Here is a 436,728-nt window from a genome sequence, read left to right as displayed (position 1 = left end):
TGTTCGGGCCGGGGAACCGACTCGTCGGGGTCACCCATCTCGGCGTCCGAACCGTCGCCTTCGGAGAGCGGTTCTTCCCGCCCCTCGCCGCCGTCGGTCCGCACGGCCTCGCGACCGCCCAGTACCGCGCTGATGAGGGGCTTCTCGTCGTGGCCCTCCGGCGTCTCGAAGTACGCCTGATAGACGATTGGCCAGAAGTAGGCGATGTTCAGGATGCCCGAGAACAGCAGGGCGGCGGCGAAGACGAACTGCTCGCCCTGCAGGGCGCCGATGACGATGTACCACTTGCTGACGAAGCCCGCGACGAGGGGGATACCGGCCATCCCCGCCGCAGCGACGGCGAACGCGGCCATCGTCAGCGGCATCCGTCTGCCGATACCGGCCATGTCGCTGATGTCGTCCGTGTGGGTCTCGACGTGGATGGCCCCGGCACAGAAGAACAGCGTGAGCTTCATGAACGCGTGGGCGGGGATGTGGAGTAGTCCGCCTATCAGAGCGTTCCCCTCCAGCAGGGCGAGACCCAGCACGATGTAGGAGAGCTGGCTGATAGTCGAGTACGCCAGCCGGCGCTTGAGGTTGTCCTGACGCAGGGCGATTACGCTCGCGGTCAGCAGCGTGAAGGCGGCCACCGCGGCCAGCGGGAGCGCGACGCCGAGGTCGACCATGAGGTCGGTGCCGTAAACGTCGAGCACCACGCGAGCGATACCGAACACGCCGCTCTTGACGACCGCGACGGCGTGGAGCAGTCCGGAGACGGGCGTCGGCGCGACCATGGCGTCGGGTAGCCACGAGTGGGCCGGCATCAGCGCGGCTTTCACGCCAAAGCCCGCCGCGAGCAGGGCGAACGCGGCCCGGGCGAGCGTCGGGTCCGCCGTCGCGAGCGTCTCGATACCGCCGGGGGTAAAGGCCGTAGTCCCGGTCAGGAAGAACACGAGCAGCGTCCCGCCCAAGACGGCGACGCCGCCGCCGAACGTGTACGCGAGGTATTTCCGGCCGGCCGCGCGGGCCCCGTCGGTCTCGTCGTGGGTCACGAGGGGGTAGGTCGACACCGTCAGTAGTTCGTAGAAGACGAACACCGTGAGCAGGTTCGCGCCGAAGGCGACGCCCATCGCCGAGGCCAGACTCGCCGCGAACGAGGCGAAGTACCTGGTCTGGGCGTGTTCGGCCAGCCCGCGCATGTAGCCGATGGAGTAGAAGCTGGTGACGATCCACAGCAGGCTCGCCAGCAGGCCAAAGAGGATGCCCAGCGCGTCGGCCCGCAGGACCAGCGAGAGCCCGGGGCCGAGGGTGGCCAGTTGCGTCTCGTAGACGGTCCCCGAGAGCACGCCCGGGAGCATGCTGGCGACGATAGCGAACTTCGTCCCGGCCACGGTCAGGGTGACGCCCTCGCGGACGTTCGGCCGCGTTTTCAACGAGAGAATCACGGGGATAGCGAGGGCGCTCACGAGCACGGCGGCCAGCGGTCGGATGGAGGCAACGTCAGTCATTGGTTGAGCAGAGGTGGCAGCGTCTGTTCCAGAAGCTGGTCGAGCGCGGGGACGGCGGCGGTCAGGGCCACCGCCAGCACGGCGGCGACGACGACGACGGCGAGCATCCCGGTGGAGACGCTCGCCCCGCCGTCGGCGACCGGCGCCTCCTCGCGGATGGTCGCCTCGGCGAAGTAGAGCCGTTCACCGAGGCGGGCGAAATAGGCCAGCGTCAGCAGCGTACTGACGAGCAAGACGGCGACGACCGGCCATATCTCGGCCTCGACGGCGCCGACGAGGATGTACCACTTCCCGACGAAGCCGATGGCGGGCGGGACGCCGACCATCGCCAGCGCGAGGACGGTAAAGGCCCCGGCAGCCAGCGGGGTGCGAGTCCCCATCCCGGCGTAGCCGCCGACGGTCGACGCGCCCGTCTCCCGTTCGATGATGCCGGTCGCGGCGAAGAGGCCGCCTTTCATGACGGCGTGGCCGACCAGATGGACCGTGGCACCGACGACGGCGATGGGCGTCGCGACGGTGAAGCCGGCGATGACGAGGCCGAACTGCGACACCGAGGAGTACGCCAGCATCCGCTGGACGTTGCGCTGTGAGACGGCCAGCGCGCTGCCGGCGACGATGCTCAGCGAGGCCAGTGCGACGAGCGCCCAGCGGGCGGCGGGCACCGCGGTGAGAAAGTCGACGGTAAAGACCGAGAACAGCAGGCGCGCCAGCGCGTAGGCCGACACCGTCGAGACCAGCGCCGAGATGAACGCGCTGGCGCTGTCCGGGGCGTTCGCGTAGGCGTCCGGTTGCCACGTGTGGAGGGGGAATAGCGCGACCTTCACGGTGAGCCCGCCGACCATCAGCCCGAACGCGGTCAGGACGAGCGTCGAGTCGTAGCCGACCGCGGCGAGCTTCGCGCTCATGTCCGCCATGTTGAGCGTCCCAGTCGCGGCGAGGGCGTAGCCGACGCCCAGCAGGTACAGCGACGCGCCGACGGTGCCGATGACGAGGTACTTCAGGGCCGCGACCGCGGCGCTGGCGTCGCGCCCGCTGGCGACGAGGCCGTACGCCGCCAGACCCGTGATTTCGAGGAAGACGTAGAGGTTGAACACGTCGCCGGTCACCGTCATCCCCGTAAGCCCGGTGACGAGCAGGAGGAACTGGCTGTAGAACGTGTTCTCGTGTGGGCCGGCGTGTCGCGCGTAGGCGAGGACGCCGAGCGAGATGGCACTGATGAGGGCGACGACGGCGACCGAGAGACCGTCGACGACGAGTTCGATACCGTAGGGCAGCGCGAAGCCGCCGACAGCGTAGCTGACGACGCCGTCGGTCCACACCTGCCGGGCGAGGAGGCCGGCGAGGGCGGCGTGGACGAGCGTGGTCGCGAGGGCTATCGACCAGCCGGCGCGGTCGGTGACCAGACTGGCCACCAGCGGGACGGCGCCGCCGATAATCGGTACGACGACGAGCAGGACGGGGAGGTGTTCAATCATAGTAGAGTTGCTCCAGTGTGTCTTCGTCGAGCGTGCCGTACTCCGAGTAGATGCGGACGATGAGCGCGAGCGCCACCGCCGTCAGGCTCACCCCGACGACGATAGCGGTCAGGATGAGCACGTGGGGCAGCGGGCTCACGTAGGGGCCACCGCCTTTCGTCACGACCGGCGGGTTCCCGCCGGCCCGGTAGGCCAGCGTGATGAAAAACAGGAAGATACCGGTCTGGAAGATGTTCATCCCGATGACCTTCTTCACGAGGTTGGGCGACTCGACGAGCATGTACAGCCCGATGCCGAGCAACAGGACGACGGCGTAGTAGTTGTACCGGCTCGTCAGCAGGTCGAGCTGGAGCGCGGAGAGCGTCATTGGTCGCCCTCCGCGTCGGTGACGTGGCCGAAACCGGCCGCGAGCAGGAAAAAGAGGCCGATTGCGACGCTGGCGACGATGCCGCCGATACCCAGTTCGACCAGCTCGATACCGTACTTGCTGGCTTTGGAGTAGTAGGGCATGTACGCGTTGTACTGGAGGAACTGTCCGCCAAGCGCCATCGCGCCGAGCCCGATAGCCGCAAACAGGAGGACGCCGCCGGACGCGAGCGCCGCGACGACCCGCACGTCCACCCACTGTCGCGTCGAGTCGATACCGAACGCGAACGCCAGCATCATCACGACCGAGCCCGCGATGACGCCGCCCTGGAACCCGCCCCCGGGCGTGTCCGCGCCGTGGAACATGATAAAGAGGGCGAAGGTGAGGACGAAGGGGGCCACGACGCGGACCGTCGTCATGATGATGGTCGACTCGACGTACAGCCCCGGCTCGTCGTCGACGCTCATGCGAACACCTCCCGGCGCAGCACCGACAGCGCGACGACGCCGGCGGAGAAGACGACGACGGCCTCGCCGAGCGTGTCGAAGCCTCGATAGGCCGCGAGCACCGCCGTCACCGCGTTTTTGACCTGGGTCTCCTCGTAGGCGTTCGCCAGGTAGTACTGTGTGACCTCGCCGCCCACGACCGGCGCGGTCGGGTCGCCGATGGCCGGCAGCGACGGGACGGTCGCCCCCATGACGAGGACGAACGCGCCCACGAACGCCACCGTCCGCCAGCGGACCGACTCGAACAGGCTGTCGGCGTCCGGCGTGACCGTGTTGGCGAGCGCCAGCAGGAACAGAATCGTCATGATACCCGCGCCGACGGCGGCCTCGGTCAACCCCACGTCCGGGGCCTGAAGGACGAGCCAGATGATGGAGATGCCGAGGCTGTAGGCGGCGAAGGCGATGACCGACGCCAGCGTGTCTTTCAGCAGGGCCGCCCCCAGCGCACAGCCGACGACGAACACGAGCAGGGCGGCCTGCAGCGCAGTCAGGCTCATCCGTCGCCCTCCTTTGTCCACGGCTCGATACCCTGCTCCTGTGCGGCCCGAGCGATGGCGTGGGCGGCCGTCGGGTTCGTGATGAACATGAAGACGATGAGGAAGACGGATTTGACCGTCGAGAGATTCGACTCCAGGGCCAGCGCCACCGCGGCGATTGTGAGCACGGCGCCCAGCGTATCGCTTTTCGATGCCGCGTGCGCGCGCGTGTAGATATCCGGCATCCGGACGATACCTATCGCGGCGACGGCCCCGAAGAAGGCGCCAAGCAGCGCGAGCGCGACGATGGCCCACTCGACCGGCGTCATAGCACCCCTCCGTGCTCGACGTTGAACTTCGAGAACGCTATCGAGAGCAGGAAGTTCAACAGGGCGTAGACGAGCGCCACGTCGAGGAACGTCGACTCCTCGAAGGCCGCGGCCACCAGCGCGATGGCGATGACCGTGTTCGTGCCGGCGACGTTGACCGCGATGACTCTGTCGTGGATGGTCGGGCCGACGAACACCCGATAGAGGGCGACGACGGCGAAGAGAACGAACGCCGCGGCGATGGCCAGCAGCGCGGTCGAGAACTCAACCATCCGACCGTCCCCCGTCGTCGCCGCGTTCCCGCGGCGTGGCGATTGCGGCCGCCTCGCGGCCGTAGAAGACGAACCTGACGGCCCGTTCCAGCCCGCCGTCGAAGAGGTCCTCGCGTGAGCCGGCGGTGAGGGAGTGGATGTCGAAGGCCCGGTCGGAGACGCTGATAGTGAGCGTTCCGGGCGTGAGCGTGATGCTGTTTGCGAGTGTCGTCACCGCGGCGTCGCCCCAGACGGCCGCCCGGAGCTCGACGACCTCGGGGTCGATTGGCAGGTCCGGGTGGAGGACGACGTAGGCTATCTGGAGGTTCGCGACGGCGATCTCCTTCAGGAGATACGGGGCGTAGATGACCATCCGGACGAGCTGCTTGCCGACCCGGCGGACCGAGGGCTGCTCGCTGAACGCGACCGGGGCGAGCAACACGGCGACCAGCGTCGCGGTGAGAAAGCCGGTGAAGAAATCGAGGGGTTTCCACGAGGACAGCAGCATGTAGAACAGGTAGGAGCTCCCGAAGACGGTGAGGTACTTCGGCAGCGACGCCGCGCGAGCCAGCACGGTTCGCTCCGTCCGGCGGTCGACGGGCGCCTCCTCGACCGCCGGCTCGCCGCGGGACAGCTCGATTGTGAGCGGGCGCAACATCGGCGCCGCGCCGCCGGGGCTGTACTCGGGGTCCAGCACGATTCGGTCGATGGCGGACTCCGCGGCGTATTCGAGCAACACGTCGGCGTAGTCACCGGGGCTGAACAGGTATCGGTTCGCGCCGAGCACGTCGGTGACGACCGAGAGGTCCGCGGGCGGTGTCCCGCCCGTATCCTCGTCGACCCACGCCTGGACGCGTTCCAGCAGGTCGCTGGCCGCGGCCAGTTCTTCGGGGGCGTCTGGGTCGACGGCGCGGGTACTGGCGACGTCGACGAAGTGGAGTTCGACCGGGCGGTCTTCGGCCGCCGCAGTGGCGACGTCGACGACGTAGGCGACGGTGTTGCGCACCGTCACGGAGTCGGCGACCGGGACCAGCAGACGAAACGTGTCGGGAGCAGTCACGATAGTTTGTGAGAATCCTGTATCTGTGTGGTTGAGAGGCGCTACAGTCGTTACCGGTAGCGAACGTCGGGATACGCAAAACTATTTCGCAATTAGTCGGTCGCCGATGATTGTTCGCCCAGTTTTGCGGCCAGTTTCTCGGCGACGGCGAGTCCCAGCCCCTGTTTGTCGCCGGTGTACTCCCGGTAGTCGGCGGCCTCGACGAGCAGCGCGCGGGTGCGTGTCGCGCCCATCACGCTCGCGTCGTTGGCGACGACGAAGGCGAGGTCGACCCGGTCGCGGAGCTCGCGGGCACGGGCGCACAGCGCCTCGTCGTCGCCCGCCGATTCGACCTTGAACCCGACGATGGGCAGGTCGGGGTGGTCGGCCCGGACGGTGTCGATGAGCTTCGGCGTCGGTTCGAGTTCCAGCGTCAGTCCCGACTGGCCGCTCCGTATCTTCTCGTCGGCCGCGGAGACGGTGTAGTCGGAGATGGCGGCCGCGGAGACGAGCGCGTCGGCCTCGTCGGCGATATCGGCGACGGCAGCGGTCATCTCGGCGGCCGACTCGACCGGCTCGACGGCGGCGTAGGGAACCGCGGGCCCGTCGTGGACGAGCGTCACCTCGGCCCCGAGGACGTGACAGGCCCGGGCGACCGCCCGGCCGGTCCGCCCCGAGGCGCGGTTCGAGAGGGTCCGGACGGGGTCGACCGATTCGGTCGTCGCGCCGGCCGTGACGACCACGTGACGACCGCCGAGGGGCCGCTCGCCCGCCGCCCGCGCGACCGCGGTGACGATGGCGTCCTCGGTGGCTATCTTGGCTTTCCCCTCCTCGATACGCGGGTCGACGAAGTCGACGCCCCACGATTCGACCCGGGAGAGAGCGTCCAGCACGCCGGGGTGGTCGTACATCGGCTCGTGCATCGCGGGCGCGACGACGACCGGCACGCCGGCCCCCAGCGCCGTCGTCGCCGTCGTCGTCACCGGCGTGTCGTCGACGGCCGCCGCGACTTTGCCGACGGTGTTCGCCGTCGCGGGCGCGAGCAAGAGCACGTCGCCCCAGCCGTCGACGCCACACAGCTCGACGTGTTCGACCCGACCCGTGAGTTCGGTCACGACGTCGTTCTCGGTGGCGAACTCGACGGCCCAGGGGTGGACGATACCCGTCGCGCTGTCGGTCATGACCGCCCGGACGGTGGCCCCCCGCCGGCGCAGTTCGTGGGCGAGTTCCACGGTCTTGACCGCCGCGATGGAGCCCGAGACCCCGAGGACGACGTTCACTCCCTCCAACATGCTCTGCTCTTGGCTGTCCCGGCCTAAAAGTTCGCCCGGTCGGGGGACCCGCTCAGTCCGGTCCCGGGCGATACGTCTCGCCGACGGCCACCGACAGCGTCCGCGGCCGGTTCGAGAACGAGAGGCGCTGTTCCTGGAGTATCTCGCCGTCGAGACTGAACCGAACCGACGCCGGGTGGTGGACCTCGATGGAGAGCGAGCGAGCGCGAAACCGGGTGATATACTCGGACTCGCGGCCGAGCAGCCGCTCGACGATGGCCTCGCTCATGAGGTTGAGAACCGGCACGTCTTCGATGACCGTCACGTCGAACAGCCCGTCTTCGACGTCGGCCGGCCCGTTCGTGCCCGGTGTGAACTGTCGCCCGTTCCCTATCAGGACGCTGAGGGCGTCGCCGGTCCACATCGGCGCCGCCCGCTCTCGGCCCTCGATGGTGACGGACAGCCGGAGGGACTCGAAGTCCCGTACAGTCCGCAGCGTCGTCACGACGTACGCCAGAACGCCGAACCGGCGTTTCATCGCGGCGGAGGTCTGACTGCTGGAATCCGCTGTCAGCCCGGCGACACAGGAGTTGACGAAGATGTGACCGTCGGCCTCGCCGACGTCGATACGGCGGCGTTCGCCGGACTCGACGACGTCGAACGCCGCGTCCACGCCGGTGATACCGAGCCGTTTCGCGAAGTTGTTGCCCGTCCCGACGGGGACGACACCGAGCGTGACACGGTCGAAGGCGCCGGCGCGGTGGATGCCCCGAACCACCTCGTTTACCGTGCCGTCGCCGCCGGCGGCGACCACCGTCGAAGCGCCGCCGTCGGCGGCCGCCGCCGTCAGCGCGACCGCGTCGGTGTCCGGACCCGTCTCTACGAGCGCGTACCCGAGCGCTTCCGCGTGGGTCCGCACAGCGGCGCCGTGGGTCCCGCTCCCGCTCTCGGGGTTCAGGACGACGACGGTGTCCGTCGAACGCTGTGTCATCGGCTATCGTCCCAGATACTCACAGGGTGGACGGACGACGGCTTGGTTATGACTCCAGTATCCGGCGTAAGCTCGCCGAACCCCGAGACGGGGGCGGTCTTACCGCGCTTGCTCGTCCGCTGTGACGCTCGGGTGCATCGTCGGCTCGTCGGGATATGGTGCCGCGAACGCCTCGCGCATCCGCTCTAGGGATTCGGCCTCCCGACGTTCGCGCTCTTCGTCGCCTATCTCCTCACACCCGGGTGGGACCTCGCGGTCGCGGCCGGTGAAGTAACCCTCCGGGACGGTCCAGTCGTGGTAGAAGTCCACGTCGCTGTCCTCGACCACGGCGATGCCGACCTGCGCGCCGTGGCCGGCGGCGACGATGCTCTGGTGGTGTTTCTCGGCCAGTCGGCCGGCGGCGTACAGCCCGTCGACGCCCGTCGAACCGAACTCGTCGACGCCGACGAACGTCTTCGACCCGCGGTCCAGGAGGTCCACGTCGAGCCCGTCGAGATACGTCGGGTCCGACCACGAGGCCGCGATGACGTAGTCCGCGGTGTAGCGGTCGCCGTCGGCGGCGAGCAACTCGAACCCGGAGTCCACAGCGGTGACCCGCTGGATTCGCCCGTCCTCGAACTCGACACCGGCGCTTTCGGCCTGTTCACGCTGGAGGTCGAGCAGGAGCCGGGGGTTGATACCCGCCGGGAAGCCGGGGAAGTTCTCCAGGTGGGCGTTGCGGTTCAGAATCGACTCGCCGGTCGAGACGACGGTGGTGGCGAGGTCGGCACGGGCGGTAAACAGCGCCGCGGAGAGCCCGGCGACACCGCCGCCGACGACGACCACCGAAGGGGTGTCCGCTGCCATACTGGACACGTTGCCTACGACCGGACAGAAAGCTGCCGATTCGCACCGGTCGAGCTGGAACGCCGTCACCGGTCGTTTCCGGGCCGCTACCCCCGGTATCGAAAGCTGGCGCTACCCGAAGCCTCATAACGATACACCCACTAGAAGGCCCATAATGACCGACACCGTCGACGAGGTGGACCTACCGTACGACGAGGGCGCCTCTATGCAGAAGAAAATCGAGGCGCTACAGGAACGGCTGGAGGTGCTCGAATCGCAAAACGAGGAGATGCGGGACAAGCTCCTCGACGCCAACGCGGAGAACAACAAGTACCAGCAGAAGCTCGAACGGCTGACTCACGAGAACAAGAAGCTCAAACAGTCGCCGCTGTTCGTCGCCACGGTACAGGAACTCAACGACGACGGTGCCATCATCAAGCAACACGGCAACAACCAGGAGGCCCTGACCGAGGTCACCGACGAGATGCGCGACGACCTCTCGCCGGACGACCGGGTCGCCGTCAACAACTCTCTCTCTATCGTCAAACAGCTCAACGACGAGACCGACGTGCGGGCCCGCGTGATGCAGGTCGACCAGTCGCCCGACGTGACCTTCGCCGACATCGGCGGCATCGAGGAGCAGATGGAAGAGGTCCGCGAGACCGTCGAGATGCCCCTCGTCAGCCCGGAGATGTTCGAGGACGTGGGCATCGAGCCCCCGAGCGGCGTCCTGCTGCACGGTCCGCCCGGCACCGGCAAGACGATGCTCGCGAAAGCCGTCGCCAACGAGACCGACGCCACCTTCATCAAGATGGCCGGCTCCGAACTGGTCCACAAGTTCATCGGCGAGGGCGCCAAGCTGGTTCGTGACCTCTTCGAGCTCGCCCGCCAGGAGGAACCCGCCGTCGTCTTCATAGACGAGATAGACGCCATCGCCGCCAAGCGGACCGACTCGAAGACCAGCGGCGACGCCGAGGTCCAGCGGACGATGATGCAGCTGCTCTCGGAGATGGACGGGTTCGACGACCGCGGTGATATCCGCATCATCGCGGCGACGAACCGCTTCGACATGCTCGACCGCGCCATCCTGCGCCCGGGCCGGTTCGACCGCCTCATCGAGGTGCCAAACCCCGACGTCGAGGGCCGCGAGCAGATCTTCCGGATTCACACGCGCAGCATGAACGTCGCCGACGACGTCGAGTTCGCCGAGCTGGCAGAACAGGTCGAGGACGCCTCCGGGGCCGACGTGAAGGCCATCTGTACCGAGGCCGGCATGTTCGCCATCCGCGACGACCGCACCGAGGTCCGGATGACCGACTTCCACGACGCCTGGGCGAAGATACAGCAGGAAGAAGACGAAGACGAAGACGTCTCCCGCACCTTCGCCTAAACTCGCCGAGCGGATTCGACTCGCGTTCCAGAACACGGAAACCTCCGCGATTCTCAGAGCCAGTATGGCCGTCGCAGACAGACTCCAGTCGCACGCGAAAGCGTCCCCGCGCCGTGTCACCGCCGTGTTATCGCTCGTCGGCTACGTGCTCGTCTTCGGGACCTTCGGGGGTGTCTTCCCGTTCCCGTCCATCAGTAACGAGACCGTTATCCTCCTCAGTGACGCCATCGCCGTGGTCAACACCGCGGCGCTGTCGGCGATTGTCGCCGGCGTCTACTTCATCCGGACCGACCAGGTCGCGAAACACCGGGCCGCGATGCTGACCGCGTTCGGGCTCATCATCGCCTTCCTCGCGATGTATCTCCTGAAAGTCGGCGGCGGCTTCGAGAAGGCGATTCTGGTCGAAGGGCCGGTCTACTGGGCGTATCTGGCGATGCTCGCCGTCCACATCATCCTGTCGGCCGTCTCCGTCCCGGTGGTCGTCCACGCCGTCGTCCTCGGGCTCTCACACAGCCCCAGCGAACTTCGTCAGACCGCCCACGCGAAGGTCGGTCGCGTCGCGGTCGCCGCGTGGGGCCTCTCGCTCTTCCTCGGTATCGTCACCTACGTCATGCTGAACCACATCTACATGTGGGAACCGCGCGGCGAGGCGGCGTTGCTGCTCGCCTTCGTGGGACCGAAACTGCGCGACTGAGTCGGCGGTCGCGCGAACGGCTATCGGTTCGGCCAATCGAATCAGCTAACTTGTTCGTGTGTGTACATTTACTATGGACGCGAGCGCTACCAGTTCACCACTCGACGACGTCGAGTACCTCGCTCGGTCCGCCCACCGTGTGACGGCGCTTACCGCCCTGACCAAGCGGCCGCGGAGTCGGGACGAACTCCTGTCGTTGACCGGGGTCTCTCCCTCCACGATGCGGCGAACGTTGCGGGCGTTCGAGGAGCGTCGCTGGGTCCACCGTCGGGACGGGCGATACGAGGCGACGGAGCTGGGGGCCTTCGTCACGGCGGGGCTGACACAGCTGCTCGACCGACTGGAAACCGAACGGCTGCTGCGTGACACCTGGGAGCTGTTGCCGACCGAGGAGCGCGGATTCACCGTCGGTATGTGGTCGGACGCGGTCGTGACGACCGCAGCGTCGGAGAACCCGTACCGCCCGGTGAACAGATTCCTGTCGTTGCTCGGTACAGCCGACCGGTTTCGGCTCGTCGGGTTCGACCTCGCGGTGCTCGAACCGTGTCTGGCGGATATCTGTGACCGAGTTATCGACGGTGCGGACGCGGAGATTATCGAGGCGCCGGCCGTCGTCGAGTCCCTCCGTTCGACCTATCCGGAGCGGTCAGCCCGGGCCCTGAACAGCGGGAATCTCGTGGTCCGGACACACGACGACCTGCCGCCGTACGGCTTTGGCGTCTTCGGCGACCGCGTCGCCGTCACAGGGTACGACGCCGAGAGTGGGACAGTGCGTGTGATTATCGATACCGACGCGCCGGAGGCACGAGAATGGGTGAAATCACGCTTCGAGCGCTACCGGCAGGAGCGGTCGCCGCTCGCGCTCGAATCGCCCGGCGGCCGGTAACTCGGAGGCAGCCACCGCCCGGCGGGCAGGGACTGGGAACCCGTCAGTCGCTGCGCTCGTGTCAGTCGGTAGCTACCTGACGCAGGCGCCCGTCCGTTCGATATAGTGATAGACAATGACTGACGCACACCGGCTCGACTGTGAGGCCCAGGCCAACGACTGCCGATTTATCGTCCAGTCAGAGGACGAAACCGAGGCCATCAGCCTGGCACAGAGCCACATGCGGGAGGCCCACGGGAAGGATTTCACCGACGACGAACTCCGCGAGGAACACCTCCAGACGGTGTGAGAGCGATGGAATCCACAGAACAAACGCTCACGGGGACCGAAGTCGAACGCGGTTCGAGGCTCCAGCTCGGCTCCATCCTGATGACGCTCGCCGGGGTCGCGTTCGTCGGCTACGGCGTCGTCTTTCTGGTGTTGAACTTCGTCGGGGGCGGCTTCGAAATCGGGGTGAGTACACTGGGCGGGCTGACGCCGGCGGAGCTGAACCCGGCCGTCGCGTACTACATCAGCCACCTGCACGTCGCGACGGCGGCCTTTATCATCTCGACCGGCATCGCGGTGACGGCGCTCTCGTGGTACGGCGTCCACCAGCGCCTGCGGTGGGCGTGGGCCACCGCCGTGGTCGCCGCGGTCGTCTCCCTCGCCCTCGCGCTCCCGATGCACTGGACCGGCGGGGCGTTCGCCCACGACTGGCTGACCCATCTCGGGCCCATCTACCTCGCCACCATAGTGTTCGTGGTCGGGGCCGTCCTCGCGTATCAGGGGATGGCCGAATCCTAACGGCCACGCGTTTTTCGACGAGACACCCGCGACGAGCGGGTAGTTCGGCAGGAGGACGGTTCGCCCTACGCCTCCGGAGCGTCAGTCCGTCCGCGGCAACAGCGCCGCCCCGATCGCAAAACCGACGACGGCACAGACGCCGAGCACCGCCAGCGGCCCGAATACCTCGCCGCTCCCGGTACTGACCGCTCGCACGCCGCGGGAGAAGTAGGTCAGCGGCGAGAGCCACGTCGGGAACCACGACGGCAGTAGCTCCGGGGGCACGAACGTCTCCGAGAGGAAGAGGAGCGGCAGCGCGATACCGTTGCTCGCGGAGATGACGCCGTCCTGTGAGCTCGCCAGGCTGCCGAGCATCGCGCCGACGCCACAGAACAGCGCGACGCCCAGCACGACGAAGGGCAGGAGCAGCGGCGAGAACACGATGTCCGCACCGGTCAGGACCACCATCAGCCCCAGCAGAACGAGCCCCGCGAGCCCGATGATGACCGTGTTGACCAGCGTCTGGGCCAGCAGCCACTCGGGTCGGGTCAGCGGCGTGGTCGCCAGCTTCTCGAACCGGTTGCCGTCGCGGTGGCGGGCGACCTCGCTGCCCACCCGCGACAGCGGCGTAAAGAGGACGACCACAGCGAGATACCCCGAGACGTAGTAGGCTGGCTCGCGGGTGAACAGCCCGCCGCCGCCGGGCCGTGTCTGGACCAGCACGCCGAAGATGACGACGATGATGAGCGGGAAGAAGAAGGTGAAAAAGACCGCCGTCCGACGGCGCAGGAACGCGCGGCTCGCGGCGCGTGACTCGGAGCGCAGGCGGCCGAGGCGACTCATCTGGCACCCCCTGCAGGGGCCGTCTCGCGGGGCTCGCCCGCGCGGCCGACGCCGGTGCCGGTGAGTTCCAGATACACGTCCTCCAGGTCCGGCTGTTTCCACGTCAGGCTGTCGTATGCCAGCCCGGCCGCGTCGAGTGCGTCGACGACGCCCCCGATTGACTCGGGCCGGACGCCGTAGACGACGAGGCGCCCGTTCCGCAGCGCCGTCTCGGCCGGGTAGTCGATAGCGTCGAGCGCCCCGTCGTCGAACTCCCCGTCGACGACGAGCTGGCTATCGGCGCCGTGTTCGGCGACCAGCGCCTCGGGCGCGTCCAGCGCGACGAGCCGCCCGTCGGCCAGCAGGCCGACGCGGTCGGCCAGTCGCTGGGCCTCCTCCATGTAGTGGGTCGTCACGAGGATGGTGACGCCGCGGTCCGCGAGCCCTTCGAGCAACCCCCACAGGGCCTGTCGACCGGCGGGGTCGATACCCGTCGTCGGCTCGTCCAGCACGAGCAGGTCCGGGTCGTTGATGAGCGCCGTCGCCACGCAGGTCCGGCGCTGTTGCCCGCCGCTGAGGTTCTCGTAGTGCGTGTCGGCGGTGTCAGCGAGACCCACGTCGGCGAGCACGTCGTCGACGTCGCGCGTCTCGTCGTAGAGGCCGGCGTAGTAGGCCACGAGCTCGCGGGCGGTCAGTCGCTCGTGGGGGGTAAACGACTGCGGGAGCAGGCCGATGCGGGCCCGGTCGACCGCCGTCGGCGGTTCGCCGAACAGTTCGACGCGTCCCTCGGCGTCGGTCGTCCCGGTCAACGCCCGGACGAGCGTCGTCTTTCCGGCCCCGTTCGGTCCGACCAGCGCCAGCACCTCGCCCGCCGTCGCCGACAGCGACACCCCGTCGAGTGCGACGGTGTCGCCGTAGCTCCGGCGAACGTCTTCAGCGACGAGTACCTCGGTCATGTTGCACCGTCAGATTCGGTCGCCGAAAGCCGTTCCGTTCTCCGGCGGGTCAGAGCCGCTCGCGGACCCGCCGGACGATGTCGTCGACGCCGTAGTCGTCTTCGCCCTTCTCGTACACCGCCTCGCCGTCGACGGTGACGCGGAAGACGCCGTGGTCGCCCATCACCAGACTCACGCGGTCGAGGTCCGTCTCCAGGCCGGTCAGAATCGCTCGCTCCACGTCCAGCGCCCGTTCGCGAAAGCCACACGGGACGCAGTACTCGATTTCGACGTCGGTCATGGGCGGCGCTACGGCGGCGGCCGTGACAAAGGCACCGGACCGGCCGGCAGTCAGCTCCGCAGCCAGCCGACGAGGGTGACGTCGAACCGGTGGACGGCGTAGAGCAGACCGACCGACGCCAGGAACACCGCCGTCGAGAGCCCGTAGGACTGGTAGAGCGCGGCCTGATACAGCGTCGCGCCGACGCCGGCGAAGCCGCCAACGACGGAGGCGACGATGGGGAGGACACAGCTCACACACGAGAAGAGCCCGAGCAGACCGCCGGCGACGCCGCCGCTGGCGTCGACGACGGTGACGTACACCAGATACGAGAGCGCGAGGTAGCCCGCGACCTTCCAGGGCGTGACGACGACGGCGAGGCTCGAACCGCTGTAGACGAACGACGGCGCAAAGCCCGGCGGCGCCGCGAGGACGACTCGCAGTCCGCCGCCCGTGCCGCCGAGACCGACGACGCCGCCGACGTACCCGAGCACCAGCCCGTAGCCCACGGCGACGGCGGCGGCGACAGCGCGGCGCCGGGCGGAGGCGGGCGCCGCCCGGACCCGGAGGAGGACCCAGCCGGCGACGTTGAGCCAGACGAACGGGAAGCCGAGCAACACCGGGTCCGTCGCGGCACCTGGGAGCAAGAGGAGATACAGCATGACCGCAAGTAGCTCCGTGTTCAAAACGACGGCCCACAGCGCGAGCGAGCGCCCCTCGGGAACCAGCCCGCGCAGGTCCCCATCGAGCGTGCTCATATCGCGAGGGCGTCGACGACGACGGCCACCAGCAGGAGGCCCAGATAGGCGTTCGAGGCGTGGAACGCGCGGAACGCCGCGCCCTCGGTCTGTTCACGGTGGAGTCGGATGACCGCCCAGAGGAAGACGGCCCCCACGACGGCCGAGGTGAGCGCGTACACCCAGCCAAGCGAGGTCAGCGCCGCGAGCACGCCCGACCCCACGAGCGTCGCCCCGAGATAGTAGACGATGTGTTTTCGCGTCTCGGTCTCCCCGCGGACGACCGGCATCATCGGGAAGCCCCCTTTCTCGTAGTCGTCCTTGTACGCGAGCGCCAGGTTGTAGAAGTGCGCGGGCGTCCACAGGAAGATGACGCCGGCGAGCGCCAGCCCGGGCAGGCCGATACTCCCGTCGATAGCGACCCAGCCGATGAGCGCCGGAAGCGCACCCGCGGCCCCGCCGATCACCGTGTTCTGGACCGTGTTGGGTTTCAGCACGAGCGTGTAGATGACGCTGTAAAAGAGGATGGCCGTCAGCCCGAGCGCCGCGGCCAGTACGTTGACCTGCCAGAACAGGAACAGCGCGGCCGCCGCGAGCGCGAGGCCGAAGGCCATCGCGTTCCGGACCGGAATCGTGTGCGTCGCGATAGGTCGGTCCGAGGTCCGGTCCATCCGCTTGTCGATGTCGCGTTCGAGCACGTGGTTGAACGTCCCCGAGGAGCCGATAGCCAGCACGCCGCCCCCCAGCGTCAGGAGGACGGTCCGAATCGAGAGCCCGGGACCGGACGCGAGCGCCATCCCGGCGGCGGCGACCAGACACAGGAGCCACATCAGCCGGGGTTTCATCAGCCGGAAGTAGGCGTTCGCCGTGCCCAGGACGCGCTGGCGCGTCGAGAGCTGGGCCGTCGGCGCCGCGGGCTCGTCGGTCTCCTCGGGCATCGGTGCGGGCGAGAGGTCGTCGACCGGTTCCTCGTCGTCGCTGCCGGTCTCGGCTTCGAGATGCCACGCGAGCGCGAGGACGAACGAGACGAAAATCGCCATCCCGACACCCAGATGGGCGCCGGGGAGCACGCCGGCAGCCCCGGAGGTAGCGACGAACGCGCCCAGCGCTATCTGGACCGGGTACAGTGCGATGGCGGCGAGTAACGCCGCTTTCACCCGGCCCCGGGTCGCTGTCCGGAGCCCCAGTGCGACTGTGCCCAGCGCGAGGAGGCCGACCGCCGCAGCGGTCAGCCGGTGGCCCCGCGCTATCAGCAGGTCGGGCTCGGCGAGCGTCACCGGCCCCTGACACAGCGGCCAGGAGCTGCAGGCGGCGACGGCGTCGGTGATCGCGGCCGTCGCGCCCGCGATGACGAGCAGGTAGACGCCGACGGCCGTCGCGGCCAGTAGCCCGGTGAAGGTCCGGCTCTCTGCCATTGGTGTATCCTTTGAGTACGGACACTTAGACTCCTCGCTTTTCCGCCCAGTGGCGCGGTGTGGATGGAAGTCAGCCGGGAGTCGGGAGTGTGAGTGAAGTGTCACATCCGGCCGGCTGTGCGGACTGGTGGCAGCAAAGACTAGCGGGCAGTCGACACGGGGCGGCACTGAAAACGCAGACCGTTCCGGGAGGTGAGACAGCAGTTATTTATCCCCGAAATCCTAAGCCGCGCACATGAATCGGAGACGCGCCGGTCTGGTCGCGCTGTTCGGCGCTGCGCTGTTCGCACTCGCCGCCGAACCCGTCGCAGCACAGCCATCGGCATCCACGACGGTCGAGGAGATTTGGAACCTCAACATGAATCTGCTCTACGTCGCGATCCCGATTACCGTGCTGGTCGAGGGAATCCTCATCTACACGGTCTGGCGGTTCCGCAATCAGGAGGAACCACTGCCGACCATGGAGAACCGCCGACTGGAGATCACGTGGACCATCGCGACGGCCATCATCCTCCTGTTCGTCGGGGTCGCCTCCTATCAGGTGCTTGCGAACCCCTTCGTCACGGCCGAATCGACCAATCAGGTGGAGTTACAGACCGAGGACGTCGCACACGTCGAGGTGCAGGCGTACCGCTACGGCTGGACGTTCTACCACAACGGGTCGAGCTTCGACGGGACGACCGCCGTGAGCGAAACGGGGACGCTCAAGTTACCGGCGAACCAAGAGGTGAACATACGGGTCACCTCGCGTGACTGGCTCCACGCGTTCCACGTGCCGAGCCTGGGGCTGAAAGCCGACGCCTTCCCGGGGCAGTACAACAACCTCCGGACGGTGCCGACCGAGACGGGGACCTACCAGCTGTACTGTGCCGAGTACTGTGGCTCGGGTCACTCCCAGATGCTGGGCACCGTCGAAGTGGTCCCGCAGGACGAGTACCAGCAGTGGCTGAGCGACCAGCGCGCTTCGGCCGAGGGTAGCGGGAACTCGACGAGCGCCGACAGCACGCAGTCGAACACCACGCAGACGCCGACCGGCACGGCCACCCCGGCCTGAACGGACGGTCTCTTCTCCGGTACTGTTAGGCGCCGTAGTTCCGTAGCAGCCGTATGGAGTACTTCGAGGCGCTCGCTGTCGGCGACACCGATAGCTTCGGCGACTACGAGGTCACGCGCGAGGAGCTGACGGCCTTCGCCGGTCGGTACGACCCACAGCCGATACACACCGACCCGGACGCGGCGGCCCAGTCGATGTTCGGCGGGCTCGTCGCCAGCGGCTGGCACACGGCGGCGATGACGATGCGGCTCCTCGTCGACCACCAGCTGGCCGACTCGCGGGCACTGGGGGCACTCGGCGTCGATTCGCTCCGCTGGCCCGAACCAGTCAGGCCCGGCGACAGGCTCTCCGTGCACACCGAGATCAGCGAGAAGGAACCGTTCGACGACGAGCGGGGACGGGTCGCTATCGACGTGACGACGACCACCGACAGCGGCGACACCGTCCTCTCGATGGTCGGACAGGTGCTGTGGGAACGGCGCTAGCCGGCCTCAGCTACAGAGGTTGACCGTCGCGTAGACGACCCCTCGGTTGTTGACCGTGACGCCGACACCGATTCGACCGGCGTCGGGGATGAGGAGTTTGCTCTGTGCGCCCCTCGTCGACAGCCACCCGTCGACGAGAGCGCGGGCGACGGCCGCGTCGTCAGCGTTGAACTGCTCGGTCCCGTCTTCGGTGTACGTGTCGCCGGCGACGGTCCCACCGACCACTTCCAGGTCGTCGTTATCCGGGCTCACGACGTAGTTCCCGTTGACGTTGACCCCACAGGTCTGAAACAGCCCGTTGTTCTCGTAGCGGTCCGCGCTGGTGACGCCGTCGATCGTGTGGTTCACCCGCCCCGCCTCGGCCATCGAATCGGCGTGCCTCTGCGCCATCCTGCGTACCGTACCGGCCGTGGTACCCTCGGTGGAGAGCTCTTCACGCCCGTCATCGGCGCGCGCATCGTTGACGTACTGGACGATGTAGGAGCTGATGTTGGCCCCGTTGAACTCACGCGCTGGTATCGACTCGCGCTCGCCCGCCGGTTCTGGGTCCGAGTCCTGCTCGGACGCCGGCGTCGGCGTCGGCGTGGAGGCCGGGGCCACTGGTGTGGCCGTCGCCGCCGGCTCGTCCGCCTCGGTGGTTTCGGCGGCCGGCGGTCCACTGACGTCGGGACCGCCGACCTGCATGCCGACGAAAATCCCGGTGCCGAACACGGCAAACAGCACTACTGCAGCGAGACTGAGGAAGGCTTTGTTGACCATCTGGCTCCCAGTTACGTGTACATTCATGTAAGTGTATAGCCTCACTGGGGCCGTCGGAAAAGCACATAAGCCCGCGGTGGCGACTGGGTGACATGGTCGAGAACGTCATCTGGCCGGTCGCGTTCGATGCGGACCGCTCACGGAGCGAGGGGCGTCGGGTCCCGCGTGACCTCGCGGTCGCCGAGCCGACGGCCGACGAGATAGCCAAGGCAGTCCAACAGGTCGGATACGACGCCGTCATCGAGCGGGAGAAGACGTACCCGCGCGAACACGAACAGCGCGGACGCGTCGTCGTCAAGGACGCCGACGACGCCACGAAGACGGACCTGCTGGGGGCCGTCGCCGCGTACATCCAGGTGCTGCGCGAATGAGACGCGTCGGGTCGGTCGAGCGACTCGCGCAGGGGCTGGCCGTGGTCCGGTCGGCCGACGAGGAGTTCGCGGCTATCGGGACCCGGCTCGTCGACGACGAACTCCGGACCGTCGGAAAAGTCGTCGACGTGTTCGGCCCGGTCGACAGTCCGTACATGGCCGTCTCACCCGGCAGTAGCGTTCATCTCCCCGCCGTTCTCGGCTCGCCGCTGTACGCCCGCTGACACTGCCGGCAGCGTGAGTCCGTAACGCTGAAAGCCGGTCCTGTCGGACGGCTTGTCATGGACCGACGCTGGCGTGCCCTCGCCGGGTGTACGCTCATCGCACTCATCTTCCTCTTCGTCCAGCTCGGCGCGCTCGCACTCGTCGAACCCTTCGAGACCGCCGGCTATCAGGCCGTCGAGGACCCGTCCGACCCGACAAACAGCATCGTCTACATCGGGGCCATCCTGCTGGCGACGGCCGGGATGTTGCTCGCCTTCCGGTACGACGCCGACCAGCTGATACGGGGCCTCATCGTCTTTTCGAGCGCGTGGCTCTCGCTGTACATCTTCCGTCTGGTCGTACCCCCGGTGTACGTAGTGGGCGGGTTCAACGTGCTCGCGGTGGGCCTCGCGACACTGCTCGGCGTCGGACTGCTCGTCCACCCCGAGTGGTACGTCATCGACACCGCCGGCACGGTGATGGGTGCCGCCGCCGCCGGCCTGTTCGGTATCAGCTTCGGTGTCCTCCCCGCCCTGGTGTTGCTGTCGGTACTCGCCGTCTACGACGCCATCAGCGTCTACGGCACCGAGCACATGCTGACGCTGGCCTCCGGCGTCATGGACCTGAAGGTCCCCGTGGTGCTGGTTATTCCACTGTCGCTGTCGTACTCCTATCTGGACGCGACGACGCCGGACCCGACGGAGAGCGCGGACGAATCGGCGGACGCCGACGATACCGACGAGGATGCGACCGAATCGGCGGACGCCGACGATACCGACGAAGCAGCGACGACCGACGAGGGGCCCCTGGACCGGGACGCGCTGTTCATCGGGCTCGGTGACGCAATCATCCCGACGGTGCTGGTCGCCAGCGCCGCCTTCTTCGCGCCCGCCGGCGTCCGGACCGTACTCGGGGTGCCACTGCCGGCCGTGACGGCGATGGTCGGGACGTTCGTCGGTCTCGCGGTGTTGCTCTGGATGGTGCTCAAGGGCCGGGCCCACGCCGGCCTCCCGCTGCTCAACGGCGGGACCATCGCTGGCTACATCGTCGGTTCGGTAGCGGCCGGCATCGGCCTCGTCGAGGCCATCGGACTCCCGCCGTACATCTGAGGCTGCGCCGCTAGCGACCCATCGCGTCGCTCGCGGGGGCGAAAGAGATCTCCTCGCCGACGCCCTCCTCGACTGCGCGGTCGTAGAGCAGCTTCGCCGACGCCACCGTCTCGATAGCGGTGCCCCCCGAGTCGAACACCGTGATGTCGTCCGGGGACTCCCGGCCGGGCGCGTCGCCGACGAGGACCTCGCCCAGTTCGGCGTGGATATGCGTCTCGTCGACGGCCCCGTCCTCCTGCGCCGCGATGAACGACCCAGCGTCCCGCGTGACGCGGGCACGGAGGTCCGGGACGTACGTCGCGCGCTCGATAGTCGTAGTGTCGAGTTCGCGCTTCTCGGGGTGGTACTGACCCATCGCCGTGACGTGCGTGCCCGGGTCGAGCATCTCGCCGTCGAACACCGGCTCGGCGGCGTTCGTCGCGGTGACGACCACGTCGGCCCCCTCGACGGCCGCCGCCGACGACGCGACCGCGGCGACGGTCGCGTCCAGTTCCTCGTTCATCTCGGCGGCGAACGACTGGCGGTTTTCCTGTGTGGGCGAGTACACCTCGACGCGGTCGAAATCGCGAACCGTCGCGGTCGCCCGGAGCTGTCCGCGGGCCTGTGTGCCGCTACCGATGATAGCGAGATCGGCGGCGTCGACCGGTGCCAGCGCGTCGACGCCGACGGCACCGGCCGCGCCCGTCTTGTGTGGGTTCATGCTCGCGCCGTCGAGCAGAGCGAGCGGGTCCCCCGAGTCGGCGTCGAAAATCGGGAGCGCGAAGTGGGCGTCGCGCCCCGAGAAGCCGGCTGCGTACGTGTAGCCTCCCATCGCGCCGGTGTCGGGAAGGATAGCGAGATACCCCGTCAGCATCCCCGCCGGTGCCTCGTTGAACAGCGTCGTACGGGGTTCCGCCGGCGCGCCGTGGCCGCGCTCCCGGTATCCGGCACGGACGGGGGCGACGTACTCTTCGGGACTGGCGAGGTCGGCGATTTCGGCACTCGAAAGAAACAGGGCGGTCGACATGCGCGGTGATAGGACCGACGGCGCCTTAACGCCGGTGGCAGAAACAGCAGAGAGAAAACTGACGGGTCGCCGACGGGCTACTCCGTGGCCTGCACTGGGTCGGACTGGACGGACTCGGTGGGCTCGGTGGGGACGGGGTCGACCGGCGCACGCACGAACATCGCGTGGCCGATGAGACCGACCGCGACGACCGACGCCATCGGGATAGCTGTCGTCAGAGCGAAGCCGGCGACGACGAGACTACCAGTGATTCCTGCCATCGCGAGGGGGATAAGTCCAAGGACAATGTCGTAATAACCCGTCATGATTGTAAATTATAGTATGGCCGATGGGTACATAAGCGTTTCGCGTAAATCCTGTATAGTATTTTGTGTAGGCACCAGATACTTCCTTGGATTAATCGATGTGGCATATCCATAAGTTATGAGAATATAGCGCGACTCCGAGGGGGCGTTATTCGACCCCCGAAACCGCTGTAGTACGGCCTCAAAACGGCTTTTGTCGGCATCTCACTATCGAGTGTCGACAGACTGCAGACCCGAGTGACGGGCGGTCGGACCGTGTCGGGAGGAGCCCACCCGGTCCGGGTGAGCCGGTATTTTCAGCATCTGAAATCGGATATCGGTCGGCTTGGGGATTGGGCTGAGTTATTTTACGGAATGATAACTGGGTCCGAGTGCTTATAATCGGTAACGAGATATCACAGAGTGGAGGGAGTGTCCCGGGGCTTGCCCCGGCGAAACCAATGAGTACGAACGCCACGAACGACACGAACGACGCCCAAAGCGAGGAATCGGCACGGCGATACGCCGAGTTGAACATCGGTGACGAGGAGTTCGTCATCTACGACCGGGAGAACCACCAGGCGTGGATCCAGTCGTCGATGTCCCTCGACGTAGCCGACCTCCGGTAGCGCTACGCCCCGGGCCAGCGACCGCCCAGTTCTACACCCGTCTATCCGTCGAGTAGCACCGTCGCACCGCCTCGCCACAGACAGAGCAGGGCGCCCCCGACGAGAACCGAGACGATAGCGAACGTAAGCGCCGCGTCCCCGTGGAAGACGGCCGTCGCTCGAAGCACCTGTGCGATGTACACTGCACCGATCCAGCTCAGAAGCGTCACCGGAATCGAACTGACGAGTGTCCCCGGGGCGTCGCTGTCGTACAGCCCGGCGAAGACGGCCACCGCCAGCCACCCGATGAGAAACGGCGCGAGGGTCCCGGCGACCCGCCCCACGTCGACGAGCGGGTTGTAGCCGTGTGTGTACTCACCGACGGCGACGAACAGCAGTATCGCGCCGATGTCGCCGGCCGCCAGTGTGGCCGTCTTCGAGGAGAGGTCGATGGGAGTCAGGTCCGCCCTCGCAACGCTCATGCCCCGACTTTGGACTCAGCCTACTTCGCTTCCCCGTTTTCGGCGACGCCGGCGACCGTGTAGCCAACGCCGCTCTCGACGGTTCTCGGGGCCAGTCCCGCCCGCTGCAGCCGTTCTGCCAGCGCCGCCGGCCGGTAAAACACCGAGTCGAAGCCGACGAGGTGTTCGGCGGCGACCAGCCCGCGGCCCCGGAGCGTCCCCGGGTCGAACTCCCTGACGACGAGAACGCCGCCCGGAGCGAGCACGCGGGCCGCCTCCGACAGCACGTCGTCGACGGGCCCCATGTGGTGGAGCGCGTCGACGACGAGCACCGCGTCGACGCTCCCGGAGCGAACCGGCAACTGACTCGCGTCGCCGAGCACCGCGTCGAGGCCGTGGGTCCGGGCACGGCGGGTCATCCCCGGGGCCGCGTCGAGGACGACACGCTCGGGGAGAGCCAGCCGGCGTATCGCCCGACCCGGCCCACCGCCGACGTCCAGCGCCCGCTCGACCTCGCGGTCGGCACACGCCAGCCCGGCCCGGAGCGTGCTCGCGCGGGCGCGGGGCATCAGCAGGTCGTACAGCGGCGCGAACCGGTCGAACGGTCCGATATCGCCGTGCATACCCGACGTTGGCCCGCCGCGGGTAAAGCCGGCCGGGTCGCGGGGAACTACATGGCCCGCGCGGGAACACACCGTATGGAGTTCGCGCTGCTGGGCTGGCCCGAGGACGACCACCGGCTCCGGCTCGACCACCGACAGTTCGCCTACGCGGGGAAGTTCGTGATGACCTCGACGGGGAAAGCCGTCGTGGGCGACGACGGCGTCGTGGCCGCGGTGGCGTTCGACGCCGACCGGACCGACCCGGACACGCTGTGTGTCCGTTACGTCACTGTCCGGAGAGACCGCCGAGGCGAGCGGCTCGGACCGCGGCTACTCCGGTTCGTCCGCGAGCGGGCCCGCGAGCGGGGCTACGAGCGGGTCACCATCAGCGTGAACAACCCGTTCTCGTATCAGGCGGCCTATCGCGCCGGCTTCTCCTTTACCGGTGTGGAACACGGGCTGGCCGAGTTGACACTCGAATGGCCCGGCGACCGGAGCGCGGAACGCTACCGAGCGGGACTGGCGGTGTTCCGCGAGCGGGACCTGTCCGACGAGGAGCAGGCCTTCCTGGACGAGCACATAGACGGCGAGCCGCCAGACGTCCTCGACGCGCCCACCTGACCGGGATTGCTCGGCCGCGCCCCAGTACGGGGCACGCTTCGTCCGGAGTCGGACCCGGATGATTCAAATCGCTGTCCACCCAACGCCCGTCCAATGGGAAACGCTGACCTGCGCTCGCTGGCGGCGCTCGAAGACGTCGCTTTCGAGGACCTGGACGGGACTGTGGTCGCGGTCGACGCCCACAACTGGCTCTACCGGTATCTCACGACGACGGTGAAGTTCACGAGCGACCACAAGTACACCACCGACGACGGCGCCGAAGTGGCGAACCTCATCGGCGTCGTCCAGGGACTGCCGAAGTTCTTCGAGCACGACCTGACGCCCGTGTTCGTCTTCGACGGCGCGGTCACCGAGCTCAAGGACGACGAGGTCCAGAAGCGCCGCGACCAGCGCGAGAAGTACGAGGAGCAACTGGCAGACGCCCGCGAGTCCGGCGATTCGGTCCGGGTCGCGAAGCTCGATTCTCGGACCCAGCGACTGACACAGACGATCGTCGAGACGACCCGCGAACTGCTCTCCCTGCTCGACGTCCCCGTCGTCGACGCCCCAGCCGAAGGGGAGGGGCAGGCCGCCTACATGGCCCGGCAGGGCGACGTTGACTACGTCGGCACCGAGGACTACGACGCCCTGCTCTTTGGCGCGCCCTACACCCTGCGCCAGCTCACCTCGAAGGGCGACCCCGAGCTGATGGACTTCGAGGCCACGCTCGACGCGACCGGACTCACCTGGGAGCAACTGGTCGACGCCGCCATCCTCATGGGGACGGACTTCAACGAGGGTATCTCGGGTATCGGGCCCAAAACCGCGGTCAAGCTACTCGACGAACACGGAGACCTCTTTGCGGTCCTGGAGGAGCGAGGCGAACATATCGACCACGCCGACCGCATCCGCTCGCTGTTTCTCGACCCCGCCGTGAGCGACGACTACGAGATTCCAGACGATATCGACCCCGACCTCGACGCCGCCCGCGCGTTCGTCACCGAGGAGTGGGAGGTCGACGCCGAGGAGGTCCGGCGGGGCTTCGAGCGAATCGACGAGTCGGTCGTCCAGACCGGGCTGGACCGCTGGACCTGAGCTCCCCCGTAGGCCGGCAGAACTGGCGACGGCGACGTGGACCGGTGGCTTTTACGAGCGGGCGGCCGACCCCTCGGGTATGAGCGACGAGTTCAGGACCGAACGGGACAGCCTCGGAGAGATGCAGGTGCCGGCCGACGCCTACTGGGGGGCACAGACACAGCGAGCCATCGAGAACTTCCCTATCAGCGACGTGACCTTCGGGCGGCGGTTCGTCCGCGCGCTCGGTGTCGTGAAGAAGGCCGCCGCAGAGGCCAACCGCGACCTCGGGATGATTCCCGACGACAAGGCCGACTGCATCGTCGAGGCCGCGGACGAGGTCATCGCCGGCGACCACGACGACCAGTTCCCGGTCGACGTGTTCCAGACCGGGTCGGGCACCTCCTCGAACATGAACGCGAACGAGGTCATCAGCAACCGCGCGACCGAAATCTACGGCGGCGACATCGGGACCCGCGAGATACACCCCAACGACCACGTCAACTTCGGGCAGTCGAGCAACGACGTGATTCCGACGGCGATGCACGTCGCCGCGCTGGAGGCCGTCGAGAAAGACGTGATTCCCGGGCTGAAGACGCTCCGAGACGCGCTCGCCGACAAAGAGGACGAGTTCGACGGCGTCGTCAAGACCGGCCGCACCCACCTGCAGGACGCCACGCCCATCACGCTGGGACAGGAGTTCTCGGGCTACCGCACGCAGGTCGAGAAAGGCATCGCCCGCGTCGAGGACACCCACAGTCGGCTCTCGGAACTCGCACTCGGCGGGACCGCCGTCGGCACGGGGCTGAACACCCACCCCGAGTTCCCCGCGAAGGCGGCCGAGTACATCAGCGAGGAGACCGACCTGAACTTCCGCGAGGCCGACAATCACTTCGAGGCCCAGGCCGCCCACGACGCGATGAGCGAGGCCCACGGCGCCCTGCGCACCGTCGCCGGTTCGCTGAACAAGATCGCCAACGACCTCCGGCTGCTCGCCTCCGGGCCGCGCAACGGGCTCGGCGAGATAGACCAGCCGGAGAACCAGCCCGGCTCCTCCATCATGCCCGGGAAGATCAACCCCGTCGTCGCCGAGTCGGTCAACCAGCTCCACAAGCAGGTCGTCGGCAACGACGCCGCGGTCTCGGCGGGCGCCGCCGAGGGCCAGATAGACCTGAACCTCTACAAACCCGTGCTGGCCTCGAACTTCCTGCAGTCCGCACGGCTCATCGCCAACGGGTCGGAGGTGTTCGCCGAGAAGTTCGTCGCCAAGCTCGAAGCCGACGCCGAACACTGCGCCGAGCGCGTCGAGCAGTCGATGGCACTGGCGACGGCGCTCAATCCGGCTATCGGCTACGACAAGGCCAGCAAGGTCGCCAAGAAGGCGCTCGCGGAGGACAAGACCATCCGTGAGGTCGTCCTCGAAGAGGGGTACCTCGACGAGGACGAGGTCGACGAGGTGCTCGACCCGGAGAAGATGACCCATCGGGGGATTCTCGGAGACGAGTAGCGGGACCCCTCGCTTCGCTCGGGCTCTCGGAAATGGCGAGCAGCGAGCGAAGCGAGCCGTGAGCGATGACCAGCGATTAGTAGGTCTCGTACTCGACGCCCAACCGGTCGAAGTCGTCGACGTTGTCGGTCAGAACTCGCTCGCCAAGTCTGTCCGCAACGGCCCCGATTAGCCCGTCCTCGGTATCGACGCCGTTCGCGCCACCAGCCCCACTGTCGGCTCTCGCCAGCAGTTCGGCCCCGCGCCGAGCCGTCTCCTGGTCGATATCGGCGTGGGGATACATCAACAGGAGATTCCGGACACGACGGCGTTCGTCCGCCGAGTCAGTGTATGCCGCACCGTAGTGGAGTTCCCACACCGACGGCATCGCGACCCGCTGGACGACTCCCCGGTCGTACAGCGCGACCGCTCGGTCGAACGCGGCTTCGTCGCCGTCCTTGAGGTCGAGCAAAAACGAGGTGTCAAGTATCATTCGAACCGTTCACGAACCCCATCACGTCGCTCCCGACCGCGCTCGCGTCTCCGTTCGACAGCGTCTCGCAGCGCGGCTGCCGCCCGCTCGTCACCCCCGCTGATGACCTCGGCGAGCACGTCGGGGTCCGGCCCGCGGGTGAGCCGTCGGAGCGTCTCCTCCATCGTCTCGCCCTCGTGGTTGTGCGCACGAACGAGTTCGTGAAACTCCTCGGAGACACGAATCGTTTTACTCATCGTATACTCAGTTATACGAGAGGCGATTTACAGTTTTCGCCGGGACTGTGACCGTTCCGCGTCCCGGGAGTGGAAGCCGAAGGGAGCGTTTTTTGGCCCCCGGTCCCGCAGACGACCATAATGACTGACGCCGATTTCGACTACGAGGCGCTCGGACTCGTAGCCGGGCTTGAAATCCACCAGCAGCTGGATACGGCCACGAAGCTGTTCTGTGCGTGTCCGACCGCGCTGCGGGAGCCGGAGGCCGCCGACCACACCTTCACCAGATATCTCCACCCGACGAAAAGCGAGCTGGGCGAGATAGACGACGCCGCCCTGGAGGAGAGCATGGTCGACCGCGAGTTCGAGTACCTCGCCTACGACACCACCTGTCTGGTCGAGGAAGACGACGAGCCGCCCCACCGGGTCGACCGCGAGGCCATGGAGACGGCCATGGAGATCGGCCAGCTGATGGAGATGCACGTGGTCGACCAGGTGAACGTGATGCGGAAGATAGTCGTCGACGGCTCGAACACCACGGGGTTCCAGCGGTCCATGCTGGTGGCCAACGACGGCGAGATACAGACGAGCGAGGGACCCGTCGGCATCGAGGACATGCTGCTGGAAGAGGAGTCCTGCCAGCGCGTCGAGGAGACCGACTCGGGCGTTCGCTTCTCGCTCGACCGGCTCGGGATTCCGCTGGTCGAAATCGGTACCAAGCCCGACATCCGCTCGCCCGAGCAGGCCCGCGAGGCCGCCGAGCGCATCGGCATGCTGCTTCGCTCGACGGGGAAGGTAAAGCGCGGCCTCGGGACGATTCGCCAGGACGTGAACGTCTCCATCGCCGAGGGCGCCCGCATCGAGCTGAAGGGCGTCCAGAGCCTCGACGACATCGACGACCTGGTCCGCAACGAGGTCCGCAGGCAGGTCGAACTCATCGACATCGCGGCGGAGCTGGGCGAGCGCGACGCCGCGGTCGGCGACCCACAGGACGTGACCGACGTGTTCGAGGGGACCGACTCGGGCGTCATCGGCGGTGCCCTCGACAGCGGCGGGCGCGTGCAGGCGGTCCTGCTGGAGGGGTTCGACGGCCTCGTCGGCCGGGAGATACAGCCCGACCGCCGGCTCGGTACGGAGTTCTCCGACCACGCCAAGCGCCACGGTGCCGGCGGCATCTTCCACACGGACGAACTGCCGGCCTACGGCGTCACCGAGGCTGAAGTCGAGTCCCTGCGAGCGGCCGTCGGGGCCGGTCCCGAGGACGCCGTCGCCCTCGTCGCGGACGACCCCGAAACCGCCGAGCTGGCTATCGACGCGGTCGTCGAGCGGGCCGAGACGGCCATGGACGGCGTGCCCGAGGAGACCCGCGACGCGATGGAGGACGGCACCTCCCGGTACCTCCGGCCCCTGCCCGGCGCGGCCCGCATGTACCCCGAGACTGACGTGCCGCCGGTCGAACCCGACCCAAGCGAGGTGGCGACGCCGGAGCTGCTCACCGAGAAGGTCGCGCGCTACGAGGCGGCGTTCGGCCTCGATTCGGGGCTCGCCGAGCAGGTGGCCTACGGACAGCGGTGGCCGCTGTTCGAGTCGGTGGTCGAGAGCGGCGTCGACGCGACGCTCGCGGCCGGGACGCTCGAATCGACGCTGACGGAACTGCGCCGCGACGGCGTGGCCGTCGGGGCGCTGACCGACGACCACCTCCGCGAGACGCTCGAACTGGTCGACGGCGGCGACGTGCCCCGGGAGGGCATCGAGGACCTGCTCGCGGCGCTGGCCGAGAGCCCCGAGCTGACCGCAGCGCAAGCGGTCGAGCGGGAGGGGCTGGGCGGTGTCGACGATGCGGAAGTGCGCGAGGCCGTCGCCGACGTCGTCGAGCGCAACGCGGACCAGGTCGAGAGCGAGGGGATGGGTGCGTTCTCCGGGCTGATGGGCGAGTGTATGGGCGCGCTGCGGGGGAAAGCCGACGGGGACACCGTCAGTAACGTCTTGCGCGAGGAGATACAGAAACGCGCCTAACAGGTACGCCGGGCGACACCTTCGGGCGATACACTTCTAATACACCCTCTCGTAACGCCGCTATGTTTACTGTCGGATCGTTACTGCCCGTCGAGGGAATCCCTCCCGGCTCGACGATGCTCGTCGTCGGCCCGCCGATGACCGGGAAACGGACACTCACCATGGAGCTGCTGGCGGCGGGGTTCGACGAGGAGGGCGTGGCCGTGGTCTCGACGGACGCCAGCGCCGCCGACGTGCGGACCTCGCTGGCCGAGTTCACCGACGGACCGGCCGAGGCGCTCCCCCTCGGCGTGGTGGACTGCGTCGGAGACTCACACGGGTCCGAGGGGGTCGGGCCGCTCGACAGCCGCGTGAGTTCGCCCGCCGACCTCACGGGCATCGGGATGGAGCTGACGACGCTGCTGGAGCGGCTCTACGCCGACCACTCCTCCCGGCTCCGCTTTGGCCTGCTCTCCCTGACGACGATGTCGATGTACGCCGCGCCCGAGCAGGTCGTCCGCTTTCTCCACGTCGTCACCAGCCGCATCAGCGACGCCGACGGCGTCGGCTTCGTCGTGGCCCACGCCGACACGATAGACGAGGAGCACCTCCAGCAGCTCCGGTCGTTCGTCGACGGCGTTATCGAGGTCCGCGAGACCGAGGAGAGCGCGCAGCTCCGCGTGCTCGGCCACCCCAGTGGGACCACGGACTGGACACCGTTCCAGCCGGGCCGACAGTCAGCCGACGCGGCCGACGGCCCGGCGGGCGTCGACGACACCGAGCAGTCGCGTGTCACCCGTCCGGCCGACGGTCCAATCGCCGACTCGCTCCGGGATATCTTGGCCGGCGTGCGAGCCGACGCACCGACTCTGACCGTGTGCAACTACAGCGGCCCGCCGGAGGAGCTGGCCGTCGTCGAGCGGTACGTCGGGCGCCACGGGGTCGACGTTCGGACGGCCTCGCTCGATGTCGACCAGCCCCGGTCGGTGGCGCTGTTGCACCACGGCGACAATCTGCTGGCCAGCGAATCCGTCCCCGCGCTCCGGGGGGCTATCGACATCGAGTCGGCGACGACCGACGGGCTCGGGAAGCGACACACGAGCGACCTGCTGACGAAGCTCGAACGGTCGGTGTTTGGCGCCTCGACCGCCGAGAAGGGGCTCCTCGTCGACGTGAGCCACAGCGTGGAACTGCTTGCCAACCGGACCGGTTCCGGCACGCTACACGCCGGCTTCCAGCGGCTCTCGAATCTGGTCGGCGACGACGGGGCCGCCCGTATCTACGAGCGCCTCGCCGCGAGCGGCGTCGACGTGCACGTCTATGGCACCCCGGACACGGAGACGACGGTGCCGGGCGTGACCATCCACGAGATAGCCAACGAGGAGATAGCGAACTCGTGGTTCGTCGTCTACGACGGCGGTGGGGACCCGGACCGGCGGGCGGCCCTGCTGGCCCACGAACTCGACGGCGACAACGAGTACGACGGGTTCTGGACCTACGAGGGCGACATCGTCGCCGACATCGACGCCTACCTCACGGCGACCTATCTCGGTGACGCGACCCCGTCGGAGCGGGCCGGGAACTGAGCCGTCCCGCGGTCACTCCCTCTCCCGCTCGATGCGCTGTCGGGCCCGCCGGAACACGCCCCTGAGCGTCTTGGCCTCGCGACCGGTCGGGTGGGCACGGCCCACCAGCCGACGGAACAGCCGCCGGACGCGGTGGCGCTTCTCCTCGGGGTGGTCGATGCTGTCGAGGAACGTCGAGAACTCCTCGTGGAGTCCCTCGACGGCCGGCTCGTCGGCCCGGGCGTGGAGCTCTTCCGGGTGCTGGTCGCGCTCGACGGTCAGTTCCCGCAGTTCGTAGAGGACGATAGTCGCGGCCTGCCCGAGGTTCAGGACCGGGTAGTCGCCGCTCGCGGGAATCGAACAGATCTCGTCCAGCCGGGCGAGTTCGTCGTTCGTGAGCCCGACCCGCTCGCGGCCGAAGACGAGGCAGCTATCGCTGTCGACGCCCCGGAGCGAGTCGGCCAGTTCGGCCGGTGTCTTCGCGGGGTAGCGGACGTGGCTGGAGTCGTCCTCGTTGGTCGTCGCGGTGCAGGCGACGGTGTGGTAGTTCTCGACGAGATAGTCGAAGCTCACCTCGCGGGCACCGGGGAGGATGTCCTCCCGGGCCTGCCCCGCGAACCCGTAGGCCTCCCCGTCGGGGTCGAGTTCCGGCGGGTCCACGAGCAGCAGTTCCGACAGGCCGAAGTTCTTCATCGACCGGGCGATAGTGCCGACGTTGCCCGGCGTCTCGGCGTCGACGACGGCGACCGATATCATACGTCGAGGTCGTCGAGGTTCAGGTCCATCGCGTCGAGGTCCGACTCGTCGATGCCCGCTATCTCCTCCTCGAAGCCGGGGATGGCCTCGTTTCGGCCGGGGGCCTCCGGCAGCGACGTGGGGTCCTCGTCGACGTGTTCCAGCCCCTCGTAGCCGTCGGGGGCGCGGTTGCCGTCGAGGAACCACTGGTGGAAGGCGTCCCGAAGTTCGAGCTCGCCGGCGAAGTCAGTCCCGCCCTCTTCACGGAACCAGTAGAGGAAGTCGGGTTCGTGGGCCGAACACAGCACGACCTCGCCGCGTGGCTCGCCGTAGATGGCCTCGGCGACGTTGCACTCGTCGATTCGGTCCTCCCCGTAGGCCAGCCAGCAGGCGTCACAGGGGTCGACGACCCGGTCTGCGAGCACGAGCAGACGCTGGCGGTCTTCGGGCTCCATCGTCGCCAGCGGCCGCACGCGTCCGTCCTCGCCCAGCACGTCCTCGTCGAATCGCCAGCCGCGCAACCCGATGTTGACCTTGCCCATACCCCGTGTTGCCGACAGCGAGATTAAAAGGGCGCGATGTCGGGCGTTGTCGCGGCGCCACCGCGGAGCCGCGGTAGCCCGCCGGAGACGACTGGTGTCGAGGTGAGCACTACTCGTTCGCAGGTGTGAGTAAGAGAAAGCTTATACCGGAGGCGTCAAAACACTGGCGTGAAAGCCGGAAGGGCACCCGGGTAGGGGTACACGGACGTGCCATTTCGGCTCAACCCGCTTTATCTGGAACGAATCGTTCAGCGATAGCTATGGAATTTCACACGTGGGAACCGGTGTACGAGGGGCTGCTCGCGGCGTTTGGCTACCCCCGTGACGGGGACGAACGGGCGCGGGATAGACTCGGTGAGCTGCTGGCCGACGCGGAGACGTACCACCCCGACCGGCTCGGTCTGGACGGGCGAACAGTCGCTATCGCCGGCGCCGGCCCCTCGCTGGAGGCCGAGGCAGACCGGGCGGCCGAGGCCGACCGCGTGCTCGCGGCGTCGACGGCGGTCGACCGCCTGCAGTCGGTCGGCGTCACCGTCGACGCGATGGTGACCGACCTCGACAAGAACCCCGAGACCGGTCGCTCGCTCACCGAATCGGGCACGCCCGTGTTCGCCCACGCACACGGCGACAACGTCCCGGCGGTCGAACGGCACGTCCCGACCTACGACGCCGACTTCGTGGTCCCGACGACGCAGGCCGCCCCGACCGGGGCCGTCCACAACTTCGGCGGGTTCACCGACGGCGACAGGGCGGCCTTTACCGCCGACCACTTCGGGGCCGCCGAGCTGGTGTTTGCCGGCTGGGACTTCGAGGACCCGGACGTGCCCCCGGCCAAACGCGAGAAGCTCCGCTGGGCCGAGCGGCTGCTCCACTGGCTCGAACGGCGCCGCGACGAGCGCTTCGCCGTGCTGGACGGGCGCCGCGGCGACATCAGCCCGTTGGCCGGGGCCCAGTAGGGCGCTCGCCCGGACCGCCTACGGCGCGAGCACGGCCATCGTCGCCTCGATGTCGGCCCGCTCGGCCGCCCGCGGGAAGGAGATGTTGAGCGCGTCCACTCCGTCGATAGCCTCGAACTCGCCGATCCGGTCCCGACACTCCTCGGGCGTGCCGGCGACGGCCAGCGCGTCGAGCAGCTCCTCGTCGATCGCGGCCACGGCGGTCTCGCGCTCGCCGTTGTTCCACCGCTCGAACACCTCGCTGGCGGTCGCCTCGTACCCCTGTCTGGCGAGCGCGTCCCGGTAGTAGGTGCCCATCCCGCCGATGTAGAACGCGACGTGCTGGCGGGCCAGCTCCCGGGCCCGCTCACGGTCCTCCAGCGCACAGCAGGGGACCGACAGCGTCACCCGCTGGCTCCCCCGGTCGCGGTCGCCCAGCTCGGTCCCGCGGTCGAAGTCGCCGAGCCGGTCGGCCATCCCGTCGGCGGTAAAGAGGATGGCGTGCCAGCCGTCTGCAAAGCGCCCCGCGAGCTCCACCGATTTCGGGCCCAGCCCGCCGGCGTCGATTGGCGGGGCCGGTGACGGCGGCTCACAGCGGAGCCGAAAGCCCGAGAGCTGGAAGATATCGCCGTCGTACTCGACGGTGTCGCCCGACAGCACCCGTTTCACGATATCGATGGTCTCGCGGGTCCGGCGCAGCGGCCGCTCGAAGGCGGCCCCGTGCCACCCCTCGATGACGCGCGGTCCGGAGGGGCCGAGGCCGAGGCGCAGGCGTCCGTCGGCGACCTCCTGTAGCGTGGCCGCGGTCTGGCCGATGACCGCCGGCGAGCGCGAGTAGACGTTCAGGAGGGAGGACCCGATACCCACGTCGGTGGTCTCCCGGGCGATGCTCGAAAGCGCTGTGACGGCGTCGCGGCCCCACGTTTCCGGGAGCCAGAGCCGCTCGTAGCCGTGGGCCTCGGCGAGCTGGCCCAGACCGACCAGCGTCTCGACGGACGGCTGTGCGGCGACGGGGAGATAGATGTCTCTGTCCGTCATCGGTCACTGGTGTCGTGTCGCAGTCGGGACAGTCCTGTGGTGAAGACGGCTCGTGACGGAGTCCGAAAGCGTGTCGCCGGCATAGCTATAGCTGTGCCCGCCCATGGTATAAAATCACACGGGCGCCGGATCGGGCCCCGTTGAAACGGATTCCAACCCGGCTCGCGTTGCCGCAGTCGCTCGGCGCTCAGCCCGGTCGCGACCCGAGCGCCTCCCGAGAGGCGTCGAGCACCGCCGTCGGCGGGAGCGTCGTCTCCGTCCACGCCGGCAGTCGGTCGTCCGAGCCGGGCGGTCGGATGCGCTCGGCGTAGGCGGCCACCTGCGAGCGCTCGGCCTCGGCGTCGTAGGCCAGCCCGTTGACCGCCGCGTCGGCCCCGTACTGTCGGACGAGTTCGGCCGCCGCGTCCCGGTACGCCCCGGGCAGGCTGTCGTAGTCGGGCGAGAGACCGTGGTCTTCGAGGACGCGGAACAGCGCCTCGCCGACTTCCTCCGCCATCGTCGACAGCCCGCCCCGGCCGCCGACGGGCCGGTGGTCGTGGCGGTGCATCCCGAGGTCGACCTGCGCGGTCGCGGCCTCGCCGACCACGTCGTAGGCTTCGCCGAGCATGCCTATCTCCAGCCCCCACGCCCGCTGGGCCCGAATGGAGCGGGCGGCCTCGGCGGTGAACGCGAACTCGCCGGCCAGCGGGTAGCGGAAGGCGGAGAGATAGGCGAGCAGCGGGTCGTGGTGGGTAGTAGAGAGCGCACGCAACAGCGGCGCGACGAACAGCCGGGCGAGCCGGCCGTAGAGCTGGCCGTCCTCGACGCGGGCGTAGTACCCCTTGACGAAGGCGTGTCCCATCCCCAGCGGGGCGAGCAGGCGCGGCACGTGCGCGGCCGAGTACGTCGAGGCGTCGGCGTCGTGCACCGCGACGTAGTCGGCGCGGCTCGCGGCCAGCCCCAGTCCGAGCCACACGTCCCGGCCTTTCCCCATCGCGCCGTCGAGCCCGTGCGCGTCGAGCAGCGGCGCCACCGTCGGCGCGTTACACCACAGCGTCGTCACGTCGAGGTCGAACCGCTCCACCCAGCCCTCGAAGGCCGCAGCGACCTCGGGCGGCCCGCGAAGGGGCACGACGACCTCGCTCGGCCCGACCGTCGATAGAGCCTCGAAGACGTTCGTCGGTGTCACGGCGGCCTCGCACTCCCCGGCGATGGGGACGACGACCGCGCTGTCGCCCGCCGGCATCTCGGGGACCTCGTCGGTCAGGTCGTGCAGCGTCGTGATGCGTTCCTGTAGGTAGTCCATGCGGTCACTCCGACAGCGTCGTGTGAATCGCTTCGACGAGCGGCTCGAAGGCCGCCGTCCCCGACAGCTCCGTCGCGACGGCCCGGAGCGTGTCCGGCCGGCCGCCGACGACTGCCCCGCCGTCACCGGCACTGACGACGAGGCCGGTCTCTTCGGCGACGGCGGCGAGCGTCGAGGCGGCCTCGGGAGCCAGTCCTGCGACCTCGAAGACGCGGCCGACGTAGGCCTCGCTGACGCCCGTCGCCGCGCCAAGCCGTTCCAGATGGCGCGACACCTCGCCCGAGTGGCGGGCGTCGAGTTCGGTGACGGTCACGCCGTCGTCCGCTTCGTAGGCGCGCTCGGTGAACGCCTCGCCGATGCGGGCCGCGTCGACCGTCTCAGCGACGTCGTGGGTCCGGACGATGTGTGCGCCCCGTTCGACGGCCATCGCCGTCGCGGCCAGAGAGACGGGCAGGGCCGCCTCTGTCGAGCGGTCGGCGATGGTCCGGAGGAAGTTCTTCCGGTTGATGGAGACGAGGATGGGGCGACCGAACCCGCGGAACTCCCGCAGGCGCTCGAAGGTCGCGTGGTCGTCCCGAATCGTCTTGGCCTCGCTCCAGCCGCCAAAGGCCGGGTCGACGATGGTCTTCTCGGTGAGGCCGTTCTGTTTCAGCGCCTCGTACACCTGGTCGACGTAGTCGGCCGACTCGGCCCACTCCGGCGAGCGGCGGGCGGCCCAGTCGGTCTCCTCGACGGCGCCGGGCCGTTCGAGGTCCGGCGGGCTCGCCATCTTGGCGACGGCCACGTCGTACTCCCGGCAGACCGCGGGCATCTCGGGGTCGGCGAAGCCACAGATGTCGTTGACCATGTCGAAACCGCCCTCGATGGCCGCCTCGGCGACCTCGGCGTAGCGGGTCTCGATGGAGTAGACGGCGTCGCCGCTGACGGACTCGATGGTTTCGAGGGCGATGTCCAGCCGGTCGAGCTCCTCCTCGGCGGAGAGCACGTCGAGCCGTTTGTTGGCCGACTCCAGCCCGATATCGACGATGTCGGCCCCCTCGCCGACGAGCTCCTCGTCGACGTAGGCTGCGGCCTCCGCCGGGTCGTCGTACACCGAGGGCGAGTACGGCGACTCCTTGCTGACGTTCAGCACGCCCATGATGCGTGGTGGCTGGTCGTCACCGATCTGCAGCCCTGCCGCGTCGACCGTTTGCATAGCCGTCACCAAGGACTGGTCACGGTAAGCGTTGGTGATTGCGGCACCGCCGTCAGGCGGGTCAGGCCGACGCGTTCTCGGGGTCGAGCGGGGCCTGGTTCTCGTACTCGACGACCTCGAACTGGTCGTACTCGTGGCGCGCCTCGACCGACCAGTCCGTCCCGAGATAGGGGAACACGCGGCTCGCGACCGCCGTCTCGGGCAGCTCCGAGACGAACGCCCGGTGTGCGTAGGGGAGGAACATGGCGTAGATCGACTGGCCGCCGATGACCCAGCCGGTGTCGCCCTCGGCGGCGACGGCGTCGACGGCGTCTCCGACGGTCGAGACGAAGGTGGCGCCGTCCTCGTCGTACTCCTCGGGGCTGCCGGTGACGACGACGGGGTGGGTGCCGCGGATGCGGGTCATCCCCTCGTGGGTCTTGCGGCCGACGACGACCGGGTGGTCGGCGACGCGGTCCTTGTACTGCTGTTCGTCCGCGTCGTAGTGCCACGGTATCGTCTCGCCGTCGCCGATGACGCCAGTGCGGGCCACGCCCGCGATGAGTCTGAGTTCCACCATGGGCGGTGTTCGGGTGCGCCGCCTAAGCGAGTGTCGCCGCTGGGTGCCCTCACAGCGGACTCGGCCACCGCGGATTGAACAGCCAGAAAGGGACAGCTGGCTCTCAAAAGCAGTGGGAGTCGCGAGAGGAGACGGCTCGTAGCACCGCCCCAGATTTATCACGCCAGCGTGCGTACTGTTATCATGGTAGGAATTACCTACGAGGACTTCCTCGACCTGGACCACGAGCCCGACGAGACCGAACTCGTCTGTGCGTTCTACGTCGAGCCGGCCGCCGATCAGACCCCGGAGTCCGCGGCCAGCCGGGTCGCGAGCGAGTCCTCCAACGGCACCTGGGCCGAGCTGCAGGTCGAGGGGTCGGTGACGGACCTCTCGGCGACGGCCTGTGGCATCGAGGACGCGACGGTGAGCGAGGGCCGCGACGGCTACCGCGTCACCGTCGCCTACCCCGACGCCCTCTTCGAGCCGGGGAACATGCCCCAGGTGCTGTCCTGTATCGCCGGCAACATCCTCGGGATGAAGGCCGTCGACCGCATCCGCCTGCAAGACTGCACGTGGCCCGAGCCGCTGGCGACCTCCTTTCCCGGGCCGCAGTTCGGTACCGGTGTCCGAACCGACATCTTCGACGCGGGCGACCGGCCGATTACCGCGACGGTCCCGAAACCGAAGGTCGGGCTCTCGACCGACCAGCACGCCCAGATCGGCTACGAGGCCTGGACGGGCGGGCTCGACCTGCTGAAAGACGACGAGAACCTCACGGACCAGTCGTTCAACCCCTTCGAGGACCGCCTGACCGAGTCGCTGGCGATGCGCGACAGGGCCGAAGACGAGACCGGCGAGACGAAGTCCTACCTGCTGAACGTCACCGCCGCGGGGGGCGAGATGCTGGAGCGAGTGGACCTGGCCGCCGAACACGGCTGTGAGTACGTGATGGTCGACGTGGTGACGACGGGGTGGGCCGCGGTCCAGCAGGTCCGCGAGCGCTGTGAGAAACACGGGCTGGCCATCCACGCCCACCGCGCGATGCACGCCGCCTTCGACCGCCTGCCCGACCACGGCGTCTCGATGCGCGTCGTCGCACAGGTCGCCCGGCTCTGTGGCGTCGACCAGATCCACACCGGGACCGCGGACCTCGGGAAGCTGGCCAACGAGGACACTGTCGGCATCAACGAGTGGCTCTACTCGGACCTGCACGGGCTCACCGACGTGCTCCCGATGGCCTCGGGCGGCCTGCATCCGGGGCTCGTCCCCGAACTCGTCGAGCGCTGCGGGACGAACATCGGCGTGCAGGCCGGCGGCGGGGTCCACGGTCACCCCGACGGGACCCACGCCGGCGCGAAAGCGCTCAGAGCCGCCGTCGACGCCGTGGCCGCGGGCCGCGACATCGAGGACGCAGCGGCGGAGACCCCGGAGCTAGCCGTCGCACTGGAGCAGTGGGGGACGGAGACGCCGCGGTAGGTGTCGGACACACCGCCGGCGGCCGGACACTGACAGTTTTATTTAGCCAACCCTCTTAGCCGCTCCCAGTGTCGACGCCGGAAGACGATATCCGCGCTGTCCTCGACGAGTCGGGGCCGGACTACAACGGGTTCACCTTCGAGACGCCGGGCGGTGGTCACCAGAGCGATGTCTACATGGTGACACTGGACCACGGCGGCGAGGAGTACGAGGTGGTCGTGAAGTTCAAACCGGCCGGCGACATCCCCTTCGACATCGAGCCGAAGCTCCACGAGTACGTCGCCAACCGGACCGACGTGCCGGTGCCCCGCATCCTCGTGTTCAAACAGAAACCCACCGTCGACGTGCGCCCCTACTTCGTCACCGAGCGTGTCCACGGGGAGAACCTCTCCCAGGAGTTCGCGACGCTCTCGTCGGCGGACCGCCGTCACGTCATGCACCAGGCGGGCCACATCCTCGGGGACCTCCACTCCGAAATCGGGTTCGAGGCGTTCGGACGGCTTGATCTCCACAACGGCCGGCTCATCGTCCGTGACTGGATGGGGAGCTGGCGGGAGTACTTCGAGCAGCTGACGCGGGCCCACCTCTCGCGACTCGACGATACGCCGTTTTCGGACGTGAGAGACCGGGCGGTGACGAAAATCGAGCCCGCGCTGGAGTTCGTCCCCGAGGACGGCGTCCCCCGGCTCGTCCACGACGACTTCCGACCGGCGAACCTGCTGTTCGAGGCCGGCGCCGACCAGCCGATTACGGCGGTGCTCGACTGGCAGGACGTGCTCGCGGCGCTCCCCGAATACAACCTCGCACAGACGGAGTTTCTCTTCATCGACTCGTCCTTCACCGACCCCGAGGTGCGCGAGTCGCTCCGCTCGGAGTTCCACGAGGGGTACACCGCCCACCGGCCGATGGACTTCGAGGACGGCTACGCCGACCGCCGGCCGCTGTACCAGCTCTCGACGCTCCTGTGGCGGATGGCCGGCTTCGACGCGGTGTTCGACGACGACTCCGGGCTGGTCAAGGCCCGCGCCGAGGCCCAGTACCGCCAGCAGTTCGAGCGGCTGCTGGAAGCGGTTCCGGAGTGACGACCGCTGGGTTTCGAGCGCTCTGTAGCGTCAAAAGCGCCGCTGGCAGTCGCTCTCGACACCTCGGTCGGGCCAGAAAGGGGCGACCGTTCGGTGAGTGAGACGACTCGCGACGACTCACGGCTCACTCGGGCCGATATCGAGGAGCGCGTCCACGTCGCGCCACTCTATCTGGACCCGAGCGCCGGGCGTCCGGGCCGCGAGCGCACCACAGGCGTTGCCCACTGCGAGCGCCCGCTCGATAGCGTCGCCGTCGGCGCGGGCCACGAGAAATCCGGCGGCGAACGCGTCGCCGGCACCCGTCGTGTCCACCGGGTCGACGGCGAATCCCGGATGGGCCACGTCCCGGTCCCCGTCGAAGGCCGTCGCACCGCCGGAGCCCTGTTTGACGACCAGCGTGTCAACCGCGTCGGCTTCGTCCCGGAGCACAGTCGCCTCGCGCTCGTTACAGAACAGGATGTCAGTGTTGCGGATGGTCGCCGCGTAGTCCCGGTCCGCGAGCCGTCGACCGGGGTCGAAGCTCACCGTCAGTCCCGCCTCGGACGCGGCGCGGGCCAGTTCGACTGCCGTCTCGGGGCACTGGCTGGTCAGGTGGAGGTGGTCGGCACCGGCGAGCTGGGCCGCCGAGAGGTCCGCGGCGGCGTAGGCCTCGTTTGCCCCCTCGTTCCCGAACATCATCAGCTCGCCCGAATCGTCGACCACGAGGTACTTGACGGCCGTCTCGCCGTCGGTCTCGACGAGGGCCGTTTCGACGCCCGCGCTGTCCAGTTCGCGCCGCACCAGCAGGCCGTTCTCGTCGCGGCCCACGCTTCCGAGCAGGAGCGGGCTGGCGTCCAGTCCCGCGAGCGCCACGGCCACGTTCGACGCGCTCCCGCCGCCGGACTGGTACTGGTCGGCGATGCTGGCCTCGCCGTCGGGCTCGGGGAGCCGGTCGACCTGCAGCGTGACGTCCCAGTTGACGTGGCCGGCACAGATGACGCGCAACGGCTCGTCGCTCATGGCTCCTGCCAGGGCTCGGTCGGCCCCTCGCCGAACAGCTCGCGCATCAGCGTCACGATGCTCTCGGGCGGAAACTGGCCGCGCTCGGTGACGATGGCGTCGACGTAGCGTGGCGGCGTCACGTCGAAGGCCGGGTTCTCGACCGAGATGTCGCCGATGGCCTCTCGCTCCGTCTCGTCGAGCACCTCGCTCTCCTCGCGCATCTCGATCTCGACGGCGTTACCGGTCATCGTCGCCGGGTCGAGCTTCAGCGTCCCGGCGGCGACCACGACGGGTGTCCCGCGCTCACGGGCGACGACGGCCAGTCCCGAGGTGCCGATCTTGTTCACGACACTCCCGTCGGCGGCGATGGCGTCGGCGCCGACCAGCACGTGGTCCACCTCGTTCATGTACCGCCGGGCGGCGCTGTCGACGACCATCGTCACGTCGACGCCGAGCTCGGTCAGCTCGCGGGCGGTGATGTGGCCCTGTTTTCGGGGTCGGGTCTCCTTGACGAGAGCTGTCAGCGCCTTCCCGTCGTCGACGGCCGCCTCGACGCAGGCCAGCGCGTCGGTCGAGTGGCAGTGGGTCATGATGGTGTCGCCGTCCCGGAGCCGGTTGGCGCCGACCTGGCCGAGGTCGCGCTGTGCCGTCTCCAGTCTGGCCCGGAACTCCGCGACGCTCTCGACGGCGCTCGCCCGGACCGCCTCGACGGAGTCGCCGCCGGTCCGCCGCAACACGTACCGGCAGGCGTTCGGGAGGCTGACCGCCGTCGGCCGCGTCGCGAGCAGGAGTCGTGCGACCGCCCGGAGCTCCGCCAGTAGCGCCGCGGCCGTCTCGGCCTCGCTCCCATCGGCCTGTGCCCTGAGTGCATCGGCCGCCGCGTCGGCGATGTTTGCGGCTCCTCGCGTCTCCATCGTCTCGATGGCTCCGGCCACGTCGCGTACCCGCGGCTGGAGGTCGGCCCTGTCCATGGAGGCAGCTATCGTGCCACACGCCTAAAATACCGCGCCCGGACGAGGTGAAAATTCGTCGGATTTATCATATCGGTCGCCGCAAACCCGCTATGGGAACACCCCCCGCAGAGGCGCTCTCCAACCGTCTCGTCCGACAACTACCTGTTCGACCCATAGGAGCGAACCGATGCGCCGGTTGCTAGTGGTGACACTGGTCGTACTGGCGGCCGCTCCCGGAGTGGTCGCAGGCGCTCAGATCAACGCGTCGGTGACTAACGTCACGGTCGCACCTACCAGTCCGGCTCCCGGAGAATCGGTCACGTTCACGCCGACGATTCGGAACCTCCAGAGCAGCGGCGACCCCCTCGAGATTCGGGCCGTCACCATCCGTGGCGTCGGCGGCGACGGAATCGACGAGTACGCCCGCGTGACAAACGTCGGGACGCTGTCGCCGGGCGCGGAGGTCTCGCTCCCGCTGACCCACACCTTCGAGGACGCGGGCACCCGCGACCTCCGCGTCTACGTCTACGCTGAGAACGCAAACACCGGCAAGGACGTCGAGTTGCGCTACCCCGTCTCCCTGTCCGTGGAGGAGCGCCACCCACAGGTCGGCGTACAGACCGACGACTCGGTCGCCGGCGTGGCCTCGAACGGGACCGTGACGGTGGCGAACGGGCTCGATACGAGCGTCTCGAACGTCGAGGTGTCGGTCTCCGGCGACGGCGCCAGAGTGCTCGACGACCGCTCCGTGTTCGCCTCGCTCGACGAGGGCGAGACGGCACAAGCGGAGTTCCGCTTCCGACCCGAGCGAGCCGGGACCCACGAACTGACCGCGACCGTCTCCTACACGCTCCCCAGCGGCACCGAGCGGACGGTGACCCAGAACCGCACGATAGAGACCGAAGCCTACCGCGGCGGCGTCGTACTGGACACGTCGCGGTCCGGCACCGGGACCGACCAGACGCTCGCCGTCGACGTCGTCAACAAGGGGAACACGCCCGCCGAGGACGTCGTGGTAACGGGCGTCTCCGAGAACGCGACCGTGAGCCAGACGATCGTGCGTTCGGTCCCGGCGAGCTCTACGAAGCGGGTCAGGCTGAACGCGACGCTCTCGGAACGGTCCGCGACGGTGCTCGTCAGCGCGGCCTACGAGAGCGGGTCGGCACAGCGACGGGTCAACACGACCACCACGCTCCGGTCCGCGCCCGGTTCGATCGACCTCACCGGCCTCGACGTCACACGGGAAAGCGGCGTGCTCCAGATTACCGGCAGCACCAGCAACGTCGGCGCGATGACCGTCCGCAGCGTCGTCGTGCGCGTGCTCCCGGGCGAGAACGTCGAGCCGGCGGCGCCGAACAGGGACTTCTTCGTCGGCGAAGTGCCCGGCAGTGACTTCAGCTCCTTCGACCTCACCGCCCGGGCCAGCGGCAACGTCACGTCGATACCGCTGGAAGTGAGCTATCTCGTCGACGGGACGCGCGTCCGCCAGCAGTTCTCCGCGCCCGTGGACCCGGGGCTCACCGGACAGCCGGTAGAGCAAGCCGGCAGCAGCGGCGGTCCGGGCGCCGGCCTCTTTGCGGTGGTCGGACTCGGCGCCGTTGTACTGCTGGTCGTCGCCGGGCTCCTCGTCCGTCGCTACCGGCGCGGCGATGACGACGACGAAATATGACCGTCATCGACGCACGGGAACTGGTCAAGCGATATCGGACCGGCGGCCAGACCCTGGAGGCGCTGAAAGGCATCGACTTCTCGCTCGAGAGCGGCGAGTTCGTCTCCATCATGGGACCGAGCGGGAGCGGGAAGACGACGCTGTTGAACATCCTCGGGCTGCTCGCGACGCCGACCGAGGGCCGCGTCGAACTGAACGGCCGGGACGTGACTGACCTCGGTGACCGCAAGCGGACCAGGCTCCGGAAGCGGACCATCGGCTTCGTCTTCCAGCACTTCTACCTGTTGCCGACGCTGACCGCCGCCGAGAACGTCGAAATCCCGCGGCTGTTCGACCGCGACCCCAACCGGGCGGCCCGCGCTCGGGAGCTGCTCACGCGCGTCGGCCTCGGTGACCGGCTCGACCACCGACCCGACCAGCTCTCGGGCGGGCAGAAACAGCGCGTCGCCATCGCGCGCTCGCTCATCAACGACCCGACCATCGTCCTCGCGGACGAGCCGACCGGCAGTCTGGACCGCGACACCGGCAGGCAGATTCTCGACGAGTTCCAGCGTATCGCCACCGAGGAGGACGTGGCTATCGTCGCCGTGACCCACGACGAGCTGGTCAACGAGTACGTCGACCGGACCGTCCATCTGGTCGATGGTCACGTCGGCCGGGAGAAGGTGGATGCTTGAGCCGTTCTACCGCCGGTTCCCGGCGGTGCTGATGGCACGGCGGAATCTGACCCGGACCCGGATGCGGTCGCTGCTGGCCTCGCTGGGCATCGTCATCGGCGTCATCGCCATCGCTTCCCTGGGGATGTTCGGTGTCGCCCTGCAGTACTCCATCTCCGAGAACCTCGGTGAGCTCGGCAATCAGGTGACGGTCTCGCCGAACCGCGAGGCCGACGTCCAGAACCTGACCGAGCGGGACGTCCGGGAGATTCGGCGCGTGGCCGGAGCGGGGGTGAGCGTCTCGCCGGAGAAACGACGCGTAGAGCCCATCTCGTACGACCGCTCCGGGAACAGCAGCGAGCTAGTCTACGGGCTGGAACAGCCCGCCGAGGTGTACAACGCCACGGACGGCCGGATTCCGGAGCCCTTCCAGAGCGGCGTCCTCGTCGGTGAGGGCGTCGCCGAGGAGCACGACCTCAAGCCGGGCAACACCATTCAGGTCAACGGGACGTCGATGCGAGTCCGGGCCGTCCTCGAATCCACGGGCTCGTTCTCACAGCTCAACCCCGAGAACCGGATCTACCTGCCCGTGAGTTCCTTCGAGTTCCGGGGCTACCAGCAGGTGTACGTCACCGCACAGTCGGGGACACAGGCCAACCAGACGGCGATGGACATCCGGTCGGCGCTCAACGAACGTGAGGAGCGGGTCAACGTCCAGGAGCTCGGCTCCGTCGTCGACCAGGTGAACCAGACGTTCCAGGTCATCAACACTGTCCTCGTCGGCATCGCCTCCATATCCTTGCTCGTGGCCGGCATCTCGATTCTCAACGTCATGCTGATGTCGACCGTCGAGCGGCGCGAAGAGATCGGCGTCCTGCGGGCGGTCGGCTATCAGAAGCGGGACGTGCTGAAGGTGATGCTGACCGAGGCCGCGTTGCTCGGCGTCGTCGGCGGCCTCGTCGGAGTCGTGCTCAGTTTCGGCGCCGGCCTCGCTATCAATCACTACACGGTCGACGACGCGACCGCGGTGTTCCGTCTCGCCAACGCCGCCTATCTGGCCGCCGCGTTCGGCTTCGCCGTCATGGTCAGTATCCTCAGTGGACTCTACCCGGCGTGGAAAGCAGCGAGCGAAGAACCGGTCGAGGCGCTGCGGGGTTAGGGCAGCGCTTCGACGCCGGCGTCGAGCCACGGTTCGGTCCGGTCGACCCCGACCGTATCGAACTGGGCCAGCCACGCTTCGTCGCCGCGCTCGAAGGCTTCCAGCGCGTCACCGACGGTGTAGACGTACTCGCCGTCGGCACAGGGGAAGACGGCTTGCAGGCGTTTCTCGTCGTAGATAGCCAGCGAGACGACGGGGAAGACGACCACCTCGTCGACGCGGTCCATACCGACGTAGGTCCGCGTGCGGTGCTCGAAGGCCGGCTCCAGCGACGAGCCGTTGCGGTCGGCCCAGTCGGCGAACTCCTCGTAGGTCGCCAGCGCCCCCGAGCGGGTGTCTTCGGCCATCGTCCTGATTCGCTGCCACTCGCCGGCCACCATCGACTCGGTGAAGACCCCGTTGGCTTCGAGCCGGTTGACCCTGTTCAACACCTGCTGCTGGGCATCGAAGGTCCCGTACGTGTCCCCGCGGAGATACAGTTCCGCCCGAAGGTGTGTATCGTCGGTCATCGATTATCTCGTTCGATATATCTGTCGAGTACAACTAAACTCTTTCCCAGCGACAGTAGTTAGCATACGTATATTTGCACACGAAGGATTTGCGCTAGAAGTCGGTCAATTAGGTCTAAAAGCCACATTCAGAAAAATATCAGTCAGTTATTTTTGATTTCTAAGCGATGTATTATTTTTCGCGAAGGTCGATTAGTATTTCGACTATCGTCGAATCTAGGGAGAGTATCTATCACTTCACTATCATCTCCACTATAGCCAATTCGCTCCCAGAATAGTTCTTTCGTGGGTAATTGGTGCAGTCGCGGAACTGGCTGACGCGACCTCGCTGCTCGCGGACAAGGCCGCTCGGTGTTTCGTGCCTCACGGGCCACTTCGTGCCCCGTTCGGTATAACGTGGTTCTCCCTACGGTCGAACCACGCTAGTCATCCGCTGCCCGGATGACTGACTACTCGCAGACGAGACTGCTCGTCGTTTCAGTCATCCGCGCTCGCTTCCGCACCGCTGTCCGCGACGACGTCGATTTCGCCGGCGTCGAGTTCCGACTCGATTTCGCGAGCGGCCGTGACCATGTTCGCCAGTTTCTGCTGGGCGACCTCCCGGGGGAGGAGCTTGATTCCACAGTCGGGCGAGACGGTCAGGCGCTCGGGCGGAACGACCTCCAACCCCTTCTTGATGTTGGCCTTTATCTCCTCGACGGATTCGGCTTCGGCCGTGTGGGCGTCGAGGACACCCATCGCGAAGTCCTTGGTGAACTCGTCGTCTTTGAACACGTCGAGTTGCTCGTAGTTGCCGTTGGCCAGTTCCAGGTCGTACTCGTGGACCGGGTAGTCCAGAATCTCGGGGTAGATGCGCGAGTAGTCGCCGTAGCAGACGTGCAGCCCGAGACGGACGTCGTCGGGGATGTCCGCGACGATGCGTTCGAGACACTCGCCGACGATGGCGTGGTCGTCCGGCGTCGTCGCCAGCGCGGGCTCGTCGATCTGGATGTAGCGGGCGCCCGCCTCGACGAGGGCCTCTATCTCCTCGTTGACCAGCTCGGCCAGCTCGTAGGCCAGCTGTTCCTCGCTGTCGTAGACCTCGTTGAACGACCAGCGGGCCAGCGTGTACGGCCCCGTGATGGGGACCTTGACGGGTCGCTCGGCGACCTCGTCGGTGAACTCGAACTCCTCGACGAGCCACTGTTCGCCGTACTCGACCTCGTCGGCGACGCTTGGCTTGTCGAAGTAGTTGTGGCCCCACACCTTCACGGGGCCGTTGAACTCGTAGCCGTCGATGCGGTGGGCGAAGTACTCGACCATCTCGTTGCGGCGCATCTCGCCGTCACAGACGACGTCGATGCCACAGCGCTCGTGCTCGTGGGTGATGAGCCGCGAGGCGTCGTCTTTCGACTCTTCCCACTCCTTCGTGCCGAAGTTGGCCTCGTCGTCCTCGAACATCTCGCGGGCGCGGTCGTGCCACTTGGGCTTGGGGTAGGAGCCGACGACGGTCGTCAGCAGGAAGTGGTCGTTGTCGTGGTCCTCGGGTCGGAACTGCTCTCGTGGTCCTGTCATTGGTCTGCCTCCGGGGCTTCCAGGGTCGCGGCGTTGGCCAGCGAGCGAATCTTGTCCTCGAACTTGTTGACCGGCAGGTAGAACGTCTCGGTGTTCGTGGTCGCGTAGACGGTGTCGTAGACCGTGTTCGTCTGCTGTTCGAACCAGTCGATGCGGTCGCGGATGGTCTCGGGCGACTCGACGCGGGTGTTCTGGCCGTCGACGAGGCCCAGTGCGACAGCGTCCTTCGTGCCGTACTCCTGTACGTTGTAGACGTTCTTGTCGTGGTCGGCCACGAGGTCGAAGCCGATGGCGTCGACGTCTGCGTCCATCAGGTGCGCGTAGGTCTTCTCCTCGATGGGGCCCCAGTAGGTGTGGGTGACGACCTCGGCGTCGATGGCCGTGGCGACGGCGTCGATGGCCTCGCTGGCGCGCTCGTCCGCGCCGTCTCCGGGCGGCGTCTCGACGAGCGACGGCTCCAGCAGGAACAGCGTCTCCACGTCGGGGAACTGCTCGACCTCGCCGACGAGGAACTCCGCGACGGCGTCGAGGAACGCGGCGTCGTCGCCGTAGTGTTCGTCGGTCGCGAGGTCCGCGAGCGAGTAGGGGCCCGGCAGGACGGCCTGCAGGCCGGAGTCGACCAGCTCGGCGGCGGCGTCGAGTTCGGCCGCGACGTCGCCGTCGGCGGTCAGGTCGTCCGTGACGACCGGCTCTCGGTAGAAGTTGTTGTTGTCGTAGTACCGGACGATGCCGCGGGTCTCCACGCTGTCGTGGACAGCGAGCGGGTGCGCGAGCATATCGTCCCAGCGCAGTTGGCCCTCGCTGACGCGGTCGAGGCCGGCGTCGGTCTGTACGTCGACGACCTCGCTTCGGGCGCGGTCGTAGGCGTCGAGAATCGCCTCGCCCTCGTCGCCGCTGATGAGATCGGTCTTCTGGTGTCCTTTCAGGTGGGACAGCTCGTCCTTGGCCCAGTCCGGAAGCGGAAACAGGCCAGGTGTCGTCGCAACTATCTCTGGCATTAGCTGAGGCTATGAAATGACGAGCTTTAATATTTTCCATTCGTAAAAATGCACTTCGGTAATTACGATTCGGAGAACCGCAAGACGACGAGCTCCTCGTAAGGGTGTTTCTCGGTAGCAAGCACCTCGCTGGCGAGCCCCCGCTCGCGGGCGTACGCGCGAACTGCGTCGGGGGCGGTGAGACTGCTCACCAGCAAAAGCGCCTCGCCGCCGGGCGCGAGGACCCGACCGACCGATTCCAGAAACGGATCGACGAGCCGGCGGCCGTCCTCGCCGCCCGACAGCGCGTGTTCCATCCAGTCGTCCCACTCCGCCTCTGCCGGCGTCGGGAGGTAGGGCGGATTGAACGCCACGAGGTCGAACGCGGCGTCCCGGAACGGAGCGACGAGGTCACCGCGGACGACCGGAACACCGTTATCGGCGGCCTCCCGGCAGGCCAGCGGACTCAGGTCGACGCCGACTGCCTCGGCGCCCGCCTCGGCCACCACCGCGGCGACGTAGCCCGACCCGGTTCCCACGTCGAGCACCCGGTCGCCCTCGGTCACGCGCTCGTCGGCCGTCCGGGCCAGCAGGTCCGAGTCCTCGGCCGGCTGGTACACCGATTCGACGCCGCGCTCGTCGGCCAGCGCCGGGCGACCGCTATCCGCGTCCTCCTCAGTCATCGCCGTGCTCCGGCTCGCCAACCTCGTAGGAGAGCGTCGCGAGGTCCGCGAAATCGGCCGGCGTGAGCTTGCCGGCACGGGCGCTCATCAGGGACTCGTCGGCGGCGGCGACGACGGCGTCCGGGTCCCTCAGCCCGGAGATGTGGGCCGTGTTGCGAACGGCGTTGCGCATCGTCTTCCGTCGCTGGGTGAACACCGCTTTCAGGAAGGCCATGAAGAACTCGTCGCTGGGGACCTCGTAGTCCGGCTCGCGAGGCGTGGTCCGAACCAGCGCGCTCGTGACGCGGGGCTGGGGGTCGAAGGCACCGCGTGGAACGGTCTCGACGATTTCCGCGTCGGCGTAGTGACCCGCCGTCACCGACAGCCGGCCGTAGTCGTCAGTCGCCGGGTCGGCGGCCATCCGCTCGGCGAACTCCTGCTGGAACATGAGGACCATCGGCTTCCCCTCGGGGAGGAGGCGAAAGGCGATTTCCGAGGAGGCGCCGTAGGGGAGGTTCGAGACGCTCGCGGTGAAGTCGGGGAGGTCGACGTCGAGCGCGTCGCCCTCGACGACGGTCAGCCGGTCGGCGGCGACGGCGTCGGCGAACTCCTCGCGCAGGTGCGCCGCGAAGTCGGGGTCCCGCTCGACGACGGTCACCCGGCCGGCGACGGCCAGCAGCCGGTCGGTGAGCGCGCCCGGCCCCCCGCCGATTTCGAGCACGTGGCGCAGGTCCATCCCCTCGGCGTGGCTCGGAATCCGGTCGAGCACGCGGTCGTCGACCAGGAAATGCTGGTCCTGTCTGGTGTCGGCCCGCTTGCCCGCCCGTCGGACGAGCGCGTCCGGGTCGCGGTTCCCATACTCGGTCATTACCCTCCGTAGACGGTCGGGACGTGAAAAAGTCGGCTACTCGCCTCCGGGGCTCGGGTCGCGCACCCTCGCCCTGCTCTGTGCTACGAGGCGACCCGCGACGCTCAGGTCTCCTCGCCCTGCTCACTCCGTCGCACGAAGATCCGATACTTCAGGTCGTCGTCCCGCAGCTCCTCCTGGATACGTTCGACGAGCACTTCCCTCGGGTTGTGGAGCCCGTTGACCCGTTCTTCGAGGTCCTCGAAGCTCTCGAACGGTTTTCGCTTGCGCTCGTCGAGGATGGTGTTGCGGAGCTTCTTCCCGATACCCGGCAAGAGGTTCAGCTGGTGGAGTCGCAGCGTAATCGGCTGGGCGTCGTTGTAGAAGTCGACGAACCGCCGTTCGTCGGCCTCGACGATTTCCTCGACGGCGTACTCCAGTTCCTGCCGGGCACCGCTTGGCAGGTCCTCGAACGCCACCTCGGTCAACCGACCGAACTCCGTGAGGTCGATGCGGTCGCCGAAGGCGATGTCGTCGTCCTCGTCGAGCGAGAGCTCGTAGATGTGGAACTCGTCGACTCCGAGGGCGTACGCGAGCGGCTCTTTCTGGTGTTGCGGGCGGTCGTCGTCGCTCCGGCCGTGCGGGAGAACGTCGAGCACTGCCGCGACCAAATCCTCACCACCGCTCTCGGTGCTGCTCATGCGGAACTGTATGACGAGAGTACACTTAATGCATTGGATGACCGCACGGCTGGACGGCCGGACCCGTCGGCAAACGCCGGACGGCTAAAATTGTCGGCCGCCCCAGCACGGACCTGTCGGCAGAGTTAGGCGTACTGCTTGACGACGGCGAGAATGGCGTCCAGTTCGTCGCCCGACAGCGAGTACCGCTCCTGTGCATAGATGGCACGCAGCTCGTCGCGGTCGAGCGGCCGCAGATTCGCGATCTTGTAAGCGGTCGCCTCGTCGACCTTCTCGAGGTCCTGCAGTTCGTCGACGAACTCCAGGGACTCCTCGACGTCCAGCATGGCGAAGTGGTTGACGTGCTCGATAGAGCGCTTGAGCTCGTAGCGCATCTCGCGGTCCTCGTCGGCCGCACGCTCCATCTCCAGGTCCGCCAGTATCTCCTTGGTCTCGGCGGTGGTGAGATACTCCTCCGAGATCTTCTCTTTGAAGATCGTCATCGCTCAGTTCTCTTGACGGCGGAGATGTGCCGGCTTGACGATGACCGTCTTGGTCTTGCCGCCGTCGACGATTTCGACCTTGTAGGCCGCGCCCTGTTCGCCGGTGACAGTGCCGGTCTGGCCGTCGAACCGCGGGTGGAATCGGCCTTCGGGGACCGAGGGGTCGATTTTCAGGTGGACTTTCTCGTCGACCTCGTACTGCTCGACGGCGCGCTGGGGCGGCGACGTGCCGCGGTTGCGTGGCTTGTTTTTCAGCTTGTTCCGTGTTCCTTCGAGGGGGCCGTTCGAACTAGGCATTCTTGCTCATCGCTTGTCTACTCGCCCATATAAAACGTGCGTTCCGCGGTCGCGTCCGAAACCGGGTGGCGCGGTGCTGTCGCTCACGAGGCGGGAAATCGCGGAGAACGAAAGCCGTGTTACAGACGGCCGACAGTGTCTACATCGACGGATTCGACGCCGTCGACGTCGGCGAAGGCGTCCTCGACGGCGTCCGTGCCGCCGGCTTCGTCGGGGATGATGACCGTCGGGAACAGCGCGACGAGGCCGAAGGCCACGTCGTCGCGCTCGAATCCCTTGATCTTCGCTCCTTCGGGAAGCGCCCCCTCCAGACGGTCCTGGAGCGCGTCGAGGTCGACTTCCGGGCTCTGCGGCATGATCTTGATTTTGGCTGCTACTTTCCCCATCGTTATGGTCCCGTGAACCCGCAGTCGGGGCACTTGTAGAGGTTGCTCTGTTTGCGACACTTCGAACAGCGGTAGATCTGCTGTCCGCAGTCCGGACACTTGAACGCGGCCGCGTTCGTCGTGGCGATGTTGATGCCACACGAGACGCATTTCTGCGCTCGTTTCTGCTGGCTCTCGCTCATACCACCCCGTACCCGACCGTCGCTTTTAACGGTTGTCAAACGCCGTCGGCCCGTGACAGCCGGTGTCACGCGCCGGTTCGACGGCGCGAACCCCTCACCAGACGCTCGCACGCTCGCTGGCCCCATGGTCGCTACGCTCACGGCACCGTCGTCGGGGCGACAGCCCGTCCCGACCGCCAGAGACCGGATATCCCTCCCTGTTCGCGTTCGAGCCGTTCCGCTCCGGACTCCCCGGTGGTCGAACTCTCCCTAGCTCCCGGGGAGGATATCGCCCAGCGCCGCCCCGATAGACATCGGGACGAACGCCACGCTGCAGATACAGAGCGACTCCCAGACGTGCTGTGGGTCGGTCGACCACTCGACCATCCCCCAGGCGGTCAACAGCGCGACCGAGGTGAACAGCGCCGTCGTCGTCACGCCGGCCAGCCGGCGCGGGACGACGCCGAGGATACGGTGGGCCACGCGCACGTCCTGGAAGTCGGCGACGTAGAGGATGCCGACCACTATCGCGACCGCCGTCGCGAGCGTCCCGAGGAAATACAGCGGGTGCTGGGCGATGTGGAGTCCGGCGTCGCGCGTCCCGCTCTCGACGGCCATCGGGATGCCAAACAGCAGCGAGCCGAGCACCGCCTCGGCGAAGTCCTCGCGGTCGAACCCCCAGATGACGCGTCCGAAGACCGCAGGCTCGCCGTCCTGTGCCTCCGTCGCGGCCCGCATCGCCTCGCGGACCTGTCGCTTCTCGTCCTCGCCGTCGACGATGTCTTCCAGTTCCTCCAGTTCGTCGAACAGCTCCCCGATACCATCCTTTCCGGGCGGTGGCCCGTCACTCATCGGTCGGCCAACCCGCCCGCGCTGGTGTCGACCGTGCGGGGCTAGCCATCGCTTCGGACCCCTCGGTCGGGCGACGCTCGCGGTTCGGGACAGTGTCGCGCGGACGTGCGACCGCCACAACCGGCCCCCTGAGCGACCTCATACATCCCGGTATCACCGCACGCCCATGGGTTAAGGCTTTGTTCGACGCCGTCGGGCCGCCTCGTAGGAAGGGCGTACCCCGAGTAACGACCGATTTCGCCCAAACATTTATAAGTAATTAGCTGTTCTCCGTAAAAGAACACATGGAACGGCCGACGCGCCAGCGGGACACGGACCAAGAGGAGCGTGAGCAGGAGTCCGAGAGCACGGGCCAGCAGACCTGCCCCGAGTGTGAGTCGGAGTCGATCACCAGCGATGGCGGTGGCGAACTCGTCTGCGAGGACTGTGGCCTCGTCATCGAGGACGAGAACATCGACCGCGGGCCGGAGTGGCGCGCGTTCAATCACTCCGAACGGCAGTCGAAATCGCGTGTCGGGGCCCCGACGACACAGACGATGCACGACAAGGGGCTGACGACACAGATCGACTGGAAGGACAAGGACGCCTACGGTCGCTCGCTCTCCTCCGAGAAACGCTCACAGATGCATCGGCTGCGCAAGTGGCAAGAGCGCATCCGGACCAAAGACGCGGGCGAGCGCAACCTGCAGTTCGCCCTCTCTGAAATCGACCGCATGGCCTCCGCGCTGGGTGTCCCGCGCTCGGTGCGGGAGGTCGCCTCGGTCATCTATCGACGCGCGCTCAACGAGGACCTCATCCGTGGCCGCTCCATCGAGGGTGTCGCCACGGCCTGCCTCTATGCGGCCTGCCGGCAGGAGGGTATCCCACGGAGCCTGGAAGAAGTCTCCGACGTCTCACGCGTCGAGCAAAAGGAAATCGGGCGCACATACCGCTACGTGGCCCAGGAGCTCGAACTGAAGATGGAGCCTGTCGACCCCAAGCAGTACGTCCCCCGGTTCGCCTCCGAACTCGACCTCTCCGAAGAGGTCCAGTCGAAGGCCAACGAGATTATCGACACCACCGCCGAGCAGGGCCTGCTCTCGGGCAAGTCCCCGACCGGCTACGCCGCCGCCGCTATCTACGCCGCCTCGCTGCTCTGCAACGAGAAGAAGACCCAGCGCGAGGTCGCCGACGTGGCGCAGGTGACCGAAGTCACCATCCGGAACCGGTACCAGGAACAGATCGAAGCGATGGGCATCCACTGAGCAACCGGCGTTCCGGTCCGGACGACCGGACGGACTGCCCGTCCCTTTTTCGCCTCAGTCGGTCTTTACCTACTCGACGCGCAGGTGTGCTACCAGGGCTGTGACTGTCAGCGGACAGAGCGCCGACCGCGGTGGCCCGGAGTTTTTTGCTGGCCCCGTACCTCTCCCCGAACATGTCCGTCAGCTTCGATTTCGACGGCGAGGTCGCACTGGTCACCGGCGTCGGCGGGGCGCTGGGGAGTTCGGTCGCTAACGCCTTCATCGAGGCGGGGGCGACTGTCTGTGGTGCCGACGTGGTCGAGCCAGACAGCGACGACTTCCAGCTGTCCGACCCCGGCCGCATCGAGTTCCACCGGGGAGACTTCACCGACGAGGGCGACGTGGCCGACGTTGTCGAGGCTGTCGTCGCGGAACACGGTCGGCTGGACTACCTCCTGAACGTCGCCGGGACGTGGCGCGGCGGCGACCCGATACACGAGACCGAGGCCGACACGTTCGACTTCCTCTTCGGCGTCAATCTCAAGACGATGTTTCTGGCCTCGAAACACGCCCTGCCCCATCTACAGGAGACCGAAGGGAGTATCGTCTCGGTCTCGGCGCGGTCCTCACTGGAAGGCGGCGAGGGCGACGGGCTCTACCGGGCGACCAAGGCCGGGGTCCGGATTCTAACCGAGACGATCGCCGAGGAGAATCTCGGCTCCGTACGGGCAAACAGCGTGCTGCCGAGCGTCATCGACACACCGATGAACCGCGATATGATGCCCGACGCCGACTTCGAGCAGTGGGTCGAGCCCAGAGATATCGCCGCCGTTATGCTGTTTCTCTGTTCGGACGGGGCGGGGGTTACTAGTGGCGCCGCTGTCCCGGTCTACGGCGAAGCGTAGCGCACGACGCGTCCCGGCGCCCCGGTCGCCGTCCCATCGGCGACCGAGCAGAGCCGGGACGGGTGAGACCGAGCAAAGGCGGCGCCGCTTGCAAGGAATCGCTGTCCCGGTCTACGGCGAAGCGTAGCGCACGACGCGTCCCGGCGCCCCGGTCGCCGTCCCATCGGCGACCGAGCAGAGCCGGGACGGGTGAGACCGAGCAGAGGCGGCAAGCTGCTGGTCCGGGATCGGACCGGCCGTCGACCACGCTGACAGAGACGGCCCGACACACCGCGAGACGCGCACAACGGTGATTGCAACTCGTCACTACTACCGACAAAAGCGTTCGTACCGGGCAGAGACACTGTTCCGTCGAGAGACGAAAATACAGAACAACCGCAGTTGTTAACAGCCACACGAGAGTAGGTCCGAACGAAAAATGTCGGACCGAGAAACGTGGGCGACCCGACCGGGATTCGTCCTCGCGGCCATCGGCAGCGCAGTCGGTCTCGGGAACCTCTGGCAGTTCCCGTTCAAGACCGCGACCAACGGCGGGGCCGCCTTCGTCGTCTTCTATCTCGTGGCCGTCGCGCTCGTCGGCTTCCCGGCGATGCTCGCGGAGTTCGTCCTCGGTCGGCGGACCCACGTCAACGCCGTCGACGCCTTCTCGCGGCTGGGCCACCGGAAGTGGCGAGCCGTCGGCGGCCTGGCCGTCCTCACCGGGTTCTGGATTCTCTCGTACTACAACGTCGTGGGCGGGTGGGTGCTTCGCTACATCCTCGGGAGCGCCCGAGGGGCGTACTTCTCGGACCCCGCGGGCTACTTCGGGTCGGTCTCGGCGGGCCTCGACGCGGTGGTGGCTCAGGCCGTCTTCCTCGCCCTGGTCGTCGGTATCGTCGCGCTGGGTATCGAAGACGGCATCGAGAAGGCGACGAAGGTGATGGTCCCCAGTATCGTCGTCCTGATGGTCGCCCTGGCGGCGTGGGTTGCCACGCTCCCCGGCGCCGCCGCCGGCTACGATTTCTTCCTCTCGCCGGACCCCGGCGCGATGGTGGCAAACGCCGGGACCATCATCCCCTTCGCCGTCGGTCAGGCCTTCTTCACGCTCTCGCTGGGGATGGCCATCATGGTGACGTACTCCTCGTACGTCGGGGGCGACGACAACCTCGTCGCCGACGGCGGGGCTATCGTCGTGACGAACACGCTCGTGGGCATCCTCGCCGGACTGGTCGTCTTCCCCATCCTGCTGACCATCGGCGCGGAGGTGACGACCGGGACCGGCGGCGCCGGCGCGCTGTTCGTCGCGACCGCCGCCGGGTTCGGAACGGTGCCGTTCGGCCGGCTGTTCGGCGTCGTCTTCTTCGGCGTCGTCCTCATCGCGGCGCTGTCCTCGGCCATCAGCCTGCTTGAGACCGCCGTCGCCTACGCCAACGACAACTACGACGTGCCCCGGCACTATCTCGCCCCGGCCATCGGGGTGGCCCTGTTCCTGCTCGGCCTCCCGTCGGCGCTGGACACGGCGTGGCTGACGTGGTTCGACAGTTTCGCCTACCAGGTGTTCCTCCCGCTGTCGGTGCTCGCCACCGCTGTCTTCGTCGGGTGGGTGCTCGGCCGTGACGCCGTCGCGGAGCTGCGGGAGGGGACCGGCGGCCTCGGCGCGGGCGGCGAGGTGTGGCTCTGGACGGTCCGGGTGGTCGTCGTGGCCGCTATCGTCCTCACGCTCGCGCTGGGTATCAACGAGATGTTCCTCGTCGAGGACGCCGGCTTCTTCCAGCCGTTCTGACGTGTCTTCGCGACACTCGACACGCTTTTTGGTGCTCGGGAAGACCGTGAGACGATGACGAGAGCCACCTGGCGGACCCGGCTCGGGTTCCTCCTCGCCGCCGTCGGCAGCGCCGTCGGCCTCGGAAACATCTGGCGGTTTCCCTGGCTGACGGCGACCAACGGCGGCGCCGCATTCCTCCTGTTGTACGTCCTCGTAATCGTGCTCGTCGGCGTCCCCGGACTGCTCGGCGAGATGGTCATCGGCCGTCGGAGCCGCCGAAATCCGGTCGGCGCCTTCGGCGCGCTGGGCGGCCGCCGCTGGCGTGCCCTCGGCGGCGTCGCCTTGCTCGCCTCCGTCGTGGTCCTCTCTTTCTACTCGGTGGTCGGCGGCTGGATCCTCCGGTACACCGTCGCCAGCGCCTCCGGCGCGTACTTCGCGGACCCACAGGGGTACTTCGCCGCCATCGACTTCGGCGTCGGCGCCGCCGGCTTCCACGCCCTGTTCCTGCTGGCGACGGTGGCCGTCGTCTACGCCGGCGTCGACCGGGGCATCGAACTCGCGACGACGGTGATGGTCCCCGGCATCGTCGTCCTCTTCGGGGCGCTGGCTCTCTGGGCCGTGACGTTGCCCGGGAGCGCCGAGGGCTACGAGTTCTACCTCTCGCTGGACGTGGCCTACCTCCGGGCGAACTTCCTCGACGTCCTCGTCGCCGCGGCGGGGCAGGCGCTGTTTACTCTCTCGGTCGGCGCCGGGGCGATGCTCACCTACGCCTCCTACATCGGCGAGGACCGCTCGCTGGCCGCCGATGGGACTATCATCGCGGTGTTGAACACCGGCATCGGCGTCCTCGCGGGACTGGTCATCTTCCCGCTGCTGTTCTCGCTCGGTATCTCGCCCGGACAGGGCGGCCCAGGCGCGCTGTTCGTCAGCCTCGCTGGCGCCTTCGCCGACCTGCCGTACAGCCGCGTCGTCGGCCTCGTCTTCTTCGGCGTCGTCCTGCTCGCGGCGCTCTCGTCGGCGATCAGCATCTTCGAGGTGCTCGTGGCCTACCTCGTCGACGAACGCGACACCACGCGCTCGCGGGCGACGGCCGGTGTCGGCGGCCTCTTCCTCGTCACCGGGAGCGGGGCCGCGCTGTCGCCGTCGCTGTTCACGCTGCTCGCCGACACCGTCGCCAACCTCGCGTTGACCGCCGGCTTGCTCGGCTTCCTGCTGTTCGACGGGTGGGTCCTCGGAAAGGCCGCCCTCGACGAGTACCGGAACGGCGCCGGCAGACTCGCCAGAATCATGGGGCTCCCGTGGTACTACGCTGTCGCCGTCGTCCTCCCGCTGTTTCTCGCCTTTACGCTGGTCTCCGGGCTCGGGACCGTCCTCGGCGTCCCGGTGACGACCCCGCAGGCCGCCGCCGTCGCGGTGTTCGGCGTCGTCGGCGCCATCGCGCTGCTGCGCCGGCAGGCCGACTCGGCGGTCTGAGCCGCCGGCCCCCGCACAGTGGCGGATAGAAACCCCGATACGCCTCCACGCCGTTCCCGGAACCAATGCATCGCGGACAGTTCGACGTGGGAGCGCTCCCGGGCGGTATCGACCTGCAGGCAACCGTCGAGAGCGGCCAGTCGTATCTCTGGGACCGCGAGGACGGCCGGATGTACGAGCGGACGGCCGCGAGCGGCGGGTCGGCGTGGTACTGGACGACGCTGCGGGTCGACGGCGAGCCCGAGGTCGTCCGGGTGCGCCAGACCGACGGCGAACTCCAGTGGGAGAGCTCCGTCGACGCCGAGCCCCACCTCAGGACCCTGCTCGGACTGGACGACGACCTGCCGGCGATCCGGGAGACGGCCCCGCCCGACGCCGTCGTCGACGAGGCGTTCGACGCCTACTGGGGGATGCGTATCGTCCGGGACCCCGTCTTTCCGACGCTCGTCTCGTTTATCTGTTCGGCCCAGATGCGCGTCGGTCGTATCCACGGGATGCAACAGGCGCTCCGCCGCGAGTTCGGCGAGCCGGTCTCGTTCGACGGCGGGACGTATCACGCGTTTCCGACCCCGGACGCGCTGGCCGGCGCGAGCGAGGCCGACCTCCGGGAGCTGAGTCTGGGTTACCGCGCCCCCTACGTCAAGCGGTCGGCCGAGATGGTCGCCGAGGGGGAGTCCGACCCGGCGGCCGCGGCCGAGTTCCCCTACGAAGCGGCCCGCGACGCGCTCACTGAGTTCGTCGGCGTCGGCGACAAGGTGGCCGACTGCATCCTGCTGTTCTCGCTTGGCTACCTGGAGGCCGTTCCGCTGGACACCTGGATTCAGACGGTCATCGCGGAGTTCTACCCCGACTGCGACCGGGGCAGCTACGGCGACACCTCGGCCGCCATCCGGGAGACGCTGGGCGGCGAGTACGCCGGCTACACGCAGACGTATCTCTTTCATTATCTGCGTTCGGGCGGGCGGGAGCTCTGAGCGAGAACCGGCGGGACCACCGGACATAACTGACCGGTGTGTCTACACTGACGCATGTCACGCAAGCGCGCCCACGTCCACGTTTCCGGGAAGGTACAGGGAGTGTACTATCGAGCGACGACGCGGGACAGGGCCATCGAGAAGGGCGTCGACGGCTGGGTCCGGAACCTGGACGACGGCCGCGTCGAGGCCGTCTTCGAGGGCGACCCGGACGCCGTCGACGAGATGATCGAGTTCTGTTACGAGGGGTCGTCGATGGCGGATGTTTCGACGGTCGAGGTCAGCGAGGAGGCCCCCGACGGACTCGATGGCTTCGAGGTCCGCTGGTAGCTTTTAGGTCGGTGGCGCCCGCAGAGCCGGTATGCTAACTGGCTCCGAGATGGCGGTCGTCGACGCGAACGCCGAAGCGCTCGGCGTCCCGCGAAAGCAGCTGATGGAATCGTCCGGGCACAGCGTCGCGCGGGCCGTCCGGGACCACGCCGACCCGGGTGACGAGGTCGTCGTCGTCGCCGGGCGCGGGAACAACGGCGGCGACGCGCTGGTCGCGGCGCGCTTTCTGGACGAGTTCGCGCTCCGGGTGTGTCTGCTCGGTCGCCCCGAGACGATCACCACCGACATCGCCCGGGAGAACTGGGACGCGCTCCAGTCGGCCGACTACCCCACCGAACAGGTCGGTGACTCGTCGGCGTTCGAGCTGGGGGACCCCGACCTCGCGGTCGACGCGATGCTGGGCACGGGTATCAGCGGCGCGCTGCGTGAGCCGGCCGCCACCGCCGCCGCCGCGATGAACGATTCGGCGGCGACGGTTCTCTCCGTGGACGTCCCCTCGGGGCTGGACTGCGAGACGGGCGACCTCGCCGAGAACGCCGTCGCCGCCGACCACGTCGTCACGTTCCACGACACGAAACCCGGGCTCGCCGACCTCCCGGCGTCGGTCACCGTCGCGGACATCGGCATCCCCGACGCGGCCCAGCGGTTCGTCGAACGGGGCGACCGCCGGCGGCTCTCGCGGGACCCCGCGAGTCACAAAGGGGACAACGGGGAGGTGCTGGTCGTCGGCGGCGGCCCCTACACCGGCGCGCCGGCGCTGGCCGCCCGGGCGGCGCTGCGGGCGGGGGCCGACCTCGTCCGCGTCGCGGCCCCCGACACCGTCGCTCGCGAGATACAGGGGTACAGCGAGAACCTCATCGTCCGCGAGTACGACGGCGACCGGCTGGCCCCGGCCCACGTCGACTGGCTGGCCGACCTCGCTGCCGACCACGACACGCTGGTGCTCGGGCCGGGACTCGGCGGCGCCGGGGAGACGCTGTCGGCCGTCGAGTCGCTGCTCGCGCGCTTCGACGGCACCGCCGTCGTCGACGCCGACGCCCTGCAGGTCGTCCCAGACGTCGAGACCGAGGCCGACCTCGTCTGTACACCACATCAGGGCGAACTGGTCGGGATGGGCGGGGAGACCAGCGACGACTGGCGCGAGCGGGCCGAACTGGTCGAGGATTTCGCAGCCGACATCGGTCAGACGCTGCTGGTCAAGGGGGCCTACGACGTGATATCGGACGGCGAGCGAACCCGAATCAGCCGAACGGGCAACGCCGGAATGACGGTCGGCGGCACCGGGGACGTGCTCGCCGGTGTCACAGGCGCGCTGGCCTGTGTACTCGAACCGCGCCACGCCGCCGCCCTCGCGGCCTACGCCAACGGCACCGCCGGGGACACAGCGGTCGAAGAACACGGCTCCGGACTCGTCGCGACGGACCTGGTGGAGGCGGTGCCCGGCGCGCTGTGGGCCGAGTGAGTCGGCCGTCGGTCAGCCGTCCAGCAGGTCGTGCAGCCGTTCGTACGCCGCCTCGGTGCCGACAGTCACTATCGTGTCGCCGGCCGCGAGCACGACGTCCGGGTCCGGGTTCGCTATGGTGTCGGTCCCTCGCTGGATTGCCAGCACTGAGACGCCGCTCCGGGTCCGGAGTCCGGTCCCGCGCAACGTCTCGTCCGCCAGCGGTGACGTCGAATCGATTTCTATCCACCGAATCCGGGCGTTCTCGAAGGCGTCGTCGAGGTCCTCCGCCACCGTGTGAAAGTAGGTGCCGTCGAATATCTCGGCGAGCTTCCGTGCCTGTGGCTCGGTCGTCTGGAACAGCCGGTCGCTGTCTCCGTCCGGGTCGTCGCGCCAGAACGTCTCTCGGTTCCCGTCGTTGTGGATGAGGACGACGAACTCGCCGCCGTCGCCGAACCTGACGGTGTAGCGGCGGCCGACGCCGGGGAGTTCAGTCTCGAATACCCGCATTGCCCCACCGTTGATTCCGCCCGTATATCTTCCTTCGGGTCAGGGCAGTGCCAACGGCTCTCGTCAGCCCGCTCAGGCCGACGCGCCGACGAGGTCGCCGGCTTTCGACCGCGACATCTCGACGACGGCCGGCCGGGCCTCGAACTCGATGACGACCTCGTCCCCGTAGTCGACGGTCTCAACGTGGGCGTGGTCGTGAATCCACGAGACGACGCTCATCGTCTCCTCGGTCATGGGGAGGACCAGGCGCTCGCGCTCGTAGTCGGGCAGCTCCGCGTCGATGCGCTCGGCCAGCGCGTCGATGTTCAGCCCCTCCGCGGCGCTGACGGCGACGGGGTTCGGTGCCAGCGCCGACAGGGCCTCCCGTTTGCGCCGTATCTCCTCGTCGTCGACGGTGTCGGTCTTGTTCAGCACCGTCACGATAGGGGCCTCGTTGCGCTCGTAGAGGGTGTCGTGGCTCGTCACCAGCTTCTCGCGTATCTCCTCGACGGGCTCGGAGACGTCGACGACGAGCAAGACCAGATCCGCCCGGTACACCGAATCGAGCGTGGACTTGAACGACTCGACGAGCCAGTGGGGGAGGTCCTGAATGAACCCGACGGTGTCGGTGACGAGCACCTCGCGTTTCCCGACCTCCGCGCGGCGGGTGGTCGTCCCGAGCGTGGTAAAGAGGCGGTCCTCGCTCTCGGCGGTGGTGTCGAGGTCGGGATGCAGGTCCTCGTTCTCGTCGACTTCGAGGTCCGCGGCGAGCCGTCGCAGGAGGGTGGACTTCCCGGCGTTGGTGTAGCCCGCGAGTGCCACGAGGTCGAAACCGGACTCGCGGCGCTGTTTCCGGCGGTGTCGCTCGGTCTCCTCGATGGATTCGAGCTCGTCCCGGATGTTGGCTATCTGCTTTTTGATGTCCTCCTCTCGGGACTCGTCGTACTCGCCCAGACCCATGAAACCGGGGCGCTCGTCGCGTTTCGCGAGGCTGGCTTTCGCCTCCGCTCGCGGGAGCTCGTAGCGTAACTCGGCGAGTTCGACCTGGAGCTGGGCCTTCCGGGTCCGCGCGCGCTGGCCGAATATCTCGAGGATGAGCCGGAACCGGTCCATCACGGTCACGCCCGTCGGGAGCTCGTTGCCGATGTTGTAGGTCTGGTAGGGCCCCAGCTGGTTGTCGAAGATGACCGTCGTCGCCTCCTCGCGGGCGACGGTGTTTGCCAGCCGCGTCACCTTCCCCTCGCCCAGGTGGTAGGCCGGGTCCTCAGTTCGGGTCTGCGTTATCTCGCCGACCACGTCGTAGCCGGCCGCCCGCGCGAGGTCGCGTATCTCCTCGGTGTCGGCCTCGCCGCTATCGACGCGTTTCGCCACGACTGCACGGTCTGTGGTGTGTGTCGCCGTCACTCACCACCACGTAGGCCGTCCGATTATTTAGTCTGCAGGGTCGCTCCGAAAACCACCGGACACCGGTCCGAGTCCCACAAAGGATATACAGCGGCACAATAAGGTACCCAGTATGGTCGAGTTTGCGTTACAACTGGATTTCAGTCTTCAGAAGATGGGACTGGAACTGGGAACCGGTGCGGTCATCGGTGGTATCATCGGCTTCGCAGCCAAGAAGATAGCGAAGCTCATCGCCGTCATCGTCGGTCTGGAACTGGCGCTGTTCAAGTTCCTCGAGACGCGGGGCATCCTCGAAGTGAACTGGCAGGCCATCGGGGGCGCGGCCAGGAACACGACGAGCAGCGCCGGGTCGGCGGCCAGCCAGCCGCCGTCGTGGGTCACGTCGCTGCTCTCGGCGCTGCCGGTCAGCGCCGGGTTCACCGGCGGCTTCTTCGTCGGCTTCAAGCAGGGATAACCGCGGCTCGGCGCTACCGCGTGCCGATTTCGTCTTCGTCTTTTATGATACGGGTCTCGGCTTCGCCGCTCGTGTGCTCGTTGACCACGTCGTAGAAATCGTTCTGCATCCCCGCGGGGAAGGTGAGCACACCGACCCACGAGCCGTCGGCCTGCCACTCCTCGCGTTCGAGTTCGCCGAAGGTCCGAATCTTGGCCTGAGCGCTGCCGGCGTAGTCGGCGGGCACCTGCACCGCGACGGTTATCTCGTCGAAGCGGATCGGGATGACCGGCCGCAAGGCGTCCAGAGCGTCGTCTACCTGCGTCTCGACGGGCTCCATCGGGTCGATGCGGAAGTCCGTCTCTTCGAGGGCCGACTCGATGCGCTCCGGGGGATGGGGCGCGTCGTCCATCTGGGGGTTGACGGCGTTGCGCGTGATGCGCTGGACGAGCTGTTTGTGTTTCTGTTCTTGCATCTCGCGGCGCTGGTCGGCCGTAATCTGAATCTCCCCTTTCCTGATGACCTCCGGGATGATCTCCATCGGATCGGTCGTCTCGAACACCTCTTCGAGCATGTTCTCCGGTGGCCGGTCACCGCGGTCGGCGTGCTCGAAGATGTCCTCGGCCGCGATGACATCCGCCAGGTCGCCGTCGAACTCCCCTCGCTTTATCTCCAGTGCCGCGTCGGGGTCGACCAGTACCTCGAACCGTTGTCCGTGGGATTCGAGGCGCGCCGTCACCGCCTCGTCAAGCGATATCATATCAGCCGGTAACGGTGGGGCAGTTAAAGTCCTTACTGCGGGTTTCGGGAAAGACTGATTACAGAGCGTTTGGATAATGTAGCTATCACAGTGGCCGAAATAACGAACAACTATGACAGACGGGACCGATGACGGACGACTCTTCGAGTGGTATCGAACGTATATTGGCGAGCCGGACCGCGAGGTCGACGTCTATCTCGGGTTCGCGCTGTTCTTCGCCGGCATCGGCTTTGGCATCGCAGCGTTCGTCATCGGTGCCGCCGGCCAGCTGACGGGCGCCGGCGGTCCGTCGGCCGACTTCATCTACCGCGAGGCGGCCATCGCGGTGGGCATGCTCGCGCTGCCCGCGACCCTGTCGAGTGTGGTCGTCCTGCTCCCGGTGAGCAGGCGGGCGCTGTACGGCGCAGCAGCGGGTTCGACGATATCGCTCGTGGGACTGGGGCTGTTCGTCTGGGCGTACCCCTACAACTGGGCGGTCGGCTCCGGACCGACCTACAGCATTCAGGTGTTGTTCGTCTACGGGGTCGGACTGGCCGTCTTGCTCGCCGCGACCGGCGGCGCGCTCGTCGCCTACCACATCGACCGGGCGAAGCCGCGACCGGGCGATTTCACCGCCGAGGACGCGGAGGCCGGCGAGGAGATCACCGACGAACAGATCGAGTCCGACATCGAGTCGGCGATGGAGGACGTGGACCTCACATGGGGCGGCGTCGAGCGCTCCGAGGGGAGCGACCTGAACATCCGAACCAGCGAGAGCGAGGCCGATATGGACGTGACGGGACTGGACGTGGAGGCCGAGCGAGTCCACCGCAGCGGCGTCGACGAGCAGGTCGCCGGACTGGCGATGGTCAAGGGCGGCCAGAAGACCACCGACCGCTCCGAGTCCACGGTGGACGACCAGACGAACGCGCTCGCGGAGCTCCGCAAGCAGAAACGGGAGGAGGCGGAGAACCAGGAGGAGGAGACGGTGCTCGGTGGACTGCTGGACCGCGTGGCGACGATGCTCGGCCGCGGAAACTGAGCGGGCCACTCCGGAGACCGTTCCCGTCCGGCTGTTGATATATATCGTTCCGGAACCTAGTTGAATATTCATGCCGACATTCCACATTTAGTCAGCTAAAAACAATAACGAATCAGGTAGATACGTACATTTATGTGGAGTATGCGGGAATTATTAGTGAACTACTCATGGCAAAAGGACTTGACGTTGGGACGATGAACCTTATTTCGGCACAGCAAGACGGTACGGACACCGTATTCGTTCAGCAGCGAAACTCGTTCGTCGAGATCGAGTACAGCGATATGGCCGAACGGATGCTCTCTCGGTCTGACGTATTGCATATCCGAAAGGACGACGACGTCTACGTGCTCGGCGACGACGCGCTCAACTTCGCGAACATCTTCAATCAGGAGACACGCCGGCCGATGTCCCAGGGGATTCTCTCCTCGGACGAGCAGTCCGCGATTCCGATGATGAAGCTCATCATCGAGCAGGTCGTGGGCTCACCGAACCACCCCGACGAGAAGCTGTACTTCTCCTCGCCGGCCGACCCCATCGACTCGGACCTGAGCACGCTGTATCACCAGAAGACCATCCAGTCGTTCCTCAACGACATGGGGTACGACGCGGAACCCATCAACGAGGGGATGGCAGTCATCTACTCCGACCTCGCCGACAGGGACTTTACCGGACTGGGTATCAGCTTCGGTGCCGGGATGACCAACGTCTGTCTGTCCTACTACGCGGTGCCGGTGATGAAGTTCTCCGTCGCCCGCGGCGGGGACTGGGTCGACGAGCAGGCCGCCCAGGCGACGGGCAAGCCGGTCGATAAGGTCACTTCTATCAAGGAAGACGACTTCGAGCTCGACTTCGAGACCGACGTGGGCGGCGTCGAGGGCGCCCTCTCGATCTACTACGAGAACCTGCTGGACTACGTCATCGGAAAGATTCAGGAAGAGGTCGACGAAGAAGACATCGAGGAAGGGCTGGACGTGCCGGTCGTCGTCACCGGCGGCACCTCCTCGCCGAAGGGCTTCAAGAAGCTGTTCGAGCAGCACCTCCAAGACGCCTCGATTCCGTTCTCCATCAGCGACGTCCAACACGCGGACGAGCCGATGTACAGCGTCTCGCGCGGCTCGCTCGTCGCCGCCCGCTCCGAGGAAGAGGAGGAGGGGCGCGGCAGCGCGGACGGGGCAGCGGCCACGGACGAAGAGGAAGAAGTCGAAGCCAACGACTGACCGAATCCCCGGTCGATTCTCTCGTTCGGTCACGGGCTGTCGATTAGCTCGGGTCGGTCACCGTCGCGTCGCCTGCGTCGTCGTGAGCGTCCGCCTCGTCGAAAACCGGCAACACCAAGTCCTCGATGTCCGCGGCTCGTTCGCCGTCGACCCCGTTTCCGAGCGCCGTATCGTTCGACTCGGCGACCGGCACGTCGGCCGGCAGGTCGTCGCGGGTCACCGTCACCACCGACTGGCCCTGTTCCTGGAACCGGTCTATCGCGTCGTCCCACGACTCCGGTCGGCCGTGTTCGGCCGTGTGGTCGACCGAGACGCCCACGTACTCACACTCCTGACAGCCGACAGTCTCCCGCTCGTCGAGCCGATACCGCGTGAGCCGTCCCCCACACCGTGGACACATCATACACACGGCTTGGCCACTCCGGGGCTTAATTCTATGGACGTGTGGAAAAATGAAACCGCTTACTCCTCGTCGGTTTCGTCGGCGTCGTCGGCGTCGTCGCCGGCGTCGCCGTCGGCGAGCAGGTCGGTGGCTTCGAGATGCGTTTTCTTCACTTCGTCGCTCAGTTCGCCGAACTCCTCCGTCTCGACGTCGATGGTCGCGATGCCGATACCCTCCGGGGCGAGGCCGTCCTCGGCGACCGAAGCGAGCGCTTCGAGCGCGAGGTCGACGCCCTCGTCGAGGGTCATCGTCTCGTCGTAGTGCTCTTCGAGGTAGTCCCGGATGTCGCCGCGGTCGGCTCCCACCGCGAGGGCCTTCCACTCGTAGGGCGTCCCCGACGGGTCCGTCTCGTACAGCCGCGGTTCGCCGTTGGCGATGCCGGCGATGATGAGCGCGACGCCGAAGGGGCGTGCCCCTCCGACCTGCGTGTACTGCTGGATGTAGTCGGTAATCTCCTTCGTGAGCGTCTCGACGCCGACCGGTTCGCCGTAGCGCAGGTGGTTGACCTGTGCCTGCCGCCGGGCGAAGTCGATGAGCTGTCGGGCGTCGGCGACGTGGCCGGCCGAGGCGATGCCGATGTGGTCGTCCGCCTTGTGGATTTTCTCCACGGAGGAGCGTTCCATCAGCGGCGAGCGGATGCGCTTGTCCACGGCCAGCACGACACCGTCGCTGGTCCGAATGCCGATACTCGCCGTGCCGCGTTTGACCGCTTCGCGGGCGTATTCGACCTGATAGAGACGCCCGTCCGGAGAGAAGATAGTTATCCCGCGGTCGTACGCCTGCTGTTGGTTTTGTCCCTGCATAGTGTTAGATGTCGAGGTCTGTCGCGCCGACGAACCCGCCGTCGGTGTGCACGTCCACCCGCCCGTCGCGAGCGACGGCACGCCGATTCCGGTTGTCGAACACGACGTGTCTCTGTTCCGGTGGTTTTGCCGGGCCGCGTATATATTTTTCCTCACACGCACGGACGGTCCCGCTTGTGCCACTGACACGGAGCCCGAGCGGGTCACCGTCGACGCCGTCGATACAGGCCAGCGCCGCTCTCGCTTGGTCTGTGTGACCGCGCCGGACCCGGACGATGGCGTGGCCGAGGCCGTCGTCGTGGTCGAACCTGACGACGGTCATGTCCGTCTCGGCGCTGCCGGTGTCACCGAGGAGATTCTGGGCCGCGTACCACGCCTCGCGCTGGAACGAGCGACGGTCGAGGTCGGCGTCGGGCCACGTCTCGATGGCCACGGCGAGATACCGCCAGCGGGGCTGGAGATGTTTCGGGAGGTGCTTCACGATGGGACACCCCGGGAGCCGTCGGTCATACGACCGCTTGGCGCGCCGGGGTGAAAACGGATGTCATCGTCGCGTCGTGGCCGTCACCGGAGCGTCGACCCGGTCCGACTGGCGCTGTCTGTGTCGTCGATATGGGCCGCTTCGACGCGCTCTATCGGGCTCCGGACGAACAGGTAGAGCAGCGCCAGCCCCATCCCGACGCTCTCGGCGACGATGACGGGGTCGCCGATCCGGAGCGCGGGAACACTGAGCGCCATGACGGTCAGGAACGAGACGATTGTCATCACTCGGGCCAGGATGAACCCGCCGGCGAGCGCACCGGTGACGATGCCAAGCAGTATGCCGACGGCGAAGGTCACTGCGAGGCTGTCCGTGACAAGAACGGATTGAACGACAGAGACACCGGCCCCCGCCAGTGCTCCCCCCAAGAGATACTTTGTGCCCACCACGCCCGCGAGCGAGGCGACCACGAGACCACCAAACCTCGGACTCGTGTCAGCCATATATTACTCTTGTGGCCCTCGTGATAAATAAAGACACCAGATTCAGGGGCACTACTCCGGTTCGTCGAGCCTCACGCCGGGTTCGACGTAGGAATCGCCCGCCCGGTCGCGGTTGCGGTCGGCCAGCCGGCCCCACTCGACCAGCCCCGCGCGGATGTCGTCGGCGTCGAAGCCGATCTGCTCGCCCAGCGCACACAGCTCCCGGGGCGCCCGGAACTCCAGATGGCTCCGCGGGTCCGAGCTGACGACGTACGGGGCGTCCGCATCGGCGACGAGCTCCCGGAGCTTCCGGAGGGCACCGAGCTGGCGCACGCGGCTGCCGCCGCTCTCGTGGACGACCGACCGGAGCGAGAACTCGATACGGACGCCGTTGTCGGCGGCGGCCTTCGCCAGCACGTGGTTGAAATCCCCGTTTCCGGCCATCGGGTGTGCGAGTACGTCGACGGCGGAGTTCTCGACGGCGAACCGGTTGAGCGCTCTGTCCCCGCCGTGGACGGCGACGATGGTCCGCTTCGAGCGGTGGTTGCCCACGAGCCCGCTGGCCTGGGAGGGGTCGTCGGCTCGAATCTCGACGCCCTCGACCACGTCCACGTCGAGGCTGTCGGCGACGGCGTCGATATCGTCGGGCGTCCCCGCGTCGCCGTGGTTGCGGACGACGACGCCGTCGAACCCGTAGTCCGCGGCCGTCCGTGCCTGTCTCGCGACCGTGCTCGGGCCGTCCGGACGGGCGTGAACGGCCTCGTACATCACAGTTCGGCGAGCAGGTCCCGAGCGTTCTCGACGGCGTTCTCGCGTTTGGCCGGGTAGGCCTCGACCTTCGCGCGGAGCGTCAGCCCGTCGCCGCGCTCGACCGAGCCGCGGAAGGCCGACTGCTTGTCCAGCGTGAGGAAAAACGAACAGTTGTCGTCGACCCTGTCGTCCAGTTCCGCACGCACCGCGTCGATATCCGAGAGCGTCGCAACCTGTGAGAGGACGTGGCGGACGTCGTCGGCGTTCTCGACGCGCGCCGAGTAGACGACGATGCGGTCGCCGTAGTGGCCCTCGCTCTCCGCCCGGTCGAGGTCGTACTCCTCGGGGAGATACGTCCGGAGGGCCGCCTCGACGCGTTTCTCGTCCTCCGTCGCGTAACAGAACGCGCGGAGGTCGACGTAGTGGAACGGAACCGACGACACCTTACTCCTCGCTGGCTTCGAGGTTGTCCTCGGGGACGCCCTGTTCCTGGCCGTCCTCGAAGGAGACGGTGTAGTTCGCGTCGCCGAACATCGTATCGACCACCTGCGTGATGGTCCCCGTCTCACCGTCGTAGTCGCTGTGCTCGTCGTGGAGAATGACCGTGTCGTCTTCTTCGAATGCCATAGGGCTGGGTACTCGATGGCTGTTCAAAAAGGGACTGATTCAGCCCCGCGTGTCGAAGGCTTATAGTGATTCTCTCGCGTACCGGCGGGCATGACCGGTCTCTCTCACCCTCTCGCCTCCCCGTCTGCGCCCGTTAGCTACGACGCGCTCGCCGGAGACAGATGACCACTGTCGACGACCTGTGGTATCTCGCCGACGTGGCCAGTCAGCAGGCCGAACAGACCTACCACGACCTGGTCGAGGAGTACGACGGGTTCGTGGAGTTCACCCGCCACCGGCGGGTACAGCGGCCCCGGTTTCGGACTGTCGCCGAGGACGCCCGGGACCACGGCGCGCCCTTCGGCGCACACTCGCTCGCCTTCCGGCCGACCGGCGAGCTCCTGCTGGTGCGCCACGACGGCGTCGACATGTGGGTGTTACCCGGCGGCGAGCTCGACCCGGGGGAGACGTTCAGCGACGCCGCGCTGCGCGAACTCCGGGAGGAGAGCGGCATCGAGGCCACCATCGACGGGCTGGGGATGCTCGGACGCATCGAGTTCTACTGCGACAACAACAACACGTGGGGGGTGCTCCCCGTCTTCGAGGCGCGGGCAGAGACGACTGATATCGCCGTACAGGACCCCGACAACGAGATAAGCGAGGCCCGCTGGTTCGACGAGCTACCGGCGGACACGCGCGACCGCGAGGAGATTCAGCGCTGGCGCGAGCGGTCGTAGCGGGTCGCGTCTTCGGGGACGACGCCGTGACCGCGTCAGCTCTCCGCGCTCCCGAGGCGGTCGCCGGCCCTGGCCTTCGCCGACTCCTTGGCCCGCTCGACGACCGGCTCGGCCTCGGCCCACTTCTCTCCGACCATCGCGCCGACGAACGCCCCGATACCGGCGCCAGTGCTCGCGGCCTTCGGGCTGAACAGTCCGCCGAGGGCTCCGCCGACAGCCCCGCCAGTCGCTGCGTACTTGGCACGGCTAACTGCGCGTTTGATTCGGTTTCGCATACCACAGTGTTCGGCGCTTGGACGTAAAAACCCACGTGGCGACTGCCGGGCCGTTATTCCGGGCCGAACGAGCGGCCGTCGCGAGCGTCGGCGCCGAGGCGGCGAATCGTCGCCCGGGCGTTGCTGGCGTCGTAGCCAAAGAGGACGGAGCGGCCGTACGCCTCCGCCACCTCGACGGCCTTCGCGAGGTCGTCTATGTCGACGTCGACGGCGTACAGTTCGATGCTGAACGGCGTCGAGAGCCGGTCGCGAAACCCCTTCGCCAGAATCTCCAGCCAGTAGGTCGTCGAGTAGGCCATATCGTATATCGGAACGACGAACTCGTCGACGTAGGGTTCGATGTCGTCGACGGCGACGCCGGTCCGGGCCTCTAGGTGGCCGGGGTAGGGGTCGGGGTACAGCGTCAGGTAGAGGTCGCCGGGGACGCGCTCGCGGGCCGCGGCGACGAACTCCGTGATGACCTGTGTCCGCCAGACTCCCCACTCCTCGAACTCGCTGTCGGCGAACCGCTGGTCACACCGCTCGCAGTGGCAGTACTCCTCACGCGGGAACCCCACGTCGTCGAGGCGCACGTCCCCGTTTACGGCGGCGGCCTCCTCGATGATGTCGAGGAGCCCCTCCCGATACCGGTCGTGAGTCGGGCAGACGTAGGTCCAGTCGAAGTAGGGCTCGTTCCGGGTGGCGGCGGTGCCCTCGTCGTCGAACGCGAGCAGTTCCTCCTCGCCCTCGACGGCGTTGTCCCCGAAACACGACACCATGTTCACCGCGCCGGCGATGGGTTCGACCGCCCGGCCGGTGACGTCCTTGACCTCGTAGAACGCCCGGTCGAACTCCGACCACTCGGTCTCCTCCTCGTTGCGCGTGACGACGCCGTACATGGCAGCGGCTAGGTCGGTAGGTCGGGTAAGCGTTCTGAAAAGGGTGGTCGAAAACGATACGACAGGGCGGCCGGCCTCACTTCTTGACCACGTACGCCGCGCCGACGGCAGCGACGACTGCAATCAGGAGGAGTATCTTCTTTGACATCGTTTCACAGTATGACAGCTATTCTTAAAGAACTATCGACGCGAACCGACTCCGCCGGGAGTCGGCGACCGTCGACTAACGCGGGCGCATATCCCCACTGAACCGACAGTTCGAGCGCCGATGGAGCGCCGGCGCCGATTTCGCCGTGACCGTCTCGCCGGTGCGAGACAGGCAGCTAACACTCCCGCTCGTGGGCCCAGAACTCCTCGTCGACGGTCACCTCTTTCTTGAACAGCGGCACTTCGTCTTTGAGCCGGTTGATGCCGTCCTGCACGGCAGCGAAGGCCTCGCCGCGGTGGCCGGCGAGGATAACCACGAAGACGATGTCCTCGCCGGCCTCGACGACCCCGGTCTTGTGGTGGAGCCGGACCGCGTGGACGCCGTCGCGGGCTTCGAGTTCGCGCTGGAGGTCGGCCATGCGCTCCTGTGCGACGCCGTCGTAGCGCTCGAACTCCAGGTGTTCGGTCGGCCGGTCTTCGGGGCTCTCCTTCGCGCGCACCCGTCCGGTGAACGTCGCGATAGCGCCCGCGCGGTCCTCGTCGGGGGACCGTTTGACCGATTCGACCAGCGTTTCGAGCGTAATGTAGGGGTCCCGTTCGGCCAGCGCGTCGAGGACGGCGTCGAGGTCCGCCTCGCTCCCGCGGTCGGCGCGGTGGACGACGGGGTCGGCGGCCTCGCGGTCGCCGAGCACCACCTTCGGGAGCGACGACCCGCTGTACCCCTCGACGAAGGCGTAGTCGTAGTCGGGCGCAAGCGCGTCCAGCGTCTCCGCGAGCGTGCGGGACTCGCCGGTGGCAAACCACTCGCCGTCGTCGGTCAGTGCGACCGTCTCGGCCGCGCCCGCGGCCCGGTGGCGCGCCGTGTCTTTCCCGTCGGTCTCTACGTCGGGCGATTCGGAACAGTGTTTGACCGTGGCGACGCGCCCCGCACACCGCTCGACCAGCCGCTCGACCAGCGTCGTCTTCCCGGTGTCGGAGTGCCCCACGATGCCCAGAACCTGCATGTACGTACCTAATCCGCGGCCCATACGTAGTTGTTTCCGATAGCGCAGGTTCGGCCGCGGACCACTCTACAGCATGGCTGGTTTCGGGGAGCACCGACACGGGCTGTCGGGCCCGGGTAGTCGGGCTACTCCTGTGGCACTGATTTCGACTTCTCGACGACGCGGACGTCCTCGATAGCCGTCGTCGGGTACTGACCGTCGTCGTCTTTCTCGCTGGCTTTTACCATATCCCAGACGACGTTCAACCCCGTCGTCACACCCTCCAGTGCCTCCATCTCACAGCCAGTCTTCCCCACCGTCTCGACCGCGACGGTGAGTGCGACGGCCGCGTCCCCGACCTCGAAGTCGGTCTCGACGTTCGTGACGGGAATCTGGTGGCACATCGGAATCGTCTCCCAGGTGTGTTTGACGGCCTGAATCGCCCCGATTCGGGCCGTCGTCAACACGTCGCCCTTCCCGATTTCGTCGGCGGCGATGGCTTCGAGCGTCGCGTCGGAGAGCCGTATCTCCCCGCTGGCGACCGCCCGGCGCCGGCTGTCGGCCTTCTCGCCGACGTCGACCATCTGTGCGTCGTCCTCGGCGTCGACATGTGAGAACTCCTCTGTCATGGCAGTCCGTAGCGGAACTGCCCCCAAAACCCTGCGGGTCGCGTCAACGTCTGACGAGTCCGAGCAGATGGCCGACCGCGGGCGCGACCAGTTGCTCGCTCCCCGTTCGGGCGGCGTTCTCGCTCCCGGGGAGACAGAAGACGAGCCGGTCCGCGACGACACCGGCGGTCGCCCGGGAGGCCATCGCCATCGGCCCGACTTCCTCGAAGGAGACGGAGCGGAACAGCTCGCCGAAGCCGGGAATCTCGCGGTCGAACAGCGGGTCGAGGGCGTCGACGGTCACGTCGTCGGCCGTGAGGCCAGTGCCGCCGGTCGTCACGACCACGTCGGCGCCCCCTTCGAGAGCGCTCGTCACGGCGTCGGCGATAGCGACCCGGTCGTCGTCGACCAGCGTGCGCGCCGTCACATCGTGGCCGGCGTCGGTCAGCGCCGCCTCGATGACGTCGCCGCCCGGGTCGTCCGCGAGCGTTCGCGAGGAGGAGACGGTGACGACGGCGACGGCGACGGCGTCTTCGTCGTGTGCGTGGTGGTCGTCGTGGTCGTCAGCTTCGTGTGTGTGGTCGTCGTGGTCGCTCATACCCTCGACAGCGGCCGCGCGCGGCAAAACTGTCGGGGATACCTACAGGTAACTCCGTGCCGTGGGTTCGGTCACACATGAACGCGACCGGCGTCGTCGTCGCCGGCGGCCGCTCCACCCGATTCGGTGACCGCGAGAAGGCCCTGGCGGAACTGGACGGGCGGCCGATGCTCGCCCACGTCGTCGCGACGCTTTCGGCCGTCGCCGACAGCGTCGTCGTCAACTGCCGGCCGGACCAGCGGGCCGCGTTCGCCGACGCACTGGCCGGCTACGACACCGATATCGCGTGGGCGCTGGACGAGCGTCCAGACGAAGGGCCGCTCGCGGGTCTGGCGACCGCGCTCGCGGCCGCCGACACCGACCGCGCGGTGGTGCTGGGGTGTGACATGCCGCTGGCCGACGCGGCCACACTGGGGACGCTGCTGGACCGACTCGGAGACCACGACGCCGTCGTCCCCCGGACCGACGGGGGCCCCGAACCGCTCCACGCGGTGTATCGGGTCGAACCGACGCTTTCGGCGGCGCGGGCGACGCTCGGGGACGGCGAGCGGAGTCTCCGGGCACTGCTCGACGGACTCGACGTGAACTACGTCGAGGAGACGGTTCCGGCGCGGTCGCTCACGAGCATCGATACGGAAGCGCGTCTGCGAGCGGTCCAGACCGATGGGGGCGCACCCGAGTGACGGGCCGGGCTACTCCGCGAGGATGTGCGCCGGGAGGTCGTCGCGGATGATGGTGTCGCAGTACTCACAGCGCACGCCGTCGTCGACGACGGCAAACCGGGACTGGACCGGCTCGTCCTCGGTCGAGATGCAGTTGTGGTTCGGACACTCCAGTACCCCTTCGACCATCGACGGGCGCTCGACCCGGGCCTTCTCGACGACCTCGAAGTCACGCACGATGTTGATGGAGGCCGCGGGCGCGATGAGCGACAGCACGTCGACCTCGTTCTGGGAGAGCTCCTTGCCCTCGACTTTCACGATGTCTTTCTTGCCCAGCCGGTCCGAGGGCATGTTCATCGCGACGGAGACGGAGTCGCCGCTGGTCCCGTCGATACCGAGGATGGCGAGGACGTTCAGCGCCTGCCCGCCGGTGATGTGGTCGATAACGGTGCCGTTGCGGATCTTCGAGACGCGGAGCTGTTGGTCGTCGGTCATGCTGGTTCACCGCCGAGAATCATATCGAGCAGCGCCATCCGCACCGGGACGCCGTTGTGGGCCTGCTCGAAGTAGGTCGCGTAGTCGGTGTCGTCCACGTCGTGGGCGATTTCGTCCACGCGCGGGAGCGGGTGCATCACGGTCAGGTCGTCTTTCGCCGCTTCCAGTGTCTCGCTGTCTATCTGGTACTGGCCGGCGACGGCGCGGTACTCGCTCTCGTCGGGGAACCGCTCGCGCTGGATGCGCGTGACGTAGAGCACGTCGAGTTCGGGCAACACGCTCTCCAGTTCGGTGTGTTCCCGGACCTCGGCGCCCTCCTGATGGAGGTCGTAGCGGACCGACCGGGGCAGCCGGAGCGACTCCGGGCTGATGAAGTGCTGGTGGGCGTCGACGTTGGTCAGCGCGTGAGCGAGCGAGTGGACTGTCCGGCCGTACTTCAGGTCGCCCATGATACCGATGGTGAGGTCGTCGAAGCCGGCGTTCTCGCGGATGGTGTAGAGGTCGAGCAGCGTCTGTGTGGGGTGTTGGCCGGCGCCGTCGCCGGCGTTGACCAGCGGCACGTCCACGAACTCGCTGGCCATCTTCGCCGACCCCTCCATCGGGTGTCGCAGGACCAGCGCGTCGGCGTACCCCTCGACGACGCGGACGGTGTCGGCCAGCGACTCGCCTTTCTTGACGCTCGAGGACTCCACCGACCCCATGTCGACGATGTCGCCGCCGAGCCGTTTCATCGCCGTGGTGAAACTCATCTTGGTGCGCGTGCTCGGCTCGAAAAAGAGCAGCCCCAACAGCGTGTCGGCGTGCCGGTCGGCGTAGGCAGCCGGGTCCGCCGCGATGTCGGCCGCGTGGTCGAGCACCGCCTCGATGTCGGCCCGCGACAGCTGTTTGGCGCTGATGATGTGGTCGTGCCGCATCTTACTCGCACTCGTGCTCCCGACGCTCTTGAATCTCTCGACACGCCGACTAGGGAGGACTGGTCGGGCCGCAGTCGGTGGCGAATCGAGTGCCGACGGTCCGGAGAACAGAACTGCAGACGGCCGGAAAGTCCCGCGGGTTAGCAGGCCGTGGCTTTCTGACTGTCCGCACTCGCAGTCGTGTTATCAGGCACGCCCCCGCAGCTGGCCGAGCATTCAAACCGGATGCCGCACCCACACCCACTATGCTCGCAATCGCTGGGGGGAAGGGCGGCTGTGGGAAGACGACGACGGCAGTCGGGCTCGCGCGGGCGCTGGCATCGCTCGGAGCGAGCCCGCTCGTGGTCGACGGCGACCTCGACATGCCGGACCTGCACCACCGCACCGGCGTCGACCGGACGCCCGGCGTCGCCGCCGCGGTCGAACGCCCAGACCCCCGAACCGTCGCACAGCCCGCCGGTCGCTTCCCCGGAGTAGACGTGTTGCCCTGTGGCGGGGCCGACACCGCCACCGCGGCCGCGCTGTACGAGCGCCTCGCCGACGACACCGAGCCCGTCCTGCTCGACTGTCCGGCCGGGGCGAGTGCCGACGCGGTAGCGCCGCTGCGAGCGGCCGACCGCACGGTGGTCGTCTCGACGCCCCGCGAGCGGAGCCTCCGCGACGCGGCGAAGACGGCGGCGATGGCCCGCCAGCTCGACGCGCCACCGGCCGCCGTGGTACTGGTCCGCAGCGACGGCCGGACGGACCCGTCAGCGCTGCTGAACTGCCGGGAAATCGTCCATATTCCGGAGCTGTCGGAACCTGCACTCGAAACGGAGGAATCGGCGGCTCGGCACCTGCAGTGCGCGAAAAGCCTGTTCAAGCGGAATATTTAATCGGGTGGGATTAAAATACGCACAGTAGCATGGTGAACCGGCTACGTACGGGCATCGACGTCCTCGACCGGAAGCTCGACGGTGGCATCCCGGCGGGGAGCATCGTCGCGCTGACGGCCCAGCCGGCGAGCCAGGCGGAGCTGTTCCTCTACGAACTCACCGCCACGCGCGGGACGCTGTGGCTCTCGCTCGACCGCACCGCCGAATCGGTCGTCGCCAGCATCGAGCAGACGCCGGCCAACACGGGCGACCCGACCGTCCGGCACATCTCCGGGGAAGCGCCACTCGACAACGCGGGCAAGCTGGTCTCCGCGCTCCCCGAGACCTCGAATCTCATCGTCGACCCGCTGGACGTACTGGAGGCCCAGGAGCCCCACTCCCGGTACCGGGCGTTCATGAACGACCTCCAGAACCACATCGTCAACACCGGGAGCCTCGCGATTTTGCACTGTCTCGACGGCCACGACGTCCCGATGTTGCGCGACACCACCGAACACTTCGCCGACGTCGTGTTCCAGCTCAAGACGCGCACGACCGGCGACGAGGTGGAGAACAAACTGGCCATACCGAAGTTCCGCGGCGGGCGCGCCCCCAACGACATCATCAAGCTCGACCTGGTCGAACAGGTCAGCATCGACACGAGTCGGGATATCGCCTGACCAGCGGTCCCAGCGGCTTGCGCGGTCCGTTCGCACGACCGAGGCCCGTCTGCCGGCAGCGATACGTGGCGAGTCACTGACAAGCAGGGGCCGGTGAGGACACCACGGAACCGGTTTCACCCGGACATCGGGTCCGGGTCCTCCTGATAGAAGAAGTTCGGGGTGTTCACGTCTTCGTCGAAGGTGGTGTGGAACGTCTGGGTCGTCGCTGGGTTGGTCGGTGGTATCAACCACGACCAGTCGCCGGTGATGTCGCGCCCGTTGGCGTTCTCGTTGCGCTCGAACTGTTCGAACTGGTCTGTGACTGTGTGCGGGTCGGTAATCCGCACGCCTGCCTCGTCGAACGAGTGGATGACCGCGCGGTGTATCTCCAGGGTCGCTTCGTCTTTCCACAGCGAACGGTCCTCGCTCGTGTCAAGCCCCAGTCGCCGTGCGACCTCGGGGAGCATGTCGTAGCGGTCCCTGTCGGTGAGATTGCGTGCACCGATCTCCGTCGAGAGATACCAGCCGTTGAACGGCGCTGCCGTGTACCGTATCCCTCCGATCTCCAGGCACATGTTCGACACTATCGGCACGTCGTACCACTTCAGGCCGAGGTCGCCGAACCACTCGTAGTCGGGGTGTGTCAGTTCGACCTCCTCGACGACGGAGTCGGGGACGTCGAACATCGCGGGTTCGTCCTCGCCGACCTGGATGACGTGTGGGAGGATATCGAACTCGGTCCGGTCCGGCTCCCACCCCCGCGAGAGACAGTAGTTCGTGAACTCGGTCTCCGCGGGGTCGCCGACGACCCCGTTTTCGGTTTCGTACCCCGCGTACCGGAGCAGTTCGTAGTTCCAGATACGGACCTGTGTCTCCCCCCTGATCTGCGGTTTGAACAGCGTTATCGTCGGCACGATATCGCCGTCGTTGCGTCCCTGCCGGATGTGCCGACAGCAGGCCTCGTGTATCTCCTCGGGCGTCTCCAGACCGCGCTCGTCGACGACTTCGAGCCTGTCCCAGAACAGGCGGCCCACACACCGGTTGCTGTTGCGCCACGCCATCTTTGCGCCGTGTTCGAGCTCCTCGTAGGTGTGGTCGTAGTGGCCTCGCTCTCGGACTTCGGCTCTGATCTCGGCGACCCGGTCGTCTATCTCTCCCTCCTTGTCTAGTTCCGCGTAACACTCCCTGACGAAGGACTCCGCCTCTTCGAGTAGCGTCTCTCTATCGTAGTGGTCCCGAACATTGTACATCCGCCCATAGTTAGGTGTTTATTTATTATAATTTTTTCCGCATTATCCTGAATTTTGCCTCCCGTCGGAACCGTGAGAAGCGCCGGAGCGGACCACGGGAAAAAGCAGCCACTACTGGCCACGAAGGTGCCACATCTGACAGCTGTATCGCGCGGAGTCGTGACGGACCCAGTTCTCCCGTACGGGACCACTGGTCCACCACGAGGGTAGAAATCTCCGTCGACAGCGGTGGTCGGCTACTCGCCGGCGTTTTCGAGCTCTTCGGCGATCTCCTCGGCGTCGACGTCGGCGTCTTCGAGCTGCTCCTCGAGGCCGCCCATGCCGCCGCCCATCATGCCGGGCATGCCCATGCCGCCGCCACCGATCTCCTCCTGAACGATGATGCGGTCGACGCCGAGCAGCTGGGTGAGCTGCTGGGCGATCTGCTGTTTGCCCATCATCCACTGCTGGTTCATCGTCAGCTGCGGCGTGGCCTCGATGTAGAGCGTGTCCTTCTCGACCTCGACGGTCTCGTACTCGGGCTCGCCCTCTTCGTCTTCGTCGTCGTCAGACTCGACCAGCTGCTCTTCCTCGACGGTCTCGTCCTCGAACCAGAGGTCCAGCTCGACGTCGAGCATCATCTGGAGGATGCCCTGTGCCTTCTCCTCGCGGTCGGTGACCTCGGCGACGATCTCGTAGTCGTACTCGACGTCCTCGCCCGCGAGCGGGTGGTTGAAGTCGACTCGCGCGCGGCCGCCGATGATGGTCTCGATGTGGCCCTGCTCGTTCTCTATCTGGACGTGTGCGCCGGGGTAGCGGTCGTCCTCCGGAATCTTGTCCTTCGAGATAGTTCGGACCTGACTCTCGTCGTACTCGCCGAAGGCGTCCGCGGCGGCGATGGTGACGGTCCCTTCGTCGCCGACCTCCTTGCCGAAGATGTCCTCCTCGACGTCCGGGAAGATGTGGTTCTCGCCCAGAACGATGGTTCGCGGGCCGAACTCCTGGCCCTCGGTGTCGACGCCTTCGTCTTCGGCGACGTCCTCGTCTGTGGTGTCGACGAGGCTCCCCTCCTCGACAGTGCGTGCGGTGTAGGCGAGTTTGATGACGTCGCCCGACTGGAGTCCGCTCTCGGTCTCTTCGTCGGCCGTCTCTTCCTCGACGGCTGCCTCTGCGTCGTCGGCCTCGGAGTCGTTGCTCATACCCCGAAGGTAAGCCGTGGCACTCTTAAGAACAACGTTTCCCGCCGGCCCTCACGCCACGCCGTCGTAGTCGGCGAGGGCGGCGTCGAGCTTCGCACGGTCGATGTTGCGGCCGGAGACGGGGATAACGACCGTCTCGCCGGCGATATCGTCGCCGGCCCGCAGCGCGGCCGCGACCGAGGTCCCGCAGGCCCCCTCCATGACGATACGCTCCTCGACGAACAGCCGGGCGACGCTCTCGTGGATGGCGTCTTCGGAGACCAGCTGGAGATCCGCCAGTCCGTCCCGGAGGACGCCCATCGTGAGCGCGAACGGAACTCTGGTGGCCACGCCCTCGGCGCTGGTCTCCATCCGGTCGTGGGGCTCCAGCGTGTCCTCGTGGTACGCACGGTACATCGCGGGCGCCGCGGCCGACTGGACGCCGACGACGTCCGCGTCGGTCAGCGCGCCGACGGTGAGACAGTAGCCGACGGCGGAGGTGCCACCGCCGATGGGACAGTACAGCCGGTCGACCTCCGGGAGCTCCTCGACGATTTCGAGCCCGGCGGTGCCGACGCCCGAGAGCAGCTTGGGCTCGTTGCCCGAGTGGACGTACCGTTTCCCGTTCTCGACGGCGAGCGATTCGATGTGTTCCCGGGCGGTGTCGTAGTCCGGCCCGTAGCTGACGACGTCGGCGCCGAGTCGCTCCATCGCCGCGACCTTCCCCGCGTTGGCCTTCTCGGGGACCCCGATGGTGACCGGCACGTCGAACTCCCGGCCCGCCCACGCGACAGAGAGGCCGTGGTTGCCCGAGCTGGCGGCGATGAGACCGCGCTCGCGGAACTCGGGGTCGAGCGAGGCGACGAGATTGACGCCGCCCCGGACTTTGAACGCGCCGGTCGGCAGCGTGTCCTCGCGTTTCAGATACACGTCCGCGTCGAGCGCCGCCGAAAGCGTCTCACTGCGGACCAGCGGCGTCTCGGGGAGATGGCGGGAGACGACCTTCCGTGCCCTGGCCACGTCGGCCGTCGTCGGCGGCGTCAGGTCGTGATACGGGAAGACGGTCGTTTCGTCCGGCGACTCGACGGGCTCGTAGCGACCGTCCATACAGCCCCCCCGGTCGCAAGCACACTAAAAGTCGCGGTCTCCCGTCGGTCGACTGTGGGACGCGAGAGAGTTCGCGAACGGCCGGGAAACGAAGCGAGACGGCAGCTGGCGCGCACGTCCGGGCCAGATTTTTACCAACCGCTGGCGATTTTGGTGCTATGTCTCCACACGACACGGACATCGACCTGGACATAACCGACGGATTGCCGCCGGAACTCCGGGACGAAGACGACGAGGAGACGGCCGACGAAGCTGACGAGCCCCGCAGTCCCGCCGGCGGCGGTTCCTACGGCGGCGGTGGCGGCGGCTCCTGTGGCGGTGGGGGCAGCGGCGGCTGCAGCGCGGCCGCGCCGGGACACGACGAGTGAGTCATGGACACACCACAGAGCCCCACCGAACTGACTGTCGAGACGCGGTTCAAAGTGCCAAACGGCACTGCCATGGCCGAGTACGGCGACGCGATCGTCGTCACCGGTCCCACCGGCACCAGGACACTCTCCGGCGAGGCGGCACAGCTGAGCGGCGACCTCCTCGCGGCCAGCGACGGACAGACCCCGCTGGGCGACGTGGTGCCGGCCATCGGTGACGAAGCGACTGCGCTCGCCATCGCCGAGCGCCTCTCTGCCGCGGGACTCGTGTACCCGGTCGAACTGCTCGACGGCTTCGACGTGGACGACAACCGCCTGAGCCTGCTCGAAACGCTGCTGCTCGGACTCGACGCCGACAGCCGCCCGGGCTTTGCGGACCGAGTACGGTCGCTCACCGTGGGGCTGCACGGGGAGCCGTCGACCACGGGCCAACTCGGCGACGCGTTCGGGGCGTTCGGCTGTACGACTACCGACAGCGACCCGGACGTGCTGGTGTTCGTCGAGGGCGACGCGACCACCGACCGAGAAGCGGTCAACCGCGCGTGGCTCGACTCGGACGCGACGCTCGTTCGAGCGGCGGTGCGGGGCACAGAGGTCGAAATCGGGCCGGTGCTCTCGCCGTCGAGCGAGTCGTGTCTGGCGTGTCTCACGACTCGCGAGGAACTGAACGACGCCGGCCGGGAGCTGACGTATCGCTCCCTCGCTCCGGGCCCGACCTACGAGACGGAGTTGTGCTCGCACGTCCTGACGCGGCTGACGCTCCGGGCGGGACTGGCCCGGCTGCCGGCCGACCTCGTCGGCCGGCTGTTCCGGTTCGACCTTCGGACGCTCGACTACGGCGAGGCCAGACTGTTCGGAGTCCCGGGATGTGACGCGTGTGACGGACGCGACTGACCGGGTGGTGCGGGCGGGGCGAACCCTCACAGACCCATCCGTCGGCGTGTTCAGACGCGTCCGAACCGGGGCCACACCAGCCGACGAGCCCCGGCTCCACACCGCCGCTGTCGACCGCGCCCATCCCGCTGCGATGACCGACGGCGTCTTCGTGCCGCCGAGCGAGGGCGGTGCCGCACTGACCCCTCGGGCGGCCCTCACAGCGGCTATCGGCGAGGGCGTCGAACGGTACAGCGCCGCCATCTACCGGGACCGGGACCTTCGTGAGGACGCCTACGGCGCCCTCGACAACGCGGTCGACCCCGCCGATGTGGTGACGTTTGCGCCCGAACAGCGAGCGGCGGGGACCGTTCCGCCGGCGTGCTACGAGCGCGGCGACGAACTCCGCTGGGTCGCGGGCGAGCGGGCGACCGACGGCACTACGGTACAGGTCCCGGCACAGCTGGTGTATCTCTCGTACGACACGCGCGACAGGCCGTTCGTCCGCGCTCCTATCAGCACGGGGCTGGCCGCCGGACTGGAACGGGCCGGCGCCGTCCGGCGCGGGCTGCTGGAGGTCGTCGAACGCGACGCGTTCATGCTGTACTATCTCACCGAGAGCCCGCTACCGAGCGTTCGCGTGCCGGACCGTGACGGTCCGGTGGGGACGCTGTGTGACCGGCTCGACCGAGCCGGCATCGACTGGCGGTTGCTCGACGCGCGCACCGACCTCGGGATTCCGGTCGTCGTCGCGGTGCTGGTCGACCGCCACGGGCTGCCCGAGGTCTCCGTCGCCGCGGCGGCGGCCGTCGACGCCAGCGGAGCGGCCCAGTCGGCGCTCGAAGAGGCGATACAGACTCGTCGCTACCAGCAGCACCTGCGTGCCCGGACCGAGGAGCGGCCGTCGCTGTCGGCGCTGTCGCCCGCAGAAGTCGGCCGCGAGGAGCGGCTGCTGGCGTGGAGCGAGCGCGGGGCGGCGGCCGAACTCCCCGCCTGGACCGACACCGAGTCCACCACGACGCCCGCCGAAATCGACGCCGAGACAGGTCCCCTCGATGCGAGCGACGTAGTACCGACTGTCACTGACACGTGGGACGTCTACACCGTCGACGTGACGACGCGCGACGTGGCGGCGGCCGGGTTCACCGTGGTCCGCGTGCTCGCGCCGGCCGCCCAGCCGCTGTATCTCAGTGGGGCCCACCGATACTGGGGCGGAGACCGCCTCTCGACGGTGCCGGTCGACCGCGGGTACAGTTCGGCGTCGCCGGCGCCCACAGACCTGAACGACTGCCCACACCCGTTCCCATGAGCCAACTGCCTGACGGCCTGTATCCGCTGTATCGGCTGTACCACCGGAACCAGCACGACCTCGTCGACGCCGACGCGGTGGCTGTGGACGACCGGTCGTGGCCGACCGGCGGGTACAGGGAGTACACGCGGCTGGAGTCGGAGACGCCGTCCGCGTCGTTCGACCCCGACGACACTCCCTTCCTGCGACAGCTGCGCTCGCGGTCCTCGTTCGACGACCCGACCGAGCCGCGGCCGGTGACCAGAGACGAGTTGTTCACCGTCCTCACCAGTGCGTACCGGGTGGACCCGGCGTCGGGGACCAGACCCGTCGCCTCGGCCGGGCAGCGCTACCCCCTCGAAATCTATCCGCTCGTCGTCGACGCCGTCGACCTCGATTCCGGGCTCTATCACTACAATCCCGCGGCGAACACACTGGAGCGCCCGGCCGACCCCGACTACGTCGACGACCGGTTCGGCCCCCTCAACCGCTTCGTCGGCGAGCAGTGGACACATCTCGACACCGACCACGCCGTCAGCGTCATGCTCCTCGTCACGGGCCTCCCGTCGCGGTCGACGGCGAAGTACGGCGAACGGGGGTATCTGTTCACGCTCGTCGAGGCCGGCGCGGTGCTCCACGCGATGCAGCTCGCCGCGGACCATCTCGGCATCGGCTCGCGCCCCTACGCCGGGTTCCGCTACGACGCCGTCGACGCGCTGCTCGGCCTCGCGGACCGGCCGAACGAGTGGACGCTCGTGAGCGTGGCGCTCGCCCATCCCTGAGCGCTGCTGCATATGCAGGCACAACCTAGCCGGGGTTGGGCGGTGTGTCAATAGACGGGGACGTTCGGCAGCCCCAGGCATCGCTGAGTCACAAGACACTACCTCGAACTCGTATCATGCCACATCACAATCAGAACCAGGGCGAGCAGCACCGTCAGCAACAACAGCACGGCCAGCAGAGCCAGCAGTACGGGCAACAGCAGGGCCAGCAACCACAGCAACAGCAGTCTCCCCAGCGGAGACAACAGCAGAGTCAGCAACCACACCAACGGCAGTACGGGCAGCAGCAGAGCCAACAGCGACAGCAGCAGTATAGCCAGCAGCCACAGCAACAGTACGGCCAGCAAGGCCAGCAGCCACAGCAGCAGCAGTACGGCCAGCAGGGCCAGCAGCCACAGCAACAGCAGTACGGCCAGCAAGGCCAGCAGCCCCAGCAGCAGCGAGAGGGGTACCTCTCCGCCCAGCAGCAGCCGAGTGGTCAGCAGGCCGGGTGGCCGGGCAAGCAGGGCCGCGGCGCCGACCAGGGCGCGGCCGACCAGCGCCACTCCCAGCAGTTCCGGCAGGAACACCGACAGCAGGCCCAGCAACAGCAGCGCGGTCCGCAGGGCCAGTTCGTCTCGCAGGGCGGTCAGCAGGGCCAGCAGCCCCAGCAACAGCAGGGCGGTCAGCAGGGCCAGCAGCCCCAGCAACAGCAGTACGGCCAGCAGGGCCAGCAGCCCCAGCAACAGCAGTACGGCCAGCAGAGCCAGCAGCCACAACAACAACAGCAGCGCGGTCAGCAGGGCCAGTTCGTCTCGCAGGGCGGCCAGCAGAGTCAACAGCCCCAGCAACAGGGTCAGCAACGGCACCAGCAGCGCCAGCACGAGGAACAGCAGGGCAACGAGGAGAACCAGCAGGGCAACACCCAGGGCCTGACCCAGGAAGCGCGCTCCCGCGGTGGGAAACACTCCGCACAGGAGCAGGAACGCGACGAGCAGGGCCACTTCACCGGGAAGGACTGAGGCCCTGTCGGACCGCCGCCGTCGAAGCGATAGCACCGTTTTTTACCGGTCACCACCACGACAGAGACATGTACGAAGTCGAAGTGAAAGTCGCCGCCGACCTGGCCGCGGTCGCCGAGCGCCTCGACGAACTGAGCGCCACACAGACGGGCGACGTCGTGCAGGTCGACACGTACTACGACGCGCCACACCGGGAGTTCGCCGAGACCGACGAGGCGCTCCGGGTGCGACGCGAGACCCGTGACGGCGAGACAGCGGCCCGCATCACGTACAAGGGACCGCTGGTAGAGGCGGAGTCGAAGACCCGCGAGGAGTACGAGACCGCGGTCGGCGACGGCGAGACGGCCGATACCATCTTCGAGCGCCTCGGGTTCGAGCCGGCGGCGACGGTGCGGAAAGACCGGCGGTTCTACCGCTACGACGGCTACACGGTCACGCTCGACGCCGTCGAGGGCGTCGGCGAGTTCGTCGAGGTGGAGACCGAAACCGACGAGAGCGGTGTCGAGGCCGCCCGCGAGGGCGCCTTCGCCGTGCTCCGCGAACTGGGCCTCGACCCCGAGAACCAGACCCGCACGTCGTATCTCGGTATGCTGCTCGAAAATGCCTGATAGTAATCTTTGTGTGCCGAGCGGTTCCCGTAAGTTATAGAAGCGGGCACAGCAAAGAGCGACCAATGACAGAGCGGAACATCCACGTCGCGCCCGAGAGCGGGCTCGCTGTCGAGGACCAGAACGTCGAAATCGTCGAGCGAAAGGGTATCGGCCACCCGGACTCCATCTGTGACGGGGTCGCAGAGAGCGTCTCCCGCGCGCTCGCACGGACCTACATCGACCGGTTCGGGAAGGTGCTCCACTACAACACGGACGAGACCCAGCTCGTGGCCGGGACGGCCGCGCCGGCCTACGGCGGCGGCGAGGTGCTCGAACCGATCTATCTCCTCGTCGTCGGCCGGGCGACGAAAAGCTACGACGGCGAGCGCATCCCCGCCGAGACCATCGCGCTGCGGGCCGCTCGCGAGTATCTGGGCGAGCAGTTCCCGCATCTCGACCTCGGGACAGACATCGTCGTCGACGTGGAGTTCGGCGAGGGGTCGGGCGACCTCCAGACCGTCTTCGGCGAGGAGGCCACCGTCCCCAACGCCAACGACACGAGCTACGGCGTCGGCCACGCGCCGCTCTCGGAGACCGAGCGCATCGTCGCCGACACCGAGCACAAGCTCACCGGCGAGTACGCCGACGAGAACCCCGTCGTAGGTCAGGACGTGAAGGTCATGGGCAAGCGCGAGGGGGACCACATCGACGTGACCGTCGCCGTCGCGATGGTCGACGAGCACGTCGCCGACCTGGAGGCGTACAAGCGAGCCGTCGAAGACGTTCGCACGTACGTCACCGCGCTCGCGACGGAGTACACCGACCGCGAGGTGACCGTCCACGTCAACACCGCCGACGACTACGACGAGGAGTCCATCTACCTCACCACGACCGGTACCAGCGCCGAACAGGGCGACGACGGCTCCGTCGGCCGTGGCAACCGCGCCAACGGCCTCATCACGCCCAACCGACCGATGAGCATGGAGGCCACGTCCGGGAAGAACCCCGTCAACCACATCGGGAAGATTTACAACCTCCTCTCGACCGAGACCGCCAAGTCCGTCGTCGACGAGGTCGACGGCATCCGTCAGATTCAGGTCCGGCTGCTCTCCCAGATCGGCTCGCCTATCGACCAGCCCCACGTCGCCGACGCGATGGTCGTCACCGAGGACGGCGTCGCCGTCGGCGACATCGAGGCGGCGGTCAGAGACGCTATCGACGCGGAGCTGGACGACGTGACCGAGATTACTCGCAAGGTCATCGACGGCGAGCTCTCGACGTTCTGAACCGGCGGCTGGCCGACCGGACGCGGTGTGGAGACACACATCTACCCGCTCGGCGGACTGACAGCCACACTTGTGGCGAGCCACCGAGATGCACGGTGCGAGCGAGGACTGAGACGGACCACGGGGAGCGACACCCATTTATTCGCCTTCGGGCAACTGCGGGTATGCACCCCGACGTCGTCCTCGTCCGGAACGGCGAGCTGGGCGTCAAGAGCGAGCAGGTCCGCCGGAAGATGGAGGACCGGCTGGCCGAGAACCTGCGGGCGATGTTCGCGGCCCGGGGGCTCACGGGCGACATCGAGCGCCGTCGGAACCGACTGTTCGTCCACACCGACGAGCCCGACGCGGTCGCGGACGCGGCCGCCGACACCTTCGGCGTCGTCTCGGCGTCGCCGGCCGAGACCGTCGAGCCGACGCTCGAAGCCATCAGCTCGGCCCTCGTCGACGCCACCGAGGCCCACTACGACGGAGGGAGCTTCGCCGTCGACGCCGACCGCGCCGGGCCGGCCTCGGCGCATCCGTTTACCAGCCCGGAGATCGAGTCCGAATGCGGCGCCGCGGTGTGGGACGCCGTCGAGTCGATGGGCGCCGAGCCGGCCGTGGACCTCGACGACCCCGACTTCCGGCTGTGCGTCGAGTGTCGCCCCGACGAGGCCTACGTCTATCTGGAACGCCGAGCGGGCCCCGGCGGGCTCCCGCTGGGCACCCAGCGGCCGGTCGTCGCGCTGGTCAGCGGCGGTATCGACTCGCCCGTCGCCGCCTGGAAGCTGATGGCGCGGGGCTGTCCCGTCGTCCCGGTGTACGTCGACCTGGGCGACTACGGCGGCCCGGACCACCGAGCGCGGGCCCGGGCGACGGTGGAGACGCTGGCCGGCTACGCGCCGGGCGAGCCGATGTCGCTGCACGTCGTCGACGCCGGCGCGGTGGTGGCCGACCTCGAAGCCGCGATGGCGGACCTGCGGATGCTCTCGCTCCGCCGGTTCATGCTCGCGACGGCCGAGGCCGTCGCCGAGGCGGAGGCCGCCGTCGGCGTCGTCACCGGCGAAGCTATCGGCCAGAAGTCGAGCCAGACGAGCGCGAACATCGCCGTGACCGACGTGGCCACGACGCTCCCGATCCACCGGCCGCTACTGACGATGGACAAGGCCGACATCACGAACCTCGCACGCGACATCGGGACCTTCGAGGACGCCACGGTCGACACCGGCTGCAACCGGGTCGCGCCCGAGTTACCGGAGACCAACGCGGACCTCGACGCGGTCCGGGCGGCCGAACCGGACGACCTCTTCGAGCGCGCCCGGACCTGTGCGACGGCCCGTGAGGTCGTCCCTATCGAAAGGTAAATCTCGGGGGCAGCAGTTTGTCGTCCCATGGCGCAGGTCTGTCTCGTCGGGAGCGAAGACGTGAACCTCCGGTACGAACTGCTCTCCCGGGAGACCGCTCGGAACGCGCTGGTCACCTACGACCTGCGGGAACCGTTCGAGAACACCATCCAGCTGGAGACGGTGAGCCTCGGCGCGGCGGTGGCACTCCTCAACGACCTGAACTGGTATCTGGTTCGGTACACCGACGCCGCCTTCGTCAAGGTCCCCTCTATCAGCGGGAGCGAGTGGCTCTCTCGGGAGCTCGCCGCGGCCATCCGCGACGACGAGCTAGCGCCCGACGACACCGGCCGGTTCCTGAAGGTGTACGGGGTCGTCGAGGACGCCGGCGGTGACAGCGAGACGGACTCGCCCGCCGCGCGGCCCCCGGCGCTCGTCGAGCCGATGCTCCTGACGCGGACGGGCGACACCATCCCCGAGTACGACCTTCGGGACGTCGCGGACACGCTGGTCGTGCGCGTCACTGAGGCGGAGTTCGGTGCCTGAGCAGCGGTGAGAAGACTATGTCAGAGGTCGGTCGCGCGACCGCGTGTCAGAGGTGTGGTCGCTGCGACCGATGGTGCCGTTGTGGACCACCCCACTCCCTAGATAACGGGCCCACACCGACAATAGCGTGCTGAGAGATATATACCAAACGAGCGGGAGAATTCCCACCTCCTGAGCAGTCCCCCGAGTCGAGGCCAGCGGGCCGCGCTGTGACCGGGTCGGTGTACCGCAGTCGGGAACGCCGAAAACAAACTATATATCCACGTCCCGTTGTGTACCGACAATGGTTTCGGTACCCGACACTGCAGACATCGTCGCCAGGCGACGTGACGTCCTTCGGGTGCTCTCCACACCGCTCACGAAGCCCGAGCTCGTCGAGCAGCTGTCTATCTCCCGTTCGACAGTCGACAGAGCGATCGACGACCTGACCGCGGATTCACTCGTCACCCGGGAGGGAAGTGCCTACGTGACCACCTACGCCGGCCGACAGGCGCTCTCGGCCTACGACGGGTTTCTCGACCGCCTCGACGCGCTCACGCGGGCCCAGCCAGTCCTCGATGCGTTGCCCCCGGAGATCGATATCGACCCCGCCGTCCTCCACGGTGCGACCGTCGTGGAGTCGACGATGGCGACCCCGCAAGCGCCCATCGAAGCGGCGACGGCGCTTGGCACCGGCGCGACGACGCTGCGGGCGACCGGTCCCTCGGTGACACCCCAGTACATCGACGAGGTCGCCGAACTCGTCGAGGACGACGACGACACCGAACTGGTGTTGACCACCGAGGTCTTCGAGGCGTTCTCCTCGACGTACGACGACATCTGCGGGGAGTTCTCGGCGGCCGACAACATGGCGCTGTACGTCACCGACGAGACGATGCCGTACGCGCTCTGGATCGCCGAGAAACCCGAAGGGACCGTAAGCGGCATCATCGTCCACACGGAGAACGGCGTCCGCGGCGCCATTCACAACGACACCGAGACGATGAACGAGTGGACGGAATCGAAGTACGCGGCGTTCAAACGGAACGCCGACCGCGTCGACTAGTCGAACATCCCGGTCGACATGTACCGCTCGCCGCTGTCCCAGTAGACGGTGACGACCAGCGGGTCCGTCACGCCCGCATCGAGCAGTTCGCCCGCGACGTCGCGGGCGGCGAGGTTCGACGCGCCAGAGGACTGCCCGACGAGGATACCCTCCTCGCGGGCGAGGCGGCGACACTCGGCCTCTGCGTCGTCGAGTTCGACGGTCTTCACGTCGTCCAGCAGGTCCACGTCGAGGTTGTCGCTGACGAAGCCCGGCCCCATCCCCTGGAAGCTGTCCTCGCCGGTGCCCGGCTCCATCCCGGAGAGCACGGCGTTGCCGGCCGGTTCGACCGCGACGACGTCGATGTCCGGGAACGCCTCGCGGAGCCGCCGGCCGGTGCCCGTTATCGTCCCGCCGGTGCCCACGCCCGCGACCAGCGCGTCGACGGTCCGGTCGCCGACCTGTTCGATGATCTCCTCGCCGGTGGTCTCGTAGTGGGCCCGCGGGTTCGCCGGGTTCTCGAACTGGCGCAGCTGGACGGCGCCGTCGCGGTCGGTGAGCTCGTCCGCGCGGTCCTTGGCGGCGGTGATGTCGCCCTCGACCAGCTCGATGTCGGCCCCGTAGGCTTTCATAATCTGGCGGCGTTCGGGCGACTTCGAGGACGGCATCACCAGCACCACGTCGTACCCCTTCGCCGCGGCGACCATCGCCATCCCGATACCGGTGTTGCCGCTGGTCGGCTCGACGAGCGTATCGCCCGGGTTGATGACGCCGTCGGCCTCGGCGCGTTCTATCATGAACCGCGCCGGGCGGTCTTTCGCGGAGCCGCCGGGGTTGAACGACTCGACCTTCGCGGCCACCGTCGCGCCCTCGGGAGCGGCGACCGACACCAGCGGCGAGCCGATGGCGTCGGCGATAGAATCGTGAACTGTCTCGTGCATTGGCGGCGCGTACGCCGTCGTCGGTTAAAACCCCCAGTGGAACCGCCAAAGCCGAGGGGGAGTCGGCGGTCCCGGCAGTACTTTCCGGCGGGGCGGCGAACAGACAGCCATGAGCGGGGCCGTCCGCGAGACGTACGCCGCGGCGATACAGCACGACCTGACCGACCTCGACGGCGAGGAGACGCTCGTCGGCGTGGTCCGCGAGCCGACGGGCTGGTTCCACGCCGCCGTCGACGAGAACGTCCCCGAACTCGGACCGCCGAAACCGCTGCTCGACGAGACGAAACAGCGCGCCGAGGACCTGCAGATGCAGGGGCTCTGTGAGGAGGGTGCCCACAACGCCGCCTGGGACGAGACGGAGTTCGAGCGCCGCTACGGGACGTATCTGACCCGAGACGACGACGCACAGCGGGCGGTCGAAGAGCTGGCCGCGCGGGTTCGGGGCGGTGAGACGGTCGCCCTCGTCTGTTTCGAGGGGGACCGAAAGCGCTGTCACCGGACGCTGCTGCAGGAGCGACTCCGCGAGCGGATCGACGAGGCCTGAGACGGGCTGTCGGAGTCTCGCACCCGTATCGCCGACTCCCGGACGGGCGATTACCGGTCCAGAGTCACGACCGTACGTGCGACAGTCGGGAGGTTCAAGCCAGTTGCACCGCTACTGGCTGCCATGAGCGAGACCGGACGCCTCGAAACGATGGAACCGAACCCGGTGTGGGTGCGAGACGCATACGCCGATACGGTGGACACCCTCGCCCGCTACCGGACCGAACTCGACTACCACATCTGGGGCGGCGACTGGTGCAAGGACTGCCGCGCACAGCTCCCCGACTTCGGCGCCGCGCTGGAGGCTGCGGAGGTTCCGGACGCCAGAATTCACCACTACCCGACCGAGAAGCAAGACGACGGCTCGAAGACCGGTCCCGGCGTCGAGGAGTACGGTATCGAGTACATCCCGACTGTCGTCGTCGAGTACGCGCCACGGAGCGGCGACACGTCGCAAGCAGTCGAGGAGATCGCCCGCTTCGTCGAGGAGGAACCGGTCCCCATCGCGGTCCATCTCGCCGACCAGATCGAGTCGGCGATGGCCTAGTTTTCGCCCCAGTCCAGCGCCGCTTCGAGCCCGTGTTTCGGCGGTGAGCAGGCGAAGTTCCGGCAGGCGTAGACGGTAGACTCGCCGTCGGCGTCCCGGCCGGCCCAGATGGGCGGCGCTTCGGCCAGCCCGAGCGTGTCGAGCCACGACTCGAAGGCCCCCTCGTCGGCCGGTCGCCACGCCAGCAGCCGCCGCGGGACGTACCGGTCGGCCAGGGTCGCGGTCCACTCGGCCGGCGGGTCGGCGGGGTCACAGACCAGCGTGAGTTCCAGCGACCCCTGTTCGTAGGTGTCCGTCGCGAGCGTGAGCGAGGCGTGTTGCAGCGGGTTCGCCGAGGTGCGGTCGGCGTGGGTCCGGACGACTTTCTCGGCCACTTCGCCGAAGCGGTCGTCCCCGCGGAAGTGGTCGAGTTCCAGCAGGAGCGAGGCGGCCACGCCCGTGCTCGACGGGGTCGACTGGTCGGTCAGTTCCTGTGGCCGCGCGACCAGTGATTCGCCGCCCGTCGGGGTGAAATACAGCGTCTCCGCCTCGGCGTCCCAGAACGCCTCGGTGACGGCGTCGGCCAGGTCGAGCGCGAAGTCGAGGTAGTCGACATCGCCGGTGGCCTGATAGAGGTCGAAGGCCCCACGGCCGAGGAACGCGTAGTCCTCCAGATAGCCGTCGATGGCCACGTCGCCGTCCTTGTACCGGCGGGAGAGCCGCTGCCGGGATTCGTCCCACAGCTGCTCGCGGACGAACCCCAGTGCATCGGCGGCCACGTCGGCGTAGGCGTCGTCGAGCACGACGGCCCCCTCCGCGAGCGTCGATATCATCAGCCCGTTCCAGCCGGCCAGAATCTTCTCGTCCCGGGCGGGCCGCGGGCGCTCCTCGCGGGCCTCGAAGGCCTCGTCGAGCGCTGTCTGAAGCGTCTCAGTGACCCCCGCCTCGTCCATCTCGTGCTCCTCTGCGAGCACGTCGACGGGCTTGCGCACGCCCAGCACCGTCGCCCCCTCGAAGTTCCCGCGCTCGGTGATACCGAAGTACTCACAGAAGATGTCCGCCGCCCGCTCGTCGCTCACGGCGTCGTGGACCTGCTCGGGCGTCCAGACGTAGAAGGCGCCCTCCTCGGTGTCCCCATCGGGGTCGGACGGGGGTCGACTGACCGCGTCGAGCGTGCTGAAGAAGCCACCGTCCTCGTGCTGGAGTTCCCGCTGGACGAAGTCGAACGTCTCCCGGACGACGGAGGCGTACCGCTCGTTGCCGATGGCCTGATACCCCGCGAGGAAGGCGCGGGGAATCTCGGCGTTGTCGTACAGCATCTTCTCGAAGTGGGGCACCGCCCACTGCATGTCGGTCGAGTAGCGGTGGAACCCGCCGCCGACGTGGTCGTACAGCCCCCGGTCGGCCATGGCGTTCAGCGTCTGTTCGACGACGGTGAGATAGTCCTCGTGCCCCTCCTCTCGCGAGTCGCTTCGCGCCCCGCTCGACGTGCCCGAAGCGCGTGGCGCCTCGCCGTCCGCATGCGCGCGCAACAGGGCGTGAATCCGCCCGGTCTGGGGGAACTTCGGCCCGCCCGACCCCCAGCCGCCGTGGTCGCGGTCCGCGCCGCGGTGGGCTATCTTCGCCGCCGTCTGAACGAGGTTCTCGTCGGGGTCCCCGGGGTCGCCCACCTGTTCGAGGTCGCTCTCGATCGCGTCAGTCCACTGCCGGGCCCGGTTCTCCATCTCCGACCGCTGCTCGGGGTCCGACCAGGAGTCCGAGAGCCGGTCGAGCAGGTCACCGAAGCCGGGCTGGCCGCGCTTCTCCTCGGGTGGGAAGTAGGTCCCGACGTAGAACGGCTCGCCCTCGGGCGTGAGCCACGCCGACAGCGGCCACCCGCCGCCCCCGGTCACCTGCTGGCAGATGCTCATGTAGACGCTATCGAGGTCGGGCCGTTCCTCCCGGTCGACCTTGACGGGGACGAAGTTCTCGTTGAGCGTCGCGGCGATATCCTCGTCCTGGAAGCTCTCCTCCTCCATGACGTGACACCAGTGACACGCGGCGTAGCCGATAGAGAGGAAGATAGGCACGTCGCGCTCTTTCGCCGCGTCGAGGGCCCGCTGGTCCCACGGCTGCCAGTTGACCGGGTTGTCGGCGTGCTGGCGCAGATAGGGGCTCTCGGCCTCGTCGAGTCGATTTCGGGACGTGGGGTCGGCGTCGTCGCTCATGACTCGTCCTCGGCGGCCCGGACTCAAAAGCGGTGTGTCCTGACACGCGACAGCCGGCACCACCACAAGAGCTATTCCGGGACGTGATGACCAGATGTCATGACCAAGGCGGTGAACGTGTCACTGTCGACTCGAACGATGCAGTACCTCGTCGCCGTCGTGTTCGTCGGTCTCTTCGCGGTGCCGGTCATCGGCGGGCTCCTCTCGCTGGCCGGCGTCCCCGTCCCCGAGTCCTGGCTGGTCGCCGTCGGCGGCTGGGTCGTGCTCGCGTCGCTGTGGGTCCGCAGGGTCGGCGGCCGAGACGACGACGCGACGTGGGCCGCCATCCCCAGCTGGCAGTACGACGGCCGGTTCGCTGAGGCGGGCGGCCTGACCCGCAGCGAGCAAGAAGAAGCGCTCGACGAGCTCCGGGACGAGCAGTAGCCCGCGGCGGTGCCGCGCCCGCACCCGACGCCCCAGCGGCGGTCACTGAGCCGCTGAAAGACAATACTTACGTCGAAGCCAGTCAGGCGTTGAGGTATGACAGAGACAGTGCTGCTCGTGGGTGGCGGCGGCCGCGAACACGCTATCGCGCGCTCGCTCGCCGATTCCGACGCGGAGCTCTACGCCTGTGCCGGCAACCGCAACCCCGGTATCGTCGACCTTGCCGACGGGTTCGAGACGCTGGAGACGACGAACCCCTCGGCCGTGACCAGCTACGCCGAGGACGTCGACGCCACGCTGGCCGTCGTCGGTCCGGAGGCCCCCCTCGCGGCCGGCGTCGCCGACGCGCTCGACGAGGCCGGCGTCTACGCCTTCGGGCCGCAGGCCGACGAGGCCCGCATCGAGACGGACAAGGCGTTCCAGCGCCGCTTCATGGCCGAGAACGACATCCCCGGCTGTCCCGACTTCGAGACCTTCGACGACATGGACGCGGCCTGCGACTACATCGACGAGTACGACGGCGACCTCGCGGTCAAGCCCGCCGGCCTCACCGGCGGCAAAGGTGTCCGGGTCATCGGCGACCAGTGCACCGCCGAGGAAGCGAAGGCGTACCTCCGGGATTCGGACTACGACCGCGTGGTGCTGGAGGAGCGGCTGGTCGGCGAGGAGTTCACCGTCCAGGCGTTCGTCGCCAACGGCCAGCTCCGGGTCACGCCGGCGGTACAGGACCACAAGCGCGCCTACGAGGGCGACGAGGGGCCGAACACCGGCGGGATGGGGAGCTACACCGACGCCAGCCTCGAACTGCCGTTCATGTCCGAGGGCGACTACGACGACGCCGTCGACGTGCTCCGGGCGACCGTGGACGCGCTGGACGGCTACAAGGGCGTGCTCTACGGCCAGTTCATGCTGACTGAGACCGGCCCGCGCGTCGTCGAGTTCAACGCCCGTTTCGGTGACCCAGAGGCGATGAACACGCTCCCAGTCCTGAACACCGACTTCCTCGACGTGCTCACCGCCGCCCGAGACGAGGTCTCGATTCCCCAGCTCTCCTTCCAGCCGAAAGCGACCGTCTGCAAGTACGCCGTCCCCGACGGCTACCCGACGGACCCCGAGGCCGGGGCGAAAGTGACTATCGACGCCGAGAACGCCGGCGAGGCGCTCCTGTACTACGCCTCCGTCGACGACCGCGAGGACGGCATCTACACGACGACGTCCCGTTCGTACGCCGTCGTGGGCATCGCCGACACCATCGGTGAGGCCGAGGCGATCGCGGAGAGCGCCCTCGAACGGGCCGGTACCGAGGGCCTGCGCGTGCGCCACGACATCGGCAAAGCCGACCTCGTCCAGCAGCGCATCGACCACATGGACGAGATTCGGGACTAGGACAGAGCGGAGTCGTTTTCTGCTACGGATTCACTGTCGCTGCCGGCAGCAGGGGCGCCACGACTGCTGACGGTCGGAAAGCCCGGCCCTGGCTGGCTGTCGAGCGGTCAGTCGTCACTACAGTTCACGGAGTCACTAGCGGGGCGTTCAAGACGGTCCCAGTTCTACGGGCGGGCGTGAGCGACGCGACAGAGCCGGACGAGACACCGTCAGAGACGGACGCCGAGCGCAGGCACGACCGACTGGACCGCGTCGCGACCCCCGGGCCGCGCAACTCGCTGTTTCCCTGGCCGGACGCGAAGGGACGGCTGCAGATAGTAGTCAACTACGTGGTCATCCTCGTCTGTCGCGTCTCGCCGAGTCTCAGACTGAAAAACTGGCTCCTGGGTCGTCTCGGCGTGACCGTCGGCGAGGGGGTCGCGTGGGGGCTGGAGTCGACCCCGGACGTGTTCTGGCCCGAGCTCATCACCGTCGAGGACGACGCCATCATCGGCTACGACGCGACCCTGCTCTGTCACGAGTTCCTGCAGGACGAGTACCGCACCGGCGAGGTCGTCGTCGGCGAGCGGGCGATGGTCGGGGCGGGCGCTATCGTCCTGCCGGGCGTCGAAATCGGCGCGGACGCACAGGTCGCGGCGAACTCGCTCGTGGTCGCGGACGTGGCGCCCGGCGAGACCGTGGCCGGGGTTCCGGCGGAGCCACTCGGGAGCGACTAGTCGCGGACGCGGACGATACCGTCCTGCATCACTTTCCGGTTCGGGATGATGTGTTCTTTCCCGTCGCTCTCGACGTGCGTGACGAACATGTCCACTTCCTGGACGATTCCCTGCTGGTCGCCGATGACGACCTCGTCGCCGATGCTGTATGGCTCGGTGAGCAGGAGATAGAGCCCGGCGGCGCTGGCCGCGAGCAGGTCTTTCAGCGCCAGTCCGATGAGGAAGACGAGACCGAACGAGTACGCCGCAAGCAGGATGAGCAACGCCAGGGTCGCGACACCGAGCTGGCCCAGTGCGACGAGAATCGCGAGGTAGAAGATGCTGTACTTGACGATTTCGGGTATTACCGTCGCCTCGGGCAGTTTGACGCTCCGGAGCCGTTCCGAGACGACCAGTCGGGCCTTATCGCCCGCGATGAGCCCGATGATGATGGCGAAGACGGCGATAAAGAGGTCGGGGAGGAAGGCGGTAAAGCGCGTCCAGTACGCCTCGGGCTGGACGAGCTGGGCGATGTTCAGGGCGATGGTGATGGAGATGATGTAGACGAACAGCGCGGCCAGGTTCGAGATGATGCCGACCGTCGAGGTCCCCAGGCTTCGGGCGGTCCGCTCGAAGGGAGTACCTTCGACGGCTTCGGGGACGCCCATCTCCTCCATGAACTGCCGGGAGGCCCGCCAGATCAGAAAGCCCGCGAGGAGGCCGATACCCAGGACCAGCAGCGAGACGACGAACGTCCCCTGTGGGGAGAACAGCGTCCGAACGAGGTCCGGCCAGTCGGGTAGGGACTGCATCGTTAGTACTCCTCTGGGTCGATCTCCAGGACGAGTTCACCGCCTTTGAACGCGCGGACGAGCCCGTCGCTCTCCGAGAGGACGATAGCCGTCGCGTTCGTGTCGCGGGTGATTGCCCCACCGGCCATATGCCGGGCGCCCAGCCCCTTCGGGATGTCGACGCCTTCGGCGGAGGGTTCGAGATAGCGGTAGGCGGAGACGATTTTGCCGGCGTCGGAGATGACGAAGGCGCCGTCGAGCCGGGAGAACTCCTTCAACATCACGTTGACGATGGGGTCGCCGACGTGGACGTGGGACTTCTCGAAGGGGTTGTAGCTGAGCGGGCGGGACTTGTTCATCACCTTCCCGGCGTCGCCGACGACGAACAGCGCACCGACCGGCTTGCCCTTCTGGCCCTTCTTGCCCAGTTCGACCGCCACCTCGAAGACGTCCCGGACGACGCCGGGTTCGGCCCGCGAGTTGACAAAGAGGTCGTAGACGCCCGAGGGCGAGAAGTCCTTGGTCTGGATGCGCGCGAAGGCGTTGGCCGTCCCGCCCATGAAATCGCTCACGCAGGCCACCTCGTCGCCCTCTTCGACGAGTTCCTGTTCCAGCGCGCCCTCGATGCCGAAGCGAATCCGGCCCTCCAGATCCGTGAAGTCGATGGGGAGCTCGACGAACTCGTCGGCGCCGACGGTGTTCTCCGGCCCGACGACGACGACCGTCCCGTCGACCGCTTCGAGCTCCTCGAAGTTACTCATACTCGGCGAGAAAAGGAAGACGGCGTCGATATCTGCGACCAGCTCCTCGGAGAGGTCGCGCAGCTCGTTCATTGTCCCTACCACGATTGCAAACAGGAAAAAACCTTATGGGCAGTCAGCCGCACGTCAGCGTTCCGTCTGACAACTCGCGTGGGCCGCCCCGCTCAGCCGGACAGCAGCGCGTCGAAAGCGCCACTCGATGGGTGGGCGTGACAGTAGGTGCCGACCGTCGCGTACTCGGTCAGACCGTCGCGGTCGCCGTCGATGCCCTCGCCCCGCTCTACCTCGAAGGCGAAGGTCGCGTCGCCGGCGACCGTCGCCGAGGAGTAGTGGAACTCGTGGCCGCGACGCCGGGTCCCGGCCGCCGCGACGGACGTGTCCCGGCTGGCCCGCAGTTCCACGTGGTCAAGCGCCTGATACCGCTCGCGCATCTCGACCGCCGCGGGGAGCACGCCGGCCATGTCGTAGCTGTCGCCGTCGGCGGTCGTCAGCGACTCCGAGAGCGCCATCAGTCCACCGCATTCGCCGTATATCGACAGGCCGTCAGCCGCCCGGGCAGCGAGGTCATCGAGCGTCGACGACGCCGCGAGCACCTCGGCGTGGAGCTCCGGGTAGCCGCCGGGAAGGTAGACCGCGTCCGCCGCTGGAACCGGGTCACCGGCGAGCGGCGAGAACTGCTCGATAGCGCCCTCGAACCGGTCGGCGACGCTTGGGTAGCTGAAACAGAACGCCGCGTCGCTGGCGACCGCGAGCCGGCGTCCGGATTCGGGCGGCGGTGCCGGGGTCGCCGCGGGCGGTTCGCGGGCCAGTTCAGCTATCGCCTCGGCGTCGACGTGTTCGGCCGCCACCGAGAGCGCCTCGGGGTCGACCGGCGACTCGGTCCCCATCTCCAGCCCGAGATGCCGGTCGGGGATCTCCAGGTCAGAGGTCGGCGGAATCCGACCGAGATACCGGAGGCCGTCGGGGAGCGCCTCGCGGATGCCGTCGGCGTGGCGGCCGCCGTGGGCCCGCTGGGCGATGACACCCGCGACCTCGATATCGACGCCCGCCTCGCCGGCGTACTGCTGGAACCCCAGCGCCGTCGCGCCGACGCTCTGCATCCCGGCTTTCGCGTCGACGACGAGCACGACCGGCAGGTCGAGCACCTCGGCCACGCGGGCGGTCGATACCTTCGTTCCGTCGTACAGCCCCATCATCCCCTCGACGACGCAGATGTCGCCCTCACCCCGGTGGTAGGTGCGCACCGTTCCGTCCTCGCCGGCGAGCCACGGGTCCAGCGACCGCGACGGTTTACCAACGACGGCCTCGTGGTGGCTCGGGTCGATGAAGTCCGGGCCGGCTTTGGCCGGCTGTGGGTCCAGGCCCGCCTCGTCGAGTGCCCGCAGCGTCGCCAGCGTCGCGACGGTCTTGCCGACACCGGAGGCCGTCCCGGCGAGGACGACGCCGTTCACGCCAGCTCACCCGGTGTCGGCTCGGGGTCGACGAGGTCGTCGTACACCGCGGCGAAGCGGTCACGGACCTCGGCCATCCCCAGCCCGGCACGGTCGGCCAGCGCCAGCGCGCCGCCCATCCCGACGCCCTCCTTCGCCTCCCCGGCGACGAACCGCTCCATGGCGACGTGGTCGCTCGCGTCGAACCCGGGGTCGGTGACGGTCAGGTCGAGGTCGAGTTCCCCCGCGCTCGCACGCAGGTCGGCCGTGCCGTCGTCGGCGACGTAACTCGTCGTCGCCAGCCCGAGCGACCCCTCGTACCCTCCGTGGCGGACCAGCGCCGCGACGGCGAGTTGCTGTGTCCCGCCGGCCAGCGTCACCGCGGTGTCGGTCTCGACGGCGCCGGTCGTCAGCCCGGCCAGCGTCGCGAGCACCGGGTCGCCCATCCGCCGGACCGCCCGCTTCGGTTCGCCGGCGGCGTCGCCCGGCTGCATCGAACTCGCCGCCAACCCCTCGCTGACGACCCGCTCCTTCCGTTCGACCGGATTCTCCGGGAGCGACGAGGAGACCATCGCCTCCTCGCCCAGCGCCCGCAACACCCCCAGTGCCGTCGTCGTCCCGCCCGGAATCGTCTCGGCCAGCCACAGCTCGTCGGTCGGGAGCTTGCGACCGTACTGTCTGGCCGCCTCGAAGGCCCCGTAAGCCGTCGGCACCGGGTCCTGGTCGCCGATATCCCGCCCGACGCCCGCACCGACCGAGACCGTCGGCGCGCCGGTGGGCTCGGTCAGCCCGCCGTCGACCACCGCCACGTCGAACCCCAGCAGCTCCCTGACGGCCCGCGTCACCAGCGCCGGCGTCGGACAGCCGCTCGGACTCACCGGCACCGTGTCGGTCCGGACCGGCCGACCGTAGGTGAGCAGTTCGGCGTCGGCGCCCGGCGTCGTCGACAGCAGCTCCGGGTCCGCCCCGGCGGCGCTCAGCCCGTCCCGCTGTGCTGTCTCCGTCGTCCCGGCGACCAATATAAACCGCGTCGTCTCTGGGGACCGTGTCATACTAGTTTGGGTTACTGCAACCGCACTTTAACGCACCGGTCGGCTAGCTACAGTCGTTATTTTTGCCGCCGTGGGAGAGCTCGCGACAGTCGGCACTCGCGTAGCTAGAAGGACCCATGATTTAAGCGACGCCGTCGCCCACGACAGGTATGGAGGATTTCGACGAACTCATCTCCTCGCTGACCCCGCGTGAGGACAACGACGCGATCAAGTCGTACCAGAACACGACGGCCGTCGCCTGCCCGGCCTGTGAGAAACCGTTCGACGATATGGTCGTCTGCAAACAGGAGACGACCTCGCTGAATCTCGACTTCGAGATGGACCTCTGTACGACCACCCACGACGACCGCGTGGTCCTCTTTACGCACAAGTGACGTCACGGCCGGTTGGGCTGCTCGCTGTGCGTTCCTTCCGGAATTAAATCCGCTCCGGTCGGTTGTTGTCGCTCACGGTTTGTTCGGGGAGACTCACGGCTCGCTGCGCTCGCCGTTCGTCTGTCCGAGGCGCTCACTCCGTTCGCGTCTCGCTATGCGCGGGACCGGATTTGAACCGCCTGAACGTCGCTCACTCCGTTCGCTCGTTCCGTGCTTCAAATCCTCTTTTGCGCACTCTCCGCTCACGGTTTGTTCGCGGAGACTCACGGCTCGCTGCGCTCGCCGTTCGTCTGTCCGAGACGCTCACGTCCGTTCGCGTCTCGCTATGCGCGGGACCGGATTTGAACCGGCGGACCCCTACGGGATAGCGTCCTAAGCGCTACGCCTTTTCCTGGCTTGGCTACCCGCGCGCACTCCATCGTATCCGGGAGTCGTCTAAAAACCCGTCGCTTGCGGGCGAGTGTTTACGGTCCTCGGGACCGATTCCCGTGTATGTACCGGGCCAGTGACCGGGTCGAGCAGGACGAGTGGCTGGGAGAGATAGAGGCCACAGCGGAGACGCTGGACCTCGGCACGCAGGCGCGGTCACACGCGGTGGACCTGTTTCTCTCGACGCTGCCCGAGGAGGAGCGCTCGAAGCGGGCCTCGATGGCTGCGAGCATCTACGTTGGGGCCCTAGTCGCCGGCGAGGAACGCTCCCAGACGGCCGTCGCCGAGGCCGCCGACGTCTCTCGGCTGACGATACAGCAGCGCTGGAAGGAACTCATCGAGCACGTCGGGCTGGACGCGCCTGAGTGGTAAACCGACGGCTCGCTTTCTGATCGGTCCGTGATTCTGGCAGTGTTTCGGTAAGTGCTTGAGAGTGCGGACAGCCAGAAAGGGGCGGCGGGCTAAACGAAGGCGGACGACGTAAGCACTGGAACGAACGCAGTGAGTGAAGCGCGCAACGAGTCCCCCGAGTTCAGCTCGCCGGGGCTTTCTACTCCCCGAATCGTCTCACGCGAAACTAGACACTACCGGGATGCTGTGCGTTCGAGAGAGAGCAGCCTGCGGTATCACGTGGGTTTCTCGCGGCCGTCGCGCTCGGGCGTGACGTTGCCGTGTTCGTCGATTTCGCCGTTGACGATACGCGTCGAGGAGATGATATCGCCGTCGTCGGCTCGCACGTGGGGGACGACCTCCAGGGCCAGCGGTTCGAGCCCGCGGTCGCGGCGGATCTCGTTGATCCGCTTGCCGCCGGTTTCGGTCTCCGGTGAGACGACGAGCACGTCGAACTGCGGTTCGGTCGCGATGCCGGTCGGCTCCGACAGTTCCCGGACGGTCCACTCACGCCCGTTTGGCTCGGCCAGTCGTTCCAGTTCGGCCGAGAGGTCCGAACGGCGCCGGTCGAACGGGCGGACGTGTCGCTCGTCGTGTCGGGTGTTCGGTGCGAGTTCGTCGCTGGTGAGTCCCACTGTCACGTCACCGAGTTCGAACGCGCGCTCGAACAGCGCGCGGTGTCCGTCGTGCACGGGGTCGAACGTCCCCCCCAGCGCCACATTCATACCCCGGCTAACGGTTGCGCCCGATTTAGGCGTGTCGTCTGCAGCAGGCCTCGTCAGCGCGTCACACGCCGCTGTCGCCGGCGGCGGGGCCGACTACTCGTCGTCTTCGTCGGCGTCCTCGACGGAGATGGTGACCGGCTCGGCCGCGTCGCTCTCCGGCCCCACGTCGTCCAGATGAGCGTCAAGATTGAACACCGTGTTCAGCTCCGACTGCACGTCGCCCACGATGGTGTTTACGAGTTCGCTCGGCGCGATAGCGCTGTACTCGTAGGGGTTGTTGCCGGCGCCGTCGCTCTCGCGTTTCTGCCGTGTCAGCTTCCCCTCGTCGTGGAGTTCGGCGAGCGCCTCCCGAACGGTACTCGGGTACAGTCCCGTCGAATCAGCGATCTCGTCGCTCGTGCTCTCGGGGTGTTGCCGGAGGCTCACGTAGATGCGAGCGCGGGTCTCCGTGTCCAGCACCCACGCGAGCATATCGACGATGCCCTCGTCGAACTGCTCGACGGCGCGGTCGGCCTCCTGTTCGATACGGTCGCGTACGTCCCCCGACTCGTCGAGGCTGTCGTCGTGTGGGTCATCTGCAGACATGTGTTGTCTCTGCGGGGACGAAAGCGATTGGTGAATAAAAAACCTTGGCTCGTGCCGACCGAACTCACCGCGTCGCCCGTCCACGGTGACCGAGCGAGACACCCCCCGGAGTGACGAGTTTCCTGTAGCGATAGTAATATAATATTTAAATAGTCCGGAAAATCGGCGACTGCTATCGCCCGTGAGAGCGACCCTCTGGTATTTTATTGTCGTACTCACTATCAACGGATGTCGCGAGGCGTAGCTGAACGCCGTCTACACGCGGTTTCCGATATCTGCTGTGTCGCCGTGGGGGCGGCGACGCTGTCGGGTCCGTGACGCGACAGACGAACGGGTGGGAAGCGGAGAAACACCGAACGGGGAGGTAGTGGCAGCCAAAGTTTCCACCGCCTTCGACTGGGCGTCAGTGCTCGATTGCGAGCGACGCAGCGAGCGACTGCACGCCCGCCTCGGTGCGAAGGCGGCGCTGTTTCTCGGCACCGCTCTCGGCCTCGAAAAGTCGCCGGATACCGCCGACGCCGAGTCGGTCACACTCCGCCTCGACGATGTCGGCAAGCGACACCAGTCCGTCGCCGTCCCGCGCCAGCAGTGACGCGGACTGTCCGTTGCGGATGGCGCGCCACTTGTTCTCGTCGAGCAGTTCCCGCCGAATGTCAGTCCCGGACTCGCCGTCCTCGTAGCGGGCCGCGAGGTCCTCGACGAGCGCGTGGACGTACTCGACGAAGGCGAGCACGCGGTCGGGGTCGGCCTGACCGTCCGGCGCGCGGACTTCGACGGTGCCGTGGCCCGAATGCGGTCGCACGTCGAACCACAGCTCGCCGCGGTCGTCGATGCTCCCGCTCTCGACCATCCGGCGTTCGTAGGTCTCGAAGGCCGCGTAGTCCTCGAACCTCGTCGGAATGCCGGTGTTGGGCAGCGCCTCGAAAATCTTCGCACGGGCGGACTGGAGCCCGGTGTCGAAACCGTTCCAGTACGGGGAGTTCGCCGACAGCGCCAGCATCACCGGGACGTGCCAGCGGAGTTCGTTGGCCACCCACACCGCCTTGTCCGGGTCGTCGACCCCGACGTGGACGTGCAGGCCGGCGGTCGTGTTGCGGTGTTGCGGGTACTTGATTCGGTCCAGCTGGGCGCGGTAGCGGGGTTTCTCGGCGTGTTCGAGCTCGCGCCACTTCGCCAGCGGGTGGAGCCCGGCGGCCGCGATACCGAACCCCTCGCTGGCGGCGTACTCGACTAGCGCTTCGCGGACCGCGAGCAGCTGCTCGCGGGCGTCGTCCGGCGCCTCGATGAGTGGCGTCTGTGTCTCGACGATGCATTTGAACAGCTCGTGGTCGAGCCGGCCGTCGAGCAGTGCCGGCGGTTCGCCCTCGTAGACGAGCTCGTCCGTGCCCGACGTGGGCCGACCGTACTCGTCGACGACGTAGAACTCCTCTTCGATACCGAGCGTTCCCATCCGGGTGAAGTTCTCGGGAGACCCCGTCTCGTCCATTGAACGGAACGTCGCAATCGACCCGCTAAAGCCTTCCGTCCCGGTTCGACGCTCACTCCAGCGGCCGTGCGACGACGCCCAGATGGTCCTCGTGGTAGGGGTCGAGCTCCTCGCTCGCGAGCACCTCGTAGGACGTCGAAAGCTCCGCCACCACCTCGTCGAACACGTCCTCGGGGTCGGCGGTCACGTCCTCGCTGCGGGCCTTGACGGCCGCGAGCAGGCGGCCGTCGCCGTCGAGGAACTGCCGGTTCAGCGCCGCCACGCGGGCCTGGCCGCGGGTGGCCACGTCCTGAACGATCACGTCGACGGGCTCGACGACGTGAGCGTAGCTCTCGGGCCGGCGGGCGTCTTTCAACAGCGGAAAGAGGTTCGGCCGGTGGTCGGCGGCGTCGAGCAGCTCCCGGACCGGTCGCGGGGCGAACTCGACGGCGTAGGTCGGCCCGCCGAAGTCGGCGACGTGGCTCACGGTCGTCCCGGCCGCGGCACCGAGATACAGCGTTTTCAGGTCCGCTTCCAGCCCGGTGTCCATCCCCAGGGCGAGCATCGCGCCGAGCTTCGAGCGGTGGGGGTCCCACCGGCGCCACTCGCCGTCGGTCCGCTCGCCGTACTCGGGGTGGCCCCGGGTGGCGATACTCGTCGTCCCGTCGAAGTCGTGACGCTCGACGCCTTCGGGCAGCGACGGCGTCATTCGCCCTCACCCCCTCGCGACCGGATGCGCTCCATGCGGTCGTCGAGTTCCCGCTGGAGGTCCGGCCGCCGGTCGCCGCTGTAGTGGTCGATGCGCGCGGCGATGGAGAGCTTCCCCGCGAGGGCGCGGGCGGCCGACCCGCGCTCTTCGCGTCGCGTCCCGCTGACGTACTCGTGGGTGAAGATGACGCCGTGCTTCGGGGAGGGAGTCCCGCCACTGAGATGCGCGAACAGGGCGTCTTCGGCACCCAGAACCTGAACGGTGCCGCTTGGCTGCTTGGCGAGCGATTCGAGGCCACCAGAGAGCGAGAGCAGGCGTGCCGCGAGGACCGGCCCGGCGAGCATCGATAGGTTCGGGGCGACGGCCGGCGCCGTGCGTTCGATGTAGGCCCGCAGCTCGTCGGCCTCCGCCGCCACCGCGACGACGCGCTCCGCGAGTGACCGGAGCGCGCGGTCGCCGCCCTCGTCGCCGTCCCCGACCTCGCCGTCGGCGATTCGTCGGGCGTAGCCGACGCCGCTGCCGTCCTCGTCGTACCGACTCGTGCCCCACTCGGCGACGCGTTCGGCCAGTTCGTTGGCGGTGCGCTCGCAATCGCTCATCGCGCGCACCGCGTGGACGAGCTGCTTGTCGTCGGCGCGCTCGGCCTCGGTGACGGCCGCTTCGGTGGCTGCCGTCGTCGCGGCGTGCAATCGGTCGTAGTACTCGTCGGCGTCCGCGGCGAATCCCGATTCGACGGCCCGAGCGGGCCAATCGTCAGGGGCGTCGGCGCTGCCGCTCGCGATGCGTTCTACGGCGGCGGCCTCGTCGTCTGGGTCGAGACCCGCGAACCAGCCGCCCTGCTCGCTCGTGTCAGTCATTGGCCGTACTACTGGGCCTCGTTGTATATGCGTTCCCGAAACGGCCGCGGTTACGGCGAGTCCCGGGCCACGCGGCTGCGTCGCCCCTCGCCAGCGGTCAGCAACGAGCCCCAGAACGAGCGGACGAACAGCAGCCACGCGACCGCGACCAGCGCGGAGCCGCCGACGGTCAGGTCCGCCACCGAGCCCGATAGCTGCGGGACGGCCCGCAGCCACAGCAGGCCGACCCCGACGTTGAGTGTCGCTACCTGCACCCACGAGGGAGCGTCCCGCGCCGCGGCCGAAGCCGTCCGCTCGACCAGTGACTCCTCGGCGGGTCGCTGTGTCGCCACCACCATGACAGGCAGGAACGCCATCGCGAGCTGGAGCATCCACCCGAGTACCAGCGCGGTGATGGCGGCCGCTTCGATAGCTCCGACCGGGACGGCGGTCGGCGCGAGCAGGACGAACGGGGCGACGGGTATCGGCGCGACGAGCCAGAGGTAGGCGCCGACCACCAGCGCGAGTCTGCTGGGCTGTGTCCAGCCGCTCGTGCGGGCCGTCCCGACCACGTTCGCGAGCAGCGCGACGGTGCCAGTCAGGTAGCCGGCGAGCCCGGCCAGGGTGAGCGCTGCGAGGGCGAGCGGCGGCCCGGCGACGAGGCCGAGCGCACCGAGGGTCAGCCCCCAGAAGGTGACCGGCACGAGGCGGGGGTAGCGCAGCGATGCCCCCAGCATCGGCGGGAGCAACGTGAGCAGGGCCCCAGCGACGACGAGTCCGAGCAGTCCCCAGACGTTGGCGTGGACGTGTGCCTCGAGGAGTCCGACGTACCCACCGGGCCCGTAACGGTGCAGCAACAGTCCCGCCGCCGCGGCGATGCCGGCGACGAGGAACCACGGCGCAGTCCGGTAGTATTCGGCAGCCGGGCCGCTGCCCGTCGTCCCGAGGACGGTGGCGAGGAGGAGCGCGAGTGCGAGGAGGACACCTGCAGCACCCGCCAGTGCGGTAGTCGCCGACCCCGTCACCATCCCCAGCACGACCAGCGGGTAGCCGGCGTTCAGGAAGAGCCACTGCGTCCACCGACTCCCGGTCGTCGACGCAACGTCACCGCCCAGAAGCGACGGAAGGAGCCCGAACACCGCCTGTGTCAGCCCGCCGATAGTGACGAGGTGAACAGTGACCCAGCGGAGCCGAGGGAGCCCGTCTATCAGGCCCGCGGCGACGGCGATACTCGTCGCCAGCGCGACGAGCCCGGCTGTCAGATACACGCCGGCTACGAGAACGAACGGATTCGTGCGTGAGCGCATCGAGAACACGGTGGTCCTACGGTCGACGGCGGGATAGCCACGGGGCCGAACCGCTCAGCCGCCCCCGAACATCGCTGGCCGGGGCGAACACGTTAGAAGCGTGGGGGGCGAAACTAGGGCCCTCGTATGCCACGGGCGAAACTCACCCTCGCTGTCCCCGAAGACAGCTGGGTCCACGAGGTCTCGACGGCCGACACGGAGCTGACGGTCAAGGTCCACACGGTGCTCGCCCACGCACAGGTGGGCGTTGCCGTCGTCGAACTGACGACTGCGGACCCGGTTTCGGCGCTTTCGGCGTTGGACGACCACGCGGACGTCGCCGACGTGGACCTTCTGGCGACGCGCGAGGACAGCGTCCTGTTGCAGGTCGAGACGACGAGCCCGGCGCTCGTGGTACCGCTCTGGCAGGCCGGTGTGCCCGTCGAGTTGCCGTTTTCCGTCCGGAACGGCGACGTGACGTGGACGGTGCTGACCTCGGCAGACCGACTCGCGGCCCTCGGGCAGGCCCTCGACGAGGCCGGTATCGACTACGAACTGACGTTCGCCCGCGATATCGACGGGCGATGGGCCGCTCGCGTCATGACCGACAGACAGCGGGAGGTGCTGCTGGCCGCGCTAGAGATGGGGTACTACGCGACGCCCCGCGAGGCCACGCTGACCGAGGTCGCGGCCCATCTGGACATTTCCAAGGCGACGTGTAGCGATATCCTCCACCGGGCCGAGGGGAACCTCGTGACCCGGTTCGCCGCCGAGGCGCTGTCTCGATAGCGAGGGCGGCCCACTGCTATCACGTGTCCATATCTGTTTATATGCTCTCCGAGCCAATATAAGGTCGTTATGAGAGAACAGCGTAACCCCTTCGACAGCATGGAGCAGTTCTTCGACCAGATGCGCCGGGAGATGTTCGGCGTTCAGGGGTCGCGTGACGGCCGTCAGTCCGGCGACAACTGGGGCCAGACACCGGCCGTCCGGGAACCGCAGTACGACGAGAGCGGCTGGGACGCGGGCGTCACCATCGAGGAGACCGACGACGGCTTCGTGGTCCTCGCCGACCTCCCAGGGTTCGACCGGGACGAGCTCTCCATTCGGCTCCGCGACGAGCACCTCCACCTCAGCGGCGAACACGAGGTCGGGGAGGGCATGAGCTACCGGAGCCGACGGGTCAGCGAACGGATTCACCTCCCGGCCCGGGTCGACCCGGACCACGTGACGGCGAGCTACCACAACGGCGTGCTCGAAGTCCGGTTCGTGGTCGAGACCGACGACGCGGCGGACGGAACGGACATCCACATCGAGTGAGTCCGCCGGCGGTTGCTATCCCGCTAGTGAACAGTTTAGAACGTGTTTCGTGTTATCATCCCGTACATACTTGACCGTCTGTGGTCAACTACGGCAGTATGGGCGCCACACCGGGGTGGTTCGAGACCGAGGCCGAGTACACCGACGAGGTCGTCGGGACCGACACGCTCGGTGAGCTGTTTGCGGCGACGGCTCGGCGCAACGCCGACCGCGACGCCCAGCAGTACAAGGGCGGCGTCTACGACCGCTCGCTGACCGACGATGTCGTGCCGGCACCGCCCGACGGCGAGTACGGGACGATCAGCTACGAGCGGATGCACGAACTCGTGAAGTACCTCGCCGCCGGCTTCCGGGACCTCGGCGTGGCCGCCGACACTCGCGTCGGCCTCTTCGCCTCGACGCGGATGGAGTGGGCGCTGTCGGACTTCGCCGTGCTGTCGGCCGGCGGCGTCGTGACGACGGTGTACACCGACTCCTCGACCGGGCAGGTCCGGCATCTGCTCGACGACCCAGGTGCCGAGGTGGCGGTCGTCGGGACCGGCGACCAGCTAGAGCGCGTGTTGGCCGTGGCGGACGAGCTGGCGCTGTCGACAATCGTCACCATGGACGACTGCGCGCCGGACCGAGCGGACGTCGTGACGCTCGCGGACGTGTACGAGCGTGGGCAGGCGGTTTTCGAGGAGTCCGCCTACCAGTCCTGGCTCGCGGACCGCCAGCCCGGGGACCTGGCGAGCGTCATCTACACCTCCGGGACGACGGGGAAACCGAAGGGGGTCCGGCTGACACATCGGAACTTCCGGGCGAACGTCAACCAGACGCGACGCCGGCTGGGCCCCCGCCCCGACAAGTCGCCGGAGCTCCCCGTCGTCTCGGCCGGGATGCGCTCTATCGCCTTTCTCCCGCTCGCGCACGTCTTCGAGCGGCTGGCCGGCCACTTCTTCATGTACGCGTCGGGAGTGACCGTCGGCTACGCCGAGAGCCCGGAGACGCTCACCGGGGACCTACTCGCACTCCGGCCACAGATGGGCGCGAGCGTCCCCCGCGTCTACGAGCGCATCTTCCGGCGAATGCGCGAGCAGGCCGGTGATTCGCCCGTCACGGAGCGCCTCTTCGAGTGGTCGCTGGACGTGGCCCGACGCTACGCCCGCACGGAGGACGCGGGGCCGGTGCTGTCGCTCCAGCACCGACTGGCCGACCGCCTCGTCTACAGCACCGTCAGAGAGGGGCTGGGCGGCGAGGTGGAGTTCATGGTCAGTGGCGGGGGCAGCCTCTCGAAGTCGCTGTGTGAGACGTTCATCGGGATGGGAATCGACATCGTCGAGGGGTACGGCCTCACCGAGACGGCGCCCGTCATCGCCATCAATCCGCCCGAGGACCTCCGGCCGGGGACGCTCGGCTACCCCGTCACGGAGCTGGACTATCACATCGACACCCACGTCGTCGACGACACGGAGTTCGACGACGTGACCGGGCGTCTTGGCGAACTGCTCGTCGACGGTCCGAACGTCACCGAGGGGTACTGGAACGACCCCGGCGAGACGGACCGCGGGTTCGTCGAACGGGACGGCCGCCGCTGGTTCCGGACCGGCGACATCGTGGAACTGACCGACGACGGCTTTCTGGTCTACCACGACCGACTGAAACAGCTCATCGTCCTCTCGACGGGCAAGAACGTCGCGCCCCAGCCCATCGAGGACCTGTTCGCGACGGTAGACCGGGTCAACCAGGTCATGGTCGTCGGCGACGACCGGAAGTTCGTGGGCGCGCTCGTGGTCCCCGACTTCGAGGAGATAGAGCGGCTCGCGGCGCGGGCGGGCGTCGACCTGCCGGAGGACCCGTACGCCCGATGTGACCACGAGCAGGTCCGGGAGTGGGTTCGGGCCGCCATCGAGGACGCCAACGCCGAACTGGAGCGCACCGAGCGCATCAAGGCCTTCGAGCTGGTCCCCGAGGAGTGGACCACGGACAACGACCTCCTCACGCCGTCGATGAAGAAGAAGCGGCGCAACATTCAGGAGGCGTTCGAGTCGAAGGTCGACGCCATCTACGATGAGACCTAGCCCGGCGGCGCCCCTGTTGCTCGTGAGCCGGGCGCCGCCGGGCCGTCTCCCCGCACGACCGCTGCACTGAAACGGCTCGCCCCGGTACGGAGCGCATGACCGACGACTACGCCGAACGGCTCCGCCGGAACCGCGCCGAGAAGGACGACTTCTTCGCCGACCACCCGCAGTCACCGGTTCCGCCGGAAGAGCGCGGGTCGTTCGATGGGCTCGCGTACTTCGAGCCGGACCCGAGCTACCGCGTCGAGGCGACCGTGACCCGCCACGACGACCCCGACCCCGTCGAGATGGAGACGACCGACGGCCGCGTCGTCCGCTATCTCCACGTCGTCACCTTCGCGTTCGAGGTCGACGGCGAGGCCGCCGAGTTGCAGGGGTACCGGCAGGCCGGTGACGACCCCGGACAGCTGTTCGTCCCGTTCCGGGACAAGACGACAGGTCAGCAGACCTACGAGGCGGGCCGCTACATGGAGCTAGAGAGCGACGCGGAACTGACAGACGGCGACACCGCGACGCTGGATTTCAACCTCGCGTACGCGCCGTTCTGTGCGTACAGCGAGACGTTCTCCTGCCCGCTCCCGCCGGAGGCGAACTGGCTGGACGTGGCCGTCGAGGCCGGCGAGCGGACGGCGTGACCCCTCACCGTTGGAACACATGAAGGAACTGTTTTCAGGGCTTCGCTGCTAACGAACCGTATGGCAACTGCCTCACAGGAGCGACCAGTGCTCCAGTCGGCTATCGCGCTCGTCTCCGCCTTCGGGCTCGGCGCCGGCGGACTGCTCTTTGGCGTGGCGCTGTTACTGTTGACGGTCGCGGGTATCGGGCTCGTCACGGGGACAATCGTCTCCGGGTTCGCCTTTCTCGTTCTCAGCCTCGTCTTCATCCAGGGGGTCGGCTGTGCCGGCGTCGCGCTCAGCTACTACAAGCTCAGACCGGCCATCGCACCGCGGGTCCGCTCGCTGCTCGACCTCGCCGGTGACGGGAAGTCCTTTGGCATCCCCGCCGGAGTTCCGACCCTGAAGCAGGCGGGAATCGTGCTGGGCGGCTACGCCGCGGCGATAGTCTGGGTCATGTTCTCCGGCATCATCATGACGGTCATTCAGAACATCCGCGGCCAGCCGCTCCAGACCGGGAACAACGCCGCGGCGGAGCTCGGTCGCTCGAACCCGGAGGTGCTCTTGCTGCTGATTCCGGCCTCGATTCTCGTCATCGGGCCCGGCGAGGAACTGCTCTTTCGCGGGGTGGTGCAGGGACGCATCCGCGAGCGGTTCAGTCGGGTGCCGGGCGTCATCATCCCGAGCGCCATCTTCGCGGCGCTCCACCTGTTCGCCCTCGTGGGCGGCTCGCTGCTGGGCAATCTAGTCGTCGTGAGCATCCTCTTTGGGACCGCGACGGTGTTCGGCGTCGCCTACGAGTACTCGGGGAACATCGTCGTCCCGTCGCTGATACACGGGCTCTACAACGCGACGCTGTTTACCATCCTCTATGTCAGCGTGACGATGGGCGACGAACTGGCCCAGCAGGGACTGCTGGGTATCGGCGCGTGAACGGGTCGGCTGTCGCCTCGCTACCGCCGTAAGCGCTCACTCGCGGGCCGCGGCGACGTGGTCGGTGGCTTCTTGTGCGGTCATGCCACGGACGCCACAGGCACAGGAGAACAGCTCCGGGTCGGCCAGTTCCTCGACCTGTTCCCGGCGCTCCCGTTCGAGTGTCTCGGTGTCGTCGTCGTACTCGAAGTAGACCCTGTAGCTCACCTGCGAAACGCCCTCGATTCGGTGTGTCTCGTCGGGGTCCGGGTTCGCGATGGCCTCGGCGTGTTCGGCCTGCATCGTCTCTTTCCACTGCTGGAGGTTCGAATCTGGGTCAGCGTCTTCGGTCACGTCCGGAGGGTTGTGACAACCGGACAAAAATCCCGGTGGCCGCTGCCCCGTTTAACCGGCCTGAAGCTGCCGGCACCACGGCTAATCCAGCGAGCGCCGTTTCCCCGCCTGAGGGTCGCGTTCGAACCCGTCTACGAGCGACCACAGCGAGGATACTTCCATGGCGACACAACACGCTGCACGCGAACAACGGGACAGTCATCGAGCGCAGTCGGACAGCGGAACAGCCACCGACCCGGTGATGCGCGGTGTCCAGCTCGTGGTCGGAACGGTACTGCTCGTCCGTGGCCTCGGACAGCGGTCGGTCAGTGGGACAGTGACGGCACTGGGCGGCGCCTGGCTGGTCTCTCGGGGCGTGGGCGGCCCCTCCGGGATGAAACGGGCGCTCACCGGGCGAAACGACGGGTCCAGTGAACGAGGGGCCGAGCGGACAGCGCCGCCCGAGACAGACGTTCACCGCTCTATTACCGTCGGGCAGTCCGCCGAGGACTGCTACGACGCCTGGCGTGACCCCGACACGTTCTCGCGGGTCATGGGGCACGTCGCCGACGTGGAGGCGGTCGACAGCGACCGGTCCCGGTGGACGGTCCACGGGCCCTACGGACAGGACGCCTCCTGGGAGACCCACGTCGTCGAATCGGAGCCGGGCGAGCTGGTCCGCTGGGAGACGCCGACGGACGCCGTGTTGCCCAACGAAGGGTCGGTCCGCTTCGAGGCCGCACCGGGTGACCGCGGGACCCTGGTGACGCTCTCGGTCAGCTTCGACCCGCCCGGCGGGACGTTGGGGGACAGAGCCCTACAGCAGCTCGATATCGTTCCGGAGAAACTGGCCGGCCAGGCCCTGGGCCGGTTCAAAAGCCTCGTCGAGACCGGTGAGGTCCCGACGCTCGAAAAGAACCCGTCCACGAGAGGAGAGGGGGATACGGTATGAGAGCGCTCACCTGGCACGGCAAACACGACATCCGCGTCGAGGACGTGCCCCGGCCCGAAATCGTCAATCCGAACGACGCCATCATCGAGGTCACGGCGACGGCCATCTGTGGCTCCGACCTCCACCTCTACCACGGACGGGTCCCCTCGATGCGGGAGGGCGACGTACTGGGCCACGAGCCGATGGGCGAGGTGGTCGAGGTCGGCAGCGGGGTCGAGACGCTCGACGTGGGCGACCGCGTCGTCGTCCCCTTCACCATCAGCTGTGGGTCGTGCTGGTTCTGTCAGAACGACCTCTACTCCCTCTGTGACAACTCGAACCCGAACGCCGAGCTCGCCCGCGAGGTGATGGGCCACTCGCCGGCCGGCCTCTACGGCTACTCCCACATGATGGGCGGCTACGCCGGCGGGCAGGCCGAGTACCTGCGGGTCCCGTACGCGGACGTGGGGCCGGTCAAGATAGAATCCGACCTCTCCGACGAGCAAGTCCTGTTCCTCTCGGACATCTTCCCGACGGGACACATGGCCGCCGAGAACGCCGACATCGACGAACACGACACGGTCGCGGTCTGGGGCTGTGGCCCCGTCGGCCAGTTCGCCGTCCAGAGCGCCGACATGCTCGGTGCCGACCGGGTCGTCGCTATCGACCGCGTCCCCGAGCGCCTGGCGATGGCCCGCGACCACGGCGGCGCGGAGACCATCAACTACGAGGAGGAAGACGTCTACGACCGGCTGATGGAGTTGACCGGGGACCGCGGCCCCGACAGCTGCATCGACGCCGTCGGGACCGACGCCCACGGAACGGGCGTCGTGGCGACCTCCGACCGGGTGAAACAGCGGCTGAATCTGGAGGACGACCGCCCGACGGTGCTCCGCGAGGCGATTCGGTGCTGCCGGAAGGGCGGGACGCTCTCGGTCCCCGGCGTCTACGTCGGCCGCGCGGACAACTTCCCGATGGGACCGCTGATGAACAAGGGCATCACGGTCAAGACCGGGCAGACGCACGTCCAGCGCTATCTCGGTCCGCTACTCGACCAGATAGAGTCGGGCAACATCGACCCCTCCTTCGTCGTCACCCACGACGCACCCCTGGAGGACGGACCGGAGCTCTACGAGACGTTCAACGACAAGGAGGACGACTGCATCAAGGTCGTTCTGCGGCCCTGAGTGCGGGGCAGAGAGCGTTACTCGCCGACGGAATCGAGCACGTCGGGGTGGTGCTCGACCATGTAGGGCTCTATCGGGTCCGACCGCTCCCAGAGGTACTCGAACAGTTCTTGGCCCCACTTCACTGCCGACTCGGTCTCGGAGACCAGCGTCGCCGAGGTGTCCGAGAGCGTTGGCTCGTCAGCATCCACCGTCGGGAGCCCGAACAGCACGAACTCGTCGCCGACGACGGATGCGAACTGACACGCCGTGAGCCGCATCTGGACCGCCGGCAGGTCCTCCAGCTTCTCGCGGTGGCCCTCACGGTAGCGCTGGACGCTGATGTCCGTCGCCTCGCGAGTGACGAGCATCCGCGTCTCGGGATTGTCCGGGACGTTCACCTGGTGGTTCAACGAGTAGAACGGCGTCGTGATGTCAGGGGCCGCCGCAGCGGCCATCCGGCTCACGGCGACCTGTTCGGCCCGGTTGGGTTCGCCCGGGCCGTCCCGGTAGACCTCGTAGTCGCCGAGTTCGGGGAGCCGGCGACGGAAGGGGTCGGGAATCACGTCGGCGCGGTGGGTCCGCCAGTAGGCCGGGTCGATTTCCAGGAACGACTCGGTGCCCTGCCACTCTTCGACGCTGTCCGCGACGATCCGCCCCTGTGCGGTCAGCGCCCACGTCCCCTTGCTCTTCACGGCGATACCGCGCTCCTCGAGCGACGAGAGCGCGTCGTACACCGCCGATTCGCTCGCGGCTGTCTCCCCCAGTAGCTCGCCGGTCGGGGTCGGGCCGGCGGCGAGCTGCTGGACGATGGCCGTCCGGACCCTCGAGGTGACGACGAACTCGTTTGGTGAGGTATCCGGCATCGTTCTGACCGAGTCACCGCTCCATAATAAAAACTCTCCGCCGGCCGGTCGGCTCCACCAGCAGTGAATCACTCAACCGACCGGTCACTGTTCCTGTTGGCGCTACGACAGTGTTTATTGTTCGCTCGGCCGACAGTGACACCGTGTCACACATGAACGTTCGTCATACAGTGCAGTTCCGAGCGAGGGCACAGCGATGAGTCAGCTACTGGACGGCCAGACCACCGTCGTCACGGGGGGCGCCAGCGGCCTCGGGCGGGCCATCTCGCTGAGGTTCGCCGAGCATGGCGCGAACGTGGTCGTCGCCGACATCCGCGAAGACCCGAAGGAGGGCGGCGAGCCGACCCACGAGCGTATCGCGGCCGAGACGGACCAGCGAGCGGAGTACGTCGAGTGTTCGGTGACCGACTACACTGACCTCGAAGTGGCCGCCGAGGCGGCCGAGGAACTGGGTGGTCTGGACATCTGGGTCAACAACGCCGGCGTCATCTCACACATCGACTTTCTCGAGGTCACGCCCGAGGACTTCGACCACGTGATGGACATCGACCTGAAGGGGGTGTTCTTCGGCGCCCAGGCCGCCGCAAAGCAGTTCCTAGACCAGGAGACGGCCGGGACCATCATCAACATGGCCAGTCTCGCGGCGGCCCGCACCGGCGGTGACATGCCGCTCTATGGCCCCGCAAAAGCAGGCGTCCAGCAGCTCACCTTCTCGCTCGCCGACCGCTTCGGCGACGAGGGTATCCGCGTCAACTGCATCAACCCCGGCTGGACCGAGACACAGATGCTCGCCGAGTCACCGATGGGCGAGGGTGAGGAGGGCCAGCGTTTTCAGGAGATGCTGTTGGGGGCGATACCGCAGGGCCGCTTTGGGAGACCAGAGGAGGTGGCCAACGTCGCCCTGTTCCTGGCCAGTGACCTCGCCTCCTACGTCAACGGCGAGCGTATCCTCGTCGACGGCGGGTTCGCACACACGTAGTCGCGACGGGGGGTCGGACCGTGACCCCGGACGCCACGAGCAGGGAGACGAATCACCGCTCGTCGTCAGTCGGCGTCGGTGTCGTCCGGCAGGCTCCCCTCGGTGGCCGCCATCAGCTCCGCCCACTCGTCGAGCGGGCTGAACTCCAGCAACACGGTCCCGGCGTCGACCGCGATGCTGTGGTCCGGCGCCATGTAGTAGACGTCCCCGGCCTCGACTCCCTCCTCGTGGTCGGCGTATCGGACCGTCATGCGGCCCGAGAGCATGTATCCCCAGTGGGGACACTGACACCGGCCGTTCGGTAACCCCGCCAGAAGCGGTGCATCGTCGAAGTCCCGCAAGTACGTCTCGTACCCGACGCGCATATCGCCCCAGTAAGCCTCCCGCCAGATACCCTCGTCCAGCGTGTGCGTCGCTTCGAACTCGGGGAGTGCGGACCGCTGGCCCCTTGCGCTCTCGATTGCCATACGTCGCGCTACGCCCCCATCGACCATAACCGAGGTGACAGGATACGGCCGATATCGGTGTGGTTGCGTCCCCGACTCGGCCGGGTGCGTACGCGAAACGTCCCCACGGTCCGACGACGGACCTGCGCCGCCGTCTCCCGCCCGGTGACTTATGTTGCTGTGACTTCTTTTCAATACGCTAACTTTATGACCTACACAGCGACGGTTCTCGACAGGTATCCGCTCACGCCCCGCGTGTCGGGCTTTCGCCTGCGCGTGCCCGGCCACACGTTCGACCACCGGCCCGGCCAGCACACGACTGTCCGGTTCGACTCGGGCGACGAGCGGGTGGTCCGACCGTACACCCCGACGAACCTCCCAGGTACCGAACAGCTCACCCTCGCTATCAAGCGCTACGACGACGGGCTGGCCTCCTCGTACGTGCACACCACCCGCCCGGGCGACCAGATCACCATCGGTGAACTGGAGGGGAATCTGGGACTGGCCGATAAAGACCGCGACGTGGCGTTCCTCGCGACGGGGACCGGACTCACGCCGATGCTCGCGATGCTCCGGCAGTACGTCCGGGAAGGCACCGGCGAGGCGACGCTCCTCTTTGGCGAGCGCGACGAGGAGTCGCTCATCCACCGCGGGACGCTGAACGAACTCGCCGCCATGCACCCGGAAGTCGACGTAGCGTTCACTCTCTCGGACCCCAACTGGGAGTGGACGGGCCGGGCGGGATACGTCCAGGACCACCTCGACACGCTGTTCGACGACTTCGAGGAAACCGACTTCTACGTCTGTGGCGTGCCGGGGATGGTCGTCGACACCACGGACCGGCTCGGCGAACTCGGCGCACCGGACGAGCGCATCCACAGCGAAGGCTGGGAACAGGACGCCGCGGGCGAGGGCTGACACACGCGACACACCATGCAGAGCACGAACCCGTACACGACGGACGTACTGGACAGCTACGAGACGCCGACGGACCGGGAGGTCGAACAGGCCATCGAGGCGGCCGCCGACCGCTTCCCCGAGTGGGCCGACCGGTCGGTTCAGGACCGCTGCCGTCTCGTCGACCGAGCCGGCGACCTGCTCGGCGAGCGCCTCGATGAGTACGCCTCGCTGATGACCCGCGAGATGGGCAAACCCATCGAGCAGGCCCGCGCGGAGGTCGAGAAGTGCGCGTGGCTGTGTGACTACTACGCCGAAACCGCCCCCGAACAGCTCGCCGACGAGGTCGTCGGCACCGAGGCCGACGCCCGCACGCTCGTGAGCTACGAGCCGGTCGGGCCGGTGCTTGCCATCATGCCGTGGAACTTCCCGTTCTGGCAGGTGTTTCGCTTCGCCGTCCCGAACCTCGCGGCGGGCAACGTGGGCCTGCTGAAACACGCCTCGAACGTCCCCGGCTGTGCGCGGGCCATCGAAGACGTTCTCCACGACGCCGGCGTCCCCGAGAGCGCCTTCCAGTCGTTGCTCGTGGACTCGGAGACGGCCGCCGACCTCGTCGGGGACGATCGGATTCGAGGCGTCACGCTCACCGGGAGCGAGGGGGCCGGCCGCGCCGTCGCCGAGCGGGCCGGAAGCGAGCTGAAAAAGAGCGTCCTCGAACTCGGCGGGTCGGACCCGTTCGTGGTCCTCGACGACGCGCCGGTCGAGGCGACCGCGGAGACGGCCGTGACCGCGCGCACCCAGAACAACGGCCAGTCCTGTATCGCGGCCAAGCGCTTTATCGTCCACACCGACGTCTACGACGAGTTCGTCGGGGCGTTCCACGAGAGGCTCGACGCGCTGACCGTGGGTGACCCGCGCGAGGAGTCGGTCGACGTGGGGCCCCTCGCCCGCGAGGACCTCGTCGCTGACCTCCACGACCAGGTGACCGCGACCGTCGACGCCGGGGCCACGCTGGCGCTGGGCGGCGAGCCGATGGACCGCGAGGGCGCCTTCTACGCGCCCACGCTGCTGACGGACGTACCCCGAGACGCCTCGGCGGCGACCGAAGAGACCTTCGGCCCCGCCGCGGCCGTCTTCGAGGTGGACGACGAGGCCGAAGCGCTCGAACTGGCCAACGACACGAGTTTCGGCCTCGGCGCGAGCGTCTGGACGGGCGACCTCGACCGCGGCGAGCGCATCGCACGGGAGTTCGAGGCCGGCCTCTGTTTCGTCAACGAGTACGTCCAGTCGGACCCGCGGCTGCCCTTCGGCGGCGTGAAAAACTCCGGCTACGGTCGCGAACTCTCCCGCCACGGCATCCGGGAGTTCGTCAATCGCAAGAGTATCTGGGTCCAGCACGGCTTGGGCGGAGACGGGGGGACGTGAGGCCACAGCCGACAGTCGAAGACGGCCGACGGCTGCGCGGTACTTACCGCTGTGACTCCCGCAGAATCAGCGGCTCGATCGCCAGCGTTCGTTTCGCGATCGTGACGATTCGCAACACGTACGACGTAAACAAAAGGAACGGGACGAGCGTTATCGTGAACGCGGCCCCGATGAGTAGCGTCATGTGAGCCACCCCGAACGTGCGCCCGGGGAGTGTCGCACCTTCGACGGTAGTGAGCATGACGCCGGCGACGACCAGCGCCGGAATCGCCGCGTACAGGATGAGCTGTGAGAGCGATACCAGCGCCCACTCGAAGTACAGCGTCTTCACGTGCTCTCTGGCCGGGCCGAACAGCGAGAGCGCCGTCTTCAGCTCGGTGAGGAGCGTGTTCTCCGGTTCGCCCAGGTCCTCCGCGTGGTCGTGTGCGATGCGTTCCACCTGGTATATCTTCCAGCCGTAGTTGTAGTTCAGCGCCGCGAACAGCACGTCGAAGCTGCCGAACGTGGCGCCGTCGAGTTGCTCCCGGACCTCCTCGGAGTTACCGATAAGGCTCTCGGTGAACTCCTGGACTTCCCACTGGAGCTGGTCGCTGTCGATGTCGCTCAGGCCGTCCCGAACCGCCTCGGCGCGCTGTTGGGCCACGCCGACGAGATCGCTGAGAAACGCCGACGGGTCCGCCGGGCTCGGCGAACCGATGAGTTCCTCGGCGTAGTCGCGAAAGTCCATCGAGTTCTCCATCCGATCGCGCTGTTCACCGAGCGGGCCGTTCTCCTGGGAGAGCACGAGCTGGCCGATGGTCACGACGAGCGTGACACCGGTGATGATCGCGCCGATCATCGCCGAGAACATCGTCTCGATAGTGTCACCGGAGCGCAGCTGTGGCAACAGCGCGGGCGGGAGCACCGTCACGAGGGCCACGAAGAGAACGAACACCACGAGTGCCAACACGGCAGTCACGTGCCAGCGGTTCGCGCCGAGCAACAGCCAGATTTTGACGTGACTCTCCCCGGCCCGCTCGCGCATGGTGTTGGCCGTGCTGACGTCGATGTCGGTGTCGACGTTCGGGTTCGCGTCCCCGTCGATGGTGTCGGGGCTCACGACGGCGGTCCCTCGCCGTCGTCAGCCGACTGCTTCGCCCGCTCGAACACGAGGTACTTCGTTCCGCCGCCGGAGTAGTCTATCGTCTCGACGAACCGCCACCCCTCGGCGGCGAGTTCGTTCAGCTCCTTTTTCGGGTCCTCCGATTCCTTCTGTGTTTCTCCGCGGGGCGCTCTGAGCGTCTCGTACTCCCAGCGCTCGGTCTCGAACTGGGTCATCACTGACAGTTCTTCGCGTAGCTGTATAACGGTGGTCGCTGCGAGAGACCCACCCGCTGTGCTCACGCAGACTGCCTGTAGACGACACTGGTAGCACAGCGAAATGTCGCCCGGAACACTAACGTCCGGCATCATCCTCGGCGGTGTGCCACGTCAGCCGGCAAACCCTCGTGCCGGGCGAGCGACGACGCAGTCGCCGCTAGCTGTCGAGCCGGCGTCGGCCGGCTCGAAGGTCGCCCGCTAGGGCGACGGGTGCCGAGACGGCGCAAACCGTCGCGGCGGTGACGCCTTTCGAGCGTCAGGCGGGCGAGCGCGGCCGCCAGTCGGGCAGGTACCGCCTGCCAGTCGTGGTGGCGAAGCCACCGGATGTACCGCGCCCGGGTTCTCCGGTCTCTCATCGTCCCGATAGACGGGCCTCGGCCGGGGATTAAAGGCGCGCACCGGAACTACGACACTGCCGTACCTAAGCCTGACGTTCAGATAGCGTAGTCCGCTTCCCGAAGCTGGACGTATCGCCCGTCGCGGTAGCCGAACTTCCCGTACTTGTACTGGGTGACGAGCTGCAGGCCGTGGAACCCGCCCCTGAGCGCGGCGTCGGCCTTGATTCCGCGGGTGTCCATCAGGTCGTTCGCGGTGGTAAAGGCGCGGTCCCAGTCGCGTGGCCCCCAGTCGCGGACGAGGTCGGCGAAGGTGACGTTCCGGAGTATCTCGTCGCCGATGGCGGCCTGCCACTCGCTGTTGTAGCTCTCCAGGGACTCCTCGGCGGCCAGCCGGCCCGCTATCTTCCCGGTGCGGACCGCGACGTGGTCGCCGCCCTCGTGGAAGGCGGAAGTCGCGCCCATCGCGCCGCCGGTGACGGCGATGCCGGCGCCGGCCGGCGACTCGATGGGCCGCGTCGAGGAGATGGGGTACGTCTCGGTGCCCTTTGCTTTCCCACGGTTCTCGACGACCGGGAAGTCGTCGAGCTCGTAGCCGGGGAACTGCCGTTCGAGCAAGCGCTCGATGTACTGAGTCCCCCGCGGGATACCCTCGTCGTCGTCGCGCAGGAGCGCCCACTCGCTCCGCTCGAAGTCGTCGATGTCCAGTCCGATGGGCATCGTCAGCCCGATTCGGGCCACGTGGTCGTCGTTCGGGAAGATCCACGGGTAGGCGGTGTGACCGGGCATCATCCCCCACCAGAACTCGATGAACTCCGGGTCGAACAGTTCCTCGGGCATCCGGCGGTGTTCCTGGTAGGCGATGTGGTTGGCCTCGTTCGAGGGCATGATATCGCCCATCCGACGGTCCAGCAGGAACTGGTCCAGCGTCGGGCCGGTGACGGTCCGCTGTGGCCCGTCGGCCAGCACGACGTAGTCCGTCCGGATGTCCTCGCCGTCGGCGAGGTGGACGGTGTGGCGCGGAGAGGCGGTGAGCTCCGTCTCGACGCCGGTGACGTTGACCCCGACACGGTAGTCGGCGCCGGCGTCCTCGGCCCGCACGCGGAGCCAGTCGTCGAACTTCGCGCGGTGGAACGTGAAGCCGAAGCCGTCGTAGCTGGCGTCGATGCCGGTCTCGGTCAGCGCCAGCTCGCTGTCGGGACCGTAGAACTTCGCCCCCTCCAGCTCGCTGAGGACGATGTCCTCGGGAATCTCGTCGGGCTCGTACTCCATCAGGTCGAGCCAGTAGTCCAGTAACCCGGCAGCGTCGGTCGAATCCGGTCCGGGGCCATCGCGGTCGGCGCGGGGGACGCCCTTCTCCAGGACGACCGTTTCGGCGCCGCGGGCAGCGGCCGCCTCGGCGGCCGACGACCCCGCCGGACCGCCGCCGACGATGGCCACGTCTACGTCTTCCATACGCGCTACGGTGCCCCCCGGCGGCTAAAACCTATTGTCTCGGTCGCGTTACGGTGATTCCCGCAGCGGCCGGTCGGACAGGGGCCGCGACCGCTCTCCGCCGGGGCCGGCGGGAAGGGCTGTCTCGGCCTCACTGAGGGTCCGCTGGTGGCGGTCGATGGCGCGCCGGTAGCGGTCGTTCCCCGCGAAGACGCACCCGGCAGCGCTGGCCTGTACCACCTCGACGCGGCGGGCCAGCGCGAGGAGGCGACGCACTCGCGGCCGGCAGTCGGCGACGGCCCTGGCGCGGCGGAGCGCCAAGTGAGCAGCCTCGCGACGGACCGGCTTCCGCAGGTAGTCGTCGACGGACAGCACCGTTCCCACAGTCCCTGTCACACTACCACCCCCGGCCGTGATAACTATATACACCCGCGGCTGTTTTGACCGTTCGACACCGGTTACTCGACCGAGTTCGGCAGAACGCCGCGGGTCGAATCGGTGTTCGGGGCCGTCGTTCGCCACCGTTTTTGCGCCACCGAGCGACACCACAGCTATGCCCGACATCGTCGTTCGCCGCCACAGCGTCCACGGGATGCCCGTCGACCAGTACGCGTCGGCGCTGCGCGAGCGCCTCCCCGACAGCGAGGTCGCCGTCGCGCGGACACCGAACGCCGAGCGCGACCTCGTCGCCGACGCGACGGTCGTCACGGGGAGCGCCATCGACGAGGCGCTGCTGGACCGGGCCGACGCCCTCCGTCTGTTCGCCAGCACCTACGCCGGCTACGACCACCTGCCGCTCGATGCGCTCCGTGAGCGCGGCGTCGCGCTGACCACTGCCTCCGGCGTCCACGGCCCGAACGTCGCCGAGTACGTCCTCGGCGCGTGGCTCTCGCTGGCGCGGGGGTTTCTGCGGGCCCGTCGCCAGCAGCGCGAGCGGGTCTGGCAGGCGTTCCAGGCGACCGATTTCGCCGAGAGCCGGGTCTGTGTCGTCGGCCTGGGCGCCATCGGCGAGGCCATCGTCGCCCGGCTGGACGGCTTCGGCGTGGAGACCGTCGCGGTGCGTCACTCCCCGGAGAAGGGGGCGGCCGCCGACGAAGTGTACGGTTACGACGAGATACACGAGGCGATGGCCGACGCCCGCTACGTGGCGCTGGCCTGTCCCCTGACCGACGAGACGCGCGGGCTGGTCGACGAGTCCCTGCTCCGGACGATGCATCCAGAGACCGTCCTCGTCAACGTCGCCCGCGGCCCGGTCGTCGACACCGACGCGCTCGTCGATGCCCTCCGGCGCAACTACGTCGGCGGCGCCGTGCTGGACGTGACCGACCCCGAACCGCTCCCCGCGGACCACCCGCTGTGGGACTTCGAGAACGTTCTGCTCACGCCCCACAACGCCGGCCACACGCCCGAGTACTACGAGCGGCTCGCGGACATCGTCGCGGAGAACGTCCGGCGGGCCGAGGAGAACGGCGCGTGGGACGGCCTGCGGAACCAGGTTGACCTGTAGCTACGTCTCTCTGCTCGCCCGGTAGCCATCGCGGGCCTCGTAGACGACGTACGCGAGGAAGACGACGGTCACGAACGCCCAGACGGCCTTCGAGAGGGCCAAGCCATCCAGTTTGACGCCGCCGAAAGTGTTGCCCAGCAACAGGGCGACGACGGCGAAACTGACCAGCCCGACGAACCGCCAGCGAGCGGCGACCGGGACGTCCCCGCCGTCGCCGCGGGCGGCCAGATAGACGTGTGAGCCGGCAAAGAGGAGGACGTAACAGGCGACGACGAAGAGTCCCGACGTGACGGCACCCGGCGTCCCGAAGCGGACCCAGAGGGTCGCAAGCGCCATGGTGGCGACGACGACGGCGAGTTGGACTTTGCTGTCGCGGGAGACCATGGGACGGTCTTTTCCTGCCGACGAAAAGAGTCTACCGGCCTACAGGTAACCGCGTTTGTCCAGCAGTTCGCCGTTGAGGATGGAGGCCCCGGCGGCACCACGCATCGTGTTGTGGGCGAGGCAGTTGAACTGGACACCGTCGGTGGTCTCGCGGAACCCGCCGACGGCGACGCCCATGCCGCCCTCGGTGTTCCGGTCGAGCCGGGGCTGCGGGCGGTCGGGCTCTTCGAACACCGTGATGAGCTGTTCGGGCGAGGAGGGGAGGTCGATTCCGGAGACGGCTTCCATCGCCTCGGCCGCTTCCTCGGCGGTCACGTCGTCGGCCGTGTCGGCCCAGACGTTCTCCAGGTGGCCGTCGAGCGTCGGGATGCGGTTACACGAGGCCGCGACGTCCATGTCGTGCAGCCGGACCTCGGCGCCGTCGAAGCTCCCCAGGAGCTTGCGGGATTCGGTCTCCATCTTCTGCTCCTCGCCGCCGATGTGCGGGATGGCGTTGTCGATTATCTCCATCGAGGAGACGCCCGAGTAGCCGGCGCCCGACACCGCTTGCAGCGTCGAGACGCGCACGTCGGTCAGGTCGAAGGCGCGGTCGAGCGCTTCCAGCGCCGGCACCATCGTGATGGTCGAGCAGTTGGGGTTCTTCAGGAGGGCACCGTCCCAGCCGCGCTCGTCGCGCTGGACCTCGATGAGGTCGACGTGGTCGGCGTTGACCTCCGGAATCGTGAGGGGGACGTCCTCGTCCATCCGTCCGTTCGAGGAGTTCGAGGAGACGACGTAGCCCGCCTCGCAGAACTCCGGTTCGACCTGCTCGCCGACGCCCGAGGGGAGCGAGGAGAAGATGAGGTCGACGTCGTCGGGAACGGCCTCGGGGGCCGTCGCGCCGACTTCGATCTCGGCCACGTCGGTCGGGATGGGCGCGTCGACGCGCCACTTGGCGGCCTCCCGGTAGGTCTTGCCGGCGCTCGATTCGCTCGCGGTCAGTGCGGCGATCTCGAACTCCGGGTGCGGGTCGAGTAGCTGGATGAGTCGCTGTCCGACTGCCCCTGTGGCGCCGAGGACGCCTACGCGTACAGACATAGCTTGCCGTCTGATTCCGGTGTTCAAAACCGTTTGGGTATTGTCCCGCGTTGGCACACGGGTCAGTGTCGCGTCGCCGAGGATCAGTTCAGCACGTCGCCGGCCGCGTTGTTCGAATAGACGTTGTTGTACGCTTCCAGCGTCGCGTCGGCGTCGACGTCGACGGCGTACCCGGCGCTGTTGCGGACGGTGCTGTCACGCAAGAACAGTCGGGAGCCGTCGAGAACGACGATATTCGCCGGGCTGTTGGCTCGGGAGAACTGCTCGCTGCCGGCGTACTCGACGACGCAGTTCCGCAGCCGGTTCTCCGTCCGGTTCGACCCGCGGAACTGGATACCCCGCCAGTAGCCACGGGTCTTCTGTTCGCCGGTGAACGTGATGGGATTCGTCCGTTCGTCCGGGTCGATGCCGACCGCCGTTAGCCTCCCCGGCCCCTCGCGGTTCATCGAGAGCCAAGCGTTCTGGCCGAACTCGACGGTCGTCCCCGGCGCGACGGTGAGGTGGCCGTTGACCGTCACGCCCTGGCCCGCGAGGACGCGGTAGGGGACGTCGAGCGCGTTCCACGTGTGCTCGTCGCCGGGTTCGAGCTCCCCGCGGCGGACGGCGACCACGTCCTCGTCGTTGCCGACGTAGGTCCCCGAAGCGTGGAGGAAGCGCGCGCTCCGCCCGCCCGCGTAGGCCGCGCCCGCGGCGTTGCGGGTAATCGTGTTCCGGATGGAGCCGTCGGCCCGGGAGCTGTTGTCAATCTGGACCCCGTAGCCGTCACACTCCCGCACGGTCGAGTCGGCGATTCGGACCCGCGAGTCGTCGATGACGACGACGTTCGCCCTGACCTCCGCCCGGGAGAACCGCTCGCTGCCGGCGTACTCGACGACGCAGTGCTGGAGCCGGTTCTCGGTACGGTCTGACCCGCGGAACTGGATACCGCGCCAGTAGCCCCGCGTCTTCTGTTCGCCGGTGAACGTGATGGGGCGCGTCTGCTCGGTCTCCGGGTCGACGCCGACGGCGGTCAGCCGACCGGGGCCCTGTGGATCCATCGAGAGCCAGGCGTTCTGGCCGAACTCGACGGTGGCGCCCGGCGCGACGGTGAGGTGACCGTAGACGGTGACGCCCCGACCGGTACTGACGCGGTAGGGCACGTCGATGGCGTCCCACGTGGGTTCGTCGTCCCGGGCGATTTCGCCGCCTCGCAGGACGACCGCGTCGTCGTCGTTGCCGACGTAGCTGCTGGCCGCGGAGAAGCTGTCGGCCGTCTGGCCGTAAGCGTAGGCCGCCCCGTCCGCGTTAGCCGTCACGACGTTGTCGCCGAACTCGTCGACCCGGACGTCGCTGTCGAGGACGACGCCGTAGCCCGCCCCCTCCCGGATCGCGCTGTTCGTGACCGACACCCGTGCGCCCCGAGTGACGACGAGGTTCCCGGGCTGGTCGGCCCGCGAGAATTCGTCCCCGCCGCCGTACTCGACGACGCAGTAGGCCAGTTCGCTGGCGACGCGGTCGGCCTGGTCGAACTGGACGCCGCCCCAGTAGCCCCGCGTCTCCTGTTCGCCGGTGAAGACGATGGGGTCGCCACAGCTCCCGACCGCGGAGAGCGCGCTGTCCGCGTCGACGTGGAGGCTGGCGTTCTGTCCGAAGACGACGCGCGTCCCCGGTTCGACGGTGAGCGTCGCCCCGTTCTGTACGCGCACGGTCCGGCTGACGAGATACTCGTCGCAGTCGCCGCCCCAGACGGTGTCGTCCACGACGCCGGAGGTCACTTCGACCGGACTCGAACACGTCGAGTCGCTGGCCGGCCGCAGACACGGGTCGAGTCCCGCGGTGTCACCCGAGACCGCGCCGGCGTCGGGCGTGTTCCCGCCGGTCCCGTCCGCCGTCGCGGTCGACGGCGGCGTCCCGGGCGTGGGGTCAGATGTCGTTGTCGTCGAACAGCCGGCAAGTCCCGCGGAAAGCGCGCCGGAACCGAACATCGCGAGGTACCGACGCCGCGTCGAGACGCTCGCCCTGGTGTCGTCAGTCATGGCTACTCTACTCCCACTCTGCCACCATCTGATATAAATCAACCTACGCCGCAATCAACCGTCGAGCGGTGTTTCAGACCGTGAAAAGCGAATCGAGTGGTGACTGGCTGCGGTCGTTACACCGTCGCTTCGGTGTCCTCGAAGGCCCACTTGACGACGCGGGCCTCGACGACGTCACGCTCCTCGACGTACGGGTCGTCGCGGTTCGAGAGCACGCGCTCGACCTCCGCGCGCATCTCGGCTTCCAGCTCCGAGTGGTCGGGTTCCTCACGGATATCGTTGAGCAGGGCCTCGAAGTCCTCCCGCAGGTCGAAGGAGGCCCGGGCGACGTTACACCGCGAGAGGGGACTCATCCCCGTTTCGAGGACGAGGTCGCGGACCGTCTCCCAGTCCGATTCACAGAAGTAGATGGACACCTCGCCGACGATGTCCTGCCAGGCGATAGCCGCCGAGTGCTTCAACAGCGGGACCGCCCGCGGCGGCAGGTCGAGGCGGCTACTGATGTCGGGGTTGCCACACAGGCAACACGCCTTCTCCGTCTTCCCGGTGTACATGCGGGCGCCTAGCGACCGGACCCATATGGCTCTGTTCCCGGACTGAACGGTTCGTTCCGAGCGCCCCTGCCTTATTTGTACCCCGAGACTGTTGTATCTACGATGTTCGACAACGTGCTCGCGTCCGTTCGAATCGGTGCCGCAGAGGTCGATACATTGCTGGAGACGGACACTGTCCGACCCGGCGAGACGCTCCCGGTGCGGGTCGTCGTCGACGGCGGGAAAGTAGACCAGGACATCGAGGCCATCGAGCTCGAACTCGAGACCCGACGCGAACGGGACGAGGCGACCGACGAATACGACATCTCGACCCACCGCGTTACGGGCCCGTTCACCATCGAAGCGGGCGAGCGGGAGGTCTTCGAGTCGGAGATTCCCATCCACCACGAGACCCCCGTGACGACGCTCGACGCGAAGACGAACCGCGCGAAGGTGTGGATAGACACGGACTTGGAGATAGACCGGGCCATCGACGCCGACGACACGGACTACCTGCAGGTCGCGCCGACCGAGCCGATGGCGGCCATGCTGGAAGCGGTCGAGCGGGCCGGCCACCGGCTCTCGAAGGTCACCGTCGACACCGACACCATCGCCACCAAGGACGCACAGGCCCAGCTCCCGGTCGACCAAGAGATCGAGTTCAAACCGACCGGCAGCCGGTCGTACAGCGAGCTGGAGCTCCACTTCATCCCCCGCGAGGAGGTCACCCACGTCCTGCTCGAGTTCGACCACAGCATCGGCTCCGAGAATTTCGAGTCCATGCAGGTGTACCACGACGACTACTCCGTCGACGAGCTCCGCCGGGCGTTCGAGCGCTTCGCCTGACCGCGGCGGGACCGGCGGCGGACTCGGACTGACAAGGTTTTAATCGCCGGCACCGGGAGACGAGGTATGAACACGGCCGAGCGAGTCGACCTCGTGAGCAGACACACACAGGAGGTCGTCACGGACGAGGAACTCGAGGAACTGTTCGAGGCCGGCGACCCGACGGCGTACATCGGCTACGCGCCCACCGGCGAGATGCACATCGGCCACTTCACGACGATGCGCAAGCTCGCCGACTTCCTGCGGGCCGGCGTCGAGGTGACGGTGCTCATCGCCGACCTCCACGCCCACCTGGACGACAACAAGAGCCCCTTCGACCTGCTCGACGCCCGCTCGGCGTACTACGAGACGGCCATCGAAGGGATGATAGAAGCCGCGGGCGCCGACCCCGACGACGTCGAGTTCGTCCGGGGCACCGACTTCCAGCTCGACGAGGAGTACACGCTGGAGATGTACCGCATGGCCGCCGAGACGACCATCGCCCGCACGCAGCGGGCCGCAAGCGAGGTCGTCCGCGAGTCAGAGAGCCCGAACCTCGGCGGGCTCGTCTACCCGCTGATGCAGACGCTGGACGTGAAGGCGCTCGACGCCGACATCGCCTACGGCGGCGTCGACCAGCGTGGCATCTACATGCTCTCCCGCGAGATTCTGCCCGACCACGGCGGAGACGCGCCGGTCTGTGTGTTCGCGCCGCTGCTGTCGGGACTGTCGGGCGGGAAGATGAGCGCCTCCGACGCGGCCTCGAAGGTGAACCTCACCGACTCGCCCGAGGAGGTCGAGGAGAAGATCGGCCAGGCGTACTGTCCGGCCGGCGAGGTCGAGGACAACGGCGTTCTGGAATATCTGAACCACCTCGTCTTCCCGGTTCTGGCCGTCGACGACGAGCCCTTCGTCGTCGAGCGACCGGAGGAGTACGGCGGCGACCTGACCTACGAGAGCTACGACGAGGTCGAAGAGGACTTCGTCTCGGGCGAGCTCCACCCCGCTGACCTCAAACCCGGCGTCGCGGCGGCCATCTCCGAGGTCGTAGGCCCCGTGCGCGAGCGCTTGAACGACGAGCCCGAGCTGCTGGCCGAGGCCTACCCCGAAGCGTACGGCGACAGCTGAACCGCGCGCTGCCGTTCCGACAACCCGAAGTCAGGCGCCCCGCTGGTTGGGGTATGGGAACTCCGCTCGCGAGCCGCGAGGCACAGGCCGAAGAAGTCGTCAGTCGGCTCCACGAGGCGTATCCGGACTCGACCATCTCACTGAACTACGGGAGCCGCCTCGAACTCCTGATCGCCGTCGTCCTCTCCGCGCAGTGTACCGACGAGCGGGTCAACGAGGTCACCGCGGAGCTGTTCGAGAAATACGAGACGCCCGAGGACTACGCCGAAGCGAGCGAGGAGCAACTCGCCGAGGACATCTACGGCATCACCTTCCACAACAACAAGGGCGGCTACCTGAAAGGTATCGGCGAGCAACTTCTCGCGGAACACGACGGCGAGGTGCCCGACACCATGTCGGCGCTGACCGACCTGCCGGGCGTCGGGCGCAAGACCGCCAACGTCGTGCTCCAGCACGGTCACGACATCGTCGAGGGCATCGTCGTCGACACGCACGTCCAGCGCATCTCCCGCCGACTCGGCCTGACCGAGCAAGAGCGCCCCGAAGCCATCGAGGCGGACCTCCTCGATATCGTCCCCGAGAGCGAGTGGCAGCAGTTCACGCACCTGCTCATCGACCACGGGCGAGCCGTCTGTGGCGCGCGCTCGGCCGAGTGCGGGGAGTGCGTGCTGGCCGATATCTGTCCATCGGCGAAGGGCGACAGCGACATCGACCTCGCGTCGGGCGAGCCCTGGTAGCGACGGCTCCGTGGGAGCTACTCCTCGCGCATCCGGACCGTCAGCACGGGCTGGTCGGCCGTCCGGACGACTTTCTCGGTGACGCTCCCGAGCAGGTAGCGGTCCACGCCGGTTCGGCCGTGGGTCCCCATCACGATGAGGTCCGCGTCCTGTTCGTCCGCGTACTCGCGGATTCGCTTGTACGGGTCGCCGTTCAGCACGGCCGTCTCGACCGGGACGCCGGCGACGCTGTCGGCCACGTCCGCGACGACGCGGCGGCCGTGTTCGTGGACAGCCCCCGCCGATTCTGGGGGTTTGTTGGTCATCCCGGTCTTGCTGGCCGCCGCTCGTTCCCGCTCTAGCTCCTCGCCGCCGACCATCTCCGTGCGCTCGACGCCCTCGTGTTCCTTCTCGACCATGCCCGACGGGCCGAAGTCGTCTTTCGCGACGAACAGGACGTGCAGGGTCGCGTCGTAGGTTCTGGCGTGTTCGACGGCGTGGTCGAGCGCGGCGTCGGCTCCGTCGCTGCCGTCTGTCGGAAAGAGGATGGTCTGGTACATCTCAGCCCGAATGTACGCGCCGTGATAATATCAATGCACGCGACTGTTTGGGACGCCGGTCAGAGGACGTACCGGATGACAAAGCGGGCCGTCCCCACGACGTAGGCGAGCATCCAGAAGATGACGTAGCCGAAGACGCCGATTCGGAGCCGCGAGCGCCAGTGGGACATCCGGTCGCCGCCGATTTCGTCCATGAGGATGTCCTCGTCGTAGTCGTTGTAGAGGTCGTGGCGGCGTTTCGCCCGGAAGATACGGACGATTCCGGTCCCACCGAACAGCAAGAGGGCGTAGGCCTGCAGACCGAGATACGCGTGGACGGCCGAGAGCCCGCCCAGCTGGTTCGGTAGTCGCGGAACCATCCAGAGCAGCATCGGCACCGTCGTCAGCAACAGCCCCGTCGTGACGAACTTCAGGTGATGCACGAGCACGCCCCAGGTGACCGGCTCGGTCTCGATGATGTAGTAGGCACCGTAGAGAAAGCAGGGGAAACTGAGGCTCACCATCACGAACACGACAGCGGCGACCAGCGCGTCCGACACCATGGCCGGCGTTAGGACAGGACGCGCTAAAACGTGCCGGATGCGGGACGCTCGCTCCCACACAGAAACGCGTCGATACGCATCGACAGAGAATAGCCGACAACGTGCAGTTATCGCGCTCTTTCTGCTCGAATGTATCCTATTTACGCTGAAAAACCGTGCAGATATAGACTTATGAGCCATCATGCAGTACGTATGCCCAGACAATGATTGGATCGGCGAACCGTCGGGATGTCGGCAACGGTGGACTGAACCCACCGAACAACAGGAGCGAATACTACTACGGCGAACGTGCGACGTGTGAACTCTGTGAGGTCGAACAGCAGTGTTTCGACCGCTACGGACTTGTGGCCTGTCAGGCGTGTCAGGCCGAGTTCCTCCCCTCCGGCGGCGGCGTCCTCTACTTCGGGTAGTCCCACAGCGGTAGCAATCGTCACGCTAACGGGCACGCCCCACGTACGTCCGGTCAATGAGCGATTCCTCGGACGAGCAGGCGAGTGCGGGACAGCCAGCGGACAGTCCTGCGGACCCCGATGCCGAGGAGGTCGAGGCGCTCCGCAAGCAGGTCGAAGAGAAGTACGACTTCGACGACTTCGGCCCGGCGGACATGGCCGAGATGTCGGCCGAAGAGTGGGAGGTCGCCTTCGACGCGGACTCCTGGATCACCGGCGACGAACTGCTCGACCGGGTCGAGCGCGACCTCAGGAACCGGGTGGCCAGCCGGGACGTCTTCGCCCGCGTCGAGCGCAACCGGAACCCCCCGCGCGTGCTCGCCTACTCCGACGAGGGGTACGCCATCGTCTACCCCGACGGCAGCGTCGAGGGCGAGGGAACCGTCCTCCGGGACGTGAAGCCGACGGTCGCACTGGCCTCGATGGAGAGCTACGACGTTCCGGAGTCGGTGCCCGAGAACCCGCTGCCCGAACCCGACGCGGTTCCCGAGGGCGGCGGCGAGCTCGGCAACCGGATGCTCCAGGTCATCGCCGGCGTGCAACTGCTGGCCGGGCTGGTGATGCTCGCCGGGGCGGTGCTCGCCATCGTCGGCGTCCTCGGCGGCCCCGGGACGAACATCGAGTTCATGGTCGTCGGCGGATTCGCCTTCATCGGCGTCGCGCTGGTGCTGTTTTTCACAGTGGCGAACGCGAGACTCTCCGATAAGTTCCGTGCCGAGGAGTACCGCGACCGACTGCGAGCCATCGGGCTCGAAGACGGCGAGCGCCCGGAGTTCGTCCCCGAGCTCACGGCCGAGGACGACCGGGAGACTAACGGGAGCGAGGAAGCCGACGAAGTCGGTGCGTAACGGTTCCTGCGGGTGGTATCCGGTGGGTTTATACAAACACAGTCCTGAAATCGGGACGAACATGAACAGGCGGGAATTCGTCCGGACTGCCGGGGGCGCCACGGCCGGCGCGGCCGCACTCGGTGCCGCCGGCCCGGCCGCTGCCCAGGAAGAGGGCACGAGCTCTGGCGGCGGTGGCGGCGGCGACGGCAGCACAGCCCCGGATTACGGCGGCTACCTCGACAACGTCGGGAACTTCGGTGGCCCGGCCAGTACCGTGGACGCGACGGGTCAGGACACGGTGACAGTCGAAGTCGGTGTACAGGCCAACGGCGGCCCCTACGGCTTCGGGCCGCCCGCCGTCCACGTCGACAACGGCGCGACGGTAGAGTTCGAGTGGACCGGGGACGGGAGCCACAACGTCGTCTCGGACGGCGAGGGGCCGCTCGACTCGGGAAGCACGGTCTCGGGCGCCGGCGTCAACTACGAGTACACGTTCGAGGAAGACGGCATCTTCAACTACCTCTGTGTGCCCCACGAGGCAAACGGGATGCTCGGGGCCATCGTCGTCGGCGAGGAGTACCCCACACAGACCGTGGGAACCGGCCCCGTCGAGGTCGACCCCCACTACGCCGGGGTCCCAATCCAGCCCCACTACGTCGGGTTCGGGGCCGGCCTCGCGGTGATCATCCCGCTGCTTTTCACCTTCTTCCAGCTGAAGTACGGTGAATCGCCCCACACGAGCGGAGGGAACAGCTGATGGCGTCGGAAGGCTCCACCTACGGCGATATCCACCGCTACGAGCCGCCGCGCGAGAGCACGGCCGCGGCGGTCGGCATCGTCCTGCTGACCGTCATTCAGGTCGGGCTCGTCGGCCTCTTTACCTACGGGATGCTCGCCGGCTGGGCGTCCGGTATCGGCACGACGCTTACTGTGAGTCTCATCGAGGCCAACATGTTCCTCGGTGGGGTGCTGACGGCCATCTTCATCGACCTCGCGTTCATCATGCTGCTGTACCGCAAGGAGTTCCTCCCCGACGTGATGATCGTCAAGAAGCGCCGCCGCAAGTGGGAGGACCTCTACATCCGACAGGACGACGTCGACGGCACCAAGATGGCCGACGGTGGCCAGTTCACCGAGACTGTCAAACGCGCGATCTACCCCTACTACAAGAAGTAATATGCCACTAGACGAAGACAAGTATCCGGCCGAGACGGGCCGACGACGATTCGTATCAGGTGTCGTAGGTAGCGCTGCGCTCTCTACTATCGGTGTCGGCGGTGCCGCCGCGGCCGACACGCTCACCGACGCGGCCGGCGAAGGTGGCGGGACGACCACGTTCGTCGCCGTCGAGAACACCGACGGTCCCGCGCCGCGCGGGATGCCTATCATCCCAATCGAGATCAACAACGGCGAGATATCCGGTATCTGGCCGGAGTACGACGAGGACGCCGGCGTCGCCATCGCCAGCGACTTCGGCGGGAGCGGTATCGACTACTCCTCGGCGTGGTTCCAGTACTGCGGCATCCAGAGTTCCGCCGGTATCTACCCGCAGGCCGACGCGGACAACCTCTTCCTCAACAGCCCGGGGTCGTTCGACTGGCAGGGCGACATCGAACAGGGCACGCCGCTGACCGTCGACATGTTCGACGACTACGAGTCGTGGGGCAACGGCATCGGTACGGCGGGGCTCGGCAAGCCCGCCAGCGCGACCTGGCGTACGACCGACGACGGCGGCGTCCCCGTCCAGATTATCCGGTCGACCCGGGTCGAGGAGATGGCCAACGGGAACACGGACCTCCCGAGCAGCGTCCAGAGCTTCATCTCGGAGGCGACCGACCAGGGCTTCATCGCCTGGCTCAACAAGTGTACGCACTTCTGCTGTGTCCCCGGCTTCAAGACGCAGGAGGGGAGCGCGAACTTCGGTGGCGCGAACGCCATCTACTGCCAGTGTCACCAGTCGGTGTACGACCCGTTCAGTCCCGTCCAGAAACAGTTCGTGGCGCTGCCGCGCCCGCCACAGACAGATGAATAACTAACCATGAGCCTAGAACGCAAAGACGACCACGACCACAAAGGGTGGATGAAATCGCGCGAGCTGTCGCCGCTCGAAACCATCTACCTCACGACACTCATCTGGCTCGACAAGCGCCTGCGCGTCGTTGACTATCTGGAGATCCTCGAGGACCTCTACTACAAGGTCAACATGCAGATGCCAAAGAGCCACACCGAACAGTACAACCTCGACAACAAGTTCTGGTACTGGTATCCGCTGTACGCGCTGGGGTCGTTCTCGACCATCGCATACATCGTCGCCGCCATCTCGGGCGCCCTGCTGGGGTTCTACTACGCCCCGGCAGCGGCGGCCGCCGACGGCTCGCCGACCGTGGCGTACGACTCCGTGTTGCTCATCATGGGCCAGCTGAACCTGGGCTATTTCCTCCGGTCGGTCCACCGCTGGGCCGCCCAGATTATGGTGGCCGCCGTGTTCCTCCACATGCTCCGTGTCTACTTCACGGGCGCGTACAAGGAACCCCGCGAGCTCAACTGGCTCATCGGCATCATCCTCATCTCGCTGACGCTGGTCTTCGGTTACACGGGCTACCTGCTCCCGTGGAGCCAGCTGTCCTACTGGGCGGGCCAGATCGGCGTCGAGATGTCCCTCTCGATACCGCTTATCGGCGAGTGGGTCGCACAGCTGATGTTCGGCGGGTTCACCCTGTCACAGGCCACGTTGCAACGGATGTACATCCTGCACGTGTTCTTCCTGCCGTTCATCACGACCGCCGTCATCGCCCTCCACATCGGTATCGTCTGGATGCAGGGCATCGCGGAACCACACTAAACCCATGAGCGACAACGACTCAGACAACGACGACGTTCGCACGGACGGCTCGGGCTCGGGTATCGTCGCCCCCGACGACGAGACCCCCTCGTGGTCCGAGCGCAAGCAGCGCACGCAGGGGCTCTCGCGGCTCACCTACGAGTACTTCGAGCGGGGCCGCCGCGAGGACCAGGACCTGCGCCAGCAGTCGGACTACGTCGAGCGCGACGTGCTCGCGTTCCCGGCCTGGCCCCACGAGATGATGCGGAACCTCGCCCTGACGAGCTTCTTCGTCGGGATGATTCTGTTCGTGGCGGCGGCGCTCCCACCGGAGATGCCAAACGCCGCGAACTCGGGAGTCACGCCCGCTATCATCCTGCCCGACTGGTATCTCTACTGGTCGTTCGGCCTGCTGAAACTCGGTCCGCTGAACCCCGACCTGGCCATTCTGGGCGGGGCGAAGATCATGGCTGACCGGACCTACGGCGTGTTGGCGAACGTCGTGGTCGTCGGCTTCGTCGCCATCGTCCCCTTCCTGAACAAGGGGTCGGCGCGACGACCCGTCGAGCAGCCGTTCTGGGCCGCCGTCGGCATGTCGGGCGTCATCTTCAGCCTGACCATCGCCGCGCTCTCCATCAAGAACCTCATCCCGATGGACTCGAACCTCCTGTTCGACCTGACGTTCCTGGTGCCCATCGTCAGCGCGACGATCACCTACGCGGTGCTGAAGACGATGCGTGAAGGCTACATGTTCACGCTGAACCGGCGCTACTACCGGCTGCGACCGCCGAAGTAATCGCGACGGTTTCCTCTGTTTTTGTATCTCGCTGTGATACTCGAGTTGCTACCGTTTACAGCCAGAACGCCCCGCTAACAGTGGTATCCAACACCGTTGCTAACAGCCGGAAAGCCCCGGCTGGCTTCGGGAAGGTGGACGACGCAAGCACTGGACTGAGCCTAGCGAAGGAAGCGCGCAGCGAGGCCCCCGACCGAAGCCAGCCGCCCCTTTCAGTCCCACCCAGCGCTGTTTGACCAGCCGGCTACGGGTGGACTTTCCGGCTGTCCGAGAGAGTCCAAACGGAACTCGCAACAGTTGTTGTAGCTAGCCCATCTCGCCGCAGTGAAGTAGCTGCCCGCCATAGCGACGCCAATGAGCGAGGACGACCCCGGTGCCGACGACCCGCCCCAGATAACCAGTGACGGCGAGGGCAAACAGCGGGAGGTCGTCGTCCCGCTTCGCGTCTACAAGACCGTCACGGTGTTCTCGACGCTGTTCGCGATATTCAGCGTCGTCGGCGGGTTCATCCTCGTCGACGTCGCGACCGACCGGGCGTCGGCTCCGGCCTCGGAGATCGACGTGCCGGTGGCCATCCTCGGCCTCGGCCTCATCCTCGCGGGCACTGTCGTCTACGCGTTCTCGACGCGCTTTCGCACCGAGGAGATGGGAAAGTCTAAAGACGACGCTGACGAACCTTCGGGTAATGGCTGACGAGTTCATCAAGGGCTTTGGCGCGCTCATGGTCGGCGGGCTGGGCTGGATGACCATCGCGGGCTGGTACCGGACGCCGAGTTTCGAGGGGGCACAGCTCATCGGGGAAGTCACCGTCGAGGAGCCGACGGTGTTCGACACCGCGGCGCTACTGCTGATGGACGCGTTCTTCTGGTTCGCCATCTTCGGCGCGCTGACGTTCTGGGTCGCGATTCCGCTGTTCTCGGAACTGCGCGCGTATCTCGACGAGCGGTCGGCCTGAGGCTGTTTCTGGCGGCGTTCTCACGCCCGACGCAGTGACAACTGTCCGGTTCGGCCGAGGAGAACGGACCGCGGGACAGACGGGCGGCGGAGATATCGTCACTGTCCGTCGAGGAGTAGCGCCACGAGAAGGTACAGTAGCGACCGGAACCGTCGTCAGATGACCGCGGACCAGGGTTCCTTGATGATCCAGAACAGCGCCTGGTAGCTGGCGTACATGAAGACGAGCGCGACCGCCACCAGCGCGCCCTTCGGGCGTTCGAGCGGGATGTCACGGCGCGCTTCGACCTTGCGGGACTCGAACTCGAAGAAGTCGGTGATGACCGCGCCGAGGACGAGCACCGACATCACGGTCCCGCCGTGTGCGGCGATGGTCATGTAGAGAAACGAGGTGATGACCAGCAGGAAGTTGGTCGCTGTGTGTGCCGGATGGCGGGTGATGGCCTCAGCACCGCCCTCCTCGTACTGGGACTCGTGTCGTCGGTGGGCCAGCAGGCGCGTTCCGAAGTTGGCGAGCACGAACACGAACAGCACGTACTCGATGACGAGCGCGCCACCGGGTGCCTCGCTCCCGAGGATAGTGTCCAGCGGCCCAAAGAGGATGACGTCTGGCTGCATGCCTGATTCTCTGTACGACGGCCATTAGTGTCTTTCCAATTTCTGCGGGTCACTGGAACCGCGAGAGGCTCTCGGGGACGACGGCCAGCCGTACCGTCCCCGTCCGCTGGACCGTCACGGAGTCGTGGCAGGCCACCGTCCCGGCCGCCTCGCCGTCGACGTACAGCGTGACAGTCGCCTCGTCGCGCTCGACGGACACCGAGAGCCCGTCGAGCGAGACCACCCAGTGGTCCGGATTCGTCTGGAACGGCGCGATCGGGGCGATGACGCCCACCGACCCCGACGGCGCGAGTACGGGGCCGCCGATGCGACGCGCGTAGCCCGGCGAGCCGGCCGCCGTCGCCAGGGTCACGCCGTCGGCGCGGAACTGGCCCACGACGTCGGTCGCCGTCTCGACGGCGTACTCGGAGATACGGGCGGCCTCCGCCGTGACCGCCGTCACGTCGTACATCGCCGTGCCGACGGCCGACCCGGCGGTGGCGATATCGAAGAGCGGGTGGGCTTCGACGCGGGCGTCGGCGAGCCCGGCCACCGCGGCCGGGGCCGACTCGCGAGCCACGGAGCGGACGCCCCGTCCGGCCGCGACCGGGACCACCAGCGGGTCACCGTCGGCGACCGCGACGGCCCGCACGGCCGTCTCCCCGACGGCGACGACCCGCTCGGTCTGTGGAACGCTGTCGACAGTCCCCGCGACCACTGAGGCCCCCGCCTCGCGGAGCCGGTCGCCCACTGCCGGGTCGCCGACCACGCCCACGGCGCTGTCACTCATTGACAGCGACTCCCCGCCGGTCGGAGAAAAAGTTGCCGCACTCGCGCTGGCAGACGCTGTCGAGATGACCACACGGTGAACGTCGGCGACTAGCGCTGCAGCCGTCGTTTGGCGTACGTCGCGAGCAGGGAGAGGTCCGAAAAGTGCGTCAGCTCCAGTATCGCGCGGCGGTCGCCGCGGTTTATCTGTTCGAGCGTGTCACTGTCAGTCCGGCGGAGGTCGGTCATGAGCTCGTCGTAGCGCTCGTTGGGCGCAAGATAGAGGAGTTCGGTCATCATCAGCCGAGCGCTGTGTTTCGGGGCCACGTCGCGGTGCCAGAGCGTGTCGTACACCGACAGCGTTTCGGCGTCGGTCTGGGGCTCGTCGGGGGTCAGCGCCGCGTCGACGGTGGCGGCGGCGGCGCGGGCCGACTTCATCCCCTTGTGGATTCCCTCTCCCCAGAGCGGGTCGATAGTGGGGACGGTGTCGCCGATGGCCATGAAGCGGTCCGTGCTCATCGACTTGGGCGGCTGTATGTGGGCCGAGCCGCGATGGGCCTGGGTCCCCTCGATTTTCTCGGCGTCGGCAAAGCGGGGGTCGGAGTCGAGCCAGTACTGCAGGTAGTCGTCGATTCCCATCCCGTCTTTGGCGTATCTGTGGTGGGAGCCGTTCTGGATGTAACACAGCCCGACTTTGGCGGTGTCGCCGCCGGTGTGGAAGATCCACGAGTAGCCACCGGGAGCGAGGTCGTGGTCCAGCCGAAGCATCATCCCGTCGCGCAGGTCGGCGTAGTCGTCGTGGTTCACGACCACGTTCTCGAACTCGTACTCGATGCCGATGGCCTGGTGTTCGCGCTCTAAGTTGCAGACGTCGAGTTTCTTCGCCAGCGGTGCCGCGGGGCCGGTGGCGTCGATGACGATGTCGGCGTACACTTCCTCGTCGCCGTCGTACCGGACGCCGACGATTTCGCCGTCCTCCATGATTGGCGCCGAAACCCGGGCGTCGAACCGGTAGGTCGCGCCTTTCTCGCGGCTGTCCTCGACGAGGAAGCGCTTGAAGTCGGCGAACTCCAGGACGGCACCGGTCTGGGTTCGGGTGTAGTGGTCGTTCGGTGATTCCAGCACCACCTTGTCGGTGTACTGCATCACGACCTCGTCCGGGATGGCGAAGGCCGTCATCGCCGACGGGAACGTGCCGGCGGTCGATTTGTTGCTCTGACGCGGGAACTCGTCTTCGGGCTCGGTTTCGAGGACCAGCACGTCGTAGTTCCGCTCGGCCAGGTCGCGGGCGCACTGGCCGCCGGCGGGACCAGCCCCTGCTATCACCACGTCAAAGCGGTCGCGCATAGTCGGTAGGTACGCCGTCTGGCTAATCAGTCTTGCTTTATTGGCTCCCGGGTCCGTCTCTCGAAAGGGTAAAGAAGCCACCAGTCACAGCAGTGTCCATACCGAGAGACGACAGATGGTCCTCAAATCAAGCGCGGCCGCGCTCGCCGACAGTCGCCGGCTACCGACAGCGGTCCGGTCGGTGCTTGGCTACTACGCCGACACGGGCGTGTTCGACTACGGCAGCCTCTCGCTGAAATCTGAGATCGACGACCGGACGGAGCGGATGCTCGACGACGTGTACGACCGCATCGAGACCGCGCTGGCCGAGGAGTTCGGTCGCCCCGTCACCTTCGACTACGACACCAAGCTCATCCTGCCCGCGCAGCTGACGCTGGGGTACGTCTACCGGGCGGCCCGGCAGGACGCCGACGGGGACCCCGTCGCCGACGACATCGCCACGGGCGTCCCGCCAGTCGAGGGGGCAGCGCTCGACGGCGAGTCCCCGACGCTCACCCCGCGCGAGCGGGTCGTCCGGGCCGAGCAGATGACCCGCCTCTCCATCGAGGCCCTGGTCGACGGCGACATGCGCGACGCCATCAACGACGCCGAGTTCGAGGACTTCGAGGTGGACTTCGAGGCGGGCGAGGGCGACCGCCGCCGCGTCGCCGAGACGGCACAGGCTACCCTGCAGTCACATCTCGACAGCCTGCTCGACGGCCTTCCCGACGCCGTAGGCGAGTCCTACCAGTGGGCGGTCGACTACAGCGAGGCCCACCAGGACCGGGACGACTACTTCCGCGAGCTGATGGACGATGCTGAGGCCGGCGACGGCGAGGCCCTCGATGCCATCCGCGAGGAGTACAAGTTCGCGGACTACGAGGAGCCGCCGGCCACGCTGTCGGCCGCCGAGCAGGCGCTCCCTTACAGCAAGACCCAGTACGCCCGCGTGGGCGTCATCTACGACGGCATGCTGGACCTCTACCGACTCGCCGGCCTGGAGATAGACGACGACTTTGCGAAGGCCATCGTGCTGGCCATCATCGGCGCGCAGGTGTGGTTAGACGACATCGACGACTACGCGGACGACCGCGCCGAGGGCCAGTTGACGCCCGTCACGGCCGAGTACCTGCTGGCGCCGGACGACCGGGCCGCCTACAACCACGTCGTCGACATCACCGAGCAGTATCTCGACCTGGCCAAGGAGTACGCCACGGCCGCCGACTCGCCGCTGACCGGTGTCGCCGTCGAGTACATCTACCGCTCGGGGAAGCCCGAGGTCCTGCCCGGCCATCACTGAGGGATTTCAGCGCAGTCTGAAGAACGTCCGGTCACCCTCGGAAAAGTAGTCGAAGTCCATCACCAGATACAGCGGCGACTGGCCCCGGGGGGCCTCGAACGCGATTTCACCGCGGCGTCGGCTGTCCGGCGCGATGGGGCTGCCCTGTGAGAACTCCCGGTCGAGCACGGTCGACCCCGCAAGCGACGTGTCGTACGAGCGGCCGACGTCGTCTTTGAGTGACAACTGGAGCAGCGTCGAGACGGTCAGCTCCTCCGAGCCGGTGTTCTCGACGGTGACATCGGGGATGACGTACTCGTTGCCGGTCTCGGGCGTGAAGTAGCCGCTGCCCGTCGACGTCCGGAACGAGTTGACGGTGAGTCGGGTGTCCTCGTAGGCCGCGGTGTCGCCGGTGTCGTACACTGGCACCGCGAGGGTCTGGGTGAGAGTGCGCCCCGACCCCTGTGTGCCGAGGTCGACGACCGCGCGGTCGTAGCTGAACAGCGACTCTTCGAGGTCGACGTGCAGCGAGAGTCCCGCGGCGTCGTCGGGCACCTCGAAGGCGACGATGCCCCGGGTCACTTCGCCGGGTGCCAGCTCGCCGCTGTCGAGACCGTCGTCGGACAGGACGAACGACTGGTCGTACTCGTAGGACTCGCTGTCCTTGATCGCAAGCTGCAGGAACGACGAGAAACTGACGTACTCGCTGTCGTGTTTGTTCTTTGCGGCCACATCGACGACGACGAACTCGTTGCCCGTGTCGGCCTCCGTATACTCGCCGACGGTCGCCGTCCGTTCGACGCTGTAGGCGACCAGCGCCAGCCGGTCCCCCTCGATGACATCGCCGAGCGCGGCGTCGGCGGCGTCACCTGTCGACCGGTCCGGCGGGCGCTCCGTCGCGGTCGTCGGCGGCGTTTCGGCGGCCGCCGTGTCGGTCCCGTCGGCCTCGGTGACCTGTTCGGGCGGGTCCACGTCGTCAGAGGAACAGCCGGCGAGCGCGATACTACCGACGAGCCCGGCGACGCCGGCGAGATACCGTCGGCGGCTCCCCCGTGTCTCAGCCCAGTTTCGTCCTTTATCCATCATGGTACCAACGCGTGTCAGACGGTATAGAAGTATCGGAGCAGCCGTACAGTGACGGCTACGGACGGCTGTGCCGTACCGTCAGCGCGCGTACTCCGGTTCGCTCTCGGGCGCCACATCACGTCCCTCGTCGCCGACGACCCGCCGGTCGGGCAGTTCCGTGTCCGGTTTCCGCCCCAGGGTGAGGAGGCGCTCGGTGAGCGTGAGCTCCTCGGGGCTCGGACTCGGTTTCTGTATCGGTTCGTACTCGACGGCCAGCCCGTCGGGCGCCTCGGCGATTCGGACGGCACAGAGCTGGTAGGACGGGTAGAACACCGGCGGGAGGACGCCGATGAGGCCGTCGCGGCGGTGGAGACGTTTGAGCCAGGTCCCGGTGTTGACCAGCAGGCCGCCGTCGACTGACTGCATCGTCGGCCGGTGGGTGTGGCCGTAACAGTAGACGCTCGTCCGGGGCTTCTCGGCGAATATCTCCCGGGCCGCGTCCTCGTAGGGCGCCTCGGCGTCGACGGTGAGGTCGGTCTCGAAGACGCCAAAGCGGTCGATGGTTTTCCGGATATCCCGGCGGAGCAGATACAGCGGGATACCGACTAACAACAGCAGACCGGTGATGGCGACGTTGACTGCGAGCAGGAACCAGACCGCGGTCCCGGCGGCGCCGAACTGCGCGAGAAACGCCGTCGTCACGGTCACGGGCGTCGTCCAGACGCCGAGGATATCGAGCCCGGCGACGACGGCGAGGACGGCGCTGACGTTGAACAGCAACAGGAAGGGCAACAGTGCGTACCGGAGCAGCGGGTTCATCTCCCGATAGAAGTATTTCGAGAGCAGCCACACGGGCATCCGTTCGGTGGGCGTCACCGCCTGTACGTCCTTCAGCCAGTTGTACCGGCCGCGGTCGGAGAGCTGGCCCGCGCGCGAGGTGACGAGCGTGTTGTAGTAGTAGCCAAGCGGCGTCGAGTTGGGGTCGCCCCACTCCGAGATGCGGTTGTTGGGGTCGTGCTGGTGGCCGTGCTCGAAGTGGACGACGTGGTCACCGACCGCCCGGGTGAGCGACTCCGCCTGAACGAGTTCGACGTTGTACTCGGCAAAGCGCTCGACGTACTCCTCGTAGGCGGCGAGCTCGTGGTCGTGGTTGCCCGGCAGCAGGGTGATATCGACCTGTTCGCCGGTCGCCCGCAGCTGGTCGAACAGCTCCGGGTACGTCTCGGCGAGGACGTCGAACTTCCGGAGCCCCTCGACCTGCGTGAACTCCCACAGCCCGAAGGCGTCGCCGTTTATCACCAGCTCGGCGTTCTCGTCGGTGTCTTCGAGACGGCCCAGAAAGGCGAGCAGCTCGTCGAGAAAGTCGATTTCCTCCAGTTGCTCGTCGCCGCCGATGTGGAGGTCACTGATGACGTAGCAGACGCGGTCGTCGCTGTCACCGCCCATTGCAGTGGGTTGGTCGATCAACGGTAATGGTATTTGGGGGTCACTAACCTCAACTTTCCCATTGCGTCGTGCGGTTTCGACCCGGGTTCGTCAGGTAGCGTCGGCTACGACCTGCCGAGTGCGGCCTCGAACACCCGCTGGGCGCGTTCGTAGGCGGCGTTCCGGTCGACGATAGGGTCGGTGTACTCCGGCGCGAGCCGCCGGCGTTCCGCAGCCGAGAGGGTGGGCCACTCGACGGCGTTCCCCGGCGCCACTCCGCGGAGTTCCGGGACGTACGTCGTGACGTAGTCGGCCCCGTCGTCGTACTTGTCCATCTGGGCGACCGGGTCGAAGATGCGTACGTCGACTGAGTCCGTCCCGGTGGAGGCGGTCCACTGCCAGTTGGCGGCGTTGTTCGCCGGGTCGTGGTCGAGGAGTTGTTCCTCGAAGTAGCGCAGTCCTTCGCGCCAGTCCACGAGCAGGTGTTTCGTGAGAAAGGACGCGACGTTCTGGCGCGGCCGGTTGTGGACGTACCCCTCCTCGTTCAGCTGGCGCATCCCCGCGTCGACGAGCGGATACCCCGTCTCACCGCGTTTCCACGCGTCGAGTTTCTCGGGGTCGTTCTCCCAGTCGATGGCCTCGGGGAAGGACTTGTAGTTCTCCGACGGGAGCGAGGGGTGGTGGTACAGCAGGGTGTAGTTCTGCTCGCGCCAGGAGAGCTCGTAGCGGTACTTGTCGACGTTGCGCCGGGCGTCGCCGTCGACCGCCTCGTACCGGTCGGTGGCGTCGGCCCACAGCTCCCGAATCCCGAGCATCCCCGCGGCGAGATACGGCGAGATGCGAGACACCGCGCCAGCGGGCCGTTCCACGGCCGCCTGCATGTCGTCGCGCGTGTCGCTGTAGGACTCGATACCGTCGGCGAGGAAGCTGTCCCAGCGGCTGCGGGCGGCGGCCTCGCCAGCAGTCGGGAGCGCGATATCCACCTCGGCGTCGGGAATCGCCTGTGGGGCCGACACGTCGGCGAGCGCGTCGGCGGCCGGCGTCGGTGCCGGCGCTGGCTTCGCGTGGGTCCGCCAGTCGTCGTAGAACCGGCTGTGGTTCTCGTATCGCGGTTCGAGGTCGGCGGGGTCGACGAGCACGAGGTCGGTGACGGACTCGGTCGGGACGGCGTCGTCGACCGCGCGCTGGCGCTCCCGGCGGACCGGTCGGTAGTGGTCGTTGTAGAACACCCGGTCCGCGTCGTGTTCGTCGGCGACGGCCGAGAGGGCGCTGGCCGGGTCGCCGACGCGGACGAGCAGGTCGCTGCCGCGCTCGCGGTACTGCGCTCTGAGTGCCCGGACACCGTTCGTCCAGAACGCCCACTGCCGATCGCCCACCGCCGCACGGACCTCGGGGTCGACGACGAAGACGGGGACGACGGTGTCGTCCGCCGCGGCGGCCGCGAGGCCGCGGTTGTCCCGGATTCGGAGGTCCCGCTGGTGCCAGAAGATATGCATAGGACGACTAGTCGCCCGCCCGGCTTGGCTTCGACCCCAACTCTGTTGTGTATGTCACAATGTGACAACTGGCTATGGCTCCGATCAGCGGTCGTCGTACATCGTCCACAGCGTGTGGCCCGAAAGCGTGACCAGTGCCAGCGCAGATATCAGGATGACGTAAAATAGATCGACGCTCACCGGGCCGAGCGCGACGCTGTGCTCGCCCGGTCGTGTGATGTGCAGCGTCGCCACGACCCCGCCGATACCGACGACGAAGTGATGCCACTCGTAGAGCCGGTTGAGGTCCATCGGCTCCCAGTTCGCCCGCCGGACTAACCAACCTTTCCGTCGCCGGGAATAGCTTTAGTTACACCTGCGCCGACGGGGTAGATATGACACGAAGCGACAGCACGTCGCGGCGGCGAGTACTGTTCGGCACCGGTGTCGCAATCGGGACGGTCGGCCTCGCCGGCTGTGGGATTCCGGGTGGCGGCGGTGGCGAAGAAGAGGAAGAGGGTGGCGGCGAAGAAGGCGGTGGTGGCGAAGAGGAAGAAGACGACTAATCACGGAACGGGCCGGTCGATGCAGCGTGGTGGCCGGGCGCGGCCTCCGTGCCGCGCCGGCGGGGAAGGGCAGGGCTGTTGCGGCTAGCATCCGGTGAGCGAAGCGAACCGGTTCGACCGCGGCGCGCGGACTGCCGCGCCGGAGGCGCGAAAGAGCACGCCGCGATTTTTCCCCAAGTTTTTGCCCGAGCGAGCGCGCCGGAGGCGCGCGAGTGACGGTGCAAAAAGTGGTCTAATAGAACTCTCGAACCAGGTCCATCGCGCCCTCGGGCGCGCCGTCGGGAATCTCGGCCATGGAGCCTTCGACGCCCTCGCGCTCCTCGAACGGCACCGAGTCCTCGTCCTGGTAGAGCACGCCCATGTACTCCTTGTCGCTCTCCAGAATCTTGTCCTTGGCCTGCTCGCGGTCGAACCGGTCGTGGTCCGTCTCCTCGACGTCCTCGATGGTGTCCCGGAAGTAGTCGTAGGTGTCGACGTCGTTGAACGTCACGCAGGGGCTGTAGACGTTGACGAAGCCGAAGCCGTCGTGCTCGATGGCCTCCTGTACGATCTCGGCGTGACGCTGGGAGTTCGAGGAGAACGTCTGAGCGATGAAGGTCGCCCCGGCGGCGAGCGCGAGCGCCTTGGGGTTGACCGGCGGCTGGTTCGGCCCGTCGGGCGTGGTCGCGGTCTCGAAGTCCTCTCGGGAGGTCGGCGAGGCCTGGCCCTTGGTGAGCCCGTAGATGCGGTTGTCCATCACGACGTAGCTCATGTCGACGTTGCGTCGGACCGCGTGGATGAAGTGGCCGGCGCCGATGGAGTAGCCGTCACCGTCGCCACCGGAGACCATCACTTCGAGGTCGGGGTTGGCCATCTTGACGCCGATTCCCACCGGGAGAGCGCGGCCGTGGACGCCGTGCAGCGCGTAGCTGTGCATGTACGTCCCTATCTTGCCCGAACAGCCGATGCCGGCGACGATGAACGTGTTGTCGGGGTCGTTGCCGGTCTCGGCGAGCGCTTTCATCATGCCGTTCATCGTCCCGAAGTCACCACAGCCGGGACACCACGTCGGTTGCTTGTCGGACTTGAAGTCCGTGAATCGAATATCTGAGCTCATTCTGCTTCCACCTCCTGTGTACCCGCCGAATCGGCGAGCGTCGATTTGACCTCCTCGGCCAGCTCGTCGGCGTCGAAGCGGACGCCGGTGTACTTGTTGATGCGTTCGACCCGCTCTAGGACGTCGTGCTCGATAACGTCTGCGAACTGGCCGGTGGCGTTACACTCGACGACGATGGTCGTCTCGGCGGCCGCGACCTCCTCGCTGAGGTCGGGCCGCGGGAAGATGTACGGCACCGAGAGGAATCGCACGTCGTAGCCGTCCTCGGCGAGGAACTCCATGCCCTCCCGCATCGCGCCCTCGTTCGAGCCCCACGAGATGACCAGCGTGTCAGCGTCGGGGTCGCCGAACTCGCGGTAGTCGAAGCTCTCCTCTTCCCGTGCGGTCTCGACCTTGCGGTTGCGCTTGTCGACCTGCTCGACCCGAACGTCTGTATCCTCGGTCCGGCGGCCCAGTTCGTCGTGTTCGAGGCCGGTCGTCATGTGGGCCCCGTCGGTCGTGCCCGGGAACGCCCGCGGTGAGACGCCGTCGGCGGCGGGGAAGTGCGCCTGGAAGCGTCCCTTCTCGTCGAGCCACGCGTCGATGTCGCTCTCGTCGACGACCTTGCCGCGGTCGACCTCGACCTCGTCCATGTCGAAGGTCTCGGGCGAGAACGTCTGCTCGGTGACGGCCATCGCCAGGTCCGAGACGAGGAAGACCGGAATCTGGTACTTCTCGGCGAGGTTGAACGCCTCGACGGTCTTCCAGAAACACTCCGAAATCGTGGTGGGCGCGACGACGAAGCGCGGAATCTCGCCGTGGCCGCCGTACAGCGTCATGTTGAGGTCGCCCTGTTCCTGTTTGGTGGGCATCCCCGTCGAGGGGCCGCTCCGCATCACGTCACAGATGACCAGCGGCGTCTCGCTGGTCGCGACCAGCCCGAACGTCTCGGTCATCAGGTCGATACCGGGACCCGACGTGGCGGTCATCGAGCGAGCGCCGGCCCGCGCCGCACCGAGCGCCATGTTGATGGCGGAGAGCTCGTCTTCGGCCTGGACGACCTTGCCGCCGAACTGGTCGATGCGGCCGGTGAGGTACTCCATCACGTCTGTGGCCGGTGTGATGGGGTAGCCGGCGTAGAACCGGCAGCCGGCAGCGATGGCGCCCATCCCGATGGCCTCGTCGCCATTGAGCAGGACGTAGTCCTCGTCGGTGGTCTCGACATCGTAGTCGGTGTCGAGGTCGAACTCCTCGCGGACGTACTCCTGGCCCATGCGGGCGGCCTGTTTGTTGTTCTCGACGATGGCTTCGCCCTTGTCGCCGAAGCGTTTCTGGAGGCTCTCGTCCAAGTTCTCGATGGGGAAGTTCGTCACCTCACACGCCGCGCCCAGAGCGACGACGTTGAGCATGATGGCGCCGCCGGCGTCCTCGGCGAGCCGTTTCAGGGGGACCTCCAGGGCGGTCGCGCCGTGGGGGACCTCGACGTCCTGCATCGTCGAGCGCTCGCCGTCGTAGATGACGACGCTGTCCTCGTGGAGTTCGTCCTCGTTCTCGTGGACGGTCCGTTCGGTCAGGGCGATGAGGATGTCCAGCCGGTCGACGACGCTCTCGACGCGGTCGACCGAGGTCCGGACTTTGTATGCGGTGTAACCGCCGCGTATCCTCGATGCGAAATCCTTGGAGGTGAAGACGTGTCGACCGGCCCGGGAGAGAGCCTGCGCGAAGATTTTCCCGGTAGAGTCGATTCCATCGCCGGCTTCGCCGCCGATGGCCCAGTTGAGGTCGTCTGGCATACTACCACACGGGTAGCCTGTGGTGGGTGAAAAGGCTTCTGTGTGCGCCCGCGCGCGTGCCACGTGCTCCACCGGCCCGCGACCGAAATTCCCTTGTCTCCGTGCTCCAACGTCCGGGATATGGACGAACGTTCACTCACGGTCACTGCCGTCCGCGAGGTCGGCCCCGACGCCATCGCCATCGACGTCGAGACGCCCGACGAGTTCTCGGCCCAGCCCGGCCAGTTCGTCAAGCTCACGCTCGAAGTCGACGGCGAGGACGAATCCCGGTTCTACACCATCTCCTCGCCCGACGTCGACGGCGTCTTCGAGATGACGGTGGGTATCGACCCCGACGGCGAGGTCGCGCCCCATCTGGCGGAGCTGGAAGCGGGCGACACGGTCCGCATCGCCGGCCCCTTCGGCTCGGACTACTACGAGGGCGAGTCGCGCGCGGTCCTGCTGGCCGGCGGCCCCGGCATCGGCCCGGCCATCGGTATCGCCGAGCGGGCGCTCGCCGACGGCAACGAGGCCGCCGTCGTCTACCAGGACGACGCACCCATCCACGAGGATCGTCTGGACGTGCTCCGAGAATCGGGCGTGCTCGTCCACGTACTGGACGGCGACGCCGACCTGACCGACGCGGTCGCCGAGGCGAGCGCCGACGGCGGCCAGGTGTTCGTCTACGGCTTCGCCGACTTCCTCGACGACGCGATGGCCGCGCTGGAGGCGGCCGGCGTCGAAACGGAGGACGCCAAGGTCGAAAACTTCGGCTAGCAAACTGGTTTGTGACTGACTGCCGGCTTCGTGTAGCGTCCGGGTCTTGCTGGCTGTGCTACTGCCTCCTCCGTGGTCCCGGAAACACGCTTCCGGTCAGCTGTTCCGCCGCCCGGCCCCGAACAACCGCTGGGTGAGCGACCGATCGGTCTCGCGTTCGGTGAGCAGGACGGTCCCGGCGACCTCGTCGACGACGTTCAGGTGGAGCGAGTCGGTGACCAGTCGCGCGAGGATACCCTGCTCGGTCGCACCGAGCATCACCATCGTGTGGTCGGCCGCCTCGCGTTCGATGGCGCGCTCGATATCGCCCGAGTCGTCGACGATACGGGTCGCATCGTCGAGGTCGTGGCCCTCGGCCCACTCGGCGAGGAAGGTTTCACCCGCTTCCTGCTCGCCGGGGTCGACGACGTGCATGAGCGTTATCTCGCCGCCGGTGGCCTCCCGCAGGCCGCGCGCTATCTCGGCGCTCAGGTCCGAGGCCGGCCCGCCCGCGGTCGGCACGAGCATCCGGGAACAGTCGCCGCCGCGGTCCTTGACCACGAGGAAGTCCGCCGGGAGCTGGTTCGTGAGTTCGGCTATCGGCCGCTCTGCGCGCGCACTGGCCCACAGGCCGTGTTTCTCCCAGTTCATCAGAACGAGGTCGGGGCGGGTGCGGTTCGCCCGGTCGAACACCTCCTCGAACGACCGGTGGGAGACGATGGTCGAGGTCTCGAAGGCGACGTCGTACTGTTCGCCGATGCGCTCGATGTCCTCCAGCTGACGCGATGACTCCTCGACGATTCGCTCTCGCTGTCGTCGGTCGTCGGCCGCTTTGCTCTGTTGGGGTGCCTGAACGACGTGGGCGACGTGGACCGTCCCCTTCTCTCGGGTGCTCGCGAGCGCACACGCCAGTTCGACCAGCCCCGACTCGGTGCGGGGGTTCGCGATGGGGACGAGCACGCGGTACGACTCGGGGTCCCGGACGAAGTCCTCGACCGTGTCGACCAGCGGGACGTACGACCGGCCGGCGAGGTTGCCCAGTAGCCACTCGCGGACAGAGAGCCGCCGCACGTGTTCGAACCGGGCTGTCTCCAGCCGCTCTTCCGTCGTCTGGTAGTAGTTGACGATGGTGACCAAGACGACGCCGCCGACGGTGTTGCCAAGCATCACGGGGATGACGAAGTCGGTCATCGCAAGCAGGAAGGGGAGGTCGCCGACGAGCATCAGATACGTCGCCTCGGTGAAGGAGACGACGACGTGGAAGAGGTCCGCGAGCGGAATCACCAGGAAGGCGAGATAGACGACCAGCAGCCGGGTGATGGTGTCCCGGGCCGCGAAGTTCATCCAGACGACGCCGGCGACGACGAGTCCGGCGAACGCCCCCTTGAAGAACAGCTGCCACCGGGTGGTCTCGTAGACCCCCTCGACGGCGAGGTTAGCCGCGACAGCCGCCGCCTCCGGGCTGAACACGCCCCCGTAAGCGAGCACGACGGCCCCGATGGCTCCGCCGGCGAAGTTGCCCGCCGCGACGATACCCCAGTGGCGCAGGAGTGCGGGAATCGACGCCAGCCGCTCCAATGTGAGCGCGACCGGCGGGAGCGTGTTCTCGGTGTAGAGCTGGTAGCCGCCGATGATGATGTAGATGAAGCCGATGGGGTACAGCAGCGCCGCGAGGATGCTGCTGTCGGTCTTGGGGTACATCGAGGCGTAGACGAGCAGCGTGATGGTGATGGCGAAGCCGCCGGCCAGCGCGCTGAAGAACAGCTCACGGGCGCCGGAGGTTATCTCGTGGTCGGCGTCGGCGACGATGCGCTGGAACACCTCGTCGGACGAGAACTTGTCGGGCACCACTTCGCCCGTGACGGGGACCTCCTGTTCCCCGTCGGCGTCGTCCGACGACCGAGTGATACCGCGTGAGTCAGCCATTACCCGCCCATGACCCAGCGTGCCCAAGAAGGTTCGTTTTTCGACCGAAACCGCCGGAAACGGACGCTCTCACTCCGACGCCGTCTCCAGTGACTCGACCACCACGGTCGAGATGCGGGCGCCGTCGACGGTCGCGACTTCGATGCGGTACCCGTCGGCCTCGACGCCGTCGCCGGGCTCGGGAATCTCGCCCAGCCGCGCGAGGACCAGCCCACCGATGGTCTCGACGCCGTCGCTCTCGAACGTCGACCCCAGTTCGTCGTTGACGAGCGCGAGCGAGACGCCCCCGTCGATTTCGTACCGGCCGACACCGAGCTGTCGGACCGAGTGTTCCCGCTCGTCGACGTCGAACTCGTCTCTGAGGTCGCCGACGACGGCCTCGACGACGTCTTCGATAGTGACGATGCCCTCGAACGCCCCCCACTCGTCGATGACCGCGGCCATCTGCTGGTGTTCCTCGCGGAACTGCAGCAGGATGTCGTCGGCAGTAGCCGTCTCCGGGACCATGAGCAGGCCGCGGGACAGTGCTTGGGCCGTGGTCTCTCCGTCGGTTTCGATGGCCCGTAACACGTCCTTGACGTCCAGGAACCCGACCACGCTGTCGCGGTCGTCGGCGCCGACGACCGGGTAGCGGGTGTGGCCGGCCGACAGTGCCGTCTCCCGAATCTCGGCCAGCGAAGCGTCGGCCGGGATGGCCACCACGTCCGGCCGCGGGACCATCACGGTCCGGACGGTGGTGTCGTCGAGGTCGAACACACGCTCTATCATCTCGACCTCGGCAGTATCGACGTGGCCCTGCTCGCTGGAGCGGGCCAGCACGCGCCGGATTTCGCGCTCTTCGAGCGTCTCCTCGGTCTCCGAGGCCGGTGGGATACCGACGAGTCGGGTAAAGGCGTTGGCGGTCCCGTTGAACACGACCAGCCCCGGGTAGAACACGTAGTAGAACAGTTTCATCGGGGGCGCGACCAGCAGAGAGAGCCGCTCCGCCTCGGCGATTGCGATGGTCTTGGGCGCGAGTTCGCCGAAGACCACGTGGAGAAAGGTGATGAACGAGAATCCGATGGCGAACGCGACCAGGTGGAGCAGGTCGGCCGGCAGGAGCGGGCCCAGTACGGGCTCGATGAGCGAGGCGACGGCCGGCTCGCCCGCCCACCCCAGCCCCAGCGAGGCCAGCGTGATGCCGAGCTGGGTGACAGCGAGGTAGTCGTCGAGATTGGTCATCACGTCCTGCAGCGTCTCCGCGCCCGCCCGGCCCTCCGCCGCCAGCTGGTCGACCGAGGTCGAGCGCACCCGGACGAACGCGAACTCCGTCGCGACGAAGAAGCCGTTTAGCACGACCAGCACGAAGGCGATCAGGAGCCGCCCCAGCGCGAACGCGATATCTACCATCGGTGCCTCCGGGTCCCCGCACGCGGACGACGTCGAGCCATACCCTGACGTGTCGACCTGGAGACTTAAACGATGACGGATGGACGACCGGGCGCCGGCCACACGCCGAGACGGCGTGGTCACCCGTATCTCGCCGGATGTCGGCCGTTTTTATCGGTCGAACCCTAAGAGACGCTCAATGTACACCGACGAGCAGTTTGACTACGACGTAGCGGTCGTCGGCGGGGGCCCCGCCGGATTGACGAGCGCACTGTACACGACCCGTCTGGGCATGGACACCGTCGTCGTCAACCGCGGCGGCGGCCGTGCGGCGATGATGACCGACACCCACAACGTCATCGGCGTCACCGAGGACGTCTCGGGCAACGAGTTCCTGCAGACGGCCCGCGAGCAGGTCGAAGACTACGGCGGGACCTACCGACGGGGCTTCGTCGAGTCGGTCGACCCGCTCGGAGACGCGGACGGGTTCGAGGTCGCGACGGACGACGGCGAGGTGACGGTCAAGCGCGTCGTGCTGGCGACCGGCTTCGCCGACGAGCGCCCGGACCCGCCGCTGCCCCGCACCGGCAAGGGGCTACACTGGTGTCTCCACTGTGACGCGTTCATGTTCGTCGGCGAGCCCGTCTTCGTGATGGGGACCGGCGACTCGGCCGCCTACGTCGCGATGATCATGCTGAACTACACCGACGACGTGGACATCCTGACCCGCGGCGAGGAGCCCGAGTGGAGCGACGACACCCAGAGAATGTTGGACAAACACCCGGTCGAGGTCGTCGACACCGAACTGTCGGGTAAACGCACCGACGACAACGGGTGGCTGGCGGCCTACGAGTTCGAGGACGGCAGTGTAAGAGAGTACAAGGGCGGCTTCCCGATGCTGGGCTCCGACTACCACGCCGAACTGGCCGACGGTCTCGGCGTCGAGCGCAACGACGACGGCACGGTCGCCGTCGACGACCACGGCGAGACGAGCGTCGCCGGTGTCTACGCGGTGGGCGACCTGACCCCCGGCCACAACCAGATTCCCGTCGCTATGGGCGAGGGGGCCGACGCGGGCATCGCCATCCACAAAGACCTCCGGAAGTACCCGCGCTCGCTGGACGATATCGAGGCCGAGGGCGCGGTCGAGGACGTGGATGTACCCGCCATCTCGCCAGACCTGTTCGCGACGGCGCTCGCCCACGAGGGCCACGCGGCCGGGCCGCGCGCCCTCGACGAGGACGAGCCCGAAGCCGCGGCCGACGACGACTGAGACGCCCTCGGGCGACAAAACCTATTATCGACGGCCCCGAAGTGTCCGCATGCGCGAGGCAAGTCGCACGACGCGCCAGCGCATCGCGGAACGGTTGCGCGATGAGCCAATGGCCGCGGGCAGTATAGCCAACGACTTCGAGATACCGACGAGCACTGCGCTCACACACGTCGAACACATCGCCAGGTCCCTCGATGCGACGGACGAGGAGCTGCTCGTCGCCCCGCCGGAGTGCAACGAGTGTGGCTTCGCTGATTTCGACGACCTGACGAACCGGCCGAGCCGGTGTCCCGAGTGCAAGGCCGAGAGCGTCGCGGAACCGGCCTACACGATCGGGTAAGCGGGGTATCGGTGGCCGGCGTCAGAACGACTCGACGTGGGGTCGCAGGTCCAGTTCCAGCGTCCACGCCGAGCGGTCCTGCGTCACGAGCGTCCAGTAGGCGTCGGCGATGGCCTCGGGGTCGAGGAGCTCCTCGGGGTCTCGGTCGGTCACCCCCGGCGTGTTTATCTGCCCGTCGATGACGACGTGAGCCACGTGGACGCCCTCCGGCCCGAGTTCGCGGGCCATAGATTCCGCCAGCCCGCGAGCGGCGAACTTGCCGGCCGAAAAGCCCGGTGCCCCGCCCCGCCCGCGGACCGCCGAGGTCGCGCCGGTGAAGATGATGGTCCCACCTCCAGCGTTCTCGTCCGGCGAGGCTCGCCGCGCGTCGAGCATGTCCTCGACGGCTTCCCGCGAACAGAGGAACCCGCCGACGGCTGAGACGTCGAGCGCCTGCTCGAAGGCGTCGAGCGAGATGTCCCTGATGCCTTCCCAGGAGCCGCCGCTGGCGTGGTTGACGAGCACATCCACCGGTCCGAACCGCTCGCGGACCGCCTCGAACCCCGCGGTGACTGCCTCGGGGTCGGTGATGTCGGTGGGGACGGCGAGCGCGTCCTCGCCCAGTTCCGCCGCGAGGTCGTCGACGAACTCGTTCGAGCGGGCGAACAGGCCGACCCGACAGCCCTCGTCGACGAATCTGCGTGCCAGTGTGGCGCCCAGTCCCGGCCCGACGCCGGCGATAACTGCTGTGCGTGCCATACCGGAGCGAGGGCCGCGACCCACAAATCGGTGTGGGCGAGCGAGGCGATTCGGTTCGCGCCCGACGCGTTCCAGCGGAGGGGGCGAGGAGCGGACGCCGGCGTGCTGTCTGGACTGTGACAGCGTCACCGACCGGTTCGAGTAGCCCGCCGCTCAGTTGAGTTTCACGAGGTCCGCGCGAGTGAACTCCTCGTTACAGCAGTCACAGAAGTAGCCGCCGTGTTCCAGAACCACGGGGTTGTTGTCGCATTCGGGGCAGACTTCTGTCCGTGTGCGGTTTTCGCGCGTCATGCGAACACGTACCACACCTACTGCAATAACTGTGGCTGTTACTTACTCACACCCCGGCGACCGGCAGTAACGATACAGCGAGCCCGCGCGAACGACGGCGTCTACTACTGCCCCGAAAACCCGATACGGCCGCCCGAGGAGAGGTCGTGGTCACCGGAGGGACCCTGCTGCTCGAACTCGTAGCGGTCGTCGGTCAGGTAGACGTCGCCGTCCTCGACGGCCGTCTCGACCTCTTCCAAGACGGCGCCTTCACAGGGGCCGAACGTACAACTGCCCGAATCGCGCTCGAACGTCGCGCCGTGTTTCTCACACACCAGTTCGTCGTCCCGGACGGTCGCGCCGCTGCCCTTGTCCAGACGGACGTCCCGCCAGTGGGGGCAGTAGTTCTCGAAGGCGACGACGCCGTCGGCGAGCGAGACCAGAATCGCCTCCGAGGTGTCGAACCCCTCACGGACGGTAAAGAGGAAGCTGCCGTCCTCGGGGACGTCTTCGACGGCCGCGATACGACTGTCCTCGTCCATTGGTGGCGGTGATACGGCCCTGATGGGTTTCAACGTCCCGGTTATCGACACGTTTTGCGGCCAACCGTTTTCCACCCGGCCCGCCAATCCCCGGTATGGGCGACCTCGTCATCTACGGCTCCTACGGCTATACGGGCGCTCTCGTCGCCGAAGCCGCCGCCGAGCGCGGCCTCGAACCGACGCTTGCGGGGCGGGAGCGCCGCACGCTCGAATCACAGGCCGAACGGCTACAGTGTGATTTCGAGGTCGCGTCCCTGGACGAGCCGGCCGTGCTCGACATGCTGCTGTCGGAGGCGACCGCCGTCCTCAACTGCGCCGGCCCGTTCTCGCGGACCTGGGAACCGATGGTCGACGCCTGCCTGCGAACTGGCACCCACTATCTCGACATCACCGGCGAACTCACGGTCTTCGAGGCCGTCCACGAGCGGAGCGACGAGGCCGAGGCGGCCGGCGTGATGTTGCTCCCCGGCGTGGGCTTCGACGTCGTGCCCACGGACTGCCTTGCGGCCCACCTCGCCGAGCGCCTGCCCGACGCCGACACGCTCGAACTCGCCTTCCGCGCCGAGAACGGCGTCTCCCGCGGGACGGCCAAGACGATGGTCGAACACCTCGACGGCGGCGGCGCCGTCCGCCGCGACGGTCGCATCGAGGACGTCCCGACCGCCCACGAGACGCGCACGGTGGATTTCGGCTGGGGGCTGGACGCCCAGCACGTCGCGGCGATTCCCTGGGGCGACGTGTCGACCGCCTACCACACCACCGGCATCCCGAACGTCACCACGTACATGGCGATGCCCGAGCGCGCCGTCAAGCTACAGCGGGCCACCGGACTGCTCGCGCCGCTGCTCTCGCTCCCACGGGTCAGGACCGGCCTCCAGTGGCTCATCGAACGGACCACCGAGGGACCGAGCGCCGACGACCGGGCGAGCGGCGAGAGCTACGTCTGGGGCGAGGTCCGCAACGGCGATGGCGACCGCGCGGTGTCGCGGCTGCGTGGCCCACACACCTACGCGCTGACCGTCGAGACGGCGCTGGCGACCGCGCGGCGAGCGCTCGACGGCGACGCGCCACCGGGGTACCGGACGCCCGCCGGCGCGTACGGGCCCGACCTGATTCTCGACGTCGAGGGCGTCGAACGGGAGGACGTGTGAGGACCCGGCGTCGCGGCGTCCGCCGCGGGCCACGCGGCACTCCCTGAACACAGCGTGGGCTATAGCACGGTGGCTGTGTTGGTAATGACCGAAACCGCCCTTACCGATAAAGGGACCTGGGACATCTATACGCAAAAATGCAGGAGTTCGTGTTCACCGTCACGTACGACAAGGGAAGCGACCCGATAGCCGACGTGTTGATAGCGTATCCGGACATCGTGATGACCTTGCTGGACTGTAGCGTGACCGAAGACAGCGTCTGGTTTCTCAACCGCATCACCGGTCCCGCCGCGGCGCTCGAACGGCTGGACGATATCTTCCTCGACCCGACACACTGCAACGAGTGTCTCAGCGCGGAGCTCTGTGATACGCAGTGGACGTACGAACTGCTATCGAGCGGCGAGAACAGCCGGACCGTCTACTCGTACGGAACGGACGGCGAGGACTGTCACTCGATACCCGGGCTCGGCGTCACCCACCTCGGCGACGGCCTCGTCCACGACGCCGAACGCCGCGGCGACCAGTACCGGTGGCGCATTCTCGTCCCGGAGGACGCGGAACTGGGCGACCTGTACGACACTATCCACAGCGGGCTCCGAGACGGGCTCCGGCTAAGTCTCGACCACCTGAAAGAGCCGACGCGGTGGGGGGACACCGTCGTCTCGCTGGCCGACGTTCCCTACGAGCAGCGGACGATGCTCAGGGAGGCCGTCGAACGGGGGTACTACGAGACCCCTCGGGGGATCACCACACAGGAACTCGCCGACGAACTGGACATCCCACAGTCGACGGTCCAGTATCGGCTCTCCCGTGCAGAGGCGTGGCTCGCGACGGAGTTCGCGTCGGAAGTGGCGTGGGGCCGGGTCGACGACACCGGGACGTGAAGCTCCGGTCACAGTGCCAGAGGCAAAGGGGCCGACGATGATACGTTGGTTCTAACCAAGCGAACTCCCAATGGAGTCTACCCGGTACGGACATCTGCAATGGCACAACAACTCAGCTGTGTCGTCGACGGCTGTGAGGCAACGATTACCGAAGAGACCGTAGCGGAGATACTCGAGGTGGCCGAGGGCCACGCCGCCGAGGAACACCCCGACCTCGAACTTGACGAGGGGACCGTCGAAACGCTCAAGGAGAACATCGAGGAGGTGTAATCGGGCTCGGCGGTCATACTGGTGGCTGTACGTTCGTTGAGATATTCGCCACCTCGGGTAGCGAATGCCTTCAGTTTGTCACAGCCACCAGTATCAGTAGTGCAGCGTCTCTACCCGCTCGTCGTACAGTCGCTGCAGCAATTTCGTCATCGGCCCCGCACCCACGTCGATGCCGTCGACCGTCTCGACTGGGCGAATCTCCCACGTCGAATTAGTAAGAAAAGCCTCGTCGGCGTTTCTGAGGGCGTCGAGGGAGTACGCGCCGGTCTCGACGGGAAAGCCCTCGTCGCGAGCCAGGTCGAGCACGACGTCGCGGGTCACGCCGGGCAGGAGGTCGAGGTCCGCACTGGGCGTCCGGAGCCCGTTCTCGGTGACGAAGAAGACGTTGCTCGTCGCGCCCTCGGCGACGTTACCGTCGATATCGCGCAGCAGGCACTCGTCGGCGGGGCCGCCGTCGCCGGCCGACCGGCGGAGTTCGAGCCGGCCGAGAATCCCGTTCAGGTAGTTGTGGCTCTTGATGTCGGCCGGGACGGCCTCGCCGGGGACTCGGCGGGTCCTGACGGTCTGGACCGTCGCGGGACCGTCCCAGACGCGCTCGCCGTCGCGGCCGCCACGCGGCAGCGGCTTCGTGATGACGACGACCGTCGGGTCAACTTCGGGTTGGGGGTCCAGTGTGCCGGGCTGGACGCCGCGGGAGACAGAGACCTTACAGTACGCCTCAGTCAGGTCGTTGGCGGCGAGCGTCTCGGCGACGCGCTCCCGGAGGTCGTCGGGGACCGCGTCGGCGAAGCCCAGCGTCCCGGCGGTGTGGGCGAGCCGCTCGCGGTGGGCGTCCCACTCGAAGGGGTCACCGCCGTACACGCGCAGCGTCTCGAAGGCTGCGTCGCCGTACATGAACCCTCTGTCGCGGACCGACACCGTGGCCTCGTCCTCGGGGACGAGGTCGCCGTTTACGTGGTATTGCATGCGAGACAGAAGTTCTCGACCATGGTCTTCCCGTGGTCGGTGAGGATGCTCTCGGGGTGGAACTGGACGCCGACGTGGGGCGCCTCGCGGTGGCGGACCGCCATGACGATGTCGGCCTCGTCCTCGGCGACGGTGTGGGCCGTCTCTTCGAGCGCGTCGGGTAGGTCGTCGCGCCGGACCGCGAGCGAGTGGTAGCGCCCGACCTCGACCGGGTCGGGGACGCCCTCGAAGACGCCCTCGCCGTCGTGGGTCACCAGCGAGGACTTGCCGTGAACGACGGCGTCGGCGTGGCCGACAGGGCTCCCGTTTGCGGCACACAGCGCCTGGTGGCCCAGACAGACGCCGAGCGTCGGGTAGTCCAGCTCGGCGAAGGTCGGCATCGAGACGCCGGCCTCGTCGGGCGTTCCCGGGCCGGGCGAGACGACGATACCGTCGGGGTCGAGGTCGTGTATCCCCTCGACGGTGACGGCGTCGTTTCGCCGGACCACCACGTCGTCCTCGCCGCCGCCCAGGCGGAGCACGACCTCGCCGACGTACTGGACGAGATTGTAGGCAAAGGAGTCGTAGTTGTCGACGACCAGAATCGTCGGGGCGAGCGACTCGCTCACTTCGCGCCCTCCACGGAGAGGTCCGCGCGCTTGCCCAGCGCCTCGTCGACGGCGGTCACGAGCGCCCGGCCCTTGTCCAGCGTCTCCTCGTACTCGCTGTCCGGGTCCGAGTCGTGGACGATGCCCGCGCCGACACGGAGGTAGTAGGTCTGGGCGTACCGCACCAGCGTCCTGATGACGATGTTCAGCGTCGCTTTCCCGTCGAATCCGAACACGCCGATAGAGCCGGTGTACGGTCCGCGACGGGTCCCCTCGACCTCGTCGATTATCTCCATCGTCCGCGGCTTGGGCGCGCCGGTGATAGTGCCGCCGGGGAACACCGCGGCGACGGCGTCCTCCAGCGTGGCCCGCCCGCGCAGGCGACCCTCGACCTCCGAGACCAGATGCATCACCTCGGAGTAGCGGTCGACGCGGCGGTAATCGGTCACCTCGACGGAGCCGAACTGGCTCACTTTCCCCAGATCGTTGCGTTCGAGGTCGACCAGCATCGCGTGCTCGGCCCGCTCTTTCTCGTCGGTGCGCAGGTCCTCGGCCAGCCGTTCGTCTTCCTCGGGCGTCTCCCCGCGGGGGCGCGTGCCGGCGATTGGTTCCGTGCGGAGGTGGTCGCCGTCGCGGTGCAACAGGAGCTCGGGGCTCGCGCTCACCAGGTCGACGCCGGGGAACTCCACGAGGGCGGAGTACGGCGCCGGGTTCACCCGTCGCAGGGCGTCGAACGCCTCGACCGGATGGACCGCGGCGGGGGCGGAGAGGCGCTGTGAGATGTTGGTCTGGAACGTGTCGCCGTCGCGGACGTACCGTTTGACCGTCCGGACCCGTTCGGCGAACTCCTCGCGGGTGTACTCGCTCTCGAAGGCCGCGCTGTCGGTCTCGACCGGCGGGTCACCGACCGCCGGGTCGCCCGCCGTCGCCGCGCGGGCGAGCTCCAGTGCGTGCTGGCGGGCGAACTCGTAGGCCACGCTGACGGACTCGTGGTCGGCGAGTCGCGGACACGCCGTGACCGTGAGTTCGACCGGCCCCTCACCGCGGGGTTCCGGCCACGCCGCGACGCGGTCGTAGGTCGCGAGCTGTACCCGGGGGAGCGCGCGGTCGTCGACGGCGCTGTCGGGCAGTCGCTCCAGCTCGCGGACGACGTCGTAGGAGAGCCAGCCGATAGCGCCACAGGGGTAGGGGACCGCACAGTCCCCGCGGACGAGCCGCTCGTCCGCGAGTACGTCGGTCAGCGCGGCGAGCGCCCCGCCGTCGTCGGGACCCACCTCGGTGAACTCGGCCGGCGCGGTGGCGAAATAGCCCCAGCCCGACTGCCCGCCGGTCGTCCCGAGATACACGCCGCCGGTCGGGTCGCGGGCCCGGCGGTAGGCCGCGAACGGGTCCTCGACGGTGACGGTGACCGCGACGGGAATCCGGGCCCGCGGCGGCGCGTCGGCCGCGAGCGTCTCGAAGGTGTCCCGGCTCGTCTCGACCCGTGGCATTACCGGGGAAAGCAGGCCGGCGGATAATTCGCTTGCGGTTCGGGCAGCTGTCTCCACCCGCCGGCCACGTGGGAATCAGCCCCCGAGCGAAGGACGCGAGCCGCAGAATCAGTACGTCTTCGCCTGTTCGACCCAGTCCGCGACGCGGCTCTCGCCGAGGTCGATTCGGTCCGCCACGTCGGCGGCGTCGGCCACGGCGAGCTCACCGACGGTCTCGATGCCCGCGCCCGCGAGCCGGTCGCCGTACGCCGGCCCGATACCGTTCAGCTCCGTGACCGGGTCCGAGCTCCCCTCGGCGGCGTCGTCGCCGTCGACCCGGTCGGGCTCGGTCGATTCGGCGTCGTCCGGTTCGGCTTCCTCGATAGCCCCGGCGCCCTCGGCGGTCTCGTCGGTGCCGTCGTCGGCGGTCTCGGCGTCGGCGGATTCGCCGTCGGTGGTCGCGTCACCGAACTCGTCGGATTCCGCCACCGTCTCGAACTCGTCGGCGGACGGGGCGTCGTCAGTCTCCGTCGCCGACTCGTCTGGCGTCTCCGTCGCACTCCCAGCACTACTTGCCGTGTCGGTTCCCTTGACCGCGTCCTCGCCCTCGGTAGAGGGCTCACGCTCGACAGTGACGTCGACGTCGTCGGAGTGACCCGCCTCCGACGACTCGGCCCCGTTGAGCCCGAGTGCAGATTTCAGCTTCTGAAGCAAACCCATACGCGGATGTTCTGGCCCCCTACACTAATCTTTTGCTGGTACAGCCCGCGTCAGAGGCCGGCTCGGAGCGCCTCGTTCATCGCGTCGACCGGGGCGTCCTCACCGGTCCAGCGCTCGAACGCCTCGACGCCCTGGTACAGCAGCATCCACGCGCCGTCGACCGTCGTCGCCCCGACCGCGCCAGCGTCCCGGAGCAGCCGCGTTTCGATGGGCGAGTACACCGCATCCAGAACGGCGAGGTCGCCGTGGAGCGCCTCGGCGGGCACCGGCGTCGCGTCCTCGTCCATCCCGACGCTGGTGCAGTTGACGAGCACGTCGGCGGTCGAGAGCAGGTCCGCCAGCGCGTCGAGCCCGTGACCGCTCGCACCCGGGACTTCGTCGGCCAGCGCGTCGGCCTTCGAGGCGGTCCGATTGGCTATCTCGACGGCCATCCCCTCGTCGGCCAGCCCGAACGCGACGGCCCGTCCGGCCCCGCCGGCGCCGACGACCACCGCCGTGCCGTCGAGTGTTACGCCGTGGTGGGAGAGCGCCCGAACCGCCCCGACAGCGTCCGTGTTGTACCCCCGTGGCACCTCGCCCGAGAAGTCGATGGTGTTGACCGCGCCGATGCGCTCGGCCAGCGGCGCGGGCTCGACGGCGTCCATGACGTCCTGCTTGAACGGAATGGTGACGTTCAGCCCGGCGACGCCAAGTCTGTCGGCGGCGTCGACGGCCGCCGCCCCTTCGTCTGCCGGCGGCTCGAAGGTGACGTACTTCGCGTCGATACCCAGCGCTTCGTAGCCCGCCTCGTGCATCGGCGGCGACAGCGAGTGCCCGACCGGGTTCCCGATGAGACCGTAGACTTCCATACCTCCGACGGCGTGGCCCCCGCTATTGAACGCCACGCTCCTGTTCGAAACTGCTGTCGTACACTGTACCGCTGTCAGCAGGAGTCAGGACAGCTAGAACGTCCCACCCGGCACTGATGACCAACCGCCGACGGCCGGGTCCGTCTGGCTGTTCGCAGTTCCGCGGTCAGTCGTCGCCAGCGGGGCGTTTTTCGGGCTGTACGCAAGTTTCCACGCTGACGTAGAATCACACAACTCATAGCTAGCCGTTCGTTTCGCAACCTTTTCCACCGGACCACTGTTCTGCTCTCCTAGTGAGCCGCCTGAGTCATCCACTCGTGCAGGTCGGGGGTGCGGCCCTGTTGACCGTCGGCTGGGTCGCCGTGTTGCTCCTCGGTGTCGACCTCGGCGTCCTGGCGACCGTCGGCATCTCGGGGCTTGCGGTTCTGGGCGCGTCCTTCCTCCTGGCGTGGGGCGCCGAGACCGCCGAGAAGGACGTGCCGAGAGCGTTCGCTATCGCCGTCCTCGCGGTGCTTGCGGTCGCGCCCGAGTACGCCGTCGACGCGCTGTACGCCTGGAACGCCGGAGCCGGCGGGGCGACGGCGGAAGCCTGCGCACAACTGAGCGCCGAACAGATACAGGCGAGCCAGACGACGCTCGCCCGTGGCTGTCACGACGCGAACCTGGCCATCGCGAACATGACCGGCGCGAACCGCATCCTCATCGGTATCGGCTGGGCCGGCATCGCCGTCTTCACCGTCTGGCGGGCCGCCACAACCAAGGACCCCGCGGTCGAGAACCGCGAGGGGACCCTGACCGACGCGGTCACGCTGGACAAGGACATCGCGACCGAAATCGCCTTCCTCTTTCTGGCGACCGGGTGGGCGTTCCTCGTCCCGCTGGGCGGTGGTATCGGCCTGCTCGACACGCTGTTTCTGGTGGGCCTCTACGTCACCTACATCGGGTTGGTACTGAGATCCGACGTCGAGACGTCTGACCACACCGTCGGCGTCCCCAAGTACTTCCAGAAGTGGTCGCTGCCGTGGCGGCCGTTGGTCGTCGTCACGCTCTTTGCGTACTCCGGGCTACTCATCTTCACCGCCGTCGAGCCGTTCGCCCACGGGCTCGAAGAGATAGGGCTCCAGAACGGCATCCCCGAGTTCTTCATGATTCAGTGGGTCGCGCCGCTGGCGAGTGAATCCCCCGAGCTCATCGTCGTCGCAGTCCTCGTGAACAAGGCCCGCTCGACGGCCGGCTTCAACGCGCTCATCTCCTCGAAGCTGAACCAGTGGACGCTGCTCATCGGGACCATCGCCGTCGTCTACTCCATCGCACTGGGCGGGCTCGGAACGCTGCCGTTCGACCAGAAGCAGGCCGCCGAGATCTGGATTACCGCGGCCCAGTCGTACTTCGCGCTGGCCATCCTGGTCAACTTCGAGATCACCATCCGCGAGGCAATCGTCCTCTTCGGACTGTTCATCTCGCAGGTGCTCGTCGAGTTCGCGCTCATCCGGGACCTGCTGGTCCTCCCGTTCGACAGCTACGAACTGCTCGTCGGCTACACCGTGCTGTATCTCGTCATCGGGACCGCGCTCTTTGCAGTCCGGCGGCGGGCCCTCGCTCGGCTGTTCGGACTGGCCGGCGACGCCTTCCGGACCGCCCTGGGACGCGAGCCCGTCCACGCGGAGCAGGCGGACTGATGCTCGCTATCGTCGTCTCCCGGGCTGACGAGGCCTCGGTACGCATCGGCGAGCAGCTCCGAGCGGTCGCGGACTGGACCGAGTCGGTCGACGAGGGCCGCCCCGACGCGGCCGGTGGCGGGACCGTCTACCGGACCGAGGGCGCCGAACTCCGCGAGTTCGACGGACGCCATCTCGAGCTGGAGGGCGTCGGTGACGTCTACGACGCCCCCGACCTGCTGGTGTTCGCCTCCAAACACGCCGGTGCGACGGACGAGCTGCTGACCGCCCACCACACCGGGAACTTCGGGGTCGCCGAGTACGGCGGCGAGAGCGGCCAGTTCGCGCGCGCCGCACCGAACGCCCACCGGGCTGTCGTCGGCGCGCTGGCCGACCACGCCCCCGAGGGGTACGAGGTCGGAACCGAGTGCACCCACCACGGGCCGACGGACGTGGGCGTCCCCTCGATGTTCGTCGAGGTCGGCAGCGCCGAGCCACAGTGGCGCGACCCCGCGGCGGCGCGGGCCGTCGCACGGGCGATTCTCGACTGCAGAGGGGTGTCGCCCGACGCACCGGACGAGGGCGGTCACCGCCGACAGCTCGTCGGCTTCGGCGGGGGCCACTACGCGCCCCGCTTCGAGCGCGTGGTTCGCGAGACGGACTGGGCGGTCGGCCACATCGGCGCCGACTGGTGTCTGGACGCGCTCGAAGAGTGGGCCGGGGACGCGAGCCAGTACGAGGCGGTCATCGAGCGGGCCGTCGCAGCCAGCGGGGCCGAGTACGCGCTCGTTACCGGCGACAGCCCCGGACTTGCCGACCGTATCGAGTCGCTGGGCTACCGCGTCGTCGACGAGCGGTTCGTCAGGGAGACGACGGGGGTACCGCTCGAACTCGTCGAGGCGTTCGAGGCGGCCGTCGGGCCGGTCGAGGACGGCCTCCGCTTTGGCGACGCGGCGACAGACGGCGCCGACGCGTGGCGCGTCGTCGACCTCCCCGCCGACCTGGTCGCCGAGGCGACTGGGATCGACGCCGCGGCCGTTCGGTCGTGGTTCGAGGCGAACGCGCTCGCCTTCGGCACCGAACAGCAGGGCACCGTCGTCACCGGACCGGTCGTCCTCGCGGCGACGGACCGGTCGACCGTCGTCGACGCGCTGGCCGACGTACTTCGGCAGCGTTACGACAGCGTCGAGGTGGCGGACGGGGAACTGCGCGCCCGCGAAGAGCGGTTCGACCCGGACCTCGCAGACACCCTCGGCATCCCCGAAGGGCCGAAGTACGGGAAGCTTTCCGCGGGCCAGTCCGTCGAGGTCAACGGCCGGGAAATCGAGCCGGAGACGGTCCAAAGCGAACGTATACGTCGCTTTACGTTGTAGGAAACCGGCAGCAAACTGGCCCTCGGCTCGTCGGTCGCCCGTCAGACACAGGGGGAAAACTAATGAGTGTTCGTCTGCAACGGGGATTTAAATATGGACTCGATTATCGACGACGCCATCGACGAGGCCGAAGGGGAGGGGGAGCAGTCCGCCGACCCGTCGACCAACAGCGAGCGCGAACCGACGCCGAACCGTGACGACATGTCCACGTCCGGGACGATGACAGACGACGAGCTTGCGAGCGTCGTCAAGGACCTGGAGACCAAGATCACGGTGGTCGGCTGTGGCGGCGCCGGTGGTAACACCGTCACCAGAATGATGGAAGAAGGTATCCACGGCGCGAAGCTGGTCGCCGCGAACACGGACGCCCAGCACCTCGCGGACGAGGTCGAGGCGGACACGAAGATTCTGATGGGGCGCAAGCGTACCGGTGGTCGCGGTGCCGGCTCGGTGCCGAAAATCGGCGAGGAGGCGGCCCAGGAGGACATCGAGGACATCCAGCAGTCCATCTCGGGGTCGGACATGGTGTTCGTCACGGCCGGGCTCGGCGGCGGCACGGGGACCGGTTCGGCCCCGGTCGTCGCACAGGCCGCACAGGAGGCCGGCGCGCTGACTATCTCCATCGTCACGATTCCGTTCACCGCGGAGGGCGAGCGGCGGCGGGCCAACGCCGACGCGGGCCTCGAACGCCTGCGCTCGGTCTCCGATACCGTCATCGTCGTGCCCAACGACCGCCTGCTCGACTACGCGCCCAGTATGCCCCTGCAGGACGCGTTCAAGATCTGTGACCGCGTGCTGATGCGCTCGGTGAAGGGGATGACCGAACTCATCACCAAGCCCGGGCTGGTCAACGTGGACTTCGCCGACGTTCGCACCATCATGGAGAACGGCGGCGTCGCGATGATCGGCCTCGGCGAGTCCGACAGCGAGAACAAGGCACAGGACTCCATCCGCTCGGCGCTTCGCTCGCCGCTGCTGGACGTGGAGTTCGACGGTGCCAACAGCGCCCTCGTGAACGTCGTCGGGGGCCCCGACATGAGCATCGAGGAGGCAGAAGGCGTCGTCGAAGAGATCTACGACCGCATCGACCCCGACGCCCGCATCATCTGGGGGGCCTCGGTCAACAACGAGTTCGAGGGGAAGATGGAGACGATGATCGTCGTCACCGGCGTCGAGAGCCCACAGATATACGGCCAGAGCGAGGCCGAGCGCGAGCGCGCCTCACAGGAGATGGGCGAAGACATCGACTACGTGGACTGACGGACAGTCCCGACCGCGGTCGTTTTCTGCCGGTTTGCCGTGCATTTATATTCCGTCAGTGAGACGACAGGCCGACGGATGGTCCCCAGCAAATTCGTCCTTCCACTGGCCCTGACACTCTGTGTCGTCGCGCTGATAGCCGGCGGCGGAGCGGCCGCCGCCGACTCGCCGGTCGCTCTCGACGACCCACCTGACAACGAGACGCTCGGCGACGTGGTCGAACTGGCGGTGTCGATGCCCGAGAACGGCACCGCCACGGTCGTCGTCGAGGAGTCCAACTCGGATGCATACAGCCGTGAGCTCCGTCTCCGCGACGCCTCCGGTGACGGACGCGTCACGCTCCAGATAAACACCTTCCTCGGGAAACAGGGAGCCAACGAGACGGCCGTCTACAGCGTCGGCGGGGGCGATACCGTGCGTATCGAGGAGCAGTCCGGCGACCGGCTCCAAGCGACTCGCTACGACATCGCGGTGTTCAACGGAACGGCCACTCAGGACGAGCCGGTCGACACGGCATCTGCCGAGTTGACCGCCCCGAGCGCCGGAACCGTATCGTTCGCGACCGCGCCAGCGAACGCCACAGACCGTCTCACTACCGCAGAGGCTATCCAGCGAGGGCAGCGCTCGGGCTGGGTGAGCCAGTGGAACCGGCCGTCCGATCGGGAGATAGACGGGCCGGAGTTCGCAGCCAACGACACGGTGCTCATCGAGCTCCGGGTCGGCGGACTGGGCGGTTCGCTGGCGGCCAGTTCTGGAACGAACGACAGCGAACGGTTCTTCTCGGCGCTGGACTGTCAGAACGCGTCGCTTCGTTTGGAAGTGATGGACGGACTTTTGATAGCGGATGACCCCATCTACATCACGATGAACTGGACCGACGTTGCACACGTCGTTCCAGACAGGCACAACGACAGCTACGCGCTCGTGGTTGACACCGACGAGGCCGACCTCACGCAGTCAGCGAATGAACTGATAAATGCTGGTGATGAGCTAGCAGTGAAGCTCAGTGTCGACGGCGAACCTCGGCTCAGAGAGCGGGACGACAGCAACGCGTCCCCCGAGTTCGAGCTCGAAAAACCCGAGGCCGAACTGCACACCGACGGCGGTTCGGTGCCCGCTAGCTATGACGGCCGGCTGACGGTACGTGGATCGACGAACGTCGCCCCCGGAACGGCGCTGGGCGTACGGCTGCCCGGGACCGAGGTCAGACCGACGACGGTCACTGTCGGTCAGAACGGGACGTTCAACGGAACGGTCGACACCGAGTCGCGGACGCTGTCGAACACCACTGTCGTCCTGACGGGGCCTCAAGGGACGGTGCTCGCCAACGCGTCTGTCGAGCAACCGTCGCTGACCGACACCGAGGCACCGTCGACGCAGACGAGCGCCGAAACCACCCCATCGCCCACATCCGGACCGGCAACTGCCGATGGATCAGCGACTGCCGCGGGCACGAACGCCACGGCCACGAACGGCCCCGGATTCGGCGTCCTCACCGGGCTGTGTGCGGTGCTGTTCGCCGTGCTGGTCGCCAGCGGACGAAGACGCGCCTGACGACCGGAGCCGTCCGTACCACTACCTTCATTTATTTTCGATTATATTTCCTAGAATGTAATGGGCCCCACACGTCTCTCCCTCCTCGTGTGCAGTCTCGTTCTGGTCAGTGGGCTCCTCGCAGGAGCCAGCGCCGCCGACTCGCCGGTCGCTCTCGACGACCCGCCCGAGAACGAGACGCTCGGCGACGTGGTCGAACTGACGGTGTCAGTGCCCGAGAACGGCACCGCCACGGTCGTCGTCGAGGAGTCCAAATCGGCGGCATACAGCCGTGAGCTCCGTCTCCGCGACACCTCCGGGGATGGACGTGTCACGCTGCGGATAAACACGTTCCTCGGGAACCGGAGCGCGAACGAGACGGCCGTCTACAGCGTCGGCGAGGGCGATAGCGTGCGTATCGAGGAGCAGTCCGGTGACCGAATCACGACCACTCGCTACGACGTCGCGGTGTTCGACGGAACGGCTACCCAAGACGAACCGGCCGACACGGCGTCGGTCGAGCTAACCGCGCCGACGGGCGGAACCGTGTCGTACGCCGCCGCTCCGTCGAACGCGACGGACCGTCTCACCACCCGGGAGGATATTCAGCGCGGCCAGCGAGAAGACTGGGTAATACAGTCCGAACGCCTGTCGGACCCGGGGAGCGAGACGCCAGTGATCGCGACCAACGACACGATGCTTCTCGAACTCCGGGTCGACGGCATCGAGGGCGCGCTGGCGGCCAGTTCTGGAACGAACGACACTGACCGATTCTTCTCGGCGCTGGACCGCCAGAACGCGTCGCTCCGTCTGGAGTGGCGGAACCCGAGTATAGAATCTCCCGACGTCCACATCCCGCTGAACCGGACCAACGTCGCACACGTCGTCACGGACGGGCGCAACGACAGTTACACGTTCGTCGTCGACACGGCCGAGGCCAAACTCACGCCGTCGGCGGTAGGAACGCGAGACGGTCGGGCCGAGTTCGATCCGCAGTTCACCGTCGACGGCGAGAGTCGCGATCTCGATGGCGACTCCGTCGACTTCGAGGTCAGGGACGGCGCAGTCTACTCACGGGTCGCCATCGACGGCCCACCGGACGACGAGACGCTGGGTGACGTGGTCGAACTGACGGTAGTACTGCCGGAGAACGACACCGCGACACTCGTCGTGGCGGGACGGGCCGGCGAGTACAGCCGTGAGCTGCGGGTCGACGACGCCTCGGGTGACGGAGGAGTCACCCTGCGGATAAACACCTACCTCGGTGCCCAGGGCGCGAACGAGACGGCCGTCTACAGCGCGCGTGACGGCGACGAGGTCGCCGTCCGGGAACGCCGCGGGACGAATCTAACGGCGAGCGAGTACAGCATCGAGGTCTACGACGGGACGGTAAGCGAGCGGGACCCGGACGACACGGAGACCATCCGGCTCGCGGCCCCGACAGACGGCAACGTCAGTTATCTGACCGCACCGGCAAACGCCAGCGACCGGCTGGAGACGCACCGGGATATCGAGCGGGGCCGCGAGGCCGGGTGGGTGACCGAATCGTCGACCGTCACGGCCGGGGAGACGCTCCTGGTTCGGCTCCGCGTCGACGGATTCGGGGGCGCGCTGGCAGCCAGTCGAGCCCCGAACGGACGGGTCCGGTTCCCGGCGATGCTGGATCGAGCCAACACTACGCTGCAGGGAGTCACTCCGGAGGGGTCACACCGATACCCCTACCGACTGCCGTTGAATCGGACCAACGTAGCCACCGTCGTCACTGACCGGCAGAACGAGACGTACTATTTCGTCCTCGATACGGTCGAGCCTGCGCTCACACCGGCCACGAACGACGAGGAGGGTGTGTCCGAGCGGGTCCCCGACCACCGGGACACGTATCTCATCGGCGGTCCCCCGGTCGGGCAGTCCGTTCCGCTGCAACCGGCGCCGACCGTGGAGAACGACCCCAGTACCGAGACACGCGCGAGGACCGACACCGCCGAAGCCACCGCCGTCACGACCACCGCAGGCGACGGCCCGGGCTTTGGCGTCCTGACGGCGCTGGTCGCAGCGCTGCTGGGGACGGTCGCCGCGCGCCAGCGTCGCTGAGTGGCGCCCGCCGACCACAATATAGAAAAGCCATCAGTTGGTACCACCCGGTATGAACGTTCCGTACGACCTCACCTCCTACATCCGCGTGCTCAAACTGGCGAGTACGCCCGACTGGGAGGAGTTCTCACAGATTGCAAAGATTGCCGGTGCCGGTATCCTCCTCGTCGGGCTCATCGGCTTCATCATCTTCGCCCTGATGACGTTCGTCCCGGGCAGCAAACCGGTGTAACCCCATGGGAATCTACGCAGTCAAAACCACGGCGAGCCAGGAACGCACCGTCGCCGACATGATAATCAACCGGGAGGAGCCGGACATCCACGCGGCGCTGGCCCCCGATTCGCTGACCAGCTACGTGATGGTCGAGGCCGACGACCACGCCGTCTTCGACCGCATCCTCGACGAGATTCCCCACGCCAACGGCGTGGTGCAGGGCGAGTCCTCGATGGCCGAGGTCGAGCACTTCCTCTCGCCGAAACCCGACGTCGAGGGTATCGCCGAGGGCGACATCGTCGAGCTCATCGCCGGCCCGTTCAAGGGCGAGAAGGCCCAGGTCCAGCGCATCGACGAGGGCAAGGACCAGGTGACCGTCGAACTGTACGAGGCGACGGTCCCGATTCCCGTGACGGTTCGGGGCGACCAGATTCGCGTGCTGGATAGCGAGGAGCGGTAGTCGAGCATCCGGCGGCTTCGCCGCCGGTTCACGACCACGAGCGGAGCGAGTGGTCGCGTTTTTCGCCCACGTTTTTCCACGAGGGTGCCCGCAGTGAGCGAAGCGAACGAGGACGCCCGAGGCAGAAAAAGGTGGAGGCGTGAGGACTAGGTGACCGTCGAGCTGTACGAAACGACGGTCGCGATTCCCGTGACGGTTCGGGGCGACCGGATTCGCGTGCTGGATCGCGAGGAGCGGTAGCTCCCCGGACAGTTCGAGCGGCGGAGCCGCGAGAACGTAGCGAGGAGCGGTAGTTCCTCGTTACGGTCGAAGGGGTGCGAAGCGACCCGTGAGAACGGGCACCGAGCGGGCTACACGTCGGGTGCGACGAGCGTCCCCCACTCGATTTTGTCGAGTGTCACTCGCGCGCCTGCCCCGGTCCACACAGCATGGCCACGTATTCGTTTTCGGATATGTAACGTGTACTGGCAGCTGTACTGTCTCTCACTATGCGATAGAACCCCGAGCCGTGGGTCAAAAGACAGTTGAAGCCTTCAGAAGATATACAACACGAGCTGGTGATAGCTCGGTTACAAGATGGTAGCTATCCGAACGAACGGGTTGACGAAGCGCTTCGGCGACGTCGTCGCCGTCGACGACTTGGACCTCACCATCGAGGAGGGGGAGGTCTTCGGGTTTCTGGGGCCCAACGGCGCCGGGAAGTCGACGACCATCAACCTCCTGCTCGATTTCATCCGGCCCACCGAGGGCAGCGTCGAGGTGCTCGGGCGGGACGCACAGACGAATCCGGAAGCGATACGCCAGCGGGTCGGCGTCCTCCCGGAGGGGTACGGCTTCGACGACCCGCTGACGGGCCGGGAGTATCTGTCGTGGGCGATTCGGACGAAACGCGCAGACGACGACGCGGACGAGCTGCTCGACCTCGTGGGGCTGGCCGATGACGCCGACCGACTGGCCGGCGACTACTCGAAGGGGATGCAACAGCGCCTGGCCTTCGCCATCGCGCTGGTGGACGACCCCGACCTGCTGATTCTGGACGAACCCTCCACGGGGCTGGATCCCAACGGCATCCAGCAGTTGCGTGACGTGGTCCGCGAGCGGGCGGCCGGCGGGACGACGGTCTTCTTCTCCAGCCACATCCTCTCGGAGGTCGAAGCGGTCAGCGACCGCGTCGGCGTGATGAACGAGGGCGAACTGGTCGCGGTCGACAGTATCGAGGGCCTCCGCGAGAGCACGGGCGGGCACGCGACCCTGCACCTCGACTGCGCGTCGCCGCCGACAGGGCTCGGGATCGACGCGCTCGCCGGTGTCGCGGGGACCAGCGTCGACGACCGGACGCTCGTCGTCGACTGCACCGACCCCGCCGCGAAGGTCGACGTGGTCACCTACGTCGCCGAGCGCGCGACCGTCGAGGACATCCGGTCGGAGACGGTGTCGCTGGAGTCGCTGTTCAACGACCTGACCGGTGGCGGTCGCGACGGCGCCGACACCGCGGCGGAGGTCCCGCAGTGAGTCTCGTCGACGTCACCCGGAAGGACTTCACCGCGGCGCGGCGGTCGCGAGCGCTGTGGGCCGTCGCGACGCTGCTGGGGTTGCTGACGGCGTTTATCGCCTTCGGGTTCAGCGGCTACCGCATGTCGCCCACCGAGACAGTCCAGCAGCTGTTTCGCACCATGGGCGGTGTCCTCGCGCTCCTCGTCCCCATCGTCGCGCTCGTCGCGAGCTACATGTCCATCGCGGGCGAGCGCGAGAGCGGCGGAGTGAAGTTCCTGCTCGGGCTGCCAAACAGCCGCCGGGACGTGTTCCTCGGGAAGCTGGTGAGCCGGCTGACCATCGTCGGTGCGGGCGTGAGCTTCATGTTCGCGACCGCGACGGCGATGGCGGTCGCGCGAAACGGCGTCCTCCCGCTGGGCGCGCTCGCTGGAATCTTCGCCGTGACGCTCGTCTACGCCGCCGTCTTCGTCGGTATCGCGGTGGCACTGTCGGCGATGGTCGCCGAGCGAAGTCGGGCCATCGCCGCCGCCGTCGGGTCGTACTTCATGCTCGTCCTGCTGTACGTCATCCCGGGCGTCAACGTCGCGCTGCTGATCCGGTTCGTCCACCAGAGGATGCTGGGCTTCGAGCCGAACTTCGACCTGTACAACGCCGTGCTGTACACCAGTCCGCTCATCGCCTACCGGAAGGCGATGAACCTCGCCGTGCCGAGCGGGATGGAGCGACAGGTACTCCAGCGCCCCACGGAGGAGTACGCGCTGCCGGGCTATCTCGGTGACGAGATATCGCTGCTCGTCTTCGCCGTCTGGCTTGGTGTGCCGCTCGCTATCGGCTACCTGCGGTTCGACGGAGCTGATCTGTGATGGGGCGAGATGTCGCGGACACGGCGGGCGCAGTGTTGCTCGTACTGGGCGTCGCCGCACTGCTCGTACCGGCACTGGTCCCCGTACAACAGGTGCTCTATCACCAGACCGACGACGGTGCGACGATGAACGGCTCGGAGCTCGAAGCGCAGGGGTACACTGTCGTCGCCTACGAGAACCTCTCCGAACGAGGCAAGGAGATATACGTCGCCGCGCTCCGCTCCGAGGACGAGTACACGGTGCCGGACGGGCAGGGCGCACCGGAGTTCCCGTACACGGGCGCCGAGGACTTCGGCGAGGTCACGAGCTCGGAGGAGTACGAGCAACGCCGTCGGCTTACGAGCATCGTCATCGAGCGCCCCGAGAACGCCAGCCTGCCGCCGGCCGACGAACCCGTCGACCGCATCGACCGCCGGCCCGAGCCACCGGAGGCCGAGACGACGAGCGAGCGCGATTCGGTGAACCGGAGTCGGATAGAACAGCGCAGACAGGCGATAGCCAGATACGACCTGATGACCGTCCGGAGGGGGACGCCGCCGGTGACGGACTCCGGGACGCTCCTGCGTCTCGGGTCGGTACTCGCCGGGACGCTATTCGTCGGGCTCGGCGGCTATCTCCGCTCGCGGCCCTAGCCTTCAAGCCGTTCGATGACTTCGTTCATGTCCGCCTCCGATTCGATGGACTCCTTGATGTTCTCGCGGCGGCGGACCTCCGCAGCGGAGGCGTCGTAGGCACGGACATACTCGGCCCGGGAGTGTTCGTCGAAGGCGTGTTTGATAGCGAAGTAGCCGTCGGGCACGACGGTCCCGCATACCTTGCACGAGATGCGGTCGTGCTCGGTCGACTGGTGGACGATGAGTTCCTCTACGCGGTCGAACCGACTGTCGTCGCCCTCGATGGCACACTCCCAGCGTGGCATTGCTCTGAGGCAAGCACCCGGGCATTAAAAGCGTTCGCCACGACGTGTCGACACTTCCGCGAATAGAAACCCATAATGGTGCGACAGGGGTAGCCGGACGCGTGACGAGCGAGGGGTTCACCGTCGACCTGCACGTGAAGGTGCTCGACGAGCAGGTCGTCCAGCGAGCGAAAGCGCGTGGCCTCGACGCGCTGGTGTATGCGCCACACTTCGTGCGTCTGCCCGACATCCGAGCGCGGGCCGACCACTACTCGGATTCGGAGCTGACCGTCTATCCCGGTCGGGAGCTGTTTACCGGGACGTGGCAGCGGCGCCGCCACGTCCTCGCCGTCGGCCTCGACGAGATGGTTCCGGACTTTCTGACCCTCGACGGGACGATGGCCGAACTGCGGCGGCAGGGCGCGGCGGTGCTCGTCCCCCACCCGGGCTTTCTCTCGGTCAGTCTCGGGCTCGACGAGCTGCGGACCTACCGGGAGACTATCGACGCCATCGAGGTGTACAACCCGAAGTATCTGCCACACCACACCGGCCGAGCCCGCCGGTTCGCGGCCGAGACCGGGCTCCCGGTGTTCGCCTCCTCCTACGCGCACCTGCCGGGGACCATCGGCGAGGCATGGGTGGCCTTCGACGAGCCCTGTCCCGACGAGGCGGCCTTTACCAGTGCGCTCCGGGAGACGGCCACACGCCGGGTCCACCACCGGGACGGGCTGGCCCACACGCTGCGCAGAGGACTCGAGTTCGCCCATCTCGGCTACGAGAACAGCTGGGAGAAGTTCGACCGGGTCATGCTGCAGGGCACCGCGCCGACGCATCCGGACCACGTCGCCTACGGCGGCCGGTTCGACGACGTGAAAGTGTACTAAACCACCACGTTGGTCGTGTTCGCGACGATTTCGGCCGCCTGCGGCGGGAGATACGTCGGCAGGACGTAGACGAGCGCCGCGATGGCGGCCAACTCGAAGAGGGTGATCGCGACGGTGACGGCCTCGGCGCGGTCGCTCGACGTCGTCACGCCCGTGGGGAAGCCATACTCCGTGCTGGAAATCGGGTAGAACAGCGCGATGCCGCGCTTCGAGCCGACGATGTCGAGCACGTAGTGGGTCACCACGCCGAGCCACACCCACTGGAGGTTCCCGCCGTGGTACACCGGGTGGGCCAGGAAGATGAGCAACACGGGCAGGTTGTGGAGCGTCTTGCGGTGTTTCCCGAAGGCCGTGTCCACGTCGGGGAACAGCGCGCCGAGGACGACCGGAAGGAACACCTCGGCGATGGTGGCGAACGTGGAGACGTCGCCGGACGGGTCGAGGACGTAGCCGAGCCCGATACTCAGGAGGACCGCGTTCAGAACGTGACCGCGCTTGTTCATTCAAGCGCTTCGACGACAGCGTGACCGAAAGGTCTTGCTACTGAGTGTGTGTCCTGTCCAACAGGTCTTCGAGGGCCTGTCCGGCGATTTTCGCTTTCACCTCGGTCCGTGAGCCGGCGAACTCGTAGTGTCTGACGGTACAGCCGGACTGTCCGGTCTCCCACGGGGCCGCGTGGGCGACCGCGATGTAGACGGTCCCGACCGGCGTCTCGGGGCTCCCGCCCGTCGGCCCGGCGACCCCGGTCGTCGCCACGCCCCAGTCGGTTCCGGCGGTGTCCCTGACCGCGCGGGCCATCTCGATGGCGACCGGTTCGGAGACGGCGCCGTGGTCGTCCAGGGCCTCGCGGGAGACGGCCAGTACGTCCTGTTTAGCGTCGTAGGAGTAGGTCACCACCGACCGGTCGAAGTAGGCGCTGGAGCCCGACACGTCGGTCAGGAGCGAGCCGACCAGCCCGCCGGTACAGGATTCGGCGACGGCGACAGTGTCTCCCCGGTCCCGCAGTGTCTCGCCGACCCGCCGCTCGACGGGTCGATCGTCTGCTGTCATGGTGCGGTGTTCGTGGGGCCGCGGAATAAGCGTTCAGCCGTCGGTCGGTGGGCCGGTCCATGTCGGTTCCCGGACAGCATAAATTCTCTTTGGCCTCGTGATGTGAATATAACAATTAGATATTTACTTCCATAGATGGTGAAATGATTGTGACAGCCACATTGTTGCAGCTGGGTGTTCCCAATGGTATCATCCCGGCGATAATATCGTTCGTACTGACTGTCGGCATGTTCGCGGTCTCGTTCGTCGTCCTGTATCTGGTCGGCAAGACGGTGCTCGTTCCGGCGACGAGACGGGCGCTCAACGCCCGCGAGTTCTCCCCCGCCGTCGTCGGACTCGGCGAGAGCATCGCGGGCGCCTTGGCGCTGTTCGGGGCCGTGGCGGTCGCTGCGGCCGTGGCGGGCTTCCCGACGATTCTGGCCGCCTTCGCGACCATCACCGGTGCGCTCGCACTGGGCGTCGCGTTCGCCGCGGGCGATATCATCGAGAACTTCGTGGCCGGCATCTTCATCCTCAAGGACAAACCGTTCGAGGTCGGCGACTACATCGAATGGAACGGTAACGGCGGTACCGTTCGGCAGATAGACCTGCGCGTCTCGAAGCTCGACACGTGGGACAACGAACAGCTGACGGTTCCCAACGGCGAGCTGGCAAACGCCGTCGTGAAGAACACGCAGGCCAACGAGACGCGGCGTGTCACGGTCGACTTCGGTGTCGATTACGGCTCCGACGTGGACCGCGCACGGGAGATAATCCTCGAAGAGGTCGCCGCTATCGACGGCGTGTTGGACGAGCCGGCGCCGAGTGCACCCCTTACCACCCTCGGTGACTCCGCCATCGTCTTCAACGCTCGCGCGTGGATAAACCCACAGGAGACCGGTGCTGGCGGCGTCAAGCACCAGCTCACGGAATCGGTCATGGACCGCTTCGACGAAGCGGACATCGGGTTCCCGTACCCACACACCGAGGTCGTCGGCTCGCTGGACGTCAACCAGACCGAGACCAGCGCCGTCGCGGACGACTGAGAACCGGTCCGAACTTCGGTATTTTTCGACGGCCGAACTGCTATCGTCGCTCGCCGCTCCGGACGCCGGCCGCAGACATTTCTGTGTCGCCCGCGAACGTGTCGTATGGCCTACCAGACGACGGTCGGCTGGTCGCTTCTCACATCGGGCATCGTAACGCTGATACTCGGTTTCCTTCCGGGCACGGACCTCTTCTGGGGGATACTCCTGCTCGTACTCGGGATGGTAGTACTGTACATCCGGCAGGTGTAGTCGCGGTCGACGGAAAGACAGAGGGGACCGGCGCTGCGAGAGGGCGTATGGACTACGAGACCCCGCAGTTCTACCGGGTGATGCAGTACGCCGCCCGCGCCGACCGGGACGTGGTCGAGATGGTGTCGGGGAGCCCGGACTGGGACCCGCCCGAGGCGGTCCGGGACGGCCTGAGCGCGTACGCCGAGGCCGACGCCGACGAGTTCCAGTACGCCCCCAGCCGCGGCCTCCGGGGGCTCCGGGCGGCCATCGCCGCGCGCCACGGCGTCGACGAGGCCCGCGTCGTCGTCACGAACGGGGCCGGCGAGGCCAACCACCTCGCGATGACCGGCGGGCTCGAACGGTTCGACGGCGGGGAGATACTGCTGCCGGACCCGGTGTACCCCTACTACGCCGGTCGGGCGAACTTCCTCGGCGCGGAGACCACCTTCGTCCCGGTCGAGTCCGACGGCCGGCTGGACCCCGCTGCGGTCCGGGCCGCGGCGAGTTCGGAGACGGCCGTCGTCGTCGCCAACTCGCCGAACAACCCCACCGGCGCGGTGTACGGTGAAGACGCGATGGCGGCGTTCGTCGCCGTCGCGGAGGAAAACGATGCCCTGCTCGTCTCCGACGAGGTGTACAGTCAGTTCGACTACTCCGGGCGGTTCAGCTCCGCCCTCGCCGTCGAGTCGCCCAACGTCGTCGCCACGAACGCGTTCTCGAAGTCGATGGCCGTCACCGGCTTTCGCGTTGGGTACGCCGTCTTCCCGCCCACGGACGGGCCGACCGGGGACCTCGTCGAGCGGGCGACGACGCGGCACATGCTGACGAACGTCAGCGGCTCGCGCCCGGCCCAGTACGCCGTACAGCAGGCGATGGAACGGACTGACACAGCGTACTACGAGGCCGCCCGGGAGCGACTGCAGCAGCGTATCGGGCGCTTCTGTGAGGCACTGGACGAGGCCGGTGCGACGTACACCCGGCCCGACGGCGGCTTCTACGTGCTGGCCCGGTTTCCCGACTTCCCGGGCAGCTTCGAGAACGCCGAGCGGCTCGTCGACGAGGCCGGGGTCGCGGGGATGCCCGGCGCGGCCTTCGGCGAGGCGCGGGCCGACGACCTGCGATTCTCGCTGACGACGCCACGGGTCGAGACCGCGGCCGAGCGGCTGGTCGAGTACTTCGGGTGAGCGGAGGGTCGGTCTGTCAGAGCTGCCACGGCTATCGGACAGCCGTGTCCGGCGCGCCAGTGTATCGGTCAGCCGGACACCGGCCGCGGACGATGGGTGCAATGAATCGTCAGGTGCCGTTTAATCCTGAAGTGTAGCGGAAAAATAATAAATATCCGGGGGCGGAATGATTTGCCATGGTAAAAGTTAGCAACGTCTCGCTATCCACGTCGGTAAAAGAGACGACGGAGGGCAAGATGCTGGAAGCCGAACTGGAGTTCGACGTGGACTTCACCACGGTTGGGCAGACGGAGACGGTCAGTTACGAGGTCGTCGGTGGACTGGTCGAAGTGGATGGGCCACTGGACGACTACGACGTAGAGGAGGAGCTATACAGGACCGACTGGGGTTTCTGGGATTTCAGAAAGATCCTGCACCAGGACGCCGAGGGGCCCGCCGACGACAACCTCGGAATAATCGGCGTGACGACACGAGATTCGGACGTCGGACGGGAGACGATTACCTTCACGAGGTCACTGGGTCGGGTCGAGAGAGAGACTGAAAACGGCTATCGAATCGAAACCAGTGGTACGCTGGAGGAGGGCGTGCTGGACGACGACGAAGAGTCGCTAGCCGGAGACCGAGTGGTGACCTCCGAACTGCGCGGGCTGGTCCGGGTCCTCCCCACGAGCGGCGCGGATGTCGGTATCTCGGCTGACTCGACGAAGGTGGAGTTTTTCGACCCGCTCACTTGACCACACGGTCGAAACTATCGGCGCAGTCCTCGCGGCCGACTGCGTCCGCACGGCTAGTCGTCACCCGGGCGGGAAAAACGCCGGTTCGGCACGGCCAGCAGTGTCGGCGCCAGGGGTGGAGTGGCCCGTGCTATCGCTCGTCGGAGTCGTCGTCTGTGCCGCCTTCGGATTCGGTGTCCGACTGCGCCTCCGCGGCGCCTTGCTCGTGGACGCCGCCCTCGTCGACGGGAATCGTCCGCGCTTCCTCCTCCTGCCCACTCTCCGGTCGCATCGTCTCGCGGCGGCCGCCGTTGCCGACGTCGACCGGAATCCGCTCGCGGAGGTCGCTGGCCAGCGATTCGACCCGCCGGCGGACGGTCCCGGCGTGGTCCTCGAACTTCTCGACGTTCCGGTCGACCCGGTGGACACGCTCTTTCGGAATCTGTGTCATCAGGTCGTTGCCGTCCTCGTCCGTGCCGGTGTGGACGTGCCAGTGGTCGCGAGCGTACACGATCTCCTCGTTGTCGAGCGTCTCCTCGATGGTCTCGCCGTCGGCACCCTCGTAGACGATTGTCGCCTGACCGAGTTCTATCTCTTCCATACCGTTGGACTGTTGACACTCCGGGCACTTACGTACTCGGTCGGCCCTCGAAATATCCGCCGCGCCTACGCGAGTTCGACCGACAGCGCCCGCTCCAGCAGGTCGTCGTCGTACAACTCGGCCGTCTGTTCCGGGTGGGCGTCGTCTATCGCCCGCACCGTCAGGACGGTGTTGGCGAAGTTCTTGTAGGTGGCCTCGTCGACCATCTGCCCCGAGACGACGACGGCACCGGTCCCCTCGCGTTTGGCGTCGTTGAACGCCTCGATTTTCGTGAGGTCGCGGTCAAGCTCCTCGCTACCCGGCGTGTGGATGCGGTTGGCCTGAGCGGTCTGTTTGGGATGCAGGGACCACGAGCCGTCGATGCCGATGGTCGCCTCGTGTTCGACCTGGTCGGCGTACCCCTCGGCGTTGTAGTAGCTGACGCCGGCCCGTTCGTGGAACAGCTGGTCGAACGGGCCGCCGAAGGCGACGACGCCAGCGGCGCTGGTCTCGTTCGAGAGCGCTTCGAGCAGCCCGTCCCAGCGCGGGCGCTCGCCGTGGAGCGCCCGCCCGCCGAGTTCCGCCGTGTAGTCGACCGGACCGAAGACGAGTCCCGCGAGCCGCGACTCCGAGGCGAACCGGCATATCTCGCGCAGGTCCGACCGGGCGGGCGCGGTTTCGAGGATGACGGCCATATCGAGCGCCCCGTCCGCCAGTCCGGCCTCGCGTTCGGCGTCGGCCAGCACGCCGGCGGCCGCTCGCACGTCGTCGATGCGACCCACTTTCGGGAAGACGATGCCGTCGAGATGCTCGCCTACGTCGCCGGCGAGCCGACGGACCTGTTCGGTCCCGCGCTCGCGGAACGCGGCGTCGTCGTAGGCCCACTCGACGCGGGGGCGTATCTCGCCCGCGAACTCCGGCGCGTGGTCCGGGAGGCGGTCGACGACGTTGTCGACCGCCTCGGCCTTCATCGACGGAGCGGTCCCGTCCTCGATGTCGGGCACGAGCCAGTCGGGGGTCTGGAACCCCTCGCTCGTGAGCCCGGAGTCGAGGAACTTCGCGCTGTTGTCTCGCGGCACGGCGGCGGGCGCTGTCTGGAAGGTTCGGGAGAGTCGTGTCATTGGTGTCGTCGGACGAGTGCGGTTCGCCGGCCGCTGTAGACCGGGGTGTTGTTCTGATTGAACGCGACGTGTTCGAACGTGACCTCGCCCGCGTGGTCGGGACCGGCGTCGCCGTCGCAGTCGAGCACGCGGGTGAAGCCGGAGACTGTGTCACCGAGCGTGACGAAGTCGTGGAACCGCTCGTCTTCGAAGCGGCGCTCGCGGTAGGTCGCCTCGTCGGAACGGGCGTGAGCAAGCGCGATGGAGCGGGTCACGTCGCCGTAGGCGACGATGTCGCCCGAGGGCGAGTCGGCCATGGCGTCGCGGTTGTGGTGCTGGCGGGCGGTGTTGAGCGTCGACAGGGGCAGCCCGGAGACCAGCGCGTCGTCCATCGTCCGGCCGCGCTCGTGGCGGTAGGCGACCGCGGCGTCGGAGTCGCGGGCGCGTTCGAGCGCGTCGCGGAACTGCTCGAAGTACTCCCCGTCGGGTGCGAGCAGACGGGGCGGGAGGTCGGGGCCGTCCTCGTCGGCCGGGTCCCCGTTCGCCACTGTACCGCTGCCATCCGTGGCTGCGGGCTCCCGCCGCGGTATCATGTTCGTCCGCTCGTAGGAGACGAGTCGCTCACCGGTCTGGCGGTCCCGGCCGACGGACTCCCACGTGACGATTCCGTAGCTCGGCCGCGAGGACGAGGAGCGGGTGTCGAGCACCGTGGAGGTCACGTCCAGTTCAGTGCCGGGGTAGGCCGTCCGGTGGAACTCGACGTTCGTCCGGCCGAGGAAGTAGCCGCCCTTCTCCGAGAGGTCCTCGACTGTGATGCCCATCACGCAGGCGAGCAGGTAGTCCGGGTGGGTCGGCGGCTCCGCGAACCCCCGCTCACGGGCGGTGTCGGGCCGCCAGTAGGCCGGGTCGTGGTTCAGCGTCTGGCCCATCCACCGCTCGTTGCCGTGGACGGAGAGCCGGAGGCCCGGGTCGTGGCGGAGTTCGTCGCCCTCGCCGAAGAACTCGAAGTAGTGGCCCTTCTCGCGGGTCTCGGCGCGGTCGAGCAGCGCCTCGAAGGTCTGCTGGTCGGCGCAGTCGACGGCATCGGGGGCGGTCCAGTCAGTCACCGGCACCACCGCCCGTCGAGTGAGCGACCTCGCTCCCTCCGGTCGGGCGACTAATCATCGTCACCACTTCCGGTCGACCGCGCCTCGCGGCTATCGCCGCTCGGCCCTTGTGCGACCTCGCTCCCTCCGGTCGCGTCGGTCGCCCGGGTCGCCCGCCGCATCTCGTTCGTGACGACCATGAACCCCTCGTCGAACCCCATGCCGGGCTTGGCTAACACCTGCGCGGCGTCGGTCGCCAGCGCGACGTGGGCACAGGCCCGCGCGGAGGTGACCGTCTCGTTGCAGGTGCCGCCGAGATAGGCGCGCGTGTCGGTGCCGTCGCAGTACAGCACCGCCTCGGCCGAGCGCTGGACGCCGCCGAGGTCCGGCGTCTTTATCTGCACCACGTCGGCCGCGCCCCTGTCCACGAACGCCCGCACGTCCTCGAAGGTGTTGCACCACTCGTCGGCGACGATGTCGACGGCCACGCCCGCGGACTGCAGCCCGTCGCGGAGCTCGGCCATCTGTGCGATCTGCGTCTCGCGGCTCCCGGCGTCCATCGGGCCCTCGACCTGTAGCGGATAGGGCGCGGCGGCTTCCCGCAGCGAGTCGAAGTACGCCGTCACCTCGGTGCGGTCGTACGGCGGCCCGAACACCTCCCCGAGGATGCCGTAGACGTCGACGTGGAACCGCGGCGCGTACCCCTCGGGGCCCAGCGCGTCGGCCCTGTCGGCCAGCCACGCGAGGTACTCACACAGCACCGCGCCGTCGTCGCCCACTTTCTCGACGCTGTTGAACAGGCCGTGTGGAAGCACCGGGACCTCCTTGATGAGCATCTTCTCCGCGTTGGTCCGGCGTTCGTCGCCCGACTGGCCGAAGACGGGGACGGGCGCGGTCGCGGGGTCGGTGTCGTAGGCCGCCGCGAGCACGTCGGTGGGTGTCCGGCCCCGCGCTCGGGCGGCGGCGTTCAACAGCGCCTGGGAGACGCCGTAGCGGACGGCGGTGTGAAGACGGTCGCTGTCGGCAGTGGCGGGGTCGAGCGCTTCGACCGTTTCCGCGTTCTCGCGAAACAGCGTCGCATCGCGGCCTCGGAGCGCGTCGGCGACGCTCCCTTCCACGACGGGGCGGTACTCGCCGGCGCGAAAGAGCGGGTCCCGGCCGCCGGCACCGGAGTACTGCACCGCGGCGCAGTCGCCCGTGACCACGGAGCCGTCGGCGAGTTCCAGCTCGACGATGAGGGACTCGCCGGCCTCGCGGACCCGCTCGAACCCCGCCGTCTGTGGCGAGCCGTCGTACGCGAAGCCCCGCTGGGTAGCGCCGGCTTTGATGGCCCGCTGGTCGTCGAAGAAAAAGCCCGACAGGCCGGGAATCGCCCGGACGGCCTCAATCCGCATCGCTGGCACCTCCCCGGTGGCCGGCGGGCCGCCCAATCAACTTCCCGTCGCTGATGGCGTCCACGTCGTCGGCGACCATCCGGAACGACTGGTCCCGGCCCTCGGTCCGGGCGCGCTCGCCGAGTTTCGCCTCGTGTGTCTCCCTGACGTCGTCGGGCAGGGCGAGGTCGGCGAAGTTGAAGATACGCACCCGGCCGTCGTCGTCGCGGGCCGGCAAAACCGCCCCCGCCGCCGCGTCAGAGGGAGCGAAGGGCACGTCCATCTCGCCGCTGTCGAAGGCCGCGACGACGCCCCGGGCGACGTCACCGTCGCCCGCCCGTTCGATGGCGTCGACGAGGGCCGTCGTGGCCCGCTCGATGAGGCGCTGTTCGTCGTCGATGCCGCCGAGGTCGATGTCTTGCTCTATCATCATATCGATAAGCTGTCTCGTGGTGCGCAGGCCGGCGGCGTTGGCCTCCTTGGTGGGGACGCCGCGGAACTCCTGTGCGGACTTGGTGATGACCTTGTCCGGCTTCGCGACCGCCGCGGTCGCGCCGCCCAGACTGATGACGCCGTTGGCGCGGGCCTCGTCGGGCGGGAAGCCGCCCATCCATTCGTGGAAGACGGTGGTCACAGTGACACTGTCGGGGAGGTACCGCTCGCCCAGCGTCCGCAGCGCGCGCAGGGCGGCCACGTCCTGAACGAGATTCCCCACTTGCCCGTAGCCCAGTGTCACCGAGCGCACGCCCTGTGTGGCCGCGAGCTTTCCCTCGACGAGCATCACTGCGATGGCGATGCAGGGCGGGACGAGCGTCCCGGTCAGCGGGCCGAAGGGCTCGCGGTTGATGGTGACCCCGCGCTCGGTGTAGGCACCACAGAGCCGGTCGACGAACTGCCAGTGCTCGATGGTCGTCGCTAAGTCGTGGCGTTTGGTGTAGGGGATGTTGTACGAGATGGGGCCGCCCTCGAAGGACTGGAAGCCGCCGGCGAGCGTGACCATCGCCAGCAGGCGCGCGTCGGGGGTGCCGTGGCGCACCTCGATCGGGGCGTCGAGCGCCCGGACGAGCCGCCGGCAGTCCTCGACGCCGTGATTCACGGCCGGGAAGCCGTTGAGCTCGTCGTCCCCGTTTCTGGACGCCGACAACCCCTCCTCCGCCTTCTCGTACTGGTTGTCCCGCGTGTACGAATCGATGGTCGTGGGAAGGAGGTCGGCGCCGCCCTCATCGTGCAGATAGCGCAGGAGGTCTATCTGGTCTTCCAGACAGGGGACGCCGGCGCGGGGCTGGAGCAGCGGCCGGTCGGCGGATTCGAGCACGCGGGCGAACCGCTTTTCGGCCGGCAGCGACTCGTGGAAGGCGACGGCCTCCTCGAAGTCCACCGTTCGTCCGGTGTGCCAGTCGTCGCGCAGGTCGTGTGCGATGCGCTGTAGCTCGTCGGCGGGCAGTTTCGTGTCTGTGGGCATGGTCAGCTGTCGACCCTGACCTGCTCGCCCTCTGTCGTGGTTATCCTGAGGTCACGGCGCAGGGCGGCGATGGCCTCCTCCGGGTCGGTCTCGGCGTCGAAGACCCGGTCGAAACCCATCTCGCGGAACCGCTCGCGCGTGGCCTCGAAGTCGTCCTGTCCCACGGCGAGGTTCCCGCCGACGTACGTGGGCACGTCGACGCCGGCTTCCGCGAGCCGGTCGTGGAACCCCTCGCAGTCCTGCCGGGCGTGTCCGTACAGGGAAGACACCAGTACCGCCTCGGCGTCGTTGGCTTTGGCGGCGGTGACGAAGTCGGCCTGTGAGGTCTGGACGCCGAGGTTGACGACGTCGAAGCCAGCGGCCGACAGCGCCTGCTCGAGAATCGTGATACCGACGACGTGTGCGTCGGAGCCGATCACGCCGAGGATGACGGTACGGGGCATGTGCTCAGTGGTGGTCGGGGCGCAACAATAAACCTAATGGTCTTTCATGATAATACCTCCTTTAGGAATCTATAATGATTTATCGCCAAAGTTTAAGCCCCCGCCGTCACTCGGTTCCCCCATGAGCGCGCTTGCCGACCTGCGGGTGCTCGACCTCACACAGGTCCTCGCCGGGCCGTACTGTACGATGTTGCTCGCGGACATGGGCGCAGATGTGGTAAAGGTCGAGCGCCCAGGCGGGGACCTCATCCGGGAGAACCCGCCGTACGTCTCCGACGCCGAGTCGGAAGCCTACGGCGGCTACTTCCAGAGCGTCAACCGCGGCAAGCGCTCGCTGGAACTCGACCTCCGTACTGACGCCGACCGCGAGGCCTTCCTCTCGCTTGTCGAACGCGCCGACGTGGTCGTCGAGAACTTCAAAGCCGGGACCATGGAACGGTTCGACCTGAGTTACGAGACACTGCTGGAACGCAACCCCCAGCTAATCTACTCCTCGATTCGGGGCTTTGGCGACCCGCGCACGGGCGAGACGGACCGCCAGGGCCAGCCCTCCTTCGACCTCATCGCGCAGGCGCTTGGCGGCGTGATGGAGATCACGGGTCAGGCGGACGGCCCGCCGACGAAGGTGGGGCCGGGCGTCGGCGACATCTTCACCGCCGCCCTGAACGCGGTGGGGATTCTCGCCGCGGTCCACCACCGGGAGCGGACCGGCGAGGGCCAGTACGTCGACACCGCGATGTACGACTGCATGGTCTCGCTGGCCGAACGCGCGGTGTATCAGTACTCCTGTGACGGCGACGCACCCACGAGACAGGGCAACTCCCACCCGACGCTGTTCCCCTACGACGCCTTCGAGGCTGGCGACGGCTACGTCGTCGTCGCGGCCTTTTCGGACGGCCACTGGGAGACGCTCTGTGCGGCGATGGACCGGCCCGATTTGGCCGCGGAGTACCCGGACGCGTCCAGTCGGCGGGCCAACCGGGAGTCGCTCCGCGAGGCGATTGCGGACTGGACCCGCGAACACGCGACCGACGAGATTCTGGAGCGACTGGCCGGCCGCGTCCCGGCCGCGCCCGTACAGGACACTGCGGATATCTTCGCCGATCCGCACGTCCACGACCGGGAGATGCTCGCCGACGTGGCCCAGCCCGGTTCCGACGAGGTGATGACTGTCGCGGGCAGCCCCATCAAGATGACCGAGACCATGCCCGAGCCGCGTGGTCGGGCGCCGCTGCTGGACGAGCATCGGGCGGAGCTGCTGGGAGAGGAGCGTGTGGACAGCGGCCGCGAGGTCGCCGAGAGCGACGATTAGCCGTGCTGCGGACGGCGTACGGCGACTAATCCGGCGCTTGCCCGGTGGTCTCTCCCGGCGATGACCAGCGCAGCAATCCGAGGAAGACGACAGTGGCGACTGAGGTCAGGGCGCCGTCCACTCGAACCGGTACACCACGTTCAGGACACTGTCGGGTAGCAACACCGTCACGCCGTCGTCGTGGGAGACGGCGCTTATCATCGCCGGGAACCAGAGGTCCCCACCGGCGGTCTGACCGCCGAACGTGCCGAACGAATCCGCCGGCTCCTCGGGAATTCCGCCGCCCGGGAGCGTCTCGAACACTTTGATGGCCCGGTTCACGAGGTCGACCACGAACAGGTAGCCGTCGGCGAGCGCGAGGCTCGTCGGCAGGAGGAATCGACCGCTGTCGTCGCCGTAGCCCGCCCGTCCGACGACCTGCCAGCCGTCGCCGGCGTCGTACTGGAGTCGGTCGTTGCTGCGGTCGGCGACGTAGGTCGCTTCGGGCCCGACCGCCACGTCGGAGGGGAGCCAGAACTCGCCGGCGTCGTGGCCGAACGTGCCCCGCGTGTCGTGGTCCTCGACGGATTCGGTCCGGCGGTTCACGACCCACGACGCGAGGCGGCCGTTGAGCGAGTCCGCGACGTGGAGCCGAGCCCGGTCGCGGTCGAGGGGTTCGACGGCCATCCCGCGGGGCAGGCGCACGTCGCCGCCGAAGTAGCCCCAGCCGCCGAAGCTGACGACGTGGTGGGGCTCGCCGTTGCGGAGCCGGTAGCAGTGGAGCTGGCGGTCGTCGTCAGCTTCGCCGGCGTCGGCGGTGTAGTCGGCGGCAAAGAGGTACGTCTCGTCGCCGGGATGCCACGTCGCGAGCGTCGCCGGGAAGCGGTTCTCGGGCAGCGCGGCCGGTGAGACGGGCGCTTCGAGCCCACTGCCGGTGTGCTGGGCGCGACCGTTGCCGCCGTCGCCGACCCAGAGGACCCGGTCGTCGGTCGGTCGCTGGACGGCCGAGCCGGAGGCGAAGTCGAACTGCCCGGCCCGGTTCCGGCGGCCGTCGACCGTCGCCAGCCGGCGCTTCTTCTCCGCGACGAAGCGCAGTCGGTAGGCCGAGACGGCGTGGTCGAGGGCTTCGGTGACCAGCACGCGGCCGCGGATGGCGCCGGTCGGGTCGGCGTCGGGGGCGGGTTCGTAACCGGTGACCGCCATCGGGGCGCCGAACCGTCGCGTCTCGATGTCGGGCGCGACGACCGACGGTACCTCGCCGCGGCGGTCGCCGTCCAGCGAGTAGGCGTAGAGGTGGCCGCCGCCGATGTCGGGGACGAGGATGCGCTCCTCCGCCGGGAGGTAGCTGACCGCGCGCGGAATCGCGAACTCGTCGTCTAGCACGGGGCTTCCCGTCGACGGGAACGGGACACCGCGGCCCTCGCGGTCACAGCGGACCACGTTCGCGTAGTAGGGCGGCCGGCCGAACTCCCGGGCCTGCTGGCCGTAGCCGGTGTTCGCGACGAGGAGGTTCCCGTCCGGGTCCGTGTCGAGGCCCTGTGGCCAGTAGAGCCCGACGGCGTCGTCGTCTGGTCGGGTAACGGCGCGGAAGCTCCCGATCTGACTGCCCGCCCCGTCGAAGACGACGACACGGCTCCGGGTATCCGCGGGGTCCTCGTGGTAGAACTCGTCGGCGACGAATATCGTCAGCCCGTCGGCACCCTCGTGGACCGCCACGCCGTTGGGGTGGAACTCGTCGCTTTCGGGCCCGAACACCTGCTCGACGGTCACCGCGACACCCTCTGTGCCGGCCCGGCCGTAGGCGAGTTCCTGCACCCGGCCGTTGCCGAGGTCGGTGACGAACACGCGGGGTTCGCTCGGATGGTGAGCCAACCGGAACGGGAGGTCGAAGGCGCCGGGGTCGGTCCCGAACCGGCCGACCTGTCCGAGCACCCGCTCCAGCGTGCGGTCGAAGACGAGCAGACGGCTGTTGCCCGCGTCGGCGACCCAGACACGCCCCTCCCGGTCCTGAACCACGCCGACCGGGGTCGCGAGCCCGATGTCGTCGGCCGGTTTCGGGAACGGGGGCGTGAGCTCCGGCGAGCGCGTCCCGTAGGTCTCTCGATGTCTACCTGGCACGTTCAAACAACATATCTAGTAGCTGTATTAACCGTTTCTGATTACGTAACCAGAAGCGGTGTCGAACCCCGCGGTTCAAATACGGGGACGCCTAACCCCGGGGCAATGCGGGAGACGGCTTCAGGGAGCGAGGCGTGGCGTCCGTACTTCGGCTTCGAGGAGCCGTACGCGAACCAGGCCGACGCTATCGAGCGGGTCATCGAGGCCGGGAAATCCCGGGGGTTCCTCGCGATGGAAGGCCCGTGTGGCACGGGCAAGACCATGGCGGCCCTGACCGCCGGCGCCCACCTCGTCAGGGACACCGACCTGTACGACCGCATCGTCGTCGTGACGCCGGTCAAACAACAGCTCCAGCAGTTCGTCGACGACCTCCGGACGCTCAACGCCGGGCTGGACGAGCCCTTCGACGGCATCTCTCTCGTGGGGAAACGGGACCTCTGTCCGTACGGCCGCGAGGGGAAGTTCCCCGACGACGCGAGCACCCACGACCGCTGTGAGGACCTGCGGGAGGCGACCGCCCGGCTGGTCGAGGGCGACGGCCGCGGGGACGGGGCGGCCGTCGCCGACACCGCCATCGACAACGAGGTCGACGAGGACGACCAGTGGTGGGACCCGCGACTGGGTCAGGACCTGGCCGCGGCCGCCCGCCCCGACGCCGCGTCCCAGACGACGCTCGGCGAGGACGCGCTCTCGACGGCCGGCGCAGCGTCGCCGTACCGCCCGAGCCAGCCCACCGCCCCCGAATCCATGGCCGGGGGCGACGACCCGCCGCTGTACTGCCCGTTCGAGGCCGACTGGTACGCCCGGAACAAGGGCTCGCCGGTGGACTTCTCGGCCGGGCCGAACAACGTCGTCACTATCGAGGACTACCTCCCGGAAGCGGTCGAGCGGGGCACCTGTCCCCACCGAGTGATGAGCGTCATGCTGGCGGAGGCCGACGTCGTCGTCGGCAACTACAACCACCTCTTCGACCCGAACTCCCGGCCGCTGCTGTCGTCGGTTCTCGACGAGCAGACCTTCGTCGTCGTGGACGAGGCCCACCGGCTGGAAGAGCGGGTCCGGGATCTGCTGTCGGACCGCCTGGGCAAACAGACCATCACGCAGGCGCGCAACGACTGTGACCTGCTGGTCCAGCGCGCCCAGCAGACCGCCGACCACAAGGCGCAGGTCCGGGAGGTACTGGACGCCCGCGAGGTTCCGCTCGAAGCGGTCGACCGCGCACGCAAGTTCTACGCCGACCTCGAACGGTGGCTGGACGACCGCGTCGAGTCGTTCCTGGACAGCGAGCACGAGGGGTGGCGCGCCGACCCCGCGGTCCTCCCGGACCACGACCGCGAGATACCGCTGCGGGACCCCGACACCGTCGAGCGGGACGAACTCACCGAGTGGGCCGAGGGCAAGGGGTACGACGGGCAGCTGTGGCGCTCGCTCGCGACGGTCGGCGCGGCCGTCGAGGACGCTATCGACCAGCTCGGGCTGACCCGCCAGCCCGTCTGTGCCGCCGTCGGGGCTATCTGTGGCCACTGGTGGGAGCGGGACCACTCGACGTTCCTGCGGGAGATCGAACTCGAACACTCCCCCGACGGGCGCCGGGCCACCGACGCCGACTACGAGGCCGTCTACACGCCGGGGCTGCTCTGTTACAACTGCATGCCCGCCGTTGCGCTGCGGGACGCCTTCGACGAACTCGGCGGCGGCGTGGTGATGAGCGCGACGCTGGAACCGCTCGACGTGTTCACCCGCGTCGCCGGACTGGACGGACTGGCCGAGCAGGCCGTAGACGATACCGACGAGGACTCCCCGACGCGGCCGGTCCGCTCGGCGACCTACGACCTCCCGTTCCCGCCGGAGAACCGGGCCTCGTATCTCGTCGACGCCCGGCCCTTTACCGCGCGAAATCGCGGGAACCCGGGGGAGATGAAGCCGCTGGGCGAGAACTGGAACCCGACCCGGGACGAGTACGCCCAGGCCCTGCGCGCGCTGGCGCGTTCGCCGGGCAACGTCATGATAGCCATGCCGAACTACCGGGAGGCGCAATGGGCCGGCGCCTACCTGCAGGAAGCCGTCGAGAAAGCCGTCCTCGTCGACGAGTCCTCCAGCAACGAGGAGACCGAGCGGACCAAGCGGTCGTTCTTCGCCGGCGAGGGGAAGGTGCTCGTCACCTCGACGCGGGGCACGCTCACCGAGGGCGTCGACTACGACGGCGCGAAGCTGTCGACCTGTGCCGTCGTCGGGATCCCGCTCGTGAACATCGGCTCGCCCCGGATTCGGGGCGTCCAGCGGGCCTACGGCGACACCTTCGGCGAGGAGAACGCCTTCGAGTACGCGCTGACGGTGCCCGCGGTCAGGCGCGCCCGTCAGGCCATCGGCCGGGTCATTCGGGGGGCCGAGGAGGTCGGGGTGCGCGCCTTCGTCGGCCGTCGCTACACCCCCGACGGCCGCCACTCGGTCTACGAGTTTCTCCCCGAGGGCGAGCGCGAGGAGTTCACGCGGATGACCCCCGACTTTCTGGCCGGCCAGCTGGAGTCGTTCTGGCGAAACCACGGATAATCGGCGGCTGGTCGCCTGAACGCGGTTTGTAACTGCCTCGTTGGCCGTAAACAAAAAGCATTTACATCATTATTAGAGTGTTACAAGGGATGCCCGAGTGTCAGAACTGCGGCGAATTCGTAACTGAGCAGTACGTGCGGGTGTTTACACCGGAAGCCTCCGAAGCACACGGGCCGAGGGTCTGCCCGAACTGCGAAGACAAACTCCGAGACGGCGCCGAGGTCCGCGAAGCGCGTTCCTCGCGTCAGTAGTCACGTCTCAGCCGGCGTGGAGCGGCCCACGACGGTTGACAGATAGGCGACAGCGACGGGTCGCGCTCGCTCGCCTTTTCCGGGAACTACTCAAGTCAGGAAACACAGCCTCGGGTATGAGCAATCTGGACGTCGAAGCAGTCGACGACATCGACGCACCGACCGGTGTCGACGCGCCGGAGTACGTGCTGTACGGGGGGAAAGGCGGCGTCGGAAAGACGACGTGTGCCGCGGCCACGGCGCTGGCGTCGGCCCGCGACGGGACGGCGACGCTGGTCGTCTCGACGGACCCGGCCCACTCGCTGTCGGACACCTTGGAGACTGATATCCCCGCCGAACCGACCCGCATCCGCGAGGATATCCCGCTCTACGCCGCGGAAATCGACCCCGAGGCCGCGATGGGCGAGGGGCCCCTGGGAATGGAAGACGACGCGCTGGGCGGCCTGGGCGGGATGCTCGGCGGCGGCGGGCCGATGGGCGACGCTGGTGGGCCCATGGGTGGCGACGCGAGCGAGGAGAACCCCATCGGCGGCGAAGACGGGCTGCTGGGTGGCTCGATGCCCGGCGCGGACGAGGCCGCGGCGATGCGACTCCTGCTCGACTACACCGACGACGACCGGTTCGACCGCGTGGTCATCGACACGGCGCCGACCGGTCACACGCTGCGGCTGCTGGAACTGCCCGAGACGATGGACTCGATGGTCGGGACGATTCTGAAACTCCGCGAGCGCTTCTCGGGGATGATGGATTCGATGAAAGGGATGTTCGGCGGCGGGGACGACGTGGATACGGAGGCCGGCATCCAGGACTTAGAGGAACTGTCCGAGCGCATCGAACGCCTGCGGGCCATCCTGCGGGACCCGACTCGCACCGACTTCCGCATCGTGATGGTGCCCGAGACCCTCTCGGTGATGGAGTCCGAGCGCCTGCTTGCCCAGCTCACCGACTTCGAGATTCCGGTCAGCACCATCGTCGTCAACCGGGTGATGCAGGACCCGAGCGAGGTGCTGGGCCGCGAGGTCGACATCCCCGGCCCAAACACCGACCACTGTGAGTTCTGCGCCCGGCGCTGGGAGGTCCAGCAGGAGGCGCTGGCCCGTGCACAGGACCTCTTCCGGGGCCACGAGGTCCGGCGGGTGCCGCTGTTTGCCGACGAGGTCCACGGCGAGGGGCTGCTGTCGGTGGTCGCGGCCTGTCTGGACTGAGCGGTTCGAGGGGGCTCAGTTCGTCAGCTTCCGAATCACACCGAAAGCGGCGTCTCGCCAGCGCGCCGGGAGGTACCGTGCCATGAGAATAAGCTTCGCGCCCTCGCCGACGGCGTAGCGCGGGTCGGGGTCGCTCGCGTTCGCGGCGTCCCGGATAGTCAGTGCGACGGTCTCCGGCGTCACCGACAGCGCGTCCTGCACGCCGGCGAGCCGGGAGTCCTCCCGGGCGGTGTAGAGCCAGTCGTAGGCGCCGGTCGTCTCCAGGTCGTCCTGTTCCGCACGGGCGCGGTCGTAGAAGTTCGTCTCGACCGGGCCCGGTTCGACCACGACGACGTCGATACCGTACTCGGCGGCCTCGACGCGGAGCGCGTCGCTCAGCCCTTCGAGGGCGAACTTCGAGGCGGCGTAGGCGCCCTGCCCCGGCAGCGCGAGGCGGCCGGCGACGCTGGAGACGTTGATGATGGCACCGTTCTCGCGAGCGCGCATGTGGGGCATGACCTGGCGGATGAGACGGTGTGGCCCGTAGAGGTTCACGTCGAACTGGCCGCCCGAAGCGGCCAGGTCCGCCGTCGAAACGTCCTCGACCGCCCCGAACTGGGCGTAGCCGGCGTTGTTCACCAGACAGTCGATGCGCCCCGCCGACTCGACGACGTCCTCGACGACGCGTTCGCACGCCTCGGGCTCGGTCACGTCGAGTTCGGCTGTCTCACAGCCGGCCGCCGCGAGGTCGGCCACGTCCTCCTCGTCGCGGGCGGTCGCCCAGACCTGCCAGTCGTCGTCGAGAAACGCCTCGGCTGTCGCGCGGCCGATGCCCGATGAGGCACCGGTTACGAGTACCGTCTTGGCCATGTTCGGGCCGACACGCCCCGGACAATTAAGCTTCCCCCGTTCGGCGTCGCAAGAATCCGCTCAGAGTTCGCCTTTCACCGAGTCGGCGTACGAGTCCGCCAGCCGCGTGGGTTCGGGAAGCTTGTAGCCCGCTGCCGTCGCCAGCACGAGGTCGGCCGCCGTCTCGGCGCTGACCCGATGGCCCGGGCTGACGACGAGCGGGTTGATGTACTGGCTGTCGGACTCGTACTGGCGGCTCTGGACGGCGTAGCCGATGACGGTCCCCTCGGTGGCGTCGACGGCGTCGCCGTCTGCCCGTTGTGCCCCCGACGCAACGCTGGTCTCCACCCGGGCGTCGGCCTCTATCGGGACGCGGGCCCCCTCGGGGAGTTTGCGGTCCAGCGACTCCGTCGGCTCGCCACAGAGGAGGTTCTTCGCGACGCCGACAGCCGGGACGTCGAGCGTAACACCGATATGCGTCGCCAGTCCGGCCTCGCGGTAGTGGATGCGACCGCTGCCGTCCACGAAGACGACGTCGGGCTCACAGTCGAGCGCCCCGAACGCCGACAGGATGGCACCGCCCTCCCGGAAGGAGAGCAGCCCGGGGACGTACGGGATTTCGGCCGGTTCGACGGCCCAGACGCGCTCGACTACCTCTCGCCCGCGGAGGACGACGACGGCCGAGACGGCGCGGTCGCCGACGAACGCCTGGTCGACGCCGGCGACGAGCGGGCGGTCGCCCGCGGCGTGTTCGTCGCCCTGTTCACCGAGCGTCTGCTGTCCGGCGGGGCCACCGAGAGCGACGGCGTCGGGGTCGAACGTGAAATCGTCAGAGAAGACCGCGACGTCGGCGATATCGCGCTGCAGGGCCTCCATCTCCGCGGTCGAGAGCGAGGCGTCGGGAACGAACTCCGGGCGGACGATATCCATCAGAAGGGGCCGCGACCGCCGGGTCCACCGGGACCGCCCGGGCCGCCGCCGCGGCCGAACTGTATCTGGTTGGGGATACGCGCCCGGTCCTTGACGCGGCGGCCGTACCAGAGGCCGATGACGAGCCCGACGAGGTGGGCCGTGTGGGCGATTTCCCCGCCGAGGATGCTGGCGCCGGGCGCGAGCGTGCCGGCGATGCTGAGGAGGGCGTAGAAGCCGGTTATCGCCCAGATGGGGACCGGCAGCAGGAAGTACAGATACACCGTGAGGTCGGGGTTGATGACGGTGACGAAGCCCAGGATTGCGAGCGCCGCGCCGCTCGCCCCGAGCACGCCGTAGGCCGGCCCGCCCGTGACGACTTGCAGGGCGACCTGTCCGAGGCCGGCGAGCATCCCCGAGCCGAGAAAAAAGAGCGTGAACTTCTTCGAGCCCATCTGCTGTTCGGCCAACCGGCCGAAGAAGTAGATGACGATGGCGTTCCCGAGGATGTGGATCAGGCCGCCGTGGGAGAAGATGGAGGTGAACCAGGTCCAGACGAGGAAGATGTTGTCCGGGTGGAGTATGAAGAGGGCCCGGTAGGCGGCAGGCGGGAGCGTCCCGGTGGCGACGAGCCCGATGACGACCCGCTGGGCGACGAAGACGATGGCCATAATCGCGAGGAACACGTAGGTCATGTTCCCGCGGAAGTAACTGAAGAAGCCGCCGGGACCGGTGTTGACGCCAAAGCGGTCGGCGACGCCGCCGGAACCGCCCGACGAGCCGCCGTTTACGGAGTCGTCGAAGCCGCTGTCGAACACCCCCTTCGGGTCGTTCCAGTTGTCCAGCCCCGGGCAGTCGTGGGCCTCGGGCAACCGGTGCTCGGCGCAGTAGGTCCCCCCGCAGTGCCCGCACTGGTAGGGCATGTTCTCCTGCTTCCCACAGACGTCGCACTCCGACATTGGCGAAGCTTGGGGTGGGCGGTGCAAAGGGGTTGTGTTTGTGCGGCTCACCGGCACGAACGGGACGGCCGACAGTATAAGACCCCCGGGGCCAAAGTGGTGAGTAGTGCAAGAGTTCGAGCGCAAACAACTGCTAGAGCGCATCGAACGGGAGGGTTCGACCGTCGGTGCCGAGATCCCCGACGGGATTAGCGTCCAGGGCGAGCGCATCGACCTGCAGTCGTTCGTCTTCGAGATAAAACGCAGGGAGACGGTGCCACGCGGCGAGCGCGAGCGGGTCACCCAGGCGAAGAAGAACCTCCGCCGGGAGCGGCTCCAGCGCAAGCAGCGCCTGGAGGAAGCCGACATCAGCCGCGACCGCGGCGAGGAGCTGGTCGAGACCATCATCGGTATCGACCGGGCGCTGAACGCCCTCGAACAGCTGGGGCCGGCGAACCTCGAAGACGAGGCGAAGGCACAGGAGACGGCCGACAAGAAGCGCTGGATGTCCTTCCTGCGGAAGGCGCTGGGCCACGAGGACGCCGATTCCGGCACTGGCCGTGCCAGCAGGGGGCGCTAGCGTGAGCCGGAACGCCGAAGTCGCGACGCGACTGGAGGAGTTCGCCGACCTGCTCGACGCGAAGGGCGTCGAGTACAAGCCCCGGGCCTACCGCCGGGCCGCCGAGAACATCCGCGACCACCCCGGCGACATCGAGGGGCTGGCCGCCGAAGGCGAGGAGTCGGTCGGCGAGATAGAGGGCGTCGGCGACGCCATCTCCGCGAAGGTCGTCGAGTACTTCCAGACGGGCGAAATCGAGGAGCTGACCGAACTCCGCGAGGAGCTACCGGTCGACATGGCCGCGCTGACAGCCGTCGAGGGCGTCGGCCCGAAGACCGTGGGGTCGCTGTACGAGACGCTGGGTATCACGACGCTGGACGAACTGGAAGCGGCCGCCGAGGCCGGCGAGATACAGGATATCAAGGGCTTCGGCGCCAAGACCGAGCAGAACATCCTCGACAACGTCGAGTTCGCCCGCGAGGCACACGCCCGCACACTGCTCGGGAAGGCCCGCCCCTACGGCGAACAGGCCAAAGCCTACGTGACTGAGATCGACGCCGTCGAGACCTGCGCGCTCGGCGGGTCCCTGCGGCGCTGGCGACCGACAATCGGCGACGTGGACGTGCTCGTCGGCAGCGAGAACGGCGCCGCCGTCGTCGAGGCGTTCACCGACTGGCCCGAGGTCGAGGGCGTCATCGAGGCCGGCGAGACCAAGGCCTCGGTTCGGGCCGGCGGGCTCCGGGTCGACCTCAGAGTGGTGGTCCCAGAGGAGTTCGGCGCCGCCCTGCAGTATTTCACCGGGAGCAAGGACCACAACGTCGTGGTCCGGAACCGCGCGATCGAACGCGACCTGAAGGTCAACGAGTACGGCGTGTTCGACGTGTCGGCGGTCGACGACGGCGAGGATCATCAGCGCGCCGGCGAGCGGATCGCCGGCGAGACCGAGGAGGGCGTCTACGAGGCGCTGGGCATGGCGTGGGTCCCGCCCGAACTCCGCGAGAACCGCGGCGAAGTGGGGGCGGCCGTCGACGGTGACCTCCCCGAACTGCTGACCGAGGACGACGTCCGGGGCGACCTCCACACCCACACCGAGTGGTCCGACGGCGGCACCACCATCGAGGAGATGGCCGCGGGCGCGGCCGCGTTCGGCCACGACTACATCGCGGTTACGGACCACGCGACCGGCCCGGGGATGGTCGGCGGCGTGGGCGTCGACGACGAGACGCTCCGCGAGCAGATCGCGGCGGTCGAGGCCGTCGCCGCCGACGCCGACATCGACGTGTTCAGCGGCGTCGAGGCCAACATCGCCGAAGACGGCGGCATCTCCGTCGCCGACGACGTGCTGGCCGAACTCGACGTGGTCGTCGCCTCGCCCCACGCGGCGCTTTCCGGCGACGGCACCGACCGGCTCGTCGCCGCCGCCGAACACCCCGAGGTCGACATCATCGGCCATCCGACCGGGCGGTATCTCAACCGCCGGTCCGGGCTGGACGTCGATATCGAACGGCTGGCGTCGGCGGCCGCCGAGGCGGGCACGGCGCTGGAGGTCAACGCCAGCCCCGCCCGACTGGACCTGAGCGGGAACGCGGTCAAGCCGGCCATCGAGGCCGGGGCGACCGTCGCTATCGACACCGACGCCCACAGCCCGGGGAGCTTCGGCCAGGTGACCTACGGCGTCCACACCGCCCGCCGGGGGTGGGCCGAGGCCGGTGACGTGCTCAACACCCGCTCGCCCGACGACCTGCGGGAGTTCCTCGATGGCTGACCGCGAGCGCGACCCGCTGGTGCTCGACGCGATGCTCGGGAAGCTCACCACGTACCTCCGGATGTGTGGCTACGACACCGCCTACGCGCTGGAGCGCGACGCCGAGGGCGACGACGTCCTGCTCGCGCTGGCCGAGACCGAGGGCCGCCGGGTGGTGACCCGCGACGAGGGGCTGGCCCGCCGAGCGCCCGACGCCGTCTTGCTCACCGAACGCGACGTGGCCGACCAGCTGCGCGAGCTGTCGGCGGCCGGCTTCGCGCTCGAACTGTCGGCGGAGCCGGTCCACTGTGGCACCTGCAACGCGCCCGTCGAGTCCGTCGACCGGACCGAACCGACCCCGGAGTACGCCCCCGACCCGGGCGAGACCGACATCTGGCGCTGTCGGGACTGCGGCCAGCACTTCTGGCGGGGGAGCCACTGGGACGACGTGGCCGACACGCTCGCGGAGCTGTAGCGCGGCAGAGATGTCGTGGGTATTTATTCCGCCCCCGAGAGCACCGACTGTATGTCAGTCCTATCCACCGAGGACGAGGGGAAGTACCTCATGGACATCGAGGCGGAACAGATCGGCATCGTGACCCAGGTCGACACCGACGCACAGGTGGCCTACGTCGAGCCTGACCCGGGTATCGGTGAAGCCGTCATCCAGGGCTTCGGCTTCGGTGACGCCGACGAGGACGACATCGAGGTCCCCGCCGAGACCGTCGAGACGGTTACTGATACCGAGCTTCGGGTCGCGAAGGACCTGTAACGAGACGTCCAGTGTTTTCTCCGACGGCTACGCGTTCCGCGTAGACAGTACAGCGGGGGTTCGGACGAGCAGAAAGCCCCGGCTGTCCTCGGAAGCGGTGCTCCCGATTGTCCGCGAGAGGGAGCTCTCGCCCGGCTGCACTCGACTTGCCGGTTCCCTCTGTCGGCTGTGGCAACGAGGCCCTCCGCCGAAACTCACCCGCGAAGCGCTTCGACTGGCGGCTCCCAGGCGGCCTTGTAGGCCGGGTAGAGCCCGCCGACCAGCGCGATGAACACGCCGAAGGCGAAGGCACCGAGGGGCACGAAGACGTTCCCGGGCTGTAGCACGGCCCACAGCGGGAGCTCGGTCTGTGTCGCCGCGACGACGACCGCGAGGACGCCGAGACCCGCCCCGACCGCGCCGCCGACGACCCCCAGCAGCGTCGCTTCGACGAGCAGCGTCCGCAACACCTGCTTGCGGTGGATGCCCACCGCCCGGAGCACACCGATTTCCCCGCGCCGTTCGGCGACGGTCATCAACATCACGTTGAAGATGCTGACGCCGGCGACGACCAGCGAGACGCCGGCGATAGCGAGCAGGAACCCGTTCAGCAGCTCGAAGAACTCCGCGATCCGGTCGAGGACGCTCGTCAGCGAGAAGACGCTGACCCGTTGCTGGCGGCTGTTGAGCCGCTCGCGGACGCCGCTCGCGACCGCGCGGGCGTCATCGGGGGAGTTCGCACGCACGACCACCTGCGAGACGCCGTCAGTGGCGAACTCGCTGGGGGGCAGGATGACCGCCGAGTCGGGCTGGAGCGGCGAGATAGAGTCGACGGGCGGCAACACGCCGACGACGCGGTAGTCGTTCCCCTCGACGGTGAGTGTGCTACCGGTTCGCAAGTCGAGGTCGTCGGCCAGCCCAGCACCGACGAGCGCGCCCTGGCGGTGCGAGGCGGGGACGGCACCGGTCCCGTTGCCAAAGAGCGCCTGCGGGTTGTCGGTGCCGTATATCTGGGCGACCGACTGGCCGCCGGTTCCGCGGACGGTCCCGCCGGTGGACTGCAGCGGGACCACCGTCCCGCGGCCGTCGGCGGCCCGCTGGACGGCCGCCACGTCGCGGCTGTCCAGCGAGTCGCGCCCGCTCTCCTCGGCGGGGCTGACGATGACCTGGTCGCCGAGTCCGCCCAGTTCCTCCGTCGCGGCCGCCGAGAGGGCGTTGCCCAGCAGCCCCAGCGTCACGACGGCGAAGACGCCGATGACGATACCCAGCGCCGCGAGCCCCGCCCGGAGTCGCTGGCGCGAGAGGTTCCGGGTCGCGAGCGACAGCGCCGGGAACCGACGCCCCTCAGACATCCCGCAACACCCCGTCGACGAGCTCTACGGTCCGGTCGGCGTACTCCGTGACGAGGTCGTCGTGGGTCACGGCGACGACGCCGACGCCGGCCTCGTCGGCGATGCGGCGCACCTCCTCCAGGATAGCGGTCCCGGTGTCGCGGTCGAGGTTCCCGGTCGGCTCGTCGGCCAGCAACACGTCGGGCTCGTTTATCAGGGCTCGCGCGATGGCGACGCGCTGTTTCTGCCCGCCGGAGAGCTCGTCGGGCGTGTGGTCGAGCCGGTCGCCCAGCCCCACGAGCTCCAGCAAGCTCCGGGCGCGCTCGGTCGCGTCTTCGGGGAGAAACGCCGTCGGGAGCCGCACGTTCTCGACGGCCGACAGCGTCGGCAGGAGGTGAAAGTCCTGGAAGACGAAGCCGAGTGACTCCCGGCGGGCGTCGGTCCGCTCGGCCTCGCTCAGGCCGACGGTCGGCTCCCCGCGGAGCTCGACGCTGCCGCTGGTGGGCTCGTCCAGCAGCCCGAGGATGTTGAGCATCGTGGACTTGCCGCTGCCGCTCGGCCCGACGACGGCGACGACCTCTCCGCTCGCGACGGCGAAGTCGACGTTCGCGAGCGCGGTGACCTCGCCACCGCCGCCGCTGTCGTAGCGCCTGGTCACGTCCCGCAACGCCAGCGGCGGGACCGTCGTCTGGACGGACGCCGTCTTCATTGGTTCCGGTAGCGGGTGACGTAGACTGTGCCGCCCGCGAGCGCGAGCAGCGCGACCACCAGTCCGACCGCGACACCGCCGGAGAGCGGCCCACCGCCGGAGCGTTCCTCCGCCGGGGGGAGCGGGGCGTTGACGGTCTCTGTGCGCTGCTCGCCGTCGACCGTGTAGGTCACCTGAATGGGCACCTCGGTGGCGTTGTCCGTGTCCGCCTGTGCCGTGAGCTCGAATGGGGCGAAGGCGCTGGCGTCGACGGTGCCGACGAAGTAGTCCCGCTGTGGGTAGGCCGGCTGGACGCCGTCGGTCGGCTGGACGGTGACGACCGCGCTCGTCAGCTCGCCGTCGCCGACGTTGGCGAGGTTCCCGTCGACGGTGACGCGGCCGCCATCGGTGACCGACACGTCGATACCGGTAAGCGCCGCCGCGCCGCGCTGGGCGTCGTAGCCGTAGACGAGCGCGCTCTCGTCGTCGCCGCCGGGCGTCTCGTAACCCGCGACGAAGCGGACGTCGTCGGTGCTGACCGTCGAGAGGTCGACCGTGACCGTCGCCGACTCGCCCGGTCCGAGCGTGTCCGCGACCGCGAACCGCCCGACGGAGCTCAGCTGTGCGCCCTCGCTGTCCTCGGCGACCAGAACCACCTCGTCGGCGGCCGCGTTACCGAAGTTCGTCACCGTCACGTCGACGCGGGAGGCGCTCGCCTCGCCCTGGCCGTCCGACTGGGACTGGAGCGCGTCGGTCCCGCCGCCGCCGAGCAGCCCCGTGAGGTCGTCCGCCCCCTGCTGGCTGTCGTCGCTCTGGGCCCGCTCGACGCGGAGCCCGATGTCGGTCGCGAGCGGCTCGACCGTCACTGACTTGCTGGTCTCGGTCCGGCTCTGTGCCCCGTTAGGGGTCCGATAGCTCGTCGTCAGTTCGAGAGACTGCTCGCCCGCCTCGGGGAGCCGGGCGCTGAGGTTCACCGTCTGGGTGGCCCCGGCCGCGAGCGTGGCGATGGTCGTCTCGCTCCCGCCGTCGACCGCCACCTCGACGCCGCGAAGCGGCGCGGTCGTCGGGTTCGAGACGGTCGCCCGGACGGGCGACTCGGCGCCGGCGACCAGCGTGTCGGTGTCGATGTCGACCTGCGGACCGCCGGGTTCGACGCCGACGGTCAGGGGACGGGTCGCCCGCGCCGGCTCGCCGTCGCTGTCGGTTCCGACGGCGACCAGCCGCAGGTCGTACGTCCCCGACTCGTTGACGGTGAACGTGACCGGCACGTCGAGCGTCTCGCCGGGCGAGAGTCTGCCGAGGTCCGTCGCGGTCCCCAGAACGGTGCTCTCGTCGGTCCCACCGGGGTCGACGACTCTGACCTCGTCGACGGTTATCGACGTGTCGCTCCCCGCGGAGAGGCGGAGCGTCGTTTCGGCGGTAATCGGCGCACCGACGGTCGGTGTGGCCGGCGTGACCGCCGTGTCGGTCAGCGCGACACGGGCGTCGGCGGCGGCGGCCGGGCCGACCGCCGCCCCGAACGCGACGAGCGACACGACGAGGAGTAGCGAGAGGGCGACCGAGACAGGGCGTCTCGACGGCGCGGAGGGTGGACGCATTATCTAGCCGCATCAGGGGCCGTACGCTGAAATATCTTCGCTGGACGTGACCATCGTCGGCACGACCGGACAGGTGTTCGGGCCCGCGGACGGGCGCCACTCCCGTCGACACAGCTGACAGTGTGACTCCAGAACGCTTGTAACACCTGTCCTGCTAGGGTCGGATAATGACCCTCTCGGAGGAGGCCCAGGAGCGACTCGCCGACATCGTCGCGAACCAGCCGACGAAAAACGGTCAGCTACAGGAGCTGTGGGGAATGGACAGCGGGAGCGAGGTGCACCAGTACCTCGAATCGGAGCTCAAGGAGTACTACTACCGCAACGAGAACAGCCTCATCTGTGCCACGCCCGAGGCGACGGCGCTGATAGACGGCGAGGACTCCGACCGGGTGCAGACGATGACCGTCTCGCCGCTGCAGGGGACTATCATCGAGGTGCTCGCCGGCCCCGGCGAGGAGTCCCAGAGCGTCGTCGCGACCCTGCAAGCCGTACGGGCGGCCGGGGAGGATCCAGAGGTCGACGACGTGCGGTCGGCGCTGCGGAGCCTCGCGGACATGGGTATCGTCGAGACGGTCCAGAAGACGGTGCCGACGTTCCGGCTGGCCGTCCCGCGCGAGGACATCGACGTCGAGGTCCGCGACGAGTAGTCACTCCAGCCCGGGTCGGCGCTCGCGTCGCCGCCGGGCCAGCAGTCGCTTGGTCGCCGCGCCGGGACCGCCCTCGATGGGCCACCCCTTCGTCCGCCAGACCGGCGGCTCGGGCTCGAACGAGCCACAGGACCCCCGACATTCGCTCTGGGTCGGCGTCCGCGCTTTGGCCACACAGTACGGCGAGACGCCGGTCCCGTCGGCCCGCAACTCGAAGTGCCGGCAGTCCGGTCGCATCGTGTCGGCGTAGCTGCGCCACCCCCGCGCGTAGGCCCGTTCGGCGATGGCCCGCCGTTTCTCGGCCTTCCAGTCGGGGTCGGCGTACTCGAAACGCGCGGCGCTGTGGGCGTCTTCCGGCCGGTCGAGAATCCGGGTACCCGGCCCGTCGACCGGAAGCGTGCGGGGCTCCCAGACGGTCTCGGCGGTGCCCGCCGCCGGGTCGACCGTCAGGACGCCGGCCGCCGCGGGGAAGTCCGCGAGCAGTATCGGTTCGACGCGCTCGTTCGTGGCTTCGGTGGCGACCCACACCTCGTCGGCCAGCCCCAGCGCCACGTCCCGCTCTAGCTGGCCCGCCAGGTCGCGGGCGGCGTTCGCGGTGAGGTCGGGCTTGTTCTCGATGGCGACGACGCGTCGGACCCAGTCGGGGTACGCGCGCTTGCGACGAATCTCGATGCGACGGCCGCGCTTGCGGGTGTCGAGAGCGTCCCGGTCGGCCAGTTCGTGCACCGACTCGCGGACGTAGCGCCACGGGTAGCCGGGGTCGGGGAGCGCGTCTCGATAGAAGGTCCAGTCCGCGGGCGCGTGCCGGAGGACGTGGAGCTGGTCCGAGTCGAAGGCGTCGGGGCCGAACGCGCCACGCGTGGCCAGCCCCTCCGGGTCACACTCCAGCACCACCGTGTCCCAGCGGCGGTACTTCGTCCCGAGCTGGCGGGCGACGACCACTGCCGAGTCCTCGCGCGCGGGCGACCACTCGCGCTCGGCCCACTGGCAGACCCGCAGTTCGAAGGCGAACTCGGAGTCGGTGCGCACACCCGAGCCACGACGCGAGGTGTCTTCAACGTCCGGTTCCTGAGACCGTCGGCTGTGCCATTGCGGACGAATTCGGTACCCCGAGGTACCGGATATCTGCACGCACTTACAGCCACCAGTGAGAGCACCTACGAATGCTCTTCGGCGAGCGTGCGAACCCGGTCGGCGTCCGAGTCGGTCACCGGCCCGTGACAGTCACCGCAGTAGTGGTTCCGTCCCTCGGCGTCGAACCAGAGTGACAGCCCGAACAGGACGTACTCCGTGCCGAACGTCCGCACGACGCCGTCTTCGAAAGTCTCGAAGCAGTTCGAACACGTCTCGACGACCGCGCGTTCCCGGTCCGTTCTGACGGTCTCGCTGCGGCCGACTGTCGTCAGGGAGTGTCGTTTCCCGATTCGGTCGCGGACCGGCGGGAGGAAACACAGTCCGATGCCGGTGTAGGCGAGTGCCTCGACGCCGGTCCGCGTGAGCGTGCCACCGGCGGTGGTCGCGGTATCGACGGCCACCAGCAGGAAGGCCGCACCGATGAGCAACTGGACGCTCCCGAGGACCGGAGAGCGCCGCTCGGCCCCGACGTAACCGCGCTCGAATCTCGCCTCGGAACTGGCCAGATAGACCAGTCCCTCGACGACGCCGAGCAGACCGGGTATCATCGTCCAGAAGAAGAGCAGATAGAGGACGCCGAGCCCGCTCTGCCCGAGATAGAACTTGTGTGCACCGAAACTCCCGAACAGGAGCGCCAGTATGCCGGCGGTGTCCTTGTCCGGACGCCCGTCCTCGCGGCTCTGCCGTCGGGACTGGGATTCACCGCAGTCCGAACAGAAGTTCGCGGTGGCTCTGACCGGGTGCCCGCAGTGCCAGCAGTACCGTTCAGGGTCGTCGTCGGAGTCCCGTTGGGACGGCATACCGACACATAGCACCGTCTGTCAAAATAATGTTACGAGAGGGGGGGCACAAACCCGCGTGGGTCGTGGCCTCAGTAGCCGGTGGCCGCGCTGGCCGCCGTCTGGGGACCCTTGTTGCTCTGCTTGGCGAATGCCAGCCCGAACATGCGGAAGATGGCCACCTGTCCGTAGAAGGTGATGAAGGGGACGAGCAGGTAGCCCACGATAGTGATACCCAACAAGAAACTGACGATGTTGAGGAGGACGCCGACCACAATCGGCATCAGGACAGCGACGAGGTAATCAACGGAGAGCACGACGTTCGATATCATCTCGAAGTCGAACGCCGCGCCGATCGAGCCCTCGACGGCCATGTTCGCCAGCGCCGCCGGCACCAAGTAGTAGACGAGTAACAGCACCGGGATGAAAAGCAGCGCCGTCAGGATGCCGAACCCGGCGATGATGCCACCGCCGCTGTCGCCGGCCGCGCCGCCGATACCCACCAGCACCCCACCGATACCGAGGAACACGATTGTCGGGACCAGTGCGTAGACGAACGCCACGACCGTCGCTTTCAGCCCGTCTACGAAGAGCCCGCCCCAGTCTTCCCACGCGGGGGGTTCCGGGTCGCCGCGGACGCTCGAACCCAGAACCCTGAGCAGGTAGCCCTGGAAGAAGAATATCGGTATGATAAAGAAGGCGAAAAACACCAGCAGACCGCCGATCAACATGCGACCGATCCAGCTCTCTCCTTGCATTGGATACGAAAGTCCGTCTTCTAACATTTTTGAGCCTCACTCAATTTCTTACTATTGTCTCATATAAAGATACCGCCGCAACGGTGATTTATAATGCCAATCACTACAGTAGCGGTGCTACCTGTGGGCGACCGTCCCGGCCGCCTGTCAGGGCGGCGTGTCACTCCTCGGTCTCGTCCTCGTCTTGGCGGTCGTCCAGGAACTCGTGGGCCTGTTCCAGTATCTCGCGCGGGCCGTCCTGTGTGACGGTGTTTATCGCCTGCTCGTAGTCGCGCCACTGCAGGTCGCGGTGCTCGGTCGACAGCTCTGCCGACGCCTCGAAGGACTTCGCGACGAACAGGTGCACCGTCTTGTGGATGGTGTTACCGTTCGCCTCGAACACGTAGTCGTAATCTTCGCGGAAACCGTCCAAGAGCCGGAAATCACCGATTCCGGCCTCCTCTTTCACTTCGCGTATGGCGGTCTGCTGGAGCTCTTCCTCGCCCTCGACGCCGCCCTTGGGGAACTCCCAGTCCCCGGGTCGGCTCTTGAGCAGGAGGTACTCCCGCCGGCCACGCGTATCGCGAAAGAGGATGGCTCCCGCGCTCGTGGCCTCTATCATTATCTGATTTTACATCACGGGTACTTAAGAGAATATCGGAGACGAGCGCCGCGGGCCAGCGGTCCCACAGCGGGCGGAATCGCGCGGGCGTGGCGGGCATCGCCCAGTCGACTATCTGTACGATAACATACAATTACTCCGCAGTATCCCGTTCGTACGGTGGCCCTCGGGTGGTTACGGTCCCCGTCGCTACTGGATGGCCGCGCCCGACGACCGACGCGAAAGGCTGGGCTTTTGGTCGTCGCCAGTCTTCCACCTGTCAATGCCGTTCGTCACGACTCTGACTCTCACCAGTGGGGACCGACACCGCCTCGACAACGTCGTGGCGGATATCAAGGCCCGCGCCGAGCGCAAGGGCGTCGAGCTGAAAGGGCCACACCCGAAACCACCCGAGGAGCTCCGCGTCCCGCAGTCGAAGACGCTGGGGCCCGACGGGGACCGCTTCGACCCGTGGAACTACACCGTCTACACGCGCACCATCGAGATCGTCGGCTACGAGACGTTCGCCCGCGAGGTGACCGCCGAGGCGTTTCCGGCGGGCGTCCACGTCGAGGCCGGCGTCGAACAGCGGACCCAGTTCGGCAGCGGCTCGTAGCGGAGAGTAAAGGCACTCGGCGTCTACGACCCGATATGGACGACCGACGCGAACGGCTGGTGGCGCTGCGCAGGGACCTCCACAGTCACCCCGAGCCAGCGTGGTGTGAGTACTGGACGACCAGTCGCATCGTCGACGAACTGGACCGCATCGGCGTCGAGAACCGTCTGGTCGGCCCCGAGTTGCTCGCCGGCGAGGCCCGGATGGCGGTGCCCGCCGAGGCGACACTGGCCGAGTGGCGCGAGCGCGCTCGCGGGGCGGGCGCACGCGAGGACGTGCTCGACCAGTGTGCGGGCGGCTGCACCGGCGTGCTGGCGACCGTCGAACGGGGCGACGGACCGACGGTCGCGCTCCGGGTCGACATCGACGCGCTCCCGATAACCGAAGCCGAGACGGCCGACCACGCCCCCGCCGACGGCGGCTTTCGCTCCGGCAACGAGGGCTACATGCACGCCTGCGGCCACGACGCCCACGCTGCCATCGGCGTCGGCGTCCTCGAAGCCGTCGTCGAGAGCGACTTTTCCGGGACGTTCAAACTCCTCTTCCAGCCCGCCGAGGAGGTCATCGGCGGCGGGCGCGCGGTCGCCGAGAGCGGCGTGCTGGACGACGTCGACCAGCTGCTGGCCGTCCACGTCGGCCTCGACCACCCGACCGGCGAGGTCGTCGCGGGCGTCGGCGGTTTCCTGGCGGTCCGGCAGTTCGAGGCGACGTTCCGGGGTAAGTCAGCCCACGCCGGCGGCCACCCGGCGGCCGGCCGGGACGCCGTCCAGGCGCTGGCGGCCGCCGTGCAGAACCTCCACGCCATCCGCCGGCACGAGGACGGGGCCACCCGCGTCAACGCCGGCGTCGTCTCCGGCGGGACCGCGACGAACATCGTCCCCGAGCGCGCGACCATCGAGGGTGAGGTGCGGGGCGAGACGACCGCGCTGATGGAGTACATGAGCGAGCGAGCTGATTCGGTAGTCGAGCACGCTGCGGGGATGCACGGCTGTGAGGCCAGCGTCGAGACCCTCGCACAGGCCCCGAGTGCCGAGAGCGACCCCGAACTCGCGGACGTGGTGTACGAGGTCGCTGGCGACACGCCCGGGGTCGATAGCCGCTTGCGGAGCGCGCCGCTGGGGGGCAGCGAGGACGCGACGTATCTGATGGACCGCGTCCAGAAGCACGGTGGCCGGGCGAGCTACGTCGGCATCGGCACCGACCACCCCGGCGGTCACCACACGCCCACCTTCGACGTGGACGAGCGGTCACTCGCAATCGGTGTGGACGTGCTCTCGGGCGCTATCGACCGGCTGTGGTGAGAGCGGCAGCGCCGCTCACTCCAGGTCGAAGCGGTCGAGCGCCATCACTTTGCCCCAGGCGTCCACGAAATCGCGCACGAACTTCTCCTCGGCGTCGTCGGCGCCGTACACTTCCGCGATGGCTCGGAGCCGGGAGTTCGAGCCGAAGACGAGGTCCACGCGGGTCCCTTTCCACCTGACATCGCCCGTCTCGCGGTCGCGACCCTCGTAGACGTTGTCGGCGTTCGCCGCCGGTTCCCACTCCGTGTCCATATCGAGCAGGTTCACGAAGAAATCGTTGGTCAGCGTCTCCGGCCGGTCGGTGAAGACGCCGAGGTCGGACTGCTGGTAGTTCGCGTCCAGCGCGCGCATGCCGCCGACCAGCACCGTCATCTCGGACGCCGTCAGATTCAGCAGCTCCGCCCTGTCCACGAGCAGCTCCTCCGGCGGGCGTTCGACCCCGTCCGCGAGGTAGTTCCGGAACCCGTCGGCGTTCGGCTTGAGGGCCTCGAAGGACTCGATATCGGTGTCCTCCTGCGAGGCGTCGACCCGCCCCGGCTCGAACGGGACGGTCACGTCGTAGCCGGCGTCCGCCGCCGCCCGCTCGACGGCCGCGTTGCCGCCCAGAACTATCAGGTCGGCGAGCGAGACCCTCGTCCCGTCGGACTGTGAGCCGTTGAACTCCGCCTGAATCTCCGACAGCGTCTCCAGCACCGTCGCCAGCTGCTCGGGCTCGTTCACCTCCCAGCTTCGCTGCGGTTCGAGGCGAACGCGGGCGCCGTTCGCCCCGCCGCGTTTGTCGCTGTCCCGGTACGTCGACGCCGCCGCCCACGCGGTCTTGACCAGTTCGGAGACGGACAGTTCCGAATCGAGAAGCGCCTCTTTGAGCTCCGAGACCTCGGCGTCCCCGATTCGGTCGTAGTCGGCGTCGGGGAGCGGGTCCTGCCACAGCATCTCCTCGTCGGGCACCTCCGGGCCGAGGAAGCGCGAGGGCGGCCCCATGTCGCGGTGGGTCAGCTTGTACCAGGCCTTCGCGAACGCGATGCCGAACGCCATCGGGTTGTCCTGGAACCGCTCGACGACGGCCCGGTAGTCGGGGTCCCGCTTCAGGGCGATATCCGTCGTGAGCATCATCGGCGTCCGCGTCTCCGAGGGGTCGTGGGCGTCCGGCACCGTGTCCTCCAGCGCCTCGTCCGTCGGCCGCCACTGCCACGCGCCGCCGGGGCCTTTCTCGGGCTCCCACTCGTAGTCGAGCAGGTTGTCGAGATACCCCATGTCCCACTGCACCGGCGCGTCAGTCCACGGCCCCTCGATACCGCTGGTTATGGTATCGGAGCCCTTGCCGGAGCCGTAGTCGCTCTCCCAGCCGAGCCCCTGCTGCTCGATAGGGGCCGCTTCGGGCTCGGGGCCGAGTTCGTCACTGGAGTCGGCGCCGTGGACCTTCCCGAACGTGTGGCCGCCGGCGATGAGCGCGACCGTCTCCTCGTCGTTCATCGCCATACGGCCGAAGGACTCCCGGATGTTCTCCGCCGACGCTTCCGGGTCCGGTTGCCCGTCCGGCCCCTCCGGATTGACGTAGATGAGTCCCATCACCGTGGCGCCCAGTCCCTCCTGGAGTTCGCCGTCCTCGAAGCGTTCGGACGCTTCCATCTCGTCTTCGGGCCCCCAGTCGACGGCCGGGTCGGGCTCGAAGGCGTCCTCGCGCCCGCCGGCGAAGCCGAAAGTCTCGGCTCCCATCGACTCGATGGCGACGTTGCCGGCCAGTATTATCAGGTCGGCCCACGAGAGATTGCGGCCGTACTTCTGCTTGACCGGCCAGAGCAGTCGGCGCGCCTTGTCGAGGTTGGCGTTGTCGGGCCAGCTGTTCAGCGGCGCGAGGCGCTGTCTCCCGCCGGAGGCTCCCCCGCGGCCGTCGCCGGTTCGGTACGTCCCCGCGCTGTGCCAGGCCATCCGGATGAACAGCGGCCCGTAGTGGCCGTAGTCGGCCGGCCACCAGTCCTGCGAGGTCGTCATCACCTCTTCGATGTCCGACTTCACGGCGTCGAGGTCGAGTGACTCGAACGCCTCGGCGTAGTCGAACTCCTCGTCCATCGGGTCGACCCGGCGCTCGTTCCGGTCGAGAATCTCCACGTTCAGTTGATTCGGCCACCAATCTTGATTTGACCCAGTCATCGTCGAGTAGTTACCGCCTTGGCCTGTTAAAATTGTCTCTGTAGTGCCAGGTGTTTGCTGTACGTGAGAGAAATATGTTGGGTTTGAAAACACGTGTTTGTTATAAACAAGAAATAGCTGCAATGAGGGCGAAACGAGGGGGTATGGCGGTCGCTAACTACTGTGGGTAGCCTGCCGGCAATCCGTACAAGCCAACCCGGCCAGTCAGTACTTCGGGTCGGCGCCGGTGACAGCGTAGATGTCGTCCATGATGGCGTCGCGCTCGCGCTGCCACGCCTCGAAGCCCGACCGGTCGGTCGGGTAGGAGTCGTAGTGGTCGAGGAGGCGGTCGGCGGCCTTCTTCGTCCGGTAGAGGTCCCGAATGGTGCCCCAGTGGCCGAAGCTCTTGACGGCCATCTTGAGCTTCAGCCCGAGACCGACGCTCGTCGACCCGCCGTACAGCGCCTCGGCGAGCTTCTCGCCCGGGATGGAGGCGAGCAGCGCCATCAGGTCGTCCACGTCGTAGGCGGTCGTGAAGATGTTGTACACGTCCAGCGCGGCGTAGCGCGCCCCGAAGTCGTTCATCACGTTGACGTTGTACTCCCAGAGGGCGTCCTCGTCGTCGGTGCGGTCGTCCTCGATGGCGTCGATGGCCTGCTCGGCGGCGTACTTGCCCGCGTACGCCGCCCCGGCGATACCCCCGCCGGTCGTGGGGTTGACGTGGGCGGCGGCGTCGCCGACGGCCATGTAGCCCGGTGCGACCGCCGAGTCGTATGGCCGTCGCGTGGGGAGGGCGGCACCGAGCTTGTCGGTGACTTCCCCGCCCTCGAACTCCGGGCGCTCCCGGAGGTCGGCCTTGAGGTCGTCGACGAGCTCCATCGGTTCCTCGTTCATCTGGAAGCCCAGGCCGGCGTTTATCTCCGTCTCCGTGCGCGGGAAGTACCAGAGGTACCCCGCCGACCGCTCGGTGGGTTTGAACACCAGCGCGTCGTCCCACTCGACGGGGTCGTCGACCTCGACGATCTCGCGGTACGCCGAGCAGAACTGCGAGTAGCGGACGTTCGTATCGAAGGTCGTGCCCTCGAAGTCGGTCTTGTCCTGCAGCAGTGAGAGCGCACCGGCGCCGTCGATGACGATGTCGGCGTCGTAGGTGACGTGGTCGCCCCGGCGAGTCGCTTCGAGGCCGGTGACGGTGCCGTCGTCAGTCTGGATGACGTCCTGAACGACGGTGTCGTAGTGGAACTGGGCGCCCGCGTCGTCGGCGCCCTCGATGAGACACCGGCCGTACTCCCACCGGTCGATGACGGCCAGTTCGCCCGGGACCGGAATCTCCAGGACGGTGTCTTCCTGTGGAATCTCGAAGCGGCCGTGGTCGACGTCCGTGTTGGTGAAGGCGGGTTCGAGCTGTGACTTTGGGATAGCCTCCGGGAAGTCGCTCGCCCCTTTCAGCGCGTCGCCGCAGGCGATGTGGCCCGCCTCCTCGGCGTCCTTGCGCTCGATGATAACGACGTCGTAGCCCGCGCCGGCGACTGTCGCGGCGGCGTAACAGCCCGACGTCCCCGCCCCGACGACGGCCACGTCGTACTGGTGAGTAGTCATGCACGCTGGTCCAGCCCGGAGCGCAAAAATCGTTCCGACTGTCCTTTTGTTTCCGCTGGCCCGTCGATAAAGAGTTTAGACGGAGGCCGGCAAACTCGAACGTATGACAGATTACACCGTCTCCTTCGTCGGGACCGGCGAGGAGATAACGGTCTCGGACACGGAGACCATCCTCTCGCGCTGTATCGAGGAGGGGATCGCCCAGGAGTACTCCTGTCGCGTCGGGATGTGTCTGGCGTGCTCGGCCGAGATTCTCTCCGGCGAGGTCGTCCAGCCGGCGTCGCGCGGGCTCACCGAACAGGAACGCGAGAACTACGCGCTCACCTGTATGGCCCGCCCGGCGTCGGACCTGGAGCTCGACCGCGGCAAGTATCCGCCCAGTATCGAGGGCGACGCCGCGGCGGCGGCGGACGACTAGCGAGGCCGCGAGCGGTGCGAACGGCTTCCTCGTGTGCGAGCGGTGACGGGAGCCGCGAGCAGCGGGGACGCGAGACGACCGACACGTCGCAACTGCGCTCCCGACGTGTGACCACGAACCGTCGGCCACTGCTGTGAGTGAGTAACTCACACACTACGTCCAACTGATAGAATAGAAGGGCAGGTCATATAAGCACGTGGTCCGTAGTGTAGGGTGACACCAGCGTCAGCGGACGGCCGTCGACGACTTGACACACTCTCCCAACCATGACCAGCCGTGTATACAGACTTCACTCGACGCTCGAACTGCCACTGGAAGACGCGTACGATTTCTTCGAGGACCCGAACCTCCCGCCGGAGATCGCTGACGTAGACATCACCCGTCGGAACAACACGCTCATCGTCAGTGCCGTCGCGAAAGACGACAGTATGAGCAAGTATACGCCGACGGCACAACTGAAAGCCAGCGTTACCGAGAACCGCGTCTACGAGGAAGACCCCGAAGAGATGGGGCCGCCCGGCGCGGCCTCGACAGGCTCGGCCGGCGGCGGTCCACAGTGGGGGACACTCGAAGAGGAAGAGGAAGAGATCGAGTCCGAACTCGTCGAATACGCCTGTTTCAAGGGCGACCGCGAAACCGTTCTCCAGAACACGGCGCTCCAGTACGCCATGTTCGAGGTGCTGTGTGAAGTCGCGAAAGTAGCCGAGAAGGGGACGTTGACCGCCATCGCGGCCGTCGACGAGGAGCTCGAAGCCGTCCGCATCGTCGACGGCGAGGAGCATCCCGCTTCCATCAACGTCGTCGAAGACCCCGCCGACGAGAGCGAGGAAGAGGGCGTCAACTGGCGGGACAACGAGTTCATCTCGTAAGCGTCGTCGCGTCTCACGCAACCGCGAACTCTTCGCCAGCGACGCGCTCGGCGAGTTCCAGCGTGACGTTGGCTTCGATGTAGGCCGCGACCACGATGAGCAGCGCGGCCGTCGCGACCAGATAGCCGGCCTCCCGGAGGTCCCGCCGCGTCACGAGGTCGTCTTCGAGCCCGCGGATGTACCGGACCGTGAGCCGGGCAAAGCGGAGGCCGACGGCAGAGGCGACGAGCAACGCCGGGATTTCGAGGACGCCGTGGGGGACGATGAGCACAGCGACCACGAGGGGGTCGACCTGCTGGACGGCGATACCGACGACGGCGCCCAGAAGCAGCCCGTTCAGGACGAGCCCGAAGAGGGTGACCAGCCCGAGCGACACCGCGCCGAGCAACAGCACGAGCATCGCGGTGAGGTTGTTGACGGCGAGGTCCACCGTCGTCAGCGGGGGGAAGACCCCGTTCGAGCCACCGCCCCCCGCCGCCGGCAGCGAGTCGACGGGGACGGCACTGCCCAGCAGGAACCCGGCGACGCTGCTCACACCGAGCACCAGCGCTGCCACGGACCCGTAGAGGACGAGCCACCGGCGACAGATCGCACGCGCCGCGGCCAGACGAGGCGTCATGGTCCAACCGAGGGCCGTCGCGGGCAAAAACACCGGTGGCCGAGTCGCGTGTGAACGCGACACACAGAAGTCGACTATCCAAAAAGTTCTTACAACCGCTAATTATATCTCATTACACGATGTCCGAAACAGCCGAGTTCCCCGACTACCTCGACATCGACTACTCCGATGGCGAGGGCGAGGAACCCGAGGAGTACCCGACCGTCAACCACAAGATAGAGAAGGCTATCGAGGTCACGAAGCAGGGCCTCGAACAGTACGAGAACCCCGTCGTCATGTGGACCGGCGGGAAGGACTCGACGCTGACGCTGTACTTCGTCAAGGAAGTCGCCGACCGCTTCGACCTGGAAGTGCCGCCGGTCGTCTTCATCGACCACTACCAGCACTTCGACGAGCTCATCGACTACGTCAAGTACTGGGCCGACGAGTGGGACCTCGAAGTCATCTGGGCCCGCAACGAGGACGTCGGCGACTACGTCGACGAGAACGGCCTCACGCCCGGCGACGACATCCCCATCTCGGAGCTCTCCGAGCACAACCAGCACCACGTCCGCAACATCCTCGAGTACGAGGAGGACACGTTCCCGTTCCTGCTCGACACCTACGTCGGTAACCACCTCCTGAAGACGGTGGCGCTGAACGACGCTATCGAGGAGTACGACGTCGACGGCATCCTGTCGGGTATCCGCTGGGACGAGCAGGAGTCCCGCGCCGACGAGACGTTCTTCTCGCCGCGTCACGACCCCGACATCTACCCGCCACACGACCGCATCCAGCCGATTCTCCAGTTCGCCGAGCCCGACGTCTGGGAGGCCTTCTGGAACTTCGTCGTGCCGGACACCGTCGAGGGCTACCCCGAGGAAGGGTACGTCCCGCAGGGTCAGGACGACCTGCCCGAGGGTATCGAGAAGGAGGACGTGCCGGTCTCGCCGAAGTACTTCGCCGGGTTCCGCTCGCTCGGGAGCGAGGTCAGCACCGACAAGTCCGCCGACGAACCGGCCTGGCTGCAGGACATGGCCAACACGACCGAACGCGCCGGCCGCGCCCAGGACAAAGAGGACCTGATGGAGCGCCTGCGCGACCTCGGCTACATGTAAGCTCGGTCCGGCAAGACGCGGTTTCTCCGCTTTTTCGCGGCGCTCAGTCGTACGTCCAGTAGTTGGCCGAGCCGACGTCGATGCGGACCGCCGTGTTCTCGGCCCACTCGTCCTCGTCGGCGCCGTAGCGGTCGTTGATACGGTGCCGTATCTCGCGGTCCGCCGTGTCGTCCTCGACGACGGTCGCCGTCCCCCGGAGCGTCACGCCCCACTGGGCGTCGCCCGAATCGTCGTCCTGCACCGAGAGCGCGACCCGGGGGTTCCGACGGACGTTGTCGAGTTTTTTCCCGGTGGTGACGATTTCGACGACGCCGTCGCGGTAGTTGTACCAGACGGGCGCGACGTGGGGCCGGTCCTCGTAGCTCGTCGCCAGGTGAGCGACGTGGACGCCGCTGGTGAGCAGTTCGACGGCCGCCTCGGGAATGTCGTCGGCCATACCGCTGTTACGGCCGCACGGCCCAAGAAACTGTCACACGAACAATCGTTCTCGCGTGTCGCTCACTCGACGGCCCGGTACTGGTCCCCGTCCCGTTCCAGTCGTCCGTTGGCCACGGCGACTTCGAGCGCGCGGTCGACCTCGCGCTTGTCGATGGTGGTCGCGCCCAGCAGCGAGTCCACCTGCGCCCGGGAACACCAGCCCTCGGCGCCGGCGACGTCAGCGACGGTTTCGACGACGCGGTCGGCGATGTCGCTCGGCATCGCGCGGACCGACGGCTGCCACCCACTTGGCTGTCGGGGTGTCCGGCGACATCTATTTTCCCGGGCCGGCCCACCGTGTGGGTGTGAACGAGCGCCGAGAGCGGGTCGTCCTCGCGGCCGTCGTCTTCGTCGTCCTGCTGGCACAGGTGTTGCTGTATCCCGGTATCGACACCTTGGTCCGCGCGCTGGGCGCGGGGTTCGTACTCGACGCCAGCATGTGGTTCCTCGCCGCCGAGTTCGCGGCCTTCGTCGCTTTCGCCGGCGTGTGGGGCGCGGTCAGTGACGCCACCGGCCGGCGCGTCCCCTTCATCGTCGGCGGCGCCGTGGTCGGGAGCGGCCTGTACGCCGTGCTGGCGATACTCCCGACCGTCGCCAGCGTCTCCTTTGGTACCGTCCTCCTGATTCGCGCGCTCCAGGGCGCGGCGACCATCGCCGCCTTTTCCCTGTCGATGACGATGCTGATGGACCTCTCCGGGGGCCACGGGAAGAACATGGGTGCAGCCGGTATCGCCATCGGCTCCGGGACGGCCCTCGGCGCGCCGCTGGGCGGCCAGCTCTACGGCGTCTCACCGACGCTACCGCTCGCCGTCGCGAGCGCGCTGTTGCTCGTGGTGGCGCTGCTGGCGACGCTGGTGACCGACCGCGCGCCGCCGGACGAGGCCGGCCGACTGCGCGGGGCCGTCCGTCGTCTGGGCCGGACTCCCGAGCTGTCGATTCCCTACGCCTTCGGCTTCATCGACCGGCTGACCGCCGGCTTCTTCGCGCTCGTCGGAACGCTGTACTTCCGGGAGGCCTTCGGGCTCTCGCCGGGCGAGACCGGGCTCATGCTCGCGCTGTTTTTCGCCCCGTTCGCGCTGTTGCAGTACCCCTTCGGCGTGCTCTCGGACAGCGTCGGCCGAACAGCACCCATCGTCGCCGGGTCGTCGCTCTACGGTCTGGCGGTCGTCGGCGTCGGCCTGGCCCCGACCGTCGTGACGGCGGGGCTCGGGATGGTCGCCGTCGGCGTCATCGGCGCGCTGATGGCCCCGGCGACGATGGCGCTGGTCACCGACCTCGTCGGCGAGACCGAACGCGGCACGGCGATGGCCGGCTTCAACGCCGCCGGGAGCGTCGGGTTTCTGGCCGGTATTCTGGTCGGCGGCTCCGTCGCCGGCGAGTTCGGCTACCTCGCGGCGTTCGCCGTCGCGGGCGGGGCCGAGGTGGCGCTCGCGCTGCTCGCGCTGCCGCGGCTGCTGGCACTCGAACTGCCGGCCGAGGAGCGGGCGGCCGGGTAGCGCCCCGCCCGGACGGACCGTGCGAACGAGTCGCAGGGCGGGGAAACACTCAACAGACCACCGATACAGGACAGCGTATGAGTGGCGACGCAGCGACGTACGACTGGCTGACGCTCGATTCGGACGAGGAGATCCTCTGGTCGGGCAAGCCGGCGGCCGAGACGATGTACGGGGCCTATCTGACCGGTATCCCTCTCATCCTCTTTTTCGGGCTCGGCTTGGTGATACTCGGTGGCGCCTATCTGAACCGCCAGAACACCGACTACGTCGTGACCGACAAGTCAGTGTACAAGAAGACCGGCATCCTCAGCCGGTCGGTCTCGGAAGTCGAGTACGAGAAAGTCCAGAACACCTCCTTCTCCGTCGGCGTCGTCGGCCGGTACTTCGACTACGGGAACGTCGATATCAGCACGGCCGGCGGCTCCGGTGTCGAGATGACCCTGCGAGGGGTCAGCTCGCCACAGGACGTCCAGAAACGACTGAGCCGCCGGGTCAAGGAGGTCCAGGGCGACCGCGGTCGGGGCGACGAGGAGACGAAACCGGACGTGCTCGACGAGATACTGACCGAGTTGCGGGCGATTCGCGTCGCCGTGGAGTCGGGCGACGGCACAGCCGAGCGTGACAGCGGCACCGAGCGTGACGACGGCGGCGCCACTGACTGGGACCCCGAGCGGCCATGACCGTCCCGGACTGGGCCCCTGCCGGAGCCGACGAGACGGTCGTCTGGCAGGGCCAGCCACGGCAGCGAGTCGTCCACCTGGGCGTCGCGGTCGGCGTCGTCGTCGCGGTCGTGGTGCTGGCCGGCACCGCCGTCGCCGCGTCGAGCGGTGCGGTCCCTGCGACGCTGGCCGCGGCCGTCGGCGTGCCGACAGCGCTGCTCGCGTTCGCCGTGCCCGCGGGCGGGGCGTGGCTCTGGCGGCGGTCGACCCGCTACGTCCTGACCGACGCCGCGCTCTACCACCGGACGGGCGTGCTCTCGCTGACGGTGACCGAGCTCCGACTGGGCAAGATACAGAACACGAGCTACAGCCAGGGCGTCTTCGGGACCCTCTTCGACCACGGGACCGTCACCGTCGACACCGCCGGGAGCCAGGGCGCGGAGCTGACCCTGCGCCAGCTCGACGGGCCGAAGTCGGTCCACCAGCGCGTCGCCGAGGCCGCGGGGAGCGCGAACGGCGAGCACGGGGAGGGGATTCCCGGCTCGCTGGCGGGATGGCAGGCGGTCCGCGCGGAGGTCCGACGGGTTCGGGCCGCTATCGTCGGCCAGCGGCCCTAGGTCGCCTCCTCGATTCCCTCCAGCGCCTCCGGGTTCTCGATGCTGGACATGTCCCCCGGCTCCTCGCCGCGGTAGGTCGCCCCGATGGCCCGCCGGAGTATCTTCCCGCTCTGGGTCTTCGGGAACGCGTCGACGAACAGCACCTCCCGGGGCCGGAACGGCGTGCCGAGTTCCTCGCCGACAGTCGCGCTGACGGCCTCGCGCAGGTCCTCCGACGGTTCCCTGTCCGGTTCGAGAACGACGTAGAGGACGACGGCCGTCCCGGTCGTCTCGTCGGGGGCGCCGACGGCTGCGGCCTGATTAACCGCGGGATGGTCCATCGCCGCGCCCTCGACCTCCGCGGGGCCGACCTTCCGCCCGGCGACGTTGAGCGCGTCGTCGGCCCGGCCGTGGAGAAACCAGAGGCCGTCGTCGTCCTGCTGGGCCCAGTCGCCGTGGTTCCACAGGCCGTCCCAGCGCGACCAGTACTCCTCGATGTAGCGCTCGTCCCCGCTCCAGAGCGACTTCGTCATCGAGGGACAGGAATCGCGGGCGACGAGATAACCGCGCTCGTGCGCGTCGGCGATGGAGTCGCCGGCCTCGTCGACGACGTCGATGTCCATGCCGAGACCGGGACCGCCCAGCGTGCAGGGTTTGAGCTTCTGGATGGGCATCGGCATCAGAAAGCAGCCCATGATTTCGGTCCCGCCGGAGATGTTGATGACGGGACAGTCGCCGCCGCCGACGTTGTCGTAGAACCACTGCCAGCTCTCGGGGTCCCAGGGCTCGCCGGTCGACCCGAGCAGGCGGAGACTGGAGAGGTCGTGCCCGTCGAGCCACTCGTCACCTTTCTTGCGCAGCGCGCGGACAGCGGTCGGCGAGACGCCGAAGACGGTCAGGTCGTGGCGGTCTATCATCGCCCAGAAGCGGTCGGGGTCCGGATAGTCGGGCGCCCCCTCGTACATGAAGACGGTCCCACCCAGCGCGTGGTTGCCCAGCAGCGTCCACGGCCCCATCATCCAGCCGATGTCGCTGACCCAGAAGAATCGGTCGCCGGGTTTGTGGTCGAAGCCGAAGTAGATCTCCTTGGCGGCCTGCAGGAGCGCTCCCGCGTGCGTGTGGACGATGCCTTTCGGTTCTCCGGTGGTCCCCGATGAGTACAGCAGCATCGACTCCTGGCCGCTCGGGAGGGACTTGTCCTCGTAGCCGCCGGGCTGTGATTCGACGGCCTCGTCCCACCACTCGTCGCGGCGGGTCCACGTGAGCGTCTCGTCGGGGTCGTCGGCAGTCCCCACTCTGTCGTAGACCACGGTGTGTTCGACGCCGTCGCCGTCGACTCGACTCCGGGCCCGTTCGATAGCCGCGTCCGCAGTCTCTTTGAGTTCGACCGGCGAGCCGCGCCGGTAGAAGCCGTCGCCCGTGAAAAGCACCGAGCAGTCGGCGTCCGCGATGCGAGTCGCCGTCGCGTCGACGCCAAAGCCCGAGAAGATGGGGACGGCGACTGCGCCGGCTTTCAGACAGCCATAGAAGATGCTGGCCACCTCGGGGACCATCGGCATGTACAGGCCCACGGTGTCGCCCGTCTCCACGCCGACGGATTCGAGGTAGTTGGCGACGCGGTTGCTCTCCTCGTGGAGGTCGTGATAGGTGACCTGACGCACGTCGCCCGGTTCCCCCTCCCAGACCAGCGCGACCTGGTTTCGCACGTCGGTGTCGGGCGCCGCGTGGCGGGAAACGGCGTTGTGCGCCGCGTTCAGCTCGCCTCCGGGGTACCAGTTCGTGAACTGCGGGCCGTCGAACGTCTCCGTCTCGCCGCTCGCGGTCTCGACAGTGCGCGTCTCGGTCTCCCGGACCGAGTCGTACTCCTCGAAGAAGTCGACGTGGAGATAGTCGACGAGTTCGTCCCAGAACCAGTCGACGCCGGACGCCTCGACGCCCTCGATGTCGGTCGTCGTCCGGCGTATCAGCTCGTCGTACTCGTCGATACCGAACGTCTGCATGAACTGCCAGACGTTGGTCGATTCGACGAACTCCCGCGTGGGTTCGTGAGCTATCCCGTCCAGTTCTTCGAGTGACTCCGAGGCCATACCGTGATAGCTCGTCACATCCGACTAAGTAATTGACCGGCTGTGACGGCGCGTGGACGATCACAGTCACTGCCTTCGGCCCCCGGAAACCCTTTTGCACGGGGACGGCCAACTTCCGGTCATGTACGTCCGGGATGCGAAAAATCGAGAGGAGGTCTGGCTACTCGACCACATAGAGGAGATGGGGCTGGACGAGACGAACTTCCGTTCCCGTGACTACGTCATCGCTATCGACCAGCACGACGACCGGAAGGCCGGCTTCGGCCGCATCCGAATCCACAAACCCGACGACGGCGACCCCGTCTGCGAGCTCACGAGCATCGGCGTCCTCCCGGAGTGGCGCGACCAGGGCGTGGGAGCGCACGTCATCGAGCGACTCGTCGACTACGCCGAAGACGAGGGGTTCGACGTCGTCTACTCGCTGACCGGCGCCGACCGCTATCTGGCCCAGTTCGGTTTCGAGCGCATCGAGACGTCGGCGCTGCCGCCCCGACTCCGGGAGCGACTCGAAGAGAAACGCGAGAACATCCAGCCCGACGCCGTCCCGATGCGGCTCGCGCGCTCCGATTTCGCCGTTCCGCCGCGCTTTCGCGAACGGTTCAAGAACGCGTCGGCCCACGAGCCCGAGCCGGAACCGGAGGACACCGCCGAGGACTTCGGTATCGACCCCGACGAAGCGACCTACAAGTACGACACCGGTCGCTAGGGCCCTCTGGGCTCGGTAGTTCTCTCTCCGTGGCCGTTTGGGGAACGGCGAGCGGTGTGAATCACCAGAGAGTCCCGAGCGTAGCAGTCCGGGACTTTCCGGCGCTACAAAGCGGTCGCGGCGACAAACACGGTCGTCTCGGCTAGCGAACGTCGAGCAGTTCGATGTCGAAAATCAGCGTCCGCCCCGCGAGCTCGTGGTTGAAATCGACCTGCACGGCGTCGTCCCGGACCGCAGTCACGTCGCCGTGGAGCTCGTTTTTCGCCTCGACGTGGACGCCGACCTCCGGCTCCTGGCCGACCATCTCCTCGAACGCCTCCGGGTCGTACTCGCGAATCTTCTCCTCCTCGATGTCGCCGTAGGCCTTTTCCGGCGGGACCTCGATGGTCCGCTCTTCGCCTTCCTCCATGCCGACGAGGGCCTCCTCTATCCCCTCGATGATGTCGCCGCGACCGACGGTGAAAGAGAGCGGCGCGTAATCGGCCGGCTGGACGCCCTGTGCCGTGATGAGGTCCTCGTGACGGGCGACCTCCTGCCGTGAGGTGTCGAAGAGGCTCCCGTCCTCGAACCGTCCCACGTAGTGGATGGTTACCCCATCCCCGCGTTCGACTGGCATACCACGTGTTCTGTGCAGGAGTGATTTAAAGCCAGCTTTTGGTTGCCGCGGGTTTCGCGTCGGCTCTCCCGATGAGGCGGTCGACTACCGGTGGTCTGAACTACGGACAGTTGTCGTGCGCGTCACTCAACCAGTCGTGTCCAGCGTGAGAGAGAACGAGTTAGACGGAGCTAACAGGCGAAGATTTGGCATCTCGCTGCCGAAATCACGCTCCCAAACGATAGTGTGAGGGACGGAGTATTGTACATTATCTTTTTATACATTCACGAGAAATGACAGGACGGAGTGTCAATAAAATGTCAATGGAAGCCGTGGTCTATCAGGGGCCACACGAGGTAGCGGTAGAGGAAGTCGAAGAACCGCAGATAGAACACCCGAACGACGTACTCATCGATATCACGACGTCCTGTATCTGTGGGTCCGACCTCCACATGTACGAGGGCCGGACGGCCGCCGAACCGGGCATCGTCTTCGGGCACGAGAACATGGGCATCGTCACCGAGGTCGGCGACGCCGTTACCACGCTCGAAGAGGGCGACCGCGTCGTCGCTCCGTTCAACGTCGCATGCGGCCACTGTGAGAACTGCGAGGACGGCTACACGGGCTTCTGTACCAACGTCAACCCGGGCTTTGCGGGCGGGGCCTACGGCTACGTCGCGATGGGACCGTACAAAGGCGGACAAGCCGAGACGCTTCGCATCCCGTACGCGGATTTCAACGCGCTACAGCTGCCCGAGGGTGACCAGCACGAGGACGCCTTCGCGCTGCTCGCGGACATCTTCCCGACGGGCTGGCACGGGACGGAACTCGCGAACCTAGAGCCCGGCGACTCCGTCGCCATCTACGGTGCGGGCCCCGTGGGGCTGATGGCCGCCTACAGCGCGAAAATCAAAGGTGCGGCCGAGATTTACTCCGTCGACCGCGTCCCGAGCCGCCTCGAACTGGCCGAGGAGTACTGCGACGCGACGGCCATCAACTTCGAGGAGGGCGACCCCGTCGAACAGATCATGGACGAACACGGCGGCGAAGTCGACAAAGGCGTCGACGCCGTCGGCTACCAGGCCATCGACCCCGAGAAAGAGGCCGACGACGCCTACGACCCCGCCCGCGAGAACCCGGCGGTCGTCCTCAACGACCTCATCCGGACCGTTCGGCCGACCGGCGAGCTCGGCATCCCCGGGCTGTACGTTCCGGAGGACCCGGGAGCGCCCGACGAGATGGCCGCGCAGGGCCGTCTGGGCATCGACTTCGGTCTCCTGTTCGAGAAGGGGCAGAAGCTCGGCACCGGGCAGTGCAACGTCAAATCCTACAACCGCGAACTCCGTGACCTCATCATCGAGGGACGAGCCGACCCCAGCTGGGTTGTCTCCCACCGCGTCGACCTCGAAGAGGCCCCGGAGATGTACGAGAAGTTCGACGAACGTGAAGAGGGAGTCACCAAGGTGCTCCTCGAACCCTGAGATAGCACCCGACGACGGGCTATCTCAGCGGTTTCGGCGGCAGCGCTATAGTTGTCGGACTGATACCTGTGGATATGTGTCAGTACTGCAGCTATCGGTTCCACGACGAGTGGAGTGCGCTGTTGGCCTACGACGACGTCTACCAGCGGGCGATGGACGCGACCTCGGAGTCGACCTACGGCTTCCACGAGGAGTGGGACGAACTCCGCGAGCAAGTCGGCTACGGGGACTGATTCGCCTCTCTCGGGAACGGGTCCGCGTCGGCCGACGGCACTGAGTCGCCGTCACGCACGAGGCAGTCGTCGAGTTGGGCCGTCACGCCGTCGAGCGAACGCCCGATGACGACGAACCGGGTGGCCGGATCGTCCTCACCCCACTCGCCGATCGGGCCGGCCTGCACTGTCGGGCCGGCCTGACTCACGCCCAGAACTGTGTCCGGCCTGCTCGCGACCCAGACGAAGCCCTTCGCTCGGACGACGTCGCCGTCCCAGTCGTCCAGCCACGCGTCGAAGCGGACGGGGTGGAACGGGTCCTCGCTGCGGTAGACGAGGGACTCCACGCCGTGTGCGTCGGCGGCCGAGCGTCCGTCACCGTGGTCGTGCCCGTGGCTGTCGTGCCCGGGCGACTCGTTTTCCGTGCCCGCGAGCGTCTCTTTCCACCCCTGCCGCCGCTGCGCAGCCTCGAAATCGAACCGTCCCGTCTCCAGCACCGCCGTCGGGTCGACGTCGCTGTAGGTCGTCCGATGTACCGTCGCGCGCGGCTGGAGTTCGCGGATGGCGCCCTCGACTGCGTCGAGTTCGTCGTCGTGAACCATGTCGCACTTGTTCAGCAACAACACGTCACAGAACTCTATCTGGTCGACCAGCACCTCCGTCAGCGGCCGCTCGGGGTCGGGCGCGGCGTCGGGGAGTGACTCTTCGGGGTCGAACGCCTTCCAGAAGCCGTAGGCGTCCACGACGGAGACGGTCGTATCGAGCGTGAACCGCTCGGGGAGGCTCGCCTCGTCGGTCCCGACGGTCAGCGTGCGAGCGATGGGTATCGGTTCGCTTATGCCCGACGCCTCGACCACGAGATAGTCGAACTCACGCACCTCGGCCAGCCGGGTGATCTCGGTCACGAGGTCGTCCTGCAGTCGACAGCAGATACAGCCGTTCGAGAGGTCGACGATTCCCTCCTCGCTTTGGTCGGCGAGCAGCTCCGCGTCGACGTTTATCTCGCCCATGTCGTTGACGACGACGGCGATTCGCCTGTCGCCGGGATCGGCCAGCAGGCGGTTGACGAGCGTGGTCTTGCCCGCGCCGAGCGGACCGCTGACGAGTGTAATCGGCACGGGAACAGGTTGTTCGGATGTCATTTGTGTGAGGGGAGGTCCCGGGATACAATGAATCCTCGGTGGCTGGCCGAACCGTCGCGAACCCTTAAGCCCGCGCCGGCCGACGGTTCGGCCATGTTCGACCCCGAGGAACTGGACGAAATCCGCGAGGCGAAAGCCGAGTGGGAGCGCGAGGACGTCCAGCCGACCGTCGAGCGCTTCGGCGAGCGCGAGGAGCGGTTCACGACGGACACGGAGGGCCAGAAGGTAGACCGGCTCTACACGCCGGCGGACGTGGCCGACCTGGACTACGAGGCGGACCTCGGCTTCCCGGGCCGGGAACCGTACACCCGGGGCGTCTACTCGACGGGCTACCGCGGGCGGCTCTGGACGATGCGCCAGTACGCCGGGATGGGGACCGCCAGCGAGACCAACGAGCGGTTCAACTACCTGCTCGACGAGGGCCAGACCGGGCTCTCGATGGCGTTCGACCTGCCGACACAGATGGGGTACGACTCCGACGACGCGATGGCGGCCGGGGAGGTCGGCAAGACCGGCGTCGCCATCGACTCGCTCGCCGATATGGAGACCGTCTTCGAGGGTATCCCGCTGGACGAGGTCTCGACCTCGATGACGATCAACGCGCCCGCCGCCGTCTTGCTGGCGATGTACATCGCCGTCGGCGACGTGCAGGGCGTCGACCGCGAGGAACTGCGGGGGACAATCCAGAACGACGTGCTCAAGGAGTATATCGCCCGCAACACGTTCATCTACCCGCCCGAGCCCTCGATGCGGCTCATCACGGACATCTTCGAGTTCTGCGCCGCGGAGGTGCCGAAGTTCAACACCATCTCCATCTCGGGCTATCACATCCGCGAGGCCGGCTCGACGGCCGCCCAGGAGATCGCCTTTACCCTCGGTGACGGTATCGAGTACGTCGAGGCCGCCATCGAGGCCGGGCTGGACGTCGACGACTTTGCCCCGCAGCTCTCCTTCTTTTTCGCGTCGTACAACAACATCCTCGAAGAGGTCGCGAAGTTCCGGGCCGCCCGGCGGCTCTGGGCGAAGCTCATGGACGAGCGCTTCGACGCCGAAGACCCGAAATCGAAGCAGCTGAAGTTCCACACCCAGACCGCCGGCTCGACACTGACCGCCCAGCAGATAGAGAACAACGTGGTCAGAGTGGCCTATCAGGCGCTCGCTGCGGTCCTCGGTGGGACCCAGAGCTTACACACCAACGGCAAAGACGAGGCCATCGGGCTGCCGACCGAGGAGTCGGTTCGGACAGCCCTCCGCACGCAGCAGATTCTCGCCCACGAGTCGGGCGCCGCCGACACCGTCGACCCGCTCGCGGGGAGCTACTACGTCGAATCGCTGACCGACGAACTGGAACAGGAGGCCCGCGACATCATCGAGGACGTCGACGAACGCGGCGGGATGCGTCGCGCGATCGAGAGCCAGTGGGTCCAGCGCCAGATTCAAGACGTCGCCTTCGAGCGCCAGCGCGAGCAGGAGGCCGGCGAGCGCGTCATCGTCGGCGTCAACGAGTTCGAGGTCGAGGAAGAGGGCGAGCAGGACATCGAGGAGGTCGACGAAGCGGTCGAAGCCGCTCAGCAGGAGAGCGTCGCCGCGGTGCGCGAGGAGCGAGACGACGAGGCCGTCGAGGCTGCCCTCGCCGCCCTTCGCGAGGCCGCCGACGGCGACGAGAACCTCATGCCCTACATCGTCGACGCCGTGAAGGCCTACGCCACCACCGGCGAGGTGTGTGACGTGCTCCGGGACGCCTTCGGGGAGTACCAGCCCGGCTCGTCGATGTGAACTGACTCCCACAGGGAGGAGACACCGCTGTGCAGTTCGACCCGCCGCCCTCTGGAGACGCGTCGAGGTGGCGTTCGCTGAGGCCCGGGCGGCCGCCGCTGCCCTGACCGACGAGTCCGGGCCCGACTTTGGTCGGGTACCGGCCGGTGGTACGCGGTCGGCTACCGGCTGGGAACGAGCGCGTCTTTGTTCCGGCCAGCAGATAGTGAACAATTGGCATAGGGATGGGTTACCGGGGCCTTCACAGAGGGAAAAGAACTTGTCGGTTGCAGGTGTCGGTCCGGATATGAAAGCCATTGTACTAGCAGGCGGATACGCGACGCGAATGTGGCCGATCACCCGACACCGGCCGAAGATGCTACTGCCGGTCGGGGAATCGACGGTCATCGACGGTATCGTCGACGAACTCGAAGGCGACGACCGCATCAGCGAGATCTTTATCAGCACGAACGAGGCCTTCGCGGGCGAGTTCGAGACACACTTCGCGGAACGGGGCACCGACAAGATAACGATGTCCGTCGAGGACACCAGCGACGAGGACGAGAAGTTCGGCGTCGTCGGCGCGCTCGCACAGCTGGTCGACCGCGAGGGGCTGGGCGAGGAGGACCTGCTCGTCATCGCCGGTGACAACCTCTTTGGCTTCGACATCAGCGAGTTCATCGACCACTTCAAGGGGTACGAGGACCCGACCCTGGCCGCCTACGACGTCGGCGATCTGGAGAAGGCAAAGTCCTACGGCCTCATTCAGGTCGAGGGCGAGGAAATCGTCGACTTCCAGGAGAAGCCAGACAACCCGAAGAGCACGCTCGTCTCCATCGCCTGCTATGCCTTCCCCGCCGACTCCATCCGCTTCGAGGAGTACCTCTCGGACGGCAACAACCCCGACGAGCCCGGCTGGTTCATCCAGTGGCTCGTCGACCAGGGCTCGGTGCGACCGTTCAGCTTCGACGGCGCGTGGTACGACATCGGGACGCCAGAGAGCTACCTCGAAGCCGTCGAGTTCGCCCTCGAAGGCGAGAACATCGTCGCCGACGACGCCACCGTCGAGAACTCCCGGCTGGGTAGCAACGTCCACGTCCTGTCGGGCGCCACGATACAGAACTCCGACATCGACGACACCGTCGTCTTCCAGGACGCCACCATCACCGACGCCGACATCACCGACTCTGTCATCGACGAGAAAGCGACCGTCGACGACAAGGACCTCGACAGCGCGCTCATCGGGCAACACTCCCGCGTGCAGTAGTAGTCCCTTTTCGCTTCGAGGGGCTCCTCGCTCGCTTCGCTCGCTGCGGGAACCCCCGTCGCAAAAATCTACGCTGAAAACTGCCGGAGTCGCCGCGGACGGCGCTCTCGGGAAACGGCTCGCTCCGCTCGCCGTATGCTCCTGACGGCCTGCCCTTCCCCGTCGGCGCTCGGGTGCGACAGGTGTCGCACCACTCGCGCCCGGCCGCCTCAGCCGGCCGGCCCGAACAGATTCTCGGCGAACGCACTGGCGAGGGCGACGCCCGTCTCGACGGGTACCTGCGTCGTCGCCGCTTCGGTGTTCGCCGCCCACGTCTCGTACTCCGCCTCGTCCTCGAAGACGTGGATGTACGGACACACCTGTTTGTAGGTCTCTTCGATAGAGGGACACGAATCGCAGTCGACCTCGTCGGCGACCCCAAGCGAGACCACGGCGTTCGGATGGGAGTAGTCGACGCCGTCGGGTGCCACTGTTATCTCCACCGCCGCCCCGCGTTCGGGCGTGGTCGAGCGGATAGTGCCGGGCGTGTCGGCCAGGAACGGCACGACTAGCGGGTCGAGCACGCAGATGTACGACTGCGAGCGGTCGCCGTCGACGAAGGCGTGGGCGCCGTCGTCGGTCGTACAGAGGTCCTCGATAGTGGGCGGTTCGCCGTCGTAGCCCCGCTTGCGGTCGCGGAGCATCGCGACCCAGGCCGCCGCGGTGTCGGGCGGGGCCGTCCCGTAGAGGTCGCCAACTCCCGTCGCGATATCCGCCGGGAGCCGGAACTGTTCGAGCGCCAGTTCGTGACCGAGTTCGCTCGGTTCGATGTGGTGGTCTGCCATCGCGGCTATGCTTTGCTATCCGAAGCTATTATACTGTGAAGTCCAAAGTAATGGAGCAGGTACACGGACTCAAAGCTATGGACGGATTCGACTGTGCGACCGACGACCCACGGTGTTACTGTCTGCTCTCCGACGTGCTGGACCTGCTCGGCCGGAAATACGTGATGGACATCGTCTGTGTGGTGGCCATCCACGGCACCGTCCGCTTTGGCACGCTGGAGGACCACGTCCCCGAGGCGAGCACGTCGACGCTGTCGACGCGGCTCGACGACCTCGAAGCGTCCGGACTGGTCACCAGAGAACAGTACGACGAGATTCCCCCGCGTGTGGAGTACGAACTGACCGACGACGGCGAGGAACTGGCCGAGCGGTTAGAGCCGGTTCTGGAGTGGGCGCGAGGTCGCGCCGGTCGAGCGGCGTCGGGGACCGAGTGAGCCAGTCACTCGGCGAGGGCCGTCCTCGCTTCGAGGACCTGCATCGGGCCCTCCGGTGGCACCCACTGGTCGGCGAGGGTCCAGCCAGCACGGTCCAGCAGCGCTGCGTACTCCGACCGTGTCCGCTCGCGGCCGCCCATGTGTGCCAGCATCGCCACGTCCAGTTTCTTCGAGAAGTGTGACTGCTCCGGCCCGGGAACGACCGCTTCGAGGACGAACAGCCGGGCGTCGGCGGGGGCCGCCTCGCGGACGGTCGAGAGAACGTCCACGCACGCCTCGTCGCTCCAGTCGTGGAGAATCCACTTCAGGACGTAGGCGTCGGCCTCGGGAACCGACTGGAACATATCGCCGCCCACGTACGTACAGCGGTCCGTGACCCCAAATTTCCGGGGCCACTCCGTCTCCTCGGCGACGACGCTGGGCCGGTCGAAGACGGTGCCCTCCAGCTCCGGGTACTGCTCTAGCAGCCGACAGAGCAGGTAGCCGTGACCCCCGCCGACGTCGCAGACCCGGTCGAACCGTGAGACGTCGTACTCCGCCAGCACCCCGAGCAGGGTATCGGTCTGCCGGTATGACATCGCCGTCATGAACTCGTTGAACGCCCGCGCGAACTCCGGGGCGTCCGTCATGTAGTCGAAGATGTCGCGGTCGTACTCGCGGACGAACCCGTCGGGCTCGCCCTCGCGGAGGATGTCGGGCAGGTGAGTCAGGGCCGTGACCCACTCCGTGCTCTGGAACAGCATGAGCCCGGGCTGCACCGACTTCGGGTGGTCCGCGCGGAAGAACTGCCCCACCGGCGTCAGAGCGAACCGCCGGCTGTCGTCCTCCGCGAGGACGCCAAAGTGGCTCAGTGCCCTGAGCAGGCGATACGTCGCGTCCGGGTCCAGTTGCAGCGCCGCCGCGAGTGTCTCGGCCGCCGTCGGTTCCTCGTCGAGCCGGTCGAACAGTCCGACCCTGACAGCCGCGTGGAGAACCTGCCCACTCCACAACCCATCGAGGAGTTCCTGTGCCTGCTTAAGCTGTTCCGCCTCGTTGCGTGCGCTCGTGCCGTCGGAGTGTGGTTCGCTCATGGCAATAGTCGGATAGGTATGTACCGCGAACCGCACTAAAATTTGTTTACTAGGCGGAAAGTATTATTAATACTTAGCTTGAGATTTACGTTAGAAGGGCCGGTCGCGCGGAGTGGGGCCGGCGAAGCAGCCGGAGAGAATTCACTCCAGCCACGCGTCCTCGACCACGAGCGTCCCGCGCGTCCCGTCCCACTCTGTCGAATAGTCGAGCTCGATGCGCCGGTCCATGTGAGGTCCGTCGGTCACCAGCGTCTCGAACTCACCACCCTCGCCGAGGATGTGGACGCCGTACTCCTCGTTGAGTTCCTCCAGTTCGTCCAGCGCGTCGGCGTCGAGGGTGCGGCCGAGCCAGGACTCGTCCAGTCCGTAGGCGGCCACGCGGATGATGCGAATCTCGAAGCCGGCGTCGAGCATGGCGTCGGCGAGGTCGCGGGGGTCCTCCTGCCACAGCGGGGCAAAGAGGTTGGCTTCCAGGCGCTCGGCCATCGCCTCGATACGGCTGGTCTGGTACTCGCTCTCGACGGCGCCGGCGGTGACGCCGGCCACGCCGACCTCGGCGTCCAGTTCGCGCAGGGCTGCCTCCAGCGGTTCGAGTTCCGCGTCGCCCTGTTCGCCGGAGTCGGGCACGTCGTCGGCGCCGAAGTCGTCGGGTTCGACCTCCACGAGCGGGATGCCGATGCTCTCGGCGGCCAGGCTCGCGAGCCGCGTCGCCGGGACGTGGTACATGTAGGAGTCGCCCTCGGGGTGGACCGTCACCAGTCGCTCGACGGGGTAATCGTTAACGAGTGCGCGGTAGAGCGCCCACGAAGAGTCTTTCCCGCCCGAGAACAGCGACACCCACACGCCGTCAGTCATGCAGTCCCGTAGCCCGGCCGCGTGTAAATCGCTGTCTGTTCGCGGAGCGCCCGTCGGCCCCTCGCTACCGCTCGCTGCGTCGCTGTGCTCGCGGCTCGTTGCACTCGCCGCTGCGCTTTTTCGAGCGGTCACGTCGTTCGCTCGCCTAGTCGACCAGCTCCGCCTCGATGTCGTTCTGGCTGACGTAGGCCGCGACGCGGACGCCGACGACGGCGACGAGGATGCCCGCGAGGATGAACGAGGCCAGCCGGGTGCCGAGATCCATGCTGAACCCGTTGACCTCGACGAGACCGAAGTCCATCGCGGGCACGCGAAACGGGCCGAACACGCCCGCGCGTTCGAGGAAGTACGCCGAGAAGCCACGGATTACGAGCCCGACCGCGACCGCGCCGAAGGGGAGATTCACGTACGCGCTACGGATGCCCTCCCGCTGGAGGAGTTCGTCGAGCAGCCGCCCCAGCGAGGCCGCGAGCGCCGCGGCGGTCAGCCAGGGGACGCTCTCGAAGAGGAACCGGTTCGCGAGGATAAACAGGCCGGTCGAGCCGAACGAAGATATCTCCAGCGCGCCGGCGAAGATGCCGACGATGGAGAGGCCGCCGGCGACGACGTACGTCACCAGCGACACCTGTCCCGAATACAGCGCCTCGCGAATCTGGCCCGGCAGCCGGGAGAGGTAGACGTCGATACCGAGCCCCTTGTAGATGAGAAACACACCGAGCGCGGCCGCGATGGCGCCGAGCGCGGTCGTCGGGTCGACGAACTGCAGGAGCAGCGGGAACGCGAGCAGCGCGATACCGACCGGGACGAGGACGGTACGGCGAAGCTCCTCGTCGGCGAGGAACTGCTTGAGCAGGTAGTAGGTGGACTCGATGTCACGGGCCTGTCGGACGACGACGCGGTCGACGGCGTCGACGCGGACCCGGCTCTCGATGATGGGGACCAGCCGCTCGTCGTCGGCGCTGTCGACGACGACGACGGCCGAGTCGGGCTGGTAGTCGGAGACCAGCGACTCGGTCTGGCGCGCGATTTCGCGGTCGCTCCCGACGGCGTCGCCCCCGCCACCGACGACTGCCACGACGGTGTCGTCGCCGTCGGCTTCGAGGTCGTCGGCCACCCGGAGCCCTTCCAGCAGGCAGTTGATGCGGCTGTCTTCGGGGTCGATGACACCGGTCTCGGTTATCGTCGATTCGACGGCCTGGCGCCCCACCACCGGACACCTGTCGGACACAGGGCTGTCCCGGTCGATGCACACCACCAGCGTTGTCACAGTGTTGCAGAGTAGGGCGCGAAATAAAAAACCCTCGCGGGCCGAATCCGTCACTGGCGTCGACGAGACACGCTGTTTCGGCGGTCGAGGGGGCCCGTAACCCGGCGTTACCGACGGAACGAGAGCCCGTCGACGTCGCCGTCGAAAGCGCTCGCGACGCCGGCTCCCAGCGAGAACGCGACGGCCTGGGCGCCGCCGCGGACCTTCGACATGAGTCCGGACTGGGGCTCGAACTCCGCGACGGTGACGGGTTCGTTCAGCGTGTCTTCGAGTCGGTCCTCCACGTCCTCGCGGGTCCCGAGCGCGTCGACGAGCCCGCGCTCGTGTGCCTCCGTCCCGAGAAACACCCGGGCTTCGGTGTCCCGGATGGTTTCCTCGTCCAGTTCGCGACCGTCGGCGACGGTCTCGACGAACTGGTCGTAGTAGTCGTCGACGATGCGCTGGAGATACTCGCGCTCCTCTTCGTCCAGCTGTTTCAGCGGGGTGCCGGCGTCCTTGTACTCGCCGGCGGTGAACTGCTCGTAGGAGAGGCCAATCCGGTCTGCCAGCTCGTTGGCGTTGACGCGCGAGCCGATGACGCCGATGGAGCCGACGATGGAGCCCTCGCGGGCCCACAGCTCGTCACAGCCCGCGGCGATGTCGTAGCCGCCGCTGGCACAGACGTCGGTCGCGTAACCGATGGTCGGCCCGTCGAACGCCTCGGCGGCCAGCCGGATGTCCTCGCTGGGGACGATCTGTCCGCCCGGCGTGTTGAGCTTCAACAGGAGCGCGTCGGCCCCGCGGTCGTCGTCGGCGCGCTCTATCTGCTCGACGATGTCGTCGGCGCCGGGGCCGGTCGGCGCGCTGGCGAGCCCACCGCCGCCGTCCCGCGTAATCGGCCCCTCGACGGCGACCTCCGCGACGTTGTGACTCGGCGCGACGGAGCCGGCGACCTTGCTCGCGATGCGGGCACCGGCCAGTCCCGCGACGAGCACCAACAGCACGCCGAGCAGGTCGGTGAGGTCGGCCGGGAAGCGGACGAACACCACCGCGGCGGCGGCGACCGCGACCAGCGAGCCCACCAGAACGATACCCAGTCGGACGACCGAGTCCCCGTCGACCATCACTGGAACCCCAGCGGGCGGGCGCTGGTGGACTCCTCGCCGCCCCCCTGCATCTGCTGGGCCAGCTGGGCCTTTGTCTGGCGTATCTCTTCGGCCTGCTTGGCCAGCGACTCGGTTTCGACCTCGACGCCCGTCAGCAGGACGATACCGGCTTCGAGCAGCGTGCCGGCGGCCTCCGGGTCCGGGAACTGCGGGTCCGCCTCGACGACCAGCCCGACGCTCGTCAGGCCGACCCGCTGGGCCTCGTGCACGAGCGCCCCGGTCGGGCCAGTGATGGCCCCGGACTCGGTGGGCGAGTCGATGCCCGCCTCGGACAGCAGAGCACTCCCCTCGCCCGTGGCGATACCGTACAGCGAGGGGTCTGTCTCGCGCTCCGCGGGCATCCCGCTGAGGAACACCGGCGTCACGCCCTCGCCCCGGAACCAGTCGACCATACAGCCCGCGAACGACTCCGCCGCGTCGGGCGAGACCGGCGCGTCGCTCTGGAGGACCAGCAGCTCCCCCTCGGCGTCGGCGTAGAGCCGGACCGGGCTCCGGACCGTCGGGTCCCCCTCGCTGTAGACAGCGATTTCGGGCAGCCCGTCACAGCGCGCGGTGCCGTAGTGGACCATGTCGTTGGCCTCGACCAGATGGTCGGCCGCGAGCTTGCCGACGAGGCCGATTCCCGGCAACCCCTCGACGAGCGTCGGCTCGTCGAGTTCGATGTCGTCGCGATGTACCTCTACGTGTGCCATACCTGAACGGAGGGCGGCTGGCCGCTTGAAAGGCAGGGCCGAGAGAGCCCCATCCGGTCGGAGAGACTGTGGCTGTGCTCGGACGGAAGCGATCGTCACGTCGGGGACGGACGGTCCCCGTCGACGGACAGCGACCGGTATCAGCAGCCGCCGCCCCAGCCGGGGTTTTCCCCGTGCTCCTGCAGGAACGCCCAGTCGTCGAAGGCGACGTCCGACTCGGTTCCGTCCGAGAAGCGCAGCGGACCGGACCAGGAACCGTAGTCGTAGTTCATGTTGCTCTGATACTCCTCTTCGGTGTACGTTTTCCCGTGGTGGAATCCACCACTGTACACGTCGTTCGCCCAACTGACGGCGAGATTCAGCGAGTGACCCAGTTCGTGGTGGACCGTCCAGGTTGGGTCAGACCCTTCCACGTAGAACGACCCGTCGGCACCTCTCCCGCCATCGTCGTAGAAATCCTCTGTCGTGATGACGCCATAGTGGTAGCCGGCACAGCGGAAGTCCCGGTACTCGTTCTTGTAGTACCGCATGTCGTCTCCACTCGCGTTGGATAGCGGAATCGTATCGTTCTCCTTGACGTGCAGGTTCATCCCGTAGGACCCATCAGGGTTGACGAACGCGGGGTCGGTGAGCCCCTCCTCGACGGTGTCCCAGTCGCTCTTGCTCATCGGGTCCTCTTTGATGTAGTCGACTTCGAGGTAGATGTCGAACTGGAGCGGGTCGGCGTCGGGGAGCAGCTCCGTCTGATTGACCTCGACACCGTCGGGGAAGCCGTCGCGGTCGGTGTCCGCCTCGGTCGGGTCGGTGCCATTGTCGATTTCCGCACAGTCGTCGAGACCGTCGTCGTCGGAGTCGACCCCGTCCTCACACTCGGGTATCGCTTCGGCAGTGACGTTGACCGTCGCGGTGCCGGTGTACCCGTCATCGTCAGTCACCGTCACCGTCACGTCGTAGCTACCGGCGCTCTCGTAGGCGTGGTCGGTGATGGGACCGGTCTCATCGACCGTGCCGTCGCCGTCGAAGTCCCACTCGTAGCTCTCGATAGAGCCGTCCGGGTCCTCCGAGTTACTGGCGTGGAGACTGAAGTGTTCACCGACCATCATCGTCGTCGGGTACACCGCGGTTTGCGCGCTCGGTGGGTCCTCGACCGTGATTTCGACGGTGGTTCTGTTCGCCCCACCGGCGTCGTCGACCACCGTCAGCGTCGCGTTGTACGTGCCACCACTCTCGTAGGTGTGGGTGACGGTCTCGCCGGTGTCCGTCGAGTTGTCACCGAACTCCCACTCGTATCTCTCGATCGAGCCGTCGGAATCGAACGATTCGCTTCCATCGAACGACACCGGAATACCGGCAACGGCCGTCGTCTGGTTCACGCTCGCGTCGACAGTCGGTGTCGCAGTGTCCGCTTCGACCGATATGGTCACGGTGTCTGTGGCGGTCTTCCCGTCGTCGTCGGTGACGGTCAGCGTTGCCTCGTAGGTGCCTGTCCTGTCGTAGCTGTAGTCGTTCGTGGCGTCGGTCACTTCGACTTCACCGTCGCCGTCGACATCCCACTCGTAACTCTCGATAGTGCCATCGGGGTCGGTGGAGCCACTGGCATCGAACGTCACCGGCTCGCCGAGCCCGGCGGTCGACAGGTTGGCTGTCGCGTCCGGGGCTGGTGGGCTGTTCGCGGTGATATCGATGTCGTAGCTGTTGGTCGCCCCGTTGTGCCCGGACACGGCGAAGTAGTACGTCCCGCCGCTGTCGACGGTATATTCGAGCGACTCGTCGTCCGAGAAGGACAGTGACAGTTTACGCACGCGACTGTCATCCCACAGTTCGAGTTTGAGGTTGCCGTCGGCGTGCCTGAAGAAAACGTCAGCCGAGATGGTTCCACCCGCAGTGACATCCACGGCGAAGAAGTCAGCATCAGTCGCGTCCGAGATGCTGAGGTTCTCGTAGGTGGCCTCGTCGCCGACCTCTGTCGCGCTCGACGGACCGTCGTTCGGTTCGAGCGTCTCGGCCTCGACAGTGACGGTGACCGTCGCGTTGTCGGTCGCCCCGTCGTCGTCGGTGACGGTGACCGTCACGTCGTACGTGTCGGCGCTGTCGAAGCTGTAACTGTTCGTTGCGCTGGTCGCTTCGACCTCACCGTCGCCGTCGACGTCCCACTCGTAGCTCGCGATTTCCCCGTCTGCGTCGCTGGATGCTGTCGCGTTGAGCGTGACGGTCTCGCCGACACTCACCGTCGACGCGTTGGCCGTTGCGTCGGCCGCTGGCGCGCTGTTGGCCCCTCCTTCGACAGTGACGGTGACCGTTGCATTATCGGTCGCCCCGTCGTCGTCGGTGACAGTGACCGTCGCGTTGTACGAGTCCGCGCTCTCGTAGCTGTAGTTGGGCGTGGCACCGGTCGCTTCGACTGTGCCGTCGCCGTCAACGTCCCACTCGTAGCTCTCGATTTCGCCGTCTGCGTCGCTGGATTCCGTCGCGTTGAGCGTGATGTTCTCGCCGACAGTTGCCGACGGCGAGGCGGTCGCCACAGCGGTCGGCGCGTCGTTCTGTTCGGTGTCACCGTCATCAGAACCGCCCGAAGACCCGTCGTCACCGTCATCAGAACCGCCCGAAGACCCGTCATCACCGTCATCAGAACCGCCCGAAGACCCGTCATCACCGTCATCAGAACCGCCCGAAGACCCGTCATCACCGTCATCAGAACCGCCCGAAGACCCGTCATCACCGTCATCAGAACCGCCCGAAGACCCGTCGTCACCGCCGCTGGAGCCACCAGAGGACCCATCGTCACCGTTGGTGACGTTCACCGTCATTGTCGTGGTGTTGACAGCACCGTCGTCGTCGGTGACAGTGAGAGTCAGCTCGTGGGTACCGGCTCGCTCGTACACGTGGCCGACGAAGGTGCCGGTCTCATCCGTGGTGCCGTCGCCGTCGAGATCCCACTCGTAGCTCTCGATAGCGCCATCGGCGTCAGTCGAGTTGAGGGCATCTATCATAACGTTCTCACCGACAGTCGGTGACGCCGGAGCGGCCGTTATCGCTGCGGTCGGTGCGTCGTTGGTTTCGGTGACGGTTACGTTCACTGTCGTCGTCTCGGTGTTCCCCGTCTCGTCAGTGACAGTGAGCGTCGCCCTGTGTGTCCCGTTGCTCTCGTAGGAGTGAGTGTTAGTGGGGCCGGTCGCATCCGTAGTGCCGTCGCCATCGAAGTCCCACCTGTAGCTCGTGATGTCGCCGTCTACGTCGGTCGAATTGCTGGCGTCGAAGGTGACGGCTTCGCCGACCGTCGCCGACGACGTGTTGATCGCCGCCGCAGTCGTCGCTCCGCTATCCTCGCCCGCCTGGGGAGTGGTCTCGGCGGTCTGTATCGGAGTCCCGGTGTCGTTGCCGCTCTCGGGCGTGACAGGCCCAGCGTTCGTTGCCCCGGGAGCGAGGAACATCGCCGACACTAGAAGCACAATGCCGACAACACCGACGACAGCCAGCACGGGAAGATTCAGAGCCGAAAGCGGTCCCTCGTCTGTCATCGGTGTCCCCCTCCGCTCGCAGGCGGTCGTCTGCCGGGACGTGTCGCCTGCCTGTGACGGCCCCACCGGTGGTTCGCCCGATACAGTCTTCCCTGTCGTCCGTCCGTGGATATGATGCTCATCATTGGTATCACCCGTGACCTGCTCGACGCGTTAGTAGCAACCATCTCACGTCGCTGACAGCCGTCGACCAACCTGAGAATCCCCCATTTCTGGGACCGCTGTCGCCACAGCCGAGTAGTACCGCTTCGACGTGTCGACAATCGGCCGGCCGACCGACGGCCGGATACCGCTCGAACCCTCAGTACGTCTCATCCGAACTAGTTGCTTATCTCTACCCTACTGGTATAAAATTTGCTTATAATAGATTAAAATAAATTGGGTGTCATCGGACACAAAGCGTCCGATTGCCCGCGAGTGTCGTCCGACAGAGAGTAGAGCGTTCTTTCGTGGCTGAGCGATTTGGAGATTCACGATCTCTGCAAGACCGACGGTCACGGGAGAGGGCGGCTCTCCCGGACGACGTCGCGCTCGCCCTGACTACAATCGGGGGTTGTTCGAGAGAGCGGACTCATGCGAGTCGAACGGTTCGGTGTTCGAAGCGGTCCAGTCACTACCTCGGCCCATAGCTTCGAAACGCACAAGCGGGACCCTCGCAAACCTCGCCGCAATGGAACCACCGGAACGGTATCGCGCCATCGTCGACGACTTCGAGGCGTTCCGGGCAGCCTGCGAGCGCCCGCTGCCGTCGGCGATTCGGGTCAACACCCTCAAAGCCGGCGTCGCGGACGTTCGGCGAGCCCTCGACGAGGCCGGCGTCAGCTACGAACCGGTCGACTGGCACGACGAGCTGTTCGTGCTGCCCGAGGACTCGCCGGGGGCGAACTGGCCGTACTTCCACGGCTGGATTCACGGGCAGGAGGAGGTGTCGGCGGTGCCGGCGTCGGTGCTTGCCCCGGAGCCGGGCGAGCGGGTGTGGGACGCCTGTGCCGCGCCGGGGAGCAAGGCGACCCAGCTCGCGGCGCTGATGGACGACCGCGGGGAGGTCGTCGCGACCGACAACAACCTCGGGCGCATCTCGGCGCTGCGGACCAACACCGAGCGTCTGGGCGCGACGAACGTCGCGGTCACCCACGAGGACGCCCGGAACCACTCGCTGAAGCCCTTTGGCGGGGCCGAGTACGACCGGGCCTTGGTGGACGTGCCCTGCTCCTGTGAGGGGACTATCCGCAAGAACCCCGACGCCTTCGACGAGTGGTCGCTGTCACACGTTCGGGGTATCTCGGGCGTCCAGAAAGACATCCTCGAACGGGCCGTACAGGCCACGGTCGAGGGCGGGACGGTGGTCTACTCGACGTGTACCTTCGCGCCGGAGGAGAACGAGGCCGTGCTCGACCACGTCCTCGAACGCGAGGACTGCGAACTCGTCGAGTTCGACCTCCCCCTCGACCACCGCGCGGGCGTCACCGAGTGGGAGGGTGCGGCGTTCGACCCGAGCGTCCGGCTGGCCAAACGCATCTACCCGCAGTTCAACGACACGGGCGGCTTTTTCTGTGCGAAACTGGAGGTCGGACAGTGAACGACAGCACGAAGTTCACGCGGCTGCCGGCCAGCGACGACGACCGCGCCGAGCCCGACCGGGCGACCCGCGAGGCGGTGCTCGACTTCTGGGAGACGCGCTTTGGCGTCCCGCCCGAGACCTTCGACGGCCACACGTTCTGGGAGCGCGGGAAGGGGAAGCTCTGGTGTTATCGGGGGGAACCGCCCTCGCCCGTCGACGTCGAGGCGCTGGGGATGACGTTCCTCCGGACGCGCCAGGAACACTGGAAGCCGACGCTGGAGGCCGTCCAGCGGTTCGGCGAGCACGCGACAGAGTGTGTAATCCACCTCTCCGAGAGCGAGGCCGAGGCGTTCGTGGCGGGGTACGACCAGGAACTCGACTGGGACGGCGACTGGGGCTACCTCGTCGTCACTCACGACCTCGCCGGCCGCCGCGAACCGGTCGGGGTGGGACTATACGTCTACGGCGAACTCCGCTCGCAGGTCCCGAAAGGACGGCGGCGGGACCTGGATACATAGGACACGACACCAGTCTCGTCTCGGTGCCTACCGCCCGCGGTGGATGAGGAAGGCGACCTCGACGGTGGCCTTGTACTCAGTTATCTCGCCGTCCTCGACCTCCGCCGTCCAGCTCTCGACTTCGACGCCGTGGATGTCGTCGATGGTCTCGGTGGCCTCCGCGACGGCCTCGTGGGCCGCGTCTTCCCACGACTCCGTCGATGTGCCGAGTATCTTGACGATTTTGACTGCTGTCATAGCGATTGGCTCGTCGCCGGAGCGGCCTAACTATGGAGAGGCTAGCCCCGCCGCCAGCGGGTAGGAGTCGGTTATTCCCGGGCTACTCCGACCGCGCTCGAACCGTACCGCCGCTCAGTCCGTCCCACTCGATTCGGTAGCCCAGCCGGGAGAGGACGGCGCCGTCGTCGTCGATACCGTGCTCGTCCAGCAGTTCCTCGACAGTCGCGAGTGACTGGCCGGCCTCGATACGCTCGGCGAGGTCGTCGAGTACCGACGGCCGAATCAGGGTGCGCCCGACGCGCTCGTGGTCGGGGACGGTCTTGTCCGCGAGGGCAGCTTCGCTGACGCCGTACTCGTCCGCGAGGGCGGCGAGCGACACCACGTCGGCCTCGGGCCGGAACTCCTCGGGGATATCGGCGGCGCTCGACGCGACCAGCTGGTCCTCGTAGGGCCGCAGGGCGTCCCGTACGTCCTTGACCCGGATGGTCCCCGAGTACGGTATTGCGCGGTGGTCCCGCGCCTCGATGTCCGCCCCCACGCCCAGGGACTCGTCGACGGCAACGAGCATCGTCACGTCGTCGACGTCGGCCAGCCGGTCGAGCTTCTTCGCGACGTATTCGGGCGTCCAAAAGCCCATCACCTCGAAGAAGAGCCGGAGCTCGGTGTCACCGCTCGCGGTGTCCCGGACCTCCCCAGCCCCGCCGGGGCGCCAGTCGAATGCGAAATCGGGGATGACGACGTGTTCGCCCGCTTCGAGCGGTTCTGGCTCGCGGATCAGTTCCCAGTCCAGACCGAGCGACGAAAAGCGAGCGGCGAAGTCGGCCTCGACGCCGCTGTCGTAGCTCACCTCGGCGACGGGGTCGACGCCGGGCACGGACACGTCCGCGTCGGTGAGGCGCAGTTCCCGCTCGGTCCCGCGGTCGTCGACGGTCGCCGAGAGCGTCCACTCGCTCGTCCCGGCGACGGTCCGCAGCAACCGGGCAAAGCGGGTCCCGTACCGTCGCGTCTTCGAGAAGACGGCGTCGGGGCCGGTGACGACCACTTCGCGTCCCTGTGGCGTCCGGCGGATCTCGTACATCAATCGGAGTCGCTTGACCGCCGACACCACCGCCTTCGGGTCCGAGGAGCGCACGCGGACCTCGGTGGCGTCGAACAGCGCGGTCTGAGCCAGCGAGAGGTTGTACTGGGTCACCAGCTCGGCCGGCGACCAGCGGGCGTCGACCGCAGCCAGCACCTGCCGGTCGGCCAGGTCGGCGTACAGCGACGATTCGAGCGCGTCGGCGTCGATACCGAGCCGGTCGGCCGCCCGGGTCAGGGCCGTCTCGCGCTCCGCTTCGGTGACGACGCCGACCGCTTGGGCGGCCTCGAACACCCGCTTGCGCGCACGTTCCGGCGGAATCGGCGCCCGTGTCTCGACGGTCGCCTCCCGCTCGACGAGCTTCGCAAAGCCCCGGACGAGCTTGAAGTCGTCTGCCTCGCCTTCGAGGTCGGTGAGCGCCCGCTGGAGCCGTGCCCGGGGCTCGCCGACGTGGCCCTGATAGACGCCGAGAACCCGCGCGGCCAGCGCCTCGTGGGACGAGTCGGCGAACTGCGGGTGGTAGCCGCCGCCGGCCCGCGAGACGCGAAGCAGGTCCTTCGTCAGCACGGGCGACAGTGGGAGAGCACGGTACAAAAATCGTCCGTGCCGGCTCCCCGTCGCGCTGCGGGACCGCTCCCTCGCTACTCCCCCGCGCGGCGTTTCCACTCGCGCTCCTGGCGGCGCTCGGTGAGGTGGCGCCGGCCGTCGGCGAGTTGCTCGCGGACCAGCCGCTCGTAGTCGGTCACGTCCGCGAGGATGCCGGACTCGAACGTCTCCAGCAGGTCGTAGGTCCAGCGGTCCTCGATGGCCCCGCTGGGGAGTAGTTCGTCCCGCAACTGGTCGGCAAGCTCCGTGTGCCCGTGCTCCCGCAGCGTCGCCTCGGCCTCGTGGAGGTGGTCCATCGCGTGCCCGGTCGCGTGGTGGACCTCGACGAGGCTGCCGTGGGCTCGTCGCATCCACTCGACACCGAGTTCGGCCTCGTGCAGCGCCGCCAGTTCGGCCTCGCTGAGCGCCGGTGTGTCGTCGGTATCTGTCACGTCGTCTACTAGAGCGTCCCCGCGTATAGATGTTGGTCGCCGGCTAGCGCCGCCGCCGAGCCACCCGCTCCTCGGCGGTCTCCTCGGTGACGAGTTCGTACAGCAGCGCCCGCGAACCGTCCGACTTCGGCCGGAGAATCCGGCCCAGCCGCTGGGTGAACTCCCGCTCCGAGCCGCTGCCCGAGAGCACCACGGCGACGTTGGCGTCGGGCACGTCGACCCCCTCGTCGAGGACATTCGCGGTCACGACCCGGGAGTACGTGCCGTCGCGGAACCGGTCGAGTATCTCGCGGCGCTCGGCCGCGCCCGTCTCGTGGGTGATGGCTGGGAGCAGGAACCGCTCGGAGAGGCGGTAGACGAGGTCGGTGTACGCCGTGAAGACGATGACGCGGTCGCCCCGGTGGCGCTCTAAGATGTCCGCCAGCCGCTCGACCTTCCGCTGGGCGTTCATCATCACCTCGCGGGCGCGCTGTTTGGCCAGCAGGGCCTCGCGTGCCTTCGGGTCGGTGCCCGACCGTTTCACGAGTTCCTGGTAGTCGCTGCCCGAGCGGAGCGAAATGTTCGACCGTTTGAGGTAGTCCGTGAAGGTGCCCTGGTGCTCCTCGTACCGTTCGCGCTCGTCGTCGGTCAGCTCGACCGCGATTCGCTTGATGTCGTAGTCGGCGAGGTGTTCGCCCGCCAAATCGTCGACCGCGACCGACTGGACGAGCGGGCCGACGAGCTCCTCGACGACCTCGTGAGCGTCGTCGGGCCGCTCGAACGTCGCGGTGAGGCCCAGCCGTGCCGGAGCCGCGAGCAGCCGGGCGATGTCACGATACCCCTCGCCGCCCAAGTGGTGGACCTCGTCGAAGACCACGAGCCCGAACCGGTCGCCCAGTTCGTCGGCCCGGAGATACGCCGAGTCGTAGGTGGCGACCGTGACAGCTTCCACGCGCTGCTCGCCGCCGCCCAGCCGGCCGATAGGCCGCTGGAACTCGGTTTCGAGCTCGCGCTGCCACTGTTCGAGGAGGTCGATGGTCGGGACCACGACGAGGGTCGGCGTCCCGAGCGCGACCATCGCCGCGATGCCGATGACGGTCTTGCCACTGCCCGTCGGGAGTTCCAGACAGCCGCGGTCGTCGGCGCCGCGCCAGCTATCGAGGGCCGCCCGCTGGTACTCGCGGAGTTCGTACGTCGTCGAGAGGTCGACCGGCGCGGTGTCGAGGACGCGGTCGGCGTAGTCGAGCCCGCGGTCGTCCAGTGCGGCGCGGAGGTCGGCGTAGCGGTAGGCCGGTGCGCGCGCGGATTTCGAGCGGCTGTCCGTCGCGACACCGGGCAGGTCCGCCGGCACGTCGCCCGTGATTCGGACGGTGCCCTCCTCGAACGTCAGCTCCAGCATCGTCGGGAGTTCGGCGACGCCGTGGATAACGGTTTCGCGGTCGCTACGTGCAACGAGTGATGTCGTACCGGAGGGTGAACAGCCGGACCCCCAGCGCCTCGACGCGGTGTGTCGCCCCGACCGCCTCCCCGTCCGGATGGACGACGAGCGTCTCGTTTAGCGGGAGCCGGACGCCGGCGCCCCCGACGACGAGGTAGAGGCCGGCGTCGTCGGCGTTGTCCCGGGCCGGGAACGACGACAGGACCAGCCCGTCGCCGTCGTTTTCGACGCGGAGGATGCCGGTCAGGTTCGCCCCCGGGAGCGGGAACACCACGCGCAGGAACGGCCGGTCGTCACCGACGTACCGGTCGTAGACGCCGACGTACGTCATCCGCCGGGCGTCGGTCACGCGGTCGGCGTTGGACCGAATCCAGGCGTGGTCGCCCGTCGCAGGGTCCGCGCCGCCGACACCGACCACCCGACCGGTCAGCGCGGCGTCCCCGGCGACGGGCGCCAGCGGGATAGAGAGCTGCCCGATTCGCGTCGCGACGGGGCGGTACAGCCGAGCGAGCCACCCCCAGGGGGGCGCCCAGTCGGGCTCGACCGCAAGGGCGTACTCGCCGGTTCGCTCGTAGAACCGGCGGACCGGCGGGGCGACGGCAGCGGGGTCGAACCCCCGGCAGGCGTACGCCTCGACCGAGTCGACCATCCCGGCGACGGCCGTCTCCCGCGTCAGGCCCCGACGGTCGAGGAAATCCGCACCGACGCGCCACCCGGCTCCCAGCCGACTGAACGGGATGCCCGGCGGCCGGGCCGGCGAGTCGGGGATGGCGAACCGCCACCCGGCCAGCGCCGCCACGGCGACGCCGAGAGCGGCTGCGCTCACACCGACCGACCACGGGCCGAGGGCCGACCCGCTCGCCGTGAGAGCGACGCCGGCCGGCCCGACGGCGACGACGGCGGTCGTCACCCACAGCACCGTGCCGAGTCGTCCGTCCGGGCCACACCGACCGGCGAGCCCGGCGACCGTCGTGAGACCCGTGCCGGCGGCGAGAACGTGGCCGACAGCGAGCGGGGCGGCGACCGGCGGAGCCACCACAGCGGCGCCGGCGCGGTTCAGCAGCAGGACGACCCCGCCCGCGGCGACGTACCCCAGCCCCGCGTCGAGGGCCAGTTCCGCGAGCGGCCAGGGACCGCGACCGAGCAGCCGCCACAGGCCGAAACCGCCGGCGGCGAGCGCCGCCAGCGCCCAGGGGACGGCGGCGGCCGCCGCCGTCGGCCCGGTCCCCAGGGTCAGCGAGCCGACCGCCGGGACGGCTGTCAGCGGCTGGCTCAGAACCGCGAGCGCGTACCACCGCGAGCGGCTGCCGTCCCGGCGGGGCGTGTCGGCCAGCCGCAACACCAGCGGGACCACCACCAGGATACCCAGCGCGGCCAGCGCCCGGTCGGTGTCCAGCTCGGCGGCCGAGACGACGACCAGCCAGGCGACGGCGCCGGCAGCGGCGCTGGCGTCGGCGAGCGTCGGGAGCCACGCCCGAGCCGGGTCGTCGGTCGCCGTCCTGGCAGGGGGCGACATCAACCGAGGTCCCGGTCCGCCGGGGCGTCCGTCTCGGGCAGGCGGGGAACGGGCTCGAACTCGACGGTGAACCAGCCGTCGTAGGCGAACACCGGCCCCAGGAGCGGGTTGGCCACCGAGACGCTGATCTCGAAGCGGTCGAGCTCGTCGTCGTAGCGCTCGACGACGGTCACGGCGGCCCGGAGCGGCCGCGGTACCGGTACCTGCCGGTCGCCGAGGCGAACCCACTGTGCGCCGGTGCCGATGCGGAGCGCGTCCCCCTCGGTAACCGTGAAGTGGAGCTCTGTCACCGGGTTCCGATGGGTCCCGAGCGCGTCGACGACGCAGTCCCGACGCTCGTCGTACCGCATGTAGGCGTCGAACCGCCGCTCGCGCCCCAGGTCGAACTGCCGGACGTACGCGACTGTCTCGACGCCGTCGTCGTCGAACGGGGTCGTCCGGACCTCGAAGGGGACGTCTGCCCCCTGCTCGGGAAAGAGCAGGTTCCGGCGGGTGCCGGCCCACAGCACCGGGAGCGCCAGCGGGTTGTGACGGACCGAGTACATCCGGCCCCGGCCGACACAGCGCGTGCCGTCCGCGCTGGTCAGCGCGTACCGCTCGGCGATGGCCGGGTGGAGCTCGTCGTACGCCGGCCCGAGCGCCCGCTGGAAGACGCTGTTCATCCGTCGGGAGCAGTCCGCAGGCAGTTCGACGCTGTGGGGACGCGCCCGGCCAGCCGTCCGGCGACGAGGCCCAGCGCGGCCATCCCGACGGCCGTCACGACGGGGTTGTACGGCCCGAGCGCGACACCCGGGTCGGTCGCCACGGCACCGGCGGTCAGCGCGACGGGGGCCAGCCCCGCCAGATAGGCGAGCCACGAGGAGCGCCACCAGACCAGGAGCGCGACGCCGACGGCCAGTTCGGCGACCCCGAGCGCGACGACCGCCTCGCCCGCGACGCTGCCGAGGCCGGCGCGGCGGAACGGGGCGAGCTCCGCCGGGTGGCCGACGAGCAGCTTCGGAACGAGCCCCTGATACACCCAGATGAGCGCCAGGCCGACCCTGGCGACGGCGTGGGCGAAGAAGGCCCGGTAGCTTGCCGCCGGCGGTGTCCCGTCCTCGACCCAGCGGGCAAGCACGTCGAAGCTGAGCGCGGTGGCCCACCCCAGCAGCGGCCGGAACGCGAGTCGGTCGACGAGCGCCCCGACAGGGCCCCAGCGGGTCTCGTAGTTGTACTCGGTGAGAAACCGGAGCCCGTCGTCGGTCTCGACGTACCGCCAGAACCCCCGCCCCTCGCTGATGAGCGAGCGGCGCTGGTCGCTCCGGAAGGAGAGCACCGAGGTCGTCTCCTCGCCGTCCTCGTTGGTCGCGACCGACTCGCCGGTCCCCTCGACACCGAACCCGAAGCCGATGCGGGTCGCGTAGGTGAACCGCTGTGGTTCGCCCTCCGCCCGTGGGAGGTAGTCAATCTCCGAGAACCGGAGGTCCCACCGCTCGTGCTCGTCGGGCTCCTGAGTGCGCTCCCACACCGCGTCCAGCGGCCCGCTGACCAGCCGCTCGACGTATATCGCGTCCCGGCTCATACGACGGGTCCACACAGCACAGCAGTCATGTTCCGCGCCGCCAGCGACGGTGTCTGATGCATATGTTTTCATCGATGGGGCGCCGATATATATTTTCTTGGCGAGCACCGCGTTTCTGAATCCTTTTATTCGCGTGACCACTCCGTTCGGGTATGAGTGAGCAGGACGCAGCCGAGGAGGCGACGACATCCGACGACGGGGATGCCGACACCGAGGCGGCCGACGTCGATATCGAGGGCGCGCCAGAGGACGTCGACACCGACGAGATAGACCTCGACGACGTCGCGGGCGAGGCCGACGCGGACCTCGTCGACCGAATCGCCGAGTCCGACCCCGAGGAGATCGCCCGCGAGCTCGCGGCGCTGCGGAGCCGGAACGAGACGCTGGAGACCGAAGTCGAGGAACTCGAAGACAAGACCGAAGAACTGGGAGACAAGCTAAAGCGCAAGCAGGCGGAGTTCCAGAACTACAAGAAGCGGATGAAAAAGCGCCGGGAGGAGGAGAAACAGCGCGCGACGGAAGACCTCGTGGGTCGGATTCTGGACGTTCGGGACAACCTCGAACGCGCGCTCGAACAGGACGAGGACACGGAGATACGCAGCGGCGTCGAGTCGACGCTCCGCCAGCTGGACGACGTGCTCCAGGCCGAGAACGTGGCCGTCATCGACCCGGAGCCCGGCGAAGACGTGGACCCGACACAGCACCAGGTGCTCGCGAACGTCGAGAGCGAGGAGGAACCCGGTGCCATCGCGGAGGTCCACCGCCCCGGCTACGAGATGGCCGACAAGGTACTGCGCGAGGCACAGGTCACGGTCAGCGAGGAGTAGGCGACACGGGCGAAGCGAGCTGTCGCCGAACAGGCGAGCAGTGACCGTCGGAACCGCGGACACCGCCCCCGCTTAAATCGACAGCGAGCTGCTGTGAGCGGTGAAATTGCGGTACTGTAAATACGCACCGGTCGGCCAACCGTTACCCGGTGAAAACCGACGGCAGGCGGCCACTCCTCACGGTTTGGGAGTCGTCCCATCTAGCAACTTTTAACCGGCCGAGTCCGGTACGACATGGTAAGATGGCGAGCAACAAAATTCTGGGTATCGACCTCGGGACCACGAACTCAGCGTTCGCGGTCATGGAAGGTGGCGACCCCGAAATCATCGTCAACGCCGAAGGCGAGCGGACGACACCCTCCGTCGTCGCGTTCGACGACGGCGAGCGGCTTGTCGGTAAGCCCGCGAAGAATCAGGCCGTAAAGAACCCCGAGCAGACCATCCAGTCCATCAAGCGCCACATGGGCGAGGACGACTACTCGGTCACGCTCGACGGCGAGGAGTACACGCCCGAGCAGGTCTCGGCGATGATTCTCCAGAAGATCAAGCGCGACGCCGAGGAGTATCTCGGCGACGACATCGAGAAGGCCGTCATCACCGTCCCCGCGTACTTCAACGACCGACAGCGCCAGGCGACCAAGGACGCCGGCGAGATCGCCGGCTTCGAGGTCGAACGCATCGTCAACGAGCCCACCGCGGCCGCGATGGCCTACGGGCTCGACGACGAGTCCGACCAGACCGTCCTCGTCTACGACCTCGGTGGCGGGACCTTCGACGTCTCCATCCTCGACCTGGGCGGGGGCGTCTACGAGGTCGTCGCCACGAACGGAGACAACGACCTCGGGGGCGACGACTGGGACCACGCCATCATCGACTACCTGGCCGACGAGTTCGAGAGCGAACACGGCGTCGACCTCCGCGAGGACCGCCAGGCGCTCCAGCGGCTGACCGAGGCCGCAGAGGAAGCCAAGGTGGAGCTCTCCTCGCGCAAGGAGACCCGCATCAATCTCCCCTTCATCGCGACCACGGACGACGGTCCGCTGGACCTCGAACAGAAGATCACCCGCGCGAAATTCGAGAGCCTCACCGAGGACCTCATCGAGCGCACCGTCGGCCCGACGGAGCAGGCGCTTTCGGACGCCGGCTACGACGAGGGCGACATCGACGAGGTCATCCTCGTCGGCGGTTCGACGCGGATGCCACAGGTCCAGGACAGAGTCGAGGAGATGACCGGTCAGGCCCCGAAGAAGAACGTCAACCCCGACGAGGCCGTCGCGCTGGGCGCGGCCATCCAGGGCGGCGTGCTCTCGGGCGACGTGGACGACATCGTCCTGCTCGACGTGACGCCGCTGTCGCTCGGCGTCGAGGTCAAGGGCGGCCTCTTCGAGCGGCTCATCGACAAGAACACCACGATTCCGACGGAGGAGTCGAAGATATTCACCACCGCGCAGGCCAACCAGACGCAGGTCCAGATCCGCGTCTTCCAGGGCGAGCGTGAAATCGCCGAGGAGAACGAACTGCTCGGCGCCTTCGCGCTCTCCGGAATCCCGCCGGCACCCGCCGGAACGCCCCAGATCGAAGTCTCGTTCAACATCGACGAGAACGGGATCGTCAACGTCGAGGCCGAGGACAAGGGGTCGGGCAACAAGGAGGACATCACCATCGAAGGCGGTGCCGGCCTCTCCGACGAGCAGATCGAACAGATGCAAGAGGAGGCCGAGGAACACGCCGAGGAAGACGAGGAACGCCGCAAGGAGATCGAGGCCCGCAACGAGGCCGAGGCCTCCGTGCGCCGCGCCGAGACCCTCATCGAGGAGAACGAGGAGGAACTCGACGCGGACCTCATCGAGGACATCGAATCGAAGGTCGAGGACGTCGAGGAGACCCTCGAAGACGAGGACGCCGGCCGCGAGGAGTACGAAGCGGTCACCGAGGAACTGAGCGAAGCGCTCCAGGAAATCGGCAAGCAGATGTACGAAGGCCAGGCCCAGCAGGCCGCCGGTGGCGCTGCCGGTGCGGGCGCAGCAGGTGCCGGCCCCGGCGGTGCGGCAGGCGGTCCCGGTGGGGCTGCGGGCGGTCAGGGCGAGGAGTACGTCGACGCCGACTTCGAAGACGTCGACGAGGACGACGAGGACTGAAAGGACGAGTCGTCCTCGTCGGCTCGATAGACGAGCGTAGCGAAGTCTATCGGTGTCTCAGAAAGCGACCGAAGGAAGCTTTCTGAGGGGACTGAAAGGACGAGTCGTCCTCGTCGGCTTCTGCTGTTCGGAAGACGAGTACAGCGGCGCCCTTCTCGAAGAGAACGGTACCGCGAGCCGTCGGCTCGCGCGCCGGGTCGGTCGTGCTCGACGCGTACCGCGCTGTGGCCAACGAACCGCCGACGTTCAAGCGCGTAAGTTCATATATTAAATTAATACCTAGTGATATTTATCCGAGGGACTGCTATACTGAGGCGGCATGCGAGATAGCCGGGTCAGCGCCGGTGGGCTCACTACCGGCTACGGCATGGAATCGCGCAGAGAGATCGCAGTGGGGAGTGGCAACCGGCGGCGGAGCTGTCACAGCGCGTCGCCGGACCGAGACGGTGCCCGTGACACTCGCCCCAGCAGTGCCCAGTGCGCCCGTCGGCGGTCCCGCCAGTGGTGCCCTCGCAGCGGTCGATGGTCCGACTACCGGGAGGCACGCAGCGTGACCGGTGCCTTCGCGGCGGCTGTGGAAGCGAGCCCGTACGGGAAAAGCCGATGACGGGCGAGAACCGAGGTCAGGCGGCCACCACAGCGCTCGTCGAGTGGGGCCCGCTGTTGTTCCGAGGGATTGTCGCCGTGTTGCTCGTTCCCGCGGGGGCGACGAAGTTGCTGAACTACGGGTCGTCCGCCAGCCAGTTCGCGGAACTGGGGATACCGGTCGCCGGTGTCATGGTGCTGTTCGTCGGCGTCGTCGAACTCCTCGGCGGAGCTCTCGTGGGGATGGGGGTCGCTGGCCGCCTCAGCGCCGTGGCGGTCCTGCCGATAATGGTGGTGGCCATCGCACTCACGGGACCGCACGTCTCCAGCGTGGCAGTGGTGCTCGGCTGTCTGGGTATCGCCGTGGCCGGAACGGGGAAGCTCTCACTGGGGGAGCCAAGCGACCAGGTAGCCACGTATCTGGCCGGGAAACTGACGAGCGGGTGAGTCTCGCCACGCCGAAATAGTGGCAGTCGAATCGTGTTTTCGGCCAAAAACTACCGTCCGTGGTAGGAGCGACGACCGCTTGGCCGGAGACCCCGGAGTCACCTTCGCCGGAGTGACCGCCGGCGGTTTCTGGACCTTGCGACCGTTCGCCCCGAACTCAGCCGGTCGTGTTACCGAGCGTCACCGTCCCGATCGTCTCGGTCTGGGTGGCCGGCGCGCCGAGGCGTCGTCCCGTCCAGACCACGTCGACGGTGTCCCCGGGTTCGAGGTAGAAGCCGACCGACCCGTCGGCGTCGAGGTAGTTCCCGTCGCCGTCGGTGTCGACGCGCGGGTCGTCCACGGTGACCGAGTCGCCCTCGGTGACCGGGAGCGTGGACCCGTTGGCCCACAGGAGTCGCGTCGTCGTGCCGCCGTCGGCGTCGGTAACGACGACGGCGACGGACTCGCCGGTCAGATCGTCCCCGCCGGCGTGGCTCACCGTGACCGCCCCCGTCGAGTTGTCGTACGTCGCCTCGAAGTCGGCCGTCGGTGTGGCAGTCCGGAACTGCGCGCCCGGCCCCACGGCGAGCGCGACGAACCCGGCGACTGCCAGCACCGCCACTCCCCAGACTGCGATGCGCTCGACGGTCACGGCCGCGCGGGCGTCCGACGTGCCACTCATTGAGCGGACTGTCTCCCGGGGGAAAAATAAGCGCCCCGGTACCACGCTCCTGTTGTGTGTCCCGGACCCGTTCTTTTCAAGTAGCGCAAGCCAGTATCCCTCAAACAACCAATGAGCCAGGATTTCTACGAGATACTGGGCGTCTCGCGGGACGCCTCCGAGGACGAGATACAGGAGGCCTATCGCCAGAAGGCGCGGGAGTACCATCCGGACGTGAGCGACGACCCCGACGCCGAGGAGAAGTTCAAGAAGGCAAAGAAGGCAAAGGAGGTCCTCACCGACGAGGAGAAGCGGCAGATGTACGACCAGATGGGCCACGACCGGTTCGAGCAGGCCGAGAAGCGGGGCGGCGCCGGCGGCGGAGGCGGGGGCATGGGCGGCGCCGGCGGCGTCGGTGGCGCCGGCGGCTTCGATATGCAGGACATCTTCGACCAGTTCTTCGGTGGCGGCGGTCGCGGCGGCCGCGGTGGCTCGCGCCGACGCCAGGGTCAGGACCTCCAGACCCGACTGCGAATCGACCTGCAGGAGGCCTACGACGGTGCGACCAAGGAACTCACCGTCACCCGGCCGGAGACCTGTGACGACTGCGACGGGGCGGGCCATCCGCCCGACGCCGACTCGGAGACCTGTCCGGAGTGTAACGGCCAGGGCCAGACCACGCGCGTCCAGCAGACCCCGATGGGCCGGGTCCAGCAGACGGCGACCTGCCGACGCTGCGAGGGCGAGGGGACGCTGTACGACGAGACGTGTTCGACCTGTCGGGGCGACGGCACCGTCCGAAACGAGGCGACTCTGGAGGTCGACATCCCGGCCGGCATCGCCGACGGCCAGACGCTCCGCATGGAGCGGGAGGGCGCCCCGGGCGAGAACGGCGGCCCCAACGGCGACCTCCTCATCCAGGTGACCGTTCGGGACCACCCCGACTTCGAGCGCGACGGCGACGACCTCTCGTACAATCACGCCATCTCGTTCCCGCAGGCGGTCTTCGGCGACACCATCACCGTGCCGACGCTGGACGGGGAGGTCGAGGTGGACGTGCCAAGCGGCACCCAGAGCGGCGAGGTCTTCAGACTGGAGGGCAAGGGGATGCCCAGACTGCGCCGGCGCGGCAGCGGCGACCTCTACGTGCAGGTGCAGGTCGTCACGCCCGACGACCTGAACAGCGAACAGAAGGAGGCGCTCGAACAGTTCGCGGAGGCCGGCGGCGAGGAGGTCGACGTCGAGGAAGGGTTCTTCGAGAAGCTCAAGAACTCGCTGTAGGCTTTCGCCTGTCTTTTGGTCGGTCACGCCCAACAACACCGTATGCAGGTACTGGGAGAGCTCGTCGCGGCGGGCCGCGAGCGCGACGGGGTGCTCTTTTCGACGCCGGAGCGGTCAGCGCCGTACAGCTACCGGGACTTCTGTACGAACGTCTGGAAAGGCGGGAACCTGATGCGTCACTACGGCGTCCGTTCGGGAATGGCGGTCGCCGTCGTCGTCGGGCCCAAGAACCCGAGCGAGGGGGACGAACCGGGCTATCTCCGGGACGCACCCGACGGGCTCCTCGCCGTGCTCGCCGCCACGCTCGACGGCGCCGTCGCGGACCTCGACCCGCCGAGGGAGATCGAGGCGACGGCGCTGGTCGCGCCCGCGGCGTGGCTCGACCGATACGAGCTCGCGCCGGGGACGAAGGCGCTGGCCTACGGCGGTCCCAGCGACGACCCGACGGTCGCGGGGTTCGAGCGGGAGCTGTGGAGCGAGAACCCGCTCCAGCCACCGGGCGAGGTCGGCCCCGACGACCCCGCCATCGCCGACAGCGGGGGCACCTACGCACACAGCGAGTTGCTGAGGGCGGGCGAGCGGGTAATCGAGGAGCACGACATCGACGCGGAGACCACGGTCGCGTTGCGAGCGCCGGTCACCTCGGCCGGGGCCGTCGTCGCGGGCCTGCTCGCGCCGATGCGGGCGGGTGCCACGGTCCGCTTTGGCGACGACGCGGCAAGCGACGTGGCCGTCGCTGACGGGGACGACGTACCGGAAAATCGGGTGGTTCGACCGGGCGATATCTCAGTGTGAAGCGCGGTACTCCCCGTGTTTGACGCCCAGCAACAGCGTCACCACACCGAACACGAGCAGCCCGCCGAGGACCATCATCACTGTGCTGGTCGTCATCGGACTCATCAGCGTCCCGACCGCGAGGACGCCGAACAGGACGAGAAACGCCACCGCCGTCTTCAGCGCGTCTAGTTCCATACGAGCGCGGCTTAGGAGTGGAGGCGCAAAACCGTTACTCTGTGGGCCGGACGAGGTCGGCAAGCGTCACCAGCGAGCCGAGCACCCAGCCGATGGGGAAGGAGATGGCGAGCCACATGATGACGTAGCCGACGCCTTCGAGCTCGAAGGTCCTGGAGAAGGTCTCGGCGAGGCCGATAGGGGCGAGCGCGTTCGCGAGTAGCCACCGGGCCAGCGCGGTGCTGTTCGGGAGCACGACGGCGGCGAGCGTCTTCGAGAACAGCGCGGCCACGACCGGCGGGAGGAAGATAGCGGTCATGGCGAAGGGGTAGGCGAGCAGGACGGTCGTGGCTCGGCCGCCGGCCGCGCGGGCCCCGATAGCGAGTGCGGCCGAGACGGTCGCCACCCCGCCGGCGAGCGCGATGGCGAGGAAGCCACCGGTGATGAGGTCGAGTTGGAACCGAGCCAGCGCGGCGAGGGCGCCCCAGACGACGAGCGAGAGCACGACGACACCGAGCAGCCCGAGGCTGGTCGCCGTCCGACCGATGCGGCGGGTCTGGAACCGGATGAACGCGCCCAGCAGGACCAGCGGGTAGACGACTCCGATGACCGGGACCCCCAGCGCTGACCAGACGCGGTAGAGCGCCATCCCCAGCTGTGTGTCCGGCCGCCAGGTCCCCAGCACGGTGTCGCCTGCGCCTCGCTGGCGGGGGTAGACGAGCTCCATCCACGTCTCGTGTAACCGCCGGAGGTCGATTCGGAGACCGCCGATGACCCCTTCGCTCCCGACTGACATACGTGCCAGTTTACCCCTCCCGGTGGTAAAGCTTTCAGGCCACGGCAGAAAATATAAGCGAGAAGAGAGTTCCGGGCCGCGCTGCGGTCCTCGCGTCGCGCTGCCGAGTCAGTCCCAGGCGTCGGGGCCGAAGTCCGGGTCGACCTTCCGGTCGCGGTGGTCGATGTCGTCGATGCGGTCGATCTCCGCGTCGTCGAGTTCGAGGTCGAGACTCGCCCAGTTGTCCGCGATGTGGTCGCGGCCGGTGGCTTTCGGGATGGCGGTGACGCCCTTCTCGTTCAACCACGTCAGGCTGACCTGCGCGGCGCTCGCGTCGTGGTCGTCGGCGATGTCGGTCAGCACGTCGCTGTCGAACACCGCGCCGCGGGCCAGCGGCGAGTACGCGACGAGTTCGTAGTCGTGCTCGGCGGCGTGTTCGCGCAGTTCCTCCTGCGGGAGGAACGGGTGCATCTCGACCTGGTTCGCAAACAGCGGTGCGTCGAGAATCTCCATGGCCTCCTCGACGTGGTGGGGCTCGAAGTTCGAGACGCCGACGTTGTGTATCTTCCCCTGGTCGTAGAGCTCGTCGAGCGCGCCCAGAGTCGCCTCCGGGTCGTACGCGCCGGCCGGCCAGTGGACGTACAGCAGGTCGACGGCGTCGACGCCGAGGTCGTCGAGGCTCCCCTCGGTCGTCGAGTGGACGTCCTCGGCTGCGAGGTTCGAGTTCCAGACCTTCGTCGCGAGGAAGATGTCCTCGCGTGGCACGTCGGCCGCGGCGATACCGTCGCCGACGGCGTCCTCGTTCCCGTAGGCCTGGGCGGTGTCGACGTGTCGATACCCCATCTCCAGGGCGGTCTCGACGCTGTTCGCACACGCGTCGGCTTCGTCGTTCTGCCACGTTCCGAGCCCGAGCATCGGCATGCCGCTGGCGCGCGGGACGCTATCGGCTGTCGGCGTTTGTTGAGACATCATAGGAACAGTCGTGTTCAGGGCTGAAAAGCGGCCGGGAACCGGACGTGGGGACCAACTGGAAACCGACATATTCAGGACAGGCGAGTCCAAACGACGAACCATGACAGACGGTAGTACGGACGTGTCTCGTCGGGCTTTTATGCGGACCGCAACGGGGGCGACGGCCGCAGCCGCCGCCACCGGAACCGCGGCCGCACAGGAGGGGACGGCGACCGAAAGTGGGACTGAGTCCGGGACAGCCACCGGTACCGAGTCCGGGACAGCCGCCGGCACCGAATCCGGCACCGCGAGTGGCGGCGGTGGCGGCGGCCCGCCGGACTTCGGCGGCTATCTCGACCAGGTCGGGAACTTCTCCGGGAGCGTCACTGACGCCCGCGGACAGGACACCGCGACGGTCGAGGTCGGGGTGGAGGCAAACGACGGACCGTTCGGCTTCGGCCCGGCCGCCATCCACGTCGACAACGGTGCGACGGTCCAGTTCGAGTGGACCGGCAACGGGAATCACAACGTCGTCTCGGACGGCGACGGCCCGCTAGACTCGGGGAGCGCTGTCGGCGGCAGCGGCGTCCAGTACGAGTACACGTTCGAGGAGGACGGCATCTACAACTACTACTGTTCCCCCCACGAGGCGAATCAGATGAAAGGATCCATCGTCGTCGGCACGGACTACCCGACAGTGAGCACCGGCGGCAGCTCCAGTACCGGGCCCCTCGGCGTCCCCGGGAGCGCGAAGATGCTGGGCGTCGCCACCTCGGTGGTGATGGTCGCGACGCTCGGGCTGGCCTACGTCTTCATGCGGTACGGCGGCGACTACGACGTTCCGGCCGACGAATAGCGGTCACGCGCTCCGTATCTCGACGTCCGCGTCCCGTGGCTCCCCCTCGATGTCGTCGACGACGCGTCTGACGATACGGGTCGCTTCCTTGCGAACGAGCGGTTTGACTTTCTCGATGACCCATCCCATAGAGACGAGTTTCGGGAGGTCGACGGCGCTCGACGAGGCCGAACTGGCGTCGTACTCGATGTGGAGGACGACCTCCGTGGCGGTCTCGACACCGTCGGGCGGCTCGGTCGGCGTTATCTGCCAGTAGCCCTCGGCGTCGATGTCCTTGATTATCCGCCAGTCGATGCGCTCTGGCGGGTCCACAGCGGTCACCTCCGAACGGGCCGTGTAAGCGAGCTTCCACCACGAGAACTGGAGTGCGTATCTCGTCCCGAGCGTGCCGTCGCCGTCCTGTGTCACCCGGTCGAGATACTCCGAGTAGCGCGCATAGCCCGGGAAGTCCACGAGGAAATCGTACAACTCGTCGGGGGGCGCGTAGACGACCGTGCGGGCCTCGATTTCGTCCACACGAACCAAGGGGTCGGTTCCCACTGTAAGCTTTCGGCCCCTACGACGGCCAGAAATTGCCGGAAGATTCCCGCTATGCATGAGACAGAACAAGAAATATTATTATCCTGTATGCGATACGGGTGAGTATGAGCGCATCCGACGTCCAGCAAGCCGAGGGCGACAACGAGCACGTGGGCTGGGAGGCCGTCAAGGACCTGCCGCCCAGCGCGAAGCTCGTCGCGAAGGTACTGGAGTACAACGACAGCCTGACCCAGAGCCAACTCGCCGAGGAGACGCTGTTGCCGCCCCGCACCGTCCGGTACGCGTTGACCCGTCTGGAAGACGTCGACGTCGTCGGCTCCAGATTTTCCTTCTCGGACGCGCGCAAGCGCATCTACACGCTGACTATCGAGTAGAATAGTCAGCCCGCTAGACCTTCTCGTCGACGCCCGCCCCCGACACGTGAACACGTGCTACTCAGCCGGCGACAGCGCCTGTAACAGTGTCACAGCGTCTCATCCGGGGTAACGTTGATTAGTGCCGGGACTATGACGTTTCGTATGAAAGTCGTCCTGATAGGTGTCGGTCAAGCCGGGGGAAAGGTTACCCAGTCCCTCGCTGAGTTCGACTACAACATGGGTTTCAACGCCGTCCGCGGCGCCCTCGCGGTCAACTCCGCTAAAGCAGACCTCCAGAACCTCGACGTCGATACCGCCCTCATCGGCCAGGACCGCGTGAAAGGCCACGGTGTCGGCGGCGACAACGAACTCGGTGCACAGATAATGCAGGAGAACGCGACGGAAGTGCTCGACAACATGGACGGCCGCATCACCACCGAGGCCGAGGCGGTCGTCGTCGTCGCCGGACTGGGCGGTGGCACCGGTTCCGGTGGCGCGCCGATGCTCGTCCGCGAGCTCAAACGCATCTACGAGATGCCCGTCTACACCCTCGGTATCCTCCCGGGCGACGACGAGGGTGGGCTGTACCAGGCCAACGCCGGCCGGTCGCTGAAGACCGCCATCCGCGAGTCCGACTCCGTCCTCCTGGTCGACAACGACGCCTGGCGCGGCTCCGGCGACAGCGTCGCCGAGGGGTACAAGCGAATCAACGACGCCATCGCCCAGCGCATCGGCCTGCTCCTCGCCTCCGGCGAGGCCGTCGAGGGCGTGGGCGAGAGCGTCGTGGACTCCTCCGAAATCATCAACACCCTCCGCAGCGGCGGCATCTCGGCGGTCGGCTACGCCGCCGCCAAAGCCAGCGAAGACGCCGAAGAGAACGTCAACACCATCACCAGCGTCACCCGCAACGCCCTCCTCACGAGCATGAGCCTCCCCAACGCCACCGACGCCGAGTCGGCCCTCCTGGTCATCGCGGGCGACCCGGAGCGCCTCTCGCGAAAGGGCGTCGAACGCGCCCGGCGCTGGGTCGAAGACGAGACGGGCAGCATGAAAGTACGGGGCGGTGACTTCCCGCTCGGCTCGGACAAGATCGCCGCGCTGGTCGTCCTCTCGGGCGTCGAGCGCTCCGGCCGCGTCGACAAATTCATGGAGAAGGCCAAGCAGGCCGCTCAGTCACAGGGCAAAGACTCCGACCCCGACGAGTTCACCAACGACGACCTCGACAGCCTGATGTGACGGCCGCGAGCGGCCTCCGGGCCGCTCCGACGAGGGAGAGACGGCAGTCCCGTCGAGCGTCCCGTGAGCGGAGCGAACGGTCGTACCGAATCCTCACGCTGTTGGGATTCGGCCTTCTCGCGTAGATTTTTGCGGCGAGTGGTGAACGCGGAGCGCTCACCCGAGTCGGAGAAAGGTCTGTTAGACCAGCGAACTACCGTCGAACTCGGTCCGGTCGTAGTCGTGGTCCATCAGGTCGAGGATGGTCGGCGCGATGTCGTAGAGGTCGGCGTCGGAGATGCGGGCCTCCTCGTCGTCGATGAGCAGCGTCGCGTTGTCGAACGAGTGCATCCCGTTGCGCGGGCCGACGTCGAAGACCTCCTCGCTGCCCTTGAAGCCGGCCTTGAGGTCGAAGCCGTGGTTCGGAACGACGACGAGGTCGGGGGCGATGTCGGTGTGGTCGCCCCGGAAGGCGTCCTCGCGGGTGACGACGCGGTCGGCGACCTTGTTACCGTTGGGGCCTTCCAGCTCTTCGAGTTTCGCCTTGAGGTCGGCCCGCACCGACTCGTACTCCGCCTCGGGGACGCCGCCGTTTGGCTCGCGTCCCTCGAGGTTGATGTAGAACCGCCCGGGGATGAGCGAGTACGCCGTCGCGTCCTCGCTGATGTCGCCCAGTTCCGAGTGGTCGTCCTCGGCAAAGTCCAGCCACCCCTCCTGTTCGAGCCACTCGTTGAAGTGGACCTCGTATTCGAGCGTGGTGAACCCGTGGTCGGAGGCGACGACCATGGTCACGTCGTCGTCGAGCTGTGCCCGGAGCTTGCCGAGGTACTCGTCGACCTTCTCGTAGAAGTCGAAGAACTCCTGCTGGTACTCGCCGTCCTGCGTGTAGTGTTTGAACAGGAAGTGGTTCACCCGGTCGGTGGTCATGAAGACGCCGAAAAAGAGGTCCCAGTCGTCCTGTTCGACGTAGTGGGAGAACGCCTCGTAGCGCCGTTCGAGCGTCTTGTGAGCGTCCTCGACGAAGTCGGACTTGTCGTCGTCGTGGCCGAGTTTCGCGTTCACGTCGATGCGGTAGTTGTTGGCCTGCAGGTGGTCCCGCAGGTCGTCGGGGTAGGCCGCCTTGTCGACGCCGGGCGAGAGAAAGCCCGAGACCATCCGCTGGACGTTGCGCTGTGGCGGGAAGGTGACGGGGACGTTCAACACGGTGGCGTCGCGGCCCTCGTCGGTGATGCGGTCCCACAGCCGGGTGGCCTGTACGTCCCGACCCATGGGAACGTAGGTGTCGTAGGAGCCGACCTCACGGTCCTGAAAGCCGTAGACGCCGGTCTCGCCCGGGTTGACGCCGGTGGTCAGCGCGGGCCAGCAGGCGCTCGACTCCGGCGGCACGATGCTGTCGATGGGGCCGGCGGCGCCCGACTCCTTCATCTCGGTGAGGTTCGGGAACACGTCAGGATGCTCGTCGATGAGGCTGTACGGCACGCCGTCGATACCGAAGAACGCTACGCGGGGCGCGTCGTCTCCTTTCAAACGGTCGAATAGTCCCATGCGAGCGTGTATACAGGTCGGGAACAAGAAGCTTCTTTTCGTAGTCGCGTCACCGAAAGCGGCAAAACGCTCCGACCCCGGTCCTCAGGTCGACGGGTCGGCGTTCTCCGGAACGACTGTGAGATGCGCGATAGCCGGCAGCTGTGGCGGCCCTCTGTCGGGTCCGATGGGACAGTCCTCCGTCGGTTGGTCGGATCGATCAGGAGCCATCGTCGAACGTAACAACGATCCGCACAGTGAAAGGATTACCCATGCTCATACATAATCGGCAACGCATGCCGATATTACCGGTAAAAATAGCCGCCGGTGGCGGCTAGCTGCAGCGAGACGGCCGACCCGTGACAACCAACCCGTCTGGGTCAGTTGAAGTGCTCGTCGTAGAGTTCCTGGGCGTGCTCGATAGCGTCCATCGCGGCCTGTTTGTCCTCCCAGCCCAGCGTCTCGACTTCCTTGCCTTCCTCCAGGTTCTTGTAGGTCGAGAAGAACTCGTCTATCTCGTCGAGGGTCTGCTGTGGGATGTCGTCGAGGTCCTCGATGTGGTCGTATCGGGGGTCCTCAGTGGGGACGGCGATGACCTTGTCGTCCTGTTCGCCGTCGTCGTCCATCTTCATCAGTGCGACCGGGCGCGCCTCGATGACACAGCCGGGGAACGTCTGGTCCTCGACCAGCACCAGCACGTCGAAGGGGTCTTCGTCGTCGTAGTACGACTGCGGGATGAAGCCGTAGTCCGACGGGTAGTGGACGTTCGAGTGCAACACTCGGTCCAGCACGACGCCGGGGATGTCCTTGTCGTACTCGTACTTGTTGCGCTCTCCCTTGAGACACTCCACGACGGCGTAGATCTCTTCGGGGGCGTTCGGTCCGGTCTCGAGGTCTTCCCAGAGGTTCGTCATCACCCGCGACTGCGTCGGGGTGTCAAAAAGGAGTTTCGTAATGTGTCGCCCACCTATTTGGCATAAACTACTTATTGACGGGTCGCTCAGGCGAAGGTAGACGCTACGGGCAGGTAAGCCGGGCCTAAAACTCCCGTCTGGGGATGGGGTGTTGGAGGCCGATACCACCATTAGCCGTATTTCTAATAATTACTGGCTTCCGATATATCGGCCACCATCGGCTGGTATTACTGTAACATACGCTGGAGTTAACAAGTTTTAAATAGCTTGATGACATTTGGCTAACCATGTCAGAGGCACAATCCGTAGCGAGCAGTCCCGGTGTTGCAAAAGACCTGACCGCGTTCCAGCAGAACATCCTCGTTATCCTCGCCGAGGAGCCCCGGTATGGGCTCGCTATCAAGCGAGAACTCGAATCGTACTACAGCGACGAGGTCAACCACGGCCGGCTCTACCCGAACCTCGACGACCTCGTCGAGATGGGGCTCGTCGAGAAGAGCGAACTCGACAAGCGAACCAACCAGTACTCCCTGACGGAGGACGGCAAGGAAGCGGTGCTCGACCAGCTCGGCTGGGAGTTCTCGAAGTTCGTCACCGGCGGCGACCGCGCCGACGAGCTCCACGACCTCGTCGACGGCCAGGCGTAAGCGACCCCTAACGAGACGTTTCGGCTTTTTTGACCGTTAACCGAACAGAGTCGTCCAGCAGCGCCCGCTGCCGGTCGGTCGGCCAGGCGTTTCGTCGGAAGTACTCCTCGCGGAACTCGGCCAGTTCGTCGGGCGTGGCCTCGGCGATGGGCTTTGCGTAATGGTTCCCCATGAAGTCCGCGAGGCTGCGCGCCGTCGCGGCGTGGACCTCGCCGTGTTCGTCCCGGACGGCAGCGACGACCGCCCGGTTCCGGGCCTCGACGTCCTCCCACTTCTCGGGGTCGCCGGGCCCGGAGAGCCGGACCTCGACGCCGCGGTCCGTGTCCTCGACCCGGTCGGGCCGGATGACGCCGTCGTCGACCCACTCGGACGGGTAACAGACCAGCACGTCCCCGGTGTCTTCCTCGCGGATGCGGGCCTCGTACCCGTGGTCGTCGAGCAGCGAGTCGCGCTGCTCGCGATAGGCGGCCGCCGCGCCCTCGTCGACCGCTTCGCGGGCCAGTCGGGTGAGCCGTTCCACTTCGTCTACCGTGTCGGTCGGGAGGTCAGGCATTGTCCAGTGCGTCGTTTGCGAGGTCGTCGGCGCGGTCGTTTATCTCCCGCGGAACGTGTTCGAGCTGCCAGTCGTCGAAGGTCATGAGCAGCTCCCGGACGCGCACCCGCTGCTCGCGCAGGTCGGGGTCGTTCGTGTCCCACTCGCCGCGGACCTGTTTGACGATGAGCTCGGAGTCGCCCCGAACGTGGACCTCGTCGAATCCGTAGTCGGCGGCGACTTCGAGCGCTTTGACCAGTGCGGCGTACTCGGCCTGGTTGTTGGTCGCTCGGCCGATGGTCTCGCTACCCTCGGTGACGATACCGCCGTCGTCGACCAGCACGTAACCGACCGACGACGGGCCCGGGTTGCCACGACAGGCCCCGTCGAAGTAGACGTGCACTCGGCCGCCGTCGTCACCGCGTAGCAGCGCTTCCAGCTGTGCGGTGTCGCCGCCCTGGACGACCACTTTGTCGTCGTAGGCGACGGCGGTCGCCCCGCCGTACTCCGCGCGCCAGCGCTCGTGGTCGGTGTTGCCGTCCGCGACGGTGACGCCGGCCTCGGCGAGCGTCTCGCGGGCCGCCCCAACGTCGCACTCGATAACGGGCATTGTTCGAGGGAGACCGGCCAGTCGCAAAAGGGGTTGTGGTCCCGGGGTGTCAGTGCCCGGCGAGGCGTTCGGCGCCGGTCTGTCGGCCCGCCGCACCGCCGCGGATTCGGTCGACGCCCGCGAGTATCCCGCCGACGAGGACGACCAGACTGGTGCCGAGCATCAGCGTCAGGAACGGGTCGAAGGGCGACAGCAAGAGCGGCGACACCAGCAGTATCAGTCCCGAGACGATAGCCGCCACGACCGACAGCGGGCTCGCCTGCTTCCCCGACGAGGCCCGGTACGCGGAGTGAGCGAGCGCGATGGCGGCGACTTCACCCACCAGCAGGCTCGTCAGGGCCTGCGGGTGTGTCACCCGGAAGAACGCCGGCAGGAGAATGACGACGAGGCTTGCGACTGTCGCGACGAGTCCCGACCACTTCGTGAGGTTTACCATTGTTTATATCACCTGTTGTTACTCGTTCGAGGTACCTAATAGTTGGTGACGTTCGGCAGGGACACCTTCTTGTCGGACAGGAGCCAAGCGGCCACAGATGCGACTCGACGAGTTCATCGAGGGGTTCGAGCGCGACGAAGCGGCCGAGAAGCGCCGCCTCGCCGCCGAGAAGTCCTACGCCATCACCGACCACCTCGACGACGTCGAGCGCCAGTTCGAGGAGGCCCTGCAGGGCGACGCGCTCTTTGGCTCGACCGCCCCCGAGATTTTCGTCGGCCGCTCGGGCTATCCGACCGTCTCGACGGGGCTGCTCTCGCCGGTCGACCGGGACGCGGCCGCCGAGGGCTTTGCCACCAGCAGCGACTGGTACAGCGAGGGGCTGGGTATCGAGGACGTGCTCCAGCGCCGGACGGGCATGCTGAATTCGACGCGCCAGACGGCCGTCGATTCCGTCCAGACGGGTCGCCGCCGCGGGAGCGACGCGGGCGGGGCCTACGACGTGTGGGAGGGGTTCGTCGGCGTCCAGCGCGAGGTCGCCATCGCCGACCACCCGGTCGACGTCGAAGTGGGGCTCGACGGGAAACCCGACCTCGACGTGGCCTTCGACGACGTGGGCACGCCGACCGGCCCGCGCGCGACGGCGACCGGCGCCGACCTCGCGGAGAACCCCCACGTCCCCCGGGCCGTCGAGAAGACGCTCTCGGACGACGACTGGCAGGCTCAGGGGGCGATGACCTACCTGTACCGCCGGGGGTTCGACGTCTACGACATCAACACCATCCTCTCGGCCGGCGCACTGGGGCAGGCCAGCGAACGGTCGCTGGTACCGACCCGCTGGTCTATCACCGCCGTCGACGACACCGTCGGCCAGTATCTCCGTGGCACGCTGCGAAACAGCGACACCATCGACAAACCCGAGCTCTGGTACAACGAGTACATGGGGAACCGCTACTGGGTCGTCCTCGCGCCCGGCCGCTGGGAGTTCGAGCTCGTCGAGATGAAAGCGCCCGAGAGCGTCTGGAACCCCCGACCGGGGACGGGCTACTACATGTCGAGCGCCTACGAGGGGTACGAGGGCCGGACCGGCTACGTCGAGGAGACCGCCGGCGCGTACTACGCCGCACGGCTCGGCGCGCTCGAACACCTCGAAACGCGGGGCCGGCAGGCGAAGTGTCTCGTCCTCCGGGAGATAACGGACGACTACTGGGCCCCCGTCGGCGTCTGGCAGGTCCGTGAGGGCGTCCGGAACGCCTTCGAGGGCGAGCCCGGTGTCGGCCAGAGCTTCAGCGAGACGCTGGACGCGGTGGCAGACCAGTTACCGGTGCCCATGGGGGCGCTCCGGCGCAAGTCCGAACTGGTCGCGGGCCTGCAGTCACAGCTTTCTGACTTCTGAGCGACCCCCGACACCCCCGCGCCGGCCCCGACTTATCGGCTTTAATTCAGCGTCTCAAGCCTGCTATCTACCGAACCGACGGGTTTACCCTTCCGAGTCCGTTGAACACCGAACGTGCCCCCACAGCCAGCAGACACGCCCCCCAGTGCGGAGCTGCAGAGCGAGGCCTACCACATCACCGTCGACGACGGTGCGGACTCGTTTTGCGCACTCAGCATCGAATCCCCCGAGAACGAACAGGCGTGGCTCATCTCCGATACGGTCACCGCCCTCGAATCGATGCGGTAGAACCGTTACTCGGTCGGGACCGGCCCGGTGCCGATGACGTCGCGCACCGCCGCCTCGAACTCGTGTCGGTCCGCGAAGTACGTCTCGTCGACCCCGTCCATCACCGCGGCCAGTTCCCGCGGGCCGTCGGGCGTCCGTATCGTGGTGTCGCCCTCGCGCTCGACGACCGTGCTGTGCTCGATTCCCCACGTGAGCCGCGCGGTCACTCGCGAGAGCGGGGCGCCCTCGACGGCAGGCCCCTCACCGAGTTCGACGGCCGGCTCGTCGTCGCTGTCGTCGTCGCTCATACCCGAACGTGCCCGCCGGACCGATTAGTGCTTTCGGAATGGTGTCGAGCGGTCGCCTGTGTGCACGCGTGTCATGCGCGTGTCTGACGGGTAGTTTTGAGGAACGCCGTTCTAGTACGTCTATGACCAGTTTGACGGACGTGTACGAGGGGGAGGTCGGCCGCGTGGCGACGCGGCGCCAGCAACTCGTTGGGACCGGGTTGTTCCTGACTGGTGCCGCGGGGCTCGTCAGCGCCATCGCGCTGGCGACGACCGGCGTCGGGGCCACGCTCGGACTGGACGACTACGCGGCGCGTGAGGTGGCCGGCACCGTCGCCGGCATCGGTCTACCGGCGGTCGTGCTCGGTATCTTCGCCGTGTTGCCCGCTGGCCGGCGGACGCGCCTGACCGCCGTCGGCGGCGCTGCGGTGGCCGGCGTCGGCGTGGCCGCCTTCCGGCAGATCTACCCGTACAACTGGATGGCCAACGCACCGATGCTCGCCCTGGGCGTGAGCGCGCTCTACTTCGCCGGCGTGTTGACGACGTTCTGGTGTCTGTTCGTCGCGCTGGCCACGTTCAACACCCGCAACGACCCCGGCGGCACCGCCCGCATGGAAGTCACCGAGGAAGGAACCATCGAGCTCGTCGAAGAGTCCAGCTCGATTCCCGGGCTGGGCGGCATCGGCTTCTTCGGCCAGGACCCCGACGGCGCGGTTGAGACACAGACCAACCGCCACGAGGGCGGCCGTGCGACAACGAGCGACGGCGGCGAGACCACGCGCGCCTCGGCGGCGTCGGGCGGCGACGGCAGCGAAGTGTTCGACTCGTCGCCAGAGCCCGACCAGCCACGCGGGTCGGGTCGGTCCGACCGCACCGCTCACGCGACCGGTCCGTCCGAACACGAACTCGACCCGAAGCTGGCCAACGCCGGGCCCGAATCCGCCCCGACCACCGACGGCGGCACCACGCCCGCGACGGGGCGGGACCCAATCACCGAGACGGCGGTCCACCGGGGCGAGCCGGACAGCTACTGCGGGAACTGCCGACACTTCCAGTACGTGATGGACGGCGACGACGTCGCCCCCTACTGTTCGTTCCACGAGGAGACGATGGACGACATGGACGCCTGCTCCGCGTGGGTCGACAACGGATAACCCCTCGTCGCTATCTGGGTCCGCAGAACCGCGCGTTTCACAGTCAGAACGCCCCGGCCAGTTGCACTTCCGCGACTCGCTGTGCGTGGGTCGAGAGCGCGGGCTTTCCGGCCGTGCTTGCTTTGCTATTCACCGTACTATAGCTCGGTGTACGGGCAGGAACCCCGGCGTTTAACACAGACGGGCGGCTTAGGGTGGGACAACAATGGAATTCTGCGACGACTGCGGTTCGATGATGAAAACAGAGGGCGATATGTGGCTCTGTAGCAGCTGCGGCGCCGAGAAGGCACGCAGCGCCGAATCCGAGGAGATGGCCGTCACGACACAGGGCCAGGAGTCCTCCGAGGTCGTCGACACCTCCGAGGTCGACGTCGAGGACATGGGCCCGACGACCGGCGCCCGCTGTCCCGAGTGTGGCAACGAGCGGGCGTTCTACGAGATGAAACAGATTCGGGCCGCCGACGAGTCCGAGACGCGCTTTTTCACCTGCACCGAGTGCGAGCACAAGTGGCGGGAGGACGACCACTAGGCCATCGTGACCTCCGACGCCGCGTTCCCGGTCGTCCCCGAGTCGCGGTTGGCCCGCGGTGGCTGGGACCTGACGGACGAACGCGTCGAGACCGTCTTCAAGCTGCCCACCGCCAGCGTCGCCGGCGCGACGAAGCTCTACGACGACGCTCGCACGCGCGAGGCCGTCGCTGCGGCCACCGGTATCGACCAGCAGTGGCGCTTCTTCTTCGCGACGGCGCTGACCTTCCGCCCGTCGCTGGCCCCGGGTATCGGTCCGGCGATGATACTGCCGACGGTCCGCTCCGAGGCGGGGTCGACGTTCGCGAGCGAGCTTCGCCAACGGGGTTTCGAGGACGTCTCTCGGGGTCGGCGCGAACGCGTTCGGACCGACAGCGGCGACCGGGCGCACCTGCGGACCTACGCGGCCGAACTGCCGCTCGATAGCGTGGGAACCACACTGTCGATTACCGGCTGGGTCGCCGTCTGGCACGGCGACGGCTTTCGCATCGCCGCGGGCGCGTATCCGGACCGGTCGCTCGCTGAGATACTTGCGCTCGACGAGCCCGACGAACCACTGCAGCGCTCGCCGCAGGCCTATCGGGACGAACTGCTCGCGCTCATCCGCGCCGTCGAGTGAGCGCGAGCACCGCTCCCTCGGGGACGAGTTCGACGGGGCCCAGCCCCAGCCGGCGGGCCACGCCGCTGGGGGCGGCCGCGTCGCCGATTCGGGCGACCGGAGCCCCCCGGACCCGGAGCTCGACTGTCAGCCCCACCGAGGAGAGCACTGCCGCCGCGTCCATCACCGCGACCGGGCGGTTGCGCCACAGCGAGACCGCGGCGGGCAGCGACGGCAGGTCGATGGCGACGAGGTCGTCGTAGCCGACGACAGTCGCCGTGTGGCCGTCCAGCTGGAGGGTCAGGTCGGCTTCGACCGACAGCGACGGCCGCTGTTCGAGGTCGTCCAGCAGCTCCGCGAGGGTCTCGGGCGGGTCGCCGTGCTGTCGCGTAGCTATCGTCGTCACTCCTTCTCGCGGGCCTTGACGGTGAGCGTGCCGTCGACACGCCAGTATGCGTACTCGGGGTCCTCGCCCGTGGTGCTCGGGACGTCGACCTCCATATCCTCGAACTCGTAGGTGATTTCGGCGTTCCGTCCGGTCAGCCGGTCGTACAGGCCGATTGCGAGCTCGGGCCACGTCGTCGTCTCGTCGGGAGCGTCGCTCATGCAGCAGGGCATACGCATCACTGGGGCTTGAAACCACGGCTCTCGGAAGATAGTGTATCGCTGCTACTTCGAGGGTCGCTTCGCTCCCCGCGTCGCTTTCGAGGGTTTCGGTCGCTTCGCTCACAACTGCTCCGCGGGTCGCTTCGCTCCCCGCGTCGCTTTCGAGGGTTTCGGTCGCTTCGCTCACAACTGCTCCGCGGGTCGCTTCGCTCCCCGCGTCGCTTTCGAGGGTTTCGGTCGCTTCGCTCCCGAAACCCTCGCTATGGCCGCCGGGCGAACGTCAAATACCCGGTGTGTCCGACGCCACCGGTCGAGGGTCGGGAGCCGCGGTCGTCGAAGTCCATCTCCCGCTGGATGGTGTCGAGGGTCTCGATGTCGTCGAGCCCCACCTCGCGGGCCGCAGCGACGACCTCGCGCGTGTTCTCCACGAACGGGGAGTAGACGGCCAGCGACCCGCCCCGGGAGAGGAGCGTCGGGGCCCGTTCGACGACGGTCGGCGCGTCCTCGGTGTCGAGGGTGACGACGTCGAAGCCCGAGAGCTCGTCGAGGTCGTCGGTCACGTCGCCGGTCCGGACCTCGACGGCGTCGGCGACGCCCGCGATGTCCATGTTCCCGCGGGCCACCTCGGCGAAGTCGGGGTCGATCTCGTAGGTCACCACGTCGGCGCCCAGCCGTCCCATGTAGGAACTGAGGATGCCGGTGCCGGTCCCCGCGTCCAGCACGCGGTCGCCCGCGGCGACGCCGGTCTTGCCCACGACGAGCCCCACGTCGCGGGGCATCATCGGCGCGCCGGTGCGTTCGAGATGGGTAAAGAGATCCGGCCCGCGCAGCCGACGGACGGTGAAGGCGGTGCCCAGATGCGTCTCGACCACGTCGCCGGGTGCCACGTCCTCGGGCACCTCCAGAATGCCCAGGTCGGACTCGAATCGCTCGCCGGGCGAGAGCAGGTACTCGCGGTCCTCGTTGACGAACAGGTACACGCTACTCCAGTTCGTCGACCGCGTCCGCCAGATCGCCGTCGTTGGCTTCCAGCGCTTCGCGTGCGGTGTCCTCGTCGACACCGGCTCGCATCGCCACGAGCTCCACGTCGTCCTCGTCGACGCCGCTGTCGTCGCCGGACGGCTCGTCACCGGCCTCGACAGCCGCAGTGGACTCCCCGCGGTCGCGGCTCTCGGGCTCGCCGACGACCTGGTAGGTCTTCTGGCCCTGTGCCTCCATCAGCTGGACCTCGGCGTCCGTGAAGACGAGCTCCTCGTCGGGCGTCCGAATAATCACTTCCTCGGCATCGATATCCGCCATGTCGATGCCCATCTGTTCCATCATCTTCTGCATCTTGCGCGGGTTCATCCCGCCGCCTCCTCCGAACATGTCCGTGGGTGCGCGTTCTGGATAAAAAAGGCTAGCGACCCACCGTTTTCACGGTCGGAGTTCCTCGCTCCCGTCGCTCGCTGCGGGCCAGCGTGGCGGTTTCACCCACACGTCGTTCGGTCGCGGGTCGACTGCGTGCGCCTCCCCCGGCGAAAACGTGGTCTTGCTGAACACAGCGAAGCAAGGCCAGTCAGAGCGTGCGCTGACGGTGGCGAAAGGGCCGGAGCAAACGAAGTGAGATTCCGGGGAACCGCGCGAAGGGACGCACAGACACCGGTCAATACAGCCAGCGCGACGCCGGCCGTCTCCGTCGAGTTATCCGTCACGCGTCGTCTTCCGCGGCAGGTCGCCGTACAGCTCGCGGTTCATCAGGTCGGCGACGAACTGCCTGACGGCGTCGACCAGCTCCGCCTCGGTCTCGTAGCTGACGACCCGGGCGTCCCAGCGCTGGCTGATGGCTCGTATCATCGCGCTGCTAACGGCGTCCTCGTGGGCGAACAGCACCCGCTCGCGGTCCGGGTCGTCCAGGTCTTCGAGCACTGACCCGACTTCCATGCCGACGCCCAGTTTGTCGCCCATCGCCGGGACGACGAAGAGCGTCGCGTTGCTCGCGCGGGCGAACCGGATGCTCTGGCTGGCGGCGTCCATCTCCGAGAGGGGGATGTCCGGGTCGATGGCCAGGAAGGCGTTGACCCCGGGGTCCTCGCGGAGCGTGCCCTGTATCGAGCGCAGCGTCGAGAGCATCGCGTCGAGCTCGCCGTCCGACGCCGACGCTGCGGAGAGTGACACCGACTCGGGGTCGACGCCCTCGGGGACGATATCCGCGACGTCGAAGGTCGTGTACGGCCCCATCAGGTAGACGAGGAAATCCCCGTAGGCGACCTCGCCGAGAGCGGACTTGATCCGGGCGCGCATACCGGGACCACACACGGATTATATTTAAATGACGGCGATACTCAGCGTTAGCTGACTCAGCAACGGTTATACCGGTCCGACGACGAGTTAGGGGTAGGATGGGAAGCGAGCCACAGGAGGGGACCGGCCCGGCGGAGCCGGCCGACCTCCTCCCCGAACGGAGCGTCCTCACCTTCGAGGAGTACGTGGCCATGCAGCGGGCCATCGGCAACGAGACCCGGTTCCGGGTGCTCTACCGGCTCAACCGCGACGGCTCGATGAGCGCGAAGGAGCTGCGCGAGGCCCTGGACTTGCCGGGCAACACGCTCCATCACCACCTCGATACGCTGGTCGACGTGGGTCTCGTCGAGAACCGCAAGCGAAACGAACCCACGAGCGAGGGGCTCTACTCCTACTACCGGACGACGGCGCTTGGCGAGGCACTGCTCGACTACGGCGTCGAAGAGCTCCTGCGGCGCGAGCGGGTCTTCGCCGACGCCTACGAGTAATCACTCCTCCCACGTCACCTGTACGCCGTTGTCCCGGAGGATAACGTCGTAGTTCGAGCCGGTACGGATATCACCCGAGCCGATGTTGAGCGTCAGCGTCCGCTGCAGTCCGTTCTCGATAGCCGCCGTGAGTTCGTACTGACCCGGCCGGTCGATTCCGGGGTCGTACTCCCGTGACGCGCCGGCGTCGAGCGTCACCGACTCATCGAGGACGGTCGCGCCGTCGTCGAGGGCGAGCGTCAGTTGAACCGTGGCAGCGGCCCCCTGCTGGTTGGTGACGACGAACAGAACCGGGTCGTCGGGGTCGGGCGTCACGGTCGGCGGTGACGACGAACTGTCGCCCGCACACCCGGAAAGCGGGAGCGTCGAGAGGGCGAGTCCACAGAGGTACGTGCGGCGGCGCATAGCGCCCCTTCCGGGTGGCGAGCTAAGTGTGTTCGGTCAGCTATCCGCGCCCTGCCGGACTTTGACTGCCATCCCCGTCTCGAAGTCGGCCATACCGCTCCCGGGGAGTTCGGCGCGTCCGACGGCGAGCAGGTCGCCGTTCTCGTGGACGACGAGCGTCTCGTCGCCGGGCCGGATGGCCGGGTCCACCTCCTGGACGAACTTTGCGAAGACGTTGCGGCCGTCGCGGACGAACGGTTCGCTCTCGTCGCCGACAACGACCCGGTGGCGCGGCGTCTCGGAGGACGCCAGCAGACGTCGGCCGCCGGCCAGCCCCAGCACGAATCGCCCGTCGGTGGCGTAGGTGGCCACCCGGCCGTCTTGGGCGTGGAGCTGGCGCGGCCGCCCCGAGCTGGTGCGTGTGATCTCGATAGCGGACTCGGCGGGGAACAACGCCGCGCCCGCGCCGCGGCCGAACTGGTAGTCGGCCGCGCGACAGAGGCCACGGAACTCGCTGTCACTCATTGTCTGTGGTGTCGCGTGCGGGAGTAACCCGTTTTCGGTCCGACGGCCGCACCATGTGTGAGGTTCTCTGTCATAATTCCGGCCGGCTTTGGGGAAATTTATACCCGATGGCGCGTTAGACGGAGGTACAATGGCTACAGACAAGCGGAAGGTGTGGTTCGGCGCGCTGTTGCTGGTCGTCAGTTCGATACTCATCTTCGTCAGCGGGCCGTTCAGTCTCGGCATCTCGGCCACCGCGGCTGGAATCGCCGCCGGCGTCGCGGCGCTGGGGATGGCCGCCGGCGCGTTGCTGGTCGGCACGTCCGAGGACGGTCGCCCGGTCTGAACAGGTGCGTTCGCCGTTCTCCTTACAGCAAGAACTTCTCCGAGTCGCTACTCAGGTCGACGAAGCCGTCGACGGCGGATTTGAGGTCTTCGGATGAGGACTCCTCGAACCCCATCGCCTCGATGCGACACCCCTCGTGGCGCACGTAGCGACAGACGCGGGCGAAGTCACCGTCGCCGGTACAGAGCACGATAGCGTCGTTGTGTTTCGCCAGCGTGACCGCGTCGAGGCTCATCCCCACGTCCCAGTCAGCCTTCTGTGAACCGTCCTGGAACGTCTTGATGTCCTTGATGCGGGTCTCGAAGCCGATGTCGGTCAGCGCCTCGAAGAACGTCTCCTCCTCCGGGGAGTCGGCGCGGATGACGTAGGCGATAGCGCGAGTGAGTTCCCGACCGTCGACCGCCGCCTCGAGCAGTTCCGAGTAGTCGATATTACGCGTGTAGAGACTCCGGGCCGTGTGATAGAGGTTCTGCGCGTCGGCCAGGACGGCCACGCGCTGTCCCGGATGCGATACAGTCATACGGGGATTTCTCTCCCGAACCCCGATAGGTTTTCGGGGTTCGCCGGGAGCAAAAGGGCTAAGTCGCTCACGGACGCGTCCCCTGCTATGCGACGACGTCGGGCCACGGTACGGTCGGGAGCCAGCGTCCGCAACGTCGTCCCCAAACCGAAGCCGTACGTCTGACTCTCGGCGGGCATGGCACACCCGTCAAGGGTCGCTTTCTCCGCGGTATCGACTGCAACCGGACGACATATCCCACAGCGACACCACACCACTCAGCAATGACAGCAATCGACTTCCACGGCGTCTACCCCGCGATGTGCACGCCGTTCCACGACGACGAGGACCGCAGTATCGACTTCGAGACACTCCGGCGGGACGCCCAGCGGCTGGAGGCCGCCGGCGTCGACGGGCTGGTTCCGGCCGGCTCGACCGGTGAGTCGGCGACGATGACCCACGACGAACACATAGAGGTCGTCGAAGCGGTCATCGACGCCGTCGACGACGTCCCCGTCATCGCCGGCACCGGGTCGAACAACACCCGTGAGGCCCTCTCGCTCTCCCATCGAGCCGCCGACGCCGGCGCCGACGCCCTCCTCCTGATTTCCCCGTACTACAACAAGCCCGAACAGCGCGGGCTGGTCGACCACTACGAGACTATCGCCGACGCCGTTTCCTGCCCGCAGATCGTCTACAACGTCCCCTCGCGCACGGGCCGCAACATCGACCCCGACACCGCCGTTTCCCTGGCGAGCCACGAGAACATCCGGGCGTTCAAGGCCGCCAGCGGCGACATGAACCAGATCTCGGAGATTATCGAGCGCACGCGCGACGAGGCGTTCGCGGTCCTCTCGGGCGACGACGGGATGACGCTCCCGATGCTCTCGGTCGGCGCGGCGGGCTGTATCTCCGTGGCCGCCAACGTCGAGCCCGAGCGGACCTGTGCGATGGTCGGCGCCGGGCTGGCCGGCGACTACGAGCGAGCGCGGGCGATTCACCACGAGCTCGGCCCGCTCTTTCGCGAGCTGTTCGTCGAGACCAACCCCATTCCGGTCAAGGAGGCCATGCGCATCCGCGGCTACGGCCCGGCCCACCTTCGCCAGCCGCTGTCGCGACTGGCCGACGAGTATCTCGACGACTTACGTGGCGTGCTCGCCGCCCTCGAAACGGAGGACCTGGAAGACGAATACGCCGAGGTCGAACGATGACACGGGTCGCGGTCAACGGGGCGGCGGGTCGCATGGGCCGTGCGGTCATCGAGACGGCGGCCGACCGCGATGACGTGTCGGTCGTCGTCGGGTTCGGCACGGAAGCGGGCGAGATACGGGGCGTCCCGGTTGTCACCGAGGACGTGGCCGGCGCGCTGGCCGAACACGACGCCGATGTCGTGGTCGACTTCGCCGTCCCCGAGGCGACGCTGGCGCTCGCCGAGGCCTGTGTCGAGACCGGCGTCGGCCTCGTGGTCGGGACGACCGGCTTCGACGAGGACGGGCTGGCCGCCCTCGATTCGGCGAGCGAGTCGGTCCCGCTGTTGAAGGCGACGAACTTCTCGCGGGGCATCCAGGTGCTCCAGCGCACGGTCCGGGAGGCCGTCCGCGCGCTCGACGACTACGACCTCGAACTGATGGAGAGCCATCACAACGGGAAGATAGACGCCCCTTCGGGCACCGCCAAGACCCTGCTCGAGGTCGTCCAGTCCGAGCGCGACGTGGAGCCGGTGTACGGCCGCGAGGGTCACGCGCCCCGCGCGGACGACGAAATCGGCGTGTTCGCCCGCCGGGCCGGCGACATCCGCGGCGAGCACGAGCTCATCCTCGCGGGCAACGACGAGGTGCTCTCCCTCTCTCACCACGCCGAGGACCGGGCGGTCTTCGCTGCCGGCGCGCTGGACGCCGCGGCGTTCCTGGCCGGGCGCGGGGCCGGCCAGTACGACTTCGGCGAAGTCGTCGATTCGTCCTAAAACATATCTCATCTTCCTAATATAGTCTTGTCAATATAACGCACACCCTTATACGCGCTGACTCCCCAGCGTCGGGTATGGTTACGACACACCGCAGGCCAGCGTCCAGATGCCCGCACTGCTCCGGGGAGTTCAAGCCGGCACAGACAGTGACACACTGTCCCGACTGCGGCTACATCCCCGGCCAGGGCGCCGACTGAGACCGCCGACGGTCCGCACAGCCACCCGACCAGCCAACCAGTTCTCCGTTGGCCGACCGACGAGTAGCCGTCCGCTTTGGCCGAATCCAGTGGCGCTATACGTTCGGAGGCGGTACCGCCGAGCAAGATGCTCGGACAGGACCTGCAGCGCAACGTCGGAGACCTCTGGACAGCGTACGAACAGGGCGCCACCGTCGAGGACATCGAGCCGCCGCAACTGGATACGCTCGACGACTTCCTGACGGCGCTGGAAAACGGCGACGTCCGCGCCGCCGAGAAGGAAGACGGTGAGTGGACGGTAAACGAGTGGGTCAAACAGGGTATCCTGCTGAACTTCGCCTTCCGGCGGACCCACGAGCGCGAACACGGCGGCGTCACGTACCACGACGTGCTCCCGCTGCGTGACACCGGTGACCTCGGCGACCGGGGGACCCGCAACACGCCCGACGGGACGACTATCCGCCGGGGCGCGTACCTCGGCGAGGACTGCATCATGATGTCGCCCTCCTTCGTCAATATCGGCGCACACGTCGGCGACGGCACTCTCATCGACTCCTGTGACACCGTCGGCTCCTGTGCACAGATAGGCGAGAACGTCAAGCTCGGCGCGAACACGCTCATCGGCGGCGTCCTCGAACCGGTCGAGAGCGCGCCCGTCATCGTCGAGGACGACGTGTCGCTGGGCGCCGGCTGTCGCGTCACCAGCGGCTTCGTCGTCGGCGAAGGGTCCGTCGTCGGCGAGAACACGCTGCTGACGCCGCGTATTCCCGTCTACGACCTCGTCGAGGAGGAAGTGCTGTACGGCGAACTCCCGCCGGAGCGGCGGGCCTTCCAGCGGTTCGTCGATTCGTCGGTCGGCGAGCACGACCTCATCCCCGGCGGCGCCTACAAGCCCGCAGTCGTCGCGACCGACGTCGAAGAGGAGACGCTCGAAGCGACGGAGCGAGAAGACGCGCTTCGGGACTAGCGAGACGTCGAGCGAAGCGAGACGTCTCGGATTGCGAGCGGGGAGCGGAGCGACCCGCGAGCAGCGGCGGGGTCGATATCCCGCTACGCCGCGTCGACCAGCGCCCCGTAGAACGCCTCGGCGGTGTCGAACCGCTCGTCGGGGTCGGCCAGAAGCGCCCGCGCGAGATGGGGTTTGACGCGCTTGGAGATGCCCTGAATCGGACGCGGAATCGACCCGACGTCCGGCGACGGACGGTCGGGCGGGGTCGACGCACAGAGGAGCCAGTAGGCGACGGCGCCGAGCTGGTACACCGGCGTCGTCGGCGTCAGTCGGCCGTCGAGCTGTTCCGGCGCGGTGTAGGGGCCGCTGGTATCCAGACCGAGAGCGTCTCTAACGGTCCACTCGATACCCCAGTCCGCGACCGTGGCGCGGCGGCTCCCGTCGGATTCCAGCAGGTGGATGGTATCGGGGGAGACGCCACAGGTCGGCGCAGAGCCGGCGGTGACCGTCCCGACGGCGTCGGCGACGTGGCCGAGAATCTCCAGCCGGGAGCGAGCCGGCAGCTCGGTCCCGATATCGGCGAGCGTGTGCCGACCGACTCGGTAGGCGACCCACGACGTGGGGTCGGTGCCGGACTCGTAGATGGAGGCCACGTGGGGCGCATCGTCGTGAGCCTGCCAGCGCTCGAACACACCAGCGAAGGCCTCGGGGACGCCGTCGTCGGTCGCGTGCTTCCGCGAGACTGTGACAATCTGGGCCCGAGTGCCGCCGCTCCAGGGCGTCGAGTACAGATGGACCGCGCCGTCGGTGTCGGTGAACTCGACCTGCGTCACGTCGGGGACGGAGGCCCCGAGCTGACCCGGGCTGGCGGGTCCGACCGTTCCGACGTCCGAGGGACCCGCCGGTTCGGCTGCCGACGCCGTCCCGGGGTCGGGTTCGTCCGGTGCCGCGGGCTCGGCGACCGCCTCCGCGTCGAAGCGAACGCCCGACCGCGTGATGTCGTTGCGCAGAAAGCGGTGGTCGCGCGCCTCGTACTCCTCGTCCCGGCCGTCGTAGACGCGCAGCTGTTTGAAGTCGTACAGTCGCTGGAGCTTCTTGGCGCGGTCCGCGGCCGCCTCGCGCGACTCGGCGGCGGTCATCGCACAGGTCCCCGCCTGCGGGACGACGGTCCACCCGCCGACCAGGTCGTCGCGTCTGACTGTGAGGCAGTCAAACAGCGGATTCCAGTAGAGCCCGCCGACGCTGCGGGGCGTGTCCCAGCGGACGAGACACGGGTGGCGGTCGGCCTCCATCTTCGATTTCGCGTATCGCAGTGCGCTCAGTCGGGAGTCGAGCGTGGCGTGTGTCTTGCCCGTCCGCGACCCCTTGCGGTAGTCCTCGACGACCCAGAGGCTCCTCTGCTTGACGAGTTCCAGCGGCGGCCGTCGTGGGATGTCCGGTTGCATGATATATCTGGTACCACCCCGTTCGTTCGGAGAGTCTATTGTTGGAGCAAAAATAGGTTTGGGTGCGGGTCGGTCCCGTCAGCCCGATTAGCGTGGCCGTTCCCGGGAGAGAGCAGACGGCCGCGCGGACAGCGTCGCCCGAAACGGAACGCTTGTTAGCCGCCACCGCTGTTGTTGGGCCAATGAGTCAGGACTCGCCGCCGGTCCGTCGCCTCGCGGACTGGGACCACGACCGGCTCGGTCGGCTGGCGGCCGACCACGGGACGCCGCTGTACGTCGTCGACCTGGACCGGGTCGCACGGAACTACGAGCGCTTCGCGTCGGCGTTTCCCGACGCCCACGTCATGTACGCCGCGAAGGCCCACACCGGCCGCGCCGTGCTCGAAACGCTGCTGGAGACGGGCGCGGACATCGAGTGTGCCGCCGCCGGCGAACTCCAGCGGGCAGTGCAGGCCGGCGCGGACCCGAGCACGCTCCAGTACACCGCCGTGAACCCGCCGGACGCGGACCTCGACTACGCCGTCGAGCTGGCCGGGGAGAACCCCGGCCTCACTATCACCGGCGGCGCGCGCGACACCTTCGACCGCCTCGAAGAACGGGGGTACGACGGCCGCGTGGCGGTCCGCATCAATCCCGGTATCGGCACCGGCCACCACGAGAAGGTTGCCACGGGGAAGGACGCCAAGTTCGGCATCCCATACGAGCAGGTGCCCGAGGTGGCCGAAGACGTGGCCGACCGCTTCGACCTCGTGGGCATCCACGCCCACGCCGGCAGCGGCGTCTTGCACGACGACCTCGACGACCACTGTCGCGCCATCGGGAAGGTCGCGGAGATGGGGCGCACGGTCGAGACCGGCGTGACACCGCTGGACTTCGTGGACTTCGGCGGTGGCTTCGGCGTGCCCTACCGCGAGGACGAGGCGCCACTGGAGATGGACGTCGTCGGCGAGAAGGTCCGCGACGCCGTCGGCGGACTGGACGCCCAGATAAAGCTCGAACCCGGCCGCTACGTGGTCGCCGACGCGGAGCTCATCCTCAGCGAGGTCAACACGGTCAAGGAGGCCCCCGCGGCCACCGTCGTCGGCGTCGACGCGTCGCTGGCGACGCTCATCCGCCCGGCGATGTTCGGCTCCTACCACCCGATTCGGAACGTCACGGCCCCCGACCGGGAGGCGGAGCCGGTCTCCGTGGGCGGCCCCTGCTGTACGAGCGCCGACGTGTTCTGTACCGACCGGCCGATCGCCCGCCCGGAACGGGAGGACCTGCTGGCCATCGGCAACGCCGGCGCCTACGGCTACGAGCTGGCGAACCAGTTCCACTCCCAGCCCCGGCCCGCGGAGGTCGCCATCGAGGGCGACGAGAGCCGCGTCGTCCGCGAGCGGGAGACGCTGGCCGACGTGACCCGCATGGAACGATGAGCGTCGGCTTCGACCTGACGGCGTTTCACCGGACGGCCGTCGAGACAGACTCGACAGCGGACGTGGGACCGATGCGTGACCTCCTCGTGGCGACGCTGGACCGTGCGGGCGTGACCCCGTCGGTCGACGACCTCGGCAACGTCGTCGCCACCGTCGGCGCGAGCGACCCCGACGCCGCGGCCGCCGCCGACGGGACCCACCTGGTCCTGAACACCCACATCGACACGGTGCCGCCCCACCTCCCCTACGAGCGCCGCGAGCAGCCCCCGGGCGACGAGCGGATCGACGGGACCGGCCCGGCGCGAAGCGCCTCGGACAGCCAGGCGGCACAACCGCGAGACAGCGACGGACTCACCGGCGACGTCGTCTGTGGCCGGGGGTCGTGTGACGCGAAGGGACCCCTCGCGGCGCTGCTCGACGCCTTCCTCACCGTCGAGCCGGACGCGGGCGCGGTGACCCTCGCGGTGTCCATCGACGAGGAGACGACCCAGACCGGCGGCGCACACCTCGCCGAGACCATCGACGCCGACGGCTACATCGTCGGCGAGCCGACCGGGCTCGACGTCTGTACCGCCGCGAAGGGGCAGTTCGAGGGGACAGTGACGATTCACGGCGAGAGCGCCCACGCCGCGGACCCGGGCAGCGGCCTGAACGCCGTCCGGGCGGCTGCCCCGATTCTGCAGGCGATGGAGAGCTACGACGAAACCAAGGGCCCCGACGACCACGAGACGCTGGGTCGCCCCATCCTGACACCCTCCATGGTCGAGGGCGGGGAGGCGACCAACCAGATACCCGCCGAGTGTACCATCACGTTCGACCGGCGCTCGGTGCCGCCGGAGACCAGCGAGGAGTTCTGTGGGGCCCTCGAAACGCACCTCTCCCAGTGGCTCCCCGGGTCGATGTCGCTGGACGTGGCGCTCATCCGCCCCGACACGCCCTTCCCCGAGGCCTTCGCCACGGACGAGGACGCCGAGCTGGTGCAGCTACTGGGGGCCGCAAGCGGCGGCGCCGTCCGGCCCTTCGAGGCCGCGACGGAGGCCTCCTACTTCGCGCCCCACGGGCCGACCGTCGTCTTCGGCCCGGGCGTCCTGACGGACGAGGTCGGCGCGGTCGCCCACTCGAAACGCGAGTACGTCCGGCTCTCCGAGGTCCGCACCGCCGCCCGCGCGGTGCGTGAGACCGTCGCGCGGCTAGTCGAGTAGCGCCATCGCTTGCTCGTCGGTGACCTGCGAGAAGTCCCGGTAGAACTGTCCGACCGCGGAGAACCGCTGTGGCGTCGCAAGGACGACAAGCCGGTCGACCATGCGGTCAAGTTCCTCGGCGGTCCGGGGCGAGCCGACCGGGACCGCGGCGACGACGCTCGCGGCGCCGGCCGCACGGACGCGCTGGACGCAGGCGAACATCGTCGCGCCGGTGGCCAGCCCGTCGTCGACGATGAGAACGTCCTCGCCGGCGAGGTCGAGCGGGGGTCGCCCGTCGCGGTAGCGCTGGCGCTTCTCCCGGGCGGCCCGCTGTTCGTGCTCGGTTTCGTCCTCCAGATACCCCATCGGCAGGTCGAGCGACCCGATGAGCGAGTCGTTTCGCCACGTGGTCCCGTCGTCGGCGACGGCGGCGACCGCCAGTTCCGGGTTCCCCGGCGCGCCGACCTTGCTCGCCACGACCACGTCCAGTGGCACGTCGAGGGCGTCCGCGACGGGACGGGCGATAGGGAGCCCGCCGCGTGGAATCCCCAGCACGATATCGGCGTCGAGGTCCAGCCGACGGAGCTCCGCGGCGAGTTGCTCACCGGCGTCCGTGCGGTCCGTGAACATGTCAACAGATACGACTGTCCCGGAGTTAATCCCTGCGGTCGGGCCGGTGTCAGTCCTGTGGCGTGGCCGGCCCGTCCGCGTCGACCGAGAGAGTCGTCCCGGAGCCGCGCTCGCCCGCGAGGTCACCCGCGAGCGCCAGCGACGGGGCGAACACGAGCGCGACGGCGATACCGGAGAGAGTCACCCGGCCACTGGCGATGGACAGCGGCAGGACGATGATGAGAAAGAAGTTGCCCAGCGCGTCGGCCATGCGGGCGAACGCCAGCGTCAGCACGCGTGAGTCAGTGTCCAGAACCATCTACCGACCGGTTGGTCGGAAGAACCCTGAGAGTTGCGTTAGCGGTCCGTTCGAGTGGGCCGAAACAATTTGGGACCAGATATTCATACGATGACGAATTTCTAAAAAACATGAAAGATAATGTGGGTTTGGAGCGGGCGGTCGTCCTGGCCGTGGCGCGTTCAGAAGGTATCGAGCCGGCAGCACTCAGGGAGCCGCTGTTCGACGCGCTCGACGGTGACGCGCTCGACCGACTCTTCCGTGACACGACCGGCCACGTCACCTTCGAGTACCAGGGCTACGAGGTGACTGTCAGCAGCGACGGCGACGTTTCGCTCGAACCGTCTGTCGAGTGAGCGGCCGGTCCGTCGGGGCCCAGCTGCGAGTAGGGCGGTTCGACGAAGCGACGTTAGTGTTGACACACGGCTACGCTTGCTCCGCCAGCTGCGCCGCGAGACCGGTGTATCCCGCAGGCGTCAGCGCGTCGAGCTCCGCCCGCACGTCGTCGCTCACGTCCAGCTCCGCGAACATCGCACGGAAGTCCTCGATAGTCACGTCCTTGCCCCGCGTGGCCTTCTTGACCTGTTCGTAGGCGTCGTCGTGGCCCTCGCGCCGCAGGATAGTCTGGACGGCCTCGCCGATTATCTCGGGCGTGTCGGCCAGTTCCTCGGCCATCACCTGCTCGTTCGGGACGACCTTCGCCAGCCCGTTCTGGCACTTCCCGTACGCGATGAGACAGTAGGCAAAGGCCGAACCGACGTTTCGCTTGACCGTCGAGTCCGAGAGGTCCCGCTGGAGCCGGGAGTTGGTGACGTAATCGCCAAGGAAGACGAGGTCCGAGTTCGCCTTCGAGAGGTTCCCCTCGCTGTTCTCGAAGTCGATGGGATTGACCTTGTGTGGCATCGTCGAGGAGCCGGTCTCGCCCTCGACGGTCTGTTGCCCGAGGTAGCGGTCGGAGACGTAGAGCCACATGTCCCGGTCCATATCCAGCAGGACGTTGTTCGCGCCCCGCACCGCATCGAAGAGGACTTCGAGGTCGTCACAGGGGTTGACCTGCGTCGTCAGCGGTTCGTGGTCCAGCCCGAGCGAGGCGACGAACTCGCGGGCGAAGGCGGGCCAGTCGACGTCCGGGTAGGCGGCGTGATGGGCCGCGTAGGTCCCCGAGGCGCCAGCGAGTTTCCCGGAGAGGGCGTCGGCCGCGCGCTCGATTCGCGCGATGGCCTGTCCGAGCCGTGAGGCGTAGACGGCCATCTCCTTGCCGAAGGTCGTCGGCGTCGCGGGCTGGCCGTGGGTCCGGGCGAGCATCGCCAGGTCGCCGTAGTCGTGGGCCATCTCGACCAGCGTGTCCCTGATGGCGCGGAGTTCGGGCACCAGCACGTCCTCGGCGGCGGGTTTGACCAGCAGGCGGTGAGCGAGGTTGTTCACGTCCTCGCTCGTGAGCCCGAAGTGAATCCAGTGGTCGGCGTCCAGCCCGTCGGGCATCCCCAGACGGATGAAGTACTCGATGGCTTTCACGTCGTGGTTCGTTGCCGAGTACTCGCCGTACCCCTCCGTCTCCAGTCGCTTGACGACGCTCGCGTCCTCGTCGTCGAAAGCGTCGTACAGGTCGCGAAGCGCGGCTCGCTGGTCGTCGGAGACGGTCAGCGGCGTGGCGTCGAGGTCGGCCAGCGCGAGGAGATACTCCACTTCGACTTCGACGCGGGCGCGCATGAGCGCCCGCTCGCTGGCGTACGGGACGAGCGGCTCGGTGTAGCGGGCGTACCGGCCGTCCAGCGGCGAGACGGCGGCGAGTGGCCCTCTGTCAGTCATACCGGAGAGTTGCCGGAGACCCGAAAAAGCGTGTCGACTCACACTGCCGGCGGGACGGTGGAAAACACGTCCGCGAGCGTATCCGTGGCGGCTGTTTCCGAGATGTATCACAGTGATTATCGTAGATTATGGACGGTAGCACCGACCCTGGGGTCGGTGCATACCGGTAAATCGCTACGCGAATCACTATCAGTCGGTAGTGTCCCCGTTAGGGCAGCTTCAGATAGGTGTCGCCCCGCTGCTGGACGCGCACGACCTCGGCCACGCCGGACCTGACGGTCGTCACGCCGGTCGCGAGCTCCTGTGGGGCGTGGCCAAATCGGTCCAGCGAGTTCGCACAGGCGGCGATTTCGACGCCCGCCTCCGCCATCCGCGTCACCTTCGCGGCCTCGGGGCTGGTTCCGAGGAGAAAGCGGACCCCGGGCCCGTTGACGACGACTTCCATCAGCTCCGGCGGCGTCTCGACGGAGTCGTCGTTGACGAGGTTCGCGAGGTTCCGCAGCGCCATCTGCCAGTCGCCGATATCGTCGGCGGAGACGTGTACCAGAATCGAACTGTGGCTGCTCATGGCTCTTGTTCTCGGCGGAACCGACAAATAGCCACGGGCGGTGTGCGTCGGCTCAGGAGAGCCACCCGTAGTCGCCGCTCGCCTCCCCGAACCGGCCGTCCGGCGGGTCGTAGCGGTAGAGGTCCCCGCCGAGTGCCACCCAGGCCAGGCCGTAGGGCACCGCGGCCCACGGCGAGATGTCGAACCCGAGAAAGAGGAGCGTCCCCACGAGGAGCACGACCCCGAGCCACGGCGGCTGGATACGGGTCCTGACGAGGCCGACACTGACCAGCAGGGAGCCGCTGACGAAGGCGAGCACACCGAGACCGACGACGATCTCGCCGCCGCCAGTCGCCACACGGAGGCCCTGTCCGAGCGCGAAGACGACCCCGCCGATGGCACCGAGCCACGCGCCGGCGGTACCGGGCCGCTTCATGCGCGCCCCGTAGAAGCTCTCGACGGCGTAGTGCCCGACGACGAGGGCCACAGTCGAGAGAGCCACGACGGTCAGGACCGCGTCGCTCTCGCGACCGGTCAGACCGAGCGCGACGGCCCACGCGAGCCACACGAGTCCGCCGGCGGCGCCGACCAGTCCAGCGCGCTGACAGCGAAGCTTCGACATACCGGCGAGTGGTCGCCGCGCTACTAATGGACATCGGACTGTGTACCGCCCGCCGGGCCGTCTGCCGAGTCAGAAGACGGTACGTACCTCACCCAGCAACTGTTTCGCATCCGCGTGCCCGTGATACTCGATGTGCCCGGTGTCTCCGTCGTAGTCGAGCCAGCCTCGCTGACTGAGTTTCGGGAGATGGACGTGACTGAGTTCGACCCGTATCGACTGGTCGGTCGCGGACGGAACGCGGCTGGTGAGCCGTTCGGCCAGGTCGGCCAGCGACGCCGTCTCCGACCCGGTGCAGTTCTCGAAGTAGTGTATTACCTCGCGCCGTATGGCGTGACAGAGAGTGTCTAGCAGCTGGTCGACGACGGGTGCCTTGTCCGGATAACAGGATTTCGGCGGCATGGCGCTTAATTTACCACAGGTGTAGTTAATTATACTGCCACTTCTGGCCGTTGTCGATATTGATACCCGCGCCGGCCAGTGGCCGTTTCGCAACTACTTTGCGCGCCGACCGCACCCACACAGATATGAAACTCGCCGGTATGGCCAGCAACCGTGGCCGGAATCTCCTGAACATCGCCGACCGCGCACCGGGTGGCGCCGAGTTCGCCGTCGTCCTGACGAACGACGCCGACGCGCCCGTCCTGGAGGCGGCAGCGGAGCGTGGCATCCCGACCGAGGTCGTCGAACGGGGCGACGACGAGTCCCGCGAGGCCCACGAGGAGCGGGTCCTCGACGCGCTGGCCGACTACGACTTCGAACTGGTGACGCTCGATGGATACATGCGCATTCTGAGCGAGACGTTCATCGAGGGCGCGCCGACGACGCTGAACGTCCACCCCTCCCTGCTCCCGAACTTCCCGGGGATGGACACCCACGAGCAGGTACTGGAGGCGGGCGTGAAGGTGACGGGCTGTACGGTCCACGTCGTCGACGAGACGGTCGACGGCGGCCCCATCGTCACGCAGGAACCGATTCCGGTCGTCGAGGGCGACGACGTCGACGCGCTGAAAGAACGCGTCCTCTACGAGGGCGAGTTCACCGCTTACCCCCGTGTCGTCAAGTGGTTCACCGAGGACCGCGTCGAGGTCGACTGGGAGACCGGCACCGTCGACGTCGACGGGGACGAGGGCGGGGAGTTCCCCGCGCGACGGCTCGTCTCCGACGACCGGGCGGCGGACCTCCGCTACGGGGAGAACCCCCATCAGGACGCCGCGCTGTACGCCGACACCACGGTATCAGAGGCCAGCGTCGTCCACGCCGACCAGCTCAACGAGGGCGCGAAGGCGCTGTCCTACAACAACTACAACGACGCCGACGGCGCGCTGAACCTGATAAAGGAGTTCGACGAGCCCGCCGCCGCGGTCATCAAACACACCAACCCCGCGGGCTGTGCGACCGCCGACTCCGTGGCCGAGGCCTACGGCAAGGCCCTCTCGACGGACCCGATGAGCGCCTTCGGCGGTATCGTCGCCCTCAACCGCGAGTGTGACACCGCCACCGCGGAGCAGATTACCGACTCGTTCAAGGAAGTCGTCGTCGCGCCGGGCTACACCGACGCCGCGCTCGACGTGCTCTTCGAGAAGGAGAACCTCCGGGTGCTGGACGTGAACGACAACTTCGAGGTGACGGACACGCTGACCGAGAAGCCTCTCGTCGGGGGCCGGCTGGTCCAGCAACGGGACACCCAGCATCTCACCGTCGACGACCTCGAAGTCGTCACCGACCGGGTTCCGACCGACGAACAGCTCGAATCGATGCTCTTCGCCTGGCACACGCTGAAACACGTCAAATCGAACGGCATCCTCTTCGCGAAAGGCACCGAGACGGTCGGCATCGGAATGGGCCAGGTCTCCCGCGTCGACGCCGTCCGACTCGCCGCGATGAAAGCCGACGAACACGCCGAGGGCAAGGACGCCGAGGGCGCCGTGATGGCGTCGGACGCCTTCTTCCCGTTCCCGGACGGTATCGAGGAGGCGGCGAAAGCGGGCATCGAGGCCGTCATCCAGCCCGGCGGCTCGAAAAACGACGAGAGCGTCGTCGAGGCCGCCGACGAACACGACATGGCGATGGTCATGACCGGTCAGCGGTCCTTCAGACACGACTGACGGGAGCGCGTGCGCTCGCGTGAAGGCGGGGCCACTCCACTCGGTGGCACTCAGACCGGCCCGAACCGAACAGTTCCGGCAGTCACACCGAGCGTGAACTGGTAGCATCCCGCTCGAACTCCGAGACTACGCTTTTCCTGTCGGATAGCCCTCAGTACCACCTAGTGGTCCCAATGGCTACAGAATCTACAACCAACGAGTCGATGCAGGCACAGTTACAGCGAGGCGGTATCGTGGGTGGTGCCCTGTTGGCGCTACTGGGGGTACTCGCGCTGTTTACGCCCTTCATTACGGGAATCGCCCTCTCCATCCTGCTCGGGGCGGCGCTGGTCGTGGGCGCACTGGTCCACGTCGCGGCGGCGTTCTCCGCGGGCAGTGCGAGAAGCGTCGTCTGGCAGGTCCTGCTGGGCGTCGTCTACGGCTTCGTCGGCATCTCGATTCTCTCGAACCCGATACTCGGACTGACGACGCTGACGGTCCTCGTCATCGCCTTCTTCGCCGCCGAGGGTATCCTCCAGCTGGTCTGGGCGGTCACCGGCGAGGGGAGCCGCGTCTGGCTCGGCATCAGCGGCGTGGTCTCCTTGCTGCTGGCCGGGATGTTGCTGGTCGGATTTCCGGCGTCGGCGCTGTGGGCCGTCGGGGTCCTCTTCGGCGTGGATCTGCTGGTCACCGGCCTCTCGATGATTATGCACGGCCGGACGACCCGAGAAGCGACCAGCGCCGAGACGCCCGCGGAAGCGGCCGGGTAACCCCGACCACGCTACGGCGTCTCGCGAACGACGGTTTGTATCGGCGGTCGGGTCTCTCCGGCGTAGGGAGCTGGTACGAACCCGGTCAGTACGCCTAATATCGAGACGGCGCTCAGTGCCGACAGCACCGCGGAGACGGACCGTCCGATGACGACTTACTACTTCATCAGCGACCTGCACATCGGCGGCGACGAGGCGTTGCGCGACGTGCAGTTCGAGCCGGAGCTCCTCGGGTTTCTCGAACGGCTCGAAACAACCGACGAGGACGCCGAGCTCATCATCAACGGCGACACGTTCGGCCTCTGGGAGTTCACCGAGCTCGAGGGGATGGCGAAGTTCGACGCGCTGCTGGAGCGCTACCCCGAGCTGTTCGAGCAGCTGCGGGCGACCGGCGAGAACGTCCAGATTACCATCATCCCGGGGAACCACGACTACGAACTGGCAGCACACGACGAGTACGTCGAGCGGCTCGCCGAGTGGAACGTGACCCTCGAACAGGACGTGACTATCACCCGCTCTGTCGGCGAGCACGACGTCTGGATCGAACACGGGATGCAGGAGGACGGGCACAATCGGATTCCGGACTTCGGGAACCCCTACGCGAACCCGCTGGGCTACTTCGTCAACCGGCACTTCACGAGCAAAGCCGGGCAGCTGTCCGACCGTGGGCGGTACAACTGGCTCAGGGATATCCAGTCCGTGACGCCCATGGAGCGGATTCCCGAGTGGGTCGTCTCGAACTACTTCTACCGGGAGATGAACCCGCTGTTGCGCTACGCCTCGCTCCCGTTCCTGCTCACGTTCAACGTCAGTCTGGGCTATCTCCTGGTGGTCCTGCTCGCCGTGACTGGTGTCTGGTCGGCGCCGCTGCTGGCGGTCCACGACCTGCTGTTCGAGCTCGGCGTCGTCGGCTCGCTCCTCGATGCGGTCATCGCCGTCAACATCGCGGTCACCGCGTTGCTTGCCGTTCTCGCGGTGCCGCTGTACGTCTACGTCCGCGACGTTCGGACGACGCTCGGCCGGTTTGGCCTGTTCGGACTCCCGGAACGGACCGACCCGTATCTCGACCGCGCGCGGTCGGTGTTCGAGGCGAACCCCGACGTGGCGGCGTTCGTCTACGGCCACACGCACCGTGCGTCCGTCCGGCGGCTCGACGGTCGTGCGGTCATCAACACCGGGACGTGGCTCAAGCGGTTCACGCCGACAGCCACCCGGCTCGGGCTCCTCCCGCCCGTGTTCCACCCGTCGTTCAGACTGAGCTACGTCCGTCTCAGGGCCGAAGACGGGGCAGTACTCGTGGAGTACGACGAAGTCGACAAGGCGAACCCGTCGGAGCTCTCAGTGCTGGAACGCCTCGTCTCGAAACGGCCCGGCCGGGAGTCAGAGATCCCCGAAGAGAGCGTCTTCGAGCGCTGAACCACGAGTCCGTACCACACCGGGGCAACCACTCGAAAGACAGTTGTCATTTGAATGTCAATAATGCGGCATGGACGACACCGACGGCGAGTCGCGTCTCCGCGGTACCGCGGACCACTCGGAAAGCGGCGCGCCGGCTGGCGGCCACGTTATCCGCGACCGCTTCTCCTCGAACGAGATATTCCAGCGCATCGTCGTGGCGGCCGACGACGAGATTACCGCACGACCCCGGAAGCTGGTGGCCGGCGGGCTCGCCGCGGGCTTTGCCATCACGGTCACCTTCCTCCTCTATGCCTCGCTGACGGCGAGTACGGGCGGGGACCCGATTCTGAGCGCGCTGCTGTACCCGCTGGGCTTTATATTCATCATCCTCGGTGACTACGAGCTGTACACGGAGAACACGCTGCCGCCGGTCACGCTCGTCCTCGAACGCATCGCCAGCTTCCCCACGCTGGCCCGTATCTGGGGGCTCGTACTTCTGGGGAACTTTCTGGGGGGCGCACTGGGCGCGGCCGCGCTCTCGTCGACGGGCGTCCTCTCGCCCGCCGCGGCGACGGCGGCGGAGGGGTTCGCCGTCGAAGCCATCGAAGCGCCGTGGTGGGCGCTGTTCGCAAAGGCGGTGTTCGCCGGGCTCATCGTCGCCGGCGTCGTCTGGGTCGACTACTCGCTGCGGGACGGTATCGCGCGCATCACGATGGTGTACCTCTCCTTTCTCGCCATCCCCTTCGGGAGCCTCTATCACGTCGTCGTCTCCTGGACCGAGATGCTGTTTCTCGTCTTCGAGGGGGAGCTCGCGCTCGCGGTCGGCGTCACCGAGTTCGTCCTGCCGGTGTTGCTCGGCAACTCCATCGGCGGTGTCGTGCTCGTGACGGTCGTCAACTACTTCCAGACGACCGAACGCCGGGTGGCGACGGCACGCGTCAGCGATATTCGCCCGCTCTCGACTCGCGAGTGGCTGCTGGGCGGGCTCGGCGGCGACAGGTCGTACGTCCCCTCCCGAAGGGACCGCGAGTGATGTCCAAACGCATTTGAGTTGACACGGGCTACTACGGCTGTGAGCTGGCTCTCCGACAACCGCCACTGGCTGCTGTTTGCCGCCACGGTGCTGTCCGGGCTCGGGACCGTCGGCGTCGCCGTCGTCGGCGTCCTCGCCACCGTCTCCACGCTGGTGACCGGTGGGCCGCTCGTCCTCACCGTCGGCGGGTTCCTGCTCGGGACGCTCCTCCTCGGGGGACTGACGCTCGTCGCCGCCGCCGCGCTCCTCTCGACGCTCGCCAGCCGGGCGTCGCTCCCCTCGCTCCCGCGAAGCCAGCGCGCGGCGAACGTCCTGTACGGGCTGGAGGCCGCCGTGCCGCCGCTCCGAGCGCTCGGCCTCGGCGACCGGCTGGAGCCGACGGTCGAGGACAAGCGGGCCGCGCTCACCGAGCGCTACGTCGAGGGGGAGCTCTCCGAGCGGGAGCTCGAAGCGAAGCTCCACCGGCTATTGGACGAAGAGACCGACCGACGGGTTCCGGACATCGGGTCCGCTGACCGCGGCGACGCCGAGTCCCCATCGGAACGCGAAGTCGAGCGGGAGCGGTAGCCCCACAGCAGGCGGCTTTTTATCTCGGCCGGCCGTCACCTCGGGTATGAGCAGAGTCACTCTCTACCGGGCCGACGTCGAGTCGCCCCGCCTCGCGCGCCTCGTGGGCGCGGTACCGGGCGTCGAGGTCGCCGGGGACGGCGATGCCGACAGCGACGAGACAGCGCCGCCGACGACGGCAGACGACGGCGGCCTGCTCGACAGGGTTCCGGATACGGATGTCGTCGACGAGGAGAAGGCTTCGATGGTGAAGACCTACGGCCTGCTCGGTCTGGGCGTCTCGATGGTCGCACTCGGCATCGCGACGGTCGGTATCTGGGTGTATCTGCGCCGGAAGGGCGACGACGAGGGGGCAGAGACGCCGCCGCCCGCGACCGGTCTCGACACCGTCGACGAACCGGCTGTGACGGAGCCGTCGACGCCAGCGCCGCCGACGGACCCGACCGCCGTCGAACCGGAGTCGGCCACCGAGGAGCCGCGGGGCCGGACCGAGGACCGGTCGGACGTGGAGTGGACGACCAGAGAGACGACGCCGACGAGCGAGCCGGAGACGGCCGCCGAGGAGGCCGAGCCGAGCGACGCGGAACCGCGGCCGGGCGAGTCGGTCGACGCGGCACCGCTGCTGGGGGTCGCCTTCCTCGCGGTGACCGGTGCCGTCGTCCGCTGGGTGCAGGGCGGCGAGGGCGAGGCGTAGGTCCGACAACCTAAAGCGGGCGGCTCCGAAACTCCGGGCATGGAGTTCCACGAGGCCGCGAACTTCCTCTTCGAGTTGCGCCGGTTCGATTCGCGGGCCGGCACCGACGCCACGCGGAGCCTGCTGTCTGCGCTGTCCGACCCACAGGAGGGACCACGCTGTGTACAGGTCGCCGGCTCCAACGGGAAGGGGTCGACCGCCCGGATGCTCGAACGCACGCTCCGGGAGGCCGGACTCGACGTCGGCCTCTACACCTCGCCGCATCTCGACGACGTCCGCGAGCGCATCCGCGTGAACGGCCGCAAGGTGCCCGAGGCCGCCGTCGTCGAGTTCGTCGAGGGGGTCCGCGAGTACATCACCGACTGTGGCGCCGAGGGGGCGTCGCCGACCTTCTTCGAGACGCTGACCGCCTTCGCCTTCTGGGAGTTCGACCGACAGGACGTCGACGTCGCCGTCCTCGAAGTCGGCATCGGCGGGAAGTACGACGCCACCAGCGTCGTCGACCCCGTCGCCAGCGCGGTGACCAGTGTCACGCTCGAACACACCCACATTCTGGGCGATACCGTCGAGGAGATCGCCACGGACAAGGCCCACGTCGCGCCCGCCGACCGACCGCTGGTGACCGGCGCGACCGGCGACGCGCTCGCCGCCGTCCGCGAACAGGCCGGCGACGTGGTTACCGTCGGCGACGGCGAGGAGTCGGAGGTCCACGTCAGCTACGGCGGCCGTGACGGACTGGAGGCCGCCGTCGGCATCGAGGGGCCCGACTGGGCCGTCGACACGCATCTCCCGCTGCTGGGGGCACACCAGGCCCACAACGCGGGTATCGCCGCGACGCTCGCCAGACAGGTCGCCGACGTGTCCCGAACCGACATCGAGCGCGGCCTGCGAAACGCCCACTGGCCCGGCCGCTTCGAAGTGATGGGCGAGTCGCCACTGGTGGTGCTCGACGGGGCGCACAACCCCGGCGGGCTCGAACGGACCGTGGAGACGCTGGGGAGTTTCGACTACGACGACCTCCACGTCGTGCTGGGCGCGATGGTGGACAAGGACCACGCGGCCATCGCCGCCGAACTCGCCGACGCCGGCCACGCTGTCGCCTGTCGTCCGAACGTCGACCGGGCCGAGAGCCCCGACGTGCTGGCCGAGGCGCTGCGCGAGGGGACCGACGCGGAGGTGCGGACTCGTTCGGACGTGGCCGGCGCCGTCGGGATGGCCCTCGACGCCGCCGACGAGGGCGACGCGGTTCTCGTCACCGGCTCGCTGTACGCCGTTCGCGAGGCGCGGACCCGCTGGACACGGCCGGTGGTGCCCAAGGACGTGGATTCGATTCCCGAAGCCAGGGAGACTATCGAGGCCGCCCACGTCACCAGCGCCGGCGCGTGGCGGATGCGGGGGAAGGCCGTCCACCGAGTGCTGCGGACCCGCGTCCAGCCCCGACAGGCCCAGTATCTCAAGGAGGAACTCCTCTCGCTCGGCGGGGAGTGTGCCGTCTCGGGCCTGAACGACCAGGCCGAGGAACGCGTCGACATCGTCATGATGGGGACGATGGCGCAGTTCAAACGCCTCGCGGACAAGCTGGACGGCCAGCCCTACGGGCTCTCGACCTTTTCCGACGAGCTCAGGGAGGCGCTGGACATCCGGCAGCCGGCTGCCGGGGCCGACTACCCGTGGAGCGACGGCACCGCGGTGATGGGCATCCTCAACATCACGCCCGACTCCTTCCACGACGGCGGGGAGTACAACGCCGTCGAGGACGCGGTCGCACGCGCCGAGTCGATGGTCGAAGACGGCGCGGACATCCTCGACATCGGCGGGGAGTCGACGCGCCCGGGCGCCGACCCGGTCCCGGTCGAGGACGAAATCGAGCGGGTCGTCCCGGTCATCGAGGCGCTGTCCGAGACCGACGTGGCCGTCTCCGTCGACACCCGGAAGGCCGCGGTCGCCCGGGCGGCCCTCGACGCCGGTGCGGACATCCTCAACGACGTGTCCGGGCTGGAAGACCCCGAGATGAGACTGGTCGCCGCCGACCACGACGTGCCGGTCGTCGTGATGCACTCCATCGAGACCCCCGTCGATCCGGACAGCGACATCCATTACGACGACGTGGTCGGGGACGTCATCGACGAACTCACCGAGCGGGTCCTGCTGGCGGAGAAAGCCGGGCTGGACCGCGAGCAGATTCTCGTCGACCCCGGCATCGGCTTCGGGAAGTCCCCCGCCGAGAGCTTCGAGCTGCTCGACCGCATCGGGGAGTTCCGGGCGCTTGGCTGTCCGATTCTGGTCGGCCACTCCCACAAGTCGCTGTTCGGGCTGGTCGGGGAGCGACCCGGTGACTGTCTGGAAGCGACGATAGCGGGGACGACCATGGCCACGGAGCGGGGGGCAGACGTGATACGGGTCCACGACGTGGCCGAGAACGTCGCCGCGGTCAACGTCGCGAACGCGGCGGCGAACCCCGACGGGGTCGGCGAGTAACCTGGGGCACGCCGAGTTCGCAGTTCCCGCAGTGCCAGACGGTGACTGTGTCCGCTCGGTCGAGGCCGATGCGAGCGTCGCTGACCGCGAATCGATGGACGCGGCGACCCGTCACCAGGTCGCATCACCCACCTGTGCCCCGCACTTGCGGCGGGGTAGTGGTCGTGATATCCCACGGGACCGGATTATCTATGCATTCTTTTATTTCAAGTAATACTATATAATTTGAACCGGTTGCTACATTCGACGAGTAGAACACTTTCGGAGCGGTTTCGCATTTTGCAGATTTATCATATAAATATAATATCCTCCTATTTCTCAGTTATCACAGAAAACTGTAAATAAAATCGGAGTGAGTACACCATATGGCAGATGACTACATTGTAACCCGGAGACAGATGCTATCTACGGCAGCAGGCGTGGGCCTGGCGGGCGTCGCTGGCTGTTCGAGCGGCGAGGACGAGGTACAGGACTCGGACGGCGACGGCGTGGTCGACAGTCAGGACTACGCCCCACAGGACCCCGACGTGCAGGACGCGAGTGACGTGACTACCGGTCCGACCACCGACAGCACAGAGGACGCGGAATTTGACTTCGGCGAGCTCACCGTCGACCCCGTCGTTTCGGCGGAGCGGATGCCTGAGCCAGAGGCCGTCTCGATAGATAGCGAGCAACGGAGCGGTGATTTCTACGACTTCTCCGCCACAGTACAGAACACGGGGACGGCCGGCAACGTCGGGATCACCCTTGTACTGATGCCGGACACCTCGACCTCTCCGTGGTCGTTCAACGCTACGCAGGCCGGACAGCAGCGCCTCTACTTCGACGAGAACGAGCGCCGAACTGTGGAGATAAGCGCGACGAGAGAGGACAGGTATCGGGCGTACGGGTTCCGTCTGTGGCCCGCCGAGGTGGAGGCAGACGTGACGAACGAGGGGGGCAGCGGCGACGTCGACGTGGAACTGGTACAGAGCGGTGGCACCGGTGACGGGACGGTTCTCGACGAACAGACCGTCCAGATAGACGGCGGCGAGACACGAACGGTCAGTTTCCAGGGGGAGTACAACAGCTTCCCGCTGGAGACTGATATCGATGAGGTCGGGTTCGGGATAGAGGTGAGCCCCGCCGTCTGAGCGGGCGGTCGCCACCGACGGGACCACGCGAGTGGCGCTCCTCCCACGGGCACCCGTGTCAGTCGGTCCCCGACTCCACCGCCGCGGCCTCCTGTTCGGTGACCTGAATCCCCTTCGAGGCGAGATGGCGCATCTGCCGGCGGACGAAGTCCTCTTCGGTCGTCCCGCGGGTCGCCAACACGACCATCTTCGCGTCGCCGGCGGGCCGCATCGTCCGGCCGGCCCGCTGGGCGCCCTGTCGGCGGGAGCCGCCCAGTCCCGAGGCCACGACGGCGAGTTCGGCGTCGGGCAGGTCGATACCCTCGTCGCCCACGCGGGAGACCACCAGCGTGTCCTGTTCGCCGCGACGGAACGCGTCGAACAGCCGCTCGCGCTCGGCGTGGCGCGTCTCGCCGCTGACGAAGGGCGCGTCGATGGCCTCGCTGATGGCGTCGCCGTCGTCCAGATACTCGACGAAGACGAGGGCTTTGGCCTCGGGATGCTCGGCCAGCGTGTAGCGTATCTCGTCTATCTTCCCGCTGTTCCCGGCCGCGGCCTGCCGGCGGTCGTGGCCCGAGGTGGCGGCGTACTCGGTGCGCTCGCCGTCGGTGCCCCACGGCACCAGCCGTATCTCGACCTCCGGCTCGGCGACGTACCCCTCGTCGAACAGCTTCCCCCAGTCGGTGCCGATGGGCGGGCCGACGAGCGTGAAAATCTCCTCCTCGTCGTCGCTCTCGCGAGTTGGCGTCGCCGTCAGCCCGAGTCGGTGTTTGGTCTGGAGGTTCGCACTCCGGCGGTAGATGGGTGCCGGGACGTGGTGGACCTCGTCGAAGACGATGAGCCCCCACTTGCGCTGGTCGAACAGCTTCCTGTGGCGGTCCATCCCCGCCGTGCGGTAGGTCGCGATGGTGACGGGTCGAATCTCCTTCTCGCCGCCGTGGTACTCGCCGATGTCGTCGTCGGAGAGGGTCGTGTGGCGCACGAGTTCGTCGCGCCACTGCGTGGCCAGCTCGCGCGAGGGGACCAGAATCAGCGTCTCGCCGCCGACGGCGGCCATCGCGCCCATCGCCGCCACCGTCTTGCCGGACCCCGGCGGGCCGACGAACACGCCGGAGCCCTGTTCGGTGAACCGCTCGACCCAGTCGGCCTGGTAGTCCCGCAGCCGGAGGCGAAGCTCCACGTCGAGCGGTTCGCCCGTCGCCAGCTCGCGGTCGTCACGCACCGGGTAGCCGGCCTCGTACAGCGTCCGCTTGACCTGTGCGGTGGCGTCCTCGTCGACCCACGACTCCGAGTCGGAGATGGGCGCCCGGAGGAGGTCGTCGTCGAGTTTCGGTCGGGCGACGTTGCCCATCAGCTCGTCGCTCTCGGCTTCGAGGACGACGTAGCCGTCCTCGTGCGTGTAGAGGCGGAACTTCCGGGCCCGCTCCCACTGGCTCGTCACCCACTCCTCCAGATGGGTCGACCGCTCGCCCAGCACGTCCCGCATGGTGGCGAGCAGGTCGTCGAGGCTCTCGTGGGGCGCGGCCCAGATGTCGGCCTCGCGCAGCTCGTAGACGTAGCCGCCAGAGCGATTGCTGTCCCCCAGTCGGGCGAACTGCGAGAGCTGGGCCCGCGTGAACTGGTCGGGGTGCTCGACGACGACCTCGCGACGGTCCGGAAACAGAACCACGCGCTCGCGGTCGGTCACTTCCGCCACGTCGGTCGGGTACCACACCGACTCGACCTCGGTCACGTCCTGGCGCTGTATCTCGCCGGTCTCGGCCAGCGCTTCCAGCGCGTCGCGGGCCTCGTCGGGCGTGAGGTCGGTCTTGCGGGAGAGTTCGGTCGCCGTCAGATGGGGGCGGCCAACAGCGTCGATGGCGTCGTACACCGCGTCGAGTTCGAGGCGGGCGTCGTCGGTGTCGGTGGTCACTACAGGCGTCTGGGGCCGGACGGACAAAACGAGTTTCGTCTGCCCGGGTCGGTCACCGAGCGCTCGCGCCGCGTCGACCCCGGAGTTTTCCCGGTCGCTCGACAACGGTCCGCTGTGCCCGAGCTATCCATGCGGAACCCCTGGGTTTTCACCACCGTAACCACCGTCGCGTGGGTCCTCGTCTGGGGGGCGATCCAGCTGCTTCTCTTCGACGGCGGGCTGTTCGAGGCGGTACTGCAGGCCGGGCTGGCCGGAATCGCGTTCTCTGTCCTCTACCTGTATTTGCAGTGAGCTGCGCCCCTCAGAACAGCCCTCGCTCGTCGACCAGTCGCTCGTAGAGCGCCTCGTACCGCTCGGTCACCGCCGCGTGGTCGTATTCGGCCAGCGACTCGTCGACGGTGCGGTGGTCCATCCCGGCGGACTCGACGATGCTGTCGGCGATCTCCTGTGGCGTCGTCACGCGGAAGTCCCGGTCGCGGTGTTCGACGAGTTCGTGGGCGCTCGACTCGGCCTGATACTCGACGACGGCGATACAGCCACAGGCCAGCGCCCACAGCAGCTCCGTCGCGAACTGTTCGCGGAAGGCCGTCTGGACGAACACCTGCGCGCCCTTGTAGATAGCGAGGCGGCGCTCGCGGTCACACTCGCCGACGAACTCGACGCGGTCTTCGATGCGCAGATCGGCGGCCTCCTGCTCGTAGGCCCCGCGTTCGGGGCCGTCGCCGACGACCGTCGCGGACCAGCCCCGCTGTCGGAGTTCGGCCAGCCCGAGAAACAGCGATTCGATGTTGGCGCTCTCGTCCAGCGGGTGGGCGTACACCACGTCGACCTCCTCGGCGGGCTCGACTTCGCGAACGAGGTCCATGTCGATGCTCTCCGGGATGACCGTCGTCCGGTCGCTCCCCGCGCCGGCCTCCCAGAGCCGCGTCTGGACGAGTTCCGAGGGGGTGACGAACCGGTCTGCGGTCCCGAGCGCGCGGTCGGAGACCGTCCGCTCGTGGTCGCCGTACCACTCGACGACCAGCGGTGCGCGGGCGAGTTTGGCGCCGGCGTTGGCCGCGCGCAGCACCGACGACGGCGTCGGGACGGCGTGGACGACGTCGGGGCGGTACTTCGCCAGCAACGCCGGCAGGCGCGTACAGAACGAGGGCTCGGTCGGCGAGACGGTGACCGCGCGGTAGGTGATATCGTCGGGTGCGAACTGCGTCGCGTTGCCGCCCCACCACTGGGCACAGAAGACGGACACCTCGTGGCCGGCGTCGGCGAGGTTCGCGGCGAGCCGGTCGAGGTGTCGCCGGCCCGCTGTGTCCCGGTGGTGACTCGTCTCCATAGCGACGACCGCGACACGCATACCGCAGTACACGACGGGTGTGCTCAAAAACCCACCCGTTCGCCGGCAAAGCGTTTTGCTCTCGCCACCCCTTCGAGCGAGCGTGTACGACCTCGAACGGTATCTCAACGTCCGGAGCGCCTACGGCGCGTCGATGGGGCCCGACGGCCGGCTGGCCTTTCTGCTGAACACGACCGGGGTGGGACAGATATGGACGCTCGACGAGCCGGGCGCGTGGCCCGAACAGCGCACGTTCTACGACGAGCCCGTCGGCTTCGTCTCCTACTCGCCGACGCGGGCCGAACTCGCCTTCGGGATGGACGAGGGGGGCAACGAGCGAACGCAGCTGTACCGGCTCGACGACGAGGACGGCACGGTCGCGGCGTTGACCGGGATGCCCGACGCGAAACACCGCTGGGGCGGTTGGGGGCCCGACGGCGACCGGTTCGCGTTCGCGTCCAACCGCCGGGACGAGGCGGTGTTCGACGTGTACGTGCAGTCGCGGGAGGACGCCGGCGACGACGCCGAACTGGTCTACGAGGGCGACGGCTGGTTCAGCGTCGACGGCTTCTCGCCCGACGGTGACCGACTCGCTCTCAGCGAGACCCACTCCAGTTTCGACCAGGACGTCTACGTCCTCGATGTCGAGTCGGGCGAGCGGACCCATCTCACGCCCCACGACGGGTCGGTTCGGTACGCCAGCGTCTCGTGGGGGCCGGACGGGGAGGCGCTGTATCTGGTCACCGACGCCGAGAGCGACACGCTCGAACTCGCTCGGCTCTCGCTGTCGGGGGATCTCGACGTCGTCCGCGGCGGGGGCGAGTGGAACATCGACGGCGTCGCCGTCGACCAGGAGAGCGGCCGGCTGGCCTACTCCCGCAACGTCGAGGGGTACAACGAGATTACCGTGGGCGCGTTCGACGGCCCGACGGCCGTCGAGACGTTCCCAACGCCGGAGCTGCCCGGCGGACTCGCCGGGGGCGTCGCCTGGAGCCCCGACGCCGACCGCTTCGCGCTCAGCGTCACCGGTCGCACGGTCAACACGAACGTCTTCGTCGTCGAGACGGCGACCGGCGAGAGCGAGCGCTGGACCCGCGCCTCGACGGCGGGCATCCCGGCCGGGACGTTCGTCGAGCCCGAGGTCGTCCGCTTCGAGAGCTTCGACGGCCGCGAGATTCCGGCGCTGTTCTCGCTGCCGCCGGGGGCCGACGGCGACGGGGAGACGCCGGTCATCGTCGACATCCACGGCGGCCCCGAGAGCCAGCGCCGCCCCTCCTTTGCCGGGCTCACGCAGTACTTCCTCTCGCGAGGGTACGCCGTCCTCGAACCGAACGTGCGAGGGTCGACGGGCTACGGGAAGGCCTACACCCGTCTCGACGACGTGGAGAAGCGGATGGACTCGGTGAAGGACCTCCGGGCGGGGGTGCGATGGCTCCACGACCACCCCGCCGTCGACCCCGACCGCGTCGTCGCGATGGGCGGGTCCTACGGCGGGTTCATGGTGCTCGCGGCACTCGCGGAGTACCCCGACCTCTGGGCCGCCGGCGTGGACGTTGTCGGCATCGCGAACTTCGTCACGTTCCTCGAAAACACCGGCGAGTGGCGCCGCGAGCTCCGGGAGGCGGAGTACGGCTCGCTCGACGACGACCGCGACTTGCTCGAATCCATCTCGCCGATCAACAGCGCCGAGAAGATTACGGCGCCGCTGTTCGTTCTCCACGGCGCGAACGACCCGCGGGTCCCGGTCGGGGAGGCCGAGCAGATCGCCGCGGAGGTCCGCTCCCACGGTGTCCCCGTCGAGACGATGGTCTTCGACGACGAGGGTCACGGAATCAGCAAGCGCGAGAACCGCATCGCGGCCTACACTCGGGTCGTCGCGTTCCTCGACGAGCACGTGTAAACTCGCCGTCGGCTATCGCGAGTGAGGGGCGCTACCGGCTACGAGCGGCGGCTTCAGACGCTGAAAACGAGTGGCTGGCTTTATATCAGTCGGAAGCGACGGGCAGGCATGGACGTAGCCAGCCGCTCTCGGTCGCGAGTCGAGGAGCGGTTGACGCGACTCGAAGAGGAGTTCGGCCCGCCGGAGGTCACACAGACGACCTTCGAGGTGGGGAGCGAGCGGTACCAGCGGGCACTGGAGAAATCACAGGACGGCCAGCTCGACGTTCGGGCGGTGGTCCGCGACGACGACGGCGCCGTGCTGTTGCGTGAGGGCGACGGCGAGTGGATGGTCCCGCACGGACAGACCGAGCCGGACGAACGGCTCTCGGCGGCGGTCAAACGTATCGTCAGGGACGCCGCCGACGTCGACTGCACCGTGACCGACGCCGTCAGCGCCAACATCCACGGCATCAGAAACAGCGACGACGAGGCCGCGTCGACGGTGTACCGACTCAGCGTGGTGTTTACCGCCGAGGTCGTCGACACCGACGAACCGGACGGTGACGAGGTCCGCTGGGACGCCAACCCGGACGCCGTCGGCGAGTTCGTCTAGACGACGCCCGTCACCGTCGCCGCTTCGATGGCGGCCTCTTCGCTCATCCCGTCGCCCAAGATGGTGTAGCGGTCGCGTATCTCGTGGGCCGTCGTCAGTGCCTCGATGACCGTCTCGCGGTCGATGTCCAGGTCCGCCGCCGTCGTCGGTGCGCCGATGGCCGCCAGCGCGTCGCGCACGTCTCGCCAGCGTCCCTGCGGTCCGGTGTGGAGGTACTCGGTCATGATGGCGCCGACGCCGACCTGGTGGCCGTGCAGGGCCGCGCCGGGGGCGATGCGGTCCAGCTGGTGAGAAAAGAGATGTTCCGCGCCGCTGGCCGGGCGCGAGGAGCCCGCAATCGACATCGCCACGCCCGAGGAGACGAGCGCCTTCACGACGATCCACGACGACTCCTCCAGGTTCCGCTTGATCGAGTCGGCGTTCTCCACGAGCATCTCCGCCGTCATCTGGGAGAGCGCGCCGGCGTATTCGGAGTAGTGGACGTTCTTCAGCCGGTGGGCCAGTTCCCAGTCGCGGACGGCGGTGTAGTTCGAGATGATGTCGGCACAGCCGGCCGTCGTCAGCCGCCAGGGGGCCTGTGCGAGAATCTCGGTGTCGGCGACCACGGCGAGTGGCGGCTCCGCGGCGACGCTGTGGCGGGTGTCTTTCTCGGGGACCGAACCTCGGCCCGAGACGATGCCGTCGTGGCTGGCCGCCGTGGGGACCGAGACGAACCCCAGGCCGAGGTGATCGGCCGCCATCTTCGTGATGTCGATGGCTTTCCCGCCGCCGACGCCCAGCAGGAAGCCGGCGTCGGTCTCCTCGGCGTAGGCGATGACCGCCTGAACGGCGTCGAAACTGGCCTCGTCGATGATGATCTTGTCCGGGTCGTACCCCGCGTCGGCGAACTGCTCGATGACCCGAGTGCCCGCCACGTCGTACGGCGTCGGACTGGAGACGACCAGCGGCCGCCCGGTGAGATGGAGCTCCTCGACGGCGTCGAGTGTCTCCGGCAGGACGCCGTGGCCCACCACGACGTTGCGCGGAAGGCGAATCCACGTCGATTTATCGAACATATCCTCACCTCCTCGCCGGGATGGGAAAACGGTTTGTCCTATCCGGCTGTCCGCCGCCGAAATCGCTGGGTGGCCGGTTCAGGCGACCGGACGGGGCTTGTTAAAACAGGGGAAAGTTACTTGCTGCATAAAGCACATTAAATTACGTATAACCGCGCCGAGACTATCGCGCGGGCCAGTGGGGGTCACAGCTCGGGGGGGCTGGGGAGCGGCCGCGACGAACGGCGACAGGGAGACAAGCGACTATGCACGGAAATCTCATTGCGGTACTGGCGGACAGTGTGTTGAGGAGTGAACGAACACCTACATCGAAAGAGCGGCCCCTCGTCCGGAGGCGAAACTGATGACCGACGGCGACTCGCGCCGCCCGAGCCGTATCGGGCCGACCTCGCGGCGAGACGTACTGCGTACACTGCTCGGCGTCGGGGCGATGGGAGCGGTCGGGTTCGACGACACTGTCGGGGTGTCGCGGGCGGTCGAGACCGGTGAAGACGCCCACAGTCCCGCGATCGACCTCGTCCCGACCGAGCGGGCCACCCACAGGGCGACCGGCAGCGGCGACTGGACGGACCCGGACGTCTGGGACAACGGCGTCCCCGGTGCGGACGCCAGAGTCCATATCCCGAGCGGTGTGACCGTCACGCTCGCGGACACCACCGACCGGCTCCACTGGCTCCGCGTCGACGGGACGTACCGGGTCGACCCGAGCAGTGACTCACACCTGCGCGTCGAAACCGTCGTGACGACCGAGGCGAGCCGATTCGAGGTCGGGACCGCGGAGTCGCGGGTGGGCCCGGACGCGACCGCGACGACGACCTTTCTGGACCGCGGCCCTATCGACACCGACTACGACCCCGGCCGTCGCAGCCGCGGCCTGCTTACCGTCGGCGAGGTGGCGATCCACGGCGCCGAGAAGACCGAGTGGACCGAACTCGCCGCGTTCCCGACGTCGGGCGACGACCGGCTGGAACTCGCCAGCGCCCCCGAGGGCTGGCAGCCCGGCGACCGCGTGGTCGTCGCGCCCGTGGACGACCCCGACACCGACGAAGTAAAGGCTGTCACGGGTATCGACGGGAGCACGGTCTCGCTGGCGAGTGGCCTCGAACACGACCACGTCCCGCCGAAAGACGACCTCCCCGTCCACGTCGCCAACCTCTCCCGGAGCGTCCGCTTCCAGTCCGAATCGACCGATATCCCCCGTCGTGGCCACCTGATGCTCATGACCAGCGAGGGCGTCGTCGTCGAGAACGCCGGCCTCTACGACCTCGGCCGGACCGACAAATCGAAGCCGTTTACCAACCCACACGTCGACGACCCGGCCGGGACCAACCCCAAGGCGCGGTACGCCCTGCACTTTCACGTCACCGGGGCCGACCGCTCGAAGGAGCCCCACGAAGTGCGGGGCTGCGCCGTCGACGGCTCGCCCGGCTGGGGGTTCGTCAACCACCACTCGTACGCACACATCACCGACTGCGTCTCTTACGACGTCCTCGGTGCCGGCTTCGTCACCGAGGCCGGCGACGAGCAGGGCTCCTTCGAGCGCAACATCGCCATCAAGAGCGAGGGCAGCGGGCAACACGTCGCCCACAGGGCCGACGAAGGCGGACAGACAGAAGTCACGGAGAATCCGATCGACGATTTCGGTCACTCGGGACACGGCTTCTGGATGCACAGCCCCGGCGTCGTCGTCGACGACAACGTCGCCGCGGGCCACGCGGACTACGGGTTCTTCTACTGGGGGATGCCACTCGACGAGACGGGCATCGACCGGGGCAGCGTGATGCGCGACGGTATCATGATTCCGGCGAACTACCCCAAAGAACAGGCGACGTTCAACCGCAACGACGGTCGTAGCGCGGACGTGGGCGAGACGGACACACACGTCGCACACGGCTTCGTTACCATCCGCTCGTTTGCCAACAACACCGCGTACGCGGTCGGATCAGGGGTCGGAACCCGCTGGATGAAACCACAACGATACTCCGGACAACTCCGTCACAACAAGTACGAGGACTACAACAAGATCGAGGGATTCACTGCCTACGGTATCCACCGTGATGACGGTCACTGGCTCACCGGGGGCAACGGCATCGGCATCAGTTGGTCGAGCCACTGCTGGGTCAAGGACTGTCGGCTCGTCGGCGACGGCAACGGGTACGGTATCAACAGGGGTAGCAACCTGTATCAGATCGCCAACTGCATGTACCAAGATACGACGGTCGAGAACTTCGCCGTCGGCATCGCAGTTAGTACCGGACCGACGACCATCGTAACCAACTGTACGCTGGACAACGAGCGAACGAACGTCAGCGCACCGGCTGGGACGATACATAAGAGCTCTATGCTGTGGCTAAACAACAACACCTACAGGCGGGCTGACCGGAACCTATGGCACCACTACGACCTCAGGACAATAGGGTTCCCAGCCTTCTTCGACTACCGCATCCTACTGAGTCAGGGACCCGATTCGGAGCCGTCGTCGTTCGCCCAGACTCACGCGAACTCGGGCGGCGTTCGAGTCGACGACAAGAAGCTGTATTTCGATTACCAGCAACCCGACAGCGAGCCGATGGAGACCGCCAGACGGAACGGTCGCTTCCCCGGCACCGATTCGGAACGAGAAGTTGCAGAGAGTATGAACTCGACACTCTCTCATTTCAACTTCGGTCAGGCGAGGAATCTCCCGGACGAAGTAAACGAAATCGAAGACAACGTGGAGGCGCTCACCGGCAAAACGAACACGGAACTGAACGAACAGTACGGACTGAAAGGCGGTGGCGAGATGGTCCCTGCTGACGCCGAGCGCAGTGACTTCGTCGACCATGCATGGGAGACGTCGGCGACAGGGACTAACGTCGAACGTGGGAGCGACGTGATGCCACCGAAACTCCCGGGCATGGTTCTCGAGGACTCCTCGTACATTACTATCGATGCTCCGACCACTGCGAGGCCGAACGCTCCAGTCAGCTTCAGGGCCTCGGGATCAACCGCCGACGCGGTGACCTTCGACTGGGCATTCGGAGATGGCGCCAGTGCCACCGGACGGACAGTCACTCACAGCTACGACGCGATCGGCGAGTACGACGTCACGCTGACAGTGACTGACAGCGACGGCGTGTCGACGACTACGACGCAGACCGTGTCCGTCGGGACGACGCTTCGCATCGAGGCCCCGAACGGGGTTCCCTACGGGTTCAAAGCTGGTAGCGACGTCTCGAAGGACGGATTCGCCACGCGCAACGACACCGTCGACAGTGCCACTGTGGACGGCCAGGTCGACGGCGAGGCCGACACCTACGTCTACAGCGGCGGGCTGGAACACTTCTGGGGGAAAGGCGTCACCGTCTTCATCGACGGCGAGCCGGTCGACCCGTCCGACCACGTCGACACGCACACTATCCTCGTCGACGAGACCGAGGACGTCGAAAAGACCTACGAGTTCGAGGTCAGCGACACGCTCGAAGCCGGGAAGTTCTACGGCGGCGGCTCGGACTCCATCGACGGCACGACCGCTTCGGGCTATCTCAAGAGCTTCCAGGACAGTTACCGGTACACCGGCAAGGTCACGTCGTGGTCGAGCAGTGATGACCTCACGGTGTACATCGACGGCGCGGAGGTCGACACGTCGACCCTCGGCGAGCAGTCGGACGGCACGGGTGAGGTCGAGTCCGTCAGCGCAGCCATCGACGGCGACGACGACGGCATCATAGACGACTCGGAGATACTCGACGCCATCGAGTACTGGCAACACGGGGAGACGGTGCCCGGAACCGACGGCGAGACGGTCAGTCATTCCGAGTTACTCGAACTCATCAAGCGCTGGCAACTCGGGAAATAGCCGCTACAGGGGCGTTCCGTCGGGGGACGGGACACGTTTTCGAGACAGAGTAGGTCCGTCACGACACCGGCTCGGTGCCATCGTCTCCGAGCCGCACGGCAACGGTCGGCTCCACGCCGGAATATATTGGTAAGTATGAAATTCACTATTGTTGACAAGGTTTTATGTGATTTAATCGTGTCAGTTACTGACGCAACGGCAGCGTGGATAAACCACCGCTCACCCGACTAAACCCTACCATGGCTGGCAAATACGTTCGGACGACCGCTCGTGTATCACCGCGCAACCACGTCGGTTCGGTCGACTCGACCGGAGGACTGACAGGCCGGGTGGTGACGAGCACCACGGAGCGTGGCGCCCCCGGGGAGGTGCAGCGATGATCGGGCCGGTCCTCCAGCTCCCGGTCATCGGGCTCAGCGTCGCGGAGTTCGTCGTGTTGCTCATCGCCTCCTTCGCCGGGGGGCTCTTCGGCGCGGCACTGGGTGCGCTTCCCGCCTTCATCTTCACCGGCTTCATGGTCATCGCCGGGGAGGCCATCAACATCCTGACGGCCCAGCTCGGGGAGGTCGCGGGCATCGCCACGGGGGACGTCGCCCCGAACGTCACGGCGCTGGTCGCCTTCGGCCCCGTGTTCGGCCCGCACATCTCCTTTGCGGGCGGGGCGGCGGCGACGGCCTACGCGGCGAAAAACACCGATATGGACACCGGCTTCGACTACCACGAGGGGAAGAACATCCTCTATGCGTTCGGGACGGAGCCGGACGTCCTCCTCGTCGGCGGGGCCTTCGGGATTCTGGGCATGCTCATCAGACAGATATCGGGCGGGCTCGCGCTCCCCTGGGACCCCATCGCGATGGGCGTGACGCTCTCGGCCGTCGCCCACCGACTCGTGTTTGGCTACCCGCTCGTGGGGAAGATCCGCGGCGACGGGCTGTTCGATATGAGTCCGTTCGCGCGAGGGGACATGCGACAGGCCGGCGACGTGGCGGCCGACGGCGGCGTCGAGGAGAGCCGGCTGGCCGTCGAGCCGTGGCTCCCCCACCAGTACAAGTGGTCCGGGGTCGCGCTGCTCGGCATCGGTGTCGGCGTGCTGGGGTCGTACATCGCGCTGGTGACCGAGAGCTTCTTCCTCGGTTTCGGCATCAGCGCGGCCTCCCTGCTGTTCCTGAACTGCGGCGTCGAGAAGATTCCGGTGACCCACCACATCACCCTCCCGTCGAGTACGGCGGCCCTGATATTCGGGGCGGGCGGCGACGCGTTGCTCGCGCTACTGGTCGGCACCGTCTTCGGGCTCTACGGAGCGCTGGCGGGCGAGGCTCACCAGCGTATCTTCTACGCCCACAGCGACACCCACTGGGACCCCCCAGCGGCCGCCATCGTCCTGACGACGTTCACCATCGCCGTGCTGGCGATTCTCGGTGTCTTCCCGGATAGCGGCTGGGTCCCCGTCCCGGTGTAACTACACCGGGCCGTCCCCCCCACCGGGAACCATGAACATCGAGGCGATGATAAAGCGGCGACAGCGTCGGGACGGGGAGTCGCGACTGATCGAGGACTACGAACACCTCTCTGCGGCCGCCCACGTCGAGGAACCGACCGACCGGAGCCGACTCCTCGAAGAGCTATTGGACCACTTCGACCCGGTGTTCGACGACCACCTGCCGCCCCACGGCTACCTCTACGGCCCGAAAGGCGCCGGCAAATCGGCCGTGGTGACGGCGCTGTTTGCCCATCTCGGCCGGCAGCGCATCACACCGGGCAACGCCATCTACACCGCGACCCGCGTCCGGCCGTCGCGACTGCTCCAGTTCGTCTACGTCGATACGAGACACCGGACCAGCGAGTTCGCGTTCTACCACACGCTGCTCGATGCCATCACCGACGAGCGGGTGCCCCGCCACGGCATCAGTACCGAGACGCTTCGGGAGCGACTACACCGACAGCTCGGGGACGCGAACGCCGGGCTCTTGCTGGCCGTCGACCACGTCGGCGAGCCGGGGAGTACGCCCGCCGACGCGCTCGTCGACCGGTTCGCCGCGCTGCCGAGCGGCGTCAGCTGGCTCGCTATCGGCCGGACCGAACCGGCCGAGACGGTCCTGACCGACTACACCGCCGAGGCGATACGCGTCGAGCCCTACCGGTTCCACGTGCTGGTCAACGTCGTGTTGCGCCGGGCCGCGAGCGGCCTCGACCACGCGGCCCTGGGCTACGAGGGCGTCTCGACTATCGCGGAGTGGGCCGACGGTGACGCCCACGACGCGCTCGCGGCGCTGTTCGTCGCCGCCGACCGCGCGGCACGGGCCGACCACACCACCATCACCACGGCCGACCTCGACGCCGCCTTCGAGGAGGTGCCGGACGACGGCGTCGCGCTGGGGCGCGTGTTCGCGCTCCCGGCGAACAAGCAGACGGTGCTGCGCGAACTCGTCGAGCTCGACCCCGCCGACCGGGCCAGCGTGACCGTGGCCACGAGCGCCATCGCCGCCTCGACGTCGAACGAGCTGGCCGAAGGCACGATAAAGCGATACCTCTACGAGCTCGCGGCCGTCGGCATCGTCGACCGGGTGCGCTGGGAGAACGACGCCGAGCAGGGCCGCCCGCCGAGCCGGCTCGAACCGAAGTTCCCGCCGACGGTGTTCCGGCGGCTGTACGACCTGGAGGCGTAGGCGGGGTGGCCGACCCCCGTGCGATGGGCCGAAAGCCCGACGGCCCCCGAGCGGACGTGGCACAGGGGCGTCTGGCTGTCCGTCACGGCGGCGGTCGCCGCTCGTCGGCCCGCAAAAAGTCCGTCCGCCGCGTTAGTCGTCCGAGGAAGCCGCGAAGTCCGCCTCGGTCGCGTCGGCCGTCGGCGTGGCCGCCGCGGGCGGTTCGTTGCGCACGTCGTCGCGCTCGCGGTCGCTGATGACCTCGGCGTAGGCGTCGGGCATCACCATCGTGAAGTTCGACAGCTCCTCGTCCCAGTTCTCGAGCAGTTCGGCCGCTCGGTCCGAATCGGTGTAGGCGGCGTGGTTCTCGACGAGACGGGTGATCATCCCGCGGTCTTTCGCCTCCAGCGTGTCGCGGATGGAGACCATCCCCGTGTTGGCCTGCTCGGCGAAGGACTGGTCGGGGTCGTAGACGTAGGCGACGCCGCCGGACATCCCGGCCGCGAAGTTCTTGCCCGTGTCGCCCAACACGACGATGGCGCCGCCGGTCATGTACTCACAGCCGTGGTCGCCGACGCCCTCGACGACGCCCTTGACGCCGGAGTTGCGGACGCCGAAGCGCTCGCCGGCCTGCCCGTTGACGTAGGCCTCGCCCTGGGTCGCGCCGTACAGCGCGACGTTGCCGATGACGATGTTGTCGCTGGCATCGTAGTTGGCCTCGTTGGGCGTGTTGACGATGAGCTTCCCGCCCGAGAGCCCCTTGCCGACGTAGTCGTTGCCGGTGCCGGTCAGTTCCATGGTGACACCCTGTGCGAGGAACGCACCGAAGGACTGGCCGGCGGTGCCGTCGAAGTCGACCCGGATGGTGTCGTCCGGGAGCCCGTCGCCGCCGTGGGCCCGGCAGATGCGGTTCGACAGCGTCGCACCGACCGCGCGGTGGACGTTGTTGATTCCGGCGTCGATGGCAACCGGCTCGCCGTCCTCGATGGCGGGCTCGGCGGCCTCGAGCAGCTCCCAGTCGAGCTGTTCGTCGACGTCGTGGTCCTGTTCGCGCTGTTTGTAGCGGCCGTCCGACCCGGCCGGCTCCGCGATGACCGAGGAGAGGTCGAGCTTCTTGGCCTTCGCCTGTTTCACGTCGTCGCGCTGTTGCAGGACGCTCGCTCGGCCGATCATCTCGTCGACGGTCTCGAAGCCGAGTTCGGCCATGATCTCGCGCAGTTCCTGGGCGACGAACGTCATGTAGTTGATGACGTGCTGTGGCTCGCCCGGGAAGCGGCTGCGGAGGTTCTCGTTCTGGGTCGCGACGCCGACCGGACAGGTGTTCTCGTGGCACTGCCGGGCCATCACACAGCCCGACGTGACCATCGAAGCGGTCCCGAAGGCGAACCCTTCGGCACCGAGCAGGGCGGCGACGGCCACGTCGCGACCCGTCTTCATCCCGCCGTCGGCGTTGATGCGGATACGCGAGCGCAGGCCGGTCGCACGCAGCATCTGGTTCGCCTCCGCGACGCCGAGCTCCCACGGGAGGCCGGCGTTCTTGATGGAGGTCTTGGGCGAGGCCCCGGTCCCGCCGTCGTGGCCCGAGATGTGGACCACGTCGGCGTTGGCCTTCGCGACGCCGGCCGCCACCGTACCGATTCCGTCCTCGGCGACGAGCTTGACGTTGATGTCGGCCTCCGGGTTGGCCGCCTTGAGGTCGTGAATCAGTTGCTTGAGGTCCTCGATGGAGTAGATGTCGTGCAGCGGCGGCGGCGAGATGAGCCCGACGCCCGGCGTCGCATAGCGGACGTGGGCGATCATCTCGTTTACCTTCTTGCCGGGCAGATGGCCACCTTCGCCGGGTTTCGAGCCCTGGGCCATCTTGATCTGGATCTCGTTGGCTTCCGAGAGGTAATCGGAGGTGACGCCAAAGCGGCCGGAGGCGACCTGCTTGGTCGTACACTCCTTCTCGGTGCCAAAGCGCTCGGGCGGTTCGCCGCCCTCGCCGGTGTTGGCGTTGGCGCCCAGCCGGTTCATCGCGATGGCGTTGTTCTCGTGCATCTCCGGGGAGAGCGAGCCAAGCGACATCGCGGCCGTCTCGAAGCGTTTGACGATTTCCTCGACCGGCTCGGTCTCCTCGATGTCGATGGACTCGCGGCCCGAATCCAGTTCGAGCAGCCCGCGCAGCGTCTGGAGCTGCTCGTTCTGGTCGTTGATGAGCTCGGCGAACTCCTTGTAGATATCGTAGTCGCCCATCCGCACGGCCTGCTGAATCTTGCCGACCGTGTTGGGGTTCCACTGGTGGTGAATCCCGTTCGAGCGGAACTCGTACTCGCCCTGGCGGGGAATCTCCGGCTCTTCCTCGCTCCAGGCCACGTCGTGGCGCTGGAGCAGGTCCTCCTCGATTTCGTCGAGGCCGATACCCTCGGTCCGGCAGGTCGTCCCCTCGAAGTACTCCGCGATGAAGTCAGAGGAGAGGCCGACCGCCTCGAAGATCTGGGCGCCCTGGTAGGACTCGACCGTCGAGATACCCATCTTCGCCATCGTCTTCAACAGCCCGTCCTCGACGGCCGTGATGTAGGCGTCGATGGCCTGTGAGAGGTCCGCGCCGTCCGGACCGGCGACGAGGTCCTCGATAGTCTGGTAGGAGAGGTAGGGGTTGACCGCGCCCGCGCCGTAGCCGATGAGCGTCGCGAAGTGATGGACCGCACGCGGGTCACCGGATTCGAGCACGAGCCCGACGTGGTTGCGCAGTCCGTTGCGAACGAGGTGGTGGTGGATGCCGCCGACCGCGAGCAGCGAGGGAATCGGGACGCGGTCCTCGCCGGCCGCGCGGTCCGAGAGGACGATGATGTCGTGGCCGTCGTTCGCGGCCGCGTCCGCTTGTGCGCGTACGTCTTCGACGGCCTCGCGGAGGTCGGTTCCCTTCTCGTAGGTGATGTCGACGACCTTCGTCGACATGCCGTTCTCGTCCAGCGTCTTGATGGACTCGGTCTCCTCGTCGGTGAGAATCGGCGAGTCGAGCACCAGCTGGCGGGCGTGTGCCTGGGACTCGTCGAGCAGGTTGCGCTGGTGGCCCAGCCGCGATTCGAGCGAGGTGACCAGTTCCTCGCGGATGTAGTCGAGCGGCGGGTTGGTGACCTGTGCGAACAGCTGTTTGAAGTAGGTAAACAGGGGCCGGTTGAACTGCGAGAGCACCGACAGCGGCGTGTCGTCGCCCATGGAGCCGACGGGGTCTTTCCCCTTCTCGGCCATCGGCTCGATGAGGTGGTCGACCTCGTCGTAGGTGTAGCCGTACATCGCCTGCTGGCTGCGCAGGCCGCCGACGGTGTCCTGTGGCGTGTTGTCCTCGCGCGGGGCCACGTCGTCGATGTCGACCTGCTCTTCGTCGACCCACTCGCCGTACTTCTCGTCGGCGATGGACTCGAACACTTCCGCGTCGGGGATGACGCGCCCCTCCTCGGGGTCGGCCAGGAAACACTGTCCCGGCTGGAGCCGCCCGCGCTCGGCGATTCTGCTGGGGTCGTGTTCCAGTGCGCCGGCCTCGGAGGACATGACGAGCGTGTTGTTCTCGAGGATGTCGTACCGGCACGGACGGAGCCCGTTGCGGTCGAGCACCGCGCCGATGCGCTCCCCGTCGGTGGCGGCCACGAGGGCGGGACCGTCCCACGGCTCGACCAGCGAGGCGTGGTAGTCGTAGAAGTCGCGGCGGTCGCCCGAGACGTTGTTCATCTCGCCGCGCCATGCTTCGGGAATGAGCATCCGCAGGGCGTGGGGAAGGTCACGACCGCCCTGGAGGAGCAGTTCCAGAGCGTTGTCGACGCTCGCGGTGTCGGACTGAGAGGGGTCGTCGATAATCGGTTTGACCCGCTCGATGTCGTCGCCGAAGCGCTCGCTCGCGATGTCGGTCTCGCGGGCGCGCATCCAGTTGATGTTCCCCTGGATAGTGTTGAACTCGCCGTTGTGGATGACCCGGCGGTAGGGGTGTGCGAGGTGCCACGCGCCCAGCGTGTTCGTCGAGAAGCGGGCGTGGACCATCGCGAACGAGGAGGTAAACCGCTCGTCCGAGAGGTCCGGGTAGTAGTCCGGGAGCTGTTCGGCCTTGAGCAGGCCCTTGTACACGACGACGTCGGTCGCCAGCGAGACGATGTAAAAGCGGTCGTGGCCCGGCGGCTGCTCGGCCTCGACGGTGTTTTCGAGGGCGCGACGGCCGACGTAGAGCTTGTTGTCGAGGTCTTCGCCCGTCGCGCCGTCCTCGGCGGTGACGACGAACTGTGCGATTTCGGGCTCGGATTCGAGCGCGGTCGCACCCAGGTCGTCGTTGTCCGTCGGAACGGTTCGCCAGCCCAGAACGTCCAGTTTCTCGGCGGCGAGTTCGGTCTCGACGAGGTCTTTCAGGTCGGCGGCGGCCGACTCGTCGTCGCTCGGTAGAAAGAGGGTCCCGACCGCATACGCGCCCGGTTCCGGGATGTCGGCGTCGAACTCCGCCGCGAAGAACTCGTGGGGAATCTGCAGCATGATACCCGCCCCGTCACCGGTGCCCTGCTCGGCACCAGTCGTGCCCCGGTGTTCGAGATTCTCCAGAAGTTCCAGCCCGTCGGAGACGGTTCCGTGGTCGCTCTCGCCGTCGAGGTCCATTACGACCCCGACGCCACAGTTCGACCGCTCGTCAGTCGGGTCTGCGAGCCCGGCCTCACCCACAGACTGGTCACTGATGTGTCGCTCAACCATGTGTGCGCGCACCTAGTGGAGACTCCCATAAGAGGATGTTCATCAATGCACTAGTGTTCCTAATCCCCCCATTAGGACATATATATTCTCATCATTGTCCACGCAGTCTGGCGATTGACACGAGTCGACGGGCGTGTCAGGACCGCGAGGCCGACGCAGTATTTGCCGGCTGTTCCCGACGACTCAGGTCCACGCGCGGGCCGACTCGGAGTCGACGGCCCCCGCGAGATACGCGGTGAGGTCCGTCGTCGTCACCATCCCGACGACGCCCTCGGTGTCGTCGACGACGGGGACGTGGTGAATCCCGTGCTCGATGAGCAGGTCGGCGATGGCTTCGATGGACGCCTGCACCGTCGTCGTCACCACGTCGCGGGTCATGTGGTCGGCGACCGAGAAGGCCCCGGCGGACTCGTCGGCCGCCGCGATGGCGACGAAGTCGGTCGACGTGAGAATGCCGACGAGCCGGTTGTCCTCGTCCACGACGACGACCGAACTGATGCCCTCGTCGAGCATCAGTTCGGCGGCCTCCTTCGCCGGTGTCGACGCCGAGACGGTGGTTACTGGCGATGTCATCAAGCTGCCGACAAATATATCGTCCATGCTCCTCACTCACATACACGTCTCAATAAACTTGTTGTTCGCCGGAACCGCTCGCCCGATAGCCGCCGGCGACACGCCGCTCGCAGTCGATGTCTGAACTGTCACTCGTAGGAAAAAACCGGCCGCTGTCTGCCGGTTGTCAGCCCCGAGTCTGACGCCGATTTATATATGGCGACGAGAGAGTCGTCCATGGGGGCATGGAGAAAGTCACACGCTCCCTTGGCCCCATCCTTACCTTTCCTCCGGAGCAGCTACACGGTCAGAAGTCGCTGGTCCGGATATCGGTGGCCGGCACGACCAGTCGAACGCGCGGATGAGCGCTGGCGTGTCGAAGAGTCAGCATCCGACGAGTGCGTGGTCGGCGGTGACCGACGCCGGCGTCACTTCGGTACTGGACGTACTGTGGAACGACCGCACGCCGTTGCGAAGCCGGTACCACGTGGAACCGGCGACACAGCCACCGTCCGCTAGCTCAGTAGCTCTTCGCGAAGTATGCCGTCTCCTCGGCGTCCTCACCGCAGATAGCGCAGTCGTCGTGGACCGGCTCTTCGTCGCGGTCCAGCGGGACCATCACGATTTCCGCGGCGATGGCGTCCTTGATGGGGTCCTCGCAGTCCTCGTCGCCACACCAGCCACACTTCACGTAGCCGCCGTGCTGGCCGATGGTGCCCAGAATCTCCTCGCGCGACTCGCCCTCGCGGATCTCGCCGTCGAGCGTCTCCTCGGCGCTCGCGTACAGCTTGGCGTGGACGGTGTCGAGGTGGTCGGAAACGGTGTCGCCGATGTCCTCGCGGTCGACGACCTCGCTCTCGCCGTCGGGTCGGTGGACCAGCGTCGCCTCGTCGTCCTCGACCTCGTGGGGGCCGACCTCGATTCGAAGGGGGACGCCGTTGAGCTCGTGTTCGTTGTACTTGAAGCCGGGATTGTAGTGGTCGCGGTCGTCGAGTTCGACGCGGACGCCCGAATCTTCGATGTCGACGGCGAGGTCCGCGGCGTATTCCTGGACCTCGTCTTTGGTGTCTTCCTGCCAGATGGGGACGATGACGACCTGCGTCGGCGCGACGGCCGGGGGCAGGACGAGCCCCTGGTCGTCGGAGTGGGTCATGATGAGCGCGCCCATCGCCCGCCAGGAGAGCCCCCACGAGGTCGTGTGGGCGACGTTGTCCTCCTCGTTCTCGTCGGCGTAGGTGATGTCGAACGCTTCGGCGAAGGAGGTCCCCAGATAGTGGGAGGTCCCGCCCTGGACGGACTTCCCGTCGGGCATCAGCGCCTCGACTGTCGTCGTCGTGTGCGCGCCCGGGAACTTGTCGTGGGGCGGCTTGCGCCCCTCCATGACCGGCATCGCCATGACCTCCTCGTAGAGCCGCTTGTACTGTTCGAGGCGGGTCATCGTCTCGTCCCACGCGCCCTCCTCGTCGGCGTGGGCCGTGTGGCCCTCCTGCCAGAGGAACTCCTTGGTGCGGAAGAACGGCTTCGTCTCGGTGGCCTCCCAGCGCACGACCGAACACCACTGGTTCAGGCGGAGGGGGAGGTCGCGGTGCGAGCGCGTCCAGTCGGCCATAAAGGGCGCGATGATGGACTCGCTCGTCGGGCGAACCGCGAGGCGTTCCTCCAGTTCGTCGTGGCCGCCGTGGGTGACCCACGCGACCTCGGGGTCGAACCCTTCCACGATGTCTTTCTCCCGTTCGAGGAAGCTCTCGGGGATGAACATCGGGAAGTAGCTGTTCTGGACGCCGGTGTCCTTGAACCAGCCGTCCAGATGGTTCTGGATGCGCTCCCAGACCGCGTAGCCGCGCGGTTTCGTGACGATAAAGCCGCCCATGGGGGCGTAGTCCGCGAGGCCTGCCTTCTGGACGACCTCGGCGTACCACTCGCCGGGTGAATGCTCCTTGCTCTCAGTAATACCGAGTTCCTGCTCGCCGCTCATTATCGGAGGGTGGCCCACGCCGCTATTAAAGCATACGAAGGGGGCGCGAAGCGTCGGTCGTCCCGGAGGGGGTGGTTAGCCGGACGTGACCTGCTCATATCGGCCTTGCCTGAGCTATATGCCGGTTCGCGGCCACCGGACCGCTATGGAGACACTCGGCATCGACCACGTCCACCTCCGGATACCCGACGACGAGACGGCACACGCCATCGAGTTCTACCGAGACCTGCTCGGCTTCGGTCTCGAAGGGTTCGACGCCTACGACCGAGGCGACTCGCCCATCTTCACGTTCCGGCTCACCCCCGAGAGTATCATCCACGTCAAGCCGACCGACGACTTCGTCCACCCCGAGCGACGGAACTTCGACCACCTCGCCGTGGTGCTGGACGAGGACGTCACGGACGTGAAGCAGGAACTCGAAGACGCCGGCGTCATCGTCGAACGGGAGGGGACGCCGACGGGCGCGACCGGTGACGCGCCGGCCATCTACGTCCGGGACCCCTTTGGCTACCTCATCGAGCTGAAAGAGCCGGTCGACGGGGCGACCTGACCGACAGGAGGCCATCGTATGGGACAACTAATCGACGGACGCTGGAAGACCGACGACGAACTGACGGCGGCCGACCGCGACCGGAGCCCGGATTCGTTTCGGGAGCGCGTCGGCCCCGACTCCCGGTTCACGCCCGAGCCGGGACGGTACCACCTGTACGTCGCTCGCGCCTGTCCGTGGGCCCACGGCGCCGTCCTCGTCCGAGCGCTGTTCGGCCTCGAAGACGCGATCAGCGTGAATATCGTCGACCCGTACCGCGGCGACGACGGCTGGCAGTTCACACCCGACAAACCCGGCTGTACGCCCGACTCACTCCACGGGTCGGACTATCTCCACGAGGTGTACACCCGGGCCGACCCGGCGTTCACCGGTCGGGTGACCACGCCGGTACTGTGGGACAAACAGGAGGGGACCATCGTCAACAACGAGTCCATCGAGATAATGCGGATGCTCGCGACGGCCTTCGAGGACCACGGGGACGTGTCGCTGTATCCCGAGTCGAAGCGCGAGCGTATCGACGCCGTCGTCGAGGAGTTGCACGACCCCGTCAACCGGGGCGTCTACACCGCAGGGTTCGCCACGTCGCAGGCGGCCTACGAGGACGCGGTCAGCGACCTGTTCGACGCCCTCGACAGGTGGGAGTCGGTGCTCGCCGACCGGCGGTATCTCGTCGGTGCGTCGCTGACGCTGGCCGACCTCCGACTCTTCCCGACGCTGGTCCGGTTCGACCCAGTCTACCACACGCACTTCAGGTGTAATCGAAAGCGTCTGGTGGACTATCCGAACCTCTGGGGGTACACACGCGATATCTACCAGCGCCGCGGCGTCGCGGACACTGTGAACATGGCTCACATCGAGAACCACTACTACCGGAGTCACACCGGCCTCAATCCGAACGGCCTCGTCCCGGTCGGCCCAGATATCGACCTCACCGCCCCGCATCAGCGCGGCTGACGTCCCAGCCACAGCTGGCCGCCCCCGGCGCGGACCCGCCTCCCGGGTCAATTATTACAGCACGGACACAAGGAGTGACAACATGACTCAGGGACCAGACGACGAGGTCGACGACAATCTACGGGAAGCCCGGGCGCGCACCCCCGAGGCCTGTGGGAGCGTGCAGTCGCTGGACCAGTTCGGGACGAAGTGGCGGCTCCGTATCCTCTATACGCTGTTCGAAGCGGACCACCGTTTCAACGAACTGAAACGGGCGTCGGGCGCGAGTTCCTACACGCTCTCGCGTGTGCTCGAATCGCTCGAAGCGGACGGTATCGTCGACCGCCGTGTCGAGCCCGGGCCGCCCGTCGAGACACACTATAGCCTGACCGAGAAGGGGGCGGCGCTCGAACCGGTGTTCGACGCTATCGACCAGTGGAGCGAGGAGTGGGGCGGTGAGAACGGGCCGCTGTCGTCCGAGACGCCAGACGTGTAGCTTACTCCTCCAGCGCGCGGGCGGCGATGGCGAGCGTCCCGAGCCCGCCCTGATTACCGATCACCTTCACTGTCTCCGCGAGTTCGTCTTCGGTGACACCCTGCGCGCGGGCCATGCTCGCGAGCTCGGTCACGCCGGCAGTGTTGCCGTCGGCCGCGTCGAGCGCGAGCGTGATGAGGGTCTTCGTCCGGGCGGGGAGGGCGCCGTCGGCTCCGGCGTTCCGTGCCAGCGCGGCGACGTGGTCGGCGAAGGCCTCGTCGTGTCGGCGGAGTTTGCGGACGAACGCCGGTTCACTCGCCGTATCTGCGAACAGTCCATCGAACGGTTGGGGAGTATCGTCTGTGGTCATCTGTGGTAAGTGCGTGCTGTGTAGTGTCGTTACAGTCCGTACGGCCAGTTCGTGCCGCCGAGCGCGAGGAGGACGAGCGCGCTTCCGAGCAGGGCGGTGTTGAGCAGGAACTGTGTCTTCTCTGACTCCCGTTCGTCCGGGTCCTCGATGCGCCAGAAGGCGTGCATCGCCGGTGTGACGCCGGCGAAGAACGCGATAATCGCGAGGCTGGCAACGGCCGGATACACACCGGTGAGAACGCCGAGCCCACCGATCACCAGCAACACGAAGGCGGCGGGGACGGCGACGCTGGCCAGCGGAATACCCGTGTCGCGGGCGTAGGCGATCTTGGCTCGCACGTCGAGCAGGTTGCTGACGCCGAGATAGGCGAAGACCCCGCCGAGGAGGGCCCGCCCAGCGAGGAACGTCGCGGCCCCGGCGGTCGTCTCGAACGGCATCAAGCAGCCACCTCGAACAGTTGTCTTCCGTGTCGTCGGGTTCTGCGTTGCGTCGTCATCAGTCTCCCTTCCGCCGCCGCGAATATGTAGTTAATCTTATGTATAAGTGATCAGGTTTGGTCCGGATAACCGCGCAACATCGGGCCCGCGAGATGCTCTCTGGTCTGTGAGAGCGGGCGGGAAACGACCGGTCAGTCCGTGCTGAGGGTGCCCGGGCTGTCCTCAGGCCCCGATAGTCGTCAGCGACGCTATCGAGTCGGCGACCCGTCGGTCCATCCCGGCACCGGTAAACGTCGGCGTCGGCGTCGCCCGGACGGCGTACAGCTCGTCGTCCGCGCCGCGGGTGAAGTCGACGGCGACGGCGCGGGCACCGAACTGGTCGAGGAGCTCCCGGACCGAGGCAGCCAGCGACACGTCCACGTCGGTCCGCCGGAGGAGCGGGCCGTCGTCGGGCAGCGAGGTCCGGAGTTCGACGGCGCGCATGTGGGTCTCGCGGCCGTCGTCGACCGCGTAGTAGCGGTAGTCGACCGGCTCCGTCCCCGGCTGCTCGACGTAGAACGGCGCCGGGTCGTCGAGGGCGGCGGGCCCCTCCCACGCGTACCGGCGCCCGGGGTCGTACCCCGCTCTCGGGCCGTCGAAGCTGACATCGGGGACGCGACAGCCGACAGACTCCAGCGCGTCGAGCGTGACCAGCCGGGCCGACAGCGCCACCGTCGCCGTGACGCCGTTCCACGTCGGTACCCCGGTCCGGTCGGCGTGCCGGAGCGCGGCGAGGGCCGTCGGGTGGACCGCACCGTTTACCAGTCCCGCCAGCGCGTCGATGTCGGCGGGTGAAACCGGGCCGGTCGGCCGGTGGAACTGGACCTCGAACCCCCGCGCGGCCAATCGCTGTGCGACGGGGCGAAAGAGGGGGTGGTCCGGGTCGCAGATGAACCCGATACTGTCCATACCCCCCGCTCGGAGGGCGGGCGTAAAAAAGTCCGGACGAACCGAACGAGTCGTCCCGTCGGCTGTAACATCCCGGGAGTGTTCGGTCCCCAAGTGGCGACCATCTCTACGGACCCGGAGTCGACAGTATCAGGTGAACTCGGCCCCAAATCCGTCCATGAACTGGCCGGGTCACGTCGGCGGACACTGGGGCACGGCCCACGTCGACTTCACGGTCGTACTCGCGGTGTCGGGACTGACCACAGCAGTGCTCTGTGTCGCGGGCGTCGCCGCCTACCGCCGACGGGGGTCACGGGCGTATCTGCTGGTCGCGCTGGCACTCGCGGTGCTCGTCGCCCGCCCGGTACTGGGCGGACTGGCGATGGTCGGGGCGGTCAGTCCGACGACGCACCACACGCTCGAACACGGCGCCGACGCGGTCATCGTCGTCCTCGTCCTCGGGGCCGCCTACTACACCCGCTCGGTCGAACAGCGACTGGAGGGGCCATGAGCGAGACGCGACGGCGCATCCGTCGGCGCATCGACCGCGACCCCGGCATCCACTTCCGGGCGCTGACGCGAGGGCTGGAGCTGGCGACGGGTCAGGTGCAGTACCACCTCGCCCGCCTCGACGACGTGACCGCGGAGCGAGTCAACGGTCGGACCCACTACTACCCGCCGGGCTACGACGCGTGGGAACGCCACACGCTGGCCATGCTCCGCCGGGAGACCGCCCGGGACGTGGTCGTGGCGCTGTACGAGGGCGACCAGACACGTCCCGACGCCGTCGCCGACCGGGTCGGCGTCGCTCGGAGCACGCTCGAACACCACCTCGACGGGCTCGTCGCGGGCGATATCGTCGCGAAACGGCGCGAGGGGAACCGCGTGACGCTCTCGCTGGCCCGCCCCGAGGAGACGGTCGCGCTGCTCGGTGCCGTGGAGCCGAGCCTCGCCGAGCGGCTGACCGACCGCTTCGAGCGGCTGATCGACAGCCTGCTCGAAGAGCCACGAGAGGACTGATTTCGGCCGCGTTCGCCCGGCGTACCAGAAACCAGTAATGGGGTGAGTCCCTAGGAGCCGGCGATGAGTGAGCGTGGTATCTCCCGACGCGAGTTCGCGAAAAGCGCCGTCGCCATCGGCGGGACGGCCGCACTCGCGGCCTGTCTGGACCGGTTCGGACAGCCCGACGTGCCCACAGGGACCGACCCGTCGACGCTCCCGGCCAGACAGCACGCCTGGGACGGCGGGCTGCCGACCGACGACGCCGGGAACACGCGGCTGTCACGCCACCACGTCTTGCTGTTGCTCGACTACGAGCGCGACGGCACCCCGACCGACGGCGACCGACAGCAGGTCACCGACGCGCTCCGCTCGCTGGAACGGGCCTACGCCTGGCAGGCCAACGGCCTCCAGTTCACGCTCGGCTACAGCCCGGCGTACTTCGAGCGGTTCGAGAGCGGCCCCGCCGGGGTCGACCTTCCCGCTCCCGAGTCGCTGGCCCCCTTCGAGGACCCCGAACTCGACACGCCCGACGCACTGTTGCATCTGGCCAGCGACCACGAGTCCGTCGTGCTCGCGGCGGAGGAGGCCCTAAAGGACAACCGTGACACCGTCAACGACGTCGACGTAGCGGCCTCTCTCGACGGCGTCTTCGCCGAACAGGACCGCCGCACCGGCTTCGTCGGGGCCGGCCTCCCGGCACAGAACCAGGACGTGGACGGCATCCCGGACTCCGAGCCCGTCCCCGAAGACGCCCCGCTGTTCATGGGTTTCAAATCGGGCTTCGACGGGAACCAGGCCAGCGAGGACCGCGTCACCGTCGAGTCGGGCCCCTTCGCCGACGGCGCGACCCAGCACCTCTCGCGCATCCGCCTCCAGCTCCAGCAGTGGTACGAGCAGGACTCGCGCGACCAGCGCGTCTCGAAGATGTTCTGTCCGGCCCACGCCGACGAGGGCAAAGTCGAGGGCGTCGGCGAGAACCTGGGCACCGACAGCGGCGTGGGCGAGTGTCCCGAAGACGTCGTCGAGAACAGCCGGCGGGAGGGCGTCGCCGGCCACGCCCAGAAGGCCGCACGGGCCCGTGACGACGACGACACACCGATCATCCTCCGGCGGGACTTCGACTCCACCGACGGCAGCGAGGCGCGAGTCCACTTCCTCTCGCTGCAACGCGCTATCGCCGACTTCGTCGCCACGAAGGCCGTGATGAACGGCACCGACGTGGCCGACGAGTCCGCGGTCGGCCAGCGCGTCAACAACGGCATTCTCCAGTACATGCGCGTAGAGCGCCGCGGAAACTACCTGCTGCCGCCGCGGGGCCTGCGGGCGCTCCCGGCGGCGAACCCGGCTTGAGAGCGTTCAGACGCCGTTGCGACGGGTCTCGACCCGTTCGCGTGCCGTCGCCGTATCGGTCACGCGGTAGCGGAACGACTGCGTGAAGTAGTCCATGATGGGGCCTTCAGTCCCCGTCGCGCCCGCCGGTAACTCGGTCGTCGAACCGCCGTCACAGGTGACGACGGCCTCGTACCCCCGAGACAGCTCGGTGACGCTGTCGACGCGGCATTCGAGGTCCATCTCGGTGTGCTCGCCCTGCCAGAGCTTGTTGTAGACGTAGTTGTACTCGTAGTCGTAGACGAAGTCGCTGACGGTCGATTCGGACAACGTCGCCGGCCTGTCCGGGACGGCTTTGGGCCCGTCCGGGAAGTCGATACTCCCGCCGCCGGGCGGCGTGGCTGTCGGCGCCGAGGAGGGCGTGGCCGACGGCTGGGAGGTGGCTGTCTCCGGCGTTCCGATACAGCCGGCAGTGAGGACGACGAGTCCGAGGACGGTCGCGATAGCGATTCGGGAAGGCACGGCGAACCGTGCTCGTATTGACAGTAAATGCTTTGTGTGGGTCCGCCGGCCGCTGGATTCGCCAGCCGTACCAGAACCGTCTTTGTGTGAACACCGCTAGCGACGGTATGGACCGCCGTCGCTTCCTCGCCGGTGCCGGCCTCGCCGGCGCGTCGATAGTCGCAGGGTGTGGCTCGCTACAGGAACAGTCGACCCGGTCGCCGCCGCTGGTCGAGAACCGACCCGACGCGACCTACTACCCCACCCACCGCGAGGGCATGGAGATGATCGGAACGAAGCAAGCCGGCGACTACATGGTCGGCCTGACCTACTCGTACCCACACCGGTTCTGGACGGTGACCGGGACTACCGCCGAGCAGGTCAGCATCCGGGACGCCGACAGCGTCCACCTCATGGCGTCGGTGTGGGACCCGGAGACCAACACGGTCCTGCCGATCCAGTCGGGCGTCAACATCGAAATCGCGTCCGACGGCGAGACGGTCGCCGACAAACAGCCCTGGCCCATGGTCTCTCAGAACATGGGCTTTCACTACGGCGACAACTACCAGCTCGACGGCGAGGGCGTCTACGAGCTCACCGTCAGTATCAGCGGGATGACCGAGCGCCGCCTCGGTGCGTTCGACGGGAACTTCGGTACCAGCGGGAAGATGAGCACCAACTGGGAGTTCTCGCGAGCGGCCCGCGATAGCATCTCCTACACCGAGTTTCCGGACAAACAGGGCGACCAGGCCGCGCTCGACCTCATGAGCATGGAGATGATACCGACCTCGCAGCTCCCGGCGACCGACGCGTTGCCCGGCGAACTGCTGGGCACCGCGAAGGGCAGCGACGAGGTGTACGCGGCGACGTGGCTCTCCGACGCCGATTTCCTCGGGTCGGGCGAGTCGTATCTCGCCGTCTCGGTCCACACGCCGTACAACCGAGTACCGCTCCCGATGATGTCCCTCGACGGCACCGTCGACGTGGGCGGTGAGACGGCCTTCGACGACGCGCTGACCGCGGCCATCCACCCCGACATCGGCTATCACTACGGGGCCGTCGTCCCCGCGACCGGCGACCCGACCGTCACCGTCGAGACTGTCGCGCCGCCGCAGGTCTCCCGCCACGAGGGGTACGAGACCGCGTTCCTCGCGACGCCGACCGTCGAGTTCTAGACCGAGAACGGACTCGGTCCCTCGGTCCAGGGCCACCCCGGGAGTCTGGTCTGGATGCCGGCCGCAAGCGCCGCGTCGAGGTCGTCCGCGCCCGCGGTGTCGTTCGGCTCGCCGTGGGTGCGTACGTCCGCGACGTGGAACGTCGCCTCGGCGAGCAGCCGCAACGGCTGGTCGCCGGCGAGCATCGCGGCCAGTTCACGGCCGAGCAGTTCGTCGACGACGAAGCCCGGGTAGTCGCCCTCGACGTCGAGCGCCCGCAGGAGGGCCACGAGCGCCGCGACGTTGACCGGCCGGTCGCCGTCGGCAAACACCGTCTCGACGGCGTCGTAGTAGGCCGCCTCGTCGATACTGTCGACGTCGGTGCCGAACTGCTCGCCGAGATGAGCCCGGGTCTCGTTGACCAGCGGGACCACCACGTCGGCTCGGCCCCGGACCCACTCGTACTCCTCGGCGACGACCGCAGGTGTAACGCGCATACCGTGGGCTCGCGGGCTGTGAACTTTGGTGTGACGCCCGTCCGGCGGCTGCCCACCGGAGCCGGTAGCCCGGAAACGGCCACAAGTCCCCGCTCTCAGCAGCGGTCACGGCCACAGCGGGCAGCACCGGCGCGAAGTGCGAAGTCTTTAATAATTCGACAGTGGAACCTACTGGCACAATCGGTTTTCCGGGGCGCCTTGTCGGCGAGGTCACACTGGCCGACGGACTCCCCAAGGACACCGGACCCGCCACGGCGTCGGCCACAACAGGCTCCCGCCGGTTCTACACTATGAGCACGGTAGACAAGCAACTCGAAGATGTCCGAGCAACGATAGACGAAGAGGTTCCCAACCGCATCTCGGTCACCGACGTGACCTACGAGGGGCCGGAACTGGTCATCTACACCCGCGACCCCAAGGAGTTCGCCACCGACGACGACCTCGTCCGGCGGCTGGCCTCGAAGCTCCGCAAGCGTATCACCGTTCGGCCGGACCCCGACGTTCTCACGCGCCCCGAGTCGGCCAGAGAGGAGATACGTGATATCATCCCCGAGGACGCCGCCGTCAGCGACATTCAGTTCCTCGCCGACACGGGCGAGGTCGTCATCCACGCGAGAAAGCCCGGCCGAGTCATCGGCCGCCGCGGGGAGACGCTGCGGGAGATAACCAGAGCCGTCGGCTGGACGCCCGAGGTGGTCCGGACGCCGGCTATCGACTCGCCGACGGTGGCGAACGTCCGGACCTTCCTCACACAGGAACGCGACGACCGCCGCGACATCCTCGAACGCGTCGGCCGCCAGATTCACCGCGACCCGATGTCGAGCGACGAGTGGGTCCGCGTCACCACGCTGGGCGGATGCAAGGAGGTCGGGCGGGCGGCCTACATCATCTCGACGGCCGACACGCGCATCCTCGTCGACTGCGGCGACAAGCCCGGCGAACGCAGCGAACAGCCGTATCTCGACGTGCCCGAGGCCATCGGGTCGGGCGCGACCTCGCTCGACGCCGTGGTCCTGACACACGCCCATCTGGACCACGCCGCGCTGGTGCCGCTGCTCTACGAGAACGGCTACGACGGCCCGGTGTACTGCACGGAGCCGACGCGTGACCTGCTGGGGCTGCTGACGCTGGACTACGTCGACTCGGCGGCCCGGACGGGACGGCAGCGTCCCTACGACACCGAGATGGTCCGCGAGGCGGTCAAACACTGCATCCCGCTGGAGTACGGCGACGTGACCGACATCGCGCCGGACGTGAAGCTCACGCTGCACAACGCCGGCCACGTGCTCGGCAGCTCCGTCGTCCACTTTCACATCGGCGACGGGCTCTACAACGTCGCCTTCTCCGGGGACATCCACTACGACAACACGCGGCTGCTGGACGGCGCGGTCAACGAGTTCCCGCGAGTCGAGACGCTCGTGCTCGAATCGACGTACGGCGGCCGCAACGACTACCAGACCGACCAGGGCGACTCCGAGCGCAAGTTCAAAGAGCGGCTACAGGACGCCGCCGAGCGCGACGGGACGGTGCTCGTTCCGACCGACGCCGTCGGCCGACCACAGGAGCTGCTGGTCGTCATCGAGGAGCTCATGCGGTCTGACGACGTGCCCGAGATGCCCGTCTACATCGACGACATCATCTGGGAGGCCACGGCCGTCCACACGAGCTACCCCGAGTTCCTCCGTGACGGCGTCGCGGACCGGCTCCACGACGACGACGAGAACCCGTTCCTCGCCGACCAGTTCACCCCGGTCAGCGACGACGAGGAGCGCCGGGAGCTGGCCGAACGCGACGAGGCCAGCGTCGTCCTCTCGACGCCCGGCATGTGTACGCCCGGCCCGGTCCGGACGTGGCTCGAAGCGCTCGCACCGGACCCCGACAACACGCTCACCTTCGTCGACTACCAGGCCCGGGGAACGCTCGGCAACCGCATCCAGAGCGGCCGCGATTCGGTGTCGCTCGACGGCGAGAGCGTCCCGCTGGAACTGCACGTCGAGACGATCGACGGCTTCTCCGGCCACGCCGACCGGCAGGGGCTGGAGAACTTCGTGAAGACGATGCACCCCCGCCCGGAGAAGGTCCTCTGTGTCGACGGCGACCAGTCGGCCACGCAGGACCTCTCCTCGTCGCTGTACCACGACTACAATCTGCGGACGTTCACGCCGCAGAACCTGGAGACGTTCCGCTTCATCTAAACCGCTTTTTGCACCGTCGCGAGCGTCGCAAAGCGATGCTCGCTCGGGGAAAAATCGCGGCGTGTTCCTTTCGCGGGCCTTCGGCCCGCGGCAGTCCGCGCGCCGCGTTCGAACCGGCGGTTGCGCCGCCGGATGCTCACAGCGACCTGCCCTCATCACGACGGCCTGCCCGTCCCCGTTCGCCAGCGACGGCGCGCTGGCGAGGCCACCCGCGAGTATCTTACAACAGGTGTTGGGATTGCCGGCTCCACCAGTCCTTTTAGCCGTCGGCCGTCTGAGCGTCGCTATGGAGTACACACGACTCGGTTCGACCGGGACGACGGTGTCGCAGCTCTGTTACGGGACCTGGCGCTTCGGCCGGGAGACCGGCGGCGTCGTCGAGACGGACCGCGAGCAGGCCCACGAACTGCTGGACGCGGCCTGGGACCGGGGCATCAACTTCTTCGACACGGCGAACGTCTACGGGCACCCGAACGGCAAGAGCGAGCGCTACATCGGCGAGTGGCTCGACGACCGCGACCGCGAGGACGTCGTTCTCGCCTCGAAGGTGTACTTCCCGTTCGACGGCTGGGGCGAGCCCGGGCCGAACGATTCGGGTCTGGGTCGCAAGCACATCCGCGCCCAGATAGAGGGGACCCTCGACCGGCTGGACACCGACTATCTGGACCTCTACTACATCCACCGCTGGGACGAGGAGAGCGACATCGTCGAGACGCTCAGGACCTTGAACGACCTCGTCCGCGAGGGGAAAGTCCACTACCTCGGGGCGTCGACGATGGCCGCCTGGCAGCTGACCAAGGCGCTGTGGAAGGCGGACGTCGAGGGGCTCGAACGGTTCGAGGTGACCCAGCCGCTCTTCCACGCCGGCTACCGCGACGACGTCAAAGACTACCTCGACGTCTGTGCGGATCAGGGGATGGCGGTCTGTCCCTACTCCCCGCTCGCGGGCGGGTTCCTCACCGGGAAGTACGAGCGCACCGACGACGACGACCCGACGAAGTTCGAGGGGCCCGAGGGGGCGCGTGGCTCGCTGTCGGACCGCTTCGAGGACTTCTACCTCTCGGAGCGCGGCTGGCACGTGCTGGACGAGCTCCGCGCCGTCGCCGACGACCTCGGCGCGACGACCCCACAGGTCGCCCTCCGGTGGCTCATCGAACAGCCCGACATCACCTGCGTGCCTATCGTCGGCGCGCGCACCGTCGACCAGCTGGACGAGAACGTCGGCGCGGCCGACATCTCCCTGTCCGACGACCAGTTCAACCGCATCGTCTCCGCCCGCTACGCCGACGACGGCGAGCGGTGGGGCCACCGCCGCTGAGTCGCCGCCCGGCCGAGCTTTTTCCTGTTAGAAGTAGAACACGAGACAATGGCAACCCTCGCCGAATTCGCCCTGCCGCCCGAGACGTTCCCGGTCGGGGTCGTGTTCGAGGAGTTTCCCGAGGCGACGATCGAACTGGGGCGCGTCGTCCCGGTCCGAGAGGAGTTGCGTCCCTACTGCTGGGTGATGAACGTGGCCGGCGACGCCGTCCAGCGCTTCCTCGAACTGGAGACCGCCATCGAACAGCCGAAAATCGTCGATACGGTTGGTGACCACACGCTGTTCCGATACCAGAGCCCGCGGACCAGAGACGGACTGCTGGCGGCGCTCGCCGACACCGACGTGACGCTGCTGTCGGCGACGGGTACCCGAGAGGGGTGGCTAATCCACGTCCAGAGCGACAGACAGCGCGCCATAGCGGCTTTCGACGACCAGTGCCGGCAGGCCGGCATCCGGCTGACCCTGCGGGACATCCACAAGGTGACGGCACCGTCCGAGCGGAGCCACCCGGCGGTGACGGACGCCCAGCGCGAGGCCCTGTTGCTCGCCTACGAACACGGCTACTACTCGGAACCCCGCGAAACGACCCTCGACGAGCTCGCCGACCGTGTCGGCATCTCTCGGCAGGCGTTCGCGAGTCGCCTCCGACGGGGCTACCGGACGTTGATAGAGTCACACCTGAAATACGGCAGCGGGCTTGAACGGGTTACATAGTCAATCCGTTCCCCTATGTCCGTCCCGATAGTTGTCGTGTACAATGGACGACTGGACAGCATTTGCCGGTGAGGAAGAAAGCAACGATGGCCTCCGGACCGACAGCAGGATATGCGACTTCGAGATCGACGAAGCCGACCCGGAGACTGGGACGACCGTCGTCGGCTACGACCACGGCTCGGACCCGTTGAGCATCGCCGTACCGGCCCTCGTCGCCCACTGTGAGTCGACGGACCCGTGTTCGCTCCCGCCCCTGTACGAGGCGGTCGACTCCGAGGCACTGGAGGCCCTGTTCGGCGACGGCCAGACCGCCGATTCGAGCGTCGTCGTCAGCTTCCGGTATGCCGGCTACACCGTCACCGCCGACGACGACCTCCTCTCGGTGTGTCCCCGGGAGTGAGTCAGGCCGCGTCCGACGGGTCGACGACCTCGTCGGTCGCCGGATAGACGCCGACCTGCTCACAGCGGTCGGCCAGCGGGCAGGCCTCCGGGTCGTCCAGACAGGCCGGTTTGCGGGCTTTGCAGTACTCGCGCCCGAACTGTATCATCGCGGTGTGGCCGAAGCCGCACTTCTCGGCGGGCACGTCCCGCTCTATGTGCTCCCGGACGGTCTCGTGGTCGGCGTCGGCGGGCGCCAGCCCCATCCGGCGGGCGATGCGGTGGACGTGCGTGTCGACGGGGAAGACGCCGCCGCGGCCGCCGGCAAAGAGCAGGACACAGTCGGCGGTCTTGGGGCCGACGCCGTTCATCTCCAGCAGCCGGTCTCGGACCGCGTCGGGGTCGGCCTCCCTGACGAACTCGTCGAACCCGTCCTCCCCGCCGAACTCCGCACGGATTTCGTCGGCCAGAGCGACGATTCGCGCCGACTTCTGGTTGTACAGCCCCGCCGACTGGATGGTCTCGGCGAGCTCGGACTGGTCCGCCTCGGCGAGGGCCGCGACGAGGTCCGCGCCGCCAGTGTACCGTTCCATCAGCGCGTCGTGGGCCGGCTGGCTCGCCGTATCGGACGTGTTCTGGCTGAGGATGGTGCGGACGAGACAGTCGAAAGCGTCCTGACCGCCGTAGGTCTTCGTCCAGTACAGCTCGCCCAGGCGGTCGACGACGGCTTCGGCCCGCGTCGCCGCGGTCGCCGGGTCGAACGTCGCCGTCCGTCCCCCGCCGGACTCGCCACCGCTGATGTTCTTCGAGGGCTCTCGGTCGGTCATGTGGGCTCCAAGGGGTGCGAGGGGCAAAACAGCTTCACCCGCTCGACGCCGGGCTGGCACTGCCGTCGCCGAACCATCTTTCTGTCGTGGCGTCCGAATCACCGCTGTGACCTCGACCGTTCTCGTCACCGGCGCCACCGGCACCGTCGGTTCGGCACTGCTCGACGCACTGACCGACCGTGACGCGACGGTCCGGGCGGCAACCCGGTCGCCGCCGGGGACCGGGCCGGCCGACGAGTGGGTCGCGTTCGACTTCGAGAAGCCCGAAACGTGGGGCGACGCCCTGGCCGGCGTCGACGCGCTCTTCGTGATGCGCCCGCCACAGCTCTCCCGGGTCGGCCCGGTTCGGGCGTTCGTCGACGCCGCCGGCCGTGTCGGCGTCGACCGCTGTGTCGTGCTCTCCGTGCTCGGCGCCGACCGGAACCCGCTGCTCCCACACCGACGAATCGAGCGCCACGTCGCGGCCTCGCCGCTCCGGTGGACGTTCCTGCGCCCCTCCTTTTTCACCCAGAACCTCGTCGAAGTCCACGGCGACGCGCTCGCGCGGGGGGAGATTCCGGTGCCGGCCGGCGACGGGCGGACGAGCTTCGTCGACGCCCGCGACGTGGCGGCCGTCGCCGCCGTCGCGCTCACCGAGCCGGGCCACGCCGGCGTCGCCTACGACCTCACCGGACCCGAAGCACTCACCTACGACGAGGTGGCCGCAGTCGCGAGCGACGTGCTCGGCTCACCGGTCGCGTACACCGACCCCTCGCTCCCGCGGTTCGTGGTCCGGGAGCTCCGGCGGGGCCGGCCGCTGGGTTTCACACTGGTGATGAGCGGCATCTACACCACGGCCCGGCTCGGGCTCGCCGGTCGTGTCACCGGGGCTGTCGAGCGCGTGCTCGGGCGACCGCCGCGAGACGTGCGGGCGTTCTTCGAGGACTACGGGGACGAGAGGACGGCCTCACGTCGACTCCACGGTGAGTGAAAACGTCAGCTCCGCGCCGTCGGCGAGCGCCGCCACCAGGTCGCGGTCGACGTCGCCGGCGGCCGCGTCGGCCCCGACCATCACCGTCCGGTCGTCGACGTAATCGCTGGTCCGGAGGACGTGGCTCCGGTCGTTCTCGAAGGAGAGCTCCGGGTGACCAGAGCCCTCGACGACGACGCGGTGGCCGGCGGCTTCGAGCGTCGCCGTGATGGTCGCGTCGGCGGACCGGCAGGCCGCGACGAACTCGTCGTCGAAGTCGGCGGGGACGGTGTCGGCCTCGACGCCGAGGATGCAGTCACCGGCCGGCGTCAGAAAGTCGTCGCTGGTGACTTCGAGCGTGCTCGCGTGTTCGGCCGTGACGTTCTCGTGGCCCCGTGCGCTGACGACGGCGTCGTGTTCCATACGGCCTCGTTTTCGACGGCCGTACTTAGACGGACGGTTCTGCGTGTCGCCGGGACCGGGTCGACGACACGCCTGTTGCACCGTCGGTTTCAGTCGGTCGACTCGGGGCGGGCGACGGTGACCGTCACCGCGCCACAGACACACTCGTAGGCCTCCCGCCGACCGGCGGCCGTCTCGAACGCCAGCTGTGGCTCGGTCAGGGCGCGGTCGCAGCCGTCGGCGTCGCACGTGTTCTCCCCGCGGAGGTCCTGTATCATATCTGCAGGGACGGTCCGGGGTTACCTTAATCCGAGCCGTCCCCGGAGTGAAAGTGAAAGTGACAGCGGGCGACGGGGCCGGACCGAATCCACCGCCGGCCCGTGGGGGTAAAGGATATGCCCCCAGCGGACGGGCCACATGGTATGTCGCTTTCGTGGCGCGGCGCGTCGGTAGCGCCGGACGAGGAGATGCCGTCGCCGGAGACGTGGGAACCGGTGTCGGTCCCGGGACGGCCGGCACAGTTCGCCGGGGCCGACGCCGTCGCATACGAGACGACGGTCGCTGACCCGCGGCGTGGCGCCGACGAACACGCGGTGCTCGTTCTGCGGGGGAGTTACGCCCAGACACGCGTCTGGTGTAACGGCGAACAGCTCGCGGCCTCGGACCGCTACGTCACGCCGCTGCGCGTCCGGCTGCCCGACGCCGAGGAGTACCGGCTCCTGGTCGAGTGTCGGCGCCCCGAGCACCGCTTTGGCGGGCTCCACGACACCGACGAGCTGCCGGCCGACCGCTGCGTGCCGGGCATCTGGTGGGACGCGAGCATCGAGACCTACCCCGACCCGTTCGTGCACGCGATGCGTGCGCGACCGCGCCTCACCGAGGAGGGGGCCGCGGTCGACGTACAGGCCGAAGTCGTCACGAGCGAACCCATCGACGACCGGCTCACCTTCTCACTGCGGCCGGCGGGCGAAGTGCGGGGCGGCGGGATGATGGACCGCGCCCGCGTCGACACCGACGCCGGGGAACGCACCGTCACGCACACCATAGACGTGCGGGACCCGACGCTGTGGTGGCCCCACGACCGCGGCGACCAGCCCCGGTACGTGGTGCGGGCCAAACTCGGCGACGCCGAGCACTCCCTGACCACGGGGCTGCGCTCGGTCACGTACGACGACGGGCTCCGGGTCAACGGCGAGCGGGTCAGGGTCCGCGGGGTGACGCTACTGGACCCGACAGTCGAGGACGTCGAACGCGCGCTGGCGGCGAACGCGAACCTCGTCCGCGTTCGCGCCCAGGGCCTCCCACCGGACGTGGCCGAGGCGTGTGACGAATACGGCCTCCTCCTCTGGCAGGACCTTCCACTCACCGGCCCCGGTGGCTTCGATATGGAGCGCGGTCGCGAACTGGCGTCGGCGTTCACCGCCCACATCGGCCACCACCCGAGCCTCGCCTGTGTCGCGGTCCACGACGAACCCGTCCGGCCCTACGCCGACGGGCTCGGTTCGGGGCTGCTCGACCGGCTGCGCTTTCGCTTCCGGGCCTGGCGTGCGAGCTACAACGAGGCGCCCGCGACGTCGGTGGCCGACCGCGTCGAAGGGGTCCCCACCTTCCCCGTCGTCGGCCCGCCCGGTATCGACCCCGACGCTGTCACGCTGTATCCGGGTTGGCAGTACGGCGCGGTCGGCGACCTGTCGTGGCTCTGTGACCGGTACGACGTCGGCGAGGTGGTCGCCGGCTTCGGCGCCGGCTCGCTGGGGAGCGACGAGACGGCGGCGGTCCACGACAGCCGCGTCAGCGGCGACAGCACGGCCTCACAGACGTATCAGGCCCGAATCGTGCAGGCGGTCGCCGAGGCGCTCCGACAGCGGGAGAGCGAGATACTGCTGCTCGACAGCCTCCGGGACGTGGGCGACGCCGGGATGGGCGTGCTCACCGAAGACGGAACGGAAAAGGCGGCGTACGCGACGGTGACCGACAGCTACCAGCCGACACAGGTGTTCCTCTCGGACCCGACACCGGGCGAAAGCGACATCGTGGTGTGTCACGACCGCCCCTCGGGCGCGACGGTGACCGTCGAGTGGGACCACAACGGCGACCGGCAACAGGAGGAACGCATCATCGGCGAGTTCGGCAGAGTGACCGTCGGTTCGCTCACCCTCGAAGCCGGGGACGAACTGACGCTGGCCGCCGCCGTCGAGCGGCAGGCGGTGAAAAACGAGTACCACATCGACGGGGATATATAACCGATACCGAATCCGTGTGAAAGCTTCACGCGCCCGCAGACGGGTGTGTGAGGGGTCGCCACGGTATCGGTTGCACCGCAATATTTAAACGGTATCCCCCGGTAGTTGTTGGTACCAGAACGCTTTCGCGTTCAGGCAGTATCGCTCCGCGCCCAACATGAGAGGGAACCCTTGTTATTGGTGCCAGCCCCTCCATAGCTACGGTTCTGCCTGTCCGAAGGCGGTGATGGCATAGAGGTTCCAACAATGGCAGACTCGATAGACGAATCAAAAAACGTTGCAGTAACAGAAGAGGATCTTGAGAACAAATCGAAGGGCGAGCTCATCAAGCTCGCCGGTCAGCTGCGAGACCGGCGAAACGAGCTCAACCAGATGGCTTCCGAGCGTGCTAGCGCCCGCGACGACCTGAACGCGAAGACGCGCGAGAAGGTCGACGAGGCCCAAGAACACCGCGAGAAGCGCGACGAGCTCAACGAGCAGGTCCAGGAGCACAAGGACAAGCGCAACGAGCTCAACGCCGAGGCCAACAAGCTGTTCGACAAGGTCGACAAAGTCAAGAACGACCTCGAACTCGACGAGGGAAAATCGGTCGACGAACTCACGGACGAGATCGAAGATCTCGAGTTCAAACAGCAGACCGAGGTGCTCTCCTCCGAGGACGAGAAGGAGCTCATCGAGAAGATCGAGGCGAAACGCGAGAAGCTCCAGAACAAGAAAGAAAAGCTCGACCAGAGCGGCGATCTCGAGGGGCTCAAAGAGGAGGCCGAGGAGGTCCGCTCGGAGGCCTCGAAACACCACCAGAAGGTCACGGAGCTGGCCGACGAGGCCCAGAAACACCACAACGAGATGATCGAGGCCTACCGCGAGGCCGACGAGATCCGTGACGACGCCGACGAGAAACACGAGGAGTTCGTGGAGGCCCAGGAGGCCGCCGACCAGCACCACGAGGACTTCGTCCGCGTCCAGAAGCGCCTGCGCGAGCTCGACAAGAAAGAGGAGCAACAGGAGCGCTCCCAGCGCGAGGAGAAGCAGGAGGCCGCCCGCGAGGAGGCCGAGGAGATCTACCAGAAGTTCAAGGAAGGCGAAACCCTCGACACCGAGGACCTGATGAAGCTGCAGAAGGCCGGCAAGCTCTGAGTCGGCGTCTTTCTCTCTGTTTTTCACGGCCAGTAGATGCATCCCTATGTTCCCCTCCAGTCGGCGGGTCCGCTCGGGCTCCTCCCGACGGTCGTTGGCGGTGTCGTCTTCGGCCTCGCACTGGCGGCACCGCCGGGACCGATGAACGCCGTCATCGCCGAGGAGAGCGCTGTTCGCGGGTGGCGAGCGGGGCTGTTTGCCGGGCTGGGTGCGATGGTGGCCGACCTGTGCTTCCTCCTCCTCTCGCTCGTCGGTGTCGCCACAGTAGTGACCGAGACGCCCGGACTCCATCGGCTGATGGTGGCGACTGGCGGCCTGTTGATGCTCTGGTTCGCCTACGGCGCCGTCCGGGACGCGAGCGGGTTCTCGTCGGCCGAGGCGTCCGGGGCGGAGAGCCGTGGCTTCCGGAAAGCGCTCGTGTTGGCCCTCACGAACCCTTACCAGGTGGTGTTCTGGCTCACTGTCGGCATCGGGCTCCTCCGGCCGGGAACGGTAGACGTGCTGTCGTCACTGCCCTCCGTCGGGACCGACACCACGGGCCTGCTCGTCGTCCGGACGGGCCATCCGGCCTTGCTCGTCGGGCTGTTCGGTGGTATCGCGCTCTGGATAACGGGCTTTCCGGCGGCTATCGTGCTGGCACGCCGGCGCGTCGAGGCGCTGGCGCCGGCCGTGGCGTGGGCGAGCGCCGCGGTGCTCGCCGTGACCGGTGTGCTCTTTCTCGGTCAGGCCGTGGTGCAGTAGTTCAGGAGTCACCCATCCCGGTCGCCACGTCGTCGAGGCTCTCCTCGGCCTCCATCTCGGCGACCTCCATCTCCAGCCACTCCTGAAACCAGCGGGTGCGCTTGAGCCGCTGGTGGACGAGCGACTCCGCGGTGTCGCTCTCGACGCGCTCCTTGGCGTCGACGCCGCGCTCGATGACGCGGTCGACCATCTCCGCGGCGTCCATGTGGGTCCGTGACTCATAGCCCATCCGCAACAGCATCAGGGCCGTCCCGTTGGCCCCGACCTTGTCGAGGATGTCCGCCTCGATGAGACACTGCGTCTCCAGAGAGAGGTCCGAGAGGTCGTCCTGATAGGAGTGGGCCTCGATAGCACGACACACCTGTTCGACGAACGAGTCGGGGTACTCACCGTGTGTCTCGAGGTACTCGCGGGCGATGCGAGCGCCGGCCTCGGCGTGGACGTCCTGTTCGGCCTCCAGCTTCGCGATATCGTGGAACAGGGCCGCCACCCGGGTCACGTCGACGTTCGCACCCTCCCGCTCGGCGATGGTCGTCGAGATGTCGACGACGTTGAGGATGTGGTTGAACCGGTACTCCGCCGAGTGCCAGGGGTACCAGCGCATCCTGCCGCCTTCGTCCTCGTTTTCGACACTGGCAGCCAGATAGTCGTGGACGAACTCCCGCATCGCATCGAACGCCTCGTCCGAGACTGGTGACTCCCTAATCTCGACGCCCACGGCGACACCTCCGGCGATAGGTTCCGGTATTCATCTTACAGATAAGAAGGTACGTTCGACTCTTTAGCGTTACGACAGGGAAAACGCCCCGAAGCGGTCACGAATCCGAACGGATGTACGGAAAACAGCGGTGCCAAGAGTGGCGGTGTGGTTGAGCGGCGCCCAGTGCGAGCGGGGACCACGACCGGTCCGGTAGCACGCGTTCGGGCGAAGAACGGCCATCTCGGCGGGCAGCCGGCAGGCATCGGCCGGCAAGACACCTCTCTCTGTTTCAGGTAGTTATCCTCTCCATCTATGCTCGATAATCAACCTCCATGTGTGAATGTAAATCGTGCGTCCAAGAGTATAAGACTTTCTTTGAATTATGTGGTAGTAGTTCCGGCATCTCGACCCGCGGTCAGCCGCCGAAAGTTTCAATTGAACTGTATTTTTATGCCCGTCCGCTGTCAGGGTAGACGTATGGAACTCCGACGGGCTAGACCAGCCGACCGACCCGCGGTTCGGGATGTCGCGCGCCGTTCACTGCAGGCGTCGTACTCGCTGGGGCCGAAAGCGATTACCAGCGCGATAGCGGAGTGGTACAGCGAGGACCGACTGGCCGAGAAGCTCGAAGAGCCCGGACGGGTGGTCGTCGTCGCCGACGAGGCGGGCCAGGTCGTCGGGTTCTCCGAGAGTATCGTCGCGGCGGCCGACACGGCTACCCTGCTGTGGCTCCACGTCGACCCCGCTCACCGCGGGGAGGGTATCGCCAGCGCGCTGTTCGAGGCGACCCGCGAGGAGCTGACGGACCTCGACGTGACGGGGCTCCGCGGGCGCGTCCTCGCCGAGAACACCGAGGGGACCAGCTTCTACGAGCACCGCGGCTTCCGGCAGGTCGGCACCGATACGGTCGAGATAGACGGCGAGAGCTACGTCGAGAACATCTACGCCGAGTCCGAGCAGTGGGGCCGCGAAGCCGTCCAGACCGACGCGGACCGCACCGTCTACGTCGACCACGACAACCAGGAGCGCGGCTCGAAGGCCCCCTTCCAGGTCGTGTTCACCGAACCGGAGGGCGACAACCGCTATGGCTACTTCTGTAGCAACTGTAACACGCTCGCCACCGCGATGGATTCGATGGGCCGCATCGAGTGTGAGTCGTGTGGGAACGTGCGAAAGCCGGTTCGGTGGGACGCGGCGTATCTATAGCCTATCTGAGCCTCGTTTTCCTGACGGGATGTCACGCTTCCCCGGACGCAAGTGTGTCCCGGAGGAGTTGTCGGAAAAGCAATATAGTCTCGGGCGGATTCGAACCACGAAGACTCGAATCCTCTCGTCTTCTGGGCGCGAACCGCCGAGGATATTCACGCTCACGAAGTTGTTCGCGCGAAAATAGTCCCGGGCGGATTCGAACCGCCGTCGTGGGCTGTCTTCGGCGCTCGCCGAAGGCGAACGCCTCCAAAGGCCCATATGATTGGCCACTACACCACGGGACTTCGCTTCGTTCGCCCCGTGAGCATCGCGAACCACAGGTTCGCTCACCACCACGGGACTTCGCTTCGTTCGCCCCGTGAGCATCGCGAACCACAGGTTCGCTCACCACCACGGGACTTCGCTTCGTTCGCCCCATGTGCCTCGCAATCTCGTCGAGATTGCTCACCACCACGGGACTGCACTCGAATAAACCGCCGGAATGCACTTGAACGCTTCGAGAGCTAGTCGCTCGTCACTTCGGCCTCGACGTCGAGCAGACCACAGACGTCGTCCTCGGCGTTGAAGCAGTCGGGACACTGCGGTTCGCGGTCGATGATGGTGTCGAGCCGTTCGGCGACGGTCTCGTCGATGACCCCTTCGAGCGTCTTGGCCTCGCCGCGGAAGTCCTCGACTTCGAGGACCTCGATGAGGAACCGCTCGATGATACAGTAGTTCTGCAGGGCGTCACGGGCCTGTGTGATGCCCTCGTCAGTGAGGTCGACGCCCTTGTACTTCTCGTGGTCGAGCAGGCCGCGGTCCTCGAGCTTACCGATCATCTCGTTGGCGCTGGCTGGGCTGACGTCGAGCAGATTCGCGACGTCGCCGGTCGATGCCGGACCGTCGGCCTGTTGCTGTGTGAGGTATATCGCCTTCAGATACTGAGCCTGCGTGTTCATTCTCGTGCCTCCATGAGTTCGGTCACGTCCTCGACGCCCGCGGCCTCCTCCTCGCGGATGGTCGAGAGGACGTCGAGCAGCCGCTCGCGGTCGAGACCGAAGTCGGTCTCGGACGCTTCGATAGAATCGATGAGGTCGTCGTAGAACTTGTACGCCGTCTCCTCGTTGCAGAGCTGGTCGTACAACACACCGTCGAAGTCCTTGTCGGACTCGTACTGGGCCTCGACGAGGGTCTGTATCTCCTCGAACGGGACGGTGTCGGCGTCGAGGTCCTCGACGAGCGCTTCCAGCCGGCGGCGGTGGTCGGCCGACTCGGCCGACGCCTCGGAGAGCAGCTCGTGGAGCTGTGAGTCGTTCGCGGTGGTCGCCGCCGCGTGTTTGGCGGCTCGCGCCTCGACGACCTCTTCGAGGACGATGCCGATCTGGAGGAGGCGCGCGAGCTGGTGGTCCGACGCGACGGGCTGGGTCAGACTCACGACGACACCTCCGGGCGATGCGAGACAGTCATAGGGGAAGGTCGGGGAGGCCGGAACTTAAGCGGTTCCCTCGCTGTGCCGGCCAAACGCGGGCCCCGGTCACCCCTCGACGACGCTCTGCACGTAGAGGTGTGCGGAGACGGCGAACCAGACCACGGCGCTCAGCTCCGCGAGAGCGCCGGCGAGGCTCTGTACGGCCGGGAACAGAGCAGCGAGCGGACCCGAACCGGGAGCGACGAGTCTGCCGACGTAACTCAGCCCGATGGCGACGGTAAACAGCGAGAGGAGACGCGCCAGCTTCCAGCGATAGCTGGTCGTCATCGCCCAGCTCACCCGGATCGATTCCAGCGGGCCGTACCGGCCGAGGATACACGCCTCCATCGCGAACCAGCACTTGAACAGCATGATTCCGACGGGAAGCAACAGCAGCCCGACGGAGACGGCGAACACCAGCATGTAGCCGTACGGGGTCGTCGGTTGGAGCGCCGTGAGGACCAGCACGCCCATAAGCGCGACACTCAGCAGTGTCGAGAGCGCGGAGAGCGCACCGAGCAACCCGATCAGGACCACGACCAGCACTAGCGCCCGGCCGACGGCCCGTCTGCACCACAGCCACGGACTCACCGTGTCTCCGGTGAGTTCACGCGCGGTGAGTGTCGCGACGTAGATTCTGACGCCGATGAAAAAGCCGCCGGCGACGGCGATTTCGAGCACGTCCGCGACCGGAACCGGGAGATACCGAACGCCGAGGACATCGACGAGCGTACCGAGCGCGACCAGGACGGCCCCGAGGACGAGAATAGACGGGTGCGTACGGCAGAGTCGCCAGCTCCAGGCGACAGTGTCGAGGAGGCTCCGCCGGGTCGCCGTGGCGTCGACGTTCCGACAGTCGAGACAGCCACAGCCGTCGGTCTCCGAGCGGCGGCGAATCGGCAGCCCACGCGGGCCGGCGGACACCGACGGGGGCCGCTCCTCCCCAGCGGTCATTCCTCTCCCAGAAGCCCGGAAACGGCGTTGCCAAGCGACACCAGCAGCGGTGAGACGCCGACGACTGACGCGAACGACTCGAACGCGCGCCGCATCGCGGGCTTGTCGTCGCTGGTCCCGAGAAAGACGAGCGTCGGGTCCTCGGCGACGACGAACACGTCCATCTCCCGGCCCTTCTCCGAGTAGCAGGTGTCGACGACCTCGATGAGTCCGACGTCGTCGAGGTTGCCGAGGTGGTAGTGGACGTTCTGGACGGACATGTCGAGCCCCTCGGCGATAGTCGCCGGCGTCGCCGGTTCCTCGTTCAACAGCCGGAAGATATCCTGTGCCGTCTCCGAACCCAGCGCCGAGAACACCTCGCAGGTCGCCTCGTCGTCGATACACAGCACCGACGGCTCGTCGCTTCGCTCGACCGATGCGTCAGTCTCTGTCGGCAGGAGTCGTCCCATATGTCTGTGTCCTGACGGAACTGTCGCGCAGTGGACCGATATCACCGCTGTGGCGTTCCACGGCCGAATACCTTACTGTGTTTCGACAGTTCCTGCGGGTTTCGGACGGTCAGATTGCCGGGTCCAAGCGGGCTGCCCTCCGGCGAGGCGGAGGAAGTAGGCCGCATGAACGGTGTAGCAGTACGTGAGCGCCGCCGTCGACAGGACGCTCGCGACGGCGACGACGAGCGTCGAGGCGCCGAAGTACGGTGTCGCGGGGAGCCACGTCGGTGAGACCTCCAGTAACACCTCGGGATGGGGGACGAGGCTCACGACAAACACCCAGAGCAGCGTGAACCCGACGACGCTACCGAGGTTGTGTCGGACGAGTGCGACACTCCGCCGGACCGCGCCCGCGACGCTCCGGTCTTCGGCGACGATGGCCGGCGCGAGGAACTGTACGAACAGGAGCACCGTGGGGATACCGAGTAGCGTGGCGAGGACACTCAGCGCGAAAGTGATGCCCGCGCCGACGAGCGCCGCGTCACCCATGTCGACGAGAACGAGCAGGACCAGCGGTACGAGGGTGAGCGCGAACAGGACCGTGAACAACGCGACGAGGCCGGCGACGAACAGCACCGTCGCGGCCAGCAGCCGCGAGTAGTTCGCGACGCCGGCCCGAACGAAGGTCGCAAGCGAGCTCTCGCCGTCCCGGACCGCCGCGACGGCCATCCCCAGAAACCCCCCGAGAACGAACGGAAAGGTCAGTAGCAGTCCCAGCGCGACAATCGGCTCGGTCTCCGGCCCGAAATCCAGTACACCCGCGAGTGACAGCGCGACCAGCAGCCCGCCGGCGACGAGCAACGTCGGGGTAGTTGACAGCGCGGTCCAACCGTCGCGGAACGATTCGAGAGCGGCCATACAGCGAGCTACGAGAGAGACCCTCTTGAGGCGGCCGTAACATCAAAACGCGTTTTGATACTTCCAGCGAGCAGACCCGCCGTTGGGGCGGGGGCACCTCGCTGCTCCCGAAACGACCGTGGAAGACGAGTATCAGACAGTAATCAGGGGGATTACTCTCTGAGACGCCTTCAGGGCAGTGCCCTCACGAGCCTCCCCTCGTGAGCCTACCGGCTCACTCGCGGAGACACCGTCAATCAGAGATTGACGAGCCTTCGTTCGTAACCCTACGGGTTACTCACGAAGACGCCGTCGGAGACAAGCTCCGACGAGCCTGCGCTCGTGTTACTCGCGCAGACGCTCGTAGATGAGCTGGTCGAGGTCCTCGCGGAGTTCGTCGACCGCGACCTCTTCGAGGACGGGGACGAAGAAGCCCTCGACGAGCATGTTCTTCGCCTTCTCGGGGTGGACACCGCGGGAGGTCATGTAGAACATGTCCTCGGCGTCGACCTGCCCGACCGTCGCGGAGTGGGAGGCCTCGGTGTCGTGGTTGTTGATGATGAGCTTCGGAGAGGCGTCGGCCTCGGACTCGTCCGAGAGCATGAGGGTGTTCTCACGCTGGTAGGACGACGTGTCCCACGCGTCGGTGCCGACGTCCTGAACGCCCTCGTACACCGAGCGGGCCTCGTCGTCGAGGACGCCCCGTGTCACGAGGTCGGCGACGGTGTGCTCGGCCTCGTGCCAGACACGGGCCGCGATATCGACGTGCTGGTCGTCGTGGCCGAAGAACGCGCCGACGATCTGGGACTCCGAGGAGTCCCCGAGCAGGCGCGTCTCGACGCTGGACTTCGTGAGTCGGGAGCCGATGTTGCCCTCGATCCAGTCGATACTACCGTACGTGTCGGCGTGGCCGCGCTTGACCTGGTAGTTGTAGCTCTCCTCCGAGAGGTTCTGGAGGGTGCCGTACTGGACGTAGGCGTTCTCGCCCGCGACGGCCTCGACGACGCCGGAGTAGTACTGGTCGCCGTCGATGTCTTCACCGGTCGTCTGTCGTTCGAGGATGGTGACCGAGGCGGACTCCTCGGCGACGACGAGCGTGTAGTTGAACAGCGACTGGCTGTTCATCGTCGTCCGAATCTTCACGTCCTCGGCGTCGACGCCTTCGGGGACGTAGACGACCGTCCCGGCGGAGAACAGCGCCGTCGACAGCGCCGTCAGGTAGTCCCGCTGCGGGTCGACGACGGAGCCGAAGTGGTCCTCGATGAGCTCGCCGTGCTCGTCGAGCGCCTCGGACCAGGAGAGCACGTCGACGCCCTCGGCGTCGATGCGGTCCTTGTCCTGTGCGTAGTCGAGCGGGTCGACCAGCGTCTCGTAGTCGAGCGCGTCGAGGTTCGTCCACTTGCGGCCCGGCGTCTGGATGACGTCGGGCATGTCGAGCTCTTCGAGGGCCTCGAGGGCCGACAGACGGGTTTCGAGCAGCCACTCGGGCTCGTCGAGGTCCGACGAAATCTGTTCGACTGCGTCTTCCGACAGTGTTGCGTGTACCTGCGTGCTCATGGTTATCCGAGCGACCCCTCCATCTCCAGCTCGATGAGACGGTTCAGTTCGACCGCGTACTCGATCGGCAGCTCCTCCGTGATCGGCTCGATGAAGCCGGCGACGATCATCTGCTTTGCGTCGTCGTCGTCCAGTCCACGGGACTGGAGGTAGAAGACGTCCTCGTCGCCGATCTTGCCGACGGTCGCCTCGTGGGCGACGTCGACTTTCGACTCCTGAATCTCCATGTACGGCATCGTATCGGAGGTGGAGTCGTTGTCGAACATCAGGGCGTCACACTCGACCGAAGTCGAGGAGTCCTCGGCGCCGTCGGCGATGTGGACGAGCCCGCGGTAGTTCGTGCGGCCGCCGTCCTTCGCGATGGACTTGGACTCGATGGTGGACTTCGTGTCGGGCGCGTTGTGGTAGACCTTCGCGCCGGTGTCGATGTCCTGTCCCTCGCCGGCCATGGCGATGGTGATGTGGTTGTCCGTCGCGCCGGGGCCCTTGAGGACGGTGGAGGGGTACAGCATCGTGGCCTTCGAGCCCATGCTGCCCGAGACCCACTCCATGGTCCCTTCGGCCTCACAGATGGCGCGCTTGGTGTTGAGGTTGTACGTGTTCTTCGACCAGTTCTGCACGGTCGAGTACTGGACGTGGGCGTTCTCGCCGACGAACACTTCGACCCCACCGCTGTGGAGGTTGAACGCCGAGTACTTCGGGGCGGAACAGCCCTCGATGTAGTGGACCTCCGAGTTCTCCTCGGCGATGATGAGCGTGTGCTCGAACTGGCCCATCCCCTCGGAGTTCATGCGGAAGTACGCCTGCACGGGCATGTTGACCGTGGTGTCTTCCGGGATGTAGACGAAGGAGCCACCGGACCAGACGGCCCCGTGGAGCGCGGCGAACTTGTTGTCGCTCGGGGGGACACACTTCGTCATGAAGTGCTCTTTGACGAGTTCTTCGTGCTCCTGGACCGCCTTGTCCATGTCACAGAAGATGACGCCTTTCTCCTCCCAGCGCTCCTGCATGTTCTGGTAGACGATCTCCGATTCGTACTGGGCGCCGACGCCCGAGAGGGCGTTCTTCTCGGCTTCGGGGATGCCCAGTTTGTCGAAGGTGTCCTGGATCTCTTCCGGGAGGTCTTCCCAGTTCTCCGCGCCGCCGCGTGTCTCGATGTCCGGGCGGATGTAGGGGACGATGTGGTCGATGTCGACTTCCGAGAGGTCGGGCGCTCCGGGCCAGCCCTCCGGCATCGGCATCTCCTGGAACTGCTTCAGCGCGCGCAGGCGGCGCTGGAGCATCCACTCGGGTTCGTCCTTGTCTTCCGAGATGACCCGCACGGTCTCCTCGGTGAGGCCCTTCTCGGTCTCGAAGGCGGACTTCTCGTCCTTCTTGAACTCGAAGCGGGCTTCGGTGTCGGTTTCTTTGAGGTGGTCTTGGTCTGAGCTCATGATATGTATGGGTTAGTGGTGTGGACGTATGGGTGTTATGCGGCCTCGTAGGCTTCCTCGCGGACCCAGTCGTATCCCTCGTCCTCGAGTTTCTCGGCGAGTTCCGGACCGCCGCTCTGGGCGATCTGGCCGTCGAGCATCACGTGGACGTGGTCGGGTTCGACGTAGTCGAGGATGCGCTGGTAGTGGGTGATCTGGAGGATGCCGGCGCCCTGCTCGTCGCGCAGCGCGTTGATTCCCTCGGAGACATCCTGCAGACGGTCGATATCCAGCCCGGAGTCGATCTCGTCGAGCACGGCGACGGACGGTTCGAGGATGGCGGCCTGCAGGACCTCGTTTTGCTTCTTCTCGCCGCCGGAGAAGCCGGCGTTGAGGTAGCGCGAGGCGAACTTCTCGTCCATGTCCAGTTGCTCCATCTTCTCCTGGAGTATCTCCTGGAACTCGGCGACGCCGACCTCGCCTTCCTCGACGTTACCCTCCATCGGGGAGGTGTCGTAGCCGGCGGCGTCCTCCTTGGTGGCCTCGCTCTCTTCGGCCTCTTCTTCCTCGTCCTCGAACAGCTCCTCGCGCTCTTCGAGCTTGGCGTTGAGCGCCGTCCGGAGGAAGTTGACCATGGTCACGCCCTCGATTTCGGCGGGGTACTGGAACCCGAGGAACACGCCCAGCGCGGCGCGCTCGTTTGGTTCGAGGTCGAGCAGGTCCCACGTCCGGAGGTCGTCGGGAATCTCGAAGTCCTCGCCGAACTCGTCGTCTTCGAGGTGGATGAGGACCTCGCCGTCGGTGACTTCGTAGGCCGGGTGGCCGGCGATAACCTTCGCCGTGGTCGACTTGCCCGAGCCGTTGGGCCCCATCAGGGCGTGAATTTCGCCGGACTCCACTTCGAGATTCACACCGCGAAGGATTGTCTCACCGCCTTCCTCTGCAACTTCCGCGTGTAGATTGTTGATTTCGAGTACTGCCATGGTAGTCTTAGGTCAACCGAAACAAGGTTGTTTTCCCCCATCAAGCTTTCGCATTGCCGCGAACTCGATTTCGCTATCCAGAAATAATATTTTCTTGGCCGAAAAGGCACCGCTCCGCGGCGTTACATGTACTGGCCGAGACCGGTCTGCTCCTGGCCGGATTTGACCTCGTCCCAGGAGATGTCCAGCGCCTCCAGAATCCGCGCGATAGGCCCTTTCAGCGTCTTGTCCAGCATCTTGTCCCAGTCGACCTCGAACTCCTCGGGGATCTGGTCGGCGTACTCGAAGCAGATAACGTCGGGGTCCCGGCGGAACTCGCCGTACAGCGGGTCGGTCGAGGCGTCCAGACCCGCCTCGGCCTCGACCCGGTCCCAGAAGTCGGCGTGCACGCGGTCGAGGTAGAGCCGCTTGGGTTTCGACCCGCTCTGGAAGTTCGTCCCCAGCAGGAGGTTGGCGTACTTCGCGCCCCGGACCTGTGCGGTGTCGGTGTCGTAGTTGTCGAGTTTCTTCCCGATACCGCCCGGGATACCCACGTCGTCGTAGTCGACGTTCCCGGCTTGATAGTCCTCGATGACCTCGCCGACGTAGCTCTTGATGTTCTCGGCGTCCTCCCCGTGGACGATGCGGTCGATGACCTCCTTCTGGACGCGCTTGGTGATGGGCGCGATGTCGGACCGCTGGTACTCGAAGCCGGTGATGTCGATGCTGTCGACGTGTTTTCCCTCCTTCCAGACGATGTGGCCCGCGTACCGCTTCTTCTTGCCCGCCTGGAAGAAGCGCCGGTAGAGCTTCTCGAACTCTATCTGGAAGCGGTGTTCCTCGGCGTGCAACCGCTCGCTGGCGAACTCGTCGTACGAGGCGTTGATGATGTCCTCCAGCTCGAACCCCTTCTGGATGGTCGCCGCGATGAGCCCGAGTTCGTCGTCGTCCATCTCCGGGTGTTTCTCGCGCATCTCGTCGGTGACCTCGGCCTCGCCATCGAGGTCGGCTGGGCCGATGTCCCCGAGCTGGAGCATGACGGAGTCGGTGTCTCCGTACACGACCTCGTATCCCTCGTCTTCGACGACCTCGTCCGTGTAGTCGATGACCTCCCGCCCCGTGGCGGTGACGGCCGCGCCCATCTCCTTGTCGTAGAGGCGGAACCGGTCCCATCCCAGCACCCCATACAGCGAGTTCATTATCACCTTGACGGCTGCTTGCTGCCGGTCTAAGCGCTCGTACTCCGGATTATCGGGGTCGTAGCTGTTCCGCTGGGACTTCTTTTCCTCGCGTTCTGTCAGGAGTTCGTCGACCATCGACCGGATGACGCCGTCCGGCTCCTTCCGGAAGTGGGTCCCGTTGGGCGCGCGGTAGGTCTCGCCGTCGTATACGTCGGGGTCGACCTTCGTCTCGGGGCTGGCGTTGGTCGTCACCATACACATCGGGTAGAGCGACTTCAGGTCCAGCACGGTGACGTTCTCACGAACCCCGGTGATGGGGTCGAAGACGGCCCCGCCCTCGTAGTCCTCGCTCTCCTGTTGGCCCTTCGATGGGAGCGCGTACTCGCCGTGGAGTTCGTGCAGGACGTACATGTCGACGGCGTCACCGGGCGTCGTCGCGTCCTCCAGTTTGCACCCAACAAAGGTACGGACCTCGTCCCAGAAGTCGATGATGTCCTGCTCGCGGTCGAGTTCGACACACAGCTCCACGTCGCGGAGGTTGTACTCCAGCAAGCGCTCGGGCTCTTGCTCCCAGAGGTCGCCGATATCGCCGGTGTACCGCTCCTTCCCGACGCCCAGTTCCTGCTCGCCGACGGCGTCGAGTCGGTACGATTCGAGTTCGGTGAACTGGGTTCGCTTGTAGGCATAGAGCAGGTCGAAGACGACACGGCCCTTGATATCCGGCCCCCGCCAGTCGCTTCGCCACACCTCGTCCACTCTCGATAAGCGGTCGATGTTCAGGTCGTAGTCGTGGTCGAAGCTCTGGAGCGCCTCGATGCGGTCCAGCAGATAGGGCGCGTCGAAGTCGTCGAAGTTCCACCCCGTCAGCACGTCCGGGTCGGTGTCCTCGATGTAGCCGATGAAGGCATCCAGCATCGCCGCCTCTTCTTCGAAGATGCGCACGTCGGCCGCCAGGTCGGCGTCGTCCCGAATTGGGTCGTAGCCCGAGAGCGCCTCCGGTCCCTCGATGCCGTCGGGCGACTCGTAGAGCCAGACGACGTACTCGTCCGTGTAGGAGTCGTGGGAGGTGAGACAGACGATGGTCTGTTCGCCGTCCTCGGGGAAGCCGTGGCGGTCGTCGACCTCGATGTCGAAGGTGTTGACCCGCGGGTCGGCGGTCGCCTCGACCGGGCGCAGCTCCTCGTGGTGGACCTTCAGGCTGCCGTCGTCGAGTTCGCGAGCGGGCACCCGCACGCCGCTCGTGATGTCCTTGTCGATGAGCAGGCGGTTGGGAAAGAGGATGTCCGCCTCGTAGTGGTCGAAGTCGTCACGCATCTGCCCGACGTCGCGGGGCGTCTGGCCGAATATCTTGGTCAGGCGCTCGCCGCGGATGGACTCGTAGGGCTCGCCCTCTCCGTCGGTCTCCTCCCAACCGGTGATGTTGTCGTACTGGCGGAGTCGGTCCTCGGCGACGCTGCTGGTCGGGGCATAGAAGTACGGTTTGAACTCGTAGACCCGCGCGTGGACCGGCTCGTTGTCGTCGGTCCGGCCGAAGACGTGGACGACGGGGAACTCATCGTCGCCCCGGCCCTCGACGGTGTAGTCGACCTGCGTGACCACGAACTCCACGGTCTCCTCGACCGGCTGGAACTGGCGTTCGTCGATGTCGACGACGCTCGCGCCCCCGTCGCCGTTGCCCGCGATGGCCGCGGCCTCCGCCGTCGGCCGGTCGCCATCGTCCCCCTCGCTGACGAAATCCCCAAAGGTACGCTGGCTGTCCTCACTCATTGCCCGGTCTTCGAGACGGTACATAAAAACGTCGGCGGTCGGCGGCGTCACCCGCCGCCCGGAGGGACTGTAAAGGATTGTCACAGGCAGAAAGTATATGGTAAAGACTGGCATACCCACAGACGACCTGCCATGTCGCACCACGCATCTCCCGACGGCGAGTCGGATAGGGCGGACGACCTCCGGTCGGACCCTGCGCTTCCCGAGGCAGTGCAGACCACCGAGACGTACGAGACCGAGGAGGGGACGGTGTTCTACGACGCACAGAACCCGCTCGCGTGGGTGCAGACAGATACGACCGTCGCGCTGAACGAACTGGCCTGAAAGAAGTCCTTTTACCCGTCGCGGTCCGACCGGTACTCGTGCTTGACGGTCCCGACGAGGACGGCGAGGGCGTCCTCTCAGAGAAGAGCCCATTCGAGCCCGACGAGTTCGACCCGTCGAGCCTCGGCCCCGACGTTCCGGAGGCGCCCAGTCCACCGGAGGGCGCGGCCAACAACGACGTGACGGCGCTGTTCTGGAAGCTCGTCGTCGTGTTCAACGTCGCCCTACTGGCGCTGTCGGTCGGGCCAATGATCGCCTACTTCGAGGGCGACGTCGACCTGGGCGTCCGTATCACCCTCGTCGGCGCCATTGCGGCCGCCTACGGCTACTTCCGCTACCGTCGGTTCACGAAACAGCGTGACAGCGACGACGCGGCCGAAGACGGGGCGCCGGCAGACGGCGGCGAACCGGACCACAACGGCTAACCACGCCCGACAGCTACTGCGGGCATGCGCACCGTCCGCGACGAGTCGGGGACACACTACATTCTCCTGAAGGAATCGAGCGAGTCGAGTCTCGTCCGGGACCCCAAGACCGGCGCCGAGCGCCACGTCGCCAACGAGAAACTGGCGTCCGTCGACGGCGAGTCGCCGCTCGCGACCGCCGCGACCGCCGTCCCCGACGCGGTGCGGACGGTGGTTACGGCGGCCCACGACGAGCACGCGCTCGGGCTGCTCGTCGAACTCGACACGCGGGGTCCGCTGTCGGTCCACGAGCTGCTCGACAGCTACGACCTCTGTGAGAGCGACCTCCACGGCCTGCTCGGGGAGTTCCGCGCGGCGGGGCTCGTCGAGGAGGCCGACGTGTTCGGCCAGCGGGGGTACGACACCACCGACACGGCGACCGATGCGGTCGCCTTCCTCACGAGCTAGTCGGCAAGTTCGGCCACCGTCTCCTCGATGCGGTCGACCCGGGAGACGTGCGAGCGGTTGGACGTGGCGTTTTTCTCCACCCGGACGAGGTCGTCGGCCGCGCCGACGAGCTCGTCGTCGTGGCTGACGACCAGAATCTGGTCGACGCCGACCTCGTCGCGCATGTACGCCACGAGGTCCAGTAACTGCGTGACGTGACCCGAGTCGAGAAACACCGTCGGCTCGTCGAGGATGAGCGGCGGCATCGGTGCCGCGCCCTCGATACCCTCGGCGAGCAGCCGGTAGATGGCACACCGCAGGCTGAGATTGAACAGCGCCCGCTCGCCGCCCGAGAGCTGTTCGGGCTCCAGCGGGTCCCCGTCCTTCTGGAACACCGTCAGCTGGTACTCGCCGTCGAGTTCGATGTGCGAGTACGAATCGTTCTGGTACACCAGAGAGAACGTCTCGTTGAGCATCCGTTCGAGCGTCTCGACGTTGCGCCGGCGCAGCTCCGCGCGGAGCGTGCCGTACATCTCCTGGAGCTGCTCGCTCTCGTCGTACAGGGCTTCGAGCTTCGAGACGGTGGCGGCCAGCTCCTCGCGCTGCTCGCGGAGCGTCTCTAGCTCCGCGAGTTCGTTCTCGACGCCCCCGATAGCCGCCTGCGTCTCGTCGCGTTGGTCGCGCAGTTCCGCGAGCTTGGCGTCCGCCTTCTCGATGTAGTCCGCGGCGCGGTCCGTCTCGGAACGGGCCTCCTCGATGCGGTCCTCGTCGACCTGTTCGGCCAGTTCCTGCCGTCGCTCCCGTTTCTCCGCGAGGCGCTCGCGGCGCTGTTCGTTCATCGCGTCCTGCTGGGCGCGTTTCTCCCGCAGTTGCTCGATGTCGCTCTCGCGCTCGTCGACGGCGTCGAGGAGGGTCTCCACCTGCTCTAACCGCTGGATAGACTGTTTGACCTGCTGGTGTTCCTGGTTGCACTCGCCGATTACCGAGCGGGACTCGGCGGCCAGTTCCTCGGCCGCGGTCGCGGCGTCGCGTTTCTCCTCGGCCTCGGCTTCGAGTTCTTCAGCGGACTCCCGCAGCTCCTCGATGCGGGTCTCGTCGGCGTCCAGCCCCGATTCTTTCTCCTCGATGAGCTGAACGACGTTGGCCCGGTTCGATTCGAGCGTGGCCAGCCGGTCGGCCGCGTCGGCCAGCGACTCGGTTCGTTCCAGCTCGCCTTCGAGCGTCTCGACGGTCTCGCGAGCGGCTTCGAGGGACGACTCCAGCTCCGCGACCCGCTCGCGGTCGTCCTCGATAGAGTCGACGTGTGGGGACTCGGCCACGTCCTGACCGCATTCGGGACATTTCCCCTCGTCGAGCAGCGCCTCGGCCTCCCGGAGCGAGTCGCGCTCGCTCGCCAGTTTCGTCTCCAGCTCGGTCACCCGCTGGCGGGCCTCGTCGAGGTCGGCAGCGACGGAGTCGCGGCGGTCCGTCGCGTCCGCACGGTCGACATCGCTGTCCGCGAACCGGGCTTCGAGCCGCTGTATCTGTTCGTCGATATCGTCGAGTTTCTCGCGCCGCGTCGCGACGGTCGCGCGCGCGTCTTCGATGTCGGATTCGAGGTCGTCGGCCTCGTCACGTTTCGCCTCGGCGCGGGACTGCAGGTCCTCGGCCTCGGCCTCCCGCGACTCGGCCTCGCTGCTGTGTTTCTGTGCCTCGACTTTCCGGGATTCGATGCGCGAGCGCAGCTCCTCCGCGCGCTCCTCCAGCGTCTCGATTCGGGACGTGACGCGCTCCGGGTCGGCCTCGTCGAGGTCGGTCTCGGCGAGCGTCTCGTCGAAGTCAGCGGCCAGCTCCTCGCGTTCGGCTTTCAGCGCCGAGACGCGCTCTTTCAGCTCCTGGCGCTCGGCCTCCGTCTCGGTTATCTCCGCTTCCAGCGTCTCGATGTCGCCGCCGAGTTCGGTCAGTTGCTCCCGGCGCTCCTCGTACTCCTCGAGGACCGCCCTCGCCTGTTCGAGCGTCTCGGCGGCCGTCTCGCGCTGGCCCTCGATGCGCTCGATGTCGGCGGTCGTCTCCGCCAGTCGGGTCTCCAGCGCGTTCAGCCGGTCGTGGAGGCCTTTCTCCTCTTTTTCCGTTATCTGGTCGTCCAGCTGGTCGAGCCGGCTCTGTTTGTCCTCGCGGACCCGCTTGACCCCGACGCGGGCGTCGCTGGCCCGTTCGCGGTACTCCTCCAGCTTCCCGAGCTGGAGGAGGTCGTCGAGCATGTCCTGTCGGTCGCTCGCGGAGGCGTTGATGAGCTTGTTCACCTCGCCCTGGCGGACGTAGGCGCAGTTGACGAACGCCTCGCTGTCCATCCGGAGGAGTTCGGTGATACGGCGGCGGACCGCCCGGGCTCCCTCGAAGGTGTCGTCCGGGGTCTCCAGAACGCATTTCGCCGTCGTCGCGCGCTCGCCCGTGTTCCGCACCCGTCGAGTGAGGTGGTACTCCCCGCCCGCGTGCGCGAACCACAGCTCGACGGTACAGTCGTCGGCGCCGATGGTGACCACGTCCTCCAGCTTCTCGTCGATGGCCTTCGAGCCGTAGAGGGCGAAGAAACAGGCCTCAAGCAGCGAGGACTTCCCGCTGCCGTTGAGCCCGTGGATGACCGTCACGCCGGGGTCTAGCGCGAGGTCGGCGTCGTCGTAACACTTGAAATGCTCCATGGAGACACGCTGGAATCGCACTACCGACCACCCCTCACAGGAACTCCTCCATGCTGGACTGGTCCTCGCCATCGCCACCCGGGGAGTCCGGCCCGTCGGTCGCGTCGGCCTCGGCCGCTGTGTCGTCAGTATCAGTCGTGTCGTCGGTGTCCCCGCCGTCGGTCTCTGCCGTCACGGCGTCCGGCTCGTCGGTCTCTGCCGTCACGGCGGCGTCGACGGCCTCCAGCGTCTCGGGCTCGTCCTCGACCAGGTCTCGGACACGGTCCTCGACCGTCTCGGCGACGTTCGCGTCGGCGACTTTCGAGGCCCGCACCGTCTCGTCGATGTCGCGGGCGGCCCCGCTCAGTCCGAGTTCGCGGACGCGTTCGGCGACGGCGTCGTCCGGGTCGGCGAAGCTCACGCTCGTCTCGCGTTCGTCGGCAGCGAGCTCCCGGTGGTCGGTCACTCGGGCGACCAGCGCGCCCCGGTCCAGCGCGTACTCCTCGATACTCGCCGGGGCGATGGGGTCCCCGTCGCCGTCGATGCTCACCACGACGACGGCGTCGTCGAGGTCGTACTGGCCGACCTGACTGCGGACCCGTTCGACGCCCTCCTCGGGGGCCAGTTCCACGTCGACGAAGACGAACTCGCGGGTGTCGAGGCCGCGCCGGGTGATGCGCACCTCGTCGTCGAAGGAGACGATGTTGTAGCCGCGGTCCTCGCGCTCGCTGGCGCTCGCTCGCTCGGTCGAACCACAGTAGGTGACCCACGCGTCCTCGACTTCCTGCTTGCCGGGCTTGTGGTTGTCCCCCAGCAGCAGGGCGTCGAACTCGACCGAGGAGCCGGTCAGCACCTCCGCGGCGTCCCAGTCCCCGTGGTCGAACGGCTGGAAGAGGCCGTGGGTGACCAGCGCCGCGTGGTCGGCGTCGTGGGGCGCGAAGTCGTAGTCGAGGGCCTCCCGTTTCGACCGCGGGACGAAGTCCAGCCCGTAGAAGGCCGTGTCACCGACGAGGGTCGGCTCGTCGTCGAGGCGGCTGGCCAGCCCGAGCGACGCGTAGAGGTCGAGCCACTGGGCGTCCCGCTTTGCCTCGTGGTTGCCCACGACGGCGAGAAACGGGATGTCCGCCTCGTCGAGTTCCTCCAGTACGTCGAGCGTACCCATGATGTCCGACAGCGTCGGCCGGCGGTCGTGGAACAGGTCCCCGGCGTGAACCACCGCGGCCACGTCGTCGTCGACGGCGTCCCGGACCACGGCCCGAAACGCCCCGAGGAAGTCCTGCCGGCGCTCGGGCACGTGGTACTGCTGGTACCCGATGTGGGTATCGCCGGTGTGTATCACCCGTGTCATCTGTCCGGGCGTATGCCAGCCGCTCCTAAAGAGGTGTCGCGACCGGGGTGAAAGTAATCCGCTCTCACCCATGCACCGGCCCCTCGGCCGCGACGCGGAACCGCTCGAAGGCCGCCAGCGCCTCGCGCCCGTCGTCGGCCAGCCCGCTGACCTCGTGTTCGGCCGTCTCGACCGCGGCTTCGAGCCGTTCGAGCCCGACGGACTCGACGAACTCGGCGGCGGCGTCGAGGTCGTCGGTCGCCGCCACGGCCCGCTGGATGACTGTGCGGTACGTCGCGTGCTCGCCGGCCCGGTCGGCGTTCCTGGGCATCGATTCCGGAGCGTCCGTCCTGTCGGGGACCGAGTCCTTCGGTCGGCCTTGCACACGCCGGTGGCGTTGGCCGGTCGCGGACCCCTCGCGTCGCTCGGGTTCCCCCTCCGCGAGCGCGGCCAGCGCCGCCTTCGCCTGTTCGTGGTCGGTCACAGGGTCGGTGCCACCGGTATCGCACAAGAACCTTCGGCCGAGAGTTCAAGGGCGGTGACGGGAGCAGGCCCGTCCATGACGGACGTGGAGACACTCGAAGAACGGGTTCGGACGGTCGAACGCGCCGTCACCGACGGCGACCACGACTTCCCGGCCGCGAACGACCTCGGGGAGCTGACCGAACGAGTCGCGGCCCTCGAACAGCAGGTCACAGCGCTGGAGGAACAGACCGAGGAGCTGTCGGCGGCGACACAGGCGCTCAGAGGGTACGTCGGCAACGTTCGCTCGGTGAACGAACGGGTCGAAGGGCGGGCCGACACGGCGCTTGCGGCGACCGAGCGGCTGGAGCGGCGACTCGACGAGCTGGCAAACGAGGACGCGAGAATCGACGCCAGAGTCGACGAAGTCGGGCACGACGGTGGCACTGTCGACAACGCTACCGGGGCGGGGAGTCGGAAAGCAGCGGGCATCGACGCGAGCGCCGGCCAGGGCGAATCCGACGAGACGGACGACCGGGCGACGGCACGCGGCGGCGGCGTGCTCGAACAGATACGGTCGCTGCTGTGATCCTCCGCGTCGTCCTGGCGGTGGTACTGACCACCGCTCTGGTGACTGTCGCCGCCCCAGCGGTGTCCGTCGCCGGCGCGGACAGAGCCGAAAGTACTGTCGACCGACAGCTGACGACACTGGCGTCGAACCTCGGGCAGATGGTCGCGATCGACGACCCGACGGCGGGGCGCGGCGCGCGCCACGTCACCGCGCTCCGGTTGCCGGGTCGGACGCTGACGAGCGCCGATGTCACCCGCCTCCGTCTCTACGGGCGCGAGGGCGTGGGCCTGGCGTCGTGGCGCGTCAGTGACGGAGCCGAGAGCAGCACCCGCCTCTCGGGAGTCCCCATCCGCGCCGTCGGTGGTGGGAGCCTCACACTCCGCGAGTCGGGCACACACAGGCTCGTCTTCGGACTGGACAAGCGGGCGAACCGGACGGTCCTGACAGTGCGACGGCCGGGTGGTGACGGCGATGCGTGAGTGGTTCACTGACAGCGAGCCCGAGGGCGACTGTCGCTGCGGGACGGCGTTCGAGCCCGGGACCCTGGCCGTGGACGCCGACGCCTGTCCCGGGAGCGGTCGACTGGCCGAGTCCCCGGGCTGCCGGGCGACCGTCGTCGAGGCGCTCGGTGACGGTGACGTCGACGCCGTCGTCACGAGCGCCGACGGGGTCGAACGGGCGTATCTGGACGGCGACGCGGCGCTGCTGGTGGCGGCGGGTCGGTTCGCGGCGCGGGTGGCGGCCACGGACGAGCGGCTCGCCGAGCGGGCCCGCCGGGACCCGCTGGCCGCCGCGACCGAGGCGACCGGTCGGGCGGGCCCCGTCGCCGACCTGGCGGCTGAGACCGGGTTCGCGGTCGCCACAGAGGATGTCTCGGCCGAGCACGCGCTCGAACCCTACGTCGGCCCGGCGGTGAGCGACGCCCGTATCTCGGCCAGTCCGCCCGGGACAGCGACGCTCCGGGACCGCCGGACCGTCGAGACCGGGGCGGTCATCCGCCGGTACGAGACACCGCCCGACTCGCTCGACAGCTACCACGTCCGCCCGCGGGAACACGAGTTCGACGCGGCGACGACGGCGGCGCTTTCCGACGCTGTCGACCGGTTGGCGACCGCGGCCGACGAGTCGGTGACCCCGGAGGACGCCGCCGAGGCGGTCGTCGACGACGGGCCGGTCGCGACCCGGCTCGCGGCGGTCCTCCGGAAGCACACCCGCGGGCTGGGTATCCTCGAAGATATCTTCGCCGACCAGCGAGTCTCCGACGTGTTCGCGACGGCGCCCGTCGAGGAGACCCGACTTCGGGTGCGCGCCGACGAGGAGACGCTGCGGACGAACGTCCGGCTGACGACGCGGGGCGTTCGGACGCTGGCCTCGACCTTCCGTCGGACGAGCGGGCGGGCGTTCTCGCGGGCGAGTCCGACGCTCGCCGCGACGACGACCGTCGCCGACCGACGGGTCCGCGTGGCCGGCGTCACCGAGCCGGTCAGCGACGGGGTCGGCTTCGCCTTCAGGGGCCACGACGAGGAGTCGTTCCGACTCCCCGACCTCGTCGCGAACGGGAGCGTCCCCCCGCGGGTCGCCGGGTTGCTGTCGGTCGCCGTCGAGCGCGGCGCGGCGTGTCTCGTCGCCGGGCCGCGCGGGGCCGGGAAGACCACGATGCTGGGCGCGCTGCTGTGGGAGCTGCCCCAGCACGTCCGGACCGTCGTCATCGAGGACACGCCCGAGCTCCCGGTCTCGGCCCTGCAGGACGCGGGGAGAGACGTACAGCCACTGCGGACGGCGACCGGCGACGGGCCGTCGGTGGACCCGACGGCCGCACTCCACACGGCACTGCGGCTCGGCGACGGCGCCCTCGTCGTCGGCGAGGTCCGTGGCGAGGAGGCGGCCGCCCTCTACGAGGCGATGCGTGTCGGTGGCGGCGACAGCGCGGTGCTCGGGACCATCCACGGCACCGGCGGTGATGGCGTCCGAGAGCGGGTCGTCTCCGACCTCGACGTGCCCGAGAGCGCCTTCGCCGCGACGGACCTGGTCGTGACGCTCGACCCGCCGACGGCCGAGGGCGGGCGCGGTATCGCGGCCGTCGAAGAGGTCATCCGGCGCGAGGGCGGCGCGGAGTTCGCGTCGCTGTTCGAGCGCGACGGTCCCGCGGCGACGGCCACGGGCCGGCTGGACCGCGGGGCCAGCCGCCTCGTCGAGTCGCTCGCCCACGCCGGGGAATCGTACGCCAGCGTCCGCGAGACCATCGGCGACCGCACGGCGGCAGTCGGCTCCGCGAGCGCGTCGCCGGACGAATCGGGCCGATGACCGAGCCGGTCGACGCCGCCGAGTTGCTCGGGTGGCTCGTCGCGGTCCCGGACGGCTACCGGCGGGCCTGTCGGCTGCTCGGGCTGTCGACCAGCGCCGAGGCCGTGCTCGGGGGGAGCTACGCGCTAGCGGTCGTGCTGTGTCTCGCCGGCGTCGTCGCCATCGGCGCTGGCTCCGGAGCGGTAGCCCTCGCCGTCGGGGCCGGCAGCGCCGCCGCGGCCGTCGCCGTCGCACTGGCCGGCCGCTACGGCGTCCCGCTGGCTGCACAGGCCCGGCGCATCCGCGCACTGGGTGCCGCGCCGGCGCTCGTCGCGACGCTCGTCCTGGGAATGACGCTCTGGCCCAGTTCGGAGCGGGCGGCGGCCTTCGCCGCGAGTTCGAGTGACGGCCTACTGGCCGCGAGTCTCGACACCCACCGCCGGCGGGCCGGGCGGAGCCCCCGGAGCGGGCTGGACGCGTTCGGTCGCGAGTGGGCGGCGACGTTTCCGGCGCTGGAACAGGCGCTCACGTGCATCGAGCGGGCGGCCGCGGTGACGGCTCAGGAGCGCGCCGAACTGCTCGAAGAAGCCCGCCGGGGGATACTCGACGGCGCCCGCGACGAGATGGCAGCCTTCGCGGCCGACCTGCGGGCCCCGGCGACGGCGCTGTACGCCTTCGGCGTCCTCCTCCCGCTCGCGCTGGTCGCACTGCTGCCCGCAGTCGGGGCCGCGGGCGTCCCGGTGTCGCTGCCGCTGCTCGTCGCGACCTACGGCGTCGCGCTCCCCGGCGGGCTGGTGGTCGCGAGCGCGTGGCTGCTCGCCCAGCGCCCCGTCGCCTTCCCCCCGGCGGCGGTGTCACGGAGCCACCCGGACGTCTCGACCGGCCCGTCGGCCGCGGTCGGCACTGGGGCGGCAGTCGCCGCCGGGGCGTGGTTCGCCGGGCGCGCCCTCCTCCCAGCTTGGGCCCCGCCGATCGCTGCTCTCGGACTCGGAACGGGCGCGTCGCTGGTCGTCTACTACCGGCCCGTCACGCGAGTCCGGGACCACATCGAGGCCGTCGAGTCGGGGCTCCCGGCCGCCCTCTCGGCGGTCGGTCGCCGGGTCGAGCGCGGCGAGTCCGTCGAAGCTGCCTTCGACGCCGCGGTCGACGCCACGTCCGAACCGCTGTCGTCCGTGCTGGCGGCGACGGTCGAGCGCCAGCAGACGCTGGGTGTCGACATCGAGACGGCCTTTTGTGGCGACCACGGGACGCTCGCGACGATTCCGAGCCCGCGGCTCCGTCGGGCCGCCGTTTTGCTCGGCGCGGCCGCCGACATCGGCCCGCCCGCGGGCGAGACTATCGCGACGATGGGCGACCATCTCGAAGAGCTGGCCGGGGTCGAGCGGGAGACCCGCCGCCAGCTCGCACAGGTCACCGGAACGCTGTCGAACACGGCGGCGGTTTTCGGGCCGATGGTCGGCGGAGCGACCGTCGCGCTGTCGGCGACGATGCAGAGCGGCGGCCCCATCGAACCCGTCCCGACCGCGTCGCTGGGTCCGGTCATCGGCTGGTACTGTCTCGTCCTCGCGGCCGTATTGCCGGCGCTGTCGACCGGACTCCACCGCGGGCTGGACCGGGCGCTCGTGGGCTACCGGGCCGGACTGGCCCTCTGTTCGGCGACGACGGTGTATCTCACGGCCGTCGTGGCGACCGGCACGCTCGTCTGAGGGTTTAACTCCGAAGCCGGGGCCACCCCGACCCATGTTCGACACCCACGTCGACACGATGTACGTCTGGGTGGCCGTCGGCGCAGTCAGCGTCGCTGTGTTCGGCGTCGTCACGCAGCTCCCCACGTCAGCATCGCCGGACGGAGCCGCCGTCGCGACGACGATAGACGAGGTCGCCACCAGCCCGTCGGGGTCGGTCACGACGCGCGAGCTGACCGCCTCCGACTGGTCACTGACGGGACGACAGGTCGGCCTCCGCTCGACGGGCGGAACGGTGCACGAGACGCTCCTCCGGCCAGCCGTGCCGGCAACAGCGGGCCGGCTCCGAACGGTGCTCGACGGCACACCGCCGTCAGCGGTGTACGGCTCACCCGCGGCGTTCCGGCAGGCGACCGAGGCCGCACGGACCGACGGGGTGCAGTGGCGAACGGCACCCGACCGCATGACCGTCAGGCGCGTCGTCTGGGGAGGGGTCGATGTCACGCTCGTCGGATAGAGCGGCGACCGAGCCGCTGGCGGCGCTCGTCGCCGTCATCGCCGTCTCGACCGGGGTCGCACTGTACGCCGGTGCCCTCGACGACACGCTGAGTCGAGCGACCGGTGACCGCGACGTGGCGACGCCGACCGCCGACGCCGTCGAGCGCCGGCTGACCGCGGCCGGGCTCGTCGACCCGGCACGGGTGGACGACTCGCTGACGGCCGTCCCGTCGGGCTACGAGGGAAACGTCACGCTCCGGGCGGAAAACCGATGGTCCGCCGGACCGACACCGCCGGCCCGCGCCGACACCGACAGCCGAACCGTCAGCGTCGCCCTCGGCCCGGCGACGGTCCGACGGGGACGGCTCAGGGTGGCGGTCTGGCGATGAGCCGGGCGACCAGTACGGTCGTCGACGGGACCGCCTTCCTCCTGCTCGTCGGGGCCGCGATTACGGTCGTCGTCAACGGCGCCGCGGTCGAGACGGCGACGACCGAGAACCCGGCCGCCGACCGGGCCGAACTGCTCGCGACGAGCACCGCCAGCGTCGAGTACGAACTCGCGCCGCCGGGCGACCCACCCCCATGGACGACTAACGCGACGGCGAGTCACCGGCGGACGGCCCACGGCACAGTCGCCGAACTCCTGGGCGAGGCGGCGATGAGCCGCACCAGCGTCGGCGGGAAGCGTCTCTCGACGGCCGGCGTCGGATTCGAGCGGGCGGTCGCGACGACCACGCGCGGACGCCTCCGGGAACGCGGGCAGCGGACCGCGGTCCGGGCCCGCTGGGAGCCCTACCGCGGCGCGCCCGTCGACGCCGCGATGCGAGTCGGCCCGCGACCGCCGCCCTCGGCGGCCGTCGACGCGGCGACGGTGACGGTGCCGAGTCCGGCGCCGTCGGTGCGCGGAGCGGCCCGGCCGGCGGCGCCAGTCTCGGGGTACGACGGCGTCGCGTCGCTGGTGGCCGGCGCCGTCGTCGAGGGACTCTTTCCGCCGCGGAGGGCCCAGCTCGCCCTCGACGGCGACTACCCCGGTGACCGACTGATGACGAGGCGCTACCGCCGGATGGGGCGGCTCACCGACGCCGGGCGGCTGTCGGCCGACTCCAGCTCGGCGAGCGAGCTGAACGCGAAGCTCCGGGCGGCACTCGCGACCCGGTTCGAGCGGGACATGCGTACCCGGTTCGACTCCCCGGCGGCCGCGGCGAGCGCGGTCCGGACCGGCAACGTCACAGTCACCGTCAGGACGTGGTCCCCGTGAGCCGACCGGGACTCCCGCTGGCCACGGACCGGCGCGGCCGGGTACCCTTCGCGGTGGTCGGCGTCCTGCTGCTGGTCGCCAGTCTGGCGCTCGCCCCGACGCTGTCGACCGAGCCGGCACCGAGTGAGACGGCGGTCGAGCGCACGCTAACGGAGGTGACTGCGGCCAGCCAGACCGCCGTCCGGGACGGCGTCGCGACGGCCGGTCGCCGGGCCGCCGCCGCACCCGTCGTCGAGCCCGCGGACACGCCGGTGGGCCGGGCACTGAGCGACGACGAGCCGTTCCGTGACAGCCTCCGGCTGCGGGTGTACCTGCGGGCCCGCGCGAACCTCGACCGGCTCTCGGCCCGCAGCGACGGGGTCGAGACGACGGCGTCGCTCCCGGCCGTCGATTCGACGGCGGAGTACGAGCGGGCTATCGACCGCGTGACGGTCGAACGCGCCGGCGAGAACGGTACCGCCCTCCGCGTGACGGTGTCGAACATCACCCTGACCACGCGTCGGGGTGGGGCGGTGGTCAATCGGCGGACCGTCTCCCCGACGGTCGTCGTCCCGACGCCGGTGTTGTACGCCCACGACCGGACGGAGACCTACGAGACCCGACTGACGAACGGGCTCGCCCGGCCGGGGTTGAGCCGGCGGCTGACGGCCCGGCTGTACCCCATCGCGTGGGCGCGCGGGTACGCCCAGTTCGGCGGCGGTCCGGTCGGGAACGTCGTCGCGAACAGGCACGTGAGTCTGGCGACCAACGGCGCCCTCCTGGGCGTCCAGCGCGCCGTCTTCGGCCGCAGTGACCCCGAGGGGCGTCAGGCGCTGACCGAGGCGACGGCCGCCGTCGGCGTCAGGGACGTGGTGGCCACCACGAGCAACGGGCCGCTCGCCGACCGGATACTGCGAAAGACCGACTACCGGCCGGCAAGTCAGAACATCTCCACCGGGGGTGCCAGCGCGCCACAGCCGGACGACCCGACGCGAATCGGTATCAACGGGACGGCCGACGACGCGTTCCGCGGCGTCGGGATGCCGGACGCCCTCAACGCCACCGCCAGAGACGCCTACACCGTCGAGGCGAAAGTCGTCACCGAGCGCGAGCAACTCGGCGGCGGCCGGCCCGACCGGCCCGACCCGCCGGGTCCCGAGTGGCAGTTTATCGACGAGGAGGAGAGTTCGAGCGCGCGGGTCGTCGGCACCGACGCTGGCGGGGCGACCGTTCCCGACGGCTGGCACGCGTTCGAGCGGTTCGGACACACGGTCGAAATTACCCGTATTCGGGTCGCCCGGTGGAAGCGAGGGAACGCGAACAGACGGACTCGCACGGAGCAGACAGAGCGGGTCCGCGTGCGCGTCGCGCTCGTCGGCGACCATCGCAACGAATCGCTGGCGCCCGTTCGCGGCATCCGGACGGCCCACGACCGCAGCGGGAGCCCGCTTGACGGCGAGAACCTGGCCGACGTCGAGCCGACGGCCGAATCGGAACTACTCCCGGGGGGCCACGAGCACACCACGAAACAGATCGCACTCGAACGGTTCGAGCGAGAGCCCGCGAGCATCACGGGAGCGCGGCCGGACTCGATACACGTCTGGATAGCCACGGACCTGCGAGCGCTCCGCGAACGGGTCCGGGACATCGCCGTGACGACCGACCGCGGCGCAGTCGGGTCGTTTCAGACGAACCCGGCGAAACGGCTCCGAGGGAAGCTCAGACAGCGCCGCGCGCAGCTGGTCGACGCGCCGGAGACCTACGACAGTGCCGCCGACAGGGCCCGGGTCGCGGCCCGCGTGGCGTTCCTCGACGCCGTCGAACGACGGTTGGACAAACACGCTCAGAGCCACTCGAAGGTCAAGTCCGGCGTGAACGACCGGCTCGGGTCGCTGACCGGCGGGTCGCTGGCCGCGCTCAGACGGGGGCTGACCGCACGCGAGACGAGGGTTCCGCGGACGCGCCCGGTTCCGAGCGGGCCGGCCGGCCCCGTCCGGACACGGGTGGAGGCCCAGCCGCAGTATCTGACGCTGGCCTCGGTCGGCAAGTCGCGGGTGCCCGCCCTCAACGGGACCGAGCATCCGCTCGTCGCTCGCAACGTCAACGTGTTCAGCGTCCCATACGGCAACGCGGTCACAGCAGTGTTGGACGGCCTGAACAGGCGCAAAGAGAGAGCCGGCCTCGCGGCGGCGGCGAAGACGCTCGCGGCGGCCAACGAGACCCGGCCGCCCGGTGAGAATCCGACCCTCGACAGGCGCCGGGAGCGGTTACAGTCGGCCGTCGCCCGGTCGAACGGGCAGGTAATCGGGGCGCTCAGACACCGGGTCAGTGCGGAACTCGACGCGGACGGCGCGGTGAGCGAGCGTCTCGTCGGCGACGCGATGGCCCGCTGGGGGACGACAGCGGCCCGTGGGGTCGCGCTCGCGAACGACTCCGCGGCCGAGCGTATCGCAGCGCTCGCACAGCGCCGCCGAAACCTCTCGACGCTGGAAGCGGACTGGCTCAGACTCCGGCTCGTCCGGACCGCGACGACCACGCTGGACACGGCCCGGGTGCGACCGCCCAGCGATGTCGTCAACCGGACCGCAAACGCCGTGCGGACCGTCGCGCGCAACGAGTTACAGACCGCTCTCGCGGACCGGGCCGGGCGGAAAGTCGAGACGCTGGCGGAGAAGCGACTCGGGACGCGTATCCTTCCGTCGGGCCTCCCGCTCGCGCCGCCGGCGCCGTGGTACGCGACGACGAACATCTGGTGGGTCACCGTCGAAGGGGAGTACGCCCGCTTCGCCGTGACGGCGAATCACGGCCCGCCGGGGCGGCCCGGAGCGACAGTGACGTACGCCCGCGAGGACGAAGCGGTCACTCTCGACGCGGACGGCGACGGGACGGCCGAGCGACTGGGCGCCAACACGCGACTCTCCGTCCGGGCCGACACCGGCGTCGTAATCGTGGTCCCGCCGAAACCGCGCGGGGTCGGTGACAAGGACGGCAACAGCGTCGAGAGTTCGGCGGGATGGCCCGGCGACGGGTAGCGGTGGTGTCGGTCGACACGCCGGGGGTCCCGGCCTTTCGGTTCCGATAGTATCAGCACCGAAGCCAATTCCTATAACGCCCCCGCCCCGTAGCCACAGCCATGCTCAGATCTGCGTTTCCCGACGCGGGCGACCAGTCGCCCGACGCGCTGCTTGCGGCCTACGGGTCGGTCCTCGCCGAGACGGTCGAGTCGGTCGGCGCCGACGCCGTCGCCGAGGCGACGGCCCTCGACAGCGACACCGTCGAGGCCGTCGCGGCCGGCGAGGTCGCGGAACTCGCCCTCGAAGACGCGACGGCCGTGCTGGCCACCGACCCCGACCGGCCCGACGCGGGCTCGCTACAGGCGGAGGCGCAAGATATCCTCCTGATGGGGATGACGACGGCCGTGATGGACGTCGAATCGCTGGCGTCGGGCATCGACAGCCAGCTCGAACCCAAGGAGATTCAACAGAAGATAGAGGGGCGCTACCCGATGACGCTCCGGGAGTACGCCCTCTTGCACAGCTACATCGAGAGTCGACAGCGATGAGTCGGGTCGCCATCCTAGGCTGTGGCTACGTCGGGCTCGAACTGGGCCGACAGCTGCGGGCCGACCACGAGGTCGTCGGCGTCCGCCGCTCCACGGCCGGGCTGGACGCCATCGAACAGGCGGGGTTCGAGGGGGTACAGGCCGACGTGACCGACGACGACTCGCTGTCGGCGGTGCCGGACGTCGACTGGGTGGTCTTTGCGGCCAGCTCCGGCGGTCGGGGCGCCGACGTGGCCCGCGAGGTGTACGTCGAGGGGTTACGGACGGCCATCGACCACTTCTGGTCCCGCGCGGATGCGCCCGAGCGGCTGGTGTACACGTCCAGTACGGGCGTCTACGGCGACCACGACGGCGCGTGGGTCGACGAGGAGACCCCGCTCGACCCCCGGACCGAGAAGACCGAGGTGCTGGCCGAGGCCGAGCGAGTCGCCCGCGAGCGGCCGGCCGAGCACGGCGGCCACGGGTCGGTCGCCCGCTTTGCCGGCCTCTACGGTCCGGACCGCTACCGGCTGGAGCGGTATCTGGAGGGGCCCGTCACCGCGGGCTATCTCAACATGGTGCATCGCGACGACGCGGCCGGGTCGGTGCGACATCTGCTGGAGGAGGACTACCGCGACGAGGTCGTCCTCGTCGTCGACGACGAGCCGGTCGAGAAGTGGGCCTTCGCCGACTGGCTGGCCGAGGCGTGTTCGGTTCCGTTCCCGCCCAAACAGACGACCGAGGAGCGCCTGGCCGACCCGGAGCTGTCGGCGACGGCGAAACGCCGTATCCAGACGAGCAAGCGCTGCTCGAACGAGCGCCTCCGCGAGCTGGGGTACGAGTTCGCCTACCCGACGTTCAGGGAGGGTTACCGCGCGGCAGTGGAAGCGTACCCCGGTGAGTGAGCGGGGGAACCTTCTTATTGTTTCCCGGACCAGATACGCAATATGTATCTGGTGGCCGCTGGGGACCTTGTGAGTCTGGTCGAGGGGCTCCCGGGCTACGCCAGCGAGAACCCCGTCGAAGTCGCGGGTGTCGTCGTGGGCCTGCTGGTCCTCGTCGGCGGCGGGTTCGCCCTCTACCGCTATCTGACGCGGTCACCGGTCAGCCGGCTCAAATCGATACTGGCCGACTACGACGCGGTCACGGTTCTGATGCACCCCAACCCGGACCCGGACGCGATGTCGTCGGCGCTGGCCGTCGACCAGCTCGCGGCCGCCGGCGGGACCGACGCGAACCTGTGCTACACGGGCGAAATCCGCCGCCCGGAGAACCGCGCGTTCCAGACTGTGCTCGACCTCGACTTCGAGCGCGTCGAGTCGGTCGGTGACATCGACACAGACGCGGTCGTGCTCGTCGACCACAACGAGCCCCGCGGCTTCGCGGGGGCGGAGGAAATCGACCCGGTCGCCGTCGTCGACCACCACCCCGGTGGCGGCACCGGCCTCGATTTCACCGACGTGCGACCCGAGACCGGCGCGTGTGCGACCATCTTCGCCGAGTACTTCGAGTCGCTCGACTGGGACTTCTTCGAGGTCGACGTGGCGCTGACCGACGGCGGCGTCGACACGGCCGACGTGCCGGCGGACGCGATGCCCAGCCACGTCGCGACGGGGCTGATATACGGTATCCAGTCGGACACCCGGTCGCTGACGAACGGCTGTTCCGCCGCCGATTTCGCCGCGGCGGCGTACCTCTACGAGGGCGTCGACAGCGACCTGTTGAACCGCATCGCCAACCCACAGGTCGACGCCGAAGTGCTCGACGTGAAGTCCCGGGCCATCAGCGAGCGCGTGGTCAACGCACCCTACGGCTTCAGCGACGTGGGCGAGGTGTCGAACACCGACGCGATTCCCCAGGCCGCCGACGAACTGGAGACGCTGGAGGGCGTCTCGGCGGTCGTCGTCATCGGCGAGAAAGAGGGAATCATCCGCATCGCCGGCCGCTCGCGCGACGACCGGGTCCACATCGGCCGGGCCATCGAGGCCGTCGTGGACGACATCCCGATGGCCGAGGGCGGCGGCCACGCCCGCATGGGCGGCGGGAAGATTCCCATCGAGTACATGGACGGCATCGGCCCGAGCGAGGGCGTCACGCGCGAACAGCTCCAGGAGCGCATCTTCGCGGCGATGGCCGGCGAGCGCTGAGACCTCGCTGTTTTTGTCCGGCCGGCCAGTAGCGTGGCTATGGCAACACGTGAGGGGACGTGGGCGTACCGGAACGACCACGACGACTTCGCACGGACGTTCTACCGGCGTTTCGGCGACGGCGTCGTCTCCAGCATCGGCGTCGGCACGTACCTCGGCGACGCGACCGACGAGCGCGACGAGGCCTACGGCGAGGCCATCCGGACCGCGCTGGAGTCGGGCATAAACGTAGTCGACACGGCCATCAACTACCGCCATCAGCGCTCGGAGCGAGTGGTGGGAACGGCGCTGGCCGACGCCGACATCGACCGGTCGGCGGCCGTCGTGGCGACCAAAGGCGGGTTCGTTCCATTCGACGGCGAGCGCCCCGACAACCCCGGGGCGTACGTCAAACGCGAGTACGTCGACACCGGGCTCGTCGACCGGGCGGACCTCGTAGGCGGGCAACACTGTATCGCCCCGGCGTTCATCGACGACCAGCTCGACCGCTCGCTGTCGAATCTGGGCCTCGACACCGTCGACTGCTACTACGTCCACAACCCGGAGACGCAGCTGGCCGAGAAGAGTCGCGAGACCGTCTACGACCAGCTCGAAGCGACGTTCGAGCGACTGGAGGCGCGTGCCGACGAGGGCGACATCGCCCACTACGGCGTGGCGACGTGGGACGCCTTCCGCGTGCCAGCGGACCACGACAGCTACCTCTCGCTGCCGGAAGTCGTCGAGCGTGCGCGGTCAGCGGCCGAGTCGGCGGGGAACACGGCGACGCACTTTCGGGCGATTCAGTTGCCGTTCAACGTGTTCATGGCCGACGCGTTCACCGTCCAGTCACACGAGGGTCCGGAAGGTCCACAGTCGGCGCTGTGGTTCGCCCACGAGGCCGGGCTGGACGTGTTCACGAGCGCCTCGATGATGCAGGGCCGGCTAGCCGCGGAGATGCCGGACAGCGTCGAAGCGAAGCTGGAGGGGGAGACTCGCGCCCAGCGGGCCATCAACTTCGCCCGCAGCGCGCCGGGTGTGACCTGTTCGCTCGTCGGGACGGGGTCCGTCGAGCACGCGCGAGAGAACGTGGCCGCGGGCAGCTACGAACCGCTCGGCGCCGACGCGTTCGATGCCGTCTTCGAGTGACCGGGCGAGTCAGCTAAGCTCCGTCCACGTGCTCTCACACTCCGGACAGACCCGCTGTTTCCCGATTTCGTCGGGGTCGTTGTCCGTCGCCAGCTCCTCCTCGCAGGCACTACAGGAGAGTCGCCCGTAACTGTCTTTCTCGACATCCCCGCTCCGTAGGGCCTTTCTGACCGAGTCCATGTGGGACAGTGTGACAGCCGGACTTAAAAAGGCCGCGACGTTCCGGAAACGCCTTCCGGTCGCCCCCGAAACGGCCGGTGTGTCCCGACGGCCCGTGTTCGGCTCGTTGCTCGGGCTGATATTCGTCATCAATCTCGCTCGCGTCGTGTTCGCGCCGCTCATCGAACCCATCAGAACCGCTACCGGCGCCAGCGACGCCACCCTCGGACTGCTGGCGACGCTCGTCTGGGTCGGCAGCGCGGTGCCGCGCCTGCCGACTGGCCTCCTGCTGACGCGGGTGAGCAGAGCCCGCGCGATTCTCGTCTCCGGCGGGATACTGACACTGGGGACGGCCTCTACCGCCCTGACGAGCGACCCGAGGCTGTTGCTCGCGGGCGCGTTCGTCATGGGCACCGCGAGCGGCGTCTACCTCGTCGCGGCCAACCCGCTCATCAGCGAGCTGTTCCGCGAGTCGCCCGGACGGGCGCTGGGGCTCCACGGCGTCGCGAGCCAGCTCGCCGCGGTGGCCGCCCCCGGTCTCGTCACCGTCGCCCTCGCCGTCGGCGACTGGCGGACGACGCTGCTGGCGATGGCCGTCGGGTCGGCGGTGATGACCGTCGTGTTCACGCTCGTCGCCCGCCGGACGACGTTCCCCGAGGCCGGTCAGCAGGACACGGACTTTTTCCGAGCGGTCCGCGCGCAGTGGCCTATCGTCCTCACCGCGATCGCCACGCTCGGCCTGACGACGCTGGTCTGGAACGGCGTGTTCAACTTCTACGTCACGTACATGGGCACGGTCGGCATCGACGGGACCGCCGGGCGGACGCTCCTGCAGGTCGTCTTCGCGGCCGGCGTCCCGGCCTTCTACCTCAGCGGCCGGCTGGCCGACCGGCTCCCGGCGGTTCCGTACCTGCTCGCCATCCTCGGGGCCTTCACCGGCTGTATCCTCCTCCTGCCCGCCGTCCGCGGGTTCTGGCCGCTGGCCGCGCTCAGCGTCGTCATGGGCTATGTCATCCACAGCATCTTCCCGGCGGTCGACACCTACCTGCTGGGCTCGCTCCCGGACCGCCACCGGGCCAGCGCCTACGCGGCCTACGGCGCGGGGATGATGCTCATTCAGGCCCCCGGGAGCCTCCTCGTCGGCCTCCTGCGGGACGCGGGCGTCCCCTTCGCCACCATCTTCGAGTGGATGGGCGGCGGGCTGGTCGCGCTGCTGGCCGTGCTCCTCGTCCTCCACGCCGACGGTCGGCTCCCCGAGACGGCGCGGGCGGGGACAGAGTGAACGAGCGGGTCACAACCAGTCCGAGAGGTGACGGGCAGGCAACCCGGCTGTGGCCGATTCAGAACCCGCCCGGGTGACCGAACGGGGCGGCCGGTCTACGTCCCCCGAAGTGGGGACGACAGCAGTCGCCGGGCGGAAACGCTGAAGCCGCTGGGCACGAGCCATGGGGTATGGAGCTGACACCGGACGAGCTCGCCGGGGTCGTCGATACCGTCGGGCCGGTCACGCGCGAGGAGCTCGTGCGGGCCTGCGGGGAGCTCGCGTTCAAACGGGGCAAAGAGGGCGAGGCGTTCGAGGCGGCCGTCGAGTCGGCGCTCGCGAGCTACCACCTGGTCGAGGTCGCCGACCACGGCGCCGAGCCCGACGCCGCGCTGGTCGTCGTCGGCCCGACCGCCTTCCCGGCGCTGCCCGACGGGGCCGAGGACCTCCCGCATATCCTCGACGTGCCCGGACGGACGGTGGCTCGCGAAGCGATGGCCCGGGCGGCCGAGGCGCGGTTCCGCGAGGACGCCGCGGCGGCGGTCCGGGACGGCGACGACGAACGCATCGAGACGCTGCTGGACGTGAGCTACGACCTCGAAGCGTGGGGCCCGGTCGACCTGGCGACGGCGCGTGGCCACCTCGACGAGGCCACCCACGCGAATTAAGAGCGTCGCCCCCATCTGTGGGCGTATGGACTTCGACCGGGTGACGGCCCACGACCCCGTAACGGTCGAGGGCGAGGAGCGGGAGGCGGCCATCGTCGTCCCGGTGGTCACCCGTACAGACGAGGCGAGGGTTCTCTTCACGAAGCGCGCCGACCACCTGAGTGACCACCCCGGACAGATGGCGTTCCCCGGCGGCGGCCGCGAACCCGAGGACGCGGACCTGCTGGCGACGGCGCTGCGCGAGGCCGACGAGGAGATCGGTCTGACGCCCAACGCGGTCCGCGTCGTCGGCAGACTGGACGATATCCGGACGATAACGCGCTACTCTGTGCGCCCGTTCGTCGGCCGTATCCCCGACCGCGAGTACCGCCCCAGCGACGCGGAGGTCGCCGAGGTGGTGACCCTGTCGGTGTCGGACCTGACCGACCTGGACAACTACGAGTCCGAGCACCGCGACCACCCGCACTACGGCGAGGTTCGGCTGCACTTCTTCTACGTGGACGGCTACACCGTCTGGGGGGCGACCGCACAGATGCTGGTCCAGCTGCTCGAACTGACGACCGACTGGGAGGTGCCCGCGGAGCCGGACCGCTACGCCGACGCCGACGACGCGCTGCCCGAACAGGTGCGTGACGAGGTGCAGTAGCGAGACCGATGGAGGTCGCCGTCGTCGGCGGCGGGGCGGTGGGGCTCGTGGTCGCGGGCGACCTCGCCGCGAGGGGCACCGACGTCACGCTGTACGAGCGCGGTGCTCTCGGCAGCGGCGCGACGGGGCGGGCCGCGGGCCTCTGCTACGACGCCTTCGCGGACCCGACCGACGCCGCAGTCGCCACGCGCGCGATAGAGCGCTACCGCGAGTGGGACCTGTTCACGCCGTGTCCGTACGTCTGGGTCGCCCGCGACGAGCGGGACGCGCGGGCGGTCCGGGAGCAGGCCGCGGAGATGCGGGCGCTCGGCCTCGACGTCGAGGAACTCGCCCCCGCGGCGCTCGGCGAGCGGTATCCGGCGCTCGGCACCGACGGACTGACTGCCTGCGCTGTCGCACGCACCGCCGGGACGCTCGACCCCGAGGCGGTGGTCACCCGCCTGGCCGAGCGAGCGCGGGCGGCAGGGGCGACCGCCCACACCGAAACCCCCGCCACACTGGCCGCTCAGACGACCGTCGAAACGGCCGCGGGAACCACGTCGTTCGACGCCGTCGTCGTGGCCGCCGGTCCGGCGACGAAGCCCCTCGTGGCCCCTCTCGACGTCCGGCTGGCGCTGAACTGCTACCGGGCGCAGGCGCTGGTCACCGGGCCCCTCGACGGGCGGCTACCGTCGCTGTACGACGCGAGCCGCGGGTACTACTGGCGACCGCGGGACGACGGGCTGCTGGTCGGCGACGGTGCCCACGCTGTCGACCCGGCGGACTGTGACCCCGAGGCCGACCCGGAGTTCGTCGAGACGACGCTGGGGCGAATCGAGGCGGCGACGGCGCTCACCCCCGACGTGGCCCGCGCTTGGGCCGGCTGCTGTACGGCGACGCCCGACCGGGACCCGCTCGTCGGCCCCGTCGCCGACGGGCTCTGGGTCGCGACCGGGTGGCAGGGCCACGGCCTGATGCGCGCGCCGGCTATCGGGGAATGGCTCGCCGAGCGCGTCCGCGGGGAGTCGCCGCGGCTGGACGCGCCGCTTTCCGGGTCGTTCGACCCGACACGCTTCGACGGTGACGAGCAGTTCCACCCGCTGGGAGACCCGACGGCTGACTGGTGAGACGCTGGTCAGAAGACGGGACAGCGAAGTTACTCTTCGTCGGCGTCGGCCGCGACGTCGGCGTCCTCGCCAGCCTCGTGGGCCGTCTGTTCCGCGACGGGTTCGTCGTCGGTCTCGGCTTTCGGAATCCGGACGTGCAACGTTCCGTCGCCTTTCAGCGTCGCCGAGGCGGCCTCGGCCTCGACGACGGCGTCTTCGGGCAGTGTCACCGACCCGTCGAGGGCGAGCCCCCGGCCCGGGTATTTCATCTCGTAGTCGTCGTAGAACTCCCGGAACCGGTCGAGACGCACCTCGACGCGGTCCGCGACGTAGCGCACCTGCAGGTCACTGGCCGTCGCCCCCGGCGCGTCGAAGACGACGAGATAGGCGTCCTCGGACTCCAGCAAATCCGCCGGCAGCGGTTTGTTCTCCTGGACCCGGCCGGCGGCTCGCCCGAGGTTCTCGAAGATGGCGTCGCCGATGGACTCGCCGATACCCATCATAGCTCGATTGCCTCGATACAGTCAACGCCGCCACAGTACGGACAGGCGAAGTCCGTCACACCGACATCGTCGGGCATGTCGTACGTGTAGTGGAGCTCGAACATGTCGAGCGTGCAGTCGTCGTCGGTACAGACGACTTCCAGCGTATCTGGCATAGCATAGCGTTGGCCCGTGAGGGACAAACCGCTTTCGGCATCTATCCGGCACGCAGTGCTGACGGCGAGGCTGTCAGAAGGTTGAAGCCACTCGCCCCGAACAGGTGGTGCATGAGTGCCGGTGTCTTGGGTGTCGACTTCAGCGGGGCGAGCGCGGCGGGCGAGGCGCTCTGGGTGACCGAAGCCACACAGACCCCAGTCGGCGTACGCATCGAGGAGTGCTACCGAGCGGCCGATAGGTGGGGACGCGACCGCGGGGACGCCCACGCCGGACTGGTGGACCGAATCACGGCCGCCGACGTTCGCACGGTTGGGCTCGATTTCCCCTTCAGCCTGCCCCAGACGCTGCTCGACGCCCAGTGCGGTGGCGAGTGGAGCGGCTTTCTCTCGTGGGTCGCGAGCGAGGGCGGCCCGGCCGACCCGGCGGCGTTCTCGGACGCGTGTCGCCACACCGCCGAGATGATAGCCGGCAAACGTGATATCCGCCGCGAGACCGACGCCCGACGGGGCGCGCTCTGTCCCTACACCAACCGCGTCCGGAGCATGACCTACCACGGCGCCCGGGACGTGCTCGGGCGGCTCGCCGAGCGGGCGGACACTGCCGTCGTGCCGATGCAAGACGGGACCGGGGCGGCGACATCGGTCTGTGAGGTGTACCCGGCGGCGACCTTCGGCTGGCTCGGCGCCTACCGCGAGGGGTACAAGAACACGGACGGTGCACGGGCCCGCCGCGAGGCCAACGTCGCGGCCATCGAGGACTGCAGCGTCGCGCTGGCGGGCCACCGCGAGACGTATCTGGCGAACCACGACGCGCTGGACTCGCTGGCCGCGGCCGTCAGCGCGGCCCGGGTCGACGACGGCGCTCGGCCGACGCCGGCCGGCACCCGCGAAGAGGGCTGCATCCACGTCTGAGCCGGGGAGTCAAAACTGGCCAGAAGCCCGGAGTATTTCAGTTCGTAGTCGAAGGATAGGTATGGCCGACGACGGCGGTTTCGAGGGCGTCCGCGAGAACGTCGACGGGAATCCGATACTGAAGCTCGTCGGCTACGCGAAACCGTACTGGCTCCGCCTGAGCGTCGGTGTTCTGGCCGCCTTCCTGACCCGGTTTGCCCGCCTCGTCCCGCCGATCATCGTCGCCGCCGCCATCGACCGCGTCATCCTCAACAGCGGCGAGCCGGGGCTGCTGACCGCTGCGGGGCTGTTGCCCGCGGGCGCGATTACCGGCGAGGCGGCGAAGCTCGCCTTCCTCAGACGGCTCGTCGTCATCGCCGCCGTCGCCTACCTCGTCCGGTCGGCGACCCGCTTTGCCTCCCGCTATCTGCTCCAGTCCTCGGCCCAGAAGATACAGCGGGACCTCCGAAACGACACCTACGATCACCTCCAGCACCTCTCGATGGACTTCTTCGCCAACCACCAGACCGGCGGGATGATGTCCATCCTCAACAGCGACATCAACCGGCTGGAGTCGTTCCTGAACACGGAGTTCCGACAGGTGATCCGCGTCGTCGCGACCGTCGGCGGTATCGCCGCCGTTCTCACCTGGTACTCGCCGACGCTGGCGCTCATCGCGCTGGCGCCGGTCCCGATAATCGGGCTGGCGAGCGCGCTGTTCCTGCAGTGGATCGAACCACGGTATCGGGGGATTCGCCGGACGGTCTCCCGGCTCAACACGCGACTGGAGAACAACCTCAGCGGCGTGCCGGTCATCAAGGCGTTCGACCGTTACGACTACGAGAACGGCCGAGTCACCGAACAGAGCCAGACCTACCACGACGAGAAGGTGGCGGCGCTGCGTATCCGCCGCGCCTTTTTCGCCACACTGCGGCTGCTGACCGGCGTCGTCTTCGTCGTTATCCTCTACGTGGCGGGGACCGATTTCATCACGGCCGCCGACAGCAACCGGATGCTGGCTGGGGGTGGCGTGTTCGCCCTCTTCTTCCTCTATCTCCGTCGCCTGTACTCGCCGATGCGACGGGTCGGCAAGTCCGCAAACAAGTACCAGCTCGCCAAGTCCAGCGCCGAGCGGGTCTTTGGCCTGCTGGGCCGGGACCCGGCCATCACGGACCCGGAAGAGCCCGACACGCCGGAGGACATCGACGGCGCCGTCGACTTCGAGGACGTCACCTTCGGCTACGGCGACGGTGAGCCGGTCCTCGAAAACGTCTCGCTGGCCGTGCCGGCCGGCGCGACGGTCGGACTGGCCGGCGCGACCGGCGCCGGCAAGTCGACGCTGCTGAAGCTCGTTCCGCGCTTCCACGACGTGAATTCCGGTGCTGTGCGCGTCGACGGCGTCGATGTCCGCGAGTACGGGCTCCAGTCGTTGCGCGACGACATCGCCGTCGTCGAGCAGAACCCTTACCTGTTCTCCGGCACGGTCGCCGAGAACATCGCCTACGGCGACCGGGACGTACTCGACGGTGAGGCGGCGGGCGAGGAGGGGGCTCGCGAGCGGGTCCGCGAAGCCGCCCGCTCGGCCCAGGCCCACGAATTCGTCGGGGACCTGCCCGACGGCTACGACACCGAAATCGGGGAGCGCGGTATCAAGCTCTCGGGGGGCCAGCGCCAGCGGGTCGCCATCGCCCGGGCGCTGCTGAACGACCCCGCGGTCATCATCTTCGACGAGGCGACAAGCGACGTCGACACGGAGACCGAACGGGCGATTCAGGCGAGCATCGAGCGCCTCGTCGAGGACCGCACCGCCTTCGTCATCGCCCACCGGCTGTCGACTATTCAGGACGCCGACACCATCGTCGTGATGGAGGACGGCGGAATCGTCGAGCGGGGCAGTCACGACGAACTGCTCGGGGCGGGTGGCGAGTACGCCGACCTCTGGGCGGCACAGGCCGACGAACAGGCGGTCAGCGCCGACGACTGAGGGACGGGTTAATTCCCGGCCGCCAGATAGCTGCGGCCGTGTCGACGCTCGACTGGATAGGCGGCTCCGTGCTGTTGTCGACAGCCGTGCTGGTCTTTTCCAGGCCACGTCAGACTGAACCGACGAGCTATCTAGAGGGGGTGCTGGAGACGCAGCTCGGGACCGGTGTCGAAGCGGCGTTGCTGGTGGTCGCATTCGCTGTCGCCGGCGGACTCAAGCTGTATCAGCGACGAGGCGACAACCGACCGTGGGTTCCCGACGAGTGAGTGACGGGGCGACTACGCCGACCCTACTCCGGGAGCGCGTTGCCGGCGCGGGTCCAACGCCGAGCTTTCGCCCCGAGACGCGGCCGCCGGCCCCGATACCCGACGGCTACTTTTGGGGGTGTCGAGCCACTGCACAGCCTATGCGTCTGGTGCAGGTCGTCGTCCCCGACGAGAGACGGGACGCCATCGTCTCGGCGCTCCGGGAGCAGGAGCTGGGCGTCTCGACCACGAAGGAGACCAGCGGCGAGGACGACCGGACGCTCATCTCCTTCGTCGTGCCCGCCGACGCCGTCGAGCACGTCCTCGAAGAGCTCCGCGACGTGGGGTTCAGCGACGAGTGGTACATCGTCTCAATCGAGACGGAGTTCGCCTCCTACGAGGGGGTCGACGAGGTCCAGAACCGGTGGGCGAAGACGCCGAACAGGGTCGCCCCGCGCACGCTGCGCTCGAAGGCCAAGGACATGCGGCGCAACACGCGGTCGTATCTGTGGCTGATGACGCTGTCGACGGTCATCGCGACCGCGGGACTGCTCATCGGCTCGCCGGCTATCGTCGTCGGCTCGATGGTGCTCGCCCCTATCGTCAGCCCCATGCTGACAGCGAGTGTCGGGCTCGTCCGTGACGACCAGCGGATGGTGTTCGACAGCATCCGGATGCAGGGCGTCGGGCTGGGGCTGGCCGTCGTCGGCGCGACGGCGTTCAGCTGGCTGCTCAAATCCGTCCTCGCGGTCCCCATGGAGCTCGCCGTGGCCAACGTGGAACTGATAGCCATCCGGTTCTCGCCGAGCCTCCTCTCGGTCGTCGTCGGGCTGGCGGCGGGTGCGGCCGGCTCTTTCAGCCTCGCCACCAAGGGTCAGGTCACCATCGTCGGCGTGATGGTCGCCGCGGCGCTCATCCCCACGGCGGCCGCCGCCGGCATCGGCTTCGCCTGGGGCCGGCCCGCCGTCGGCGTCGGGAGCACTGTCCTGCTGACGATGACCATCGTCGCGGTAAACCTCGGCGCCTTTCTCACGTTCAAGTATCTGGGGTACGAGCCGGACACCGTCGACCGGGGCGTCTTCGCCGTTTCGGGGGTCCGCCAGACCGCCGCGCTGGCCGCCACGGTCATCGTCGTCGTCGCTGTGGTCGGGGCCGTCGGCGTGGGGACCTACCAGCAGGTGACATTCGAGCGGTCGGTCAACGCGGCGACGACGGACGTGCTCCAGCGGGACGCCTACGACGAGCTGGGCGTCGTCTCGGTCACCGCGGAGTACGTCGGCATCGGGCCGCTGTTCGAGCCGTCGACGGTGACGGTGACGCTCTCGCGGACGAGCGAGCGCCCCTACGAGCAGTTGCCCGGCGCGCTCGCCCGAGCCATCGACGAGCGGACCGGCGAGCGCGTGACGGTCGCCGTCCGCTATCGCGACTACGACCGGGCCACGGCGCCGACACCGCAGACCCCACAGCCCCAACCAAACACCGTTTTAGGCTTCGGGCCGTAACCAGCGTCCATGACTGACCCCGCGACGCTCGACGTGACTATCGTCGACGGCTACGTCGACGAGCCCGCCCACTTCGGGGTCCCGCCGTACATCTCGACGTACCCCCGATACGCCGCCGGTGCGCTCGTCGATGCCGGCGTCCCCGAATCGCAGATCACCTACCACACCATCGACGAACTGCGCGAGGACACGCACCGCTGGCGCGACGTCGAGGACGCCGACCTGCTGGTGTACGTCGGCGGGATGACGGTCCCCGGCAAGTACGTCGGCGGGACGCCGGCCGAACCGGACGAGGTCCGCAAGCTGGCCTGGACCGCCGACGGCACCGCCATCATGGGCGGCCCGGTCCGCTTCGGCGTCGGCGAGGCCAACGAGGGCGCGAGCGAGACGGCCCGGGACGACCTGGACTTCGATTTCCTCGCGATGGCCGACGTGGAGGCGGCCGTCTACGACCTCGTCGACTCCGGTCTCGAAGGGTTCAACGACCGCTACCGCGACGTCGAGGAGGAGACCCGCTGGGCTCGCGCCGGCGCCTTCGTCGTCGAGCAACACCCCAACCACCCCGACTACCTCATCTGCGAGATGGAGACGTCTCGGGGCTGTCCGTACCGCTGTTCGTTCTGTACCGAACCGATGTACGGCAACCCCGACTTCCGCCCGCCCGAGAGCGTCGTCGACGAGGTGGACGCCCTCTCCAACCGCGGCGTCGCGCACTTCCGGCTGGGCCGGCAGGCCGACATCCTCGCCTACGGCGGCGACGGCGAAGCGCCGAATCCGGACGCGCTCCGCCGACTGTACGGCGGGATACGGGAGGTCGCGCCGGACCTGGAGACGCTCCATCTGGACAACATGAACCCCATCACCATCGTGAAGTGGCCGGAGAAGGCCCGCGAGGGGATAGAGATTATCGCCGAGCACAACACCCCCGGCGACACGGCCGCGTTCGGCCTCGAATCCGCGGACCCCGAGGTGATGAGCGACAACAACCTCAACGTCACCGCCGACGAGTGTTTCGAGGCCGTGAAGATCGTCAACGAGGTGGCCGGCTTTCGGCCCGGCGGCGACAGCGAGACCGCACCGAACTTCGGTGACGACGCGGCCCGCCGGCTCCCGAAGCTGCTGCCCGGTATCAACCTCGTCCACGGGCTGAAAGGCGAGCGCCGGGAGACCTTCGAGCACAACAAGGACTTCCTCCAGCGCGTCTACGACGAGGGGCTGATGCTCCGGCGGGTGAACATCCGACAGGTGATGGCCTTCGAGGGGACCGACATGGCCGAGACGGGCGCCGACATCGCGAAAGACCACAAGCAGCTGTTCAAGCAGTACAAACAGGAGGTCAGGGAGACCATCGACAACCCGATGCTCCAGCGGGTCGCCCCGCCGGGGACGGTGCTGCCCGACGTGCATCTGGAGTACCACCAGGACGGCAAGACCTTCGGCCGGCAGCTCGGCACCTACCCACTGCTGGTGGGGCTGCCGGGCGAGCGCGAACTGGGTCGGACCATCGACGTGGCCATCACCGACCACGGCTACCGCTCCGTCACCGGTGTCCCGTACCCGCTCGACGTCAACAGCGCCTCCATGGCGGAACTGGCGACGGTGCCCGGCGTGGGCAAGAGCCGGGCGGGCGACATCGTGGTTGGCCGACCCTACGAGACGGCCAGTGACGTCGGCGAGGACCTTAGGCAGTACATTACCGCACGAGCGCCCGAAAGCGCGGACTGAGCGGCCCGGGCCGACCAGCCGCTGGCGCCCGCCGGCCGAGCCGGACGAAAACGTCGGACCCGTGACAGAGCCCGGTTCCAGCGGCGTGGTCGCCGGTGGCTCGATGCCCGGTATGCATAGTATAACGCCCGCATGAGCGAACGGAAGCTACTTTTGTCTCGACCGCGCAAAGAGTGTCAATGAACGATATCGAGGTGAGCGTCGTCCTCCCCGCCTACAACGAGGAGGACACCATCGAGCAGACGGTGGTGGTCACACTCGATGCGCTCGCCGAGTTCCTCCCGACGGGCACGTTCGAGGTTATCGTCGCGGAGGACGGTTGTGACGACGGGACGCCCGAAATCGCGACGCGACTCGCCGAGACCGACGAGCGGGTCCGACACGTCCACAGCGACGACCGACTCGGCCGGGGCGGGGCCCTGGAGTTCGCCTTCGAGCGGGCCGAGGGGGAGACGCTGGTGTACTTCGACACCGACCTCGCGACGGACATGCGTCACCTCGAAGAACTGGTCGAGAGCGTCCGCTCGGGCGAATACGACGTGGCGACGGGGTCGCGCTGGCTGCCCGAGAACCGGGCCGACCGGCCGCCCAAGCGCGGCATCCCGAGTATCGGGTTCAACGCGCTCGTGCGAGCCGTCCTCCGCTCGGACCTGCGAGACCACCAGTGTGGCTTCAAGTCCATCTCGCGAACGGCCTTCGAGCAGCTCGGGCCGCAAGTCGAGGACGAACACTGGTTCTGGGACACGGAGTTGCTCGTGAAGGCCCAGCGCGAGGGGTACCGCGTCAAGGAGTTCGCCGTCGACTGGGAACCGAAAGGCGACTCGAAGGTCGACATCGTCCGGGACGTGTTCGGTATGGGAAGTCAGGTTCTCCGGACGTTCTGGGAGCTCTCGGTCAGCCCGCGGATCACTCGCCGGGTGTCGCTGGGCGCCGGGACGATGCTCGTCGTCCTCGCCTTGCTCCTGATGACGCAGTACCTGAACCCCCGGACGGTACTGAACGAGATGGCCGGCGCGGCGCCGGGTCTCGTGGCGCTTTCCGCCGTCATCTACGCGGTGTCGTGGCCGATTCGGGGGCTGCGCTATCGCGACATACTCGACTCGATGGGCTTTCACGAACGGTGGGACTTCCTCACCGGCGCGGTCTTCATCAGCCAGACCGGGAACCTCGTCTTCCCGGCCCGACTCGGTGACGGTGTGCGCGCCTACGTCGTCAAGGCCCGGCGCTCCATCCCGTACCCGTCTGGCTTCGCGTCGCTCGCGGTCGAGCGCGTCTTCGACCTGCTGACGATCACGCTGCTTGCCGGCACCGTCATGCTGGGGCTGGCCGCCACCGGCTCTGCCGGCGACCTGTTGGCCGCGCTGACCGGCGACGCGGTCGGCGGCGACCCGGCACAGAGCGGCCAGACGGCCGTCTACGTCGCCGCCGCGGTGGGGCTGGCCGCAATCGGCGCCGTCGCCGCCATCGTCGCCAGCGCGCGCACCGACGCGAACTTCGTCCGGGCCACCATCGGCCGGCTGAGTGACGACTCCTACGCCGACCACGTGGCCGGCATCGTCGAGGGGTTCGTCGCCGACGTGCAGACGGTGACCGCCGACGGGCCAGCCTTCGCCCGCGTCGGTCTCGGGAGCCTCGCTATCTGGTCGCTGGACGTGCTGACGGCGCTGGCGGTGTTTGCCGCTTTCGGCACGCCACTAACGCCCTCCGTCGTCGCCGTCGGCTTCTTCGCCGTCAGCGTCGGGAACCTCGCGAAGGTCCTCCCGCTGACTCCCGGCGGCGTCGGCCTGTACGAGGGCGCCTTCACTATCATCGTCGCGCCGCTGACCCCCGTGGGCGTCACGGCCGCCCTCAGCATCGCTATCGTCGACCACGCGGTCAAGAACGTCGTCACCATCGTCGGCGGCGTCGTCTCGATGGCCTGGCTCAACGTCTCGCTGACGACCGCCGTCGAGGAATCGCGGTCCGCGACGGACATGCAACCGGAAGCGGACGACTAGCGAGGAATCTCCCGTCGGTGGGAACCGCACTGCTCGCGGTTCCCTCCGGTCACCGCTGCGCTTTTCCGAGGAATCTCCCGTCGGTGGGAACCGCACTGCTCGCGGTTCCCTCCGGTCACCGCTGCGCTTTTCCGAGGAATCTCCCGTCGGTCAGAACCGCACTGCTCGCGGTTCCCTCCGGTCACCGCTGCGCTTTTCCGAGGAATCTCCCTTCGGTCGATTCCTCGCTACCGCAAGAACGGCCCGAAGGCCCCAGCCACAGCATCGACCAGCGCGTCCGTTCGGCTGACCCGGCCGGCGGTGTAGACGCCGATAGCGCCCTCCTGTTTGGCGAGTTCCTCCCGGCCCAGTTCGTCGTCGAGCACGGGGCCGAGTTCGTCGCCGTCCCGCAGCCGCTCGGCGACTGGCTCGGGCAGTCGAATCGACGGGCCGGCGCCCAGATGGGTGTCGGTGCCGTCGGTGACGGCGGCCCACATGACGAGCCAGAGTCCGCCGGGCGTGTCGCGCGCGGCGACGCCGCCCTCGATACCCACCCCGAACTGGGCGTCGGTCGCCGACAGGGCGGCGGCCGCACGGTTTCGAGCGCCCCGAACCGTCTCCGCGCGACCCCATGGCTGTTCGGGAACGCCCGAATCGACCGCGACAGCGCTGCACTCGGCGTCCGGCAACACGCGTTCGACGGCTGCAACTTTCACCGGATTCGTACTCCCGATGGCGACGTGCATGGGCGAGGAAACTACCGGATGGTTCATGATGGTTGTTATTTGAATGGCGATGCCCACCATACGCAAACCGGTGTTTCGTGGCGTAAGACAGGCATCTTCCAACCCATACCACAATTTTTAAATGTCTTTCGGACGGATTCAGTCTTACCGATTGCCTCCGGGTTCTCCAGCAGTACACTGTACCCGGTGAGCGCCCGCCATCGCTACAATGAACGAGCAAACACGAACGCGAAAGCGAACAGAAGAGGAGACGGAATCGACGGAATCGACATCGACGGCCTGCCCCGAGTGTAGCGGCTCGCTGGTCATCGACGACGAACACGGGGAGACCGTGTGTGAGGACTGCGGTCTCGTCGTGGAGTCCGACGAAATCGACCGCGGGCCCGAGTGGCGCGCGTTCGATTCGAGCGAGAAAGACCAGAAGTCCCGCGTCGGCGCCCCGACGACGAACATGATGCACGACAAGGGGCTGTCGACCAACATCGACTGGCGCGACAAGGACGCCTACGGCAACTCCCTGTCGGGCAAGCAGCGCCAGAAGATGCAGCGCCTGCGCAAGTGGAACGAGCGGTTCCGGACCCGGGACTCCAAGGAACGCAACCTCAAGCAGGCCCTGGGCGAGATAGACCGGATGGCCTCCGCACTGGGTCTGCCCGAGAACGTCCGCGAGACGGCCTCGGTTATCTACCGCCGAGCGCTCGACGAAGACCTGCTTCCGGGTCGCTCCATCGAAGGCGTCTCGACGGCCTCCGTCTACGCCGCAGCGCGACAGGCCGGCGTCCCGCGGAGCCTCGACGAAATCACCGAGGTCTCCCGGGTCGAAAAGAGCGAAATCGCCCGCACCTACCGCTACGTCGTCCGCGAGCTCGGCCTCGAAGTGAAGCCGGCCGACCCCGAGAGCTACGTCCCCCGGTTCGCCTCCTCGCTGGAGCTCTCCGACGAGGCCGAACACCGGGCCCGTCAGCTCCTCCAGAACGCCAAAGAGCAGGGCGTCCACTCCGGGAAGTCGCCCGTCGGACTCGCCGCGGCCGCCGTCTACGCCGCGGCGCTGCTGACCAACGAGAAGACCACGCAGGCCGCCGTCAGCGAGGTCGCCGACATCTCCGAAGTGACCATCCGCAACCGCTACCACGAACTGCTGGAAGCCGAGCAGGACCTCCCGGTCGCGTAAGCGCCCCGACAGGGGGAGAATCACGGCTGATAACTACGGAGATACGTTTAATCCGCTGGACTGTCGCGTTGCGTACATGGCTACGGATTTCGACAGTGGCGGCCAGGATATGGCCGACTCGGGTGACACCGACGCGGAGCTCGGGAGCGCCATCGACGAGTTGCTCCACACCTCCGAGAACGTCTCGCGGAGTTCACAGGAGATCAGCGACCTCGCGAACCAGCAGTCCGACAACATGCGCGAGGTCGCGGGCGAGGTCTCGAACCTGTCGGCGACCGTCGAGGAGGTCGCCTCCAGCGCGAACCAGGTCCAGCAGGTCAGCGAGCGGGCCCGTGAACTCGCCGACAGGGGCCGGGACGCGGCCGACGACGCCATCGACGCGATGGAGTCCGTCGACGCGGCAAACGAGATGGTGTCGGAGGACGTGAAACAGCTCCGGAGTCGCATCGACGAGATAGACGAGATCGTCGACGTCATCAACGACATCGCCGACCAGACCAACATGCTGGCGCTGAACGCCTCTATCGAGGCCGCCCGCGCTGGCGAAGCCGGCGAGGGCTTTGCCGTCGTCGCCGACGAGGTCAAATCGCTGGCCGAGGAGTCCCAGCAGAACGCCACCGAAATCGAGCAGCTGGTCTCGAACATCAAGGCCGACACCGAGGACACCGTCGGCAGCATCGACGAGGCCAACGAGCAGGTCGAGCAGGGCATCGAGCAGGTGACCGAGACCGTCGAGATCCTCCGTGACATCGACGGGTCCGTCAAGGAGGCCGCCCGCGGCGCCGAGGAAGTGGCGTCGGCCACCGACGAGCAGGCCGCCTCCACCGAGGAGGTCGCGAGCATGGTCGACATGACCGCCGAGAACGCCGAGGAGGTCGCAAACGAGATCGAGGAGATCGCCGCGGCCAACGAACAACAGACCGCGAAGATAAACGAGATTCAGCTGCTGGTCGACGAGCGGTAGGCACAAGTCCCGGCCCCTGCTTCGACCGCTATGGAGACGCGCCACCGGGCTATCACCGGCGATGCCCGCGAGCTACCACTGGCCGATGACAGCGTCGAACTCGTCGTCACCTCCCCGCCCTATCCGATGATAGAGATGTGGGACGACATCTTCGGTGCCCTAGAGCCCGCTATCGCCGACGCGCTCGGCGCCGGCGACGGCGACCGCGCTTTCTCGCTCATGCACGACGTGCTCGATACCGTGTGGGCCGAACTCGAACGCGTGCTCGCGCCGGGCGGTATCGCCTGTATCAACGTCGGCGACGCGACCCGCTCGCTGTCCGACGGCTTTCGCTCGTACCCCAACCACGCCGAGATAACGAACCGGCTGACCGACCACGGGCTCCGCGCGCTGCCGGACATCCTCTGGCGCAAGCCCACCAACAGCGGCGCGAAGTTCATGGGCTCGGGGATGGTCCCGCCCAACGCCTATCCGACGCTGGAACACGAGCACATCCTCGTCTTCCGCAACGGCGAGCGCCGGCGGCTGGAGCCCGGCGCCGACCGACGCTACGAGAGCGCCTACTTCTGGGAGGAGCGCAACGAGTGGTTCTCGGACCTCTGGGACGTGCCCGGCGAGGCCCAGGACATCGACGACGGCCTGCGCGACCGCTCGGGCGCCTTTCCGCTGGTGATTCCCCACCGCCTCGTCTCGATGTTCTCGGTGCAGGGCGACACCGTGCTGGACCCGTTTCTGGGTACCGGCACGACGACCCTCGCGGCGATGGTCACCGGCCGTCACTCCGTCGGTATCGAACGCGACGCGGACATGCTGGCGGCCCTCGACGACCGGGTCGACCGCGTCGGCGAGCGCTCCCGACAGATTGCCCGACAGCGCCTGGACGACCACCGCGAGTGGGTCGCACGACGCCGCGAGAGCGGGAAAGAACCCGGCTACGAGGCCGAACACTACGACTTCGCGGTCAACACGAAACAGGAGCGCCGCATCCGCTTCTACGCTGTCGAGGCCCTCGAACGGACGGGTGACGGGTACCGCGTGACCCACACGCCCGTCGAGTGACTACGGCAGGAGCCCCCTGAGCGTCTGCAACAGCCCCTCCTCGTCCGCCGGTTCGGGTTCAGGCGTTGGCTCTGGCTCTGGTTCGGGCTCAGGCGTCGGCTCTGGCTCTGGTTCGGGTTCAGGTGTGGGCTCCGGTTCAGGCGTCGGTTCTGGCTCTGGCTCCGGCGTTGGCTCTGGTTCCGGTTCAGGCGTTGGTTCTGGCTCTGGCTCCGGCGTTGGCTCTGGCTCTGGTTCAGGCGTTGGTTCCGGTTCAGGCGTTGGTTCTGGTTCGGGCGTCGGTTCTGGTTCGGGCGTCGGTTCTGGTGCCGGTGTTTCAGTGTCCGTTGGCGTCGGTGTCTGAGTCTCTATTGGGGTCTCGTTGGGCGTCGGTGTCGGCGTTGGCGTCTCGTTCGGTGTCAGCGTCGGCGTCTCGTTCGGTGTCGGCGTCGGCGTCTCGTTCGGTGTCAGCGTCGGCGTCTCATTCGGCGTCGGTGTCGGCGTCGGCGTCTCGTTGGGCGTCGGTGTCGGCGTTGCTGTCTCGTTCGGCGTTGGCGTCTCCGGCGCAGCCACCGTGAACTCGTAGACACGGTCGCCTTCGATGAGTACCGACCGGCCGTCACTCTCGGTCACGGCCGTCGCCGTGTAGCTCCCCGGCGCGAGCGTCACTGTCCGCTCCGACTCCGCCGGGACCCGCAGTACCGTCTCGTTCTCGCCGCTGACGGTGACGACCACCGCGACGCTGTTCGGGTTCTCGATGGACAGCGTCCGGTCAGTCACGCTCGCATCGAGGCTCCGAAGCTGGGAGACGGCCTCGCTCGCACGCTCCGACGCCGTCACCTGTATCTGTGTGACAGAGAGCGTCTGGGACTGCCGTATCACCTCCGAGGCAGCGCTCGTCGCGGCCAGTTGCACCTGCACGACGCTCACCTCCTGACTCGCCGCGAGCGCGCCCTGAGAGGCGCCGCGGGCGGCCGCCTGTATCTGCGTGACAGTCACCGACTGCTGCTGCTGGACGAGCGCTCCCGTGGCCGCCCCCAGCGCGGCCTCCTGAACCTTCTTCGGGTCCTGAGCGCGTTGCGCGTCGGTGGCGCCGCCCGCCGCGCCGAAGGCGGCCGCCTGTACCTGTCTGACCGACACCGACTGAGTCTGTGCGAGCGAGCCGTAGGCCGCGCCCTGAGCGGCTTCCTGAACCTGGGTGACGCTCACCTGCTGAGTCCCCGAAGCGCCGCTAGCGGCGCCGGCGGCCGACCCGACGGCGGCGTACTGTATCTGCGAGACGTTCGCTTGCTGGGACTGGGCGACCGACCCGTGGGCCGCGCCGTAGGCCGCCGCCTGCAGCTGGGCGAGGTCCGCCGACTGTGCCTGCGAGAGCGAGCCGGCGGTGCTCGCGTAGATGCCTGCCTGGAGCTGGGTAGCGTTGACGGACTGGCTCTGCAGTAACGCGCCGTGGGTCGCTCCCGTCGCGGCGGCCTGGACCTGCTCGACTGAGGCGTTCTGTCGCTGGCTGGCGGCGAGTCGAGCGGCGTCGATAGCCGCCTGACGCTGTTCCTGCGTGACGGTGACACCCTGGCGCTGGGTGAGGTTGATACCGGCCTGTGCGCCCTGTGTGGCGGCGGTCCGCTGTTCCTGCGAGAGGTTCTGCTCCCGGTCGCTCCCCGTCGAATCGACCGCCGCGAGCGAGTCGAGTCGGTCGTTCAGTGCGTCGTAATCCACGCTGTCACCGTTCTGACCCGCCACCTGGCGCGGGCCGGGATTCGCGGCGACCGGGAGCGCGACGGCGCTGCAGACGAGCAACGCGGCGACGCCGAGTACGAGCGCCCGTGTCATCGTCCGGCGCTCCGCTGTCGTCGGTGCCGGCTGTGGCAGCTCGCTGGTCGTTTTACTGTCCGGTCGCGGTTCGCGTGGCGGCGATGCATGCGAACTGTTCGCACAACGTCGCTGATAAACCCGAGAGACCGTTGGTCCGTCCGGTCGAGCTTACGCTAGCGATAGGGTCGGTCAATCAAACGCATCCGACTCCATGTCGGGATGCAGTGGTACGCAACGCCGCCGAACGGCGGAACCGGAGTGTGACACCGACGGGCCTTTTGTCCGCATCCGAGAAGAGCGGGTATGGATTTCAGCGCCTTCCGGCTGCTCGCGGCCGGGTCGGACCTCGCGATGGAGCCCCACGCGCGGGCCGACGCCGACGGCATCGAACTGCGGATGGACTTCGCGGCCCAGCCCCTCGACCAGCTGGCCGCCTACGACGGCGACCTGCCGGTGCTCGTGACCAACCGCGTCGACTGGGAGGGCGGCGAGGCCGGGGACACCGCCGACCGGCTCGACCGGCTGGAACGGGCCCTGACCTACGACGCCGTCACCGCCGTCGACCTCGAACTCGCCGCACTCGACGGGGAGGGGGACCACGACGCCGGCCGGGTCGCCGACCACGCCCGCGAGCACGGGGCGTCGGTCGTCGTCTCTACCCACGACTTCGAGAGCACGCCGGACCGGGACGCCGTCGTCGACCGACTCGAACGCGCCTGCGAGTACGGCGACGTGGGAAAGATGGCCTCGACCGCGCAGTCACCCGACGACGTGCTGGCGATGCTCGGCGCGACGCGGGAACTCACCGCGGCAGGCGAGCGGGTCGCGACGATGTGTATGGGCGAGGCCGGCCGGCACTCGCGAGCGGTCGCGCCGCTCTATGGCTCGCGCATCGGTTACGCGCCGGTCGACCCCGCGGCGGCGACCGCCCCCGGCCAGTACGACCTGACGACGCTGCGGTCGCTGGTCGACCAGCTCGAAAGTGAGTGACTATCGGCCGTAGGTGAGCCGCGTCGCCAGCCCGTCCAGCCGGCGCTTCACGCCGCCGAACCACGCGGCCGGCGAGACGCGACGGGCGTCGGCCTCGGACACCTCGATGGCGTCCTCAGTGTCGGGGCCCGCGCCGTCCGTGGCGTCCACGACGGTGGTCATGCCACAGCGGCCACAGGATTCGGTCTGTTTGCCCATCTCACCCACATGTTTGGTCGCTCACCTGAAAAGCGTTGGCGCCGGCCGGAACCTGACAGCGATGCGGACATTTAGGTCGGTCGGCGGCGATACCACTCGTATGAGCGACGCGGACGAGTCGAGACGGGCCGCGATGCCGACGTGGGACGACGACTACCTCCAGCGGGTCGGTGAGCGACTGGCACACGCTTACGACCTCGAACGCGACCGCGCGGTCCGGGGCGAGCGGTTCGACCTATATGGCTGTCTCTCCGTCGAGAGCCAGAAGCAGTTCCTCCACCGGTCGCTCAACTGGGCCAACTACGAGACCGCGGAGCATCTGTTCGTCCGGCGGACCGACGGCGTCTCGCGGGCCGACCTCGACGCCCTCGTCGAATTGGGCCACGAACTGGCCGAGGCGTGGATAGACGCCGACGAGGAACACCGCGGCACCGAGTTCACGTTCGTCCTCGTCGTCCCCGCGATTCCCGGGGCCGTTCGCTCGCACGTCTCCGGGTTCCGCGACCGGACGCTACTGAAGTTCGGCTACTACGGTGACTACGAGGTGAATCTCGTGGTCGTCGCGCCCGAGCGCGAGCAGGTGGTCGCGAGCCGGGAGGCCGACACCGCGGCGGCGTTCGACTTCTGGGACGCCTACGACCCCGAAGGTCCGGGGCTGGTGGCCCGGGTACGGGGCTGGCTGGGCTAGTCGTCGGCGGGCACCCCCTCGGGCCGCTCGCGCACGTCGCGGATGTTCCGGTAGCCGATACCCACGAGCGAGAGCGCGAGCCCCACGAGCACCAGCGCGAGGACTATCTGGACGGCGACGGAGACCCGGGCGACGAGGCCGGCGCCCTCGGCGAAGCCCCCGAGGACGAACTGCTGGTAGAGGTTCTGATACAGGGCGAGATACAGCAGCGCACAGACGGTGACGACGGTCATCAGCGCCATCGGGACGCCGGTGCTGACGAGCTGTTTGTCGTCGTCCCAGTTGGCCAGCCACACCGTCGCGGTCAGCAGGGCGAGCGCGGCGAGGAGCTGGTTCGCCCCGCCAAAGAGCGGCCAGAGGCTCGCCCAGGAGCCGCTGGCGACCAGCGCGTAGGCGACCAGACACTGGATGACGGCGTTGCTGTAGCGGTTGATGCCGACCGACTGAACAGTCTCGACGGGGGCGCTGGCCGCGTCGGGCGTCCCGACGATCTCCTCGGCCATGTAGCGACCCAGCCGGACCGCCGTGTCCGTCGAGGTCAGGAGGAAACTCACCAGCACGAGGGCCATGAACGGCGCACCGTACCGGGTCGGGATACCGAAGCTCGTAAGCATCACCGACCCGCCGGAGGCGAAGTTCGGCAGCGCGCGGCCGATACCGCTGCCGGCCGTGACGCCCGCGATAGCGACGGTGCCGAGCGCGACCGTCGCCAGCAGGCCCTCGCCGAGCATCCCGCCGTAGCCGATGGCGCGGGCGTCCGACTCCTTGTTCAGCTGTTTGGCGGTCGTCCCGGAGGAGACCAGCGAGTGGAAGCCGCTGATGGTCCCACAGGCGATAGTGACGAAGAGCAGCGGGAACAGCGGCAGCCCGGCGGTCCCCATGAAGCCGTAGTACGGTTCGAGCGAGATGGCCAGCGGCTCGGCGGACGTCCCGAATATCGTCCCGACGATGATGGCCAGCAGCGCCCCGCCGACGCCGGCGTACAGCAGGAACGAGGAGAGAAAGTCACGCGGCTGGAGCAGCGTCCAGACCGGGAGCACCGAGGCGATGGCGGCATAGAGGAGGACGACCGGAATCCACGCGGCGGTGTTGGCCCCGAGGGTGCCGGCGGCGGGCACCAGTGACGCCAGCCCCGAACCGAAGAGAACGATAGTCTCGGCGGGGTAGGCGCCGGCCTCGGCGGCCGGGAACAGCGCGATGGGGTACAGGATGCCGACGTAGACACCGGCGAAGACGGCGGTGACGAAGAGGGCAGTCCCGAGGAGGAAGGGGAGGTCCAGCTGATAGAGGTAGACGCCGAAAACGAGCGCCAGCGCGATGTAGACGAAACTGGCAGTCGCGGCCGCCGGATAGGCGTCGAAGACGATGGCGACGACCAGTGCGAACACCGCGACGACGAGGATTATCGTGAGGAAGGCGAACCAGAGCAGCATGTTCTTGCCCCGCTCGCCGACGTACTCGCCGATGATGTAGCCGATGGACTTGCCCTCGTGGCGCAGGCTCCCCGACAGCGAGACGAAGTCGTGGACCGCGCCCATCAACGGGTTCCCGATAGCTATCCACAGCAGCGCGGGCACCCAGCCCCAGACGACGCCGGCGGTGATGGGGCCGACGATGGGCGCCCCGCCGGCGATGCTGGAGTAGTGGTGGCCCAGCAACACCGGCTTCTTCGAGGGGACGTACTCCTGTCCGTCCTCGTACCTGTGAGCCGGTGTCTCGTTGTCGTCGTCGAGTTCGACGAACCGCGTGAGGTATCTCGAATACCCGATGTATCCGACGCTGAACGTGAGCAGTGTCGCCACGACGAGCCAGAGTACCTGTACCATGTCAGTGTCCCTCACAATACCTGTCGTCGAATATATATTTAATTATTATGGACATTTGGGTTGGGACGACCGAGTCGGGCGGATTCCGTCCCGTACCAATCAGGCTTGCTGTGGATCGACGGCCGTGTCGAGGTCGAGTTCGTCGGTGAGCGCCCCTAGCAGGGCGGTCCCGTCGGCTCCCGCGCGCTGTTCGAGCACCGCGACGACGGGCTGGTCGAACTCCGCGTGGATGCGGTCGAGCCGCGCTTGCTCGGCTCGGTGACGCTCCCGGAGGTAGGTCGCGCCCGTGCCGGTCTCGCCCTCGTCGGGCGCCGGCGCGACCTTGTTAACGACGAGGCCACCGACGGTGAGTCCGGCCTCGCGCAGGTCCTCGACCGCGCGGTGTGACTCCGCGATAGAGAGGTCGTCCGGGTTGCACACGAGGAAGAACTGCGCCTGCTCGGCGAGGACGCGGCCGGCGAACTCGAAGGTCTCCTTGCGCTCGGTGAGTCGCCGGATGATGGGGTCGTCCTCGAGCGTCGCGCGCGCTTCGCTCCCGCCGACAGCGGCCTTCTCGAAGAGGTCGACACTCGCCGCGCGCTTCTCGCGCAACCGTTCGACCCACGACTGGAGGAACTCGGGGAGCGCGAGCAGACGCAGGGTCCCGCCCGTCGGTGAGGTGTCGAAGACGACGCGGTCGTAGTCGTCGCTCTCGCGCATCACGTCGATGAAGCGGTCGAACAGCGCGGCCTCGTAGGCGCCCGGCGTCCGGTGGGCCAGCTCTATCTGGCGGTCGATTTCGTTGACGATGGCCGGGCTCACCTGGTCGGACATCGCTCGCCTGATGTCGCGCATGTGGCGCTCGACCTCCTCGTCGGGGTCCAGTTCCATCGCCGAGAGCCCGGCGTAGCCGTCCACTGGCGCCGGGTCGTCGTCGAAGCGCTGCTCGAAGACGTCCGAGGTGCTGTGGGCCGGGTCGGTCGAGACCAGCAGCGTCTCCAGCCCGTCGCGGGCGCACTGGACGCCGTAGGCACTGGCTACGGTGGTCTTGCCGACCCCGCCTTTCCCGCCGAAGAAGACGAACCGGTCCATGCTAGAAGTGGTACTGCTGGCCCTTGCGTTCGACGAGCGACTCGCGGTCCCACATCCGCCGTTCCCACTGGACGAACTCCTCGGCCAGATACGGCAGCAGTTCGGCGGTATAGTACGACACCGGACTCGGGATGCCGAAGGCGTCGGCGAAGCAGGCAAACAGGAACACGTCCGTGGTGTCCTCGGCCTCCTTCTCTATTTTCTCGTGGGAGGGGTGCGCTATCATCCCGTGGTAGAGCCCGTGGAGCCACTCCTCGACGGCGTCGAGATACGCCGAGATGCGGGCGGAAAGCGACATCGTCAGCAGGCACAGCCGGTGGTGCCCGGTGCGTCGCCGCGATGCGTCGACTGGCTCGATACCCGCAGTAGTTTATTTCCCATTGACAGGACGCCCATACGCCCCCCACTGCCGAAATGCGCATAAATGTTGGTGATGGTTCGGGCGCTACCGGACGAGCAGCGGCACTGCGAGGAGGGCGACGGCGAGAAAGCCGGCCACGAGCCCGTACACCAGCCGGCCGAACCGCGCCGCGGCCGGAATCTCGCCTCTGAGCTCCGGCCGCTCGGTCCAGACGTAGCGGTGGTAGGCGACGCCGGCAGTCAGGGCGCTGGTTGCGCCCGCGACGGCCAGTCCCACGGGGAGCGAGGCCCCGAGCGCCATCACGTACAGGGGGCCGACGGCGAAGCTGACGGCGAACCCGAGGACGCTGACGACGAGGAAGGGGACCGGGTCGACGGTGACACCGTCGCTGTTTCGGAGCATTCGACGACAGTAGGGCCGGGAGCCACATCAGCGTGTCTCCCGGACTCCGTCGTTCGGAAGATATAGGGGTGTGCCCGCTAGATTCGGGGAGTATGACCGAGACAGGGCGAAAGCGGCCGTGGCTCGCCGCCGTCCTCGCCTTCATCTACCCCGGACTGGGACACGTCTATCTCCGAGAGTGGCTGCGAGCGGTCCTGTGGTTCGGCCTCGTCGTCAGCACCAGTACGCTGCTGGTTCAGGACTCGGTGATGGCGCCGCTCGACGGCGGCATCTCCGTCGACGCGCTGCTCGCCGTCTCACAGAACATCCCGCTGCAGGCGTCGGTGGCGCTGTTTGCCATCACCGCCCTGAGCATGGTCGACGCCTACTGGATGGCGACCCGCGAGAACGTCGAGACCGAGGTCGTCGAGGGCATGAAGTGCCCCCACTGCGGGAAGGAGCTGGAAGAGGACCTCGACTTCTGTCACTGGTGTACGACGAAGCTGGACCGCCCCGCCGACCCCGAGCAGTAGGGCGGCGGGCTTACTTCTCGATGATGCTCTCTTCGATCTTCTCGCCGAAGTGTGTCGCCGTGTCCTCGTAGTGGACGAGAATCTCGTCGCCCGCTTCGAGATCGGTGACGGCGATGCGCCCCTCCCGGGAGTGGACCTTGATGGTCTCCGCGTTCTGGAGCAGCGTCTCGATGCGGTCGCCCTCCGCCGTCTCGGCCTGGACACGGAACATCGGCCGTTTCTCTATCTTCGCGCGGCCGACGATGGCCTCGCGGGTGTGGCCCTGTTCGTCCACTATCTGGACCTCGTCGCCCGACTGCAGCTCCGAGAGGTACTTCGTGCCGCCGTCGGGGGTGCGCACGTAGGCGTGGACCGCGCCGGCGTTGACCCGGAACGGCCGGGAGGCGACGTATGGCGACTCGGCCGTCTCGGCGTGGACGAAAAAGAGCCCGCGGGCCATCGAGCCGACGAGCATCCCCTCGTCGTGTTCCATCAGATTGCCCGTGTCGATACAGACCCGGTCGGCCGACCCCGTCTGCTCGACGGCCGTCACAGTGGCGTACTCCAGTTCGACGCTCTCGCGGCCGGCCTCGTCGCGGACCTCGACGGTCTTGCGAATCTCGTCGACGTCGTCGGTGTCGAGCAGGACGCCGTCGACGCCGAGCTCCAGCGTCTCGTAGGCGGTGCGGGCGTCCTCGGCCGTCTGGACGCCGGTGATGAGTTCGGTCTCGTCGCCGACCCGGGCGATGAGATTTTCGAGGGGGATGATCTGCCAGTCGTCGCCGATGACGATGGTGTAGTCGGCTTCGGCCGCGACGGCCTCGGCGAACGCCTCGTAGTCCTCGTCGAAGATACGGACGTAGCCGCCGTCCGGCGCCGAACCGTTCTGGCGCAACACGGAGAGGTCAGCGGAGCCGGAGAAGTCGGTCGGGAGGTCGACGGTGCCGTCGCCCTCGCCGTCCTTGCCCACGATGGTGGCGTCCGCGTCGCTCTCGTCCTCCTCGGCCTCCATGACGTGGACGTCCCCGTCGGAGAACGCGGCGATGTTGACCTGTCCCAGTTCGCGGACCTTCTCGACGTCGCTCTTGTCGACCAGCACCCAGTCCACGCCGGCCTCCAGACCGGCGGTGATGCGTCGTCTGCGTGTCTCCCAGTCGCCGACCGCGCTGTCGGCCTTGAGCCAGACGGTTCGTGTCATACGCCCACGATTGCGACGGCGGGGCTTGAACGTGGCGGAACCCGCAGCCCTCCCTGACATCCCGCGATGTGCCGCGTGACCAATGGCGCAAGGCACTTGACCACCTGTTTGCTTGAGGGGGTATGAAACGCGGAACTGTCGTGTGGGTCGCCCTCGTCGTGGTCGGCGCGCTGTTCGTCGCCACTGCCCCGCCCGACCCCCAGTACTCGGTCAGCGTCAGCGGTCCGATAGAGCCCCCAGCGGACGAACCCGTCGTCGCCTTCGAGAATCTGTCCGAGGAAAACCGCACCCTGTTCGGCGAGGCACTCGAAGCGGACCAGCGCTCCGGCGACCCGCCGGGTATCGAGGACGGGTACGTGGCTTACGAGGGAGGGATATATCAGCTGTCGACGGCAGTTCACGAGGGTCCCGCAGGCAGTTTGCTCATGCCGTCCATCGGTGGACTCCTGATTATCGCGGGATGTGTGCTGGCGGCGTATCGGCGTCAGTAGCGTTTCTGAGACGCGGAGCGGTCGCGGGGTGGCGTCAGGCTTCGACAGCCAGCCCGGCGTCACGAAGGGCCGAATCGGCTTCCGCGTCGTCGTGGACGACGCTCGCGACGGCCCGCGCTATCTTCTCGGGCTCGTCGTGCTGGAAGATGGACCGGCCCATCGAGACGCCGGAGGCACCGGCGTCCATCGCGCCACGGACCATCGAGAGGGTCTCCTCGTCGGTCCCCTTCGAGCCGCCGGCGATGACCACCGGCAGGCTGGTCGACTCCACGACGTGCTGGAAGCTCTCGGCGTCGCCCGTGTAGCCGGTCTTTACCACGTCGGCGCCCAGTTCTTCGCCGAGTCGGACGGCGTGGCCGACGGCCTGGTTGTAGTCGTCGGCCTCGGGGTCGATATCTGGCCCGCGGGCGTAGGTCATCGCAAGCACCGGCAGGCCGTAGCGTTCGGCCTCGCTGGTCATCTTCGCGAGGTCTTCTATCTGTTCGCGTTCGTGGACGCTGCCGACGTTGATATGCATAGAGACGGCGTCGGCGCCGACGCGGACGGCGTCCTCGACAGTGCCGGTCATCCGCTTGTCGTTCTCGTCGGGGCCGATGACGGTCGAACCGTTGAGGTGAGCGATGTAGCCCGCGTCGTTCTTGTTCGGATGGACGCGGTCGGCGACGCCGCGCTGGGTGAGCACCGCGTCGGCCCCCCCGCGCGTGATGGCGTCGACGGTCGATTCGAGCTCTTTCAGCCCCTGCGTGGCGCCGAGTGTGATACCGTGGTCCATGGGGACGACGACGTACCGGCCGTCTGTCCCGATGCGGTCGAGTCGAGCGCGTGTCCCTGTGTTCATGTCATGCGAATCTGTGGCAAGAACGATTATGTGCGTTCCGGTTGCGGCCGTTCCTGTGTGCCCCGCAGAGCGCCCTGCTTGAGCTCGCGGGCCAGCGCTTCGAGTCTGTCGGCGACCTCGCCGGTCGGGTCACCGTTCTCGTACCCCTCGGTGACGATATCGACGAGCGCGGAGCCGACGATGATCCCGTCGGCCCCCGAGGCGACGATGCGCTCGGCGTGCTCGCCGGTTTTGATACCGAAGCCCACGGCTTTTGGCACGTCCCAGTCGGCGATGCGGGCGAGTGACTCCTCGGTCGCGTCGTCCACGTCGTCGCGAGCGCCCGTGACGCCCAGACGGGCCTGCACGTAGACGTAGCCCGAGACCTGCTCGCGCATCCGGTCGAGGCGCGACTGGGTCGTCGTCGGCGCGACGATGAAGACGAGGTCGAGGCCGAACTCGTCACACGCCGCCCGGAGCGGCCCGGCCTCTTCGGCCGGCAAATCGGGGACGACGAAGCCGCCGACACCGACCTCGGCGGCCTTCTCGACGAAGGGGCGAGGGCCTTCGTCGGCCCCGTACTGATAGAGCAGATTGTAGTAGGTCATACAGACCAGCGGCACGTCGACGTCGAGGTCGCTCACGAACTCGAAGAACCGCTCCGGCGTCATCCCCGCGTCGAGCGACCGGACGATGGCGTTCTGGATGGTCGTCCCCTCGGCGATGGGCTCGGAGAAGGGGAGGCCGAGTTCGATAGCGTCGGCCCCGCCCGCGGCGAGCGCCTCGACGTAGGAAAGCGAGTCCTCGTAGTTGGGGTCCCCGGCGGCGAGATACGGCACGAAGGCGGGTTCGTCCGCGAAGGCCGATTCGAGCCCCATCAGAGACCACCGCCCATGCGGTTGAGCATGGACATGTCGGGCGCGATGTCCAGGTCGCGCTTGGTTGTCTCCTCGATGGCCGTTTCGAGGTCCTTGTCACCGCGTCCGGAGACGTTGACGACCACGGTGTCGCCGAACTCCTCGTGGTGCTCGTCTCGCGGCTCCGCCGCTCGACCGTCCGTAGCGGTCCCCGCCACGCGCTCCAGGTAGCCGAAGGCGTGGGCCGTCTCCAGGGCCGGGATGATACCCTCGTCCTGAGAGAGCCGGTGGAACGCCTCCAGGGCGAGGTCGTCGTCGACGTTGACCGGTGTGACCCGCTCCTCGTCGACCAGATGCGCGAGCTCTGGACCGACGCCGGCGTAGTCCAGTCCCGCGGAGACGGAGTGGGACTCCATGATCTGGCCGTCCGAATCCTGCAGCAGTTTGGTGCGCGCGCCGTGTAACACGCCCTCGTCGCCGGTCGAGAGGGTCGCCGAGTTGGGCGCGACGCCCTCCTCCTCGTCGACGGTGAGCGAGGAGCCGCCCGCCTCGACGGCGTGTAGCGCCACGTCCTCGTCGTCCACGAACTCGGCGAAGGCGCCCATCGTGTTCGAGCCGCCGCCGGCACAGGCGACGACATCGGTGGGGAGCCCGCCCGTTTTCTCGATGGTCTGTTCGCGGGCCTCCTCGCTGATGACGGACTGGAAGTCCCGGACCATCTTCGGGAACGGATGGGGGCCGACCACGCTGCCGATGACGTAGTGCGTGTTCTCGACGGTCGTCGCCCACTCGCGCATCGTCTCCGAGATGGCCTCCTTGAGCGTGCCCCGGCCGACGGTGACGGGGACGACCTCGGAGCCGTTTATCTTCATCCGGAAGACGTTGGGACGCTGTCGGGCGATGTCGGTCTCGCCCATGTATATCTCACAGGGCATATCCAGATGGGCCGCGGCCATCGCCGTCGCGGTGCCGTGCTGGCCGGCGCCGGTCTCGGCGATGATGCGTTCTTTCCCCATGTATTTGGCGAGCAGCACCTGGCCCAGCGCGTTGTTGAGCTTGTGGGCGCCCCCGTGCAGGAGGTCCTCGCGTTTCAGGTAGACGTCGGTGTCGTACCGTTCCGAGAGCTGGTCTGCGTACTGCAGCGGCGTCGGCCGGCCGCCGAAGTCCGCCAGCCGCTCCCGGAACTCGTCCATAAATCCGTCCTCGTTGTCCAGCACGTACCGCTCGTAGGCGTCGGCCAGCTCCTCTATGGCCGGCATCAGTGCCTCAGGTACGTACTGTCCGCCGTACTCGCCGAACTTGGGGTCGTGTGCGTCGTCCGTACTCATGTCTGTGTCTCCGCGTCAGTCAGTCGTCGCGTGTTCTCGCGAACGTCCGAGTCGCCGCCGTGGTCCATGATAGCCGAGCCGACCAGCAGGGCGTCGGCGCCGGCCGTTCGCATCCGGCGAACGTCGTCCGGTGAGCCTATGCCGCTTTCCGCAATGAGCGTGACGGCTTCGGGTGCCGCCGTGGCCGCCTCGGGGAAGGTGTCCAGGTCGACGTCCAGTTTCGCCAGGTCGCGGTTGTTCACGCCGACGATGTCCGCGCCCGCGTCGACGGCCCGCTCGACCTCCGCGGCGGTGTGGGCCTCGACGAGCACCTGAAAGCCCCGCTCGCGGGCCGCATCGAGCAGCTCGTCGAGGTCGTCGGTCCCGTCGGCCTCCAGAAAGCGGACGATGAGCAGTATCACGTCGCTCTCGACCACGTCGAGCTGGCTCTCGTGGAGGACGAAGTCCTTGCGCAGGACCGGCACGTCGACGGCCTCGCGCACCGCGGCGAGCGTCTCCGCCGAACCGCCGAAGTGGTCGGGTTCGGTCAGCACCGACAGCGCCGCCGCGCCGCCCGCGACCATCTCTTCTGCGAGTTCGACCGGGTCGTCGGCCCGCTCGCCGTCCGCGGTCGGACTCGTCGGTTTCACCTCTGCGATGACCGGGACCCGCCCGTCGGCTTCGGCCCGCTCGAACGCCGCGGTGAGCGAGCGCGGGTCGACAGCGACGCGCTCGCCGCCGCCGCCGCGCTCCCGCGCCGCCGCGAGTATCGACTCCACTGCTGGTGCCATTCGTCCGTCGGATTCCATTACTGGTCACTAACGTACAGAAGTGTACATAAGTGTTGTCGTCCGGTCGCAGACACCGGGGCGGTGCCGAGCTTTTTGCGGCCCGAGCGCGACTGCTGAGACGAGATGGCACCCGACTCTCGGCCCGGGACCGCGATACTGGTGGGGGCGGCGCTCGCGGGCGCACTGACAGTCTGGGCGGTCGCCACCGGCCAGCCCCGCCCGCTACTGGCCTTCCTCGTCACTGCGACCGTCGTCACGGCGGTCGGCGCCAGCGAGGTGGTCGCCGAGGTCGCCTCGTGGTACTACGTCCTCCAGAGCGTGGTTCTGGGCCTGTTCGGCGTCGGTCTGGTCGTCATGGGCTATGCCACGCCGCTGGTTCTCGGGCTGACGGCCGGGTTCGTCTGCTCGGGGCTGTTCTTCGCGGCCAGATACAGCCGGGACCGCCGGACGGTGCCGCCCCCTGAGGAGGGCGCCCGATAACAAATCTTGAAGAGGCAACCGGCCGATTGCCACCTATGGAAACGCCAACGGGAGACGCCGGCATCTACGCCCGCGAGTCGACGTATCTCGACCGGTTCGTCCAGTTCGGCGAGGCGGGCGACCGAGTCATCTCCGTGTCGTTCCCGACACAGGTCGACCCCGACACCGACGACAGCCACCCGCTGCTCGACCGCATCGAGGCGTATCTCGGCGGCGCGGAGGATGAGTTCGACGACGTGAACGTCGGGCTGACTGTCCCGACCACCCAGCGGAACGTGCTCGAAGCCGTCCAGGGAATCCCCTACGGTGAGGACGCGTCAGTCGAACAGGTGGTGATGATGACACAGGGACTGGGGTCGGACGAGGAGGAGGACCAGACCCAGGTCCGCGAGGCGCTCGCAGCGAACCCCATCCCGCTGTTGGTTCCCGACCACCGGGTCCGGGACGGCCCCAGCGGCGCCCCGCCGGCAGTCGAACAGAAGCTCCGGTCCGTCGAGGGACTGTAGCTACGAGCCGAGCCGACCGACACCGAGCCCCTCGTGGACGGTGAGTTCGAGCGCGTTGACCAGGTAGTGCGCGACGACGACGGCCAGCAGGCTGTTCGTGAGGACGAACAGGGCGCCGAGTGCCGTACCGAGCGCGCCGGTGACGACGACGCCGACACGCCCCTGGGCGCCGTGGCCCAGCGCGAACGCGACCGAGGAGATGGCCACCATCGCCCAGGCGGGGGCGTCGAGTCCCACGACGGGGACCCCGATGGCCGCGGCGCGAAAGAGCAGTTCCTCGACGACGGCGATGACGGGTAGCACCACCCCAAGCAGGACGACCCACCCCCCGGCGGAGTCGGGCGCGAGCAGCTCCCTGAGCGACTCGTCGACGCCGATACCGAAGCCGTCGGCGGCCGCCGCCGCGAGCTCGTTTCCGACCCAGAAGCCGACGCCGGCGGCGAGGCCGACGGCGATGGCCGGGAGGCCCGTCGAGAGCGCCGACGCCGTGACGCCGAGGGCCGAAAGCGGTATCTCGAAGAAGACGGCCCCGCCCAGCAGGAGCACGCCGAACAGTCCCTGCGTGAGCGCGACGTTCGCGAGCAGCGCGCCCGTCGACAGCCCGTCGCGGGAGAGCTGGCCCTCGATGTGCTGGCGCTGTCGCGCGGTCCGCGTGCTCTCGAAGCGCGGGTAGGTCGAATCGGTCGGCTGTACTCGTTCGAGGGTGTCGGTCCGGGCGGTCAGGCCCCCGGCGTCGCCCGAGAGCGACCGCTGGGAGAGTCGGGAAAGCGCGAGTAACACCGTCAGCAGAAAGCCCGTGAGGCCGACGAAGGCGGCCCACTGGGGCATCTATTGCGGGCTGGGACTGCCGCCGCTCTGTCGCCCGACCTCGTGTTCGAGCGCCTTGCCCGTGATGGACTTCAGGCGGTCGACCAGCGAGTCCTTCTCGGGCTCGCCGGCGAGGGCGACTTCGAGGACTTCCGAGATGTGTGAGACCGGGATTATCTCGATCTGTTCCTCGTACTCCTCCTCTATCATCACGTCCTGCGTGTTCGCTTCGGGGATGATGACCGTGTCCAGCCCCGATTTGGCGGCGGCCTCTATCTTGTGCGTGACGCCGCCGACCGGGAGCACGTCACCGCGCACCGACAGGGAGCCGGTCATGGCGATGTGCTGTTCGATGGGGACGTTCTCCAGCGCGCTGATGACCGCGGTCGCCACCGTGATGGAGGCGGAGTCACCGTCGACGCCGCCCTCACCGGCCTGCACGAACTGGATGTGGACGTCCTTCTCGGAGATGTCCTCGTCCGAGAACTTCTTGATGATAGCCGAGACGTTCTGGACGGCTTCCTCGGCCATCTCCTTCAGTTGGCCGGTGGCGATGACCTGACCCGGGCCCTGCGAGGGCGTGACCTCGGCCATCACCGGGAGGACGATACCGCTGTCCTCCCCCATGACGGCGAGCCCGTTGACGCGGCCGACCACGTCGCCGTCGTTGACGGTGAGCTCGTAGTCCTTGCGGCGCTCGATGTAGTTGTCCGCGAGCTGTTGCTCGATGGACCGGGAGCGCCGTTTGGCCTGCAGCACGTCCGCGCGGGTGGTGCGGTCCTTGTCCTCGGCGCGGGCGATGTCGCCCGCGACGCGGACCAGCCCGCCGAGGTCACGGAACTTCAGCGTGAGGTGGCCCTTCCGGCCCGCGCGGCGGCGGGCTTCGAGGATGAGCTCCTCGACGGCCTCCTCGGTGAAGTGGGGGAGCCGCCCGTCGTTTTCGACCTCCTGAGCGACGAAGCGGGTGTACTTCCGGCGCATCTCTGCGCTGTCCTCGATGGTGTCGTCCATGTACACCTCGTAGCCGTAGCCCTTGATACGGGAGCGCAGGGCGGGGTGCATGTTCTCCATCGCGTCGAGGTTCCCCGCCGCGATCATGATGAAGTCCGTCGGGACCGGTTCGGTCTGGACCATCGCGCCCGAGGAGCGCTCGGACTGGCCCGTGATACCGAACTCGCCCTCCTGGATGGCCGTCATCAGCTTCTGCTGAGAGCGGATGTCCAGGGTGTTGATCTCGTCGACGAACAGCACGCCCTTGTTGGCCTTGTGGATGGCGCCGGGCTCTACGCGGTCGTGGCTCGGCGTCTCCATCCCACCGGACTGGAAGGGGTCGTGGCGAACGTCGCCCAGCAGGGCACCGGCGTGAGCGCCGGTCGCGTCCTCGAAGGGGGCGGTCTTCTGGCTGGCGTTGTTGACCAGCAGGTTCGGGATCATCGAGTCGCTACCGCGCGAGCTGTAGCGGAAGGCGAGATAGATGACACCCGCGGCGAGAATCCCCAGCAGAATCTGCTGGGCGATAATCAGCGAGTAGCCGATGACGATAGCGATGATGATCCACATCAGGAAGGTCCGCATCTGGTTGCGCTTGCGGGCCTCCTCCTTGTGGGCTTCGACTATCTGTTCGCCCTTCCCGCCCGGAACGGTTCGGACCTTCGGCTCGTTGCCGTCGTCCGGGTTGTGGTAGACGAGAACGTCCTGCAGTTCCTCGCGGGGCAACAGCTGGCTCATCGCCTTCGCGAGCATCGACTTGCCCGTCCCGGGCGAGCCGATCATCATCACGTGGCGGCGCTGCTTGGCCGCCTTTTTGATTACGTCCCGTGCGTGGTCTTGGCCGATGACCTGGTCCACGAGCCGGTCCGGGACTTCGATTTCCTCGGTCGAGTCGATGTCCAGACCGCCCAGAAGCCGCTCTTCTGCGTCCTGGAACTCGGACCCACCCTCAAGCTCGACGTCGCTGCCGAGAGTCGTGTCCGACGTTGCTCCGTCGCCGGTGTCGGGCGCCTCGCCCTCGGAGTCGGACGGCCGGTCGTCGGCCGGCGCCTCCTCCTCGGGGTCGGTCGCCTCCCGGTCGGCGTCGGGAGCCGCGTCAGTGTCGGTGTTGTCGCTCATACAAACGTTGTTAACATCGGTTTTGAAGGCCTGTCTACTGATATACTTTCTCCCCATTGGCGTCGTCGCCACAGCGGCATAATCGCCGGACAGCAGTTCGGTTGTGGGTGGTAGTTCCGCACTAGCTGGTCGCCCGTCGACTTTATCAGACCACCAACCACACATGCTGGTATGCGCGGGTTCTACATCGGTCGGTTCCAGCCCTACCACGACGGCCACCACGCGATGGTCGGGCGCATCGCGGACGAGGTGGACGAACTCGTCCTCGGTATCGGTAGCGCCGACGACTCACACACCACACACGACCCCTTCACCGCCGGCGAACGCATCATGATGATAACGAAGGCCGTCGCCGAGTTCGACCTCCAGACCTACGTCGTCCCGCTGGAGGACATCAACCGCAACGCAGTCTGGGTCAGCCACGTCGAGAGTATGTGCCCGGATTTCGACGTGGCATACTCGAACAACCCCCTCGTCGTCCGGCTCTTCGAGGAGAGCGGCATCGAGGTCCGCCAGTCGCCGATGTTCGACCGCGACCGGCTGGAGGGCAGCGAGATACGCGAACGGATGATAGACGACGAGTCCTGGCGCGACCGCGTCCCCGACCCGGTCGTCGAGACCATCGAGGAGATAAACGGCATCCAGCGCCTCCAGCACGTGGCCGACACGGACTCGCTGTCCCGCTACGTGGCCGAAGACGAGTCCCTGGACGAGCCGACCATCGGCGAGGACTGATGATAACGCTCGCCTCCGATTTCGGTTCGCCGTACCCGGCGGCGATGAAGGGAGTCATCTGCCGGGAGAGCGGGGCTCGAATCGAGGACGTGGCACACGACCTCCCCAGACAGGACGTGCGCGCGGCGGCGTTCTGGCTGACCCAGACGCTCCCCTACTTCCCGCCGGCGGTCCACTGCGTCGTCGTCGACCCGGGCGTCGGAACCGACCGGGCGGCGCTGGTCGTCCGGGCCGGCGAGCACGCCCTCGTCGGCCCCGACAACGGCGTCCTGCTCCCGGTCGCGCGGGAACTGGCGACTTCCGGCGGGAGGAGGGACACCGTCGAGCACGGTTCGGCGAGCCCTGACTCACAGGCTCGTCAGGACGCCGTCGAGACTTTCACCTGGGCCTACGACGACCCCGCGAGTTCGACGTTCCACGGTCGGGACGTGTTCGCCCCGGCCGCGGCGACGGTCCACGAGACCGGCGTCGAGGCGGTCGAGACGCTGTCGCGTGCGAGTCCGACCGACGACTACACCGACCTGCAGTTGCCCGAACCCGCGGTGCAGGCCGACCGCGCGGCCGGCGAGGTACTCGTCGTCGACGACTTCGGCAACGCTATCACCAACGTCCCCGGCGAGGTGCTGGCAGACGCCTTCGGGGGACAGGTCGCCGTCGACGGCGAGCCGGTCCCGGTCCGGCGGGCCTACGCCGAGCTCGCCCCGGGCGAGCGACTCGTCACGGTCGGGAGCCACGGCAACGTCGAGCTCGCGGTCAATCGGGGTCGCGGGGACGACGCCTTCGGCGTCGCGGCGGGCGAAGGCGTCGAGCTGTCGTGGTGACGGACAGCTATCGGTTCAGTTCCATCCCGGTGCAGTCCGGGAACTCCGGCTGTTCCGGGCACGCCTCGCACTCGTCTAGAGCCGTCAGCCCCTTGTAGGCGACGTAGGGCACGAGCAGGGCCAGAAAGAGCCCGAGCGCGCGGAGCCGAACGGCCGGCCGGAAGACCACCGGGTAGACCAGACGGGCCAGCCCCACCGCGAGGACGGCCTTGGTGGGAATCCGTAGCGACTGCTCGCTGGTCCGGTAGATGAGTTCGTACAGGAGTCGGGTGCCCCGACGATACAGCAGTTTGTAGCCGACCATCGGCGCGACGGCGGCGACGCCGACGGCGTAGAACACAGCCACGTCCAGCGTGGCGACCGCGGGCACGGTCAGATGGAGGCCGAGAGCGCGAGCAGCGACACCAGCCCGACCGGATAGACGACGAAACACCCCATACACAGCTCGACGCCGCGTAGCTCGAACGTGTGGTGGGCGTAGTACTCACAGCTCGGGTGGTGCGCGAGAACGAACGGGTCGAGGTCGTCGATTGCCCGCGTGATGCGTCCGGTGATGTCGACCATCGCCCGGCTCAGAGGTCGTTGCTGCAGTTCGGACTGGCAGAGGCGGTCATGTCGGCGGTCTCGCGACACGCCGGACAGACCTGTCGTTCCTCCTTGTTAGCAAAGTAATAGTATATCCCGACCGGGAGACAGACTGACAGTCCGAGGACCAGCACAGCCATTTCACCAGCGAACTCTTCTCTCGTCTCAGTGCTTTCTGCTGACACACCGGTTCCGGCTTCAGAAGCGATACAAATAACGATTCTAGCTGCTGTTTTAACCCATCGGTTGACATTTGGCCCGTTTTAGGCCGGCCGAAAACCGATAGCTTTTTGTGTTTTAGGGTCGCCTAAAACAATGTATGCCGGACGAACAGGTGTCGTGGCCCCCGTGTCGTCGCTGTGAGACGGTTCAGAGTGAGCCTGCTCGCCGGACTGTGGTCACCGAGCGGTCCGCAGGAGGTGGTCCGGCGGCGACCTGAGACACTCCCCAGTCGGTGCCATCTGTTACCGCGGCGACTCACCGTGGGCACGGGTCGTCGGTCCCCCTGGACTGACGCTGTCGCCGCACCACGAGCCCGAGCTCGTGTCTGTCCCTTTCTTGCCGTTCGCGTCTCCCCGCTAGCCGGTCGCTCGGCGCGCACGCTCGGTCGTCGGCGTCGGACCGTCCGGAAACCCCACTCGGGTCGGGTCCGAGGTACTCGACCGCCCCCTCCAGATACTCCCCCTCGAAGTACAGCTAGACGACTACTGCGTGAAAACTGGCTCGAACGTGGCGCTGTCGGCCAAAAACGCGTGGTTTTAGCGGTTACGACGAGCTCGAACGCTCCGTCGAGTTACGCCCTCGCGCCGAAACGCTCGGGTCGCTAACTCACGGCTTCGCCGTTCGTTCGAGGGCGTTCACTCCGTCGGCGACCTCGCTAGCTCGACGAGATGACGTCGTCGATGCGGACGATCATCGTCGCGGCCTCGGTGGCCGAGTCGACCGCTTCGCGCTTGACCGCGGCGGGGTCGAGGATACCGTAGTCGACGGGGTCGGCGACGACGCCCGTCTGGCCCTCGCTGATGACGCCGGCGATGCCCTCGCTCTCGTGGTGCGAGCGCAGGTCGACGAGCGCGTCGATGGCGTCGAGGCCCGTGTTCTCCGCGAGCGTGCGCGGGAGCACGTCGAGCGCGTCGGCGAAGGCCTCGACGGCGAGCTGTTTACGGCCCTCGATGGACGCCGCGGTCGAGCGGATGTGGTCCGCGGCGGCGATTTCGGTCGCGCCGGCACCGGGGACGACGCCGCCGGCGTCGAGCGCGGCGATGGTCACGTCGAGCGCGTCGTTGAGCGCGCGCTCGATCTCGTCGACGACGTGCTCGGTCGAGCCGCGGGCGAAGACGGTCACTTTCTGGGCGGCCGCGCCGCCCTGAATGAACGTCACTTCCTCGTCGCCGTGCTTCTCGACGCCGACGGACTCGGCGAAGCCGAGCGCGTCCGAATCGAGGTCTTCGACGGAGCCGACGCGCTTGGCGCCGGTCGTCTCGACGATGTCCTTGGCGGTCGAGGAGCTGACGCTCTCGACGGCGAGGACGCCGGCTTTCGCCAGCTGGGAGGCGACGCGGTCGGCGATGTCGTCGGTGACGAAGACCACGTCGGCACCCGAGTCGACGATGGCCTCGGCGTAGCCCGACAGCTCCTGCTCCTCGGCGTCCAGTGCGGCGTTGAGCTGGTCGACGTTGGTGACGTTGTACTGGGCGTCGACGTTGCTCTCCTTGACGTCGAGCTCGGCGTCGAGGACGGCGATATCGGCGTCTGTCACCGAGCGGGGCATGTTGTCGTGGACGGGCGTGTCGTCGATGATGACGCCCTCGACGAGCTCGGTCGCGGAGGTCGCCGCGCCGGTCTGGGTGTGGACTTCGATGTTGTCCCGGCGGACCCCGTTGTCGCTCTTGGCGTGACGGACGGCATCGACGATGACCTCGGCGAGGCGCTCGGCGTCGACGTCGCCGGTGCCCTTGCCGGTCATCGAGGACTCGGCGACCTCGACGAGCGTGTCGTCGTCGAGCTCGACGTCGAGGACCTCGCCCTCGATCGCCTCCTGTGCGAGCCCGGCGGCCTCGTGGTACCCCTCGACGATGGTCGTCGGATGGACGTCGTCGTCGAGCAGGTCCTCGGCCTTCGCGAGCAGCTCGCCGGCCAGGACCGAGGCCGTGGTCGTCCCGTCGCCGACCTCGTCCTCCTGGGTCTGGGCGACCTCGACGATCATCTGTGCGGCGGGGTGTTCGATGTCCATCTCCGAGAGGATGGTCGCGCCGTCGTTCGTGATGACGACGTCGCCGCTGTCGGAGACGAGCATCTTGTCCATGCCGCGCGGTCCGAGCGTCGTTCGTACGGCCTCGCTGACGGCCTTGCCGGCGGAGATGTTCGACGACTGTGCGTCCTTACCGTGTGTGCGCTGGGCGTCCTCGTCGAGAATGAAGAGGGGCTGGCCGCCCATGCGTCGCTGGCCAGATGACATAGATGTGTAACCTCACCTTATCCATCGTAAGCGGTTCTATATAAAAGTGACGAATGGGGTCGCCCACCGCTCCGCTCCGACCGACGGACGAGAGCGCGACGCGCCGAAATCCCGGCGTCGACTGCTCGAAACGGCCCGATGATTTATTATCGGCTTTCCCGCATGTCCGATAATGCTGGAGCTGGAGCACGGCTTTCGCGTGGTCGACGTCCACGCGCGGGTGGAACCCGACGAAGAGCGTCGGCCCCGACCCGGCCTGGGAGACCCCGAACAGCTCGAACGCGAGATGCACCAGGCCGGGGTGGTCCGGGCCGTCGTCTACCCGAACGCCCGCGAGGGGAGCTACCTGAAGGCCAACAACGCCGTCGCGCGGATGTCCGTCGGCCGACCGCTGGTTGCCTTTGCCCGAATCAGGGGCGGGCGAGAGCCCGGTAGCAGCGCCGGCTCCCGGCTCCGGAACCTGACCAGTCGCGGTGACGAGGACCAGACCACCCCCGAAGACATCGAGCAGTACGCCTACGACGACCGCTTCTACGGCTTCAAGCTCCACCCCGCCAAGGACGGGCTCCCCACGGAGCCCGTGCTCGCCCGGCTCGCCGACGTGTCGCTGCCGGTGCTCGTCCACGGCGGCGAGGAGGTCCCGCCGCTGTCACTCGCCGACGAGCTGCTTTCCTACGACGTCCCGGTCATCCTCTCGCACTTCGGGGCCCACCCGCTCCGCGTGGAGTTGATGGACGAGGCCATCGCCCTGCTCGACGACCACGACCGGCTCTACCTCGATACGAGCGTCGTCCGGTACCGTGACCCGCTGGAGCGGGCCATCCGCGAGCATCCCGACCGCGTCCTCTTTGGCAGCGGCGCGCCACACACCCACCCGAACGTGGCCGTCATGGAGATTCTCACGCTGGACGTGCCCGAGGACGCGATGAAGAAAGTGTTCTCGAACAACGCGGGCCGGGTCGTCGACCCGCTCGCGCCGCGGCAGTTCTAGCGCCAGTCGTACACAGCGACGGCGCGGTCGGCGCGGACCGAGCGGCCGTTGGGGTTCGGGTCGCGGCGAGGGTACCGGGCAGCGAGTCCGTCCTTGCTCCCCAGTCCGGTGCCGCCGATGACGTCCCGTCCGGTCGAGAGCCACTGCGACGGGGCCGTCTCACCTCTCGCGACGCCTTTCAGTGCCTCGACGGCGTCGCTACCGGCGTGGCTCACCAGCCGCCGGGCGACCGTCGGCCGGACCCCGTAGTTTTTCACCAGCCGGTACGCCAGCGAGCGGTACTTCCAGTGCCAGTCCCGTTCGCGGATGCCGCCGTCAGCCTCGAACTCACGGCTCACGCACATCCCGCTGTCCCACCCGACGGTGTAGCCGCAGTCGGCCAGCCGGTGGGCTACGTCGCGTGAGCTCCCGATTTCGAGGTACTCGTCGAACCCGTCGAGCGCCTCCAGCGCCGACCGCTGGAACGCGACGTTGCCGGCGTTGAAATACGTCACCTCCCGGCCGGCGATGGTGCGTGACTCCTTGGACTCGGTCGTCATGCCGGCGGTGAGTTGCTCGTGTGTCGGTCCCGTCACGGCCGCGTGTGACTCCGTGCCCGACCGAACGGCTTCGGCCCAGCCCGCCTCTACGGAGAGCGTGTGGCTCACCAGGGCCACGATATCGCCCGTCGACCGGTCCAGCCCGGCGTTGCGGGCGACGGTGACCGAGCGGTCCGCGATCTCGACCAGCACGTCCACGTCCGACCGGTCGCGTACCATCCCGGTCGTGCCATCGGCAGACGGTCCGTTGACGACGATAACCTCGGCGTCGGGGACCTGCTCGGCGAGTGCGTCCAGACAGCCGGCCAGTTCCTCCCGGCCGTTCAGTGTCGGGACCACTACCGATAGCTCCATACCCCACGGTTCGACGCCGGAAGCGCATAAAACTCGCGGGCGACAGTGCGGCGTGGGGCGGGACAGCGTGGCGCTCGGGACAGCGCGACACGGTAGCTGGGCTGACACGGGGACGGCGAACCGCCCGGTAACGGGCGGGAGCCACACCGGCAGAAGTCGGCGCGACGACCGCGGCCGAAGGGGGAAGCCAGCGCCCCGGCCTCGGTGTCGTCGCGCTACTCACAGGAGCGTCCTCGCGACTCGACGAGCGTACTCCGGTCGCTCAGAGGCGGGTATCGTCTCAGACTACGCGCGTCTCGCCTACCCAGCTATCGACGTCCGAGAGTCGCTACCGCGTCCCGACGCGCGTGTTCCAGTAGGAGACCGACGCGACCTTGTCACCGAGCGGACTGGCGCCGATAGCCGTATCGATAGAGCGAAACGACGAGGCGAGTTCGTTGGGAATCTTCCGGTAGAAGCCGTAGGGGAGCACCCAGTCGTGGGACTCCTCGGCGAGTTCGAGGTCCGCGCCGTCCAGCAGCCGGTCGATCTCCCACCGGGAGTACAGCCGCGATCCCATCGGGAGCGCCCAGTTGTACAGCGACCGCGTCGAAAAGCGGTTGAACGTATCGAAGAAGACCTGCTCCTTGGCGACCCGGCGCATCTCCGCGAGGAAGGCAGCCGGCGTGTCCGCCAGATGGAAGAACCGCATCGCCAGCACGGTGTCGAAGTGGTTGTCCGGGAAGGGGAGCCGGGCGGCGTCGCCACGCATGAACTCGACGTGGTCGTCGACGCCGGTGGCCTGGGCCTTCTCGCGGCCCTGCTGTAGCATCGGGCCCGAGATGTCCAGACCGGTTATGTCGGCGTCTCGCTCGGCGAGCATGACGGTGAAGCGGCCGGTCCCGCAGGCGACCTCCAGAATCTTCTTGTCCTCGACCGGACCGATAGCGCCGAGCACGGCCTCCTTCTCGCGGCGGTCGATGATCCGTCCACCGCGGGAGAACCGCTTGGCCTCGTACTCTTCGGCCACAGTGTCGGTCTGGTACCACTCCTGCCCTTTCACGCTACGATTGTCCCCGCCGGGGGGATAAAACGATACTGGAATCGCGGTTCCGCGGGGCCGCGGGCCACCGGGAGCGCCGACTCCGGCACCGGGAATTTCGGAAATCGGGTATTGTATAAGGAGACATTATACACATCATAGTATCTGTATTGTTTGGTCATGAATATAGCCAAGTTTTACCAATAGCGGTGGAATAACGGTCAGTATGAGTACGACTACCGAGGACGTTGGGGGCTCACCGTTCGCGCAGGAAGACTTCAGGGAGCGGCTCCGGGAACTACCGCCGAGCGCGAAGCTCGTCGCGAAGGTACTCGAAGACGACGCGCCGCTGTCACAGGGCCAGCTGGCCGAGACGTCGCTGCTGCCCGACCGGACCGTGCGCTACGCGCTGAACCGACTGGAGGAGTCGGAACTCGTCGACTCGCGGTACAGCTTCACCGACGCGCGAAAGCAGGTCTACTTCCTCACCGCCTAGCCGCCGGAGTTTTCAGCGTCGCCCGCGACCGGTCAGCCGATGGGCTGGCACCGGGTGAACGTGGCCGTCGAATCGCGCGCACCGACTGGCGAGACGGCCGCGTATCTGAGTGACGGCCCTGCGGCGCTGCTCGCCGACCCGGCTCGACGGACCGAGCGACTGGACGGGGCCGTCGCGGCCGCCGACGTGGAACACCTCGCAGTCACGCACCACCACCCCGACCACGTCGGTGCCGTCGCGGCCTACGCCGAGGTGACCGGCGCGACCGTCTGGGCGCGGCGCGGCCGCACCGACGACTTCGAGGCCGCAACGGGCGTCGTCCCCGACCGGACGTTCGCGGAGGGGACCACAATCCCTGCCGCCGACGGCGTCACCGTCGTCGATTTGCCCGGCCACGCCCCGGAACACGTCGGCTTCGCCACCGACGCCGGCGTCGTCAGCGGCGACGTGGCCGTCGCCGAGGGCAGCGTCGTCGTCGGTGCCCCGGAGGGGGACATGCGGGCCTATTTCTCCTCGCTCCGCAGACTCCACGCCCGGACGCCGACCAGTCTGTACCCCGGTCACGGGCCCACGATCGAGGCACCGCGAGCGGTCTGTCGGCGGCTCCTCGCACATCGCCGCCGCCGCGAGAGGCGCGTGCACGCGGCCGTCGAATCGGGCGCCGAGACCGCCGACGACGTACTCGACCGGGCCTACCGGAAGGACCTGACCGGCGTGCGTGACTTCGCACGGGCGACTGTAATCGCACACCTCGAAAAACTGGCCGTCGAGGGAGCCCTTCGGTGGAACGGCGAGCGGGCGAAACCCCTGTGACTACTCACCGGCGCCGATAAAATAGTTGTGTTTCGATACAAATGTTAATAATTTAATTTCTTTGGGAGTGAAAGATGCCGCGTGAGCGACTCCGCGTGGGCGAAATGGCTTCGACGGCGCTGTGAGCGCTACGGCCCCCACCGGTTTCCCGGTGTCGACCGCGCCGACGTGGGCGCCGGCTGTGTCTTCGCCACCAGCGCGGTGGTCGGTGGGGCACTCGCCAGTGCCGTCCTCGCGCTCCCCCTCCTCTTCAGCGAGCGGCTCACGCTCGCCGGCACGGACTACGAGCTCCTCGAGATACTGCTGGCGATGAGCGTCGGCGCGTCCGTCGTGGCGGCCCCGGTCGCCTTTCTCGCCGGAGCCGTCCTCTGGCGTCGGATACGGCGGCTGTCGGGCCGCAGGCGGGCGGCCGCGGGGAAGTTCGTCGGCGTCGGTGTCTACGTCGGGACGACGGTCCTCTTTCCCGTGTTCGCGATGTGGGCCGACTGGCTGCTGGACGGCGTCGTGTCGGTGAGCGGAACGCCCGTAGCGCTCGTCGTGGCCTATGCCGTCTACGGCGTCCTCCTGACCCTCTGGCTGACGATTCCCGTCGGCGCCGTGGGCGCCGTCATCCACCGTCGGGCGGGACTGGCCGACGCCTGACCCCACGCGCTGACGCACACTTTTTGAACGTCCCCACCCAGAATGGGCTATGGACTCGCTCGAAACCGAACTCGACCGCGCCCGTGACCTCGACGTGGCCGAACTCGCGGACGCCATCGAGCGTATCGGCTTCGAGTGTACGCGCTGTGGGGCCTGCTGTAAGGCAGACGACGGCGGCTGTGGGGACGGCGCGGAGCCGGCCGACGAGAGCGAGGGCGAGCCGCATACGGCCACGGTGTTCCCCGACGAGATCCGCCGGGTACAGGAGACTGGCGACTACGACTTCCGCGACGTGGCCCGGCCGATGCCCTACGGCCTCACTGAAACGCCCGACGGCCAGCGAGGCGAGACCTTCGAGTGGGCACTCCAGACCGACGCGTGTGGTGACTGTACGTTCTACGACGAGTCCGACGGCGTCGGCGCCTGTACGGTCCACGAGGACCGGCCACTGATATGCCGGACCTACCCGTTCTCCGTCGCGCTTGGCGGGACCAGCCAGCCGATGGGCGAAGTGGTGGACAGCGTTGCGCTGGAAGCCGGTGAAACCGGCGACACCGAGGGGATGGTCCGCGCACACGAGTGTGAGGGGCTGGGTCGGGATATCGCCCGCGAGGACGCCGTGGAACTGGCCGCGGCGCTGAAAGAGCGAGCGGTCAGAGAGCTACAGGAGGCCATCGGCGTCAGAGAGAACTACGAACCGACGGACGCCGACGGCGTCGTGGTTCACGACTCTGAGGGACAGAAACGGCCCGACGGGACCGAACTCGGAGACGGCTGAACTGCGTGTCCCTGGCCGTCGAGAGGCGGCGTCTGCTACAGGTCTTCGTCGAGAATCTCGCCGACGGCGAAGTTCGATTTGACCTCGGTGACCTCGATTTTCACCCGTTCGCCGATGTCGGCACCGGGGACGATGATGACGTAGCCGCGCTCGACGCGGGCGATGCCGTCGCCCTGCTTGCCGATGTCCTCGATTTCGACGTAACGGGTCTCGCCGGGTTCGACCGGCGGCTGGGGCTGGTCGGGCGGTGTCTCCGTCTCGGTACCCTCGTCAGGTCTGGCATCGATATCCGCGGAGATGAGCGCGACGCGGTACGTCCCACCGGCCTCGACGGTGCCAGTCTCGACCTCGCGCCGTGGCACTTCGACGAGATAGCGGTCGTCCTCGACCGTCACGTCAGCACTGAACAGACACAGCAGTTCGTCCGAGATTTCCAATGTGATAGACCTCCACTTGCCATACTATCCGGCCATGATTAAAGAACTGCCGGACAGGGTGACCGGTCGGCAGGAAACCGTTTCCCCGCTGTACCAACACGGTTCGACCGAGTCCGGCTGACGCCCGTGCCCCGCCCGGTAAGACGAGCAAACCGCAAGACAGCGGCCGGTTAACCCACCGTACCAAACCCCCTAAGGGAGTTTCGCTGTAACTACCGGATACAATGAGCGCCACCGCACAGACGGCCGACAACCCCCTCTCGGAGAAACAGCGCCGAATCCTCGACTACCTGCAGGCGAACGCGGACGAGCAGACCTACTTCAAATCGCGGCTCATCGGCGACGAGCTCGGGCTCTCTGCCAAAGAGGTTGGGACGAACATGACGACCATCGCGGAGGGGGACCACAACATCGACGTCGAGAAGTGGGGGTACTCCTCGTCGACGACGTGGATGGTCGACGCCTAGGGGTCGTAGCGCACCAACGAATCCGCTTCGGCCGCGAGCTGTGCGGCGCCGTCGCCGAAGGAATCGGCGTACCGAATCAGGAGCGTCAACACCGTCTCCGGTTCGGCGACGGCGTAGCCGTCCTCCCGGGAGAGCAACCCGGCCGCCTCCAGGTCCGCCGCGTGTTTACTTATCGTCGGTCGTGACACGGACAGCTGTGTCGCCAGCTCCGAGGCCGTCACGGTCGGGTCCCGGAGCAGTGCGACGAGCATCCCGCGCGGTGTCGACCGGCGGAGATACCCCAGCGCCACCTGCTCGAACGTCGAGAACTGTTCGGTCGGGAAGTAGCGCCGATAGTCGCCGTCCTTCCGGGAGGTGACGGCGCCGTCGTTTTCCAGTCGGTGGAGGTGGTGCTGTGCCTCGCCGGTGCCCAGCTGGAGGTCGTCCCGGAGCTTCGAGAAGTGGGTGCCCGGACGGGCCGAGACGTAGCCTGCGATGGCGTCGGGCGTCTCGCTATCGCTGTCGCCGCTGGCCAGACCGACGAGGGGGCTGGCGGCGCCGAGGGCCGCGAAGCGACGCAACGTCGCTCGCTTCTCTGTGTCGACCCCCTCGTCGCCAGTCATATATCTTGCAGGAAGTAGTTCTGCTATAAAAGGTCTTCGGCTGTGGTTACGTGTCGCTGTCGCTACCTGTGTCTTCAGGGCCGCCGGCGATGTCGGCGCCGTCGTCGATTTCGGCGTCCATCTGCTCGATGACTTCGTCGGCGTTGTCGATACCGGCGTCCTTGCCGCGTTTTATCTTCTGGGCTTCCTCCTCCATAGCTTCGACGTCGACTTCGGCCTCCTCGTCTATCTGGCCGAGTATCTCCTCGATGTCGTCGAGGCCGAGCATCTCCCGGGTCTCGTCGTCGAAGTCGAGGGCGTCGAGGACATGGCCGTTCTGTTTCACGTCGGAGCCCTGGAGGTGTTTGCCGTAGCGGCCCACGAGCGACGTGAGCTCCTGGGGCAACACGAAGGTGGTCGATTCGGACTTGCCCATCTCGCCCAGCGTCTCCATCCCCTTGTCGATGACGGCGCGCTCGCCCATCGACTCGGCGGACTTCGCCCGGAGGACGGTCGAGATAGCGTCACCCTGTGCCTCCAGAATCTGGCTCTGCTTCTCACCCTGGGCGCGGATGATGTTCGACTGCTTGTCACCCTCCGCGGTCTCGATGGCGGAGCGGCGTTCACCCTGGGCTTCCAGAATCATGGCGCGGCGTTTCCGCTCGGCGGAGGTCTGTTGCTCCATGGCCTGCTGGACGTCCTTCGAGGGGTTCACTTCCCTCACTTCGACGGACTCGACACGGACACCCCACTCGTCGGTGGGTTCGTCCAGTTCCCGGCGGATGCGGGAGTTTATCTCCTGGCGCTTGTTGAGCGTGTCGTCGAGCTCCATATCACCCAGCACGGCGCGGAGGGTGGTCTGGGCGAGGTTCGAGACGGCGCGCTCGTAGTTGTCGACTTCGAGGAAGGCCTTCTTCGGGTCCATCACCTTGATGTAGACGACGGCGTCGGCCGTCACGGGCGAGTTGTCGCGGGTGATAGCTTCCTGTCGGGGCACGTCGAGGGTCTGGGTCCGCATGTCGAAGCGGGTGACATCCGAGACGAAGGGGTAGATGAAGTGAATCCCCTGGTCGAGGATGCCGCGGTAGGTGCCCAGAACCGTGTACGCACCTTTCTGATACGGGCGGATGATGACGACGCTTGAGTACGCGACAGCTATCGCCAGCACGAGAAGCACCATCGTGACGAACACGAAGATGCCACCGGCGAACAGTGACTGCAGCGGTACCAGCGGGGTTGACATGACACCTGAAGCTCGGGTGGGACGAAATAAAAGCCTTCGGTGACCCTGTCACAAACTACCGATATCCACACCGGATCACGCGTGTTCGGACTCGGCGTCCGGCTCGACGGACGTGTTCTCCTCGCGGTCCCGTTCGAGGGCCCGGTCGATGTCGTCGTCGGTAGTCGCGGCCGCCTCGACTTTCAGGACGTTGCCGCCGCCGGGGTCGACGACGAGCACCTCGGTCCCTTCAGCTATCTCGCCGCCGACGCTGCGGGCCTCGTAGTACGGGTTGAAGCCGCCGTCTTCGAGTTTGACCTGCCCGGCGCTCGTCGTGACCCGCTCCGTGACGGTACCGAACTGCCCCTGAAGCGAACTCGACGAGAGCGACTGTCCCCGGCCGGGCGCCGAGAAGTCTATCTTCCGGTACCCCCAGAGCGTCACCGCTGTCGTCGCGAGAACGGCCGCTGCGAGGATGAGGGGCGCGAGAACGCCGAGTCCGGGCGGAATCAGGAAGCCGACCAGTCCGGCGACCAGCAGCGCGACGCCGAGGACGAAAAAGTGCGTGCCCGGCGCGAACGCTTCGGCGACGATGAGTCCCGCCCCTGCGAGGAACAGGACGACCGATACCGTCGTACCGAACAGCGGTTCGAGCTGGGCGGGCACGAGAGCGAGCGAGCCCACGGAAACGTTCATACACGCATATAGGGCCGCTGACGGATTAAGTGTCGGGGGTGGTGCGGACCAGAATCCCATACGAGACGAGCGTGACGGCGCCGATAGTGAGGGCGATACCGACTACCTGAACCGGAGTGAGCCCGATTACCGTGTCGACGAGTGCGAGAACGGTGAAGTAGATGCCAAGCGCTACGAACAGCGTGTTCTCCGGCGCCGGTGCCTGCGGGGTCACCGCCACGTCCGGGGCGAACGAGCCCGCGACGGCCCCATCGTCGTCGTCCGGAGCGGTGTCGGCGTCCTCGTCCGCCACGGGCTCGGCCTCGTCGATGATATCGGCCGCTGTCGCGGGCTCGTACTCGGCGACGAACTCGTCGTCGGTCCGGTCGTCGCTCCCGTCGGTGGACATAGCCGGCGCTAGGACGGCGAACTACAAAAAGGGACGGCGAGCGAACGCGCCTACTGCACCCGAGTGCCCAGCGGGGCGTCGCCGTGCGTGGTCAGCAGGTCGGCCTCGTCGCCGGCTGCCAGCACCATCCCGTTCGATTCGACGCCGAAGATGGTCGCCTGCTCCATGTTTGCAAGCAGTATGACACGCGTTCCCGGGAGCTCGTCGACCTCGTGGAGTTCGGCGAGGCCGGCGACGACCTGGCGGACCTCGTGGCCGATGTCGACTTCGAGCTTGAGGAGCTTGTCGGCGTCCTCGACCGATTCGGCGCTGACGATCTCGCCGACGCGCATGTCGACCCCCTCGAAGTCGTCGAAGCTGATGCGCTCGTCGGCGAGCGGTTCGAGGTCGGCGGGCTCGTCGTCCGGGGCTTCCGCCGAAGCCTCGCTCTCGACTCGTCCCTGTAGCTCCTCGTTCAGCACCGCGATGTGGTCGTCGTCGACCTGCTCGAACAGCTGTTCGGGCTCGCCGAACGACGCCGGCGGCGCCTCCAGCGCGGCGGAGAGCGACGCCTCGGCGACCGACCCGGGCTCCTCTAGCTGGCCCCACAGCCGCTCGGCCTTGCCGGGCAACACCGGCTGCATGACGACGGCGACGGCCTTCGCCAGCTGGACGCAGTCGCGGATGACCTGCTCGGCCTCCTCGGGCGCTTCGTCGACGAGGTGCCACGGCTCCGTCCGCTGGATGTACTCGTTCCCGTAGTCCGACAGCTCCGTCGCCAGTTCCGCGAGCGCGCGGACGTCGTACTCCCGGACGGCCGCCTCGAACTCCGAGAGCGTCGTCTCGATGCGCTCGCGAACGTCGTCGCTGACGTCGACCTCGGGCGTGCCGCCGTAGTTCCGGTGGGCGAAGAGGAGCCCGCGGTTGATGAAGTTCCCGACGTTCCCGACGAGTTCGCCGTTGACCCGCTCGGCAAAGCGGTCCCACGAGAAGTCCACGTCGGTCTCTAAGCCCGCGCCCGTCGCGATGTAGTACCGGAACAGGTCGGGGTGGAAGCCGGCGTCGAGATACTCCTCGGCCCACACCGCACGGTTTCGCGACGTCGAGAGGGCCTTGCCGTCGATGCCGACGAAGCCAGTTGCGAGAAGCGAGCGCGGTTCGTTGTAGCCCGCCCCGCGCAACATCGCCGGCCAGAAGACCGCGTGGTGCTGGATGATGTCCCGGCCGATGACGTGGACGATGTCGCCGCCCTCGTCGGTCCACTCGTCGTCCCACTCGGTGCCGTGTTCGGTATCGCCGTCGATCTTCCAGACCTGCTCCCAGTCGTACTCGTCGGCGCCGACGCGCTCTGAGTACTGCTTCGTGGAGGCGACGTACTCGATAGGAGCGTCGACCCAGACGTACAGCACGAGGTCCTCGGCCGTCGCCCCGTCTCCCTCCTCGGCGGGATAGTCGATACCCCAGTCCATATCCCGCGTGATACAGAGGTCCTGCAGTTCGCCGTCGACCCACTCGCGGGGCTGGTTCTTCGCGTTGTCCGTGCCCTCGATGCGGTCGAGGAACCCCTGGAGGTACTCCTGGAACTCCGCCAGCCGGAGGAACTTGTGTTCGCGCGTGCGGTACTCCGCGGGGTTGCCCGTGATCGTACTCACCGGGTCCTCGATTTCGCCGGGTTCGAGGTGGCGCTGACACCCCTCGTCGCACTCGTCGCCGCGGGCCTGTTCGCCGCAGTAGGGGCAGGTCCCCTCGACGAACCGGTCGGGCAGGGGCTGGTCCTCCTCGGTGTCCCAGGCGACCTCTATCTCCTTCTCGTGGACGTAGTCCCCCGCCACCCACGAGCGGACGAACTCCTGTGTGAGTTCGGTGTTCGTCTCGTCGTCCGTGTGGCCGTAGTTGTCGAACTCGACGTTGAACTGCGGGAACGTCTCGGCGTAGCTCTCGTGGTACTCCAGCGCGAACTCGCGGGGTTCGACTCCCTCCTCGGCGGCGTTGACGGCGACCGGCGTCCCGTGCATGTCCGAGCCGCAGACGAAGGCGGTCTGCTGGCCGATGCGTCGCAGCCCTCGCGAGAGGGCGTCGCCGGCGACGTAGGTCCGCAGGTGGCCGACGTGCAGGTCGCCGTTGGCGTAGGGGAGCCCGCAGGTGACCACCGCTGGGTGGTCCGTGGGAAACTCGTCGTGACTCATACCTGTTCGTGTGCCGCCGACGGGTCAAAAGGGGGTTGGTTTCCTACAGCAGCGCCAGCGTCCCGCCGGCGAGCCCCAGCGTCACGAGCAGGCGACCCGCGCTGCCCACGAACGTCGCCGCGCCAAAGCGGACGTAGTCCTCCTCCAGCACCGTGAACGCGTAGATGGAGAGCGTATCGGGGAAGAAGGGGACCGACAGCGCCAGCGCGAGGCCGACGTAGCCGTACTTGCGTGCGATTTTGATGGTCTTGCGCTCGGACCACTCGATGATGTCGAACCGGGAGTCCTTGATGCGCCGGACCAGCGGGCCGTACTCCTTTGCCTCCTGTCCGATGTGGAACGCGAAGAGGCTCCCCAGCGCCTTGCCCAGCGCGCTGAAGAGGATGATGGCGGCGATGTTCCCCTGCGTCGAGAGCCCGAGCCGGAGCGTCTCCGCCGGCACGAGGACGACCTCGCTGGGCAACGGCAACACGAAGGCGATGAGAAAGGAGTACACCGCGATGATGGCCAGCCCCGTCGGGCCGGTCGCTGTACAGACGGCCTCCTCCAGGAGGGCGAGCGAACTGCCGGCGGTACCACACTCGGCGAGGAACGCGACCGGCAGGGGAACCGCGAAGGGCCAACTCACGTCAGTCGATATCACTCAGTGGGTCCTAAAGCTTGATATTTTCACTCGGGAGCGATACTGAGCTGATAGTTTACTTATCAGTGGTTGTGAAACAAACGGCGACAGCGGCCGTCGTGGTCCCGTGAGCCACCATCTTTGTCATCGTCGGGTCGCCGAGGCGACCGCTCCTCGAAAAACAGGGGTGAAAAAGGCCGGACGCTCACTGACTCACGGCGCGTCGCGCCGTCGTCTCCCGCGGTCGCAAGCGACCGCGCAACCTTCGCGTCCGGGGAACCGGCGGCGAAGCCGCCGGACCCTAATACCAGTCCAAATCCGCCACGAACGACCGCAGCATCGACCGCGTCACGTGGGCCACCATCTTTTTCATCGTCGGGTCGCCGAGGCGACCGCTCCTCGAACAGCCCCGCTCGCGCAGTTCGTCGGTCATCGGAATCGAGAGGTCGGCGGCCACGAGCGGGAGCTCCGGCCCGACGACATCGTGGCCCCGGGCGCTGAGCTGGTCGGCCAGCCACTCGGCGTTGTCCATCGACCGCTCGTACTGCTCTCGGTAGCCCGCCGGCCAGAGGGCCTCCATCGCCGCGACGGCCGACGCGACGCCGGCGCCCGAGCGGGTCCCGGTGAGCGTGAGCTGGCTCGTCGATTCGAGATACGGCGTCTCGACGGCCAGGTCGTCCAGCAGTGTCTCCTCGCGTGCGAGCAGTCCGCCGGCGGGGACGGCGGCCTGCCCGACCTTGTGTGGGTCGATGGTCATCGTGTCCACGGCGGCGTGGCCGAAGTGCCAGTCGTGGTCGGTGAAAGGTAGATAGAAGCCGCCCCACGCGGCGTCGACGTGACACAGCGCGCCGGCGTCGCCCGCGAGGTCGGCTATCGCGGGGATAGGGTCGACGAAGCCGTACTCCGTCGAGCCGGCCACGCCGACGACACAGACGGTGTCGTCGTCTATCAGCTCGGCCATCGCTTCCGTGTCGGCGCGGTGGTTCCGGGCCGGCGCGGTGCGCAGTTCAACGTCCAGCACGGCCGCGGCCTTGGTAAAGGAGAAGTGGGCGTGGACCGGCGCGACGACGTTGGGGTCGTCGGTGTCGGCCCGGTTGCGGGCGATGCGCAGCGCCTGAATGTTGGCCTCGGTGCCGCCGGAGGCGATATACCCGGCCGGCTCCGCCAGCCCGGTCAGTTCCCCCAGCGCGTCGACGGCGTCGTCTTCGAGGTCGGCGACGGTCTCGTAGGTGCCGGGGTCGCCGGGGTTGGTCGCGAGAAAGCGCTCCGCCGCCTTGCGGGCCGACGGGTGTGGAACGGTACACATCGAGGAGAGCACCCGTTCGAAGTCCTGTGGCTCGGCCCGCTGGAGCATCCTACCCCAAGCCTCGGGGTCGACCGGTTTAGCCGTTTTGTTCGGCGAGAGTCACGTCCGCACAGCCGACGGTGCTGCCAGTTCGACGGCCCGATTTTCCTCGCGGGCTTCGCCCGGAACCCCGTCGGCTGTCACTATCCGCGGGACATATCAACTGGTAACAATTTCCAAGGCGATAGCACAGCTACGCTCTCGCATGCAGTTCTCGCATGCGGAGTCACTCGAACGGCTGGAATCGGTAGTCTCGAACGGCGAACCCGTCATCGGCGCCGGCGCGGGGACCGGTATCTCGGCGAAGTTCGCCGAGCGGGGCGGGGTCGACCTGCTCATCATCTACAACTCCGGGCGATACCGGATGAACGGCCGCGGGTCGCTGGCCGGGCTGTTGCCCTACGGCGACGCGAACGAGATCGTCGTCGAGATGGGTCACGAGGTGCTCCCGGTCGTCGAGGACACCCCCGTTCTGGCCGGCGTCAACGGGACCGACCCGTTCCGACAGATGGACGTGTTCATCGAGGACCTGAAGCGGCGGGGCTTTTCGGGCGTCCAGAACTTCCCGACAGTCGGCCTCATCGACGAGGACAGCTCCTTCCGGCGGAATCTGGAGGAGACCGGGATGGGCTACGACGAGGAGATAGAGATGATCCGGGAGGCCGCCGACCGGGGAATGCTCACCTGTCCGTACGTCTTCACCGAGGCTCACGCCCGCGAGATGGCCGAGGCCGGCGCGGACGTCATCGTCTCGCACATGGGACTGACCACGTCGGGCGACATCGGCGCGGAGACCGCACTGGACCTCGAAACGGCCGCCGAGCGCGTCCAGGCCCACCACGACGCCGCGAAAGACGTCGACGACGACGTCATGGTCATCTGCCACGGCGGCCCCATCGCCTGGCCCGACGACGCCGAGTACGTCCTGAACAACACGGAGGGCGTCGTCGGCTTCTTCGGCGCCTCCAGCATCGAACGGCTCCCGACCGAGGAGGCCATTCAAAATCAAGCTCGCGAGTTCAAGGGGATAGAGTTCTGATGGCCGTCGTCGTCATCGGGACGCTCGACACGAAAGGCGAGGAGATAGATTTCGCCCGGGCGGTCATCGAGTCACAGGGCGTCGACACCCACCTCGTCGACGTGGGCGTGATGGGCGAGCCCGAGGTCGAGCCGGACACGGCGGCCGGAGCGGTCGCCGAGGCCGCGGGGACGACGCTCGACGCGCTCCGCGAGGGCGGCGACCGCGGCGAAGCGATGGAAGCGATGGGCGAGGGCGCGGCCACGGTCGCCGAGGGGCTCTACACCGAAGGGACACTCGACGGCGTGCTCGGGCTCGGCGGCTCCGGCAACACCTCCATCGCGACGACGGCGATGCGGGCGCTCCCGGTGGGCGTCCCCAAGTTCATGGTGTCGACGATGGCCTCGGGCGACACGGAGCCCTACGTCGGTTCGCGCGACATCGCCATGCTGTACTCCGTCGCCGACATCGAGGGGCTGAACCAGCTCTCCCGGCGGGTCATCGGCAACGCCGCACTGGCGATGGTCGGGATGGTCGCCAACGAGCCCGACGTCGAGGTCGAAGACCGACCCACTGTCGGCATCACGATGTTCGGCGTCACGACCCCGTGCGTCCAGCGGGCCCGCGAGGTGCTCGAAGACCGGGGCTACGAGACCATCGTCTTCCACGCGACGGGCACGGGCGGACGAGCGATGGAGTCGCTCGTCGAGGAGGGCGTCATCGACGGCGTCCTCGACGTGACGACGACCGAGTGGGCGGACGAGCTCGTCGGCGGGACGCTCACCGCTGGCCCTGACCGACTGGAGGCGGCCGGCGAGGCGGGGATTCCACAAGTGGTCTCGACCGGTGCGCTCGACATGGTGAACTTCGGCCCGCGGGACTCGGTGCCCGAGGAGTTCGAGGGGGGGCAATTCCACGTCCACAACCCACAGGTGACGCTGATGCGGACGACGCCCGAGGAGAACGCCGACCTGGGCGCTATACTCGCCGAAAAGCTCAACGGCGCGACCGGGCCAACGGCGATTGTCCTCCCGCTCGGCGGCGTCTCCATGCTCGACGTCGAGGGGGAGGAGTTCTACGACCCCGAGGCCGACGCCGAACTGTTCGATGCGATACGGGACCGTCTCGACGAGAACGTGGAACTCCTCGAACGAGAGGCGGATATCAACGACGGCGCCTTCGCAGAGCTGCTCGCCGAGACGCTGGACGAGTACATGCGCGAGGCCGGCGTCGGACCTGAGCACTAGGACGGCGGCGTCAGATCCGGAGCGTGTCGAGGGCGGCTTTCAGCGCCTCGGTCGTGCTGTGGTCCCACGCCTCCCAGTTGTCCGTCGCGACCCAGCTGTGCCGGATTCGCCGGTCGCTGTCGACGAGAAACAGCGCCCGGCGGACGCCCGACTCCAGCTCGGGGTCGTAGACGCCGTAGGCCTTCGAGACCTCGAACTGCGTGTCCGAGAGCAGCGGGAAGGTGATCCCCTTCTGTCGGCTGTACTCCCGGTGGGAGTAGACGTAGTCGGGCGAGATGCCGAACATCGAGACGTCAGCCTCGAACTGGAACAGGTCGATGTCGTCGAGGTCGCACATCTGCTCCGAGCAGACCGGCGAGAAGTCGTTCATGTAGAACGAGAGGATAACGTAGCCGTCCGCGACGTAGTCCGAGAGCGTGTACTGTGAGAGCAACTGGCCGTCAGTCCCGCGGAGCGTGAAATCAGGTGCGATATCCCCCGTCTCTACCATCGGAAAGTACTGCCCGCTATCGGGTAATGAATGTAACACCCAAATAGTATGGGCGGCGACTGGACGGAACCGAATCCGCCGCCCGCGAGAAGTTCACAATAGACTATTATGATTTTGGGCCGATGTGATAGACGATGCAAGCAGTCCAGTTCGACAGCCACGGCGACAGAGACGTGCTCACGTACGGCGATTTTCCGGACCCGGAGTGTGGGCCTCGGGAGGCCCTGGTCGATATCAAAGCGGCCTCGCTGAACCACCTCGACGTCCACACACGGCGGGGATTGCCGGGTATCGACCTCGACATGCCACACGTTCCGGGGAGCGACGCGGCCGGGGTCGTGACCGAAGTCGGGGACGACGTCACGCGGTTCGAAGCCGGCGACCGCGTCGCGCTGTTGGCCGGCAAGAGCGGCGGGGACGACGAGTTCAGCCGCAAGGGCGACCCGACACTGGCTCCCGACTTCCACATCATCGGCGAACACGTCAGGGGCGTCCACAGCGAGTTCGCCGCGATTCCCGAGGCGAACCTCGCACCCGTCCCGGAGGGAGTGGACTGGGAGACGGCGGCCGCCGCGCCGCTCGTCTTCCAGACCGCCTGGCGGATGCTCCGTGACCGGGGAGAGCTACAGGTCGGCGAGTCGGTGCTCGTCCTCGGGGCGTCGGGCGGGGTCGGCCACGCGGCGGTGCAGGTGGCCGCCGAGGCCGGCGCCGAGGTGTTCGCAACGGCCAGCACCGACGAGAAGCTCACCTACGCAGCGGAACTCGGTGCCGACCGGACGATAAACTACGCCGAGGAGGACTTCGCGAGCGAGATTCGGTCGCTGACCGGCGGCCGCGGCGTCGACATGGTGGTCGACCACATCGGCGCACAGACCTGGCGGGACTCGCTCAAGAGCCTCGTGAAAGGGGGCCGCGTCGTCACCTGCGGGGCGACGACCGGCGGGAATCCGGAGACGGACCTCAACCGCATCTTCTGGAACCAGCTCCGGGTCATCGGGTCGACGATGGCCACCCCGGGACAGGCAGAAGCGGCGCTCGACCTGGTGTGGGACGGGACCTTCGAGCCGCGCATCCGCGAGACGCTCCCGATGAGCGACATCGCGGAGGCACACCGGCTCGTCGAGGAGCGCGAGGGGTTCGGAAAGGTCGTCGTCGTTCCGGACAGCGAGCTGTAGGCCGGGTCCGTCGAGAGCGGTTTGTGCGACTCCCCGCGCTGAAAAAAGGCGGCCCGCCGTCTACCGAACCGATTCGAGCAGCAACCGCTGTTCGACCCGCTTGACCTCGTGTTGCACGTCGCGCACCGCATCGATGTTGGCCGAGATGGAGCTGACGCCCTCGTCGACGAGGAACTGGACCATCTCCGGTTTCGAGGCCGCCTGCCCGCAGATGCTCGTCGCCACGCCGCGTTCCCGACAGGTCCCGATGACGCGGGCCATCAGGTCGAGCACGGCGGGGTGGAGCTCGTCGAAGCGGCCCGCGACGTTGGTGTTGTTGCGGTCCACCGCCAGCGTGTACTGGGTGAGGTCGTTCGTCCCGAAGGAGGCGAAGTCGATGCCGGTGTCACAGAGCTCTTCGATACAGAGTGCGCTCGCGGGGGTCTCGACCATCACGCCCCAGTCGCGCTTCTCCGGGTCGATACCCGCCGCCTGCATCAGCGACTTCGCTCGCAACACGTCCTCCGCGTCGGTCACGAGCGGAATCATCAGCTCGACGTTGTCGTAGCCCAGTTCGTACAGCCGGGCGAAGGCCCGGAGCTCGAGCTCGAACTCGTCGGGGCGGTCGAGCGACCGCCGCACACCCCGGTAGCCAAGCATCGGGTTGTGCTCGGCGGGCTCGTCCTCGCCGCCCTGGAGCTGGCGGAACTCGTCGGAGGGCGCATCGAGGGTCCGGACCCGCACCGGTCGGGGGTAGAACGCCTCCGCGACGCCGCGGACGCCCTCGACTATCTCCTCGACGTAGGCGCGCTCACCGTGGTCTTCGACGTAGCGCGTCGGCGTCTTGTCCGTCGAGAGAATCATGTGCTCGATGCGCAACAGGCCGACGCCGTCGGCGCCGGTCGCCGCCGCGCGCTCGGCGGCCTCCGGGATGGAGACGTTGACCTTCACCTCGGTGCCGGTCATCGGCTTGACCGGGCTCGCCGGCTCGGCCGGTTCGGACGACTCCGCCGGCTCCGCCGCCGACTCGTCGGGTTCGCCCACCTCGACGGTTCCCATGTCCCCGTCGATAGTCACCGGCTGGCCGTCACGGAGCCGGCCGGTGGCGTCGTCGGTTCCGACGACAGCGGGGACGCCCAGCTCGCGGGAGACGATGGCTGCGTGGCTGGTCATCCCGCCCTGGTCGGTGACGATACCCGCGGCGCGTTTCATCGCCGGCACCATGTCCGGCGTGGTCATCTCCGTGACGATGATGTCGCCTTGCTCGACCTTGTCGAGGTTGTCGAGCTTCCGGACGATTCGGACCGCGCCGGACGCCGTGCCCGGGCTGGAGCCGATGCCCGAGAGGCGCACGTCGTCGGTCTGGCTCTGCATCGCGCCGCCGTCGGCGGTCGCCCCGCTGGCCCCGCCCGCGACGGCGTCGTCGATGGTCGTGATTGGCCGCGACTGGAGGAGATACACCTCGTCGTCGCGGAGTGCCCACTCCACGTCCTGCGGGCAGTCGTAGTGGGCCTCGACGGCCTCGCCGAGGTCGACGAGCCGCCGGAGTTCGTCCTCGTCGAGCACCTGTTCGTCGCGCTTCTCGTCGGGCACCGAGCGCTCGACGGTCCGGCCGTCCTCGCCGCGGACGCACATCACTCGCTTCTCGGCGACGGTCACGTCGTCGACCTCGCCGCTCTCGCGGTCGATGACGTAGTTATCCGGCGAGACCGTGCCCGAGACGACCGCTTCGCCCAGCCCCCACGCGGCCTCGACGATAGCCGTCGGCGCGCCCGTCGAGGGGTGGCTGGTGAAGCAGACGCCCGATTTCTCGGCGTCGACCATCTCCTGGACGACGACGGCGATGTCGACCGCGTCGTGGGCAAAGCCCTGCTCCGTTCGGTAGTAGATGGCCCGCTGGGTGAACAGCGAGGCCCAGCACTCCTTGACCCGGTCGAGCAGGTCCGTCCGCGAGACGTTGAGATACGTGTCCTGCTGGCCGGCAAAGGAGGCGTCGGGGAGGTCCTCCGCCGTCGCCGACGAGCGGACCGCTACCGCGCCATCCCCCAGTTCGTCGTACGCCGCGAGGACGTCTTCCCGCACCGACGCAGGTACCTCGGTCGAGAGAATCAGTTCCTGGGCGCGCTCGGCCGCTTCGGCCAGCGCTCCCGAGTCGTCGCTGTCGACGTCGACGGCCTCGAACAGCGCCTCCTCGATGCCCGTTTCCTCGATGAACGACCGGTAGGTCCCGGCGGTCACCACGAACGCCGAGGGAACAGGCAGCCCCGCTCCGGTCAGTTCTCCGAGGGACGCCGCCTTGCCGCCGACCAGTTCGAGGTCGTCGGCACCGATCTCCGCGAGCCACAGTGTGTGCATGGACTCGTCTGTTCTTTCATTAACGACCATTATGTTCCTTGCGGTCTACCCGTCGGTAATCACCGCCTAGATCTCGATGATGTCGTCGTCCTCGGCGGCGTCGGGAACGGTCATCGACCCGTCCATCGTCGTCACCGCCCGCCCGCCGACCCACGATTCGAGGCCGTCGGTGTCGACCCGGACAGTGCCGGGCCGGTCGAGGAAGTGGCCCTGCTCGACGACGACCTGCTCGATGGTGTCGTCGAGGGCGCCCTCGCGGCGGACGTGGGCCGCACAGGCGCCCGCCGCGGTGCCGGTGACTGGGTCCTCGCCGACGCCGCGACCCGGGGCGAACGCCCGGCCGTGAAGCGTCGCCTCACCGCCGATGGTGTCGAACGTGAACACGTACAGCCCGACCGCGCCGACGCGCGCACACAGTTCCCGGACAGCCGGCATGTCCGGGTCGAGGTTGCTGAGGTGCTCGAAGTAGTTGACCGGCACCACCAGCCACGGCTCGCTCGTGTCGGCGACGGCCATCGGCAGGTCCGCGCCCACGTCCCGCAGCGTCGCCACGTCGATGCCGAGCGCGTCGGCCACCTCGTCGTGTCCCAGACTCACCGCCTCGATATCCGCCGTCCCCTGTTCGAGCCACACCGTCCCGTCCGCCATGACCTCCACGTCGCGGGTCCGTCCGATTGTCTCCATCGTGTACTCCCCGTCCGCGAGCGCGCCGCGCTCGGCGAGCGCCGCGTGGGCCGCGACGGTCGCGTGGTCGCTCCGGGCGACCTCCTCGGTCGGCGCGAAAAAGCGCAGGCGCCGGTCGGCCGTCTCGCTCTCGCAGACGAAGGCCGTCGCGCTCGCGCCCAGTTCCCCGGCGATGGCCGCCATCTGGTCGTCGCTCAATCCGTCGGCGTCAAGCACGACCCCCGCCGGGTTCCCCGCCATCGGTTCCGCGGCAAAGGCGTCGACGAGCAGCACGTCCCGTGTTTCCATGGCACCGTGTTGTGGGACCCGCCGGTTAACAGTTACCCGAGCTAGCAGGACGAGAGACCGGCGCGACGGCTATCGGCAGCAGTTTCGACAGCCGGAACGCCCCGCCCATAGCCGGGTAGCCAAACAGCGCAGGGTGGGACTGAACGGAGCCGCAGGCTCCACGAGGGACGGAAGACGCGCGGCGTCTTCGGGCGACCCAGAAGGTCACTACAGCTGCCGGCTCGAACGCGCCTATCGCTCTTTCGACCGGCCGTCGTCGCGGACGTACTCCAGCGCGGCGACGAACTGCTCGACGTCGACGCTGTCGCCGGATTCCGCCAGCCGTTCGCGGATTTTCGTCGGTGTCATGTCTCGTGTGAACACACGGCACCCTCACCCATAGGTTCTATCACGACGTACGACCGTCTGCTCACCGACTGGATGCCAGCCGCCGTCTCAGTCGCCGTCACCCGAGGAGGTGGGCTGTTCGCCGTGGAGGTCGAACCACTCTCTGAGGGGGGCCCGAATCCCGTCGACCGTGACGGTCACGTCGCCGTTGAACCGCCACTTCGCCCGCGGGGAGTCCTCGCCGAAGTAAATCGGGATATCCACCTCCAAGTCCTCGACGGCGACGTCGAGCGAGTCCTCGCGGTCGACGGTCTCGTCGAGCAGCCGTTCGACGGCTGTCTGCAGTTCGTCGACGTCCGGTTCGGGCATCCCCGTTGACTGGCTCATACAGTCGGGTTACGGCTCCACCTATCTCTTTGTTTCCCCGCCGAGACGCCGGCGTCGTCACATCGAGACCGCGATGGGAACCGGAACGAAACAGAGCGCGCCCAGCACGAGCGTCAGGACGCCGAGCGCGCGCCGACGGGGGCCAAGCGGGGCCTCCACGAGCGGCGTCGCCGTGCCCGCTCGGGCAAACACCACCGCGAGGATGCCCCAGAACCCCCACAGCGGGGCGCCGCGGCCGCCCTCGAACATGAACAGGTAGCCCGCGAGACAAAAGAGCAGGACCGGGACGACCACCTGCACGGCGTCCATGCGCTCGCCGACGAGCGAGCGGCTGATGTGGGCCCCGTCGAGCTGGCCCACCGGAATGAGGTTGAGGAAGGTGACGAAGGCGCCGACCCAGCCGCCGATGACCACCGGGTTCGGGAGCAGGTTCGGGTCGCTGTAGGCAAGGGGCTCGCCCAGCGCGGCGGCGATTCCCCGTATCAACAGCGGGTAGCCCAGTTCGAGTTTCGTGATGATGCCGCCGCTGACGCGTATCGGGTCCAGCGTCACGCCGACGGCCGTGACGGCGACGGTAGCGACCAGCCCCGCCAGCGGCCCGGCGACGCCGATATCGAACAGCGCCCGCCGGTCGGGGATGTTGTCCTGCATCTTGATCACCGCACCCAGCGTCCCGATGACGTTGAACGGCAGCGGGATGAAGTAGGGCAGGCTGGCCTGCACCTGGTGGTACCGCGAGAGCGCGTAGTGGCCGAACTCGTGGACGGCGAGGATACCCAGGACGGCGGCCGCGAAGGGCCACGCCCGCAACAGGACGCCGGGGTCGGCGGCCACCGAGAGGTCGTACCACCGGGTCCCCGCGTACAGCGTCGAGACGAGCGTCGCCAGCGCGAGCACGACGTTGGTCCAGGGGACGCCGTCGACGCCCAGCGAGCGCTCGGTCGCCACGAGCACGTGCTCGTCTGACTCGGCCCGCAGCCTGACGCGGTAGCCCTCCTGCCGGAACCGCGGCCCGACCTGCCGGAGGACCTCCGTGGTGTCGGCCACGGGGTCGCCGTAGTACCGGACACCGGCCTCGGTGAGGTCGATGTCACGGACGCTGAAGGCGTCGGCGAGCCGCTCGGGGCCCGGCGGCTCCGACTGACTCGGCTGCTGCGACATGCCGTGACGTACGGCCCCGAGCGTTTTCAACCTGTTTGCGACGGAGACAGTCAGTCCGCGAGCGCTTCCTCGGAGCCGCCCGCCGCGGCGGGGTCCTGTATCCAGAGGTCGCCAAAGAGGTCGTCCTGCTGGAGGACCACGCGGCCGCGGTGAGCCAGAAAGAGCAGGCCGAGGAACGTCTCCACCCGCGAGCCGCCGGCGGCCTCGACCTCGCGGTAGAGCACTTCCTCTCGGCCCTTGTCGTACTGCTCTCGCACCGCGGCGAAGACGGCCTCGATTATCTCGTCTATCTGCTCGCCGTGGGCGGTGCCGGTCACGTCGGCCGCCGAGGGCTCGTCGTCCAGCCGCATGTCGTCGGCCCCCCGATAGTCGAGCTCCTGTGTCCCGCGCTGGAACCCCGTCGGGGAGCCGCTGGTGTCGTACTCGCGGGACTCCTTCCACCAGTTGTCCCGCTCGGCCTCCCGCAGGTCCCGGACCAGTTCGTCGAGCGTCTGTGGCATCCCCCGGGCCCGGCGGCGTTCCAGCCGGCGGTCCATCTCCGACTCCAGCGCCGCGAACGGGTCCGGCTCGTCGATGGGGTCGTCGCCGGACATCGCCCGCTCCCACGGCTCGACGGCCTCCTCCTCGGGCTCGTCGGTGCCCAGCATCGCGTCGCTTTTCATCCGGACGAGCACGGAGGCGTAAAACAGCGCCCGACCCGAGGTGCGCAGGTCGCTCCCGTCGATAGCGTCGAGGAACTTGTCGGTCACCTGCACCACGTCGATGTCCCACGGGTCTATCTCGCCGTCGTCGGCCAGCTGGACCAGCACCTCGACCGGCTCGGGCGCGTCGTCGTCCTCGCCGTCCCCAGTGGCGGCGTCGCTTCCGCTGGAGCCGGGTACGGCGCCACTCTCGGCCCCGTCGACACCCGCGTCACCGGTGAGCAGGTCCACGTCGGACTGTTCGGCGGGTCGTTCGCGGTCTTCGTGGCCCGTGATATCGAGCGGGATGTCGTCGGTCATGTCTGGCATCAGTCGTCTGCCACCACTTCGTCCTCTTCGTCGGGGCCGTCCCCGGAGAGGTCGATACCGGTCACGGCCGAGACGTTGTCGCCCTGCATCATAACCCCGATGGCCCGCTCGGAGCGTTCCAGCAGCGCCGAGCGGTGGGAGACGACGACGAACTGGGCGTCGCCGGCCAGTTCGTCGACCAGCTCGCCCACGAGGTCGGCGTTTTTCGCGTCGAGGAAGGCGTCGACCTCGTCGAGCGCGTAGAACGGCGCCGGGTTGTGGCGCTGGATGGCGAAGATGAAGGCGAGCGCGGTCAGTGACTTCTCCCCGCCCGACATCGCGGCCAGCCGCTGGATGGGCTTGTCGCCGGGCTGGGCCTTCATCGTCAGCCCGCCCTCGAACGGGTCGTCCTCGTCTTCCAGGTGGAGGTGGCCGGTGCCGTTCGACAGCCGCTCGAAGATGTCCTGGAACTGCTCGTTTATCTCGTCGAACGACGCCATGAACGTCGCCTTCTTCTTCTGTTCGTAGCTGTCGATGCGCTCGCGGATGCCGTCGGCCTCCTCGACGAGCGTCCCCTTCTTCTCTTCTAGGTCAGCGAGGTCGTCGGCCACGCGGTCGTACTCCTCTATCGCGCGCATGTTGACCGGTTCGAGCGCCTCCATCTCGCCGGTGAGCCGTTCGATTTCGGACTCGACCGTGTCGTGGTCGGGCACGTCCTCGGGGTCGTAGTCGCCGACCTGGGCTTCGAGTTCGTCGATCTCCCAGTCCAGCCGGTCGCGGTCTTCGCGCTCGTCTTCGAGGTCGCGTTCGACGTCGGTGACCAGTGACTGCTGCTCGTCGCGGGCCTCCTTTGCGCTCTGGAGCTCCTCGCGCAGCTCCTCGCGCTCGCCTTTGAGCTCGGCGAGCTCTTCTTCGAGGTCGGCGACGGACGCCTCCTTCTCGGCTTTGCGCTCGCGTTTCTCGGCGACTCGCGTCTCCAGTTCCGCGATTCGCTCCTCCTTCTCGGCCTTGCGGTTCTGCGTGGCCTCGATGTCGTCGTGAAGCTCCTCGATAGCGTCCTCGGCGTACTGTTTCTCCAGTTGCAGTTCGTTCAGCTTCGCGTCGAGGTCGTCCTCGCGTGACTCCAGCGCGTCGATGTCGTCGCGAATCGCCTCGCGCTCGTCGGTGAGGGCGGGTAGCTCGGAGTCCTGGACCTCCGATTCGAGTTCCTCGATGTCGGCCTCGATGTCGGCGATAGCCTCGTTGGCCGTCTCGATGTCGGCTTCGAGCTCGTCCATCTCGTCGGCCACGGCCTCGCGGTCGTCGGAAATCTCCTCGATGGCCGCTTCGAGGGTCTCGATTCGGTCGCGCTTGCTCGCGAGCTCCCCCTCCGTCTGCTCGATGTCGTTCTCGATGTCACGGACCTGCTCGGTGGCGTCGGACTCGCGGTCCCGGGCGTCGTCGAGGCGCTCCTCCACGTCGCGGAGGTCGCTGCGAACGTCCGCTCGCTCGTCTTCCAGTTCGGTGATGCGCGTCGCGACCCGTTCGAGCTGGCCGGCCCCGCCCGAGAAGGAGTAGCGCGTCCCCGAGGACGACCCCCCGGTCATCGCGCCGCTCTTCTCGACCAAGTCGCCCTCCAGGGTGACCATGCGGTAGTTCCCCATCAGGTCCCGGGCGGTTGCCATGTCCTCGACGATGACGGTGTCCCCGAGCACGTACGAGAAGATGCCCGCGTACTCCGGGTCGAAGTCGACGAGGTTGTAGGCGAAGTCCACGACGCCCGCTTCGTTCGGCAGCGAGGGCAGCGACCGGTTCCCCATCTGCGTTATCGGCAGGAAGGTCGCCCGCCCGGCCGAACGCGATTTCAGGTACTCGATACACGACTGGCCGACGCCGTCGTCGTCGACGACGACGTGTGCCAGCCGACCGCCGGCCGCGGTCTCACAGGCGGTGGCGTACTCGGCGTCGACCCCGCCCAGCTGACCGACGGTGCCGTGGACGCCCTCGCGGCCCGCGTTCAGGATGGCCGTCACCGCGCGCCCGTACGAGGAGTCCCCGTCCTGGCCCGCCTTCGCTTCGAGCTCGGCGTACTCCTGCTGTTTGGCGCTTATCTCGTCTTCCAGGGAATCGAGGTCGGACTGGAGCTCGCGCTTCTCGGCCCGCAGGTCGTCGACCACCTCGCCGATAGTGGCTTTGTTCTTCCGTGCTTTCTCCAGTTCCGCCTCCAGGTCCTCGACGTCGGCTTCGAGGGCCGGAATCTCGGCCTCGATAGCCTCGATTTCGGTGCGCTTCTCGTCTTCCTCGTTGGACCGGCGACGGGCCTCGTCCAGCAGTCGGTCCTGCTCGCGCTGGAGGTCGTTTCGCTCGCTCTTCTTCGCTTCGAGCGTCTCGCGTCTGCTCTCGAGTTCGTCCTTTATCTCCTCGAACTCCTCGCCGATGTCGTCGATGCGCCCCTGGACGTCGGCCAGCTCGCTCTCCTTGCCCGCGATATCCGCTTTGACGTTCGACTTCTCGACTTTCGTCTCGCGGATGTCGCTCTCCAGTTCGTCGATGGTCTCCTGTTTGCGGTCTATCTGGACGAACGCCTGTCGGCGCTCGTTCTCGGCGTCCTCGACGGCCGCCTCGGCGCTGGCGATCTTGTCTTCCAGCCGCGAGATGTCGCCCTTTATCTCCTCTATGTCGCGTTTGATGGCGAGCTGTTCGTCCTCGCCTTTGCGCTCTATCTCGTTGTTGAGCTCGTGGAGTTCGTCCTCCAGTCGGACGACCTTGCCCTGCCGGCTATCGAGCTCCTCCTGGAGCGCCGCCAGCTCGCTTTCGAGCTCGTCGATGGCGTCCTCGGTCGCGTCGAGCGCCTCGCGTTTGTCTTCGAGTTCGGCGGCCTTCCGATACCCCTCGTACTCCTCTTTCTGTTCGCGCAGCTCCTGGTACTGGAGAGCGGTCTCGCGTTCGTCTTCGAGCTGGTCGAGCCGGTCCTGTTTCTCCTCGATACGGAGCTCCGCCTCGTCGATTCGCTCCTGTACGACCTCGAGCTCCTCGAAGGCGTCCGCCTTCTTCGCGTCGAACTGCGCGACGCCAGCGATTTCGTCGATTATCTCCCGGCGCGAGCCCGAGGTCATGTTGATGATCTCGGTCACGTCGCCCTGCATGACGACGTTGTACCCCTCCGGGGTCACCCCGGCCTGTGCGAGCAGGTTCTGGATGTCCGAGAGGTTGACCGAGCGACCGTTGATGTAGTAGTAGGAGTAGTAGTTGTCCTCGGTCTCCTTGACCCGGCGCTTGATAGATATCTCGTCGACGTCGCCGACGTCCTCGGTCCCGGCGGCGTTGACGACCTGGGCCCGCTCGACCGTCCGGTCGTCGTTGGCGAGAATGACCTCGACGCTGGCCTCGCGCTCGCCGGCGAGCTCCACGTCCTCGTCGGCGTGGCCCGGGTTGTAGATGAGGTCGGTCAGCTTCTCGGCGCGGATACCGGAGGTCCTGGCGAGTCCGAGCGCGAAGAGAACGGCGTCGATGATGTTGGACTTGCCCGAGCCGTTCGGGCCCGAAATCGTGGTAAAATCCTCGTAGAACGGGATTCGGGTCTTCCGCCCGAAGCTCTTGAAGTTGTCGAGGACGAGCTCTTTGATATGCATACGGTAGAGTGGCCGCCCGTTCAGGCGACGATGATGTCGGAGCCCGAGTCCTCCTCGGTCTCGGACTCCGCCTCGGGATCGGCCGTGTTGTCAGCTTCCTCGGGAGCCTCGGTGTTAGATGTACCGGATTCGGGGACCAGAATCTCGCTCTCGGTCGTCTGCTCCTCGTCGGCCGTGGACGCCGCGTCGGTCGTCTCGTCGGCCTGCTGGGTCGCCGGTTTCTCGCCGGCCTGCTCGGGCGGCGACCGGCTGAAGCCGTTCTGCTCGTCGACGGTGTTTTCGAGTTCGCGAATGCGCACCTTGCACTCGACGAGTTCGTCAGTGAGCCCCTCGACGGAGGCTTCGAGTTCTTGGACGCGCGTTTCCAGCTCCTCGACGCGGTTACCACACATATGCTACACAGTGACGGTCCGCCCACATAAACGTACGTCAGACACCGGTACGAATTCCGATAGATTCGCTCGCGACAGCCCGTCTGACGGCCCGTCGCGGTGAGGGTGACGGCGCGAAACAGTCCCGTAATTCGGGGGTGACAGCGGACGGCGACCGTCTCACTGCGGTCACCGCGCCGGCGGTCAGAGGCCGATTCGCTTTCGCACCTGCGGGCCGACCAGCCGCGTGACTGGCAGCGGGAGGCGCTTCCAGATGTCCTTCGCGCGGTCGTACTTGTCGTCCTCGGGGTCCTGCAGCGTCTCGCTGCCCCCGGGGAAGTAGTGCAGGTCGTCGTACCACGTCTTCGACCCGCCGAAGCTCTTCTTGAACATGTAGACGCCCGAGCCTTCCCGCGTTCGGCCGAACTCGTAGGTGTCGTACCCCTGCTGGGCGGCCCAGTCGAGCGATTTCCAGAGCAGGAAGCTGCCGCCGTTCAGGTCGCGGTACTCGTAGTCGCTGACGACCCCCCACTGGTAGACCGTGTCGCCGACCGCGAGGTCGATCATCCCGTTGATGAGCGAGCCGTCGCGGTGGACGGTGCTCAACCGGAGCTGTCCGTTCGGATACAGCGACTCCCAGAGCCGCTCGAAGAACTCGAACGAGTGGGGCGGGCTCCCGTGGCCTCGCATCGATTCGAGGTAGAGCCCGTAGTACTCCCTGAGGTCGTCGAGAGAGCTGCCGGTCGAGAACCGCAGCGAGTCGTCGTCGCCGGCCTGCTCGACCTGTCGCTGTCGACTGTCCTTGATGCCGTCCCAGACTGCGTCGGCGCCCGCCGCCGTGTCTATCTGGAACGTGACGTACCGGTTCTTCTCGACGAACTCGTCGGTCCCGGCCACCTGTGCGCCCCGGAGGCTGACACTGTCGACGTCGAGGCGGTCGGCCAGCTGGATCGTCTGGTCGAGGAGCAGTTCGACCGCCTGTTCGGCGGCGCCCTCGCCGACGACGACCGCGCCCCGTTCGGCGAAGGCGGGCGACAGCAGTTTCGACCCGAACAGACGGCTCTCGACGTGATACAGCGGGAGCGCGGCGACCAGTTCGTCGCGTTCGGTGTCGCGGGCCACGAGCTGCCAGCGGTCGTGCCCGTAGGCGTCGACGGCCTCGCGCCACCCGCTCAGGGCGTAGGCGGGGCCGTCGTTCGCGTCGACGAACGCATCCCACGCCGCGTCGTCCGTACACACCTCGGTGGCGAGCCGGCCGTCCGCGCGGCCCGCCGCCACGCTCGTCAGTTCCATCGGACGCGACTCCCCGTCGAATCAGTTCGCGTACCGACTGCGCTATGTCCGGTGCAGTGCAGGTCCCAGTTCATGCTGTCGGAGAGAGGCAAGTGGCTCCCTTTGTTAGTAGTCTGGTACGGAACTCCGGCCGTCCGGTCAGCGGTTGCTTTCCAGTCGGTTCGTGCCGGCGATCGACGCCGTGAGCGCCGTCGGGCGCGGTGCGACGCCGGGGGTGGGCTGCCGGTGCCGACACGTCTCGCTCGCGGTGTGGATGGGCGTCGGCCGCTGTCGGTAACGTGAGGATACTCCATGGGCAGCGAACGACGGCATCGTGTCCGACGCCCTCACGGCCCGTCTTTCCGCTTCGCGGTCAGCGTTCACAGCAGGGTTCGGCGGTGCTTACCGAGCTCCCGAAGTAGCAGACCGGCCCGTCCGGCGCTCGACCGGTCCCGGGAGGGCTCTGGGTCCTTGGACGGGACCCGCCGTCGTCCGTCGGGCACCGGCCCGTGGCAGGGTCGTTACGCTTTAGCCAGCGGGCGCCGAATCGGGGGTAATGACTGCACAAGCCGCCGAGTCCCGCGAACTCGCGGCCGTCATCGGGCTGGAGGTCCACGTCCAGCTAGAGACGGAGACGAAGATCTTCTGTGGCTGTTCGACCGAGCCGAGCGAGGAACCCAACACCAACACCTGTCCGGTCTGTCTGGGCCTGCCCGGCGCCCTGCCCGTGGTAAACGAGGGCGCCGTCGAGGCCGCGGTCAAGGTCGGGAAAGCGATCGACGCCGACATCCCCGAGGAGACCACCTTCCACCGGAAGAACTACTACTACCCCGACCTCCCCAAGAACTTCCAGATAACCCAGTACGACGCCCCCATCTGCGCCGAGGGCGAACTGGAGTTCGCCGTCGAGGGGGAGCGACGCGCGGTCGACATCCGCCGCGCCCACCTGGAGGAAGACCCCGGCTCCATCAAACACGTCCGGGACGGCAGCGGGCCACTCGAGTCCCGGACCACCTCCATCGAGCGGGCCGACTACACGCTGATAGACTACAACCGCGCGGGGACGCCCCTGATGGAGATCGTCACCGAGCCGGATTTCCGTGCCCCGGGCGAGGTCCGCGCGTTCCTCGAAAAGCTGGAGGAAGTACTGGAGTATCTCGGTGTCTTCGACGCCACCCGCGACGGGAGCCTCCGCATCGACGCGAACCTCTCGATGGTCGACGCCGACGAGGTGGGCGACGACGGCCACATCGACGAGTCGGTCCTCGAAGACGCCAACCGCACCGAGGTCAAGAACATCTCCAGTCACAAGGGCGCCGAGAAGGCCCTCGCCTTCGAGGAGTCGCGCCAGCGCAAGCTCGTCCAGTCGGGCCGCGCGGTCGAGCAGGAGACCCGCCACTTCAACGAGACGCACGGCAACACCGTCTCGATGCGGTCGAAGGAGGAGGAGAAGGACTACCGCTACTTCCGCGAGGCCGACATCCCGCCGCTGCAGGTCGCCGGGTGGAAGGACGAAATCGCCATCCCGGAACTGCCCGACGCCCGCCGCGAGCGGTTCGTGGCGGAGTACGGCCTCAGCGACGAGGCGGCCTCGAAACTGACGAGCACGAAGCAGGTCGCGGACTTCTTCGAGAACGTCGCCGAGGCGTTCGACGCCGACCTCGCCTCGACGTGGGTCGCCGACAACCTGCTCGGCGAACTGAACTACCGGGACATGTCCGTCACCGATATCGACGACCGCTTCGAGGCGGTCACCCGTCTCGTGGAACTCGTCGACGAGGACGAGATAACCGCCAAGAACGCCCACGAGACTGTCCTCCGGGAGATGCTGGACGAGGGCGAGGACCCCGACACCGTCGTCGAGCGCGAGGGGCTGGGCAAGACCTCCGGCGACGAAGTGCAGGACGCGGTCGCGGAGGCCATCGACGAGAACCCCGACGCCGTCGAGGACTACTACGACGGCGAGGACGGCGCACTTAACTTCCTCGTCGGTCAGGTGATGCAGAAGACGGGCGGGAGCGCGGACCCCGGTGACGTGAACGGGCTGCTCCGCGAGGAACTGGCGGAGGAGTAGTTCGACGAACGGGGAGAGCGGTCCGCCGGGGACGGCTTACGTCTCGTTCGCGTCGGCCTGAGCCGACGGGTCGTCGCCACCGCGGGACGCGACCGACGGGTCGAGCCGTAGCAGCGTCACGAAGATAGCGACCGCCGCGGTCTCGACCACCTTGATAGCCGCTTCGACCGGTTCGGTGTTGAAGTGGTCGAGGACGAGCAATACGGTGTTCTGGCTCCCGTGGCTGTGTCCGCCCCCGCCCGACGCGGGCGCCGAGAAGCCGTCGACGAGGAAGGCCCCGTGGCCGGTGGCGTGCCACGTCACCCACGCCGCGATGGAGCCGACCAGCAGGAGCGCCCCGCCGACGTAGGCGGTCCGCAGGCTCACGACGTCGAAGCTGATGAGATACGGACCGGCCAGTAGGAGTAGTCCGAGCGCGACAAAGAGGAACGGGCGCGGGTCCGGCGGGACGCCGGACCCGAACGCGGCCAGATAGACGATGCTCCGCGGGAACCCCCACCAGAGGTGGTACGCCGCCGTGACGAAGACGAGGGCGGCGGCGACCGCACGGAGGATGCGGGCTGTCCGACTGTCCATACCGAGAGATTGGCGCACGAACGCAAGAGCCCATCGGAGTCGGCGCCGTCGCCGACTATCTCTCGCGTGCGCGGGTGCGAACGCCCGCGTGTGCCTCCGTACCCGCGCTGTCGTTCGGTTTCCCGAAAGTCTTTAGAACGCCCCCGAGCGTAGCGACCCCTAATGCCAGTAACAGGTGGTGTCCGATGGAGCTAATCATCACGGAGAAGGACAACGCCGCCCGCCGCATCGCCGAAATCCTCTCCGAGGGGAGCGCGTCGGCCGAGCGGGCCAACGGGGTCAACGTCTACCGCTGGGGAACGAAACGCGTCGTCGGGCTGTCGGGTCACGTCGTCGGCGTGGACTTCCCGCCGGAGTACAACGACTGGCGGGACGTGGAACCGGTCGAACTCATCGACGCCGAGGTGACAAAGGAGGCCACCCAGGAGAACATCGTCACGACGCTGCAACAGCTCGCTCGCAAGGCCGAGAGCGCCATCATCGCGACAGACTACGACCGCGAGGGCGAACTCATCGGCAAGGAGGCCTACGAGCTCATCCGCGAGGTGACCGACGTGCCCGTCTCCCGGGTGCGCTTCTCCTCGATCACCGAACGCGAGGTCCGCGAGGCCTTCGCCGACCCCGACGAGATAGACTTCGACCTCGCGGCCGCGGGCGAGGCCCGCCAGATTATCGACCTCGTGTGGGGCGCGGCGCTGACCCGCTTTCTCTCGCTGTCGGCGCGCCAACTGGGCGACGACTTCATCTCCGTGGGTCGGGTCCAGTCGCCGACGCTGAAGCTCATCGTTGACCGCGAACGCGAGATCCAGGCGTTCGACCCCGAGGACTACTGGGAGATATTCGCCGACATCACGAAGGACGACTCGGCCTTCGAGGCCCAGTACTTCTACGACGACGACGGCAGCGAGGCCGAGCGCGTCTGGGACGAGGACGCGGCCGACGCCGCCTACGCCGACCTCCGGAGCGTCGACGCGGCGACGGTCACCGGCGTCCGCCGGCGGACCCGAACGGACAGCCCGCCGACGCCGTTCAATACGACCGCGTTCATCTCGGCGGCCAGTTCGCTGGGCTACTCCGCCCAGCGGGCGATGTCCATCGCCGAGGAGCTCTACACCGCGGGCTACATGACCTACCCGCGCACGGACAACACCGTCTATCCGGAAGACCTGGAGGAAGACGAGCTGCTCGACGCGTTCGTCAGCTCGCCCGACTTCGGCGAGGACGCCGAGTCGCTGCTCGAACAGGACGACATCGTCGCCACCGAGGGCGACGAGGAGACCACCGACCACCCGCCCATCCACCCGACCGGCGAGCTACCACCCAAATCCGAGCTCTCCGAGGACGAGTGGGAGGTGTACGAACTCGTCGTCCGGCGGTTCTTCGCGACGGTCGCCGAGGCCGCGACCTGGGAGCGCCTGCGCGTGGTCTGTGAGGCCGCCGGCCGCTCGCTGAAGGCCAACGGCAAACGGCTCGTCGAGCCGGGTTACCACGCGGTGTACCCCTACTCCAGCGCCAGCGAGAACCACGTCCCCGACGTCGAGGAGGGCGAGGAGCTGGCGATGTCCGATGTCCGGCTGGAGGACAAGCAGACCCAGCCGCCCCGTCGCTACGGCCAGTCCCGACTCATCGAGACCATGGAGTCCAAGGGGCTCGGGACGAAGTCGACCCGGCACAACTCCATCGAGAAGCTGTACGAGCGCGGCTACATCGAGAGCGACCCGCCCCGCCCGACGACGCTGGCGATGGCCGTCGTCGAGGCCGCCGAGGAGTTCGCCGACCGCGTCGTCAGCGACGACATGACCGCTCAGCTGGAACAGGACATGACCCGCATCGCCAACGGCGAGGCGACGCTCGACGACGTGACCGACGAGTCCCGGGAGATGCTCCAGAAGGTGTTCGACGAACTGGCGGACTCCCGCGAGGACATCGGCGAACACCTCCAGGAGTCGCTGAAAGCCGACAAGACGCTCGGCCCGTGTCCGGTGTGTGGCGAGGTGATGCTGGTCCGGCGCTCCCGGCAGGGCTCGTAT

The 436,728-nt window shown here is 67.6% G+C and carries 467 protein-coding genes, 2 tRNA genes and 1 pseudogene (2 of these 470 running past the window's edge); 224 read left to right on the top strand and 246 right to left on the bottom strand.

Annotated elements, in window-relative coordinates; genetic code table 11:
- The 11 genes from NDI56_RS02660 to NDI56_RS02610 form a co-directional block, all read right to left on the bottom strand.
- A protein-coding gene (locus NDI56_RS02660) for a proton-conducting transporter transmembrane domain-containing protein (protein ID WP_310917874.1) crosses the window boundary here: on the bottom strand, window positions 1-1,487 show its 5' portion. Its footprint begins 229 nt before the window's first position; 1,487 of the gene's 1,716 nt are visible here — the first part of the coding sequence; it begins with the start codon at window positions 1,485-1,487; its stop codon lies off the left edge, out of view.
- The gene (locus tag NDI56_RS02655) at window positions 1,484-2,962 is read right to left on the bottom strand and encodes a monovalent cation/H+ antiporter subunit D family protein (RefSeq protein WP_310917872.1); all 1,479 of its coding nucleotides are present in this window, start codon (window positions 2,960-2,962) and stop codon (window positions 1,484-1,486) included. Before NDI56_RS02655 ends, NDI56_RS02660 begins: the two co-directional genes overlap by 4 nt.
- Window positions 2,955-3,329 carry a cation:proton antiporter subunit C gene (locus tag NDI56_RS02650; protein WP_310917871.1) on the bottom strand — a complete coding sequence of 125 codons (375 nt, stop codon included), beginning with the start codon at window positions 3,327-3,329 and terminating at the stop codon, window positions 2,955-2,957. The genes NDI56_RS02655 and NDI56_RS02650 overlap by 8 nt, the downstream gene beginning before the upstream one ends.
- Window positions 3,326-3,796, bottom strand: coding sequence for a Na(+)/H(+) antiporter subunit B (locus NDI56_RS02645; RefSeq protein ID WP_310917870.1), 471 nt, complete (start codon window positions 3,794-3,796; stop codon window positions 3,326-3,328). Before NDI56_RS02645 ends, NDI56_RS02650 begins: the two co-directional genes overlap by 4 nt.
- Window positions 3,793-4,332 (bottom strand): DUF4040 domain-containing protein, encoded by a 540-nt coding sequence (locus NDI56_RS02640; protein WP_310917869.1) that lies wholly within the window; start codon window positions 4,330-4,332, stop codon window positions 3,793-3,795. The genes NDI56_RS02645 and NDI56_RS02640 overlap by 4 nt, the downstream gene beginning before the upstream one ends.
- Window positions 4,329-4,640 (bottom strand): monovalent cation/H(+) antiporter subunit G, encoded by a 312-nt coding sequence (gene mnhG / locus NDI56_RS02635; RefSeq protein WP_310917867.1) that lies wholly within the window; start codon window positions 4,638-4,640, stop codon window positions 4,329-4,331. Before mnhG ends, NDI56_RS02640 begins: the two co-directional genes overlap by 4 nt.
- Window positions 4,637-4,912 carry a cation:proton antiporter gene (locus NDI56_RS02630; protein ID WP_310917865.1) on the bottom strand — a complete coding sequence of 92 codons (276 nt, stop codon included), beginning with the start codon at window positions 4,910-4,912 and terminating at the stop codon, window positions 4,637-4,639. Before NDI56_RS02630 ends, mnhG begins: the two co-directional genes overlap by 4 nt.
- The gene (locus NDI56_RS02625) at window positions 4,905-5,951 is read right to left on the bottom strand and encodes a monovalent cation/H+ antiporter subunit E (RefSeq protein WP_310917864.1); all 1,047 of its coding nucleotides are present in this window, start codon (window positions 5,949-5,951) and stop codon (window positions 4,905-4,907) included. The genes NDI56_RS02630 and NDI56_RS02625 overlap by 8 nt, the downstream gene beginning before the upstream one ends.
- 92 nt (window positions 5,952-6,043) lie before the next feature.
- The gene (gene coaBC, locus NDI56_RS02620; protein WP_310917863.1) at window positions 6,044-7,222 is read right to left on the bottom strand and encodes a bifunctional phosphopantothenoylcysteine decarboxylase/phosphopantothenate--cysteine ligase CoaBC; all 1,179 of its coding nucleotides are present in this window, start codon (window positions 7,220-7,222) and stop codon (window positions 6,044-6,046) included.
- A gap of 52 nt (window positions 7,223-7,274) precedes the next feature.
- Complete coding sequence (locus NDI56_RS02615; protein WP_310917862.1) at window positions 7,275-8,192, bottom strand: diacylglycerol/lipid kinase family protein; 918 nt, start codon at window positions 8,190-8,192, stop codon at window positions 7,275-7,277.
- 99 nt (window positions 8,193-8,291) lie between these two features.
- Entirely contained in the window at window positions 8,292-9,038 is a 747-nt protein-coding gene (locus NDI56_RS02610; protein WP_310917860.1) for an FAD-dependent oxidoreductase, read from the bottom strand.
- 154 nt (window positions 9,039-9,192) lie between these two features.
- Between NDI56_RS02610 and pan1 the strand changes: the two genes are divergently transcribed.
- The 5 genes from pan1 to NDI56_RS02585 all read left to right on the top strand — a co-directional run bounded on the left by pan1 (window position 9,193) and on the right by NDI56_RS02585 (window position 12,773).
- The gene (gene pan1, locus NDI56_RS02605; protein ID WP_310917858.1) at window positions 9,193-10,407 is read left to right on the top strand and encodes a proteasome-activating nucleotidase Pan1; all 1,215 of its coding nucleotides are present in this window, start codon (window positions 9,193-9,195) and stop codon (window positions 10,405-10,407) included.
- A gap of 64 nt (window positions 10,408-10,471) precedes the next feature.
- A complete protein-coding gene (locus tag NDI56_RS02600; RefSeq protein ID WP_310917857.1) occupies window positions 10,472-11,101 on the top strand; it encodes a DUF420 domain-containing protein in 630 nt (209 codons plus the stop codon).
- Window positions 11,102-11,174: 73 nt separating this feature from the next.
- Complete coding sequence (locus tag NDI56_RS02595) at window positions 11,175-11,987, top strand: helix-turn-helix transcriptional regulator (protein ID WP_310917856.1); 813 nt, start codon at window positions 11,175-11,177, stop codon at window positions 11,985-11,987.
- A 115-nt stretch (window positions 11,988-12,102) separates the two neighbouring features.
- Window positions 12,103-12,276, top strand: a complete 174-nt coding sequence (locus tag NDI56_RS02590; RefSeq protein WP_310917855.1) for a DUF1059 domain-containing protein — start codon at window positions 12,103-12,105, stop codon at window positions 12,274-12,276.
- 5 nt (window positions 12,277-12,281) lie between these two features.
- Complete coding sequence (locus tag NDI56_RS02585) at window positions 12,282-12,773, top strand: hypothetical protein (protein WP_310917854.1); 492 nt, start codon at window positions 12,282-12,284, stop codon at window positions 12,771-12,773.
- 81 nt (window positions 12,774-12,854) lie between these two features.
- On the opposite strand, the gene NDI56_RS02580 is transcribed toward NDI56_RS02585, so the two are convergent.
- The 5 genes from NDI56_RS02580 to NDI56_RS02560 are packed head-to-tail and all read right to left on the bottom strand — an operon-like array spanning window position 12,855 to window position 16,941.
- Entirely contained in the window at window positions 12,855-13,595 is a 741-nt protein-coding gene (locus NDI56_RS02580; protein ID WP_310917853.1) for an ABC transporter permease, read from the bottom strand.
- On the bottom strand, window positions 13,592-14,530 hold the full coding sequence (locus tag NDI56_RS02575) for an ABC transporter ATP-binding protein (RefSeq protein ID WP_310917852.1): 939 nt from the start codon (window positions 14,528-14,530) through the stop codon (window positions 13,592-13,594). The genes NDI56_RS02580 and NDI56_RS02575 overlap by 4 nt, the downstream gene beginning before the upstream one ends.
- A gap of 49 nt (window positions 14,531-14,579) precedes the next feature.
- The gene (locus NDI56_RS02570; RefSeq protein WP_310917851.1) at window positions 14,580-14,810 is read right to left on the bottom strand and encodes an Rdx family protein; all 231 of its coding nucleotides are present in this window, start codon (window positions 14,808-14,810) and stop codon (window positions 14,580-14,582) included.
- A gap of 50 nt (window positions 14,811-14,860) precedes the next feature.
- Window positions 14,861-15,547 (bottom strand): DUF7546 family protein, encoded by a 687-nt coding sequence (locus NDI56_RS02565; protein ID WP_310917850.1) that lies wholly within the window; start codon window positions 15,545-15,547, stop codon window positions 14,861-14,863.
- The gene (locus tag NDI56_RS02560; RefSeq protein WP_310917849.1) at window positions 15,544-16,941 is read right to left on the bottom strand and encodes a heme o synthase; all 1,398 of its coding nucleotides are present in this window, start codon (window positions 16,939-16,941) and stop codon (window positions 15,544-15,546) included. The genes NDI56_RS02565 and NDI56_RS02560 overlap by 4 nt, the downstream gene beginning before the upstream one ends.
- Before the next feature lie 235 nt (window positions 16,942-17,176).
- Between NDI56_RS02560 and coxB the strand changes: the two genes are divergently transcribed.
- Together coxB and NDI56_RS02550 are read left to right on the top strand one after the other, a co-directional pair.
- On the top strand, window positions 17,177-17,995 hold the full coding sequence (gene coxB / locus NDI56_RS02555) for a cytochrome c oxidase subunit II (protein WP_310917848.1): 819 nt from the start codon (window positions 17,177-17,179) through the stop codon (window positions 17,993-17,995).
- Window positions 17,996-18,048: 53 nt separating this feature from the next.
- Window positions 18,049-18,480: a MaoC family dehydratase gene (locus tag NDI56_RS02550; protein ID WP_310917847.1), complete on the top strand. Its 432-nt coding sequence runs from the start codon at window positions 18,049-18,051 to the stop codon at window positions 18,478-18,480.
- Between the two features lie 6 nt (window positions 18,481-18,486).
- Here the strand turns inward: NDI56_RS02550 and NDI56_RS02545 are convergent, their stop codons facing one another.
- The gene (locus NDI56_RS02545; RefSeq protein WP_310917845.1) at window positions 18,487-19,239 is read right to left on the bottom strand and encodes a CAP domain-containing protein; all 753 of its coding nucleotides are present in this window, start codon (window positions 19,237-19,239) and stop codon (window positions 18,487-18,489) included.
- 92 nt (window positions 19,240-19,331) lie between these two features.
- Here NDI56_RS02545 and srp19 point away from each other — a divergent pair, with 92 nt between their 5' ends.
- From srp19 to NDI56_RS02530, 3 genes are read left to right on the top strand one after another with little or no spacing between them, the layout of a single operon-like run.
- A complete protein-coding gene (gene srp19 / locus NDI56_RS02540) occupies window positions 19,332-19,610 on the top strand; it encodes a signal recognition particle subunit SRP19 (RefSeq protein ID WP_310917844.1) in 279 nt (92 codons plus the stop codon).
- The gene (locus NDI56_RS02535) at window positions 19,607-19,834 is read left to right on the top strand and encodes an H/ACA ribonucleoprotein complex subunit GAR1 (protein ID WP_310917843.1); all 228 of its coding nucleotides are present in this window, start codon (window positions 19,607-19,609) and stop codon (window positions 19,832-19,834) included. The genes srp19 and NDI56_RS02535 overlap by 4 nt, the downstream gene beginning before the upstream one ends.
- A 57-nt stretch (window positions 19,835-19,891) precedes the next feature.
- Window positions 19,892-20,923 carry a presenilin family intramembrane aspartyl protease PSH gene (locus NDI56_RS02530; protein WP_310917842.1) on the top strand — a complete coding sequence of 344 codons (1,032 nt, stop codon included), beginning with the start codon at window positions 19,892-19,894 and terminating at the stop codon, window positions 20,921-20,923.
- A 10-nt stretch (window positions 20,924-20,933) separates the two neighbouring features.
- On the opposite strand, the gene NDI56_RS02525 is transcribed toward NDI56_RS02530, so the two are convergent.
- Window positions 20,934-21,929: an ornithine cyclodeaminase family protein gene (locus NDI56_RS02525; RefSeq protein ID WP_310917841.1), complete on the bottom strand. Its 996-nt coding sequence runs from the start codon at window positions 21,927-21,929 to the stop codon at window positions 20,934-20,936.
- A 77-nt stretch (window positions 21,930-22,006) separates the two neighbouring features.
- Complete coding sequence (locus tag NDI56_RS02520) at window positions 22,007-22,234, bottom strand: DUF8015 family protein (protein WP_310917840.1); 228 nt, start codon at window positions 22,232-22,234, stop codon at window positions 22,007-22,009.
- A 440-nt stretch (window positions 22,235-22,674) separates the two neighbouring features.
- Here NDI56_RS02520 and NDI56_RS02515 point away from each other — a divergent pair, with 440 nt between their 5' ends.
- Window positions 22,675-22,842: a DUF7331 family protein gene (locus NDI56_RS02515; RefSeq protein WP_310917839.1), complete on the top strand. Its 168-nt coding sequence runs from the start codon at window positions 22,675-22,677 to the stop codon at window positions 22,840-22,842.
- 41 nt (window positions 22,843-22,883) lie between these two features.
- Here NDI56_RS02515 and NDI56_RS02510 read toward each other — a convergent pair whose 3' ends face one another.
- Window positions 22,884-23,303, bottom strand: coding sequence for a DUF3054 domain-containing protein (locus NDI56_RS02510; RefSeq protein ID WP_310917838.1), 420 nt, complete (start codon window positions 23,301-23,303; stop codon window positions 22,884-22,886).
- A 20-nt stretch (window positions 23,304-23,323) separates the two neighbouring features.
- A complete protein-coding gene (locus tag NDI56_RS02505) occupies window positions 23,324-23,905 on the bottom strand; it encodes a class I SAM-dependent methyltransferase (protein ID WP_310917837.1) in 582 nt (193 codons plus the stop codon).
- Between the two features lie 75 nt (window positions 23,906-23,980).
- Here NDI56_RS02505 and NDI56_RS02500 point away from each other — a divergent pair, with 75 nt between their 5' ends.
- The 3 genes from NDI56_RS02500 (at window position 23,981) to NDI56_RS02490 (ending at window position 27,065) form a co-directional block, all read left to right on the top strand.
- Complete coding sequence (locus tag NDI56_RS02500; RefSeq protein ID WP_310917836.1) at window positions 23,981-24,505, top strand: GNAT family N-acetyltransferase; 525 nt, start codon at window positions 23,981-23,983, stop codon at window positions 24,503-24,505.
- A 93-nt stretch (window positions 24,506-24,598) separates the two neighbouring features.
- The gene (gene fen / locus NDI56_RS02495; RefSeq protein ID WP_310917835.1) at window positions 24,599-25,579 is read left to right on the top strand and encodes a flap endonuclease-1; all 981 of its coding nucleotides are present in this window, start codon (window positions 24,599-24,601) and stop codon (window positions 25,577-25,579) included.
- 79 nt (window positions 25,580-25,658) lie between these two features.
- Window positions 25,659-27,065, top strand: a complete 1,407-nt coding sequence (locus tag NDI56_RS02490) for a class II fumarate hydratase (RefSeq protein WP_310917834.1) — start codon at window positions 25,659-25,661, stop codon at window positions 27,063-27,065.
- A 76-nt stretch (window positions 27,066-27,141) separates the two neighbouring features.
- On the opposite strand, the gene NDI56_RS02485 is transcribed toward NDI56_RS02490, so the two are convergent.
- The gene (locus NDI56_RS02485) at window positions 27,142-27,537 is read right to left on the bottom strand and encodes a PIN domain-containing protein (protein WP_310917833.1); all 396 of its coding nucleotides are present in this window, start codon (window positions 27,535-27,537) and stop codon (window positions 27,142-27,144) included.
- Window positions 27,534-27,773: a hypothetical protein gene (locus NDI56_RS02480; protein WP_310917832.1), complete on the bottom strand. Its 240-nt coding sequence runs from the start codon at window positions 27,771-27,773 to the stop codon at window positions 27,534-27,536. Before NDI56_RS02480 ends, NDI56_RS02485 begins: the two co-directional genes overlap by 4 nt.
- A 120-nt stretch (window positions 27,774-27,893) precedes the next feature.
- Here NDI56_RS02480 and gatE point away from each other — a divergent pair, with 120 nt between their 5' ends.
- On the top strand, window positions 27,894-29,768 hold the full coding sequence (gatE, locus tag NDI56_RS02475) for a Glu-tRNA(Gln) amidotransferase subunit GatE (protein ID WP_310917831.1): 1,875 nt from the start codon (window positions 27,894-27,896) through the stop codon (window positions 29,766-29,768).
- A 62-nt stretch (window positions 29,769-29,830) separates the two neighbouring features.
- A complete protein-coding gene (locus tag NDI56_RS02470) occupies window positions 29,831-31,333 on the top strand; it encodes a DUF7504 family protein (protein WP_310917830.1) in 1,503 nt (500 codons plus the stop codon).
- Window positions 31,334-31,345: 12 nt separating this feature from the next.
- Here the strand turns inward: NDI56_RS02470 and NDI56_RS02465 are convergent, their stop codons facing one another.
- Entirely contained in the window at window positions 31,346-32,068 is a 723-nt protein-coding gene (locus NDI56_RS02465) for an RNA methyltransferase (protein WP_310917828.1), read from the bottom strand.
- Entirely contained in the window at window positions 32,065-32,589 is a 525-nt protein-coding gene (locus NDI56_RS02460; protein WP_310917827.1) for a DUF8114 family protein, read from the bottom strand. The genes NDI56_RS02465 and NDI56_RS02460 overlap by 4 nt, the downstream gene beginning before the upstream one ends.
- 260 nt (window positions 32,590-32,849) lie before the next feature.
- On the opposite strand from NDI56_RS02460, the gene NDI56_RS02455 reads away from it, so the two are divergent.
- On the top strand, window positions 32,850-33,545 hold the full coding sequence (locus NDI56_RS02455; protein WP_310917826.1) for a 6-hydroxymethylpterin diphosphokinase MptE-like protein: 696 nt from the start codon (window positions 32,850-32,852) through the stop codon (window positions 33,543-33,545).
- A gap of 18 nt (window positions 33,546-33,563) precedes the next feature.
- On the opposite strand, the gene NDI56_RS02450 is transcribed toward NDI56_RS02455, so the two are convergent.
- From NDI56_RS02450 to NDI56_RS02435, 4 genes are all read right to left on the bottom strand, one after another.
- On the bottom strand, window positions 33,564-34,562 hold the full coding sequence (locus NDI56_RS02450; RefSeq protein WP_310917825.1) for a TIGR04024 family LLM class F420-dependent oxidoreductase: 999 nt from the start codon (window positions 34,560-34,562) through the stop codon (window positions 33,564-33,566).
- Between the two features lie 187 nt (window positions 34,563-34,749).
- On the bottom strand, window positions 34,750-35,847 hold the full coding sequence (locus NDI56_RS02445) for a glycosyltransferase family protein (protein WP_310917824.1): 1,098 nt from the start codon (window positions 35,845-35,847) through the stop codon (window positions 34,750-34,752).
- Between the two features lie 4 nt (window positions 35,848-35,851).
- Entirely contained in the window at window positions 35,852-37,042 is a 1,191-nt protein-coding gene (folP, locus tag NDI56_RS02440) for a dihydropteroate synthase (protein WP_310917823.1), read from the bottom strand.
- Window positions 37,043-37,103: 61 nt separating this feature from the next.
- A complete protein-coding gene (locus NDI56_RS02435; protein ID WP_310917822.1) occupies window positions 37,104-37,601 on the bottom strand; it encodes a dihydrofolate reductase in 498 nt (165 codons plus the stop codon).
- Window positions 37,602-37,784: 183 nt separating this feature from the next.
- On the opposite strand from NDI56_RS02435, the gene rbcL reads away from it, so the two are divergent.
- Both rbcL and NDI56_RS02425 read left to right on the top strand, forming a co-directional pair.
- Window positions 37,785-39,059, top strand: coding sequence for a type III ribulose-bisphosphate carboxylase (gene rbcL / locus NDI56_RS02430; protein ID WP_310917821.1), 1,275 nt, complete (start codon window positions 37,785-37,787; stop codon window positions 39,057-39,059).
- A 68-nt stretch (window positions 39,060-39,127) separates the two neighbouring features.
- Complete coding sequence (locus tag NDI56_RS02425; protein ID WP_310917820.1) at window positions 39,128-40,141, top strand: phosphotransferase family protein; 1,014 nt, start codon at window positions 39,128-39,130, stop codon at window positions 40,139-40,141.
- Window positions 40,142-40,258: 117 nt separating this feature from the next.
- On the opposite strand, the gene NDI56_RS02420 is transcribed toward NDI56_RS02425, so the two are convergent.
- Window positions 40,259-41,140 carry an ATP-dependent ribose-1-phosphate kinase gene (locus tag NDI56_RS02420; protein WP_310917819.1) on the bottom strand — a complete coding sequence of 294 codons (882 nt, stop codon included), beginning with the start codon at window positions 41,138-41,140 and terminating at the stop codon, window positions 40,259-40,261.
- A complete protein-coding gene (locus NDI56_RS02415; protein WP_310917818.1) occupies window positions 41,137-42,093 on the bottom strand; it encodes a ribose 1,5-bisphosphate isomerase in 957 nt (318 codons plus the stop codon). The genes NDI56_RS02420 and NDI56_RS02415 overlap by 4 nt, the downstream gene beginning before the upstream one ends.
- A gap of 169 nt (window positions 42,094-42,262) precedes the next feature.
- Between NDI56_RS02415 and NDI56_RS02410 the strand changes: the two genes are divergently transcribed.
- Genes NDI56_RS02410 through NDI56_RS02400 form a run of 3 tightly spaced genes read left to right on the top strand, consistent with a single transcriptional unit; the run spans window position 42,263 to window position 45,559 of the window.
- Entirely contained in the window at window positions 42,263-43,744 is a 1,482-nt protein-coding gene (locus NDI56_RS02410) for a COG1361 family protein (RefSeq protein WP_310917817.1), read from the top strand.
- Window positions 43,741-44,421, top strand: coding sequence for an ABC transporter ATP-binding protein (locus NDI56_RS02405; protein WP_310917816.1), 681 nt, complete (start codon window positions 43,741-43,743; stop codon window positions 44,419-44,421). The genes NDI56_RS02410 and NDI56_RS02405 overlap by 4 nt, the downstream gene beginning before the upstream one ends.
- On the top strand, window positions 44,414-45,559 hold the full coding sequence (locus NDI56_RS02400) for an ABC transporter permease (RefSeq protein ID WP_310917815.1): 1,146 nt from the start codon (window positions 44,414-44,416) through the stop codon (window positions 45,557-45,559). Before NDI56_RS02405 ends, NDI56_RS02400 begins: the two co-directional genes overlap by 8 nt.
- Here NDI56_RS02400 and NDI56_RS02395 read toward each other — a convergent pair.
- The 11 genes from NDI56_RS02395 to NDI56_RS02345 all read right to left on the bottom strand — a co-directional run bounded on the left by NDI56_RS02395 (window position 45,556) and on the right by NDI56_RS02345 (window position 52,987).
- On the bottom strand, window positions 45,556-46,068 hold the full coding sequence (locus NDI56_RS02395) for an HTH domain-containing protein (RefSeq protein WP_310917814.1): 513 nt from the start codon (window positions 46,066-46,068) through the stop codon (window positions 45,556-45,558). The two genes, NDI56_RS02400 and NDI56_RS02395, sit on opposite strands and share 4 nt — an antisense overlap.
- A 477-nt stretch (window positions 46,069-46,545) precedes the next feature.
- The gene (locus tag NDI56_RS02390; RefSeq protein ID WP_310917813.1) at window positions 46,546-47,622 is read right to left on the bottom strand and encodes a methionine synthase; all 1,077 of its coding nucleotides are present in this window, start codon (window positions 47,620-47,622) and stop codon (window positions 46,546-46,548) included.
- Window positions 47,619-48,620: a 5-methyltetrahydropteroyltriglutamate--homocysteine methyltransferase gene (locus NDI56_RS02385; protein WP_310917812.1), complete on the bottom strand. Its 1,002-nt coding sequence runs from the start codon at window positions 48,618-48,620 to the stop codon at window positions 47,619-47,621. The genes NDI56_RS02390 and NDI56_RS02385 overlap by 4 nt, the downstream gene beginning before the upstream one ends.
- 62 nt (window positions 48,621-48,682) lie before the next feature.
- Window positions 48,683-49,282: a HemK2/MTQ2 family protein methyltransferase gene (locus NDI56_RS02380; protein WP_310917811.1), complete on the bottom strand. Its 600-nt coding sequence runs from the start codon at window positions 49,280-49,282 to the stop codon at window positions 48,683-48,685.
- Window positions 49,275-50,129, bottom strand: coding sequence for a 16S ribosomal RNA methyltransferase A (locus tag NDI56_RS02375; RefSeq protein WP_310917810.1), 855 nt, complete (start codon window positions 50,127-50,129; stop codon window positions 49,275-49,277). Before NDI56_RS02375 ends, NDI56_RS02380 begins: the two co-directional genes overlap by 8 nt.
- A 104-nt stretch (window positions 50,130-50,233) precedes the next feature.
- The gene (locus NDI56_RS02370; protein WP_310917809.1) at window positions 50,234-50,809 is read right to left on the bottom strand and encodes a DUF655 domain-containing protein; all 576 of its coding nucleotides are present in this window, start codon (window positions 50,807-50,809) and stop codon (window positions 50,234-50,236) included.
- A 125-nt stretch (window positions 50,810-50,934) separates the two neighbouring features.
- A complete protein-coding gene (locus NDI56_RS02365; protein WP_310917808.1) occupies window positions 50,935-51,291 on the bottom strand; it encodes an RNA polymerase Rpb4 family protein in 357 nt (118 codons plus the stop codon).
- A gap of 3 nt (window positions 51,292-51,294) precedes the next feature.
- Window positions 51,295-51,588 (bottom strand): 50S ribosomal protein L21e, encoded by a 294-nt coding sequence (locus NDI56_RS02360; protein WP_310917807.1) that lies wholly within the window; start codon window positions 51,586-51,588, stop codon window positions 51,295-51,297.
- Between the two features lie 119 nt (window positions 51,589-51,707).
- Window positions 51,708-51,974: an elongation factor 1-beta gene (locus tag NDI56_RS02355; RefSeq protein ID WP_310899322.1), complete on the bottom strand. Its 267-nt coding sequence runs from the start codon at window positions 51,972-51,974 to the stop codon at window positions 51,708-51,710.
- Window positions 51,975-51,976: 2 nt separating this feature from the next.
- A complete protein-coding gene (locus NDI56_RS02350; RefSeq protein WP_220587000.1) occupies window positions 51,977-52,156 on the bottom strand; it encodes an HVO_2753 family zinc finger protein in 180 nt (59 codons plus the stop codon).
- A gap of 249 nt (window positions 52,157-52,405) precedes the next feature.
- On the bottom strand, window positions 52,406-52,987 hold the full coding sequence (locus tag NDI56_RS02345) for a DUF2391 family protein (protein ID WP_310917806.1): 582 nt from the start codon (window positions 52,985-52,987) through the stop codon (window positions 52,406-52,408).
- 284 nt (window positions 52,988-53,271) lie between these two features.
- Between NDI56_RS02345 and NDI56_RS02340 the strand changes: the two genes are divergently transcribed.
- The 7 genes from NDI56_RS02340 (at window position 53,272) to NDI56_RS02310 (ending at window position 61,098) form a co-directional block, all read left to right on the top strand.
- On the top strand, window positions 53,272-54,231 hold the full coding sequence (locus NDI56_RS02340; protein WP_310917805.1) for a transcription initiation factor IIB: 960 nt from the start codon (window positions 53,272-53,274) through the stop codon (window positions 54,229-54,231).
- Window positions 54,232-54,404: 173 nt separating this feature from the next.
- Window positions 54,405-55,115, top strand: a complete 711-nt coding sequence (locus NDI56_RS02335) for an SDR family oxidoreductase (RefSeq protein ID WP_310917804.1) — start codon at window positions 54,405-54,407, stop codon at window positions 55,113-55,115.
- 418 nt (window positions 55,116-55,533) lie between these two features.
- On the top strand, window positions 55,534-56,877 hold the full coding sequence (locus NDI56_RS02330; protein WP_310917803.1) for a sodium-dependent transporter: 1,344 nt from the start codon (window positions 55,534-55,536) through the stop codon (window positions 56,875-56,877).
- Between the two features lie 54 nt (window positions 56,878-56,931).
- Window positions 56,932-58,332, top strand: a complete 1,401-nt coding sequence (locus NDI56_RS02325; RefSeq protein WP_310917802.1) for a sodium-dependent transporter — start codon at window positions 56,932-56,934, stop codon at window positions 58,330-58,332.
- Between the two features lie 65 nt (window positions 58,333-58,397).
- Window positions 58,398-59,306, top strand: coding sequence for a DNA-3-methyladenine glycosylase family protein (locus tag NDI56_RS02320; protein WP_310917801.1), 909 nt, complete (start codon window positions 58,398-58,400; stop codon window positions 59,304-59,306).
- 54 nt (window positions 59,307-59,360) lie between these two features.
- The gene (locus NDI56_RS02315) at window positions 59,361-59,636 is read left to right on the top strand and encodes an acylphosphatase (protein WP_310917800.1); all 276 of its coding nucleotides are present in this window, start codon (window positions 59,361-59,363) and stop codon (window positions 59,634-59,636) included.
- A 31-nt stretch (window positions 59,637-59,667) separates the two neighbouring features.
- Complete coding sequence (locus tag NDI56_RS02310) at window positions 59,668-61,098, top strand: NAD(P)H-hydrate dehydratase (protein WP_310917799.1); 1,431 nt, start codon at window positions 59,668-59,670, stop codon at window positions 61,096-61,098.
- A gap of 12 nt (window positions 61,099-61,110) precedes the next feature.
- Here NDI56_RS02310 and NDI56_RS02305 read toward each other — a convergent pair whose 3' ends face one another.
- Entirely contained in the window at window positions 61,111-61,587 is a 477-nt protein-coding gene (locus NDI56_RS02305; RefSeq protein ID WP_310917798.1) for a cation:proton antiporter regulatory subunit, read from the bottom strand.
- 72 nt (window positions 61,588-61,659) lie between these two features.
- Entirely contained in the window at window positions 61,660-62,970 is a 1,311-nt protein-coding gene (gene hflX / locus NDI56_RS02300) for a GTPase HflX (RefSeq protein WP_310917797.1), read from the bottom strand.
- Window positions 62,971-63,082: 112 nt separating this feature from the next.
- Between hflX and NDI56_RS02295 the strand changes: the two genes are divergently transcribed.
- Window positions 63,083-63,424 (top strand): FUN14 domain-containing protein, encoded by a 342-nt coding sequence (locus NDI56_RS02295; RefSeq protein ID WP_310917796.1) that lies wholly within the window; start codon window positions 63,083-63,085, stop codon window positions 63,422-63,424.
- A gap of 13 nt (window positions 63,425-63,437) precedes the next feature.
- On the opposite strand, the gene NDI56_RS02290 is transcribed toward NDI56_RS02295, so the two are convergent.
- Window positions 63,438-64,163 carry a ribosome assembly factor SBDS gene (locus NDI56_RS02290; protein ID WP_310917795.1) on the bottom strand — a complete coding sequence of 242 codons (726 nt, stop codon included), beginning with the start codon at window positions 64,161-64,163 and terminating at the stop codon, window positions 63,438-63,440.
- 112 nt (window positions 64,164-64,275) lie between these two features.
- Between NDI56_RS02290 and NDI56_RS02285 the strand changes: the two genes are divergently transcribed.
- Window positions 64,276-65,184 carry a cell division protein CdpA domain-containing protein gene (locus tag NDI56_RS02285; RefSeq protein WP_310917794.1) on the top strand — a complete coding sequence of 303 codons (909 nt, stop codon included), beginning with the start codon at window positions 64,276-64,278 and terminating at the stop codon, window positions 65,182-65,184.
- Between the two features lie 167 nt (window positions 65,185-65,351).
- Window positions 65,352-66,401, top strand: coding sequence for a disk-shape morphogenesis protein volactin (locus tag NDI56_RS02280; RefSeq protein WP_310917793.1), 1,050 nt, complete (start codon window positions 65,352-65,354; stop codon window positions 66,399-66,401).
- A gap of 43 nt (window positions 66,402-66,444) precedes the next feature.
- Here NDI56_RS02280 and NDI56_RS02275 read toward each other — a convergent pair whose 3' ends face one another.
- From NDI56_RS02275 to NDI56_RS02245, 7 genes are all read right to left on the bottom strand, one after another.
- Window positions 66,445-66,804, bottom strand: a complete 360-nt coding sequence (locus NDI56_RS02275) for a hypothetical protein (protein WP_310917792.1) — start codon at window positions 66,802-66,804, stop codon at window positions 66,445-66,447.
- Between the two features lie 59 nt (window positions 66,805-66,863).
- Complete coding sequence (gene psmA, locus NDI56_RS02270; protein WP_310917791.1) at window positions 66,864-67,646, bottom strand: archaeal proteasome endopeptidase complex subunit alpha; 783 nt, start codon at window positions 67,644-67,646, stop codon at window positions 66,864-66,866.
- A gap of 4 nt (window positions 67,647-67,650) precedes the next feature.
- Window positions 67,651-68,127: an Rpp14/Pop5 family protein gene (locus tag NDI56_RS02265; protein WP_310917790.1), complete on the bottom strand. Its 477-nt coding sequence runs from the start codon at window positions 68,125-68,127 to the stop codon at window positions 67,651-67,653.
- Window positions 68,128-68,210: 83 nt separating this feature from the next.
- Window positions 68,211-68,630 carry a hypothetical protein gene (locus NDI56_RS02260; RefSeq protein WP_310917789.1) on the bottom strand — a complete coding sequence of 140 codons (420 nt, stop codon included), beginning with the start codon at window positions 68,628-68,630 and terminating at the stop codon, window positions 68,211-68,213.
- A gap of 51 nt (window positions 68,631-68,681) precedes the next feature.
- Complete coding sequence (locus NDI56_RS02255) at window positions 68,682-69,377, bottom strand: RNase P subunit p30 family protein (protein ID WP_310917788.1); 696 nt, start codon at window positions 69,375-69,377, stop codon at window positions 68,682-68,684.
- Complete coding sequence (locus tag NDI56_RS02250) at window positions 69,377-69,802, bottom strand: RNA-binding protein (protein ID WP_310917787.1); 426 nt, start codon at window positions 69,800-69,802, stop codon at window positions 69,377-69,379. Before NDI56_RS02250 ends, NDI56_RS02255 begins: the two co-directional genes overlap by 1 nt.
- 1 nt (window position 69,803) lies before the next feature.
- Window positions 69,804-69,986, bottom strand: coding sequence for a DUF1918 domain-containing protein (locus NDI56_RS02245; protein ID WP_310917786.1), 183 nt, complete (start codon window positions 69,984-69,986; stop codon window positions 69,804-69,806).
- A 161-nt stretch (window positions 69,987-70,147) separates the two neighbouring features.
- On the opposite strand from NDI56_RS02245, the gene NDI56_RS02240 reads away from it, so the two are divergent.
- Entirely contained in the window at window positions 70,148-70,702 is a 555-nt protein-coding gene (locus tag NDI56_RS02240) for an NUDIX hydrolase (protein WP_310917785.1), read from the top strand.
- 35 nt (window positions 70,703-70,737) lie between these two features.
- Here NDI56_RS02240 and NDI56_RS02235 read toward each other — a convergent pair whose 3' ends face one another.
- From NDI56_RS02235 to NDI56_RS02215, 5 genes are all read right to left on the bottom strand, one after another.
- On the bottom strand, window positions 70,738-70,977 hold the full coding sequence (locus NDI56_RS02235; RefSeq protein WP_310917784.1) for a glycine zipper 2TM domain-containing protein: 240 nt from the start codon (window positions 70,975-70,977) through the stop codon (window positions 70,738-70,740).
- 53 nt (window positions 70,978-71,030) lie between these two features.
- On the bottom strand, window positions 71,031-71,855 hold the full coding sequence (locus tag NDI56_RS02230) for a hypothetical protein (RefSeq protein ID WP_310917783.1): 825 nt from the start codon (window positions 71,853-71,855) through the stop codon (window positions 71,031-71,033).
- Between the two features lie 323 nt (window positions 71,856-72,178).
- Window positions 72,179-73,006, bottom strand: a complete 828-nt coding sequence (locus NDI56_RS02225) for a molybdopterin synthase (protein ID WP_310917782.1) — start codon at window positions 73,004-73,006, stop codon at window positions 72,179-72,181.
- A gap of 125 nt (window positions 73,007-73,131) precedes the next feature.
- Window positions 73,132-73,614, bottom strand: coding sequence for a cyclic pyranopterin monophosphate synthase MoaC (gene moaC, locus NDI56_RS02220; RefSeq protein WP_310917781.1), 483 nt, complete (start codon window positions 73,612-73,614; stop codon window positions 73,132-73,134).
- Between the two features lie 43 nt (window positions 73,615-73,657).
- Window positions 73,658-74,191, bottom strand: coding sequence for a MogA/MoaB family molybdenum cofactor biosynthesis protein (locus tag NDI56_RS02215; protein ID WP_310917779.1), 534 nt, complete (start codon window positions 74,189-74,191; stop codon window positions 73,658-73,660).
- A 77-nt stretch (window positions 74,192-74,268) separates the two neighbouring features.
- Here NDI56_RS02215 and mobA point away from each other — a divergent pair, with 77 nt between their 5' ends.
- Complete coding sequence (mobA, locus tag NDI56_RS02210; RefSeq protein ID WP_310917777.1) at window positions 74,269-74,874, top strand: molybdenum cofactor guanylyltransferase; 606 nt, start codon at window positions 74,269-74,271, stop codon at window positions 74,872-74,874.
- A 9-nt stretch (window positions 74,875-74,883) separates the two neighbouring features.
- On the opposite strand, the gene pyrI is transcribed toward mobA, so the two are convergent.
- On the bottom strand, window positions 74,884-75,348 hold the full coding sequence (pyrI, locus tag NDI56_RS02205) for an aspartate carbamoyltransferase regulatory subunit (RefSeq protein WP_310917776.1): 465 nt from the start codon (window positions 75,346-75,348) through the stop codon (window positions 74,884-74,886).
- Complete coding sequence (gene pyrB / locus NDI56_RS02200; RefSeq protein ID WP_310917775.1) at window positions 75,345-76,262, bottom strand: aspartate carbamoyltransferase; 918 nt, start codon at window positions 76,260-76,262, stop codon at window positions 75,345-75,347. Before pyrB ends, pyrI begins: the two co-directional genes overlap by 4 nt.
- A gap of 245 nt (window positions 76,263-76,507) precedes the next feature.
- On the opposite strand from pyrB, the gene NDI56_RS02195 reads away from it, so the two are divergent.
- Complete coding sequence (locus NDI56_RS02195) at window positions 76,508-77,137, top strand: MinD/ParA family ATP-binding protein (protein WP_310917774.1); 630 nt, start codon at window positions 76,508-76,510, stop codon at window positions 77,135-77,137.
- A 29-nt stretch (window positions 77,138-77,166) separates the two neighbouring features.
- Window positions 77,167-77,796 (top strand): RAD55 family ATPase, encoded by a 630-nt coding sequence (locus NDI56_RS02190; RefSeq protein WP_310917773.1) that lies wholly within the window; start codon window positions 77,167-77,169, stop codon window positions 77,794-77,796.
- 116 nt (window positions 77,797-77,912) lie between these two features.
- Here NDI56_RS02190 and NDI56_RS02185 read toward each other — a convergent pair whose 3' ends face one another.
- From NDI56_RS02185 to NDI56_RS02175, 3 genes are all read right to left on the bottom strand, one after another.
- Window positions 77,913-79,028: a nitric oxide synthase oxygenase gene (locus tag NDI56_RS02185; RefSeq protein ID WP_310917772.1), complete on the bottom strand. Its 1,116-nt coding sequence runs from the start codon at window positions 79,026-79,028 to the stop codon at window positions 77,913-77,915.
- A 236-nt stretch (window positions 79,029-79,264) separates the two neighbouring features.
- Complete coding sequence (locus tag NDI56_RS02180; protein WP_310917771.1) at window positions 79,265-80,206, bottom strand: FKBP-type peptidyl-prolyl cis-trans isomerase; 942 nt, start codon at window positions 80,204-80,206, stop codon at window positions 79,265-79,267.
- Between the two features lie 51 nt (window positions 80,207-80,257).
- Complete coding sequence (locus tag NDI56_RS02175; protein ID WP_310917770.1) at window positions 80,258-81,292, bottom strand: threonine ammonia-lyase; 1,035 nt, start codon at window positions 81,290-81,292, stop codon at window positions 80,258-80,260.
- A gap of 158 nt (window positions 81,293-81,450) precedes the next feature.
- Between NDI56_RS02175 and NDI56_RS02170 the strand changes: the two genes are divergently transcribed.
- From NDI56_RS02170 to NDI56_RS02155, 4 genes are read left to right on the top strand one after another with little or no spacing between them, the layout of a single operon-like run.
- Entirely contained in the window at window positions 81,451-81,660 is a 210-nt protein-coding gene (locus NDI56_RS02170) for a hypothetical protein (protein ID WP_310917769.1), read from the top strand.
- Window positions 81,661-81,663: 3 nt separating this feature from the next.
- The gene (locus NDI56_RS02165; RefSeq protein ID WP_310917768.1) at window positions 81,664-82,554 is read left to right on the top strand and encodes a TOMM precursor leader peptide-binding protein; all 891 of its coding nucleotides are present in this window, start codon (window positions 81,664-81,666) and stop codon (window positions 82,552-82,554) included.
- The gene (locus NDI56_RS02160) at window positions 82,538-83,842 is read left to right on the top strand and encodes a YcaO-like family protein (RefSeq protein ID WP_310917767.1); all 1,305 of its coding nucleotides are present in this window, start codon (window positions 82,538-82,540) and stop codon (window positions 83,840-83,842) included. Before NDI56_RS02165 ends, NDI56_RS02160 begins: the two co-directional genes overlap by 17 nt.
- Window positions 83,839-84,603 carry a SagB/ThcOx family dehydrogenase gene (locus tag NDI56_RS02155; RefSeq protein WP_310917766.1) on the top strand — a complete coding sequence of 255 codons (765 nt, stop codon included), beginning with the start codon at window positions 83,839-83,841 and terminating at the stop codon, window positions 84,601-84,603. The genes NDI56_RS02160 and NDI56_RS02155 overlap by 4 nt, the downstream gene beginning before the upstream one ends.
- 98 nt (window positions 84,604-84,701) lie before the next feature.
- Here the strand turns inward: NDI56_RS02155 and NDI56_RS02150 are convergent, their stop codons facing one another.
- Complete coding sequence (locus NDI56_RS02150; RefSeq protein WP_310917765.1) at window positions 84,702-85,586, bottom strand: hypothetical protein; 885 nt, start codon at window positions 85,584-85,586, stop codon at window positions 84,702-84,704.
- Window positions 85,587-85,672: 86 nt separating this feature from the next.
- Here NDI56_RS02150 and cyaB point away from each other — a divergent pair, with 86 nt between their 5' ends.
- The 5 genes from cyaB to NDI56_RS02125 all read left to right on the top strand — a co-directional run bounded on the left by cyaB (window position 85,673) and on the right by NDI56_RS02125 (window position 90,393).
- Window positions 85,673-86,212, top strand: coding sequence for a class IV adenylate cyclase (cyaB, locus tag NDI56_RS02145; RefSeq protein ID WP_310917764.1), 540 nt, complete (start codon window positions 85,673-85,675; stop codon window positions 86,210-86,212).
- A gap of 65 nt (window positions 86,213-86,277) precedes the next feature.
- A complete protein-coding gene (locus NDI56_RS02140; RefSeq protein ID WP_310917763.1) occupies window positions 86,278-87,480 on the top strand; it encodes a methionine adenosyltransferase in 1,203 nt (400 codons plus the stop codon).
- A 164-nt stretch (window positions 87,481-87,644) separates the two neighbouring features.
- A complete protein-coding gene (locus tag NDI56_RS02135) occupies window positions 87,645-88,823 on the top strand; it encodes a tRNA sulfurtransferase (RefSeq protein ID WP_310917762.1) in 1,179 nt (392 codons plus the stop codon).
- A 27-nt stretch (window positions 88,824-88,850) separates the two neighbouring features.
- The gene (locus NDI56_RS02130; RefSeq protein WP_310917761.1) at window positions 88,851-89,348 is read left to right on the top strand and encodes a DUF5804 family protein; all 498 of its coding nucleotides are present in this window, start codon (window positions 88,851-88,853) and stop codon (window positions 89,346-89,348) included.
- 283 nt (window positions 89,349-89,631) lie between these two features.
- The gene (locus NDI56_RS02125) at window positions 89,632-90,393 is read left to right on the top strand and encodes a helix-turn-helix transcriptional regulator (protein ID WP_310917760.1); all 762 of its coding nucleotides are present in this window, start codon (window positions 89,632-89,634) and stop codon (window positions 90,391-90,393) included.
- Here the strand turns inward: NDI56_RS02125 and NDI56_RS02120 are convergent.
- Window positions 90,390-91,313, bottom strand: coding sequence for a PLP-dependent cysteine synthase family protein (locus NDI56_RS02120; protein ID WP_310917759.1), 924 nt, complete (start codon window positions 91,311-91,313; stop codon window positions 90,390-90,392). The genes NDI56_RS02125 and NDI56_RS02120 overlap by 4 nt on opposite strands.
- 109 nt (window positions 91,314-91,422) lie before the next feature.
- Between NDI56_RS02120 and NDI56_RS02115 the strand changes: the two genes are divergently transcribed.
- Together NDI56_RS02115 and NDI56_RS02110 are read left to right on the top strand one after the other, a co-directional pair.
- The gene (locus NDI56_RS02115; RefSeq protein WP_310917758.1) at window positions 91,423-91,857 is read left to right on the top strand and encodes a DUF488 family protein, N3 subclade; all 435 of its coding nucleotides are present in this window, start codon (window positions 91,423-91,425) and stop codon (window positions 91,855-91,857) included.
- Between the two features lie 123 nt (window positions 91,858-91,980).
- Window positions 91,981-92,403: a thioredoxin gene (locus NDI56_RS02110; RefSeq protein WP_310917757.1), complete on the top strand. Its 423-nt coding sequence runs from the start codon at window positions 91,981-91,983 to the stop codon at window positions 92,401-92,403.
- On the opposite strand, the gene NDI56_RS02105 is transcribed toward NDI56_RS02110, so the two are convergent.
- Window positions 92,400-94,589: a thioredoxin domain-containing protein gene (locus NDI56_RS02105; RefSeq protein WP_310917756.1), complete on the bottom strand. Its 2,190-nt coding sequence runs from the start codon at window positions 94,587-94,589 to the stop codon at window positions 92,400-92,402. The two genes, NDI56_RS02110 and NDI56_RS02105, sit on opposite strands and share 4 nt — an antisense overlap.
- A gap of 99 nt (window positions 94,590-94,688) precedes the next feature.
- Between NDI56_RS02105 and NDI56_RS02100 the strand changes: the two genes are divergently transcribed.
- The 3 genes from NDI56_RS02100 (at window position 94,689) to NDI56_RS02090 (ending at window position 97,114) form a co-directional block, all read left to right on the top strand.
- Entirely contained in the window at window positions 94,689-95,012 is a 324-nt protein-coding gene (locus NDI56_RS02100; protein ID WP_310917755.1) for a hypothetical protein, read from the top strand.
- A 96-nt stretch (window positions 95,013-95,108) separates the two neighbouring features.
- The gene (gene purD / locus NDI56_RS02095) at window positions 95,109-96,398 is read left to right on the top strand and encodes a phosphoribosylamine--glycine ligase (RefSeq protein WP_310917754.1); all 1,290 of its coding nucleotides are present in this window, start codon (window positions 95,109-95,111) and stop codon (window positions 96,396-96,398) included.
- Window positions 96,399-96,574: 176 nt separating this feature from the next.
- Window positions 96,575-97,114, top strand: a complete 540-nt coding sequence (locus NDI56_RS02090; protein WP_310917753.1) for an acyltransferase — start codon at window positions 96,575-96,577, stop codon at window positions 97,112-97,114.
- Here NDI56_RS02090 and NDI56_RS02085 read toward each other — a convergent pair.
- From NDI56_RS02085 to NDI56_RS02070, 4 genes are all read right to left on the bottom strand, one after another.
- On the bottom strand, window positions 97,111-97,905 hold the full coding sequence (locus NDI56_RS02085; protein ID WP_310917752.1) for a mechanosensitive ion channel domain-containing protein: 795 nt from the start codon (window positions 97,903-97,905) through the stop codon (window positions 97,111-97,113). The genes NDI56_RS02090 and NDI56_RS02085 overlap by 4 nt on opposite strands.
- 2 nt (window positions 97,906-97,907) lie before the next feature.
- Window positions 97,908-98,717 (bottom strand): diadenylate cyclase DacZ, encoded by an 810-nt coding sequence (gene dacZ / locus NDI56_RS02080; RefSeq protein ID WP_310917751.1) that lies wholly within the window; start codon window positions 98,715-98,717, stop codon window positions 97,908-97,910.
- Window positions 98,718-98,809: 92 nt separating this feature from the next.
- Window positions 98,810-100,096 carry a cobyrinic acid a,c-diamide synthase gene (locus NDI56_RS02075; RefSeq protein WP_310917750.1) on the bottom strand — a complete coding sequence of 429 codons (1,287 nt, stop codon included), beginning with the start codon at window positions 100,094-100,096 and terminating at the stop codon, window positions 98,810-98,812.
- The gene (locus NDI56_RS02070) at window positions 100,093-101,127 is read right to left on the bottom strand and encodes a nicotinate-nucleotide--dimethylbenzimidazole phosphoribosyltransferase (RefSeq protein ID WP_310917749.1); all 1,035 of its coding nucleotides are present in this window, start codon (window positions 101,125-101,127) and stop codon (window positions 100,093-100,095) included. The genes NDI56_RS02075 and NDI56_RS02070 overlap by 4 nt, the downstream gene beginning before the upstream one ends.
- 149 nt (window positions 101,128-101,276) lie before the next feature.
- Between NDI56_RS02070 and NDI56_RS02065 the strand changes: the two genes are divergently transcribed.
- Window positions 101,277-101,501 carry a DUF7385 family protein gene (locus tag NDI56_RS02065; protein WP_310917748.1) on the top strand — a complete coding sequence of 75 codons (225 nt, stop codon included), beginning with the start codon at window positions 101,277-101,279 and terminating at the stop codon, window positions 101,499-101,501.
- A 326-nt stretch (window positions 101,502-101,827) separates the two neighbouring features.
- Here NDI56_RS02065 and NDI56_RS02060 read toward each other — a convergent pair.
- A tRNA-Leu gene (locus NDI56_RS02060) sits at window positions 101,828-101,911 on the bottom strand.
- An 82-nt stretch (window positions 101,912-101,993) separates the two neighbouring features.
- Here NDI56_RS02060 and NDI56_RS02055 point away from each other — a divergent pair.
- Window positions 101,994-102,302 carry a cyclin family protein gene (locus NDI56_RS02055; RefSeq protein WP_310917747.1) on the top strand — a complete coding sequence of 103 codons (309 nt, stop codon included), beginning with the start codon at window positions 101,994-101,996 and terminating at the stop codon, window positions 102,300-102,302.
- Window positions 102,303-102,556: 254 nt separating this feature from the next.
- On the opposite strand, the gene NDI56_RS02050 is transcribed toward NDI56_RS02055, so the two are convergent.
- From NDI56_RS02050 to NDI56_RS02025, 6 genes are all read right to left on the bottom strand, one after another.
- The gene (locus NDI56_RS02050) at window positions 102,557-103,045 is read right to left on the bottom strand and encodes a phosphopantetheine adenylyltransferase (RefSeq protein ID WP_310917746.1); all 489 of its coding nucleotides are present in this window, start codon (window positions 103,043-103,045) and stop codon (window positions 102,557-102,559) included.
- Between the two features lie 93 nt (window positions 103,046-103,138).
- Window positions 103,139-103,630, bottom strand: a complete 492-nt coding sequence (locus tag NDI56_RS02045; protein ID WP_310917745.1) for a helix-turn-helix domain-containing protein — start codon at window positions 103,628-103,630, stop codon at window positions 103,139-103,141.
- 403 nt (window positions 103,631-104,033) lie between these two features.
- A complete protein-coding gene (locus NDI56_RS02040; protein ID WP_310917744.1) occupies window positions 104,034-105,116 on the bottom strand; it encodes a glutamate--cysteine ligase in 1,083 nt (360 codons plus the stop codon).
- A gap of 52 nt (window positions 105,117-105,168) precedes the next feature.
- Window positions 105,169-105,804, bottom strand: coding sequence for a fibrillarin-like rRNA/tRNA 2'-O-methyltransferase (locus NDI56_RS02035; protein WP_310917743.1), 636 nt, complete (start codon window positions 105,802-105,804; stop codon window positions 105,169-105,171).
- Complete coding sequence (locus tag NDI56_RS02030) at window positions 105,801-106,661, bottom strand: NOP5/NOP56 family protein (RefSeq protein WP_310917742.1); 861 nt, start codon at window positions 106,659-106,661, stop codon at window positions 105,801-105,803. The genes NDI56_RS02035 and NDI56_RS02030 overlap by 4 nt, the downstream gene beginning before the upstream one ends.
- A 50-nt stretch (window positions 106,662-106,711) precedes the next feature.
- Window positions 106,712-107,947 carry a hypothetical protein gene (locus tag NDI56_RS02025; RefSeq protein ID WP_310917741.1) on the bottom strand — a complete coding sequence of 412 codons (1,236 nt, stop codon included), beginning with the start codon at window positions 107,945-107,947 and terminating at the stop codon, window positions 106,712-106,714.
- A gap of 126 nt (window positions 107,948-108,073) precedes the next feature.
- Here NDI56_RS02025 and NDI56_RS02020 point away from each other — a divergent pair, with 126 nt between their 5' ends.
- The 5 genes from NDI56_RS02020 to NDI56_RS02000 all read left to right on the top strand — a co-directional run bounded on the left by NDI56_RS02020 (window position 108,074) and on the right by NDI56_RS02000 (window position 112,853).
- The gene (locus NDI56_RS02020) at window positions 108,074-108,715 is read left to right on the top strand and encodes a helix-turn-helix domain-containing protein (protein ID WP_310917740.1); all 642 of its coding nucleotides are present in this window, start codon (window positions 108,074-108,076) and stop codon (window positions 108,713-108,715) included.
- 69 nt (window positions 108,716-108,784) lie between these two features.
- A complete protein-coding gene (locus tag NDI56_RS02015) occupies window positions 108,785-109,246 on the top strand; it encodes an Hsp20/alpha crystallin family protein (RefSeq protein WP_310917739.1) in 462 nt (153 codons plus the stop codon).
- 98 nt (window positions 109,247-109,344) lie between these two features.
- Window positions 109,345-111,306, top strand: coding sequence for an AMP-dependent synthetase/ligase (locus tag NDI56_RS02010; protein WP_310917738.1), 1,962 nt, complete (start codon window positions 109,345-109,347; stop codon window positions 111,304-111,306).
- A gap of 95 nt (window positions 111,307-111,401) precedes the next feature.
- Window positions 111,402-111,941 carry a DUF1684 domain-containing protein gene (locus NDI56_RS02005; RefSeq protein WP_310917737.1) on the top strand — a complete coding sequence of 180 codons (540 nt, stop codon included), beginning with the start codon at window positions 111,402-111,404 and terminating at the stop codon, window positions 111,939-111,941.
- Window positions 111,942-112,001: 60 nt separating this feature from the next.
- Window positions 112,002-112,853, top strand: a complete 852-nt coding sequence (locus NDI56_RS02000) for a CPBP family intramembrane glutamic endopeptidase (RefSeq protein WP_310917736.1) — start codon at window positions 112,002-112,004, stop codon at window positions 112,851-112,853.
- A 36-nt stretch (window positions 112,854-112,889) separates the two neighbouring features.
- Here NDI56_RS02000 and NDI56_RS01995 read toward each other — a convergent pair whose 3' ends face one another.
- A complete protein-coding gene (locus NDI56_RS01995; RefSeq protein WP_310917735.1) occupies window positions 112,890-113,186 on the bottom strand; it encodes a hypothetical protein in 297 nt (98 codons plus the stop codon).
- A 160-nt stretch (window positions 113,187-113,346) separates the two neighbouring features.
- Between NDI56_RS01995 and NDI56_RS01990 the strand changes: the two genes are divergently transcribed.
- Both NDI56_RS01990 and NDI56_RS01985 read left to right on the top strand, forming a co-directional pair.
- Complete coding sequence (locus NDI56_RS01990) at window positions 113,347-114,117, top strand: SRPBCC family protein (RefSeq protein WP_310917734.1); 771 nt, start codon at window positions 113,347-113,349, stop codon at window positions 114,115-114,117.
- Window positions 114,114-115,283, top strand: coding sequence for a zinc-dependent alcohol dehydrogenase (locus tag NDI56_RS01985; protein ID WP_310917733.1), 1,170 nt, complete (start codon window positions 114,114-114,116; stop codon window positions 115,281-115,283). Before NDI56_RS01990 ends, NDI56_RS01985 begins: the two co-directional genes overlap by 4 nt.
- A 17-nt stretch (window positions 115,284-115,300) precedes the next feature.
- On the opposite strand, the gene NDI56_RS01980 is transcribed toward NDI56_RS01985, so the two are convergent.
- A complete protein-coding gene (locus tag NDI56_RS01980; RefSeq protein ID WP_310917732.1) occupies window positions 115,301-116,128 on the bottom strand; it encodes a helix-turn-helix transcriptional regulator in 828 nt (275 codons plus the stop codon).
- Between the two features lie 196 nt (window positions 116,129-116,324).
- Between NDI56_RS01980 and NDI56_RS01975 the strand changes: the two genes are divergently transcribed.
- Complete coding sequence (locus tag NDI56_RS01975) at window positions 116,325-117,107, top strand: SDR family NAD(P)-dependent oxidoreductase (RefSeq protein ID WP_310917731.1); 783 nt, start codon at window positions 116,325-116,327, stop codon at window positions 117,105-117,107.
- A 65-nt stretch (window positions 117,108-117,172) separates the two neighbouring features.
- On the opposite strand, the gene NDI56_RS01970 is transcribed toward NDI56_RS01975, so the two are convergent.
- On the bottom strand, window positions 117,173-117,574 hold the full coding sequence (locus NDI56_RS01970) for a cupin domain-containing protein (RefSeq protein WP_310917730.1): 402 nt from the start codon (window positions 117,572-117,574) through the stop codon (window positions 117,173-117,175).
- 186 nt (window positions 117,575-117,760) lie between these two features.
- Between NDI56_RS01970 and NDI56_RS01965 the strand changes: the two genes are divergently transcribed.
- Window positions 117,761-118,471 carry a ferredoxin--NADP reductase gene (locus NDI56_RS01965; protein ID WP_310917729.1) on the top strand — a complete coding sequence of 237 codons (711 nt, stop codon included), beginning with the start codon at window positions 117,761-117,763 and terminating at the stop codon, window positions 118,469-118,471.
- Between the two features lie 15 nt (window positions 118,472-118,486).
- Complete coding sequence (locus NDI56_RS01960; RefSeq protein ID WP_310917728.1) at window positions 118,487-119,875, top strand: NAD-dependent succinate-semialdehyde dehydrogenase; 1,389 nt, start codon at window positions 118,487-118,489, stop codon at window positions 119,873-119,875.
- Window positions 119,876-119,918: 43 nt separating this feature from the next.
- Here the strand turns inward: NDI56_RS01960 and NDI56_RS01955 are convergent, their stop codons facing one another.
- From NDI56_RS01955 to NDI56_RS01940, 4 genes are all read right to left on the bottom strand, one after another.
- A complete protein-coding gene (locus tag NDI56_RS01955) occupies window positions 119,919-120,974 on the bottom strand; it encodes a DUF7972 family membrane protein (RefSeq protein WP_470303398.1) in 1,056 nt (351 codons plus the stop codon).
- Window positions 120,971-121,192, bottom strand: coding sequence for a DUF4177 domain-containing protein (locus NDI56_RS01950; RefSeq protein WP_310917727.1), 222 nt, complete (start codon window positions 121,190-121,192; stop codon window positions 120,971-120,973). The genes NDI56_RS01955 and NDI56_RS01950 overlap by 4 nt, the downstream gene beginning before the upstream one ends.
- Window positions 121,193-121,668: 476 nt before the next feature.
- A complete protein-coding gene (locus tag NDI56_RS01945) occupies window positions 121,669-123,024 on the bottom strand; it encodes an NAD(P)/FAD-dependent oxidoreductase (RefSeq protein ID WP_310917726.1) in 1,356 nt (451 codons plus the stop codon).
- Between the two features lie 48 nt (window positions 123,025-123,072).
- Entirely contained in the window at window positions 123,073-123,399 is a 327-nt protein-coding gene (locus NDI56_RS01940; RefSeq protein ID WP_310917725.1) for a hypothetical protein, read from the bottom strand.
- A 157-nt stretch (window positions 123,400-123,556) separates the two neighbouring features.
- Here NDI56_RS01940 and NDI56_RS01935 point away from each other — a divergent pair, with 157 nt between their 5' ends.
- Window positions 123,557-124,510, top strand: a complete 954-nt coding sequence (locus NDI56_RS01935; RefSeq protein ID WP_310917724.1) for a D-2-hydroxyacid dehydrogenase — start codon at window positions 123,557-123,559, stop codon at window positions 124,508-124,510.
- On the opposite strand, the gene NDI56_RS01930 is transcribed toward NDI56_RS01935, so the two are convergent.
- The 4 genes from NDI56_RS01930 to NDI56_RS01915 all read right to left on the bottom strand — a co-directional run bounded on the left by NDI56_RS01930 (window position 124,511) and on the right by NDI56_RS01915 (window position 128,540).
- On the bottom strand, window positions 124,511-124,894 hold the full coding sequence (locus NDI56_RS01930) for a hypothetical protein (protein WP_310917723.1): 384 nt from the start codon (window positions 124,892-124,894) through the stop codon (window positions 124,511-124,513).
- Window positions 124,895-124,933: 39 nt separating this feature from the next.
- On the bottom strand, window positions 124,934-125,971 hold the full coding sequence (gene asd / locus NDI56_RS01925; protein ID WP_310917722.1) for an aspartate-semialdehyde dehydrogenase: 1,038 nt from the start codon (window positions 125,969-125,971) through the stop codon (window positions 124,934-124,936).
- A gap of 83 nt (window positions 125,972-126,054) precedes the next feature.
- Window positions 126,055-127,986, bottom strand: a complete 1,932-nt coding sequence (locus NDI56_RS01920; protein ID WP_310917721.1) for a hypothetical protein — start codon at window positions 127,984-127,986, stop codon at window positions 126,055-126,057.
- A 116-nt stretch (window positions 127,987-128,102) separates the two neighbouring features.
- Window positions 128,103-128,540, bottom strand: a complete 438-nt coding sequence (locus NDI56_RS01915; RefSeq protein ID WP_310917720.1) for a DUF7960 family protein — start codon at window positions 128,538-128,540, stop codon at window positions 128,103-128,105.
- 102 nt (window positions 128,541-128,642) lie between these two features.
- On the opposite strand from NDI56_RS01915, the gene NDI56_RS01910 reads away from it, so the two are divergent.
- The 3 genes from NDI56_RS01910 to nth all read left to right on the top strand — a co-directional run bounded on the left by NDI56_RS01910 (window position 128,643) and on the right by nth (window position 131,209).
- Window positions 128,643-129,365 (top strand): sporulation protein, encoded by a 723-nt coding sequence (locus tag NDI56_RS01910; RefSeq protein WP_310917719.1) that lies wholly within the window; start codon window positions 128,643-128,645, stop codon window positions 129,363-129,365.
- Between the two features lie 66 nt (window positions 129,366-129,431).
- Window positions 129,432-130,472, top strand: coding sequence for a tyrosine--tRNA ligase (locus NDI56_RS01905; protein ID WP_310917718.1), 1,041 nt, complete (start codon window positions 129,432-129,434; stop codon window positions 130,470-130,472).
- A gap of 53 nt (window positions 130,473-130,525) precedes the next feature.
- Window positions 130,526-131,209 (top strand): endonuclease III, encoded by a 684-nt coding sequence (gene nth, locus NDI56_RS01900; protein ID WP_310917717.1) that lies wholly within the window; start codon window positions 130,526-130,528, stop codon window positions 131,207-131,209.
- Between the two features lie 17 nt (window positions 131,210-131,226).
- Here the strand turns inward: nth and NDI56_RS01895 are convergent, their stop codons facing one another.
- Together NDI56_RS01895 and NDI56_RS01890 are read right to left on the bottom strand one after the other, a co-directional pair.
- Window positions 131,227-131,748: a universal stress protein gene (locus NDI56_RS01895; RefSeq protein WP_310917716.1), complete on the bottom strand. Its 522-nt coding sequence runs from the start codon at window positions 131,746-131,748 to the stop codon at window positions 131,227-131,229.
- A gap of 59 nt (window positions 131,749-131,807) precedes the next feature.
- The gene (locus tag NDI56_RS01890; RefSeq protein ID WP_310917715.1) at window positions 131,808-132,290 is read right to left on the bottom strand and encodes a DUF7321 family protein; all 483 of its coding nucleotides are present in this window, start codon (window positions 132,288-132,290) and stop codon (window positions 131,808-131,810) included.
- A 203-nt stretch (window positions 132,291-132,493) separates the two neighbouring features.
- Between NDI56_RS01890 and NDI56_RS01885 the strand changes: the two genes are divergently transcribed.
- The 9 genes from NDI56_RS01885 to NDI56_RS01845 all read left to right on the top strand — a co-directional run bounded on the left by NDI56_RS01885 (window position 132,494) and on the right by NDI56_RS01845 (window position 138,141).
- Window positions 132,494-132,700 carry a hypothetical protein gene (locus NDI56_RS01885; protein ID WP_310917714.1) on the top strand — a complete coding sequence of 69 codons (207 nt, stop codon included), beginning with the start codon at window positions 132,494-132,496 and terminating at the stop codon, window positions 132,698-132,700.
- Between the two features lie 56 nt (window positions 132,701-132,756).
- Window positions 132,757-133,587, top strand: coding sequence for a DUF7319 domain-containing protein (locus tag NDI56_RS01880; protein WP_310917713.1), 831 nt, complete (start codon window positions 132,757-132,759; stop codon window positions 133,585-133,587).
- 61 nt (window positions 133,588-133,648) lie between these two features.
- Window positions 133,649-134,326: a halocyanin domain-containing protein gene (locus tag NDI56_RS01875; protein WP_310917712.1), complete on the top strand. Its 678-nt coding sequence runs from the start codon at window positions 133,649-133,651 to the stop codon at window positions 134,324-134,326.
- A complete protein-coding gene (locus NDI56_RS01870) occupies window positions 134,326-134,745 on the top strand; it encodes a DUF7318 family protein (protein WP_310917711.1) in 420 nt (139 codons plus the stop codon). The genes NDI56_RS01875 and NDI56_RS01870 overlap by 1 nt, the downstream gene beginning before the upstream one ends.
- Before the next feature lies 1 nt (window position 134,746).
- Window positions 134,747-135,601, top strand: a complete 855-nt coding sequence (locus tag NDI56_RS01865; RefSeq protein WP_310917710.1) for a Rieske (2Fe-2S) protein — start codon at window positions 134,747-134,749, stop codon at window positions 135,599-135,601.
- A 6-nt stretch (window positions 135,602-135,607) separates the two neighbouring features.
- On the top strand, window positions 135,608-136,411 hold the full coding sequence (locus tag NDI56_RS01860) for a cytochrome b (protein ID WP_220586888.1): 804 nt from the start codon (window positions 135,608-135,610) through the stop codon (window positions 136,409-136,411).
- Window positions 136,412-136,415: 4 nt separating this feature from the next.
- Window positions 136,416-137,186, top strand: a complete 771-nt coding sequence (locus tag NDI56_RS01855) for a cytochrome b family protein (RefSeq protein ID WP_310917709.1) — start codon at window positions 136,416-136,418, stop codon at window positions 137,184-137,186.
- 354 nt (window positions 137,187-137,540) lie between these two features.
- Entirely contained in the window at window positions 137,541-137,879 is a 339-nt protein-coding gene (locus tag NDI56_RS01850) for a DUF7315 family membrane protein (protein WP_310917708.1), read from the top strand.
- Window positions 137,872-138,141: a DUF7314 family protein gene (locus NDI56_RS01845; protein ID WP_310917707.1), complete on the top strand. Its 270-nt coding sequence runs from the start codon at window positions 137,872-137,874 to the stop codon at window positions 138,139-138,141. The genes NDI56_RS01850 and NDI56_RS01845 overlap by 8 nt, the downstream gene beginning before the upstream one ends.
- 155 nt (window positions 138,142-138,296) lie before the next feature.
- Here the strand turns inward: NDI56_RS01845 and NDI56_RS01840 are convergent, their stop codons facing one another.
- The 3 genes from NDI56_RS01840 to NDI56_RS01830 form a co-directional block, all read right to left on the bottom strand.
- On the bottom strand, window positions 138,297-138,758 hold the full coding sequence (locus tag NDI56_RS01840) for a DUF7313 family protein (RefSeq protein WP_310917706.1): 462 nt from the start codon (window positions 138,756-138,758) through the stop codon (window positions 138,297-138,299).
- A gap of 49 nt (window positions 138,759-138,807) precedes the next feature.
- Entirely contained in the window at window positions 138,808-139,527 is a 720-nt protein-coding gene (locus NDI56_RS01835) for a diacylglycerol kinase catalytic domain-containing protein (RefSeq protein WP_310917705.1), read from the bottom strand.
- Window positions 139,528-139,616: 89 nt separating this feature from the next.
- Complete coding sequence (locus NDI56_RS01830; RefSeq protein WP_310917704.1) at window positions 139,617-140,852, bottom strand: digeranylgeranylglycerophospholipid reductase; 1,236 nt, start codon at window positions 140,850-140,852, stop codon at window positions 139,617-139,619.
- Between the two features lie 115 nt (window positions 140,853-140,967).
- Between NDI56_RS01830 and NDI56_RS01825 the strand changes: the two genes are divergently transcribed.
- Complete coding sequence (locus tag NDI56_RS01825) at window positions 140,968-142,131, top strand: hypothetical protein (RefSeq protein ID WP_310917703.1); 1,164 nt, start codon at window positions 140,968-140,970, stop codon at window positions 142,129-142,131.
- A gap of 6 nt (window positions 142,132-142,137) precedes the next feature.
- Here NDI56_RS01825 and NDI56_RS01820 read toward each other — a convergent pair whose 3' ends face one another.
- The 4 genes from NDI56_RS01820 to NDI56_RS01805 all read right to left on the bottom strand — a co-directional run bounded on the left by NDI56_RS01820 (window position 142,138) and on the right by NDI56_RS01805 (window position 146,387).
- Entirely contained in the window at window positions 142,138-143,193 is a 1,056-nt protein-coding gene (locus NDI56_RS01820; RefSeq protein ID WP_310917702.1) for a DUF4352 domain-containing protein, read from the bottom strand.
- Between the two features lie 81 nt (window positions 143,194-143,274).
- Window positions 143,275-144,621, bottom strand: a complete 1,347-nt coding sequence (locus NDI56_RS01815; RefSeq protein WP_310917700.1) for a metallophosphoesterase — start codon at window positions 144,619-144,621, stop codon at window positions 143,275-143,277.
- Between the two features lie 104 nt (window positions 144,622-144,725).
- The gene (locus NDI56_RS01810; RefSeq protein WP_310917699.1) at window positions 144,726-146,096 is read right to left on the bottom strand and encodes a cryptochrome/photolyase family protein; all 1,371 of its coding nucleotides are present in this window, start codon (window positions 146,094-146,096) and stop codon (window positions 144,726-144,728) included.
- Between the two features lie 84 nt (window positions 146,097-146,180).
- Window positions 146,181-146,387, bottom strand: a complete 207-nt coding sequence (locus tag NDI56_RS01805) for a hypothetical protein (protein ID WP_310917698.1) — start codon at window positions 146,385-146,387, stop codon at window positions 146,181-146,183.
- 83 nt (window positions 146,388-146,470) lie between these two features.
- Here NDI56_RS01805 and NDI56_RS01800 point away from each other — a divergent pair, with 83 nt between their 5' ends.
- Window positions 146,471-146,641, top strand: coding sequence for a hypothetical protein (locus NDI56_RS01800; protein WP_310917697.1), 171 nt, complete (start codon window positions 146,471-146,473; stop codon window positions 146,639-146,641).
- Between the two features lie 232 nt (window positions 146,642-146,873).
- Here NDI56_RS01800 and NDI56_RS01795 read toward each other — a convergent pair whose 3' ends face one another.
- Together NDI56_RS01795 and NDI56_RS01790 are read right to left on the bottom strand one after the other, a co-directional pair.
- Entirely contained in the window at window positions 146,874-147,737 is an 864-nt protein-coding gene (locus tag NDI56_RS01795) for a 2-oxoacid:ferredoxin oxidoreductase subunit beta (protein WP_310917696.1), read from the bottom strand.
- Window positions 147,734-149,509: a 2-oxoacid:acceptor oxidoreductase subunit alpha gene (locus NDI56_RS01790; RefSeq protein WP_310917695.1), complete on the bottom strand. Its 1,776-nt coding sequence runs from the start codon at window positions 149,507-149,509 to the stop codon at window positions 147,734-147,736. The genes NDI56_RS01795 and NDI56_RS01790 overlap by 4 nt, the downstream gene beginning before the upstream one ends.
- 120 nt (window positions 149,510-149,629) lie before the next feature.
- On the opposite strand from NDI56_RS01790, the gene NDI56_RS01785 reads away from it, so the two are divergent.
- Window positions 149,630-150,265: an FAD-dependent oxidoreductase gene (locus NDI56_RS01785; RefSeq protein WP_310917694.1), complete on the top strand. Its 636-nt coding sequence runs from the start codon at window positions 149,630-149,632 to the stop codon at window positions 150,263-150,265.
- A 96-nt stretch (window positions 150,266-150,361) separates the two neighbouring features.
- Here NDI56_RS01785 and NDI56_RS01780 read toward each other — a convergent pair whose 3' ends face one another.
- Together NDI56_RS01780 and NDI56_RS01775 are read right to left on the bottom strand one after the other, a co-directional pair.
- Entirely contained in the window at window positions 150,362-152,170 is a 1,809-nt protein-coding gene (locus NDI56_RS01780) for a formate/nitrite transporter family protein (protein ID WP_310917693.1), read from the bottom strand.
- Between the two features lie 69 nt (window positions 152,171-152,239).
- Window positions 152,240-153,559, bottom strand: coding sequence for a hemolysin family protein (locus NDI56_RS01775; RefSeq protein WP_310917692.1), 1,320 nt, complete (start codon window positions 153,557-153,559; stop codon window positions 152,240-152,242).
- A 178-nt stretch (window positions 153,560-153,737) separates the two neighbouring features.
- On the opposite strand from NDI56_RS01775, the gene NDI56_RS01770 reads away from it, so the two are divergent.
- Entirely contained in the window at window positions 153,738-154,811 is a 1,074-nt protein-coding gene (locus NDI56_RS01770) for an NAD(P)/FAD-dependent oxidoreductase (RefSeq protein ID WP_310917691.1), read from the top strand.
- A 49-nt stretch (window positions 154,812-154,860) separates the two neighbouring features.
- Entirely contained in the window at window positions 154,861-155,151 is a 291-nt protein-coding gene (locus tag NDI56_RS01765) for a transcriptional regulator (protein ID WP_310917690.1), read from the top strand.
- A 21-nt stretch (window positions 155,152-155,172) separates the two neighbouring features.
- Here the strand turns inward: NDI56_RS01765 and NDI56_RS01760 are convergent, their stop codons facing one another.
- From NDI56_RS01760 to NDI56_RS01750, 3 genes are all read right to left on the bottom strand, one after another.
- Window positions 155,173-155,889 carry an SDR family NAD(P)-dependent oxidoreductase gene (locus NDI56_RS01760; protein WP_310917689.1) on the bottom strand — a complete coding sequence of 239 codons (717 nt, stop codon included), beginning with the start codon at window positions 155,887-155,889 and terminating at the stop codon, window positions 155,173-155,175.
- A gap of 153 nt (window positions 155,890-156,042) precedes the next feature.
- Entirely contained in the window at window positions 156,043-156,180 is a 138-nt protein-coding gene (locus NDI56_RS01755; RefSeq protein ID WP_310917688.1) for a hypothetical protein, read from the bottom strand.
- A gap of 104 nt (window positions 156,181-156,284) precedes the next feature.
- On the bottom strand, window positions 156,285-156,701 hold the full coding sequence (locus NDI56_RS01750; protein ID WP_310917687.1) for a Rieske (2Fe-2S) protein: 417 nt from the start codon (window positions 156,699-156,701) through the stop codon (window positions 156,285-156,287).
- A gap of 95 nt (window positions 156,702-156,796) precedes the next feature.
- On the opposite strand from NDI56_RS01750, the gene NDI56_RS01745 reads away from it, so the two are divergent.
- From NDI56_RS01745 to NDI56_RS01735, 3 genes are all read left to right on the top strand, one after another.
- Window positions 156,797-157,852, top strand: coding sequence for a saccharopine dehydrogenase family protein (locus tag NDI56_RS01745; RefSeq protein WP_310917686.1), 1,056 nt, complete (start codon window positions 156,797-156,799; stop codon window positions 157,850-157,852).
- A 137-nt stretch (window positions 157,853-157,989) separates the two neighbouring features.
- A complete protein-coding gene (locus NDI56_RS01740) occupies window positions 157,990-158,736 on the top strand; it encodes a helix-turn-helix domain-containing protein (RefSeq protein ID WP_310917685.1) in 747 nt (248 codons plus the stop codon).
- Between the two features lie 99 nt (window positions 158,737-158,835).
- Entirely contained in the window at window positions 158,836-159,006 is a 171-nt protein-coding gene (locus tag NDI56_RS01735; RefSeq protein WP_310917684.1) for a DUF1059 domain-containing protein, read from the top strand.
- Between the two features lie 93 nt (window positions 159,007-159,099).
- Here the strand turns inward: NDI56_RS01735 and NDI56_RS01730 are convergent, their stop codons facing one another.
- From NDI56_RS01730 to NDI56_RS01710, 5 genes are all read right to left on the bottom strand, one after another.
- The gene (locus tag NDI56_RS01730; protein WP_310917683.1) at window positions 159,100-159,972 is read right to left on the bottom strand and encodes an aminotransferase class IV; all 873 of its coding nucleotides are present in this window, start codon (window positions 159,970-159,972) and stop codon (window positions 159,100-159,102) included.
- On the bottom strand, window positions 159,957-160,580 hold the full coding sequence (locus tag NDI56_RS01725; protein ID WP_310917682.1) for an anthranilate synthase component II: 624 nt from the start codon (window positions 160,578-160,580) through the stop codon (window positions 159,957-159,959). The genes NDI56_RS01730 and NDI56_RS01725 overlap by 16 nt, the downstream gene beginning before the upstream one ends.
- Complete coding sequence (gene pabB / locus NDI56_RS01720; RefSeq protein ID WP_310917681.1) at window positions 160,577-162,049, bottom strand: aminodeoxychorismate synthase, component I; 1,473 nt, start codon at window positions 162,047-162,049, stop codon at window positions 160,577-160,579. The genes NDI56_RS01725 and pabB overlap by 4 nt, the downstream gene beginning before the upstream one ends.
- Window positions 162,050-162,157: 108 nt before the next feature.
- Entirely contained in the window at window positions 162,158-162,748 is a 591-nt protein-coding gene (locus tag NDI56_RS01715; RefSeq protein ID WP_310917680.1) for a helix-hairpin-helix domain-containing protein, read from the bottom strand.
- 50 nt (window positions 162,749-162,798) lie between these two features.
- Window positions 162,799-163,596 (bottom strand): shikimate dehydrogenase, encoded by a 798-nt coding sequence (locus tag NDI56_RS01710; RefSeq protein WP_310917679.1) that lies wholly within the window; start codon window positions 163,594-163,596, stop codon window positions 162,799-162,801.
- Between the two features lie 317 nt (window positions 163,597-163,913).
- Here NDI56_RS01710 and NDI56_RS01705 point away from each other — a divergent pair, with 317 nt between their 5' ends.
- The 11 genes and pseudogenes from NDI56_RS01705 to NDI56_RS01655 all read left to right on the top strand — a co-directional run bounded on the left by NDI56_RS01705 (window position 163,914) and on the right by NDI56_RS01655 (window position 175,174).
- Entirely contained in the window at window positions 163,914-165,275 is a 1,362-nt protein-coding gene (locus tag NDI56_RS01705) for a sodium:calcium antiporter (RefSeq protein ID WP_310918916.1), read from the top strand.
- On the top strand, window positions 165,275-166,627 hold the full coding sequence (locus NDI56_RS01700; RefSeq protein WP_310917678.1) for a D-aminoacyl-tRNA deacylase: 1,353 nt from the start codon (window positions 165,275-165,277) through the stop codon (window positions 166,625-166,627). Before NDI56_RS01705 ends, NDI56_RS01700 begins: the two co-directional genes overlap by 1 nt.
- A gap of 93 nt (window positions 166,628-166,720) precedes the next feature.
- A complete protein-coding gene (ftsZ, locus tag NDI56_RS01695; protein ID WP_310917677.1) occupies window positions 166,721-167,887 on the top strand; it encodes a cell division protein FtsZ in 1,167 nt (388 codons plus the stop codon).
- Window positions 167,888-167,965: 78 nt separating this feature from the next.
- On the top strand, window positions 167,966-169,441 hold the full coding sequence (locus NDI56_RS01690; protein WP_310917676.1) for a DUF7827 domain-containing protein: 1,476 nt from the start codon (window positions 167,966-167,968) through the stop codon (window positions 169,439-169,441).
- 60 nt (window positions 169,442-169,501) lie between these two features.
- Window positions 169,502-171,511 carry a DUF7827 domain-containing protein gene (locus NDI56_RS01685; RefSeq protein WP_310917675.1) on the top strand — a complete coding sequence of 670 codons (2,010 nt, stop codon included), beginning with the start codon at window positions 169,502-169,504 and terminating at the stop codon, window positions 171,509-171,511.
- A 52-nt stretch (window positions 171,512-171,563) separates the two neighbouring features.
- Window positions 171,564-171,743 carry a protein translocase SEC61 complex subunit gamma gene (locus tag NDI56_RS01680; RefSeq protein WP_310917674.1) on the top strand — a complete coding sequence of 60 codons (180 nt, stop codon included), beginning with the start codon at window positions 171,564-171,566 and terminating at the stop codon, window positions 171,741-171,743.
- Window positions 171,744-171,747: 4 nt separating this feature from the next.
- The gene (locus NDI56_RS01675) at window positions 171,748-172,185 is read left to right on the top strand and encodes a transcription elongation factor Spt5 (RefSeq protein WP_310917673.1); all 438 of its coding nucleotides are present in this window, start codon (window positions 171,748-171,750) and stop codon (window positions 172,183-172,185) included.
- A 150-nt stretch (window positions 172,186-172,335) separates the two neighbouring features.
- Window positions 172,336-172,425 (top strand): annotated as a pseudogene (locus tag NDI56_RS01670) (transcription elongation factor Spt5); the annotation flags it as partial.
- Between the two features lie 336 nt (window positions 172,426-172,761).
- Window positions 172,762-173,697, top strand: coding sequence for an ABC transporter ATP-binding protein (locus tag NDI56_RS01665; RefSeq protein ID WP_310917672.1), 936 nt, complete (start codon window positions 172,762-172,764; stop codon window positions 173,695-173,697).
- Window positions 173,694-174,542: an ABC transporter permease gene (locus NDI56_RS01660; protein ID WP_310917671.1), complete on the top strand. Its 849-nt coding sequence runs from the start codon at window positions 173,694-173,696 to the stop codon at window positions 174,540-174,542. Before NDI56_RS01665 ends, NDI56_RS01660 begins: the two co-directional genes overlap by 4 nt.
- The gene (locus NDI56_RS01655) at window positions 174,542-175,174 is read left to right on the top strand and encodes a hypothetical protein (RefSeq protein ID WP_310917670.1); all 633 of its coding nucleotides are present in this window, start codon (window positions 174,542-174,544) and stop codon (window positions 175,172-175,174) included. The genes NDI56_RS01660 and NDI56_RS01655 overlap by 1 nt, the downstream gene beginning before the upstream one ends.
- Here NDI56_RS01655 and NDI56_RS01650 read toward each other — a convergent pair.
- The gene (locus NDI56_RS01650; RefSeq protein WP_310917669.1) at window positions 175,171-175,461 is read right to left on the bottom strand and encodes a DUF7565 family protein; all 291 of its coding nucleotides are present in this window, start codon (window positions 175,459-175,461) and stop codon (window positions 175,171-175,173) included. The genes NDI56_RS01655 and NDI56_RS01650 overlap by 4 nt on opposite strands.
- Before the next feature lie 101 nt (window positions 175,462-175,562).
- Here NDI56_RS01650 and NDI56_RS01645 point away from each other — a divergent pair, with 101 nt between their 5' ends.
- A complete protein-coding gene (locus tag NDI56_RS01645; RefSeq protein ID WP_310917668.1) occupies window positions 175,563-176,324 on the top strand; it encodes a PHP domain-containing protein in 762 nt (253 codons plus the stop codon).
- Here the strand turns inward: NDI56_RS01645 and NDI56_RS01640 are convergent.
- The gene (locus NDI56_RS01640) at window positions 176,321-176,827 is read right to left on the bottom strand and encodes a metal-dependent hydrolase (protein ID WP_310917667.1); all 507 of its coding nucleotides are present in this window, start codon (window positions 176,825-176,827) and stop codon (window positions 176,321-176,323) included. The genes NDI56_RS01645 and NDI56_RS01640 overlap by 4 nt on opposite strands.
- 37 nt (window positions 176,828-176,864) lie before the next feature.
- Window positions 176,865-177,374 carry a CinA family protein gene (locus tag NDI56_RS01635; RefSeq protein ID WP_310917666.1) on the bottom strand — a complete coding sequence of 170 codons (510 nt, stop codon included), beginning with the start codon at window positions 177,372-177,374 and terminating at the stop codon, window positions 176,865-176,867.
- 149 nt (window positions 177,375-177,523) lie between these two features.
- Between NDI56_RS01635 and NDI56_RS01630 the strand changes: the two genes are divergently transcribed.
- The 4 genes from NDI56_RS01630 to NDI56_RS01615 all read left to right on the top strand — a co-directional run bounded on the left by NDI56_RS01630 (window position 177,524) and on the right by NDI56_RS01615 (window position 180,551).
- A complete protein-coding gene (locus tag NDI56_RS01630; protein ID WP_310917665.1) occupies window positions 177,524-178,399 on the top strand; it encodes a mechanosensitive ion channel family protein in 876 nt (291 codons plus the stop codon).
- Window positions 178,400-178,504: 105 nt separating this feature from the next.
- Complete coding sequence (locus NDI56_RS01625; protein WP_310917663.1) at window positions 178,505-178,651, top strand: hypothetical protein; 147 nt, start codon at window positions 178,505-178,507, stop codon at window positions 178,649-178,651.
- Between the two features lie 47 nt (window positions 178,652-178,698).
- Complete coding sequence (locus NDI56_RS01620) at window positions 178,699-179,817, top strand: pyridoxal phosphate-dependent aminotransferase (protein WP_310917662.1); 1,119 nt, start codon at window positions 178,699-178,701, stop codon at window positions 179,815-179,817.
- Between the two features lie 176 nt (window positions 179,818-179,993).
- Window positions 179,994-180,551, top strand: coding sequence for a hypothetical protein (locus NDI56_RS01615; RefSeq protein ID WP_310917661.1), 558 nt, complete (start codon window positions 179,994-179,996; stop codon window positions 180,549-180,551).
- Window positions 180,552-180,681: 130 nt separating this feature from the next.
- On the opposite strand, the gene NDI56_RS01610 is transcribed toward NDI56_RS01615, so the two are convergent.
- The 6 genes from NDI56_RS01610 to glmS form a co-directional block, all read right to left on the bottom strand.
- Window positions 180,682-181,131 (bottom strand): hypothetical protein, encoded by a 450-nt coding sequence (locus NDI56_RS01610; RefSeq protein ID WP_310917660.1) that lies wholly within the window; start codon window positions 181,129-181,131, stop codon window positions 180,682-180,684.
- Window positions 181,132-181,196: 65 nt separating this feature from the next.
- Window positions 181,197-182,231 (bottom strand): L-malyl-CoA/beta-methylmalyl-CoA lyase, encoded by a 1,035-nt coding sequence (citE, locus tag NDI56_RS01605; protein ID WP_310917659.1) that lies wholly within the window; start codon window positions 182,229-182,231, stop codon window positions 181,197-181,199.
- Window positions 182,228-183,316 (bottom strand): 2-methylfumaryl-CoA hydratase, encoded by a 1,089-nt coding sequence (mch, locus tag NDI56_RS01600; RefSeq protein ID WP_310917658.1) that lies wholly within the window; start codon window positions 183,314-183,316, stop codon window positions 182,228-182,230. The genes citE and mch overlap by 4 nt, the downstream gene beginning before the upstream one ends.
- 50 nt (window positions 183,317-183,366) lie before the next feature.
- Complete coding sequence (locus tag NDI56_RS01595) at window positions 183,367-184,689, bottom strand: methylaspartate ammonia-lyase (RefSeq protein ID WP_310917657.1); 1,323 nt, start codon at window positions 184,687-184,689, stop codon at window positions 183,367-183,369.
- Window positions 184,679-186,130 (bottom strand): methylaspartate mutase subunit E, encoded by a 1,452-nt coding sequence (locus NDI56_RS01590; RefSeq protein ID WP_310917656.1) that lies wholly within the window; start codon window positions 186,128-186,130, stop codon window positions 184,679-184,681. The genes NDI56_RS01595 and NDI56_RS01590 overlap by 11 nt, the downstream gene beginning before the upstream one ends.
- 2 nt (window positions 186,131-186,132) lie before the next feature.
- Entirely contained in the window at window positions 186,133-186,573 is a 441-nt protein-coding gene (gene glmS, locus NDI56_RS01585) for a methylaspartate mutase subunit S (protein ID WP_310917655.1), read from the bottom strand.
- A 121-nt stretch (window positions 186,574-186,694) separates the two neighbouring features.
- Between glmS and mct the strand changes: the two genes are divergently transcribed.
- The gene (gene mct, locus NDI56_RS01580; RefSeq protein ID WP_310917654.1) at window positions 186,695-187,885 is read left to right on the top strand and encodes a succinyl-CoA:mesaconate CoA-transferase; all 1,191 of its coding nucleotides are present in this window, start codon (window positions 186,695-186,697) and stop codon (window positions 187,883-187,885) included.
- Window positions 187,886-187,990: 105 nt separating this feature from the next.
- On the opposite strand, the gene NDI56_RS01575 is transcribed toward mct, so the two are convergent.
- Window positions 187,991-189,982 carry an NHL repeat-containing protein gene (locus tag NDI56_RS01575; RefSeq protein WP_310917653.1) on the bottom strand — a complete coding sequence of 664 codons (1,992 nt, stop codon included), beginning with the start codon at window positions 189,980-189,982 and terminating at the stop codon, window positions 187,991-187,993.
- A 105-nt stretch (window positions 189,983-190,087) separates the two neighbouring features.
- Between NDI56_RS01575 and NDI56_RS01570 the strand changes: the two genes are divergently transcribed.
- The 3 genes from NDI56_RS01570 (at window position 190,088) to NDI56_RS01565 (ending at window position 193,988) form a co-directional block, all read left to right on the top strand.
- Window positions 190,088-192,532 carry an ATP-dependent DNA helicase gene (locus tag NDI56_RS01570; protein WP_310917652.1) on the top strand — a complete coding sequence of 815 codons (2,445 nt, stop codon included), beginning with the start codon at window positions 190,088-190,090 and terminating at the stop codon, window positions 192,530-192,532.
- 89 nt (window positions 192,533-192,621) lie between these two features.
- Entirely contained in the window at window positions 192,622-192,783 is a 162-nt protein-coding gene (locus NDI56_RS21825) for a DUF7563 family protein (RefSeq protein WP_262176004.1), read from the top strand.
- Window positions 192,784-192,899: 116 nt separating this feature from the next.
- Window positions 192,900-193,988, top strand: coding sequence for an ArsA family ATPase (locus NDI56_RS01565; RefSeq protein ID WP_310917651.1), 1,089 nt, complete (start codon window positions 192,900-192,902; stop codon window positions 193,986-193,988).
- 15 nt (window positions 193,989-194,003) lie between these two features.
- On the opposite strand, the gene NDI56_RS01560 is transcribed toward NDI56_RS01565, so the two are convergent.
- Genes NDI56_RS01560 through NDI56_RS01550 form a run of 3 tightly spaced genes read right to left on the bottom strand, consistent with a single transcriptional unit; the run spans window position 194,004 to window position 196,684 of the window.
- Window positions 194,004-194,837: an SDR family oxidoreductase gene (locus NDI56_RS01560; protein WP_310917650.1), complete on the bottom strand. Its 834-nt coding sequence runs from the start codon at window positions 194,835-194,837 to the stop codon at window positions 194,004-194,006.
- Between the two features lie 60 nt (window positions 194,838-194,897).
- A complete protein-coding gene (locus NDI56_RS01555) occupies window positions 194,898-195,746 on the bottom strand; it encodes an endonuclease V (RefSeq protein ID WP_310917649.1) in 849 nt (282 codons plus the stop codon).
- Window positions 195,746-196,684 carry a rhomboid family intramembrane serine protease gene (locus tag NDI56_RS01550; RefSeq protein WP_310917648.1) on the bottom strand — a complete coding sequence of 313 codons (939 nt, stop codon included), beginning with the start codon at window positions 196,682-196,684 and terminating at the stop codon, window positions 195,746-195,748. Before NDI56_RS01550 ends, NDI56_RS01555 begins: the two co-directional genes overlap by 1 nt.
- 106 nt (window positions 196,685-196,790) lie before the next feature.
- Between NDI56_RS01550 and NDI56_RS01545 the strand changes: the two genes are divergently transcribed.
- The 4 genes from NDI56_RS01545 to NDI56_RS01530 are packed head-to-tail and all read left to right on the top strand — an operon-like array spanning window position 196,791 to window position 199,738.
- Window positions 196,791-197,243: a DUF5788 family protein gene (locus NDI56_RS01545; protein ID WP_310917647.1), complete on the top strand. Its 453-nt coding sequence runs from the start codon at window positions 196,791-196,793 to the stop codon at window positions 197,241-197,243.
- Window position 197,244: 1 nt separating this feature from the next.
- Window positions 197,245-198,987 carry a DNA polymerase/3'-5' exonuclease PolX gene (polX, locus tag NDI56_RS01540; RefSeq protein WP_310917646.1) on the top strand — a complete coding sequence of 581 codons (1,743 nt, stop codon included), beginning with the start codon at window positions 197,245-197,247 and terminating at the stop codon, window positions 198,985-198,987.
- The gene (locus NDI56_RS01535) at window positions 198,980-199,441 is read left to right on the top strand and encodes a Mut7-C RNAse domain-containing protein (RefSeq protein ID WP_310917645.1); all 462 of its coding nucleotides are present in this window, start codon (window positions 198,980-198,982) and stop codon (window positions 199,439-199,441) included. The genes polX and NDI56_RS01535 overlap by 8 nt, the downstream gene beginning before the upstream one ends.
- A 51-nt stretch (window positions 199,442-199,492) precedes the next feature.
- Complete coding sequence (locus NDI56_RS01530; RefSeq protein ID WP_310917644.1) at window positions 199,493-199,738, top strand: hypothetical protein; 246 nt, start codon at window positions 199,493-199,495, stop codon at window positions 199,736-199,738.
- Between the two features lie 194 nt (window positions 199,739-199,932).
- Here the strand turns inward: NDI56_RS01530 and NDI56_RS01525 are convergent, their stop codons facing one another.
- Genes NDI56_RS01525 through NDI56_RS01515 form a run of 3 tightly spaced genes read right to left on the bottom strand, consistent with a single transcriptional unit; the run spans window position 199,933 to window position 203,334 of the window.
- Window positions 199,933-201,069 carry an ABC transporter permease gene (locus tag NDI56_RS01525; RefSeq protein ID WP_310917643.1) on the bottom strand — a complete coding sequence of 379 codons (1,137 nt, stop codon included), beginning with the start codon at window positions 201,067-201,069 and terminating at the stop codon, window positions 199,933-199,935.
- A complete protein-coding gene (locus NDI56_RS01520) occupies window positions 201,062-201,757 on the bottom strand; it encodes an ABC transporter ATP-binding protein (protein ID WP_310917642.1) in 696 nt (231 codons plus the stop codon). The genes NDI56_RS01525 and NDI56_RS01520 overlap by 8 nt, the downstream gene beginning before the upstream one ends.
- Window positions 201,754-203,334 carry a COG1361 family protein gene (locus tag NDI56_RS01515; protein WP_310917641.1) on the bottom strand — a complete coding sequence of 527 codons (1,581 nt, stop codon included), beginning with the start codon at window positions 203,332-203,334 and terminating at the stop codon, window positions 201,754-201,756. The genes NDI56_RS01520 and NDI56_RS01515 overlap by 4 nt, the downstream gene beginning before the upstream one ends.
- 167 nt (window positions 203,335-203,501) lie before the next feature.
- On the opposite strand from NDI56_RS01515, the gene NDI56_RS01510 reads away from it, so the two are divergent.
- A complete protein-coding gene (locus NDI56_RS01510) occupies window positions 203,502-203,981 on the top strand; it encodes a DUF5797 family protein (protein WP_310917640.1) in 480 nt (159 codons plus the stop codon).
- Here NDI56_RS01510 and NDI56_RS01505 read toward each other — a convergent pair whose 3' ends face one another.
- From NDI56_RS01505 to NDI56_RS01490, 4 genes are all read right to left on the bottom strand, one after another.
- A complete protein-coding gene (locus NDI56_RS01505; protein ID WP_310917639.1) occupies window positions 203,982-205,010 on the bottom strand; it encodes a DUF5787 family protein in 1,029 nt (342 codons plus the stop codon).
- Between the two features lie 128 nt (window positions 205,011-205,138).
- Complete coding sequence (locus tag NDI56_RS01500) at window positions 205,139-205,915, bottom strand: DUF8108 domain-containing protein (protein WP_310917638.1); 777 nt, start codon at window positions 205,913-205,915, stop codon at window positions 205,139-205,141.
- A 71-nt stretch (window positions 205,916-205,986) separates the two neighbouring features.
- A complete protein-coding gene (locus NDI56_RS01495) occupies window positions 205,987-206,652 on the bottom strand; it encodes a DUF4013 domain-containing protein (RefSeq protein ID WP_310917637.1) in 666 nt (221 codons plus the stop codon).
- Window positions 206,653-206,812: 160 nt separating this feature from the next.
- On the bottom strand, window positions 206,813-207,253 hold the full coding sequence (locus tag NDI56_RS01490) for a bis(5'-nucleosyl)-tetraphosphatase (protein ID WP_310917636.1): 441 nt from the start codon (window positions 207,251-207,253) through the stop codon (window positions 206,813-206,815).
- A gap of 262 nt (window positions 207,254-207,515) precedes the next feature.
- Here NDI56_RS01490 and NDI56_RS01485 point away from each other — a divergent pair, with 262 nt between their 5' ends.
- Together NDI56_RS01485 and NDI56_RS01480 are read left to right on the top strand one after the other, a co-directional pair.
- Window positions 207,516-207,848 (top strand): uS10/mL48 family ribosomal protein, encoded by a 333-nt coding sequence (locus NDI56_RS01485; protein WP_310917635.1) that lies wholly within the window; start codon window positions 207,516-207,518, stop codon window positions 207,846-207,848.
- Window positions 207,849-207,883: 35 nt separating this feature from the next.
- Window positions 207,884-209,149 carry an amidohydrolase gene (locus tag NDI56_RS01480; RefSeq protein ID WP_310917634.1) on the top strand — a complete coding sequence of 422 codons (1,266 nt, stop codon included), beginning with the start codon at window positions 207,884-207,886 and terminating at the stop codon, window positions 209,147-209,149.
- Between the two features lie 15 nt (window positions 209,150-209,164).
- Here the strand turns inward: NDI56_RS01480 and katG are convergent, their stop codons facing one another.
- A complete protein-coding gene (gene katG, locus NDI56_RS01475; RefSeq protein ID WP_310917633.1) occupies window positions 209,165-211,300 on the bottom strand; it encodes a catalase/peroxidase HPI in 2,136 nt (711 codons plus the stop codon).
- Between the two features lie 204 nt (window positions 211,301-211,504).
- Window positions 211,505-212,878 (bottom strand): geranylgeranyl reductase family protein, encoded by a 1,374-nt coding sequence (locus NDI56_RS01470; protein WP_310917632.1) that lies wholly within the window; start codon window positions 212,876-212,878, stop codon window positions 211,505-211,507.
- Between the two features lie 103 nt (window positions 212,879-212,981).
- Here NDI56_RS01470 and NDI56_RS01465 point away from each other — a divergent pair, with 103 nt between their 5' ends.
- Entirely contained in the window at window positions 212,982-213,296 is a 315-nt protein-coding gene (locus NDI56_RS01465) for a 2Fe-2S iron-sulfur cluster-binding protein (protein ID WP_310917631.1), read from the top strand.
- Between the two features lie 266 nt (window positions 213,297-213,562).
- Window positions 213,563-214,165 carry a DUF7110 family protein gene (locus tag NDI56_RS01460; RefSeq protein ID WP_310917630.1) on the top strand — a complete coding sequence of 201 codons (603 nt, stop codon included), beginning with the start codon at window positions 213,563-213,565 and terminating at the stop codon, window positions 214,163-214,165.
- 13 nt (window positions 214,166-214,178) lie between these two features.
- Here the strand turns inward: NDI56_RS01460 and NDI56_RS01455 are convergent, their stop codons facing one another.
- Window positions 214,179-214,784, bottom strand: coding sequence for a stage II sporulation protein M (locus NDI56_RS01455; RefSeq protein ID WP_310917629.1), 606 nt, complete (start codon window positions 214,782-214,784; stop codon window positions 214,179-214,181).
- Window positions 214,785-214,903: 119 nt separating this feature from the next.
- On the opposite strand from NDI56_RS01455, the gene NDI56_RS01450 reads away from it, so the two are divergent.
- Complete coding sequence (locus tag NDI56_RS01450; protein WP_310917628.1) at window positions 214,904-215,881, top strand: phosphoadenosine phosphosulfate reductase family protein; 978 nt, start codon at window positions 214,904-214,906, stop codon at window positions 215,879-215,881.
- A gap of 43 nt (window positions 215,882-215,924) precedes the next feature.
- On the opposite strand, the gene NDI56_RS01445 is transcribed toward NDI56_RS01450, so the two are convergent.
- Together NDI56_RS01445 and NDI56_RS01440 are read right to left on the bottom strand one after the other, a co-directional pair.
- A complete protein-coding gene (locus NDI56_RS01445; RefSeq protein ID WP_310917627.1) occupies window positions 215,925-216,317 on the bottom strand; it encodes a pyridoxamine 5'-phosphate oxidase family protein in 393 nt (130 codons plus the stop codon).
- Between the two features lie 62 nt (window positions 216,318-216,379).
- The gene (locus NDI56_RS01440) at window positions 216,380-216,580 is read right to left on the bottom strand and encodes a hypothetical protein (protein WP_310917626.1); all 201 of its coding nucleotides are present in this window, start codon (window positions 216,578-216,580) and stop codon (window positions 216,380-216,382) included.
- Between the two features lie 83 nt (window positions 216,581-216,663).
- Here NDI56_RS01440 and NDI56_RS01435 point away from each other — a divergent pair, with 83 nt between their 5' ends.
- From NDI56_RS01435 to NDI56_RS01425, 3 genes are all read left to right on the top strand, one after another.
- Entirely contained in the window at window positions 216,664-217,854 is a 1,191-nt protein-coding gene (locus NDI56_RS01435; protein ID WP_310917625.1) for an MFS transporter, read from the top strand.
- A 77-nt stretch (window positions 217,855-217,931) separates the two neighbouring features.
- Window positions 217,932-218,534, top strand: a complete 603-nt coding sequence (locus NDI56_RS01430; protein ID WP_310917624.1) for a PH domain-containing protein — start codon at window positions 217,932-217,934, stop codon at window positions 218,532-218,534.
- Window positions 218,531-219,130, top strand: coding sequence for a PH domain-containing protein (locus NDI56_RS01425; protein ID WP_310917623.1), 600 nt, complete (start codon window positions 218,531-218,533; stop codon window positions 219,128-219,130). Before NDI56_RS01430 ends, NDI56_RS01425 begins: the two co-directional genes overlap by 4 nt.
- On the opposite strand, the gene NDI56_RS01420 is transcribed toward NDI56_RS01425, so the two are convergent.
- A complete protein-coding gene (locus NDI56_RS01420; RefSeq protein WP_310917622.1) occupies window positions 219,127-221,196 on the bottom strand; it encodes an AMP-binding protein in 2,070 nt (689 codons plus the stop codon). The genes NDI56_RS01425 and NDI56_RS01420 overlap by 4 nt on opposite strands.
- Window positions 221,197-221,317: 121 nt before the next feature.
- On the opposite strand from NDI56_RS01420, the gene NDI56_RS01415 reads away from it, so the two are divergent.
- Window positions 221,318-221,902 carry a GNAT family N-acetyltransferase gene (locus tag NDI56_RS01415; RefSeq protein ID WP_310917621.1) on the top strand — a complete coding sequence of 195 codons (585 nt, stop codon included), beginning with the start codon at window positions 221,318-221,320 and terminating at the stop codon, window positions 221,900-221,902.
- Between the two features lie 142 nt (window positions 221,903-222,044).
- On the opposite strand, the gene NDI56_RS01410 is transcribed toward NDI56_RS01415, so the two are convergent.
- On the bottom strand, window positions 222,045-222,518 hold the full coding sequence (locus NDI56_RS01410) for an FKBP-type peptidyl-prolyl cis-trans isomerase (protein ID WP_310917620.1): 474 nt from the start codon (window positions 222,516-222,518) through the stop codon (window positions 222,045-222,047).
- Window positions 222,519-222,820: 302 nt separating this feature from the next.
- Here NDI56_RS01410 and NDI56_RS01405 point away from each other — a divergent pair, with 302 nt between their 5' ends.
- Together NDI56_RS01405 and NDI56_RS01400 are read left to right on the top strand one after the other, a co-directional pair.
- Complete coding sequence (locus NDI56_RS01405) at window positions 222,821-223,978, top strand: glutathione-independent formaldehyde dehydrogenase (protein ID WP_310918915.1); 1,158 nt, start codon at window positions 222,821-222,823, stop codon at window positions 223,976-223,978.
- 74 nt (window positions 223,979-224,052) lie between these two features.
- Entirely contained in the window at window positions 224,053-224,211 is a 159-nt protein-coding gene (locus tag NDI56_RS01400) for a hypothetical protein (RefSeq protein WP_310917619.1), read from the top strand.
- On the opposite strand, the gene NDI56_RS01395 is transcribed toward NDI56_RS01400, so the two are convergent.
- Window positions 224,199-225,332, bottom strand: a complete 1,134-nt coding sequence (locus NDI56_RS01395; RefSeq protein ID WP_310917618.1) for a CobW family GTP-binding protein — start codon at window positions 225,330-225,332, stop codon at window positions 224,199-224,201. The two genes, NDI56_RS01400 and NDI56_RS01395, sit on opposite strands and share 13 nt — an antisense overlap.
- A gap of 93 nt (window positions 225,333-225,425) precedes the next feature.
- Here NDI56_RS01395 and NDI56_RS01390 point away from each other — a divergent pair, with 93 nt between their 5' ends.
- Both NDI56_RS01390 and NDI56_RS01385 read left to right on the top strand, forming a co-directional pair.
- The gene (locus NDI56_RS01390) at window positions 225,426-227,108 is read left to right on the top strand and encodes an acyl-CoA mutase large subunit family protein (RefSeq protein ID WP_310917617.1); all 1,683 of its coding nucleotides are present in this window, start codon (window positions 225,426-225,428) and stop codon (window positions 227,106-227,108) included.
- 286 nt (window positions 227,109-227,394) lie between these two features.
- Window positions 227,395-228,354 (top strand): nucleotidyltransferase family protein, encoded by a 960-nt coding sequence (locus tag NDI56_RS01385; RefSeq protein WP_310917616.1) that lies wholly within the window; start codon window positions 227,395-227,397, stop codon window positions 228,352-228,354.
- Between the two features lie 209 nt (window positions 228,355-228,563).
- On the opposite strand, the gene merB is transcribed toward NDI56_RS01385, so the two are convergent.
- The gene (gene merB / locus NDI56_RS01380; RefSeq protein ID WP_310917615.1) at window positions 228,564-229,178 is read right to left on the bottom strand and encodes an organomercurial lyase; all 615 of its coding nucleotides are present in this window, start codon (window positions 229,176-229,178) and stop codon (window positions 228,564-228,566) included.
- A gap of 77 nt (window positions 229,179-229,255) precedes the next feature.
- Here merB and NDI56_RS01375 point away from each other — a divergent pair, with 77 nt between their 5' ends.
- Window positions 229,256-229,612 carry a winged helix-turn-helix transcriptional regulator gene (locus tag NDI56_RS01375; RefSeq protein WP_310917614.1) on the top strand — a complete coding sequence of 119 codons (357 nt, stop codon included), beginning with the start codon at window positions 229,256-229,258 and terminating at the stop codon, window positions 229,610-229,612.
- Window positions 229,613-229,617: 5 nt separating this feature from the next.
- Here NDI56_RS01375 and NDI56_RS01370 read toward each other — a convergent pair whose 3' ends face one another.
- The 6 genes from NDI56_RS01370 to NDI56_RS01345 form a co-directional block, all read right to left on the bottom strand.
- Window positions 229,618-230,682: a methyltransferase gene (locus NDI56_RS01370; protein WP_310917613.1), complete on the bottom strand. Its 1,065-nt coding sequence runs from the start codon at window positions 230,680-230,682 to the stop codon at window positions 229,618-229,620.
- Between the two features lie 141 nt (window positions 230,683-230,823).
- Window positions 230,824-231,537, bottom strand: a complete 714-nt coding sequence (locus tag NDI56_RS01365) for a diphthine--ammonia ligase (protein ID WP_310917612.1) — start codon at window positions 231,535-231,537, stop codon at window positions 230,824-230,826.
- A gap of 145 nt (window positions 231,538-231,682) precedes the next feature.
- Entirely contained in the window at window positions 231,683-232,804 is a 1,122-nt protein-coding gene (locus NDI56_RS01360) for a DUF373 family protein (protein WP_310917611.1), read from the bottom strand.
- Window positions 232,805-232,911: 107 nt separating this feature from the next.
- A complete protein-coding gene (gene sppA, locus NDI56_RS01355; protein ID WP_310917610.1) occupies window positions 232,912-233,907 on the bottom strand; it encodes a signal peptide peptidase SppA in 996 nt (331 codons plus the stop codon).
- Window positions 233,907-234,641, bottom strand: a complete 735-nt coding sequence (locus NDI56_RS01350) for a proteasome assembly chaperone family protein (RefSeq protein WP_310917609.1) — start codon at window positions 234,639-234,641, stop codon at window positions 233,907-233,909. Before NDI56_RS01350 ends, sppA begins: the two co-directional genes overlap by 1 nt.
- A gap of 140 nt (window positions 234,642-234,781) precedes the next feature.
- Window positions 234,782-238,159, bottom strand: coding sequence for a PKD domain-containing protein (locus NDI56_RS01345; protein WP_310917608.1), 3,378 nt, complete (start codon window positions 238,157-238,159; stop codon window positions 234,782-234,784).
- A gap of 670 nt (window positions 238,160-238,829) precedes the next feature.
- Between NDI56_RS01345 and NDI56_RS01340 the strand changes: the two genes are divergently transcribed.
- Entirely contained in the window at window positions 238,830-239,738 is a 909-nt protein-coding gene (locus tag NDI56_RS01340) for an RsmB/NOP family class I SAM-dependent RNA methyltransferase (protein WP_310917607.1), read from the top strand.
- A complete protein-coding gene (locus NDI56_RS01335) occupies window positions 239,735-240,238 on the top strand; it encodes a DUF7122 family protein (RefSeq protein WP_310917606.1) in 504 nt (167 codons plus the stop codon). Before NDI56_RS01340 ends, NDI56_RS01335 begins: the two co-directional genes overlap by 4 nt.
- Before the next feature lie 27 nt (window positions 240,239-240,265).
- Here NDI56_RS01335 and NDI56_RS01330 read toward each other — a convergent pair whose 3' ends face one another.
- The 7 genes from NDI56_RS01330 to NDI56_RS01300 form a co-directional block, all read right to left on the bottom strand.
- The gene (locus tag NDI56_RS01330) at window positions 240,266-240,475 is read right to left on the bottom strand and encodes a dodecin family protein (RefSeq protein WP_310917605.1); all 210 of its coding nucleotides are present in this window, start codon (window positions 240,473-240,475) and stop codon (window positions 240,266-240,268) included.
- A gap of 82 nt (window positions 240,476-240,557) precedes the next feature.
- Complete coding sequence (locus NDI56_RS01325; RefSeq protein WP_310917604.1) at window positions 240,558-242,102, bottom strand: DUF790 family protein; 1,545 nt, start codon at window positions 242,100-242,102, stop codon at window positions 240,558-240,560.
- Between the two features lie 74 nt (window positions 242,103-242,176).
- Window positions 242,177-242,572 carry a hypothetical protein gene (locus NDI56_RS01320; protein WP_310917603.1) on the bottom strand — a complete coding sequence of 132 codons (396 nt, stop codon included), beginning with the start codon at window positions 242,570-242,572 and terminating at the stop codon, window positions 242,177-242,179.
- A 43-nt stretch (window positions 242,573-242,615) separates the two neighbouring features.
- Window positions 242,616-243,950 carry a DEAD/DEAH box helicase family protein gene (locus NDI56_RS01315; protein WP_310917602.1) on the bottom strand — a complete coding sequence of 445 codons (1,335 nt, stop codon included), beginning with the start codon at window positions 243,948-243,950 and terminating at the stop codon, window positions 242,616-242,618.
- 43 nt (window positions 243,951-243,993) lie between these two features.
- The gene (locus NDI56_RS01310; RefSeq protein ID WP_310917601.1) at window positions 243,994-245,505 is read right to left on the bottom strand and encodes a YndJ family transporter; all 1,512 of its coding nucleotides are present in this window, start codon (window positions 245,503-245,505) and stop codon (window positions 243,994-243,996) included.
- Entirely contained in the window at window positions 245,505-246,167 is a 663-nt protein-coding gene (locus tag NDI56_RS01305; protein ID WP_310917600.1) for a DUF4166 domain-containing protein, read from the bottom strand. Before NDI56_RS01305 ends, NDI56_RS01310 begins: the two co-directional genes overlap by 1 nt.
- Window positions 246,164-247,066, bottom strand: a complete 903-nt coding sequence (locus tag NDI56_RS01300; RefSeq protein WP_310917599.1) for a DoxX-like family protein — start codon at window positions 247,064-247,066, stop codon at window positions 246,164-246,166. Before NDI56_RS01300 ends, NDI56_RS01305 begins: the two co-directional genes overlap by 4 nt.
- 152 nt (window positions 247,067-247,218) lie before the next feature.
- Here NDI56_RS01300 and NDI56_RS01295 point away from each other — a divergent pair, with 152 nt between their 5' ends.
- The 3 genes from NDI56_RS01295 to NDI56_RS01285 all read left to right on the top strand — a co-directional run bounded on the left by NDI56_RS01295 (window position 247,219) and on the right by NDI56_RS01285 (window position 251,063).
- On the top strand, window positions 247,219-247,893 hold the full coding sequence (locus NDI56_RS01295) for a nucleotide exchange factor GrpE (protein ID WP_310917598.1): 675 nt from the start codon (window positions 247,219-247,221) through the stop codon (window positions 247,891-247,893).
- A 242-nt stretch (window positions 247,894-248,135) separates the two neighbouring features.
- Entirely contained in the window at window positions 248,136-250,031 is a 1,896-nt protein-coding gene (gene dnaK, locus NDI56_RS01290) for a molecular chaperone DnaK (protein WP_310917597.1), read from the top strand.
- Between the two features lie 603 nt (window positions 250,032-250,634).
- Window positions 250,635-251,063, top strand: a complete 429-nt coding sequence (locus tag NDI56_RS01285; RefSeq protein ID WP_310917596.1) for a DoxX family protein — start codon at window positions 250,635-250,637, stop codon at window positions 251,061-251,063.
- Window positions 251,064-251,220: 157 nt separating this feature from the next.
- Here NDI56_RS01285 and NDI56_RS01280 read toward each other — a convergent pair whose 3' ends face one another.
- Window positions 251,221-251,724, bottom strand: coding sequence for a type IV pilin domain-containing protein (locus NDI56_RS01280; protein WP_310917595.1), 504 nt, complete (start codon window positions 251,722-251,724; stop codon window positions 251,221-251,223).
- 111 nt (window positions 251,725-251,835) lie between these two features.
- On the opposite strand from NDI56_RS01280, the gene dnaJ reads away from it, so the two are divergent.
- Together dnaJ and NDI56_RS01270 are read left to right on the top strand one after the other, a co-directional pair.
- Entirely contained in the window at window positions 251,836-252,984 is a 1,149-nt protein-coding gene (gene dnaJ / locus NDI56_RS01275) for a molecular chaperone DnaJ (protein ID WP_310917594.1), read from the top strand.
- 42 nt (window positions 252,985-253,026) lie between these two features.
- Window positions 253,027-253,779, top strand: coding sequence for a hypothetical protein (locus NDI56_RS01270; protein ID WP_310917593.1), 753 nt, complete (start codon window positions 253,027-253,029; stop codon window positions 253,777-253,779).
- Here the strand turns inward: NDI56_RS01270 and NDI56_RS01265 are convergent.
- From NDI56_RS01265 to NDI56_RS01255, 3 genes are all read right to left on the bottom strand, one after another.
- Window positions 253,771-253,956 (bottom strand): DUF7333 family protein, encoded by a 186-nt coding sequence (locus NDI56_RS01265; RefSeq protein WP_220586753.1) that lies wholly within the window; start codon window positions 253,954-253,956, stop codon window positions 253,771-253,773. The genes NDI56_RS01270 and NDI56_RS01265 overlap by 9 nt on opposite strands.
- 34 nt (window positions 253,957-253,990) lie before the next feature.
- Window positions 253,991-254,731: a hypothetical protein gene (locus NDI56_RS01260; protein WP_310917592.1), complete on the bottom strand. Its 741-nt coding sequence runs from the start codon at window positions 254,729-254,731 to the stop codon at window positions 253,991-253,993.
- 108 nt (window positions 254,732-254,839) lie between these two features.
- Window positions 254,840-255,631 (bottom strand): aldo/keto reductase, encoded by a 792-nt coding sequence (locus NDI56_RS01255; protein ID WP_310918914.1) that lies wholly within the window; start codon window positions 255,629-255,631, stop codon window positions 254,840-254,842.
- A gap of 151 nt (window positions 255,632-255,782) precedes the next feature.
- On the opposite strand from NDI56_RS01255, the gene NDI56_RS01250 reads away from it, so the two are divergent.
- On the top strand, window positions 255,783-256,517 hold the full coding sequence (locus NDI56_RS01250; RefSeq protein ID WP_310917591.1) for a halocyanin domain-containing protein: 735 nt from the start codon (window positions 255,783-255,785) through the stop codon (window positions 256,515-256,517).
- Window positions 256,518-256,520: 3 nt separating this feature from the next.
- Here the strand turns inward: NDI56_RS01250 and NDI56_RS01245 are convergent, their stop codons facing one another.
- Window positions 256,521-257,033 carry a type II toxin-antitoxin system RatA family toxin gene (locus NDI56_RS01245; protein ID WP_310917590.1) on the bottom strand — a complete coding sequence of 171 codons (513 nt, stop codon included), beginning with the start codon at window positions 257,031-257,033 and terminating at the stop codon, window positions 256,521-256,523.
- Between the two features lie 128 nt (window positions 257,034-257,161).
- Here NDI56_RS01245 and NDI56_RS01240 point away from each other — a divergent pair, with 128 nt between their 5' ends.
- Window positions 257,162-257,431, top strand: a complete 270-nt coding sequence (locus NDI56_RS01240) for a MarR family transcriptional regulator (RefSeq protein WP_310917589.1) — start codon at window positions 257,162-257,164, stop codon at window positions 257,429-257,431.
- Between the two features lie 144 nt (window positions 257,432-257,575).
- Window positions 257,576-258,649 carry a tubulin/FtsZ family protein gene (locus NDI56_RS01235; RefSeq protein ID WP_310917588.1) on the top strand — a complete coding sequence of 358 codons (1,074 nt, stop codon included), beginning with the start codon at window positions 257,576-257,578 and terminating at the stop codon, window positions 258,647-258,649.
- A 180-nt stretch (window positions 258,650-258,829) separates the two neighbouring features.
- Here the strand turns inward: NDI56_RS01235 and NDI56_RS01230 are convergent, their stop codons facing one another.
- The 3 genes from NDI56_RS01230 to NDI56_RS01220 form a co-directional block, all read right to left on the bottom strand.
- Window positions 258,830-260,173, bottom strand: a complete 1,344-nt coding sequence (locus tag NDI56_RS01230; RefSeq protein ID WP_310917587.1) for an alkaline phosphatase family protein — start codon at window positions 260,171-260,173, stop codon at window positions 258,830-258,832.
- A gap of 84 nt (window positions 260,174-260,257) precedes the next feature.
- The gene (locus NDI56_RS01225; protein WP_310917586.1) at window positions 260,258-260,383 is read right to left on the bottom strand and encodes a hypothetical protein; all 126 of its coding nucleotides are present in this window, start codon (window positions 260,381-260,383) and stop codon (window positions 260,258-260,260) included.
- Window positions 260,384-260,532: 149 nt separating this feature from the next.
- Entirely contained in the window at window positions 260,533-261,066 is a 534-nt protein-coding gene (locus NDI56_RS01220; RefSeq protein WP_310917585.1) for an inorganic diphosphatase, read from the bottom strand.
- 287 nt (window positions 261,067-261,353) lie between these two features.
- Between NDI56_RS01220 and NDI56_RS01215 the strand changes: the two genes are divergently transcribed.
- Window positions 261,354-261,713, top strand: a complete 360-nt coding sequence (locus NDI56_RS01215; protein WP_310917584.1) for a PadR family transcriptional regulator — start codon at window positions 261,354-261,356, stop codon at window positions 261,711-261,713.
- 7 nt (window positions 261,714-261,720) lie between these two features.
- Here NDI56_RS01215 and NDI56_RS01210 read toward each other — a convergent pair whose 3' ends face one another.
- From NDI56_RS01210 to NDI56_RS01200, 3 genes are read right to left on the bottom strand one after another with little or no spacing between them, the layout of a single operon-like run.
- Window positions 261,721-262,266: a DUF7108 family protein gene (locus NDI56_RS01210; RefSeq protein WP_310917583.1), complete on the bottom strand. Its 546-nt coding sequence runs from the start codon at window positions 262,264-262,266 to the stop codon at window positions 261,721-261,723.
- Window positions 262,259-262,855: a ribonuclease HI gene (gene rnhA, locus NDI56_RS01205; protein WP_310917582.1), complete on the bottom strand. Its 597-nt coding sequence runs from the start codon at window positions 262,853-262,855 to the stop codon at window positions 262,259-262,261. Before rnhA ends, NDI56_RS01210 begins: the two co-directional genes overlap by 8 nt.
- Window positions 262,856-262,904: 49 nt before the next feature.
- Window positions 262,905-263,291, bottom strand: coding sequence for a hypothetical protein (locus NDI56_RS01200; protein ID WP_310917581.1), 387 nt, complete (start codon window positions 263,289-263,291; stop codon window positions 262,905-262,907).
- A 97-nt stretch (window positions 263,292-263,388) separates the two neighbouring features.
- Between NDI56_RS01200 and nreA the strand changes: the two genes are divergently transcribed.
- On the top strand, window positions 263,389-264,684 hold the full coding sequence (gene nreA / locus NDI56_RS01195; protein WP_310917580.1) for a DNA repair protein NreA: 1,296 nt from the start codon (window positions 263,389-263,391) through the stop codon (window positions 264,682-264,684).
- 114 nt (window positions 264,685-264,798) lie between these two features.
- On the top strand, window positions 264,799-264,972 hold the full coding sequence (locus tag NDI56_RS01190; protein WP_310917579.1) for a hypothetical protein: 174 nt from the start codon (window positions 264,799-264,801) through the stop codon (window positions 264,970-264,972).
- Between the two features lie 5 nt (window positions 264,973-264,977).
- On the opposite strand, the gene NDI56_RS01185 is transcribed toward NDI56_RS01190, so the two are convergent.
- The gene (locus NDI56_RS01185) at window positions 264,978-265,259 is read right to left on the bottom strand and encodes a DUF5789 family protein (RefSeq protein WP_310917578.1); all 282 of its coding nucleotides are present in this window, start codon (window positions 265,257-265,259) and stop codon (window positions 264,978-264,980) included.
- A 122-nt stretch (window positions 265,260-265,381) separates the two neighbouring features.
- Here NDI56_RS01185 and NDI56_RS01180 point away from each other — a divergent pair, with 122 nt between their 5' ends.
- The 3 genes from NDI56_RS01180 (at window position 265,382) to NDI56_RS01170 (ending at window position 267,539) form a co-directional block, all read left to right on the top strand.
- Window positions 265,382-266,392 (top strand): cell division protein CdpA domain-containing protein, encoded by a 1,011-nt coding sequence (locus NDI56_RS01180; protein ID WP_310917577.1) that lies wholly within the window; start codon window positions 265,382-265,384, stop codon window positions 266,390-266,392.
- A 205-nt stretch (window positions 266,393-266,597) separates the two neighbouring features.
- A complete protein-coding gene (locus NDI56_RS01175; RefSeq protein ID WP_310917576.1) occupies window positions 266,598-266,921 on the top strand; it encodes a transcription factor S in 324 nt (107 codons plus the stop codon).
- 6 nt (window positions 266,922-266,927) lie between these two features.
- Window positions 266,928-267,539, top strand: a complete 612-nt coding sequence (locus tag NDI56_RS01170; RefSeq protein ID WP_310917575.1) for a DUF6517 family protein — start codon at window positions 266,928-266,930, stop codon at window positions 267,537-267,539.
- Here NDI56_RS01170 and NDI56_RS01165 read toward each other — a convergent pair.
- From NDI56_RS01165 to NDI56_RS01145, 5 genes are all read right to left on the bottom strand, one after another.
- Window positions 267,520-267,924 carry a hypothetical protein gene (locus NDI56_RS01165; RefSeq protein ID WP_310917574.1) on the bottom strand — a complete coding sequence of 135 codons (405 nt, stop codon included), beginning with the start codon at window positions 267,922-267,924 and terminating at the stop codon, window positions 267,520-267,522. The two genes, NDI56_RS01170 and NDI56_RS01165, sit on opposite strands and share 20 nt — an antisense overlap.
- Entirely contained in the window at window positions 267,921-268,124 is a 204-nt protein-coding gene (locus tag NDI56_RS01160) for a hypothetical protein (RefSeq protein ID WP_310917573.1), read from the bottom strand. The genes NDI56_RS01165 and NDI56_RS01160 overlap by 4 nt, the downstream gene beginning before the upstream one ends.
- Window positions 268,125-268,384: 260 nt before the next feature.
- Window positions 268,385-269,104 carry a methyltransferase domain-containing protein gene (locus NDI56_RS01155; protein WP_310917572.1) on the bottom strand — a complete coding sequence of 240 codons (720 nt, stop codon included), beginning with the start codon at window positions 269,102-269,104 and terminating at the stop codon, window positions 268,385-268,387.
- 1 nt (window position 269,105) lies between these two features.
- A complete protein-coding gene (locus NDI56_RS01150; RefSeq protein ID WP_310917571.1) occupies window positions 269,106-269,492 on the bottom strand; it encodes a nascent polypeptide-associated complex protein in 387 nt (128 codons plus the stop codon).
- Window positions 269,493-269,807: 315 nt separating this feature from the next.
- Window positions 269,808-270,407, bottom strand: a complete 600-nt coding sequence (locus NDI56_RS01145; RefSeq protein ID WP_310917570.1) for a DUF7509 family protein — start codon at window positions 270,405-270,407, stop codon at window positions 269,808-269,810.
- A gap of 98 nt (window positions 270,408-270,505) precedes the next feature.
- Between NDI56_RS01145 and NDI56_RS01140 the strand changes: the two genes are divergently transcribed.
- Window positions 270,506-270,895 carry an ArsR/SmtB family transcription factor gene (locus NDI56_RS01140; RefSeq protein WP_310917569.1) on the top strand — a complete coding sequence of 130 codons (390 nt, stop codon included), beginning with the start codon at window positions 270,506-270,508 and terminating at the stop codon, window positions 270,893-270,895.
- On the opposite strand, the gene NDI56_RS01135 is transcribed toward NDI56_RS01140, so the two are convergent.
- Together NDI56_RS01135 and NDI56_RS01130 are read right to left on the bottom strand one after the other, a co-directional pair.
- The gene (locus NDI56_RS01135; protein WP_310917568.1) at window positions 270,896-271,300 is read right to left on the bottom strand and encodes an Ig-like domain-containing protein; all 405 of its coding nucleotides are present in this window, start codon (window positions 271,298-271,300) and stop codon (window positions 270,896-270,898) included.
- A gap of 36 nt (window positions 271,301-271,336) precedes the next feature.
- Complete coding sequence (locus NDI56_RS01130) at window positions 271,337-271,804, bottom strand: PUA domain-containing protein (protein ID WP_310917567.1); 468 nt, start codon at window positions 271,802-271,804, stop codon at window positions 271,337-271,339.
- A 130-nt stretch (window positions 271,805-271,934) separates the two neighbouring features.
- On the opposite strand from NDI56_RS01130, the gene NDI56_RS01125 reads away from it, so the two are divergent.
- On the top strand, window positions 271,935-272,129 hold the full coding sequence (locus NDI56_RS01125; protein ID WP_310917566.1) for a hypothetical protein: 195 nt from the start codon (window positions 271,935-271,937) through the stop codon (window positions 272,127-272,129).
- A gap of 22 nt (window positions 272,130-272,151) precedes the next feature.
- Here the strand turns inward: NDI56_RS01125 and NDI56_RS01120 are convergent, their stop codons facing one another.
- The gene (locus tag NDI56_RS01120; protein WP_310917565.1) at window positions 272,152-272,649 is read right to left on the bottom strand and encodes a LabA-like NYN domain-containing protein; all 498 of its coding nucleotides are present in this window, start codon (window positions 272,647-272,649) and stop codon (window positions 272,152-272,154) included.
- Between the two features lie 263 nt (window positions 272,650-272,912).
- Between NDI56_RS01120 and dapA the strand changes: the two genes are divergently transcribed.
- From dapA to NDI56_RS01100, 4 genes are all read left to right on the top strand, one after another.
- Window positions 272,913-273,839, top strand: coding sequence for a 4-hydroxy-tetrahydrodipicolinate synthase (dapA, locus tag NDI56_RS01115; protein WP_310917564.1), 927 nt, complete (start codon window positions 272,913-272,915; stop codon window positions 273,837-273,839).
- On the top strand, window positions 273,836-274,591 hold the full coding sequence (dapB, locus tag NDI56_RS01110; protein ID WP_310917563.1) for a 4-hydroxy-tetrahydrodipicolinate reductase: 756 nt from the start codon (window positions 273,836-273,838) through the stop codon (window positions 274,589-274,591). Before dapA ends, dapB begins: the two co-directional genes overlap by 4 nt.
- A gap of 77 nt (window positions 274,592-274,668) precedes the next feature.
- Window positions 274,669-274,791 carry a hypothetical protein gene (locus tag NDI56_RS01105; RefSeq protein WP_310917562.1) on the top strand — a complete coding sequence of 41 codons (123 nt, stop codon included), beginning with the start codon at window positions 274,669-274,671 and terminating at the stop codon, window positions 274,789-274,791.
- 127 nt (window positions 274,792-274,918) lie between these two features.
- On the top strand, window positions 274,919-275,758 hold the full coding sequence (locus tag NDI56_RS01100) for a 2,3,4,5-tetrahydropyridine-2,6-dicarboxylate N-succinyltransferase (RefSeq protein ID WP_310917561.1): 840 nt from the start codon (window positions 274,919-274,921) through the stop codon (window positions 275,756-275,758).
- A gap of 83 nt (window positions 275,759-275,841) precedes the next feature.
- Here the strand turns inward: NDI56_RS01100 and NDI56_RS01095 are convergent, their stop codons facing one another.
- Window positions 275,842-277,185, bottom strand: a complete 1,344-nt coding sequence (locus tag NDI56_RS01095) for a protein kinase family protein (RefSeq protein WP_310917560.1) — start codon at window positions 277,183-277,185, stop codon at window positions 275,842-275,844.
- Between the two features lie 182 nt (window positions 277,186-277,367).
- Between NDI56_RS01095 and lysA the strand changes: the two genes are divergently transcribed.
- On the top strand, window positions 277,368-278,603 hold the full coding sequence (gene lysA / locus NDI56_RS01090; protein WP_310917559.1) for a diaminopimelate decarboxylase: 1,236 nt from the start codon (window positions 277,368-277,370) through the stop codon (window positions 278,601-278,603).
- On the top strand, window positions 278,600-279,805 hold the full coding sequence (locus tag NDI56_RS01085; protein WP_310917558.1) for a M20 family metallopeptidase: 1,206 nt from the start codon (window positions 278,600-278,602) through the stop codon (window positions 279,803-279,805). Before lysA ends, NDI56_RS01085 begins: the two co-directional genes overlap by 4 nt.
- On the opposite strand, the gene NDI56_RS01080 is transcribed toward NDI56_RS01085, so the two are convergent.
- Together NDI56_RS01080 and NDI56_RS21705 are read right to left on the bottom strand one after the other, a co-directional pair.
- Entirely contained in the window at window positions 279,794-280,414 is a 621-nt protein-coding gene (locus NDI56_RS01080; protein ID WP_310917557.1) for a phosphoribosyltransferase, read from the bottom strand. The genes NDI56_RS01085 and NDI56_RS01080 overlap by 12 nt on opposite strands.
- 49 nt (window positions 280,415-280,463) lie before the next feature.
- The gene (locus NDI56_RS21705) at window positions 280,464-280,712 is read right to left on the bottom strand and encodes a hypothetical protein (RefSeq protein WP_417935937.1); all 249 of its coding nucleotides are present in this window, start codon (window positions 280,710-280,712) and stop codon (window positions 280,464-280,466) included.
- Window positions 280,713-280,822: 110 nt separating this feature from the next.
- Here NDI56_RS21705 and NDI56_RS01070 point away from each other — a divergent pair, with 110 nt between their 5' ends.
- Window positions 280,823-281,047, top strand: coding sequence for a HalOD1 output domain-containing protein (locus NDI56_RS01070; RefSeq protein ID WP_310917556.1), 225 nt, complete (start codon window positions 280,823-280,825; stop codon window positions 281,045-281,047).
- A gap of 70 nt (window positions 281,048-281,117) precedes the next feature.
- On the opposite strand, the gene purB is transcribed toward NDI56_RS01070, so the two are convergent.
- The 4 genes from purB to NDI56_RS01050 all read right to left on the bottom strand — a co-directional run bounded on the left by purB (window position 281,118) and on the right by NDI56_RS01050 (window position 284,068).
- Window positions 281,118-282,500 (bottom strand): adenylosuccinate lyase, encoded by a 1,383-nt coding sequence (gene purB / locus NDI56_RS01065; RefSeq protein ID WP_310917555.1) that lies wholly within the window; start codon window positions 282,498-282,500, stop codon window positions 281,118-281,120.
- A 208-nt stretch (window positions 282,501-282,708) separates the two neighbouring features.
- Window positions 282,709-283,068 carry a DsrE family protein gene (locus NDI56_RS01060; protein WP_310917554.1) on the bottom strand — a complete coding sequence of 120 codons (360 nt, stop codon included), beginning with the start codon at window positions 283,066-283,068 and terminating at the stop codon, window positions 282,709-282,711.
- Between the two features lie 52 nt (window positions 283,069-283,120).
- Window positions 283,121-283,669, bottom strand: a complete 549-nt coding sequence (locus NDI56_RS01055; protein ID WP_310917553.1) for a hypothetical protein — start codon at window positions 283,667-283,669, stop codon at window positions 283,121-283,123.
- Window positions 283,670-283,738: 69 nt separating this feature from the next.
- On the bottom strand, window positions 283,739-284,068 hold the full coding sequence (locus tag NDI56_RS01050) for a DUF7344 domain-containing protein (RefSeq protein WP_310917552.1): 330 nt from the start codon (window positions 284,066-284,068) through the stop codon (window positions 283,739-283,741).
- A 125-nt stretch (window positions 284,069-284,193) separates the two neighbouring features.
- On the opposite strand from NDI56_RS01050, the gene purH reads away from it, so the two are divergent.
- The 8 genes from purH to NDI56_RS01010 all read left to right on the top strand — a co-directional run bounded on the left by purH (window position 284,194) and on the right by NDI56_RS01010 (window position 293,826).
- The gene (purH, locus tag NDI56_RS01045) at window positions 284,194-285,774 is read left to right on the top strand and encodes a bifunctional phosphoribosylaminoimidazolecarboxamide formyltransferase/IMP cyclohydrolase (protein WP_310917551.1); all 1,581 of its coding nucleotides are present in this window, start codon (window positions 284,194-284,196) and stop codon (window positions 285,772-285,774) included.
- Between the two features lie 173 nt (window positions 285,775-285,947).
- A complete protein-coding gene (locus tag NDI56_RS01040) occupies window positions 285,948-286,523 on the top strand; it encodes an HdeD family acid-resistance protein (protein WP_310917550.1) in 576 nt (191 codons plus the stop codon).
- Window positions 286,524-286,670: 147 nt separating this feature from the next.
- Window positions 286,671-287,939: a metallophosphoesterase gene (locus NDI56_RS01035; RefSeq protein ID WP_310917549.1), complete on the top strand. Its 1,269-nt coding sequence runs from the start codon at window positions 286,671-286,673 to the stop codon at window positions 287,937-287,939.
- Window positions 287,940-288,009: 70 nt separating this feature from the next.
- Window positions 288,010-288,954 (top strand): formate/nitrite transporter family protein, encoded by a 945-nt coding sequence (locus tag NDI56_RS01030; protein WP_310917548.1) that lies wholly within the window; start codon window positions 288,010-288,012, stop codon window positions 288,952-288,954.
- A gap of 39 nt (window positions 288,955-288,993) precedes the next feature.
- Window positions 288,994-289,521 carry a hypothetical protein gene (locus NDI56_RS01025; protein ID WP_310917547.1) on the top strand — a complete coding sequence of 176 codons (528 nt, stop codon included), beginning with the start codon at window positions 288,994-288,996 and terminating at the stop codon, window positions 289,519-289,521.
- Window positions 289,522-289,567: 46 nt separating this feature from the next.
- On the top strand, window positions 289,568-290,215 hold the full coding sequence (locus tag NDI56_RS01020) for a hypothetical protein (protein WP_310917546.1): 648 nt from the start codon (window positions 289,568-289,570) through the stop codon (window positions 290,213-290,215).
- Window positions 290,216-290,254: 39 nt separating this feature from the next.
- Window positions 290,255-292,693 carry a dihydropteroate synthase gene (gene folP / locus NDI56_RS01015; protein ID WP_310917545.1) on the top strand — a complete coding sequence of 813 codons (2,439 nt, stop codon included), beginning with the start codon at window positions 290,255-290,257 and terminating at the stop codon, window positions 292,691-292,693.
- 398 nt (window positions 292,694-293,091) lie between these two features.
- Window positions 293,092-293,826, top strand: coding sequence for a hypothetical protein (locus NDI56_RS01010; RefSeq protein WP_310917544.1), 735 nt, complete (start codon window positions 293,092-293,094; stop codon window positions 293,824-293,826).
- 58 nt (window positions 293,827-293,884) lie between these two features.
- Here NDI56_RS01010 and NDI56_RS01005 read toward each other — a convergent pair whose 3' ends face one another.
- Complete coding sequence (locus NDI56_RS01005; RefSeq protein ID WP_310917543.1) at window positions 293,885-295,717, bottom strand: DEAD/DEAH box helicase; 1,833 nt, start codon at window positions 295,715-295,717, stop codon at window positions 293,885-293,887.
- Between the two features lie 114 nt (window positions 295,718-295,831).
- On the opposite strand from NDI56_RS01005, the gene NDI56_RS01000 reads away from it, so the two are divergent.
- Window positions 295,832-296,008, top strand: a complete 177-nt coding sequence (locus tag NDI56_RS01000; RefSeq protein WP_310917542.1) for a hypothetical protein — start codon at window positions 295,832-295,834, stop codon at window positions 296,006-296,008.
- A 10-nt stretch (window positions 296,009-296,018) separates the two neighbouring features.
- Here NDI56_RS01000 and NDI56_RS00995 read toward each other — a convergent pair whose 3' ends face one another.
- Window positions 296,019-297,068 carry a glycosyltransferase family 4 protein gene (locus tag NDI56_RS00995; RefSeq protein ID WP_310917541.1) on the bottom strand — a complete coding sequence of 350 codons (1,050 nt, stop codon included), beginning with the start codon at window positions 297,066-297,068 and terminating at the stop codon, window positions 296,019-296,021.
- Window positions 297,069-297,201: 133 nt separating this feature from the next.
- Between NDI56_RS00995 and NDI56_RS00990 the strand changes: the two genes are divergently transcribed.
- Together NDI56_RS00990 and NDI56_RS00985 are read left to right on the top strand one after the other, a co-directional pair.
- Window positions 297,202-298,947 (top strand): S9 family peptidase, encoded by a 1,746-nt coding sequence (locus NDI56_RS00990; RefSeq protein ID WP_310918912.1) that lies wholly within the window; start codon window positions 297,202-297,204, stop codon window positions 298,945-298,947.
- 108 nt (window positions 298,948-299,055) lie between these two features.
- Complete coding sequence (locus tag NDI56_RS00985) at window positions 299,056-299,541, top strand: NUDIX hydrolase (protein WP_310917540.1); 486 nt, start codon at window positions 299,056-299,058, stop codon at window positions 299,539-299,541.
- Here the strand turns inward: NDI56_RS00985 and NDI56_RS00980 are convergent.
- Window positions 299,538-300,596 (bottom strand): NAD(P)-dependent glycerol-1-phosphate dehydrogenase, encoded by a 1,059-nt coding sequence (locus tag NDI56_RS00980; protein WP_310917539.1) that lies wholly within the window; start codon window positions 300,594-300,596, stop codon window positions 299,538-299,540. The two genes, NDI56_RS00985 and NDI56_RS00980, sit on opposite strands and share 4 nt — an antisense overlap.
- Before the next feature lie 343 nt (window positions 300,597-300,939).
- Here NDI56_RS00980 and NDI56_RS00975 point away from each other — a divergent pair, with 343 nt between their 5' ends.
- The 3 genes from NDI56_RS00975 to NDI56_RS00965 all read left to right on the top strand — a co-directional run bounded on the left by NDI56_RS00975 (window position 300,940) and on the right by NDI56_RS00965 (window position 307,100).
- On the top strand, window positions 300,940-304,434 hold the full coding sequence (locus tag NDI56_RS00975; RefSeq protein WP_310917538.1) for a PKD domain-containing protein: 3,495 nt from the start codon (window positions 300,940-300,942) through the stop codon (window positions 304,432-304,434).
- Between the two features lie 376 nt (window positions 304,435-304,810).
- Window positions 304,811-305,893, top strand: a complete 1,083-nt coding sequence (locus NDI56_RS00970; RefSeq protein WP_310917537.1) for a DUF7973 family transport facilitator — start codon at window positions 304,811-304,813, stop codon at window positions 305,891-305,893.
- Between the two features lie 31 nt (window positions 305,894-305,924).
- The gene (locus NDI56_RS00965; RefSeq protein ID WP_310917536.1) at window positions 305,925-307,100 is read left to right on the top strand and encodes a Cdc6/Cdc18 family protein; all 1,176 of its coding nucleotides are present in this window, start codon (window positions 305,925-305,927) and stop codon (window positions 307,098-307,100) included.
- Window positions 307,101-307,232: 132 nt separating this feature from the next.
- Here the strand turns inward: NDI56_RS00965 and gltB are convergent, their stop codons facing one another.
- The 3 genes from gltB to proS form a co-directional block, all read right to left on the bottom strand.
- Window positions 307,233-311,789, bottom strand: coding sequence for a glutamate synthase large subunit (gltB, locus tag NDI56_RS00960; protein WP_310917535.1), 4,557 nt, complete (start codon window positions 311,787-311,789; stop codon window positions 307,233-307,235).
- Window positions 311,790-311,972: 183 nt separating this feature from the next.
- Window positions 311,973-312,389, bottom strand: coding sequence for a CBS domain-containing protein (locus NDI56_RS00955; protein WP_310917534.1), 417 nt, complete (start codon window positions 312,387-312,389; stop codon window positions 311,973-311,975).
- A gap of 472 nt (window positions 312,390-312,861) precedes the next feature.
- Window positions 312,862-314,316 (bottom strand): proline--tRNA ligase, encoded by a 1,455-nt coding sequence (gene proS / locus NDI56_RS00950; protein WP_310917533.1) that lies wholly within the window; start codon window positions 314,314-314,316, stop codon window positions 312,862-312,864.
- A gap of 145 nt (window positions 314,317-314,461) precedes the next feature.
- Between proS and NDI56_RS00945 the strand changes: the two genes are divergently transcribed.
- The 3 genes from NDI56_RS00945 (at window position 314,462) to NDI56_RS00935 (ending at window position 316,295) form a co-directional block, all read left to right on the top strand.
- Complete coding sequence (locus NDI56_RS00945; protein ID WP_310917532.1) at window positions 314,462-314,866, top strand: VOC family protein; 405 nt, start codon at window positions 314,462-314,464, stop codon at window positions 314,864-314,866.
- Between the two features lie 18 nt (window positions 314,867-314,884).
- Complete coding sequence (locus NDI56_RS00940) at window positions 314,885-315,820, top strand: glutathione S-transferase family protein (RefSeq protein WP_310917531.1); 936 nt, start codon at window positions 314,885-314,887, stop codon at window positions 315,818-315,820.
- A gap of 82 nt (window positions 315,821-315,902) precedes the next feature.
- On the top strand, window positions 315,903-316,295 hold the full coding sequence (locus NDI56_RS00935) for a winged helix-turn-helix transcriptional regulator (protein ID WP_310917530.1): 393 nt from the start codon (window positions 315,903-315,905) through the stop codon (window positions 316,293-316,295).
- Window position 316,296: 1 nt separating this feature from the next.
- On the opposite strand, the gene NDI56_RS00930 is transcribed toward NDI56_RS00935, so the two are convergent.
- The 3 genes from NDI56_RS00930 to NDI56_RS00920 form a co-directional block, all read right to left on the bottom strand.
- Entirely contained in the window at window positions 316,297-316,644 is a 348-nt protein-coding gene (locus tag NDI56_RS00930) for a carboxymuconolactone decarboxylase family protein (RefSeq protein ID WP_310917529.1), read from the bottom strand.
- A gap of 29 nt (window positions 316,645-316,673) precedes the next feature.
- Entirely contained in the window at window positions 316,674-317,081 is a 408-nt protein-coding gene (locus tag NDI56_RS00925) for a DoxX family protein (RefSeq protein WP_310917528.1), read from the bottom strand.
- 222 nt (window positions 317,082-317,303) lie between these two features.
- Entirely contained in the window at window positions 317,304-318,029 is a 726-nt protein-coding gene (locus NDI56_RS00920) for an ATP-grasp domain-containing protein (RefSeq protein ID WP_310917527.1), read from the bottom strand.
- 157 nt (window positions 318,030-318,186) lie between these two features.
- Between NDI56_RS00920 and NDI56_RS00915 the strand changes: the two genes are divergently transcribed.
- The 3 genes from NDI56_RS00915 (at window position 318,187) to NDI56_RS00905 (ending at window position 320,360) form a co-directional block, all read left to right on the top strand.
- Window positions 318,187-318,519, top strand: coding sequence for a DUF7471 family protein (locus NDI56_RS00915; protein ID WP_310917526.1), 333 nt, complete (start codon window positions 318,187-318,189; stop codon window positions 318,517-318,519).
- Window positions 318,516-319,028, top strand: coding sequence for a winged helix-turn-helix transcriptional regulator (locus NDI56_RS00910; RefSeq protein WP_310917525.1), 513 nt, complete (start codon window positions 318,516-318,518; stop codon window positions 319,026-319,028). Before NDI56_RS00915 ends, NDI56_RS00910 begins: the two co-directional genes overlap by 4 nt.
- Window positions 319,029-319,091: 63 nt before the next feature.
- Window positions 319,092-320,360 carry a DUF7405 family protein gene (locus NDI56_RS00905; RefSeq protein WP_310917524.1) on the top strand — a complete coding sequence of 423 codons (1,269 nt, stop codon included), beginning with the start codon at window positions 319,092-319,094 and terminating at the stop codon, window positions 320,358-320,360.
- 6 nt (window positions 320,361-320,366) lie between these two features.
- Here the strand turns inward: NDI56_RS00905 and NDI56_RS00900 are convergent, their stop codons facing one another.
- On the bottom strand, window positions 320,367-320,861 hold the full coding sequence (locus NDI56_RS00900; protein ID WP_310917523.1) for a hypothetical protein: 495 nt from the start codon (window positions 320,859-320,861) through the stop codon (window positions 320,367-320,369).
- Window positions 320,862-320,968: 107 nt separating this feature from the next.
- Between NDI56_RS00900 and NDI56_RS00895 the strand changes: the two genes are divergently transcribed.
- Window positions 320,969-322,015, top strand: coding sequence for an iron transporter (locus NDI56_RS00895; protein WP_310917522.1), 1,047 nt, complete (start codon window positions 320,969-320,971; stop codon window positions 322,013-322,015).
- Here the strand turns inward: NDI56_RS00895 and NDI56_RS00890 are convergent.
- Window positions 322,012-322,491, bottom strand: a complete 480-nt coding sequence (locus tag NDI56_RS00890; protein ID WP_310917521.1) for a DUF7984 family protein — start codon at window positions 322,489-322,491, stop codon at window positions 322,012-322,014. The genes NDI56_RS00895 and NDI56_RS00890 overlap by 4 nt on opposite strands.
- A 290-nt stretch (window positions 322,492-322,781) precedes the next feature.
- On the opposite strand from NDI56_RS00890, the gene NDI56_RS00885 reads away from it, so the two are divergent.
- The 4 genes from NDI56_RS00885 (at window position 322,782) to NDI56_RS00870 (ending at window position 327,118) form a co-directional block, all read left to right on the top strand.
- Window positions 322,782-324,686: a beta-CASP ribonuclease aCPSF1 gene (locus NDI56_RS00885; protein ID WP_310917520.1), complete on the top strand. Its 1,905-nt coding sequence runs from the start codon at window positions 322,782-322,784 to the stop codon at window positions 324,684-324,686.
- Between the two features lie 286 nt (window positions 324,687-324,972).
- A complete protein-coding gene (locus NDI56_RS00880) occupies window positions 324,973-326,004 on the top strand; it encodes an aldo/keto reductase (protein WP_310917519.1) in 1,032 nt (343 codons plus the stop codon).
- A gap of 48 nt (window positions 326,005-326,052) precedes the next feature.
- Window positions 326,053-326,718, top strand: a complete 666-nt coding sequence (locus NDI56_RS00875; RefSeq protein WP_310917518.1) for a helix-turn-helix domain-containing protein — start codon at window positions 326,053-326,055, stop codon at window positions 326,716-326,718.
- Window positions 326,719-326,761: 43 nt separating this feature from the next.
- Window positions 326,762-327,118: a HalOD1 output domain-containing protein gene (locus tag NDI56_RS00870; RefSeq protein WP_310917517.1), complete on the top strand. Its 357-nt coding sequence runs from the start codon at window positions 326,762-326,764 to the stop codon at window positions 327,116-327,118.
- Between the two features lies 1 nt (window position 327,119).
- Here the strand turns inward: NDI56_RS00870 and NDI56_RS00865 are convergent, their stop codons facing one another.
- Window positions 327,120-327,923 (bottom strand): endonuclease III domain-containing protein, encoded by an 804-nt coding sequence (locus tag NDI56_RS00865; RefSeq protein WP_310917516.1) that lies wholly within the window; start codon window positions 327,921-327,923, stop codon window positions 327,120-327,122.
- Window positions 327,924-328,029: 106 nt separating this feature from the next.
- Here NDI56_RS00865 and NDI56_RS00860 point away from each other — a divergent pair, with 106 nt between their 5' ends.
- On the top strand, window positions 328,030-328,893 hold the full coding sequence (locus NDI56_RS00860) for an SDR family oxidoreductase (RefSeq protein WP_310917515.1): 864 nt from the start codon (window positions 328,030-328,032) through the stop codon (window positions 328,891-328,893).
- Here NDI56_RS00860 and NDI56_RS00855 read toward each other — a convergent pair.
- Both NDI56_RS00855 and NDI56_RS00850 read right to left on the bottom strand, forming a co-directional pair.
- Complete coding sequence (locus tag NDI56_RS00855; RefSeq protein WP_310917514.1) at window positions 328,870-329,295, bottom strand: DUF371 domain-containing protein; 426 nt, start codon at window positions 329,293-329,295, stop codon at window positions 328,870-328,872. The two genes, NDI56_RS00860 and NDI56_RS00855, sit on opposite strands and share 24 nt — an antisense overlap.
- An 89-nt stretch (window positions 329,296-329,384) precedes the next feature.
- On the bottom strand, window positions 329,385-329,552 hold the full coding sequence (locus tag NDI56_RS00850; RefSeq protein WP_310917513.1) for a hypothetical protein: 168 nt from the start codon (window positions 329,550-329,552) through the stop codon (window positions 329,385-329,387).
- 144 nt (window positions 329,553-329,696) lie between these two features.
- Between NDI56_RS00850 and NDI56_RS00845 the strand changes: the two genes are divergently transcribed.
- The 3 genes from NDI56_RS00845 (at window position 329,697) to NDI56_RS00835 (ending at window position 333,395) form a co-directional block, all read left to right on the top strand.
- On the top strand, window positions 329,697-331,517 hold the full coding sequence (locus tag NDI56_RS00845) for a glycoside hydrolase family 2 protein (protein ID WP_310917512.1): 1,821 nt from the start codon (window positions 329,697-329,699) through the stop codon (window positions 331,515-331,517).
- A gap of 246 nt (window positions 331,518-331,763) precedes the next feature.
- The gene (locus tag NDI56_RS00840; protein ID WP_310917511.1) at window positions 331,764-332,654 is read left to right on the top strand and encodes a coiled-coil protein; all 891 of its coding nucleotides are present in this window, start codon (window positions 331,764-331,766) and stop codon (window positions 332,652-332,654) included.
- 36 nt (window positions 332,655-332,690) lie between these two features.
- Window positions 332,691-333,395 carry a LysE family translocator gene (locus NDI56_RS00835; RefSeq protein WP_310917510.1) on the top strand — a complete coding sequence of 235 codons (705 nt, stop codon included), beginning with the start codon at window positions 332,691-332,693 and terminating at the stop codon, window positions 333,393-333,395.
- A 1-nt stretch (window position 333,396) separates the two neighbouring features.
- On the opposite strand, the gene NDI56_RS00830 is transcribed toward NDI56_RS00835, so the two are convergent.
- A complete protein-coding gene (locus tag NDI56_RS00830; protein ID WP_310917509.1) occupies window positions 333,397-334,113 on the bottom strand; it encodes an HD domain-containing protein in 717 nt (238 codons plus the stop codon).
- 459 nt (window positions 334,114-334,572) lie between these two features.
- Between NDI56_RS00830 and NDI56_RS00825 the strand changes: the two genes are divergently transcribed.
- Window positions 334,573-335,301 (top strand): GNAT family N-acetyltransferase, encoded by a 729-nt coding sequence (locus tag NDI56_RS00825; protein WP_310917508.1) that lies wholly within the window; start codon window positions 334,573-334,575, stop codon window positions 335,299-335,301.
- A gap of 184 nt (window positions 335,302-335,485) precedes the next feature.
- Here NDI56_RS00825 and NDI56_RS00820 read toward each other — a convergent pair.
- From NDI56_RS00820 to NDI56_RS00775, 10 genes are all read right to left on the bottom strand, one after another.
- Window positions 335,486-335,588: transfer RNA gene (locus NDI56_RS00820), tRNA-Gln, on the bottom strand.
- Between the two features lie 219 nt (window positions 335,589-335,807).
- Window positions 335,808-336,242, bottom strand: coding sequence for a metal-dependent transcriptional regulator (locus NDI56_RS00815; protein ID WP_310917507.1), 435 nt, complete (start codon window positions 336,240-336,242; stop codon window positions 335,808-335,810).
- Complete coding sequence (locus NDI56_RS00810) at window positions 336,239-336,718, bottom strand: ferritin-like domain-containing protein (protein WP_310917506.1); 480 nt, start codon at window positions 336,716-336,718, stop codon at window positions 336,239-336,241. The genes NDI56_RS00815 and NDI56_RS00810 overlap by 4 nt, the downstream gene beginning before the upstream one ends.
- A 99-nt stretch (window positions 336,719-336,817) precedes the next feature.
- Window positions 336,818-337,705 carry a hypothetical protein gene (locus tag NDI56_RS00805; protein WP_310917505.1) on the bottom strand — a complete coding sequence of 296 codons (888 nt, stop codon included), beginning with the start codon at window positions 337,703-337,705 and terminating at the stop codon, window positions 336,818-336,820.
- Window positions 337,702-338,154, bottom strand: coding sequence for an ArsR/SmtB family transcription factor (locus NDI56_RS00800; protein ID WP_310917504.1), 453 nt, complete (start codon window positions 338,152-338,154; stop codon window positions 337,702-337,704). Before NDI56_RS00800 ends, NDI56_RS00805 begins: the two co-directional genes overlap by 4 nt.
- Before the next feature lie 72 nt (window positions 338,155-338,226).
- Window positions 338,227-339,054 (bottom strand): DUF7847 domain-containing protein, encoded by an 828-nt coding sequence (locus NDI56_RS00795; RefSeq protein WP_310917503.1) that lies wholly within the window; start codon window positions 339,052-339,054, stop codon window positions 338,227-338,229.
- A gap of 324 nt (window positions 339,055-339,378) precedes the next feature.
- On the bottom strand, window positions 339,379-340,590 hold the full coding sequence (gene sufD / locus NDI56_RS00790; protein WP_310917502.1) for a Fe-S cluster assembly protein SufD: 1,212 nt from the start codon (window positions 340,588-340,590) through the stop codon (window positions 339,379-339,381).
- A gap of 2 nt (window positions 340,591-340,592) precedes the next feature.
- Entirely contained in the window at window positions 340,593-342,023 is a 1,431-nt protein-coding gene (sufB, locus tag NDI56_RS00785) for a Fe-S cluster assembly protein SufB (protein WP_310917501.1), read from the bottom strand.
- Window positions 342,024-342,058: 35 nt separating this feature from the next.
- Window positions 342,059-342,985, bottom strand: coding sequence for an ABC transporter ATP-binding protein (locus NDI56_RS00780; RefSeq protein ID WP_310917500.1), 927 nt, complete (start codon window positions 342,983-342,985; stop codon window positions 342,059-342,061).
- 122 nt (window positions 342,986-343,107) lie between these two features.
- The gene (locus tag NDI56_RS00775) at window positions 343,108-345,912 is read right to left on the bottom strand and encodes a DNA-directed DNA polymerase (protein WP_310917499.1); all 2,805 of its coding nucleotides are present in this window, start codon (window positions 345,910-345,912) and stop codon (window positions 343,108-343,110) included.
- A 132-nt stretch (window positions 345,913-346,044) separates the two neighbouring features.
- Between NDI56_RS00775 and NDI56_RS00770 the strand changes: the two genes are divergently transcribed.
- The 3 genes from NDI56_RS00770 to NDI56_RS00760 are packed head-to-tail and all read left to right on the top strand — an operon-like array spanning window position 346,045 to window position 347,108.
- The gene (locus NDI56_RS00770) at window positions 346,045-346,236 is read left to right on the top strand and encodes a DUF7331 family protein (protein WP_310917498.1); all 192 of its coding nucleotides are present in this window, start codon (window positions 346,045-346,047) and stop codon (window positions 346,234-346,236) included.
- Window positions 346,237-346,274: 38 nt separating this feature from the next.
- Window positions 346,275-346,661, top strand: a complete 387-nt coding sequence (locus NDI56_RS00765) for a DUF7322 domain-containing protein (RefSeq protein WP_310917497.1) — start codon at window positions 346,275-346,277, stop codon at window positions 346,659-346,661.
- Between the two features lie 24 nt (window positions 346,662-346,685).
- Window positions 346,686-347,108, top strand: coding sequence for a DUF7346 family protein (locus NDI56_RS00760; protein WP_310917496.1), 423 nt, complete (start codon window positions 346,686-346,688; stop codon window positions 347,106-347,108).
- On the opposite strand, the gene rad50 is transcribed toward NDI56_RS00760, so the two are convergent.
- The 3 genes from rad50 to NDI56_RS00745 all read right to left on the bottom strand — a co-directional run bounded on the left by rad50 (window position 347,105) and on the right by NDI56_RS00745 (window position 351,555).
- Entirely contained in the window at window positions 347,105-349,786 is a 2,682-nt protein-coding gene (rad50, locus tag NDI56_RS00755; protein ID WP_310917495.1) for a DNA double-strand break repair ATPase Rad50, read from the bottom strand. The two genes, NDI56_RS00760 and rad50, sit on opposite strands and share 4 nt — an antisense overlap.
- A 13-nt stretch (window positions 349,787-349,799) precedes the next feature.
- On the bottom strand, window positions 349,800-351,092 hold the full coding sequence (mre11, locus tag NDI56_RS00750) for a DNA double-strand break repair protein Mre11 (protein ID WP_310917494.1): 1,293 nt from the start codon (window positions 351,090-351,092) through the stop codon (window positions 349,800-349,802).
- A gap of 64 nt (window positions 351,093-351,156) precedes the next feature.
- Window positions 351,157-351,555 (bottom strand): DUF7966 family protein, encoded by a 399-nt coding sequence (locus tag NDI56_RS00745; RefSeq protein ID WP_310917493.1) that lies wholly within the window; start codon window positions 351,553-351,555, stop codon window positions 351,157-351,159.
- A gap of 75 nt (window positions 351,556-351,630) precedes the next feature.
- On the opposite strand from NDI56_RS00745, the gene NDI56_RS00740 reads away from it, so the two are divergent.
- From NDI56_RS00740 to NDI56_RS00685, 12 genes are all read left to right on the top strand, one after another.
- A complete protein-coding gene (locus NDI56_RS00740) occupies window positions 351,631-352,122 on the top strand; it encodes a DUF7310 family coiled-coil domain-containing protein (protein WP_310917492.1) in 492 nt (163 codons plus the stop codon).
- Window positions 352,119-352,583: a DUF7311 family protein gene (locus NDI56_RS00735; protein WP_310917491.1), complete on the top strand. Its 465-nt coding sequence runs from the start codon at window positions 352,119-352,121 to the stop codon at window positions 352,581-352,583. The genes NDI56_RS00740 and NDI56_RS00735 overlap by 4 nt, the downstream gene beginning before the upstream one ends.
- Complete coding sequence (locus NDI56_RS00730) at window positions 352,576-354,408, top strand: ATPase, T2SS/T4P/T4SS family (protein ID WP_310917490.1); 1,833 nt, start codon at window positions 352,576-352,578, stop codon at window positions 354,406-354,408. Before NDI56_RS00735 ends, NDI56_RS00730 begins: the two co-directional genes overlap by 8 nt.
- Window positions 354,405-356,093: a type II secretion system protein gene (locus tag NDI56_RS00725; protein WP_310917489.1), complete on the top strand. Its 1,689-nt coding sequence runs from the start codon at window positions 354,405-354,407 to the stop codon at window positions 356,091-356,093. Before NDI56_RS00730 ends, NDI56_RS00725 begins: the two co-directional genes overlap by 4 nt.
- Window positions 356,094-356,127: 34 nt before the next feature.
- On the top strand, window positions 356,128-356,589 hold the full coding sequence (locus NDI56_RS00720) for a DUF7283 family protein (protein ID WP_310917488.1): 462 nt from the start codon (window positions 356,128-356,130) through the stop codon (window positions 356,587-356,589).
- Window positions 356,570-356,959, top strand: coding sequence for a DUF7285 family protein (locus tag NDI56_RS00715; protein WP_310917487.1), 390 nt, complete (start codon window positions 356,570-356,572; stop codon window positions 356,957-356,959). Before NDI56_RS00720 ends, NDI56_RS00715 begins: the two co-directional genes overlap by 20 nt.
- Entirely contained in the window at window positions 356,956-357,828 is an 873-nt protein-coding gene (locus tag NDI56_RS00710; RefSeq protein WP_310917486.1) for a DUF7284 family protein, read from the top strand. Before NDI56_RS00715 ends, NDI56_RS00710 begins: the two co-directional genes overlap by 4 nt.
- Window positions 357,825-360,839, top strand: coding sequence for a DUF7286 family protein (locus NDI56_RS00705; protein ID WP_310917485.1), 3,015 nt, complete (start codon window positions 357,825-357,827; stop codon window positions 360,837-360,839). The genes NDI56_RS00710 and NDI56_RS00705 overlap by 4 nt, the downstream gene beginning before the upstream one ends.
- Before the next feature lie 101 nt (window positions 360,840-360,940).
- The gene (locus NDI56_RS00700; protein WP_310917484.1) at window positions 360,941-361,369 is read left to right on the top strand and encodes a DUF5791 family protein; all 429 of its coding nucleotides are present in this window, start codon (window positions 360,941-360,943) and stop codon (window positions 361,367-361,369) included.
- Window positions 361,366-362,253 (top strand): SDR family oxidoreductase, encoded by an 888-nt coding sequence (locus NDI56_RS00695; protein WP_310917483.1) that lies wholly within the window; start codon window positions 361,366-361,368, stop codon window positions 362,251-362,253. The genes NDI56_RS00700 and NDI56_RS00695 overlap by 4 nt, the downstream gene beginning before the upstream one ends.
- 42 nt (window positions 362,254-362,295) lie before the next feature.
- Window positions 362,296-363,495, top strand: coding sequence for a DHH family phosphoesterase (locus NDI56_RS00690; RefSeq protein WP_310917482.1), 1,200 nt, complete (start codon window positions 362,296-362,298; stop codon window positions 363,493-363,495).
- A gap of 39 nt (window positions 363,496-363,534) precedes the next feature.
- On the top strand, window positions 363,535-364,620 hold the full coding sequence (locus tag NDI56_RS00685) for an aldo/keto reductase (RefSeq protein ID WP_310917481.1): 1,086 nt from the start codon (window positions 363,535-363,537) through the stop codon (window positions 364,618-364,620).
- Between the two features lie 9 nt (window positions 364,621-364,629).
- Here NDI56_RS00685 and NDI56_RS00680 read toward each other — a convergent pair whose 3' ends face one another.
- Entirely contained in the window at window positions 364,630-364,800 is a 171-nt protein-coding gene (locus NDI56_RS00680; protein ID WP_310917480.1) for an HVO_0758 family zinc finger protein, read from the bottom strand.
- Between the two features lie 115 nt (window positions 364,801-364,915).
- Between NDI56_RS00680 and NDI56_RS00675 the strand changes: the two genes are divergently transcribed.
- The 4 genes from NDI56_RS00675 (at window position 364,916) to NDI56_RS00660 (ending at window position 368,460) form a co-directional block, all read left to right on the top strand.
- A complete protein-coding gene (locus NDI56_RS00675) occupies window positions 364,916-366,061 on the top strand; it encodes an MFS transporter (protein ID WP_310918911.1) in 1,146 nt (381 codons plus the stop codon).
- Window positions 366,062-366,231: 170 nt separating this feature from the next.
- Window positions 366,232-366,708, top strand: a complete 477-nt coding sequence (locus NDI56_RS00670; protein WP_310917479.1) for a DUF7109 family protein — start codon at window positions 366,232-366,234, stop codon at window positions 366,706-366,708.
- A 25-nt stretch (window positions 366,709-366,733) separates the two neighbouring features.
- Complete coding sequence (locus NDI56_RS00665) at window positions 366,734-367,354, top strand: NUDIX hydrolase (protein WP_310917478.1); 621 nt, start codon at window positions 366,734-366,736, stop codon at window positions 367,352-367,354.
- 8 nt (window positions 367,355-367,362) lie between these two features.
- Window positions 367,363-368,460, top strand: coding sequence for an NAD(P)/FAD-dependent oxidoreductase (locus NDI56_RS00660; protein ID WP_310917477.1), 1,098 nt, complete (start codon window positions 367,363-367,365; stop codon window positions 368,458-368,460).
- A 29-nt stretch (window positions 368,461-368,489) separates the two neighbouring features.
- On the opposite strand, the gene NDI56_RS00655 is transcribed toward NDI56_RS00660, so the two are convergent.
- Entirely contained in the window at window positions 368,490-368,942 is a 453-nt protein-coding gene (locus tag NDI56_RS00655) for an Hsp20/alpha crystallin family protein (protein WP_310917476.1), read from the bottom strand.
- Window positions 368,939-369,097, bottom strand: a complete 159-nt coding sequence (locus tag NDI56_RS00650; RefSeq protein WP_310917475.1) for a DUF7559 family protein — start codon at window positions 369,095-369,097, stop codon at window positions 368,939-368,941. Before NDI56_RS00650 ends, NDI56_RS00655 begins: the two co-directional genes overlap by 4 nt.
- 111 nt (window positions 369,098-369,208) lie before the next feature.
- On the opposite strand from NDI56_RS00650, the gene NDI56_RS00645 reads away from it, so the two are divergent.
- The 6 genes from NDI56_RS00645 (at window position 369,209) to NDI56_RS00620 (ending at window position 377,441) form a co-directional block, all read left to right on the top strand.
- Window positions 369,209-370,009, top strand: a complete 801-nt coding sequence (locus tag NDI56_RS00645) for a DUF429 domain-containing protein (RefSeq protein WP_310917474.1) — start codon at window positions 369,209-369,211, stop codon at window positions 370,007-370,009.
- A 61-nt stretch (window positions 370,010-370,070) separates the two neighbouring features.
- Window positions 370,071-371,972 (top strand): ABC transporter ATP-binding protein, encoded by a 1,902-nt coding sequence (locus NDI56_RS00640; RefSeq protein WP_310917473.1) that lies wholly within the window; start codon window positions 370,071-370,073, stop codon window positions 371,970-371,972.
- Between the two features lie 38 nt (window positions 371,973-372,010).
- A complete protein-coding gene (locus NDI56_RS00635; protein ID WP_310917472.1) occupies window positions 372,011-372,238 on the top strand; it encodes a hypothetical protein in 228 nt (75 codons plus the stop codon).
- A gap of 140 nt (window positions 372,239-372,378) precedes the next feature.
- Complete coding sequence (locus NDI56_RS00630) at window positions 372,379-373,719, top strand: TIGR00341 family protein (RefSeq protein WP_310917471.1); 1,341 nt, start codon at window positions 372,379-372,381, stop codon at window positions 373,717-373,719.
- Between the two features lie 9 nt (window positions 373,720-373,728).
- The gene (locus NDI56_RS00625) at window positions 373,729-375,444 is read left to right on the top strand and encodes a radical SAM protein (protein ID WP_310917470.1); all 1,716 of its coding nucleotides are present in this window, start codon (window positions 373,729-373,731) and stop codon (window positions 375,442-375,444) included.
- Window positions 375,445-375,623: 179 nt separating this feature from the next.
- Entirely contained in the window at window positions 375,624-377,441 is a 1,818-nt protein-coding gene (locus tag NDI56_RS00620) for a flippase-like domain-containing protein (protein ID WP_310917469.1), read from the top strand.
- 227 nt (window positions 377,442-377,668) lie between these two features.
- Here the strand turns inward: NDI56_RS00620 and yjjX are convergent, their stop codons facing one another.
- Entirely contained in the window at window positions 377,669-378,166 is a 498-nt protein-coding gene (yjjX, locus tag NDI56_RS00615) for an inosine/xanthosine triphosphatase (RefSeq protein WP_310917468.1), read from the bottom strand.
- Window positions 378,167-378,374: 208 nt separating this feature from the next.
- Between yjjX and NDI56_RS00610 the strand changes: the two genes are divergently transcribed.
- From NDI56_RS00610 to NDI56_RS00600, 3 genes are all read left to right on the top strand, one after another.
- Window positions 378,375-379,337, top strand: coding sequence for a transcription initiation factor IIB (locus NDI56_RS00610; RefSeq protein WP_310917467.1), 963 nt, complete (start codon window positions 378,375-378,377; stop codon window positions 379,335-379,337).
- Window positions 379,338-379,413: 76 nt separating this feature from the next.
- A complete protein-coding gene (locus NDI56_RS00605; protein WP_310917466.1) occupies window positions 379,414-380,301 on the top strand; it encodes a methyl-accepting chemotaxis protein in 888 nt (295 codons plus the stop codon).
- 30 nt (window positions 380,302-380,331) lie between these two features.
- On the top strand, window positions 380,332-381,360 hold the full coding sequence (locus tag NDI56_RS00600) for a DNA-methyltransferase (protein WP_310917465.1): 1,029 nt from the start codon (window positions 380,332-380,334) through the stop codon (window positions 381,358-381,360).
- On the opposite strand, the gene NDI56_RS00595 is transcribed toward NDI56_RS00600, so the two are convergent.
- Window positions 381,361-383,166: a hypothetical protein gene (locus NDI56_RS00595; RefSeq protein WP_310917464.1), complete on the bottom strand. Its 1,806-nt coding sequence runs from the start codon at window positions 383,164-383,166 to the stop codon at window positions 381,361-381,363.
- Window positions 383,167-383,451: 285 nt separating this feature from the next.
- Here NDI56_RS00595 and NDI56_RS00590 point away from each other — a divergent pair, with 285 nt between their 5' ends.
- Window positions 383,452-384,138, top strand: a complete 687-nt coding sequence (locus NDI56_RS00590) for a type I 3-dehydroquinate dehydratase (protein WP_310917463.1) — start codon at window positions 383,452-383,454, stop codon at window positions 384,136-384,138.
- Here NDI56_RS00590 and NDI56_RS00585 read toward each other — a convergent pair whose 3' ends face one another.
- The gene (locus NDI56_RS00585) at window positions 384,139-384,336 is read right to left on the bottom strand and encodes a DUF8007 family protein (RefSeq protein WP_310917462.1); all 198 of its coding nucleotides are present in this window, start codon (window positions 384,334-384,336) and stop codon (window positions 384,139-384,141) included.
- Window positions 384,337-384,436: 100 nt separating this feature from the next.
- Between NDI56_RS00585 and NDI56_RS00580 the strand changes: the two genes are divergently transcribed.
- Window positions 384,437-385,024, top strand: coding sequence for a DUF8052 family protein (locus NDI56_RS00580; protein WP_310917461.1), 588 nt, complete (start codon window positions 384,437-384,439; stop codon window positions 385,022-385,024).
- On the opposite strand, the gene NDI56_RS00575 is transcribed toward NDI56_RS00580, so the two are convergent.
- The 4 genes from NDI56_RS00575 to NDI56_RS00560 all read right to left on the bottom strand — a co-directional run bounded on the left by NDI56_RS00575 (window position 385,021) and on the right by NDI56_RS00560 (window position 388,684).
- Entirely contained in the window at window positions 385,021-386,850 is a 1,830-nt protein-coding gene (locus NDI56_RS00575; RefSeq protein ID WP_310917460.1) for a carbon starvation CstA family protein, read from the bottom strand. The genes NDI56_RS00580 and NDI56_RS00575 overlap by 4 nt on opposite strands.
- A 99-nt stretch (window positions 386,851-386,949) precedes the next feature.
- The gene (locus NDI56_RS00570; protein ID WP_310917459.1) at window positions 386,950-387,921 is read right to left on the bottom strand and encodes an ArsA family ATPase; all 972 of its coding nucleotides are present in this window, start codon (window positions 387,919-387,921) and stop codon (window positions 386,950-386,952) included.
- Window position 387,922: 1 nt separating this feature from the next.
- Window positions 387,923-388,219, bottom strand: a complete 297-nt coding sequence (locus NDI56_RS00565; RefSeq protein WP_310917458.1) for a DUF7990 family protein — start codon at window positions 388,217-388,219, stop codon at window positions 387,923-387,925.
- A 147-nt stretch (window positions 388,220-388,366) separates the two neighbouring features.
- A complete protein-coding gene (locus NDI56_RS00560; protein ID WP_310917457.1) occupies window positions 388,367-388,684 on the bottom strand; it encodes a hypothetical protein in 318 nt (105 codons plus the stop codon).
- 92 nt (window positions 388,685-388,776) lie between these two features.
- Between NDI56_RS00560 and NDI56_RS00555 the strand changes: the two genes are divergently transcribed.
- Window positions 388,777-389,196 carry a zinc ribbon domain-containing protein gene (locus NDI56_RS00555; RefSeq protein ID WP_310917456.1) on the top strand — a complete coding sequence of 140 codons (420 nt, stop codon included), beginning with the start codon at window positions 388,777-388,779 and terminating at the stop codon, window positions 389,194-389,196.
- Between the two features lie 10 nt (window positions 389,197-389,206).
- On the opposite strand, the gene NDI56_RS00550 is transcribed toward NDI56_RS00555, so the two are convergent.
- Window positions 389,207-390,373, bottom strand: a complete 1,167-nt coding sequence (locus NDI56_RS00550) for a 3-dehydroquinate synthase II (RefSeq protein ID WP_310917455.1) — start codon at window positions 390,371-390,373, stop codon at window positions 389,207-389,209.
- A gap of 122 nt (window positions 390,374-390,495) precedes the next feature.
- Between NDI56_RS00550 and NDI56_RS00545 the strand changes: the two genes are divergently transcribed.
- On the top strand, window positions 390,496-390,864 hold the full coding sequence (locus NDI56_RS00545) for a DUF7979 domain-containing protein (protein WP_310917454.1): 369 nt from the start codon (window positions 390,496-390,498) through the stop codon (window positions 390,862-390,864).
- Between the two features lie 34 nt (window positions 390,865-390,898).
- On the opposite strand, the gene NDI56_RS00540 is transcribed toward NDI56_RS00545, so the two are convergent.
- From NDI56_RS00540 to trpC, 4 genes are read right to left on the bottom strand one after another with little or no spacing between them, the layout of a single operon-like run.
- Window positions 390,899-391,702: a 2-amino-3,7-dideoxy-D-threo-hept-6-ulosonate synthase gene (locus tag NDI56_RS00540; RefSeq protein WP_310917453.1), complete on the bottom strand. Its 804-nt coding sequence runs from the start codon at window positions 391,700-391,702 to the stop codon at window positions 390,899-390,901.
- Between the two features lie 26 nt (window positions 391,703-391,728).
- A complete protein-coding gene (gene trpA / locus NDI56_RS00535; protein WP_310917452.1) occupies window positions 391,729-392,559 on the bottom strand; it encodes a tryptophan synthase subunit alpha in 831 nt (276 codons plus the stop codon).
- A complete protein-coding gene (gene trpB, locus NDI56_RS00530) occupies window positions 392,559-393,866 on the bottom strand; it encodes a tryptophan synthase subunit beta (RefSeq protein WP_310917451.1) in 1,308 nt (435 codons plus the stop codon). The genes trpA and trpB overlap by 1 nt, the downstream gene beginning before the upstream one ends.
- Window positions 393,863-394,654, bottom strand: coding sequence for an indole-3-glycerol phosphate synthase (trpC, locus tag NDI56_RS00525; RefSeq protein ID WP_310917450.1), 792 nt, complete (start codon window positions 394,652-394,654; stop codon window positions 393,863-393,865). Before trpC ends, trpB begins: the two co-directional genes overlap by 4 nt.
- A gap of 105 nt (window positions 394,655-394,759) precedes the next feature.
- Between trpC and NDI56_RS00520 the strand changes: the two genes are divergently transcribed.
- Both NDI56_RS00520 and NDI56_RS00515 read left to right on the top strand, forming a co-directional pair.
- Window positions 394,760-395,116, top strand: coding sequence for a hypothetical protein (locus NDI56_RS00520; RefSeq protein WP_310917449.1), 357 nt, complete (start codon window positions 394,760-394,762; stop codon window positions 395,114-395,116).
- A gap of 35 nt (window positions 395,117-395,151) precedes the next feature.
- Window positions 395,152-395,622, top strand: coding sequence for an MGMT family protein (locus NDI56_RS00515; RefSeq protein ID WP_310917448.1), 471 nt, complete (start codon window positions 395,152-395,154; stop codon window positions 395,620-395,622).
- Here NDI56_RS00515 and NDI56_RS00510 read toward each other — a convergent pair whose 3' ends face one another.
- Both NDI56_RS00510 and lonB read right to left on the bottom strand, forming a co-directional pair.
- Window positions 395,623-396,450 (bottom strand): CPBP family intramembrane glutamic endopeptidase, encoded by an 828-nt coding sequence (locus NDI56_RS00510; protein WP_310917446.1) that lies wholly within the window; start codon window positions 396,448-396,450, stop codon window positions 395,623-395,625.
- On the bottom strand, window positions 396,451-398,538 hold the full coding sequence (gene lonB / locus NDI56_RS00505) for an ATP-dependent protease LonB (protein WP_310917445.1): 2,088 nt from the start codon (window positions 398,536-398,538) through the stop codon (window positions 396,451-396,453).
- Window positions 398,539-398,709: 171 nt separating this feature from the next.
- Here lonB and NDI56_RS00500 point away from each other — a divergent pair, with 171 nt between their 5' ends.
- Window positions 398,710-399,273 (top strand): nicotinamide-nucleotide adenylyltransferase, encoded by a 564-nt coding sequence (locus NDI56_RS00500; RefSeq protein WP_310917444.1) that lies wholly within the window; start codon window positions 398,710-398,712, stop codon window positions 399,271-399,273.
- Window positions 399,273-400,094 (top strand): SAM hydrolase/SAM-dependent halogenase family protein, encoded by an 822-nt coding sequence (locus tag NDI56_RS00495; protein WP_310917443.1) that lies wholly within the window; start codon window positions 399,273-399,275, stop codon window positions 400,092-400,094. The genes NDI56_RS00500 and NDI56_RS00495 overlap by 1 nt, the downstream gene beginning before the upstream one ends.
- A gap of 7 nt (window positions 400,095-400,101) precedes the next feature.
- Here the strand turns inward: NDI56_RS00495 and NDI56_RS00490 are convergent, their stop codons facing one another.
- The 4 genes from NDI56_RS00490 to thsA form a co-directional block, all read right to left on the bottom strand.
- Window positions 400,102-400,464, bottom strand: coding sequence for a hypothetical protein (locus NDI56_RS00490; RefSeq protein ID WP_310917442.1), 363 nt, complete (start codon window positions 400,462-400,464; stop codon window positions 400,102-400,104).
- A gap of 2 nt (window positions 400,465-400,466) precedes the next feature.
- The gene (locus tag NDI56_RS00485; RefSeq protein ID WP_310917441.1) at window positions 400,467-400,658 is read right to left on the bottom strand and encodes a hypothetical protein; all 192 of its coding nucleotides are present in this window, start codon (window positions 400,656-400,658) and stop codon (window positions 400,467-400,469) included.
- A gap of 8 nt (window positions 400,659-400,666) precedes the next feature.
- A complete protein-coding gene (locus NDI56_RS00480; RefSeq protein WP_310917440.1) occupies window positions 400,667-400,864 on the bottom strand; it encodes a hypothetical protein in 198 nt (65 codons plus the stop codon).
- Window positions 400,865-401,556: 692 nt separating this feature from the next.
- Complete coding sequence (thsA, locus tag NDI56_RS00475) at window positions 401,557-403,116, bottom strand: thermosome subunit alpha (protein WP_310918910.1); 1,560 nt, start codon at window positions 403,114-403,116, stop codon at window positions 401,557-401,559.
- A gap of 193 nt (window positions 403,117-403,309) precedes the next feature.
- Here thsA and NDI56_RS00470 point away from each other — a divergent pair, with 193 nt between their 5' ends.
- Window positions 403,310-404,128, top strand: coding sequence for an amidohydrolase family protein (locus tag NDI56_RS00470; protein ID WP_310917439.1), 819 nt, complete (start codon window positions 403,310-403,312; stop codon window positions 404,126-404,128).
- On the opposite strand, the gene NDI56_RS00465 is transcribed toward NDI56_RS00470, so the two are convergent.
- Together NDI56_RS00465 and NDI56_RS00460 are read right to left on the bottom strand one after the other, a co-directional pair.
- On the bottom strand, window positions 404,125-405,021 hold the full coding sequence (locus tag NDI56_RS00465) for a glycosyltransferase family 2 protein (protein WP_310917438.1): 897 nt from the start codon (window positions 405,019-405,021) through the stop codon (window positions 404,125-404,127). The genes NDI56_RS00470 and NDI56_RS00465 overlap by 4 nt on opposite strands.
- A gap of 328 nt (window positions 405,022-405,349) precedes the next feature.
- Window positions 405,350-406,063 carry a class I SAM-dependent methyltransferase gene (locus NDI56_RS00460; RefSeq protein WP_310917437.1) on the bottom strand — a complete coding sequence of 238 codons (714 nt, stop codon included), beginning with the start codon at window positions 406,061-406,063 and terminating at the stop codon, window positions 405,350-405,352.
- A gap of 205 nt (window positions 406,064-406,268) precedes the next feature.
- Between NDI56_RS00460 and NDI56_RS00455 the strand changes: the two genes are divergently transcribed.
- The 4 genes from NDI56_RS00455 (at window position 406,269) to NDI56_RS00440 (ending at window position 408,771) form a co-directional block, all read left to right on the top strand.
- The gene (locus tag NDI56_RS00455; protein WP_310917436.1) at window positions 406,269-406,538 is read left to right on the top strand and encodes a MarR family transcriptional regulator; all 270 of its coding nucleotides are present in this window, start codon (window positions 406,269-406,271) and stop codon (window positions 406,536-406,538) included.
- Window positions 406,539-406,577: 39 nt separating this feature from the next.
- Window positions 406,578-407,351 carry an MBL fold metallo-hydrolase gene (locus NDI56_RS00450; protein ID WP_310917435.1) on the top strand — a complete coding sequence of 258 codons (774 nt, stop codon included), beginning with the start codon at window positions 406,578-406,580 and terminating at the stop codon, window positions 407,349-407,351.
- 81 nt (window positions 407,352-407,432) lie between these two features.
- On the top strand, window positions 407,433-407,993 hold the full coding sequence (locus NDI56_RS00445) for a hypothetical protein (protein ID WP_310917434.1): 561 nt from the start codon (window positions 407,433-407,435) through the stop codon (window positions 407,991-407,993).
- Window positions 407,994-408,042: 49 nt separating this feature from the next.
- Window positions 408,043-408,771 (top strand): YkgJ family cysteine cluster protein, encoded by a 729-nt coding sequence (locus tag NDI56_RS00440; protein WP_310917433.1) that lies wholly within the window; start codon window positions 408,043-408,045, stop codon window positions 408,769-408,771.
- 35 nt (window positions 408,772-408,806) lie between these two features.
- Here the strand turns inward: NDI56_RS00440 and NDI56_RS00435 are convergent, their stop codons facing one another.
- Window positions 408,807-409,208 carry a TRAM domain-containing protein gene (locus tag NDI56_RS00435; protein WP_310917432.1) on the bottom strand — a complete coding sequence of 134 codons (402 nt, stop codon included), beginning with the start codon at window positions 409,206-409,208 and terminating at the stop codon, window positions 408,807-408,809.
- 224 nt (window positions 409,209-409,432) lie between these two features.
- Between NDI56_RS00435 and NDI56_RS00430 the strand changes: the two genes are divergently transcribed.
- On the top strand, window positions 409,433-409,675 hold the full coding sequence (locus NDI56_RS00430; protein WP_310917429.1) for a DUF7123 family protein: 243 nt from the start codon (window positions 409,433-409,435) through the stop codon (window positions 409,673-409,675).
- Here the strand turns inward: NDI56_RS00430 and NDI56_RS00425 are convergent.
- From NDI56_RS00425 to mfnA, 7 genes are all read right to left on the bottom strand, one after another.
- Window positions 409,672-410,277, bottom strand: coding sequence for a winged helix-turn-helix transcriptional regulator (locus NDI56_RS00425; RefSeq protein ID WP_310917428.1), 606 nt, complete (start codon window positions 410,275-410,277; stop codon window positions 409,672-409,674). The genes NDI56_RS00430 and NDI56_RS00425 overlap by 4 nt on opposite strands.
- A 46-nt stretch (window positions 410,278-410,323) precedes the next feature.
- Window positions 410,324-411,499, bottom strand: a complete 1,176-nt coding sequence (locus NDI56_RS00420; protein ID WP_310917427.1) for an SPFH domain-containing protein — start codon at window positions 411,497-411,499, stop codon at window positions 410,324-410,326.
- A 75-nt stretch (window positions 411,500-411,574) separates the two neighbouring features.
- Window positions 411,575-412,174, bottom strand: coding sequence for an NfeD family protein (locus NDI56_RS00415; RefSeq protein ID WP_310917426.1), 600 nt, complete (start codon window positions 412,172-412,174; stop codon window positions 411,575-411,577).
- Between the two features lie 25 nt (window positions 412,175-412,199).
- Window positions 412,200-412,562 (bottom strand): DUF7312 domain-containing protein, encoded by a 363-nt coding sequence (locus tag NDI56_RS00410; RefSeq protein WP_310917425.1) that lies wholly within the window; start codon window positions 412,560-412,562, stop codon window positions 412,200-412,202.
- 50 nt (window positions 412,563-412,612) lie between these two features.
- Window positions 412,613-414,727 carry a methionine--tRNA ligase gene (gene metG / locus NDI56_RS00405; protein ID WP_310917423.1) on the bottom strand — a complete coding sequence of 705 codons (2,115 nt, stop codon included), beginning with the start codon at window positions 414,725-414,727 and terminating at the stop codon, window positions 412,613-412,615.
- A 43-nt stretch (window positions 414,728-414,770) separates the two neighbouring features.
- Entirely contained in the window at window positions 414,771-415,355 is a 585-nt protein-coding gene (locus tag NDI56_RS00400; RefSeq protein WP_417935936.1) for a YqaA family protein, read from the bottom strand.
- A 295-nt stretch (window positions 415,356-415,650) separates the two neighbouring features.
- Window positions 415,651-416,703, bottom strand: a complete 1,053-nt coding sequence (mfnA, locus tag NDI56_RS00395) for a tyrosine decarboxylase MfnA (RefSeq protein WP_310917422.1) — start codon at window positions 416,701-416,703, stop codon at window positions 415,651-415,653.
- Window positions 416,704-416,899: 196 nt separating this feature from the next.
- On the opposite strand from mfnA, the gene NDI56_RS00390 reads away from it, so the two are divergent.
- A complete protein-coding gene (locus NDI56_RS00390; RefSeq protein WP_310917421.1) occupies window positions 416,900-417,733 on the top strand; it encodes a phosphoenolpyruvate hydrolase family protein in 834 nt (277 codons plus the stop codon).
- Window positions 417,733-418,959 (top strand): Tm-1-like ATP-binding domain-containing protein, encoded by a 1,227-nt coding sequence (locus NDI56_RS00385; RefSeq protein ID WP_310917420.1) that lies wholly within the window; start codon window positions 417,733-417,735, stop codon window positions 418,957-418,959. The genes NDI56_RS00390 and NDI56_RS00385 overlap by 1 nt, the downstream gene beginning before the upstream one ends.
- A 10-nt stretch (window positions 418,960-418,969) precedes the next feature.
- Here the strand turns inward: NDI56_RS00385 and NDI56_RS00380 are convergent, their stop codons facing one another.
- The gene (locus NDI56_RS00380; RefSeq protein ID WP_310917419.1) at window positions 418,970-419,449 is read right to left on the bottom strand and encodes a redoxin domain-containing protein; all 480 of its coding nucleotides are present in this window, start codon (window positions 419,447-419,449) and stop codon (window positions 418,970-418,972) included.
- 134 nt (window positions 419,450-419,583) lie between these two features.
- Between NDI56_RS00380 and NDI56_RS00375 the strand changes: the two genes are divergently transcribed.
- Complete coding sequence (locus NDI56_RS00375; protein WP_310917418.1) at window positions 419,584-420,624, top strand: zinc-binding dehydrogenase; 1,041 nt, start codon at window positions 419,584-419,586, stop codon at window positions 420,622-420,624.
- Window positions 420,625-420,684: 60 nt separating this feature from the next.
- Here NDI56_RS00375 and ppsA read toward each other — a convergent pair whose 3' ends face one another.
- From ppsA to NDI56_RS00335, 8 genes are all read right to left on the bottom strand, one after another.
- Entirely contained in the window at window positions 420,685-422,958 is a 2,274-nt protein-coding gene (ppsA, locus tag NDI56_RS00370) for a phosphoenolpyruvate synthase (protein WP_310917417.1), read from the bottom strand.
- A 66-nt stretch (window positions 422,959-423,024) separates the two neighbouring features.
- The gene (locus NDI56_RS00365) at window positions 423,025-423,930 is read right to left on the bottom strand and encodes a PhzF family phenazine biosynthesis protein (protein WP_310917416.1); all 906 of its coding nucleotides are present in this window, start codon (window positions 423,928-423,930) and stop codon (window positions 423,025-423,027) included.
- Window positions 423,931-424,365: 435 nt separating this feature from the next.
- Complete coding sequence (locus tag NDI56_RS00360) at window positions 424,366-424,644, bottom strand: hypothetical protein (RefSeq protein ID WP_310917415.1); 279 nt, start codon at window positions 424,642-424,644, stop codon at window positions 424,366-424,368.
- A gap of 57 nt (window positions 424,645-424,701) precedes the next feature.
- The gene (locus tag NDI56_RS00355) at window positions 424,702-425,805 is read right to left on the bottom strand and encodes a site-2 protease family protein (protein ID WP_310917413.1); all 1,104 of its coding nucleotides are present in this window, start codon (window positions 425,803-425,805) and stop codon (window positions 424,702-424,704) included.
- A gap of 50 nt (window positions 425,806-425,855) precedes the next feature.
- Window positions 425,856-426,815: a segregation/condensation protein A gene (locus tag NDI56_RS00350; protein WP_310917411.1), complete on the bottom strand. Its 960-nt coding sequence runs from the start codon at window positions 426,813-426,815 to the stop codon at window positions 425,856-425,858.
- Complete coding sequence (gene smc / locus NDI56_RS00345; protein ID WP_310917410.1) at window positions 426,815-430,405, bottom strand: chromosome segregation protein SMC; 3,591 nt, start codon at window positions 430,403-430,405, stop codon at window positions 426,815-426,817. Before smc ends, NDI56_RS00350 begins: the two co-directional genes overlap by 1 nt.
- Window positions 430,406-430,425: 20 nt before the next feature.
- On the bottom strand, window positions 430,426-430,797 hold the full coding sequence (locus tag NDI56_RS00340; protein WP_310917409.1) for a DUF7518 family protein: 372 nt from the start codon (window positions 430,795-430,797) through the stop codon (window positions 430,426-430,428).
- 183 nt (window positions 430,798-430,980) lie between these two features.
- Entirely contained in the window at window positions 430,981-432,069 is a 1,089-nt protein-coding gene (locus NDI56_RS00335; RefSeq protein ID WP_310917408.1) for a GNAT family N-acetyltransferase, read from the bottom strand.
- 535 nt (window positions 432,070-432,604) lie between these two features.
- Between NDI56_RS00335 and gatB the strand changes: the two genes are divergently transcribed.
- A complete protein-coding gene (gene gatB / locus NDI56_RS00330) occupies window positions 432,605-434,122 on the top strand; it encodes an Asp-tRNA(Asn)/Glu-tRNA(Gln) amidotransferase subunit GatB (protein ID WP_310917407.1) in 1,518 nt (505 codons plus the stop codon).
- 36 nt (window positions 434,123-434,158) lie between these two features.
- Here the strand turns inward: gatB and NDI56_RS00325 are convergent, their stop codons facing one another.
- Window positions 434,159-434,698 carry a hypothetical protein gene (locus NDI56_RS00325; protein ID WP_310917405.1) on the bottom strand — a complete coding sequence of 180 codons (540 nt, stop codon included), beginning with the start codon at window positions 434,696-434,698 and terminating at the stop codon, window positions 434,159-434,161.
- Between the two features lie 185 nt (window positions 434,699-434,883).
- Between NDI56_RS00325 and NDI56_RS00320 the strand changes: the two genes are divergently transcribed.
- Window positions 434,884-436,728, top strand: the 5' portion of a protein-coding gene (locus NDI56_RS00320; protein ID WP_310917404.1) for a DNA topoisomerase I. It continues 639 nt past the right edge of the window; only the first 1,845 of its 2,484 coding nucleotides appear in the window; the start codon lies at window positions 434,884-434,886; the stop codon falls past the right edge of the window.

Source organism: Halomicroarcula saliterrae, from assembly GCF_031624395.1.
GTDB lineage: Archaea > Halobacteriota > Halobacteria > Halobacteriales > Haloarculaceae > Haloarcula > Haloarcula saliterrae.
This window is presented reverse-complemented; position numbering and strand designations above follow the sequence as displayed.

Bases quoted from the DNA above. Each gene is read 5' to 3' on its own strand.
- sufD (WP_310917502.1), bottom strand. From the start codon at position 340,590: ATGAGCACGCAGGTACACGCAACACTGTCGGAAGACGCAGTCGAACAG.
- NDI56_RS01745 (WP_310917686.1), top strand. From the start codon at position 156,797: ATGGGCGACCTCGTCATCTACGGCTCCTACGGCTATACGGGCGCTCTC.
- NDI56_RS01185 (WP_310917578.1), bottom strand. From the start codon at position 265,259: ATGAGCGACGACGACAGCGACGACGAGCCGGCCGTCGAACTCGGTGAG.
- NDI56_RS01880 (WP_310917713.1), top strand. From the start codon at position 132,757: ATGAGCGATTCCTCGGACGAGCAGGCGAGTGCGGGACAGCCAGCGGAC.
- NDI56_RS00455 (WP_310917436.1), top strand. From the start codon at position 406,269: ATGAGTACGACTACCGAGGACGTTGGGGGCTCACCGTTCGCGCAGGAA.
- NDI56_RS02610 (WP_310917860.1), bottom strand. From the start codon at position 9,038: ATGGCAGCGGACACCCCTTCGGTGGTCGTCGTCGGCGGCGGTGTCGCC.
- thsA (WP_310918910.1), bottom strand. From the start codon at position 403,116: ATGGGCGGCCAGCCCCTCTTCATTCTCGACGAGGACGCCCAGCGCACA.
- NDI56_RS00805 (WP_310917505.1), bottom strand. From the start codon at position 337,705: ATGACCGCTGGGGAGGAGCGGCCCCCGTCGGTGTCCGCCGGCCCGCGT.
- NDI56_RS01835 (WP_310917705.1), bottom strand. From the start codon at position 139,527: ATGAGTGACAGCGCCGTGGGCGTGGTCGGCGACCCGGCAGTGGGCGAC.
- NDI56_RS01655 (WP_310917670.1), top strand. From the start codon at position 174,542: ATGGGGCGAGATGTCGCGGACACGGCGGGCGCAGTGTTGCTCGTACTG.
- NDI56_RS00660 (WP_310917477.1), top strand. From the start codon at position 367,363: ATGGAGGTCGCCGTCGTCGGCGGCGGGGCGGTGGGGCTCGTGGTCGCG.
- NDI56_RS02470 (WP_310917830.1), top strand. From the start codon at position 29,831: ATGTTTACTGTCGGATCGTTACTGCCCGTCGAGGGAATCCCTCCCGGC.
- psmA (WP_310917791.1), bottom strand. From the start codon at position 67,646: ATGCAGGGACAAAACCAACAGCAGGCGTACGACCGCGGGATAACTATC.
- NDI56_RS01215 (WP_310917584.1), top strand. From the start codon at position 261,354: ATGTCAGAGGCACAATCCGTAGCGAGCAGTCCCGGTGTTGCAAAAGAC.
- NDI56_RS02365 (WP_310917808.1), bottom strand. From the start codon at position 51,291: ATGACGATCTTCAAAGAGAAGATCTCGGAGGAGTATCTCACCACCGCC.
- NDI56_RS02180 (WP_310917771.1), bottom strand. From the start codon at position 80,206: ATGAGCAACGACTCCGAGGCCGACGACGCAGAGGCAGCCGTCGAGGAA.
- NDI56_RS01280 (WP_310917595.1), bottom strand. From the start codon at position 251,724: ATGAGTGGCACGTCGGACGCCCGCGCGGCCGTGACCGTCGAGCGCATC.
- NDI56_RS02225 (WP_310917782.1), bottom strand. From the start codon at position 73,006: ATGCAGGTTCTGGGCATCGTGGGGCACTCCGACACCGGGAAGACGACG.
- NDI56_RS01635 (WP_310917666.1), bottom strand. From the start codon at position 177,374: ATGACAGCAGACGATCGACCCGTCGAGCGGCGGGTCGGCGAGACACTG.
- NDI56_RS00690 (WP_310917482.1), top strand. From the start codon at position 362,296: ATGTATCTGGTGGCCGCTGGGGACCTTGTGAGTCTGGTCGAGGGGCTC.
- NDI56_RS02405 (WP_310917816.1), top strand. From the start codon at position 43,741: ATGACCGTCATCGACGCACGGGAACTGGTCAAGCGATATCGGACCGGC.
- NDI56_RS00905 (WP_310917524.1), top strand. From the start codon at position 319,092: ATGAGTGAGCGTGGTATCTCCCGACGCGAGTTCGCGAAAAGCGCCGTC.
- NDI56_RS01020 (WP_310917546.1), top strand. From the start codon at position 289,568: ATGAGCAGAGTCACTCTCTACCGGGCCGACGTCGAGTCGCCCCGCCTC.
- NDI56_RS00865 (WP_310917516.1), bottom strand. From the start codon at position 327,923: ATGACCGACCGAGAGCCCTCGAAGAACATCAGCGGTGGCGAGTCCGGC.
- trpA (WP_310917452.1), bottom strand. From the start codon at position 392,559: ATGGGGCTCGAATCGGCCTTCGCGGACGAACCCGCCTTCGTGCCGTAT.
- NDI56_RS01765 (WP_310917690.1), top strand. From the start codon at position 154,861: ATGCGCGAGGCAAGTCGCACGACGCGCCAGCGCATCGCGGAACGGTTG.
- mfnA (WP_310917422.1), bottom strand. From the start codon at position 416,703: ATGCTCCAGCGGGCCGAGCCACAGGACTTCGAACGGGTGCTCTCCTCG.
- citE (WP_310917659.1), bottom strand. From the start codon at position 182,231: ATGACACGACTCTCCCGAACCTTCCAGACAGCGCCCGCCGCCGTGCCG.
- NDI56_RS01415 (WP_310917621.1), top strand. From the start codon at position 221,318: ATGTACGTCCGGGATGCGAAAAATCGAGAGGAGGTCTGGCTACTCGAC.
- ppsA (WP_310917417.1), bottom strand. From the start codon at position 422,958: ATGCACACACTGTGGCTCGCGGAGATCGGTGCCGACGACCTCGAACTG.
- NDI56_RS00880 (WP_310917519.1), top strand. From the start codon at position 324,973: ATGGAGTACACACGACTCGGTTCGACCGGGACGACGGTGTCGCAGCTC.
- NDI56_RS01740 (WP_310917685.1), top strand. From the start codon at position 157,990: ATGCAGGAGTTCGTGTTCACCGTCACGTACGACAAGGGAAGCGACCCG.
- NDI56_RS02510 (WP_310917838.1), bottom strand. From the start codon at position 23,303: ATGAGCGTTGCGAGGGCGGACCTGACTCCCATCGACCTCTCCTCGAAG.
- NDI56_RS01150 (WP_310917571.1), bottom strand. From the start codon at position 269,492: ATGTTCGGAGGAGGCGGCGGGATGAACCCGCGCAAGATGCAGAAGATG.
- NDI56_RS01950 (WP_310917727.1), bottom strand. From the start codon at position 121,192: ATGACCCAGTTCGAGACCGAGCGCTGGGAGTACGAGACGCTCAGAGCG.
- NDI56_RS01485 (WP_310917635.1), top strand. From the start codon at position 207,516: ATGCCGTTCGTCACGACTCTGACTCTCACCAGTGGGGACCGACACCGC.
- pyrI (WP_310917776.1), bottom strand. From the start codon at position 75,348: ATGACCGACGACCAACAGCTCCGCGTCTCGAAGATCCGCAACGGCACC.
- NDI56_RS02140 (WP_310917763.1), top strand. From the start codon at position 86,278: ATGACAGAGCGGAACATCCACGTCGCGCCCGAGAGCGGGCTCGCTGTC.
- NDI56_RS02215 (WP_310917779.1), bottom strand. From the start codon at position 74,191: ATGAGCGACCACGACGACCACACACACGAAGCTGACGACCACGACGAC.
- NDI56_RS00510 (WP_310917446.1), bottom strand. From the start codon at position 396,450: ATGCCCCAGTGGGCCGCCTTCGTCGGCCTCACGGGCTTTCTGCTGACG.
- NDI56_RS01125 (WP_310917566.1), top strand. From the start codon at position 271,935: ATGGCTACAGACAAGCGGAAGGTGTGGTTCGGCGCGCTGTTGCTGGTC.
- NDI56_RS01145 (WP_310917570.1), bottom strand. From the start codon at position 270,407: ATGCGCGCCCGGATCAAGTCCGCTCTCGGCGAGGTCGCCTACGGGGAT.
- NDI56_RS00760 (WP_310917496.1), top strand. From the start codon at position 346,686: ATGCGCACCGTCCGCGACGAGTCGGGGACACACTACATTCTCCTGAAG.
- NDI56_RS00775 (WP_310917499.1), bottom strand. From the start codon at position 345,912: ATGAGTGAGGACAGCCAGCGTACCTTTGGGGATTTCGTCAGCGAGGGG.
- NDI56_RS01040 (WP_310917550.1), top strand. From the start codon at position 285,948: ATGGCTACAGAATCTACAACCAACGAGTCGATGCAGGCACAGTTACAG.
- NDI56_RS01855 (WP_310917709.1), top strand. From the start codon at position 136,416: ATGAGCGACAACGACTCAGACAACGACGACGTTCGCACGGACGGCTCG.
- NDI56_RS01370 (WP_310917613.1), bottom strand. From the start codon at position 230,682: ATGAGCGAACCACACTCCGACGGCACGAGCGCACGCAACGAGGCGGAA.
- NDI56_RS00385 (WP_310917420.1), top strand. From the start codon at position 417,733: ATGGCCGTCGTCGTCATCGGGACGCTCGACACGAAAGGCGAGGAGATA.
- NDI56_RS01120 (WP_310917565.1), bottom strand. From the start codon at position 272,649: ATGACTGTATCGCATCCGGGACAGCGCGTGGCCGTCCTGGCCGACGCG.
- NDI56_RS00410 (WP_310917425.1), bottom strand. From the start codon at position 412,562: ATGTCCACCGACGGGAGCGACGACCGGACCGACGACGAGTTCGTCGCC.
- NDI56_RS01330 (WP_310917605.1), bottom strand. From the start codon at position 240,475: ATGACAGCAGTCAAAATCGTCAAGATACTCGGCACATCGACGGAGTCG.
- NDI56_RS01490 (WP_310917636.1), bottom strand. From the start codon at position 207,253: ATGATAGAGGCCACGAGCGCGGGAGCCATCCTCTTTCGCGATACGCGT.
- NDI56_RS00925 (WP_310917528.1), bottom strand. From the start codon at position 317,081: ATGCCGTTCGAGACGACCGCCGGGGCCGCGACGTTCCTCGCTGGGCGG.
- NDI56_RS01970 (WP_310917730.1), bottom strand. From the start codon at position 117,574: ATGGCAATCGAGAGCGCAAGGGGCCAGCGGTCCGCACTCCCCGAGTTC.
- NDI56_RS01735 (WP_310917684.1), top strand. From the start codon at position 158,836: ATGGCACAACAACTCAGCTGTGTCGTCGACGGCTGTGAGGCAACGATT.
- NDI56_RS01350 (WP_310917609.1), bottom strand. From the start codon at position 234,641: ATGGCACACGTAGAGGTACATCGCGACGACATCGAACTCGACGAGCCG.
- NDI56_RS02585 (WP_310917854.1), top strand. From the start codon at position 12,282: ATGGAATCCACAGAACAAACGCTCACGGGGACCGAAGTCGAACGCGGT.
- NDI56_RS00710 (WP_310917486.1), top strand. From the start codon at position 356,956: ATGAGCCGGGCGACCAGTACGGTCGTCGACGGGACCGCCTTCCTCCTG.
- NDI56_RS00665 (WP_310917478.1), top strand. From the start codon at position 366,734: ATGGACTTCGACCGGGTGACGGCCCACGACCCCGTAACGGTCGAGGGC.
- NDI56_RS01975 (WP_310917731.1), top strand. From the start codon at position 116,325: ATGAGTCAGCTACTGGACGGCCAGACCACCGTCGTCACGGGGGGCGCC.
- NDI56_RS01385 (WP_310917616.1), top strand. From the start codon at position 227,395: ATGAAAGCCATTGTACTAGCAGGCGGATACGCGACGCGAATGTGGCCG.
- sufB (WP_310917501.1), bottom strand. From the start codon at position 342,023: ATGAGCTCAGACCAAGACCACCTCAAAGAAACCGACACCGAAGCCCGC.
- NDI56_RS00610 (WP_310917467.1), top strand. From the start codon at position 378,375: ATGAACGAGCAAACACGAACGCGAAAGCGAACAGAAGAGGAGACGGAA.
- NDI56_RS02340 (WP_310917805.1), top strand. From the start codon at position 53,272: ATGGAACGGCCGACGCGCCAGCGGGACACGGACCAAGAGGAGCGTGAG.
- NDI56_RS00420 (WP_310917427.1), bottom strand. From the start codon at position 411,499: ATGTCAACCCCGCTGGTACCGCTGCAGTCACTGTTCGCCGGTGGCATC.
- NDI56_RS01460 (WP_310917630.1), top strand. From the start codon at position 213,563: ATGACCAGCCGTGTATACAGACTTCACTCGACGCTCGAACTGCCACTG.
- NDI56_RS00325 (WP_310917405.1), bottom strand. From the start codon at position 434,698: ATGGACAGTCGGACAGCCCGCATCCTCCGTGCGGTCGCCGCCGCCCTC.
- trpB (WP_310917451.1), bottom strand. From the start codon at position 393,866: ATGAGTACGGACGACGCACACGACCCCAAGTTCGGCGAGTACGGCGGA.
- NDI56_RS00850 (WP_310917513.1), bottom strand. From the start codon at position 329,552: ATGATACAGGACCTCCGCGGGGAGAACACGTGCGACGCCGACGGCTGC.
- NDI56_RS01220 (WP_310917585.1), bottom strand. From the start codon at position 261,066: ATGACGAACCTCTGGGAAGACCTCGAGACCGGACCGAACGCCCCCGAA.
- NDI56_RS01080 (WP_310917557.1), bottom strand. From the start codon at position 280,414: ATGTTCACGGACCGCACGGACGCCGGTGAGCAACTCGCCGCGGAGCTC.
- NDI56_RS01495 (WP_310917637.1), bottom strand. From the start codon at position 206,652: ATGCAAGGAGAGAGCTGGATCGGTCGCATGTTGATCGGCGGTCTGCTG.
- NDI56_RS02255 (WP_310917788.1), bottom strand. From the start codon at position 69,377: ATGTACGAGGCCGTTCACGCCCGTCCGGACGGCCCGAGCACGGTCGCG.
- NDI56_RS01180 (WP_310917577.1), top strand. From the start codon at position 265,382: ATGACCAGTTTGACGGACGTGTACGAGGGGGAGGTCGGCCGCGTGGCG.
- NDI56_RS00335 (WP_310917408.1), bottom strand. From the start codon at position 432,069: ATGGAACTGACGAGCGTGGCGGCGGGCCGCGCGGACGGCCGGCTCGCC.
- NDI56_RS01365 (WP_310917612.1), bottom strand. From the start codon at position 231,537: ATGACTGACGGCGTGTGGGTGTCGCTGTTCTCGGGCGGGAAAGACTCT.
- NDI56_RS01455 (WP_310917629.1), bottom strand. From the start codon at position 214,784: ATGACGCCTCGTCTGGCCGCGGCGCGTGCGATCTGTCGCCGGTGGCTC.
- pabB (WP_310917681.1), bottom strand. From the start codon at position 162,049: ATGCCACGGGTCGAGACGAGCCGGGACACCTTCGAGACGCTCGCGGCC.
- NDI56_RS00590 (WP_310917463.1), top strand. From the start codon at position 383,452: ATGGATTTCAGCGCCTTCCGGCTGCTCGCGGCCGGGTCGGACCTCGCG.
- NDI56_RS01030 (WP_310917548.1), top strand. From the start codon at position 288,010: ATGGACGACACCGACGGCGAGTCGCGTCTCCGCGGTACCGCGGACCAC.
- NDI56_RS00685 (WP_310917481.1), top strand. From the start codon at position 363,535: ATGGCAACACGTGAGGGGACGTGGGCGTACCGGAACGACCACGACGAC.
- NDI56_RS01895 (WP_310917716.1), bottom strand. From the start codon at position 131,748: ATGTACCAGACCATCCTCTTTCCGACAGACGGCAGCGACGGAGCCGAC.
- NDI56_RS02360 (WP_310917807.1), bottom strand. From the start codon at position 51,588: ATGCCTAGTTCGAACGGCCCCCTCGAAGGAACACGGAACAAGCTGAAA.
- NDI56_RS01565 (WP_310917651.1), top strand. From the start codon at position 192,900: ATGAGCAATCTGGACGTCGAAGCAGTCGACGACATCGACGCACCGACC.
- NDI56_RS01675 (WP_310917673.1), top strand. From the start codon at position 171,748: ATGGGAATCTACGCAGTCAAAACCACGGCGAGCCAGGAACGCACCGTC.
- NDI56_RS02175 (WP_310917770.1), bottom strand. From the start codon at position 81,292: ATGGACGGTCGCTACGAGCCCGTCGAGTCGCCGGACGAAACGACCGTC.
- pyrB (WP_310917775.1), bottom strand. From the start codon at position 76,262: ATGCGGCACGACCACATCATCAGCGCCAAACAGCTGTCGCGGGCCGAC.
- NDI56_RS01095 (WP_310917560.1), bottom strand. From the start codon at position 277,185: ATGCAACCGGACATCCCACGACGGCCGCCGCTGGAACTCGTCAAGCAG.
- NDI56_RS00970 (WP_310917537.1), top strand. From the start codon at position 304,811: ATGATCGGGCCGGTCCTCCAGCTCCCGGTCATCGGGCTCAGCGTCGCG.
- NDI56_RS02125 (WP_310917760.1), top strand. From the start codon at position 89,632: ATGGTTTCGGTACCCGACACTGCAGACATCGTCGCCAGGCGACGTGAC.
- NDI56_RS02485 (WP_310917833.1), bottom strand. From the start codon at position 27,537: ATGATACTTGACACCTCGTTTTTGCTCGACCTCAAGGACGGCGACGAA.
- NDI56_RS01285 (WP_310917596.1), top strand. From the start codon at position 250,635: ATGACGGGCGAGAACCGAGGTCAGGCGGCCACCACAGCGCTCGTCGAG.
- NDI56_RS02000 (WP_310917736.1), top strand. From the start codon at position 112,002: ATGGCAACTGCCTCACAGGAGCGACCAGTGCTCCAGTCGGCTATCGCG.
- NDI56_RS01450 (WP_310917628.1), top strand. From the start codon at position 214,904: ATGTCCGAAACAGCCGAGTTCCCCGACTACCTCGACATCGACTACTCC.
- NDI56_RS00715 (WP_310917487.1), top strand. From the start codon at position 356,570: ATGTCACGCTCGTCGGATAGAGCGGCGACCGAGCCGCTGGCGGCGCTC.
- NDI56_RS02345 (WP_310917806.1), bottom strand. From the start codon at position 52,987: ATGAGTGACGGGCCACCGCCCGGAAAGGATGGTATCGGGGAGCTGTTC.
- NDI56_RS01130 (WP_310917567.1), bottom strand. From the start codon at position 271,804: ATGAGTGACAGCGAGTTCCGTGGCCTCTGTCGCGCGGCCGACTACCAG.
- NDI56_RS01410 (WP_310917620.1), bottom strand. From the start codon at position 222,518: ATGCCAGTCGAACGCGGGGATGGGGTAACCATCCACTACGTGGGACGG.
- NDI56_RS01250 (WP_310917591.1), top strand. From the start codon at position 255,783: ATGACAGACGGTAGTACGGACGTGTCTCGTCGGGCTTTTATGCGGACC.
- NDI56_RS01945 (WP_310917726.1), bottom strand. From the start codon at position 123,024: ATGGAAGACGTAGACGTGGCCATCGTCGGCGGCGGTCCGGCGGGGTCG.
- NDI56_RS02400 (WP_310917815.1), top strand. From the start codon at position 44,414: ATGCTTGAGCCGTTCTACCGCCGGTTCCCGGCGGTGCTGATGGCACGG.
- NDI56_RS02330 (WP_310917803.1), top strand. From the start codon at position 55,534: ATGTCGGACCGAGAAACGTGGGCGACCCGACCGGGATTCGTCCTCGCG.
- NDI56_RS02410 (WP_310917817.1), top strand. From the start codon at position 42,263: ATGCGCCGGTTGCTAGTGGTGACACTGGTCGTACTGGCGGCCGCTCCC.
- NDI56_RS02005 (WP_310917737.1), top strand. From the start codon at position 111,402: ATGACCGACGACTACGCCGAACGGCTCCGCCGGAACCGCGCCGAGAAG.
- NDI56_RS01665 (WP_310917672.1), top strand. From the start codon at position 172,762: ATGGTAGCTATCCGAACGAACGGGTTGACGAAGCGCTTCGGCGACGTC.
- NDI56_RS00945 (WP_310917532.1), top strand. From the start codon at position 314,462: ATGGAGACACTCGGCATCGACCACGTCCACCTCCGGATACCCGACGAC.
- NDI56_RS01270 (WP_310917593.1), top strand. From the start codon at position 253,027: ATGCAGGTACTGGGAGAGCTCGTCGCGGCGGGCCGCGAGCGCGACGGG.
- NDI56_RS01315 (WP_310917602.1), bottom strand. From the start codon at position 243,950: ATGCTGGAGCTGACGTTCGAGGAGGGCACCGTCCGAATCACGGGCGAC.
- NDI56_RS01780 (WP_310917693.1), bottom strand. From the start codon at position 152,170: ATGGCTGACTCACGCGGTATCACTCGGTCGTCGGACGACGCCGACGGG.
- gatE (WP_310917831.1), top strand. From the start codon at position 27,894: ATGACTGACGCCGATTTCGACTACGAGGCGCTCGGACTCGTAGCCGGG.
- NDI56_RS02535 (WP_310917843.1), top strand. From the start codon at position 19,607: ATGAGACGCGTCGGGTCGGTCGAGCGACTCGCGCAGGGGCTGGCCGTG.
- NDI56_RS02280 (WP_310917793.1), top strand. From the start codon at position 65,352: ATGGCAAAAGGACTTGACGTTGGGACGATGAACCTTATTTCGGCACAG.
- folP (WP_310917823.1), bottom strand. From the start codon at position 37,042: ATGCAAACGGTCGACGCGGCAGGGCTGCAGATCGGTGACGACCAGCCA.
- NDI56_RS00430 (WP_310917429.1), top strand. From the start codon at position 409,433: ATGAGCGCCACCGCACAGACGGCCGACAACCCCCTCTCGGAGAAACAG.
- NDI56_RS01810 (WP_310917699.1), bottom strand. From the start codon at position 146,096: ATGCATATCTTCTGGCACCAGCGGGACCTCCGAATCCGGGACAACCGC.
- NDI56_RS00540 (WP_310917453.1), bottom strand. From the start codon at position 391,702: ATGAACACAGGGACACGCGCTCGACTCGACCGCATCGGGACAGACGGC.
- NDI56_RS00870 (WP_310917517.1), top strand. From the start codon at position 326,762: ATGGACGACTGGACAGCATTTGCCGGTGAGGAAGAAAGCAACGATGGC.
- NDI56_RS01265 (WP_220586753.1), bottom strand. From the start codon at position 253,956: ATGGAACTAGACGCGCTGAAGACGGCGGTGGCGTTTCTCGTCCTGTTC.
- NDI56_RS01785 (WP_310917694.1), top strand. From the start codon at position 149,630: ATGGACGAACGTTCACTCACGGTCACTGCCGTCCGCGAGGTCGGCCCC.
- gltB (WP_310917535.1), bottom strand. From the start codon at position 311,789: ATGGTTGAGCGACACATCAGTGACCAGTCTGTGGGTGAGGCCGGGCTC.
- NDI56_RS01800 (WP_310917697.1), top strand. From the start codon at position 146,471: ATGACACGAAGCGACAGCACGTCGCGGCGGCGAGTACTGTTCGGCACC.
- NDI56_RS02050 (WP_310917746.1), bottom strand. From the start codon at position 103,045: ATGAATGTGGCGCTGGGGGGGACGTTCGACCCCGTGCACGACGGACAC.
- NDI56_RS02185 (WP_310917772.1), bottom strand. From the start codon at position 79,028: ATGTACAATGTTCGGGACCACTACGATAGAGAGACGCTACTCGAAGAG.
- NDI56_RS01085 (WP_310917558.1), top strand. From the start codon at position 278,600: ATGAGCGTCGGCTTCGACCTGACGGCGTTTCACCGGACGGCCGTCGAG.
- NDI56_RS00825 (WP_310917508.1), top strand. From the start codon at position 334,573: ATGGAACTCCGACGGGCTAGACCAGCCGACCGACCCGCGGTTCGGGAT.
- ftsZ (WP_310917677.1), top strand. From the start codon at position 166,721: ATGGACTCGATTATCGACGACGCCATCGACGAGGCCGAAGGGGAGGGG.
- mnhG (WP_310917867.1), bottom strand. From the start codon at position 4,640: ATGACGCCGGTCGAGTGGGCCATCGTCGCGCTCGCGCTGCTTGGCGCC.
- NDI56_RS02045 (WP_310917745.1), bottom strand. From the start codon at position 103,630: ATGTCTGCAGATGACCCACACGACGACAGCCTCGACGAGTCGGGGGAC.
- merB (WP_310917615.1), bottom strand. From the start codon at position 229,178: ATGGCAGACCACCACATCGAACCGAGCGAACTCGGTCACGAACTGGCG.
- NDI56_RS01425 (WP_310917623.1), top strand. From the start codon at position 218,531: ATGACCGTCCCGGACTGGGCCCCTGCCGGAGCCGACGAGACGGTCGTC.
- NDI56_RS01535 (WP_310917645.1), top strand. From the start codon at position 198,980: ATGGCTGACCGCGAGCGCGACCCGCTGGTGCTCGACGCGATGCTCGGG.
- NDI56_RS01965 (WP_310917729.1), top strand. From the start codon at position 117,761: ATGACCTACACAGCGACGGTTCTCGACAGGTATCCGCTCACGCCCCGC.
- NDI56_RS00625 (WP_310917470.1), top strand. From the start codon at position 373,729: ATGACTGACCCCGCGACGCTCGACGTGACTATCGTCGACGGCTACGTC.
- NDI56_RS00620 (WP_310917469.1), top strand. From the start codon at position 375,624: ATGAACGATATCGAGGTGAGCGTCGTCCTCCCCGCCTACAACGAGGAG.
- NDI56_RS01620 (WP_310917662.1), top strand. From the start codon at position 178,699: ATGGACTACGAGACCCCGCAGTTCTACCGGGTGATGCAGTACGCCGCC.
- NDI56_RS02100 (WP_310917755.1), top strand. From the start codon at position 94,689: ATGACCAAGGCGGTGAACGTGTCACTGTCGACTCGAACGATGCAGTAC.
- NDI56_RS00595 (WP_310917464.1), bottom strand. From the start codon at position 383,166: ATGACACGGGCGCTCGTACTCGGCGTCGCCGCGTTGCTCGTCTGCAGC.
- NDI56_RS00995 (WP_310917541.1), bottom strand. From the start codon at position 297,068: ATGCGTGTCGCGGTCGTCGCTATGGAGACGAGTCACCACCGGGACACA.
- NDI56_RS02500 (WP_310917836.1), top strand. From the start codon at position 23,981: ATGGAGTTCGCGCTGCTGGGCTGGCCCGAGGACGACCACCGGCTCCGG.
- NDI56_RS00895 (WP_310917522.1), top strand. From the start codon at position 320,969: ATGGACCGCCGTCGCTTCCTCGCCGGTGCCGGCCTCGCCGGCGCGTCG.
- NDI56_RS02380 (WP_310917811.1), bottom strand. From the start codon at position 49,282: ATGACTGAGGAGGACGCGGATAGCGGTCGCCCGGCGCTGGCCGACGAG.
- rnhA (WP_310917582.1), bottom strand. From the start codon at position 262,855: ATGCCCGTTATCGAGTGCGACGTTGGGGCGGCCCGCGAGACGCTCGCC.
- NDI56_RS01235 (WP_310917588.1), top strand. From the start codon at position 257,576: ATGAAAGTCGTCCTGATAGGTGTCGGTCAAGCCGGGGGAAAGGTTACC.
- NDI56_RS01500 (WP_310917638.1), bottom strand. From the start codon at position 205,915: ATGCCGTCCCAACGGGACTCCGACGACGACCCTGAACGGTACTGCTGG.
- mre11 (WP_310917494.1), bottom strand. From the start codon at position 351,092: ATGACACGGGTGATACACACCGGCGATACCCACATCGGGTACCAGCAG.
- NDI56_RS02040 (WP_310917744.1), bottom strand. From the start codon at position 105,116: ATGGACGAGACGGGGTCTCCCGAGAACTTCACCCGGATGGGAACGCTC.
- NDI56_RS02025 (WP_310917741.1), bottom strand. From the start codon at position 107,947: ATGCGCTCACGCACGAATCCGTTCGTTCTCGTAGCCGGCGTGTATCTG.
- NDI56_RS02135 (WP_310917762.1), top strand. From the start codon at position 87,645: ATGCACCCCGACGTCGTCCTCGTCCGGAACGGCGAGCTGGGCGTCAAG.
- NDI56_RS01915 (WP_310917720.1), bottom strand. From the start codon at position 128,540: ATGTACACCGGGAAGACGGAGAAGGCGTGTTGCCTGTGTGGCAACCCC.
- nth (WP_310917717.1), top strand. From the start codon at position 130,526: ATGGGAACTCCGCTCGCGAGCCGCGAGGCACAGGCCGAAGAAGTCGTC.
- NDI56_RS01105 (WP_310917562.1), top strand. From the start codon at position 274,669: ATGGTTACGACACACCGCAGGCCAGCGTCCAGATGCCCGCACTGCTCC.
- NDI56_RS01060 (WP_310917554.1), bottom strand. From the start codon at position 283,068: ATGAGCAGCCACAGTTCGATTCTGGTACACGTCTCCGCCGACGATATC.
- NDI56_RS02490 (WP_310917834.1), top strand. From the start codon at position 25,659: ATGAGCGACGAGTTCAGGACCGAACGGGACAGCCTCGGAGAGATGCAG.
- NDI56_RS00835 (WP_310917510.1), top strand. From the start codon at position 332,691: ATGCATCCCTATGTTCCCCTCCAGTCGGCGGGTCCGCTCGGGCTCCTC.
- NDI56_RS01375 (WP_310917614.1), top strand. From the start codon at position 229,256: ATGGACGGATTCGACTGTGCGACCGACGACCCACGGTGTTACTGTCTG.
- NDI56_RS00845 (WP_310917512.1), top strand. From the start codon at position 329,697: ATGTCGCTTTCGTGGCGCGGCGCGTCGGTAGCGCCGGACGAGGAGATG.
- NDI56_RS01555 (WP_310917649.1), bottom strand. From the start codon at position 195,746: ATGGATATCGTCCGCCCGGAGTTCGTTCCCGACGCCTCGCTCTCGACC.
- NDI56_RS01520 (WP_310917642.1), bottom strand. From the start codon at position 201,757: ATGAAGACGGCGTCCGTCCAGACGACGGTCCCGCCGCTGGCGTTGCGG.
- NDI56_RS02615 (WP_310917862.1), bottom strand. From the start codon at position 8,192: ATGACACAGCGTTCGACGGACACCGTCGTCGTCCTGAACCCCGAGAGC.
- NDI56_RS01680 (WP_310917674.1), top strand. From the start codon at position 171,564: ATGAACGTTCCGTACGACCTCACCTCCTACATCCGCGTGCTCAAACTG.
- NDI56_RS01750 (WP_310917687.1), bottom strand. From the start codon at position 156,701: ATGGACGAGGACAGTCGTATCGCGGCCGTCGAAGACGTCCCCGAGGAC.
- NDI56_RS00520 (WP_310917449.1), top strand. From the start codon at position 394,760: ATGGCACCCGACTCTCGGCCCGGGACCGCGATACTGGTGGGGGCGGCG.
- NDI56_RS02235 (WP_310917784.1), bottom strand. From the start codon at position 70,977: ATGCGAAACCGAATCAAACGCGCAGTTAGCCGTGCCAAGTACGCAGCG.
- NDI56_RS00795 (WP_310917503.1), bottom strand. From the start codon at position 339,054: ATGGCCGCTCTCGAATCGTTCCGCGACGGTTGGACCGCGCTGTCAACT.
- NDI56_RS02310 (WP_310917799.1), top strand. From the start codon at position 59,668: ATGCTAACTGGCTCCGAGATGGCGGTCGTCGACGCGAACGCCGAAGCG.
- NDI56_RS01055 (WP_310917553.1), bottom strand. From the start codon at position 283,669: ATGTCGAAGCTTCGCTGTCAGCGCGCTGGACTGGTCGGCGCCGCCGGC.
- NDI56_RS02285 (WP_310917794.1), top strand. From the start codon at position 64,276: ATGACAGACGGGACCGATGACGGACGACTCTTCGAGTGGTATCGAACG.
- NDI56_RS00800 (WP_310917504.1), bottom strand. From the start codon at position 338,154: ATGGGACGACTCCTGCCGACAGAGACTGACGCATCGGTCGAGCGAAGC.
- NDI56_RS01640 (WP_310917667.1), bottom strand. From the start codon at position 176,827: ATGAACAAGCGCGGTCACGTTCTGAACGCGGTCCTCCTGAGTATCGGG.
- NDI56_RS00930 (WP_310917529.1), bottom strand. From the start codon at position 316,644: ATGACCACAGACGATACTCCCCAACCGTTCGATGGACTGTTCGCAGAT.
- NDI56_RS02055 (WP_310917747.1), top strand. From the start codon at position 101,994: ATGTACCGGGCCAGTGACCGGGTCGAGCAGGACGAGTGGCTGGGAGAG.
- NDI56_RS02325 (WP_310917802.1), top strand. From the start codon at position 56,932: ATGACGAGAGCCACCTGGCGGACCCGGCTCGGGTTCCTCCTCGCCGCC.
- NDI56_RS01860 (WP_220586888.1), top strand. From the start codon at position 135,608: ATGAGCCTAGAACGCAAAGACGACCACGACCACAAAGGGTGGATGAAA.
- NDI56_RS02370 (WP_310917809.1), bottom strand. From the start codon at position 50,809: ATGAGCAGCACCGAGAGCGGTGGTGAGGATTTGGTCGCGGCAGTGCTC.
- NDI56_RS00890 (WP_310917521.1), bottom strand. From the start codon at position 322,491: ATGCGCGTTACACCTGCGGTCGTCGCCGAGGAGTACGAGTGGGTCCGG.
- NDI56_RS02130 (WP_310917761.1), top strand. From the start codon at position 88,851: ATGGCGCAGGTCTGTCTCGTCGGGAGCGAAGACGTGAACCTCCGGTAC.
- NDI56_RS01240 (WP_310917589.1), top strand. From the start codon at position 257,162: ATGAGCGCATCCGACGTCCAGCAAGCCGAGGGCGACAACGAGCACGTG.
- NDI56_RS02305 (WP_310917798.1), bottom strand. From the start codon at position 61,587: ATGCGGGTATTCGAGACTGAACTCCCCGGCGTCGGCCGCCGCTACACC.
- NDI56_RS01255 (WP_310918914.1), bottom strand. From the start codon at position 255,631: ATGCCGATGCTCGGGCTCGGAACGTGGCAGAACGACGAAGCCGACGCG.
- NDI56_RS01510 (WP_310917640.1), top strand. From the start codon at position 203,502: ATGACCCTCTCGGAGGAGGCCCAGGAGCGACTCGCCGACATCGTCGCG.
- NDI56_RS02065 (WP_310917748.1), top strand. From the start codon at position 101,277: ATGGAGGATTTCGACGAACTCATCTCCTCGCTGACCCCGCGTGAGGAC.
- NDI56_RS01875 (WP_310917712.1), top strand. From the start codon at position 133,649: ATGAACAGGCGGGAATTCGTCCGGACTGCCGGGGGCGCCACGGCCGGC.
- NDI56_RS02435 (WP_310917822.1), bottom strand. From the start codon at position 37,601: ATGGTGGAACTCAGACTCATCGCGGGCGTGGCCCGCACTGGCGTCATC.
- folP (WP_310917545.1), top strand. From the start codon at position 290,255: ATGGAGTTCCACGAGGCCGCGAACTTCCTCTTCGAGTTGCGCCGGTTC.
- NDI56_RS01570 (WP_310917652.1), top strand. From the start codon at position 190,088: ATGCGGGAGACGGCTTCAGGGAGCGAGGCGTGGCGTCCGTACTTCGGC.
- NDI56_RS01840 (WP_310917706.1), bottom strand. From the start codon at position 138,758: ATGCAGCCAGACGTCATCCTCTTTGGGCCGCTGGACACTATCCTCGGG.
- NDI56_RS02290 (WP_310917795.1), bottom strand. From the start codon at position 64,163: ATGATATCGCTTGACGAGGCGGTGACGGCGCGCCTCGAATCCCACGGA.
- NDI56_RS02355 (WP_310899322.1), bottom strand. From the start codon at position 51,974: ATGGGGAAAGTAGCAGCCAAAATCAAGATCATGCCGCAGAGCCCGGAA.
- NDI56_RS01305 (WP_310917600.1), bottom strand. From the start codon at position 246,167: ATGAACAGCGTCTTCCAGCGGGCGCTCGGGCCGGCGTACGACGAGCTC.
- NDI56_RS01865 (WP_310917710.1), top strand. From the start codon at position 134,747: ATGCCACTAGACGAAGACAAGTATCCGGCCGAGACGGGCCGACGACGA.
- NDI56_RS00605 (WP_310917466.1), top strand. From the start codon at position 379,414: ATGGCTACGGATTTCGACAGTGGCGGCCAGGATATGGCCGACTCGGGT.
- coxB (WP_310917848.1), top strand. From the start codon at position 17,177: ATGAATCGGAGACGCGCCGGTCTGGTCGCGCTGTTCGGCGCTGCGCTG.
- NDI56_RS02465 (WP_310917828.1), bottom strand. From the start codon at position 32,068: ATGATATCGGTCGCCGTCGTCGACGCCGAGACGCCGGGCAACGTCGGC.
- NDI56_RS01230 (WP_310917587.1), bottom strand. From the start codon at position 260,173: ATGGGACTATTCGACCGTTTGAAAGGAGACGACGCGCCCCGCGTAGCG.
- NDI56_RS02020 (WP_310917740.1), top strand. From the start codon at position 108,074: ATGCCACGGGCGAAACTCACCCTCGCTGTCCCCGAAGACAGCTGGGTC.
- lonB (WP_310917445.1), bottom strand. From the start codon at position 398,538: ATGAGCGACAACACCGACACTGACGCGGCTCCCGACGCCGACCGGGAG.
- rbcL (WP_310917821.1), top strand. From the start codon at position 37,785: ATGGTAGGAATTACCTACGAGGACTTCCTCGACCTGGACCACGAGCCC.
- NDI56_RS01515 (WP_310917641.1), bottom strand. From the start codon at position 203,334: ATGCGTCCACCCTCCGCGCCGTCGAGACGCCCTGTCTCGGTCGCCCTC.
- NDI56_RS00730 (WP_310917490.1), top strand. From the start codon at position 352,576: ATGCGTGAGTGGTTCACTGACAGCGAGCCCGAGGGCGACTGTCGCTGC.
- NDI56_RS01260 (WP_310917592.1), bottom strand. From the start codon at position 254,731: ATGTCAGTCGGGAGCGAAGGGGTCATCGGCGGTCTCCGAATCGACCTC.
- trpC (WP_310917450.1), bottom strand. From the start codon at position 394,654: ATGGAATCCGACGGACGAATGGCACCAGCAGTGGAGTCGATACTCGCG.
- NDI56_RS01140 (WP_310917569.1), top strand. From the start codon at position 270,506: ATGGGAAGCGAGCCACAGGAGGGGACCGGCCCGGCGGAGCCGGCCGAC.
- moaC (WP_310917781.1), bottom strand. From the start codon at position 73,614: ATGACAGAGGAGTTCTCACATGTCGACGCCGAGGACGACGCACAGATG.
- NDI56_RS02455 (WP_310917826.1), top strand. From the start codon at position 32,850: ATGGAATTTCACACGTGGGAACCGGTGTACGAGGGGCTGCTCGCGGCG.
- NDI56_RS02420 (WP_310917819.1), bottom strand. From the start codon at position 41,140: ATGAGCGACGAGCCGTTGCGCGTCATCTGTGCCGGCCACGTCAACTGG.
- NDI56_RS01525 (WP_310917643.1), bottom strand. From the start codon at position 201,069: ATGTCTGAGGGGCGTCGGTTCCCGGCGCTGTCGCTCGCGACCCGGAAC.
- NDI56_RS01905 (WP_310917718.1), top strand. From the start codon at position 129,432: ATGAACACGGCCGAGCGAGTCGACCTCGTGAGCAGACACACACAGGAG.
- NDI56_RS01550 (WP_310917648.1), bottom strand. From the start codon at position 196,684: ATGTCGGAGTGCGACGTCTGTGGGAAGCAGGAGAACATGCCCTACCAG.
- dapA (WP_310917564.1), top strand. From the start codon at position 272,913: ATGACAGCAATCGACTTCCACGGCGTCTACCCCGCGATGTGCACGCCG.
- metG (WP_310917423.1), bottom strand. From the start codon at position 414,727: ATGAGTCACGACGAGTTTCCCACGGACCACCCAGCGGTGGTCACCTGC.
- NDI56_RS00640 (WP_310917473.1), top strand. From the start codon at position 370,071: ATGGCCGACGACGGCGGTTTCGAGGGCGTCCGCGAGAACGTCGACGGG.
- NDI56_RS01795 (WP_310917696.1), bottom strand. From the start codon at position 147,737: ATGAGCTCAGATATTCGATTCACGGACTTCAAGTCCGACAAGCAACCG.
- NDI56_RS02505 (WP_310917837.1), bottom strand. From the start codon at position 23,905: ATGCACGGCGATATCGGACCGTTCGACCGGTTCGCGCCGCTGTACGAC.
- NDI56_RS00415 (WP_310917426.1), bottom strand. From the start codon at position 412,174: ATGAACGTTTCCGTGGGCTCGCTCGCTCTCGTGCCCGCCCAGCTCGAA.
- NDI56_RS01530 (WP_310917644.1), top strand. From the start codon at position 199,493: ATGTCAGTCCTATCCACCGAGGACGAGGGGAAGTACCTCATGGACATC.
- NDI56_RS02570 (WP_310917851.1), bottom strand. From the start codon at position 14,810: ATGACCGACGTCGAAATCGAGTACTGCGTCCCGTGTGGCTTTCGCGAA.
- NDI56_RS01820 (WP_310917702.1), bottom strand. From the start codon at position 143,193: ATGGATAAAGGACGAAACTGGGCTGAGACACGGGGGAGCCGCCGACGG.
- nreA (WP_310917580.1), top strand. From the start codon at position 263,389: ATGCGACTCGACGAGTTCATCGAGGGGTTCGAGCGCGACGAAGCGGCC.
- NDI56_RS00740 (WP_310917492.1), top strand. From the start codon at position 351,631: ATGACGGACGTGGAGACACTCGAAGAACGGGTTCGGACGGTCGAACGC.
- NDI56_RS01805 (WP_310917698.1), bottom strand. From the start codon at position 146,387: ATGGACCTCAACCGGCTCTACGAGTGGCATCACTTCGTCGTCGGTATC.
- NDI56_RS01730 (WP_310917683.1), bottom strand. From the start codon at position 159,972: ATGCAATACCACGTAAACGGCGACCTCGTCCCCGAGGACGAGGCCACG.
- smc (WP_310917410.1), bottom strand. From the start codon at position 430,405: ATGCATATCAAAGAGCTCGTCCTCGACAACTTCAAGAGCTTCGGGCGG.
- NDI56_RS02640 (WP_310917869.1), bottom strand. From the start codon at position 4,332: ATGAGCCTGACTGCGCTGCAGGCCGCCCTGCTCGTGTTCGTCGTCGGC.
- NDI56_RS02480 (WP_310917832.1), bottom strand. From the start codon at position 27,773: ATGAGTAAAACGATTCGTGTCTCCGAGGAGTTTCACGAACTCGTTCGT.
- NDI56_RS01445 (WP_310917627.1), bottom strand. From the start codon at position 216,317: ATGGCCGACGACATTCCCGAGGCGGCCGTCGAACTGCTCACCAGCGGC.
- NDI56_RS00565 (WP_310917458.1), bottom strand. From the start codon at position 388,219: ATGTCGCTTTCCGCCCGCATCTCGGCGTATCTCGACGCCGTCGAGGAG.
- NDI56_RS01610 (WP_310917660.1), bottom strand. From the start codon at position 181,131: ATGGAAGAGATAGAACTCGGTCAGGCGACAATCGTCTACGAGGGTGCC.
- dacZ (WP_310917751.1), bottom strand. From the start codon at position 98,717: ATGAACGAGCTGCGCGACCTCTCCGAGGAGCTGGTCGCAGATATCGAC.
- NDI56_RS02395 (WP_310917814.1), bottom strand. From the start codon at position 46,068: ATGACCGACGATACACACCTTCGGGCGGAACTGTATCTCCGCGGGGAC.
- NDI56_RS02105 (WP_310917756.1), bottom strand. From the start codon at position 94,589: ATGAGCGACGACGCCGACCCCACGTCCCGAAATCGACTCGACGAGGCC.
- NDI56_RS02645 (WP_310917870.1), bottom strand. From the start codon at position 3,796: ATGAGCGTCGACGACGAGCCGGGGCTGTACGTCGAGTCGACCATCATC.
- NDI56_RS01830 (WP_310917704.1), bottom strand. From the start codon at position 140,852: ATGCGCGACCGCTTTGACGTGGTGATAGCAGGGGCTGGTCCCGCCGGC.
- NDI56_RS21825 (WP_262176004.1), top strand. From the start codon at position 192,622: ATGCCCGAGTGTCAGAACTGCGGCGAATTCGTAACTGAGCAGTACGTG.
- NDI56_RS00780 (WP_310917500.1), bottom strand. From the start codon at position 342,985: ATGGCAGTACTCGAAATCAACAATCTACACGCGGAAGTTGCAGAGGAA.
- NDI56_RS00380 (WP_310917419.1), bottom strand. From the start codon at position 419,449: ATGGTAGAGACGGGGGATATCGCACCTGATTTCACGCTCCGCGGGACT.
- NDI56_RS02595 (WP_310917856.1), top strand. From the start codon at position 11,175: ATGGACGCGAGCGCTACCAGTTCACCACTCGACGACGTCGAGTACCTC.
- NDI56_RS00515 (WP_310917448.1), top strand. From the start codon at position 395,152: ATGGAAACGCCAACGGGAGACGCCGGCATCTACGCCCGCGAGTCGACG.
- NDI56_RS01870 (WP_310917711.1), top strand. From the start codon at position 134,326: ATGGCGTCGGAAGGCTCCACCTACGGCGATATCCACCGCTACGAGCCG.
- coaBC (WP_310917863.1), bottom strand. From the start codon at position 7,222: ATGTTGGAGGGAGTGAACGTCGTCCTCGGGGTCTCGGGCTCCATCGCG.
- NDI56_RS01595 (WP_310917657.1), bottom strand. From the start codon at position 184,689: ATGCGGATTGAGGCCGTCCGGGCGATTCCCGGCCTGTCGGGCTTTTTC.
- NDI56_RS00545 (WP_310917454.1), top strand. From the start codon at position 390,496: ATGAAACGCGGAACTGTCGTGTGGGTCGCCCTCGTCGTGGTCGGCGCG.
- NDI56_RS02245 (WP_310917786.1), bottom strand. From the start codon at position 69,986: ATGGCATTCGAAGAAGACGACACGGTCATTCTCCACGACGAGCACAGC.
- dapB (WP_310917563.1), top strand. From the start codon at position 273,836: ATGACACGGGTCGCGGTCAACGGGGCGGCGGGTCGCATGGGCCGTGCG.
- purD (WP_310917754.1), top strand. From the start codon at position 95,109: ATGACAGAGACAGTGCTGCTCGTGGGTGGCGGCGGCCGCGAACACGCT.
- NDI56_RS01930 (WP_310917723.1), bottom strand. From the start codon at position 124,894: ATGGTCTCCCGCGACAGCAAAGTCCAACTCGCCGTCGTCGTCGCCACC.
- mobA (WP_310917777.1), top strand. From the start codon at position 74,269: ATGAACGCGACCGGCGTCGTCGTCGCCGGCGGCCGCTCCACCCGATTC.
- NDI56_RS00855 (WP_310917514.1), bottom strand. From the start codon at position 329,295: ATGGAACACGACGCCGTCGTCAGCGCACGGGGCCACGAGAACGTCACG.
- NDI56_RS02655 (WP_310917872.1), bottom strand. From the start codon at position 2,962: ATGATTGAACACCTCCCCGTCCTGCTCGTCGTCGTACCGATTATCGGC.
- NDI56_RS01935 (WP_310917724.1), top strand. From the start codon at position 123,557: ATGCCCGACATCGTCGTTCGCCGCCACAGCGTCCACGGGATGCCCGTC.
- NDI56_RS02115 (WP_310917758.1), top strand. From the start codon at position 91,423: ATGAGCGGGGCCGTCCGCGAGACGTACGCCGCGGCGATACAGCACGAC.
- NDI56_RS00965 (WP_310917536.1), top strand. From the start codon at position 305,925: ATGAACATCGAGGCGATGATAAAGCGGCGACAGCGTCGGGACGGGGAG.
- NDI56_RS02035 (WP_310917743.1), bottom strand. From the start codon at position 105,804: ATGACGCCGTCGCTGCCCGAAGGCGTCGAGCGTCACGACTTCGACGGG.
- NDI56_RS00885 (WP_310917520.1), top strand. From the start codon at position 322,782: ATGAGCACGGTAGACAAGCAACTCGAAGATGTCCGAGCAACGATAGAC.
- NDI56_RS00555 (WP_310917456.1), top strand. From the start codon at position 388,777: ATGACCGAGACAGGGCGAAAGCGGCCGTGGCTCGCCGCCGTCCTCGCC.
- NDI56_RS00360 (WP_310917415.1), bottom strand. From the start codon at position 424,644: ATGAGCCAGTCAACGGGGATGCCCGAACCGGACGTCGACGAACTGCAG.
- NDI56_RS00720 (WP_310917488.1), top strand. From the start codon at position 356,128: ATGTTCGACACCCACGTCGACACGATGTACGTCTGGGTGGCCGTCGGC.
- NDI56_RS00485 (WP_310917441.1), bottom strand. From the start codon at position 400,658: ATGGTCGACATCACCGGACGCATCACGCGGGCAATCGACGACCTCGAC.
- NDI56_RS02110 (WP_310917757.1), top strand. From the start codon at position 91,981: ATGAGCGAGACCGGACGCCTCGAAACGATGGAACCGAACCCGGTGTGG.
- NDI56_RS01010 (WP_310917544.1), top strand. From the start codon at position 293,092: ATGCTATCTACGGCAGCAGGCGTGGGCCTGGCGGGCGTCGCTGGCTGT.
- NDI56_RS02515 (WP_310917839.1), top strand. From the start codon at position 22,675: ATGAGTACGAACGCCACGAACGACACGAACGACGCCCAAAGCGAGGAA.
- NDI56_RS00580 (WP_310917461.1), top strand. From the start codon at position 384,437: ATGAGCGACGCGGACGAGTCGAGACGGGCCGCGATGCCGACGTGGGAC.
- NDI56_RS00350 (WP_310917411.1), bottom strand. From the start codon at position 426,815: ATGCCAGACATGACCGACGACATCCCGCTCGATATCACGGGCCACGAA.
- NDI56_RS02630 (WP_310917865.1), bottom strand. From the start codon at position 4,912: ATGGTTGAGTTCTCGACCGCGCTGCTGGCCATCGCCGCGGCGTTCGTT.
- NDI56_RS00630 (WP_310917471.1), top strand. From the start codon at position 372,379: ATGCGTCTGGTGCAGGTCGTCGTCCCCGACGAGAGACGGGACGCCATC.
- srp19 (WP_310917844.1), top strand. From the start codon at position 19,332: ATGGTCGAGAACGTCATCTGGCCGGTCGCGTTCGATGCGGACCGCTCA.
- NDI56_RS01100 (WP_310917561.1), top strand. From the start codon at position 274,919: ATGCTCGGACAGGACCTGCAGCGCAACGTCGGAGACCTCTGGACAGCG.
- NDI56_RS01070 (WP_310917556.1), top strand. From the start codon at position 280,823: ATGAAAGATAATGTGGGTTTGGAGCGGGCGGTCGTCCTGGCCGTGGCG.
- NDI56_RS01050 (WP_310917552.1), bottom strand. From the start codon at position 284,068: ATGCCGCCGAAATCCTGTTATCCGGACAAGGCACCCGTCGTCGACCAG.
- NDI56_RS01225 (WP_310917586.1), bottom strand. From the start codon at position 260,383: ATGGCTCCTGATCGATCCGACCAACCGACGGAGGACTGTCCCATCGGA.
- NDI56_RS01890 (WP_310917715.1), bottom strand. From the start codon at position 132,290: ATGGTGTCGGACGCGCTGGTCGCCGCTGTCGTGTTCGTGATGGTGAGC.
- katG (WP_310917633.1), bottom strand. From the start codon at position 211,300: ATGACTGGGTCAAATCAAGATTGGTGGCCGAATCAACTGAACGTGGAG.
- NDI56_RS00450 (WP_310917435.1), top strand. From the start codon at position 406,578: ATGGGCTGGCACCGGGTGAACGTGGCCGTCGAATCGCGCGCACCGACT.
- fen (WP_310917835.1), top strand. From the start codon at position 24,599: ATGGGAAACGCTGACCTGCGCTCGCTGGCGGCGCTCGAAGACGTCGCT.
- NDI56_RS01755 (WP_310917688.1), bottom strand. From the start codon at position 156,180: ATGACGCGCGAAAACCGCACACGGACAGAAGTCTGCCCCGAATGCGAC.
- NDI56_RS02320 (WP_310917801.1), top strand. From the start codon at position 58,398: ATGCATCGCGGACAGTTCGACGTGGGAGCGCTCCCGGGCGGTATCGAC.
- NDI56_RS00645 (WP_310917474.1), top strand. From the start codon at position 369,209: ATGAGTGCCGGTGTCTTGGGTGTCGACTTCAGCGGGGCGAGCGCGGCG.
- NDI56_RS01310 (WP_310917601.1), bottom strand. From the start codon at position 245,505: ATGTCGCCCCCTGCCAGGACGGCGACCGACGACCCGGCTCGGGCGTGG.
- NDI56_RS00365 (WP_310917416.1), bottom strand. From the start codon at position 423,930: ATGGAAACACGGGACGTGCTGCTCGTCGACGCCTTTGCCGCGGAACCG.
- NDI56_RS21705 (WP_417935937.1), bottom strand. From the start codon at position 280,712: ATGGTTCTGGACACTGACTCACGCGTGCTGACGCTGGCGTTCGCCCGC.
- NDI56_RS02085 (WP_310917752.1), bottom strand. From the start codon at position 97,905: ATGCAGTCCCTACCCGACTGGCCGGACCTCGTTCGGACGCTGTTCTCC.
- NDI56_RS01035 (WP_310917549.1), top strand. From the start codon at position 286,671: ATGACGACTTACTACTTCATCAGCGACCTGCACATCGGCGGCGACGAG.
- NDI56_RS01815 (WP_310917700.1), bottom strand. From the start codon at position 144,621: ATGGGCGGTGACAGCGACGACCGCGTCTGCTACGTCATCAGTGACCTC.
- pan1 (WP_310917858.1), top strand. From the start codon at position 9,193: ATGACCGACACCGTCGACGAGGTGGACCTACCGTACGACGAGGGCGCC.
- NDI56_RS02580 (WP_310917853.1), bottom strand. From the start codon at position 13,595: ATGAGTCGCCTCGGCCGCCTGCGCTCCGAGTCACGCGCCGCGAGCCGC.
- NDI56_RS01845 (WP_310917707.1), top strand. From the start codon at position 137,872: ATGGCTGACGAGTTCATCAAGGGCTTTGGCGCGCTCATGGTCGGCGGG.
- NDI56_RS02165 (WP_310917768.1), top strand. From the start codon at position 81,664: ATGGACACACCACAGAGCCCCACCGAACTGACTGTCGAGACGCGGTTC.
- NDI56_RS02155 (WP_310917766.1), top strand. From the start codon at position 83,839: ATGAGCCAACTGCCTGACGGCCTGTATCCGCTGTATCGGCTGTACCAC.
- NDI56_RS02120 (WP_310917759.1), bottom strand. From the start codon at position 91,313: ATGCACGAGACAGTTCACGATTCTATCGCCGACGCCATCGGCTCGCCG.
- NDI56_RS02260 (WP_310917789.1), bottom strand. From the start codon at position 68,630: ATGGCTGACACGAGTCCGAGGTTTGGTGGTCTCGTGGTCGCCTCGCTC.
- NDI56_RS00585 (WP_310917462.1), bottom strand. From the start codon at position 384,336: ATGGGCAAACAGACCGAATCCTGTGGCCGCTGTGGCATGACCACCGTC.
- NDI56_RS01825 (WP_310917703.1), top strand. From the start codon at position 140,968: ATGGTCCTCAAATCAAGCGCGGCCGCGCTCGCCGACAGTCGCCGGCTA.
- NDI56_RS02650 (WP_310917871.1), bottom strand. From the start codon at position 3,329: ATGACGCTCTCCGCGCTCCAGCTCGACCTGCTGACGAGCCGGTACAAC.
- NDI56_RS02460 (WP_310917827.1), bottom strand. From the start codon at position 32,589: ATGGGCAAGGTCAACATCGGGTTGCGCGGCTGGCGATTCGACGAGGAC.
- NDI56_RS01690 (WP_310917676.1), top strand. From the start codon at position 167,966: ATGGTCCCCAGCAAATTCGTCCTTCCACTGGCCCTGACACTCTGTGTC.
- NDI56_RS00600 (WP_310917465.1), top strand. From the start codon at position 380,332: ATGGAGACGCGCCACCGGGCTATCACCGGCGATGCCCGCGAGCTACCA.
- NDI56_RS01560 (WP_310917650.1), bottom strand. From the start codon at position 194,837: ATGGCCAAGACGGTACTCGTAACCGGTGCCTCATCGGGCATCGGCCGC.
- proS (WP_310917533.1), bottom strand. From the start codon at position 314,316: ATGAGCGGCGAGCAGGAACTCGGTATTACTGAGAGCAAGGAGCATTCA.
- mct (WP_310917654.1), top strand. From the start codon at position 186,695: ATGAGCGCGCTTGCCGACCTGCGGGTGCTCGACCTCACACAGGTCCTC.
- NDI56_RS00500 (WP_310917444.1), top strand. From the start codon at position 398,710: ATGCGCGGGTTCTACATCGGTCGGTTCCAGCCCTACCACGACGGCCAC.
- NDI56_RS00940 (WP_310917531.1), top strand. From the start codon at position 314,885: ATGGGACAACTAATCGACGGACGCTGGAAGACCGACGACGAACTGACG.
- NDI56_RS01960 (WP_310917728.1), top strand. From the start codon at position 118,487: ATGCAGAGCACGAACCCGTACACGACGGACGTACTGGACAGCTACGAG.
- NDI56_RS00570 (WP_310917459.1), bottom strand. From the start codon at position 387,921: ATGGACCGGTTCGTCTTCTTCGGCGGGAAAGGCGGGGTCGGCAAGACC.
- gatB (WP_310917407.1), top strand. From the start codon at position 432,605: ATGACTGCACAAGCCGCCGAGTCCCGCGAACTCGCGGCCGTCATCGGG.
- lysA (WP_310917559.1), top strand. From the start codon at position 277,368: ATGAGTCAGGACTCGCCGCCGGTCCGTCGCCTCGCGGACTGGGACCAC.
- NDI56_RS00355 (WP_310917413.1), bottom strand. From the start codon at position 425,805: ATGTCGCAGCAGCCGAGTCAGTCGGAGCCGCCGGGCCCCGAGCGGCTC.
- NDI56_RS02385 (WP_310917812.1), bottom strand. From the start codon at position 48,620: ATGCCAGAGATAGTTGCGACGACACCTGGCCTGTTTCCGCTTCCGGAC.
- NDI56_RS00695 (WP_310917483.1), top strand. From the start codon at position 361,366: ATGAGTCGGGTCGCCATCCTAGGCTGTGGCTACGTCGGGCTCGAACTG.
- NDI56_RS01210 (WP_310917583.1), bottom strand. From the start codon at position 262,266: ATGCCTGACCTCCCGACCGACACGGTAGACGAAGTGGAACGGCTCACC.
- dnaK (WP_310917597.1), top strand. From the start codon at position 248,136: ATGGCGAGCAACAAAATTCTGGGTATCGACCTCGGGACCACGAACTCA.
- NDI56_RS00650 (WP_310917475.1), bottom strand. From the start codon at position 369,097: ATGCCAGATACGCTGGAAGTCGTCTGTACCGACGACGACTGCACGCTC.
- dnaJ (WP_310917594.1), top strand. From the start codon at position 251,836: ATGAGCCAGGATTTCTACGAGATACTGGGCGTCTCGCGGGACGCCTCC.
- NDI56_RS02030 (WP_310917742.1), bottom strand. From the start codon at position 106,661: ATGACTGACACGAGCGAGCAGGGCGGCTGGTTCGCGGGTCTCGACCCA.
- NDI56_RS02010 (WP_310917738.1), top strand. From the start codon at position 109,345: ATGGGCGCCACACCGGGGTGGTTCGAGACCGAGGCCGAGTACACCGAC.
- NDI56_RS01345 (WP_310917608.1), bottom strand. From the start codon at position 238,159: ATGACAGACGAGGGACCGCTTTCGGCTCTGAATCTTCCCGTGCTGGCT.
- NDI56_RS01625 (WP_310917663.1), top strand. From the start codon at position 178,505: ATGGCCTACCAGACGACGGTCGGCTGGTCGCTTCTCACATCGGGCATC.
- NDI56_RS00840 (WP_310917511.1), top strand. From the start codon at position 331,764: ATGGCAGACTCGATAGACGAATCAAAAAACGTTGCAGTAACAGAAGAG.
- NDI56_RS02560 (WP_310917849.1), bottom strand. From the start codon at position 16,941: ATGGCAGAGAGCCGGACCTTCACCGGGCTACTGGCCGCGACGGCCGTC.
- sppA (WP_310917610.1), bottom strand. From the start codon at position 233,907: ATGGTCGACGGGGACTCGGTCGTCCGACTGGGTATCGTTCTGGTGGGC.
- NDI56_RS01710 (WP_310917679.1), bottom strand. From the start codon at position 163,596: ATGGAAGTCTACGGTCTCATCGGGAACCCGGTCGGGCACTCGCTGTCG.
- NDI56_RS00980 (WP_310917539.1), bottom strand. From the start codon at position 300,596: ATGTTCGATAAATCGACGTGGATTCGCCTTCCGCGCAACGTCGTGGTG.
- NDI56_RS02295 (WP_310917796.1), top strand. From the start codon at position 63,083: ATGGTCGAGTTTGCGTTACAACTGGATTTCAGTCTTCAGAAGATGGGA.
- NDI56_RS01300 (WP_310917599.1), bottom strand. From the start codon at position 247,066: ATGAGCCGGGACGCGATATACGTCGAGCGGCTGGTCAGCGGGCCGCTG.
- NDI56_RS01390 (WP_310917617.1), top strand. From the start codon at position 225,426: ATGTTCGACCCCGAGGAACTGGACGAAATCCGCGAGGCGAAAGCCGAG.
- NDI56_RS02315 (WP_310917800.1), top strand. From the start codon at position 59,361: ATGTCACGCAAGCGCGCCCACGTCCACGTTTCCGGGAAGGTACAGGGA.
- NDI56_RS00575 (WP_310917460.1), bottom strand. From the start codon at position 386,850: ATGGTACAGGTACTCTGGCTCGTCGTGGCGACACTGCTCACGTTCAGC.
- NDI56_RS01775 (WP_310917692.1), bottom strand. From the start codon at position 153,559: ATGGTAGATATCGCGTTCGCGCTGGGGCGGCTCCTGATCGCCTTCGTG.
- NDI56_RS02415 (WP_310917818.1), bottom strand. From the start codon at position 42,093: ATGGACAGGGCCGACCTCCAGCCGCGGGTACGCGACGTGGCCGGAGCC.
- NDI56_RS02170 (WP_310917769.1), top strand. From the start codon at position 81,451: ATGTCTCCACACGACACGGACATCGACCTGGACATAACCGACGGATTG.
- NDI56_RS01615 (WP_310917661.1), top strand. From the start codon at position 179,994: ATGGTAAAAGTTAGCAACGTCTCGCTATCCACGTCGGTAAAAGAGACG.
- NDI56_RS01715 (WP_310917680.1), bottom strand. From the start codon at position 162,748: ATGGGTTTGCTTCAGAAGCTGAAATCTGCACTCGGGCTCAACGGGGCC.
- NDI56_RS00680 (WP_310917480.1), bottom strand. From the start codon at position 364,800: ATGGACTCGGTCAGAAAGGCCCTACGGAGCGGGGATGTCGAGAAAGAC.
- NDI56_RS00390 (WP_310917421.1), top strand. From the start codon at position 416,900: ATGCAGTTCTCGCATGCGGAGTCACTCGAACGGCTGGAATCGGTAGTC.
- NDI56_RS02350 (WP_220587000.1), bottom strand. From the start codon at position 52,156: ATGAGCGAGAGCCAGCAGAAACGAGCGCAGAAATGCGTCTCGTGTGGC.
- NDI56_RS01770 (WP_310917691.1), top strand. From the start codon at position 153,738: ATGTACACCGACGAGCAGTTTGACTACGACGTAGCGGTCGTCGGCGGG.
- NDI56_RS02190 (WP_310917773.1), top strand. From the start codon at position 77,167: ATGGTGAACCGGCTACGTACGGGCATCGACGTCCTCGACCGGAAGCTC.
- yjjX (WP_310917468.1), bottom strand. From the start codon at position 378,166: ATGCACGTCGCCATCGGGAGTACGAATCCGGTGAAAGTTGCAGCCGTC.
- NDI56_RS01760 (WP_310917689.1), bottom strand. From the start codon at position 155,889: ATGGCACGCACAGCAGTTATCGCCGGCGTCGGGCCGGGACTGGGCGCC.
- NDI56_RS01920 (WP_310917721.1), bottom strand. From the start codon at position 127,986: ATGACTGACGACACCAGGGCGAGCGTCTCGACGCGGCGTCGGTACCTC.
- NDI56_RS01200 (WP_310917581.1), bottom strand. From the start codon at position 263,291: ATGGTAAACCTCACGAAGTGGTCGGGACTCGTCGCGACAGTCGCAAGC.
- NDI56_RS01465 (WP_310917631.1), top strand. From the start codon at position 212,982: ATGACAGATTACACCGTCTCCTTCGTCGGGACCGGCGAGGAGATAACG.
- NDI56_RS02015 (WP_310917739.1), top strand. From the start codon at position 108,785: ATGAGAGAACAGCGTAACCCCTTCGACAGCATGGAGCAGTTCTTCGAC.
- NDI56_RS02240 (WP_310917785.1), top strand. From the start codon at position 70,148: ATGACCACTGTCGACGACCTGTGGTATCTCGCCGACGTGGCCAGTCAG.
- NDI56_RS01395 (WP_310917618.1), bottom strand. From the start codon at position 225,332: ATGACATCCGAACAACCTGTTCCCGTGCCGATTACACTCGTCAGCGGT.
- NDI56_RS00375 (WP_310917418.1), top strand. From the start codon at position 419,584: ATGCAAGCAGTCCAGTTCGACAGCCACGGCGACAGAGACGTGCTCACG.
- NDI56_RS01430 (WP_310917624.1), top strand. From the start codon at position 217,932: ATGAGTGGCGACGCAGCGACGTACGACTGGCTGACGCTCGATTCGGAC.
- NDI56_RS02550 (WP_310917847.1), top strand. From the start codon at position 18,049: ATGGAGTACTTCGAGGCGCTCGCTGTCGGCGACACCGATAGCTTCGGC.
- NDI56_RS02230 (WP_310917783.1), bottom strand. From the start codon at position 71,855: ATGTACGGCGTCGTCACGCGCAACGAGGAGGAGACCGAGTGGTCGGAG.
- NDI56_RS00920 (WP_310917527.1), bottom strand. From the start codon at position 318,029: ATGGACAGTATCGGGTTCATCTGCGACCCGGACCACCCCCTCTTTCGC.
- NDI56_RS01700 (WP_310917678.1), top strand. From the start codon at position 165,275: ATGCTCGCTATCGTCGTCTCCCGGGCTGACGAGGCCTCGGTACGCATC.
- NDI56_RS01405 (WP_310918915.1), top strand. From the start codon at position 222,821: ATGGAAGCCGTGGTCTATCAGGGGCCACACGAGGTAGCGGTAGAGGAA.
- NDI56_RS01440 (WP_310917626.1), bottom strand. From the start codon at position 216,580: ATGCCGAGCGACATCGCCGACCGCGTCGTCGAAACCGTCGCTGACGTC.
- NDI56_RS01160 (WP_310917573.1), bottom strand. From the start codon at position 268,124: ATGAGCGACGCTCCCGACGAGACGACGACGTGGCCCGAGCTCGCAATC.
- NDI56_RS01295 (WP_310917598.1), top strand. From the start codon at position 247,219: ATGAGTGAGCAGGACGCAGCCGAGGAGGCGACGACATCCGACGACGGG.
- NDI56_RS00655 (WP_310917476.1), bottom strand. From the start codon at position 368,942: ATGATGGGTATCGGCGAGTCCATCGGCGACGCCATCTTCGAGAACCTC.
- NDI56_RS00915 (WP_310917526.1), top strand. From the start codon at position 318,187: ATGAACTGGCCGGGTCACGTCGGCGGACACTGGGGCACGGCCCACGTC.
- NDI56_RS00495 (WP_310917443.1), top strand. From the start codon at position 399,273: ATGATAACGCTCGCCTCCGATTTCGGTTCGCCGTACCCGGCGGCGATG.
- NDI56_RS00975 (WP_310917538.1), top strand. From the start codon at position 300,940: ATGACCGACGGCGACTCGCGCCGCCCGAGCCGTATCGGGCCGACCTCG.
- NDI56_RS00550 (WP_310917455.1), bottom strand. From the start codon at position 390,373: ATGACACGAACCGTCTGGCTCAAGGCCGACAGCGCGGTCGGCGACTGG.
- NDI56_RS00465 (WP_310917438.1), bottom strand. From the start codon at position 405,021: ATGGAGCTATCGGTAGTGGTCCCGACACTGAACGGCCGGGAGGAACTG.
- NDI56_RS01850 (WP_310917708.1), top strand. From the start codon at position 137,541: ATGAGCGAGGACGACCCCGGTGCCGACGACCCGCCCCAGATAACCAGT.
- cyaB (WP_310917764.1), top strand. From the start codon at position 85,673: ATGTACGAAGTCGAAGTGAAAGTCGCCGCCGACCTGGCCGCGGTCGCC.
- NDI56_RS02530 (WP_310917842.1), top strand. From the start codon at position 19,892: ATGGACCGACGCTGGCGTGCCCTCGCCGGGTGTACGCTCATCGCACTC.
- glmS (WP_310917655.1), bottom strand. From the start codon at position 186,573: ATGCCCCGTACCGTCATCCTCGGCGTGATCGGCTCCGACGCACACGTC.
- NDI56_RS01470 (WP_310917632.1), bottom strand. From the start codon at position 212,878: ATGACTACTCACCAGTACGACGTGGCCGTCGTCGGGGCGGGGACGTCG.
- NDI56_RS00470 (WP_310917439.1), top strand. From the start codon at position 403,310: ATGCTGGAGCTGGAGCACGGCTTTCGCGTGGTCGACGTCCACGCGCGG.
- purH (WP_310917551.1), top strand. From the start codon at position 284,194: ATGAAACTCGCCGGTATGGCCAGCAACCGTGGCCGGAATCTCCTGAAC.
- NDI56_RS02600 (WP_310917857.1), top strand. From the start codon at position 10,472: ATGGCCGTCGCAGACAGACTCCAGTCGCACGCGAAAGCGTCCCCGCGC.
- NDI56_RS00815 (WP_310917507.1), bottom strand. From the start codon at position 336,242: ATGAACACGCAGGCTCAGTATCTGAAGGCGATATACCTCACACAGCAA.
- NDI56_RS01685 (WP_310917675.1), top strand. From the start codon at position 169,502: ATGGGCCCCACACGTCTCTCCCTCCTCGTGTGCAGTCTCGTTCTGGTC.
- NDI56_RS01420 (WP_310917622.1), bottom strand. From the start codon at position 221,196: ATGGCCTCGGAGTCACTCGAAGAACTGGACGGGATAGCTCACGAACCC.
- NDI56_RS01985 (WP_310917733.1), top strand. From the start codon at position 114,114: ATGAGAGCGCTCACCTGGCACGGCAAACACGACATCCGCGTCGAGGAC.
- NDI56_RS01400 (WP_310917619.1), top strand. From the start codon at position 224,053: ATGTGTCAGTACTGCAGCTATCGGTTCCACGACGAGTGGAGTGCGCTG.
- NDI56_RS00560 (WP_310917457.1), bottom strand. From the start codon at position 388,684: ATGCTCCGAAACAGCGACGGTGTCACCGTCGACCCGGTCCCCTTCCTC.
- NDI56_RS02335 (WP_310917804.1), top strand. From the start codon at position 54,405: ATGTCCGTCAGCTTCGATTTCGACGGCGAGGTCGCACTGGTCACCGGC.
- NDI56_RS00875 (WP_310917518.1), top strand. From the start codon at position 326,053: ATGGCAACCCTCGCCGAATTCGCCCTGCCGCCCGAGACGTTCCCGGTC.
- NDI56_RS01980 (WP_310917732.1), bottom strand. From the start codon at position 116,128: ATGCCGGATACCTCACCAAACGAGTTCGTCGTCACCTCGAGGGTCCGG.
- NDI56_RS01910 (WP_310917719.1), top strand. From the start codon at position 128,643: ATGTTCGACAACGTGCTCGCGTCCGTTCGAATCGGTGCCGCAGAGGTC.
- NDI56_RS01885 (WP_310917714.1), top strand. From the start codon at position 132,494: ATGATTGGATCGGCGAACCGTCGGGATGTCGGCAACGGTGGACTGAAC.
- NDI56_RS00700 (WP_310917484.1), top strand. From the start codon at position 360,941: ATGCTCAGATCTGCGTTTCCCGACGCGGGCGACCAGTCGCCCGACGCG.
- NDI56_RS02195 (WP_310917774.1), top strand. From the start codon at position 76,508: ATGCTCGCAATCGCTGGGGGGAAGGGCGGCTGTGGGAAGACGACGACG.
- NDI56_RS00985 (WP_310917540.1), top strand. From the start codon at position 299,056: ATGGACGTAGCCAGCCGCTCTCGGTCGCGAGTCGAGGAGCGGTTGACG.
- purB (WP_310917555.1), bottom strand. From the start codon at position 282,500: ATGACTGACAGAGGGCCACTCGCCGCCGTCTCGCCGCTGGACGGCCGG.
- NDI56_RS02445 (WP_310917824.1), bottom strand. From the start codon at position 35,847: ATGGACTACCTACAGGAACGCATCACGACGCTGCACGACCTGACCGAC.
- NDI56_RS01790 (WP_310917695.1), bottom strand. From the start codon at position 149,509: ATGCCAGACGACCTCAACTGGGCCATCGGCGGCGAAGCCGGCGATGGA.
- NDI56_RS02070 (WP_310917749.1), bottom strand. From the start codon at position 101,127: ATGACACGGTCCCCAGAGACGACGCGGTTTATATTGGTCGCCGGGACG.
- NDI56_RS02390 (WP_310917813.1), bottom strand. From the start codon at position 47,622: ATGACAGGACCACGAGAGCAGTTCCGACCCGAGGACCACGACAACGAC.
- NDI56_RS02525 (WP_310917841.1), bottom strand. From the start codon at position 21,929: ATGTCGACCGCCCTGTTTCTTTCGAGTGCCGAAATCGCCGACCTCGCC.
- NDI56_RS00340 (WP_310917409.1), bottom strand. From the start codon at position 430,797: ATGTGTGGTAACCGCGTCGAGGAGCTGGAAACGCGCGTCCAAGAACTC.
- NDI56_RS02450 (WP_310917825.1), bottom strand. From the start codon at position 34,562: ATGACGGACAGAGACATCTATCTCCCCGTCGCCGCACAGCCGTCCGTC.
- NDI56_RS00725 (WP_310917489.1), top strand. From the start codon at position 354,405: ATGACCGAGCCGGTCGACGCCGCCGAGTTGCTCGGGTGGCTCGTCGCG.
- NDI56_RS00955 (WP_310917534.1), bottom strand. From the start codon at position 312,389: ATGGACGATATATTTGTCGGCAGCTTGATGACATCGCCAGTAACCACC.
- asd (WP_310917722.1), bottom strand. From the start codon at position 125,971: ATGTCTGTACGCGTAGGCGTCCTCGGCGCCACAGGGGCAGTCGGACAG.
- NDI56_RS02590 (WP_310917855.1), top strand. From the start codon at position 12,103: ATGACTGACGCACACCGGCTCGACTGTGAGGCCCAGGCCAACGACTGC.
- NDI56_RS02545 (WP_310917845.1), bottom strand. From the start codon at position 19,239: ATGGTCAACAAAGCCTTCCTCAGTCTCGCTGCAGTAGTGCTGTTTGCC.
- NDI56_RS01480 (WP_310917634.1), top strand. From the start codon at position 207,884: ATGGACGACCGACGCGAACGGCTGGTGGCGCTGCGCAGGGACCTCCAC.
- NDI56_RS00990 (WP_310918912.1), top strand. From the start codon at position 297,202: ATGGGGCCCGACGGCCGGCTGGCCTTTCTGCTGAACACGACCGGGGTG.
- NDI56_RS00425 (WP_310917428.1), bottom strand. From the start codon at position 410,277: ATGACTGGCGACGAGGGGGTCGACACAGAGAAGCGAGCGACGTTGCGT.
- NDI56_RS00670 (WP_310917479.1), top strand. From the start codon at position 366,232: ATGGAGCTGACACCGGACGAGCTCGCCGGGGTCGTCGATACCGTCGGG.
- NDI56_RS01340 (WP_310917607.1), top strand. From the start codon at position 238,830: ATGGAACCACCGGAACGGTATCGCGCCATCGTCGACGACTTCGAGGCG.
- NDI56_RS00440 (WP_310917433.1), top strand. From the start codon at position 408,043: ATGGACTCGCTCGAAACCGAACTCGACCGCGCCCGTGACCTCGACGTG.
- NDI56_RS00770 (WP_310917498.1), top strand. From the start codon at position 346,045: ATGTCGCACCACGCATCTCCCGACGGCGAGTCGGATAGGGCGGACGAC.
- NDI56_RS02275 (WP_310917792.1), bottom strand. From the start codon at position 66,804: ATGATGTGTCCACGGTGTGGGGGACGGCTCACGCGGTATCGGCTCGAC.
- NDI56_RS01175 (WP_310917576.1), top strand. From the start codon at position 266,598: ATGGAATTCTGCGACGACTGCGGTTCGATGATGAAAACAGAGGGCGAT.
- NDI56_RS01590 (WP_310917656.1), bottom strand. From the start codon at position 186,130: ATGCCCACAGACACGAAACTGCCCGCCGACGAGCTACAGCGCATCGCA.
- NDI56_RS00910 (WP_310917525.1), top strand. From the start codon at position 318,516: ATGAGCGAGACGCGACGGCGCATCCGTCGGCGCATCGACCGCGACCCC.
- NDI56_RS02520 (WP_310917840.1), bottom strand. From the start codon at position 22,234: ATGACGGGTTATTACGACATTGTCCTTGGACTTATCCCCCTCGCGATG.
- NDI56_RS01650 (WP_310917669.1), bottom strand. From the start codon at position 175,461: ATGCCACGCTGGGAGTGTGCCATCGAGGGCGACGACAGTCGGTTCGAC.
- NDI56_RS01135 (WP_310917568.1), bottom strand. From the start codon at position 271,300: ATGCGCCGCCGCACGTACCTCTGTGGACTCGCCCTCTCGACGCTCCCG.
- NDI56_RS02575 (WP_310917852.1), bottom strand. From the start codon at position 14,530: ATGACCGAGGTACTCGTCGCTGAAGACGTTCGCCGGAGCTACGGCGAC.
- NDI56_RS02375 (WP_310917810.1), bottom strand. From the start codon at position 50,129: ATGACCGAGTATGGGAACCGCGACCCGGACGCGCTCGTCCGACGGGCG.
- NDI56_RS00935 (WP_310917530.1), top strand. From the start codon at position 315,903: ATGACTCAGGGACCAGACGACGAGGTCGACGACAATCTACGGGAAGCC.
- NDI56_RS01990 (WP_310917734.1), top strand. From the start codon at position 113,347: ATGGCGACACAACACGCTGCACGCGAACAACGGGACAGTCATCGAGCG.
- NDI56_RS02565 (WP_310917850.1), bottom strand. From the start codon at position 15,547: ATGAGCACGCTCGATGGGGACCTGCGCGGGCTGGTTCCCGAGGGGCGC.